Source organism: Pseudomonas danubii (genome assembly GCF_042980055.1).
GTDB lineage: Bacteria > Pseudomonadota > Gammaproteobacteria > Pseudomonadales > Pseudomonadaceae > Aquipseudomonas > Aquipseudomonas danubii.
In genome coordinates this window covers 3,310,758-3,770,984 of record NZ_CP116502.1, presented here as the reverse complement: position 1 = coordinate 3,770,984, position 460,227 = coordinate 3,310,758, and the positions used below count along the sequence as shown (strand labels likewise).

Sequence of the window (460,227 nt, the reverse complement as noted above, 5' to 3'; positions counted from 1 at the left end):
CAGGTGACGCCGTGGCCGCTGTAGCCCTGCATGTAGTAGGCGTTCTTTTCGATCCGGCCAAATTGCGGCATGCGCGACATGGTCAGCAGGAAATTGCCGGTCCAGCGGTAGTCGATCTTCACGTCCTTGAGCTGGGGGAAGGTCTTGAGGATCTTCGGCCGGATCAACTGGTCGATGTCATCCGGTTCACGGGCGCCGTAGACCACGCCACCGCCGTACAGCAGGCGGTTGTCGCCGGTCAGGCGGAAGTAGTCCAGCAGGTAGTTGCAGTCTTCCACGCAGTAGTTGTTGGCGATCAGGCTGCGGGCCAGTTGTTCGGGCAGTTGCTCGGTAACCACGATCTGCGAGCCGCAGGGCATGCTCTTGCGGGTCACTCGTGGATCGAGGTCTTGCTGCAGGTAGGCGTTGCCGGCGATCAGCAGGTATTTGGCGCGCACCAGGCCCTTGGCGGTACGCACCACGTTGGGTTCGCCGTAGGTGATTTCCACCGCCGCCGACTGTTCGAAGATCTTGCCGCCCAGGCCGATGATGGCGCTGGCTTCGCCCAGGGCCAGGTTCAGCGGGTGAATGTGGCCGCCCTGCATGTCCAGCAGGCCGCCGATGTAGTTCTTGGTGCCGACTTCGCGGTCGATCTGCGCCTTGTCGAGCAGCTTCAGGTTGTGATTGCCCAGGCGCTCCCAGTTGCGTTTCTGTTCCGCCAGGCCCTTGAGCTGCTTGTTGTTCAGGGCGGCGAAAATGCCACCGGGGCGGTAGTCGCACTGGATGTCGTAGTGCTGGATGCGCTGGCGGATGATGTCGGCGCCTTCGAAGATCATGCTGCCGAGCACCTCGGCGCTTTTTTCGCCGTAGCGTTCTTCGATCACGTCCACGTCGCGGCTGTAGGAGTTGACCAGTTGCCCGCCGTTGCGCCCGCTGGCGCCGAAGCCGACCTTGGCCGCTTCCAGCACGGTGACGCTGTAGCCCGCTTCCGCCAGGAACAAGGCCGAGGACAGGCCGGTGTAACCGGCGCCGATCACACAGACGTCGCACTCCACACTCTCTTCGAGTGGCGGGTAGTCGGTGGTCTGGTTGCGGGTCGCGGCGTAGTAGCTGTTCACGTAGGTTTGCATGAGAAATTCCCCAGCGGGTACGGGCCCAGGCCCGCCGCCGCTGTTGTTATAAGAGTTAGAGCTTGATCCAGGTCGCTTTGAGCTCGGTGTATTTGTCGAAGGCGTGCAGCGACTTGTCGCGACCGTTGCCGGACTGTTTGAAACCGCCGAACGGCGCGGTCATGTCGCCGCCGTCGTACTGGTTGACCCACACGCTGCCAGCCCGCAGACCACGGGCAAAACGGTGGGCGCGGCTGAGGTTGGCGGTCCAGACCCCGGCCGCCAGGCCGAAGATGCTGTCGTTGGCAATCTGCAGCGCTTCTTCTTCGGTATCGAAGCTGATGACCGACAACACCGGGCCGAAGATCTCTTCCCGGGCGATGGTCATGGCGTTGGTCACGCCGTCGAAGATCGTCGGCTCGACATACAGGCCGCCAGTGTTTTCCAGGGTGCGGACGCCACCGGCCAGCAGTTGGCCGCCCTGCTCCTTGCCGATTTCGATGTAGCGCAGCACGTTGTCCAGCTGGCGCTGGTCCACCACCGCGCCAACCCGGGTTTCGGGATCGAGGGCATGGCCCGGTTTCCAGCCCTTGAGGGCCTCCACCAGCAGCGGGATGAACTGTTCGCGGATCGAGCGTTCCACCAGCAGGCGCGAACCAGCGGTGCAGACTTCGCCCTGGTTGAAGGCAATGGCCGCAGCCGCCGCTTCGGCCGCTGCGCGCAAGTCCGGGGCGTCGGCAAACACCACGTTGGGGCTCTTGCCACCGGCTTCCAGCCACACCCGCTTCATGTTGCTTTCGCCGGAGTACACCAAGAGTTGCTTGCCCACGGCAGTGGAGCCGGTGAAGGCCAGCACGTCCACGTCCATGTGCAGGGCCAGGGCCTTGCCGACGGTGTGGCCGTAGCCCGGCAGGACGTTGAACACACCCTTGGGGATGCCGGCGTCCAGGGCCAGCTGGGCGATGCGGATCGCGGTCAGCGGCGACTTTTCCGACGGCTTGAGGATGAACGAGTTGCCCATCGCCAGGGCCGGGGCGAACTTCCAGCTGGCCATGATCAGCGGGAAGTTCCACGGCACGATGGCCGCCACCACGCCCGCCGGTTCCCGGGTCACCAGGCCCAGTTGGTCGTGAGGGGTGGCCGCCACTTCGTCGTAGAGCTTGTCGATGGCTTCGGCGTTCCAGCGGATGGCGTTGGCCGTGGCCGGAATGTCGATGCTCATGGAATCGCCAATCGGCTTGCCCATGTCCAGGGTTTCCAGGAGCGCCAGTTCTTCCTGGTGCGCAAGGATCAGGTCGGCGAAGCGAATCAGGATGCGCTTGCGCTCGGCCGGGGCCTTGCCCGACCAGACGCCACTGTTGAACGCCTGGCGCGCCACGGCCACCGCACGATCGGCATCGGCCTGATCGGTGCTGGCGACGTTGGCCAGAAAGCGCCCGTCCACCGGGCTCAGGCATTCGAAGGTGGCGCTGCTGGCGGCGGCGCAGTACTGACCGTCGATAAAGGCACGGCCTTCAAGGCTGAGGGACTGGAAGTGCTGCTCCCAGTCGCTGCGGGATTTAGTCATGACAAATACTCAAGGCAGGAAGTGACACGGTCATCAGACCGTGTGCAGGTACCAGTTGTATTCCAGGTCGGAGATGGAGTTTTCGAACTCCGCCAACTCGCTTTCCTTGCAGGCCACGAACACGTCGATGTACATCGGGTCGATGTACTTGGCCATCACTTCACTGTCGTCCAGTACGCGCAGGGCGTCCCGCAGGTTGGTGGGCAGGCTTTGTTCGTTCTGCTCGTAGGAGTTGCCTTCAACCGGCGCGCCCGGATCGATCTTGTTGGTCAGGCCGTGGTGAATGCCCGCCAGTACCGAAGCCATCAGCAGGTAAGGGTTGGCGTCGGCGCCAGCCACCCGGTGTTCGATCCGCACTGCGTCGGCGGAACCAGTGGGCACGCGCACGGCCACGGTGCGGTTGTCGATGCCCCAGGTCGGCGAGTTCGGCACGTAGAACTGCGCGCCAAAGCGGCGGTAGGAGTTGACGTTAGGGCACAGGAAGGCCATCTGCTCGGGCAGGGTGTCGAGCACGCCGCCGATGGCGTGGCGCAAGGCTTCGTTGGTTTCCGGGTCTTCGCTGGCGAAGATGTTGTTGCCCTGCTTGTCGAGAATCGAGATGTGCACGTGCAGCCCGTTGCCCGCCTGGCCTGGGTAAGGCTTGGCCATGAAGGTGGTGTCCATTTCATGGTCGTAGGCGATGTTTTTCACCAGGCGCTTGAGCAGTACTGCGTAGTCGCAGGCTTTGATCGGGTCGCTGACGTGGTGCAGGTTGACTTCGAACTGCGCCGGGGCGCTTTCCTTGACGATGGCGTCGGCCGGGATGCCCTGCTCTTTCGCGCCTTCAAGGATGTCTTGCAGGCAGTCGACGTATTCGTCCAGATCGTCGATCAGGTAGACCTGGGTGGAATGCGGACGTTTGCCGGAAATCGGCGAACGGGGCGACTGTGGACGGCCGTTCACGTTGTCCTGGTCGATCAGGTAGAACTCCAGCTCGAAGGCGGCGCAAATGGTCAGGCCCAGCTCGTCGAACTTGGTGACGACTTGGCGCAGCACTTCGCGGGGGTCGGCGAAGAATGGCTGGCCTTCAATCTCGTGCATGGTCATCAGCAGTTGCGCGGTGGGGCGCTTCTGCCAGGGCTCGACGCTCAGGGTGCCGGGGATCGGATAGCAGATGCGGTCGGCGTCGCCGATGTCCAGGCCCAGGCCGGTGCTTTCCACCGTGGAGCCGTTGATATCCAGGGCAAACAGCGAGGCGGGCAGGTTGATGCCCTTCTCGTAGACCTTGTGCAGCGCGGTGCGCTCGATGCGCTTGCCGCGCACCACACCGTTCATGTCTGCAATCAGCAGATCGACGTAGAGAACCTCGGGGTGTTTTTTCAGGAAGGCATTGGCTTCATTGAGTTGAATGGCACGCGGGGGGACCGACATGATGCACCTATTGTGTTAATTATTATGTTCACTGCTGTGACACGCCAGCAGTCAACCCGAAAGAAAAACCGGAGTCAATAGCCAACAGCAGCGGCTTTTCGTCAATTATTTTGCTCCACTAGAGACAAATAACCGGCGCAATCCGCGCCGCCTGCGGGTTTCGGGTGATTAACGTTTAGAATTTTTTACATGGAAGTTGTTAATTAAAATCAACGAGGATAAGCTCTGGAAAAACTCGTTCCAGCGTGAATTTCGAGGTGATAAAAATGGCATTCAAGCCATTGATCGGCGTTACTGCGTGCGTCAAAGAGATCGGCCTGCACCCCTACCACGTCAGCGGCGACAAGTACTTGCGTGCTGTCAGCGTCGCGGCCGAGGGCCTGCCCCTGATCATTCCTTCCCTGGCGGATCTGATCGATATCGACGATCTGCTGCACAACATGGACGGGCTGCTGTTTACCGGCTCGCCCTCCAATGTCGAACCCTTCCATTACCAGGGCACGCCCAGCGAACCGGGCACCGCCCACGACCCGCAACGCGATGCCACCACCCTGCCCCTGCTGCGCGCGGCGATTGCCGCTGGCGTGCCAGTGCTCGGCATCTGCCGCGGCTTCCAGGAAATGAACGTGGCCTTCGGCGGCAGCCTGCACCAGAAGGTGCATGAACTGCCGGGCTACATGGACCACCGTGAAGCCGACGACCCGCGCATCGAAGTGCAGTACGCCCCGGCGCACCCGGTGGCGATACAGCCCGGCGGCGTGTTCGAGGCCATGGGCCTGGCCGGCGAGATCCAGGTCAACTCGATCCACAGCCAGGGCGTCGACCGCCTGGCCCCCGGCCTGCGGGTCGAGGCCCTGGCCCCGGATGGCCTGATCGAGGCGCTGTCGGTGGAACACAGCAAGGCCTTCGCCTTCGGCGTGCAGTGGCACCCGGAATGGCAGGTGCTGTCGAACCCGGCCTACCTGCGAATCTTCCAGGCCTTTGGCGACGCCTGCCGGCAACGGGCCGCGCAACGCCGCTAACCGGCAAACCCCGGCCGCCAAGGCGGCCTTCCAGGCATTCAACAAGATCCACCACGCCCTGCCCCACGGCGAGCGCGCCTGCGCGCGCCCCGTGTTCGGCGTGAGCAGCAAACGGCAAGACCACAACAACAAATAGCGTCAGGCCGCCAGGAAGGCAGCGCCGAATCAGCCCGCACCCCCTGCGGGCTGGCAATCAACCTTTAAGCCCGGCCGAATTGGCCAGGCTGCTGACACCTGTTGGGAGTTTCACATGGCAAACGCCTCCAGCACTTACCGCAAGGCCCTCGAAGGCACCCCGAGCCCGCAGAAGGTCCTGGTCAAGATCGACCGCGTGACCAAGAAGTTCGATGAAACCGTGGCCGTGGACGATGTCTCCCTGGAGATCCACCAGGGCGAGATCTTCGCCCTGCTGGGCGGTTCCGGCTCCGGCAAATCCACCCTGCTGCGCATGCTCGCCGGCTTCGAGCGCCCCACCGAGGGCCGCATCCTGCTGGATGGCGTGGACATCACCGACATGCCGCCCTACGAGCGGCCGATCAACATGATGTTCCAGTCCTACGCCCTGTTCCCGCACATGACCGTGGCCCAGAACATCGCCTTCGGCCTCAAGCAGGACCGCTTGCCGGCCGCCGAGATCGAGGCCCGGGTCGAGGAAATGCTCAAGCTGGTGCACATGACCCAGTACGCCCGGCGCAAGCCGCACCAGCTGTCCGGTGGCCAGCGCCAGCGGGTGGCCCTGGCCCGCTCGCTGGCCAAGCGCCCCAAGCTGTTGTTGCTGGACGAACCCATGGGTGCCCTGGACAAGAAGCTGCGCTCGCAGATGCAACTTGAGCTGGTTGAGATCATCGAGCGCGTGGGCGTGACCTGCGTGATGGTGACCCACGACCAGGAAGAAGCCATGACCATGGCCCAGCGCATCGCCATCATGCACCTGGGCTGGATCGCCCAGACCGGCAGCCCGGTGGACATCTACGAGGCGCCGGTGAGCCGCCTGGTGTGCGAATTCATCGGCAACGTCAACGCCTTCGACGGCACCGTCACCGAAGACCTGGAAGGCTACGCCATCATCGACTGCCCGGACCTTGAGCAACAGATCTACGTCGGCCACGGGGTCAGCACCTCGGTGCAGGACAAGTCGGTGACCTACGCCATCCGCCCGGAAAAGATGCTGGTCACCACCGTCAAGCCCGACGCCCGCTACAACTGGTCCAGAGGCAAAGTGCACGACATCGCCTACCTGGGCGGCCACTCGGTGTTCTACGTCGAGCTGCCTGGCGGCAAGATCGTCCAGTCGTTCATGGCCAACGCCGAGCGCCGTGGCGCGCGGCCGACCTGGGACGACGAAGTCTACGTCTGGTGGGAAGACGACAGCGGCGTGGTGCTGCGGGCATGAGGACTTCGACCATGAGCACGTTCAATCAGAAGTTGTTCCGCATGCTGCCCAGCGGTCGCAAGCTGGTGATCGGCATTCCTTTCCTCTGGCTGTTCCTGTTCTTCATGCTGCCGTTCTTTTTGGTGATGAAGATCAGCTTCTCGGAAGCGGCCCTGGCAATCCCGCCCTACTCGGAGATCTACAGCTACGCCGAACAGAAATTCCAGCTGCTGCTGAACCTGGGCAACTACGCCATGCTGGCCGGCGACGAGCTGTACCTCTCGGCCTACCTGGGCTCGCTGAAGGTGGCGCTGCTGAGCACCCTGATGTGCCTGGTGGTGGGTTTCCCCATGGCCTACGCCATTTCCAAGGCCAGCAAGGAAACCCAGAACGTCTTGCTGCTGCTGATCATGATGCCGACCTGGACCGCGATCCTGATCCGCGTCTACGCCTGGATGGGCATCCTCAGCAACAACGGCCTGCTCAACAGCTTCCTGCTGTGGACCGGGCTGATCAGCCAGCCGCTGGAAATCCTCAACACCAACATCGCCGTGTATATCGGCGTGGTCTACGCCTACCTGCCGTTCATGGTGCTGCCGCTGTACGCCAACCTGGTCAAGCATGACCAGAGCCTGCTGGAAGCCGCGTCCGACCTGGGTTCGAGCAACTTCAACAACTTCTGGAAGATCACCGTGCCCCTGGCCAAGAACGGCATCATTGCCGGTTGCATGCTGGTGTTCATCCCGGTGGTCGGCGAGTTCGTGATTCCAGAACTCTTGGGCGGCCCGGAAACCCTGATGATCGGCCGCGTGCTGTGGCAGGAATTCTTCAACAACCGTGACTGGCCGGTGGCCTCCGCCCTGGCGGTGGTGATGCTGGCAATCCTGATTATTCCGATCCTGCTGTTCAACCGCAGCCAGGCCAAAGAGATGGAGGCACGGGCATGAAACGCTTCGAATTTTCCAAACTGATGCTGGTGCTGGGCCTGCTGTTCATCTACCTGCCGATGCTGATCCTGGTGATCTACTCGTTCAACGCCTCCAAGCTGGTGACGGTGTGGGGCGGCTGGTCGATCAAGTGGTACGTCGGCCTGCTGGACAACCAGCAACTGATGGGCTCGGTGATGCGCTCCCTGGAAATCGCCCTGTACACCGCCGTAGCGGCGGTGGCCCTGGGCACCCTGGCGGCCTTCGTGCTGACCCGAGTCACCCGCTTCAAGGGCCGCACCCTGTTCGGCGGCCTGGTGACCGCGCCGCTGGTGATGCCCGAAGTGATCACCGGCCTGTCGCTATTGCTGCTGTTCGTGGCCATGGCGCAATTGATCGGCTGGCCCATGGAGCGGGGCATCGTCACCATCTGGATCGCCCACACCACATTCTGCGCCGCCTACGTAGCCGTGGTAGTCTCCGCGCGCCTGCGGGAGCTGGACCTGTCCATCGAAGAAGCGGCCATGGACCTGGGGGCGCGCCCGTTCAAGGTGTTCTTCCTGATCACCATCCCGATGATCGCGCCGTCACTGGCGGCCGGCGGCATGATGTCCTTTGCCCTGTCCCTGGATGACCTGGTGCTGGCCAGCTTCGTCTCCGGCCCGGGCTCCACTACCTTGCCGATGGAAGTGTTCTCGGCGGTGCGCCTGGGGGTCAAGCCCGAGATCAACGCCGTGGCCAGCCTGATTCTGCTGGCGGTGTCCCTGGTGACCTTCCTGGTCTGGTACTTCGGCCGTCGCGCCGAAGCCGCCCGCAAGCGCGCGATCCAGGAAGCCATGGACTTCACCGCCAATGAATCCTGGCAGCCACCGGCGGCGAAAAAACCTGCGGTACGAGCGCCGGCGACGGCCTGACCGTGACCGCTTCGCCAGCCCGCTGACGCCTACAGGTTGATGTTATCCGTAGGCGCCCGCTGGCTGGTGAAGCGGGTAAAAAGCTCCCCCAATATCCACCTTGCACACGCAGCAATCTGCACAATAAGAAATGGAGTTGTAGTGATGAAAATGCTTGGCAGGACACTGTTCGCCAAAACCCTGCTCTCACTGTCCTTGATGGGCGCGATGGTGACCGGCGCTCAAGCCAACGATAAGGTGCTGCGCGTTTACAACTGGTCGGACTACATCGCCCCGGACACCCTGAAAAAGTTCGAGGCCGAAACCGGTATCCACGTCACCTACGACGTCTTCGACAGCAACGAAACCCTGGAAGCGCGCCTGCTCACCGGCAAGTCCGGCTACGACATCGTGGTGCCGTCCAACAGTTTCCTGGCCAAGCAGATCAAGGCCGGGGTCTACCAGGAACTGGACAAGTCCAAACTGTCCAACTGGAAAAACCTCAACCCGGTACTGCTGAAAAACGCCTCCGCCAGCGACCCGGGCAACGCCCACGCCTTCCCCTACATGTGGGGTTCGATCGGCATCGGCTACAACCCGGACAAGGTCAAGGCGGCCCTGGGCACTGACGCCCCGACCAACTCCTGGGACCTGCTGTTCAAGCCCGAGAACGCCGAGAAACTCAAGGCTTGCGGCATCAGCTTCCTCGACTCGCCCACCGAGATGCTCCCGGCCGCCCTGCACTACCTGGGCTACCCGGTGACCAGCAAGGACAAGGCGCAGATCCTCGAAGCCCAGGAGCTGTTCATGAAGATCCGGCCTTCGGTGACCTACTTCCATTCCTCCAAGTACATCTCGGACCTGGCCAACGGCAACATCTGCGTGGCCGTGGGTTACTCCGGCGACGTGCTGCAGGCCCGCTCCCGCGCCGAAGAGGCCGGCAACCAGGAGAAGGTCGCGTTCAGCATTCCCAAGGAAGGCGCCGGCAGCTTCTACGACATGATGGCCATCCCCAAGGACGCCGCCAACGTCGACAACGCCTACCTGTTCATGAACTTCCTGATGCGCGCGGACATCATCGCCGAGGTCACCAACAGCCTGGGCTACAGCAACGCCAACGCGGCGGCCACGCCACTGGTGGACGAAGCAATCCGCAACGACCCGGCGTCCTACCCACCGCAAGAGGTGCTGGCCACCTTGTATGCGGTGCCGGATCAGCCGATTGCCATCCAGCGCGTGATGAACCGCGGCTGGACCAGGATCAAGCTGGGCAAATGACTCAGGTTGCCCGCCGCTGGCGGGCAGCGCTCCCCTCTTCCGTTCCGGTCGCGCCTTACCACCGCGACACTCCTGCGAACGGCTTCACCCGGCTCCCTCGGTTGGGGTGAATCCTTGGCGCCTTCGGGCGCCTTTTTTGCTTTCCCTATCGCCGCCGCAGGCTGCAAACGCCTGGGGCAACAGAGGGGCCTGCGCCCCCTTTTCGCAACCTCGCTGATGCGCGGCAGCGGCTACTGCGCGATCGACTCCGCTGGCTTTTGCTGCCATGGGGCGAATATCAGCAGACTGAACACTGCCAGCCCCCAGACACTCAAGCCGCCGTACAGCATGACCCAGCCAAAGCCATGGACCAGGGCCGCCTGCGGCGTACCTTCCGCCAGCCACGGCAAAGCTTCCAAAGAGCCGCTGCCAGAGGCAATCTGCTGCACCCAACCCTGCAGTTGCCCGGCATCCAGCGACCCACTCAGGTGACGCCGCAGGTAGGCGCCCACCCCCGCCACCAGGATCAAGCCCATCAAGGCAATGTTCAGCGCCAGGGAAATCATCCGCGCACTCATGTCGATCCCCGAGGCCATGCCGGCCTGATCGACGGGCACCGACCCAGTGGTGGTATTGGTCACCGGCGTATTGCAGATGCCCAGACCGATCCCCGCCAGCAGCGCGCCGGGGAGCATGAACACACCGCTGCTGAAGGCCCACTGGCTGGCACCAAACATCGCCACAAAGCCCAGGCCGATGCCGGACAACCCCAGAGGAATCACCCAACCGGCCTCGAAACGCAGGGCCAGGCGTTCGCCCACGGGCGGCAGGATCAGGGTCGGCAAGGTATAGGCCAGCAGCGCCAGTCCGCTGTGCAGGCTGTCGTAGCCCAAGGCGCCGTGGAAGTAGATAGGCAGGTAGATCATGAACGGCCAGAAGCTGAAATTCATCCCCATGGAACCCAGCAACGCCCCGGAAAACCGGCGGTTCCTGAATACCCCCAGCTCGAACATCGGTTGCCGGCTGCGGCGCTCGGCACGGATAAAAGCAGCGAAGCAGCCCAGGGTCGCAAGCACCACGACCAGTGCGCTGAAGCGGCTCAGGGTTGGGCCCTGGGTCAGCACAAAGGTCAGACCGAACACCGCCAGCGACAGCAGCACGATGCCGGCGCTATCGAGCTTGCAGGCCCGTGCCTGACGGGCCTCCTCGACCCCGGCTACGGCAAGCCCCAGGGTCAGCAGCGCCAGCGGCCCGTGCACCAGGAAAATCCACGGCCAGCTGGACAGCGACAGGATCGCTCCGCCAATGATCGGCCCGAACCCCAGGCCAATGCCGAACACCACGCCCCACGCGGCGAAAGCCCGGCTGCGCTCACGGCCCTGACGAAACTGCTGGGACAGGATCGCCACCTGGGTGATCAGCATCGCGCCCCCGGCCAGGCCTTGAAGGGCCCGGCTGGCGATCAGCGCCGTCATGTTCTGGGCCAGACCACAGAGCAGCGAGGCCAGGCCAAAGGCGACGATGCTGAGGACAAATACCCGCTTGCGGCCAAAGCGATCGGCCAGGGCGCCGGTGGCCATCAGCACCGCGGTGCAGGCGATGGTGTAGGCATTCATGATCCATTGCAGGTCGGTAAAGCGGCCCTGCAGACGGTCTTCCAAGGCCGGGAGAATCACCGGCACGCTGGAGATTTCCAGGCCGAACATCAGCGCGGCCAGGCAGACCGCCGCCAGGGCCAGGGTGTTGCGTGAAGAAGGTTGAGGCATCGAAGGTTGTCCGCAAGTGGTGTCGCCACCCGTCCAGGGGCGACCGAGGGGTCAAGTCTGGGCAACGCCACTCAATGACGGAAATGATTAGATTTTGTAGGATTGAGTAATTCCCATCATGAATGGCAGTCTGCCTTGAACATCGATCCCACCCTGCTGCGGGCCCTGGTCGCAGTCCATGAATGTGCCGGCTTCACCCGCGCCGGCAAGCGCCTGAACCTGACCCAGTCGGCGGTCAGCCATCAGATCCGCCGTCTGGAAGAGCAACTGGGCCGGCCCCTGCTGCTGCGCACCACCCGGCGCCTGAGCCTGACCGAAGACGGTCAGGAAGTGCTGCAGCACGCGCAACAGATCCTCGCCTCCCTGAACGCCCTGGCCCGGCGCTTCCAGCCGTCGCGACTGAGTGGCGTGGTGCGCTTCGGGGTGCCCGAGACCTTTATGGGGGAGCGCCTGCCGCCACTGCTCTGCGAGTTTTCCCGAGCCTTTCCCGAGGTGCGCCTGGACGTCAGCGTTGGCACCTACCTGGACCTGCGCCAGATGCTCAAGGCCGGGGAACTGGACCTGGCTGTGGTGCTCTCGGAGCCGGGGCGGCGTGACAGCGGCACCGTGCTGCGCAGCGCCCAGTTCGTCTGGGTCGCCGCCGAGCACTTCGATCTGGCCCCGGGCGCCTCGCTGCCCCTGGCCCTGGCGCCGGCCCCCTGCGTCAATCGGCAGATCGGCCTTGATGCCCTGGGCGAAAGCGCCGCCAGTTGGCATGTGGCGTTCAGCTCGCCAAGCCAGGAAGGCATCCGCACGGCAGTGCTCGCCGGTCTCGGAGTCACCGTGCAGATGGCCAGCGACCTGCGCCCGGGCCTGCGCATCGTCGATGGTGAATACGGCCTGCCGGGGTTGCCCGTAGCGCGCTTCCTGCTGGCCTGGAGCAGCGGCGAAAAGACGGCGGCAGCCCAGGAGTTCGGTCAGTTGCTGCTACAGAACGCGGAGCCGGCCGCCAGGGGGGGAAAAGACGCGGTCCGCCAGCAGGCTTAAGTGGCAAGCAGCCATTGCGTTGGCTGAATTCAGTCCGCGTGCCACCGAACTCCACCGTTCAATGGTCGGCACAGGTCCCTTCGACCTGCTTGCAACTTCGTGCGTGTTTGTGCTGATTCCGGCCCTAGCAGTGCGGAAAACCACCGAATCCTTGCGCGCTGCCACCTGGCAATGGCAACCCTCGGCCAGCGGCAACTGGCCGCTACACAACAGCAAGTTCCTCGCCTCAGGAAGTGGTATTTTTTTGCGACTTCTGGCGTGACTGATCGGCATGAAGCCAAAGCCGCCAACTTTCAAGGAGCTGCACCGATGAAGTCCGCAGTACACGCTTGCCCGTTGCCCCATGACTCCAGCATCGCTGCCCTGGCCCCGGACGCGACCTTCGTCGACTGCCGCCGCACCCTGGCCGAAGACCCCGAACGCAGCGCCATGCGCCACCTGCTGAACCTGATGAGCCAGACCCCGGCCTGGATCGACCGCCTGATGGGCCTGCGCAACCGTGTGGTGCAGTTGTTCGGCCTCAAGGACCTGGGACGCCTGACCCGCATTGACCTGTCGCGCCCCGACGAGGATTACCAGCCCGGCGACCGGGTCGGCATCTTTACCCTGATCTCCCAGAGCCCCGATGAGGTGCTGGTGGTGGATCGCGACAAGCACCTGGACGTGCACCTGTCCCTCAACCTCCAGCCCCAGACCGCCGAGGGCCTGCGGCCGATCGTGCTGTCCACCGTGGTCCATCCGCACAATCGCCTGGGGCGCCTGTACATGCTGCCGGTTGCGCCATTCCACCGGATCATCGCGCCCATGACCCTGGCCACCCTCAATAACCGCTGAGCCTTCACCCCCAAGGAACTTGCCGTGCAGACACCCGAATTCGATGTTGTCGTCGTAGGCCTGGGCGCCATGGGCGCCGCCACTCTCTATCAACTGGCCAAGCGCGGGGTCAAGGTGGCGGGCATCGACCGCTTCGCCCCGCCCCATGACCAGGGCTCCAGCCACGGCGACACCCGCATCACCCGCCAGGCGGTGGGCGAAGGCGCGGCCTATGTGCCCCTGGCGATCCGCTCGCAGCAGATCTGGCGCGAGCTGGAGGCCGAGCTGGATGTGCCGTTGTTCGAGCAGTGCGGGGTGCTGGTGATGACCGCCAGCACCGACCCGCAGCGCCCGGCGGATGCCCGGGACTTCACCGACAACAGCATTGACCTGGCCCGACGCTACGGTATCGAGCATGAAGTGCTCGACGCTGCCGACATTCGTCAGCGCTTCCCGCAGTTCGCCCCGCTGGCGGACAGCGCCCGGGGCTACTTCGAGCCCGGCGGTGGTTTTGTCCGCCCGGAACGCTGCATCGACGCGCAACTGACCCGGGCCCGGCAACTGGGCGCCACGCTGATCAGCGGCCAGACGGTGCTGGAGCTCAAGCCCGGCGCCGAGGGCGTGGAGATCATCAGCACCGGCTCGCCGATCAAGGCCCGGCAAGTCATCGTCAGCGCCGGCATGTGGTCGGCGCAGTTGCTCGGAGCGCCCTTCGACACACTGCTGCAGGTCTGTCGCCAGCAGCTGTACTGGTTCCGCCTCGATGAGCCCCAGCACTACCCGGCCCGCTCGCCGAGCTTCATCCTCCACAGCGCCGGCGATGTCGACGCCTGCTACGGTTTCCCGCCGATTCCCGGCGAAGGCAGCGTGAAGATCGCCACCGAGCAATACCGCGTCAGCAGCCAGCCGGACAGCCTCGACCGCCAGCCCAGCCTCGCCGACGCCCAGCGCCTGTTCCACGAGCTGGTGGCGCCGCATATCGCCGGGCTCGCGCCGGAGCTGGTGAAGGCCAGCGTCTGCGCCTACACCGTGACTCCGGATTCGGGCTTTATCATCGACCGTCACCCGCACCTGGCCCACGTCACCGTGGTCAGTGCCTGCTCCGGTCATGGTTTCAAGCATTCGGCGGCGATTGGCGAAGCCTTGGCCCAGTGGCACGTGGACGGGCACAGCGAGATCGACCTGGGCAGTTTCTCTCTGCAGCGCTTCCTCTGAAGGCAACGACCCCTTTATCGGGGCGCTGATGAAAAAAAATCCCCGGGCTGACGTTTTTCGCCGTTTATCTGCCGTTTTCAGCCTTGCCGACGGGCCCAGTCTCTACGATTCTTTAACAACCCCTCAGGGCGGCGCATCGCCGCCCCACGTAGAACCACCGGAGCGCCCCATGAAGAGCGTCGCAGAACTGCTGAAACTCAAGGCCAAGCACAACCAGCAAGTGCACACCATCGCCCCGCACCAGATGGTCCTGGAAGCGCTGATGCTGATGGCCGAAAAAAACGTCGGCGCCTTGCCGGTGATGGAGAACGGTCAAGTGGTCGGGGTCATCAGCGAGCGCGACTATGCGCGCAAACTGGTGCTCCACGGGCGCTCCTCGGTGGGCACCCCGGTCAGCGCGATCATGAGCTCGCCGGTGATCACCGTGGACTCCCACCAGAGCGTGGAAACCTGCATGAGCATCATGACCGACAGCCACCTGCGCCACCTGCCGGTGGTGGAGAACGGCCAACTGCTGGGCCTGCTGTCCATTGGCGACCTGGTCAAGGAAGCGATTGCCGAACAGGCCGACCTGATCCGCCAGCTGGAGCAATACATCCGCGGCGAATAACCTCGCAAACCTTGCATCGCCCCAGCCGACGCCTTCGCTGGCCAGCCAGCTCCTACAGACACCCGCTCAGCGGCAGCCCATTGCGTAGGAGCCGGCTTGCCGGCGAACAGGCCCGCAAGCCTTGCCCCGATCCAACCGGCGCCTTCGTTGGCAAGCCAGCGCCTACGATTGGGTCGGTCCCTCTAGGGGAAAGTGCACGCGAACTTCAAAACCCTCGCCACGGCCGCTGGCCGGTGAGGCCAGGTGCAACTGGCCGCCGACGCCGTGGACGATGCTCTGGGCAATCGCCAGACCCAGGCCCGAACCGCTGGTTTCGCTGTTGCCCCGCACAAAACGTTCGGTCAGGCGTTGCAGCACGTCCGCCGGCACCAGCGGCCCGCCATTGATCACCCGCAAGCAACCGTCGGCGCTGAGGCTGACGTCCACCGGCTGTGCCGGATCGCCGTACTTCAGGGCGTTCTCGATCAGGTTGCGCAACAGGATGCCAAAGGCGTCCGGGTCGATGGCAGTGCACACCTGGGCCGCTTCCGGCAGTTGCAGTTGGATGCGCGGGGCACCGCCGCGATTCCACTCCTCGACGCCATGGGCCAGCAACGGAATCAAGTCCTCGGGGGTTTGCGAGAGCAGCCCGCCGCCCTCGGCCTTGGCCAGTTGCATGAGCTTTTCCGAGAGCCTTGCCAGCTCCCGCAGGGCGTTCTCGATCTTCGCCGCCCGCACCTGCAACGGCCCCTGCGGGGCTTCCTGGCGCAGGCGCTGGATCTGCGCCAGGGTCGCGGCCAGGGGCGTGCGCAGTTCATGGGCGCTGTTGGCGGTGAAGCTGCGCTCCGCTTCCAGGGCTTTGCGCAGGCGCTCAAGCAGATGATTGACCGCCTCGGCCAGGGGATCGATTTCCGCCGGCAGGCGCGCCACCTTGATCGGTGACAAGTCGCCCACACCCCGGGACTCCACCGCCCGCCGGTATGCCAGCACGCTGCGCAGGCTGATGCGCACGAACACCCAGGTGCCCAGCAGGCTGATGGGAATCAGCCCGAGCAAGGGCAGCAACAGGGCCAGCAACGCCTCCCGCGAGGCTTCGCGGCGGTGGGCCAGGGGCTCGGCGATTTCGATGACGATCGAGTCGTTCTCGATGCTGGCGCTGTACAGGCGGTATTTGTCCGTGGTGCTGAAGCCGGGGCTCGGTCGGTGGCTGAAGATTTTCAGCTTGGCATCGTGGGAGCGCATGAGGATTCGCCCGTCGGCGTCGCGTACCAGGTAGGTCAGGTACTCGCTGTCCATCTTCAGAGTCGCCACGTGCCGCGCCCGACGCGGCCCGCGACGGTTGCCGATTTCCAACGCCGCCAGGGGCAGGATGCGCTGGGCAGTGGCTTCCAGGGCGCTGTCGAAGGTTTCGTCCAGCTCGTGCTGGACCACCAGCCAGGTGCCGACGGTAGCCCCCAGCCAGAGCAGGGTCATGCCCAAGGTCAGGCCCAGGCTCAGGCGTTTTTGCAGGCTGATGGGACGCTTCATGCGGGCATCAGCCGGTAGCCCATGCCGCGTACGGTTTCAATCAGTTCGCGGCCGAGCTTCTTGCGCAGGCGGCTGACGTAGACCTCGATGGTGTTGCTCTCGATTTCCGCGCCAAAGGCATACAGCCGCTCCTCCAACTGCGACTTGGAGAGCAAGGCGCTGGGGCGCTGGACAAAGGCTTCGAACACCGCCCATTCGCGAGCGGTCAGGTCGATGATGGTGCCGCCGCGCTGCACGGTGCGGGCACTCAGGTCCACTTGCAGCTCGCCGAGGCGGATCTGCGGGTTGGGGTTGCCGCTGTAGCGCCGGGCAACCGCGGCGACCCGCGCCGACAGTTCGAACAGGTCGAAGGGCTTGACCAGATAATCGTCGGCGCCGGCGTTGAGCCCGGCGATGCGCTCGGAGATCTGGTCCTGGGCGGTGAGGATGATCACCGGGGTCACGTCCCCGGCGCTGCGGCGCTGACGCAGGAACTCCAGGCCACGCCCGTCGGGCAGCATCAGGTCCAGCAGGATCAGGTCATAGGGCGTGCTGGCGACACTGGCCCGGGCCTGCTCCAGGCGCTGCACCCAGTCCACGGCGTGGCCATCGTCGGCAATCTGCTCGCGCACCGCGTCCCCCAGCCCTGTCGCATCCTCGACCAATAACACGCGCATCGACGTTCTCCTGTGATCTGTAGGTGCTGCACCTTAACCGCTGAACCTGACGCGAATCTGAAGAAGCAGCGGGCCTGCTCAGGGTAACCAGTGTCGCGCCCGCGCGATGCGAGGCAGATCAGCAAAAGCCCAGGTACGCGACAGCGCCGGCGCCTGAAGTTTTTTCCAGGCCTTCAGGTTGCTGTCAGCTAAACGGCCCAGGCTGCGAGCACATTCAGCAAAAAGGACAACCTCATGAACAAGCTCGTGATCGCCGGTTGCCTCACTGCGGCCCTGGTCCTGCCGACACTGGCCCAGGCCCGTGAAGTGACCCTGACCACCCAGCTCAAGCCCTACAGCGGCAACGGCGCATACCTGGCGATCTACCTCACCGACGCCAGCGGCACCTACCAGAAGACCCTGTGGGTCGCCGGCAAAAAGGCCAAGTACTACAAGCATCTGTCGGGGTGGGCCCGCAGTGGCGGCGCGGCCGCCGGCCAGTACGACGGCGTCAGCGGCGCCAGCGTGGGCAGCGGCGAAACCCTGACGGTCAGCGCCGATCTGGCGGACAGCCTGATCGATGCCGGGTATCAGATCCGCATCGACAGCGCCGTGGAAGACCAGCGCGATGTGCGCGCCGACGTGGTCCTGCCCCTGACCCTCAAGGGCAGCGGCCAGCCCGCCAGCGGCGGCACCTACGTGCAGTCGCTGCGCTACGACCTGTAAGCCCTGCGCCCCGAGGAGGCCCGACCATGTTGCGCTCGTTGCACTCAATCCCCGGACTGCTGGCCGCCCTGTTGGTGATGCTGCTGGCCATCAGCGGCGCGACCCTGGCGCTGAACCCGGCCCTGGAACACCTGCAGGCGCCACCCGCGGCGGCCGACATCAGCGTGGCGCAACTGGCCGGGCGCGTGGCCGGCCAGCTGGGCGGGATCGAGCAGATCCGCCGCACGCCCTCGGGCACGCTGGTTGTCTACCACCGCGAGCATGGCCAGACCCTGGCCAGCCGCGTCGATCCACAGACCGGTGCGCTGCTGGCGCCCTACACGCCCTCGGCCTTGGCCCGCTGGGTCAAGGAACTGCACCGCTCGCTGTTTCTCGACACCTCGGGGCATATCGTGGCGGCCCTGGGCGCCCTGGCGATGCTCTTGCTATCGGCGTCCGGCGCTGTGCTGCTGGCCCGCCGCGCCGGTGGCTGGGGCAAGCTGCTGCGGCCCTTGCGCGGCAGTTTCAGCCAGCGCTGGCACGCCGAGGTCGGGCGCCTGACGATCCTTGGCCTGCTGCTCTCGGCCCTGAGCGGGCTGTACCTGTCGGCCGGCACCTTGGGCCTGATCGCCGACGACGGCCAGGGCCAGCCGCCCCAGCCGCCCCCGATCAGCGCCGGCCCGGCCTTGCCGGCGGCCAGCCTCGCGGCGTTGCAGGCGGCGAACCTCAACGACCTGCGCGAGCTGGTCTACCCCGACCCTGACAGCCCCCAGGATCTGTTCAGCCTGCACACCCGCAGCGGCCAAGGTTATGTCGATCCGGCCAGCGGTGCCCTGCTGGCCTTCCAGCCCGAAAGCGGAATGCAGCAGCTCTCCGGGTTCATCTATCAACTGCACACCGGGGAAGGCTTGTGGTGGCTGGGCCTGCTGCTGGGCGTGTGCGCCCTGGGGGTACCGCTGATGAGCCTCACCGGTCTGTGGCTGTGGTGGCGCCGGCGTCGCGACAGCGCCGCGATCGATGACAACAGCACAACCAGCGACGCCGACTGCGTGATCCTGGTGGGCAGCGAGAGCAACAGCACCTGGGGCTTTGCCCGAACCCTGCAACAGGCCCTGGCGGCGGCGGGACGCAAGGTCCACAGCGCGCCGATGAACCAGCTGCGCGGCGACTACCCCAAGGCCCGCCAGTTGCTGATCCTCACCGCCACCCACGGCGACGGCGATGCCCCGACCTCGGCCAGCGACTTTCTCGCGCGCCTGCAACAACAGCCGCTGGCGCCTGATCTGAAGTACGCCGTGCTGGGCTTTGGCGACCGGCAGTTCCCGCGTTTCTGCGGCTTTGCCGAACAGGTACACAAGGCCTTGAGCGCCAGCGGTGCGCAGTGCCTGCTGCCCCAGGAAAACATCCATCGCCAGTCGCCCCAGGAATTCCGCCGCTGGGGCCAGGCCCTGGGACAGGCCTTGGGCTTGCCCCTGGACCTGCAGCATCAGACCCTCGCCCTGCCCTGCCATGAGTGGCAACTGGTGGAATCGGTGGCCTACGGCGATCAGGTCCAGGCACCGACGCGGATCTTGCGTTTCAAGGCGGCCGACAGCCGCGGGCAGCACTGGCCCGAGTTCCAGGCCGGCGACCTGGTGGGCATCCTGCCCCCCGGCACGACCCAGCCCCGCTTCTATTCCCTGGCCAGCAGCCGCGCCGACGGGGTGCTGGAGATCTGCGTGCGCAAGCACCCGGGTGGCCTGTGCTCGGGCTTTCTCCATGAACTGCAAACGGGCGCGCGGATCGCGGGGTTCATCAAGCCCAACCCGCAGTTTCGTCCCGCCCAAGGCACGCAGCCGGTGATCCTGATCGGTGCCGGCACCGGCATCGGCCCATTGGCGGGGTTCATCCGCGGCAACCGCTCCCGGCAGCCCATGCACCTGTACTGGGGCGGGCGTCACCCAGCCTCCGATTTTCTCTACGAGCCGGAGCTCAAGGGCTACCTGGCAGACCGGCGCCTGACCGCCCTGCGCGCGGCCTTCTCCCAGGTCCAGGAGCGCGGTTACGTGCAGGACCGGCTGCTGGCCGATGCCCTGGCACTGCGCAGGCTGGTGGAAAAAGGCGCCCAGGTGCTGGTCTGCGGCAGTCGGGACATGGCCAAGGGCGTGATGCTGGCCCTGGACGAAGTGCTGGCCCCGCTCAATCTCAGCGTACTGACCCTCAAGGCCCAAGGACGTTACCGTGAAGATGTCTACTGAAACCGTCGCACTGCAACGCTACAGCCTGAACGGCCCGACCATGGGCAGCCGCTACAGCGCGCTGTTCTATGCCGCCCCGGGCTTCGCCACCCTAGACCTCGGCGAGCGTCTGGCCCAGGCCGTGGCGCGGGTCGAGCAGCAGATGTCGGGTTGGAACCCCCAGTCCGATCTCAACCGCCTCAACGCCGCGCCCCGGCATCGCTGGATCAGCGTGCCCCGGGAGCTGATGAGCGTCATCACAACCGCGCTGCGGGTCAGCGAGCAATCGTGCGGTGCCTTCGAGATTGGCGTGGGGGATCTGGTCCAGAGCTGGGGCTTTGGCCCCACGCCACGGACCCTGGACCTGCCGGCCTTGCGCGAACTGGGCCGGCAGCGCCGCAGCCCCGCCACCAGAGCCCTGGTGCTGGAGCCCAGGCGCCACCGCCTGCGCAAGCGCGGCAAACTGCGCCTGGACCTCAACGGCATCGCCAAGGGCTTTGGCGTCGATGAGCTGGCCCGGGCCCTGGAAGCCTCGGGCATCCGCGACTACCTGGTAGGGATCGACGGCGAAATGCGCGCCCGGGGCCGCAAGCCCGGGGGCCAGCCCTGGAGCGTGGCCGTGGAAAAACCCCTGCGCGGCGAACGCCAAGTGATGGGGGTGATGGAACTGGAAGATGCGGCCATTGCCACCTCCGGCGACTACCGCCGGTGGGTGGACATCGCCGAGCAGTCCTACGCCCATACCCTTGACCCGACGACGGGCGAACCTCTGCGCAATCGTCTGGCCTCGGTCAGCGTGGTGGCCAACAGCTGCATGCTGGCCGACGCCTGGGCCACCGCACTGCTGGTACTCGGTGAAGTCGAGGGGCCACGGCTGGCCCAGGAACGCGGTATGGATGCCTTGTTCGTGATCCGCGACGGTACGCAGTGGCGGGAAGTGTCTATTGTGGGTGGACAGCTGCAGGCCGAGATCGAGGCCCGCTGAAACCCGTATCCGCAGCTTCCGTGTCTGCAATGCCATCAACCTGAGTCCATCGCCGATGAAATTCATGTACCGACACCGCGAACTGCACCGCAACGACCGCATCGGATGGTTGCGCGCCGCCGTCCTGGGGGCCAATGACGGGATTGTCTCGACCGCCAGCCTGCTGATCGGCGTGGCCGCGGCCAACGCCAGCCACGGCACACTGCTGGTGACCGGCATGGCCGGGCTGGTGGCGGGGGCCATGTCCATGGCCGCCGGAGAATACGTATCCGTGCACTCCCAGGCGGACACCGAACAGGCCGACCTGGCCCGGGAACGGCTCGAACTGGCCAGCGACCACCCGGCTGAGCTCAACGAACTGGCCCGTATCTACCAGAGCCGCGGCGTGAACCCGGAACTGGCACGGCAAGTGGCGGAGCAACTGATGGCCCACGACGCCCTGGGGGCTCACGCCCGCGACGAACTGGGCATCAGCGAGACCCTGGCGGCCAATCCGCTGCAGGCGGCCCTGGCCTCGGCAGCGAGCTTTGTGGTGGGCGCGGCCCTGCCCCTGGCGGTGACCTTCACTGCCCCGACGCACAGCGTGGTGCCGTGGATTGCCGGCATGTCCCTGGTGTTCCTCGGCGGCCTGGGGGGCCTGGCAGCCCGTGCCGGTGGTGCCAAAGTGCTCCCGGGTGCCTGGCGCGTGACCCTCTGGGGCACCCTGGCCATGGGCCTTACCGCCGCCGTGGGCAGCGCCTTCGGCACCGTGGTCTGACCCCGCTGTCCGCAAGCCTTGCATCGCCCATGCGGTCACCTGCGCTTCTGAGCTGATCCGTAGACGGCGCCTTTTTAACACCCTGAAATAGTAAATCCCGCCACTGACAGCCCCGTCCACAACAGCCGTCAGACGCCTGAGTACTGGCCTTCAGCTCAATCTGAAGAGCATCCGGGCCAATTCTCAACTCGGCCAAAACTGAATTCCCCCCATGAATAAGAAACGTCTTACCTGAAGCTCTTGTTAAACTCGCGCACATTTGCGTGAAGATTTAATGACAGGCAGGTTATTTGTGAAGTTGATCCGTCGTTGCCTCCAACACCCTCTTGCTCCCCTGTGCACCTTGTTCGGCCTGCTGTTGCTGGTGCCGATGGGCGCGCGCCTGGCCCTGGGCTGGTCCAATCCGCTGGGTTACCTGTCCGACCTGGCCAGCGCCAGTCTGCTGACCCTGCTCTTGTACCGCCGCCGCTGGTGGCTGGCGCTGCCCGTGCTGCTGGTGTGGGCCCTGCTGACCCTGGTCAGCGCCGAGCTGGTGAGCGCCGTGGGGCGCATGCCCAACCTCGCCGACCTGCATTACCTGGTGGACCCGCAATTTGTCGGCAATTCCACCGGCGGCGGCCTGACCCACCCTGAGCTGGGGGTGACCCTAGTGTTGGGGCTGGTGCTGTGGCTGGTGGTCCAGCGCAGCAGTCGCGCAGTCAAAACCCCGACACTGCCACGCACGCTCTGGATTCTGCCGCTGGGCTTGCTCCTGGCCCACGGCGCCACCCAATACCTCAAACCCAGCGAAGCCGATCAGTGGCAGCTGTTCAACCTGCCCCACCAGGCCCTGGCCACCGCCACCGGCCAGGCGCAGATGCAATTGGAAGACTGGCTGCAAGGCGATGTCGCCGATGTGCCGCCGCCCATGGCCGGCCTGACCCGTCTGGACCTTGAAGGCCAGCCGCTGCTGCCCAGCGCCGGCCGCGCGCGTAACGTGCTGCTGATTACCCTGGAAGGCATTCCCGGGGCCTACATCCGCACCAACCGCGAGGCCCTGAACAGCCATTACCAGGAAGACCTGATGCCCAAGCTCAGCGCCTGGGCCGAGCGTGGCATGAACACCCCGGACTACGTGCTGCACAGCCACCAGACCATTCGCGGCCTGTACGCCATGCTCTGCGGCGACTACGACAAGCTCGACAACGGCACCCCCAAGGGCGTCGAGATGCTCACCCAGAACCAGCGCAACCAGGCCTGCCTGCCGGCGCAGATGCACAAGTTCGGTTTCAACACCCACTACCTGCAAGGCGCCGGCCTGCGCTTCATGGCCAAAGACAAGATCATGCCGCACATCGGTTTTGACGCGACCCATGGCCTGGAGTGGTTCAAGAACGACAACTACCTGGAATTCCCCTGGGGCAAGGACGACAAGGCCTTCTTCGAAGGCGCCCTGAGCTACGTGGATCAGTTGAAGAAGAAAAAACAGCCATGGATGCTCACCCTGCTGACCGTCGGCACCCACCAGCCCTACTCCGCGCCCGAGGACTACCTGGAGCGCTACGAGACGCCCAAGCAGGCGGCGGTCGGCTACCTGGACGACGCCATCGACCAGTTCCTCACGGAGCTGGAACGCAAGGGCGTGCTCAAGGACACCCTGGTGATCATCACCTCCGATGAATCCCACGGCATCGACGGCGTGCGCCTGGCCTCGTCCTGGGGCTTCAACCTGATGCTGGCCCCCGACCAGGACCTGCTGCCCCCTCTCAAGTCCGGGACCTACGGCCACGTCGACCTCAGCGCCTCAGTGCTGGACTACTTCGGCCTGCCGGTGCCCGCCAGCCTCAGCGGCCGCTCGCTGTTTCGCGACTACGCCCAGGGCCGGGAAATCATGTCCTACACCAACGGCAAGCTGCGCTACCACGACGGCCAGGGCACCTTCACCGAATGTGATTTCCAGCAGCGCTGCCGCTACTACTCAAGCCCCGGTTTCATCGCCGACAGCGCCAGTCTGCTGGGTCAGTACGGCGGCCTGCGGGCCCGGCAGATCAGTGCCAGAGCCACGCATCTGGATCGCAGCCTGCTGCAATCACCCCTGAACCAGCACTATCAGTTCGGCAGCCCGGCGATCATCCCGCTGCAAGCACAGATCAAGGATGACTGGGCCGACAACCTGATCGGCGCCCAGTACCTGGAAATGCCCAAGGGTTCCCAAACCCGGGTGCGCTTCACCGTGCGCTCCGCCGACCCGCAGCAAAACGCGTACATCCTGCTCAAGGGCAAGGAACTGGAACAGGACGTCCCCCTGGGCCTGCCGGAAGAAATGCTGGTAACCCCCGACCAGCCGCTGCAAATGGACTTCAGCTTCGACAACCCGGAAACCCGCAAGGCGTTCTCCTTCCACCTTCTGGGCTACGGCCTGGGCGCGGTGGAAGTCAGCGACTTCAGCGTGATCACCGAGTTGCCGGGGCAACCTGAAAACGTCGACGCCGAAGAAGACAGCAGCGCCCATTCCAGCTGAACCCTGCCGGACATCGAGCATCGCCCTTTCGGGCGACGCTCGATGCGCCCCTCTACACGCCCCGCAAAAAATATTTTCCTGTACATGAAACTTTTTTTGTACAGGAAAAGTCGGACCGTTGATGTCATTTGAACATCATTGAGCTATCACGCTGCCTCGTCGAGACACAGCCCTGTGAAGCATTCAGTCAACGGTTTAGGAGCGGTCCTTCCTATGTTTTCCAATCTGAGCATTTCACAAAAGCTCTATGCCGGTTTCGGCGTCGTCCTGCTGATCCTCCTGCTGCTGGTACTAGCGGCCCTGCGCGGTTTCGATCAGGTCAGCAGCAGTGTCAAAAGCAACATCCACAGTTACGAGGTCCTGAGCCAGTCCGACGCCCTGCTGCGCAGCCTGATCAATGTCGAGACCGGTATGCGCGGTTATGCCCTCACCGGTCGCGACAGCTTCCTCGAACCTCTGGAGCAAGGCGAAAAAGCCTTTGCCGACTATTACGCCCGGATCAAAAGCAGCACCGCCGACAACCCCGAGCAGCAGGCACGCCTGGAGCGACTCAAGGCCCTGCACGACCAGTGGCTGCGCGACGACGTCCAGGGCAACCTGGACCTGCGCCGGGCGATCAACGCCGGAAGCCAGCCTGCCGAAGCCATGGCGGCACAAATCAGTGCCGGCCGCGACAAGGCCAAGATGGACGCCATGCGCCAGCTCACCAGTGAGTTGCGCGACGCGGAAAAAAGCCTGCAGGACGCCCGCAGCCAGGCCATGGACGACGCCAAGGCCTCGGCCCTGGCGATCCTGATCGGCGGCGGCTTGCTGGCGGCGGTGCTGGCCATGCTGGTGGCCTGGTCGCTGTCCAGCAATCTGGTGGGCCGTATCCGCCAGGCCGTGGACGTGGCCAAGGCCATCGCCGCCGGCCGCCTGGACAGCAGCATCAGCGCCACCGGCCGTGATGAGGTGAGCAACCTGCTGCAGGCCTTCGCCGCCATGCAGGAGCGCCTGCGGACCATGATCAGTCAGATCAAGCAGGGGGCCGACCAGTTGGTCAGCGCCTCCCAGAGCATTTCCAGCGCCTCGTTGCAGCTCTCGGCTTCGGCCCAGGAGCAGTCCCACTCGGCCTCCTCCATGGCGGCCACGGTGGAAGAGCTGACCGTGAGCATCAACCATGTGGCGGACAACGCCGGAGATGCCCACGCCCTGTCCAGCGAGTCCGGACGCCAGTCCGAGGAAGGCGGCAGCGTGATCCAGGACACCCTGGGCAGCATGCGCCTGATCGCCGAGACCGTGCAGGCTTCGGCCACCCAGATTGGTGAACTGGGTCAGCACGCCGAGCAGATCTCCAGCATTGTCAGCGTGATCAAAGGCATTGCCGAACAGACCAACCTGCTGGCCCTCAACGCAGCCATCGAAGCCGCCCGGGCCGGGGAACAGGGTCGCGGCTTCGCCGTGGTGGCCGATGAGGTACGCCTGCTGGCCCAGCGCACGGCCAACTCGACCCAGGAAATCACCGAGATGGTCGGCAAGATCCAGCTGGGCACCCGAGAGGCGGTGAGCAGCATGGACGTGGGGGTCAATCAGGTGAAAAACGGCGTCGAACTGGCCCAGCAGGCCGGTGAGGCCATCGTCAATATCCGCACCTCGTCCGGCAATGTGGTGCGGGTGGTGGACCAGATCTCCCTGGCCCTGCGGGAGCAGACCGCCGCCAGTCAGGATGTGGCGCGCAATGTCGAACGCATCGCCCAGATGTCCCAGCAGAACAGCCAGGCCGTGGAGGAAACCACCGAGACCGCCCGCTCCCTGCAGCAACTGGCGCAGAACCTGGAGCAACAGGTGAACGTGTTCCATCTGTAGGTTCAGCGCCCTGGCCAGGGCGACCGCCCAGTCATCGACGCAAAACCCTGGCATCCCCGAGGTTTTGCGTTTATTTCTGATCACCGTCCCCTCTGCAAAGGAGAGCAGCCCATGATCGATCGACCCACCGCTGCGCCGTTCGAACAAGTCGCCGCCGCCATGCACGGCCAGCCGTTCATGGTCCTGACCGGGGCCGGCATCAGCACCCCGTCAGGTATCCCCGACTACCGCGACAGCGAAGGCGTGCGCCGCGGCAAGCAGCCGATGATGTACCAGGAGTTCCTTGGACAGGCCAACGCCCGTCGTCGCTACTGGGCCCGAGCCATGCTCGGCTGGCCGCGCATGCGCCAGGCTCGGCCCAATGCCGCGCACCAGGCGTTGGCGCAATTGCAGGCCGCAGGCCGGATTGCCGGGGTGATCACCCAGAATGTCGACGCCCTGCACGATCAGGCCGGCAGCCTGGACGTCATCGAACTGCACGGCAGCCTGCACCGAGTGCTGTGCCTGGATTGCGGCCAGCGCAGTCAGCGTGATGCCATCCAGCAGCAGTTGCAGGCGCTCAATCCCTACCTGGCCGGCGTCGACGCGGTGCAGGCGCCGGATGGCGACACCCTGCTGGACCCGGCCTTCGAGGAACGCTTCCAGGTCCCCCGCTGCCCCTATTGCGACGGCGACCGCTTGAAGCCCGACGTGGTGTTCTTCGGCGAGAACGTGGCCCAGACCACCGCCGCCCGGGCCTTGAGTGCCGTACACGAGGCCGCCGGCCTGCTGGTGGTGGGTTCATCGCTGATGGCGTATTCGGCGTTTCGCTTGTGTCGCGCCGTGGCTGAGCAGGGCAAGCCGCTGCTGGCCATCAACTTCGGCAAGACCCGCGCCGACGAGTTGCTGGACCTCAAGCTCGGCGAGCCCTGCGACCGGTTGCTGCCGCTGTTGGCCGAACGCCTGCTGCGCTAAGCCTCAAAGCATGGCCACGCGCTGGTCGAGGTTTTCCTCGCGCAGGATGTCGAACAGCGCCTGGGCCGCGGTGGACAACTCCTCCCCCGGCTTGGTCAAGACGCCGATGGCCCGCTCCACCACCGGATCATCCAGGGTCAGGCAATGCCCGCCCAGCTCGCGCATGTGCTGGGCACACAGCGCCGGCACCGCACTGACGCCCAGGCCGCTGGCGACCATGCGCCCCACGGTCGCCAACTGGTGGCTTTCAAATTCCACCGGCAACTGCACGCCCCGGGCCCGCAGATGGTCCTCCAGCATCACCCGCACCGTGGACGGCCGCTGCAGGGTGATAAAGGGCTCCTGCAGCAGCGTCTGCCAGTCGATGCGGCTACGCTGCGCCAGGGGCGAATCCTTGGGCACCACGGCCACGAAACGGTCGATGTACAGCGGGGTGAAGAGCAAGGAAGTGCTGTCCTGAGGCTCGAACGCCACCCCCAGTTCCACCTCGCGGTCGCGGACCATCTCCAGCACCTGCTCGTTGACCACGTCATTGACCGTGACGTTGACCTGGGGGTAGCGGGCGCGAAAGTGCTTGAGGATCGGCGGCAGCAGATTACCGGCAAAGGACGGCATCGCCGCCACCGTCACCCGTCCGCGCTGCAGGGTGAAACGCTGGCGCAGTTCGTCCTCGGCGTTGTCCCAATCGGCGATCAGCCGTCGCGCCAGAGGCAACAGGGCCTCGCCTTCCGGGGTCAGGGCGACATTGCGCGTGTTGCGGGTAAACAGGCGCCCGCCCAGGCCTTCTTCCAGGGCCTTGATGGTCAGGCTCAGGGCCGACTGCGACAGGTGCAGGCGCTCGCAGGCCAGGGCAAAGCTCAAACTGTGGGCCACCGCCAGAAAGGCCCGAATCTGTTTAACCGTCATCTGTCATCCTCAGGAGGCAGCCGCCAGCTATAAACTTCAGGCCGCAAGCTTGGAACTTATTATGCTGATTTTCAAATCAATCAACCTTAAAAATCAACTTAACAAATCAATCCTGCAGCGCAACACTGATCCGCAAACGGCTGGCCAGCCGCCAACGAACAAGAAAGAGGATGGTGCAAATGGCAGGTTTCGATAAGCGCGTGGCGTCCTACGAGGAAGCCCTGGAAGGTCTGCAAGATGGCATGACCGTGATCGCCGGCGGCTTCGGTCTGTGCGGTATCCCCGAGAACCTGATCGCCGAGATCAAGCGCCGCGGCACCCGTGATCTGACCGTGGTGTCGAACAACTGCGGGGTCGATGGTTTCGGCCTGGGCGTGCTCCTGGAAGACCGCCAGATCAGCAAGGTGATCGCCTCCTACGTCGGTGAAAACGCCCTGTTCGAGAAACAGCTGCTCAGCGGCGAAATCGAAGTGGTGCTGACTCCCCAAGGCACCCTGGCGGAAAAAATGCGCGCTGGCGGCGCCGGCATCCCGGCCTTTTTCACCGCTACCGGCGTCGGCACCCCGGTGGCCGACGGCAAGGAAACCCGCGAGTTCAAGGGCCGCACCTACCTGATGGAAGAGTCCATCACCGGTGACTTCGCCATCGTCAAGGGCTGGAAGGCCGACCATTTCGGCAACGTGGTCTATCGCCACACCGCGCAGAACTTCAACCCCCTGGCGGCCACCGCCGGCAAGATCACCGTGGTCGAAGTGGAAGAAATCGTCGAGCCGGGCGAGCTGGACCCGACGCAGATCCACACCCCTGGCATCTACGTCGACCGGGTCATCTGCGGCACCTTCGAGAAGCGCATCGAACAGCGCACCGTGCGCAAGTGATCGCCCTTCCCCAGCCCGACTAAAAGGACAACAAACATGGCTCTTACCCGCGAACAAATGGCTCAGCGCGTCGCCCGCGAACTGCAGGACGGCTTCTACGTCAACCTCGGCATCGGCATTCCGACCCTGGTGGCCAACTACATCCCCGACGGCATGGAAGTCATGCTGCAGTCGGAAAACGGCCTGCTGGGCATGGGCGCCTTTCCTACTGAAGACGAAGTCGACGCCGACATGATCAACGCCGGCAAGCAGACGGTCACCGCACGCATCGGCGCCTCGATCTTCTCCTCCGCCGAATCCTTCGCGATGATCCGCGGCGGCCATATCGACCTCACCGTGCTCGGCGCCTTCGAAGTCGACGTGCAAGGCAACATCGCCTCGTGGATGATCCCCGGCAAGCTGGTCAAGGGCATGGGCGGCGCCATGGACCTGGTGGCCGGTGCCGAGAACATCATCGTCACCATGACCCACGCCTCGAAAGACGGCGAATCCAAGTTGCTCAGCCGTTGCAGCCTGCCGCTGACCGGCGCCCAGTGCATCAAGCGCGTGCTCACCGATCTGGCCTACCTGGAGATCGAGAACGGCGCCTTCATCCTCAAGGAGCGCGCCCCCGGGGTCAGCGTCGAGGAAATCGTCAGCAAGACCGCCGGCAAGCTGATCGTGCCGGACCACGTGCCTGAAATGCAGTTCGCTTAAGGAGCCCCAACATGCAAGACGTCGTTATCGTTGCCGCTACTCGTACCGCCGTGGGCAGTTTCCAGGGCTCCCTGGCGGGCATTCCCGCCGTCGACCTGGGCGCCGCGGTGATTCGCCAACTGCTGGCCCAGACCGGCATCGACCCGGCCCAGGTGGACGAAGTGATCATGGGCCAGGTGCTCACCGCCGGCGCCGGGCAGAACCCCGCCCGCCAGGCCGCGATCAAGGCCGGCCTGCCCCACGCCGTGCCCGCCATGACCCTGAACAAGGTCTGCGGCTCTGGTCTTAAAGCCCTGCACCTGGGCGCCCAGGCCATCCGCTGCGGCGATGCCGAAGTAATCATCGCCGGCGGCCAGGAAAACATGAGCCTGTCCAACTACGTGCTGCCCGGCGCCCGCACCGGCCTGCGCATGGGCCACAGCCAGATGATCGACTCCATGATCAGCGACGGCCTGTGGGACGCCTTCAACGACTACCACATGGGCATCACCGCCGAGAACCTGGTGGAGAAATACGGCATCAGCCGCGAAGCCCAGGACGCCTTCGCCGCCGCCTCCCAACAGAAAGCTGCAGCGGCCATCGAGGCCGGGCGCTTCGTTGACGAGATCACCCCGATCCAGATTCCCCAGCGCAAGGGCGAACCGCTGACCTTCGCCACCGACGAACAACCGCGCCCCGGCACCACCGCCGAAGCCCTGGCCAAGCTCAAGCCGGCATTCAAGAAAGACGGCAGCGTCACCGCCGGCAACGCCTCGGCGCTGAACGACGGCGCCGCCGCGGTGATGCTGATGAGCGCCAGCAAGGCGCGGGCCCTGGGCCTGCCGGTGCTGGCCAGAATCGCCGCCTACGCCAACGCCGGGGTCGACCCGGCGATCATGGGCATCGGCCCGGTTTCCGCCACCCGCCGCTGCCTGGACAAGGCCGGCTGGACCCTGGACCAGTTGGACCTGATCGAAGCCAACGAAGCCTTCGCCGCGCAATCCCTGTCCGTGGCCAAGGAGCTGGCGTGGGATGCGAGCAAGGTCAACGTCAACGGTGGCGCCATTGCCATCGGCCACCCGATCGGCGCGTCGGGCTGCCGGGTGCTGGTGACCCTGCTGCATGAAATGCTCAAGCGCGACGCCAAGAAAGGCCTGGCGACCCTGTGCATCGGCGGCGGTCAGGGCGTGGCATTGGCCATCGAGCGCTAACCATCCGGCCCGCGACCTGCGCGGGCCTGCCCCTCAGAAACATCCCGCTGTGAGCCCGCTTGTCAGCGCAGGCGTTCGAGAGATCGCCTTTGCCAGCAAGCGGGCTCCTGTAGCGAGGGTGTCGGTTTTCATAGGATGTTTCGTAGCTGCCCCTCCAGGCGCCGCGCTTCCTCTCGCAACGACTGGCAAAAGCCCTCGACAAAACTCGATGACGGCCGGTAGTCCGGGCGGATCAGCATCACCCGATACGGCACCGACAGCTGCAGCGGACGGATCGCCAAGCCACGCCCCACTTCTTCCATGGCGCTCAGTGGATTGATGATCGCCACCCCCAGTTTCTGGCGCACCATGGCGCACACCGAGGCGGCGTTGGTGGTTTCCACCACCACCCGGCGATCGACCCCGGCCTGGCGAAAATGCTCGTCCAGGGTTTGCCGGTAGATATCCAGGCCCGAAAGATTGATGAAGTTCTGCCCGCGAAAATCCTCCGAAGCCAGCCGTGGCCTGGCCAACAGCGGATGATCGTCCGGGAGGATGCAGACCATATCGGCGCAGAACAGCAACTCGCCCTGAGTACCTCTTGGCAGGTGCTCGCTTTCGGTGAGGCCCAGGTCATGGCGCTGGGCGCTGAGGGACTCTTCCAGCAGCGGCGATTCCTGGGCAGTGATGCTCAGGCCGATCCCCGGATGCGCTTGCAAAAAGCGCTGGCACACCCGCGGCAGCAGGGTCTGGGAGAACAGTGGCAGGCAGCTCAGGCTCAACTGGCCGTGCTCGAAACGGCGGATCGACTGGGCCACGCTGTTGATTCGCTCCAGCCCCACATAGGCCCGCTCGACCTCTTCAAGCAACAGCAGGGCCTGGGCCGTGGGCAGCAGGCGCCCGCCTTCGCGGTCGAACAGGCGCAGACCGGAAAGCGCCTCCAGCCGCGCCAGTTCGCGGCTCACCGTGGGCTGCGAGGTGAACAGCAGGCGCGCGGCGCCGGTGACGCTGCCGGCCTGCATGATGGCGCGGAATACTTCGATGTGCCGCAGGGAGATGTCCATGAACAGAGGCTCGCTTGATCGCTCAACCCATATCAGATCTGAATTAGGCTACAAAGAATAGATATTTTATTGAATGACCGGAAATCGGCATGCTGCAACCACTCTCACTGACCACAGACAGCAATCGCCATGGCCATTCCCTTCTCTCCCGCTCAACTCGTCGCCGCTGCCCGCCAATATGGCACTCCACTGTGGTGCTATGACGCCGCCACCATCCAGGCGCGCATTGCCCAACTGCAGGCCTTCGACGTGGTGCGCTACGCCCAGAAAGCCTCGTCCAACCTGCACCTGCTGCGCCTGATCCGCGAGGCCGGGGTACGGGTCGACGCCGTATCCCTGGGAGAAATCGAGCGTGCCCTGCTGGCCGGTTTCAGCCCGGTGGATGCCGGCATCGTCTTCACTTGCGACCTGTTCGACGCAGCCACCCTCAAGCGCGTGGTGGAACTGCAAGTGGAGGTCAACGCCGGCTCCATCGACATGCTCCGTCAACTCGGGGAGCAGTCCCCGGGGCACCGGGTCTGGCTGCGGATCAACCCGGGCTTCGGCCACGGCCACAGCCGCAAGACCAACACCGGCGGCGAGAACAGCAAACACGGCATCTGGCACGATCAGGTCGGCGAAGCCCTGGCGGTGATCCGCCAGTACGGCCTGCACCTGGTAGGCCTGCACATGCACATCGGTTCCGGGGTCGACTACGACCACCTGGAGCAAGTGGGCGCGGCCATGGTGGCGGCGGTGAAATCCCTGGACCACGACATCGAGGCATTCTCCATTGGTGGCGGCCTGTCCACCCCTTACCGCGACGGCGACACCGCGGTGGACGTGCAGCGCTACGCCAACGCCTGGAGCGTTGCGCGCCGGGAGATCGAGGCCTACCTGGGCCACGGCGTGCGCATGGAAATCGAGCCCGGGCGTTTCCTGGTGGCCGAGGCCGGTTGCCTGGTCAGCGAAGTACGGGTGGTGAAGACCGCCGGCCAGCATCACTTCGTGCTGGTGGACACCGGCTTCAACGACCTGATGCGCCCGGCCATGTACGGCGCCTACCACGGCATGAGCCTGCTGGACGCCAGCGGCCAGCCGGTGCAGCGCCCGCAACAGCTGACCGTGGTTGGCGGCCCGCTGTGCGAGTCCGGCGACATTTTCACCCAGGACGACGAATGCCTGACCCCGCGCCTGCTACCCCAGGCCCAGGTCGGCGACCTGCTGGTGCTGCACGACACCGGCGCCTACGGCGCCAGCATGTCCTCCAACTACAACAGCCGGCCGCTGCTGCCGGAAGTGCTGTTCGCCAACGGCCAGCCACAGCTGATCCGCCGGCGCCAGCCCCTGGCGGACTTGCTGGCGCTGGAACTGGGGTTGTAAGCCCCCTCTGGATACCGATCCGGATAGCGACACAGGGAAACAAGGCCCTGTGTTCGCCCAGCCAGGTGCTCGTCCCTTTCCCTGCCATCGCGCTGCTGACCGGCTTAGCCAGCCTGCTCCATGGACAAGGCAATCCCCTTGAACTAATAGTCAGTAGCCAGGAGTTCCGAGCACAAGGGAGAGAGCCATGAGCGATGCAGACAAGGGTAAGAAAGAACCCGGCAAGAGCGAAGGCGGCAGCGGGCTCACCTCGATCTTCAACCTCATTCCCAGCATCTATTACGACCTGATTGCGCGAATCTGCCCAGGCATGGCGTTCTGGATCGTCCTGGCCTTCAAGTACCCGCTCCTGCCAGGGGTTGAACCGCAAAGTGTTCCAGCAATGCTCACAGGCACTCTGCTTATCGTATTGATCATTCTTAGCTACGTATCCGGCATCGTCTTCACAGGTTTTGCCGTCCTCTGGGACCTGTTGTCCATCGCCCTCTTAGCCAGCAGCCGGAACATGAAACAATTGCTGGGACTGGACGGAGAAACATCCACCTCCTTTACCAGGCAATGGAAACATCTTTCAAAGCGCATCGACCAAGTCATAAAAGAGGATGAGGGGGCCGGGAAGACACTGGTGAAGGCCATGGCGGAAGTGACGCTTTGCCAGAACCTGCTGAGCGGATTCATTACCCTGATCACCATAGAGTTGTGCTACAACACCCCAGTTTTTCTGCCCATCGCGCAATACAAGTTACTTTACCTGGGCATTAGCATCGCCCTCATCAGTTCGATGCTATGTCGTCAGGCGATGTTTCTTGGTCGCGTAGATGACTTGCACGAAATCTACATAAAAGGCCGCGAGGTCTAAGCGCCCAAGATATCAATTGTCATAGTAGATACTCTGGATTCCAAGAATCCGCACGACTTGAGCGCCCTGCCACTCTCGTTTGAGCGCTACCACTGCCAGCAACTTGTTCGATGTAGCATCCAGGTTCTTCTTGGCCACAGGAAGAAAGATCGACACCTGACTGGCAAGCGTTGCCTCTACAGGGATCTCATACTGCTCTGCGCGATAGCACTCCATGTGCAAGACGTTGCCAATCAAGTCTTTGATAATGAAATACTCTCGTGAAAAGTCCTCATTCTGAGGCAATTCGGCTTGGCTCTTGTCCCACAGCAACTGCCCTTGGGGGGTCACCTTCGACAGTGCGAGCCGCACATCCGCACTTGAGATCCGGTGCTCTGCGGTGAAATCCAGTTTTGCAATCAAATTGTTCAAGAGCGCATTGATTTCGTTCTCTCCGGGCGTGGCGCCATCCAGGTGATGAGCCAGCAAGGATACGGCCAGAAACTTGCTGCCGGTGCCTTTGCCACCCCATCCGAACTCTCCTCGATTGGCATGCAGGTCTCGTCGTCCTTCCAGCAGATGCTTACGTGACGATTGGAGATCAAAGCAGATAACCAGCCTGACCCCTTCGACAATCCTCAATGAATACTCGAAATCAGGCTCTTCCTGATAATGCTGTGTAGGCATGACAATACGTTCGTATATTTTGTTTATATACACTTTGTTGTTCGCTACATCGGCCTCATACATGCCATTTTCAATGCTATTGAAGATCACCTGCGAACTAAGATTTCGGTACTTTTCATAGGTTCTTTTCTTGGTGACAGAGAACACATAATTATCCCCCCTGTCCTCGAAGCATTGAACAATTTCTTTGGCCGAAAAGAAGTAGGTCAGGTCATTACCCTGATCATCCTGGGAGTGGATCAAGCAAAAAAACTCGCAGCGGGGAACCTGTTGATCCAATACATAATGCTTTTGGATACGCACCGGATTTTTCTTCTGGAAGTACTTCGACTGCACAATACCGAAGCACTGGATGCCACCAGCGGCAGCCCTGATGGACTCAAGATCGGTCTGCGGAAACTGCACCAGAAAATCTGCGCCATCCACATCGGGGGTGCGCTTCAAAACCCAGAATCGTTTCAACAACAGCGCCGATGTTTTCTGCTCACCGATACTGCCATTGATCTCCTGTACACCTAGCCCCATGCCTACGCCCCTGCCCGCCTGATTGATGGAAATTCCATTGCCTCCCCCGGCCGGAGCAAGCGGTCAGGGGAGGTTGATTATCCATCAATCGGCATAGCTGAGGACGCCCCTGCTACCAAGGCATCAGTTGCAGCCGTTCCTCCTGGTTGTTCACGCTGTCGTCCTGCTTGCGGGTCAACAGCGGCGCACCGTCGGCGCCGTAGAACTGCACCACCAACTCGGCGCTGTCGGGATGCAAGTCGAGACGGGCGAAGTTATCGGCCTGGGTAAAGGCCCAGGTGTGATAATCCATGGTGTGCGTACCGTCGAGAAGCGCAAAGCTATCGGGCGTCTGCGGCGCCGTTGAGTCGTGCACGTAACCAGCCGGGTCACCGTCGGCAAAGGGAAAAGGCCAGTAGAAGGCCGACGAGGTGACGGCGTAGGACTTCAGGGCCTGCCCTGCGGCACTGAACGCCAACCGGGAAATGTTCGAGCAGTGAATGTCTCCGGACAGGAACACCACGTTCTGCACCTGGTGCTCGATCATGGTTTCCAGCACGGCGCGCCGCGTGGAGGGGAAAGCCGACCAGGAGTCACTGTCGTTCTTGTGGCGCACGGCATCAGAATCTGTGCCCACGGTATCCACACCGTTGGGCACAAAGACGCTGGAAGTGACCACGAACTTGGGGATGTTGCCCCGATCCTCCTGCATGTGCCGCAACCAGGCACACAGCCGGTCGAGCTGACCCGGTTCGCTGGGGTGCAGTGAAGGACGGCCCAGCAGATGGTTGTCCTCCAGGGCATCCGGCACATCATCGAGAAAGCGCTGGGTACGGGTGTCGAGCACGAAGAACGGGTAGTCGCCACAGGAGAAGTCGTAGAACAGCTGGTTGGTCTGCAACTGCTGCAGGTACTTGTCGTCACCGGTCATGGCCCGGCCATGGACATAGCTGTCGGCAAAGCGGGGTCCATGGCTCCACTGGTAACTCATGTAGGCGCCCATGGCGAGGTTGAACAGCAGGCGCTTGTCACGGTCCTTGCGAATCCGGTCCTGGGTCCAGTTGTCCTCGATCTCGTGGTCGTCGAGGATCATGTAGGTGGGCAGGTGGGCCAGCAATTGGCGGATGTTCGGCGAGCCGAAAGCGCTGTGGTAGCGCTCCTCGAATTCCTCGAAAGTATCCGCCAGCCCCACCGGCACCAGGCGGTTGAACAGGTCGGCATAAATCTGGTCACCCACCATCAGCACCAGTTGCGCATCCCCATGGTCGGCCAGCATCGGCCCGAAGATGGTGTCGGAATTCTTGCGTTTCCACAGCAGCCCCGGGTAGCGGCAAGACCCCAGCAGAAAGCTCAGGGGCGCGGGTTTGGCGCCGGCACTGGCGTGGGTTGTGAACTCGGCTTCGACGTACATCTTGTCGGCCCCGGTGCGGTTCAGATCATTGGCCCAGGCGCCAGGCTCGGGCAGGCGCTGCACCACCGACTCGCTGGACACATCATCATCATTGCTGCCCGCGTCATCGACGTTGAGCGACGCCATGCGCACCCGATACCGGGTGTCAGGCGTCAGCACAAAGGGCTTGAGCTGCTTGCGCGCAGCCTGGTTGCTCCACAGGCTGGTGTCGACACCAAGATTGAAAGTGCCGGTACGGTGGTACTCGCGTCGCAAGCGAAAATAGAAGATGTTGTCCGCCGCGACCCGACCATTGCTGCCCACCACGCCAATCACGCCGATGGTGCGGATATCCTCCGCCACGCCCTTCTCGTCCAGGGCATCGGAGGCGGCGATCCATAAACGGCAGGACGTATCGGTGGTGTGCCCGACAATCGGGCCTAAAGAAGGGGTGCGAAGTGTACTCACGGTGACCTGCTCCTTGGTGGGGTGTGCAGGCCAAGCTTAGTTCGGGCGCGGCAACCGACAAGCCCGATCAGGCGCCTCGGACAACCGGTCGAAACAGGCGACAATCAGCGCCAGCAGCATCAGAACGGCAGCGACCGCAAAGGTCCAGTGCATGCCACGGGCCACCGCCGCAACATCGGCAGGACCGCCCTCGCCCGGCCGCGACATCACGGCAAACAACGCCCCCATGGCGGCCGCGCCGCTGATCAGGCCAAGGTTGCGTGACAAGCTCAACAGGCCCGCCGTCAGCCCCCGTTGCTGCGCTGCCACGTCGAGCATCACCAGGCTGTTGTTGGCCGCCTGGAACAGCGCATAGCTGGCAGTCACCAGGGCAATGGGCAGCAGGTACCCCGCCAGCCCCAGGCTCACGGGCAACAGCGCCAGCAGGCACAGACCGAAGAACATGCCCAGCAGCCCGAGCCGGCACAAGAGCCGGGCGCCGAGCCTATCCACCAGGCGTCCGGCGGGTACCCCGCTCAGGGTCGCCACCAGCGGCCCCAGGGACAGGCACAGGCCCACCCAGACAGTCGCCAGCCCCAGCCCCTGGGACAGATAGAAAGGCCCGATCACCAGAGTGGTCATGATCACCGTGGACACCAGCAGGCTCAGTAACAGGCTGCGGCGCAGTTGCGGCCGGCGCAGCAAGGCGGGCTGAAACAGCGGCGCGGCTACCCGTCGCTCTACCCACACCAACAGCACGCCCCCACCCACCGCTACCGACAACAGCCCCAGGTTCAACAGCGCCAGCGGGTTGTCCCCCAGGGTCAGGGCCAGGGCATAGGCACCCAGGCTCAGGGCCAGGAGCAGCGTCCCGGGCAGATCGAAAGCGCTGGCTGAGGTGGCTTTGGGGTCCTGTGGCAGGCAACGCCAGGCCAGCAGCCAAGCCAGTAGTCCCAACGGCACATTGACCAGGAAAATCCAGCGCCAGCCGACGCCGGCCAGCAACAGGCTGCCCAGGGACGGACCCAGAGTGGTGCCCAGGGCCGACAGGCTGCCCAGCACGCCCATAGCCGTTCCCGTGTGAGCTTTGGGTAGCGCATCGCCCACCAGGGCCATGCTCAGGGCCAGCATCAGGGCCGCCCCCAGGCCTTGCAGGGCCCGGGCCGCCAGCAGCCAACCAAGGCTTGGCGCCAGACCACAGAGCAGCGAAGCCAGGGTGAACAGGGCGATCCCGCCCAGCAGCACCCGGCGCCGGCCCAGCAGGTCTCCCAGGCGCCCGGCGCTGGCAATCAAGGTGGTGATCACCAGCAGGTAGGCCAGGACAATCCACTGCACCTGCTGGAAGGATGCCTCCAGGCTCCGGGCCAGGCTCGGCAGCGCGGCGTTGGCAATGCTGGTGTCCAGGGACGGCATCAGCGTCGCCAGCGACAGGCTGGCCAGGGCCCAGCGTGCACGGGGTTGAAGCGCGGGACGGTTCGACTCAAGGGTGGACATTGCGCAGACTCCATCAAGGCATTTGCCCGCCAGCCTATGTCCGCGCCAGACCTGGCGGAAGACGCAGGCCTTGCAGTTAATTGATGCATGCAACGCCATGTCAGCTCTGAGCGTGCTAGATTCCGCCCATGTCGACTCCCGATCTGAATCTGCTGCTGACCCTGGACGTACTGCTGAGCGAAGGCAGTGTGGCCCGGGCCGCCCTGCGCCTGAACCTGAGCCCGTCGGCCATGAGCCGGGCCCTGTCCCGCCTGCGCCAGGCCACCGGTGACCCGCTGCTGGTCCGCGCCGGACGCGGCCTGGTGCCCACGCCCCGGGCACTGGAGCTGCGCCAGCAAGTCGGACCGCTGGTGGAGCAAGCTCAGGCCGCCCTGCGCCCGGCCGAGCAGATCGACCTCAGGCAACTGGTGCGCACCTTCACCCTGCGCAGCCGCGACGGTTTCGTCGAGAACTTCGGCCCGGCCCTGGTCAACCGCCTGCGGGCCGAAGCGCCCGGGGTACGGGTGCATTTCGTGCCCAAGCTGGACCGCGACAGCAAGCCCCTGCGCGAGGCCAGCGTCGATCTGGAAACCGCAGTGATCGATGCCGACACCAGCCCCGAGTTGCGCACCCGGTCGCTGTTTCGCGATCGCTTTATCGGCGTGGTGCGCAGCGACCACCCCTTGAGCCGCGGCCCGGTGAGTCTCGACCACTACCTGGCCGGCCAGCACATCCTGGTGTCCCACCAGGGGCACGACCATAGCCGCATGGACGATACGCTGCAGGCCCTGGGCCGGCAGCGGCAGATCGTCACCCTGGTCAGCGGTTTTTCCGCGGCCCTGGCCCTGGCCCGGGGTTCGGACCTGATCGCCTTGGTGCCCGAACGCCACACCAGCAACCTGCGAGAAGGCCTGCACAGTTTCCGCCTGCCGGTACCGCTGCCGGAGCTGACCATTTCCCTGCTCTGGCACCCGCGCATGGAGGCCGACCCGGCCCATCGCTGGTTGCGCCAATGCGTCCACGAACTCTGTAGCGACACCACAGATACCCTTCCCGGCGGCCACCACCGCTGATGCCCCTTGATCGTCGAGACCCTGCAATGCCCTCACCCTCACTCGCTGTACCCGTTGCCCGCCTCAAGTACCTGCCCGCCATCCTCGCGCTCCTCTGGGGGCTGTCCCTGGCAATCGTCCGGGCCGGGCAACCGATGGAGTATTTCTGGGAAAACTTTGCCGCCTACTGGCTGCCCCAGGGGCTGATCCTCGGCCTGCTGCTGTGCACCCGGCCCACGCCGGCGCTGTTCACCGGAGTGGCCCTGGCCCTGGCCGCGCACCTGCAGTTGTTCAGCCTGTGGATCAGCTCCCCGGAGGACTCCATGGGCTGGCTGTTCTACCTGTTGGACTTTCCCGGCGCGCTGATCGGCGCCGCCATCGCCCGTTTCCTGGCCACGCGCGTGGCTCCCGGCAAGCCACTGATCAATGGCCTGCTGGGGGTCGGCTGGGTGTCGTTGGGGCTGTTGCTGAACCTCAAGCTGATGATGTCCAGCCAGGTCTGAAACGGGCCGGCGACTGCGGCCCGGGGGGACTGAAACCCGCCCGGACCACTGACGGCCCGGGCAGGCAATGCCTCAGCTGTGGCCCTGGCTGAGGTTCGACAAGCGCCCGGACAGGGCCTGCATGGCCTCGCTGACCTTGTCCAGGGCCTGGGCGTCCCGGGCGTTGTCCTCGCTGATGCCGTGGATGCGCACCGCCAGTTCGTTGATCTCCTGGGTCACATGGCTCTGCTGCTGCGCCGCCACGGCAATCTGCTGCGCGCGCTGGGAAATATCGTCGAAGCTGGTGACGGTGCTCGACAGTGCCTGCGACGCGCCGGAGGCCTCGCCCACGGCTTCACGGGTCCGCGCCTCACCGGCCTGAATCGCCTGGACCGCCTGACGTGACGCCTGCTGCAAATCGCTGATCATGCCGCTGATCTCGTTGGCCGAGGTCTGAGTGCGGCCGGCCAGGGTCCGTACTTCATCCGCCACCACGGCAAAGCCGCGGCCTTGCTCTCCGGCCCGAGCGGCCTCGATGGCAGCATTGAGCGCCAGCAGGTTGGTCTGCTCGGAGATGGCCTTGATCACATCCAGCACCGCGCCGACCTGCTGGCTGTCCTGTTCCAGGCGCTGGATCACCGCAGTGGCCTCGGCCATTTCCGTGGACAGCTGCTGGATCGACTGACTGTTGGCCGCGACCCGCTGCTGGCCGTCCTGCACCACCACCAGGGATTGGCGGGCGGTGTCGGCGCAGTTGTTGGTGTTCTGCGCCACTTCAAGAGCACTGGAGGACATCTGGGTAATGGCCGTGGCCAACTGAGTGTTTTCCTGGCGTTGCTGCTCGGCGCGCTGGGCCAGGGTGCTGCTGAGCTCACCCAGGCGCGCGGCTTCGTTCTGCAGCTGCTGGGCTTCGCTGGCGATCTTGTACAGCATCTGCCGCAGTTGCCCGGCATAGCGATTCACCGCACCGCGCAAGGCGCCGATCTCATCGGCCCGGGCCACGTGCAGCTCGGCGTTGTCCGTGGCCTGACCACGGCCCAGGGCATCGATCTGCTGGGTGGTTTCCTCCAGTTGGGCAATCAGCTTGTGCCCGGCCAGCCAGGCGAAGAACAACAGCAGCGCCAGCAACGGCAGCAGGAACAGCAGGATCTCGGTGGTCATGGCCCGAGCCAGGCCGGTGACCCTCTGCTCGGGGGTCACCAGGCCGATGGTCCAGCCACTGCCGGGCATGCTGAACAGGCTGACCCGCGCCGCTTCCTGCAGCCGGCCATCCTCTGCCAGATCCAGGCTGCGCACCTGCCCGGCAGGCGCCGCCTTGGCCAGGGCCTCGGCCACCGGATGCAGCCAGGGCTGCTGCTTGCTCAAGGCGTCGAAGCTGAGCATCTGCCCACCGCCACCGGCCTGGGCATCGGGGAAATACAAGACATTGCCGGCCTGATCCAGGGCAAAGGCATAACCGCCGGTGACCGCGCCCTGTTCCTTGAGGAAACGCGCCAAGTCATCCAGGCGCAGGTCGATGGTGGCGACCCCGGCGAAGGCGCCGTCCTGACGATAGGGCACGCTGCACGTGGTCATCGGCACCTGGGTCACCGGGTCCTGGTAGGCCTCGGACCACAGGCAACGCCCCGGCGCACTGTTGCGCGCGCCGGTGTACCAGGCTTCATGGTGATAGCCGGCGCTGCCGGCAGCGTTGTAGTCATCGGAGAACGCCAGGGGCCCGGCATCGCTGCGCGCCCAGAAGAAGCTGCGGCGCTCGACCCCGGCAGTGAAGGCATTGGGTTCCGGCCAGATGCCGCCCCCGGCGATCGCCTTGTCGCCTTCGTGGTCGATCAGCTTGGGCAAGGTGGCCATCACCAGCGCCTGCTCCTTGGGCAAACCCTCCACCAGATGGGCCATGCTGGCCGTCACCCCTTCGATCCCGGCCAACTGCAAGGCCAGTTGCCGGACGATGGCACTGCCGGTCTGTTCAATCAGGGCCGAGCTCGCCGCCACCACTCTGGGCTGCCCCCGCAAGGTCATCACGGCGAACACCGCCAACGCCGTGAACAGCAACAGCAGCACACTGCCGAGGGTCAAACGATGAGACAGACGAACCGGTAGCAAGGCCATGACGAACTCCGTATCAATAGGCATGCAGAGCTTATCGACCAGGGTCATGGATCACTTGAGAAAAGAGTGACGCCGATCACGTTTTGTGTGACCAGAATGTGTGTGTGTGTGAATACCCGCGAGCGGCTCGGCAACGGCGCTGATGGCAGCACTCGCGCTCGACAGAGTGTGTCCGGCCCTGCACCAAGAGTTCAATCGGTGGACGAATGCTCGCAGCTGCGAATGACCGTCACCGTCTTGCCCCGGCCAGCGCCAGGGAGCTACCCAATCACTCGGGCATCAACCTTCCAGAACCAGCATGAACTGGCTGAACCGGTCGATCCCGTCCTTGGACAACTGGAGCCCGGTCTCGCCCATCCGCGACATCCACTTGCCGTTGTCGCCGCGCAGGGAAACCTGCCCGCTGGCGGTATCGATGGCATAGGCGAATTGGCAATACTGATCGATGCTGTCCTTGGACAACTCCAGCCCCGTCGCCCCCATGCGCGACATGAACTTGCCTGTGTCGCCCTGCAGCGCAAGTTTCTTGTCGGTGCCGATTTGCACCAGCACCACCCGGAACTTGCAGTATTGGTCGATGGAGCCCTTGGACAGCTCAAGCCCGGTCGCGCCCATCCGCGACATATAGTTGCCCGAGTCGCCGCGCAGCGAGATGACACTACCGTTTTCAATGACACGTTGTGGAATGACGATCATGGTTGGCACTCCTTGCTGATTGGATGTGTTCCTGTCTGTCGCGGGGCCTGAAGCCACCGTGCCATCGGCCTCCCTGAGCAGGAGGTACGACGCCCGGCAAGACTTGCCGCAGGCGCAGTGTAGTTGAGCCCCTGGCGGCGCTCGGGATGGCCGCAAGACAACAGGACCAACGGTTGCCGTGGTCCTGGAACACTCAGATCAAAGGGTTATGCAAGGTGGGCGGCAGACAACCCGAGGCGATAAGTGCACGGGTTGCAGCAGGGCAGCAAGCGACTCCCCGACAGTCTCACGAAAGCGGCCCAGGCAAGACCGCGTCGACTGTTTTCAATCCGGATTGGCGTTCATGTAGCGCGAGTAGTTCTCGACGTAGTCGGTGAGGTTTTCTTCCAGCATCAGGCGGAACTCCTCAAGGAAATAGTCCACCGCCTGCTGCTTGGACGCCGCCAGTTCCTCGGCATTACGGCAGCCGCAGGCGCTGACCCAGGCGCTGAAGCGCGCGTTGGCGTACATCAGCGAAGCGCTGGCCTTGCCCCGGCTGCTGTCGGCGATATGGGAGTTGGTCAACTCGATGATGGCATCGGCGCGGTTGTAGAAATCCTGATCCGGTTCGTTGGCCACGGGGCGTTCCTCTGGCTGGTAGGGAAAATAAGGCGCCGGAGTATAAGAGGTTTGCCACCGCGAACCGATTATTTTCACCCCGCCCACTCCCCCATCACAGCGGAAACCGGCTGGGCGCTGCACAGACCTTGGTCCCCCAGCGGCAAACCTTCGCAGGCAAGCCCGCGCCAGCACAACGGCCTGTTCGATGCCGTGGGCCGGGGCCTTAGCGGCCTGGTGCCGGCAACGCCCGCAGGTATTCGGCCAGCAGCGCTTCGCTCTTGCCCTGGGCCAGCACCACGCTGTTATTGGCCGCTTGCAGCGCCTGCTGCAGATGACGCTCGCCCTGCTGCCGGTCGCCCTCCAGGAAGGCTTGCAAGGCCAGGCAGCGCGGTCGCAGCCAGGGTGCGTTCCAATCCACTTCGGCGCTCATCGGGGGGCTGTTCAAGGGGGCGACGTCACGCTGCACAAAAGCGCGGCAGAAGGCCAATTCGCTACGCAACAATTCGATCAGGCCACTCATGCCGTTCAGCTCCGTCGCCCGGGCCACCAGCAGCTGTTCCAGCGCCTGTTCCATCTGCACCGCGGCCGGCCAGTCGCCCTGATCCTGCAGGGCATTGAGGCGACAGCCGAAAGCGAGCAACGGCCCGGGCATGGCGCCTTCGGCCAAACGCTGCAGATCTTCCTCCGGCAACTCCGCGCTGGGCACCCCGGCCACGGTCTGGGCCAGCAGACGCGCCTGGGCCAGTTCCGGGCGTTGATCGTCGCGATGCATAAACCAGCCCAGCAGGAGCATCCCGTCGCTGGGCGACACCCGCCAGGCCGGCATCAGGTTCCCCAGGCCCATGGCCAGATTGATTGCGGCGAACGCCAGGGCCATGGCCCCGGGCACCCCGGACCAGGACAGCCCGAGCCCCAGGGCAGCGGCGCCCAGCAGCAGGTTCAGCAGCGGCCCGCAGAGGACCACCACCATCCACTGCCGCCGCAGCGGGCGTTGCAGATTGCTCACGGCAATCACATAACCGCCCAGGCGATTGCGCTTGAGCTGCGGCGCCCAGCGCAACCGCCAGCCGCGTCGTTGCACCTGGATTTCCACCGCGGCCACCCGCACCTGCAACACCGGCATGGCGCACCCGCGTGCCCCCAGGTAATGCCCGCCCTCATGCACCACCAGCGCGACCACCCCCAGCAGCGACGCCAGGAACATCGCCAGAAAGGGCTGCAACCCGGACTTGATGGTGAACCCCAGTATCAGCGCGGCGATAAACCAGCCACTGAGCAACACCAGGCGTTGCAGAAGCGTCAGCAGTGCGTTCAAGGCCTTGAGCCAGGTATTGCCATCCATTGGGTACATCCTTGTGAGAAAAACCGACACCAGCGCGGGCGCGCAGACTGCCAGTTTCTCCGGTACACACTCAACTGCCGCTTCAACCTGTCGCCCTCACCCCGCCTACTGCAGAAGCTGGGGGCCGCCGAGGTGGCCGCCAGCAAGCCAGCGCCTGTGCAGATGCGCAGGCCGACGGCGCTTCAGGCAGCAGCCCGGAGTCGGGACACTCCGGGCCGAGGCGGATCAGGATCGCCGCGCTGTCGCTGAGGATACGGCCGTCAGGGTGGCCATCTGCAACAGCGGGTTGAGCCGCGCCAGGGCCTCACGCCCCGGGCTGTCATCCCAGGCCGTGGCACTCCATCCGCAACAGGTGCGCGCCCAGCGAACGCGCCTCGATGCGCACCGGCAGGAACGCTTCGATCACCCGGATATTGCTCTCCAGATGCTCGGTCATGCGCGGCGTGGTGAAGCTGCCGCCACCGGCCAGGGCCATGGGCAGCAGCAGTTGATCGGCCAGGTGCTCGGCCACCGCCGCGCCGGAGTCCAGCCAGGCGCGGGCCTGATCGATGGCAACGTCGGCGACCTTTTCCGCCCGCAGGCTGTTCTGGCCGAATCCGCTGAACAGCTCGGTCAGGTGCTCGAAGGCGAACTCCAGCAACAGCACATTGCCCGGGCCGTATTGTTCATCCAGCTGCACCGGGGTGAGGTGCTCGCGCTGCAGTTCCAGGCGATTGTGCACCCGGCGCAACTCGCGCTCCGCCACATGCTCGGGCAGGCCCGCGCTCAGCGCCCAGGCCCGGCTGCCCAGCAGTGCGCCACGCTCTTGCAGGTGCAGGGGCTGCAGCACCGACGGTTGGACAAAGGCCTCCAGCTCGCCACCGCCGGCCGGGACGAAACCATGGCGCAACAGTTGCAGTTCCACCCGCCCGCCCATGCGCCGCAGCAACGGCAACCAGGCTTGCTGGAGAAAATCCACCGGCGGCGCCAGGGGGTTGTGGGTGCCGCCGCTGATGATCACGCGGCTGGGCTGCGGCGCATGCAACAAGGCCGGCAGCAGGGTCTGCAGCACCAGGGTGCAACTGCCCGCCGTACCGATGGCGAAGCGGTAGTCACCGCCACGGATCGGCCCCGGTTCGAAGGTCAGGGCCTGGGAGCCGAGTTCGACCCCCGAGGTCTTGGCGCCACAGACCTGGGCTGCGGCCTGCACCGCCGTCAGGTGCTGACGCAGCAGCCCCGGGCGGCTGCGCCGGGCACGAATATTATGGATACGCAGGGTCTTGCCGCTGAGCATCGACAGGCTCAAGGCGCTGCGCAGTACCTGGCCGCCGCCGATGGCGCCGTCCAGTTCGATTACATCCTGTTTCATCTCATTCCTCAGGCGTAGTGCCGGACGGTTTCCCGCAGGTAGGCGTCCAGCAACGCGTTGTCTTCATGGGTACGCGCCAGTTTCGGCACCGGGCGTTCCAGCTCGGCGGCGATAAAGGCGTGCAGTGCCTGGCGCCGCGGTCCGTAGGCGGACTCGTCGGCGCAGCGTTTCAAAACCAGCAGCTCAGCCACTTCGTCCAGCAGTGGCTGATGGTCGACGGTGGTCAGCAGATCGGCAAAGGTCATCGGCGGTCGGCCACGTCCTTGATCGATCCAGCGCACGGCGAGCAAGGGCCGCAGCACGTAGAAGTACTTCTTGAAACGCACGCTGTCGCCTTGCAGGTAACCGCGAAAGTTCTTCTTGGCCATCGACAGATAATGATTGCGCGCCGCCGGCGGGCTGTAGAACGCCTCCGCCAGCTCCCGCAGGCGCGCGGCGGCGGCCGGTTCGCTGCGATACACCAGGGGTGAATCCAGCCATTCCAGCAGGGTCGGGTTGGACTTGCGCAACAGCCCTAGGGTCTTGCGCAGTTCCCAGCCGCTGATGTCCAGCTCGTCATCCAGGGGCCGCTCGATCACATCGCGCCCGGCATCCACCTGGATGAACCATTCGGGCTTTTCCACATAGACGAAACGCACGTCGTAATCACTGTCGGTGGAGGCAAAGCCCCAGGCCCGACTGCCGGATTCGCAGGCGTACAGCACCTGCACATTGCGCTCGCGCTCGATCCGCGCCAGCTCGGCCAATACCCGTTCGCGCATGGCGCTGCTCAGGGGATGGCGCTCTAGGTGTTCCATGATCCTTTTTCCTTGTTCAATCGGTGGCGCTGGCGGCCAGCACACTCAGGGTCCGGCGCACGGGGTTCCACACCGTCAGGCACCAGACGCCCCACCACTCCAGGCCTTCGTCGAAATAGTCACTCCAGGGCTGCAGGTGCGGGCCCATGTCCGGCGCCTGACAGTCCAGCTCCAGGTTGCCTACCCAGTTGATCACCTGGGGCTGCTGTTCGGGGTCCAGCCCCAGCACGTCCAGCCATTGGCCGTACACCTGCCGCGCCTGCTCGGCGCCGCCAGGGAAATGCAGCCCGTATGGCGGCTGGCGAAACGCCCGGTACAAGGCCAGGTCCTGCTGCTCCAGGTTTTCGCAGACCAGCTGCCGGACCTGTTCCTGGCTGAGCGCCTCAGGCACCGCCCGCTCCTGCTCCCAGCGCATCGACGTCAGGCCGACGTCGGCATAGCGCGGGTCCTGGCGCAGTGTTTCCCAGCGCTCGCGGCGCTCGGCCATGAGTTGCAGGTACAGGTGCTGCAAGCCCTGGCGATGCAGGGCTTGATCCACCTCAGCCTCGGGCTCGACCGCCAGCACCACAAAATCGAAGACGCAGTACACCTCTTTCAGTAGCTGGCGTAGCGCGCGGCAGTGTTCATCTTCCATCCGGGTCAACAGTGGCCGCGGCTGCATAAAGGCTCTCTCCATTTTTCAAAGCAGGCGCTTGGCTGAACCTGCGGGCAATTCACCGGCTGCCTCCATCGCCTGCACACGCTGCAACATGGCTTCGCGCAGCGGCTTGGGGGTGACCGGATCGAACATCCCGTAGCGGCTATCGCACCAGCGCGCCAGAGTCTCACGCCAATAGGCGGCCTCGCTGCCGCCCTGCCCCAGACGCCACAGCAGGTATTCCAACTGACGCCAGCCCGGCTTGAGGGCCAGCAGGGCCCAGCGCCGCGCCTTCGGCAGGTCGTGCCAGTGCTGGTCCAGACGCTGCTCCAGGACCTCGTCGAACACCGCCCAGGGTTGCTCGTGCAACAGGCCCAGGGCGCAGTTGAAGACTTTGTCCGAGGCGTCGTCCAGGGCCGCCAGTTGCTCGGCCATGCCACGCTCGCCCAGGGTCTGCAGGGCCAGCAGGCGCACACTCGGCGCCGGCGAGGCCAGGGCCTGTCGCACCATGGCGTCAGCCATGGGTTCCTGCAGTTCCTTGACCAGCCCCAACAGCCCCAGCCAAGCGCGCTTGTTCCGTGGTGCCGGCTGTTGCAGCCGTTGCAGCAACACCTCGCGCGGGTCCAGCCCGTGACGGGGCGCGGCCCAATGGGCCAGGCAACGCAAGGCCCCCGAAGGGTCCAGCAATGCCTGACTCAGATACTCGCGAGGATCGGCCAGCAACGGCAGCAGCAAGCGCAGCGCCTTGACCCGCACACTGGCACCGCAGCTGTGCATCACCTCTTCCAGCAAAGGCACGGCCTGCGCGGCCGGCAGTTCGGCGCAGGCATCCACCGCCATCTGCCGCACACTGACCTCACTGTGGCGCAGAGCCCGAGCCAGCAGCGCTGCCCGATCCTGCGCCCCTTCGAGCAACAGCTCGAAGACAAAGCGCGCGGCCTTGCCCCGGCAATCACCAAAGGCGTCTTCAACTTCTTTGCGTACCTGGGCCAACTGCAACACCGAACGCGCCCGTTCCAGGGTCGCGCCGTGGTCGGCGCGCTGTTTGCCGGCCAGGGCCAGCAGAGGTTTCAGGCTCTGCAACAGCAGCTCGGCGCGCTCTGGTGCCAGATACCCCTCGACCGCCGCGGCAGCCTCCTGGCGTACCTGGGGCACCCAATCGTTGAGGCGCTCCAGCAAGGCCGCCAGGGCCTCGGCCGAAGGCTGTGCGGCCAGGCCGCGCACGGCGGCCTGACGCACGAAACCGTTGCCAAAGCGGCTCAGTTCCAGCCAGGCACTGTGCCGATCCAATTCGTCCATCACCTCCCGCACGCGGCGGGCTTCGTAGTCGCTCAGCTGGTAATGCCAGCCGGGCGGCGCCGCTATCAAGGCGTCCATGTCGTCCATTGTTCTACCCCTTAACGCACACCACCTGACGCAGGGTGTGCAGCACTTCCACCAGCTCGCGCTGGGCGTGCATCACTTGGTCGATGTCCTTGTAGGCCATCGGAATTTCGTCGATCACCGCTTCGTCCTTACGGCACTCCACATGGGCGGTCGCGCGGATCTGGTCGGCCAGGGTGAAGGTGTTCTTGGCCTTGGTGCGGCTCATGGTACGCCCGGCACCGTGGCTGCAGGAGCAGAACGCCTCCTCGTTACCCAGCCCGCGAACGATGAAGCTCTTGGCCCCCATCGACCCCGGAATGATCCCCAGCTCGCCCTTCTTCGCCGACACCGCGCCCTTGCGGGTCACCAGCACCTCTTCACCGAAGTGGCGCTCCTTCTGCACGTAGTTGTGGTGACAGTTCACTGCCTCCAGCGCCACTTCGAAGGGCTTGCTGATCACCTTGCGGGTGGCCTGGATCACCAGTTGCATCATCAGCTCACGGTTCTGCCGGGCGAAATCCTGGGCCCAGGCCACGGCTTCCACGTAATCGTCGAAGTGCTGGCTGCCTTCCTCGAAGTAGGCCAGGTCGCGGTCCGGCAGGTTGGCGATATGTTGACGCATATCGGCCTGTGCCAGATGAATGAACAGGTTGCCGATGGCGTTACCGACGCCACGGGAACCGCTGTGGAGCATGAACCAGACACGGTTGGCTTCATCCAGGCAGACCTCGATGAAGTGGTTACCTCCGCCGAGGGTTCCCAGGTGCTGGCGGTTGTTGCTGTTGGCCAGGGCCGGGTACTTATCGGTGATCGCCTTGAAGCGTGGGTGCAGCGCAGCCCAGGCCTGATCGGTCTGCTGCGGCACATCACCCCAGGCGCCCTTATCGCGACCGCTACGGGGCGAAGTACGACCGTGAGGCACCGCGGCCTCGATGGCGCTACGCAATCCGGCCAGGTTATCCGGCAGGTCGGAGGCGGTCAGCGAGGTACGGGCAGCGATCATTCCGCAACCGATATCCACCCCGACTGCCGCCGGAATGATCGCGCCTACGGTGGGGATCACGCTACCGATGGTCGAACCTTTACCCAGGTGCACGTCGGGCATCACCGCCAGGTGCTTGAAGATGAACGGCATCTTCGCGGTGTTCATCAATTGCTGGCGCGCTTCGTTTTCCACCGGCACGCCCTGGGTCCACATCTTGATCGGCTTGCCGTTGGCCACTTCCAGCAGTTGGTAGGTCTTGTGTTCCATGTCGTTGACTCTTTTTCCTGTGGCCGCTGATTCGGCCTTGTTCAATAGATTGTGTAGGAGCCGGGGCGCAGAAGACGATCTCAAGGGCCTCTTCGCTGGCAAGCCAGCTCCTGCGGAGTTGCGGTGTTCGGTACAGACGGCGACCAGTGAAGGTGGAACATGCAGCGCGCTCTGCCTCTGAGCTAGTGAGCGGGACTCGAACCCGCGACCACGCTGTCCTGTAGTTCCACCGGCATTCGCCGGGTCAATCGGTGCAGGCCGGACCTGCGGGCAGCGACAAGGGAACAGGCACATTTGCTCTACCGACTGAGCTACAGCCTTGCGGCTGGCGGGGCTCGAACCCGCGACACCATGTAGTACCTGTGGCATTCGCTGCCATCCCGCCGAGGCGGGGGAAAAGATGCGACGACAAGAGTCGATGGAACAATGCGTTCGTGTTCTGACCATTGAACCACGGCGCCGTTTTCCAGCACCGGCGGGAATCGAACCCGCATCCCGAACCTGGGATGTAGTTCCATCCGCATTCGTCGCAAAAACTGCAAAAAAGGTGGCACGACAAAAGTAGTGACTGATGGCCGGATTCGAACCGGCTTAACCAGGATGTACAGCCACTGGCATTCGTGCCCTCACCGGCCCTGACAAAATTTGCTGAGACGCCTTTGGATGTAGTCACAGCGGCATTCAGGGCCAATGATCAAAAAATCTGTGGTGTGCGCCGGCTGGCCGGCGCACGGTTTATCTCATGTTCCAGCGATCAGAGCGCCATCGCCTCGATTGCCTTGACCCAGTGCTGCGCACCGTAGTTGCCTGCGGTGAACTGCTCGATCACATCGAACACCGCGTCACTGAAGCCGCCGACGTTGAGGATGTCCTCGCGGTCTGGCGCCTGGGTCGTGGCGCCGGGTTGCATATCAATGCACACCAGCTTCGCCTGCGGGTTGATGGCCCGGATCCGCTCCCACTGGCGCATGGTTTCCGTGGCGCCGTGGCGCCGCGCATCGATCCACGACTCGTTGTCCGAGACCAGGATCAGCGTGTCCACCCGGCACTTAGCGTTGGCCAGTTGGGCCAGAGGCGCCGAGCAGTTGGTCCCGCCTCCGCCGATGTTCGCCAGCTTCTGCGCATTGCTCATCACGCTGTCCCGCGGGTTGAGGTGGATGTTCACCACACCCCGCTCGAACGGCATGACCCGCGCCGCCGGCTGCTTGCGCAACACCGCTGCCGCCACCAGGGCCGCCACATCGATGCAGCGCACCGCCGTGGTGGCGCCCTGGCGATAGCCGGTAACCGGGCTGTGCATCGAGCCCGAGACATCCGGGCAGACCACCACGTTGCCCGCCAGCGCCGGCACGTTGGCCAGGGACAGCTCCAGGGCATCCTGCAGCGCCTCGCGGACCGCTTGCGGTACGTCCTCGCCAGCCATGCGGTAGGCCGCCAGCAACTGGTACGGATAGACCCGGGCCTTGGCCACCTCCCCCGCATCCGCCAACCGCGCCGCCACGTACTCGCTGCAACCCGGCACCTGGAACGCGCCGTGGCGGGCCAGGGTGTTGAGGTTCATGCGCAGCCCCTGCCAGCCCATGTTGCGGGCCTGTGCCGCCCATTGTTCGGCGCTCAGTGTCTCGTTGCCGAGCAACTGGAACGGCACCTGCGGCACCTGGGTTGTCGCCCCGCTGCGAAACGCCAGCAGGTCCCGGGTCAGCTCAGGCAGCGCTTGCACATCCACCGGCTTGCCGATCACCCAGGCGAAGAAGGCTTCGCGCCAGGCTTCGCTTGGCTTGGGATGAACCATCTTCAGCACGTCCGCCAGGGACGGCTTGGTGCCGATCGAGGCCTGCAACAGCTGACGCTCGCTGGCGCTGTTCAACCAGTTCTGCACCAGACGCTTGGGCTGCGACCCCAGGGATTTGCGCCCGGTCACGCCGCTGCGCAGGATCTGCACGAAGTTGCGCAGCATCTTGCCGTTGTCCACCACCTGGGCGAACAGCTCCGGTACCAGGACCGAGCGTTGTGCGGTCAGCGCCGCCAGCAGCAGCGCCGGCATGTCCTTCATATGGCCTTGCTGCCGAGCGTAACGGGCGGCCTGGGCGACGAAGCGGCTGTCCAGCTCGCTCACCAGTTGCAGTACCGCTTCCAGTTGACCTTCAGGCGAGGTGTAGAAGGTCGAGTTCAGGCAACCGGTGACCGCCAGCTGGGCCAGGCGATGCTTGGCGTTGTAGGCATAAGCCCCGGCCTTGGAAGCGTTCAGGGTGGTGCTCGCTGGCGCTTTTGCCTGTTGGGTGTTGAACAGCTGGAAGTTGGCCATCTTGGCGTCTCGCTCTGTTGTCTCGTTCGTTGCCAGATACACTGCAGCCGCTGTGCCAGGTTTTGTTTTTCCGGCAAATTATTTTTTAACTTATTGATTTATAAAGTTTTTATTTTTAATCGCTTTTTCGCTGGCCATTCGACAAGACAATCGCCTCGATAATTCTATATCTTTGCTTATCGTTTTTTATCATCAGGTATAAACATGTCGAGCAAGCCCACGGTCGCCATCGGTTTTGTCGGTTCCACCCTCGATCGCGTCGGCAAGGGCGCCAATCGCTGGAGCCATTGGCGCCCCACGGTCGGCCTGTGCCAGCAGCAGGACGTGCTGATCCAGCGCCTGGAGCTGATCCACGGCCTGGACGCCCGGGATATCAGCCTGGCCGAACGGGTGGCCAACGATGTGCGCCAGGTGTCGCCGGAAACCGAAGTGCGCCTGCACCCCATGGGCCTGAAGAATCCCTGGGATTTTGAAGAGGTGTACGGCGCCCTCCATGACTTCACCAGCGCCTACCCGTTCGATACCGAGCGCGAGGACTACCTGGTGCACATCACCACCGGCACCCACGTGGCGCAGATCTGCTGGTTCCTGCTGACCGAGGCGCGCTACCTCCCGGCCCGGTTGATCCAGACCTCGCCGGCCCGGCGCCGCGACCCCAGCGAACACGCCACCGGCACCCATGCCCTGATCGACCTCGACCTGTCGCGCTACGACCGCATCGCCTCGCGCTTTGCCCACAAGCGCCTGGAAGGCCTGGCCTTCCTCAAGTCCGGGATCGCCACCCGCAACCCGGCGTTCAACCGCTCCATCGAGCAGATCGAGCGAGTGGCGGTGCGCTCCAAGGCGCCGATGCTGCTGATCGGCCCCACCGGTGCCGGCAAGTCGTTCCTGGCCCGGCGCATCTATGAACTCAAGCGCGGCCGGCATCAGGTGCAGGGGCGTTTTGTCGAGGTCAACTGCGCCACCCTGCGCGGTGACGGTGCCATGTCGGCGCTGTTCGGCCATATCAAGGGCGCCTTCACCGGTGCCCAGAACGCCCGGGAGGGGCTGCTGCGGGCGGCCCACGGCGGCATGCTGTTTCTTGACGAGATCGGCGAACTGGGACTGGACGAACAGGCCATGCTGCTCAAGGCCATCGAGGAAAAACGCTTCTTCCCCATGGGCGCGGACCAGGAAGTGGAGAGTGACTTCCTGATCATCGCCGGCACCCACCGCGACCTGCGCGGCCGGGTGGCCCAGGGCCTGTTCCGCGAAGACCTGTATGCGCGGATCAACCTCTGGACCTTCAACCTGCCGGGACTGGCGGGACGCCGCGAGGACATCGAGCCGAACATCGATTTCGAGCTGGAACGCCACGCCCGGGAGCAAGGGCAACTGGTGCGTTTCAACCTGGAAGCACGGCGCCGCTACCTGGCCTTTGCCAGCTCCAGCGAAGCGGCGTGGCTGGGCAACTTCCGCGAGCTGTCGGCGTCCATCACCCGCATGGCCACCCTGGCCGACAGCGGACGCATCGACCAGGCCCAGGTCGAAGAGGAAATCCAGCGCCTGCGCCACGCCTGGGGCCTGGAAAATGCCGAGGATGAACTGCAGCAACTGTTGGGCGACGAGGTAGAGCTGGACCTGTTCGACCGCCTGCAACTCAAGGCGGTGATTGCCGAATGCCGTCGCGCCGACAGCCTGTCGGACGCCGGGCGCCGGCTGTTCGGCGTGTCACGCCTGGGCAAGGCCAACCCCAACGACGCCGACCGCCTGCGCAAATACCTGGCGCGCTTCGGCCTGGACTGGAAGCAACTGTAGCCGCTGCCGCAGGCTGCGCACGGCCCGTAGGGACGCAGGGTTCTCAGGATAGATAGAGGTTTGGCTGGCGATCGCCAAGCAAGGTCCTGCGGACCTTCGCGCAGCTTCGCAGGCTCAGCAGCGGCTACAGGGCCAATGCCGATCCGGGATTTGTGTAGCCGCTGCCGCAGGCTGCGCACGGCCCGTAGGGACGCAGGGTTCTCAAGATCGATAGAGGTTTGGCTGGCAATCGCCAAGCAAGGTCCTGCGGACCTTCGCGCAGCTTCGCAGGCTCAGCAGCGGCTACAGGGCCAATGCCGATCCGGGATTTGTGTAGCCGCTGCCGCAGGCTGCGCACGGCCCGTAGGGACGCAGGATTCTCAAGATCGATAGAGGTTTGGCTGGCGATCGCCAGGCAAGGTCCTGCGGACCTTTACGCAGCTTCGCAGGCTCAGCAGCGGCTACAGGGCTGCAGTTGGGACGGCGAAGACGCCACTGGCCCGCGCCACTTCACGCTCGCCGACCCGCAGCAGCACCGTGGCAAAGGCCATCTGCCGACCGCGCTTGGCATGCTCCAGGCGCACCTCGATCCAATCCCCTACCTGCACCGCCCCCAGGTAGTCGAGGGTCATGCTGGCGGTGATCAGCGGCAACGGCGGTTCGCTGGAAAACGCCATGGCGTACCCCATGCCGACGTCCGCCAGGGTGGCGATGATGCCGCCATGCACCGTGCCCCGGCCATTGGCGTGGCGGGCATCGGCACGCAGACCCAGGCACAGCTCGCGGCCACTGCCGCGACCATAGACCGGGCCGATCAACTCCAGCAGCGGGCTGCTGCGGGGCAAGGGACTGAAGCCCTGGGGGATGTCCGATTGGCTCATGAGGCTCTCCTTGAACCGCTGGGTGACAGAGGGTTGCACAGGGCGACAGGTGTAGCCCTGATTGACCACGATGCCTATGAGCATCAGCCAGGCAAATTGGCGAAAATAAGTTGCGCCGCGATCGTGGTGATCCTGGGAACAGCAGTAAGATGCGCACCTGCGCACTAGCCGCAATTTCAAGTACTCAAGGAGCCTCCATGCAGCATCAGGACGATCACCCTGCCATCCGCCGCCGACTGGCCTTTGTCTTCTTCGGTGCACTGGCCCTCAGCGCCTGCTCTCCCAGTGATCACAACAGCTCTGCGGTGGCCCTCGGTGGGGCCCAGGGCAAGGCCGGCGCCCTGCTGGCCTACGAGCACGAACTGACCCTGTCCCTGCCTGCCGAGCAAATCGGCCCGCACCTGACACAAACCCGTGAAGCCTGCGAAAAAGCCCAGTTCGGCCCCTGCAACATCTTGCTCCTGGAGCAAGGCCCGTACCGCGCCCGGGTGGTGCTGCGAATCGTTCCGGAGGGGGTCGAGCCCATCGTCCAGCAGGCGTCTCAAGGGGCCGAACTGGGTGAGCGCATCACCAGCGCCGAAGACCTGGCCGATGCCGTGGCCGATGTGCAACGCCAGCAACAGCGACTCAAGGCCCAGCAACAGCGCCTGGATGAACTGGCGGCGCGCAAGGACATCAGCGTCAGCGACCTGATCGCCCTGAGCAAGGAGCAGGCGGGCATCGAGAACGACCTGCAAGCGCTGGCCCAGACAGCTGCCGGACAACAGCGTCGCCTGGACACCAACCGCCTGACCCTGAACTTCCTGCCCAGCAACGGCGCCGAACGCGGTTCAAGTCTCAAGCGCGCCTTCAGCAACCTGCTGGACAACCTGTCCGACGGCACAGCCGAAGCCCTGGAGAAAGGCAGCTATGCCCTGCCTTTCGTGATCCTGGCCTTCCCTCTCGCGATGCTGTGGGTGTGGCTGTGGCGCAAGTTCGTCCGTCGTCGCCCCTGACCCCGCCGTAGGAGCCGGCTTGCCGGCGAACAGGACCGCAAGCCTTGCATCGTCCTGGCGGGCGTCTTCGCTGGCAAGCCAGCGCCTACAACGGGCAGGCCCTTGGGGTTACAGCGGCCTTTGCAGGCAGCGCTGGTAGCGTTCATCCACGCGTTTGGCGAACCAGGCGGTGGTCAGTTGGCGGGTGATCTTCGGGCTCTTGAGTTCGATGCCCGGCAGTTGCTGGCGCGGCACAGGTCGGCCCGCCGCGCGGTCGGCCAGGGCAAATACCTGGCGGTACAGCTCGGTCTGTGCAAAGGCCTGGCTGTCGCCCTTTTCCAACTGGGCGCGAATCTGCGGGTTGCGCAAGCCCAGCTGCTTGCCCAGGGTGCGCACCGCCAGTTCGGTGCTGCCGGGCAGGAGCGAGTCATAGCGGATCAGGTCGCCATCCAGGGCCAGCTTGATCCCGCTGAGGCGGCTCACCGCGGCCTGGAAAGCCGCATTGCGGCTGGCGTACCAGCCGGCGTTGAAGTCGGCGAAGCGATACAGCGGCTGCGGGTAGTCCACCGGATAACCCAAAAGGTGGGCGATGCCGAAGTACATGCCACCACGGCGACTGAAGACTTCATGGCGGATCGAGTCCTGCACCGGGTACGGATAACCCTGGGCCTGCTGCTGGGCGAATTCAATGCTGACCTGCATCGGCCCGCCGGTGTGCACTGGATTGAAGCCACCGAACAGGGTCTTGCCCAGGGGCACCATGCCGATGAAGTCATCGAAGATCGCACTCAGTTCCTTCTCGCTGCGAGCCTTGGCCAGACGCTGGCTGTAGGACTGGCCGTCCGCGCCGCGCACTTGCAGGGCGGCACTGACCAGCAGCGCCGGCACATGCACCTTGGCCGCGCGGCGGTCGATTTCCTCCCGGGCAATGCGCCCCAGGCCCGGCACTGTCGGATCGACCTTGAAGGTGGATTCCTGTTCGGTCACCGCCAGCACCGCGCACAGGTTGCTCTGGCTCGGCTCAAGGCCCTGGGCGCTGAAGGCCACCTGGATATCCCGGGCCCAGCCCGAGCGGTCGCTGACCTGGGCCGGCAGCAGGCGCAGGATGCGCGCCTGGGTCTGCTCCGGGGTCAGCGTCGGCGCCTGGGGACCGCGCGAGCTGGCACAACCGGCCAGCAGCGACAGGCCCAGGCAGCAACTGAGAAGACGGTGGGAAATCATGGGACTCCGCAAGATGGCTGGACGAGGGCCGTGCAAGTAAAGCAGCGGCATGGGGCGTTCGACCAAAGAATGCGAGCGCTGTTCCCGCCACGCCCCTGTAGCCGCTGCCGCAGGCTGCGAACGGCCCGTAGGGACGCAGGGTTCTCAAGATCGATGAGGTTTGGCTGGCGATCGCCAGGCAAGGTCCTGCGGACCTTCGCGCAGCTTCGCGGGCTCAGCAGCGGCTACAGGCTAAAATCCTTCTATTGGCGGTGTGGCTGGGTGTACTTTGATGACCCCGCCCTCAATGGAGTGACACCCGGATGTTGACCCTGGATTTTCTGCTTACCAGCCTGATTGTCGTGCTGATTCCCGGCAGCGGCGTGATCCTGACCATTTCCACCGCCCTGGTGGCCGGCAAGCGCGCCAGCCTGTTCACCGCCATCGGCTGCACCGCCGGGATCGTCCCCCACCTGCTGGCCTCGATCCTCGGTCTGTCGGCGATCCTGCACACCAGCGCCCTGGCCTTCCAGGGCCTGAAGTTCGCCGGGGTCGCCTACCTGTTGTACCTGGCCTATGCCACCTGGCGTGATCGCTCGGCCTTTGCCGTGGACAGCAACGCGGTGAGCCACGGCGCTGGCGCGCTGATGCTCAAGGCCTGCCTGCTGAACATCCTCAACCCCAAGCTGACCATTTTCTTTCTGGCCTTCCTGCCCCAGTTCATCGCCCATGACGGCAGCGACCCGATCCCGCAGATGCTGCTCCTGAGCGGCGTGTTCATGGCCATGACTTTCTTCGTGTTCGTGCTCTACGGGCTGCTGGCCAATCTGTTCCGTACCGCGGTGATCGAGTCGCCCAAGGTGCAGAGCTGGTTGCGCCGCAGCTTTGCCGCAAGCTTCGCGGGACTGGGCCTGAACCTGGCCTTCGCCCAGCGTTGACCCCGCGGCAGGCGCCGCCCGCAGTCAGATGCATAACGTTGATCTCTTAGCGAGGGCAAACACATGAACTGCAGCGACGTACTGATCATCGGCGCCGGCCCCACCGGCCTGGTGCTGGCGCTCTGGCTGCGCCAGCAGGGGGTCAAGGTACGGATCATCGACAAGACCCTGGGTCCGGGCACCACCTCCCGGGCCCTGGCGGTGCAGGCCCGGACCCTGGAGCTCTACCGCCAGCTGGACCTGACCCAGGCCATCGTCGAACGCGGCCACCACGTGCCGGCGGTCAACCTCTGGGTCCGCGGCGAGCGGGCCGCGCAACTGCCGTTCAACGCCATCGGCGAAGACCTGACGCCCTACCCCTTCCTGCAGATCTTTCCCCAGGACGAGCACGAGCAACTGCTGATCGAACGCCTGGAACGGCTGGGCGTGCGCGTCGAACGCGACACCGAGCTGCTGGCCTTCACCGATCACGGCCACCTGATCAACGCTCGCCTGCGTGGCCCCGACGGCCGCGAGGAACATTGCCAGGCCTTCTACCTGGCCGGCTGCGACGGCGCCCGCTCCACGGTGCGCAAGACCCTGGGCACTGGTTTTCCCGGCGGCACCTACCAGCAGGTGTTCTACGTCGCCGATGTCGAGGCCGACGGCCCAAGCATCGACGGCCAATTGCACGTGGACCTGGACGATGCCGACTTTCTCGCGGTGTTTCCCCTGGCCCAGAGCGGCCGCGCGCGGCTGATCGGCACCGTGCGCGACGAGCGCGCCGAGCACCCGGAAAACCTGCGTTTCGAAGACGTCAGCCAGCGCGCCATGCATCAGCTCAAGGTCAACGTCACCCAAGTCAACTGGTTCTCCACCTACAAGGTGCACCACCGGGTGGCCGAGCAGTTTCGCCAGGGACGGGTGTTTCTCCTGGGGGATGCCGCCCACGTCCATAGCCCCGCCGGTGGCCAGGGCATGAACACCGGGATCGGCGACGCCATCAATCTGGCCTGGAAACTGGCGGCGGTGCTCAGCGGCAAGAGCGCCGAAAGCCTGCTGGACAGCTATGAAATCGAACGCATGGAGTTTGCCCGGCGCCTGGTGGCCACAACCGACCGGGTGTTCAGCTTCGCCACCGCCGACGGCCCGGTCGCCTACCTGGTACGCACCCGTCTGGCGCCCCTGCTGCTGCCGAAGATCACCGCCTTCGACAGTGCCCGGGAGTTTCTCTTTCGCACCGTGTCGCAGATCACCCTCAACTACCGGGGCATGCCCCTGAGTGCCGGTGGCGTCGGCCCGGTGCACGGCGGCGACCGCCTGCCCTGGGTCAGGGACGGCGAGCACGACAACTTCGACAGCCTGGAGTACCTGGGCTGGCAGGTGCATGTCTACGGCGTCACCAGCAACGCGGTGCAGGACTGGTGCGCCGAACACCGGGTGCCGTTGCGGGTCTTCGACTGGTGCCCGGCCCACGCCCGCGCGGGGCTGGCGCGCAACGCCCTGTACCTGCTGCGCCCGGACACCTACGTGGCCCTGGCCGAACGTTCGGCCGATCCGCGGGTGCTGGAGCGTTATTTCCGCGAACGCGAGATCTCCCCGCAGAACAGCCCGGCCGCCCTCAAACCGCGCTGATCCGCGCTCGGCGCACTGCGCAGCCGGGGCCGGGCTTAGAAGTCAGCCTTGACCGACAGGGTGAAGTTGCGCGGATCGCCGTAGAAGTTGCCGAAGCCTTCGGTGCCGACGGTGGTGTAGTAGCGCTTGTCCAGCAGGTTGTTGCCGTTGAGCGCCAGGGACCAGGTGTCGTCGATGCGATAGCCGATCCGGCCGTTCCAGATCGCATAGCCGGCCTGGCTGATGTGATTGCCGCTGATGGGCGAGACCCGGTAGTTGTCGCTCTGGGCGTTGACCCCAGCCCCCACGGTGAAGCGTTCCAGGGCACCGCCCAGCTGGTAGTCGCCCCACACCCGTAGCAGGTGCCGCGGTACGTAGGAATTGAACGACTGGCCGTTCTTGCTGCTGTCGGCATCCTCCAGGGTCTTGGTCTGGGTGTAGGTGTAGCCGGCCAGCAGTTGCAGGCGTTCGATCACCTCACCGCTGACTTCGGCTTCAAAGCCCTGGGCGCGGACCTTGCCCGAGTTCAACGAGCAGGTGCTGTCCGGGCAGGCCGGGTCGTCCTGCTGCGCATCCTCCTGAATGGTGCGGAACAGGCTGAAGGCGCTGTTCAGGCGACCGTCGAACCACTCGCCCTTGATCCCCGCTTCATAGCTCTTGCCCACCAGCGGCTTGAGGGAGGCGCCGTCCAGGGTCCGATAGCTGCCCTGGGGGGTGAAGATGCTGGAGTAGCTGGCATAGGCCGTGAGGTTGTCGTTGAGGTCGTACAGCACCCCGGCGAACGGCGTGACCTCGCCGGTTTCCTTGGAACGGGCGCTGCTGGGGGTGCGGGTGTCGCGCCAGTAGGCCACGGCATCGTTCTGCGACTTGTACCAACTGACCCGACTGCCCATGACCAGGGTCAGCGGGTCGGCGAGTTTCAGGCGCAGGGTGGAATACAGCCCTTGCTGCTGGATGCGCAGATCACTGGGGCCGCCCCGGGTGGAATTGCTTTCGTAGTAGCTGTCATCGGGCTTGGGCAGGTGGTGATCGGGGTCCAGCACGTTCTGCCGCTGCGGCAAGCCGGCCACGGCGTAGAAGTCGTCCTTGATCGAACGGCTGGCGTTGGCGCCGAAAGTCAGTTCGTGCTCCTGGCCAAAGGCCTGGAAGTGGCCGTCGACATAGGCATCGAAGCCGTAGTCCACCTGGTCGTAGTCATAGGTGCTGCCCAGCATCAGGGTGCTGGAGCGGCTGGCACCCACCGGCACCGAACCGCTGGGGAAGGCGTACTCGATGTCCTGGGTGTTGCGGCTGTAGACCCCGGCCACCTTCAGCGCCCAGTCATCGTTGAGCTGTTGCTTGAGGTCGGCGAAATAGGTCGCGCGCTTGCTGCGCGAGTTGTTCCAGGCGGTGTTCAGGCAGGTGGAACGGCCGAGCTTGAGGTCGCTGCCGTCGCTGTAGCGCGGCAGGCCGCCCCAGCACGGGCGCGAGTCAACGTCTTCATAGGCCATGCCCAGGCCCAGGGTGGTGTCGTCACTGAGGTCGAAATCCAGGGCGCCGTAGTAGACCTGATCCTTGCGCTCCCCCAGGTCGTAGAAATACTGCCGGGTCTGCTGGGTCACCACCGCCCGGCCACGAACGGTACCGGCGTCGTTCAACGGCCCGCCGGTGTCCACCTGGGCCCGGTAGTTGTCCCAGCTGCCGGCGGACATCATCAGCTGGGTGTGGGGCGTGGCCTGGCCACGCTTGCGCACGAAGTTCACCGAACCGGCGGTGCCGCCCGCGCCCTTGAGCATGCCGGCGGCGCCGCGCAGGATCTCCACCCGATCATAGAAGGCCATGTCGCTGCTGAAGCTGTCGGCCTGCACGTAGCTGTTGCCCATGTCCAGGGGCACGCCGTCGTACTGGTACTGGCCGGTCATGCGAAAGCCCCGGGAGTAGAAATACTTGCCGCCCATGGGCGAGTCGTAGAGGGTGATGCCCGGGGTCTTTTCCATCACTTGGTCGATGGTGTTGAGGTTCTGGTCATCGAGCATCTTGCGGGTGATCACGGTCACTGACTGCGGGGTTTCCTTCAGCGAGTGCTGGCCCTTGCCGATGGTCACCGCGCCGGTGGTGTAGGAACCGGAGTACTCGGTGGTGGCCCCCAGCTCCTGGCCCTGCACCTGGGTGGTGCCCAGCTCCAGAGTGCCGCTGCCCTGGGGCACGGGGCGCAGCACATAGCTGCCGTTGCTCTGCGGCTCGGCCTGCCAGCCGCTGCCGGCGAGAATCCGCGCAAAGCCTTCCTGTACCCCGTATTCACCCTTGAGCCCCGCCGAACGCAAGCCGGCGGTCTGCCGAGCATCGAAGGAAATGGCCGCGCCAGCAGCACTGGCGTAGCGGCTCAACACCTCGGTCAGATCACCGGCGGCAATATCGAAGCGGCGCACCGCCGTCTGTTCGCTGGCCGCCACCGCGGTCAACGGCAGCAGCGCCGCGCCATACACCGCCAGCGCGCCCCAGAGCCCGACCTTGATGGCCTGGGCCAACTTCGACTTGTGAACTTCAGACATGCTTTGCCTTCCCCCGCTCTTGAAAATGAATCCACTGGGGGATGAGCCGGATCAGAGTGGGCAAAAGTGCAAAGACCGGAATAATTATTTTTACCGTTTGGTTTCAGCCGAGGCGGCGGTGGGACACCCGCACCCAATAGCGGGTGTAGCGCTCGATGCGCAGCGAGAAACCGCTCTCAAGCGCCGCCAGGGCGCGATCGGTGTCATCGATGGGAAAGGCCCCGGAGACTTTCAGTCCGGCAATCTGCGGATCGCACTGCACCACTCCGCGGCGGTAGCGCGAAAGGTCCGCCAGCAAGTCCCCCAAGGGTCGGTCGAGGGCGATGATGCTGCCCTGGCGCCAGGCGCCTACTGAAGCGTCGTTGGGTTGCAACGCGGCGAAACTCCGGGTGTTGAAGGCCAGTTGCTGCCCGGCTTCGACCCGACGCACCAGCGCCCCGTTACCCAGGCTGACCTGCACGCCCTGCTCCAGCACCGCCACCTGATCCTCGCGCTCTTCGCTGCGCAACACGAAACGCGCGCCCTGGGCCTGGACCTCGCCGTGGCGGGTGATGACCCGCAATGGCCTGTGCAGAGCATCAATGCCAGCGCTCACCAGCATCTCGCCCCAGAGCAACTGCAACCGGCGCTGCTGACCGTCGAAAGCCACATTCACCGAGGTGTCGGTGTTGAGCAGCAATGCACTGCCGTCCGCCAGGCGCACTTCGCGGCGCTCGCCGACCTGGGTTCGATAGTCCGCCAGCAATTGCTGAGCGCTGTCGCTGCGCCAACCCAGCCAGCCCAGGGAGCCCGCCGAAGCCAGCACCACCAGATTGCGCATCAGCTCGCGGCGCGAGCGCCCGGCCCCGCGCAAGGTGGAACCGGCCAGGCCACCAGGCAAGGCCGACATCTGCTCGCCCAGTTGCTGCATGCGTTCCCAGGCCTGGCGATGCAAGGGGTCGGCGGCCAGCCATTCGCGCCAGGCTGCCTGTTCCTGTTCGCTGGCGGTGCCGGAGCGCAACTGCGCATACCAGCGCGCCGCGCCGCTGATGGCCTGGCGCTCACTCACGCTCAGTTGCAGGTTGGCAAAACTCATGACAGCTGCATCCGCATCTGCATCAGGCAGCAATGCTCCATGGCCTTGGCCATGTAGTTGTTGACGCTGCGCACCGAGATCTGCAGGCGTTCGGCGATCTGCTCGTAGGTCAGGCCATCGCACTGGGACAGCAGGAAAGCTTGCTTGACCCTGGCCCCCAGGCCGTCCAGCAGCCGGTCGACTTCCAACAGTGCCTGGAGCATCAGGTTCTGCTCCTCCGGCGACGGCTGCTCGCCCTCGGGCACCAGCGCCAGGGCCTCCAGGTACGCCTGCTCCAGGGAGCGGCGGCGAAACAGATCGATCAGCAAGCCATTGGCGATGCGCGACAGGTAGGGCCGCGGCTCGCGGATCTCCAGGGCATTGCGCGCCTTGAGCACCCGTACGAAGGTGTCCTGGGCCAGATCGGCGGCATCGAAGGTGTTGCCCAGGCGCTGGCGCAACCAGCCCTGCAGCCAGCCGTGGTGATGGGTGTACAGATCGGTGACGGCACTGCGCAGGGATAAGTCGTCGGCGGGCATGACAATAAGGATTCATATTTGATAATGAATCGCATTGTCATGTAGGGGCGGAAGTCTTGGCAAGAGCCACGAACGCCGGACGACGTTCGTGGCGGTACGGCGGGGGCCTGGTCAGATCCCGGCCAGGGCCAGGTCCATGGCGAAGTAGGTGAAGATCAGGTCGGCACCGGCGCGCTTGATCGAACCCAGGCTCTCACGCACGACGCGCTGCTCGTCGATGGCCCCGGCCTGGGCGCCGAACTTGATCATCGCGTACTCGCCGCTGACCTGATACGCCGCCACCGGCAGGCGCGAGGCCTCGCGGATGTCGCGGATGATGTCCAGGTAGGCTCCAGCGGGCTTGACCATCAGCGAATCGGCGCCTTCCTGCTCGTCCAGCAGGGATTCGCGCACCGCTTCGCGACGGTTCATCGGGTTCATCTGGTAGCTCTTGCGGTCGCCCTTGAGCGCACTGCCGCCCGCTTCGCGGAACGGGCCGTAGAGCGCCGAAGCGAACTTGGTGGAATAGGCCATGATCGGCGTCTGGGTGAACCCGGCGGCGTCCAGGGCCCGGCGGATGGCCTGGACCTGCCCGTCCATGGCCGCCGACGGCGCGATCACGTCGGCGCCGGCACGGGCCGCAGCCACCGCCTGCTTGCCGAGGTTGATCAGGGTCTGGTCGTTGTCCACTTCATGGCCGTGCATCACGCCACAGTGGCCGTGCTCGGTGTATTCGCAGAAGCAGGTGTCGGACATCACGATCATTTCCGGCACCGCGTCCTTGGCGATGCGCGACATGCGCGACACCAGGCCGTTTTCCTTCCAGGTGTCGCTGCCGTCACAGTCCAGGTGGTGCGACACACCGAAGGTCATCACCGACTTGATCCCGGCGCGGGCGTAGCGCTCGATCTCCCCGGCCAGCTTGGATTCGGGAATGCGCATCACCCCGGGCATGCTCTTGATCGGCACGAAATCGTCGATTTCCTCCTCGACGAAAATCGGCAGCACCAGGTCGTTGAGGGTGAATTCGGTTTCCTGGAACAGACTGCGCAGTTGTTCGGAGCGACGCAGGCGACGGGGACGGGCTTCTGGGAACTGGCTGGACATGATTTTTCCTAAGGCTGAGCGCGAAACAACACGAGCGATGGCGAAAAAAGGCAGAAAGCTTATGCCCAGAGCCGCCAGGGTACAAACCCGCACGGCTCAAGAGAGTCTTGCGAATCTGCCAACAATCAGCGCCAGGCCCGCTATTCATGGGCTTGGCGAAGGCCCGCGCAGGCCGGCCTGCGACCATCTGACGCAAGGTCAAGGAGCAGCGACAAGCTTCGAGCAGCAAGTGATAAGAGCGCCACGCTTGGCTTGCACCTGGAAGCTTGCCGCTGCTTCACCCCGCGAGAAACTTGCCTTCGATACAGGTGACTGCGGCCCCACCGATCCACACCTCATCGCCCAACTGCTGCACCTCGATCCTGCCAGCGCGGCCCATGCTCAGGCCCTGGCTAACCCGATAGCGCGACGGCGCCAGCCTGGCGCCCAGCAACCACTGGGCGATACCGGCGTTGAGGCTGCCGGTGGCCGGGTCCTCGGGCATGCCGTCGCCGGCGATAAAGGCCCGCACTTCGAACTGTGCATCGGTGTCATCGCGCTCGGGGTCACAGGGCGCGATCACCCCCACGGCCAGGCCGATCAGTGCCGGGTAATCCGGTTGCAGATCCAGCACCTGCTGGCGCTCGCCGAGCATCACCGCCAGCCAGCCGGCGCCGTTGTCGACCCATTGCGCCTGCAGGATATCCCCGGGCGCCAGGTTCAGGCCGCGACGCACCTGCTCCAGCACCTCGGGCTCCACCGGGCCGGACTTGAGCAGCGGCGGCGCGAGAAAGGCCAGTTGATTGCCCTGACGACGAATGCGCACCAGGCCCACTTCGCACTCCTGAATGATTTCCTCGCCCTGGGGCACACCGCCGGCTTCGAGCCAGGCGTGGCAACTGCCCAGGGTCGGGTGACCGGCGAAGGGCAGCTCTTGGGTGGTGGTGAAGATCCGCAAGCGATAGTCGGCCCGGGGGTCGCGGGGTTTGAGCAGGAAGGTGGTTTCGCTGAGGTTGGTCCAGGTGGCGAAAGCGGCCATGCGTTCGTCGCTGAGCTCGTCGGCGTTGAACACCACGGCCAGGGGGTTGCCCTTGAGGGGGGTGGCGCTGAAGACGTCGATTTGCTTGAAGTTCAGGGCGGGCATTTAGAGGGGCCTGGGGTCGGTGGGGGGGCTGGGGGTGAAGTGTACATATTCGTTGCTGCGGGTGTGGCGGTTGGTGGTTTCGCTCTTACAGCGAGTGGGACGGGGTACATATCCGGTGCTGCGGTCAGGGCTACTTAGGGTTCCGCTCTTGCAGCGAGTGGGCTGTGTACATATCCGTTGCTGCGGTAACGGCCGCTTAGGGTTCCGCTCTTGCAGCGAGTGGGCTGTGTACATATCCGTTGCTGCGGGTGCGGCCGCTGGCGGTTTCGCTCTTACAGCGAGTCACTTTGAAAAGCCCAAAGTAACCAAAGGCTCCTGCCCCTCCACTCGGTGCCTCGCCTAGGCTCGGCATGCCCTCACTCCGGCATTGATCCGTGGGCCGCCGCAATGGGCCATCCATGGCCCAGTGCGGCTAACCCGGCATCCCTGCCGGGTTACCCACGGCTCAATGCCTGCGTTCGGCCATCGTGTCTAAGGAGGCAGGAAGATCAAAAACCAGATCAAAAACAAAAGCCAAATCTGACGGCGGCCTGCCGGCCGGCCTGTTTCATTGCCGTTCGCGTTACATGTAGCCGCTGCCGCAGGCTGCGAACGCTCTGGGCGGCACTCCGTCGCAGGAGACGCTAAACCTGCCTCCCCGATATTCCTGACATATCGCATCGTCTGGTTTCGCAGCCTGCGGCAGCGGCTACAAGGAGCCGGCCTGCGCACCTTGGCTTTTGCTCTTGCTTTTGCTCTTGCTCTTCCGGCCCCTTCCCAGCAGGCCGAGCGTAGGCATTGCGTAGGGGGCAGCTCGGCATGGATGCCGAGCTAGCCGCCACCCGGCCATGGATGGCCGGTTGGCGGCGGGCCCCCGGAGCAATGCCGAAGTGAGGGAACCCCGAGCCCTAGCGAGGGGCCCATGGAGGGGCAAGCGTTTTTGGTTCCTTTTTAGGCGTTTGTAAAAAGGGACTCGCCGTAAGGGCGAAACCATAAGCAGCCGCACCCGCAGGAACGGATATGTACCCCATCCCACTCGCGGCAAGAGCAAAACCCTAAGCGGCCGTTACCGCAGCACCGGATATGTACCCCCTTCGCGCCGCCCCCTAAAAAAACACCTCAAACCACCTTGGGAATCTCCAACCCACGGATCACCGCCGGCCGCGCCACAAACTTCGCCAGCACCCGCTGCACCTGCGGGAAGCTATCAATCCCCACCAACCCGCCCGCCTCATAAAACCCGACCAAATTCCGAATCCACGGAAAGGTCGCAATATCGGCAATGGTGTAACGCTCACCCATGATCCACTCGCGTCCTTCTAGATGCTTGTCCAACACCCCCAGCAAGCGCTTGGCCTCGTTCACATAACGCTCCAGCGGCCGCTTGTCCTCGTAGTCCTTGCCGGCGAATTTGTGGAAGAACCCCACCTGCCCGAACATCGGCCCGATGCCGCCCATCTGGAACATCAGCCACTGGATGGTTTCATAACGCGCCGCCGATTCCTGGGCCAGCAACTGCCCGCTCTTGTCCGCCAGGTAAATCAGGATCGCCCCCGATTCGAACAACGCCAGCGGCTGGTCGCCAGGACCATGGGGATCGAGAATCGCCGGGATCTTGTTGTTCGGGCTGACGCTGAGAAACTCCGGGGTCATCTGATCCTGAGTCTCGAAGCTGACCCGGTGCGCTTCATAAGGCAGGCCGATCTCTTCGAGCATGATCGAAACCTTGACCCCATTGGGGGTCGGCAGGGAATACAGTTGAATCCATTCGGGGAACTGCGCAGGCCATTTCTGGGTCACGGCAAAGGCGGAAAGATCGGTCATGACAGGCTTCCAATGACAGTCAAAAGGGGGGCGCCACACGAGGCAACGGTCGGCGATTATCCGCCGGGTTTTCTTAAATCGGCAACATACCGCGGTTAGTCTGGCGCCTCATCGAACCAAACGCCGTCCAGGGACTCAGAAGCACTGCCTTCACCGGCCGTGATGACAGGGAATACACAGGTTTGTCAGCCTCCACCCCTTGCGCTGAAGAATCCCGCCATGCCCCTGCTCCGCCGCTTCAAGAACCGCGCCTACCTGCTGCTACCGGCCTTGCTGCTGGGCAGCGCCCTGTGCCTGTCGCTTGAGTCCAGCGTCAGCCGCGCGCAACCGGTGGACGGCACTCAGACCCTGGTGTTCCTGCGCCATGCGGAAAAGCCCGCCGGCGGCCTCGGCCAGCTCAACTGCCAGGGCCTGAACCGAGCCATCGACCTGGCCTCGCTGCTGCCGGAAAAGTTCGGCAAGGCGCAGTACGTGTTCGCCGCCAACCCGACGCGCAATGTCGAGGAAGGCGAGCTGGACAATTCCTACAGCTACATCCGCCCCTTGATGACCATCAGCCCCAGCGCCATCAAGCTCGGCCTGCCGGTGAACATCGATTTTGCCGCCAATGACACCAGCGACCTGGCGGACGAGCTGCTGCACGATCGCTACCACAACTCGATCATCTACACCGCCTGGTCCCACGGCTACCTGCCGGAGCTGATCAACAAGGTCGCCGAAGAAGCCGTGGGCCAGCGGCGCCCGATCACCGAGGATTGGGCCTCCAGCGACTTCGACTCGCTGTACGTGCTGACCCTGACCTGGCGCAACGGCAAGGCCAGCCTGCACAGCCAGAGCTACAAGCAGGGCCTGGACGGCGGCGAGCAGGATTGCCCGAGCTGATCAGCCCAGGGCGTCGAGCAACCGGTACCAGGCGATCCCCGCGCCCAGGTAGAAGCGTTGCAGGCCGTGCAGCGGAATCGGCCGCAACGGCGTGACCGGGAACGGAAAGCCCTGCCCCGCCCCCGTCAGCCGCGCCGCCAGGTGCTTGCCCAGCAGGGTCGACAAGGCAATGCCGCGCCCGTTGTAGCCCAGCAGAATCGACAGCCCCGGCGCCGGCTCATGCAACTGCGGCAGAAAACTCGAGGTCAGGGCCACGCGCCCGCTCCAACGATACTCGATGGGGACGCCCGCCAATTGCGGAAACAGGTTCAGTAACGAACGCTCCAGGTGGTTCCAATCGGCATCCCGGCGCGGCTCGGAAAACGGTCCGCGCCCGCCCAGCAGCAGGCGCCCCTGGGCATCCTGCTTGAAATACAGCAGCAGGCGCCGGGCATCGGAACACACCTCGCCGCCCGGCAGGATGCTCTGGCGCAGCTCGGCCGGCAGTGGCCGGGTGGCGATGATGAAACTGTTGGCGGCGATCACCGTCTGGCGCAGCCCCGGCCACAGGTCGTCGGTGTAGCCATTGGTCGCCAGCAGCACCTTCGAGGCGCGCACCCGCGCGCCGCGGTCGGTCTCCAGGGTCCAGCGCCCGCCGTCGCGCCGCAGTTGCCGTACCCGGCTCTGGCCGTGAATGCTCACCCCCAGCCCCATCGCCACCCGGGCCAGGCCCCGGGCGTAGTTAAGCGGGTGCAGGCTACCGGCCCGCGGGTCGACCCAGCCGCCCAGGTATTGCGAGCTGCCGATGCGCTGGCTCACCGCCGCCTTGTCCAGCAACTCCACGGCCACGCCGCGCTGGCGCCACTGCTCGGCGCGCTGCTCCAGGGTGTGCATCGCGGCGCCGGAAAACGCCGGCTGGATCCAGCCCTTGCGCGTGGCGTCGCAGCGAATGCCGTGTTCCTTGATCAGCTCGAAGACTTCATCGGCCGCCGAGCCCACGGCTTCGATCAGCGCCTGGCCCTGTACCGGGCCGAACTTGGCCAGCAGTTGCTCGGGGTCGAACTTGAGCCCGGGGATCACCTGCCCGCCGTTGCGCCCGGAGGCGCCCCATCCGGGCTCGCCGGCATCCAGCACGCAGACGCTGGCGCCGCTCTGGGCCAGGCGCAGGGCGCTCACCAGCCCGGTGTAGCCGGCGCCGACAATCGCCACATCGACCTCCCGGTCCTCGGCCAGTGCCGGGGTGTGCTCGGCCGGCCTGGCCGTGGCCGCCCACAGCGAGGGCGGCATGCACAGGGTCTGGGACGCACTCATGCCTGCACCTCCGCGCCCTGGTTGAGCAGGCGCCGCAGGAAGTCCTGGGTGCGCGGGTGGCTCGGGGTGCTGAGCACGGTTCGGGCCGGGCCGGCCTCGACGATGCGCCCGCTGTGGAGGAAGCACACCTGATCTGCCACGTCCTGGGCAAAGCCCATTTCATGGGTGACCACGATCATGGTCATGCCCTCATCGGCCAGCTTGCGCATCACCGCCAGCACCTCGCCCACCAGTTCCGGGTCCAGGGCCGAGGTGGGCTCGTCGAAGAGGATCGCCTCCGGGTCCATGGCCAGCGCCCGGGCGATCGCCACTCGTTGCTGCTGGCCGCCGGAGAGCTCATCCGGGTAGGCGTGCATGCGATGGGCCAGGCCGACCTTTTCCAGCAGGGCCTCGGCCCGCAAGCGTGCCTGCCGGGGGTCCTGCTTCTTGACGTAGATCGGCCCCTCGGTGACGTTCTGCAACGCCGTGCGATGGGGGAACAGGTTGAAGCGCTGGAACACCATGGCCACTCGGGTGCGCAGTTCATGGATGCTCTTGGCCTGCCTGTCGACCCGCGCCCCGCTCACCAGAATCTCGCCCTGCTCGTAGCTTTCCAGGCCGTTGATGCAGCGCAGCAGGGTCGACTTGCCGGACCCGGAGGGCCCGATCAGGCACACCACTTCACCGCTGCGCACCTGTAGGTCGATGCCTTCGAGCACCGCCACGTTGCCAAAGCTCTTGTGTACGCCCTTGATCTGAATCATGGCTTTCTCCGGGTGCTGATGCGCGCCTCCAGGCGACGCAGGGCAAAGGACAGCGGCAGGCTCAGGGCCAGGTAGAGCAAGGCCACCAGGGTGTAGACGGTCATGTTCTCGAAGGTCGAGGAGGCGATCAGCTGCCCGGCCCGGGTCATCTCGGCCACGGTGATGGTGGACACCAGGGACGAGTCCTTGAGCATCATCACCAGGGTGTTGCCATAGGGCGGCAAGGCGATGCGCAGGGCCTGGGGCAGCACAACCCGGCGCATGATCATCGGCCCGCGCATGCCGATGGATTCGGCGGCCTCGATCTGCCCCTGGTGGATGGCCTGGATACCGGCGCGGAAGTTTTCCGCCTGGTACGCCGAGTAGGCGATGCCCAGGCCGATCACCCCGGCCTGCATGGCGGTGAGCTGGATGCCGAAATCCGGCAGCACGAAGTAGATGTAAAACAGCTGGACGATGATCGGCAGCCCGCGAATGACGTTGACCACGCCGATGGCGAACAACGCCACCGAGCGCACCTTGGACACCATCATCAAGGCGAAGACCAGGCCGATCAGCGAGCTGAGCACGAATGAGCCAACGGTGACCTGCAGGGTGACCACTGCGCCTTTCAACAGAATGGGCAGGAAGTCCAGAGCGTTCTGGAGAAACATGGAGAGACCCGTTTAATCAGCTGGAAAGGGACCCGGGCCAGGCGCCGGGTCGCGACTGGATCAGTTGAGCTTCCAGTGCTCGATGATGCGGTCCAGGGTGCCGTCGGCCTTGATCGCGGCGATCCCGCGATTGACCTCGGCCAGGGTCTGCGCATCGCCCTTGCGCACGATCAGGCACACATCGCCCATGACCACCGGCTGGTAGCCCTTGACCAGCCGCACCTTGTTCTGGGTGCCCTGGGCCAGTTGATAGGCGAGGATCGGCCGGTCGGCGAAACCGGCCTTGATCCGCCCCAGAGCCAGGTCGCGCATCAGGTCGGGAATCGAGTCGTAGCCGCGTACTTCCTTGAAGATCCCACGCTTGTTCAGCTCGTCGATAAACACCGTGCCGACCTGGGCGCCGACGGTTTCTCCGGCCAGGTCCTCCATGCGGCGGTAGTCGCTGGTGTCGTCGGCCTTGACGATCAGGCCCTCGCCGTAGCTGAACACCGGGTCGGAGTACTGCACCACTTTCTCGCGCACCGGGGTGCGCAGCATGGCGGCGGAGATGATGTCGATCTTGTTCGAGGTCAGAGACGGGATCAGCGCAGCGAAGGTGGTCTGCTGGATGTCCACGGCGAAACCGCCGGCCTTGCCCACCGCCCGGGCGGCATCGATCATCATGCCCTCGATGCTCTGGCTCTTGACGTCAAGAAAGGTGAAGGGAATGCCGGTGGCGGTGGCCCCGACCTTGTACAGCGGCTCGGCCTGGGCCGACGCCGAAAGGCCCAGGCCAAGGGCGCAACAGAATGCGAAAACAGCGGGTGCAAGGACGCGGGTGCGGGTGTGCATGACGAATCTCCCATTGGACGGTTTTATTGTTTGAAGTCCGTGATGGATAGCCTCTGGTGTGGAAGGCAGGAGGCATGAGCCCGACTATAAACAATTTACAAAAATCGTAAAGAGATTTATAAATATCGAATATCGATATTTAAAACACAAAATAGCCTGAAAGGACTGGTCATGAGCGATAACAACAACTCCCTTTTCAACCAGTCACTGGAGAAGGGCCTGGCAGTGCTACGGGCCTTCAACGCCGCGCAACGGACCATGAACCTGGCGGAAATCGCCGCGGCCGCCGACATCAACAAAAGCTCGGCGCAGCGCATGATCCACACCCTGGAACAGCTGGGCTACGTGCGTAAGCACCCGCAGACCAAGCGCTTCCAGCTGACCCCGCGGGTGATGGAGATCGGCTACAACTACCTGGCCGCCGACACCCTGGTGGACGTGGCCAACCCCTTCCTCGCCGAGCTGGCCCAGGTCACCGGGGAAACCACCAACCTCACCGAGCCCGATGGCCTGGACATGGTCTATGTGGCGCGCTTCGTGGCGCCCAAGTTCATCCCCATCCACATGCCCATCGGCAGCCGTATCCCGATGTACTGCACCGGCTCGGGCCGCGCCTACCTCAGCGCCCTGCCCGCCGCCGAGGCCACACAGATTCTCGAAGCCAGCGAGCGCAAGGCCCACACCCGGCACACCCTGACCGAACTGGCGGACATCCAGCGCGAGATCGACGCCACCCAGCGTCGCGGCTACGCCCTGAACCCCGAGGAGCTGTTCCTGGGGGACATGAGCATTGCCGCGCCGATCCTCGGCAGCCAGGGCCTGCCGGTGGCCGCGGTGCACGTGGTGGTACCCAGCAGCCGCTGGACCCTGGAAGAAGCCGAACGCAAGCTCGCGCCCTCGGTGATCGAATGCGCCCGGGCCATCCGCACCTCGATTCGCACCCTCTGAAAATCGCTCCCCGCTGCCGCAGGCTGCGAACGGCCCGTAGGGACGCGGCGCTCTCAAGGCCGACAGCGCTCCGACGGGGGATCGCCAGGCAAGGCCGGACGAGATCGGTTCGCGGCGCACCGGCGCCAGCGGCTACAATTCGCGCTTATTGTCTTTGTGCGGAAACCCCTTCATGTCCAACCTCGCCTCCACCCAGCCCGCTCGCGGCTGGGCGTTCTGGTGCAAACCCCTGCTGTTCCTGCTCGTGGCCGCCATCGGCCTGTATTACGTGAAGTGGTCGCCCTACTACCTCAAGGCCTTTGTCGCCGCCGACAGCCACAGCATCGGCGCGTCGATCCTCAACGATCAGCAAAGCTCGCCCTGGAGCGCCGCCCTGGCCTATTCCCAGGTGTACTTCCTGGCCATCTGGAAAGCCGCGGTGCTGGCGGTGATCTTGGGTTCCCTGTTGCAGGTATTGATTCCCCGGGACTGGCTGCTACGCCTGTTCGGCCGCGCCGGTTTCGGCTCGACCCTGCGCGGTGGGCTGTTCGCCTTGCCGGGCATGATGTGTTCCTGCTGCGCCGCCCCAGTGGCTGCCGGCCTGCGTCGGCAGAAGGTTTCGGTGGGCGCGGCCCTGGCGTTCTGGATCGCCAACCCGGTGCTCAACCCGGCGACCCTGGTGTTCATGGGCTTTGTCCTGGGCTGGGGCTTTTCCGCCCTGCGCCTGGTGGCGGGCATTGTCCTGGTGCTGGGCGTGTCCCTGGTGGCGCAGCGGGTCGCCGGCCCCGAGCAACTGCCGGAAGCCGCGGTGGATGCGGTGGTGGAAGCCAGCACGGTGAACGACCAGCCGTTCCTGAGCCGCTGGGGCAAGACCCTGTGGCAACTGTTTTGGAGCACCATTCCAATCTACGTGCTGGCAGTACTGGTGCTGGGCGCAGCGCGGGTCTGGCTGTTCCCCCATATCGACGGCGCCATGGGTGACAGCCTGTGGTGGCTGGTGCCGCTGGCGATTGCCGGAACCCTGTTCGTGATCCCCACAGCAGCGGAGATTCCCATCGTCCAGACCATGATGACCCTGGGCTTGGGTACAGGCCCGGCGGTGGCCCTGCTGATGACCCTGCCGAGCATCAGCCTGCCGTCGCTGCTGATGCTGCGCAAAGACTTCGATGCCCGAGTGCTGGTGACCGTGGCCGTGCTGACCATGCTGGTGGGGATTGTTTGCGGGTTGATTGGTGCGGTGTTGTTGTAGAACCCTGGTGGTCGCTGCCTCCGTTTCGGGCCCGCCCCGGATGGGCAGCGACACATCGACTCTTGGCATTGGCATCGACTGGATCTCGGCGCAATGTGCAACCTGCACAAAGCGCACCCCGGTCCTGAGCCAAAGACCGCGATACGTCGCCACGTCATCGAACAACGCAGACTCGGAGGCCTTGCTACCGTGAACAACTTGCTGCAACACAAGGGCGTCTACGGCTCTATCGAAGTCAGCGCCGAGGACCACTGCCTATTTGGCAGGCTCCAGTTCATCAGTGCCCTGGTGAGCTATGAAGGACAAACCCTGGCTGAGCTGGAGGCCGCATTCAAAGAGGCGGTCGATGACTATTTGAGCAGCTGCAAACACTCGGCTGTCCCCGCTCAACTCCGTTGAGTACAGGCTTCCAATCGAAGTGCCACGCCTCCCCCGCCGCATCGTCTTGAAACACACTGGTCAGGGAATGCCGCTCCCGAAACCGGAGTTTTCGCTTTGTTTTGTAAGGCTTGTCCGAGAGAATCGCCAACGCCTTTGAGCGGCTTGTGCCCTTGGTGTTCGTCAGGCAGTCTCCCCCGGTCGCTGCACCATCAGCGACTCGGATGTGGAAGTCCGGAAGGGTCATAGGTACAACGCTTCAACGCGCCTGCCGACGCTTTGCGCCTGCGGATACGTGTTATGGCGGCCATGCGTGGGGCACCTTCGGGTGCGCCGGGTTTTGGGTACCAAAAGACTCCCCGGTCTTCCACACCCACGCACGGCTGCCACCCTCTCGTGTGGAAGCGAGACCGGCGGCTCTACTTAACCTTAGAGTCGTAGGTACCCCAATGAAAAAGCTCGTCCCCGATCCACCCCGCCCACTGCGCGATCCCGAGCTGGATCGCGCCAACGCCAACCTGCTCAGCGCGCTGAAACCGACCCAGGCACGCCCGTTCGGCCTGCGCGATGCCCAGGGCAATACCCTGTTCAGCGTGCAAGCCGGGGTCAGCGCTGAAGAGGCCCTGAGGCACGTCGCCCTGCTGCTCAAGTGCGCCGAGGAGGTGTCCGATGAAATCACCGAGCGCGCCAGCGGCATCGAACGCGGCCTGATCTGGTCCATGGTGCATTCCGTGGAAATGGCCCGGGCCGTGGTCGAGGCCTTGCTCGACCGTCCACGCCCTGCCGGCTGACGCCCGCGCACACCGCGCGCTCAGGTGATGTGAGCGCGCGGAACATTGAGCGCTAGCGCGATGGCGGCTGGCGCTGGCGCAGGTAATCGAGCACGGCGCCGTGATCGCCGCTGAACTCGATCCGCGCGCCCTTGCTCTCGCGCTGGAAGGCGTACATCGGGTCGTAGTATTCACCCAGCAAGCCTTCGATCCAGGCCCGGTGCAGCTCCACGTCACCGCTGCGGGCCTGTTCCGCCAGGGCCGCTTCCATCAGCAGGAACAGGCGCTGGTGACGCTCGCCCCCCAGGCGCTTGTGGATCTTGTTCAGGCTTTCCAGCAGGCGTTCGGCAAACAGGGCAAAACCTTCTTCGCCATGCACGGCCACGAACTCGGCGCTGAGGTTGACCACGTAATCGTCAAGGATGCGCTGCACCCGGCTGTCGAGGCGGTCTTCCAGCCAGACCATGGGCAGGCCCTGCATGCTCTGGTACAGCGGCAGCGGCAAGGCGCAGCTGCCGATCATGCGGTTCTCGTCTTCCAGGACAAAGCTCTGCACGCCGCGCTCACGCTTTTTCAGCAGGTCCACCGCCAGACGGTTTTCGAAGTCGATGTTGCTCGGCTGTCCGGTGGCGCGGCGGCCGAAGCTGGAGCCGCGGTGGTTGGCGTGGCCTTCCAGGTCCAGGGCGTTGTCCAGCTGGCCCAGCACTTCGGTCTTGCCGGTGCCGGTCATGCCCCCCAACAGGACGAAATCACATTGCTGCAGGGCCTGCTCGGTGGTGTCCAGAAGGAAGGTACGCATGGCCTTGTAGCCGCCACCAACCCGCGGGTAGTCGATGCCCGCCTCCCTGAGCCACTGCTGGACGATCTGCGAGCGCAGGCCGCCACGGAAGCAGTACAGCAGGCCGTCGGGGTGAGCCCGGGCGAAATCGGCCCAGGCCTGGACGCGCTGTTGCTTGATGTCGCCGGACACCAGCTGATGGCCGAGCACGATGGCCGCCTGCTGGCCCTGCTGCTTGTAGCAGGTGCCGACCCGCTGGCGTTCCTGGTCAGTCATCAGTGGCAGGTTGAGCACCCCGGGAAAGGCGCCCTTGGTGAATTCGATCGGCGCCCGGGTGTCCATCATCGGCCGGTCGTTGAGGAAGATCTCGCGGTAGTCGGTGCAGTCCAGAGGCATCAGAACACCTCGACCGCGTGGCTCTGTCGCTCCACCAGTTCACCGATGGGCGCCAGTTCCAGGCCCAGCTCCGCCGCCAGGGCGAGGAACTCGGCATTGCCTTGCGGGGTCACCGCCACCAGCAGCCCGCCACTGGTCTGCGGGTCGCAGAGCACGCGTTTGTGCAGCTCCTGAACCCGGCCGATTTTCTCGGCGTAGCTGCTGTAGTTGCGCAAGGTGCCACCGGGCACGCAGCCCTGATCCAGGTAGTACTCAACTCCCGGCAGGCGCGGTACGCGGTCGTAGTGGATCTGCGCGGTCAGGCCGCTGCCGTCGGCCATTTCCACCAGGTGCCCGAGCAGGCCGAAACCGGTGACGTCGGTCATCGCGGTCACCCCTTCGAGCTTGCCGAAACGGCTGCCGGGCTTGTTCAGGGTGCACATCCAGTCGCGGGCCAGGCCGATGTCGGCGTCGCGCAGCTTGCCCTTTTTCTCGGCGGTGGTGAGCACGCCGATCCCCAGGGGCTTGGTCAGGTACAGCAGGCAGCCGGCGGTGGCCGTGTCGTTGCGTTTCATGAAGCGTTTTTCCACCAGCCCGGTCACCGCCAGACCGAAGATCGGCTCCGGCGCGTCGATGGAATGGCCGCCCGCCAGGGGAATACCTGCCGCGTCGCATACGGCGCGGCCGCCGCGGATCACTTCCCGGGCGATTTCCGGGGCCAGCACGTTCACCGGCCAGCCGAGAATGGCAATCGCCATCAACGGGTCGCCGCCCATGGCGTAGATGTCGCTGATGGCATTGGTGGCGGCAATGCGGCCGAAGTCGAAGGGGTCGTCGACGATGGGCATGAAAAAGTCGGTGGTGGAGACCACGCCGCGCTCTTCGTCGATGGCGTAGACCGCCGCGTCATCGCGCGAGGCGTTGCCGACCCAGAGCTTGGGATCGAGGTTCTGCGCCCCGCTGCCGGCCAGAATCACCTCCAGCACCTGGGGGGAAATCTTGCAGCCGCAGCCGGCTCCGTGGCTGTACTGGGTCAGGCGAATCGGCTCGCTCATGGGGCACCTCGTCAAGTCTGGGACCGGGATTCTAGCAGAGCCCTCAGGCACTGGGCCGAGGCGTGCCCTGATGGAACAGCATCTGCCAGCGCCCTTCGCGGCAGCGCCACAGCGAACTGCGCCAGGCACTGCTGGCCGCCCGCCCGCCGGCTGCGGCGTTATGGCACAGGTAGGTGACCTGGGCCAGATCGGCCGCCAGGCGCTGCAGCGCAAACTCGCTGATGCGCCGTTCGATGAAGTCCTGCTGCGGCAGGCTGTGCAGCACCTGGGCCTTGTTCCAACGTCCGCCGCTGGCGCCGAATTCGAGAAAGTCATCGGCCAGCAAGGCTTCCAGCGCCTGGCGATCGGCGCGCACTTCGGCTTGTTGCAGTTGGCGTTCGAGCATCAACAGGTGGTCGGACAATTCCATGGTCACTCCCGGGGCGGCGGATCAGTGGCGCACTCTAGCATCCGCGCCCTGCCCCTCAAGACCGGACACCTGCGGTAGCGCTTGAACCAAGCAAATGCGCCGGACTTTGGTTAGGCTTGCAGCGCCCTGCCCGGGCACGCTTGTCCTCATACCCACAAAAGCGCCCCCCCGACCCTCACCCGAGGCCAGGGCAAGACGCTGACGGAGCCCGCCATGAAATTCACCACCCAGTCCATCGCCCGCAAGCTCAAGTTCCACCAGTTGGTGGTGTTCGAGCAGGTGCTGCAAAGCGGCTCGCTGGTGCGCGCCTCCCAGGCGCTGAACCTGACTCAGCCGGCGGTGACCAAGATCATTCACGAGCTGGAATCCTACTTCGAGGCGCCGCTGCTGGTGCGCAGCAACCGTGGGGTCAGCGCCACCGAGCTGGGCCAGGTGGTGGTGCAACGAGCCAAGTCGTTGCTGGCGGAACTGCGGGCCCTGACCGACGAGGTCAACGCTTTCCAGGAAGGCACCTCGGGGCAGGTGATGGTCGGCACCCTGATCTCGGCCTCGACCTCGCTGCTGCCCCGGGCCATCCAGTTGCTCAAGCAGCGCGCGCCGGGGGTGCTGGTGTCATTGCGGGTCGGGCAGATGGACCAGTTGTTCCCGGCGCTGGCGGTGGGCGATGTCGACCTGGTGGTGGGCCGAGTGCCGGACGACTGGCACCGGCGCAGCGAGGCCCTGGAGGTCGACGTGCTGTACCGCGAGGACTTGAGCATCGTCGCCGGCGCCCATCACCCGTTGCACCAGCAGACGCCGGTCAGCCTGGAACACCTGCACGCCTACCCCTGGGTGCTGCCGACCCGCGACTCGCTGCTGCGGCGCACCGCCGACCGACTGTTCGCCGACAATGGCCTGCCGACGCCGGACAATGTTGCCGAGTCGCTGTCGATCCTCACCAACATCACCCTGATGCAGGATCAGCGCACCGTGGCCCTGATGCCCTATGAGGCCTCGTTGCAGTTCATCCAGGCCGGCATGCTCCAGGCTTTCGATCTGGGGGCGCCGCTGCAGTTCGGCGAGATCGGTTGCTTCTACGCCGCCCAGCGCAATCTGGGCCCGGCGGCCCGGCTGTTTCGCGAATGCCTGGACCTGGCCCGGGCAGAGTCCGACAGCGGGCAAGCGCCGATCCAGGCTTCACCCTGATATTCCAATTGTTAATAGTTAGCGGCCGATCTTTGATTATTCACTAATACCAGGCCTTCCTACACTCGCCCCGAAACCCATGTTTCGGAGGTTCAAGTGTCCACTGCCCTGCTGCGCCATTTCATCGACGGCGAGTTCGTCGCCAGCCCCCAGACCTTTGCCAATATCTCCCCGGTCGACGGCCGCGTGCTGGGCCAGGTCTGCGAGGCCGACCGATCCCAGGTGGACCGCGCCGTGACCGCGGCCAAGGCGGCGCAGTCCGGCCCCTGGGCCGATTACAGCGCCAGCCAGCGCGCCGACCTGCTGCTGCGGATTGCCGCCGGCATCGAGGCGCGTTTCGAGGCGTTCGTCGCCGCCGAAGTCGCCGACACCGGGCGCCCGGTGCAACAGGCGCGGACCCTGGACGTGGCCCGCGCGGTGCAGAATTTCCGCACCTTCGCCGAGCTGCTGCGCCAATCCGGCGGCGAAATCTTCGAGATGCGCGGCGCCGACGGCAATGACGTGTTCAGCTACAGCGTGCGCAAGCCCCACGGCGTGGTGGCGATCATCTCGCCGTGGAACCTGCCGCTGTTGCTGCTCACCTGGAAAGTCGCCCCGGCCCTGGCTTGCGGCAACTCGGTGGTGGTCAAGCCGTCCGAGGACACACCCTCCAGCGCCACCCTGCTGGCCGAAGTGATGCGCGACGCCGGGGTGCCGGCCGGCGTGTTCAACCTTGTGCACGGCTTCGGGCCGAATTCGGCCGGGGAATTCCTCACCGCCCACCGCGACGTCGACGCCATCACCTTCACAGGTGAGTCCCGTACCGGCGCCACCATCATGAAAGCCGCCGCCGAAGGCGTGCGCGAGGTGTCCTTCGAGCTGGGCGGCAAGAACGCCGCGGTGGTGTTCGCCGACTGCGATTTCGACGCCGCGGTGGCCGGGGTGCTGCGCTCAAGCTTCACCAACGCCGGGCAGGTGTGCCTGTGCTCGGAGCGGGTCTACGTCGAGCGGCCGATCTACCAGCGCTTCGTCGCCGCCCTCAAGGCCGGCGCCGAACAGTTGAAGATCGGCTACCCCGATGAAGACGGGGTCAACATGGGCTCGCTGATTTCCCACAAGCACCGGGACAAGGTCCTGGGCTACTTCCAACTGGCCCTGGAGGAAGGCGCGACCCTGGTCAGCGGCGGCGGCATTCCGCAGTTCGGCGATGCCCGGGACCAGGGCGCCTACGTCCAGCCGACGATCTGGACCGACCTGCCGGACCACGCCCGTTGCCTGCGCGAAGAAGTGTTCGGCCCGGTCTGCCACATCGCTCCGTTCGACACCGAGGACGAAGTGCTGCGCCGGGTCAACGACTCGGCCTATGGCCTGGCCACGGCCCTGTGGACTCGCGATCTGAAGCGCGCCCATCAGCTGTCCCGGCGCTTCCGTGTGGGCATGGTCTGGGTCAACACCTGGTTCCTGCGCGACCTGCGCACGCCGTTCGGCGGCACAAGGCTCTCGGGCGTGGGGCGCGAAGGCGGCCGTCACTCCCTGGATTTCTACTCCGAGATCACCACCATCTGCGTCAACCCTTGAGGGGCACCCCGACATGCATGCAGACCTGATTGAAGCGGCGCACCACCTGCGCCAGGCCCAGCTCAACGGCCAGCCCTGCGCCCCGGTGCGCGAGCTGATTGCCCAGGCCCAGGCCGCACAACCCCACACCTCCCTGGCCGACCTGGCCTACCAGGTGCAGCACTACAACAACCTGGCGGCCATCGATGCCGGACGCCGCCCGGTAGGCCACAAGATCGGCCTGACCTCCCGCGCCGTGCAGCAGCAACTGGGGGTGGACCAGCCGGACTTCGGCCAGCTGTTCGCCGATATGGCCCGCGGTGACGACCAGCCCATCGCCTGGAGCGACACCTGCCAGCCCAAGGTCGAAGCCGAGGTGGCCCTGGTGCTGGAACATGGCCTGAACCATGAGCGCCACACCGTGGCCGACCTGATCCGCGCCACCGCCTTTGCCCTGCCGGCCATCGAAATCGTCGGTAGCCGCATTGCCCAGTGGGACATTCGCCTCAGCGACACCATCGCCGACAACGCCTCGTCCGGGCTGTTCGTGCTCGGCAGCCAGCCGGTGGCCCTGGAAAAGCTCGATCTGGTGCGCTGCGGCATGAGCCTGACCCGGCGTGGCGAGCCGGTGTCGGTGGGCGCCGGCGCCGCCTGCCTGGGCAACCCGCTGAACGCCGCCCTGTGGCTGGCCGACACCCTGGCCCGCCTGGGCACGCCGCTGCGGGCCGGCGACATCCTCCTGACCGGCGCCCTCGGACCCATGGTCGCGGTGCAGCCGGGAGATCGCTTCACCGCGCACATCCAGGGCCTGGGTAGCGTCAGCGCCGCCTTCGCCAGCGCCCAATGAACCGGAGCCACGCATGAACAGAACCCTCAAGGCCGCGATCATCGGCTCGGGCAATATCGGCACCGACCTGATGCTGAAAATCCTGCGTCAGGCCCGGCACCTGCAACTGAGCGCCATGGTCGGCATCGACCCGGCTTCCGACGGCCTGGAACGGGCTCGGCGCCTGGGCGTGGCCACCACCCACGAAGGCGTCGAAGGCCTGCTGCGCATGCCCGAGTTTGCCGCCATCGACCTCGTGTTCGATGCCACCTCGGCCGCCGCCCACCAGCACCATGAGGCCGTACTGCGCCAGACCAAGCCGGGCATCCGCCTGATCGACCTGACCCCGGCGGCCATCGGCCCCTACTGCATTCCGGTGGTCAACCTGGAGCAGCACCTGAACAGCCTCAACCTGAACATGGTCACCTGCGGCGGCCAGGCGACCATTCCCATGGTGGCCGCGGTGTCGCGGGTGGCCCAGGTGCACTACGCGGAAATCGTCGCCTCGATTGCCAGCAAATCCGCCGGCCCCGGCACCCGGGCCAACATCGACGAATTCACCGAAACCACCCGCCACGCCATCGAAACCCTCGGCGGCGCCACCCGGGGCAAGGCGATCATCGTCATGAACCCGGCCGAACCGCCGCTGATCATGCGCGACACGGTGCTGATGCTGTCGGCCGCCGCTGATCAGCGGGAGATCGCCGCCTCCATCGGCGAGATGGCCGCGGCGGTGCAGGCCTATGTGCCCGGCTACCGGCTCAAGCAGCAGGTGCAGTTCGAGCCGATCCCGGCCTCGGCGCCGCTGCTGATCCCGGGCCTGGGGCGTTTCAGCGGGCTCAAGACCTCGGTGTTCCTGGAGGTTGAGGGCGCCGCCCATTACCTGCCCGCCTACGCCGGCAACCTCGACATCATGACCTGCGCCGCGCTGGCCACCGCCGAGCGCATGGCCCAGTCGCTGCTCAACCGCTGAAGGAGCTTCGCCATGACTTTCAACCCCGGCAACAAGCTCTACATTTCCGACGTGACCCTGCGTGACGGCATGCACGCCATCCGCCACCGGTACAGCCTGGATCAGGTCCAGGCCATCGCCCGGGCCCTGGACGCGGCCCGGGTCGACAGCATTGAAGTGGCCCACGGCGACGGCCTGCAGGGTTCCAGCTTCAACTACGGTTTCGGCGCCCACACCGACCTGGAATGGATCGAAGCCGCGGCCGATGTGCTCGAACACGCGCGCATCGCCACCCTGCTGCTGCCCGGCATCGGCACCGTGCACGACCTCAAGGCCGCCTACCGGGCCGGTGCCCGAGTGGTGCGGGTCGCCACCCATTGCACCGAGGCCGATGTCTCGCGCCAGCACATCGAATGTGCCCGGGAACTGGGCATGGACACCGTGGGCTTTCTGATGATGAGCCACATGACCAGCCCGGAAAATCTCGCCGTCCAGGCGCAGAAAATGGAAAGCTACGGCGCCACCTGCATCTACGTGGTGGACTCCGGCGGCGCTATGAACATGCAGGACATCCGCCTGCGCTTTCGGGCGCTGAAGGCCGCGCTCAAGCCGGACACCGCCACCGGCATGCACGCACACCACAACCTCGGCCTGGGGGTGGCCAACTCCCTGGTGGCGGTGGAAGAAGGCTGCCAGCGCATCGACGCCAGCCTCGCCGGCATGGGCGCCGGGGCCGGCAACGCGCCGCTGGAAGTGTTCATCGCCGCCGCCGACAAGCTGGGCTGGAACCACGGCACCGACCTCTATCGCCTGATGGACGCCGCCGACGATCTGGTGCGTCCCCTGCAGGACCGGCCGGTGCGGGTCGACCGCGAAACCCTGGCCCTGGGCTACGCCGGGGTCTACTCCAGCTTCCTGCGCCACGCCGAACAAGCCGCCCACAAGTACGACCTGAAAACCGTCGACATCCTGGTCGAGCTCGGCCGCCGGCGCATGGTCGGCGGCCAGGAAGACATGATCGTCGACGTCGCCCTCGACCTGCTCGCTGCCCGGGAGTACCGCCCATGAACCTCGATCTTGCCCCCATCGCCAGCGCCCTGGATCAGGCCGCGCGCAACGCTCGCGCCCTGCCCCAGTTCAGCCGGCACACGCCCTTCAACCTGGAGCAGGCCTACCAGATCCAGCGCGCCTCCATGGCCCACCGCTACGCCGATGGCGAACGCATGATCGGCCTCAAGCTGGGCTTCACCAGCCGCGCCAAGATGCAGCAGATGGGCGTCGACAGCCTGATCTGGGGCTGGCTCACCGACGCCATGCTGGAAGAGGACGGCGGCCAGCTGAACCTGGACCGCTACATCCACCCCCGGGCCGAACCGGAGCTGTGCTTTCTCACCCGGCGCGCCATCGACCGGCCGCTGACCCAGCTCGAAGCCGTGGACTATCTGGAGGCCGTGGCCCCGGCCATCGAGATCATCGACTCGCGCTACGAGGCGTTCAAATTCAGCCTGGAAGACGTGGTGGCGGACAACTGCTCCTCGGCCGGGCTGGTGGTCGGCCCCTGGTCCCGGGATTTTTCCACCCTGGCCAACGCCGGGGTACTGATGCGCCTGGACGGTGCCCTGGTGGAGGCCGGTTCGACCGCGGCGATCCTCGGCCATCCGCTACGCAGCCTGGTGCACGCCTCGCAACTGCTGGCCCGGGCCGACATCAGCCTGCCCGCCGGCAGCCTGATCATGGCCGGCGCCGCCACCGCCGCCGTGGCCCTGACACCCGGCGCGCAGTTGACGGTGGAGATCAATGGCTACGGCGAATGCGCCTTCACCTGCAGCGGCCAGGCCCAAGGAGAACGCTCATGACCGTCAACCGCGCCACCCTGGTGCCGGGCAAGGCCAAGCCCCGGGGCCGCTTCCCCCATATCAAGCGCGCCGGCGATCTGCTGTTCGTCTCCGGCACCAGCTCGCGGCGTCCGGACAACAGCTTCGACGGCGTCGAAGTGGACGAGCTGGGCACCACCCGCCTGGACATTCGCGCCCAGACCCGGGCGGTGATCGAGAACATCCGCGATATCCTCGCCAGCGAAAACGCCGGGCTGCAGGACCTGGTGGAAATCAGCGCCTTCCTGGTGGATATGAACGACTTCGGTCCCTACAACCAGGTCTACGCCGAGTACTTCGACGAACAGGGCCCGACCCGCACCACCGTGGCCGTGCATCAGTTGCCGCACCCGCACCTGCGCATCGAAATCAAGGCGGTGGCCTACGCCCCGCTCAATCGCCGAGAACAATAACAATGGACAAGCACCACTACAGCGCGCCGCTGAACTTCAACCGTTGGCTGGACGAACATGCCCATCTGCTGCAACCGCCGGTGGGCAACCGTCAGGTGTGGCAGGACGCCGACTTCATGGTCACCGTGGTCGGCGGCCCCAACCAGCGCACCGACTTTCACGACGACCCCATGGAAGAGTTCTTCTATCAGTTCAAGGGCAATGCCTACCTGAACATCTGGGACCGCGGCCGCTACGAGCGCATCGATCTGCGCGAGGGCGACATCTACCTGATGGCGCCCCACGTCATTCATTCCCCGCAACGCCCAGAGCCCGGCAGCCTGTGCCTGGTGGTGGAGCGCCAGCGGCCCAAGGGCCTGCTGGACGCCCTGCAATGGTCTTGCGCCCGCTGCGGCACGCTGATCCAGCGCTATGAAATGCAGCTGCAGAGCATCGTCAACGACCTGCCACCGGTCTACGAAGAGTTCTACGCCACCAGCCAGGAACAGCGGCGTTGCACCGGCTGCGGCGAAATCCATCCGGGCCGCGACTGGCAGACCTGGCACCACACCCTCAAGGCGGCGACCCCCTTATGAAAATCGACATGCATTCGCACTTCTTCCCCGACATCAGCCAGGCCGAGGCCGCGCGCCTGGACCCGGTGCGCGCGCCCTGGCTGCACAAGGACGGCGCCCGGGGCCAGATCATGGTCGGCGACAAAGCCTTTCGTCCGGTGCACGACGTGCTCTGGGACCCGGCGCGGCGTGTCGAACACCTGGACGAGCAAGGCCTGGACCTGCAGATCATGTGCGCCACGCCGGTGATGTTCGCCTACGACGCGCCCATCGAACGGGCCCTGCCCTGGGCCCAGTTGATGAACGATCGGGCCATGGCCATGACCGCCGGCCACGAACGCCGGCTCAAGGTCCTGGCCCAGGTGCCGCTGCAGGACCTGGACGCCGCCTGCGCCGAAGCCAGCCGGGCCCAGGCCATCGGCCACGTCGGCGTGCAGATCGGCAACCACGTGGGCAATCACGACCTGGACCACGATCATCTGGTGACCTTTCTCGACCATTGCGGACGCAACAACATCCCGGTGCTGGTGCACCCCTGGGACATGATGGGCGGCGAGCGCATGCGCAAGTGGATGCTGCCGTGGCTGGTGGCGATGCCGGCGGAAACCCAGCTGGGAATTCTGTCGCTGATCCTTTCCGGGGCGTTCGAGCGCCTGCCCGAATCCCTGCGCATCTGCTTCGCCCACGGCGGTGGCGGCTTCGCCTTTCTTCTGGGGCGGGTGGACAACGCCTGGCGTCACCGCGACATCGTCCGCGAAGACTGCCCGCAGTTGCCGTCCAGCTATGTCAAACGCTTCTGCGTCGACTCGGCGGTGTTCGATCCCGGCGCCCTGAAACTGCTGGTGGAAGTCATGGGCAGTGAACGGGTGATGCTGGGTTCGGACTCACCCTTCCCCCTCGGCGAACAGCGCATCGGCAGCGGCATCGCCGACCACCCGACCCTGGCCGAAGCCGACAAGGCACGCCTGCTCGGCGGCAACGCCCAGGACTTCTTCAACCTGTACTGAGTGCCCGCACTCAGCCCCTCATCCCCCTCGCTGCACCCGTCACCGTGGTCATCCGGCGGGCACCCCATGCCCGCCTCGAACAAAACCTATAAGGAGCCACCCATGTACGAGCGAACGCAACACCTGAGTGAACTCATCGACCGCAGCCCACTGGGCGCCTTGCAGATACGCGTGTTGCTGCTGTGTTTCCTGATCGTCCTGCTGGACGGTTTCGACACGGCCGCCATTGGCTACATCGCCCCGGAGCTGATCCACAGCTGGAACATCGAACGCGCGCAACTGGCCCCGGCCTTCGGCGCCGGGCTGTTCGGCATGCTCCTGGGCAGCTTCTGCTTCGGCCCCCTGGCCGACCGCAACGGGCGCAAGAGCGTACTGCTGATTTGCGTGGCGATCTTCGGCCTGGGCACCCTGGCCACGGCGCTTTCACCGAACATCGAAGTGCTGAGCATCCTGCGCTTTGTCACCGGCATCGGCCTGGGCGGCGTGCTGCCCAACTGCATCACCCTGAGCTCGGAATACTCCCCGGCGCGGCGGCGCATGCTGCTGGTGACCCTGAGCTATTCCGGCTTCACCCTGGGCCTGGCCCTGGGCGGCGCGGTGGCCGGCGCGCTGCTGCCCCGGGTGGGCTGGCAGGGCCTGCTGCTGATCGGCGGCCTGGCGCCTCTGCTGCTGTTGCCGGTGCTGTACCTGGCGCTGCCGGAATCGGTGTGCTTCATGGCCAACAGCCCGCGCCACACCGCCACCTTGCGCCGCATCATCACCCGCATCAGCGGCCAGTCCGACTGGGAACGGGTGCGACTGGTGGGCGATAGCGGCGAGGCCGGCGCACGCTCGCCACTTTCAGCGTTGTTCAGCCCCGGCCAGCTGGCCCGCACCCTGCTGCTGTGGCTGACCTTCTTCTGCTGCCTGTTCGTGTTCTACCTGCTGACCAACTGGCTGCCCACGGTGCTGCGGGCCAGCGGCTACGACACCGGCGGCGCGGCACGGATCAGCGCCATGATCCCCTTTGGCGGCGTGCTCGGTGGCATCGCCATGGCCCTGCTGATGGACCGTATCGGCGCCCTGCGCATCCTGCCCTGGCTGTGCCTGATCGCCGCCTGCGCCCTGGCCCTGACCGGCAGCCAACTGCACAGCGCCGCCGGCACCCTGGCCATCGTGTTCCTGGCCGGTTTCAGCCTCACCGGCACCCTGAACAACCTCAGCGTGGTGGCCGCCACCCTCTACCCCACCGCCTCCCGGGCCACCGGCGTGGCCTGGGCCCTGGCGGCGGGCCGTGCCGGCTCGATCATCGGCTCGCTGCTCGGTGGCTGGCTGTTCGCCCAGGCCGGCGGCCTGCAGCAATTTTTCGCCTGGATCGCCGTGCCGGTGCTGCTGGCGGGATTGGCCCTGGGCTGGATGAAGCGTCTGGGGCATTCGGCCGCAATACCGACGAGCAAGGCCATGGAACAGGACTGAGCCCAAGCCGAGGTTATCGTCCAATAGCAGCGAGCCGCGCCTTCTTCGGGGGCGCGGCTCGCTGCTGTCAGGCCGGGTCGATTCAGAAGAGATCGATCGGGTAATCGGTAATCAGCCGGAACTCATCGATATTGCCCTCGCCCTGGGCCACGTTGGCCCGGTGCCAGGTCTGGCGCAGACGAAAGCTCAGGTCCTTGAGCGGGCCGTTCTGCACCACAAAGCGCGCTTCGAAGTTGATCTCGCGGTGCACGCCGTCCTGGCCATACATCCCGGCGTAGGCGCTGTCTGCCGGGGTGTGCGTACCGTCGATGCCGGAGCCGCGCAGGTAGCGGGTCATCAGGTTCCAACCGGGCATGCCGTAGCCGGCCAGCGAAAGGTCGTAGCGCAGTTGCCAGGAGCGCTCGTTGGGGCCGTTGAAGTCCGAGTACTGCACCGAGTTGGGCAGGTAGATCGAGGCGCCCTGGTCGCGGCCATTGCGGCCGTTGCGGTCCAGGTCGCCCACGCCCAGGTAGTCGAACGGGGTGTTGCCGTCGACGTTCTGCAGCGCCAGGGTCAGGCGGTGGGCGCCCAGGCCATAGAACACCGAGGCGCCCAGGGTGGTGTTGTCGATGGCGCCGGCTCTGGCCCGGCCGGTGTCGAGGGTGCGGTAGAGGTTGAGGTCGAAACCGGCCTGCTGGCCCTGCCCCAGGTCGGTACGGCCATTGAGGTTGGCGTAGTACTGGTTCCAGATGTCGGCGAAACGCGCCGCATAGAAGCTGGCGCCCCAGTCAGGCGTGAACGCGTACTGGCCGCCCAGGTAGTCCACCGAGGGCGTGGTGACGCCGGCATAGAAGGCCCAGAGGTCGCCGTTGCTGTTGGTGGTGACGTGGCCGGTGGCCGAGGTGAAATGCCCGGCCTGCAGCTTGAGTTTGTCCAGTTCCTGACTGTCCAGGGCAAAGCCGGTGGCGGTTTCCGGAATCAGGCGGTTGTGGCCGACGGCGAACACCGGGGTGTCCACCGACTGTTCGCCGAAATGCAGCACGCTTTCGGAGACTTTCAGTTTCAGCGCGGCACCGGCCTTGGCGTATTGGTCCGCCGGCTTGCCGTTGTCGTGGATCGGCAGGTTATAGGTGCCGGTCTTGCCCCCGGAGGCATCCAGCTTGAGCCCGAGAGTGGCGAAGGCATCCACGCCGACGCCGACCGTGCCCTGGGTGAACCCGGATTCGAAGCGGCCGATAAAGCCCTGGGTCCAGTCCTTGCGGTCGGCACGGCCGTCCTGGACGCTGCGGTTGAGGTAGTAGTTGCGGGCTTGGATGCGCAGATGGCTGTCCTCGATGAAACCGGCCGGCTCCTCCTCGGCACCGTGGACGGTCCAGGGCAGGCAACCCAGCAGCGGCAACAGCAAAAGCGGTGAACGGCGCATTACGTCAGACATGGCAAAACCCTTGTGGATTATTGTTTTTGTAGAAGTGGCGACAGGGATCGACAGGGGCCCAAAGGCCCCGTAGGAGCCGGCTTGCCGGCGAAGCGATCACGCAGACCGCTTCGCCGACCAGCCGGCTCCCGCGAGCGGGGTGGTCCGGAACTCAGGGTTGGATCGGCAACGGCTTGGGCGCCGCGGCATCCAGCGGGCGCTGGCCGCGAAAGCGCAGGTAATAGATGAGCAGGATCAGCGCCAGGAACGGCAGCCCGCAGACCAGGGTCAGGAAGAACTGCTCGGTGAACAGTGTGGTGATCATCACCGCCAGCATCAGCAACAGCCCTCCCAGGCTGGTCCAGGGGTAGCCCCAGAGCTTGAACGCCAGGGGTTCGGAGCCCTGTTGCCGGCGAAAGAACAGGTGGGTGAGGAAGATCCCGGCCCAAGTGAACATGGCGCCGAACATGGCGATCGACATCATCAGGGTGAAGGCCTGGTCGGCGTAGGCCAGGTACAGCAAGGTGGCCAGGGCAATCCCCAGGGACGACAGCAGCAGCGCCGCCAGGGGCACGCCGTTGCGGCTCAGGCGCCCGAACAGCGCCGGCGCCTGGCCGGCCCGGGACAGGCTGAACATCAGCCGCGTGGTGATGTACAGCTGGCTGTTCATCGCCGACAGCGCCGCCACCAGGATCACCGCATTGATCACCCCACCGGCATAGGGAATGCCGGTGGCCGCCATGACCATGACAAAGGGGCTTTCGCCGCCGGTGTTGCGGCTCCAGGGCACGATGGCCAGGACCAGGGCGATGGTCAGCAGGTAGAACACCACCAGGCGCACCATGGTGATGCGAAAGGCCCGGGTCACTGCACGTTCCGGGTCCTTGGCCTCGCCCGCGGCCACGGCGATCATCTCGATGCTCAGGTAACTGAAGAAGGCCACGATCACCGCCACCCAGGTGCCCCAGGCGCCGTTGGGAAAGAAGCCGCCCTCGTTGCTGTAGTTGGCAAAACCGATGCCCGAGCCGGGCGCCGCGCCGTACACCACCCAGGCCCCGAGCAGGATGAACACCAGGATGGCGCACAGCTTGAGCAGCGAGAACACATACTCGATGCCGCCGAACACCTTGACGCTGAAGGCGTTGGCCAGGATCAGCGCCAGGGAGAAACCGAGCATCCAGTAACCGCCGGGCACCTCGGGATACCAGTACTTCATGTACATCGCCGCCGCGGTGATTTCCGTGCCCACGGCAAACACGATGGAGGCCCAGTAGGCGTAGCGGATGGCAAAGCCGAACCAGGGCGCCACATAGAATTCGGCGAATGAACCGAACGAGCCGGACGTCGGATGGCGCACGGTCATTTCCGCCAGACAGCCCATCAGCAACAGGGCGATTACCGCGCCGATGGCGTAGCTCACCAGCACGCTGGGGCCGGCAAAGCCGATGGCGAAACTGCTGCCCAGAAACAGCCCGGTGCCGATGGCCCCGCCGATGGCGATCATCGACAGCTGGCCGCTGCTCAGGCTTTGCTTGAGGCCGTGTTCACGGTCTGCCACTTGTTTGAAGGTGCGTATTGTTTTTGTCATGACACTCTTGCTCCAAGGCTGGGCACGGGGTTCAGGTCACCGCTTTGCGGGCCAGGAACTGCGGCTGGTTCCATGCCTCGCTGACGAGGATGTCGCGCAGTGCGTCGACGCAGGTCCAGATGTCTTCAAAACGGTTGTACAGCGGGGCAAAACCGAAGCGCAGGATGTCCGGCGCGCGAAAATCACCGACGATGCCCCGGGCAATCAGGGCCTGCATCACCGGGTAGGCCTGGGGGTGGCTCAGGGAAACCTGGCTGCCGCGCTGCTTGGCATCGCGCGGGGTCTGCAACTGCACACCCAACCCGGCCAGTTGCTCGTCACACAGGCGGATGAACAGCTCGGACAAGGCCAGGCTCTTGCTGCGCAAGGCCTGCAGGTCGATGCCGTCGAACACCTCCAGCGCCGCTTCCAGGGCCAGCACACCCAACTGGGGCGCGGTGCCCACCAGCATCCGATCGAGGCTCGGGTGGGGCTGGTAGTCATGGCTGAAATCGAAGGGCTTGGCGTGCCCGTGCCAACCGGTCAGCGGCTGGCGCAATTGGGCGATGTGACGCTCGGCGACAAACACAAAGGCCGGCGCGCCGGGGCCGCCATTGAGGTACTTGTAGCCGCAGCCCACGGCAAAATCTGCGCCGGCCGCGTTCAGCTCCACCGGCATGGCGCCGGCCGAGTGACACAGGTCCCAGACCACCAGCACACCCAGCTCGTGGGCCCGCGCGGTAATCGCCGCCATGTCGTAGCGGCGGCCGGTCTTGTAGTTGACGTGGGTCAGGGAGAGGATCGCCACCTGGTCGCTGAGGGCATCGAGGACCTGCTCCGGGTCGACGCACTGCAGCCGGCAGCCGGTCAGCTCCGCGACGCCCTGGGCGATGTACACGTCGGTGGGAAAGTTGCCGTTCTCCGCCAGGATCACCCGGCGCGACGGCTGCATGCGCAAGGCCGCCACCAGCACCTTGAACAGGTTGATCGAGGTGGAGTCGGCCACTATCACTTCGTGCCCCTGGGCCCCGATCAGCCCGGCGATGCGGGCCCCGGTGCGCTGCGGCGCGGGGTACCAGTCGGCGTCGTTCCAGGAGTTGATCAGGCCCTCGGCCCACTCCACCTTGAGCACCTGCTCCAGGCGCGCCGGGACATGGGCCGGCATGGCCCCCAGGGAGTTGCCGTCGAGGTAGATCTTGTGTTGCGGCAAGGTAAAACGCTGGCGACAGAAGGCCAACGGGTCTGACTGATCCAACTGCTGGATCTGCTCCCGGGTACAGGGCGCGGAACGGCTCATGACGATCCCTCGGTATCGATGATTGGGCGCCGGGGTCGCAGCAAACGGCCACCAGCGAGTCAGGATGCTAGCCAGGGCCGTCATTACTGGATAATAGAAAAGGCGGCCCTTTATATTCCCGCTGGTAATACCCAATCCTGCTCAGCGCCTGCCCTCCATCGGTGGGCGGCTCGGTAGCGCCGCAGCCGCAACAGCGCTGACGCAAAAGCCCTGTCGACGATTGATTTCAGCTTTTATTTGCGAAGGCTATTTCAAGTTGGTACGCCATGTGCAAACGTTTGCGAGTTGCAATTTTGTGGGTGTTCGCCACCGCCATGCGCGCGAACGGACATCAGGGACTTCACACCGCACGAACAGGGACTTTCCATGCACAACCGCTTCCCCCGTCATGGCCAATGGGCTGTTTCCCTCGGGCTGGCCGGCGTTACGGGTCTACTCAGTCACGCCGCACTGGCCCAATCCCCCGCCCCGGACGCATCAGCCCAGGGCGAAAGCCTGAGCGCCGATGTGCAATCCGCGAAACAGGGCGCCTACCTTTCCGACTGGTACAACCAGGACCTGATGCTGATCGGCAGCAAGGACATCAGCTTCGGCCCGCGCCCGGCGGACGACATCTACCTGGAGTACGAATACTTCGGGCGCAAGGGCCCCTTCGAGCTGTACGGCTACATCGACCTGCCGAAGATCCTCGACATCGGCAACAGCCACGACAAGGGCATCTGGGACCACGGGTCGCCGCTGTTCATGGAGCACGAACCGCGGATCTCCATCGATTACCTGGCCGGTCGCAGCCTGGCCATCGGCCCGATCAAGGAGTGGTATGTGGCCTTCGACTGGATCTACGACCACGGCAGCCGCACCGCCAACCGCGCCAACACCCTGTACAGCGGCCTGGGCACCGACATCGACACCCATTCGCGGGTCAATCTCTCGGCCAACTTCTATGGCCGCTACCAGTGGGAAAACTACGGCGCCAGCAACGAGTATTCCTGGGACGGCTACCGCGCCCAGCTCAAATACATCGTGCCCATCGACAGCTACAGCAACGGCGCCTCGCTGACCTACATCGGCTTCACCAATTTCGATTTCGGCTCCGACCTGCACAAGGACAACCCGGCGCGCACCGCCAATGCCACGGTGGCCACCAACGTGCTGCTGTACGCCTTCACTCACCTGCGCTTCACCCTGGTGGGCCGCTACTTCCACAACGGCGGCAACTGGGAGGATGGCAGCGTGCTGAATTTCGGCGACGGCGAGTTCCGTGCCCGCTCCAATGGCTGGGGCTATTACGCCGGGGTCGGGTATCAGTTCTAGAGCAATGGCAAGCTTCGAGCGGCAAACGGCAAGACAAGAACGGTTGCGATGAGTTGCAACCTGGATCAGGCAGGATAAGCGCCGGTTAACGGCAGTCATGGAGGTTGTATGCGTGGGATTAAAAAGGTTTCGTGGGTAGTGGGACTGGGGGCTCTGCTGGCAGGCGGCGCCTGGGCCAACGAGGCACCAATCAAGCCCAAGGTGGTGCTGATCAGCATGTTCGCGCCGGAAGCGCAGCACTGGATCGAGCGCCTGGAGCTCAAGCGCGAGATCCGCGTGCCGGGGCTGGCGGCGGAGTATCCGAGCATTCGCTGCAATGACCGGGACGTGTGCCTGTTGACCACCGGCATGGGCCAGACCAATGCCGCGGCGTCGACCCTGGCGCTGGCCCTGTCGCCGAAGTTCGACCTGCGCAAAAGCTATTTCCTGATTGCCGGGATCGCCGGCATCAGCCCGCACCACGGCACCATCGGCACGGCCGCCTGGGCTCATTACCTGGTGGAGTTCGGCACCCAGTGGGAACTCGACTCCCGGGATGCGCCCAAGGACTGGCCCACCGGCTACCTGGGGATCAACACCAAGGGGCCCAACGAAAAACCGCCCCTGGACTACAAGACCGAAGTCTTCGAGCTCAACCCCAAGCTTCAGGCCAAGGCCTTCGCCCTGAGCCAGCGGGTGACCTTGAGCGAAAGCCCGCAATCGGCGGCCTGGCGCCTGAAATACCCCCAGGCTCCGGCCAACCAGCCGCCGGTGGTGACCCGCTGCGACACCCTGGCGGGCAACACCTGGTTTTCCGGTACTCGCCTGAGCGAACGGGCCGAAGTCTGGACCCGCCTGCTGACCGACAACAAAGGCACCTACTGCACCACCCAGCAGGAAGACAACTCCACCTACGAAGCCTTGCTGCGGGCCAGCCGCGAGGGCCTGGTGGACATCCAGCGCCTGGCGGTGCTGCGCGCCGGCTCCGACTTCGACCGCCCGGCACCGGGGGCCAGCGAAGTGGACAACCTGCTCAAGTACGCCGACCAGGGCGGCTTTGTCCCGGCCCTGGAAAACCTCTACCGGGCCGGCAATCCGCTGGTGCAGGACATTCTCGACAACTGGTCGACCTGGGAAAAAGGCGTCCCCGAAGCCTGATCCGTGCCAACCCGCAACCCGCAGGAGCCGGCGTGCCGGTGAACGCACGCTCAGGGCCATGACCGTTGGCGCCAGAGTCGGCCAATCAAAGTGAATTTTTGCGCCTGCGGGGGATCACTCAAGGATCACAGGGAGGAACAGAGGCTTTATGAACAACGCAAAACTCTTCGTCATCGAATACACCCTTCACGGCGCTCCCAAGTCCTTCATCATCCGCCAGGAAAAGATGGACAACGCCGAGGCCTGGCACTGGGCAAGCTGTGATGCGGGAGTGGGCCGCATCGGCCGTTTCGGCCGGGAACGGGTGAAGAAGACCAGCAAGCCCATGGCGGAAAAGTTCGGTATCGAGAATGTCACCTGGCGGCCTTCGGTCTAGGCCCGCCGCAAACGGGTGGAGCCGCAGCCCCACCCGTTTGCGCTCTTCAGCCGTGGGCGCCTTGGGCGCATTTGCACCCTTGGGTGGAAGCACAAGGCTCACCGTGGGCGTGATGATCGGCGCAAGCCTGACAGCAGTAGTGCTTGCCGTGACGGACAATCGCATGGGGCCCCAGCTTGCAGGTGCAGGCCGGACAGGCGCAGGTTTCATTGGACATGGCAGGGTTCCTTTTTATCAGTCTTTCAGGGGACTCGATCACCGCGCCACCTCAGACAATGGCGGCCACTGCACGGTGCGAGCACTCCAAAGACTAGGCCAACCCAGCCCCCCCGCCACGCCAACAGCGACTAAAGTGATTCGGCCAGCGCCCGCATGGACCGATGGCCACCCTGGCCCGACCAGCCAATGATGCAGGCCGTGGTCATGCTGTCTCGACCTGACAAGAACAACCCAAGGTCATTCACCGCCCATGACGATTCTCTATGACGAAACCCTCGACGGCGCCCTGCCCGACGTCGACAAGCAGGCCCTGATCCGGGCCTTGCGCAGCCAATTGCCGGACCTGGAACTGCTGGACCAGGAGCCGCAGCTCAAGCCCTACGAATGCGACGGCCTCAGTGCCTATCGCACCACACCGATGCTGGTGGCCCTGCCGCGGCATCTGCACGAGGTCCAGCGCTTGCTGCAGATCTGCCATGAGCACCGGGTGCCAGTGGTCCCCCGAGGGGCCGGTACGGGTTTGTCCGGAGGCGCCCTGCCCCTGGAAAAAGGCCTGCTGCTGGTGATGGCGCGCTTCAAGGACATCCTGCAGATCGACCCGGCCGCCCGCTGCGCAAGGCTCCAGCCGGGGGTGCGCAACCTGGCGATTTCCCAGGCGGCGGCGCCTTTGGGCCTGTACTACGCCCCCGATCCGTCATCACAGATCGCTTGCTCCATCGGCGGCAACGTCGCGGAAAACGCCGGGGGCGTGCATTGCCTGAAATACGGCCTGACCGTGCACAACCTGCTGCAGGTGCAGATGCTCAGCGTCGACGGCCAAGCCATGACCCTGGGCAGTCAGGCCCTGGACGCGCCGGGGTTCGACCTGCTGGCGCTGGTCACCGGCTCCGAGGGCCTGTTGGGGGTAATCACCGAGGTCACGGTCAAGCTGCTGCCCAAGCCGCCGATCGCCAAGGTGCTGCTGGCGGCCTTTGACTCAGTAGAAGCCGCCGGCCGCGCCGTGGCTGACATCATTGCCGCCGGGATCATCCCGGGTGGCCTGGAGATGATGGACAACCTGGCGATCCGCGCCGCCGAGGACTTCATCCACGCCGGCTACCCGGTGGACGCCGAAGCCATCCTGCTGTGCGAGCTGGACGGGGTGGAGGCCGATGTGCATGACGACTGCGAGCGGGTGCGCCAGGTGCTGGAACGCGCCGGCGCCAGCGAGGTACGCCTGGCCCGGGACGAAGCCGAGCGAGTGCGCTTCTGGGCCGGGCGCAAGAACGCCTTTCCAGCGGTGGGCCGTTTGTCCCCGGACTACTACTGCATGGACGGCACCATTCCCCGGCGCCAGCTGCCGGGGGTGTTGCGGGGCATTGCCCGGCTCGCCGCCGAGCATCAACTGCGGGTGGCCAACGTGTTCCATGCCGGGGACGGCAACATGCACCCGCTGATCCTGTTCGATGCCAACCGGCCGGGCGAGCTGCAGCGGGCCGAGGCCCTGGGCGGCAAGATCCTCGAACTGTGCGTGGCGGTGGGCGGCAGCATCACCGGCGAGCACGGCGTAGGCCGGGAGAAAATCAACCAGATGTGCGCCCAGTTCAACACCCACGAGCTGGCGCTGTTCCATGGGGTCAAGGCCGCCTTCGATCCTGGCGGCCTGCTCAACCCCGGCAAGAACATCCCGACCCTGCAGCGCTGCGCCGAATTCGGCGCCATGCATATCCATCATGGGCAACTGCCCTTCTCCGAACTGGAGCGCTTCTGATGACGGCGCCACCCGACGGCGATGCCAGCGCCGCGCTGCTGGAACAGGTCCGCAACGCCTTGCAGGACAGCACCCCGTTGCGTATCCAGGGCTCCAACAGCAAAGCCTTTCTCGGCCGCGAGTGCGCCGGGGAAATCCTCGATACCCGCAGCCATCGCGGCATCGTCAGCTACGACCCCACGGAGCTGGTGATCAGCGCCCGGGCCGGCACCCCGCTCAGTGAGTTACACGCCACCCTGGAGGCCGCCGGGCAGATGCTGCCCTGCGAGCCGCCATCGTTCGGCGCCGGCGCCACCCTGGGCGGCATGCTCGCCAGCGGCCTGTCCGGACCGCGCCGGCCCTGGGCCGGCGCGGTGCGCGATTTCGTCCTCGGCACCCGGATCATCAGCGGCAGCGGCCAGCACCTGCGCTTTGGTGGCGAGGTGATGAAAAACGTCGCCGGTTATGACCTGTCGCGACTGATGGCCGGCAGCTACGGCTGCCTGGGGCTGATCACCGAAGTCTCGCTGAAGGTCCTGCCCAAGCCCCGGCAATGCCTGAGCCTGAGCCTGGAAATGACGCCCGGCCAAGCCCTGGCCAAGCTCGCCGAATGGGGCCAGCAGCCCTTGCCGATCAGCGCCGCCTGCCACGACGGCGAGCGCCTGCACCTGCGACTGGAAGGCGGCGCAGGTTCGGTGGCCGCCGCCCATGAACGCCTGGGCGGCGAGCCCCTGGACGCGGGCTACTGGAGCCAGCTCAATGAACAGCAACTGGACTTCTTCAACCCCGGCCTGCCGCTGTGGCGCCTGTCGCTGCCGCACAACACGCCGCTGCTGGCAGTGCCCGGCGAACAACTGCTGGACTGGGGCGGCGCCCAGCGCTGGCTGAAAACCGCTGCCACGGCCAGCGAGATCCGCGCCGCCGTCAGCGCCGTTGGCGGCCACGCCAGTTGCTACAGCCACGGCCTGCAGGACAGTCCGTTCCAGCCCCTGGCGCCGACCCTGCTGCACTACCACCAACGGCTCAAGGCGCAGCTGGACCCGCAAGGGATCTTCAACCCCGGCCGACTCTACGCGGAGCTCTAGACCATGCAGACCACCCTCAGCCCCGAGGCCCGGCAACTGCCCCGGGCCGCCGAAGCCGAGCGCATCCTGCGCAGCTGCGTGCATTGCGGTTTCTGCAACGCCACCTGCCCCACCTACCAGTTGCTGGGCGACGAACTGGACGGCCCACGAGGGCGCATCTACTTGATCAAGCAAGTGCTCGAAGGCGCCACCGCCACCGCACAGGTCCAGCAACACCTGGACCGCTGCCTGTCGTGCCGCAACTGCGAAACCACCTGCCCGTCCGGGGTCGATTATCACCACCTGCTGGACATCGGCCGCGCCGTGGTGGATGCCGCCCTGCCCCGGCCCGCCGGCCAGCAACTGCTGCGCCGCGGGCTGCGAGCGCTGAGTGCCAACCCGCAGCTGTTCAAGGCCCTGATCCAGGGCGGCAGCCGCCTGCGTCCGCTGCTGCCTCAGGCGCTGCAGGCCAAGCTGCCGCGCCAGTTGCCCAGCGCCAAGCCGCGTCCGCCCCTGCGCCATGCACGGCGCGTGCTGTTGCTCGAAGGCTGCGTGCAACCGGGGCTGTCGCCCAATACCAATGCCGCGGCGGCGCGAGTCCTCGATCGCCTGGGCATCAGCGTGCAGCCGGTCGCCGAGGCCGGCTGCTGCGGCGCCGTGGACTATCACCTGGACGCCCAGGAAGCCGGCCTGCAGCGCGCCCGGCGCAACATCGACGCCTGGTGGCCACACCTGCAACAGGGCGCCGAGGCGATCATCCAGACCGCCAGCGGCTGCGGTGCCTTCATCAAGGATTACCAGCACCTGCTGGCCCATGACCCGGCCTACCGCGACAAGGCCCGGCAGGTCAGCACCCTGGCTCGGGACTTGGTGGAAGTGTTGCGCGCCGAACCCCTGGAGCAGCTCGGCGCCCACAGCGAACAGCGTCTGGCCTTCCACTGCCCCTGTACCCTGCAGCACGGGCAAAAGCTCGGCGGCGCCGTGGAAGCGCTGTTGCAGCGAGCGGGGTTCAACCTGACCACGGTGCCTGACAGCCATCTGTGCTGTGGCTCGGCAGGCACCTACTCCCTGACCCAGCCGACCCTGGCCCGGCAACTGCGGGACGACAAGCTGCGGGCTCTGGAAAGCGGCCAGCCGGAGTTGATCGCCACCGCCAACATCGGTTGCCAGATCCACCTCGACAGTGCCGGCCGCACCCCGGTCCGCCACTGGATCGAGGTGCTGGAAGACGCGCTGAGCTAAGCGCCAAGCTTCAAGCTCGTGGCTTGCCACTCACGGCTTGCGGTGTGCGGCTCCGGTACATGAATAGCAACGCCAGGGCCAGGCACAGCATCGCCAGCACGCGGTGGGGTGACAGCTCGATGGCCGGGTTGCCGAACCAGCCGAAGTGGTCGATCAGCATGCCCATGCCCAGTTGTCCGAGGATCACCGCCACCGTGGCCACCGCGGTGCCGACCCGGGGCACCGCGCCGACCATCACCAGCATGTAGACCACGCCAAACAGCGCGCCAGTCAGTTGCCATTTCGGCGCCTGCAACAGGCTCATGGCCTGAGGGGGCTGGAAAAACACAATCAGCAGCCCGGTGATCAGGGCGCCCACGGCGAAGGTCAGCAGGCTGCTGCGCAACACCCCCACGCTTTCACCCAGGCGGCCATTGATCGCCGCTTGCACACTGAGCACCGCACCCGCAGCCACCACCAGGACCAGCAAAAGAATCAGGTTCATGTTCAACCTCGGGCGATCAGGATCAGGGCCACGACAATCAGCACCAGGGCCAGCCAGCGTTCGCCATTGACCGGCTTGCGGGCGCTGCCAAACCAACCGAAATGGTCGATCAGCACGCTCTTGCCCACCTGCCCGGAGAGGATCGCGATCATGGTCATGGCAATGCCGATATGGGGCGTGGCCAAAGTCAGCACCACCACGTAGATCGGTCCCAGCACCCCGCCGAGCAATTGCCAGCGCGGCAGTTGGCTGAAGGCCGGCCCCGGCTGCGGACCGCTGAACAACAGCAGCAGAAACAGCAACGCCGTGCCCACGCCGAAGATGCTCAAGGTCGCCCACAAATGCCCGACCTGGGCGCCCAGCGGGCCGAGCAAGCCGGCCTCCACCGACAGGCCCATGCCCGCCAGAATCACCAGGGGCAACAACATCAAGCGCTGCCAGCCAGCGCGGGGTTCAACCTGGGCCGCCGGGGTCGGCAGCGCTGGATCTAACACATTGGAAGACATGCAACACCTGCTTGGGGATCAAGGAATGGCAGGCATTATCGATTGCGCCCGTTTTGCGATAAATGGGAGCATGCCGACAACACCTTTGCGTAAAACGCACAGCAAGGATTTCCTATGCAAGGCTTCAACGACCTGGGTTTCAAGGCCCTGCGCCTGTTCATCGCGGTGCTCGACCAGGGCAGTTTCTCCGCCGTGGCGCGCCGCGAGGGGCTGGCGCCTTCGTCCATCTCGCGGCAGATCCAGCTCATGGAACAGGCCCTGGGCCAGCAGTTGCTTTATCGCCACACCCGCGCCGTCAGCCCCACCGAGGCCGGGCGCTTGCTGGGCCACCATGCGCGGCGGGTGCTGGCGCAATGGGAGGAAGCCGAACAGGCGCTGCAGGAACAGCAGGACGAACCCGCCGGGCTGGTGCGGATCAATGCCCCGGTGGTGTTTGGCCAGCGGCACCTGTCGCCCTGGCTGGGCGAGCTACTGGGCCGCTACCCCAAGCTGCAACTGGACATCCAGCAGACCGACAACTACATCGATCCTTTGCAGGACGGCACCGACCTGCTGTTTCGCATCGGCACCCTGGAAGATTCCTCGATGCAGGCACGCCTGCTGGCCCCGCAGCGTTACCGGGTGGCGGCCAGCCCCGCCTATCTGGAACGTCATGGCACGCCACAGCACCCGCAGCAGTTGCAGCAGCACCAGTGCCTGGCCTACAAGGGCGAAACCGGCCAGCAGCGCTGGTTCTTTCGCCGGGGCCGGGAAGACTGGACACCCTACAGCGTCAAGGGCCCCCTGACCGGCAACCACGCCGACACCCTGACCCAGGCCGCCGAACAGGGCCTGGGGCTGGTGATGTTTCCTTCCTGGCTGATTGGCGAGGCCCTGCATCAAGGCCGCCTGGTGGCCTTGTTCGAAGGCTTCGACGTGGCCACCAGCCTCGAACCGCAGCAGATTGCCGCCCTCTGGCCCGGCAGCCGGCGCCTCTCACTGAAAGTGCGCACGGTGATCGACTTCTTCGTCGAGAAATTCGGCCCCGAGCCCTATTGGGACCGCCGCGCACCCGCCCCGTAACCGTAGGAGCTGGCTTGCCAGCGAAAACGTCGGCAAGACCTGCACAAGACTCAGCGGCCCCTTCGCCGGCCAGCCGGCTCCTACAGGAAGAGTTGAGCAATCAGCCAGGCGTTGGCTGCGCTGATGACGGCGAACAGGCTCCAGGCCAGCCATCGCGTCGGCCAACGGTTGACGAACTCGCCCATCAGGCGCCGGTCGTTGGTCATGCGGATCAGCGGGTACAGGGCAAACGGCAGTTGCAGGCTCAGCACCACCTGGCTCAACACCAGCAGTTGGCCCACTGCGCCATCCCCCAGCAGCCAGACGCCAATGAACGCCGGAATCAGCGCCAGCCCGCGGGTGATCAGGCGTCGCTGCCAGCAGGGAATCCGCAGGTTCAAGTAGCCCTCCATGATCACCTGCCCGGCAATGGTCCCGGTGAAGGTCGAACTCTGCCCCGAGGCCAGCAGCGCCACGCCGAACAGCACGCTGGCCAGGGCTCCGCCCACCAGTGGGTCGAGCAGATGGTAGGCATCCTGGATCTCCACCACGTCGCTGTGGCCGGTGTTGTGGAAGGCCGCGGCGGCGAGGATCAGGATCGCCGCGTTGACCAGCAGCGCCAGGGCCAGGGAGCCGATGGTGTCGATGCGCGCCAGCTTGATGGCGTCGGCGCGACTGGCCCGGTCCTGGCCGATCAAGCGGGTCTGCACCACCGAGGTGTGCAGGTAGAGGTTGTGGGGCATCACCGTGGCGCCGAGGATGCCGATCGCCAGGTACAGCGGCGCCGCATCGCTGATGGCCGAGAGCGACGGGGTGAACCCCCGGGCCACGTCCGGCCAATAGGGTTTGATCAGCAGCAGTTCAATGAAAAAACACACGCCGATGGTCGCCACCAGCGCCAGCATGATCGCTTCCAGCCGGCGAAAACCGCGGTTCTGCAAGGCCAGGACCAACAGCGTATCGAAAGCGGTGAAGACAATCCCGGTGCTCAGGGACACCCCCAGCAGCAGGTGGAACGCCAGGGCGCACCCCAGCACTTCGGCCAGGTCGGTGGCGATGATCGACACCTCGGCCGCCAGCCACTGGGCCCGGGCCGAACGGCGGCTGTAGCGCTCCCGGCACAGTTGCGCCAGGTCGCGCCCGGTGGCGATGCCCAGACGTGAGCACAGGCATTGCACCGCCATCCCCGCCAGGCTCGCCAGCAACACCACGAACAGCAGGTTGTAGCCATAGCGCGACCCCGCCTCGATGGCGGTGGCCCAGTTGCCCGGGTCCATGTAGCCGATGGAAATCAGCAACCCGGGGCCGGCAAAACGCAGCAGGCGCTTGAACAGCGAAGCGCCGGGATCGACGGACACGGAGCCCGCCACCTCCGGCGGACAAAAGGGGGCGGTGGCTATTTTCGGTAGGCTGAATTTCACGGGGATTTCCACGACGAATTGACGCAAGGGCTCAGCTTAGAGGTTTCAGCACAGCCACCCAAGCCTGATGTTTCATCCTGAAGGCGAGTATGCTGCTGCCACTCCTGCTCCTTGCGACGCCTGCTGCAGGTATCGATTTCCCGCCCAAGGTAACCCCGTGAACAGCGCTGCGACGCCCCCCGAACCCGACACCCAGCCCCCCTTCCTGCAACCAGGCGACCGGGTGCTGCTGTTCGATGGGGTCTGCAAGTTGTGTAACGCCTCGGTGCGCTTCGTCATCCGCCACGACCGCCAGCGGCGTATCAAACTGGCATCGATGCAATCGCCCCAGGGCCAGGCGCTGCTGAAATGGTTCGGCCAGCCCACCGAGCAGTTCGATAGCGTGCTGCTGATCGAGGACCAGGGGCTGTCGCAACGCTCCGAGGCCTTTATCCGCCTGATGGCGCAACTGCCTGCCCCCTGGCGCTGGCTGCGCCTGCTGCGCTGGATTCCCCGGCCGCTGCGGGACTGGGGCTACGACCGTATCGCCGGCAACCGCTACCGCTGGTTCGGCCGGCATGACGTCTGCCTGCTGCCCAGCCCCGACCATCGCGGGCGCTTTCTCGACGACCCGTCCTGAGTCCGGAGCCGGCCAGCGCGCCTCAGCCAGGCTGACGGCGGAAGAACAGGGTCACCTGCCCCAGCTCGAAACCGAACTTGGTCATGTAGGAACGATTGGCCAGGGTGTTTTCGTCCAACAGGTACATCCAGTCATCGAAATGCACCTGATAGGTGGTGCCATCCACCGGCAGGTTGAGCACGTAACGCCAGCGCAGGGCATTGCCGGAGACTTCGCCCCGGGCCTCGCCGACCACGTCGTCGGCGGTCCCGCGCCACAGGCCGGGTCCCGTCGGGACCAGGGTCCAGATCCGGGTCTGGCGGGTGCCATCGCTATAGGTAAAGTCCTCATGCATGATGAGTTTCTCGCCTTCGCTGCGGCTGTTGATCTGCACATGGAAGCGCTTGATCACTTCACCGGAGCGCTTCTGGAACAGGCCCCAGGCCTCGACCCGGCCACTGAAGAACTGCCGCAGTTCCAGCTCGGGCTTCTGGTCACGGTACTGCTTGACGTCGGTGTCGCTGCAAGCAACCAGGCCCAGACACAGCATCAGCAAGTATTTCTTGAACATGGAACATCTCCTGTGCTGCGCCCGCTATCGGCCCAGCAGTTGTGCGCGCAACTGCGGATTGCGGGTGCGCGGGTCGAGCCAGATGGCAAAGAACGCTCGGGCGAAGGCCTCGTCGTCGACCACGTGCTGCAAGCGCTGGTCGACAAAGAACTGCACCCCGCGACCGGGCAGGAACACCCCGGTAATGCGCTGGCCCGGTTCGACATCGACAAAGGCGCGCTGCATCTGCGCCTGCCAATCCTTGAGTTGCTCCGGGCTGACTGCAGTGCCGGACAAACGCTGGATCTCATCCAGGCTGGTCTGCACCAGCTCGTCACGGCGGATCGTGCGCCGATAAGTCAGCTCCAGGGCAAAGGGGCTGTCGGCCGTCAACGGCAAGGCCGTGCCCCAGAGCCGCGCGTTGTAGACCTTGAAGCCGAACCAGCTGAACTCACCGCTGCCCAGCAGCCGTGCATTGGGCAGCGACTCTTGCCAGCCGGCACTGGCGGTGGCGCTGAACAACACCAGCAGCCACAACAACCGCGCCGCGAGCACTCGCCGGATGCTGTTCATTCAAGACCGCCTGGGCAATAGCTGGAGAAATTCCTGGCGGGTGCTGGCGCAGTCGCGAAAGGCCCCGAGCATCACTGAGGTGTTCATCAGCGAGTTCTGCTTCTCGACCCCGCGCATCATCATGCACATGTGCCGCGCCTGGATGACCACCGCCACCCCGGCCGCCCCGGTCACTTCCTGGACCGCCTCGGCAATCTGCCGGGTCAGGTTTTCCTGGATCTGCAGGCGTCGCGCATACATGTCGACGATCCGCGCCACCTTGGACAGCCCCAGCACCTTGCCGGTGGGGATGTAAGCCACATGGGCCTGACCGATGAAGGGCAGCAGATGGTGCTCACACAGGGAATACAGCTCGATGTCCTGAACCATCACCATCTCGTCGCTGGTGGAGCTGAACAACGCGCCGTTGACCAACTCTTCGAGGCTGGTGTCGTAACCGTGACACAGATAACGCAAGGCCTTTGACGCTCGCTGCGGGGTATCCCGCAGGCCCTCGCGGGATGGATCTTCACCCAGCCCCTGAAGAATGCAGTGGAAATGCTCGGAGAGAGGATCGTACATGGCGCACAGGTTCCGCAAAGTGAATGAGGCGGGCAAATCCTTGCACGCGCCAAGGGGAAAAAAAGGGCCCCGAGGTGACCAACCACACAACTGGCCCAGCCCTGATTCCACCAGGGCTTGACCTCGGGAACCCCAAAGTGTGGAGAGTGACAGCCTGGACAGCTAAAACTGGCCAGTGATCACCTCATCTCACACTGAAAAACCTATACGAGAATTTCATTTTTGTACAACTTTTATCGATAAAAACCCGATAAAACCCGTAAATACTTGTACAAAAAGCTCAAAAACCGATTCAGCCTCAATGTTTCGTACAAGAAAACCCCGCACCACCCTGCTCTCTCCGATGCTTCGCTTTTTGCCAGATACACGTGCCAGATACGCGCCAAATGCCGGGTTGGATGCTAGGGTGGCGCACCGTTCATCCACCGAGTCCCCCATGCTGCTGTTGAAACTGCTGACAGTTCCCGGATTCCTGCTGTTGATTTCCCTGGCGAGCAAGCGCTGGGGGCCGAATGTTGCCAGCTGGCTTGCGGGTTTTCCCGTGGTGGTGGGGCCGATCCTGCTGTTTCTGGCCCTGGAGCAAGGTCCGGTGTTCGCCACCCACGCCGCAGTGGCTGCCCTCTCGGCATTGTTCGCCATGATCGCTTTCAGCGTTGCCTACACCCATGCCGCGCAGACCCTGGCCTGGCCTGGAGCCCTGAGCATCGCCACCCTGGTCTGGGTGCTGCTGGCCAGCGTGATCGCCCAGGTCCCGCCCTCCCTGGGGTTCTCGATTTTCTGTGCCGCCAGCGCCCTGTTGCTGGCGCCCCGGGTGTTTCCCCGGGTCAAGACTGTGCCCGCCCTGCCCGGCACCCAGTCGGACAAGCTGGTCTACCGCATGCTCGCCGGGGCCCTGCTGACCCTGGCGGTCACCTTGCTGGCCAGCACCGTTGGCGAACGCTGGAGCGGCATGCTCGCAGTCTTTCCGGTGCTCGGCAGCGTGCTGGCGGTGTTCTCCCACCAGAGTCACGGCGTGGCCTTCACCACCGTGCTGCTGCGCTCGCTGAGCACCGGCCTGTATTCCTTTGCGGCGTTCTGCCTGGTACTGGCCCTGGCCCTGCCGAAACTGGGAATGCTCGCCTTTGGATTGGCAGTGGCGGTGTCAATGCTGGTGCTGGGTTTAAGCAAGCGCCTGTTGGCGCGAAGCACCATCAGTTGCGCCGCCAGACAACATCCTTAAACCGCAAACAAACCGGCACAAAACCTCGGCATACAGAGACTGGCGCCGAACTCAGGCACTCATGCATCATGCGTCGTCAGTCTTATGGAAGAGTGTGATGAGCAACATAGAAACCCCAAAGGCTTCATTGGCCTTGCGATCCTACTCCGGCCAGATTGAGCTGCATGACCACGACTATCACCAGATCGTGCTGCCGCAATCAGGCTCCATGGAGATAGAGGTCGATGGCCGTGGCGGCAAAGTCGACTGGAGCCAGGGCGTGATCATCCCAGCAGGTTGCTCTCATACCTTTTCCGCCAGTACCGCAAATACTTTCCTGGTCCTTGATGTTCCGCTTTCATCGCCCCGCACCCAAAAGTTCGAAGCTGAAACCATCAAGAGGCTCAACGAAAAAAGCTTCTTTCCGGTAAGACCGGAGATTCGTCACCTGCTTGACTACGCCACACGCAGCGTTCCATTGCTGACCAGCTCACCTGAGGTGGCTCAATCCTGGAGTACTTTGTTGATGTCGTCTCTGGTCCAGCCCCACAGCCACACCCCTGACCACGGACAGTTCACCCTGGCCAGGGCCCTGACCCATATCGAAAACAATCTGGACACTCATCTGACAGCCTCTGAAATAGCCCGAATCTCAGGCACCAGCGAACGACGCTTGTACATACTCTTCGAGCAACACCTGAAAACCACGCCTTTTGCCCATGTGACGCGGCTGCGCCTGGACTTGGCCATTGACCTGCTGCGCGATACTCGACTGTCGATCACGGAAATTGCTCATCGAGTGGGTTACGCAGACCAGAGCGCCTTGAACCATGCGCTGAAAAAAAACCGCAACCTGACACCGGCATCGGCTCGAAGGCGCACCATAACCTGCTGAAACATGCAGCCTGGAACAAGTATTAGGCAGCACAGGCCAATACCCGACCGACCGTCCTTCCTATCATCCCCGCTTCGAAACGCTCATCGGGCGGGACCCATGACACAAGCAACGACGTCTACCAAAACGCTCACACCCCCAAGATCTGCCGCCTCGGCAACCGCCATTGGGGTGATTGCCGTGTTTCTGTGGTCCTGCCTGGCCTTGCTCACCACTCTGACGTCAGGCATCCCGCCTTTTGAGTTGCTGGCTTTGAGCTTTGCCGTAGCCTTTCTGGCCAGCCTGGTCATTCTCGGGCTGCGAGGCGCAGCGGGCTTTCAAGGCTGGCGTCAGCCATGGAAAGTATGGGCTACAGGCTTTCTGGGAATCTTTGGCTATCACGCGCTGTATTTCTTCGCCCTCAAGGCCGCGCCCCCGGCCGAGGCCAGCCTGATTGCCTACCTCTGGCCCCTGCTGATCGTCTTGCTGGCCGGTGTCAGTGGCGGCCAGCGACTGCGCCCGCGACAACTGCTGGGAGCACTCCTGGGACTTGCTGGCACAGCGTTCATCATGCAGCAACGATCACAGTCCGGCGTGGCCAGCATGCCGATCGCCGGCTATATGGCCGCCTTGTTCTGTGCCTTGGTCTGGTCAGGTTACTCGGTGATCAATCGACGCTTCAGCAACGTTCCCAGCAGCATCATCGGGGCAATCTGCGGCCTGGTGGCGCTAGCCGGATCGCTCTGTCACCTAGCCTTTGAGAGCACGGTTCAGCCTGACTCCGGGCAATGGCTGGCGATCGTCGGCCTTGGACTGGGCCCGGTTGGCTTGGCGTTCTTTGCATGGGATCACGCGACCAAACACGGCAACCTGGCAAGTCTCGGCGCGCTTTCCTATCTAGCCCCGCTATTTTCCACCCTGCTGCTGATTCTGGTCGGCCAAACCCACGCCAACCCGATCCTGCTGATCCCGGCGCTACTCATCATCGCTGGAGCAGTGATCGCCACCTCACACCGGCGCACCGGCGACACCTGACTCTCTGAACCCACAAGGAACTCAAAAAAATGCATCTGATTGCCTCCCAAGGGGCTGAGAGGCTCGATCGTGCTGGCCCGATTTTTTCGGTAGCCCCCACCAGAGCGACACTTCAGAATTTGGGTCTCCCCTCCAGAACGACCAGCCATAGCGCCACGCGCCGCCGATCCCATGGCGAAGCCCCAAGAGTGCTGCTATTCGTTCCGCCCTACACGCGCCTGGTCGAACCGGCACCGAAGGACAGCGCATTCACCCAAATCGGCATCGATACCTTTGAAGTGATGAAGCGTGCAGGTACTCCCATCGGCCTGCTGCGCATCGCTACAGTGGCCAGGCGCGCGGGTTACGACGTACAGATCATCGACGCCCCCTTCGCTGGCTGGGAACAGGAATCCCCCCTGGTGCAAGTCGATCAGGGACACCTGCTGCGCTACGGCCTGAGCGATGAGCAGATGCGCACCATCATCGAGACGGCACAACCCGATATCGTCGGCATCCAGTGCAACTACACCGTGCAATGGGGCAACGCTCGGGCGCTGGCGGATCTGGTCAAGTCCATTGATCCCAACCTGGTACTGGTGACAGGCGGCGCGCACTCCAGCGGCGATTGGCAGAACGCGCTGCTGGACTCCGCATTTGATTTTGTCCTGATCAATGAAGCAGACCGGGCCTTCACCCTGTTGCTCGACGCCTTAAGCCATGACGGCGGCGACATTCATGCAGTTCCGGGGGTCGCCTATCGTGGCCAGCAGGGACAACTGGTTCGCCCGTCGCGCAAATCCAGCTACTTGAGCATTGTCCCTGGCCGCCAGGGTCTGGAGGAGCGTCTTGGGGTCATGCCCTTGCCCGACTTCAGTTTCCTGGATATGAACCACTATCTGCAGCCCTATCACTCCTCCGGCGCTCGGGTGCACAAACATGGCGCCTGGGCACAGATTTTCTCCACCATTGGCTGCAATGTGAACTGCAACTTCTGCTACATACCCAAGATCAACGGCCCATGGCGTGCCCTGGGGTTGGATTGGTTCGACCTGCACTTGGCGGACCTGGTCAGTCAGGGCGTGAGCGAGGTACTGATCGAGGACGACCACCTGATGCACGATCCGCTGTATGCCATGGAAGTGGGACGCCTGCTGAAAAAACACAACCTGCCCTGGGTCGAAGAAGGTGGTCTGAGCCTGTTCAATCTGGTGCTGCTACACAAAGGAGAGCGCTTCCTCGCTGAGCTGGATGATCAGGAACTGAAAAGTCCGCAATACCGCAACGTCATCGCCGCGATCAAGGGCGGACTGACAGCCCGGCAGTTCATTCGCTCGATTGCCGAAAACGGCTGCTACAACATCTACCTCGCGGTGGAGAGTGCCAACGAGGAAAGCCTGATCAACTCCAACAAGTCGCGCTTCAACGCGATTCAGCAAGCCACCTTTGAAATCATCGAGATATTCACCGCGCACGGCATCCAAGTCACTGGCGGTTTCATGTTGGGCTTTGTCAATCCACCCGCCACTCCGGGCGCCAAACCGTTTATCGAAAGCCTGGAATTGATAGAAAGAACCACCGACTACGCGGTCAGCCTAATGGGTGCGGGAATGGCCTACGCCAACCCGTTTATCGTGACGCCCATTCCTGGCACTGAAATGTGGGAGTACCAGCAGCAGTATGTGGTGCGTCACTACGACAATGGCTGGTCCCATGAGAAGGCCACGATGGCAACCGAGTTGTGGAGCGCTGAGGACATCGAAAAGGCCAGGCTGGAACTTCTAGTTCGTGCCAATGGCGCAGATCGAGTCAAAGAGATGGTTCGGCGCGGCACTTGGCCGGTCAATACGTAACCAGCTCCCCGAGAAGGAGAAAACCGATTGCCACTGTTCGGTGTCTTGTAAACCTCAAGAACCGAAACAGCTTGCAGTCATTGATCCACCACGAAAAATCCTTCTGGAGCCTTCTGTAACGACCGTGGGATGATGCGCCCCCTTGATCCCATGCCTGGAGATTGTGCATGTCATCCTTCGCTAGAAAAGCCCTGGTCCTGGTGTTCGCCGCAGTGGCGGGCTTCGGTGCGCTGAACGCGGTTGCCGCCGACAAGTCCACGGCCAAAGCGGCGCCGGGAGAAAAAGTCTCGATGCTCGACGGCAAGCTGTCCTTCACCCTGCCCAAGGGCTTCAGCGCCTCGGCCCTGCCAGCCGGCAGCGAGGCCGACGGCACCGCGGGAGCCAGCGGCACGTTGTATTCCAACGCCACCACCCGCACCGTGGTGATCGCCGCGCAGAACAGCATTCCCAACGGTACTCAGGTCAAGGACAACGACAGCGCCTTTCTCGATGCCGCGGTCAGCGGGTTCCTGTCGCAACAGGCCGCAGCGCTGCCGGACTTCAGCAAGCAAAGTGAAAAGAGCATGACCCTCAAGGGCCTCGGTGTGCGGCAGATCGACAGCACCGCGACCCAGGGCGGCGGCCAGACCCTGAACTCGACCCTGATCGCCGGCTCCGGCACCCGCATGGCGGTGATCCAGGTGATTTCCCGGGCCGCGGACAAGGCCGGCCATGCGGCGCTGATGAAGCACATCCTCGGTCAGTAGACCCGCTTCGACTCAGGGGGTGAGCCCCTGCAGCCATGCCTTGAGGTCTTCGATCTCGGCCTCGCTGATGCTGTGCCCCAACCCCGGGTAGGCATGGAACTGCGGTTGCAGCGAGGCTTCAAGCAGCAGGCGATGGGCCTGTACCCCGTCGCTGTAGGGCAGGCGCCGATCATCGGTGCCGTGGCCGATGAAGATGCCCAGGCGCTGCAGCTCTGGGCTGCTGTTCACCTGAGCCGCCAGCAGCGGCAGGATCTTCCCGCTCAAGGCCGCGATGCCACGCACCGACTGCGGATGACGCAGCCCCACTTCATAGGCCATGACCGCGCCCTGGCTGAACCCCACCAGCACCACCTTGTCCGGTTGGGTGTGGTACTTGGCCACCGCGCCACGGACAAACTGGCCAATCAGCTCGGCGCTGCTGGCCAGCTCCTCGGTAACGCCGTCATAGGCGCCCTGGCCCTTGCGGTGAAACCACTGGTAACTGCCCTCCTCCAGGGTCTGCGGTGCCCGGGCCGAAAGGTAGGTGTAGGTCGCCGGCAGGCGCTCATGCAGGCCGAACAGGTCGGCCTCATTACTGCCGTAGCCATGCAGGAAGATCACCAGCGGCTGGTTGCGGCTCTCGGTCGGCGCCTGTTCCAGGTACTTGAGCGGCAGGTCGTCATGCACGGCGCTGGCAGCCTGTACCCAAGGCGCGGCCAACAGCGCCAGAAGCGCCAAGTAGCGGATCATGTGTTGCTCCTTGAAGGGAAAAAAGGTCGCCAGAGCCTAGCATCGCAGGGCCTGGAGCATCACTGTCACAGTAGTAGCAGAATGCCTTTATGCGACGTATGCTGCGCGGCCATTCAAGGAGGAAATGTCATTGAAACCGCGTCTTTTACTCCCCCTGCTGCTCAGCCTTGGCCTGTGGACGCCCGCGCAGGCGATGCCCAACGCCGAGAGCGAGGCGGCCTTGCAGAAGGCCATGGACATAGCCAAAGACAATCAGCAACGGCTCGAGCAATTGCTGGAGCAAGAACAGGAGCAGCAACTCCAGAAACCAGCGCTGGCTCAGGCGATGCAGCAAATCACGCGGAACGCGCAGGTCTACGCAAGTCAGTTGCACAAGGCCAGCGACGCCGGTCATGGAGTCGCCAGCTACCTGCTGGCGAACCTGGAAGAAAACCGCAAGACCTTGTCTGGCCACGACTACCAGGCACAACACAACAAGGCTTGCGCGCTGTACCAAAGCGCTGCGGATCAGGGCTTGCTGGCGGCCGCAGTAATACTGTTGCGCGACTGCGAAACCGCGTACCAGCGTTTCGAGCTCAATGACCCTGAACTGCTGCGGCTGCGGGCACAACTGCTCAAGGCTCTGGAGCAAGCGGATTCTTATGCGAAGCACTACCCTTTGCCGGCCATCAACTCCTTCTGCTTCAAGCCTGCGCAGATGCCGGAGATCAAACAGGGGCAGCCGCTGGCCACGCTGAAGAGCCTCTACACCCCGGTGCTGCTGAACCTGGAGCAGTTTCGCGCCGACGGCTATTACTTGCTGGCGCTAAAGAGCAGTCCTGACGGCTCCGCGGCCCGGGACTATTTCTACAAGGCCCGGGCCCTGGCCGCGGACTGCCTGGACCCTATCAGCCTGGGAAGCATGCTCGACGCAGCGGAACAAAAAGCGCCCGGACTCTAGCGCCAGAGCTCACTCCCTGGCCGGCAACCCGCGCCAGGCCAGTGGCAAAAACGCGACCACCGCCAGCAAAAATCCCACCTGAGACAGGTAGAAGGTTTCCAGCCACTGGCTGTGGGCCGCCACATAGAAACTGTTGTGCACGACGTCCAGCAGAATGATCGCCAGGGTCAGCACCAACCCCCAGCGCGGGCGCACCCACAGCAGCAACGCCGCCAGCGGATCGAAAAAGCTCAGGGCGCCCCAGAAGGCCCGGCTGGCCAGGGGCGTGTCGGCGCCGTAGCCATAGTCCCAGAGCAACCCATGGTCCAGGGCGGCGCGCAGGTGATTGAAGCTGGCCGCCAGCAGGCACAGGGTGAACAGCAGGCGGATAGACACGGACACTCGGGACATGGACACATCTACTGTATGAGCCGGCTTGCCGGCGAAGGGCGCGATGGCGGATCGAGGGCCGACGTAGCCGAGCGTTCCCTGGCAACCCAGTTACTGCGCCTCGTCAGCGTCGCCCCTGGCGGTTCAGTCGTTGATCAGCTTGCCGGCGCGGATCGCCTCGCGGCCGGCCACCTTGGCCAGCCAGATGCCCGGTTGGGTATAGCGTCCGCGGTCCAGGGCAAAGAGCACGCCGCTAGTGCCGGCACGCACGGTGCTGACCCTGTCGTTCAAGGGGTCCACCACTTCGAACAGGGCGTCGCCGCGCTCCACCCACTCGCCGGCATCGCGCAGAAAACTGACCACTCCGGGGTGCGGGGCGAACAGGTATTGGGTGCCTTCGAAAGGCATGCCTTCACAGCATTGATCCGGTGCAGCGGGCCACTGGCCACTGATCAGGCCCTGCTCGGCCAGAAAGCCGAGGATGGCCTCGCAGTTGGCTCGCGCCTGCTCGACCCGGGTATCGCCCATGCTGCCCAGCTCCAGGGTGGCGGCCAGGTTGGCCGGGGGAATCGCCGCCTGAGGAAAGTCCCGGGCCAGACGCAGCCAGGGCGAGGAGCAGGATTCGTCGAAAGAGCTGCCGCCGGAATCCTCGCAAAGCAACGCCACCCCAGCCTTCAGACGCGCCGCCAGGGACTGCCACCGCGGCCAGTGCTGGGGCAAGGCATAGAGGTGGATCGCCGCTTCGAAATCGCAATGCAGGTCGAGGGTGATATCGGCGTCGCAGGCATGGCGCAGCAGCAACCGGTGCAGGGCTTGCAGCTGCGAGGCCGGAGCCGGCAGCTCATCCAGCACCTGGACCATGGTGCGGCGGATCAAGGCGATATTGACGGCGGCATCGGTGCCCAGTTGCTTGCCGATCAAGTCGCCCACCGGACCACTGAGCTCGACGAAGGCACGGTTGAAGTTCTTGCCACTGCCCAGTTCGAAACGCCCCAGGTGACTGCCCTGAACCTGCTGGTCGAGGCCGATGGGGTTGGCCACCGGCACCAGTTCGATCACGCCCTGCAAACGTCCCTGGCGCTCCAGTTCCGTCAGGCGCTGCTTCAGCTCCCAGGCGGTGCGCATGCCCGGCAGTTCATCGGCGTGCAGGCTGGCCTGGATGTACACCTTGCGGCCACCGCTGCCGAAGCGAAACACGCTGAGCTGGCGCGCAGTGCCCAGGTGGCCCCAGGGCAAGGAATGGTCGATGCGTTGCATAGTGGCTCCAGGGATCAAAAAAGGCGTGGCGCAGAATAAAACAGCGGCGCACAAAAAAGGTGGCGACCGGATCACGGGCGCCACCTTTTTTACCCAAGCTTTGCAGCCTGCGGCTTACTCGCCGTAGACATCAAAGTCGAAGTACTTGTCCTGCACTTGCTTGTACTTGCCGTTGGCGCGGATCTCGGTGATGGCCGTGTTGAATTTCTCTGCCAGCTCCTTGTCGCCCTTGCGCACGGCAATGCCGGCGCCGCCACCGAAGTACTTCGGATCGTTGTACTCGGGACCGACGAAGGCAAAGCCCTTGCCGGCGTCGGTTTTCAGGAAACCGTCGTCGAGGTTGACCGAGTCCGCCAGCAGCGCGTCGACACGACCGGACACCATGTCCAGGTTGGCTTCCTGCTGGGAACCGTAGCGCACCAGGTCGATGCCGGCCGGCACCAGCACTTCAGTGGCGAAACGGTCATGAGTACTGGCGCGCAGTACGCCGACTTTCTTGCCCTTGAGCTCGGTCAGCGGGTCCTTGACCGTGGTGCCGGCCTTCATCACGAAGCGCGCCGGGGTGTGATAGTACTTGATGGTGAAATCGACGTTCTTCTTGCGATCGTCGGTGATGGTCATGGACGACAGGATGGCGTCGATCTTCTTCACCTTCAGCGCCGGGATCAGGCCGTCGAACTCCTGCTCGACCCAGGTGCACTTGACCTTCATCTGCTCACACAGGGCATCGCCCAGGTCCACGTCGAAACCGGTGAGCTTGCCGTCGGGCGTCTTCATCGAGAACGGTGGGTAGCCGGCTTCGATACCGATACGGATCGGCTTGGCCTCATTGGCCGAAGCGGTCAGGGAAAACAGCGACAGTGCCAAGGCACCAAACAGCGCAAACTTATTCATTTATAACTCCAGGAGGCGGAGACTTTTATTGGCTGGTTTCGATTATGGGCAAATCGAAGTGGCCAGCAGTCTAGAGCGGCTCCCGGGAAGCAAATTGTGTTTATGCGACAAATACTTATAAAAAACATGCAGCCGCGATTCTGCGCCCTCCCCCTCGCCCCGGCGTGGTGCGTTTGTCCCTGAACCACCCGACGTTCGCCTCAGAACGGACCATTTTTACCGACACATCCTGCGCTAGCCGCAGCCTGGGGCCGCCGCCAGCGCAGTGGCCCCTCAGCAGGCGCAGGACAGATCCGGCCCCTCGCTGCGCGGTTGCCCGGTGCTGAGCTCGAAGCCCTCGTCGAGCCAGCCGGTGACCCCACCGATCATCTCCTTGACCGGGTATTCCAGGGCCGCCAGCTTGACCGCCGCCTTGTTCGCGCCGTTGCAGTGAGGACCGGCGCAATACACCACGAACAGGGTATCGCGGGGATAACCGGCCAGCTGTTCGACAGTGAGCAAGTGCCCGGGCAGATTGATCGCCCCGGGGACATGGCCGCGGGCAAAGGCCTCGGGGCCACGCACATCCACCAGGACAAAATCCACTTCACCGGCCTCCTGGCTGCTGTAGACGTCAGAACAGTCGGTTTCAAAGGTCAGGCGGTTGCAAAAATGCATCAGGGCAATGGCCGAAGGGGCGGCGGCAATGCTGCGGACCAGGCTGGTCATGGGTGTCTCCAGAACGTCGCGATTAAGGTGGGAAGAACTTTATCGGCCCTGCCCCACCGCGTTAAAGTGGCGCCCCGGACACCCACTGGTAACTTTCCGCCAAATGCACAATCCTCCCGGTTTGGTCGCGATCCTGGCTTACGACGGCCTTTGCACCTTCGAATTCGGCATCGCCGTGGAAATCTTCGGCCTGGCCCGGCCGGAGTTCGATTTTCCCTGGTATGAGCACTGCATCGTCGCCGTGGACCCGGGGCCGATGCGCGCTGCGGGCGGTATCCGGATACTGGCCGATGGCGGCCTGGAACTGCTGGAGCAGGCCCGGACCATCATCATTCCCGGCTGGCGCAGCCGCGACCAGGCGCCGCCGCCCGAGCTGATGGAAGCCCTGCGCCGGGCCTACCAGCGCGGCGCGCGGCTGCTGTCGATCTGCTCGGGGGTGTTCGCTCTGGCGGCCAGCGGCCTGCTCAACGGCCTGGGCGCCACCACCCACTGGCGCTACACCCAAGAGCTGGCCGAGCGCTTCCCGGACATCTGGGTGGACCCGGACGTGCTCTATGTGGACGCCGGCCAACTGATCACGTCTGCCGGCAGCGCCGCCGGAATCGATGCCTGCCTGCACCTGGTGGCCCGGGACTTTGGCACTCGGGTGGCCAACAGCGTGGCCCGACGCCTGGTGATGTCGCCCCAGCGTACCGGCGGCCAGGCCCAGTTCATTCCGGCTCCGGTCAGCCGCACCCCGCGCAGCGACCTGTCGCAGGTCATGCAATGGGCTCGGGAGCGCCTGCATGAGCCGCTGACGGTGAGCGACCTGGCGGCCCGGGCGCTGATGAGCGAACGCACCTTCTTGCGACGTTTCAGCGCCGCCACCGGCGCCACGCCCAAGGCCTGGCTGCAGCATGAGCGACTGGCCCGGGCCCGGGAATTACTAGAAAGCGGCAGCCAGACCACGGAAAGCATCGCCCTGCATTGCGGTTATCGTTCGGTGGAAAGTTTTCGCGTGGCCTTTCGCAGCCTGGTGGGCCTGCCGCCCTCGGCCTACCGCGAACGCTTCGGCCAAAAATCCCCCTCGTAGGAGCCGGCTTGCCGGCGAAGAACACGACGTTCATCCGGTGGTGTCCATCCCGGCCTCTTCGCGGGCAAGCCCGCTCCTACGGGAAAAGAGGGAGAGCCCGCTGCCGGCGAAGAACACCACGCTTATCCGGTGGCGTCCATTGCGGCCAGTGTCTAAGGCTCCGGTTTGCGCAGAAGGTAGGTATCCATGATCCAGCCATGCGCCTCGCGCGCTTGGCGACGGACCCGCTGGATGTCGTCGGCGACCTCGTCCAGGCGCCCGGCAATGAGGATTTCGTCCGCCGTGCCCAGGTAGGCGCCCCAGTAGATGTCCAGGTCCTGATTGCGCAGCTGGCGGTAGGAGTCCTCGGCATCGAGCATCACCACCCGGCTGTCGGCATCACCGGCCTGTCCCGCCGCCAGACGCCGCCCGGTGGTGATTTCCACTGAACGGCCAATGCGGTTCAACGCCACCTTGTGTTGCGCCGCCAGGGCCTGGACGCTGGTGATGCCGGGGATCACCTGATACTCGAACTGCGCCGCACCACTGGCCAGGATCTGCTGCAGGATGCGCAGGGTGCTGTCATACAGCGACGGGTCGCCCCAGGCCAGGAAGGCACCGGTCTGGCCCTCTGCCAGTTCCTCGTTGATCAGCCGCTCGAAGACCTGCTGCTTGTCCTGGTTCAGGGCCTGGACGCTGGCCTGGTAGTCCACATCGCCGCGCTGGCGTTCCGGGGTCTGGGCTTCGACGAAGCGATAAGGACGCTCGGTGAGATAACGCTGGCACAGCTCGCGCCGCAGATCGATCAGCGAGTCCTTGCTCGGCCCCTTGTCCATCAGGAACACCACGTCACTGCGGTTCAGCGCCTTGATCGCCTGAATGGTGATGAAATCGGGGTTGCCGGCGCCGATGCCGATGATCAGGAGGGTTTTCATGGGGATCTGGTTCTCGCTGCTGTGCCAGGGGCAAGTATGGGCGGCTTTGGCGCCCGGAGAAATGCCCCGAACGCCCGGCACAGGTCTCAGTCACGGCCATCCAGGCGCAGGCGCCAGCGACCGGCATGGCTGAGATCGATCCGCGACAGGGGCTCGATATCCATCAGGTTGAAACTGCCCAGGGGCGCCTGCAGCAACTGCAGCAGCACCGCACGCATGACAAAGGGATGGGTCACTGCCAACCAGTGCCCCGGACGCTGGGCCATCTGCTCCAGCCACTGCGCCACGCGCCGGCACAACCCGGCGACCGACTCGCCTCCCGGCGGAGCGCTGTGAGGGTCATCCAGCCAGGCCTGCAAGGCTTGCGGCTGCTGGCGTTGCAGATCGCCGATCCCCATCCCCTGCCAGGCACCGAAGCCATAGTCACGCAGGGCTTCCTGCACTTGCGGCGCTGCGCTGAACAGCGCCGCCGTCTGACAGGTTCGCCGCTCCGGCCCGCACAGCACCTGCGGGTGATGCCTGAACTGCGCAGCCCGGCTCAGGGCCTGGGCCTGCCAATCCATCTCCACGGCTTCGTCCAGGGGAAAGCGCCCCAGCTTCTGGGCGGCGGTACGGGCGTGGCAGATCAGCGTCAAACGGGTGGCCGGCAAGGGGTTATCTCGACAAAGGAACATCAGGGCTGAGGCCGGTTTTTTAGCACGACCACGGGGCTATTTCCCAGCAGGAGACAGGTTGAAAATTCCTCAGAAACTCAAGAAACGCCTGATCACCAAACAAGAAATGGCTTATAGGCAACCCAAGCAGCAGGCCTTTATTCTCCGCGAAGTTCCCACACTTCGACTCGAATCAGGTACCTCGACACCATGCACAGCGGTATGTGGGAGCTCCTGTCTCTCGACCTTGCGCTCAACGCCTCGCTCCAGCCCATCGTCCTGCTGCAATACGTTGCCCTGGTAGGGATCTTCAGCATCCTGCTGATGCTGCGTCAGGACGCCCAGCGGCTGATCAAGTCGAAAAAGATCCTGCTGGGTTTGATCCTGGGCACCAGCAACGCCGCCTTGATCGCCCTCGCCTCCGGGTTCATGCAGACCCCGGTGAAGATTTTCCTGAGCAACGACATGCTGTTTCTCGCCGGTTTGCTGGGAGGCTGGTGGGGCGGCATGACCTGCCTGGTCCTGGTGGCACTGGCTCGTTACTGGATTGCCGGCGCCGCGCAGTTCGAAGAGGCGCTGTTCAGTTTTAGCCTGGTGGCCCTGGGGGGCATGCTGCTCCATCGCTGGTTCGAAACCCGCGACCTGAGCGCCCTGAGCCTGAAGGACATGCTGCTGGTGATCCTGATGCGCCTCGGCGCGGCCATCGTCCCGATGCAGATCATCGACTGGATGGGCACGGTCAGCTCCAGCATCACCGCGCAACTGCTGTCCTTGCGACTGAGCTCGACCCTGCTCTCCCTGCCCATGATCATCCTGATATTCGCCATGCTGCGCCGCGAAGCGCGCTACCAGTTGGCCCAGCAAAGCCTGCTGCAACAGGCCCTGACCGATCCGACCACCCAACTGCCCAATCGCCGTGCCCTGCGCGACCACCTCGACCAGGTGCTGGAGCAAAACAAAGAGCGGCGCGTCCCCCACACCCTGATCGTGATCAAAATCAGCAACCTCAAGGACCTGGTCGCCATCCACGGCCATGACTGGACCGACCAGTTGCTGATCTCCCTGGCGCAAGAATTCAGCAGCGGCGCCTCCAGCCATGCCCTGCAAGCCAGTGCCGCCCACCGCGCCTTCATGTTCTCGGACCTGAGCCTGGCACTGGTGGTGCCGCACCGCTCCATCCAGCAGGTCGAAGAATCGGCCCTGCTCGCCACCCTGCAGATGACCTTGCAGGCCGGTTTGCCCAGCGACGGCAGCCTGTCGCCCAAGCTGCAGTTCTGCGTGATCGATGCCTGTGCCGGGGACAGCGCCAACGTCACCTTGCGCAACATCAGCCTGGCCCTGCAGGACAGCAGACAGCCAGTGCGTTACCTGCGCCAGTCGCTGATCGAACAGGCCCAGAGCAACGAACGCATCCGCCAGCAACTGCTGGAGTGGGTGCGATCGAACACCCCGCCGCTGTATTACCAGCCCAAGTTCTGCCTGAGCCAACGCACGATCATCGGCGCCGAAGCCCTGCTGCGGGCCCAGGACGACCAGGGCGCGGCGATTTCCCCCTTGCTGATCCTGGAAGTGATCCGCCACCACGACCTGCAGCAAGCCTTCGAATGGGCGACCATCGAAGCGGTGATCCGCGACGCCCGGTACTACATCGATGCCGGACTCAAGGGACCGCTGGCGGTGAACGTCTCGTCCTCGACCCTGAGCGATGCCAACTTTGCCGTCCTGCTGATCCAGCGCCTCAAGGAGGCCGGGCTTCCCGGCGCTCGCCTGACCCTGGAACTGACCGAGAGCACCCTGCTGCAAGACACCCAGCAAGTGGCGCACAACATGCTTCTGCTCAAGGATCACGGCGTGGGATTGTCCCTGGACGATTTCGGCACCGGCTACTCGGCCCTGAGCATCCTGGCCAAGTATCCTTTCAGCGAAGTGAAGATCGACCACTCGATGATTTCCCTGCTGCACTATGAACGGATGCGCACCGCGGTCTCCATCGCCCAGGAAAGCGCGCGCCTGTACCAGGCGACACTGACAGCCGAAGGGGTTGAAACCCAGGAGCAGATCGACATTCTCCAGAACATTGGCATCCGCTGCGCCCAGGGCTACATCTTCTCCCCGGCAGTCCCCCTGGCCGAACTGATCGAACTGGATAGCGACGGGCCAAAGAAAGCGTCCCTTGATCAACCAGTGGGCAGCGAGGGCAAAGCTTGAGCGCCTTGATCGAACGCCTTTCGCCCAGCGCCTCATTGCCCACCTTGTTGATCCATCCCGTCAGGTCCGGAGCCGACTCGCCGGCGAAGAACCCCGCAAGACCTGCAGCGCCTGGGCGGACGCCTTCGCTGGCAAGCCAACTCCCACGGAGGCCCAACCACCGCAGCTCCTACAGAAACGCACGCCCCCTAGCTTCAGGCCGGCCGCAAGGCCGCCGTCTGGCTCTTGATCTTGATCTTGATCTGAACGCCCCGTTAACCACGATGGCCGAACGCAGGCATTGATCCGTGGGTAACCCGGCAGGACGCCGGGTTAGCCGCCACCCGGCCATGGATGGCCGGTGGCGGCGGCCCACGGATCAATGCCGGAGTGAGGGCATGCCGAGCCTAAGCGAGGCACCGAGTGGAGGGGCAGGAGCCCTTTGCTTACTTTGGGGCTTTTCCAAAGTGAGTCGCTGTAAGAGCGAAACCATAAGTAGCCGTTACCGCAGCAACGGATATGCCCCCCCACCCGCCCCGCCTAACCCCGCCCCATTTCAGAGCATTTCACCACCCACGCAAATTTCACTAGACATGTAACGTCCATTACATAAATATCATTTAGCCATTTTATGAAACAAAAACGACATTCAGCTTCCAAGGCACCCCGATGCCCTCTCTCCGAGACCTGATCACCGACCCCGCCCTCGACCTGACGCCTTCAGAGCGCAAAGTCGTGCGCGCCCTGCTCGACCACTACCCGCGCAACGGATTGGGGCCGATGTCACGCCTGGCGGAACACGCCGGGGTCAGCGACCCGACCATCGTGCGGTTGGTGAAGAAACTCGGCTTCAGCGGCTACGGCGAATTCCAGGAAGCCCTGCTCAGCGACATGGACGACCGCCTGCGCTCCCCCAGCACCCTGCTGCGCCCACGCTCACAAGTGGCCCAGGGCGATACCTGGAGCCGCTACCTGGCGGACAGCCAGCGCGCCCTGCACGACACCCAGTCCCTGACCCAGCCCGAAGACATCCGCGTACTCATGGACTGGCTGCTGGACAGCCGTCATCAGCTGTACTGCTTTGGCGGACGCTTCAGCAGCTTCCTCGCCCACTACCTGCTCAACCACCTGCGGTTGATGCGCCCGGGCTGTTTCTTTCTTGAAGACAACGCGCAACTGCCGGACCGCCTGTTCGATCTGCAACGCCAGGATGTGGTGCTGCTGTTCGACTACCGCCGCTATCAGTCCCAGGCCCTGCGGGTGGCCAGCGCAGCCAAGGCGCGCAACGCCCGGGTGGTGCTGTTCACCGATATCTATGCCTCGCCGCTGCGGGAGCTGGCGGACCTGATCATCAGTGCCCCGGTGGAGTCCCTGTCGCCATTCGACACCCTGGTGCCAGCGCTGGCCCAGGTCGAGGCGCTGATCGCCTGCCTGACCCCGCGCAGCGCCGATCTTGATCAACGCCTGGAGGGCATCGACGCCCTGCGGGCGCAATTCGATACCCATGTGCTGGAGGAGAAATAAGGATGTTCAGCCTGCCCCACCGTTCGCCCCGGGACTTGCCCTTCGTCGTCGATCACACCGCCCTGCTGCTGGTGGACATGCAGCGCGCCTGGCTCGAACCGCAGTTCGACCCGCACCTGCAAGGCCCCGAGGGCGAGGCCTTTCTCAAGCGTGCCCGGGAGCAGGTGATCCCCAACCAGCAACGCCTGCTGGCCGCAGTGCGCGAAGCACGGCAGAACGTGCTGCACACCATTATCGAAAGCCTGACCGCCGACGGCCGTGACCGCTCCCTGGACCACAAGCTGTCGGACATGCACCTGCCCAAGGGCAGCCCCCAGGCGGCGATCATCGACGAGCTGGCACCGGTGGAAAACGAGATCGTCCTGCCCAAGACCTCTTCCGGGGTGTTCAACTCCACCAATATCGACTACGTGCTGCGCAACCTGGAAACCCGGCACCTGATCGTCGCCGGGATCGTCACCGACCAGTGCGTGGACATGGCCGTGCGTGACGCCGCCGACCGCGGCTACCTGGTGACCCTGGTCGAGGACGCCTGCGCCACCTACAGCGATACTCGGCACCAGGCCTGCCTGAATGCGATCAAGGGCTACTGCTGGATCACCGATACCCAGACCGTGCTCGGCCGCCTGCGGGAGATCCGCGGATGAGCCGCGGCCAGGGCATCGAGGCCCTGACGCCACTGGCCATGACCAGCATCGTCACCACCGATTTGATCGGCGTCACCCGGGGCCGCTCCTTTCCCAGCGACGAGCTGGAGCGCTACCGGATCGGCGGCTGTGGCTGGGTGCCGGCCAACAGCGCCCTGACGCCCCAGGACCTGATCGCCGAGGACAACCCCTGGGGCGCCTATGGCGACCTGCGGCTGATACCCGACCTGGACAGCCGGGTCACTGTCGGCGCCGGTCCGGATGCCACGGCCGCGCCCCTGGACTACATTCACGCCGATATCTGCCAGACCGATGGCCAGCCCTGGGCCGCCTGCCCGCGCACCCTGCTGCGCAACGAGGTCGAGCGCTACCGTGAGCTGGGCATCCAGATCACCGCCGCCTTCGAGCACGAGTTCAACCTCGACAGCGGCGCCGCTCAGCGCGAGCACCTGGCCTTCTCCCTGGAGGCCCAGCGCCAGGGCGCGGCCTTCGGTGGCTGGCTGCTGGCGGCATTGCGGGCGGCCGGTGTCGAACCGGAAATGTTCCTCCCCGAATACGGCAAGCAGCAATACGAGATCACCTGCCGCCCGACCCAGGGCCTGGCCGCCGCCGACCGCGCGGTGAACGTGCGCGAGATCACCCGGGAGGTGGCCCGGCAGCTGGGGCAACGGGTCAGCTTCGCCCCCAAGACCGCAGCGGACGCCGTGTGCAACGGGGTGCACCTGCACCTGAGCCTGCAAGACCTGGACGGCACGCCACTGCTCTACGATCCCCTGGCGGTCCGCGGCGACGACCTGTCACGGCTGGGCCAGCACTGGGCCGCCGGGGTGCTCAAGCACCTGCCGGCACTGTGCGCCTTCACCGCGCCGACGCCGCTGTCCTACGAACGCCTGCAACCCCATCACTGGAGCGCCTCCTACGCCTGCCTGGGCCTGCGCAACCGCGAAGCGTCGCTGCGCATCTGCCCCACCGTGGACATCGGCGGCAAGCCCGTGGCGCCGCAGTACAACCTGGAATTCCGCGCCCTGGATGCCACCGCCTCGCCACACCTGGCCATGGCCGTGATCCTGATCGCCGGACGCCTGGGCCTTGAACAGAAGCTGCCGCTCAATGCAATGACCGACAAGGTCCCCGATGAGCTGAGCACCGAACAGCGCCTGGCCAGCGGCATCGTGCCCCTGCCCGGCACCCTGACCCAGGCCCTGGAATGCCTGCGCAGCAACACGGAATTGCTGCAGACCCTGCCGCCGGAGCTGCTGAGCACCTATTTCGCCGTCAAACAAAAGGAAGTGTCCCTGACCGAGCACCTGACCGCTGCCGATCTCTGTGAGCACTATGGACACCTGTACTAAATCCGCCGAGCACGGTTTCTATACCGAGCCGGCCTATCGCCTGCTGCGGGAAGACTCCACGCATCCGCTGATCCTGGTGTGCGAGCACGCCAGCCACTACATTCCACCGGCCCTGCACGACCTGGGCCTGGACAAGGTGGCGGCCCGCGAGCACATCGCCTGGGACCCGGGCGCCCTGGAACTGGCCCAGAGTCTGTCCCGGGCCCTGGGCGCGACCCTGATCGCGGCCAACTATTCGCGCCTGCTGATCGACCTCAACCGGCCGCGCCACGCCCCCGACAGCATCCCGCTGCAAAGCGAGATCTATCAGGTGCCGGGCAACCAGCACCTGGACGAGGCCACCCGCGAGTACCGCCGCCAGCAGCTGTTCACGCCGTTCCACCAGCGTCTGCAGCGGATCATCGACCGGCGCCTGGCCGAGGGGCGCGAGGTACGAGTGGTGGGGATTCACAGCTTCACCCCGGTGTACTACAGCCAGCCACGCGCGCTGGAAGTCGGCGTGCTGTATGGCAACGCCACCGCCTACGCGGCGCGGATACTGGAAGGTTTGTGGGCCCTGCCGATAAAGGTGGCGGGCAACCAGCCTTATGAAATCGACCCCTTGAGCGACATGACCGTGCCGGTGCACGGTGATGCCCGGGGCCTGGAGTCGGTACTGATCGAGGTGCGCAACGACCTGTTGCGCAGCCCTGAAGCGGTGCAGCACTGGAGCGACTGTCTGGCGCCACTGCTGTAACGAAGGTTGAAAGACGCTTGAACGCAGCAAAGGCTGTTTGCAGGACAGGAACAACAACAAGAAAAACCGCTGTGGTGTGTCTTTAACCCTGCCAGGTTCAAACACAGACCGGCGCGCGAGGCGTCAATGACGACCCTCGCCGCCGGATGCGCCCACTTACATTGGCTACAAGGAGAACTGCTTCATGGAGATTGAAGAATTCGGCTACAAACAGGAACTCAAGCGCGGGCTGAGCCTGCGCGACCTGGTGGTCTACGGGATGATTTTCATGATCCCCATCGCCCCGTTCGGGGTCTATGGCTACGTCAACCAGGAAGCCCCGGGCATGGTGCCCCTGGCCTACATCATCGGCATGGTGGCGATGGTCTTCACCGCCCTGAGCTACGGCGCCATGGCCCGCGCCTTCCCCATCGCCGGCTCGGTCTACTCCTATGCCCAGCGCGGCCTCAATCCCCATGTCGGCTTTCTCGCCGGCTGGCTGATGCTCCTGGACTACCTGCTGATCCCGCCGCTGCTCTACGTCTACGCGGCCATGGCCCTCAACCACCTGTACCCGGAAGTGCCCAAGGTCGGCTTCATCCTGGCGTTCCTGGTCAGCGCCACCTTCGTCAACCTGCGGGGCATCACCTTCACTGCGCGGATGAACATCCTGTTCCTGCTGGCGCAACTGGTGGTCCTGGGGATCTTCCTGTTCTACGCCTGGAACGCCCTGCACGGCGGCACCGGCAACGGCCAACTGACCCTGGCGCCGCTGTACAGCCCGGAACACTTCCACTTCGGCATGCTGATGCAGGGCGTCTCGATTGCGGTGCTGTCGTTCCTGGGCTTTGACGCCATCTCGACCCTGGCCGAAGAGGTCAAGGGCGACCCGGGCCGCAGCGTCGGTCGCGCCGCCCTGATCACCCTGGTGGTGATGGGGGCGATCTTCGTGGTGCAGACCTGGATCGCCACGGACCTGGCCGCCGGCATGGGCTTCAAGTCCGCCGACACCGCCTTCTACGAGATCGCCGAACTGGCCGCCGGCAGCTGGCTGGCGACCCTCACCGGGGTGGCCACGGCGCTGGCCTGGGGCGTGGCGGTGGCCATCACCTCGCAAGCCGCAGTGTCGCGCCTGCTGTTCGGCATGGCCCGGGACGGCAAGCTGCCCAAGGTGCTGGCCAAGGTCCACCCGAAACACAATACCCCGCACATCAGCATCTACCTGGTGGCGGTGCTGTCGCTGCTGATCTGCTACCTGTTCATCAACTCGGTGGACACCCTGACCTCACTGGTCAACTTCGGCGCCCTGAGCGGCTTCATGCTGCTGCACATCACCGTGATCAATTTCTACTGGCGCCGGCAGAAGTCCGGCCAGGTGATCCGCCACCTGATCTGCCCGGTGATCGGCTTCGTGATCGTCAGCGCCATCATGTACAACATGGGCGTGGATGCGCAGAAGCTCGGCGCCATCTGGATAGCCGCCGGGCTGGTCTACCTGTTCCTGCTGAACAAGCTGGGCAGCGGTGCCGCCCTGCCCGATCCGCTCAAACCCTAAGTGACTTACCTGCGGCGCCGGATGGCGTCGCGCTTCCCCCCCGAGGCAGCCGCCAAGAGCCGCCCGGGGACAGGCCGCCGGATGCCGCGGCCGTGGAACTGCGTGGTAACCGACAGTGATGTCTGGCCCATGTTCGCCCCCCGGGGCGAGCGGCCCTTGATACAGGAGTGCACCCATGCTGGCTTTGCGTCCCGTGGCGTTATTCGATCTGCCCCAACTGCTGCGCCTGGCCCGCGAACGCCTGCTGGGCGTAACGTCCCTGGTGGATGACGAAACCTACCTGCGGGAAAGGATCCTCGATTCCCTGGCGTCCTTTGCCAAGACCGAGGCCAGCCAGGGCCCGGAGAACTACTTTCTGGTGCTCGAGGACCCAGACAGCGGCCTGCTCCACGGCTGTTCCGACATTCTTGCCACGGCGGGCTTTGCCGCGCCGTTCTACAGCCTGCGCAACCGTCCCTTCATCAGCAGCTCCCGGGAGCTGAACATCGAACACGGCGTGCCGACCCTGTCCCTGTGCCAGGACCTCAGCGAGCAGACCCTGCTGCGCAGCTTCCACGTGGACCCGGCGTTGTCGGGCACGCCCCTGGCGCAACTGACGTCCCGGGCGCGGCTGCTGTTCATGGCCGCTCACCCCCAGCGCTTTGCCGAGAGCACCATCAGCGAGATCGTCGGCTACAGCAACGCCGCCGGCGAGTCGCCGTTCTGGGAGGCGGTGGGCCAGCACTTCTTCGACCTGCCCTACATCGAGGCCGAACGCCTGTGCGCCCTTCAGGGCCGGGGCTTTCTGGCCGAACTCATGCCCCAGTACCCGCTGTACATCCCGATGCTGCCGCCGTCGGCCCAGGACTGCATCGGACGGATTCACCCCGATGCGCGGGAGGCCTGCGACATCCTGATCGACGAGGGCTTCGCGCCTACCCAGTATGTGGACCTGTTCGATGCCGGGCCGACCCTGCAGGCCCGCAATAACCAGCTACGCTCGATCGTTCAGAGCCGGGTCGCGACCAGCTACCTCAGCCCCCAGAGTGGCCAGGGTCGCCACTGGTTGCTGAGCAATGACCGACTGCAGGGATTTCGCGCCATTGTCGCGCCTCTGGATGAAGCCCCGGGCGATGTGGTCGGGCTCGACCCGTCGATGCTCCAGGCCCTGCAAGTGACACCGGGCGAACCGGTGCGGGGAATCGCGTTATGAGTGGCCCGCCGCTTCTGCGCTGCCCGGGACTGTTGCAAGGAGTGCACCGATGATCGTCCGTCCGATCCGCGTCACCGATCTGCCCGGCGTGCTGGCTTTGCTGGAGGGCAGCTGTCGCGAGTTGAACAACCTCTCCACCGACCCCGAGCGCCTGGCCCATCGCTTGCGCTGGGCCCAGCGCACCTTCGCCAGCCGGGTGGAACGGGCCGATGCCGACTACCTGTTCGTGCTGGAGGACGACGACCAGCAAATCATCGGCATCTGCGGCCTGAGCGGCGCCATCGGCCTGCGCGAGCCTTGCTACAACTACCGGGTCGGCATCACCCGTGGCAGAGCCCCGGGGCTGGGTATCGACAAAGAGATCCCGACCCTGTTCCTGTGCAACGAGATGACCGGGCAATCCCAGCTGTGTTCGCTGTTCCTGCGCCGCGACCAGCGCCAGGGCTACACCGGCCGCCTGCTGTCCACCGCACGCTTGCTGTTCGTCGCCGAACACCCGACGCTGTTCGGCGACAAGCTGGTGGCCGAATTGCGTGGCCAGCTCGACAGCCAGGGCTGCTCGCCGTTCTGGGACAGCCTGGGCCGACACTTTTTCAAGATGGACTTCCAGCAGGCCAACCGCCTGTCCAGCCATGGCAGCAAATCCTTCATCGCCGAACTGATGCCGCGCCAGCCGCTGTACACCTGCCTGCTCAGCCCACAGGCCCAGGCGGCCATCGGCCAGGCCCACCAGAGCACCGAGCAGGCGGTGAACATCCTGCGCGACGAAGGCTTCAGCCATCAGGGCTGCATCGATATCTTCGACGGCGGGCCGCTGATCGAGGCCGAAGTGGCGAAGATCCGCAGCGTGCGCGAAAGCCAGACCCTGCCCTTGCTGGTGGGCCGCCCGGACGAACAGGCGCCGGTGTGGCTGATTCACAACCGCCGCCTGGAAAACTGCCGCATCACCGCCGCCCCCGGGCGCCTGGTTTCAGGCTGCCTGCTGGTGGACCGCCTGACCGCCAAGCGCCTGCAACTGCAGCCAGGGGACTCGGTACGCGCCGTGCCACTGTTGGCCTGCCCAGCGCGGCCTCAGGGCCAGTCCGGGATCGCCCTCGCGCCGGACGCCGCCCTGCCCCTGTAGCCACGAGATTGACGAACGCCGGGGCGAATGTTCATATGCCGCCCAGTTTCAGGTGCCTCATGCCGCCGTGCACGAGGTGAAACGGGAAACCGGTGCGCCCTTTCAGGGCCAGTCCGGTGCTGCCCCCGCAACGGTAAGCGAGTGCTGCATTCAACACGCCACTGTACCCACGGTATGGGAAGGCGAATGCCGCCAGACTCGCAAGCCCGGAGACCGGCCTGAAACGTCTGTTTGGCAATCCTGCGGTGGGCGGGCATGGGCCGGTATGGTCGCGTGCCTGTGGCCGATACCTTCTCCTGCGTGCTTCCCGAAGTCACTTTCGAGAAGACCAAGAATGACAACAACTGACACCTTCCTTGCATGCGACTGGCGTGCACCTCGGCGCACCCTGAGCGGTGCCCTGCTCGGCTGCCTGTTCAGCCCCCTGCTGCTGGCGGACGACACTCCCCTGACACTGGAACGACAATGGGTTTCCGCCCCTTCGGTGGAGTCCACCACGGTGGCCGAAATGGCCCGGTACGGCAGCAAGGTGGAGATCATCGACCGCCAGCAGATCGAACGCGCCGGCCCCAGCAGCGACATCACCCGAGTGCTGCAGATGTACGTCCCCGGCCTCTACGTCGCGCCGAAAAACGGCCCCTTCGACTACGGCACCTATTCCCTGCTGGGGGGCCGCAACGACGACACCCTGATCCTGCTGGACGGCGTACGCCTGAACAACCGTCTGTACGGCGGCCTGTACCTGGACACCTTGCCGGCCAATGCCATCGAACGCATCGAAGTGCTCAAGGGCGGCCAGAGCCTGCTGTTCGGCACCCAGGCGGTGTCCGGGGTGATCAACATCGTCACCCGCAGCCCCCAGACTCGCGACACCTCCGGCGAGGTCAACCTGGGCCTGGACAGCTTCATGGGGCAAAGCGGCGATGCCCGGGTGGAGCGCATCCTCAGCAATGGCTTGGGCGATCTGGGCCTGCTGGCCTATGTCAGCCACAACGTCTCCGATGGCTACCAGCCCTATCGCAACAGCGCCTACAGCGCCAGCACCCGGGACAAGAAACGCGGCTATGAAGTGACCACCTTCGGCGCCAAGGCGATCCAGGGCTTCGCCGACGATTCGCGCCTGGAACTGTTCTACCAGTACAGCGATGCCAACCTGGATTTCGCCCGCCCGGTGAACAACCAGAAGACCACCAACGACCGCGTCCAGCAGATCGCCACCGCGACCTTCGAGCAGCGCCTGAGCGAGCGTTTCAGCTACTTCGTCAAGGGCCATGTCAACGACTGGGACACGCGCTACACCAAGATCGACAGCCTGAAAGACGGCCGCCTGGTGAGCAAAAACCGTAACGACTACTGGGGCTTCACCGACTGGGGCCTGCAGGCCGAAGGCAAGGCCGAGCTGGACGGCGGCCATGTGCTGGTGTTCGGCACCGACAACCAGTGGTTCAAGGGCCAGGACGATGTGCTCAAGATCGACAATAACCAGGCCCAGGCCAATGCCCTGTACACCCAGTTGCGCCCGGTGTTCGCGGCGCTGCCCGACTGGCACCCGAGCCTGGGCATCCGCCACGAGAAGATGAGCGGCGGCGAGAGCGCCACCGTGGGCATGCTCACCTCCCTGTACGACCTCAATGCCCATTGGCAACTGCGCGGCCAGTACGGCAGCGCCTTCAAGCTGCCCAACGCCGAGCAGTTGTTCGTCAACGAGGACTACGAACAAGGCAACCGCAACCTCAAGCCGGAAAAGAGCCTGAATGCCGAGCTCGGCCTGGACTACAAGGGCAGCCTGCTGGCCGGCGAGTTCAACGCCAGCGTCACCGCCTTCCAGCGCAAGATCGACGACCTGATTGCCCTCGATGGCATCCACTGGGTCAATGGCCAGGGGCGGATCAAGGTGCGCGGCATGGAGGTCGACGGCCGCTGGCAGTTCAGCCCGCGATGGAACCTCTCGGCGGACCTGACCCGCAATCTGCTGGAGTCGCGCAACGGCGTAACCCTGAGCAACATTCCCGGCTTCTTCGCCCGCTCGCGACTGGGCTACGAGTCCGAGGATGGTCAGTGGGGCGTGGGGGGCGCGATCCGCTACATCGGCCAGATCGACAGCGCAAAGAAGGTCGACTACGGCCACTACTCGGTGGTGGACGCCGATGCCTATCGCTACCTCGACAGGGCCCAGCAACATCGCCTGAGCCTGCTGGTGGAGAACCTGTTCGACCGCGACTACACCACCAGCATGACCAGCAGCGCGCCGGCGGTGGACAACCTCGGCCGGCCCTTTACCAGCGAAGTGCGCTACACCTACCGCTTCTGAGGCCCAACGACATGCACAAGGACTATCAACGGGTGCTGTTCGTCGGCCCCGGCCTGCACGGCGGCACCCTGGGCGAAGCCTTTCGCCGCGAGCTCAAGGCGCTGCGCAACGAGGACGCCGGCACCCGGGTGATCGACACCCTGGACGGCTTCGACAGCCTCTGGGCCGCCCTGGAGGAACCCTTGCCCGAGGACGGCGCGGCGCTGCTGGTGGTGGACCTGGAGCCCAGCTCCGACAGCGCTTACCTGGACTGGCTGCGCGATGAACTGGGCCGCCTGGCCCGGGCCCATCCCCAGGCGCCGCAGCTGTGGATCACCGCCCAGGCCCTGGGCCGTCGCGGGCTGGATGCAGCGCTGGCCTGCGCCAGCATCGCCCAGCACGAGCGGCACCTGCCCTGCGATCAGGTCAACGCCGTGGCCAGCGACCCGGACTGGTCGCGGGTGCCACCCCATGCCCGGCAGGTGTTCCTGTGCACCGGCCCGCGCTGCGTGCGCCGCGGTGCCCTGGCGCTGTGGAAGACCCTGCGCCGTGAACTGCTGCGCCTTGAGCACATGGAAACCCCCGGCGGCGTGCTGCTGACCCGCACCGCCTGCCAGTTCCCCTGCAACCTGGGGCCGGTACTGACCGTGCACCCCGATGGCTGCTGGTACCGGGTCAGCGACGACAGCCAGGTCGTGCGCCTGGTGCAGGGGCATCTGCTGGCGGGTGAGCCGGTGCAGGATCTGCTGATCCCTTCGCCGTATGCGGGGGTGGCGGATGCCTAGGAAGATCCTCGGCCTCCTGCTATGGCTGGCGACCGTCCCGGCCCTGGCGGCCAGCTACGACAACTGCGCCAAGACCTGGACCGTCGAGGACCCTCCCCGGCGCATCGTGGCCCTCAACCAGCACAGCGCCGACCTGCTGCTGGCCCTGGGCGCCGGGCCGTCGATGATCGGCGTCGCCTACCTGGATGACGACAGTCAGGCCCAGGCCCAGGGGCAGTACCACGGCGTGCCGGTGATCGCCCGGCAATACCCGTCGGCGGAGGTGCTCTACAGCCTGAAGCCCGACCTGGTGGTGGGCGGCTTCGCTTCGGCGTTTCCCGATAACTTCAGCTCCCGGGAGCGCCTGGGGCGCATCGGCATCGCCAGCTACCTGCTGGAGTCGGCCTGCGCCGGGCATGATGAGGACTACTTCGGGCATATCCGTCGCGACCTGCGGACCCTGGGCCGGCTGTTGCAGCAGCCAGCCCGGGCCGAGCAACTGATCGCGGCCATGGAGGCTGACCTTGCCGCGGCAGCAGCCTTGTACCGGGGCCGCGACACGCCCGCGGTGTTCTACCTGGACAGCGAGGTCAACGGCCTCGCCAGCCAGGGCCAGCGCGGTTTTGTCGGGGTACTGCTGCAAGCCGCCGGCGCCCGCAACAGCTTCGCCGCCATCGACCGCCCGCGCCTGACGGTCGACAGCGAAACCCTGCTGAGCAACGACCCGGACGTGCTGCTCCTGGCAGACGCCCTGTGGTCACCGGCCACGCGCAAACGCCAGTTGCTGCAGCGTGACCCGGTGCTGTCGCGGTTGCGGGCGGTGCGCGAGGAGCGGCTGATCGACATCCCCTTCGCCCAACTGGTGCCGGGCATCGCCAGCGGCCGCACCGCGCTGGAACTGGCGCGGCGCCTGCACCCTGCTCCCCCGTAGGCGCCGGCTTGCCGGCGAAGCGAGCACCGCCAACCGCCGCGACGCGCCACCCGACGCCTTCGCGGGCAAGCCCGCTCCTACAAGCCGGCTTGCCGGCGAACGGAACACCGCCAATCACGCGGCGTACATGCCGACGCCTTCACGGGCAAGCCCGACAAGAGGCAGGTACTACAGAGGATTCAACACCCGGCGCGAAGGCCGCTCCGGCGGATGGCAGGTGACGTTGTTGCGACCAGCGGTCTTGGCGGCATACAGGGCCTGATCGGCATCGTTCAACCAATCCATGGCGTCCTCGTGCATGGGGGTGAACGCCGCCAGGCCAATGCTCAGGCTCACCTGCAACGCCGGATTCTGTTCGTAGCCCAGGGCCGCGAAGCGCCCGCGCAGCGCCTCCATCAGATCGGCGGCGTGCTCCAGCGGCACGTCCGGCAGGATCACGCAGAACTCATCACCGCCATAACGCCCGGCCTGATCGCTGGCCCGCAGGTTCTGCCGGAGGAGCTTGCTCAACTGGCGCAGCACCACATCCCCGGCCACATGGCCGTAGGTGTCGTTGATGGCCTTGAAGTGATCGATGTCGATCAGGGCGATGGCGCCACCATGGGCCTGGCGCTGGCAACGCTGGAACTCGATCTCCAACTGGTCCTTCCAGGCCCCGTGGTTGAGCAGCCCGGTCAGGCTGTCGGTGCGACTCAGGGCCAGCAGCTCGCGCTTGTGCCGGCCCAGGGTCGCCGCTTGCTGGTAACAGATGTAGCCCAGCGCCATCGGGTACAGAGTCAGCATCGGCAGGCAGGCATACAACTGCTGCGGCGTGGTCAGGGGAGTGAACGACAGCCCGAACACCCCCAGGCCGATGCCAATGCCCAGAACCTGGGCCCCACAGCCGGCAAGAAAAAAACGCACCCCGCCCAGGGCGATATTGTTCATCGCCATCATCCCCAGGGTGGTGACCAGCGGCAGCGGATTGAACTGCATGGCCGCGACCCAGAACCCGCCCAACAGCGAATCCACCAACAGGTTGCGGTACTCGGCGCGAAACGGCACCTGGGACCATCGGGCCCACTGATAGGCCAGGTGCGGCCAGACAAAGGCGTTGAACAGCATCAAGCCCCAGACCCAGGGCGCCGGTTGCAGCGGCGACATGCCCGTGGCGACGCAGAAAAAGCCCAAGGCCAGGCCCAGGGTGCGCGAGGTGTAGAGCCTCCTGGCCAGTGACAGTCCCTTCCCTCTGGTGTACTGCGCAGGGGCCAAGTCGCCTCCGTCCAGCGATGGAAAAAGTGGATCGAGCGGCTAGCCATCAACCGGTGAACGTCTATCAGCATGAGCTCAACGCGCCATCAGTGTACACGCCCGGCCCGGGCCGGGCGGGCCCGCACGGCGGGAATCTGCGGCGGTCAACCTCCAGGCTTGCGCAAACCGGAGCAAGCCGCGCGCCATGCATTCATTTGCAGAATGAAGTTCAGAGGAAACTTCGTTTGTCAGCCCCGGCAGGCCCCAGCAGAATCAGGACGCCCCGCCCTTTTCATGCCTCGATCCACTGCCACGGGAACCTTGTCCATGAGCAACCAGCACTTCGTCAGTCCTGATCTGATCCGCCAGGGATTTTCCCGGGCCATGTCGGATATGTACCGTGAGGAGGTGCCCCTCTACGGCGCCCTGATGGCGCTGGTGGCCCAGGTCAATGCCCAGGTCCTGGAACAGCAGCCGGCCATTGCCCGGCACTTGCAGCACAGCGGCGAACTGCAGCGCCTGGACCTGGAGCGCCACGGCGCCATCCGTGTCGGCAGCGCCGCCGAGCTGGCGACCCTGGCCCGGCTGTTCGCGGTCATGGGCATGCAGCCAGTGGGCTACTACGACCTGACCCCGGCCGGGGTGCCGGTGCACTCCACGGCCTTTCGCGCGGTGCACGAAGAGGCCCTGCACGTCAGCCCGTTCCGGGTCTTCACCTCGTTGCTGCGCCTGGAACTGATCGACAACCCCGAACTGCGGCGCTTTGCCGAACAGGTGCTGGCCCAGCGCTCGATCTTCACCCCCAAGGTGCTGGAACTGATCGAACAGGCCCACGCCCAAGGCGGCCTGGATGAGCACGATGCCCAACGCTTCATTCAGGAAGCCCTGGAGACCTTCCGCTGGCACCACCACGCCACGGTGACCGCCGCCCAGTACGCCAGTCTCAGTGCCCAGCACCGGTTGATCGCCGACGTGGTGGCGTTCAAGGGGCCGCACATCAACCACCTGACCCCACGCACCCTGGACATCGATGAAGTGCAACGGCTGATGCCCGAGCACGGCATCACCCCCAAGGCGGTGATCGAGGGCCCGCCACGCCGGGCGTGCCCGATCCTGCTGCGCCAGACCAGCTTCAAGGCCCTGGAGGAACGGGTGGCCTTCACCGATCAGGACCTGCCCCAGGGCAGCCACAGCGCCCGCTTCGGCGAGATCGAGCAACGCGGCGCGGCACTGACACCCAAGGGCCGGGCCCTCTACGACCGCCTGCTGAACGCGGCCCGCGACGCCCTGGGCGACTTCCCCAGCGAGAGCAATGCCCAGCGCTACAACCAGCTGATGCAGGCGCATTTCGACGAGTTCCCCGACAACCACGACGCCATGCGTGAACAGGGCCTGGCCTATTTCCGCTACTTCGTCAGCGACGCCGGGCTGGCGGCGCGCCACCAGCCCCAGCGGCCCACCACCTTGTCAGCGTTGCTGGCCGCCGGGCACCTGCGGGCCGAACCCCTGGTGTATGAGGACTTCCTGCCGGTGAGCGCCGCCGGGATCTTCCAGTCCAACCTGGGGGACGACAGCCAGAGCCACTACGCCGCACACTCCAACCGCCAGGCCTTCGAAACGGCCCTGGGCCGCGCCACCCTGGATGAGTTGCAGCTCTACGCCCAGACCCAGCAGCGCTCCCTGGAGCAATGCGCCGCCAGCCTGGGCCTGCCAGCGCTCTAAGCCCTGTCCGGCATCGGCCTTGCGGGGCGGTGCCGGATTCCCCCCTCGTCGTTTTGCCCCATGGTCATGGCCTGGCCGGAACGCTATTCTGCCGGCACTTGCGCCCGAGCCCGCGGCGCGCCACCACCAAGGATGGACACGGCGACATGAGATTCGCGACCGGCCTGTTTTTATGCTGCGCCCTCGGCGCCACGCTGAGCACCCACGCAGCAGAAACCGTCAACGACATCACCCAGCTCAACCCCATCGTGGTGGACCAGGTGGCCCGGCCCACCACCCTGGAGCAGATCGTCAAACGGGTGGCCGAACACCCCGGCCCCATCGCCATCGGCGGCGGGCGCTACAGCATGGGCGGCCAGACTGCCACCGAGCATGCCTTGCAGATCGATATGCGCGGCTTCGACCGGGTGCTCGGTTTCTCCCGCGAGCACAAGGAAATCACCGTGCAGCCCGGCATCACCTGGCGCGCCCTGCAGAGTTTCATCGACCCCTACGATCTCTCCGTGAGCATCATGCAGAGCTACGCCAACTTCACCGTCGGCGGCGCCCTGAGCGTCAACGCCCATGGCCGCTATGTCGGCTATGGGCCGCTGGTGACCTCGGTCAAATCCATCAAGCTGGTGCTGGCCGACGGCCAAGTGGTCGAGGCCAGCCCGCACAGCAACGCCGACCTGTTCTACGGCGCCATCGGCGGCTACGGCGGCCTCGGGGTGATAGTCGAAGCCACCTTGCGCCTGAGTGACAACGTGCGCCTGCTGCGCAGCTTCGAAGAAATGCCCCTGGGCGACTACCGTTCCTACTTCCTCGACCGGATCGAGCACAACCCCAAGGTCATCCTGCATAACGCCGTGCTCTACCCCGACCAGTACCAGACCCTGCGCGCAGTGTCCTACAGCCAGACCGACCTGCCGCTAACGGTCAAGGAACGCCTCACGCCCCTGGACCAGAACTACTGGAAAGAACAGAAAGCCCTGAAAGTGGTGAGCCAATGGCCCGGGGGCAAGGCCCTGCGCCAGGAGGTGATCGACCCCCTGGTGCTGAAGAAACCCCAAGTCTCCTGGCGCAACCACGAGGCCAGCCTCGACGTGCGCGAACTGGAGCCCGACTCCCGGAGCAAGCGCACCTACGTGCTGCAGGAATACTTCGTGCCCACCGACCAGCTGGAGAGTTTCGTCCAGGAGATGGGCGCGACCCTGCGGGCGCACAGGGTCAACGTGATCAACCTGTCCATCCGCCACGCCAAGGCCGACCCCGGCACCTTGCTGGCCTGGGCCAAGACTGACGTGTTCGCCCTGGTGCTGTATTACCAGCAGAGCACGGCAGAGGCGGAACGGGACCAAGTGCGCGAGTGGACCCGGGCCCTGGTGGACAGCGCGATCAAGCGCGGCGGCAGCTACTACCTGCCGTATCAGATCCACGCCACCGCGCAGCAGTTTCGGGCGGCCTATCCGCGGGCCGGGGAATTTCTCGCACTCAAGGCGCGGGTCGATCCACACAACAAGTTTCGCAACAAGCTGTGGGACGCCTACGGCAGCGACAACCAGGGCAAATAGATCGCGCCCCGGGGCTCAACGGGCCCCGGACTTGTCGCCGGCCAGCACCTTGCGTTGCTGAAGGAAAATCACCCCGTCACCGTCAAAGGCGATCACGTCGTCAGCGCTGAACGGAGCACCGTCGCCGTGCTCATGCCGCAGCCAGCCCTCGGACCACAGGTCGCCGCTTTCATAACGGACCTGGACGAAGTAGTAAGGCGCTTCGCTGCGGGTGACTTCAACGTAGTGCCCACCATCGACGCCGCCCTGCCACTGGGCCCGGGGATGTTCCGGCAATGTGTGCACGGCTTCTTTGAAAAGGCTCGTCCAGGCAATCCCGAGGGCAACCAGTATCAGCGTCAGTGCGCCGATCGACATGAGAAAACGCTTCAACCAGATCAATCCAGGATCTCCACTACCATCCACCTCCGCGAGCGGTCCCGCGGAGCAGTCGGCCATTTTGTTGAAGGCCCCGCGACTGCGCAATGAAAAACCGCAGGCACTTGCCAGACGCCGGCAGAGCCTTCAGCCTTGCCCGGCGCGACAACCGTGCAAGCGGCTTGGCGCCACTTCAACTCTATCGAGACACCCTGGCATGCGTATCACCCTGACGGACATCCGCCTCACTGCGGCGCAAGACCTCTGCGTCGGCTTCTGCTGTGCCTTCGGCGAGGGCCGCGGCCAATGGCTGGGCCCCTCGCCGAGGGTCGGGCACGACTACGAAGTGGAACTGAGCCTGGAGGACGAGTTCAGCTGGAATGACAACCTGGAGCCCTGTGCCCAGGGCCCGTTCCGCCTGCATTGGGACCAGGGTGCCTTGCAGGTCAGCGGGCGCCTGGTTCAGGTCGATGAGGATGGCGTCGCAGCCCTGGCAGTAGGCCCCTCGATCATCCTCCTGTCCCTGCGGGGTGGCCCTGAGCGCCTGCCGCAGTGGGTCAGCCTGCGCGCCCGCCAGATCAACCTGCAGCCCATCGCGCTTTGAGCGCCCACGACGAACCACGGCGCAGCGCAGGAAACCCGCAGGGGGGTGTTTGAAGGGAAGGCTGAGCGCCTTTCAAGGGCTCGAACATCGCCGGACGCGACAGTTACACAACCTGGCGTTCGCAGGACATTACTCCGGGAGGGTGTTCGCCCAGTGCTCTGGCCTTGGCAATCCATGCACCGGTAAAGAGCCCTTGCACCGGGCGAACGATTGGCATTCTAGTGCAACTGAAGGGGAAAATCCGTGGGTGGATTCTGAATAAAACTGGACACCAGGGTGATCCGTCGCCCTCGTCGCCGGCTCGCCCCTCAGTTCAGCCCCATCGACCCTGGCCCGCGGGGCTGTCCTGCAGCCCCCCTCAATACCCGGTCATCTCCAGATAACCGCTGCCGGTGTGGCTGCCCTCCAGGGTGATCGGCCCCTCCCAATAGGGAATGCTCAGTTTCATCCACGACTGGGGATTCAAGGCCCGGGTTCTGATGTCCAGTTTCTTATCGGGGATTTTCAGTTGCCAGGCGATCGGCAGGCGCCGCCCCTCAACCTGGGCATCCTCCAGGGGCGTCATCTGGATCTGCTCGCGCCCCAGGCTCTGGGTGCTGCCATCAACATTGATCCAGGTGCCGGTGATGTAAGGCGCGCGATGGTTCTCCCGCACCCGGAACAGCATCAACCGTTCACCGCTGTCCAGGTGCAGGGAGAACCAGTCCCAACCGGTCTGATCGGCGGCCAGGGGCTGGCTGCTCCACTCCCGATCGAGCCAGGCCGGGCCGCTGACCTCATAGCGTTGGCCGTCGATCTGCAACTGCCCCGACGCCTGGAAGAACGGCTGGCTGTAGTAGTAGGACGCCTGGCCCTGGTCCGACTTGCGGCTGTAGCCGCCCGCGCCCTGCAGCACCAGCGGCTGGCTGCTGGACAGTTGCAACTGATAGGCGAACCCCGGCCCGCTGGCCTGCACCTGCATCCGGGCCAGGGGATTGTCCCCGCTGGACAGGCTGGTGAAGCGCCAGTCATCGATCCAGGCCTGGAACGGCTGCGCCGTGGCCCCGGCCTGCCCCACCCCGCCCCGGGCATAACGTTCGGCAGCATGGTGACGGCTGGCCGAAGTGACCGCCGCGTGCCCCAGCCAGACCAGCGGTGCGCCCCAGCCGGGCTGCTCGGGCGCGGCCCGCAACGCACTGCGAAACAGCGTCCATTGCACACCGAATTGCCGACCTTGAGCGTCCTTCAGGTTGGCCGTCAGATACCACCACTCGATGCGAAAACCGTCGTGTGGGCCATGATCGGCAGGAAAGCTGAAGGTGCGCCCCGGCACCACCGGGGCAAAGGCCGAGGCCTCGTTGCCCAGCCCGGCAAAACCCTGGGGCGCCGTGGCGTCCTGGTCGCAGCCGGCCAGGAGCAGAAGCAGCAGCGCCAGCCACCGGCAATCAATCTTCATGGGCAAAGGTCCTCAGCAAATCCGCCGGTTGTGCACGGTACAGCTTCAACAGCGGCCAGGCCGAGGCCGCCAGGGTGGCCAGCATGGCCAAGCCCAGCAGTTGCAGGATCTGCCCTGGAAACACCCGCAACGGCAGGCTCCAGCCAAAGGCCTGGACATTGATCACGCTGTTCAGGCACCCGGCCAGGACTATCCCCAGGGGCAACGCCAGCATCAGGGTGAGCACCGCCAGCAGCCAGGTCTGCCCGAGGTTCAGCAGCATCAACTGGCGTCGGCCCACCCCCAGGGCCCAGAGCGGCGCCAACTGGCCCAGGCGGCTCTGGCTCTGGGTCAGCAGGCTGATGAACAGTGCCACCCCGGACACCCCCAGGGTCAGGCTATTGAGGGCGGCGGTGGCGGCGAAGGTGCGCTCGAAGACCTGCAGCGACCACCCCTTGAGCCGGGCCTGATCGATGATCCGGCTGTCATCCAGCTGAAACTGCTGTTGCAAGGCGCCGATCAGCGGCGCAACCGCCTCCGGCGCAAGCCGCAGGTTGAAACGGTTCGGCGCCAACTGCGGCCAATGCGCCAGCAGGTGCTGCACATTCACCAACAAGTGCCCCTTGGGATTGCCGTAGTCGGCATAGATCCCCACCACCTGGGGCGCCCAGTGCCCTGCCGGCACCGGCAGTTCCAGGCGATCCCCCAGGCGCACCTTGAGTCTTCGGGCCAACTGTTCGCTGAGCATCACGCTGTCGTACGCCGCCAACTGCGCCCAGGGATCGGCCCCCTGGGCCTCCAGCAACGGCCAATGCTGGCGATAGCTGGGATGGTCGATCACCCCGTACAGGTCCGCCGGCCAGCCCTGAACCTGCAACGCCACCTGCCAGCTGGGCAGCACCGCCGCCACCTGGGGCTGGCGCGGCAGCCAGTCCAGCAGTTGCCCGGCCTGTTCGGGGCTTTGCGGGTTGAGGTAGAGCTCGGCGCTCAGGCGCTGCTCCAGCCAGTCGTTGAAGGTCTGGCGAAAACCGGCAGTCATGCTGCCGGCGCCAATGTTCGCCGCCAGGGCCAGCAGCAGGGCCATCAAGGCCAGGCTCAGGGCCGGCAACTGCTGCCGACTATCGGCGAGAAACCATTGCCCCAGCACCCCGCGACTGCGCCCCAGCAAGCGGCCCAGCACGGCATTGAGCAGCACCGGCAAGCCCAGGGCCGCCGCCAGCAGCAAAGCCGCCAGCAGCACGAAACCGCTGGCCAGGCTGTCGCCCCAGCGCCACGCCAGCAGGGCCACCAAAAGCGCCAGGCAAGCCATCCAGCCCTGGCGCCGCAACCAGTGGGCATGGGCCTGATGCCAGGCCTGGGGATTGGCCAGGGCCAGCAACGGCAGGCGCGCCGCCCGCAACAGACTGGCGCCACCGGCCAGCAAGGCCCCCAGCAGACTGAGGCCGATGCCGCTCAACCACCACCAGGGACTCAGGCTCAACTGCCCGGCCACTTGCGCGCCATACAAGCCCCGCAGGCTGGCGGCCACGTCCGGCAGCAACACCCCGGCCAGCAGGTAGCCGCTGACCACGCCAGCCACACCGCCCAACAGCGCCAGCCCTCCCAGCTCGACGATCAGGCAGGCAATCAGCAGCCGCGCGCTGACCCCGCAGGCCCGCAGGGTGCGCAGCAAGCCGCGCCGCTGCTCCAGGGCCAGGCCAATGGCGGCGTGCACGATAAACAGCCCCACCACAAAGGACAGGAACCCCAAGGCATCCAGGTTCAGGTGAAAGCTCTCGGTCAGGCGCGCCAGATCGCCCTCTGCTTCCCCCTGGCGCAGCACCAGTTGCCCCGCCAGTTGCGCCGGCAGTGGCGGTGCCTGGGCGGCAAAGTCCCTGGGCAGCAGCAAGCGGCTCAACTGCCCGGGCTGGCCGAGCACCTGCTGGGCAAAACCGATGTCCATCAACAGCAGCCCCGGGGCCATGTCCGCCTGCACCCGCAGCGGCGGCAAGCGCTGGCCATTGACTGCCTGGGGTTGCTCGCCCTCTTGCAAGCCCAGGCTGGCCAGGGTCTGCGGCGCCACCCAGGTGGTGCCCGGCGCACTGAAGAACTCGACCATCTGTTGCAGCGCCAGGGCCTGCCCGGCCACCGCGGAACCGGCGGGCAGCGATAACGGCTCGATGCCCATCACTTGCAGGGGCTGGCCGGGGTGATCCTTGAGCTGCACCCGCCCCTGGAGCACCGGCGACACCGGCCAGCCGGCACGGCGCAGCTCGACGAACTCCTGCTGGGAAAAACTCGCACCACTGGCGCTGCCCAGGCTGGCCTGGGGCTCGCCGCCGATCAACTGGCTGGCCCGGGCATAACTGTCCCGAGCCTGACTGTTGAGGGCCAGGACCCCAGTCAACAAGCTGGTGGCCAGCCAGAGTCCGGTGAGCACACTGAAAAACTGCACCGGATGCCGGCGCCAGTGGCTCAGCAGCGCCTGCATCGCTGTGACAAAGACCCCCATCTCAAGCCCCGACCGGGTCGGCCAGACGACCGCGTTGCAGCACCACCGTCTGTTGCAGGCGGCTGGCCACCCGCTGGCTATGGGTGACCATCAACAAGCTGGTGGGGCTGTCCGCCAGTAGTTCCAGCAACAGCTGCAACACCTCGTCGCTGGTGGCCTCGTCGAGGCTGCCGGTGGGTTCGTCCGCCAGCAGCAATCCGGGTTTCGCAGCCAGGGCCCGGCCCAGGGCGACCCGTTGCTGCTGGCCGCCGGAGAGCTGCTCCGGGTAACGCCGCAGCAAATCCCCCAGGCCCAGGCGCTCCACCAACTGCGCCTGCCACAGCGGATCGAAGCGCCCGGCCAGGCGCGCCTGAAAGCCCAGGTTGTCCTCGACCCGCAGGCTGCTGATCAGGTTGAACTGCTGGAACACCAGGCCCACTTCAGTGCGCCGCCAGTTGGCCAGCTGGTGTTCGTTCATCTGCTCCAGGCCGTACTCGCCAATGCGGATGCTGCCGCGATCGACCTTGTCCAGCCCCGCCACCAGATGCAGCAAGGTGCTCTTGCCGCTGCCCGACTCGCCCATCAACGCCAGGCTGCTGCCCTGCCCCAGGTGCAGATCCACACCCTGCAGCACCGCCAGCGGGCCCTGGGGCGTGGGGTAGCTCTTGAACACTCCTTGTACTTGCAGCATGGGCTGATTCGTCCGACCTGAGAGGGGAACCAAGGATAACCCGTGCGCCCCAGGACCTGCGCAAAGCTTCACCGCTCTCCAGGCCGTCAGGCGCTCTGCGACCGATGGGCGAGCACTGGCCCCTATCGTCCAGCCGTCACGAAATATAGTATTGCGCCCCTTTTGTTCATTGCAGGAAGCACCCATGACCTACACCAGGGCCCAATTGCAGTACCGGCTGTACATCGCCGCAGGCGCACTGTTGTTTACCGGTGCCTTGATCTCGACCTTTTTCTCGACCCTGAAAATGCTCTATTGGCGCCTGGACAGCTACACCGCCATGGCCTCGACCATCAATCGCCCGATCAAGTACTTCGTGTACCAGGTCAACGCCAATACCCAGCCGCTGAACTGGTTCTGGGACAACAGCCCGACGCCCAGCTTCATCGACCTGAGCTACTCCTCCCACTGGAAATTCCTGGTGATCTACCTGTTGATCTTCGTCGGCGCGGCGCTGTTCGCCACGGGCCGGGGGATGATGCGCAAGGTCGAAGAGGTCGAGCCGCTGATCGAAGCCCAGCTCAAGGCCCCGGCCGAAGAAGGCGTGCCCGCCAAGACCCTGCAGGAGCTGGAGGACTCGACCCTGGTGGGCAAAGCGCCGTCGTTCTTCAGCCAGACCCGCCTGCTGGTGGCCTGGCCCCTGGGCGCTGCGGCGGTCTACCTGGGCCTACTGTGGATGCTGGGCATCATCTGAGCCCGGCGCCGGCGGATCGAGCAGCGCGTCTGCCACCGGGTACTTGACCACCACCCGGTTGCGATACAGGCACTCCTGGCGCAGCAGCTCGGCGTCCTGGCCCTTGCTGCGGATGTCGCGCCAGATCTGGTTCTCCCGGTACACCCGGGCGCCCTCGCGCACAAAGCGGTGGGCCCGCTGGTAAACGTGATAGCGATGCTCGCGCGGCTGCTCGCAAAGCAGCTCGCCCTCCAGCTGTTGCGCGCCGACCTGCAGCTTGAGCTGCAAGGTCTGCGGCCCGGGGTTGTACAGCACCAGATCGATGTAGTTGTAGAAGATCGCCGCCCCGGAACCGAAGGGCAGCACCCGCCCCTCGTCGGGAAACGGGTCGAAACTGTGGTTGGCCCGTTCCACCACCTCAAGCGGCGAGTGCATGGCCATCCAGTGAATCAGGTTGCTCAGCTGGCAGATGCCACCGCCGATGCCGCGGCGGGCCTCGCCGAACGACAGCTCCATGCCCTCGACAAAACCGCGTTCGCGACTGGGCCGGCCCACCAGCTTGCAGAAGGAAAAATACTCGCCGGGGGCGATGCGCACGCCATCGATGCAGGCCACCGCCAGTTTGAGGTTGATCACCTTGTTGTGCTGCAGCGCCAGGTCGCAGTCACCCAGGGTGCGGATCAGTTTCGAGGTGTGCTTGATCAGGCGATGGGGCAAGCGCGGGCTGCCGGGCTCGGGCCGGGCGTAACGGCGCCCGGAAAAACGCCAGGCCAGATGACGCATCAGGCGCTTCTGGCGTACCCGCAGCCAGTACAGCAGCGGGTGATACGAGGACAAGGGTTTCATCGATGGTTAAACGGCGGCCCGGCGCGACGGCGCAGGAGCCGGCTTCGTCCTTGAAAAAAAGAGCGGCATCTTAGCGACAAGCCTGCGCCCATGCCAGAAGCCCTGCACCCGAGCGCCCCGTACTGGAATGCACCGTAGAACAGGCCCAGCCCTAGCCCAGCAACTGGCTGAGCACGGCCCGCAGCTTGCCCGGTTTCACCGGCTTGTTGAGCAGCGGCGCTCCCAGTTGCTGCAAGGCCCGGCGGCACTGGTCGCTGCGGTCGGCGGTGATGATCACCGCCGGCAGCGGCTGCTGGAAATGCTCGCGCAACTGCTGCACTACCTGGCAGCCGGTGACCCCGTGATCCAGGTGAAAATCCGCCAGGATCAGTTCCGGCGCCCGGCCCTGAAGCACCGCCAGGGCCGCCGCCTGATCGGTGGCGGTGAGCACTTCACACCCCCACTGCCCGAGCAGCGCGGCCATGCTCTCAAGAATGCTCAACTCGTTGTCCAGCACCAGCAGGCGCCGCCCCGGCAGCGGATTGCCGGTGCCCGGCTGCGGTGCCTGCAAGCTGATGGGCAACGGCACCCGGGCCGCCAGGGGCACCTGGATGCTGAACCGCGAGCCGCGTCCCGGCCGCGACTCCACCTGCACCCGGTAGCCGAGGATCTTGGCGATGCGCTCGACAATCGCCAGCCCCAGGCCCACGCCTTTGCGGTCGGCGGCGCGACCCACGTCCAGCTGATTGAATTCGAGGAAGATCGACTCCAGGCGGTCAGCGGCAATGCCGCGCCCGGTGTCCCACACCTCCAGCCGCAGTTGATCGCCGCGGCGCCGCGCCGCCAGCAAAATGCTGCCGCGCTCGGTGTAGCGGCAGGCATTGCTGAGAAAGTTGCGCAAAATGCGGGTCATCAGCCGCAGGTCGGTGAACAGGGCAAAGTCGCCGAAGCGCACCCGCAGCTCCAGACCGGCCGCCTCGGCCACCGACTGGAACTCCGACACCAGCGGCGCAAGCATTTCATCCAGGCGATACACCGCCAGGTCCGGCTTGACCGCCGCCTGGTCGAGCTTGGAGATGTCCAGCAGATCGGTGAGCAAATCCTCGGCGCCTTCCAGGGCCTGGTGGGTGCGCTCCACCAACAGTTGCTCGGCGGCCGGCAGGTGCCGCTCGCGCAAGGTGGAGATCAACAGCCGCGCGGCATTCAGCGGTTGCAGCAGGTCGTGGCTGGCGGCGGCCAGGTACTTGTCCTTGCTGCGGTTGGCCGCCTCGGCGGCGTCCCGGGCATCCCGCAGATCGCACTCGATACGTTCGCGCCGGGCGATCTGCTGCTGCAGGTTGCGGTTGGCTTCCAGCAGTTCATCGGTGCGCGCGGCGACCCGCTGCTCCAACTGGTCGTTGAGCTGTTCCAGGTGCTGCTGGGCCAGCTTGCGTTCGGTGATGTCGGCGACAAACCCTTCCACCAGCCCGTCCTGGTCGGGCTTGAGCAGCAGGTTCATCAGCACATCGATGCTGCTGCCGTCCTTGCGCCGCAGCTGGGTTTCATAGCCCAGCAGGCTGCGCTGGCTCTGCAACTGCTCGCCGATGGCCGCCAGTTCCGCGGCGCCGCCGACGAACAGATTGCCGGCCAGATCGGCCAGGGAGAACAGCACTTCCTGGGGGTCCTGATACCCCAGCATGCGCGCCAGGGCCGGGTTGGCCGCGCGCATGCCGGCCTGCAGGCTGGCCTGGAAGATGCCGTGCACCGCGTGCTCGAACAGCCACTTGTAGCGGTTGCGCTCGGTTTCCAGGTCTTCCAGGCGCGCCGCCAGCTCCGGGTAATGGCTCTTGCGCGCCGAGTGGTTGCCCAGCCCCAAGAGCCCGGCCAGGGCCCGTTGCTGTTCGTCAGAGGGCCTCGCCATACACCACCTCGACGTCACGCTGGCTGGATTCGCGCGGGTTGGTGAGGATGCACGGATCGTCCATCGCATGCTGGGACAGGAACGGAATATCGCTGCTGCTGACCCCATGCAGGCCCAGGGTTTCGTGGAAGCCGATGGCGCGCTTCAGGGCGATCAGGTGCTCCACCAGCCGCCCGCAGATCTGCCGCTGGTTGAGCCCGCGACAGTCGATGCCGAAGGTCTCGGCAATCACCTTGAAGCGCTCCGGTGCCGAGCTGTAGTTGAAGGCCACCACATGCTCCACCAGCACCGCGTTGCACAACCCGTGGGGCAGGTCGAGAAAGCCCCCCAGGCTGTGGGACATGGCATGCACCGCACCGAGAATCGCGTTGGAGAACGCCAACCCGGCCTGCATGCTGCCGAGCATGATCTGCTCGCGCAGGGCGATGTCCGCCGGGTTGGCGATCATCTGCACCAGGTTGCCGTTGATCAGGCGCATGGCTTCCAGGGCGTGGGGGTCGGTGAGCGGGCCGTGGCCGGTGGAAACAAAGGCCTCGATGGCATGCACCAGGGCGTCGATGCCGGTGCAGGCGGAGAGGAACGGGTCCATGCCCAGGGTGGTTTCCGGGTCGATCAGCGACACATCCGGGACCACCGCCTTGCTGACGATGGAGAACTTCATCCGCTCCTGCTGGTTGGAGATGATGACGAACTGCGAGACGTCCGCCGAGGTGCCGGCGGTGGTGGGAATCATGATCAAGGGCGGGCTCGGCACGCGGATCATGTCCACCCCTTCGAACTCAAGGATGCTGCGCCCGTGGGCCACCACAATGCCGATGCCCTTGCCGCAATCCATCGGGCTGCCACCGCCGACGGCGACGATCACATCGCAGGCGTTTTCGCGGTAGACCTCGGCGCCCAGCATCACCTCCTCCACCCGCGGGTTGGGCGACACCTGGCTGTACAGGCAATAGTCCACGCCCTGGGCCTGGAGACTGGCCTCGACGTCGGCGACCCAACCGGCGGCGATCACCCCGGGGTCGCTGACCACCAGGACCTTGCGCGCGCCGAAGGTCTTCGCATAGTTGCCGACGTTATGCCGGCAACCGGCGCCAAAGATGATTTCCGGAGACACGAACTTGCGCAGCAGACTGAGATTCTGGCTCATGGGGGAAGCCTGTTTTCTTATTGTTCTGGAAGGAGAACGCCAGCCTAAAGCATCCGTTGCTGAAAGCAATCCGACCATCGGCGGACTTCGCAGCCTCGGCAGCGGCTACAGGCCATGTAGCCGCTGCCGCAGGCTGCGAACGGCACGAAGGGCTGCGGCGCTCTTGAGGCCGCTGCGGGTTTGGCGGGTGATCGTCAAGCAAGGCCCTGCGGGCCTTTGCGCAGCTTCGCCGTGGCTCAGCAGCGGCTACAGGGCCAGTGCCGATCCAAGATTTGTGTAGCCGCTGCCGCAGGCTGCGAACGGCACGAAGGGCCGCAGCGTGCTTGAGGCCACTGGGGGTTTGGCGGGTGATCGTCAAGCAAGGCCCTGCGGGCCTTTGCGCAGCTTCGCCGTGGCTCAGCAGCGGCTACAGGGCCAGTGCCGATCCAAGATTTGTGTAGCCGCTGCCGCAGGCTGCGAACGGCACGAAGGGCCGCAGCGTGCTTGAGGCCACTGGGGGTTCGGCGGGTGATCGTCAAGCAAGGCCCTGCGGGCCTTTGCGCAGCCTCGCGGGCTCGGCAGCGGCTACAGGGACCGGGTGGCGTCAGAGATGGATGTCCATGCCGTCATGCGCCACTTCGATGCCGCGGCGGGTCAGTTCGGCGCGCTCGGCGGAGTCTTCGTCGAGGATCGGGTTGGTGTTGTTGATGTGGATCAGCACCTTGCGCGCCCGGGGAAAGCGCTCCAGCACATCAAGCATGCCGCCGGGGCCGCTTTGCGCCAGGTGGCCCATTTCGCTGCCCAGTTTGTCGCCGACGCCACAGACGCGCATTTCATCGTCGCGCCACAAGGTGCCGTCCACCAGCAGGCAGTCGGCGCGCTCCATCCATTCCAGCAGGGCCTCATCCACCTGCCCCAGGCCCGGGGCGTAGAACAGGCTGGCGCCGCTGCGCCGATCCGCGATGAACAGGCCGATATTGTCCCCCGGGTGCGGGTTGCCGCGATGGGGCGAGTACGGCGGCGCGCTGCTGCGCAGGGCAATGGCCCGCAAGGCGATGTCTGGGCAGGCCGGTAGGCTGAATTCGCGGCCATCGAGGTGGATGGGCTGCCACTGCAAGCCGCCGTTCCAGTGGCTGAGCATGTTGAACAAGGGGAAGCCGCTGCACAGGTCCTGATGGACCATCTCGGTGCACCAGACCTGATGCGGGCAGCCCTCGCGCAGGCTGAGCAGGCCGGTGCAGTGGTCGATCTGGCTGTCCAGCAGGATCACTCCGGCCAGGGCGGTGTCGCGCAGCTGTCGGGCCGGTTGCAGGGTCGGGAAGGATTCCAGCTGCTGGCGAATATCCGGCGAGGCGTTGCACAAGATCCACTCGCTACCGTGGTCGCTCAGGGCGATGGACGATTGGGTACGACGCTGGGCGCGCAGGCTGCCGTCGCGCACTCCGGCGCAGTTGCGGCAGTTGCAGTTCCACTGGGGAAAACCGCCACCCGCCGCGGAACCGAGAATGCGGATATGCATGGTGTGCTCCAAAGGGGCAGAAGACTCCGGCCGCCACCCGGGCCGGCCGGAGCGGGACGGCTCAGCGGTTGGCGAAGTACATGGTCACTTCAAAGCCAATACGCAGATCGGTGTACGCGGGTTTATGCCACATGGGGTCAATCCTCTTGTTGTGCCGGGGATTCCGGTAGAGGCATTAATGCACGGTGAGCGCGGCGGCCGAATGCTACTTTGGGACGAGCCGGCGGGGTGCGTTGGTAGGGGCTTGGCGCGTGTGTAGCCGCTGCCGCAGGCTGCGCACGGCTTGTGGGGCATGAGGGCGCAGGAGACACAGGGGGCATGAGGACCAGGCGGTTGACGGGAAACCGCCAAGCAAGGCCCTGCGGGCCTTTGCGCAGCCTCGCACGCTCGGCAGCGGCTACAGCAGCAGGAGGTTTGGCGGGCGATCCCAGGCAAAAAAAACGGCGCGACGTCCACCCAAGACGTCGCGCCGTTGCCACACAAAGCGGGGCAGCACCCAACTACCCCGCTCTTTCTTGCCCTTAGAAGAAGCCCAGGGGGTTGATGTCGTAGCTCACCAGCAGGTTCTTGGTCTGCTGGTAGTGGTCGAGCATCATCTTGTGGGTCTCGCGGCCCACGCCGGATTTCTTGTAGCCACCGAACGCGGCATGTGCCGGGTACAGGTGGTAGCAGTTGGTCCACACGCGCCCGGCCTTGATCGCCCGGCCCATGCGGTAGGCGCGGTTGATGTCGCGGGTCCACAGCCCGGCGCCCAGGCCGAACTCGCTGTCGTTGGCAATCGCCAGGGCTTCGGCTTCGTCCTTGAAGGTGGTCACGCCCACCACCGGGCCGAAGATCTCTTCCTGGAACACGCGCATCTTGTTGTGGCCCTTGAGCAGGGTCGGCTGGATGTAATAGCCGCTGGACAGGTCGCCTTCCAAGCGCTCGGCGGCGCCACCGGTGAGCAGCTCGGCGCCCTCCTCCTGGGCGATCTGCAGGTAGGAGAGGATCTTCTCGTACTGCTGTTGCGATGCCTGGGCGCCGACCATGGTCTCGGTGTCCAGCGGGTTGCCGCGCTTGATCTTGACGATCTTCTTCATCACCTCGGCCATGAACGGCTCGTAGATCGATTCCTGCACCAGGGCCCGGGATGGGCAGGTGCAAACTTCACCCTGGTTGAAAAACGCCAGCACCAGGCCTTCAGCGGCCTTTTCGATGAACTTGGGCTCGGCCTGCATGATGTCTTCGAAGAAGATGTTCGGCGACTTGCCGCCCAGTTCCACGGTGGACGGAATGATGTTTTCGGCGGCGCATTTCATGATGTGCGAGCCCACCGGGGTCGAGCCGGTGAAGGCGATCTTGGCGATGCGCTTGCTGGTGGCCAGGGCCTCGCCGGCTTCGCGGCCAAAGCCCTGGACGATGTTCAGCACCCCGGCCGGCAGCAGGTCGGCGATCAACTCGGCGAAGATCATGATCGACAGCGGGGTCTGCTCGGCGGGCTTGAGCACCACGCAGTTGCCGGCGGCCAGGGCCGGGGCCAGCTTCCAGGCGGCCATCAGCAGCGGGAAGTTCCACGGGATGATCTGCCCGACCACGCCCAGCGGTTCGTGGAAATGGTAGGCGGTGGTCAGTTCGTTGATCTCCGCGGCGCCGCCTTCCTGGGCGCGGATGCAACCGGCGAAATAACGGAAATGGTCAGCGGCCAGGGGCACGTCGGCGTTGAGGGTTTCGCGCACCGCCTTGCCGTTGTCCCAGGTCTCGCTGACCGCGAGGATCTCCAGGTTCTGCTCGATGCGGTCGGCGATCTTCAACAACACCCGCGAGCGGTCCTGGACCGAGGTCTTGCCCCAGGCCTCGGCGGCGGCATGGGCGGCGTCCAGGGCCAGGTCGATGTCGGCGGCGCTGGAACGGGGGAATTCGGCGATCACTTCACCGTTGACCGGCGAGGTGTTGGTGAAGTACTGGCCAGCCACCGGCGGCACGAACTGGCCGCCGATGAAATTGCCGTAGCGTGGCTTGAAGGACACGACGGCGCCTGGGGTTCCGGGTTGTGCGTAGATCATGCTGAGCCTCTGCTGGTCGAGGCCTGTCCGACGACAGGCGATGAACCGATGGTAGAGAGCCCCGCCTGCCGGACGAATGCATCGTTGGCAGGGGGGGCTCTCGTCATTTGGTCGTAGGTTGATTGCCCTGTGCGGGAGCCGGCTTGCCGGCGAAAGCGCTCTTGCGGGCGCCTTCGCCAGCAAGCTGGCTCCTACGATTAGCGTTTGCTCACCAGATCCTTGGGCAGCTTGAAGGTCCAGAGCATGCCGCCCTGGTTGAAGTCCTTGACCCGCTTGGCCACTTCGCCGCCCCACAGCGGCACCGCGCCGCCCCAGCCGGAGAGCACCGAAACGTACTGCTCGCCGTCCATTTCCCAGGTCACGGGCGAGCCCAGGACCCCGGAGCCGGTCTGGAATTCCCAGACCTTCTCACCGGTCTTGGCGTTGAAGGCCTGGAGGAAGCCCTCAGGCGTGCCGGTGAACACCAGGTTGCCCTTGGTGGTCAGTACCCCGCCCCACAGCGGCGCGAAGTTCTTGTGACGCCAGACTTCCTTGCCGCTGATGGGGTCGATGGCCCGCAGCACGCCGATGTAGTCCTCGTTCAGCGGCTTGATGGTGAAGCCCGCGCCAAGGAACGCCGCGCCCTTCTTGTAGGCGATGCCTTCGTTCCAGATGTCCATGCCCCATTCGTTGGACGGCACATAGAACAGCCCGGTGTCGCGGTTGTAGGCCATGGGCATCCAGTTCTTGGCGCCGAGGAAGGCCGGGGCGACGAACACCGAGCTGCCCTTGGCTTCGCTGCCCGGCGCGCCGGGACGGCTGGCCTCGTTGTAGATCGGCCGGCCGTTCTTATCCAGGCCGGTGGCCCAGGTGATCTTGTCGACAAAGGGAAAGCCGCGGATGAACTTGCCGTTGGTGCGATCGAGCACGTAGAAGAAGCCGTTGCGGTCGGCGGTGGCGGCAGCCTTGATCTCCTTGCCGCCCTCCTTGTAATTGAAGGAGATCAGCTCGTTGACGCCATCGAAGTCCCAACCGTCGTGGGGGGTGCTCTGGAAGTGCCACTTGATGGTGCCGTCGTCCGGGTTCAGGGCCAGGCGCGACGAGGAATACAGGTTGTCGCCAGGGCGCAGGTGGGAGTTCCACGGCGCCGGGTTGCCGGTGCCGAACAGCAGCAGGTTGGTTTCCGGGTCGTAGTAGCCGCCAAGCCACGGCGCCGCGCCGCCGGTCTTCCACAAGTCGCCCGGCCAGGTCTTGCCCGCCTCGCCACCGGAAATGCCGTTCTCGATGGCCTTGCCGCCCTTGTACACGTAGCCCATATGGCCTTCCACGGTGGGACGCATCCACAGCAACTCGCCGTTTTTCGGGTCGTAGGCCTGGATCTTGCCGACCACGCCGAACTCGCCGCCGGCCACCCCGGTGATCAGCTTGCCGTTGACCATCATCGGCGCGGCGCTGATGGAATAACCCTCTTTGTGGTCGGCGACCTTCTTGCTCCACACCACCTTGCCGGTGTCCTTGTTCAGGGCCACCAGCTTGGCGTCCAGGGTGCCGAAGAACACCAGATCGCCGTACAGCGCCACGCCGCGGTTGATCACGTCGCAGCACGGGCGGATGTCGTCCGGCAGGCGAGCGTCGTACTGCCAGAGCTTCTTGCCGGTGCGCGCATCCACCGCGAACACCCGGGAATAGGAACCGGTCATGTACATCACCCCGTCCTTGATCAACGGCTGGGCCTGCTGGCCGCGCTGCTTCTCGCCACCGAAAGAGAAGGCCCAGACCGGCCGCAGCTCCTTGACGTTATCGACGTTGAGCATGTCCAGCGGGCTGTAGCGCTGGCCCTGGACACCCAGGCCGTTGGTGACGATCTGCTCAGGGTTTTTCGGGTCCTGGAGGATCTCTTCATCGGTGACGGCGGCCAGGGCCGCGCTGGACAGCAGCATGGCGCTGAGCACCAGGCTCACGGCGAAACAGGGACGACGTGGGGGTTGGGTCATGACGGCTACCTCGGCGGTTATTGTTGTTCCCGGGAAATTTTCCCGGTCTGCCGGGAATTCTTGGTCCCGGCCTGCTTGCCAACAATTGCCCGCAGTGCGGAGTTTTCTAGTTCCTTGGTACAGGAGGGGCAGTGGAAAGCTTCAAGCAACAAGCGGCAAGCAGGCGCCATGCCCCCGCACCGTAGGAGCTGGCTTGCCAGCGAAGAGGCCCTCGAAATCACCTTCCCCGGCAAGCCGGCGCCTACAGGCCGTCGATACGCTGCAGGCGCTGGCGTTCGTAACGCGGGTACAGGTGGCTGACACTGCGGATCAGCTCGTAGCGGGTCAGGCTGATGCCGGCAAAACGCTCGGGGATCGGGCGGCGGATCATCTCCGCCATGTCATCGCCCCGGGCGGCACCGTCGCGCATCAACCCGTCCAGCCAGCCCAGGTAGTCACGCATCTGAGCAAAGGGCGCCGCATCGCTGGCCACCGGTCCGTGCCCGGGGACGATCAGCTTCCACGGCAGGGCCTGCAAGGTGTCCAGGTCCTTGAGCCATGCCTCCAGCCCCGGGCTGTTGGGGGTGGTCAGCGCGCGCTCGTAGAACACCAGGTCACCGGCAAACAGCACTCCGGTGTTCTCGTCGAGAATCGCCAGATCAGCGCCGGTGTGCCCACTCAGGCTCAGCAGGCGCAAGCGATGCCCGCCCACCTCAAGAAGGCCGGGCTTCAGTTCCTGGGTCGGCAACACCACCTCGGTGCCGCGCATCCAGTCGCCGACCATGCGGTACATGTTCTCGGCCATGGCCTCGCCCTGCTGGCGCAGCAGGTCCGTGGTGCCGACCAGGGCGCCGATGGGCACATCGCCAAAGGCCTGATTGCCCAGCACATGGTCGGGGTGATGGTGAGTCAGCAGCAACTGGATCACCGGCTTGTCGGTGGTAGCGGCAATCGCCCGGCGCAAGGCTTCGCCGTAGCGCTTGGACGGCCCGCTGTCGATCACCACCACCCCGCTGTCGGTGACGATGAAACCGGTGTTGACGATATTGCCGCCATTGGCCTTGGCGAAGTTGTCGGTGCTGCCTTCCAGCAGCCAGATGCCCTCAGCGATCTGCCGGGGCTTGAGTTGATAGTCCAGGTCGGCTCGGGCCGGCAGGCCCAGGCACAGCAGCAACAGCAGAATCCAACGCATGGCGCGCCTCGGCTCGGGTGGGTCAAAGGATGCGGTCAGGGCAGCTTGGCCTCGAACTGATTGCCGCTGTTGTCGCGCAACAGCAAGCGGGTCTGCCCCGGCCCCTGGATATCGAACCCCAGGTTGGGGTTTTCGCTGACCGCCGGGAACAGTTCGAGGCTGGCCAGGCGCTGGTCGTTCTGGTCGCGCAGTTCGGCGTGGTTGAGGAAGAACTCAGGGATGCCGCTGACCAGGCCGTTGTCCATCGGATGGGAGACTTGCAGGCGCAGGCGGCTGGCATCACCCCGGGGATAACGCCCGCCCAGCACCTCACCGATGTGCTCTTCCCAACCCGGCTGGGTGCGTACCACGCTGGGGGCAGTGCAACCGCCACCGGCGGCATCGATCAGGGTCGAGCCCACGTGCCACAGGCCATCGCGGGTCAGCACCGCGGCGCGCAGCGGCGTGGCCTGCTCGATGCGGATGCGGATCGACAGCCAGGGCAGCACCCGCTCCCCCGGCTCGAAATCGACGATGCGCGGCAAGGGGTTGAGCTCGGCCCAGGCGAGGATGCGCACCACCTCGCCGGTAAAGGCCCGGGCGTCGATCTCCAGCGGCACCTGCCGCGCATCCTCGGCAAAGGGCGGCGCCAGCAGCTTGACCCGGTCATCGAAGACGAACGCGGCATCGCCCAGCAATTGCTTGTGGTAGAAGGCCCACATCACCGAGGGCACCGGGTCGACGCCCGGGCCTTGCGGATCGGCGGCCAGCGCCGGGGTCGCCAAGGGCAGCCAGCACGCCAACAGACAGGTCGCTCGCCAGTTCATCGCAGCTCCTATTGATACATCTGTGGGACCTCGTAACGCAGGCCATAACGGGCGTACAGCGCCTGCAGGCGACCGTCGCGGATCAGCCCTTCCAGAGCCTCCTCCACGGCATAGGCCAGCTGGCGGTTGCTTTCATGCACCGCCATGCCGATCTCCCACACTTGCTTGCCCATGTTCGGGTAGGCGTTTTCCGCCAGGGCCAACTGCGGATCAGCGGCCTTATGCAACTGCCAGTCGATCTCGCCGCGCATGGCCATCACCGCGTCCACCTGCCCGGCCCGCAAGGCGCCGAAGGCCTGCTGCACGCTGGGGTAATGGTGGGTCTTGGCACTGAGCATGCCGTTGAACACCGAGGTCAGGTAGAACGACGGCACGCTGTCCACCTCGACGCCAATGGGGTGCTGCTGGAACACCGCGACACTGGCCACCGCATCCAGCCGGCGGCGGTCGAATGCCACCTGCCAGCGCTCCTCCTGATAGGGGCCGAACATCACCACGTGGTCGTTGGTCAGCTCGCCCAGTTCGTTGCGCTTTTGCGCAAAGTCGTGGTCGTAGGGCACGCGCATCATCAGGTCGGCCAACTGCTGCTGACGCAGCGGACTGCCGCGCCAGATGTAGTCGCGCAAATCGTCGTCGAGCTTCTCCCCCGGCGGCGCCCAGATCAGTTGCAGGCGCACCCCCAGGGCCTCGGCCAGGGCTTGCGCCAGCTCCACATCGACACCCCGCGGCTGGCCCTGATCCTCGAAGCTGTAGGGGGCAAAATCCTGGTACACCGCCACCTTCAACTCACCGGAGGCGATCATCGTGTCGTAGTTGCGCACCTCGGCCTGGGCCGTGGCGCAACACAGCAGCAGGCCACTGAGGAACACGCCGAGGCGGCCCATGGCGATCACTCCTCGACGCGCACGCTGTCCAGGTAGGTGCGCACCGCCCACAGGGCTTCCTGACTCAGGTAGTCGGCCATCTTCGGCATGTACACCCGGCCATCGCGCACCGCGCCGTGGCGCACCCGTTCGACGAACCATTCATCCCCGGCTTCGCCGGCATCGAGCATGCGCAGGTCCGGGGCAATACCGCCGGACTTGGCTTCCAGGCCATGGCAGGCGGCGCAGTTCTGGTTGTAGGCCGAGGCACCGATTTCCACTGCCTTGTCGCGCTCGGGCGAGGTGCGATAAGGGTTGACTGCGGCCCAGCCGTCGCCATCGAGGCTCACTCCAGCGTCCTTGATCGGCGTCAGGCCCTGGGTTTCCACCGCCTGGGGCACCACGTTGCCATGGGCCCATACAGCGCCGGTGGCCAAGGCACCGGTCAGCAGCCCTACCGCGAGCAAGGCGTTGCGTTTTGTTGTCATTGTTATGCCCTCAAGATTGCACGCAAGACCTCGCTACAGAGGCCATGGCGCCATCTTAGAAACAGCCGGCGGGCGGCCGTATGCTGCTTTGGTGGTCGCGTCCTACTCCCTTGGTAGTAGGGCTTGTGGCGCGGGCCTAAATCAGGTGCCGCCCGGGAACTTTTCCCGGCAAAGGCGGGACTTTTTCCGTATCTCAAAGCGCGTCCCGCGGCAGACCCTAGTCAGGCCAAAACCTCCACTGGGAACTGCAACCATGACAATAAGATCGCTACCCGCCCTCTCCCCCCTGAGCCTGGCCATGCTGCTGGCCGCCAGCCTGTCCTTGAGCACGGCGGCCACAGCGGCCACCGCCCCGGCGGCACCTGCCAGCAAGAACGTCACCTGGGAAGACATCGCCAACGACCACCTGACCACCAAGGACGTGCTGCAGTACGGCATGGGCACCAACGCCCAGCGCTGGAGCCCCCTGGCCCAGGTCAACGACAAGAACGTGTTCAAGCTGACCCCGGCCTGGTCCTACTCCTTCGGCGACGAGAAGCAGCGCGGCCAGGAATCCCAGGCCATCGTCCGCGACGGCGTGGTCTACGTCACCGGCTCCTACTCGCGGGTGTTCGCCCTGGACGCCAAGACCGGCAAACGCCTGTGGACCTACAACCACCGCCTGCCGGACAACATTCGTCCGTGCTGCGATGTGGTCAACCGCGGCGCGGCGATCTACGGCGACAAGATCTACTTCGGCACCCTCGACGCCCGGGTCATCGCCCTGGACAAGAACACCGGCAAGGTGGTGTGGAACAAGAAATTCGGCGACCACAGCGCCGGCTACACCATGACCGGCGCCCCAGTGCTGATCAAAGACAAGACCAGCGGCAAGGTGCTGCTGATCCACGGCAGCTCCGGCGACGAATTCGGCGTGGTCGGCCAGCTGTTCGCCCGCGACCCGGACACCGGCGAAGAGGTGTGGATGCGGCCCTTCGTCGAAGGTCACATGGGCCGCCTCAACGGCAAGGACAGCACCCCCACCGGCGACGTCAAGGCGCCGTCCTGGCCCGACGACAAGACCACCGAAACCGGCAAGGTCGAAGCCTGGAGCCACGGCGGCGGCGCCCCTTGGCAGAGCGCCAGCTTCGATGCCGAAACCAACACCATCATCGTCGGCGCCGGCAACCCCGGCCCGTGGAACACCTGGGCGCGGACCTCGAAAGACGGCAACCCCCACGACTACGACAGCCTCTACACCTCGGGCCAGGTCGGCGTCGACCCGAGCACCGGCGAAGTGAAATGGTTCTACCAGCACACGCCGAACGACGCCTGGGACTTCTCCGGCAACAACGAACTGGTGCTGTTCGACTACAAGAACAAGGACGGCAAAGTGGTCAAGGCCACCGGCCACGCCGACCGCAACGGCTTCTTCTACGTGGTGGACCGCAACAACGGCAAACTGCAGAACGCCTTCCCCTTCGTCGACAACATCACCTGGGCCAGCCACATCGACCTCAAGACCGGCCGCCCCGTGGAAAACGAAGGCCAGCGTCCGGCCAAGCCGCTGCCGGGTGAAACCAAGGGCAAGCCGGTGGAAGTCTCGCCGCCGTTCCTGGGTGGCAAGAACTGGAACCCCATGGCCTACAGCCAGGACACCGGGTTGTTCTACATCCCCGGCAACCAGTGGAAGGAGGAGTACTGGACCGAGGAAGTGAACTACAAGAAAGGCTCGGCCTACCTGGGGATGGGCTTCCGCATCAAGCGCATGTACGACGACCACGTCGGCACCCTGCGCGCCATGGACCCCACCACCGGCAAACTGGTGTGGGAACACAAGGAGCAGCTGCCACTGTGGGCCGGCGTCTTGGCGACCAAGGGCAACCTGGTGTTCACCGGCACCGGCGATGGCTTCTTCAAGGCCTTCGACGCCAAGACCGGCAAGGAGCTGTGGAAATTCCAGACCGGCAGCGGCATCGTCTCGCCGCCCATCACCTGGGAGCAGGATGGCGAGCAGTACATCGGCGTGACCGTGGGCTACGGCGGCGCGGTGCCGCTGTGGGGTGGCGACATGGCCGAACTGACCAAGCCGGTGGCCCAAGGCGGTTCGTTCTGGGTGTTCAAGATCCCGAGTTGGGATAACAAGACCGCCCAGCGCTGACCTTCACCGCCCTATCTGTAGCGAGGGAGCTTGCTCCTGCTGGGCCGCGCTGGCGCATCAGCGCGCAGCGGCCCCGAAACCCGCCCCGGGATGTGCCAGACACACCCCGGGGGCCGGGTTCTGGACGGCTACGACCCCAGGGCGCCGGTCGACCGGGAGCCCGCCTTCTCGCCACACCCGTCTTCACTCCCGCCTGGAGCACCGCACCATGAACTACCTGCCCCTTGTCCTGCTGTTGAGCCTGTCCCCCGCCTTCGCGGTGAACATCGACGACGACGGCAACGACGTCCCCCTGACCATCAACGGCTGCCTGATTGCCGAAGCCAGCCAATGCCCCGGCGCCAACCTGCGCGGCGCCAACCTGGCCAACCAGGACCTGCGCAAGATGAACCTGGCCGGAGCCGACCTCTCCGGCGCCGACCTGCGCCATGCCCAGCTGGACCTGGCCAATTTGGAAAAAGCCCGCCTGCAAGGCGCCAACCTGACCCGTGCCAGCCTGCAACAGAGCAACCTGCGGCTGGCGGACTTTACCGACGCCAAGCTGATGGCCATTCAGGGCTGGGGCCTGTTTGCCCAGGGCGCGCAATTCGAGAATGCCAACCTCAGCGCGGCCTATCTGCAATTTGCCCGGCTGTCCGGGGCCAAGCTGCACCGGGCCAACCTGCAGGCCGCGGATTTGGAGATGGCCTGGTTGAGCAAGGCGGATCTGCAAGGGGCCAATCTGACGGATGCCAATCTGCAGGAGGCCAAGTTGGGTGAGAGCAATCTGGAACGCGCCGATTTGCGCGGGGCGCGGCAGCATTATGGGAATTTTCAGGATGCCAATATGGAGGGGTGCCAGGGGTGTCCGGGGACTTGGGATAAGTAGGGGGATGGGGGCATATCCGGTGCTGTGGGTGTGGCCGCTGGCGGTTCTGCTTTTACAGCGGGGGTTGGGTACATATCCGGTGCTGCGGGTGTAGCCACTTATGGTTCCGCTCTTACAGCGGGGGGTTGGGTACATATCCGTTCCTGCGGGTGCGGCCGCTGGCGGTTCCGCTCTTACAGCGGCTCACTTTTGAAGAGCGCAAAAGTAAGCAAAACGCTCTGCCCCTCCACTCGGTGCCTCGCCTAGGCTCGGCATGCCCTCACTCCGGCATTGATCCGTGGGCCGCCGCCACCGGCCATCCATGGCCGGGTGGCGGCTAACCCGGCATCCCTGCCGGGTTACCCACGGCTCAATGCCTGCGTTCGGCCATCGTGGTTAACGGGGCGCTCAGATCAAAATCAAAAGCAAGATCAAAATCTGACGGCGGCCTGCCGGCCGGCCTGTTTCATTGCCGTTCGCGTTAATGTAGCCGCTGCCGAAGGCTGCGAACGCTCTGGGCGGCACTCCGTCGCAGGAGACGCTAAACCTGCCTCCCCGATATTCCTGACATATTGCGTCGCCCTCTTTCGCAGCCTTCGGCAGCGGCTACAAAGAGCCAGCCTGCGCACCTTGGCTTTGGCTTTTGATCTTGCTCTTGATCTTGATCTTCCGGCCCCTTCCCAGCTGGCCGAGCGTAGGCATTGCGTAGGGGGCAGCTCGGCATGGATGCCGAGCTAGCCGCCACCCGGCCATGGATGGCCGGTTGGCGGCGGGCCCCCGGAGCAATGCCGGAGAGAGGGCACCCCGAGCCCCAGCGAGGGGCCCATGGAGGGGCAAGCGTTTTTGGTTCCTTTTTAGGCGTTTGTAAAAAGGGACTCGCCGTAAGGGCGAAACCCTAAGTCGCCACACCCGCAGCAACGGATATGTACTCCGCCCCCCATCGCCATAAAAACGAAACCGCCAGCGGCCGTTACCGCAGCAACGGATACGCCCTCAATCCCCTCAATCCCCTCACCCCGCCACCCGCACCACCCCCATATCAATCCCCAAATGCACCAACTCCGCATGGGAGCTGACCTGCAGCTTGCTCTTGAGCAACGTCAAATGGTTGGACACAGTCTTGGCGCTGATGCACAGCTGCTCGGCAATCACCCGCGCCGGGGTGCCCTTGGCCAGCATCACGAAGATCTCCAGCTCGCGCTGGGTCATGCTCTGCAAACGCGGGTCGCTGGCGTTCTGCGCCGGGGTGCAGGCCAGCTGCGTGGCCAGGGGCTGTTCGATGTAGGCATGCCCGGCCAGCACGCGGTGCACCGCTTCGATCAGCACCTGGGGCGCGGAGTTCTTGGTCAGGTAACCCGAGGCACCCGCCTCCAGGGCCTGGCGCACCAGGGGCAGTTCGTCGTGCATGCTGAAAAACAGCACCCGCAGCTGCGGCAGACGCTGGCGCAGGCGGCGGGTGGTCTCCAGGCCGCTGATGCCCGGCAGGCCGAAATCCATGATCACCAGGTTCGGCACTTCTTCGGCGACCCGGGCCAGGGCCTCTTCGCCGCTGGCGGCTTCGCGCACCTGCATCGCCGGCAGCACTGCCCGCAGCAGGCTGGCGTAACCCTGGCGGACCACGGCGTGGTCATCCACCAACAAGATGTTCATCAGGCCTCCATGGGCATCTTCAGGGGCATGTTCAAGGCCAGCGCCCAACCGGCGCCGGGACGGCTGAGGATGTGCAGTTCGCCCCCCAGGCTGCGGGCCCGTTCGGCCATCGAGTGCAGGCCGACGCCGGGGCGCTGGGGCTGGCGCGCGCCGCAACCGTTGTCGCGCACCAGCAGGCGCAGGCCCCGGGCGCTGCGTTGCAGGCGCACCCGTACCTGGCTGGCATCGGCGTGCCGGGCGACATTGGTCAGCGCTTCTTGCAGCAGGCGGTAGAGGTGGGTCTTGCTCGCGTCGGGCAACGCTGGCAGGTCGGCGCCGACCCGCAATTGGCAGTCGATGCCCTGGCTGTCCTGCCATTGGCTCACCAGCAGGCCGAAGGCTTCGGCCAGTGGCAGGTGCTGCAGCACTACCGGGTACAGGTCCTGCACCAGGGCGCGAAAGCCTTGCTGCAAGCGCTCGCAGTTGAGCTCCAGGGCCTGGGCCGTGTGCTCCACCACCGTGGGCTGGTTGCTGACCATGCGCAGCAGGCAGGCCTGGGCGCGGATGCCCGCCAGGTATTGCCCGAGGTCGTCGTGCAGGGTCTGCGCCAGGTAGGTGCGCTCGCGCTCTTGCACCGCCAGCAGGGCCTGGGTCAGTTGGGTGTTGTCGGCGCGGGTCTGTTCCAGGGTCGCGGTCATGCGGTTGAAGTGTCCGGCCAGTTGTCGCGCTTCCGGCAGGCCGGCTTCGCGCAGGCGCACCGCCAGTTGCCCGCCGGATACTTGCTGCAAGGCCCGCAACAGGTCATCCAACAGGCCCATGCCGCGGCGTACTGCCCAGCGGATGGTCAGCAGGCTCAGGAGCAAGGCCAGGCCGCACAGGCTCAGCAGCTGTTGCAGGGAATCCCAGACTTCGTCGATCTCATCCCGCGCGTCCACGGCGATCAGCACCCGGCGCCCGTCGCCCAGGTCCAGTTCGCGGGCGTTGTGGCGGCGCTCGCTGAACAACTGGCGGCCGAGCCAGGCATCCAGCCCGGCCTGCTCGGGCATCCGCGCAGCCTCGTCCGGTGCCAGCCAGTGCACCCGCACATGACGCAGGCTCTGGGTCAGGTGTGGTTGCAAGCCCGCCGGGTTGCGCTCGGCGCTGTCGCTCAAGTACTCCACCACCGCTGCGGCGGACTGCAATTCACGTTCGACATCGGCCACCGCCTGATGCAGCAGCAAACCGGCGCAGGCCAGGGTCACCACGGCAAAGAACGCCGTGACCCACAGGTTGATCCGCCACAGCGCCGACATGCCTAGCGCCCCGGAACCAAGGGCACCGCCAGGGGCAGGACCGGACGCGGGCCGTGCAGACGATCGACGCCGATCAGGCTGAGGATCAGCAGCAAGGGCAGGAGCAGCACTTTGATGATGCGCATGGGCGTCTCTCTCAAGGTTCGGGCTCAGGGCTCGGGGCGGGTTCAGGCCAGGGTCGGGGCCGCTGGGACCATGCTAAGACCGCCGCACCCGCGCCGGGCTACTACCTTGGTACTGCCCGAGCGCTACTTTCTGCATATTTCCCCGCCCCGACGCTGTTCCTATGCTGGCGCCACCTGCCGTGGAGTGCCTTATGCACCAGCCTGCCCCGCTTATCCTGACCTGCCTGCTGGCCCTGACCTCGGCCCTGTTGCCCCTGGCCGCGAGCCAGGCCAGCGAGGACACCTTGCAGGTGCGCATCGGCTACCTGGGCTATCGCCCCGATCCCGGCCCGCTGCTGTCCAATATCATCCCCGAGCCCGCCGACAGCGGGCTGCAAGGCGCGCAGTTGGCGATTGTCGACAGCAACAGCACCGGGCGCTTTCTCAAGCAGCAGTTCCAGCTCGACAGCGTCAGCGTCGACAGCCCCGAGGCACTGCTGCAAGCCGCCAAGGCCCAGCACGACCAGGGCCTGCGGCTGTTCGTGGTGAATGCCCCGGCGGCCAGCCTGCGGGAACTGTCCGCCGCCCTGCCCGACAGTCTCTTGTTCAACGCCGGCAGCCCCGACGACGCCCTGCGCAGCAGCCAGTGCCTGGGCAACGTGCTGCACAGCCTGCCCGGCCGGGCGATGCTGGCCGACGCCCTGGTGCAGTTCATGGTGCTGCGCAAATGGCAGCGGGCCTTGCTCATCGTCGGCCAGACCGACGATGACCGGGCCTACGCCGACGCCTTGCGCCGGGCCACCCAGCGCTTCGGCGTGAAGCTGGTCGCCGAGAAAGACTGGAGCTTCGACAACGACCAGCGCCGCAGCGCCCAGGCCGACATGCCGCTGTTCACCCAGACCGCCGAATACGACGTGGTGCTGGTGGCCGACGAGCGCGGCGACTTCGGCGAGTATCTGCCCTACCAGACCTGGTTCCCGCGCCCGGTGGCCGGCACCCAGGGCCTGACCCCCACCGGCTGGCACAAGAGCGTCGAGACCTTCGGCGCCGCGCAGTTGCAAAAGCGCTTCGAAGCCCAGGCCGGGCGCTGGATGAACGACCGCGACTTCGCCGCCTGGATGGCCGTGCGCAGCGTCGCCAGCGCGGTGAGCAAACTGCGTCAGGCCGACCCTCGGGCCCTGCAGACGCTGCTGCTCAGCGACCAGTTGCCCCTGGACGGCTTCAAGGGCCGCAAGCTCAGCTACCGGCCGTGGAACGGCGAACTGCGTCAACCCATTCCCCTGGTGCAACCCCGAGCCCTGGTCAGCACTTCGCCCCAGGACGGTTTCCTGCACCCCTTCAACGAAATGGACAGCCTGGGCTACGACCGCCCCGAAGTGACCTGCCGCTACCCCTGATCCCATAACCACAACAACAAGGAATCCGCCATGCGCCGCCCTCTTCTCTGCCGCTCCGCCCTCTGCGCGGGCCTGCTGCTCGCCGCCGGGCACGCCATGGCCGCCACGGCCTGGGTGTCCAATGAAAAGGACAACAGCCTGAGCCTGATCGACCTGCAGACCCTGGAAGTCACCGAGACCCTGCCGGTGGGCCAGCGCCCGCGGGGGTTGCTGCTGTCCCATGACAATAAGCTGCTGTACATCTGCGCCAGCGATTCGGACCGGGTCCAGGTGATGGACGTGGCGACCCGCAAGATCATCAAGGAGCTGCCGTCCGGCAAGGACCCCGAGCAGTTCGCCCTGCACCCCAACAACCGCTGGCTGTACGTGTCCAACGAGGACGATGCGCTGGTCACCGTAATCGACACCGAGACCGCCAAGGTCCTCGGCCAGATCAACGTCGGGGTCGAACCCGAAGGCATGGCGGTGAGCCCCGATGGCAAGTGGGCGGTCAACACCAGCGAAACCACCAACATGCTGCACTGGATCGACACCAGCACCCAGACCCTGGCCGACAGCACCCTGGTGGACCAGCGCCCGCGCTTCGTCGAGTTCAACCAGGACGGCTCAAGGCTCTGGGCCTCGGCGGAAATCGGCGGCACCGTGACCATCCTCGACGTGGCCACGCGCCAGGTGCTCAAGACCCTGAACTTCAAGATCAAGGGCGTGCACCCGGACAAGGTGCAGCCGGTAGGGATCAAGCTCAGCGCCGACGGCAAGTACGCCTTCGTCGCCCTGGGCCCGGCCAACCATGTGGCGGTGATCGACGCCAAGACCTACGAGATCCTCGACTACCTGCTGGTGGGGCGGCGGGTCTGGCAGCTGGCATTCACCCCGGACCAGAGCCAGTTGCTGGCCACCAACGGGGTCAGCGGCGATGTTTCGGTGATCGACGTCAACAACCTCAAGGTGCTCAAGTCGGTGAAGGTCGGGCGCTATCCCTGGGGCGTGGTGGTGACCCCATGAACGCCCTGGAGGTCAGCCAGCTGAGCTTCGCCTACGGCCCGCGCCAGGCCCTCGATCAAGTCAGCCTGAGCCTGGCTCCCGGACGCTTTGCCGCCCTGCTGGGGCCCAACGGCGCCGGCAAGTCGACCCTGATCGCCCTGCTCACAAGGCTCTACGACCTGCAACAGGGCGACATCCGCGTCGGCGGCTGCTCGCTGCGCAACGCCGCCCGCGCCGCCCTGCGCCAGCTCGGCGTGGTGTTCCAGCAAAGTACCCTGGACCTGGACCTGAGCGTCGAGCAGAACCTGCACTACCACGCCGCGCTGCACGGTTTGTCGCGGCGCCAGGGGCAGGCGCGAATCGACGCCGAACTGGCGCGCCAGGGCTTGAGCGAACGGCGCCGGGACAGCGTCCGCGCCCTCAATGGCGGCCACCGCCGACGGGTGGAGATCGCCCGCGCCCTGCTGCACGAACCGCGCCTGCTACTGCTCGATGAAGCCAGCGCCGGCCTCGACCCGGCCAGCCGCCTGGCCCTCAACCGGCACATTCGCCAGCTGTGCCAGGAACAGCGCCTGAGCGTGCTCTGGACCACCCACCTGCTGGATGAAGTGCAGGCCGACGACCAGTTGCTGATCCTGCATCAGGGGCGCCTGGTGGCCAGTGGCGTGGCCAGCGCCATCAGTGAGGAACAGGGCGGCGACCTGGGCACGGCCTTCGCCCGCCTGACCCAGAATCCCCAGCCGCGCCCGGCCCCGATCGGAGAACCGCTCGCATGAACGCCTACTGGCAATGCCTGCGTGGCATCGTGCTGCGCGAATGGCTGCGCTTCGTGCTGCAACGCACGCGCTTTCTCAGCGCCCTGGTGCGACCGCTGCTGTGGCTGCTGGTGTTCGCCGCCGGCTTTCGCGCGGCCCTGGGCATCGCCATCATCGAACCCTACAGCACCTACATTCCCTACGAGGTCTACATCGTCCCAGGGCTGGCCTGCATGATCCTGCTGTTCAACGGCATGCAGGGCTCGCTGTCGATGGTCTACGACCGGGAAATGGGCAGCATGCGCGTGCTGCTCACCAGCCCCCTGCCCCGGGCCTTCCTGCTGGCCAGCAAGCTGTTGGCCACCTCATTGATCTCGCTGCTGCAGGTCTACGCCTTCCTCGCCGTGGCCTGGCTGTATGGCGTGCAACCGCCGGCCATGGGCCTGCTGGCAGCCCTGCCGGCCTTGCTGCTGGTGGCCCTGATGCTCAGCGCCCTGGGGTTGCTGCTGTCCAACGCCATCCGCCAGCTGGAGAACTTTGCCGGGGTGATGAACTTCGTGATCTTCCCGCTGTTCTTCCTCTCCTCGGCGCTGTACCCGCTGTGGAAGATGCTCGAAGCCAGCCCCTGGCTGTACTGGTTGTGCGCCCTCAACCCCTTCACCCACGCCGTGGAACTGGTGCGCTTCGCCCTGTATCAGCGCCTCAACCTCCTGGCCCTGGCCGTGTGCCTGGGCCTGACCCTGGTGTTCTCCCTGCTGGCGGTGCTGACCTTCAACCCGCAACACGCCGCCCTGCGCAAAAGCACCGCCTAGGTATCTCCAGATAAAGAGCCACTGTAGCCGCTGCCGAGCCTTGGGCGAGGCTGCGACAAGGGCCAAAGGCCCTTCCAGCAACCTGAAGTCCAGCGCATTCATCACAATCAACGCCATGGCGCTGCATCGACGCCCGTGGACTGTCCTGATGGACCGCGCCGGCAGGTCTGGCGTCTCCTCCGGAGCCGTTCGCAGCCTGCGGCAGCGGCTACACGAAGCCTTCTGCGCCCTGCAACTCCCACAATTCCTGCAATTCCTGTAGCCGCTGCCGAGCCTTCGGCGAGGCTGCGACAAGGGCCGCAGGACCTTCCAGCGATCCGAAGCCCCACGCGTTCATCGCGACCAACCCCAGGGCGGTGAATCGAGCCACGCGGGTTGTTCTGATAGACCGCATTGCCAGGTTTGTCGTCTCCTGCGTCGGAATGCCGCCCAAGCCGTTCGCAGCCTGCGGCAGCGGCTACAGACAAGCGCAAGAGCGTCGCCCAGCCAGGACCTACGACTTTGGTACTGCTTTTGCTGTCGATGGTCGCATTCACAAATGCCCCCGCGCTGGCATGTAATGGGCCCATAACAAGAAGGACAAAACCCTTATGCCCCGTGCCCTGCAGACCCTGGCCCTGCTCTCGCTGAGCCTGACCCTGGGAATGGCCCAAGCCGAGACTCCGCTGTTTTCCGCCGACGGCTATCGCACCCGCCTCTACCGCAGCCCGACGCCCACCCAGGTAGAGGCCGCGCAGATCATCGACACTCAAGGCTTGCAGGCCCTGCTCCAGCAGCAGCCCAAACCACTGCTGATCGACGTCTATCGCCGGCAATGGCTGCAAGGCCGCTTCATCGACAGCGAGCCCCACGCCAACCTGCCCGGCAGCCACTGGCTGGCCAACACCGGCGACGGCGAGCTGAGCCCAGAGTGGCAGCAGTACTTCAACCGCTACCTGCAACAGCTCAGCGCCGGTAATCGGCAACGACCGCTGGTCTTTTATTGCCGCGCCGATTGCTGGCTGAGCTGGAACGCGGTAAAACGCGCCGCAGCCTTGGGCTATACCTCCCTCTACTGGTATCGCGACGGCCTGGACGCCTGGGAGGCCGCCGGGTTGCCGGTGGTGGCGGCCCAGCCGGAAGCCTTTCCCTGAAGCCGCAAAAGCCCCCTGCACAATCACAATAACGAGGTGAAAGGCCATGTATAAAATTCTGATAGCCGACGATCACCCACTGTTTCGCGAAGCCATCCACAACGTCATCAGCGACGGATTTCCCGGCAGCGAGGTGATGGAAACCGCCGACCTGGACAGCGCCCTGGCCCTGACTCAGGAGCACGACGATCTGGACCTGATCCTGCTCGACCTGAACATGCCCGGCATGCACGGCCTCAACGGCCTGATCACCCTGCGCAACGAAGCGCCAACCATTCCGGTGGTGATCGTCTCCGCCGAGCAGGACAAGCAGATCGTGCTCCAGGCCATCACCTACGGCGCCGTCGGCTTCATCACCAAATCCTCGGCGCGCTCGCAGATGACCGACGCCATCGAACAGATCCTCAATGGCAACGTGTACCTGCCGCCGGACATCATCCGCACCCAGAAAAGCCAGCCGGGGCGGCGCAACAGCGAGACCCCAAGCTTTCCCCCGGAACTGCTGCAAGCCCTGACCCGCAAACAGCTCCTGGTACTGGAACGCATGACCAAGGGCGAGTCCAACAAACAGATCGCCTACACCCTGGACATTGCCGAAACCACAGTGAAGGCCCACGTCTCGGCGATTCTGCGCAAGCTCAACGTGCACAACCGGGTGCAAGCGATCCTCAGCGCCGGGGACATCGATTTCGGCGCCTACCTGCGCCGCTAACCCTCTGTAGCCGCTGCCGAGCCTTCGGCGAGGCTGCGACAAGGGCCGAAGGCCCTTCCAGCGATCTGAAGACCGGCGCATTCATTGCGACCAACGCCGTAGCAGTGAATCGGGGCACGCGGGTTGTTCTGGTAGACCGCGCTGCCAGGGTTGGCGTCTCCTGCGGAGCCGGGCGCAGCCTGCGGCAGCGGCTACATGAAGCCTTCCGCGCCCTGCAAGTCCTGTAGCCGCTGCCGAGCCTTCGGCGAGGCTGCGACAAGGGCCGAAGGCCCTTCCAGCGATCTGAAGACCGGCGCATTCATTGCGACCAACGCCATGGCGGTGAATCGGGTCACGCAGGTTGTTCTGATAGACCGCGTTGCCAGGGTTGGCGTCTCCTGCGGAGCCGGGCGCAGCCTGCGGCAGCGGCTACATGAAGCCTTCAACGCCCTGCAAGTCCTGTAGCCGCTGCCGAGCCTTTGGCGAGGCTGCGACAAGGGCCGAAGGCCCTTCAGCGATCTGAAGACCGGCGCATTCATTTCGACCAACGCCATGGCGCTGAATCGGGTCACGCGGGTTGTTCTGGTAGACCGCGCTGCCAGGTTTGGCGTCTCCTGCGGAGCCGGGCGCAGCCTGCGGCAGCGGCTACACGGGGGGCGTCAGCAGGTGGCTGATGGCGGTCTTGAGTTTCATCGGGCGCACCGGTTTGTGCATCAGGGTGTGGCCCAGCTGCCGCAGTTGCTGTTTGAGCTCGTTGCTGTAGTTGGCGGTGATCATCATCGCCGGGATCGCCAGGGCGCGCCGGGCGTTGATTCGTGCCACGGCGTCGATGCCGTTCTGTTGCTGGTCCAGGTGATAGTCGGCGATCAATAAATCGGCCTCGGCGCGGTAGTCGTCCACCTGGCGCGCCAGGTCTTCTTCGGACAAGGCGGTGATCACCTGGCAGCCCCAGCCTTCAAGTAAGGTGCGCATGCCGGCGCAGATCGCCGCGTCGTTATCCAGCACCCAGATCCGCGCGCCGTGCAAACGCTCCAGCAGGACTTCCCCCAGTTCCGGGCGCGGCGCCGGCAAGGGCGCGCTGGCGCTGATGGGCACCTGCACGCTGAACACCGAACCGCGCCCCGGCCAGGAGCGCACGCCGATGCGGTGCCCGAGAATCCCGGCAATCTTCTCGACGATGGCCAGCCCCAGGCCCAGGCCGCGGTCCTGGTCCGGGCGCTGTTCTTCACCACGCTTGAACTCCTGGAAGATTTCTTCCAGGCGTTCGGCGGCAATGCCCATGCCGCTGTCCCAGACTTCGATCGACAGCCAGCGCCCCTGGCGCCGACAGCCCAGCACCACGCGACCCTGGCGGGTGTAGCGGATGGCGTTGCTCAACAGGTTGCGCAGAATTCGCGCCAGCAGCTGGATGTCGCTGCGCACCAGGGCCGAGCACGCGACGAAGTGCAGTTCCAGGCCCTCGCTGCGGGCCACCTGGACGTACTCGGCGGCGAGGTTTTCCAGCAGCTCGCTCAAGGCAAAGGGCGCGATATCGGCCTTGATCACCCCGGCATCGAGCTTGGAAATGTCCACCAGGGTGCCCAGCAGGTTTTCCACGTCTTCCAGGGAGTTGCTGACATTGCGCACCAGGGCGCTGCTGGCCTGGGGATCGCGCCGCTCCAGCAAGGCGCTGGTGAACAGCCGCGCGGCATTCAGGGGTTGCAGCAGGTCGTGGCTCACCGCGGCGAGGAACTTGGTCTTCGACAGGTTGGCCCGTTCGGCCTCGGCCTTGGCCTCGCGCAGCCGGGATTCGACCCGGCTGCGCTCTTCGATCTCGCGCAGCAGCTGCTGGTTGAGGGTGGTCAGCTCGGCGGTGCGTTCGCGCACCCGCAGCTCCAGGTTCTGGTAGGCCTGATGCAGCGCCTCGGCGGTGCGCCGGCGTTCGGTGATGTCGCGGATCAGCACGAAAATCCCCACCACTTCACCATTGGCCAGGCGGTTGGGCACGTAGGAGCGCAGCATGTAGCGCTCCTGGTTGTTGATGTTGGTTTCGGCGAATTCGAAGGTCACGCTCTCCCCGGCCAGGGCCCGTTCCACATAGCTTTCCAGGCGCTGGTAGTGCTGTTCGCTGTGCACCTCGCGCAGGCTCTGGCCAAGCATCACGCCGCGCGGCCAGCAGTACCATTCCTCGTAGACCTTGTTGGTGAACTCATACACCAGATCGGCATTCAGGTAGGCGATCAGCGCCGGCACATGGTCGGTGATCAGGCGAATCCAGCGCTCGCTTTCACTCAGGGCCTCGGCGTGCTGGTAGCGCTCGGTGATGTCGGTGAAGGTGTTGACGAAGCCGCCGGTGGGCAGCGGATGGGTACGGATTTCCAACACCCGGCCATCGCTCAGGCGCTGCTCGCATTCATGGATCACCCGGCCATTGCCGTCGCGGCTGGCGGGGGTCAGCAGGCTCAGCTCGCTGTCGCCGATGACCTCGGCAAACAAGCGGTGCGCGGCCACCGGGGCCAACCCGCTGAGTTCGAGGAAGCGCCGGTTCCACAGTTCGAGGATGCCCTCGGCATTGACCATGGCCACGCCCTGGGACAGGTTGTCCACCGCCCGTTGCAGCAGGTGGGACTTTTGCGCCACCGCCTGTTCCCGGCGCAGGGTTTCGCTGTGCTTGACCTCGGTGATGTCGGTGAACAGGATCACCCGCCCGCCCTCCCGGGTCGGCCGCTCGCTGACCTGCAACCAGCGGCCGTTGTGCAGGCGATACAGCAGTTGTTCGTCGCCGGCGCTGCGCGGTTCTTCGCTGAACAGCCCAGTGCTGGTCATCAGCCGGCGCACTTCCGAGAGGCGCATGCCGGCCATGATCCGTACCCGGCTGTGGCTCCAGAAGGCGCGGAAGCGGCTGTTGAACAGGACGATGCGCTGCTCCTGGTCGAACAGCACGAAGGCGTCGGAAATGCTCTCGATGGCGTCGATCAGATGCTGGTGGGCCGTCTCGGCCCGCAGCCGCGCTTCGCTGAGCAAATGGTTGCCGGCCTTGAGCTCGGCCATGGCCTGGTTCAGGGCGTCGGTGCGTTCGCGCACCTGCTCGGCCAGCACCACCGAATGCTGGAACGCCGCGTAAGGGTCGTTGCCGCGGGTGATGCCGGACTCGACCCGTTCGATCAGCGCCTCGTTGATGCGCCGCAGCTTGCGGTTCTCGCGCTGCAGGTCATCGAGCTGCGCTTGCAGCTCAGCGGCGGGCCGGAGTTCGACTGCGGGCAATGGCGACCCCGGTGAAGGTCTGGTTGATGTGCATGCCATTGAACTGTTCTCCGTAGGTGTTGAAACCCATCACCCGTTGTTCCCGCAGAAAGGCGCCGATCTGGTCCAGGCTGCCGCGATCCTCCAGCTCCAGGCGGCGCAAAAAGCAGTCGCAGCCGATGGTCAGCAACAGCCCGCCGAGGCGCTGCTGCAAACCGTCGAACAGCTGTTGCAGGTTGGGCAGCAAGGGGCCGGGGGTCATGGCGGTGAGGACGATGCCGTTCTCCACCGCGCAGTAGAAACTCAGGCTCAGGTCCGGGTGCACCTGCTGCACCGCGCGCACGTAGTAGTGCTGGTTGATGCGCACCGCCAGCGGGTGGGCGGCAAACACCCGGTGGTCGAGCTGCGCCAGGGGCACGCCGATCAGCCGCGCGTACTCCTCGGCGGCGGGCTCGGCGTTCAGTTCATAGACCCGGCGCGAGGCGCTGTCGGCCCCGGTGACCACCAGTTTTTCTTCCCGGGGCAGGATGTGGTGGGTGGTGAACACCTCGAAATCCAGCCAGGTATTGACCAGCACCACCACCGCCGCGCCGCTGTGGAACTCGCCGCCGAAATACACGTGGGTGTGGGTCAGGTAATTGTCATCGCCGGCCGAACCGCCGAAATGCGGAATGTCCCCCAGGGCCGCGCTGAGGGCGGCCAGGACCATTTCCTCACGGCTCGACAGACCGTCCAGCAGGGTCAGGGCGAAGCTGTTGCCCTTGATCGGCGCCAGGGTGTTGCTGCGGCAGCGGCCCACCAGGCGCTCCACCATCTGCTGAGCGTCGATCAGGCTGAAGTGTTCCATCTGATCGATGAGTTCGGCGGCGATGGAAAAGTGCCGATGGTCGAAACCGATGGCGGTCACGCAATTGCGCCCGTAGCCCAGGGGGGTGATCTCCCCGGCGCTGGTGCAGCCCACCAGGGGAATGCCGCCGAAGCTCTGCTGCAGGGCCGGGCCGAGGGTCTGCAGAGGGTATTCGGCAGAACAGAAGAACAGCACGAAGCCCAGGTGCGGATGCAGCAGCTGGCTGGCCAGGTCCTGGGCCACCTGCTGCGGATCGACGGCCTGGGACATGGCACTGACCACGCCCTCGCTCTGGGCTTGCTGCATCGTCGCCTCCGGCGCGGGTTGTCTGAGCAATGAGTGTACGAAGCCGGCCCCGGGGCACGAATGCTACTTGGGTAGCGGGTAGCCGGTTCCATGGGCGTAGGGGCTGGCTTGCCAGCGAAGGCGTCGGCCGGGCTGGTGCAAGGCTGGCGGGCCTCTTCGCCGGCAAGCCGGCTCCTGCGGGACATGCGGGAGATATGGGGAATGGAGGGGGCGCCGGCCCGGGCGCGATGCGCACGCCAGGGCCGACGCTGGGGTTACCAGGTCAGCACGGCACCCACGGCGAAGGTGTCGGTGTTTTCGTTCTGCGCGGTGGTGTGGTGGCCGTCGATCTCGAACTGGTTGTACTCGGCCACCAGCTTGAGGTTGTCGTTGATGTCGTGGAACAGCGCCACGCCCCGGGTCTGGTAATCGGCGCCGCTGCCGACTACGCCGTTGCCGTCGTCCTTTGTCTTGCCGTAGGACAGCGCCAGGCGGTTCTTGCCCAGTTTGTACGAGCCCTGCAGCAGGTAGCCCTTGCTGTCGACATTGCGCAAGGTGGCCTCGCCGGCATTGTTGGTGAAGAACGGGTTGATGCCCTTGGCCTGGAACCCGGAACCGGTCAGGGACAACCCGCCCATCTTCGCCTGCAGGCCATAACCCAGGCCCTTGGAAGTCACTGACTGCACGTTGGGGTCGGTGTTGTCGGAGGTCTGGTAGCTGCCGTTGAGCCAGCTGTAGAACTTGGCCCCGCCCAGGTCGAACTGGTAGGTGATCTCGCTCTCGGTACGCGGGTTCTTCTGGTAGGCCTTGCCCAGGGCGCTGCTGTCGTTGGTGTCCACCGGGTCGAGGATGCCCACCGCCACCCGCAGGCCGTCCATCACCGGGCTGCGGTAAGTGATCTGCGACGACGGAAAGGGATAGGGGTAACCGCTGCCGATGTTGCCGAACGACACCCCGCCGCCGTCCACCAGCCCCAGGCTGTCGCTGACCTGGCCGTACCCGGCGAGCATTTCATCGAGCAGGATGTTGGAACGGGCGAACAGGCCGAAGTCCTTGCCGATCAGCACCTCGCCCCACTCCGGGTTGGCCACGGTGCCGTAGAACTGGCGCACGTCGATGGCGGTGTCGGTGCCGTTGGTCTCGCTGTCGTTGATGGTCACCCAGAACGAGGCCCGGGCGCCGAGCTTGAGGTCGTCCACCTGCTTGCCCATGTTGAAGCCCAGGTAGTTGGGCAGAAAGCCCATCTTCACCCGCGCCTGGCGGCGGTCGTACTGCTCGCCGGCGCGGTCGACCTTGCTGTTGACGTAGAAGGCGTTGACGTAGCCGTCGGTGGAAAAGGTGGTCTGGTCCTTGTCGTACAGCATGATTTCGGCTTCGGCGACAGTGCCCAGGCCAAGGGTCGACAGGCCGACGAGCAGGGCCGGAATCAGAGGGTACTGGCAGTTCTTATTGTTATGCATGGCGCGCTCCGCAAACGGGGGACGAAATGTCGGAGGCGATTATCGAAACGCGCCAAGGCCGCCCATAGGCTGCCTTGGGGGCAAGTTCACGGTGCTTTGGAGGGGCTGGCAGGGAGCGGCAAATCCGATCCACGACCGGACCGCTACCGGGCCCACTACCTGGAGTAGCACCAAGGGTCTATCGACCCCAGTGCCAAGGGATAAGGCCTTAAGCCTCGGCCGCCAACGCGCGCAGTCGCACCAGTTCGGCAACGGCCAGGGGAATGCCCTCTTGCAGGGATTTGGCCCGGGTGCGGTAGCGTCGGTCGCCGGGCATGCGCTCCAGGCCCACGGCCTGCATCTGCCGCACCAGCTCGCCGCTGCGCTGGGCAAAATGCCCGCCGCCCAGGTGGCTGGGGTCGATGACGATCAGCAGTTGCCCGGTCCAGGGTGTTTGCGCCCCCGGGTGTTGTGACCAGTCGAACTCGAAGGAGAAATTGCCGCCGGTCAGCGCCGCCGCCAACAGCTCAACCATCATCGACAACGCCGAGCCCTTGTGCCCACCAAAGGGCAGCAAGGCGCCGCCGTCGAGAATCGCTGCCGGGTCGCAAGTGGGCTGGCCGTCGCGGTCCACCCCCATGCCCGGCGGCAACTGCTGGCCCTGGCGCTTGGCGATCTGCACATCGCCGTGGGCGATGGCGCTGGTGGCCAGGTCGAAGACGATGGGCTCGGCGCCCTCGCGGGGGGCGGCGAAGGCAATCGGGTTGGTGCCGAACAGCGGCCGCTGGGCGCCGTGGGGCACCACGCAGGTCATGCTGTTGACCAGGCTCAGGGCCACCAGGCCTTCTTCGGCGAAGGGCTCGACATCCGGCCACAGGGCGGCGAAGTGATGGGAATTGCGAATCGCCAGCACCGCGATCCCGGCGCTGCGGGCCTTGCTCAACAGCAGCTCGCGGGCCGCCGCCAGGGCCGGCTGGGCAAAGCCGCCTGCGGCGTCCACCGCCACCACGCCGGGGGCCACATCCTCCACTTGCGGCACGGCCTGACCGTTGACCCAACCACTGGCCAGGGACGACAGGTAACCGGGAATGCGGAACACCCCGTGGCTGTGGGAACCGTCGCGCTCGGCGCGGGCGCAGTTGTCAGCCAGCACCCGGGCCACCTCGGCAGAGGTGCCGTGGCGAAGAAAAATGCGTTGCAGCAAGTCGGTCAAGGCCGGCAGGTCGAGGTACTCGACATCAGCCTGCGCCGGGGTCGCGTGGTTCGCGTCGGTCATTGCAGCTCCATTGGAATTGTTATTGGAAGGTGCCTGACTATCGCGTCACGCCAGTTAACTGTCAAATGTTGACTTCATGACAGAAAACCTTCATTTTCCACTGCACTGCGTCATTTTGATTCTGTACAAAAAACTCGCCGAGCAAAGATCAGGCAAGGCAAAAACAGGCGAGGAAGCGGAGTGTAGGGGCCTACATGAGCATTCCGAGCCTGTTTTTAACGCAGCATGGTCGAAGCGCAGGCAGTTTTCGTGCAGACCCGAATAACAAGGAGCGGCCATGAGCCAGCCCATCAAACAACGCCTTGAAAGCAGCTTGTCCAGCGCCACCGCGTCGGGCCGGGCGATTGCCAGCTACATGCTGGCCAACCTCTATGAACTGCCCTTCCAGACCGCCGCCGACATCGCCGAAAAACTCGGCGTCAGCGAATCCAGCGTCGGCCGTTTCTGTCGCGCCATCGGCTACAGCCATTTCAAGGACCTGAAAAACGACCTGAAGAACGACCTCGGCGAAGGCCCGTGGCTGGTGGGCGACCGCCTGCAGGAATTTCGCCAGCAGCCCAACCCGGCGGCCCAGGGCCTGCCCCGCAGCTTCGAGCTGGAAGTCGGCGCGCTGGTCAAGGTCTACGAATACAGCCTGACCCCGGCCTGGCAGACCGTGGTCCAGCGCCTGGCCAGCCGGCGCCGGGTGTACGTGGCGGGGTTCCAGACCGAGCGCGGCATCGCCGCCTCCATGGTCCACCTGCTGCAATACCTGCGCGACGGCGTGCACCTGGTGGACGGCGCCGCCGGGCATTTCGCCGACGTACTGCTCAGCCCCGCCGAAGACTGCGCCCTGGTGGTGTTCGAGGCCCGGCGCTATTCGCGCCACGCCCTGACCCTGTGCCACAAGGCCCGCGAGGCGGGGATTCCGGTGACCCTGGTCACCGATACCTTCTGCGACTGGGCCGAGCAGAACGCCGACGAGGTGTTCCGCGTGCCCACTGAATTCAACCTGTTCTGGGAGTCCACCGCGGCCATGCTGTCGCTGGTGCATCTGTTGGTCAACGAGGTGTGCAAGCACCTGGGACCCGAGGTGGAAAAACGCCTGGAAGCCACCGCTGCCCTGCATAACGAGTTTGTTGGTTACACATCGTCCGCCCGACCAAAACAATAAATAACCGAGGTGCTCCATGAACAACGTCCTCCGCTTCGCCGGCGCTTGCGCCCTGGTCATCGCCGCCTCCACGGCCCAGGCCGAAACCCTGAAGATCGCCACCGAAGGCGCCTACCCGCCCTTCAACTACGTGGACTCCAACAACCAGCTGCACGGCTTTGACGTGGACATTGCCAACGCCCTGTGCAAGCAGATGCAGGTCGAGTGCCAGATCGTCGCCCAGGACTGGGAAGGCATCATCCCGGCGCTGCTGGCGAAGAAATACGACGCCGTGGTGGCCTCGATGATCGCCACCGACGAGCGCAAGAAAAAGATCGCCTTCAGCAACCACTACTACCGCACCCCGCTGTCGGTGGCCGTGGCCAAGGACTCGGACATCACCGACGCCCAGACCAACTTCAAGGGCCGCACCGTGGGCGCCCAGGCCTCCTCGACCCAGGCCATCTACGCCGAGGACCACTACGGCCCGGCCGGCGCCGACGTGAAGTTCTACCCGACCCTGGACGAAGCCAACAGCGACCTGGCCGCCGGGCGCGTGGACGGGGTGATTGCCGACAAATTCCCGCTGCTGGCCTGGGCTGAAAGCGCCGGCAAGGACTGCTGCAAGATCATCGGCGACGTCAACGGCACCACCGCCGACGCTTCCATCGCCGTGCGCAAGGAAGACAACGCCCTGCGCGAGCGCCTGAACAAGGCCCTGGACGAGATCGTCGCCAACGGCACCTACAAGCAGATCTCCAGCCGCTACTTCGCCTTCGACATCTACTGACCGCCCGCCTTTGCCGCTGCCCTTGCCCCGCGTTCCCTTGAGCGCGGCGGCGCCCTGCACGGTTCAATTTTCCTGAGGGTTCGCGCATGTTCGAACAGCTGTCACTCCTGTCCTTTGCCAGCGGCGGCTGGGGCTCGGCCTTGCTCGCCGGGGCCCTGGTGACCATCGCCCTGGCGCTGGCCTGCGTGCCCATCGGCCTGCCCCTGGGCTTGCTGGTAGCCCTGGCCGCGCGCTCGAAAAACCGCTGGGCGCGGGCCTGGGCCACGACCTTTTCCACGGTGTTTCGCGGCCTGCCGGAGCTGTTGACCCTGCTGATCATCTACTACGGCTGCCAGATTGCCGCGCAGAAGATCCTCGGTGCCCTGGGCTACCCCGGTGAAGTGGCGATCAACACCTTCGTCGCCGCGATGATCGCCTTCAGCCTGGTGTTCGCCGCCTTCTCCAGCGAGATCTGGCTGGCCGCGTTCAAGACCCTGCCCAAGGGCCAGTACGAAGCCGCCAGCGCCCTGAGCCTGTCGCGCCGCACCACCTTCACCCGGGTGCTGCTGCCGCAACTGACGCGCATCGCCCTGCCGGGGCTTTCCAATAACTGGCTGTCGCTGCTCAAGGACACCTCCCTGGTGTCGACCATTTCCCTGGTGGACCTGATGCGCCAGACCAACCTCGCGGTCAGCGTGACCAAGGAACCCATGCTGTTCTACAGCGTGGCCTGCTTGGGCTACCTGTTCTTCTCGGCGCTGTCCGGGCACCTGTTCAGCTTTCTTGAACGGCGCTTCAACCGTGCGCAACGGAGCCTGCAACCATGAGCCTGGATGACCTGCTGAACCTGTTCCTCAACCAGGAACTGCTGGAACGCTACGGCCCGCGCTTTATCGACGGCCTGCTGGTGACCGCCAAGCTGGTGGCGATTTCCTTCAGCCTGGGCGCCGTACTTGGCCTGCTGATCGCCCTCGGGCGACTGTCCAGCAATCAGTTCCTGCGGCGCTTCACCGGGGCTTATGTGTACTTCTTCCGTGGCTCGCCGCTGCTGGCCCAGCTGTTCATGCTGTATTACGGCCTGGGTTCGTTCAAAGGCTTCTGGCAGGACGTGGGCCTGTGGTGGTTCTTCCGCGATGCGTGGTTCTGCACCCTGCTGGCCTTCACCCTGAACACCGCCGCCTACCAGGCGGAGATCCTGCGCGGCAGCCTGCTGGCCGTGGCCCAGGGCCAGCGCGAAGCCTGCAAGGCCCTGAGCCTGTCGCGCTGGACCGCGTTTCGCAAAGTGATACTGCCGCAGTCGCTGCTGATCGCCATCGGGCCTCTGGGCAACGAGCTGATCCTGATGATCAAGGCCAGCGCCATCGCCTCCCTGGTGACCATCTACGACCTGATGGGGGTGACCAAGCTGGCCTTCTCCCGCAGCTTCGATTTCCAGATCTACCTGTGGGCTGCGGTGCTCTACCTGCTGATCGTCGAAGTGGTGCGGCGCAGCCTCAAATACCTGGAAGGCCGCCTGGGCCGGCACCTGAACTGAACCCTTTAGCGGGCCGCCGCGCGGCCCCTGTCATAAGGACTGAAACATGCATTGCCAAACCCTCGTTCTGGGCGCCGGAATCGTCGGCGTCAGCAGCGCCCTGCACCTGCAGGCCCGCGGCCGCCAAGTAGTGCTGCTGGACCGCCAGCCCCCGGGCAACGGCACCAGCCACGGCAACGCCGGGCTGATCGAACGCGCCAGCGTGATTCCCTACGCCTTCCCCCGGGAAGTGACCAAGCTGGTGCGCTACGGCCTCAACCAGCAATCGGACGTGCGCTACAGCCTGCGCCACCTGCCCAAGGCCGGCCCCTGGCTGCTGCAATACTGGCGCCACTCCTCGCCCAAGGGCCTGGCCGCCGCCACCCGCGCCATGCTGCCGCTGATCGAGCGTTGCGTCACCGAACACCTGGCCCTGGCCCGCCCAGCCAACATGCTGGAGCTGATCGCCGACGGCGGCTGGCTCGAAGCCTTCAACGACCAAGAGGCCTTCGACTTCGCCCAACGCGCCGCCGCCGACCTTCGCGACTACCAGCTCAACTACCGGGTACTGGATCGCACTGCACTGCTGGCCCTGGAACCCGGCCTGCACCAAGACGTAGTCGGCGGCCTGCACTGGCTCGACCCCAAGACCGTGAGCGACCCCGGCGGCCTGACCCGCGGCTACGCCGAATTGTTCAAGCAACGCGGCGGCCAATTCGTCATCGGCGACGCCCTGAGCCTGAACCAGGTCGAAGGCGGCTGGCAGGTGCACAGCGAACTCGGCCCCATCACCGCCCAAGAAGTGGTAGTCGCCCTCGGCCCGCAAGCCAGCGGCATCTTCGAACCCCTGGGCTACCGCATTCCCCTGGCGATCAAGCGCGGCTACCACATGCACTACGCCGCCCTGCCCGGCACCCGCTTGCAGCACCCGATCCTCGACCCAGTGGGCGGCTACGTCCTGGCGCCGATGGTGGGCGGCATCCGCCTGACCACCGGCATCGAATTCGCCGACCCGGACGAGTCGATCAACGAAATCCAACTGCGCCGCTGCGAAGCCCTGGCCCGCCGCTTCTACCCCCTGGGCGAACGCCTCGACGCCGAACCCTGGCTGGGCCGCCGCCCGTGCCTGCCAGACATGTGCCCAGTGATCGGCCCCGCCCCGCGCCACCCCGGCCTGTGGTTCAACTTCGGCCACGCCCACCACGGCCTGACCCTGGGCCCGGTGAGCGGCCAGCTGCTGGCGCAAATGGTCACCGGCGAAACGCCCTTCACCGACCCCACCCCCTACCGCGCCGAGCGCTTCAACTGACCGACGGAGAACCGCCATGCAGACCCAGACCGCCCCGCTTCCCGCCGCCTCCCAAGCGCCCGTTCACCCCGCTGTCGACCCGCGTGAAGTGGTGATCGATATTGCCGGGCTGAACAAGTTCTACGGCGCCTTTCACGTATTGCACGACATCGACCTCAAAGTGCGCCAGGGCGAACGCATCGTCCTCTGCGGGCCTTCCGGCTCGGGTAAATCCACCCTGATTCGCTGCATCAACCGCCTGGAGATTGCCGAAAAAGGCCAGATCCTGGTGGACCGCACCGACCTCTCGCAAAACACCCGCGAAGCCGCCCAGGTCCGCAGCCAAGTGGGCATGGTGTTCCAGCACTTCAACCTGTTCCCGCACATGAGCGTGCTAGACAACTGCACCCTGGCGCCGATGACCGTGCGCGGGTTGTCGCGGAAAAAGGCTGAAGAACTGGCGCGGGGGTTTCTGGCCAAGGTGGGGATTGAGAATCAGGCGGATAAGTACCCGAGCCAGCTGTCTGGCGGGCAGCAACAGCGCGTGGCGATTGCCCGGGCGTTGTGCATGGAGCCGAAGATTATGTTGTTTGATGAACCGACTTCGGCGCTGGACCCGGAGATGGTGAGTGAGGTGTTGGATGTGATGGTGAAACTGGCCGGGAGTGGGATGACCATGTTGTGCGTGACCCATGAGATGGGGTTTGCGCGGCAGGTGGCGGAGCGGGTGTTGTTTTTGGATGGGGGGCGGATTGTTGAAGACGCTCCGCCGGAGGAGTTTTTTGGGGCGCCGAAGAGTGAGAGGGCTAAGGCGTTTCTTGCGCAGATTGTGCATTGAGGTGGGCGGTTTGCTACGGAATTCCGCCCCCATGACAACGCGCACCTTAGCCGCGTCCTGTTGACAGATATAAAGGGCTGGACTAGTTAAAAATAGGATTTAACAAACCAAGCGATAAAGGAAGTCGACCATGAGTATCGAGCCGTCAGAGACGGTGACGGAAAGGTCGGTGTTGAGTTTTCATGCCGCCATTGTTGGCGGCATGTCAAAGGGAAGATATTTCAGGAGGGTTTAAGGTTTTGTGTCGGTAAGCGCTTAGGCTTCACTTTGAGCTCAAGATAAACTCTACCGCTTCAGCCGCTGCCAGAGCAGGACTTTCCTTCATGACTTTTGATGGCGCGTCCATGAAACTAACTTGTTCCGACTCCCGTATTTTAGGGTCATCGAGAAAGATCTGAATGGATTTTTTCCCAGAGAGAGAGCTGTTAAGTGTATCGCTGACACCTTGGCTAAAAGTACTGTGCCGCATCGCAATAACAAAAGCATAATTTGCAAATTTTATTAGAGGATCATCGGTTACTGACCCATCAAATTTATATAAATGAGAAGTTTCTGTCTGTATGCTTCTTTTTTTTAGCTCATGAATCAAGGAAGCTTCGAAAGCTTGAACTTTGTTGTTATCGACAAGCTTAATTATTACACCGCGCTCCTGACTTGGAACTTTGTAATTGAAATTATAAGGCTTTAGCTCATCACTCGAATAGCATGACTCAATAAACTTTACCCCCAACGGGGTGATTTTTGTTTCAGTGATTAACCCTCTCGAATTTAACGTATTCAGAGCTAGATGAGAGATGCTATCGGATTGAAGATTAGTGAGGAAAATTTTTGAGTCTATTAGCTTGCCACTTTCAGAAGCGCATGAGTATCTCGTCAATGTGTAGCATTCACGGAGGATATCCAGGTGTTCAAAAGCTAACTCTTTCAGAGAATGTATGAAGTGACGCCTATGAGTAACGGGTACTAAACCTAGTGCTATTGAACGGGTAAGTTTTGCATAAGGAGTGGTTTTTTCTTCTTCAATATCTGAGACGCAAGCGTCAAGCAAAGCATGAAAGTCGGCCGCGTTAAGTTCAGCATCGATCAAATCCCGATCAAAAACCCCCTCTCTAGATAGCAAAGTCCGATGAAATTCAACGATTCGCTTTTCGTTGCGTCCCTGCACATAGTCACGAGCAACCTCTAGGCCGATTTTCGACGCTTCGTATATAGCACTGCCAACGGGCGTAAGGCTGAAACCCGCTTTGATAGCGACGTCAGCAATTTTAAGAACAGATTTGGCTCCGTCTTTTTTAGACAGAGCAGCAGTGTGGGTTAGAAAATTTGCCACGTGACACTCCCTTTCTCTAGCAGCTTGAGTTTTCGCATTCTAAGGGAATCTAACGCAGCTCTAACGCCCCTTAACAGCAAAATGCGAGTGTAGTGCCCCCAGGTCCACTGTAAGATCTACTCCGCTCTCGCACGGAACAGCCAACTGGCCAAACTCATCTGCCCTAAGGCCCTGGAGGGGTACAATTCCCCCCAACCAATCTCCCTAGCAGATGAACGTGAGCACTCAATGACCAAAAGCACCGCGACGGACAGCACAGATCTCGAAATTTCAGAGACTTGCAGGAGTGCCTGCATCGATTACCTCAGATACCTGAACACACTCCTTGTCCCGGTTTTTGAAGAGCTGAGAAGTAGCTCTGACGGCCGCACCCTGAAGCTGCATCAAGTTATTGGGGCCAATCTCTGCGCCGCACACGCCATCGACTACATCATCGCTATCCGGCAAACGCTCGGTATGAAGGAGACTCGGGGAGCTTTACTTCCGGCTTTTGACACTGAATACGCAATCGCTGGCGCTCGCATACAGGGCGGCAAGATGACGCTGGTGGATGCGGTAAACAACGCCATGAAACACATACGCATTGAGCCGAAGCGGTACAAGGACTTGATTCAACAGTATGGCCAGATCAGCTTTGAATGCCTGGTTGAAGACGAAGGGAGAATACTTTGTCTTCTGGACGGATTTCGATTTGACTACGTCCGAGTTGTTCTACTTCCAGTCTTGGAAGCGCTATGCGCATGGCACTTGCAAGACGAGGAGGAAGTCGCGGAGTTTGCCCGAGGGGGCATGGAAGACATGGTTTTCGGAGTTAACTACGGGGACGATGATGACGATCCGATCAATGCTCTGATCACAGCTTGCAACCCCACTTGCATCAACTGCGAAGAGGTTGAAGAGGATTGCCAGTGTGCGGAGTACATTTTTGCTGGCGAAACAGGGGAGTTTGAAGCCCGGTTTGCGACCATTGCCGAGCTGGACACTCTCTTCTCCACAGTCTCCGGCGCCTACCGACGCGACAAACTTATTTGAAGCGATCCCAAGCAGGTCCATCACAACCGTGGGCTACTATCGCGATCCTACGGACGGCTAAAGGCTCAGAGGACTATCAACCTCAGCCTTCACACTGTGGAACTCGATTTCCCACGCTACCCGGTGAGTAAATTGACCCTGGTTTTGTAGATGCCGGATGACCACTATTGGCCGATTCTGTTGAAAAAGTCGGTTTGCCCAAAACGCTCGAATATTGATGGGTGAAAGCACCTCTTTTGCACGCTGCTACGTGAAATCCGAGTCGGAAGCCTCTGCCCAAAGTAAAGATTTCAATCTCGGACGCGTACTTTTTTGATGCGCAAACCATGGCCGACGTTTTCAACAGAATCGGCCGAACGCTGTCTTTCAAGTCTGTCCACAAGGTCAGGGGCAACTCACCTGATGCAATAGTCGCTAATTGTTACGACATAACCGCTCAAACATCTCACCCAATGCACGGTTGCCGCCTTTAAACTCCGCCCCTATAGTCCCCCTCGCAGCAACATTCGCGACGACCTTGGCCGGTCGAATTACAACGCAGCATCAGCGTCCACAACACCTTTGCAGTCGCCTTTCCGGTGCCCGCGACAGGATGTGATGACGGCTGTGCGCGATGATTCTCCGGTCGTCATAGGCGCGCACAGCGGTCATTTTCTTCGTCGTCGGCAACTCAGGTGATTGCTCCATAAACAGGAGCTGTACCGATGATTGACCAGCCACTCTCGCGCTTTACCGCCGTCGACACCCACGACGCCAACCAAGCCGTTTTCTACCTCGACACCCAAGCCTCTCTGAGCGATCTGGCCAGCAGTGCGGCCCATCGTTTCACCGTGGTGCGGGATCTGATGGACACGCTGTCCACGCTTAACCTGAAAGACATTGCCGACTGCGATCTGACGCGGGTCACCCGAGGGGTGCATCTGCTCACCCGGGAGGGTTGCGCGGTGCTGGAGGTGATTCAGTGGCGAACAGCGCAAGAGCGCTGAACGCCATTGAACTCAACCAGCGCGTAAAACGCGCTTGGCTTTGCTTTGGCTTTTGATTTTGCTTTTGATCTTGATCTTCCTGCCCCCTCCAGAAGGCCGAACGCAGGCGTTGCGCAGGGGGCAGCTCGGCATGGATGCCGAGCTAGCCGCCATCAGGCCATGGATGGCCTGTGGCGGCGTGCCCCCGGAGCAATGCCGAAGTGAGGGAACGCCGAGCCTAGGCGAGGCGCCGGATGCGGGGGCAGGAGCGTTTTGCTTACTTTTGCGCTCTTCAAAAGTGAGTCGCTGTAAGAGCGAAACCCTAAGCAGCCGTGACCGCAGCAACGGATATGTCCACAGAACCGTATGCAGCCAGATGAAAAGCATCGACAGGTTTGGCGAGGACTGCGTCCTCGTGCGCAGCATCGCTGCGCTCGACAGCGGCTACAGGTTTCGACGGTCAGGGCCATCAGGAAACTGGCTGGACTGATCTAGCCCTTCAGCCTTCATCTATTGAGGAGATCCCCATGCACTATCCCATCTGCATCGAATGGGGCGACGAACACACCGCCACCGGCATCCAGATTCCTGATATTCCCGGTGCTGTCACCGCGGGCGACACCTTCGAAACCGCCTATAGCGCGGCCATCGAGATTGCCCACGTCATGCTCGAAGAGCTAGCCCGAGCGGGGCACGCCATTCCCCTGCCCTTGCCCACCCACAAACACCGCGCCAACCCCGATTTCGCGGGCATGGGCTGGGGCATGCTGGAGATCGATATCACCCCATACCTGGGCAAGACCGAGAAGGTCAACGTGACCTTGCCCGGTTATGTGATTCAGCAGATCGACCGCTTTGTCCGCGAGCACAACATCAAGAGTCGGTCGTCCTTTCTGGCCGATGCGGCGATGGAAAAGCTCGGGCGCTAAGCACAGATTCAAGAGCGCAACAGAGCGAACGCAGAACGCGTTTGGGTAGGCGCACGCTGGCTGGCGGAACACTCATCGGTGCCGTATTGATTCGCTCGTTGGCGAGCTTCGCTAGCAAGCCTGCGCCTACAGGGGATGGTATTGAGCCGTGGACAACCGGCCTTGTGGCCGATGCCCGCAATCGGCTTACCATTGAGTTCGGCTTGGGAAAACGCTTCGAGTACCACGCCAGAATGGCGGGGGGCGTCAGCAAAACGAATGGCGTCTTTCATGTTGTGATTCTTCAGGCTGGAGCCCTAATGGCGAGTCGGCCGCGAATCAAATTTCACTTGAATTCAAAGTACTCTTTCATCATCTCAATGGGCTTCATCGGCTCCACTTTCAAGAAACCCAACACCTCAAAAAACCACGACAGGTTATCTCCCAAAACAGCGATATCGTCCTCATCATTCGACAGTAAGCAAATGGCCAGCCGAGCCATCAAGACGTCCCGATCCTGAAACGCTCGCACGGCGCCTTTTTCGTCGATTTTTGCCCACCAGACCGCAGCCTGCGCCTTGCACTGTTCAATGGGAATATCCCCGGCCACATAGGCTTTCGCCAGAAGCAAAGGGTCCTGCTCGCAGTCAGAGAACTTGATATCCAAGGCCTCCAGAACCTGGATCAAGAATCCGATCTGGTGTTTGAGCGCTGCGCAACTATCAGCTGTTCGAACAATGGAACCCACATTAAATTTCTTAAAATCGAATGCATTCATACATCAACCTTAAAACTGTGCAAAAGATCGCTGCTGGGTGGGCAGAGCGCGTTATGGGGAACAGGCCATTCTCCCAATAAAGGGCCCAGGTCCTGAAACGCTGGCAGTGATTTTGGCCCGATCATCATCGGGGATGCCGACAGCCTGTGACCGAGTCCCCCTGAGGAGTTGCTCGTCTCCAGGCCGGCACGGCTCATTCGTCCTGGTCTTGTTCTAACCGGTTGCGCAGCTGGTTCAGCACACGGTGGGTCGTCTGGATCTCATCGACTTCCAGCCCCTGTGCTAGCTCGTTGATCCAGGGCGCTTGAAGCTTCAACGCCTGATCGAATGCCGCCTTTCCAGCCTCCGTCAGCACCACCAGTTGCGCTCGGCGATGGTGAGGGTTCGGTTGAAATTCCAGCAGGCCATCCTTCACCAGATCGTTGACGATCCGCTGAACATTCTGCCGATTCGCGCCCATGTCGCGGGCAATCCACGAGACGGGCTGCGCCCGATCGGCAGCGACGATCGTGCCAAGGAGCTGCCAGCGGGCACTGGTGAGACCTATCTCAGCCACCAGGCGATCGCCTGCGGTGAGCATGCGCGCACTGGCTCGAAAGAGCTCGAGGACCAGATCGGTCATGGCGCGTCCAGCGGGGGTGTGGTTTGGTTTTTTCATGCCGCGAACTTTTCCACATTGACATCATGATGTCAATCAAGCTAGTTTTTATCCATCGCACCATCTTGTCATTATGTTTACATATTGGAGACCGCCATGTTGTCCATTCGCCCGCTTGATCCTGTAGTCCCCATCCATCAGCAACTCCAGTGCAGCGAGTCACCGGTGGTGCTGGTCAACCTGTTCAGCGTCGACGCGGACGATATACCCGAGCTTCTGCGTGCCTGGGAGCTGGATGCCAACTGGATGAAACAGCGTGCCGGTTACATTTCCACGCAGCTCCACCAGGCCATCGGTGGCAGCTGCATGTTCCTGAACTACGCCGTATGGGAGTCGGTGGAGCGCTTTCGCGAAGCCTTCAATCACCCGGACTTCACCAACGCCCTGGGCCGTTACCCCTCAAGCGCCCTGGCCATGCCCCATCTGTTCACCAAGGTAGCCGTGCCGAACATCTGCACGGCTTGAACACAGCCCCATTGACTGACGGAGAGCGCCCCATGCTCAAACGACTCCACCTCACTGCCAGCCTGCTGGCCCTGCTGTGCATCGCCACGTTCTTTGCCTCGACCCTGCTGGTGGAAAGCATGGGCACCCGACATGCGATCGCTCAGCTCAAGCAGTTGATCGTCAGCCCTGGGCTTTGGGTACTGATCCCGGCGATGGCAGTGGCGGGAGCCAGCGGCATGGGGCTGAGCCAGGCGCGACAGGGACACCTGATCGCCTCGAAGAAAAAACGCATGCCCTTCATTGCCGCCAATGGTCTGTTGGTGCTCGTGCCCTGCGCAATTGCACTCAACCGGTGGGCGTCGGCTGGCAACTTCGACACGGGTTTTTACCTGGTGCAGATCATCGAACTGATCGCCGGGGCCACCAACCTCACATTGATGGGATTGAACGTACGTGATGGCTTGCGTCTAAGCGGTCGATTGCAGAGGCCCCTGCCTCAGGGTCGGTAAGCCATACCTTGCCTGGACCGACGCCTTGGCTGGCAAGCCAGCTCCAACGGATGCCCAACCACCACACATCTGGCTGTAGGAGCCGGCTTGCCGGCGAAGAGCCCCGCAAGACCTGCAGCGCCTGGGCGGGCGCCTTCGCTGGCAAGCCAGCTCCCACGGAGGCCCAACCACCGCAGCTCCTACAGAAACGCACGACCCCTAGCTTCAGGCCGGCCGCAAGGCCGCCGTCTGGCTCTTGATCTTGATCTTGATCTGAACGCCCCGTTAACCACGATGGCCGAACGCAGGCATTGATCCGTGGGTAACCCGGCAGGGATGCCGGGTTAGCCGCCACCCGGCCATGGATGGCCGGTGGCGGCGGCCCACGGATCAATGCCTGCGTTCGGGCATGCCGAGCCTAGGCGAGGCACCGAGTGGAGGGGCAAGAGCCTTTGGTTACTTTGGGCTCTTTCCAAAGTGACTCGCTGTAAGAGCGAAACCATAAGTGGCCACACCCGCAGCAACGGATATGTACCCCCCCAAAGAACAAACGCTGTCGAAGCCCCCCACCATCATCTTCGACAAGCTTCGCTCACCAGCCAGCCCCCACAGAGTAACCAGACCACCGCAAGGCAAAAAACCACCCTCAAACCTTGAACCGCGCCACCAACCGATTCAGTTCAATCGCCAGATTGGCCATCTCCCCACAAGCACTGGCCGTCTGACTGGCCCCCGCCGAACTCTGGATCGACAACTCACGAATACTGGTCAGGTTCTGATCCGCCTCACGCGCCACCTGCGCCTGCTCCTCCGAGGCCGTGGCAATCAACAGATTGCGCTCATTGATCTGGGTGATCGCCTGGGCAATCTGCTGGAGCGACACATCGGCATTCTGCGCCACCGAAATCGAGCTGCTGGCCATCTCCGCACTGACGTTCATCGCACTCACCGCCTGGGTCGAATCGGCCTGGATCGCGGTGATCATCTGTTCGATTTCCCGGGTCGACTGCTGGGTGCGATGGGCCAGGGCCCGCACTTCATCGGCCACCACCGCAAAGCCCCGGCCCTGCTCGCCGGCGCGGGCGGCTTCGATGGCCGCGTTGAGCGCCAGCAGGTTGGTCTGCTCGGCAATCGCGCGAATCACTTCCACCACTTTGCTGATGTCCTGAGCCCGACCAGACAGCGCCTTGACCTGCTCACCGGTGCTGGCCACGTTGTCGGCCAGGCCTTCGATGGCTTTGAGGGTCTGGGCCACGTTCTCGATCCCGGAGCGGGTGAACTCCATGGACTCGCGGGACGACTGCGCAGCCGCTTCGGCGTTGCGGGCCACCTCGTCCACCGCGGCGCTCATTTCAGTCACTGCGGTGGCCGCCTGGTTGACTTCATCGTTCTGCCGCACCAGCCCGCGGCTGGCATCTTCGGTCACCGCGGTCATTTCTTCCGAGGCCGAGGCCAGCTGGGTGGAGGAATCGGCGATGTGGGCAATGGTTTCCCGCAGGTTGCTCTGCATCTTGGCCAGGGCGGCCAGCAGGCGGCCGGCTTCATCGCGGCCGCTGATTGCGATCTCCCGGGACAGGTCGCTGCCGGCAATGCGTTCGGCCACCGCCAGGGCATCGCCGATGGGCGAGGTGATGCTGCGGGTCAGCACGGTGGCCAGCACCACGGTGAGCACCACCGTCACCCCCATCAGCACCAGCACCAGCGTCAGGCCGCTGCTGTACACCGACGCGGCGGTGATCCCCGCCTGCTTCGCGCCCTCGTCATTGAAGTCCGAGAGCTTGTCCATCTTCTCTTGCATGATGTTGGTCATGGGGCTGATGCGGGTATTGATCAGGGTGATGGCCGCAGCGTTGTCACCGCTGCGCAACAGCGGCTCCAGCTCGTCCAGCAGCTTGAAGTAAGCCTGCACATCAGTCGCCACCGCCTGGTACAGCTCGCGCTCCGCCGGCCCGGTAATCAGGGGTTGGTACTGGCTGATGGTGCTCTGCAGCGTGTTTCGATAACCACTCAAGGAGGCGATGCGGGTTTGCCGCTGCTGTTCGTCGGTGGTCACGGTGATGCGGATGCTTTCCAGGCGCAGGCGCAAGACGCCGGTCTTCATCTTGCCGATCTCGCGGATGCTGGCCATCCAGTTGGTCTCGACATCCTGTTCCGCGTCTCGCAGCTTGCCCATTTGCAGCACCGCGACAATGCCCAAGGCAAACACCACCAGGACAATGAGTGAGAAAAAGGCGGCAGACCGTGGAGCGAGGTTCATTGTCCGGACGTTCATTTTTTATCTCTCTTGGTGGAGTTGTCGGTACTTCGCTGCTGTCATCCCAGGCTATCGACTGTAGGTCATGGAGCTGCAAACAGCCCGACGACCGGTTGATCGACCTGCAGCTGCCTCGGCGCGGCAGCATCAATCAAGCCAAACCACACTGCCCATGCCGCTGCCACCCGGGCTTGTCTTGGCCTAGGCCTGAAATACGACATTGAGCCAGCTGCGCGCCCAATGATGATGGCATTTCGTCATTACCTTAAATCCGCACACGTCATAAAAACATCCCGCGGGAGTGAATTTTTTGTTGTAGCTGGTGTTGCAAGAGGCTGGCGTATCACCCAGTGTCCTCGACCGCGTCCTGAAACCACCATCAGCCACGTCATACAATGCCGCCCCCCACCTTCTGAAGGATCAGCCATGTCCATCACCAACCCAACAGTCATCGATATCTGGGCAATCCCCAAATCCGCGCCCGACAGCCTGCTGTTGATCATGGTCGACCCTCTCGAATGGGGTGACGAAGCGGCGCACAGCGAGCACCTGCTCCTGCTGCAGGAGAAGATCAACACCTACATCACCTTTATCGAAAGTGAGGAGATCTACCGCGAAATTCCCGATGCCTGCGGCAAGCAGCTGATGATCCGGGTCCTGGGTTTGCACGAGCTGCCCGAGCAGGTCGATTGGTTTTTCAAACGCATTGGCGAGCTCCTCAACGAGCGCGGCATTGGCTTCGATTTCGAGCTGAAAGTGACCGAACAGGCTCCCGGCCTGTAGCCCGCCAGCTGCGCGCTGCCCCTCGGTCGAGCAGCGCGCAGCACCACCTTATGCCGGCAGGATCAGCGCCCGGTTAAGCGCAATGAAATCCACATGCCGCTCATGGGAAAAGTCCTCGATCACCTCTTGCAGGTGCACATGCTCCCGCCCATTGAGCGCCATTTCGTTGACCGCATTGATCAGGAACTCACCCAGCGCCCTGAGCGTGTCCGGCTCGGCGAGAATCGAGATCTCGTCCAGCTGGATGCTCTGCTCACCGCCCACCGCGGTTCCCTGAACGCTAAAGCGTTTCAACGTTGGCAAAGGTCGAACTCCTGTACCCGAAGGTCATGCTCAAATCGAGGTCATGAGCAAGGTTTGACCCATCCCCACTACTGCAAGGGCACATAAATATCCGTCAGCCACTGCTCCAGTGGGGTCTGCGGATAAATACTCAGGTATTCAAAGAACATCGGCTGATCCCGCAGTTCCTCGCCACTGCCCGGCAGCCAATCGCGGTAGATCGGGTAGATGCTTTCACCGATGTGATCCGGCGAGCCCACATGCCGCACCACCGCATAGCGGCCACCGGCAATCTGCATCTCGCCAATACCCACCTCATTGGCCACCACCGCCTCATGAATCTCGCCGCAGATGGCAAAGCGGAATTCCTGCGGCGCCGTGGTATCGGGGTTGTTGAAGGGAATGCCAAAACTGCGACTCGATGCCACCGGCGACTGCCCGCTCTGCATCCGCCAATCGATAAACCTGCGCACGCTTTCATTGACCAGCTCGGCAGGCCCGCAGTGCTCCAGCGCTGCAACCCGGGTGTCGGCAAAGTCCACGATTCGTACCTGCATGATGATGCTCCTGGAAAAATGAGGGATGGCAAATACCGCATTCCAGACCTGCCAGTTCGGCTGCTTCCTGAACGCACTCGGGCTCATGCCGAACGCCCGCCTGAACGCCCTGGAAAACGCCTCGGGGCTTTCGAAACCGGCGCCGAACGCGGCCTCCAGCACCGAGTGGTCCGCCCGGGACACCAGGCGATGGGCCGCACCGCGCAAGCGCATCAGTTGCACATAACGTGCAACCGGCACGCCGACGAAGGCGGTGAATTGCCGATGGAAGTGAAACTCGGAGAAGTTCGCCACCCGGCTCAACGTCCTCACCGACAGATCACCTTCAAGGTTCTCATTGATGTAGGCGAGTACCGCGTTGAAGCGTTTGGCGTAGGCGGCGTTGATCGACAGGTCAGGCACTGGGCAAAGGCTCCGGGAATAACGGTAGGCACAGGATCGGCTATCCCGGCAGGCACGCGCCTAGCCGCTCTTGCTCAAGGTGCACCCGGGTGGTTCGTGGCAGCCGCCCGGGGTAAGGCCTTGAATCACCCCGCGCCGTGATTGTCCTCATCATTCGACAGCAAGCCAATGGCCTGGCGCGCCAGCAACACAAAGGCGCTCCGGTTTGATAACGGCAGCGGCGCCGACCGAGCGACCACTTGACCTCACTGGCCACTACCCACACCAGGCCGCTCGCATGATGGTTTATGGCGTCGCCGCCAAAGAACGGATATTTTGCAGCCCCCGTTCAGCGGGAGCATTACTCACACCTCAACACAAGGAGTTGCAATGGGCGTCTCGCTCCCCCTCTGGCTCATTCTCACGGCAATAACCGCTTACGCTGCCAGTACACGTGGGCGCTCGGGGCCGAGATGGTTTGCAATCGGGCTGTTCTTTCCGGGCGTCGCCCTGCTTGCCGTGTGGTTGATGCCACGGCTGGCAAAGACTGGCGTTGATGCGCTGGTGCATGAGGATCTGCGCCCTTGTCCTGCCTGCACCCAGGACATCAACGCCAGCGCCTCACGATGCAAGCGCTGCGGCGCCGAAGTGGAGCCTATCGCCTTGAGGGATCGCAGCGGTTGGGTAGCGCGCATCAGCGCTCAAACCGATGAAGAGTTTGAACGCCTGGCTGCACAGATGGGGCTAATCGATATCCCCACCATTCTCGATGAGCCACCGCACCTTTTTGCCGGCCCGTTCGAAGAAAAGGCCGAGGCACAGAACACACTCAACTACCTGAAGTCCGAGCATGGCCTGGATGGACTGGTGACCTGGCGCTCAGTGACCCGGTAAATGAAATGCTTGCAAGCCGACCTCGTTAAGGATCAGACGTGTCCATCACCAATCCCAAAGTCATCGATTTCTGGGCAATTCCCAAAGACCCGCCCGACAGCCTGTTGCTGGTGATGACCGACCACCTCGAATGGGGCAGCAAGGCGGAACAAGGCGAACACCTGCTCTTGCTGCAAGAGAAAATCAACAGCTACATCGCCTTCATCGAAGGTGGCCAAATCTACACCGAGATCCCCGGCGCCTATGGCAAGTACCCGATCATCCAGGTCGTAGGCTTGTATGAACTGCCCGAGCAGGCCGAGTACTTCATGGCCCGGGTTACCGAAACCCTGAATGACGTGGGCATTGGCTTTAAGTTCGAACTCAGGGTCAACGAGAGGATTCGCAACATGTAGCCGGGCCGCGCACGGCAGTGCCTCAGGCAGGCTTGATCAGCGCCCGGTTGAGGGCAATCACATCCACATGCTGCTGGTGCGAGAAGTGCTCGATCACATCTTGCAGGTGCACATGCTCCAGGCCATTGGCCGCCATGTCAGCTGAAGCCTTGATCAGGAACTCACCCAGCGCCCTGAGCGTGTCCGGCTCGGCGAGAACGGTCAGCAGCCTCCCTCAGCCCTCTTTCTGCAACCGCGCAATCAAGGTGTCGATAAAGAACGCCAGGCTTTCCGGCAACACCCGCTTGGGCATGGTCAGCACCTGAATGTCCCGATCGCCCAAGCGCGGGTTGGACAGCGGCACCGACACCAGCCCATCCATCCCCCGCCCCTCACCACTGATGGCGCTGGCAAAGGCCACCGTATCGGACTGGCGCGCAAACTCATGCAGGGCCTGGACTGACGCCTTCGCTGGCAAGCCAGCTCCTACACAAACGCACCCCACCCTTAGCTTCAGGCCGGCCGGCAGGCCGCCGTCGCGCTCTTGATCTTGATCTTGATCTTGATCTGAACGCCCCGTTAACCACGATGGCCGAACGCAGGCATTGAGCCGTGGGTAACCCGGCAGGGATGCCGGGTTAGCCGCCCCAGGCCATGGATGGCCTGTGGCGGCGGCCCACGGATCAATGCCTTCGTTCGGGCATGCCGAGCCTAGGCGAGGCACCGAGTGGAGGGGCAAGAGCCTTTGGTTACTTTGGGCTCTTTCCAAAGTGACTCGCCGTAAGGGCGAAACCATAAGCGGCCACACCCGCAGCAACGGATATGTACACACAAACCACAAACTCAGGCTCCACAACCGCCAAACTCCCTCGCCACAAGACGAGTGCTCTGCCCCCAACTACTGCACCGGCAAAAAATTCATCAACAACAGACTCTGCGCATAATTGAACCCCACCCGCCGATAGCGCTCATCCAGAATCTGCGTCAGCAAATCCAACCGCGCCACAATCTTCCCAAACTCCACAGCAAAACTCAGATTGCTGCCCTCCTCGGAAATCTCGTTGGAGAACAGCAACAGCACCCCATTGGCATCCTGACGCTGGCTCAACAGCCAAGTGGCTTTTTCAATATTGCGCGCCGCATTACTGATGAACTGCGGATCAATGGTATCGGTCATGTAGAACTCGGTCCGCCCGCCATGGGCCGTCACCAACATGCTGCCAATGGCATAGATGAAGGCCCCGACCCGATCCCCCTGAAACTCCGGGCTCAAGGAATAACTCAAGGCCGCCAGATCACGACGATCCCCCAGGGCCGGCAATGGCTGGCGCTTTTCGATGGCATTGCGAATCTCGCGCTGGGCCGTGGTGCCATCGGGGAACCCCGACTTGCGCCACTGGCTGGGATTACGCAGATAGAGCTTGCCCATCAGCAGGTACAGGCTCTGCAGGTTGTCGCGCATGCCGATGGTGGCCATGCGATCGACGCTGGTCTGGAAGAATTCGTCAGGCTTGCCTTCACGAAACTGTTTAGCGATATCGCGCCCTTGCTGCTGGGTGCAGGCCGTGGCGCCAAGCATCAGCAGCACCACCAGGAACAGGCGCTGAAAGCGGGTTTGCATCATGCAAGAAGAGGGAGCGTAGGCCATCGGCACCGGGTCGAAATTCACGGGCTGCGGCGGGGATCGGCGCGGCCAGGCCTGGTGATAGAACGCAAAACTGTAAAAAAGTGCGATGGCCGCTGCCGACCATCGCCAAATCGCTCGCTTACGAGCGTCGCAACTGACCGGGGGAAACGATGATCTTGACGTTGTGCTCCTTGTTGTTGACCAGTTCCTCAAAGCCCTGGCCAACGATCTCTTCCAGCTGGATGCGCCCGGTCACCAGCGGCGCAATGTCCAGCCGGCCATCGGCGATAAAGGCGATCACATCGGCGAATTCACCGTTGTAGGCCAAGGCCCCCAGTACCTGTTTCTCGGTGGCCACCAGTTCGAAGAAGTTGAACTCGCTGGGCTCTTCGAAAATCCCCACCAGCACACATTTGCCGGCTTTGCGGATCAGGTCGATGGCCAGCTTGGCGGTGTGCTTGTTGCCGATGCACTCAAAACTGACATCGGCGCCCAATCCGCCGGTCAGGCGCTTGACCTCGGCCAAGGCGTCGCATTCCTTGGGATCGAGCACGTGGGTCGCGCCCACCTCCAGGGCCTTGGCCTTGCGCGCGCCGGACATTTCCAGGGCAATCACCTGGGCCGCGCCTGCGGCCTTGGCGCACATGATGGTGCACAGGCCGATGGTGCCGGCGCCGACCACCACCACGTTCTGCCCCAACAAACTGCCGGCTTTTTTCACCGCGTGCATGCCCACCGCCAGCGGCTCGATCAGCGCTCCGGCCTCGGCGGGAAAGTTGGCCGGCAAGGCGTACAGCAGGTTGGCCGGCACGTTGACCAATTCAGCGAAGGCACCGTTGTTCATCAGCCCGGTAAAGGCCAGGTTTTCGCAGATGTTGTACAGGCCGTGGGTGCAGTAGTAGCAGGTGCCGCAGTGCTGGCAGGCGTCGGCGGCCACCGGCTGACCGAGGCTGAAACCCTGGACCCCTTCGCCCAGGGCAACGATCTCGCCGCAGAACTCGTGGCCGAGGATGCACTGGCCTTTGATCCCGGTCAGCGGGTGCGGCGCGTCCACCGGAATGAACACCGGCCCGGCCACGTATTCGTGCAGGTCGGAACCGCAGATGCCACACCAGTCGACGCGAATCTGCACCCAGCCGGCGGGCGGCGCATCCGGCAGCGGTACATCTTCGACGCGGATATCGTGGCGGCCGTGCCAGACCGCGGCGCGCATGCTCGGAACGGATTTGAGGGAAACACTCATCTTGGCTTCTCCATATTCTTGTAGAGCTGCGACGGCCCCCTGGCCGCCGCAGCACACCTCAGTGCTGGCGGATAAAGTCGAGGATCAGGCGGTTGACCTGCTCCGCCGCTTCCATCTGCAGCATGTGCCCCTGCCCCGGCAGCACCTCGATCTGCGCCTTGAGATCGGCGCTGTGGCTCGCCGGAATGATCCGGTCGTCACTGCCCCAGATCACCAGCACCGGCTGTGCGCCGTCCTGCACCACCGGGCGCAGGTCGGCCTGCTGGCGGCCATCGGCGAACAGCTTGCCGGCCAGTTGCCCGAGGGCGGTTTGCACCCCTTCCAGGCGCTTGTACTTGAGCATGTCGTCGAGCATCTGCCGGTTCACCAGCTCGGCATTGGAGAACAGCTGCACCAGCTGCGGCTTCAGCGCATTGCGGTTGCTGGCCTCGACAAAGCCCTGCAGGTAGTCGCCGTTGATCTCAGTGCCCAGGCCGGCGCTGCCGATCAGGGTCAGGGTGCGCACGCGGTCCGGCGCCAGCCGCGCGGTGTTGAGGGACACCGCGCCGCCCATGGAATGGCCTACCAGATGGGCCACGGGAATCTCCAGGTGATCCAGCAATGCCAGCAGCACTTCGCTCAATTCATCGAGGTCGCCGCGTTGCAGAGCCTTGGTCGATTCGCCGTGGCCCGGCAGGTCGAGGGCAATCACCCGGCGCCCGGCGGCCAGGGCTTCGTGGTTGAACAGCCAGTTGTTGAGGTCGCCGCCAAAGCCGTGCACCAGCACCAGCGGCGTACCGCCTTCACCGCGCTCGAAATAGCGGATCAGGCGGCCGCCCAGTTCGACCTTCTGCGGCGCCGGGCCGCTGTCTTCGTCGGCGCTGTCGCCGGGCACGAAGCTGGCCTGGAACTGCTCGATCACCGCGTCGATCTCGGCGTCGCTGGCTTCGCCTTCGACCACGATGCCCAGCAGCGCGCCCACCGCCAGGGTCTCGTCCTGGCGGGCGATCTGCCGGCGCAGGATGCCGGAGAACGGCGCCTCGACGCTGCTGGAGATCTTGTCGGTCTCCACGTCCAGCACTTCATCGCCCTTGCTGATGCTCTGGCCTTCTTCCTTGAGCCAGGCATCGACCCGGCCCTCGGTCATCGACAGGCCCCACTTGGGCATGGTCAGGGTATGGATCTGGCTCATCAGCGGCTCCACTCGATCACAGTGAGCACGGCTTTTTCGATCTTCGCCGCGTCGGGGATGTACAGGTCTTCCAGGGCGTCGGAGAACGGCACTGGGGTGTGGGGCGCGGTAACCATTTCGATCGGCGCCTTGAGCGACGCGAAGGCTTTCTGCGCCACCAGGGCCGAGATGTCGGTGGCCATGGAGCAGCGCGGGTTGGCTTCGTCGATCACCACCAGACGCCCGGTCTTCTCCACGCTTTCCAGGATGCTGTCTTCATCCAGCGGGCTGGTGGTGCGCAGGTCGATCACCTCGCAATCGATGCCGCGCCCGGCCAAGGCACGGGCCGCGTCCAGGGCGGTGTTCACCGTGCGCCCGTAGGACACCAGGGTCACGTCCTTGCCGTCGCGCAGGAAGTTGGCCTCGCCGAAGGGAATCGCATAGGACTCTTCCGGCACATCGCCCTGCAGGCTGTAGAGCATTTTGTGCTCGCAGAAGATCACCGGGTCGTTGTCGCGGATGGCCTGGATCAACAGGCCCTTGGCGTCGTAGGGCGACGACGGGCAGACCACTTTCAGCCCGGGGATGTGGGTCCACAGCGAGGTGAGCATTTGCGAGTGCTGGGCCGCGGCGCGCAGGCCGGCGCCGACCATGGTGCGGATCACCAGCGGAGTCTGGGCCTTGCCGCCGAACATGTAGCGAAACTTCGCCGCCTGGTTGAGGATCTGGTCCAGGCAGCAGCCGGCGAAGTCGACGAACATCAGCTCGCACACCGGGCGCACGCCACGGGTGGCGGCGCCGACTGCGGCACCGACGTAGCCGATTTCCGACAGCGGTGTATCCAGCACCCGCCCGGGGAATTGATGGTAGAGGCCCTTGGTCACCCCGAGCACACCGCCCCAGGCGTCGTTGTCGCCGGGGGCGCCGGCACCGCCGGCCACGTCTTCACCCATGATGAACACGCTGGGGTCGCGCCGCATTTCCTGGGCCAGGGCTTCGTTGATGGCCTGCTGGTAACTGATTTTTCTCGCCATGATGGTGGTCTCTTGTTGTTCTTGGAGGAGGCTGTAGAACCTGTTCACGATCTAGCGAGCGACGCTCAGGCAAGGCAAAAATGGCTGAGAAAGCGGAATTTAGGGCCCTAAATGAGCATTTCGAAGCCATTTTTAACGCCGCATGAGCTAAGCGCAGCAGATCGTGAGCAGGTTCTTATGGGTAAGCGACGTACACGTCGCTAAGCAGGTCGGCGGGGCTCGGCTTGGGGTCGGACTTGGCCTTGCGCACCGCGTCTTCGATCAGCGCTTCCACGTCGGCATCGATCTGGTCCAGCTGGCTGGCCTGCACCAGGCCCGAACGGGTGGTGCGTTCGCGGAACTGCATCAGGCAGTCGTTGTGCTCGCGGTAATGCTTGACCTCATCCGGCGCGCGGTAGGTCTGGGCGTCGCCCTCGAAGTGGCCGTAGTAGCGGGTCAGCTTGACCTCGATCAGCGACGGCCCCTCCCCGGCCCGGGCGCGCTCCACGGCGGCGCCGGCAGCTTCGTGCACGGCGAAGAAATCAAAGCCGTCCACCGTCACCCCGGGCATGCCGAAACCGGCGGCGCGGTCGGCGATGTGGTCGCAGGCCACCGACCAGTTGGACGCCGTGGCCTCGGCGTAGCCGTTGTTCTCGGCGATGAACAGGCACGGCAGGTTCCACACCGAGGCCATGTTCATGGCCTCGAACACCGCGCCTTCGTTGGAGCCGCCGTCGCCGAAGAACACCACCGACACACCGTCGGTGCCTTGCAGCCTTGCGGCCAGGGCCGCGCCCACCACCAGCGGCGCTCCGGCACCGACGATGCCGTTGGCGCCGAGCATGCCCTTCTCGAAATCGGCGATGTGCATGGAGCCGCCCTTGCCCTGGCAGACCCCGGTCTTCTTGCCGTAGATCTCCGCCATCATCCCGAAGACGTCCACGCCCTTGGCGATGCAATGGCCGTGGCCGCGGTGGTTGGAGGCGATGCAGTCGTCGTCCCGCAGGTGGGCCATGACCCCGGCGGCGGAGGCTTCTTCCCCGGCGTAGAGGTGGACGAAACCGGGGATCTCGCCGGTGGCGAATTCCACGTGCAGGCGTTCTTCGAATGCGCGGATGGTGCGCATCACCCGGTAGGCGTGGAGCAACTGGTCAGTGGTCAGGGGTGTCGACATTTTTATTCTCCAGGGTGTCTTCGGACTGAAGGTTCACGGGGTGTTGCCGGTGATCGCGGTCGATGGCCAGCAGGCGCTGGCGCGCCGCGTGTGCCAGGACCGCGTTGACGTCGATGCTCAGCGGGCCGCCGGCATCCAGGGTGACCGTGGGCCGGTCGTGGGGGTTGAATTCGATCTCGCGCTCGCCATCCAGGGCCAGGGTGCCGGCGCTCAGGCACAGCGGCTGGGGCTCGTTGGGTTGCAGGTAACCGGACTCCAGCACGCCGCAGCCCTGCAGCAGGCCGGGGGCCAGGGGCACCAGCAGCGCTTCGGGGGACTGCGGGTCCAGGCGCATCCAGGCGCCGTGGGGTTCCTGGCGAGTCACTGGCAGCCACAGCCCGCAAAGGGCGGAAATGCCGATGGACTGGGGCTCGGCGAAGGTCACGAAGACCTCGGCCAGATCGCTGGCGCGGCTGATGGCCCGGGCGCCGACAAAGGCCAGGGGCGACACCGCCACGTCCACCAGGGCCACCTCGCACAGGCCTCGGGACGGCTCGCGCACCAGCAGGCGCTTGTTGCGCCGCAGGGCGATCTCGGCGGGCACCCGGCCGCTGGCGTAGAGCCCACCGACCAGCCCGGCGCTGGTGGCTTCGCGCAATTCCGGAAAGGCGTTGTTGGTACCGGTGGACAGGGTCAGCAGCGGAATGTCACCGACCTCGGCGGCCACCGCCTTGTGGGTGCCGTCGCCACCGAGCACGGCGATCAGCGACACCTCGCGCTCGGCCATCCAGCGCGCGGCCTGACGGGTGTCCTCGACGCTCTGGCGCAGGGTCAGGTCGAGGAACTCCAGGGCCGGCCAGTGCTGCTCCCGGGCCTGGCGGCTGCGGCTGTTTTTCTGCACCGCGGCGGCGATACCGGTCATGTCGGTAGGCATCAGCACCTGGGTGATGCCGGTGGCGCCAAAAGCCGCCAGCAGACGCTGGATCACCGAGACCTTGTCGGTGCTGGAGAACAGCCCGGCGTTGGCGGTGAGGCGGCGCACATCACGGCCCGAGGCCGGGTTGGCGATGATGCCAACGGTCAGGGGGCGGCGGTTCATGGGCTCACCGCGGGCGGAGCACAGGCAGGAGAAAACATCGGGCACCTCGTTCTTATTCTTCGATGGGCCAGTCGACGCGGGTTGCCGGAGACTGGTTGCCAAGGGCCAGAGCAAGGCCGGTGCCAGGTGTCGGAAAACCTCTGCAAAAGGCTGTTCCAGAGCGGCTGACGTGCTTGCTGCGGCGCGTTGAAGCCAGCCGCCCGTGAGACGTTGCATGTCAGGCTGCACGGGGCCTGGGCGAGACCTTGAGACGTTGCGTCTCACTGCCGTCCCGGCGGCGTTCGGTGCTTGTCGAGGGCGGCGGATCGGCGCTTAATGCGCCGACAACGATAAGAAGCTGCAACCGGAGGCCTTCATGCTTTCCGCACATTCCAAAGCCCATGTGGACTGCGTCAGCCGGGTCCTGAAAAACGCCGCGCACCTGCCCCAGGCGCCGGTGCCGAGCCTGATCCTCGATTCCTGGCGGCGCTCCATGGAGCAGCACCAACTGGACCCCGGCTCGCTGCAGGGGCCGCGCATCCTGTCGGAAAACGTGCTCAAGGAATGCCGTGAGCGCTCCGAGCTGTTCCTGCGCATTGCCAGCGAAGAAGTGGCGCGCCTGCATGGCCGGGTGCGCGACGCCGACTACTGCGTGCTGCTCACCGACGCCCAGGGCCAGACCATCGACTACCGGGTGGAATCCACCTTGCGCAACGACTGCCGCAAGGCCGGGCTGTACCTGGGCACCTGCTGGTCGGAGGGTGAAGAAGGCACCTGCGGCGTGGCGGCGGTGCTCACCGCGCGCACGCCGATCACCGTGCACAAGCGCGACCACTTTCGCGCCGCGTTTATCGGCCTGACCTGCTCCGCCGCCCCGGTGTTCGACCCCCAGGGCGAGCTGCTGGGGGTGCTGGACGTGTCGGCAGTGCGCTCCCCGGATGACCGCCGTTCCCAGCACCTGATCCGGCAGATGGTTGTGCAGAGCGCGCGGGAGATCGAACAGGCGTTCTTCATGAACAGCGCCCAGGGTTACTGGGTGCTGCGGGCCCATGCCAGCCCGGGCTATGTCGACAGCCAGCCCGATTACCTGCTGGCCTGGGACGACGAGGGTTGCCTGCGCGCGCTGAACCCGGCGGCGCGCCATTACCTGCTGCGCCGCTATGGCCGCTTGCCGCAGCACATCACCCAGGTGTTCGACCCGCAGCTGTTGCAGCGCGCCCGGGACGAAGCCCTGTGCCCGCTGTCCGCCGAGCTGCATGGCCGCTTGCAGGCGCCGCGCCGGCCCCAGAGTCGCCCGCGCCTGAGCCTGGCCGGCGAACCGCTGGACCCGCGAGTGGAACAGAGCCTGCGCCTGGCGGTGCGGGTCAAGGACCGCCACCTGCCAGTGCTGATCCAGGGTGAGACCGGCTCCGGCAAGGAAGTCTTCGCCCGCCAGCTGCACCAGGCCAGCCAGCGCCGGGACCGGCCCTTTGTCGCGGTGAACTGCGCGGCGATTCCCGAGAACCTGATCGAGAGCGAGCTGTTCGGCTACGTCGCCGGAGCCTTTACCGGTGCGTCGAGCAAGGGCATGCAGGGGCTGCTGCAACAGGCCGATGGCGGCACCCTGTTCCTCGATGAAATCGGCGACATGCCCCTGGCCTTGCAGACCCGCCTGCTGCGGGTGCTGGCCGAGGGTGAAGTGGCGCCGCTGGGGGCCGCGCAGCGCAAGGCGGTGGACATCCAGGTGATCTGCGCCACCCACCGCGACCTGGAAGCGCTGGTGGCCGAAGGCGGCTTTCGCGAAGACCTGTATTTCCGCCTCGGTGGCGCGCGCTTTCAGCTGCCGCCGCTGCGCGAACGCAGCGACCGGCTGGCACTGATCACACAGATTGTCGAAGAAGAATCCAAGCGCTGCGGCGCGCCGGTGCAACTGGGCAATGCGGCGCTGGAATGCCTGCTGGGCTACCGCTGGCCGGGCAACGTGCGGCAATTGCGCCACGTGCTGCGCTACGCCTGCGCCGTGTGCGAAGGGCCGCTGATCCAACTGCATGACTTGCCCGAACAACTGCGCGGCGCCGAGGCCGAAGGCGCCCTGCCCGCCCTGGAAACCGCCACCAGCCCCGAGCGCCAGGCCCTGCTGGATGCCCTGGTGCGCCACCGCTGGAAACCCGTGGCGGCGGCCAAGGCCCTGGGCATCTCCCGCGCCACCCTGTACCGCCGCGTGCAACAGCACGGCATCCAGATGCCCGGCCGCAGCCCGGTCTAACCCCAATGAAAACCTGTAGCCGCTGCTGAGCCTGCGAAGCTGCGCAAAGGCCCGTAGGGCCTTGCCTGGCGATCTCCCGCCGAATCTACAGCGCCTTCAAAATCCCCGCGTCTCCTGCACAGCCGTGCGCAGCCTGCGGCAGCGGCTACAGGGTTGGGTTGAGGCGGGCGCGGTAGCGACCGGGGCTTTCGCCGGTCCATTTCTTGAACGCGCGGTGGAAGGCGCTGGGCTCTTGGAAGCCGGTCAGTTCGGCAATCTCGCTGATGCTGACGCTGGTGCGGCGTAGCAGTTCGACGGCCACGCCGCGGCGTACTTCGTCCTTGATCTCTTGATAGGAGCCGCCCTCGCGCTCCAGGCGCCGGCGCAGGGTGCTGGCGCTCATCTGCACTTCGCGGGCAAAGGCTTCCAGGGTCGGCCACTGGCTGTAGTGGCAGCTGCGCAGGCGTTGGTGCACCTGGCGGGTCAGGCCGTGCTGGTTGCGAAAGCGGATCACCAGCCACTGCGGGGCGCTGCGCAGGAACACCTTGAGCGAGGCCAAATCCTGGACCACCGGCAGGCGCAAAAAGCGGCTGGCAAATTCGATCTCGGTGCGCCCGGCGTTCCAGGTCAGGTTGCTGCCCCACAGCAGCGGGTCGTCGCTGAGGCTCAGGCGTGAATGACGAAAATCAGCGCGGTCGATGGGTATCCTCCGCCCGCCGAGCCAGCACAACAGGCTGATGATCAGCACCAGCAGGGTTTCCTCCGCGTAATGGCTACGCAGCGGATCGTCGCAGCAGCTGTCCAGGCTGATCACCGCGCGCTTGCCCCGCAGGCTGAGGCTGGCGCCGACGTCGCGCAGGAACAGGCCAAAGTTGTTCAGGCACTGGCGCAAGGCCTTTTCCAGGTTGGGCTCCTGGATCAGCCCGCGGCAGATCAGGGCGAAAGCCCCCGGCGGCATGCCCCGAGAGTCGAGCTGGAAGAATTCGTCCTGCAACTCGCGGATCTGGATCAGCCACAACGTGGCAAAGGCGCTGCCGGGCACCCGCGCCCGGGGCTGGTCGAGCAGCGCCGGGTCGATGCCGGCCTCCCTCAGTACCGCCGCCAGCCGCTGCGGCTGCTGGCGCAGGGCGTGGGTCATCACCCGGACAAAGTAGACCGCGACCGAATCCGTTTCACGCATGTAGAGGCTGTGCTCCCGTAGCTGGACCTATGGCAAAAAACGCCAGCACCCTTGACCGCTTTCGGCATAGGCCGGCCACCGTGTGCGGCTCTAGACTCGCGCTGGATAACCCGCAGGGCAAGGCAACCGCGCCATGCTCCGCGAAGGCCATGAACAAAGGAAGAGCTGAAGATGAATCTTGCAAATATCGGGGTGATCGGCGCCGGCACCATGGGCAACGGCATCGCCCAGGTCTGCGCCCAGGCGGGCTTCGACGTGACCCTGCTGGACATCGCCCAGGGCGCCCTGGACAAGGCCCTGGCCACCATCGGCAAGAACCTCGACCGTCAGGTGAGCAAAGGCACCTTGAGCGAAGACGACAAGCGCGCCGCCCTGGACAAGATCCGCATCAGCACCGACTACAGCGTGCTCAAGGACGCGCAACTGGTGATCGAAGCCGCCACCGAGAACCTCGACCTCAAGCTCAAGGTGCTGCAGCAGATCGCCGCCCAGGTCAGCGCCGAGTGCGTGATCGCCTCCAACACCTCGTCGCTGTCGATCACCCAACTGGCGGCCAGCGTCAGCGCGCCGGAGCGCTTTATCGGCCTGCATTTTTTCAACCCGGTGCCGGTGATGGGCCTGATCGAGGTGATCCGCGGCCTGCAGACCAGCGATGCGACCCACGCCCTGGCCATGAACATGGCCGAGCGCCTGGGCAAGACCGCGATCACCGCCGGCAACCGCCCGGGGTTTGTGGTCAACCGCATCCTGGTGCCGATGATCAACGAGGCGATCCTGGTGTTCCAGGAAGGCCTGGCCAGCGCCGAGGACATCGACGCCGGCATGCGCCTGGGCTGCAACCAGCCCATCGGCCCGCTGGCCCTGGCCGACCTGATCGGCCTGGACACCCTGCTGGCGATCCTTGAAGCCTTCTACGACGGCTTCAACGACAGCAAGTACCGCCCCGCGCCGCTGCTCAAGGAAATGGTTGCCGCCGGCTACCTGGGGCGCAAGACCGGTCGGGGTTTCCATACCTATGGCTGAGCGCTGCTCACGCTTTGCCGAAAGCCGCGACAAGGCCCTGGAGCTGTTCGCCAGCAAGGGCTTCGGCCAGGTCGGCATGCGTGAGCTGGCGAGCCATCTGGGGCTGACCCCGGGCTCGCTGTACCACCATTACCCGAGCAAGCAGCACCTGCTGCTGGACCTGATCGAAGAGTTCTTCGATGAGCTGCACAGCACCCTCAAGCGCCTGCAACGGCGAAAGTTGCAGGGCGACTGCCTGCCGGCGCTGATCCGCGCCCACTTGAAGCTGCACCGGGAATTGCCGCGGCATTTTCGCTTGGTGGAGCGTGACAGCGGCTGCCTCAATCCCGACCAGCAACTGCGGGTCGGGCAATTGCGCGAGCGTTACGAGCAACAGCTGCTGCAACTGCTGGGCACCCCGCCCGGCCTTGGCCCGCAGGCCCAGCGCGCCGCCGCCCATGCCCTGGCCAACCTGCTCAACAGCGCCCCCAGCTGGTTCAGCGAGCAACCGCTGGCCGAGCGTGAACGCGAAGCCCTGCTGGAAAACCTGCTCAGCGGCGCCATCGAGCGCCTGCTGGGGGGCGCGCCGCTGCACAGCGCGGTGGCCTGAGCCTGAGCCTCAGCGCAGTTGCAGCGGGTCCACCAGCCCGGCGGCAATCGCCATGCCCACCAGCTGCGGCAGGTGCTCGGCCTGCATGCGCTTCATCACCCGTGAGCGGTACAGGTCGATGGTCTTGATGCTGACCCCCAACTGCTCGGCGATCTCGCGGTTGCTATAGCCCTGCACCAGCGGCAGCAACACGTCCTTCTCCCGTGGCGTCAGGCTCTCCAGCAAACCTTGCACCCGGGCCTGCCCGGCGCTCTGGTGCTGATGGCGGTCGGCGCGGCTCAGGGCCTGTTGCACGCTGTCCAGCAGCAGCTGTTCGTTGTAGGGCTTCTCGATGAAATCCACCGCTCCGGCCTTGAAGGCGCGGACCACGATGGGCACGTCGGCGTGGCCGCTGACAAAGATCAGCGGCAGGTGGATATCGCGCTGGCGCAACTCTTCCTGGACATTCAGCCCGCCCATGCCGGGCATGCGCACATCCAGCAGCACGCAGGCATTGAGGCTGGGGTCGCAGTGTTCGAGAAACTCGCGGCCGCTGGTGAACGGCAGCGCCTTGAGGCCCACCGACTCCAGGAGCCAGACGGTGGAGTCGAGCATGCCCGGGTCGTCGTCGACCACATACACCAGCTGCTGCGCCTCACTTGTCATTGCCTTGCTCCTGTTATCGGGTGGGAAGTTGCATCGGGATCGGCCGGGGCCGTGGCCGGCAGGTGGCAGCACATCGTCAAGCCACGCTCCTGGAGCTGAGCCTGCAAGTCGCCGCCAAAGCCTTCGACGATGCTGCGGCTCATGGACAGTCCGAGCCCCAGGCCGTTGGCCTTGCTGGTGTAGAACGGGGTGAACAGCTGGGGCAACTGCTCGGCAGACACCCCGGGGCCCTGGTCGCTGACGCTGATCCGCACCCCGCCCTCGGCCGCCGCTTCGGCGCCCAGCACAATGTGCGAGCCTTGCTGTGGATGCACTTCGCGATTGGCTTCGATGGCGTTGCGCAACAGGTTCAGCAGCACCTGTTCCAGCAGCACCCGGTCGGCGTACACCGGCGGCAGATTATCCGCCAGGCGCAGCTCGATCGTCACCTGGCTGGCCTGGGCTTCCCAGGCGCACAGGCGCACGGTTTCCCGGGCCACTTCGGCGAGGTCCAGGGCCTGCACCCGGCGCCCGCCCTTGCGCAGAAAGGCCCGCAGGCGCTTGATCACTTCGGCGGCGTGGGTCGCCTGTTCGGCGATCCGCTCCAGGCCCTGGGCGACCTTGCGGGCGGCGTCGGGCTGAATGTCCAGGGCCTGCAAGTAGCGCTGGCTGGCATTGGCGTAATTGACCACCGCCGCCAGGGGCTGGTTGATCTCGTGGGCGATGCCCGAGGCCAGTTCGCCCAGGGTCACCAGGCGCGCCGTGTGGGCCAGTTCGTCCTGGTGATGGCGCTGCTGGGCCTCGCGCAGTTCGCGCTCGCTCTGATCGTGGGCCACCAGGGAATAGAAACGCTCGCCGCTGGCGGCGCGATGGGCCAGGAGCATCAGCGACACCGGCACCGAACCGCCGCCGGCCGGGGGTTGCAGGCGCGTCTCGACGCTCCAGCGGCCGCTGCGCTCGGCACAGCTCCAGCCTTCCTGTTGCAGGCTCTGCAGCACTTCCTGGCTGAGGATCGCCGCCAGCTCCGGCATCGCCTGCCCGGCGGCAAGCCCCAGGGTGCGCCGCGCGGCCGGGTTGAGGTAGGTCACCGCGCCGCCGGGCTGGATGAACAGCACCGGGTCGGGGTTGGCTTCCACCACTTCGGCCAGGCGCCGCTTGTTCTCCTCGGCCTGGACCCGGGCGGTGATGTCCCGGGACACCGCCACCACTTCCACCACGGTCCCGGTGTAGGTGTCGCGGATGCCGCGGCAGGCGGTTTCGAACCACAGGTAATGACCGTCGCGATGGCGGATGCGGTAGGTCATGGTGTGGTAGCCGTCCTGCTCCAGGGCGTCCTGAGTGCGCTGCATCAGCCCAGCCAGATCCTGACTGTGGAACAGGCTGCGGGCCAGCAGGCCGCGCAGTTGTTCGGGCCAGTAGCCCAACAGGGTCCAGGACGCCGGCGAGGCGTCGAGGAAGGTGCCGTCCGGGGTGTGCCGGGAAATCAGGTCGGTGGTGTTCTCGGTGATCAGCCGGTACAGGCGCCGGGCCCTGGCCGACTCGCGCTCGGCCTGGACCTGGGTCGTGGCCTCTTGGCAGCGGGCCAATACCCGCTGCCGGTGCGGGTCAGGGATAAAGCTCCAGAGCAGGATGCGTTCGCCCCACTGGGCCTCCACCTGTTCGATGGCGCGCTGCTGCTCCAGGCAGGCCCGCACCAGGGCCGGGTGGTTGATCGGCAGCAGGGCCGCGAGATCGCCAGTGGCCGCATCGTCCAGCCACTGGCGCAGCGCCGGGTTGAGGTCCAGCGGCTGCGCCCGGGCGTCCAGCAGCAGGCTCGGTTGCGGGTCGTGGCCGAGCCAGGGCGAGTCCGGCAAGCGGCCTTCACGCTGGAGCTGCAGCCAGCGGCTCAGGTGGGTGGAGGTGGGCATGGTCGATCAACCTGTGGGTGGCAACAGCGAAGATTCAATATAGTACAACTACTATACAACTCAGGTAGTACTTCCATATCAATCGACAAACAGTATATAAAAGACCCCGGATAAGTCACCGAGCGCCTGCAAAAAGCCTCGGCCAATAGAGCTAATAATCAGCCACCGGGTACCCGAACCATGTCCATCTACGAGCAAGGCCTGGCGCCGTCTGCCGTCAACCATATCGCCCTCTCCCCCTTGAGCTTCATCGAACGCACCGCTGCGGTTTACCCCGATTATCCGGCGGTGATCCACGGTTCGATCCGCCGCACCTGGGCCCAGACCTACAGCCGCTGCCGGCGTCTGGCCTCGGCCCTGGCCGGGCGCGGTATCGGCAAGAACGACACCGTGGCGGTGATGCTGCCGAATATCCCGGCGATGCTTGAAGCGCATTTTGGCGTGCCGATGATCGGCGCCGTGCTCAATGCACTCAACGTGCGCCTGGACGCCGAGGCCATCGCCTTCATGCTGGCCCACGGCGAAGCCAAGGTGCTGATCGCCGACCGCGAGTTCCATGAGGTGATCCACGCCGCCGTGGCCATGCTCGACCACCCGCCCCTGGTGATCGACCTTGACGACCCCGAGTACGGCGAAGGCCAGCCGGTCAGCGATCTGGATTACGAGGCCTTTCTCGCCGAGGGCGATCCGGAGTTTGCCTGGCAGTGGCCGGACGACGAGTGGCAGGCCATCGCCCTGAACTACACCTCAGGCACCACCGGCAACCCCAAGGGCGTGGTCTATCACCACCGCGGCGCCTACCTCAATGCCCTGGGCAACCAGATGACCTGGGCCATGGGCAACCACCCGGTGTACCTGTGGACCCTGCCGATGTTCCACTGCAATGGCTGGTGCTACCCCTGGACCGTCACCGCCCTGGCCGGGGTGCATGTGTTTTTGCGCCGGGTCGACCCGCAGAAGATCCTCAACCTGATCCGCGAGCATCAGGTCACCCACCTGTGCGGCGCGCCCATCGTGCTCAATGCCCTGGTGAACATGCCGGACTCGGCCAAGGCGGCCATCGACCACCCGGTCAACGCCATGGTGGCCGGGGCCGCGCCACCGGCCAAGGTGATCGGCGCCGTGGAGGAGATGGGCATCAAGGTGACCCACGTCTACGGCCTGACCGAGGTCTATGGTCCGGTGACCCTGTGTGCCTGGCACGCGGCCTGGGACGAGCTGCCGCTGGAGCAGCGGGCGCAGATCAAGTCGCGCCAGGGCGTGCGCTACCCGACCCTGGAAGGGGTGATGGTGGCCGATCCGAAGACCCTCGAACCCATGCCCCGGGACGGCCAGACCATCGGTGAGATCTTCATGCGCGGCAACACCGTGATGAAGGGCTACCTGAAGAACCCCACCGCCACCGCCGAAGCCTTCGAGGGCGGCTGGTTCCACACCGGCGACCTGGGGGTGACCCACCCCGACGGCTACATCGAAATTCGCGACCGACTCAAGGACATCATCATTTCCGGCGGCGAGAACATCTCCACCATCGAGCTGGAAGGCGTGCTCTATCGCCACCCGGCGGTGCTGGAAGCGGCGGTGGTGGCCCGGCCCGACGAAAAATGGGGCGAAACCCCCTGCGCCTTCATCACCCTCAAGGCCGATCATCAGGACGTGAGCGAAGCCGAGATCATCGCCTTCTGCCGCGAACACCTGGCGGGCTTCAAGGTGCCGCGCACCGTGGTCTTCAGCACATTGCCCAAGACTTCCACCGGCAAGATCCAGAAGTTCGTCCTGCGCGACATGGCGAAAAACCTCTAGCCTGAATACACCGACCCAGCCCCTGTAGGAGCTGGCCGGGTGGCGCTCCGCTTGCCGGCGAAGGCGTCGACCAGGTCGATACATGGCTCGCGGGCTTCTTCGCCGGCAAGCCGGCTCCTACAAGGAGGCGGGCTTGGCGTTTTCGATTCATGCGGCTACGGCCGTTCAACCTCCCCTTTTGCCCGAGGTTCCTGCAATGCCCGAATTCAACGCTCCCCTGCGCGATATGCGCTTTGTCCTGCATGAAGTGTTCAATGCGCCCAAGCTCTGGGCCCGTCTGCCGGCCCTGGCCGATACCGTGGACGGCGACACCGCCGACGCCATTCTCGAAGAAGCGGCCAAGGTCACCGGCAATCTGATCGCCCCGCTCAACCGCAGCGGCGACGAGGAAGGCGCCAGCTGGCACGCCGGGCAGGTACGCACCCCGGCCGGTTTCAAGGAGGCCTACAGCACCTATATCCAGGGCGGCTGGGTCGGCCTGAGCGGCAACCCGGCCTACGGCGGGATGGGCATGCCGAAGATGCTCGCGGTGCAGTTCGAAGAGATGCTCTACGCCGCCAACTCCAGCTTCGCCCTGTACTCGGCCCTGAGCTCCGGGGCCTGCCTGGCCATCGACGCCCACGCCAGCGAAACGCTCAAGCAGCTGTACCTGCCGCCGATGTACGAAGGCCGCTGGGCCGGCTCCATGTGCCTGACCGAGGCCCACGCCGGCACCGACCTGGGGATCATCCGCACCCGCGCCGAACCCCAGGCCGACGGCAGCTACAGGATCAGCGGCAGCAAGATCTTCATCACCGGCGGCGAACAGGACCTGACCGAAAACATCATCCACCTGGTGCTGGCCAAGCTGCCGGACGCCCCGGCCGGGCCCAAGGGCATCTCGCTGTTCCTGGTGCCGAAGATCCATGTGGACGCCAACGGCAACCTCGGCGCGGCCAACGCGGTGAGCTGCGGTTCCATCGAACACAAGATGGGCATCAAGGCCTCGGCCACCTGCGTGCTGAACTTCGACGGCGCCAGCGGCTGGCTGATCGGCGAGGCCAACAAGGGCCTGGCGGCAATGTTCACCATGATGAACTACGAGCGCCTGTCCATCGGCATCCAGGGCATCGGCTGCGCCGAGAACTCCTACCAGAACGCCCGCACCTACGCCCGCGAGCGCATCCAGAGCCGCTCCCCGGCCGGCCCGGTGGCCAAGGACAAGATCGCCGACCCGATCATCGTCCACCCCGATGTGCGGCGCATGCTGCTGAGCATGAAGGCCATGACCGAAGGCGGCCGGGCCTTTGCCAGCTACGTCGGCCAGCAGCTGGACCTGGCCAAGTTCGCCGACCAGCCCGTTGAGCGCCAAAACGCCGAGGCCCTGGTGGCGCTGCTGACCCCGGTGGCCAAGGCGTTCTTTACCGACACCGGGCTGGACAGCTGCGTGCTCGGCCAGCAGGTCTTCGGCGGCCACGGCTACATCCGCGAGTGGGGCCAGGAGCAATTGGTGCGTGATGTGCGCATCGCCCAGATCTACGAAGGCACCAATGGCATCCAGGCCCTGGACCTGTTGGGGCGCAAGGTGGTGGGCAATGGCGGTGTGGCCCTGCGTCTGTTCACCGGCGAGATCCGCGACTACGCCTACCTGCCCGGCGCCGCCTACGCCGCCGAGCTGCTCGACGCGGTGCAGCGCCTGGAAGACCTCAGCGACTGGCTGCGCGAACAGGCGGCGCACAACCCCCACGCGGTGGGCAGCGCCTGCGTCGAGTACCTGCAACTGTTCGGCTACGTGGCCTATGCCTATCTGTGGGCGCGCATGGCCCAGGTGGCCGAGCACAAGCGCTCCGAGGACGACGGTTTCTACGGCGCCAAGCTGGCCACCGCGCGCTTCTACTTCAGCCGCCTGCTGCCGCGCATCCTCAGCCTGGAGCAGAGCATCCGCGCCGGCAGTGACTCGCTGTTCGGCCTCGACGCCGAGCACTTCTGAGGGCCTGGGCAGGGCGCCCGCCGCCCTGCCCCGTGCCGGTAAAAAAGCCGCGCCCGCAGGTGCAAAACCTCGGGCGCCGCTGCATACTCCGCGCACCCGAGCACCGCCCAAGGAAGAAACGTGTTGGCCCCCGCCCTGATCATCGCCAGCTCAGCCATCGTGCTGCTGCTCGGCACCTTGCACCTGATCTACACCTTCGCCAGCGACAAATTCCAGCCCCGTGATCCGGCCCTGGCCGAACGCATGCGCCAGGTGTCGCCGATGATCACCCGCCAGACCAGCCTGTGGCGGGCCTGGGTCGGCTTCAACGCCAGCCACAGCCTGGGCGCCATGCTGTTCGGCCTGGTCTATGGCTACCTGGCCTGGCTGCACCCGGTCCTGCTGCTGGAGGCCCGTGGCTTGCTGCTGATCGGCCTGGGGTTTCTTGCCAGCCTGTGGGTGCTGGCGATTCGTTACTGGTTCCGCATTCCCCTGGCGGGCATCAGCCTCGCCCTGGTGCTGTTCGCGGCTGCCTGCGGTTTGCTGTTCGTCTGAATCCAACCCACCACTTCCCCTCACCGACCCTGTTATTTTCGAGTCCCTGCATGTCGCCCCTGTACACCTTCTGGTCCTGGCTCTACCCCCCGCTGTGCTGGATCGCCGTCGCCGTACAGGTGGCCACCATGATCCGTTGCAACCTGCACCTGATCGTCCCCCGGGAAGTCGGCGGCACGCTGTTCGGCGGTTCCATGGATTTCATGCTGTACCTGGGCGGCTGGGCCTTCAGCGTTCTGGGTCTGGGCCTGGCCGTACTGACCCGGGTGCCCGGCGCACGCCTGGCCTGGATCATCGGCGGACTGGTGCAGTTGTTGCTGGGCCTGTGGTGGCGGATCAACTACCCGGATGATTTCGACGGCAACCTGATCTTCAGTATCCAGCCCCGAATGCTGGACTATGTAATGGTCTTCGGTTTCGCCCTGGTCTACAGCGGCATCCATCTGTGGCGCCGGCAGCGGCTCAAGCCGCGCCCGCCCAGCAACGCCGATGAGCTGTCGCTGCGGATCATCTGGGCCGTGCTCCTGGCGGGCTTCTTCATCCCGCCACTGGTCAATGCCAGCCAGCAGCCCCTGCCGCACTGCGCCTTCAACAAGGCCGGAAAGCAACTGAGCGCGTGCCTGCTAGGCACCCCGGAGGAACGGGTGATTGTCGACTGACCGTCACTCCGGCCGCTTTCTACCCTTTCTCGACCTCGATGAGTTTGCCCATGTCCCGCCTGTACACCCTCTGGTCCCGGCTCTACTACCCGCTGTGCTGGATCGCCGTCGCCGCGCCGACGGCCACCATGATCCATTGCAACCTGAACCTGATCGTGCCCCGGGAGGTCGGCGGCACCCTGTTCGGCGGCTCCATGGGCTTTGTGATGTACCTGGGCGGCTGGGCCCTCAGCGTCCTGGGCCTGGTGCTGGCGCTGCTGACCCGGGTGCCCGGCGCGCGCCTGGCCTTGATCGTCGCCGGGCTGGTGCAAGGGCTGCTGGGCCTGTGGTGGCGGATCAACTACCCGGATGATTTCGACGGCAACCTGCTCTTCAGCATCCAGCCCCGGGAGCTGGACTATGTGATGGTCTTCGGCTTTGCCCTGGTCTACAGCGGCGTCTACTTGTTGCGTCAGCAGCGGCTCAAGCCGCGTCCGCCCGCCACTGGCAATCTGCTCGCGCTGCGCACCCTGTGGGCCCTGATGCTGGCGGCGACCTTCATGCTCCCACCACTGCTGGCCATCACCCGCAAACCCCTGCCCTATTGTGCCTTCGACCGAGCCGGCAATCAGTTGAGCGTATGCCTGGGTCCGGACACCCGAGTGATTGTCGACTGAGCGTCACCCCGGCTTCTTTCTACCTGTTCTCTACCTTGATGAGTGTGACCATGTCTCGCCTGTTTACCCTGTGGTTGTGGCTGTACCGCCCCCTGTGCTGGATCGTCGTCGCCATCCCGCTGTCGGTGATGCTGCTGTGCGACGTGCAAATGATGCAACCGCGGGATGTCAGCGGCACGCTGTTCGGCGGCGCCATGGGTTTTCAGCTGTACCTGTTTGCCTGGGTGCTGTGCCTGATCGGCCTGGTCCTGGCCCTGCTGACCCGGATGCCCGGCGCGCGCATGGCCTGGCTGATGTCCGGGCTGGTGCCGTTGCTGCTGGGGGTGTGGTGGCGGCTCACCTACCCGGATGATGAGGATGGCAGCCGCGCGTTCAGCCCCCAGGCCTGGGAGCTGGACTACATGATGGGCGTCGTCGGCGTACTCTTCATCAGCGGCCTGTACCTGTACTGGCGCCGCCGCCTCGTCTCACGGCCCGCCGCCCACAGCGCCGATGTGCTGTTTCTGCAGACCCTGTGGGCGCTGGTGCTGGCGGCGGCGTTCATCCTGCCGCCGCTGAGCTTCATCAAGCAGCAAACCCTACCCCGCTGCGCGTTCAACAAGGCCGGGGAGCAATTGACCGTGTGCCTGAGCGATGATCCGAACGAGCCGGTGATTGTCGACTGACCCGGCGCTTGCAGCAGCCCGGACACAAAAAAGCCCCGAACCGATCGGGGCTTTTTTCTGCCGGGTGCTATCGAAGCTTGGTGGCCGGTGCTTCCCTGCGCAGCGGCAAGGTGGCAGCAAAGGCCAGGGCTTCTTCCCGGGTGCCAAAAGTGGCGAGCCGGTCACCCGGGGTGCAGACCTTCCAGGGGCCGTGGTTGACGCTCAATACCTGATAACCGTTGATCTGCAACTTGTTCAACAGTGGCGTACTCATGGACACCTCCTTTTTGTCAGCGTGCCTGGGGCTTGGCCGTTTTACCTTACACCCGCAGAACGATCCGGCGACGGCCGCATGTCGGCGCCCGGTCATTTCCTCAGGTTGGCCAGAGGGTCGTAGGCGCGCGAACGCTTGCGCTGATGCTCGGGTTCGGGCTGATCCAGGGGCGCCCTGGCCGGGCCCACCGGATCGACCTGGGGGTCGGCGAGGTCCGGCGAATCGGGGTCGAAACCCGGGTCATGGGGATTCGAGGCGTGCTCGGACGAGCGCGGCCCCGTGGGGTTCTTGGCAGCCATGGTCAGCTCCTGTGCTAGCCCGCAACAGGGCGGGTACAGCCTTTGGATCGCGATCCGCTCCAAGGGTGCCGGCAAACGGACCAATGGCCACCGGCAAATTGCATTGCGCTGCGCAGCGTCGCAGGATGACGCCCTGGCCCACAACCGCTCAAAAGGAAGTGTTGATGACAATTCGTGCCGTGGTTTTCGATTTTGGTGGCGTGCTGTTCGACTGGAGCCCGCACCACCTGTACCGCCAACTGATCCCCGACGACGCCCGTCGCCAGTGGTTCCTCGACACCGTCTGCACCCAGGCCTGGAACACCCAACAGGACGCCGGCCGGCCCCTGGCCGAAGCGACCCGCAGCCTGGTGGCCGAGCATCCCGAGCATGCGCCGTTGATCGAAGCCTATTACGGGCGCTGGCCGGAGATGCTCAAGGGACCGCTGGAAGACGGCGTGGCCCTGCTGGAGGACCTGCACCAGGCGCAGATGCCGCTGTTCGGGTTGACCAACTGGTCCCAGGAAACCTTTCCCTATGCCTGGGAGAATTACCCGTTTTTACAGAAGTTTCGCGACATTGTGGTGTCGGGGCAGGAGCGGCAGATCAAGCCGGATGCCGAGATCTATCACACGGCCTTGGGGCGCATTCGTGCGCATTTGCCGGGGGTGGCGCCTGAGGAGTTGGTGTTCATTGATGATCATGCGCCGAACATCGTCGCGGCCAGAGCGTTGGGGTGGCGGGCGATTCATCATGTGGCCGCGGGGGAGACGCGGCGGCAGTTGGGGGAGTTGGGGGTGGTTTGAGTCCTGGGGCTTTTTTTTGGGGGGGGGACATATCCGGTGCTGCGGGTGTGGCTACTGGCGGTTCCGCTCTTACAGCGGGTTTGGGAGCATATCCGTTCTTGCGGGTGCGGCCGCTGGCGGTTTCGCTTTTGCAGCGGGTTTGGGTACATATCCGTTCCTGCGGGTGCGGCCGCTGGCGGTTCCGCTCTTACAGCGGCTTTGGGTACATATCCGTTCTTGCGGGTGCGGCCGCTGGCGGTTCCGCTCTTACAGCGGCTCACTTTTGAAGATCCGGAATGCCGGCCCAGACAAAAGTAAGCAAAACGCTTCTGCCCCTCCACTCGGTGCCTCGCTTAGGCTCGGCATGCCCTCACTCCGGCATTGATCCGTGGGCCGCCGCCACCGGCCATCCATGGCCTGGGGCGGCTAACCCGGCATCCATGCCGGGTTACCCACGGCTCAATGCCTGCGTTCGGCCATCGTGGTTAACGGGGCGTTCAGATCAAGATCAAGATCAAAATCAAAAGCAAGATCAAAATCTGACGGCGGCCTGCCGGCCGGCCTGTTTCATTGCCGTTCGCATTAATGTAGCCGCTGCCGAAGGCTGCGAACGCTCTGGGCGGCACTCCGTCGCAGGAGACGCTAAACCTGCCTCCCCGATATTCCTGACATATCGCGTCGCCTGGTTTCGCAGCCTTCGGCAGCGGCTACAAAGAGCCGGCCTGCGCACCTTGGCTTTGGCTTTTGATCTTGATCTTGATCTTGATCTTGATCTTCCGGCCCCTTCCCAGCCGGCCGAGCGTAGGCGTTGCGTAGGGGGCAGCTCGGCATGGATGCCGAGCTAGCCGCCACCCGGCCATGGATGGCCGGTTGGCGGCGGGCCCCCGGAGCAATGCCGAAGCGAGGGAACCCCGAGCCCCAGCGAGGGGCCCATGGAGGGGCAAGCGTTTTTGGTTCCTTTTTAGGCGTTTGTAAAAAGGGACTCGCCGTAAGGGCGAAACCCTAAGCGGCCGTTACCGCAGCAACGGATATGTACTCCGCCCCCCATCGCCATAAAGGCGCAACCGTCAACGGCCGCCCCCGCAGGAACAAAACCACCCCCTCTATCGCCATCCGCAATCACCCCCACCCCTCCATATCGCCCCATGGAATACCCCAAAAATCCCCCCCTTACGCCCGTGAATCCACCTGTCGGAAACCCACAAAATCAATGTGCCATTACCCCGCCAATTCCCCCCGCGCTGCTTAACTGCAAAAGCTGCCAAGTACCGCAGCCCCCCCTAACCCCCAAGGAAGGCACACACCATGAGCCCCACCTCGCAACACACGGTTGTCCCCTACGGAGTCGCGATCCAGTCGGCCATCGCCGAAGGCCAGCTACCCCAGATGAAAGCCCTGCTGGCCAAGCGCGATCCGAAGCACGACGAGCCCAAGGATCTGAAAGCCGCCTACGAAAAACTGGCCAAGGAAGTCGCCCGCCTGGAACAGCACTAATCGCTGTTTCCCCGTCATTGAATGGAGGCAAAGCAAATGTCTGGTTCTATCTCCCAAGAAGGCCTGTTCCCCCTGAGCTACCGCATCGGTACCTCGCAACCCGGGGCCCCGACCCTGATTCTCAATCTGCTGGTCTACACCCCCGAGCACAGCGTGCGCGGCACTTCGTCCATCACTCAGGCGGTCAATCCGCCCCTGGACCTGCACAGCGATGTCTGGGGTCAGTACACCTACCTGACGGTCATGCCACCGAGCTCCAGCAAGATCCTCATCACCGCCCAGGGCAATCAGGGCGGACCCGGTTCCAACTCCATCATCAACTTCAAGCTGCATCTGGTGGTCAGCGATGACTGGAAGGAAGGCGTGGCCAACTACCAGTACTACAACGGACACAGCTGGGTAAGGGTCAATCAGGTCCCCGCCCATCTGCAGGAACCCGTGCAGTCGAGCACCCTCTCGGCCCCCCACCATGGCCAGCCCAACCGTCCGCTGCCGCCGATCTCGGCGCTGTACGCGGCGCCGATCCACGGCGCCATCGCCAGCGGCGACCTGTCGCAGATGAAGAGCCTGCACAAGGTGGCCACCCAGCAACTGGAGCAGCTGCCGTTGATCCGCACGGCGCTGGAGGCGGCCAAGGCCGAGATCAGCAAGCACGAGCGGCGCTGACTGGCGACCGTCCAGCGAACCTGATGTCTTCCACAAGATAAGGAGTTGCAGCATGACAATCGGACTGTTCCATACCCGCCTCATCGTCGCCAACCCTGTGATCGGAGGGCCGGTGCTGACCCTCGATCTGCTGGTCAACACGCCGCAGAAGAAAGTCAGCGGCGTGGCCCGGGTGACTCAGAGCACCTCGCCACCGATGCACTTCCTCGCGGATGTCTGGGGCGACTACTCCCAGGTCAAACTGGACCCCTCCAGTGAAGGCCATATCATCCTCAGCCTGACCGGCAACCCCAGCGGCCCCACCAGCCAGATTGCCGAAACCTTCCATCTGCAGGGCATTCTCGGCCTCGACTGGGCCAGCGGTTTCGCCAGCTATCGCTACCAGTACCAGGGCCATTGGCATGTGGTTCAGCATGCCGCCGTGAGCCAGGCGCCGGTGGATCAAGCGGCCAACGCCGATCTGGCGCCCAAGGACGATCAACGGCATCTGTATCCGCAGCCGCTGTATGCCGTGGCGCTGCAACAGGCCCAGAGCAGCGGCGATCTGACGCGGCTCAAGGCGCTGGTGACTCAGGGCGAGCAGCAACTGGCCAACAGTGACAACCTGAGCCAGGCAGTGCAGCAATTGCAGGCGGAAATCAGCCGCCTGGAACGTCGCTGAGTGCAGGCACCCGGGGCCGGCCGACAAAGGTCGGCCCCAGGGTTGCGGTAAACCGATCGCGCCATTGCCGCACAAGGAAGGCGCGCCTATTTCGATGGGTTGGTGCCGCGCACCGCTGGGTGCGCAAGGATCTTTCATGTCAGACAGTCTCCCCGCCCGCTACCTCAGCGAAACCGACCTCAAGCGCTATGTGCCGGTGCACGTGGTCTGGGAAATCACCCTCGCCTGCGACCTCAAGTGCCTGCATTGCGGCTCTCGGGCCGGGCATCGGCGCCCCGGCGAATTGAACACTCAGGAATGCCTGTCGGTGATCGACTCCATCGCCGCCCTGGGCACTCGGGAAGTCACCCTGATCGGCGGCGAAGCCTATTTGCGCAAGGACTGGACGCGGCTGATCCAGGCCATCCACGACCACGGCATGTACGTGGCGATCCAGACCGGCGGACGCAACCTGACCCCCGCCAAGATGCAGGCCGCGGTGGACGCCGGGCTCAATGGCGTCGGCGTGTCCCTGGACGGCCTGGCGCCGCTGCACGACGCGGTGCGCAATGTGCCCGGCTCGTTCGACAAGGCCCTGGACACCCTGCGCCGGGCCAAGCAGGCCGGGCTCAAGGTCAGCGTCAACACCCAGATCGGCGCCGCCACCCTGCCCGACCTGCCGGCCCTGATGGAGTTGATCATCGACGCCGGTGCCAGCCACTGGCAGATCCAACTGACGGTGGCCATGGGCAACGCCGTGGATCACCCCGAGCTGCTGTTGCAACCCTATCAACTGCTGGAAGTGATGCCGCTGCTGGCCCGCTTGTATCGCGAAGGCGAAGAACGCGGCTTGCTGATGAATGTGGGCAACAACATCGGCTACTACGGTCCCTACGAACACATGTGGCGCGGTTTTGGCGACGACCGCGTGCACTGGAGTGGCTGCGCCGCCGGGCAGACAGTGCTGGCCCTGGAAGCCGACGGCACGGTCAAGGGCTGTCCGTCCCTGGCCACCGTCGGATTCTCCGGCGGCAATGTGCGCAGCATGAGCCTGCACGACATCTGGCACTACAGCGAAGGCATGCACTTCGGCCGCCTGCGCTCGGTGGACGATCTGTGGGGCTACTGCCGCACCTGCTACTACAACGACGTGTGCCGCGGTGGCTGCACCTGGACCTCGCATTCGCTGCTGGGCAAGCCGGGGAACAACCCCTACTGCCATTACCGAACCCTGGACCTGCAGAAAAAAGGCCTGCGCGAGCGCATCGTCAAACTCGAAGACGCCGGCCCCGCCTCTTTTTCGGTGGGCCGCTTCGACCTGATCACCGAGCGCATCGACACCGGCGAGGCGGTCTCCAGCGTCAGCGACAGCGGCCAGGTGATCAAGCTGGCCTGGGCCAACCAGGGCCACGCCTCCCCCGAAGAAGGCCGCATCCCGCCGCGCCTGGCCCTGTGCCGCAGTTGCCTGGAGTACATCCACGCCCATGAAAGCACCTGCCCCCACTGCCACGCCGATGTCGCCGCAGCCGAGGCCCGGCACCAGCAAGACCGCCTGCGCCAGCAGGCGCTGATCAACACCCTGCACCAGTTGCTGGGCATGCCCCAGGAGCAACCGCGCCTGTAACCTGTGCCAGCCGCCACCGCGCCAACCCCAGGCGCGGCGGCGGTCATGGCGGCTCTGGCAAGCAGGGAACAGCCATCCAAAAAAACTCCGGGCAAGGCCGGTAAGGGCTTTGCCATGGCAGTTCGTCCACAGGCCCGAGCGCCTGCGCGCCGGCGGTGCAAGTTTTTGCGCACTTCATCAAACAGCAGTCGCCACCCTGTACTAGGATACGAGGCGACCCTTTGTCGGTCTGCGCAAACAGGAGGTAAATCACGCGCGACCCAAACTCGTTGTTATAAGGCAGTCCTTCCACACCTTCACATTCATGGATGAAATGATGAACTCACAAGTACTGTTTCCACATATTGGCAAGGTCATCGCCAGCACCGGCAGCCGCAGTTTCCCGCGCATGCTGCATGACCTGATACTCACCCAACTGGCTGTGGACGCCACTCACATCACCCAACTGCGCACCGCCCCGGAACCAGCCGCTGGCAGAACCGGCAATACCCTGATGCAGAGCCGTCACCCGCTGTACAGCGATCTGCATGCCAGCAATGACCCGCTGCTGCACACAGGCTTTCCCGAGCAGCCCGACGAGCCCTGCGGCAGCCCGCAAGTGCTGCGCCACCGGGGCAACGCGGACCCGGCGCAACTGCACCTGACCGGTCGCAAGGATTCGTACCACTTCGTGCTGTCGGTGTACCGCAGCAGCCAGGAGCAGAGCTTTTCCCCACAGGAACGCCTGCTGCTGGAGGACATCTCGCCGCTGCTGCTGCCCATGGTGGAAAACCACATCAGCGCCCTGCAGCCGCGCAGCGACTCTGCCGAGCAGGACCGCGCCGCCATCGAGGGCCTGGCGACCGTGCGCCTGCGCTTTGCCGAGCGCCTGGAACAGTCCGGGCTGCGCCTGTCCAACCGCGAGCTGGAAGTCTGTGTCGGGCTGCTGGCCGGGCGCACCGCACCGCAGTTGGCCGAGCAGCTCAAGCTCAAGGTCAATACCGTCGAAAGCTACTTGAAGCGCGCCGCCATCAAGCTCGGCATCAGTGGTCGCCACTCCCTGCTGCGCTGGATGTACTCGCCCCAGGCACTGGCGCCAGGCACCCGCGATGACGCGCCGGCCTAATCCGCCATTGGCCTTGATCCCGTAACCCCGCCCCCGCCGGCCCCTGTGCCGGCGGTTCTGTCTGTGGGCCGCTCAATCCCGGGCCAGGGCCTCGATCGGGTCCAGCCGGGCGGCGTTGCGCGCCGGAACGAAGCCGAAGACGATGCCGATCAGGGTCGAACAGGCGAACGCGGTGGCGATCGAGCCCATGGAAAACACCATCTCCCATTCCTTGATGAACAGGGTGAACAGGTAGCCGATGGCAAACGACAGGGCGATGCCGATGGCCCCGCCAATCAGGCAGACCATCACCGCCTCCACCAGGAACTGCTGGCGGATGTCCGACTGCCGCGCCCCCACCGCCATGCGAATGCCGATCTCCCGGGTACGTTCGGTGACCGACACCAGCATGATGTTCATCACCCCGATGCCGCCGACCACCAGGGAAATCACCGCGATCAGCGACAACAGCAAGGCCAGGGAGCGGCTGGTGCGCTGCACCGTCTGCATGATGCTGTCGAGGTTGTTGGTGAAGAAGTCCTTAGTGCCGTGGCGTTGCTCCATGAGCTTCTTCACATGCTCCTCCACCACTTTGCTCGGCTGGCCGTCCTTGATCTTCACGCTGATGCTGTCCAGGTGGCGCTGGCCCAGTACCCGGCCCGCCGCCGTCTCGTAAGGCAGCCAGACGTTGAGCAGGTTGCTGGCGGCGAACATGTTCTTGTTCTCGGCCGTGACCCCGATCACCGTGCACGGCAGGTTGCCCACCAGGATCACCTGCCCCAGGGGGTCCACATCGGGACCGAACAGGCGGTTGCGCGTGTTGTGGTCGATCACCACCACCTGGGCCTGGCGCCGGGCATCGTTCTCGCTGAAGGCGATGCCCGCCGCCAGCTTGAGATCGCGAACCTTGAAATACAGGTGGCTGACGCCGTTGACCGTGGCATTGAGGTCGATATTGCCGTAGCGCAGCAACAGGCTGCGGCCCACCATCGGCGTGGCGCTGTCGACGTAGTACAGCTGGTTCAGGGCCGTCACGTCGGCGGGCATCAGGGTCTGGATCGCCGCTGCCCGGCTGTCGCCGAAACTGGCCCCGGGGAAGATGTCGATGGTGTTGCTGCCGATGGCCTGGATGTCCTTGAGCACGTAGCGCTTGGCACCCTCGCCGATGGCCACGATGGACACCACCGAGGTGATGCCGATGACGATCCCGAGCATGGTCAGCAAGGTGCGCATGCGGTGCGAGACCAGCGCCACCCAAGCCATGACGAAGGCTTCCTTGAACAGCCCGAGGCTGGCCACCAGGCGTCGTGCTCCGCCCGGCCGGGTGCTCACCGGGGGTTGCGCCGGCTCCTCGTCCACCCCGCGTGCATTGACCCGGTCGCTGACGACCTCGCCGTCGCGCACTTCGATGATGCGCTCGGCGTTGGCCGCCACCTGAGGGTCGTGGGTGACGATGATCACCGTATGCCCCAAGGCATGCAGTTCCTGGAGAATGCCCATCACTTCCTTGCCGCTGTGGCTGTCCAGGGCCCCGGTGGGTTCGTCGGCGAGGATCACTTCGCCGCCGTTCATCAGGGCCCGGGCGATGCTCACCCGCTGTTGCTGGCCGCCGGACAACTGGTTGGGGCGGTTCGCCAGGTGCCCGGACAGCCCCAGGCGCGCCAGCAGCTCCCGGGCCCGGCCATGGCGCTTGACTTGCGGGGTGCCGGCGTAGATCGCCGGCATCTCGACGTTGTGCAGGGCACTCAAGTGCGGCAGCAAGTGATAACGCTGGAAGATGAAACCGAAATAGTCCCGGCGCAGCTCCGCCAGGGCCTGATCGTCCAGGTCGCGGGTTTCCTGGCCGTTGACCTTGTAGCTGCCGGCCGTGGCGTAGTCGAGGCAACCGAGGAGGTTCATCAGGGTCGACTTGCCCGAGCCCGAGGCCCCGGTGATCGCCACCATTTCCCCGGCCTGGATGCTCAGGTCGATGTGTTTCAGGGCCAGGAACTCCCGCTCCCCGGCGGTGAAGCTGCGGCTGATGCCCTTAAGCTCCAACAATGGCTGGGTCATGGTCAGGCCCCTGCCGTGCCGGGCAGCGGATCACCGATCACCACCTGATCGCCCTCCGCCAGGCCGTCCTTGATCTGCACCTTGACGTTGTTGTTGATCCCGGTGCTGACGTTGCGCGACTGGGCATGGCCCTTGGCGTCCAGCACCCGCACCGCGAAGCTGCCGTCGGCGTTGCGCGGACCCAGGGCGGCCACCGGCACCATCAGCACATCCTTGGCGGTGTCGAGGACGATGCGCACCTGGGCGGTCATCGAGATGCGCAGCCGGTGGTCCGGGTTGGGCACGTCGAACAGGGCGTTGTAGAACACTGCGGTGTTCTGCTTGGGGGTGCCGGCGGTCTGGGTTTCGAGGAAGTTCTGCGGTGCCGGCTCAGTGCCCCGCAGCTTGGCGTAATAGCGCCTGTCGGCCTCGCCGAGGATGGTGAAGTACACCTGCTGGCCGGGGGCGATATGGATCACGTCGGCCTCCGAGACCTGGGCCTTGACGGTCATGGTGTCCAGGTCCGCGAGTTTCAGCAGCACCGGCGCCAGCTGGTTGGCGATCACCGTCTGGCCTTCCTGGGTCACCACCCCCACCACATCGCCGTCAATCGGCGCGACGATGCGGGTGTAGGCCAGGTTGACCTTGGCGGTGTCGATCTGGATATGCGCGCTCTTGATCTGCGCGTCCAGGGACAGCAGGTTGGCGCGTTGCACCTCGTAGTTGGACTCGGCGGTCTCGAAGTCCTGCTGGGAAATCGACGCGTCCGACTGCAGGTCGCGGTAGCGCTCGTAGATGGCCTTGGTTTCCTTGAGCTGGGCCGCGGTGGCACGGCGCTTGGCTTGCAGGTTTTCCTCGTCCACCTGGGCCTGGCGCAGGGTATTGCGCAGCACCAGGGGATCGATTTCCGCCAGCCACTGGCCCTTCTTCACCTTGTCCCCGACCTTGACCTTGAGCGACTTCAACTGCCCGGAAACCTGGGCCCCGACGTCCACCTGCTTGATGCCCTCCAGCAGGCCCGAGGCCAGGACCGCGTTCTCGATGTCTCCCCGCTCGACCCGGGCGGTCAGGTACTGCGGCGGCTCTGCCGGCGCCCGCACCGTATAGAAAATCAATCCAGCCACAACCACCAGCAACAGCCCCATACCGATTTTGCGAAACTTCGACTTTTCCATAGATGACCACAAGTGCGTTGAGGGCGGGCTCCACCGGCCAGCGGCGAGCCCCCTTACAGAACACCGTGCTGCCGTAGTGAGCGGTGTTCCAGATGAATGAAAGGCTGTCAGCCAGCGGCGGGCACCCGGCCCGCCGCCGCATCCAGGCTCATGACACAGCCTCCCCCTGGGGCAGCGCCAGCCCGTCACGCCACCAGGCCGCCAGATGCTGGACGTGGGGTGCCTTGAGCAGGCTGAAGTGGTTGCCCGGCCCCTGCCACAGCCCCAGCTCCGTCACCTGCCCACGCCAGCCCTGGACCATCGCCTCCTGCTCGCGCAGGTTGCCGGCGGCGTCCAGGCGCGGATCGTCCGCCAGCACCAGGCGCACCGGTCCCCGGTAAGGGCGTTGCGGCTGGTAGCGGGTACGCAGGGCACTGGCGAAGGTTCGCGCCGGCCCCTGCATCGCCCGAGGATCGGCACGCTGGGACAGCAGGCCGACCCGGACCATGCCGGCATGCAGCAGGTGCATCTGCATGGCGTCGTCCTCGGCGGCAAACAGCTGCGGATCGATGCCCAGGCTCTGGCCGCACGCCAGTTGCATGGACTCGATCAGCCGCAACAGCGCGGCCGTGCTGGTGTAGGGCCGCCCCACCACGCCGTGGCCGCCCGGGGCCTCGCTGTCGATCAGGGTCAGGGACGCCACTTCGCGCCCCGCGGCCTGCAGGGCCCCGGCCATTTCGAAGGCAACCCAGCCACCGAAGGAGTGGCCGATCACGTGCAACGGCCCGTGGGGGTACTCCTGCTCGATGGCTTGCAGGTAGTAGCGCGCCGCCGCTTCCACCCGGGTGTGAGGCACGCCCTGGCCATCCAGGCCCCGGGCCTGCAGGCCGAAGATCGGCCAGTCCGGCCCCAGGGCTTCGGTCAGGCCGATAAAGCCGGTAACGCTGTCGCCGGCCCCCGGCACACAGAAGATCGGCGTCTGCCCGCAGCGCCCGCTCTGAATCCGCAGCAACGGCTGGTGGGACGTTGCTCCGGTGCTGGCAGCGACCCCGGCCTGCTCGATGGCCTGGCTCATGGCCTGGCCCAGTTCATGGATATGCGGCGCCTTCATCATGCTCAGGTGATCCCCGGGCACGCTGATGCAGTGCAGGCATGGCCCCGGCAGCACCTCGCCCCAGCCCAGGGTCGGGCTGCGCCGGGACAATGCGCTGGGCCGCTGGGCGGCGCAGAACAGGTGCACCGGCACACTGATCGGGTGCAGGCGGTAATGGGCCAGTGCATGGCCGTGAGCCACCTCACGGTCCAGGTAATGCCCCAGCGTCTCGGGCGCCGCGCTTGCCAGTTGCTCGAACAGCAGGCCCTGTTCCCGGCAGCGTTGCAGCAGCTCGGGGAAGTCCAGGCGGTCCAGGGCCTGGCGCAGCTGTTCGACGAGCGCCAGCGGTTGCACGCCCGCCGGGCCCTGGGCGCTCCAGTAGGCGCTGCACTGCAACAGCAGGTGCTGCTTGCGGGGATCGCTTGCGGACCAGCGCGCCTTGCCCTGGTCGGTCAGGCGCGGCACGTAGCTGTCGATCAAGCCGAGGAACGCCACCTGCTGATCCTGCCCCAGCAACTGCTGGGCGATCTCATAAGCCAGCACCCCACCGAAGGACCAGCCCGCCAGCCGATACGGCCCTTCGGGCTGGACCCGGCGCATGACCTCCAGCAAGCGGGTGGCCAGGCACTCCAGGGTGCGCAACTGCGGCTGGCCGAGGGCCACGCCCGGCAGGCCATAGATCGGGAAATCCCCTTCCAGCTGCTGCCCCAGTGCCGGGAAGTAGGCATCCAGGCCGGTGAACTCGTGCACCAGGAACAGCGCCGGGCCACTGCCGCTGCGCACCGTGACCCACTCGGGGGCCTGTTGCGGGGTCGCCGGGCGCGCCTCCAGCAAACGCGCCATGGCGGCCACACTGGGGTGCTGGAACAATTGCGCCAGGCTCACGTCGAGCCCGGCCTGTTGCAGGCGGTTGACCAACTGGATCGCCAGCAGCGAATGCCCGCCGTGTTCGAAGAAATGCTCGTGGCGCCCCACTTGCTCCTGTTTCAGCACCTGCGCCCAATGGGCCGCCAGGGTCTGCTCCAGGGGCGTCTGCGCCGCTTCAAAACAGGCCGTGACCTGCGCCGCGGGGGTCGGCGCCGGCAGCGCGTTGCGGTCCAGCTTGCCGTTGTTGGTCAGGGGCAGTGCCGGCAGACGCACGTAAGCCTGAGGCACCATGTACTCCGGCAGTTGCGCCAGCAGGTGGTTGCGCAAGGCTTCGACGGCCGGCTCCGGCGCCTGGGCCTGCAGGGTGTAGTAAGCCACCAGACGCAAGTCCCCGGGCGCCTCCTCGCGCACCAGGACCACGCCATCGCGCAGTCCGGGGAAGCTCGCCAGCCGCACCTCGATTTCCCCCGGTTCGATACGAAAGCCACGGATCTTCACCTGCTGATCGTTGCGCCCCAGGTACTCCAGCAGGCCGTTCTCCTGCCAGCGCCCAAGGTCGCCGGTGCGGTACATCAGGGGTTCGGAGCCAGGGTTGGCGGCCGCGCTGCAGAAGGGGTCGGGGAGGAACTTCTCGGCGCTCAGTTCAGGGCGATTCAAGTAGCCCTTGGCCACGCCCTGGCCGCCGATGTAGATCTCCCCCACTACGCCGATGGGCAGCGGCTGGCCCTGGGCATCGAGGATGTACACGCAGGTGTTGGACAGCGGCCGGCCGATGGGCACGCTGTCGGCGTCGGCCGCCAGTGCCCCGGGCTCATGGGTCACGGCAAAGGTGGTGGTTTCCGTCGGTCCGTAGCCATTGACCAGACGCAGGCCGGGCACCTCGGCCTGCATCCGCCGGAAGGCCACCGGGTCGGCCCGTTCACCGCCGCACAGGAGCATGCGCAGGCCGCTGAACGCCTGGGGTATCAGCTGCACGTACTGGTTGAACAGGCTGGTGGTGAGAAACAGCAGCGTGGCTCCCGAGGTCTTCAGCAACTCGGCGAAGGCCTCGGGGTCCAGCAGCGTCTGCTGGTCCACCACCACGACCCGGCCGCCGTTGAGCAAGGGCCCCCAGACGTCCAGGGTGCTGGCGTCGAAGGCCGGGTTGGAGGCAAAGGCCACCCGGTCCCCGGGGTTGAAATCGGCGTAGCCGTTGTTGATCACCAACCGGGTGATGGCCCGGTGCGGCACCAGTACGCCCTTGGGCACGCCCGTGGAGCCGGAGGTGTACATGATGTAGGCCACCGCCTCGGAGGACTGGATCAGGGCCGGGTTGTGCCCCGGCAGCCGGTCCAGGCGCAGGCGATCCAGGTCCACCCGCAGCAACTGCGCCCCCGGCAGCGCCCCCTCCAGGGCCTGCGCCGAGTGCGCCAGCAGCACCCTGGCGCCGCTGTCCTGGAGCATGAACACCTGGCGTTCGGCGGGGGCGTTGATGTCCAGCGGCACGTAGGCCGCGCCGCACTTGCTGGCCGCCAACTGCGCCAGCAAAAGATCCAGGGAGCGTGGCAACAGCAGCGCCACCCTGTCCCCGGGCTGCACCCCCAGCCCCAGCAAGTGATGGGCCAGCTGATTGGCCCGGGTATTGAGCCGGGCGTAGCTGAGCACTTGCTCGCCATGGACCGCCGCCACCTGCTGGGGACGGGCCTGCACCTGTTCCTCGAAACGCTGATCCAGGGTCTGCTGGCGTGGATAGTCGCGGGCGGTGGCGTTGAAGTTCACCAGCACCTGCTGGCGCTCGGCAGCCGGCAACACCGGTACTTGGCCGATGGCCAGATCGGGCGTCTGCTCCAGGGCCTGCAACAGGTTGTCCAGGGCCTCGTGCAGGTAGTGGCAAATGCGCTGGGCATCAATGCCCGCCACCACGGCGGTGAGCATGAAGCCATCCCCCAGGTCGTCGATGCTCAGGGTCAGGGGGTAGTTGCTGCGCTCCTGGGCATTGAGCAACTGCATGCCCTCCCAGGCAGCGTCGGCTTGCCCAGGCAGCCCGGCCGACGGCGCGCTGTGGCGGTAGTTGAGCAGGCTGCTGAACAGCGGCGTACCCGCCTCCACCGCGCTGCAACGCTGCACCAGGGCCAGGGGCGCCTGTTCATGGCCCAGCAGTTGCGCCAGGCGTTCATGGGTGACCAGCAGCGCATGGCGCACCGGCAGGTCCCCCAGGTCCACCCGCAGCGGCAGGGTGTTGATGAACACCCCCAGGGCCCGTTCGGCGCCCTCGCCGCCCTGCATCCGTCCCAGCAGCACGGTGCCGAACACCACCTGCTGCTGGTTGGCCAGGCAGCCCAGGACCCGGCCCCAGGCCAGGTGCATCAGGCTCGCGGCGCTGACCCCCAGCTGCCGCGCCTGCAAGCGCAGGCGCCGGCTCAGCAGGCGGTCCAAGGGTTGGCGCGCCTCGTTGAGCGGCGCGCTGGCGCCCTGCACGTCCTGCAAGCCCAGGGGCAGGGTCGGTTGCCGGATATCGCCGAGCATCTCGCGGAAGAAGGCTTCATGTTCGGCCTCACCGATGCCCAGTCGGGCCTGGGCCACGTAGTTGCGATAGGGCACGGGGTCACCCAGCCGTTGCTGCTGGCCAAGGAGAAAGGCCTGCAGTTCATGCTGCAGCACTTCCAGGGCCACGTGGTCCATCACCAGGTGATGGAACAGCAACAGCGCCACCAGCCGCTGGTTGACCGGGTCCCGGGCGTAGACCAGGCGCAACAGCGGCGCCCGGGCAATGTCCAGGCGATAGCGCGTACTGTCGAAACGCGCCTGCAACTGGCCGAGGATGTCGCCCTGGCCCGGGTCGAGGACGATTTCATCGCCCTCCAGGGGCGCCTGGCGCCAGACCACTTGCAGCGGCTCGTCCAGCCCTTCCCAGAGCACGGCACTGCGCAGGATGTCGTTGCGTTCGATCACCCCCTGCAAGGCCCGGACGAAGGTCTGCAAGCGCTGGGCCGTGTCGAAGGCAAACTGCGCCTGCAACACATAGGGATCGCCCTGGCCGGCGGCCAGATGGTGAAACAGGATGCCGGCCTGCAACGGCGCCAGGGGGTAGATGTCCTGGACGTTGGCGGTGCCGCCCGGCACCGTGGCCACCACCCGGTCAATGGCCGCCTGATCCAGCGTCAGCAACGGCAGCAGCTCGGGGGTGATGCGCGGGCAGTCGCGGTAGATCAGGTTGTCCGGCACCTGCACTTCACGGCCACGCCCCACGGCGGCAGCCAGGGCCGCCAGGGTCGGCTGGCCGAACAGCACCCGCACATCCGCCGAGAGCCCGGCCCGACGCATGCGGCCGATCAGGCTCACCGCCAGCAACGAATGGCCGCCCAGTTCGAAGAAGTGATCCTGGCGCCCCACCCGCTCCACATTGAGCAGCTCGGCCCAGAGCCCGGCCAGGAGGATCTCCACCTCACCCACCGGCGCCTCGTACTCGCGCACACTGGCCGCCGCCAACCCCGGGGCCGGCAGGTCCTTGCGCGCCAACTTGCCGTTGGGGCTCAAGGGCAGCGCCTCCAGGTGCACGAACAAGGCCGGCACCATGTAGTCCGGCAGGTGCTCCAGCAACGCCTGGCGCAGCTGTTCCACCGCCAGGGCCGGACGCCCGGCGGCGCAGGTGTAGTAGGCCACCAGACGCAGATCCCCGGGCACGTCTTCCCGGGCCAGGACCACCGCTTCCTTGACCCCGTCCAGCTGGGTCAGGCGGGCCTGGATTTCCCCCAGCTCGATGCGCAGGCCACGGATCTTCACCTGATCGTCGTTGCGCCCCAGGTACTCGATAGCGCCGTCGGCCCGATAGCGACCCAGGTCGCCGGTGCGGTACAGACGCGCCCCGGGAGCCTCGCTGAACGGGTCCTTGAGGAAGCGCTCGGCAGTCAGTTGTTCACGGTTGAGGTAACCCCGGGCCACCTGTACACCGCCGATGTACAACTCGCCCACCACTCCCCGAGGCACTGGCTGCATCTGCCCGTCCAGCAAGTAGATGCGGGTGTTGGCGATAGGCTTGCCGATGGGGGTGTTGTCCGGGGTGCTCTGCAGCGGTCCGGCGCAATCCCAGGCGGTGACGTCCACCGCCGCTTCGGTGGGACCGTAGAGGTTGTACAGGCCGACCTGGGGCAGCTGCTGTTTGAAGCGCCGCACCAGGCTGCCCGGCAAGGCCTCGCCGCTGCACATCACCTGACGCAGGCCGCTGCAATCCCGGGTATCGCCATAGGCCAGGAACACATCGAGCATCGACGGCACAAAGTGCAGGGTACTGATGCCTTCATCACGGATCACCTGGCGCAGGTAGGCCGGGTCCTTGTGCCCTTCGGGGCGGGCCATCACCAGCCGTGCACCGGTGAACAGCGGCCAGAAGAACTCCCAGACCGAAACGTCGAAGCTGAAGGGGGTCTTTTGCAGCACCGCGTCATCGGCCGTCAGGCGGTACTGCTCCTGCATCCACAGCAGGCGGTTGACCACCGCCCGGTGCTCGTTCATCGCGCCCTTGGGCTGGCCGGTGGAACCGGAGGTGTAGATCACATAGGCCAGGTGCCCGGGGGTCAGCCCGTTGACCCGGGGATTGACCCGGGGCTGGCGCGCCCAGAGTGGCTGGTCCAGGTCCACCCGGGGCACGGTCGGGCTGCCCGGCAGTGCCCGGGTGGCACCCTGCACCAGCAGCGCCTGGGGCGCGCTGTCCTCAAGCATGTAGGCAATGCGTTCTGCGGGGTATGCCGGATCGATAGGCACGTAGGCGCCGCCAGCCTTGAGGATCGCCAGCAGGCCGATGACCATTTCCAGCCCGCGCTCGACACAGATCGCCACCCGACTGTCCGGCCCCACCCCCAGTTGCAGCAGGTGCCCGGCCAACTGGTTGGCCCGCTGGTTGAGCTGGCGATAGCTCAGGCGCTGCTCACCGGCCTGCACCGCCAGTGCCTCGGGGGTGCGCAGTACCTGGGCCTCGAACAAGCCGTGCAGGGTCTGTTCCAGGGGGTAGTCGCGAGCGGTGGCGTTGACGCCGTGCAGCAGTTGCCGACGTTCGGCGGCGTCCAGCAGCGGCACCTGCTCCAACAGCATCTGGTCGTCCGCCACCATGGCCTGCAGCACCCGCTTCAGGTAACCGACATACCGCCTCATGGTCGACCCATCGAACAGCGCCGTGGCGTACTCCAGGCTGCCTTCGATCCGGTCCTGCACCTCCCCCAGGCTCAGGGACAAGTCGAACTTGGCGAAGTGGCTGGCCTCGTGAATGGCTTCCAGGCGCAGGTCCCCGAGCACCAGTTGCGGCCCGTCGCCGTTCTGCCAGGTCAGCAGGGTCTGGAACAGCGGGCTGTGGGACAGGCTGCGCACCGGACGCAGGATTTCCACCACCTGCTCGAACGGCAGGTGCTGATGGGCCTGGGCCTCCAGGGTCCGGGCCTTGACCTGGGCCAGCAAGGCCTCCACTCGTGGCGCGGCGCCCAGGTCCAGGCGCAGGGCCAGGGTGTTGACGAACAGGCCGATCAGCCCTTCGACTTCGGCGCGCATGCGGTTGGCCACCGGGGTGCCGATCACCACTTCGGCCTGCCCGGACAGCCGCCCCAGCAGCAGCCCCCAGGCCGCCATCAGGGTCATGTACAAGGTGGTGCCATGGCGCTGGCTCAAGGCTCGCAGCCCGGCCGTCAGGGCAGCATCGAGGCGGACTTCGACGCTGCTGCCGGCGTAGTCCTGGCGGGCCGGCCGTGGTCGGTCGCCGGGCAGCATCAGCAAGGGCGGCGCGCCCTCCAGGGCCTGGCGCCAGTACTGCGCCTGCTGCTCCAGCACCGCGCCGCTGAGCCAGCGCCGCTGCCAGTGGGCAAAGTCGCTGTATTGCACCGCCAAGGGCGGCAGCGGATCGGGCAGGCCGCGGCTGAAGGCGGCGTACAGCGCCACCAGTTCCCGGGTCAGCACGCCCATGGACCAGCCATCGCTGACGATATGGTGCAGGGTCAGCAGCAACACGTGATGATCATCCGCCAGGCTGATCAGGCGCCCACGGATCAGCGACCCGCGCTGCAGGTCGAAGGGCGCCGAGGCTTCTCCTTGCACCAGAGCCTGCAAGGCTTGGTCGGCCTGAGGATGGCCCCGCAGGTTTTCCAGCAGCAGGCCCAGCCCCGCCTCCACGGGCGCGATCAGCACCTCGGCTTCATCAGCGTACTGAGCAAAGCGGCTGCGCAGGGTTTCATGGCGCGCGACGATACGCTCCAGGGCCCGTTGCAGGGCATCGCCATCCAACTGCCCGCGCAAGCGCAGGCCAATGGGAATGTTGTAGGCGGTGTTGGCCCCCTCCATCTGCGCCAGGAACCACAGGCGCTGCTGGGCGAAGGACAAGGGCAACGGCTGATTGCGCGGCGCCGGCAGCAGGTCCGGCAGGCTGCTGCGCTCGGCCCGTTCCAGGGCCTGGGCCACGGCGCTGAGCCGGGCATTGGCGAACAGCTCGGCCAGGGCCAGCTCCACCCCCAGGCGCTGGCGCACCTGGGACAGCATGCGCATGGCCAGCAGCGAATGCCCGCCCAGTTCGAAGAAGTGATCGTGGCGTCCCACCTGCTGCACCTGCAGCAGCTCGCTCCAGATCTCGGCCAGGGCGATCTCGCTGGCGCCCTGGGGAGCCACGTAGTCCTGGGTCAGCAGCGCATCGAGCTCGGGCCGGGGCAGCGCCCGCCGATCCAGCTTGCCGTTGGCGGTCAACGGCAGCGCCTCCAGGCCCACGTAGGCCGCCGGCACCATGTACTCGGGCAAGTGCCCAAGCAATTGGCTGCGCAACGCCGCCGGGGTCAATGCCACGGCGCCGGTCGCGGTGAAATAGGCCACCAGGCGGGTCTGTCCCGGTCGATCCTCCCGGGCCAGCACCAGCGCTTCCTTGATCCCGGGCAGCCGCTTGAGGCAGCTCTCGATCTCCCCCAGTTCGATGCGCACGCCACGGATCTTCACCTGGTCATCGTTGCGGCCCAGGTACTCGATGCGCCCGTCCGCCCGCCAGCGAGCCAGATCGCCGCTGCGGTACATGCGTGCCCCGGGCTGGTCGCTGAAAGGATCGTCGAGGAAACGCTCGGCCGTCAGCTCGTGGCGATTGAAGTAGCCCCGGGCCACCCCGGCGCCGCCCACATAGAGTTCACCGGCCACGCCAATGGGCACCGGCCGCTGCAACTCATCGAGCAGGTAGATCCGCGCGTTGGCGATGGGTCGGCCGATGTCCAGGGACCCGCCGGCTTCCATCAGCCCGGAAGTCGCCACCACCGTGGCTTCGGTGGGGCCGTAGTTGTTGATCACGGCAAAACTCTGCGGCTGGCTGAACTGCCGCAGGCGGTCGCCACCGATCAACAGGGTGCGCAGCGTCGGATGCCCGAGCGACTGGCTGAAGGCGTATTCCGCCACGGGCGTGGGCAGGAAGCTCAGGTCCAGGGGCTGGGCGCGCCACCACTGCAGCAGTTGGTCGAGGTCCTGGTGGCCGATGCTGGCCGGCGGCAGGTGCAGGGTCGCGCCCGCGCACAGGGTCGGCCAGAACTCCCAGGCCATGGCATCGAAGCTCAGGCCGGCGACACAGGAAGCATGGCGCCCCGGGCCCAGGTCGAACGCCTGGCAGTGCCAGTCCACCAGGTTCTCCAGGGTGGCGTGCGCCACCATCACCCCCTTGGGCAATCCACTGGAACCGGAGGTGTAGATCACATAGGCCAGATGCTCGCTGCACAGCCCGGGCACCTGGGGGTTGGCCAAGGACTGCTGTTGCCAGTCCGGCTGCTGCAGATCGATCACCGCAACCGACGGATCGCCCACCAGGGCGCGGGTTGCCCCCTGCACCAGCACCGCCAGCGGTGCGCTGTCCTGCAACAGGTAGGCGATACGCTCCGGCGGATGGCTCGGATCGATGGGCACATAGGCGCCACCGGCCTTGACGATTGCCAGTAGACCGACGGCCAGCTCCAGGCCTCGCGGTGCACAGATCGCCACCCGGCTATCCGGGCCCACACCCAGTCCGCGCAGATGGTGGGCCAGTTGATTGGCCCGGGTATTCAACTGCTGGTAGCTCAGGCTCTGCTCCCCAGCCTGCAGCGCCGTGGCATCGGCTTGCTGCCTGGCATATACCTCGAAGCGCTGGTGCAGGGTCATGCCCCTGGGGTAGTCCTGCGTACTGGCGTTGAAGGCCTCCAGCAGTTGTCGACGCTCGCCCTCCTCCAGCAGTTGCACCTGGGCCAGCCGTTGCTGATCGTCCGCCACCATGGCCTGCAGTACCTGCACCAGATAGCCGACGTAACGCTGCACGGTCGCTGCATCGAACAAGGCGCTGGCGTAGTCCAGGGCGCCACGGATCTGCCCCTGGCTTTCTCCCAGGCTCAGGGTCAGGTCGAACTTGGCCACCTGAGTGGCCCCGGCCACGCCTTCGAGCGTCAGCTCATCGAGCACCAGGTCCTGGGCGAAATCGTCGAGCCAGGTCAGCACCACCTGGAACAGCGGGCTGTGGGACAGGCTGCGCTGGGGCCGGACGATCTCCACCACTTGTTCGAAAGGCAGGTCCTGATGGGCCTGGGCGGCGAAGCTGCGGGCACGGACCTGGGCCAGCAAGGCGGCAACGCTCTGCTCGGCGTCCAGGTCCAGGCGCAGGGCCAGGGTGTTGACGAACAGGCCGATCAGCCCTTCCACCTCGGCGCGCATGCGGTTGGCCACCGGAATGCCGATCAGCAGATCGGTCTGTCCCGAGAGGCGCCCCAACAGCAAGCCCCAGGCCGCCAGCAGGGTCGTGTACAGGGTGCAGCCATGGCGCTGGCTGAGGCGCTTGAGCTGGGCGCTCAGCGGCCCATCGAGGAGGATCTCGACGCTGCCACCGCTGAAGTCCTGGTGCGGCGGCCGTGGCCGGTCGTAGGGCAGCGTCAGCAAGGTCGGGGCATCGGCCAGGGTCTGGCGCCAGTAGTCGCCCTGCTGCTGCAGCACCTCGCCACTGAGCCAGCGGCGCTGCCACAGGGCAAAGTCGCTGTACTGCACCGCCAGCGGCGGCAGCGGGTCCGGGCGGCCCTGGCTGAAGGCTTGGTACAGGGCCACCAGTTCCCGGGTCAGCACCCCCATGGACCAGCCGTCGGCGACGATGTGGTGCAGGGTCAGCAGCAGCACATGATGATCGTCCGCCAGGGCCAGCAAGCGCCCGCGGATCACTGGCCCGCGTTCCAGGTCGAAGGCCTGGGCGGCCTCGGCCCGTACCCGTTCGGCCAGGTTCCGGGGTGCGTCCCGCAGGTCTTCAAACCCCAGTTCCAGGGCCTCTTCGATGGCACCGATCAGCACCTGGGGTTGGTCTTCACCCAGGACAAAGCGGCTGCGCAAGGTGGCGTGCCGAGCGACGATGGCCTGCAGCGCCTGTTGCAGCGCCGGGCGATCCAGGCGCCCGCGCAGGCCCAGGCCGATGGGGATGTTGTAGGCACTGCCGGCGCCGTCCATCTGCGCCAGGAACCACAGGCGTTGCTGGGCAAAGGACAGTGGCAGGTCATGGTCCTGGGACGCCGGGAAGATCTCCGGCAACTGGCTGCGTCCGGCCCGGTCGAGCACCGCCGCCACCGCGCAGAGTTCAGCATTGGCGAACAGCTCACCCAGGGCCAGCTCCACCCCCAGGCGCTGACGCACCTGGGACACCATGCGCATGGCCAGCAGAGAGTGGCCGCCCAGTTCGAAAAAGTGGTCGTGGCGCCCGACTCGCGGCAAGTGCAGCACTTCTTGCCAGATATCCGCCAGGGTGGTTTCGGTGGGCCCCCGAGGGGCCTGGTACTCGCGGCTGATCAAGGCCGCCTGATCCGGCGCCGGCAGCGCCTTGCGGTCCAGCTTGCCGTTGGCGGTCAGGGGCAAGGCGTCGAGCTGCACATAGGCCATCGGCACCATGGAGTCCGGCAGTTGCGCCAGCAAGTGGGCCCGCAGGTCCGCCACCGACAGCGCAGCAGCCCCCTCGTGCGCAGTGAAATAGGCCACCAGCCGCGGGTTGCCCGGCTGGTCTTCGCGGACCAGCACCACCGCTTCCTTGATCCCGGGGAACGGGTTGAGGCGGCTCTCGATTTCCCCCAGTTCGATGCGCACGCCACGGATTTTCACCTGGTCGTCATTGCGCCCCAGGTACTCGATGCGCCCGTCCGCCAGCCAGCGGGCCAGGTCACCGCTGCGGTACATGCGCGCCCCGGGCTGGTCGCTGAAGGGATCGTCGAGGAAACGCTCGGCCGTCAGCTCGTTGCGATTGAGGTAACCCCGGGCCACCCCGGCGCCGCCCACATAGAGTTCGCCGGCCACGCCGATGGGCACCGGCCGCTGCAACTCATCGAGCAGGTAGATCCGCGCGTTGGCGATGGGCCGGCCGATGTCCAGGGAGCCGCCCGCCGCTATCGGGCCGGACGTTGCCACCACCGTGGCTTCGGTGGGGCCGTAGTTGTTGATCAGGGCAAAGGGCTGCTGATGACTGAACTGGCGCAGGCGGTCGCCGCCGATCAACAGGCTGCGCAGGGTCGGATGTTGCAGTTCCTGGCTGAAGGCGTACTCGGCCACCGGGGTCGGCAGGAAGCTCACCTCCAGGGGCTGGGAACGCCACCAGGCGAGCAAGGCATCCACGTCCTCGCTACCCTCATGGGCCGGTGCCAGGTGCAGGGTGGCGCCGACGCACAAGGCCGGCCAGACCTCCCAGGCCATGGCATCGAAGCCGAACCCGGCAAGGCTCGACGTGTGGCTGCCGGCGTGCAGGTCGAAGGCCTGGCAGTGCCAGTCCACCAGGTTGCACAGGGTCTGGTGTTCCACCATCACCCCCTTGGGCAGGCCGGTGGAGCCCGAGGTGTAGATCACATAGGCCAGATGGGCCGGGGTCAGGCCCGTCACTTCAAGGTTGTCCTGGGCCGGGTCCTGCCAGAGACCTTGATCGAGCTCGATCACCGGCACCGACACGCGCGGCAGGCGCCCCAGCAGATCGGCCTGGGTCAGCACCGCCCGCGGGCCGCTGTCCTGCAGCAGGTAGTCCAGGCGCTCGGCGGGATGAGTCGGATCGATCGGCACATAGCAGGCCCCGGACTTGAGGATGGCCAGCAAGCCCACCAGGGTCTCCAGGCCGCGCCGGGCAACGATGGCCACCCGGTCGTCGGGCTGCACGCCCAGCTCGCGCAATTGCCGGGCCAGCACATTGGCCTGCTGGTTGAGCTGGGCGTAGCTCAGGGCCCGGCCCTGGTACCAGGCGGCCACCGCTTCAGGGGTACGGGCCGCCTGGGCCTGGATGCGCTCATGGATGGTCTGGCCCCGGGGGTAATCCACGGCGCTGTGGTTGAAGCCTTCGAGCAACTGCTGGCGCTGGTCCCGGGACAGGATCGGCAGTTGTGCCAGGGCCAGCCCGGGCGTCTGTTCCAGGGCCTGGGCCAGGTGTTCCAGGGTGCACAGCAGGTAGTCGAGGATCGGTCGCGGATCGACCTGGGTGCTGGCCAGCAAGGTCAGGCCGAAGCCCGCGCCGAGGTCGTCGACACTCAGGGTCAGGGGGTAGTTGGTGCGCTCCTCGGAGTGCAGGGTGCTGATCCCGGCCCAGGCAGCCTGGGCCTCGGTGCTGACGGCGGCGCCGCTGTGGCGGTAGTTGAGCAAGGCACTGAACAGCGGGGTCGGCGCGCTCACGCCACTGCAGCGCTGGGCCAGGGCCAGGGCCGCGTGTTCATGGCGCAGCAAGGTGGTCAGGCGCGCATGGGTGGCCTTGAGGGCCTCATCCAGGGGGCGTTCGTCCACATCCAGGCGAAACGGCAAGGTGTTGATGAAGATCCCCAGGGCCCGGTCGGTGGCCTCGGCGCCCTGCATGCGCCCCATCAGCACCGTGCCGAACACCACCTTGCGCTTGCCCGCCAGGGTCGCCAGCACCCGGCCCCAGGCCAGGTGGAACAGGCTCGCGGCGCTGACCCCGGCCTGCCGCGCCCGGGCCCGCAGGTGCTGGCTCAACGGCTCCGGCAGGGTCAGGCTGGCTTCCTCGATGGCTCGCCCATCGCCCTGCACATCCTGCAGGCCGAACGCCAGGGTCGGTTCGTCGATATCGCCGAGCATCTGCCGGAAGAAGGCCTCGTGCTCCTCTTCGCGGGTGCCCAGCCGGGCCTGGGCCACGTAGTTGCGAAACGCCAGGGCCGGCCCCAGGCGCTCGCCCTGGCCCATGAGCAACGCCTGCATTTCATGGCGCACCACATCCAGGGCGCTGTGATCCAGGGCCATGTGATGGAACAGCAACATGGCGACAATCCGCTGCCCGGCGTCATCCCAGGCATGCACCAGGCGCAGCATCGGCGCCTGGCTGATGTCCAGGCGAAAGTGGCGGGCGTCGAAACGGCCATGCAACTGGGCCATGACGTCGCCCGCGCCCGGGTCGGTCTCGACCTCCTGGAGCACCAGCGCGGCTTCGCGCCAGACCACCTGCATCGGCTGCTCCAGGCCATCCCAGAGCACCGCGGTGCGCAGGATATCGTGGCGCGCAATGACCCCGCGCAAGGCCTCGGCAAAGGCCTCCAGGCGCTCGCGGCTGGCGAAGGCAAAATGCGCCTGCATGACATAGGGATCGCCCTGCACGGCACTGACGTGGTGATAGAGAATCCCCTCCTGCAGCGGCGCCAGGGGGTAGATGTCCTGCACGTTGGCCACCCCGCCCGGCACCGTGGCGACAATGCGCTCGATGGCCTCCTGGCTGAGGTCGGCCAGGGGCAGCAGGTCCGGGGTGATGTGGCGGGTCGCCGGGGTGATGCCGTTGGCCGGCACCTGGACCTGCCCGGCCTTGGTGGCCGAGTATTTCCCGGCCTTGATCAGCTCGATCAGTTGCGGTTTGTATTCCCGCAGCCGGGCCAGCAGGGCCGGTTCGCTCAAGGCCTGCTTGTTGCCCTGGACCACCAGTTGCTCGCCCTTGAGCACCAGTTGCACGTCTTTTTCCTTCAGTGTCGCCAACAGTTCGGTCACGCTCACAGGACGATCTCCATTCGTTCGGTCATTGCCGCGTAGCCCGCCAGGGTCGGTTGTTCGAACAGCGTCCTGACATCGGCTTCCATGCCTTCTTCGCGCATCCGGCTGATCAGGCTTACGGCCAGCAGCGAATGCCCGCCCAGTTCAAAGAAATGATCGTGGCGCCCCACCCGCTCCACATTGAGCAACTCGGCCCAGAGCCGGGCCAGGGTGATCTCCGTGTCTCCGATGGGCGCCTCGTATTCGCGCACCAGGGCCGCGTCGCGCCCCGGAACCGGCAGGTCCTTGCGCGCCAGCTTGCCGTTGGGGCTCAAGGGCAGCGCCTCCAGGTGCACGAACAAGGCCGGCACCATGTAGTCCGGCAGGTGCTCGCGCAACTGCGCCCGCAGGCTGTCGATGGGCAGTTGGCGGTGCGTTTCGTGGCGGGTGTAGTAGGCCACCAGACGCAGATCCCCGGGCACGTCTTCCCGGGCCAGCACCACCGCTTCCTTGACCCCGTCCAGCTGGGTCAGGCGGGCCTGGATTTCCCCCAGCTCGATGCGCAGGCCGCGGATTTTCACCTGATCGTCGTTGCGCCCCAGGTACTCGATAGCGCCGTCGGCCCGATAGCGACCCAGGTCGCCGGTGCGGTACAGGCGCGCGCCGGGTGCCTCGCTGAACGGGTCCTTGAGGAAGCGCTCGGCGGTCAGTTGTTCACGGTTGAGGTAACCCCGGGCCACCTGCACCCCACCGATGTACAACTCGCCAACCACTCCCCGAGGCACTGGCTGCATGTGCCCGTCCAGCAGGTAGATGCGGGTGTTGGCAATGGGCTTGCCGATGGGGGTGTTGTCCGGGGTGTTCTGCAGCGGGCCGGCGCAATCCCAGGCGGTGACGTCCACCGCTGCTTCGGTGGGGCCGTAGAGGTTGTGCAGCCCGACCTGCGGCATCTGCTGTTTGAAGCGCCGCACCAGGCTGCCCGGCAAGGCCTCGCCGCTGCACATCACCTGACGCAGGCCGCTGCAATCCCGGGTATCGCCATAGGCCAGGAACACATCGAGCATCGACGGCACGAAATGCAGGGTACTGATGCCTTCATCGCGGATCACCTGGCGCAGATAGGCCGGGTCCTTGTGCCCTTCGGGGCGGGCCATCACCAGCCGTGCGCCAGTGAACAGCGGCCAGAAGAACTCCCAGACCGAAACGTCGAAGCTGAAGGGGGTCTTCTGCAGCACCGCGTCATCGGCCGTCAGGCGGTACTGCTCCTGCATCCACAGCAGGCGGTTGACCACCGCCCGGTGCTCGTTCATCACGCCCTTGGGCTGGCCGGTGGAACCGGAGGTGTAGATCACATAGGCCAGATGGCTCGGGCTCAGTCCAGAGTGTTGCGGATTGGCCTGGGGCGCCTCGCTCCAGACCCAGCGGTCGAGTTCCACCAGAGGCACTTCCAGCTCGCCCGGAAGGGGCCGGCCGCCAGCCTGCACCAGCACCGCCAGGGGCGCGCTGTCCTCAAGCATGTAGGCGATACGTTCTGCGGGGTACGCCGGGTCGATGGGCACATAGGCGCCGCCGGCCTTGAGAATCGCCAGCAGGCCGATGACCATTTCCAGCCCGCGCTCGACGCAGATCGCCACCCGGGTATCGGGCCCCACCCCCAGTTGCAGCAAATGCCCGGCCAACTGGTTGGCCCGCTGGTTGAGCTGGTGATAGCTCAGGCGCTGCTCACCGGCCTGCACCGCCAATGCCTCGGGAGTGCGCAGTACCTGGGCCTCGAACAAGCCGTGCAGGGTCTGCTCCAGCGGATAGTCCCGGGTCGTGGCATTGCAGGCGTGCAGCAACTGCCGGCGCTCCTCCGGCGGCAGGATCGGCACCTGGCGCAAGGGCCGCTGGGGTGCCTGTTCCAGGGTGTCCACCAGGGCGTGCAGGGCCTGCTCCATGTAGCCGCAGATGCGCTCGGCGCCGATCCGCGCCAGGGTCATGGCGGTCAGCCGGAAGCCCTGGCCCAGGTCATCGACGTTGAGGCTCAGGGGGTAGTTGGTGCGCTCTTCGCTGCGCAGGGTCTGGATGCCTTGCCAGGCCTGTTGCATGGCTGGGCTCGGCGCTGCGTCGCTGCCGTGGCGGTAGTTGAGCATGGCGCTGAACAGCGGCAGCGGCGCGGCCACGGCGCTGCAACGCTGGGCCAGGGCCAGGGAGGCATGCTCGTGCCCCAGCAAGGCGCTGAGCCGGACGTGGGTCGCCTTGACCGCCGCCCGGGTGCCGCTGTGGTCCAGGTCGACCCGCAACGGCAAGGTGTTGATGAACATGCCCAGGGCCCGGTCGGCCCCCAGTCCGCCTTGCAGGCGTCCCAGCAGCACGGTGCCGAACACCACCCGCTCCTGGCCCGAGGTGACGCTCAGGACCCGGGCCCAGGCCAGGTGGAACAGACTCGCGGCACTGACCCCCAGCAGCCGCGCCTGGGCCCGCAGGCGCGCGCTCAGGTCGGCGTCCAGCGCCCGCTGCAACTCTTCAATGGCCTCACCATCGCCCTGCACGTCCTGCAGGCCGAACGGCAGGGTCGGTTCGTCGATGTCCCCGAGCATCTCGCGGAAGAACGCCTCATGCTCCTCGCGACTGCCCCCCAGGCGAGCCTGGGCCACATAGTTGCGATAGGGAATCGCCGTGCCGGCAGGCTCCTGCCCCAACAGACAGGCCTGGATTTCCTCGCGGACCACCTCCAGGGCGGTGTGGTCCAGGACGATGTGATGGAACAGCAGGATCGCCACCGTGCGTTGCCGGACCGGGTCCTGGGCATGGACCAGGCGCATCAACGGCGCCTGGGTCAGCTCCAGGCGCCAATGCCGGGCATCGAAGCGTGCCTGCAACTGCTCGAGGATGTCGCCCTCGGCCGGGTCGAGGATGACCTCCTCCACCGCCACCCGGGCCCGGCGCCAGACCACTTGCAGCGGCTGTTTCAGGCCCTCCCAGAGCACCGCGGTGCGCAGGATGTCGTGGCGCTCGCCCACGCGCTGCAAGGCCTGGGTGAAGTCTTCCAGGCGCTGCCGGTCGGCGAAGGCCAGATGGGATTGCAGCAGGTAAGGATCACCCTGGCGGGCGCTCAGGTGGTGATAGAGGATGCCCTCCTGCAATGGCGCCAGGGGGTAGATGTCCTGCACGTTGGCCACCCCGCCCGGCACCGTGGCGACGACGCGTTCGATGGCGTCCTGGTCCAGTTCGATCAGCGGCAACAGCTCGGGGGTGATGCGCGGGCAATCGGCGCCGATCAGATTGGCCGGCACCTGCACCTCGCGACCGCTGCCCACGGCAGCGGCCAGGGCCGCCAGGGTCGGCTGGTTGAACAGCACTCGCACATCGGCGCCAAGGCCGATCTGGCGCATGCGCTCGATCAGGCTCACCGCCAGCAGCGAGTGCCCGCCCAGCTCGAAGAAGTGATCGTGGCGCCCGACCTGCTGCACCTGCAGCAGCTCGCTCCAGATCTGCGCCAGGGCGTTTTCCACCTCGCCCTGGGGCGCTTCGAATTCGCGGCTCAGCCAGGCGTCCTGATCCGGTTGTGGCAACGCCTTGCGATCAAGCTTGCCGTTGGCGGTCAGGGGCAGCGCCAGCAAGCGCACATAGGCCACCGGCAGCATATAGTCCGGCAACCGGCCTTGCAGGTGGTCGCGCAAATCCTGGAGATCCAGCTCCTGGTTGGAAACCTCGGCATGCTCGGTGAAGTACGCCAGCAAACGCCCTTCGCGCACCAGCACCAGGGCTTCCTTGAGGGCCGGATGGCTCAGCAGCGCCGCCTCGATTTCGCCCGGCTCGATGCGCATGCCACGGACCTTGACCTGATCGTCGTTGCGCCCCAGGTAGTCGAGGCTGCCGTCGGCACGCCAGCGGGCCAGGTCGCCCGTGCGATACAGGCGCGCCTGGGGCTCGGCGCAGAACGGGTCGTCGAGGAAACGCTCGGCCGTCAGCGCGTCGCGATTGAGGTAACCCCGGGCCACCCCGGCGCCACCTACGTAGAGCTCACCGATTACCCCCAGGGGCACCGGGCGCTGCAGTTCGTCCAGCAGGTAGATCCGCGCATTGGCCATGGGCCGGCCGATGTGCAAGGAACCGCCCACCGCGATCGGGCCGGATGTTGCCACCACCGTGGCTTCGGTGGGCCCGTAGTTGTTGATCACGGCAAACCCCGGATTGGCCGGGAACTGGCGCAGGCGGTCGCCGCCGATCAGCAAGGTGCTCAGGGTCGGGTGCCCCTGGCCCTGGCTGAAGGCGTACTCGGCCACCGGCGTCGGCAGGAAGCTGATATCCAGGGGCTGGGCCCGCCACCAGCCGAGCAAGGCGTCAAGGTCCTGGCTGCCGACCTCGGCCGGTGGCAGGTGCAAGGTGGCGCCGCTGCACAGGGTCGGCCAGACCTCCCAGGCCATGGCGTCAAAACCCAGGCCGGCGACGCTGGAACTGTGGCGCCCCGGCCCCAGGTCGAAGGCCGCGCAGTGCCAGTGCACCAGGTTCTCCAGGCTCTGGTGCTCCACCATCACGCCCTTGGGCTGGCCGGTGGAACCGGAGGTGTAGATCACATAGGCCAGGTGCGCCGGGGTCAGCTCCGCCACCTGAGGATTGTCCAGGGGCGCCTGCTGCCAGACGCAGCCGTCCAGGTCGATCCGCACCAGGCCGGGCATCTCCGGCAACTCACAGGTAGCCCCCTGCACCAGCACCGCCAGGGGCGCGCTGTCCTGCAGCAGGTAGGCGATGCGCTCCGGCGGATGGCTCGGGTCGATGGGCACATAGCTGGCTCCGGCCTTGAGAATCGCCAGCATGGCCGTCAGCAGTTGCGGCCCCCGCGGCAGGCACAGCGCCACGCGCTCGTCGGGGCCGGCCCCCAGCTCCAGCAGTTGCCGGGCCAGTTGATTGGCCCGCTGATTCAGTTGCCGGTAGCTCAGGCGCAATGGCCCTTGCACCAGGGCCACGGCCTCGGGCGCGGCCTGCACCCGGGCCTCGAACAGGCCGTGCAGGGTCTGTCCACGGGGATAGTCGGCGGCGCTGGCGTTGAAGCCTTCCAGCAACTGCTGGCGCTCCGCCGTCGGCAGTACCGAGAGCTGCACCAGGTCCAGGTCCGGACTCCATTCCAGGGCATCGGCCAGTTGCTCCAGCACCTGGAGCATGTAGCCGGCCATGCGCTGTGCACCCATCGCCGGCAGCGCCAGCAGCGACAGGCTGAAGCCCTGGCCCAGGTCGTCGACGCTCAGGCTCAGCGGATAGTTGCTGCGCTCCTCGCCCCCCAGCAGCTCAATCCCCTGCCAGATATCCAGGCCAGCGCCGCGTCCGGCGTCCGCCACGCTGTGCCGGTAGTTGAGCAAGGCACTGAACAGCGGCGAGCTGGCCGGCACCCCGCTGCAACGCTGGGCCAGGGCCAGGGACGCATGTTCATGAGCCAGCAGGGCACTGAGCCGGGCATGGGTCGCACGGACCCCGGCCCGCACGCTGCCGGCGTCCACATCCACCCGCAGCGGCAAGGTATTGATAAACACCCCCAGGGCCCGGTCGGCGCCCTCACCGCCCTGCATCCGCCCCATCAGCACGGTGCCGAACACCACGTGCCGGCGATTGGACACCTGCCCCAGGACCAGGCCCCAGGCCAGGTGCATCAGCGCCGCGGCACTGACCCCCAACTGCCGCGCCTGCTCGCGCAGGCGCAGGCTCAGGGCGTCGGGCACAGGCACCCGGGCCTCTTCGATATCCCGGCCATCGCCCTGCACATCCTCCACGGCAAAGGCCAGGGTCGGCTCGTCGATATCACCGAGCATCTGCCGGAAGAACCCCTCGTGCTCCGCCTGACCGGCCCCGAGCCGAGCCTGGGCCACGTAGTTGCGATAAGGCATCGGGGTGCCCAGGCGCTCGTGGTGGTTGAACAGCAGCGCACGCATTTCCTCGCCGATCACCTCCATGGCGGTGTGATCCAGGGCCAGGTGGTGGAACAGCAGGATCGCCAGCACCCGCGACTGCCCCGGGACCCGGGCATAGACCAGGCGGATCAGCGGCGCCCGGGTCAGGTCCAGGCGCCAATGGCGGGCGTCGAAACGTTGCTGCAGTTGTTCGAGCAGATCGCCGTCGGCCGGGTCCAGAACCTGCTCCAGAACCTGCAGTTCGGCCTGCCGCCAGACCACCTGCAGCGGCTGCGGCAAGCCCTCCCAGAGCACCGCGGTGCGCAGGATGTCGTGACGCTGGATGACCTGTTGCATGGCCCCGGCAAAGCGCTGCAAACGCTCCAGGCTGTCGAAGGCCAGGCGCGATTGCAGCAGGTAGGGATCGCCCTGTTCGGCACTCAGGTGGTGATAGAGAATGCCCTCCTGCAGCGGCGCCAGGGGGTAGATGTCCTGCACATTGGCCACGCCCCCGGGGACGCTGGCCACCACCCGATCGATGGCCTGCTGGTCCAGTTCGATCAGCGGCAGCAGCTCGGGCGTGATGCGCTGGCAATCGGCGCCGATCCGATTGGCCGGCACCTGCACCTCGCGACCGCTGCCCACCGCAGCGGCCAGGGCCGCCAGGGTCGGCTGGCCAAACAGCACCCGCACATCGGCGCTGAGGCCGATCTGGCGCATGCGCTCGATCAGGCTCACCGCCAGCAGCGAGTGCCCGCCCAGCTCGAAGAAATGATCGTGACGCCCGATCCGCTCGACCTTGAGCAGTTCGCTCCAGATCCGTGCCAGGGCCATCTCCACCTCGCCCTCGGGAGCGACGAAGCCACGGCTGAGCAGGGCCGACTGATCCGGCGCCGGCAGGGCCTTGCGGTCCAGCTTGCCGTTGTTGGTCAGGGGCAATGCATCGAGGCGCACATAGGCCAGGGGCACCATGTAGTCCGGCAGTTGCTGTTGCAGCGCCTGGCGCAGGGATTCGGCGGACGGCTCAGGGGTGTCGGCCTGCACGCTGTAGTAGGCCACCAGGCGCTTGTCCCCGGGCTCATCCTCGCGGGCCAGGACCACGCCTTCCTTGACCCCGGGACAGCTCAGCAAGCGCGCCTCGATCTCGCCCGGTTCGATGCGCAGGCCGCGAATCTTCACCTGATCATCGTTGCGCCCCAGGCACTCCAGCACACCGTTGTCCAGCCAGCGACCCAGGTCCCCGGTGCGGTACAGCAGCGCCTGCGGCTGGTCGCTGAAAGGGTCGCGGATGAACTTCTCGGCGCTCAGTTCGGGACGGTTGAGGTAACCCAGGGCCACGCCATCGCCACCGATGACGATCTCGCCCTGGGCCCCCAGGGGCACTGGCTGCTGGTGCTGATCCAGGACATACACCCGGGTATTGGAGATCGGCCGGCCGATGGCCACGTGCTCGGCGTCGACCGCCAATTGCCGGACCTCATGGGTGGTGGCGTAGGTGGTGGTTTCGGTGGGGCCATAGCAGTGCACCAGGCGCAGTTGCGGCGCGTGCGCCAAGAGCCGGCGGAAGGCCGCCGGGTCGGCACGCTCGCCGCCGCAGAGGAGAATCCGCAAGCCCTTGAGGGCCTCGGGAATCAGCTGCACATACTGGTTGAACAGCGCCGTGGTGACGAACAGCACCGTGGCCCCCAAGGTGCTCAGGGCCTGGCCGAAGCGCAGCGGGTCCAACAGGGTGTGGTGATCGATGACCAGCACCCGCCCGCCGTTGAGCAAGGCCCCCCAGACGTCCATGGTGCTGGCGTCGAAGGCCGGGTTGGAGGCGAAGACCACCCGATCCTCGGGATTGAAATCGGCGTAGCCGTTGTTGATCACCAAGCGGCTGATGGCCCGGTGCGGCACCCGAACCCCCTTGGGCGTGCCGGTGGAGCCGGAGGTGTACATGATGTACGCCACGCTCTCGGAGGACTGGGGCAGGTCCGGGTTGTGGGTGGGCAAGGCATTCAGCTGCAGGCGATCCAGGTCCACGCGCCGGGCCGGGCAATCCAGCACCTCGTCGCTGCGGGTCAGCAAGACCACGCTGCGGCTGTCGCTGACCATGAAGCCCTGGCGCTGGGCCGGGGCCTGGATGTCCAGGGGCACATAGGCCGCGGCGCACTTGCTGATGGCCAACTGGCTCAGCAACAGGTCCAGGGAGCGTGGCAACAGAATCGCCAGGTGATCCCCGGGCTGTACCCCCAGCTCCAGCAGATGGTGGGCCAGCTGGTTGGCCCGGGTATTGAGTTCGGCGTAGCTGAGCAGCGCATCGCCCTCCACCGCCGCCACCCGCTGCGGATGGGCCTGGGCCTGGGCTTCGAACAGTTGGTGCAGGGTCTGTCCGCGTGGATAGTCACGGGCCGTGGCATTGAATTCCACCAGCAGTTGCCGGCGTTCGGCCGCGGGCAGCAGCGGGATCTGTTGCAGGGCCATGTCCGGCGTCTGCTCCAGGGCCTGGGCCAGGTGCTCCAGGACGCATTCCATGTAGCGGCAGACCCGCTCGCCATTGACCTGGGCCACCGCCTGCAGGGTCAGGCGCAAGCCCTCGCCGTCATCGTCGATGTTCAGCGCCAGCGGGTAGTTGCTGCGCTCTTCGGACGCCAGCACGCGAATGCCGTCCCAGGCCGCCGGCCCCTGGTCCCCAGCGGCTTGCTGGGGGCTGTGACGGTAGTTGAGCAGGCTGTTGAACAGCGGCTGCGCCGCCGGTACGCCACTGCAACGCTGGGCCAGGGCCAGGGAGGCGTGCTCATGCCCCAGCAGTTGCGCCAGTTGCTGATGGGTACGGCCCAGGGCCTCTGCCACGCCCTGGGGGCCCAGGCCGATCCGCAGTGGCAAGGTGTTGATGAACATGCCCAGGGCGCGGTCGGCCCCCGCCCCGCCGTGCATGCGGCCCAGCAGCACGGTGCCGAACACCACGTCGTCGCGGCCGGACAGCGGCCCCAGGACCCGGCCCCAGGCCAGGTGCATCAGGCTGGCAACACTGACGCCAAGGCTGCGCGCCTGCTGGCGCAAACGCCGGCACAGTGCCGGTTCCAGCCGCAGTTGCTGCTCGCGGATGCCGCTGCCGTCGCGATTGACGTCCTGCAGGCCGAACGCCAGGGTCGGCTCGTCGATGTCCCCCAGCATCTGGCGAAAGAACGCCTGATGTTCCGGTTCGCCAAGCCCCAGGCGCGCCTGGGCCACATAGTTGCGGTAAGGCACGGCAGGCGGCAGCTGCGCGCCGTGGCCTTGCAGCACGGCACTGATCTCTTGCACCAGCACCTCAAGGGAGCTGTGGTCCAGGGCCAGGTGATGCAGCAACAGGATGCCCAGCCAGCGCTGCGGGTCAGCGTCCCGGGCACAGACCAGGCGCAGCAAAGGTGCCCGCCCCAGGTCGAGGCGATAGTGACGGGGGTCGAAACCGGCCTGCAGTTGCCCGAGGATCGTCCCCCGGGCGGGGTCCAGCTCCAGCACTTCCAGCTCCAGGGGAGCCTGGCGCCAGACCACCTGCACCGCCGCGTCGAGGCCTTGCCAGACCACGCTGGTGCGCAAAATGTCGTGGCGCTGGATCACCTGCTGCAAGGCCAGGGTAAAGGTCTGCAAGACGTCGTCGCTGGCGAACTCGAACTGCACCTGGAGCACATAGGGGTCGCCCTCGGTGCTGCTCAGGTGGTGATACAGGATGCCCGCCTGCAAGGGAGCCAGGGCATAGATATCCTGAACGTTGGCCGCGCCACCGGGCACCTGGGCCAGCACCCGGTCGATGGCCGCTTGATCGAGGTCCGCCAGGGGCAGCAGCTCTGGCGTGATGCGCCGGCAATCGGCTGCGATGCGGTTGGCCGGCACCTGCACCTCGCGCTGCCCACCCACGGCGGCCGCCAGGGCGGCCAGGGTCGGCTGGCCGAACAGCACCCGCACATCGGCGCACAGATCCACCTGGCGCATGCGCTCCATCAGTTTGACCGCCAGCAGCGAATGGCCGCCCAGCTCGAAGAAATGGTCCTGGCGCCCGACCTGGGGCACTTGCAGCAACTCCTGCCAGATCTTCGCGATGGCCTGCTCCACCTCGCCCTGGGGCGCTTGATAGTCGCGTCGGGCCAGCGCGGCGCTGTCCGGCGCCGGCAGGGCCTTGCGGTCGAGCTTGCCGTTGGTGGTCAGGGGCCAGGCCTGCAGCAGCACGAAGGCGCTGGGCAGCATGTACTCCGCCAGGCTCTGGCGCAGTTGCTCACGCAGTTGCGCGGCGCCCGGGGCCGCTCCCGGCCGGGGAATCACATAGGCCACCAGGCGCTTGTCTCCCGGGCTCTGTTCCCGGGCGATCACCACCGCCTCGCCCACCCCGTCGCACGCCGCCAGCCGCGCCTGGACCTCCCCCAGCTCGATGCGGAAACCGCGAATCTTCACCTGATCGTCGTTGCGCCCCAGGTACTCCAGGCTGCCATCGGTGCGCCAGCGGGCCAGGTCGCCGGTCTTGTACAGCCGCGCCCCCGGTCGATTGCTGAAGGGGTCGGCGATGAAGCGCTCGGCGTTGAGTTGATCACGGTTGAGGTAACCCCGGGCCACCCCGGCGCCCCCCACATACAGCTCCCCCACCACCCCCGTGGGCAAGGGCTCGCGGCGGGCGTCCAGCACATAGAGTTGCAGGTCGGGAATCCGTCGGCCGATGGGGCTGCTGCCCACCCATTGCGCGTCCGCCGCCTGCAACGGCCGGTAGGTCACATGCACCGTGGTTTCGGTGATGCCGTACATGTTCACCAGTTGCGTGCCGACGTTCTCCAGCCGGGCGTACCAGGGCTTGAGCATTCCCGGCTCCAGGGCTTCGCCGCCGAAGATCACCTGGCGCAGGGAATGCTTGAGTCCGCTCTCGCCCTGGGCCGCAATCAGCGAGCGGAAGGCACTGGGGGTCTGGTTGAGGATGCTCACCCGGGCCTCGCACAGCAGTGCGTAGCAAGCTTGCGGGGAGCGGCTGACGACCTGGGGCACCACCAGCAACTGGCCGCCATGGATCAGGGCGCCCCAGATCTCCCACACCGAGAAGTCGAAGGCGAAGGAATGGAACAGCGCCCAGACGTCGCGCCAGTTGAAATCGAACCAGTCGCGGGTGGCGGAAAACAGCCGGGCGACGTTGCGGTGTTCCACCATCACGCCCTTGGGCAGACCGGTGGAGCCGGAGGTGTAGATCACATAGGCCAGGTTGGCCGGGGTCAGCCCCGGCACGTCGGGGTTGTCCGGAGACTCGTGGGCCAGGGTGCGGCTGTCGAGGTCGATCAGCGGCACCCGCAGGTCGGCCACCAGGGCCTGGGTATCGGCCTGCACCAGCAGCGCCACCGGGGCGCTGTCCTCCAGGGTGTAGGCGATGCGTTCCCGGGGATAGGCCGGGTCGATGGGCACGTAGGCGCCACCGGCCTTGAGGATGCCCAGCAGGCCGATGATCATTTCCAGGCCGCGCTCGACGCAGATCGCCACCCGTTGGTCCGCACGCACCCCCAGCGCCAGCAAGCGATGGGCCACCTGATTGGCGCGGCGGTTGAGCTCGCCGTAACTCAGACGCTGTGCCTGGAAAAGCAGCGCCGGCGCCTCGGGCTGGACCCGGGCCTGGGCCTCCACCTGCTGATGGATCAGCGGGCTGTCGGGGTACTGTCCCAGGGGCGTGTTCAGGCCCTGCAGCAGGTAACGCCGCTCGCTGGCCGGGAGCATTTCCAGGCTGTACAACGGCGCCTCGGGGTTTGCCTGCAGGGCCAGGGCCAGGCTTTCCAGGGTGGTCAGCAGGTAGCCGCTGATGCGCTCGGCACCCAGGCTGGCGTCCACCAGGGCGGTGATCTGCAGGTCCTCGCCCAGATCGTCGATGTTGACGGTCAGCGGGTAGTTGGTGCGCTCCTGGGCACCCAGCACCAGGATGCCCGGCACCAGCTCCTGGACCTGGTCGCCATCGGCCCGGTGGCTGTGGCGGTAGTTGAGCATGGCGCTGAACAGCGGGGTCGGCGCACTGACTGCGCTGCAACGCTGGGCCAGGGCCAGGGAGGCGTGCTCATGGGCCAGCAAGGCGCTCAGCCGAGCATGGGTCGCCAGCACCCCGGCGCGCACGCTTTGCGCTCCCACATCCACGCGCAGCGGCAGGGTGTTGATGAACATGCCCAGGGCCCGCTCACCGCCCTCGCCCACTTCCATGCGCCCCAGCAGCACGGTGCCGAACACCACCGCCTCGCGCCCGGACAGCTGGCCCAGGACCCGGCCCAGGGCCAGGTGCATCAAGCTTGCCACACTCACCCCCAGTTGCCGGGCCTGGCTGCGCAGGCGCTGGCTGAGCTGGCGATCCAGAGGCAGCCGGTGTTCTTCAATGCGGCCGGTTGCGCCCTGCACATCCCCCAGGCCGAACGGCAGGGTCGGCTCATCGATATCCCCGAGCATCTCGCGGAAGAAGGCTGCGTGGCGCTCCTCGCTCTGCCCCAGGCGGGCCTGGGCCAGGTGGTTGCGAAACGGCACCGGCAGCGGCAACTGCTCGCGCTGGCCCAGCAGACAGGCCTGGATTTCCTGGCGCACCACATCCAGGGCGGCGTGGTCCAGGGCCATGTGATGGAACAGCAGCAACGCCACCTGGCGCGAGTTGACCGGGTCCTCGGCGTGCACCAGGCGCAACAGCGGCGCCTGACGCAGGTCCAGGCGGAAATGCCGGGAATCGTAGCGCTGCTGCAACTGGGCCAGGGCATCGCCCCCGGCGGCGTCCAGCGGTAGGGCTTCACACTGCAGCGGCGCCTGGCGCAGGACCACCTGCAGCGGTTCATCGAGGTTTTCCCAGACGATCGCGGTGCGCAGGATGTCGTGGCGCTCGATCACCCATTGCAAGGCCTCGGCAAAGGCCTGCAGCCGTTGCCGGTCGGCAAAGGCGAAATGCGCCTGGAGCACATAGGGATCGCCCTGGGGCGCGGACAGGTAGTGATAGAGCATGCCTTCCTGCAGCGGCGCCAGGGGGTAGATGTCCTGCACATTGGCGGCGCCGCCTGGCACGCCGGCGACGATGCGGTCGATGGCCGGCTGCTCCAGTGACACCAGGGGCAGCATGTCCGGGGTGATCCTGAAGGCCGGGCTCAGCCAGTGGCCGCCCTGTTCGCTCACCTGCTGCAGAAGCTGCGCCTTGTGCTGGATCAGGCTGTCCCAGAGTGCGTCGTCCAGGGCCTCGTCATCGCCCTGCACCAGCAGATCCTCGCCGTCCCGTTGAAGACGGATCGCGAGGGTCGAAAGAACGGCCATCAATTCGCTGAACTGCATGTCGTAACCTGCCTGAGAATTCGGAAATGGTTGAAGAGAACGTCCTTGTTTCAGATGCAACCTTTCAGAGGCGGCGCAGGGCCCGAGCGCTCAGCGGCCAGCGGCTCGGGCAAACGCCGCAGACACTGATCCCGCCAGGGCTCCCGGCAGCCTGGAGACGCTAAAACATCCGTCCTTGAGTGTCTGACATGGGAAGCCGGGACATGCCCCCGGCGTTGTCCCGGCCCCCGTCCTGTGGCGCCCACGGCGAGCGCCGGCCCTGGGGCCGGCGCACCTGCAAGGCCGAAGATGGGCTCAGAGACGCCGCTGGCGCTTGAGCTGGGGAATGGTGGTGGCGGGAATCTCCAGGCGCTGCAACTGGCACTGGGTATGGGCCGCCAGGGCCGCCAGGGTCGGCTGGCTGAACAGCAGCCGGGCATCGGCATGCAGGCCCTCCTGGCGCATGCGCGCCACCAGGCTGACCGCCAGCAGGGAGTGCCCGCCCAGTTCGAAGAAATGGTCATGGCGCCCCACCCGCTCGACCTGCAGCACCTCGGCCCAGAGCCGCGCCAGGGTCGTTTCCAGCTCACCCTGGGGCGCCTCGAACTCGCGGCTCAGCACTGCGTCCACCCCGGGTTCCGGCAACGCCTTGCGGTCCAGCTTGCCGTTGGCGCTCAGGGGCAGCGATGCCAGCCGCACATAGGCGGCCGGCACCATGTACTCCGGCAACTGCTCCAGGACATGGGCCCGCAGTGCCTCGATACCCGGCGGCGCCTGATCCGGGTGCAGGCTGAAATAGGCCACCAGGCGCTCATCGCGCATCAGCACCGCCACCTCGCGCAGGGCCGGGTGTTGCGCCAGCCGTGCCTCGATCTCCCCCAGTTCCAGGCGCAGCCCGCGCAGCTTGACCTGGAAGTCGTTGCGGCCGAGGAACTCCAGGTCGCCGTCGGCGTTGTAGCGCACCAGATCGCCGCTGCGGTACAGGCGGTCACCGGCCACGAAGGGGCTGTCGATAAAGCGCTCGGCCTGCAACTGCGGCAAGCCCAGGTAGCCCCGGGCCACGCCGACGCCGCCAATATGCAACTGGCCACTGACCCCCAGGGGCACCGGCTGGTCATGGGCATCGAGCACATACAGCCGGGTATTGGTAATGGCCCGGCCAATGGGCAACTGCACCGGCGGTACAGGGGCCCCGGGTTCCAGGGTCCAGGCACTGCTGTCCACCGTGGCCTCGGTGGGACCGTAGACGTTGTGCAACCGGGCCTTGGGCAGGCGCCGCTGGAACAGCCGGGCGATGGCCTCGGTGAGCTCGCCACCACCGCAGAAGACGTCGGTCAGGCTGTGGCACTGTCCGCTCTCCTCCAGTTGCAGGAACTGCAGGAGCATCGCCGGCACGAACTTGATCATGGTCACCTGCTGCGCTTGCACCAGCTGCGCCAGGTAGCCCGGATCACGCTGGCCGTCGGGCCGCGCCAGCAGCAGGCGCATGCCGCTGACCAGGGGCCAGAACAGCTCCCACACCGAGCCATCGAAACTGAACGGGGCCTTTTGCAGCAAGGTGCCGCCCGGGCATGGCCCACACAGTCGCGAACTCCAGTGCATCAGGTTGCCCAGGCCACGGTGTTCCACCATCACCCCCTTGGGGTTGCCGGTGGAGCCCGAGGTGTAGATCACATAGGCCAGGTGCCTGACCCCGAGCCCCGGCACCACAGGGTCATCCTGGCCCGGGTGCTGCCAGTGGTCGCGGTCGAAATCGATCAGCGGCACGGCCTGGGCCTGCAGCAGCGCCCGGGTGGGCTGGTGCACCAGCACGGCCAGTGGCTGGCTGTCATTGATCAGGAAGCTCAACCGCTCCGGCGGGTACTCCGGGTCCAGGGGCACATAGGCGCCACCGGCCTTGAGGATGCCCAGCAGGCCGATGAGCATTTCCAGGCCGCGCTCCACGCACAGCCCGACCCGCACGTCCGGCCCCACCCCTTGCTCGCGCAAGTGATGGGCCAGCTGATTGGCCCGCTGGTTGAGCTGGGCGTAGCTCAGGCATTGCTCGCCGGCCTGCAGGGCAATCGCCTGGGGCGTGCGGCGGACCTGGGCTTCGAACAGCCCGTGCAGGGTCAGCTCGCTGGGGTAGTCGGACGCGGTGGCGTTGAACGCCAGCATCTGCTGCCGATACTCCGCCGCCGGCAGGACGGACAGGCTCTGCAGCAGGGTCTGCGGTGCCTGTTCCAAGGCCTGGACCAGCCCCTCCAGGGCGCAGCTCAGGTAGTCCAGCAGGCGCTGCGCGCCGATCCGCCTGGGCGCCCGGGCTCCCAGGCGAAAGCCCGGTTCCAGGTCGTCCACCGCCAGCATCAAGGGGTAGCTGAGCACTTCTTCGCTGCTCAGCCATTGCGCCCCCGGCACCCCCTGCAACAGGGCCTGGGCGTCGGCGGCGACGTTGTGCCGGTAGTTGAGCAAGGCATTGAACAGCGGCGTCGGCGCCGCCACGCCGCTGCAACGCTGAGCCAGGGACAGGGGCCCCTGCTCATGGGCCAGCAGCGCGCTGAGGCGTTCCTGGGTCTGGCGCAACCCGGCCGCCACCGTCAGCCCCGCCAGTTCCAGGCGCAGCGGCAAGGTGTTGATGAACATGCCCAGGGCCCGGTCCGCTCCCGCACCGGCCTGCAAGCGACCCAGCAGCACCGTGCCGAACAGCAGGTCCTCGCGGCCGCTGGAGCGTCCCAGCACCAGGCCCCAGGCCAGGTGGAACAGGCTGGCGGCACTGACCCCGAACTGCCGCACCTGATGACGCAGGCGCAGGCTCAAGTCGTGATCCAGCAGAGCACTGGCATGCTGCTGATCCACCGGCTCGCCCGCACGCTCCTGCCACTCGAAGGCCAGGGTCGGCTGGTCCACCGAGGCCAGGTATTCACGGAAGAACGCAGCATGGGAGGCCTGCCCCAACCGCGTGCGGGCCACGTAGTCACGGTAGGCAAAGGCCGGCGCCAGTGGCTGTTGCCGGCCATTCATGTGGGCGGCGATTTCCGCCATCAGCAAGGCCGTGGACGTGGCATCGTTGACCAGATGATGAAAGCGCAGCAGCGCGAGCCAGCGCTGGTTCGGCCGGTCCTCGGCCCAGGCCAGGGCCAGCAGCGGTGCCTGGCGGATATCCAGCGGGTTGTGCCGCGGGTGGTAATGCTCGCGCAACTGCTCCGCCAGCGAGCCGCCCTCGGCCGTCGGCTGCCACTGCTCCACCGGCAACCGGGCCTGGCGCCAGACCACCTGCAGCGGCTGCTCTGCCGCCTCCCAGACCAGGCTGGTGCGCAGAATGTCATGGCGCTCGATCACCGCCTGCAAGGCCTGGGCGAAGGCGTCCAGGTCCTCGCGACGGGAAAAGGCCAGCAGCGCGTGCTGCTGGTACGGGTCATGCGCGGCAAAGGTCATGTGGTGGTAGAGCAAGCCCTCCTGCAGCGGCGCCAGGGGATAGATGTCCTGCACGTTGCTCACGCCGCCGGGAACCGTGGCCAGTACCCGGTCGATGCTCTCCTGGTCCAGGTCCACCAGGGTCAGCATCTGCGGGGTGATGTGCCGGCAATCGGCAGGTATGCCATTGGCCGGGATTTCCACGTCCTGCCGGCCCTCCACCGCCGCCGCCAGGCTGGCCAGGGTCGGCTGGCCGAACAGCACCCGCACATCGGCATGCAGCCCCTGCTCCTGCATGCGCTGGATCAGTTCCAGGGCCAGCAACGAATGGCCGCCCAGTTCAAAGAAATGGTCGTGGCGGCCCACCTGTTGCACCTGCAGCACCTGGGCCCAAAGCTGGGCCAGGGTGGTTTCCAGTGGGCCCTGGGGGGCCTGGTACTCGCGGCTGACCAGGGCCTCGGGCCCGGGGGCGGGCAAGGCCTGGCGGTCCAGCTTGCCGTTGGCGGTGAGGGGCAATGCCTCGAGCCGTACATAGGCCACGGGCACCAGGGCGTCGGGCAACTGCCGGCGCAGGAAGTCCCGCAGATCACTGATCGGCACGGCCTCGCGGGCGGTGAACCAGGCCACCAACTGGCCGTCCCGGGCCTGGACCAGCACCTCCTGCAGCGCGGGATGGGCGCCCAGGCGGGTTTCGATTTCTCCCAGCTCGACGCGCTGGCCACGGATCTTCACCTGATCGTCATTGCGCCCCAGGTACTCCAGGCGGCCGTCCTCCAGCCAGCGAGCCAGATCGCCGGTGCGGTACATGCGCGCACCGGGCCGGTCGCTAAAGGGATCGTCGAGGAAACGCTCGGCCGTCAGCTCGTCGCGATTGAGGTAGCCCCGGGCCACCCCGTGGCCACCGATATAGAGTTCGCCGGCAATGCCGATGGGCAGCGGGCGTTGTCGCTCATCCAGCAGATAGACCTGGGTATTGGCGATGGGCCGGCCGATATGCAGCGGCTGCCCGGCCTCGATGCTCCCGGAGGTGGCCACCACCGTGGCTTCGGTGGGGCCGTAGTTGTTGATCAGGGCAAAGCGCTGTGCCTCGGGTAACTGGCGCAGGCGATCGCCACCGATCAACAGGGTGCGCAGGGTCGGATGACCGAGCCGCTGGCTCAAGGCGTACTCGGCCACCGGCGTGGGCAGGAAGCTCACCTGCAGCGGCTGGGCCCGCCACCAGGCGAGCAACCCATTGAGGTCTTCGGGGCCGTCACTGGCCGGGGCCAGGTGCAGGGTCGCCCCGGCGCACAGGGCCGGCCAGACTTCCCAGGCCATGGCATCGAAACCGAAGCCGGCCAGGCAGGAGGTGTGGCTGCCGGCCTGCAGCTCGAAGGCCCGGCAATGCCAGTCCACCAGGGCGGACAGGCTCTGGTGCTCTACCATCACGCCCTTGGGCAAACCGCTGGAGCCGGAGGTGTAGATCACGTAGGCCAGGTGCTGCGCCGTCAGCCCGGGCACCTGGGGACCAGGCGCCGAGCCTGACTGCCACTGCTGATCGTCCAGCTCGATCAGCGGCACCGCCAGGCTCGGCAGGCGCTCGCGCAAACCGGCCTGGGTCAGCAGCGCCACCGGCCCGCAGTCCTCCAGCAGGTAGGCCAGTCGCTCAGGGGGATACGCCGGGTCCAGCGGCACGTAACAAGCGCCGGCCTTGAGGATCGCCAGCAGGCCGACCAGGGTCTCCAGGCTGCGTCGGGCCAGGATCGCCACCCGCTGATCGGGACCGACCCCAAGCCCTTGCAGGCGCAGGGCCAGGGCATTGGCCCGGCGGTTGAGCTGGTCGTAGCTCAGCTGCTGGCCCTGGGCAACCAGGGCCACGGCGCCCGGAGTGCGCTGGGCCCAGGCCTCGACCCGCTTGTGGATGCGCTGCTCGGTAGCCAGCGGCTGGCGGGTGGCGTTCCACCCTTGCAAACGCGCGCCCTGCTCTGCGCTCAGCAGCGAAAACTGCTGCACCGGCAAGGCCACGTTCGCCAACCCCTGCTCCAGCACATGGATCAGGCAAGCGGCCAGGGCCTCGATCTCATGGGGCTGGAAATACCCCGTGTCGTAGACGTAATGCATCCAGGCGTTGTCGTCGAAACGGTTGCTGCGCAGGTGAATGGCCAGGGGCGTCGGCTCGTGGCGATTGGAAACTTTCACCGACGAGGCCACGGCATCGCCGTAGCGGTATTGCAGGTCCTCCAGTTCATAGGACAGGGTCAGTTCGAACAATTGCCCGCGGTCTTCACGCAGCAGGCCGAGGGCGCGATTGAGCTCGCTCAGGGGAAAGCGCTGATGGCGATAATCCTGCTTGAGCACGTCCCGCACCGCCGCCACCAGCGCCTCGAAACTCAGCTCGCGGCCGAAGTCCATGTGCACCGCACTGACCTGGGTGAAACAGCCCAGGGTCACCTTGAAGGCGGCGTTGGGCCGGTTCAGCACCGGCATGCCCAGGACCCACTGGTCGCGCTGGCCGGTGCGGGCGAAATACACATGCAAGGCCGCCAGCAGCACGTGGAAGGCCGAAGCCCCGGTGCTTGTGCCCAGGGCTTTCATCCGCTCATGCAGGGCCGCGGGAAAGGCCTGCACCAGGGTCGCCCCGGGCGTTCCGGCTTCCTGGCCCGGACGATGGCGCGGGCGCAGCAGCGGCTCCGGCAGGCTCTGGTACTTGGCCAACCAGTAGTCGCGGTCCCGGGCATAACGGCTGGACTGCTGGTAGCGCGCGTCGTCCTCGATGAAATCGACAAAGGACGGTGCGCCAGGGCCGGGCTGTTCGCCCCGCGCCAAAGCGCTGTAGAGGCTACCCAAGGACTGGGACAACTGGGCAAAGCCCCAACCGTCGAGGATCAGGTGATGGGCCTCGGCTTGCATCAGGTGATGCTCGGGGCTCAGGCGAAACAGCGAGAAACGGCACAGGCGTTCGCCACTGAGTTTGAACGGCTGCTGCATCTGCCAGTGAATCCGCGCCAGGGCAGTGGCCAGCGGGTCGGCCTCGGCGGACAGGTCGTGAAATGCCAACTGCACCGGCCAGTCGCGGTCGAAGTACTGCAACGGCAAGCCGTCGCTGCTGCCCTCCAGGGACAGCACCGTGCGCAGCACATCATGCTTGCGCACCAGCGCCTCCACCGTGCGCTGCATCAGCTCGGGCTGGAACGGTCCCTTGAGGTCGGCATAGCCGCCGATGTTGTACAGCGGCGAGTCACCGCGGCTCAGTTGATCGAGCCAGATATCCCGTTGCCCGGTGGTCAGCGGCAAGCCTTGGGCCTGCTCCGCCCCGGCGCTCATGCCATCACCGGCGCTGAACGTCCAGCAGGCAGCGCACCGTGGATGACAAGGGTGATTGGCGCGACCAGATCGGCCACGGCAAAGGCAGAAAAACGCATCATAAGATCCTTCTCATGTGATGGGCCCGGGCACCAGCGTCCGCGGATTTAAGCATCGGCCCCACACCCTGTATGTCACCCGAAACCCGGACATTCCTGGGCCCTGGCGGAGCAGGCTCAAGGCCTTGAGAACGGCTCTGGCAGGCCGCCAGGCAAGCCCCCGGGCAGGCACCATCAACGCCGGGACGCTGCTGCGGATCGGCTGAAATAGCTGTAGGACATTGACCACCCGTACATGAGGCTCCTGGCCTCGCCTGCCTTGCCGCCAAGGCCTGATGAGCCTGTGCCGGCAGCGCCTTGCACAACCGCGAGGACGAACGCCAGCGGGGATTGCGCGCCTGTTGCCGGCCCACGGGGACAGCCCGGCAGCGCTCTGATGCGGCCTGCGTGTCCCGGTTTACCCCTACAGACGCGAAGTAAATTCTTAGGCTTAAATCAGATTTTTCCGACCAAATCAGGTACATGAACACTGTGCTGCGGGCCACCGTGGCGACCGCGTTTCGATCAGCGATTTGTCTCGATCAAGGATGATAAGGATATGGGTCTGACCAGCAGTATCGCCAACATGGAAACTCCACCCTTCTACTTCGAACTGGGGCAGTTGATCTCCAGTACCGGCCATTGCGGATTCGCCAGGGACATGCTGCAACTGGTGGACAAGCTGGTGCCGGTCAGCCAACTGCTGCTCAGTGAGTGGACCCTCGACGAACGCCAGGCCAGCTCCCTGGCAATCACCTTGCTGGGGCGGGCCGGGCTGCAGGAGGACCTGCCTCTGCCGGAGCCCCCGCGACGCCATGATCCGCTGCTGCACAAGATGCTGGAAATGGACGACTCGCTGCTGATTCAGATGAATGCCCAGGCCCAGGGCGGAACATCGCGCCACACCCCGCACCAATGCCATCTGGTCTCGCGCAAAGCCAACCGCCGCTGTGTCATCGCCCTCTACCGCGAACCCTCCCAGGGCGGTTTTTCCCTGGCCGAACTGTCCTTTCTCAAGAGCCTGTCGGCGACCCTGCTGCCGCTGTTGGAGCGCCATGCCCAACTGCACCGGCAACAGGCCCTGAAGAACCTGCGCAGCTGGAGCAGCCGCCCCCTGGATGCGCGTCAGCAGACGCCCCTGCAACGGGAGTTCGACGAGCGCCTGTCCCTGGGGGACATCAGCCTTTCGGCACGGGAAAAAGAAGTCTGCCTGGGGCTGTTGACCGGAGGCACGGTGCCGGAAATGGCCCAGCGCCTGAGCGTCAAGAACAGCTCCATCGAAACCTACCTCAAGCGTGCCGCCGCCAAGCTCGGGGTCAGTGGCCGCCACGGCCTGGCCAAGTGGATGGTCGGCGCCTGAGGCGCGCTTGCTGCGCCCCTGTCGTCCACCTTCAGGATGTCCTTGTCACGAGGCTGATATGCGTACCTCCCCTTCGATCCTGGCGGCCCTGGCCCTGGCCCTCGGCGGCTGCTCGCTGATCCCGGACTACCAACGCCCAGCGCCGCCGGTTGCTGCCCATTACCCTCAAGGCCTGGCCTACGCCTCGGCCGCCGGCACCGCGGGAGCCGACTGGTCCGGCCTGTTCCAGGACCCCTTGCTGCAACAGTTGATCCACAGTGCCCTGGACAACAACCGCGACCTGCGGGTGGCGGCGCTGAACGTCGCGGCTTATCAGGCCCAGTACCGCATCCAGCGCGCCGACCTGCTGCCGGCGGTGTCGGCCAATGTCAACGGCAAGCGCCAGCGGCTGCCCGAGCAGATGACCGGTGGCAAGGCGCTGATCAATTCCAGCTATGGGGCGAACCTGGGCATCAGCGCCTACGAGCTGGATTTCTTCGGCCGCATCCGCAGCCTCAGCCAACAGGCGTTGATGACCTACCTGTCCAGCGAGCAAGCCCGGCGCAGCGCGCAGTTGAGCCTGGTGGCCAATGTCGCCAGTGCCTACCTGACCTGGTGCGCCGACCAGGAACTGCTGGAGCTGACCCGCAAGACCCTGGCCGCGGATGAGCAGAGCCTGCGTTTGACCACACGCAACGGCCATGCCGGGAAGATCTCGGCCCTGGACGTGGCCCAGGCCCGCACCCGCGTCGACAGCGCCCGGGCCAACCTGGCCCGCTACCAGCGCCAGGTGGCCCAGGACCTGAACAACCTGACCCTGTTGGTGGGGGCGCCCCTCCCCGCCGACCTGCCCCAGCGCAGGCTGGCCGAAGGCATGCTGGCCCAGGTGCCCGCAGGCCTGCCTTCGAGCCTGTTGCAGCGACGCCCGGACATTCTCCAGGCCGAGTACCAACTGCAGGCCGCCAACGCCAACATCGGCGCGGCCCGAGCGGCGTTCTTCCCCAGCGTCAGCCTGACTGCCAATGCCGGGAGCTCCAGCAAGGAGCTTTCCGGGCTGTTCAAGGGAGGGGCTGGCGGCTGGACCTTTCAACCGCAGATCAACCTGCCGATCTTCAATGCCGGCAGCCTGCGCGCCAGCCTGGACTACGCCCGGCTGCAGAAGGACATCAGCGTCGCCCAGTATGAAAAGGCGATTCAGACCGCCTTCCAGGAAGTAGCCGACGGCCTGGCCGCTCGCCAGACCTATCAGCAGCAATTGATGGCCCAGGGCAATCTGGTGCAGGCCAGCCAGGACTACTACAACCTGGCCGAGCATCGCTATCGCATCGGCGTGGACAGCAACCTGGTGTTCCTCGATGCCCAACGCTCGCTGTTCAGCGCCCAGCAGGGCCTGATCAACGACCACCTGGCGCAGCTGCTGGCCGAGGTCGACCTGTACCGGGCCCTGGGGGGCGCCTGGAGCGCAGCACCGAGCCTGGCCGGCACCCAGGCACAACCCTGACGCGGTCCTCGGCTTGAGGTCCGAATTGAGATTCTAGGTTGGAGGGGGAAGTAGCGGCTAGCGGGGGATGTTGAACGCATCGAACCTGAAGTGCCGACCCGGCCAGCCAAGGGCAGTAGGCAGAACACGGACCGGGCAGGCAGGTATTGCGATGTTGCAGCCCGCCCTGACCAGAAACCACCACTGGGCATGGAGCCTGTGGTGGCTGGCCGGGCGAACGGGGCAATTCTAAGCAGCGGTCCTGGCAACGTATGTAAGAAAATTCTTATTCCTGCATATCCTCAGTCGCGCAATCGACGGGGATAAAACCAGAATCTTCCAAGAATGCTCGGGACCGCCGCTGTCGCCCGCGGTCAACGGGTGCCCGGCACCAGATCAAGGATCTCCTCGATGCCCAGGCAACGGGGTTCCACCTCCAGGGTCCGGCCATGTTCGAGAATGCCCACCGCCACATCACGCATGGCCATGTAGGCACTGCGCAGCATGTGGTTGGCGTAGATCACCGCGTTGAAGCCGGCTCCTTCCAGCTCGTCGAAACTCAAGTGGGCATAACTGGTGGGTACGCAGATCAGCGGCACCCGCGGGCATTGGCGACGGAACTGCCGGGCGAATTCGAGAATCTCCAGGCCGTCCTTTTTCCGACTGTGGATCATGATCCCGTCGGCGCCGGCGGCGACATAGGCCAGGCAGCGCTCGATGGCGTCGTCCATGCCCTTGTCGAGGATCAGGCTTTCACAGCGCGCGATGATCAGCAGTTCTGCATGGCTGCGGCTGGCGCAGCCCACGCGGATCTTCTCGCAGAATTCCTCGATGCTGTCCTGGACCTGGCTCACGGCGGTACCGAACAGGGAGTTCTTCTTCAGCCCGCACTTGTCCTCGATGACCACCGCCGAGACCCCGGCCCGGTCCAGCATCTTCACGTGGATGGCGAAGTGCTCGGCCTTGCCCCCGGTGTCGCCGTCGAAAATCATCGGCAGCGAACAGACATCGAAGATCTCGCGAATGCCGTGCAGGCGGTTGCTGGGCGAGAGGATCTCGATGTCCGGCAGGCCCTTGTGGGTCGAGTCGGTCAGGGAACTGGACCAGATGGCGTCGTAACTCAGGCTGGGCCCGGGCCCGCGCTCCAGCCTGGATTGTTCGGCCAGCAGCGCCGAGATCGGGCTGTGGGCTTCAAGGACCCGCAGACAGCGCTTGCGGCGCAGCAACTGGCTGAGGTGGGTTCGGCGAATATCAGCGTCCTGCATGGGATTCACGCGCCTCTTGTGAGTAGGAACAGCGGGTTGGCTGCGGCGGCCAGGGCTCAGGGATGGGTCATGTCCAGGGCCACCACATAGCGGTCGAAATCCGCGGCCGAAACGTAGCCAAGCTGTTGCGCCACCTCCCGCAGGGACTTGCCCTCCTGGTGGGCGGTCTTGGCGATGATGGCCGCCTTGTCGTAGCCGATGTGCCGGTTGAGGGCGGTCACCAGCATCAGGTTCTTCTCGATGTTGGCCTCGATCCGCGCTCGGTTGGGCTCGATGCCCACTGCGCAATGGTCGTTGAAGGCGCGGCAGGATTCGGCCAGCAAGGTGATGCTTTCCAGCACGTTGTGCACCATCACCGGCTTGTAGACGTTGAGCTGGAAATTGCCCTGGCTGCCGGCAAAGGCCACGCTGGCGTCGTTGCCGAAGACCTGGGCACAGACCATGGTCAGCGCCTCGCACTGGGTCGGGTTGACCTTGCCCGGCATGATCGAAGAGCCCGGCTCGTTCTCGGGAATGTCGATCTCGCCGATGCCGCAGCGCGGGCCGCTGGCCAGCCAGCGCACGTCGTTGGCGATCTTCATCAGGGCCATGGCCAGAGTACGGATCGCCGCCGAGGTGTTGATCAGCGCGTCATGGGCCGACAGGGCGAAGAACTTGTTGGCGCAGGACTTGAAGGGGTAGCCGGTGAGCTCAGCGATGATTCGCGCGCACTCGTCGCCGAACTGCGGGTGGGAGTTGAGCCCGGTGCCCACCGCCGTGCCGCCGATGGCCAGGTCGTAGAGGCCGCCGAGGTTGAGTTCGATGGCCCCCAGGGCGTAGTCGATCTGTTCGACCCAGCCGCCGATTTCCTGGCCGAGGGTGATCGGGGTGGCGTCCTGCAGGTGGGTCCGGCCGACCTTGACCACGTCGCGATACTGCTGGGATTTTTCGAACAGGGTGTCTCGCAGAGTCGCCACCCCGGGCAGCAGGGTCTCGAAGATTTCCGTCACCACCACCATGTACATGGCCGTGGGAAAGGTGTCGTTGGAAGACTGCCCACGGTTGACGTGGTCGTTGGGGTGGATGGGCTTCTTGCTGCCCAGCTCGCCGCCGAGCATCTCGATGGCCCGGTTGGCGATCACTTCGTTGGCGTTCATGTTGGACTGGGTGCCGGAGCCAGTCTGGAACACCACCAGCGGGAAGTGATCATCCAACTGCCCGCTGATGACTTCGTCCGCCGCCTTGACGATGGGCAGCGCGATGGCTTCAGGCAGTTCGCCAAGCTTGAGGTTGGCCAGGGCCGCGGCCTTTTTCAGGATGCCCATGGCACGGATCATCGGTGCGCCCCACTGGAAGCGCGAACGGCCGATGGGGAAGTTGAGGATCGAGCGCTCGGTCTGAGCCCCCCAGTACCTGTTGGACGGTACGGAAATGGAACCCATCGAGTCGGATTCAAGACGCATGTTCATGGTTCTCCAGTCTTTGCTATGCAGCACAGTCAGTCATGGGAGGCCGGGCCGTCGCCGCGCCCGGCACGGTTTGCAGGGGCCCTACGCCTTGAGCACGGAGGCCATTTTTTCCAGGTGCGCGCAGGCCCGCACCACGTACTCGTCGGAGAGCGCGGCGATGCGCCGGTAGTCGATCTGCTGGCCGGTGGCCTGGGTGTAGAGCTTCAGGGCGTCGGTGGCGTGGCGGAAATGCCGGGCCTCGACGGCGCCGCAATGGACGCTGAGGAAACCGGCGATGCGGTTGGCCTCCCCCGCCGGATAACCGCAGGACTCGCGCAGCCAGTTCTTCCACAGCGGTGTCATCAGGTTGTATTCGCCGGTGTTGAACAGCTCGGTCAGGGCCATCATCTCCAGGGCTTCCACCAGGTTCGGAGCCAGGGGGCGCTTCTCCCCGACCCAGGTGGAGAACTCCTTGGTGATGGGGTTCAGGTACTTGTCCTGCAGGCGCCAGTTGTCGGAGCCGCAGATGGCCGAGGCCATGCGGTGGTACAGCTTGGAATGGTGGGGATGGCCGTGCATTTCGCCGAGGCCGACGTCTTCGACGATGATCTCGCCGCAATGCCGGGCGGCCTCCAGCAGCTTGAGTTTGTTGTCGTCGCCGGGCAGGTCCGCGGACTCCTGCAACAGCCGCACGATGATGCTGGACACCGCGTGAGCCGCGCCATCAGGGCTGCGCCAGCCGCAGAAAAAGGTGCACAGCGAATCCTCGGACCAGCGGCTGGATGTCATGCGCTGATAGGTCTGGCAGTAGCCGTCCAGCTTGTCGGGATGATTTTCAAAGCCAGTCAGCAGGGCCTCCACCAGATTCCGGTCTTCGACATCCACCAGGGCCTGGTGCACGTAGCCGATGAACGCTTTGCGGGAACTCTCCATGTTTCTCTCCTGTATTTATTATTCACTTCACGGACAGCAAGACGAGCGACGCCACCCGGGCCACCACAGGGGCGCGGGAACAGCGGTGATGACGGTGCAACGGCGGGCGACTTGAAGCGCCGTCAGTCCATGACGATGGCCGACATGAACTGGTTGAAACGGCCCAGCCCCTCGATCAACTCCTGGTACTCGACGGCGTAGGAAATCCGGATGCAATGCGGGTCGCCACACCCCGAGCCCGGGACCACGGCGATATGCGCCTCGGTCAGCAGCAGGTCGGCCAGGTGCTCGACATCCCGCACCTGCTCGCCGCGGTAGTAGCCCCCCAAGCGGGAGGAGACATCCAGGTAGAGATAGAAGGCCCCTTCCGGTGGTGCATAGCGGATGCCTTCCAGGCGATCCAGGTAGGTGCGGGCAGCGTGCAGCTGCCGTTGCAGGAACGGATTGACCTGGTCGGCGAACTGCGATGAATCGGCGTTCAGGGTATTGAGCGCGGCGTATTGGGACAGGCTGCTGGGGTTGGAGGTGGTGTGGCCCTGGAGGTTGTGCATGGCCGCGATCACCGGCGCCGGGGCGCAGGCGTAGCCGATCCGCCAGCCGGTCACTGCCTGGCTCTTGGAAAAGGAGTCGATCAGCACGGTTTGCGGTTTCAGCGCCGGGAACAGCGAAAGGATGTTGTGATGCTCATGGGGCTCGCGCACCAGGCCGCGATAGCACTCGTCGAACATCACCCAGAGCCCCTGGTTGAAGGCCAACTGAGCGATCGCCAGCAGTTGCTGGCGTTGATAGACGGTGCCCGTGGGGTTGTTGGGGGTGTTGATGACGATCATCCGGGTGCGCTCGCTCAGCGCACCCTGCACCGCCTCAAGGGTCAGCCGGTAGTCGTCGCCCCGGGTCTCGACCAACACGGGCGTGGCGCCCGCCAGGCGGATCTGGGTGGGAAAGGTTTCCCAGTACGGGGTCGGCACGATCACCTCGTCACCGGGGTTGAGCAGCACCATGCAGGCGTTGTACAGGGCCTGCTTGGCCCCGGCGGTCACCGCCACTTCATTGGCCGCAAAAGTCACGCCGGTGCGCTGGCTGACCTGCTGGGCGAGCTTTTCCCGCAGGGCCGGCAGGCCAATGGGCGGGGTGTAGCGATTGCGCGCGTTTTCGATGGCGTCGATGGCCCCGGTGCGCATGTCCTGGCAGGCGTCGAAGGACAATTCACCGGCGGCGAAGTTGATCACCTTGACCCCGCTTTCCTTCAGGGCGTTGGCTTTGCTGCGCATGCTGGACGTACCGGGGGCACTGAGGCCCAGGGCACGCTTGGACAAGGAAAATCGGCTTGCAGTGGCTTCGCTGTTATTCATGTTCTTACCTGCGAAAACGATCTGGAAACAAGGCGCCCCGAATTCGGGAAACACCCTGCGCAGCCAACCTGGATGGGGGCTCCAGCCAGGTCTTCTTACATTCTGATGACAGTCAGAATGTCCGGCCAATACCGTTTGCGTCGTGATTGATACTGCAAAAGTAAGAAATATCTGATGGCCGCGAGGCCCCTGCCGCGAGCCCGGGCGCAGAACGCATCAGGCCCGGGCAGAACAGCCCCGGGCCTGATGATTCAAGGGTCGACAGCAAGCATCAGCCAGGGCTGGACAATGCCCGAGCATCGGCGTCCAGGCCGCGCTGCACGTACCAGGACAGCGGCAGCGTCAGCAGCAGCGTGGCGGCCAGGGCCATCACCGCCAGGGGTATCCCGGTAACGTCCCCCAGGCTGCCGAACAGCACCGGGGCCAGCGCCCCGCCACCGATGGTGCCGGTATAGAACAACGAGAACGCATGCTCGCGTTTGCCGGCCCCCGCCAGGTCCGGCACCGCGCCGTACAGCACCGAGGAGGTGCCGTTCAGCGCCAGGCCCAGCAGGGGCAACATCAGCATCAGGCCGTTGTAGGGCAGAAATACCGCCAGCACGATCAGGCTGGCGGTGGTGAATTCGGTGATCCACACCGTCTTCATCATGCCGATGCGCGCCCCCAGGTAACCGCACAGCAACTTGCCGAAGGCGCCGCCGACAAACAACAGGGTCAGGGCCAGGCCGATGCCGGCGGTGCCGGCGCCCTTGGCCTTGAGCAAAAACGGCAGGAAGGTCAAAAAGCCCATGCGCACCGCACTGTCCAGGGTGCCGGTGAGGATCAACGCGCGCATTCCGCTGGCCGAGCCTTGGCCCTTGACCGCCTTGGGCGCCTTCTCGCTCATGGCCGCGGTGACGGCCCGGGAGGGAATCAGCCACCACAGCAACAGCGCGGCGGCCAGCCCCAGGAGGCCGATCAGGGTGACACTGGCGCGCCAGCTGATCACCGTCAGTAACAGGCCCACCAGGCCGGGGATCAGGGTCTTGCCGATGTCCCCGGCAAAGTTGTACTGGGACAGGGCCTCCTTGACCCCGCCTCCGGCTTCATGGGTGTCGGTGATCAAGGAAGACGCCAGCGGATGCTGGGTACTGGCCCCCAGGCCGCCCAGCAGCAGGGCCAGGAGCAACACGCTCAAGCCCCCGGCCTGCCCCGCCAGCAGGTAGGCCAGCCCGGCCAGCGCCGTGCCGCCCACCAGCAGGCGCTCGCGGCCCCAGCGCTTGGCAGCACGGCTGGCCAGCAGTTGGAACCCGGCCATCATCCCGGAATAGGCCCCGCGCAACAGGCCGATCTGGGCATAGCTCAGGGCGAACTGCGCCTGCCAGATCGGCAGCAGCACGTAGATCACATCGGTGAGACCGTCGTGTACCGCATGAGCACTGCAACCGGCCACCAGGGAGCGGCGGCGTACCGAAGTGTCGGTGGCCGGCATGGCCTCCAGGGAGGCGCTGTGTTTCAGGTCATTCATCTTGGGGGCGGGCTGCGAGGTCGAAGGGATAGGAATCAGTCACAGGATAGGCAAGCCTGGGCCAGCCACAAGCCCCGTCGCCAGGGCCGGGCCGCACGCCATCAGCGCAACAACTGGCTGCAGTCGCGCATCACCCGGGCCTTGCGCTGCAGGTATTCGCAGAAGATTTCCCGCGCCACGTTGGGGTCGACACGCACCTGCATGGCATCGACGAATTCCTCGACCGCCGCCACCGCATGGGCGAAGTGGTTGCTCTCGGTGCCGCCGGTGTGCACCGTGACCCAGGCCACGGTGGTCCGGGCCTTTTCCGCCGGCACGCCCATGTCGCGCACGAACCATTGCTTGTACAGCGGGTGGATGAACTCCACTTCACCGTGGGTATAGACCTCGTGGATCAGGGTAGTCAGCAGGCCCTGGAGCAGATCGCGATCGCGCAGACGGCGGAAGTCGGTCCAGTCCTTGAAGCCTTGCGCCGAGGGCAGGCAGTTTTCCTTGAGCAGCCACTGATCGTCGCCACAGATGGGCGTTGCCATGTTGTAGAACAGGTCTGAATGCAGGGTGTTGCCCAGAGCGCCCAGGTCTTCATCGGTAATGCGCTGCAGGCTGCCGCAGGCACGATAGAGGCCGTCGGCGGCTGCCGAACCCTGACCCGAGCGGGCCAGCAAGGTGATGCGGTTGGCCAGGCCGGACACGCTGGTGGCGGAATTGTTGGTCTTCGACCAGCTGGCAAAGAACTTGCGCAGCACGGCAGGCGCGTGGCGGCGCGAGGTGAGCTTCTCGAAGGCATTCTCGATGTCCACCAGGGCGTTCTCTTCGCTCCAGAACGCCTCGAACAGCGCATGCTTCAAGACACTGGCCGGCATGTCGTTCAACACAGGTTCGACAATCTTCAACAACTGGCTCTGCCGGGTCAGTACGTTATTCATGGTCACCTCACGTATTCCTTGTTGGATGATGCATCTAGGGGGTTCACCGGCCTGGGATCGGCGACCGGTGCTTCGGGTTCGAGGGGCTTCCAGCCGCCCCAGGCAATCAGCAGCGACAGCAGTTGGAACACCACGATCAGCGCCACACAGCCCTGCCAGCCCCAATGGCTCCAGAGCAGTGCCGGGACCACAGCGCCGAAACTGCCTCCCAGGTAATAGAACGTCAGGTACAACCCCACCGCCCCGGCCTTGTTGTGGCGGGCGGTGGCGGTGGTAAAGGAGTTGGCGGCGGCCTGGGCCATAAACACCCCGGTGGAACTCAAGGCCAGGCCCAGCACGATCAGCCACAGCGAAGGCAACAGGGTCAGGGCCGAGCCGCCGACCCCGAGCAGGGCCGCGACCTTGAGCAACTCGGCCTGCGGCCGGGATTTGCTCAGGCGGCCGGCGATGGGAATCACCACCAGTGCCAGCAGGAATACGCTGTAGATGGCCCCCAGGGCCGCGGCGCCCAGGTCGAAGGGCGGCAGGCTGAGGTAGAGCCCGGCGTAAGTGAAGGTGGCCACCTGGGAGAACAGCACGCAGAAGCCCACGCCATAGGCCGCCAGCAAGGGCCGGCTGCACAGCTCGCGCAGATCCCGCATGCGGTTCTGTGCACGGCGGCTGACCACGGGCGCATTGGCCGGCAGCAGGAAATGGATGGCCACGCCGATCAGCAGACTCAGGCCGGCCAACAGCGCGAAGGCCTCGCGCCAGCCGACGTACTCGGTCATGAAGCCGGTGACGAAACGTCCGGCGAAACCGCCCAGCACGGTGCCGGCCACGTAGAGACTGGTGACTTCGGTGACGGTGCCGCCGCTCCAGCGATCGCCGATGTAGGCCACGCTGGTGGCGAACACCACCGGGATCAGCATGCCTTCGATAAAACGCCAGAACAGCAACTGGGCAAAGCTGCCGGCACAGGCCGCCAGCAGCGCCGGCAGCGCCAAAAGCAGGGACGCCAGGACCATCACCGAGCGCTGCTGGAAACGGCCGGTGAAACGGCTGACAAAAGGTGCGGTGATGGCCACCGCCAGGGTGGTCACGGTGATGCTCCAGCCCGCGTCCCTGATACTCACCTGAAAGCTCTGGGCGAACTCCTGAAGAATGCCCTGGGTTGCATACAGGTTGAGAAAGGCCGCACAACCGCACAAAAACAGGGCGATGCGAGCACAATGCTGGCGCGGATTCATGAAACCTCTCGTTTTATGACGAAAGGCCTTTATAAAATACCCCGCGACCCCAAGACCAATACCGATTTACGACCGATCAATACCCAGGGAACAGGATGCTCGATCTACGCAAGTTGCGTTACTTTCTGACCGTCGCCGAGGAGCTGCACTTTGGCCGTGCCGCCCTGCGTCTGCACCTCGCGCAACCGCCGCTGACCCGGCAGATTTCGGCACTGGAAGCCGAACTGGGGTTTCGCCTGTTCGACCGCACCAGTCGCACCGTCTCCCTCACCGCCCAGGGCCGGCACTTTTTGCCTTACGCCCGGGCCGTGCTGGAACAGGTGGACCTGACCCAGGTCATGGCCAGCAAGCTGGCCAAGGGCAGCGCCGGGCAACTGGCCCTGGGCTACGCCAGCTCGATCGCCCTGTCGGACCTGTTCAGCCAGGCGATCCAGGCCTTCGCCCAGCGCTACCCGGACGTGCAACTGACCCTAGTCGAGGGCGCGTCGGTCAGCCAGTGGTCACAGATCGTCGACGGGCGAATCGATATCGGCATGAGCCGGATGCAGCCACCCAGCGAGCAGAGCGAAATCCAGGCCCTGTCCCTGGGGGACGAACCCCTGGTGGCGGCCATCTCCAGCGACAGCCCCCTGGCCGCCCAGGATCAGGTGACCCTGGCCGAGCTCAGCGAACACCCGTTGATCCTGTTTCCCGCGGACTACGGCTCGGGGCTCAACGAGGCGATCGAACAACTCTACCGGCGCAACGGCCTGCCCCTGCGACCGGGCCCCAGCGGCCGGCAGATCACCTCGATCATCGCCCTGGTCGCCGCCGGCCGGGGCATTGCCCTGGTGCCCCGCTGCACCCAGACCCTGGCCAAAAAAGGCGTGACCTACCGACCGCTGACGGACCCCGGCGCCACGGCGCAACTGCTGGTACTGACCCGCAAGCAGGGGCGCAGCCAACTGGTGGACGCCTTCATGGGGGTGCTCGACGAATTGCTCCAGGCGCAACCGCAATCTGTGGGCGCTAGCGGCATGCCACCCGGGCCTCTGCCCCACCTCCAGCGATGAGCAGATCGTTGCCATTGACGTCGCTGCCCACGAACTCTCTGCTGTAGGCATGCACCTGCAAAGGTCTGCTAGACACTTCGACAGTCTTGGCAACTGGTCAGCCGCTGATGCAGGCGTATATTGATAGTGTCGATCCAGGTAGTTGAGGCGATAAAAGGTCGCCAATGGTGGGACAAGCGAGAGTGCTGGGGGCGCTAGCGGATAACCCGAAACGCTGGAGGTGTCACATGAGGCAATATCAACGACTCTTTCTGATCGCAGGTCCCACCATGCGTCACTCGCCGGCGATGGAGCGAGCAATCGCCCTGGCCGACGCTACGGGCGCCGCGCTGCATATCGCAGTGTTCATCGAAGACTTCGACCTTATGCGGTTAATGAGCAACAGCGAACAACTTCGTGAGAGTTGCCGGCAGGAGAACCTGCAGTGGTTGACGGATGAGGCCGAACTCATGCGTAGGCAGGGCATCAACGTGACCACCGAAGTTGCAGTGACCCGTGACCCGCTGCAAGCAATCCTTGAGCATGTGGCTGAAATGCAGCCGGACCTGATTATCAAGGACGTACATCATGAATCAGCGCTCAAACGCGTATTCGTCACACCTTTGGATTGGCAGTTGTTGCGTCAATGTCCGACCCCCTTACATCTGGTCAGCGAAGTCAGGTGTCCGCTTCCTCGGATGATTGTGGCGGCGGTTGATCCATCGCATCCAGAGGGTCAGATCAGCGGAATCAACGACAGCATCATTCAGGCGGCGAACGAACTGGCGACGCAATGTGAGGCTGAATTGCACATGCTGTATGCCTATGAACTGACACACACACATTTCTCTGATGCGGGTGCCGGCGCCGTGACGATGCCAGGCTTCAGCGACGACGTGCGCCGGTCACTTGAAAAGTGCTTCATTGCCTTGGCGGAACGCCATGGCGTGCCACCTGAGCGGCGACACTTCATTGCAGGGCCGCCAACCAAAGCGATGGCCGAATTTGCCACTCATACTCGAGCAGATGTCTTCGTAATGGGAAATACCCATCACAAAGGGGTGGACAAGCTTATTGGCAGTACTACCGAGCATGTTCTGCATCAGGTGCCGTGCAGCGTTCTGGCCATCACGGGAGAAGCGGATCAATGAACGAAAAAACCGCCACTATCGCAGCCGGCTGTTAGTGCTGATGTGGTTTTGACCCAAGTTGCGGACTTGCGCTGCCCCTTGGGTGGTCTGTGATAACGACGCTTCTGTTGGGTAAAGAAAATCACCAGAAAACCTTCCATTTTCACTTCCTCAGCGCGTACCGGTCATTTGGTAGGACAGAAGTCCTGCGGCGTGCAATGAAACCGAGCCGAGTGAACACAGCCATTTGCCCTCCTGAATCAGGGCAGCTGTCTCGGCGGAAAATGTGGAAAAGGTGGTCAGGCCGCCACAGAAGCCCGTGATGATCAGCAGGCGCCATTCAGGGCTTAGGGGGATGTGGCCAAAACGCGATGGCCAGGCCAATGATGCCGCCACCGACCATGTTCGCGACCACAGTGCCTGGCGGAATCGAGGGAAACAGGGCGTTTAACTTCATGCCCAAAAGCCAACGCCACCAAGCACCCACTGATGCGCCTAGAGCAATGACTAGAAGTGATTTCAACATGGTTGCGTGTCTCCTCTGGGCTGATGTGGCCGAGGAGATGCGGATAACCGCGCACTAAGACAGGGAGCTGATATGAGGTTTTGAGTCACCATCCTGCCCTAAATTGGCGGACAGGGAGGCACACCTACGCACCCCATCCAGGGTTCACGTAGGCATCATCAGCACAAAGGCGGTTGAAGGAGGAATGCCCTCTTCTGTTTTCATGCCATGGCAGCCACTGTAAGACTTTCAAGGTACAACGAGTTCGTATGAACTGGCTTAATGAGTTTTGACACCTCAATCGAACGCTATGGTGGCGCTCAGATTCGAGGTGTATCTCTACCGCCCCCTGGTCTACGCGGCGCAAATCGCAAGGAAAAACCACGACATGAAGATTCACGACCTTTTTTCCGCCCCCAGCTTTCGTAGACGCAGACCCGTTTGCAGCCCTCTTTTCCTCATCGTCATCAATGTCTAATTAAATGCAGAAAACGTGTGCATGAACATAAACAGCAAAGGTGACCGTCGACCGTTTTTTATATTCCTCATCTTTTTGCGCTTGGGACTGACCTCATTTGGCGGGCCCATCGCACACTTGGGGTATTTCCGCGATGAGTTCGTCACGCGCCGGCAATGGCTGACTGAGCGTAGCTATGCTGACCTGGTCGCACTTTGCCAGTTCTTGCCAGGCCCCGCGAGTAGTCAGGTTGGTATGGCGCTGGGACTCTCTCGTTCGGGCTACTCTGGGGCGCTGGCCGCCTGGGCAGGTTTCACGCTGCCCTCGGCCATCCTTCTGATCCTGTTTGCGTTAGGTATTTCCAACCATGGCGATATCATCGCGCCTGGCGTACTGCACGGCCTGAAAGTCGTGGCCGTTGCGGTAGTCGCTCAAGCCGTATGGGGAATGGCACGGAATCTATGCCCAGATGCGTTGCGTATCACGATCATGGCGATTACGACGTGTGTGGTGCTGTTGGTTCCGTCTGCATGGGGGCAGATCGGCTCAATTGTTGTCGCGGCTTTTGCCGGCGTGCTTTTATTCAAACCAGCTCGCGCCGCCGAACATGATCCACTGCCTATAAAGGTCGGTTACCGAGCAGGTTTGTTCTGGTTATCACTGTTCTTCGCTTTGCTGGTCGGCTTACCGATAATGAGCCAGATGCTACTCAGTCAGACGCTCTCCATGGTAGATGCATTTTATCGCTCCGGGTCTCTGGTGTTTGGTGGTGGTCATGTGGTGTTGCCATTGTTGCAGGCCGAAGTAGTGCCTTCAGGCTGGGTCAGCAATGAAACCTTTCTTGCCGGGTATGGTGCAACGCAGGCTGTTCCTGGGCCGCTTTTGACCTTCTCGGCATTTCTAGGTGCTTCGATGAGCGTCGAACCCTCTGGCTGGGTCGGCGGGTTCATTTGTTTGCTAGCCATTTTTCTGCCGTCGTTTCTATTGATCGTTGGTACGTTACCGTTTTGGGAACAACTGCGGCGCAGCGTACATATCCAAGCGGCGTTGCTTGGGATCAATGCGGCGGTGGTTGGTTTGCTTCTAGCGGCGCTGTATCAGCCTGTATGGACGAGCGCGATCCTTAAGCCACAGGACTTCGGTTTGGCATTGGTGTGCCTGGTCGCGCTGATGTTTTGGAAGCAACCGCCCTGGTTGGTGGTGATCGGTGGTGGTGTAGCCGGATGGGTGCTGAGTGCCATGCTTTGACAGTCTTTCAAACTCCGTAGGGCTTTCTCGTCCAGTTGGAATGCCCTTCTATAGCGTCCTTGCCATGGTCAGGGAGTTGGCCAAGTCGGTAATCGAGAAGCAGCGCGGAAAGCATCCGCTCTACGCGTTCCCGCTTGGCAAGCCTGATGGCGAGGGGAATGAAACGACGTTCCACCACATGAATGACTCAGCCTGGAAGAAGGCCAGGGTCACTTGGAAAGTCACGATGGCAGAAACAACTGCGGTGAAGGGTTATAAATCCGCGCGGAGCGGTTCAGTTTGGAAAGCCTCATGCTCGTCTCGTGCCTGGTTTCCTAGATAGATCCATCAAGCTGTGACGTTGTCGCCCCCCCGACCGCCAGGAGCAGCTCGGGCAATACCACACCAGCACTTCCTTTCAGCATTATCTCGTCCGCGCCAATCCATCCAACCTCCTCAAGGTTGACATGGATCACCGCAGCCCCGGCTGCGAGCGCCATTTCCGGAATGCCAGCTGCCGGCATGACTACGCCGGAAGTCCCCACCGAAATCAGCACATCACAATCTCTCACGAGCCGTACGGCGGACCGCCAGGCGTCCTCGGGCATCTTCTCCTTGAACCAGACCACCCCTGGCCGAAGCCTTTCGTTGCAATGCTCACACCGAGGAGGCTCGATCCACTGTCCTTCCTCAGAAACCCTCAGCTGGTCAGGTGTTAATTCGCCTGGCCGGTGACACGCAAAGCATTTCGCGTCCATCAAGCTGCCATGAACATGAACCACGTCCAATGAACCTGCCCGCTCATGCAGGTCATCGATATTTTGGGTAATGACGGACACCTCCCAGCCGGCATGTTGAAACCGGGGAATGCACAGGTGGGCCGCGTTTGGCTTTGCCCCGCTGACCTGGTGCCGCCGCCACAAGTACCAGCCCCATACGAGAGCCGGGTTATCCCGAAAGGCGTCCGCTGTTTCCAGGCGTTGAGGGTCGTGCTTCGCCCATAACCCAGTTAGTTTGTCGCGAAACGTCGGTATTCCGCTCTCAGCCGAGATACCAGCGCCCGAGAAAAAAACGATTGTCTTGGACCTACGTAAAACATCAGCAGCTCTTTGCATTTGGCTCACGAAACACCCCTCGGCTCTGCAGCGACGAATACTGTTGAGTAAACACGGGAAAGACCTATGACCCTAGTTTAGGCACTCGCGGCTGAGCGGAAAATAAAACGCATTGACCCAGGCGAATACGATCATCCTGGCGCAGCACAACCCTCTGGGTCGCTGCGACCCTGCGATCGGGCCTGCGTGACGATGGCCGCATCCCAACGAATACGGCCACGGACTGCATCAACTTACGGACGAATCCAGGCGGGAGCTGCAGCCGGCGCCAGACCGGTACGTGCGGTCTCGGCACAGGTCGCCAGCCCCGCATAGTGAATGCCCAAGCCGGAAATTCCGGGACCGTAATGCGCGTACTTGCCGGAGTTGGTCATCAGGGAGCGGGCGTTGGGCTTGAGCAGCGGTTTTTCGATCATGCACCAGCAAGTGTCGGTCATGAACGCCACGCCGAAGGCTGCCAGGACATCGATCGCACCGGCCGCCTCGGCCTGCTCGAACACCGTCCTGCCGCAGGTAACCATGATCGAGACCTGCGGGTGCTTGCGCTGACCGGCGCACAGTTGTGCCAGGCGCTTGAACTCGTCGAGGGAAAAATGCGGGTTGCCCAGGGAGATGATGTCCACCTGTCGATCATCGGCCGAGTTCAGTTCCTGCCAACTGCGGTACAGGTCGTCACGGCTGACCCTGATGGTTTCCAGGGGGTGGGCAAGAACCTGTAGCATCGCCAGGGACAGCACTTCCGGGGTGCCCCCGAAGCAGCGGATACAGCGACTCGTCGAAATCCGCCAGCTGCGGCACCTCGATCACCACCGCCGCCTGGCGATTCTTGTCGATATGGCAGCCGCGTGGGACCTGGCCGCGTGCCGGATTGCACGCAAAGCCTTGAACCGTTGAGCCCCCATAAACCTCTGACGTGACCCGACAGCTTGTGTTGTCGGGTCCAGCAGCCTGAGTTGCGTGATAGCCAACACGCTGACGGGGTCAGCACTGCCACTCTCGAGCAGGATGGTTGATGAACACGGTCTTTGATCGGCGAAAGGCATTGAGCCCGCACAGACCTACGTCGCTTCCAAGCCCCGACAACGTCCATCCATCAACCGTCAACGCCTCGTTGTAAATCAAAGGGTTGTTGACCCAGATCAGACCTGCCTCAAGCCGATCTGCGGCCGTGATTGCTTCGGCCAAATCGCCGGAAAACAATACAGCCCCCTGCTTGCAGGGTGAACTATTAGCCAGCTCCAGGGCTTCATCAAAGTGCCGCACACGGCGAACGGCGGCTACCGGGCCAAAACATTCCTCATGGTAAATATCCATGTCATCGCTGAGCTCGGTAAGAAGGGTTGGTTCATAAAACCAGCCAATAGGGTGATCGGCGGGTATCTGTCCACCACAGACTCGTATCGCCCCTTTGGCCAATGCATCCTCCACAAGGCTTATCACTTTTTTTCGTGCTTCCTCGCTTACCAACGGTCCAATCTCCGAGTAACCACGGCTGTAACCAGTACGCAGCGCACGAACACCTTCTGCAAACCTCTCGACAAATGGGTCGTGTACTTCATCCACGACAAAGAATCGTTTTGCCGAGGTACAGGTCTGTCCACCCAGACGAAACGCGGCAGTGACCGCACAGGCTGCTGCAACATCCAGCAATGCGTGTCGCGAAACGATCACCGGAGCACTGCATCCGGTCTCGATGACACAAGGTTTCATCAGCTCCGCACAAGTCACGGCTACGGCGCTAGCTGCTGCGGCACCGCCACTAAAGGCGACAACGTGAGTAGCAGCAGACTGCACCAGCAATTGTGCCGTTAAGCCATCCCCTGGAAGACAGGAAACCAAACCCGAAGGCAATCCTCTGAAGTACTCCATGAACTTCAAAGTACAGAGTGCAGCGGTCTCTGCAGGTTTCACTATGCAGCTGTTACCTGCGGCCAATGACGCCGCTACGGTTCGGCACATCAATAGCAGCGGCTGACTGACTCCGAGAATATGCACACTGATTCCATAAGGCTCATAGTGCCTGTGTTGCAGCGTCAGAGACCGCAAACTACTGGGGAAGTCATTGGACCCTTCACTGGCCAGTTCGGCGTAGTGTCGAAAAACCCGTGCACAACCGGCCAGCTCAGCCATAGCGTCAGAAAATGACCTTCCCGTCTCCGCCCCCATCAGGCAAGCAACCTCAAGGCCATGCTCAACTGACTGCTCGATGGTCTCGGCGACTTCATGCAGTAACCGGCCACGCGCCCTGCCGTCGAATGCTCGCCACTCGATGCGTGCAGCGTCGGCGACGGCGATAGCCGCGTCGACGTCGGCTTTATCACATAACGGGATGACTCCAATGCGCTCCAGCGTCGCCGGATCGAAAACTTCCCGTGTGCGACGACTAGCAGAAGGCAAATACCCAGGATTGACGAAATACAGAACCGCGTCAGCGTGAGCAGTGTTCATCGAAGCATCCTTGTTCAAGTCATTAAGGGTATCCGTCAACATCAAGAAAAGCGGACCACCCAGACATGTTCTCCATAGGGACCCACCGGCCACAGCCGGACCAGTCAGTAAGGACGGACGCTACCAAGCTCCAGCTGACAATTCGATTTCACAGAGCTTACCTTCAGGTAACCAGATAATTGACCGTGGCTAGAACGCTAGGGGGCAATGCTTTCCAAGGCTTGCAGGTAGTGATCCAACAGCAGGTTTCCTGCTTGGTCGGGGCGAGTGATCACCGAAAGCTGAGTACAGTATCGGTAGTGCTCCGGACACAAAGCACGCATGCGTTCAGCATCGACCCAACGCTGAGCGTAATGGCTGGGCAGATAGCCAATGTATTCACCGCTCAGAATCAAGAACGCCACCCCCTCGCGATCGCTGGACGTCGCCATTACCTTCAGCTTCTTGGAGTACTTGATGACCTCCGGTTCCTGGGATTGAGCGATGGTGACCGCGTCACAAAGGGGTAAGCGTTCGAGGATCGAGCTTTCATCCTCAACCCCGAACAGAGGGTGTTCATGGCTGCAATAAAGCTGCGACTCCTCGGCATACAAGGGTCGATAGTCCAAGCCATTCACTCTGTGAGTAGTGGGTATCGCGCCAATGTGGAAATGACCATCGAATACGCCGCGGGCCACGCTGCTTGGCGTCGTCATATGCACATTGACCTGAATATCGGGCCCTTTGGCCCTGAGAATCTTGAGTGCCTCAGTCATTCGCATGTGAGGCGATGTCACCAGATTGTCAGTAATTCCAATGTTGAGCTCCCCCCGCAGTTGAGTGGTGGCGGAGTTCACCTGGGTGCGAAAATTGCCTATGGCCGCGAACAGCTGGAGTGACGCGTCGTAGATGCTCTGCCCGGCAACCGTCAAAGCGAAACCACTGCGCCCACGTTTGCAAAGACAAACACCCAGACGGCTTTCCAGATTGGCCATGCTCAAACTGATAGCCGCACGACTGATATTCAGCTCTATCTCGGCAGCGGAAAATCCGCCGCACTCAACCACCGCGCGAAACACCCGCAGCAACCGAATATCGATGTCACTTACCTGACCCACTCTCATAAGAGACCTCCGCAGCCAAGCCACAAGGTTCAGAACATCCAGCGAGCCGGCACTATAGAGGTGCCACCGCCCTTGTCGCCATGCTTCAGCAGACAGATCAGAAACGGCTTAGATAGGTAAGCCTCTGGTTACCTGAAGGTAAGACAAGAGCCATTCTTTAATTCCTTCGAGTTACGTAGCTTGGTCCTCCTGATCCGGCCGATAAATGTCGGCTTGGACTGCGTATTGAGTTCATACATCAAGCAAGGAGCATGACGATGAAATCGATGGCAGGAGCAACGGCTCTGGTATTGATGCTCAGTTCATCACTGGCGGCTTATGCCGATCAGGAGATCCGCATAGGTGTAGCCGGCCCCTTCACCGGCAGCTACTCCAGGCTGGGCGCGCAGGTCTGGAACGGCACCAACGCAGCGGCCAAACAGATAAACGCCGCGGGCGGCATTAACGGCAAATTGATTGTCCTGGTCAAAGGAGACGATGCCTGCGAACCCAAGCAAGCGGTGGCGGTAGCCAACCGGATGATCGATACCGACCATGTACAGGCCGTCATCGGCCACGTCTGTTCCTCCTCCACCCTCCCCGCCTCGGAGATCTACTCGGACGCCAACATCCTGATGATGACTCCTGCATCTACTGCCAACACCATCACTGAGCGTGGCCTGGACACTGTGACCCGAATGGTCGGACGCGACAGCCAGCAAGGTGAGGTTGCTGCCAATTATCTACATGAACAACTCCAGGCCAAACGCATCGCCATCGTGCATGACAAGGACTCCTACGGCATGGGAGTAGCCCTGGCCGTACAACAGCGCCTGGGAGAAATGGGGATCAAACCTGTCCTGTTCGAAGGCCTCACACGCGGCGAGAAGGATTTCAATGCCCTGGCCACCAAGATCAAGGGCTTGCAAGTGGACGCGGTCTTTTATGGTGGTGTCGCCGTGGAGGCTGGCACCCTGGTCCGACAGATACGCGAGTCGGGGGTCGACGCTCCCTTTGTGGCTGGCGATGGCATCGCCTCCGATGACTTTCCGGTTGCGGCCGGTGGTGGGCAGTTCATCAAGGGGGTCTTGATGGTCTTCGGCCAAGACGCACGACAAAATATTGAAAGCCAGATGGCAGTAGCCGCGTTGCGCAAGGAGGGATTCGAACCTCTGGGATACACGCTGTATGCCTACGCGGCGCTTGAAGCCATTGCTCAGACCATGCAAGCCACCCAATCCCATGACGGCGCGGTACTGGGACAGTGGCTAAGGGACAACAGTGTAAAAACCGTTGCTGGCAATAAGCGCTGGGACGCCAAGGGAGACCTGGCGACGCCTGACTTCGTGATGTATCGCTGGGATGATCAGGGCGAATACAGCGTCTTGCGCTGATTTTTTTTGTGGGGCGCCAAGATCAGGCGCCCCACAATGAGGCAAGGACATTGCCCTGACGCAGGATACTGCGCAAACGATATCCATCAGACGGTTTCCCGGTCGCTGATCCTCAGCTCAGGCGCCAACGTGGACAAGCTGCTTGAGCCCTCCAGACTCAGAGCAGCGTATCGCCTAACTTGATACCGAAGCCCTCGTTATACAGCGATGGATTTGGCTCGTTGGTGAACGACATGTTGGGCTTGAACACATGCTCGCCCATGGCGTTTTGAATCGGAAAAGCTGTGAGCATGGAAATCCCCTCTGGAACTCAGCTCTCGGGCATGAGCTGTCCGCACCGTTTACTGTTCTGTGTGCGTATCCTCTGCCCGACACTTCAGTGCCGGGCAGTCTGCTTTACCGCGCAGCCCAAGCGTTAAAGCGCTCTTCAAGCTCTGTTCCGTGATCAATCCAGAAGTCGCTATCAACCTTCAGGGCCTGAACCATGTTCTGCTCAGAGCTCGGAAAACTATTGCGCGTTTCGGGAGCGATCAGTTCCATGGTCTGCTTATGAGTGGGACCGTTGAACATCTTTTCGGCGAATATCTTTTGCTGCTGCGGCAAGCTCGCGAAGGCTATGAATTTCAGCGCTGCTTCCTGGTTCCGGCTGCCTTTGACTATGGCCCAGCTATCCATGTCATAGAGACTGCCATTCCACACTAACGGGAAGTCGTATCCCTCCTTTTGGGCACTGATTGCCCGGGTGATGTACACAGACGTCATGCTGACATCTCCAGCCGCCAGCCATTGCATCGGCTGAGCACCTGACTCCCACCACTGTATCTGTGTTTTGATCTGGTCCAGTTTGCGAAAGGCCCGGTCTACGCCACCGGGTTGTCGCAGCACCTGATAAACCTGATCACGTGGTACGCCGTCGGCCATCAGGGCGATTTCCAGAGTCAGCTTCGCGCCTTTGCGCAGAGCCCGCTTGCCAGGAAAGCTCTCCAGATCCCAGAGGTCCGCCCATTCTTTTGGGGCTTTCGACACCGCTTTAGGGTCATAGACCAGAGCCGTAGACCAGATAAAAATACCGACCCCACATTCGCTTACCCCGTCTTCGACGAAGTCCTCCTTGCGCACTCCGGGAATCGCCGGCAAGCGCTCGAACAGCCCCTCCTCACATCCTCGTTGCAACTCGGCATGGTCGACTTCAACCACATCCCAGGTAACGCTTCGGGTATCCACCTGAGCTTTGATCATGCCGATTTCGCCGTTGTATTGCGCTGCTCGCACGACCACAGACTGCTGCTTCTCAAAAGGCGTGTAGAACGCCTCCTGCTGAGATTTTTTGTTTATTCCACCCACGGAGACGACCGTCAGTGCCTCGGCTTGGGCGCAAGTACCTAGGGCGACCAGGGTCAGGCTGGCTATCGCAGTTTTAAACATGGCAGATCATCCTTTTTCTGGTTTAAAAAACCTCGAAGAGGATGCTAACCAACGCGACAACGCAGCAGCGGGAATAAAAAGCTCAATCTACGGGAATCTTTTTCCTCCGCCGCCGTGCGGGTAGAACGACTCAAATCACTCAGGGACCGTAAGATCGAAACCCGAATAGACCTTAAACAAGGCTAGAAAATCGAACCATCGTTCGAGCTCTGGTCGTTAGGAGGCCGTGAAGAATGAAGAGCTGCAACGACTATCGACTCCCTTCTCTCGATGCACTGCTGGCCTTTCAGACTGCCGCGCAGTTGAAGAGTTTTGAGCGTGCAGCCCAAGCACTGTCGCTGACCGCAAGCGCACTACGAAAACGTATAGCGGGTCTTGAGCAACTGCTTGGCTTGGTGTTGTTTGATCGTCAAGGCGGAACCCTCGCGCTGACGGCGCAGGGGCAAATGTATCTGGAGCAACTCACCCCCGTACTGACTCAACTGATCGCCATACCGGTGCATCAACGCCCGGCACAACGCAGGCAGCGCCTGACACTCAGTTGTCCACCCACGTTTGCCCGTCAGATCCTCATCCCCCGCCTTGCAGAACATGCCAACATTACCCGGACATCGATCTGGAAATTCAACTAAGCGCTCCCATGTCTGGTACAGAAGCACCGCTGCGAGACATCCAGGTATCTGGAGAAAGCGCCACCGTGGAGCCTCAACACAGGCTACTCGACGAGCTTTTGCAGCCCTTGGCTGCGCCAGAGCTGCTGAGCCGTTACCCAGACATACGGCTACCGCAGGAGCTCGCCTGCCTGCCGCTGATGCGCTCACCGCTAGAGCCCTGGCAACCCTGGTTTCAACAAGCGCACCTGGCCTTGAGCGAGCCAGACCAGGGACCGTCCTTACTGGATCTGGGGATGATGCTAGAGGCTGCGGCCAACGCTCAGGGGGTCGTCCTCGCGCGCCCCTCGCTGGCTCGTGATTGGCTGGAAAGTGGGCGACTGGTCGCGGTCGGCAATGTTCGTAGTGTTCCTTCCTACCACTACCAACTGCACATGCATCAGCGATCAGAGGCCGCACAAGCCTTCAGTCACTGGTTGACACAGATATGCCATGAGGCCGTGGAGCACGGGCAGCGTTACTTGAGTGATCCGCACTAAGGAAAAACCGGCTCGCGAGATGCGAAATTTTTTCCCTGCTGATGATGCATCAGGCGGTTAGGCTGACTCTGAACATCACTCGGGAGCAGTCCAATTGCCTATCGTTACTTGCATAGAAGACCTGCGCAAAATGGCGCAGCAGCGCGTACCACGCATGTTCTATGACTACGTCGATGGAGGCTCTTGGACCGAAAGTACCTACCACGCTAACCAGGACGATTTTGCAAAGATCAAACTGCGCCAGCGCGTTGCAAGAAATCTCGAAAATCGATCGCTTAAAGCTAATCGACTGGGCATTGATATGGCTATGCCGCTGGCCATAGCACCTACCGGATTGGCTGGGATGATCCATGCGGATGGTGAAATCCTTGCGGCGCGTGCTGCGACTGCGGCCGGTATTCGCTACACACTCTCAACGGTCAGCATTTGCTCACTGGAAGACGTCGCCGACGCAATCGAGGCACCTTTCTGGTTTCAACTCTATGTGATGCGCGATCGTGAGTTTGTGGGCCGCCTGATTGACCGGGCTAAAGCCGCAGGCTGCGATGCCCTGGTGTTAACTCTGGACCTGCAATTGAGCGGTCAACGACATAAAGACCTGAAAAACGGACTGAGTACCCCGCCACGCCTCACTCCCGCCAGCCTCTTGAACATCCTGACTAAACCACGCTGGATCAAAGGCATGCTGAGCACTCGCCGTCACTACTTCGGCAACATCATGGGACACGTTGACGGCGTGGATGACTTGCGTCAGTTGGCCGATTGGACCTACGAGCAGTTCGACCCAACGCTGTGCTGGGACGACATCAAGTGGATCAAGGATCGCTGGGGCGGAACACTGATTCTGAAAGGCATTCTCGATGTTGAGGACGCACACCTGGCCGTTGCCAGTGGCGCAGATGCACTGATAGTTAGCAACCACGGCGGGCGTCAACTCGATGGAGCTCCTTCCAGCATCAACATGCTGCCGGCCATCGCTCAAGCAGTCGGCGGGCAGATTAACGTCTGGTTCGACAGTGGCATTCGTAGTGGCCAGGACGTGATCAAGTCACTGGCTCTGGGGGCTCAAGGCGTCATGCTCGGACGTGCCCATCTTTATGGACTGGGAGCAATGGGCGAAGCAGGAGTGACCAAGGCATTGGAGATCATTGCAAAAGAAATGGACCTGACCCTGGCACTTTGCGGATACACCGATGTACAGCAAATTGATCACAACATCTTGTTACCAGGAAGTTATCCGAAGCCCTGACAAATCTGAAAGCCATCGCACTCGGGCTAAGGCATAGAAGCGTCTACAAAACTCGGGACGATTCAATCCTCGAGCAAAGGGCTATCACGATAAACAACGATCTTCCAATCCTTGAGGCCGTTTTTCCCAGTGAGTCGGCCCTCAACTTTCTCGGTTGCTGGAGCAGCCACCAGAAGTAAGAGCAGGAAATACAGCAAGCCGCCCCGCCTAATTAGAGAGCTGTATACCAGCAACTCGAAGAGAAACTATGTGGGAGGAAATGTAGGAGTATTTTCCAGACATGAAAAAGCCCAACCTGTGAAGATTGGGCTAAGTCATTGAAAAATATGGTCGGGACGGAGTGATTCGAACACTCGACCCCTAGCACCCCATGCTAGTGCGCTACCGGACTGCGCTACGCCCCGACTAGGCGTGAAACCTGTTTCACTTCTCAGGAAACGTTGAGGAATATACCGCAAGCTTTTGAAAAGTGGAAGTATTTAATACGATGAATTACTTCTTGAGCACCACAAGCACATCTTCCAGCTCAGAGATCATCTGACGGATCAGTTGCTTGTACTGGGTGGTGTCGTCTTTGGCCTCATCACCGGAAAGGCGCAAGCGCGCTCCACCGATGGTAAACCCCTGATCATAAAGCAACGCGCGGATCTGCCGGATCATCAACACGTCCTGGCGCTGATAATACCGGCGATTTCCGCGGCGTTTGACGGGGTTGAGTTGAGGAAACTCTTGCTCCCAATAACGCAGCACATGCGGTTTTACCGCACAGAGCTCGCTGACTTCACCGATGGTGAAGTAGCGCTTACCCGGGATGACCGGGAGCTCGTCGTTATGACTTGGTTCCAGCATAAGCCTCAACTCGGGCCTTCAACTTCTGCCCTGGACGAAAGGTGACCACACGGCGAGCCGTGATCGGGATTTCTTCACCCGTTTTCGGGTTGCGGCCAGGACGCTGGCGTTTATCCCGAAGGTCGAAGTTACCGAAACCGGACAATTTGACCTGTTCGTTATCTTCGAGAGCGTGCCTGATTTCTTCAAAGAAAAGCTCGACCAATTCCTTGGCCTCGCGTTTATTCAGGCCTAGCTCTTCGTAGAGACGTTCGGCCATTTCAGCTTTCGTCAGAGCCCCCATACGTCACTTCCTTAACGTGGCGTTCAACCTTTGTTCGAGCGAGGTGAGGATGTTTTGTGTCGTGGAGTTCACCTCATCGTCATTAAGAGTGCGCGATGGATGCTGCCAGGTCAAGCCGACGGCAAGGCTTTTTCTATGCGGATCAATGCCTTTACCCTGATAGACGTCAAAGAGCCTGAGGTCTGTCAGCCATTCGCCTGCATTTTCACGAATTACGTCCAGTACTGCGCTCGCCGCCACGTCACGATCCGCCAGCAATGCCAGGTCACGGCGTACTTCTGGGAAACGCGAAAGCTCGTGGAACTTAGGAAGACGACCTTGAGCCACCTCGCCCAGAACCAGCTCAAACACGTAAACCGGACGATCCAGGCCGAGGTTTTTTGCCAGTTCCGGGTGAATAGCCCCCAGATAACCGACCTCACGACCATCACGCTCGATACGCGCAGTCTGGCCAGGATGCAGCGCAGGATGCTTGCCCGGAGCAAAAGTGAATTCATCCAGTGCGCCAGCAAGGCCCAGCACTGCCTCGACATCTGCCTTGACGTCAAAGAAGTCGACACCGTCGCGACCTTGCGCCCAACCTTCAGGCAAGCGACTGCCGCAAACGACGCCGGCCAACATTGGCTGCTGCTTCAAGCCTTCCAGTTGACCGATAAAGCGCAAGCCGCTTTCAAACATGCGGACGCGATCTTGCTGACGGTTCAGGTTGTGCTGAAGTGCCTTGACCAGGCCAGGCCACAAAGAAGAGCGCATGGCCGCCATGTCAGCCGAAATCGGGTTGGCCAATAGCAGCGGTTCAACACCTGGATTGAACTGCTCAAACAATTTCGGATCGATGAAGCTGTAAGTGATTGCTTCCTGATAACCACGAGCTACCAACAGACGCCGCAGGGCAGGCAGATCACCTTGCGCTTCCGCCTTAGCCTGAGGAGCCAGACGAGCCTGCGGATAACGAACCGGCAAACGGTTGTAGCCGTAGAGACGCGCCAACTCTTCGATCAAGTCGACTTCAAGGCTGATATCGAAACGGTGGCTTGGCACTTCAACGCGCCACTGGTCTGCACCATCAGCAGTGACTGTCAGGCCCAACGCCGTGAGCAGACGCTCGACCTCGGGACCGTCGATTTGCATGCCCAGCATCTGGGTGATGCGCTCAGCGCGCAGCGTCACAGGTGCAACAGATGGCAAGTGCTGCTCGCTGACAGCTTCGATGATCGGACCAGCTTCGCCGCCAGTGATCTCCAGCAACAAGCCAGTTGCACGCTCCATGGCCTCGCGAGCCAGCTGCCAGTCCACACCACGCTCATAGCGATGAGAAGCATCGGTATGCAGGCCATAGGAACGGGCTTTGCCAGCAACCGAAATCTGGTCGAAGAAAGCGCTTTCCAAAAACACATCGCGGGTGTTTGCGGTAACGCCACTGTGCTCACCGCCCATAACGCCAGCGATTGCCAGAGCACGGGTGTGGTCAGCAATCACCAGGGTATCGCTACGCAGGGTAACTTCCTGGCCGTCGAGCAGTACCAGTTTCTCGCCCTCTTCGGCCATGCGCACTCGAATACCGCCGTTGATTTCGGCGAGATCGAAAGCATGCAGCGGCTGGCCCAGTTCGAGCATCACATAGTTGGTGATGTCCACCGCCGCATCGATACTGCGCACGTCGGCACGACGCAAGCGTTCAACCATCCACAGAGGGGTCGGCTTGGACAAATCGACATTGCGAATAACCCGACCCAGATAGCGCGGGCAGGCCGTCGGAGCAAGCACTTCCACAGGGCGTACTTCGTCGTGCACTGCGGCAACCACTTTTACTTCAGGGCGCTGCACTTTAGCGGCATAGAGCGCACCGACCTCGCGGGCCAGACCGGCAAGCGACAGGCAGTCACCACGGTTTGGAGTCAGATCGACCTCAATACTGGCATCGTCCAGGTTCAGATAGACGCGAACGTCCTCCCCCACCGGAGCATCGGCCGGCAGCTCCATCAGACCATCACTGCCTTCACCAATCTGCAGTTCGGCTTGGGAACACAGCATGCCGTTGGACTCAACGCCACGCAGCTTGGCTTTCTTGATCTTGAAGTCGCCCGGCAGCTCGGCGCCAATCATCGCGAATGGGATCTTCAAGCCTGGACGCACGTTAGGTGCACCGCAAACCACCTGGAAGGTCTCCGCGCCGTTACTGACCTGACATACGCGCAGCTTGTCGGCATCCGGGTGCTGCTCGGTGCTCAGCACCTCGCCCACTACTACACCACTAAAATCACCGGCGGCTGGCGTTACGCTGTCAACCTCAAGACCGGCCATCGACAGACGAGCAACCAGCTCGTCACGACTCACCTGCGGGCTAACCCAGCCACGCAGCCATTGTTCACTGAATTTCATCCTGCTCTCCTAATAGATTCGTTACGGACGCGCGACTAGCGAAATTGCGCAAGGAACCGCAAGTCGTTGTCGAAGAACAGGCGCAAGTCATTGACACCGTAACGCAGCATGGCCAAACGCTCGGCGCCCATGCCGAAGGCAAAGCCCTGAAACTCTTCCGGATCGATCCCGGACATACGCAGCACATTTGGGTGAACCATGCCGCAGCCCATGACTTCCAGCCAACCGGTCTGTTTGCAGACGCGGCAACCTTTACCGCTGCACATCACGCATTCCATATCGACTTCGGCGGATGGCTCAGTGAATGGGAAGTACGAAGGACGGAAACGCACGGCCAGCTCTTTTTCAAAGAACACCCGCAGGAATTCTTCGATGGTGCCCTTCAGGTCCGCGAAATTGATGTCGCGATCCACCAGCAGGCCTTCGACCTGATGGAACATTGGCGAGTGAGTGATATCGGAGTCGCTACGATACACACGGCCTGGGCAGACGATGCGAATCGGCGGCTGCTGCGATTCCATGGTGCGGACCTGTACCGGCGAGGTATGGGTGCGCAACAGCATGTTCGCATTGAAATAGAAGGTGTCATGCATCGACCGGGCCGGGTGATGGCCTGGGATGTTGAGCGCCTCGAAGTTGTGATAGTCGTCTTCGACCTCAGGGCCTTCGGCGATGCCGTAGCCAATGTGGGTAAAGAATTGCTCGATACGCTCCAGGGTCCGCGTAATCGGGTGCAGACCGCCAGAGGTCTGGCCACGGCCCGGCAGAGTTACGTCAATGCACTCGGCAGCGAGTTTGGCGCTGAGTTCCGCCTCCTCGAAAGCAATTTTGCGCGCATTGAGAACCTCTGTTACACGCTCCTTGGCAACGTTGATCAGCGCTCCGACTTGCGGGCGCTCTTCGGCAGGCAGGTTGCCCAGGGTCTTCATCACCTGAGTCAGCTCGCCCTTCTTGCCAAGGAAGTGAACCCGGATCTGTTCCAGGGCATTGATGTCTTCAGCGTGTTGCACGGCCTCAAGTGCTTGAGAAACCAGCGCATCCAGGTTTTCCATGTACAGACTCCAGATACAAAATAGGGGAAGAGCTTGAAGGCTCTTCCCCTATTTATGACGTTTAACACCAGAGCCCACGAAAGGTGAGCCCGGATGACTGTCGGGGGTACTTAAGCCAAGGTGGCTTTAGCTTTCTCGACAATCGCAGCAAACGCCGCTTTTTCGTTCACTGCCAGATCAGCCAGAACCTTACGGTCGATCTCGATGGACGCCTTTTTCAGGCCAGCGATCAGACGGCTGTAAGACAGACCGTTAGTACGAGCACCAGCGTTGATACGAGCGATCCACAGAGCGCGGAACTGACGTTTTTTCTGACGACGGTCGCGGTAGGCGTATTGGCCTGCCTTGATTACCGCTTGCTTGGCAACACGGAATACGCGCGAGCGTGCGCCGTAGTAGCCTTTAGCAAGTTTCAGAATTTTTTTGTGACGTTTACGGGCAATGACGCCACGCTTTACACGAGCCATGAGTTACTTCCTCTATTCTTGATCCAAAAATTAACGAAGGCGCAGCATGCGCTCGACTTTTGCCACGTCAGACGGATGCAGCAAGCTGCTACCGCGCAGTTGACGCTTACGCTTGGTCGACATTTTGGTCAGGATGTGGCTCTTGAAAGCGTGCTTGTGCTTGATACCGTTAGCAGTTTTCAGAAACCGCTTAGCAGCACCACTTTTGGTTTTCATCTTTGGCATGTTCGGATACTCCGCATTCAGTTGATAAACATAATCAGAAGGCCTGCCGTGCCCTGTTGATTACTTCTTCTTTTTCGGGGCGATGACCATGATCAGCTGGCGTCCTTCCATCTTAGGATGCTGTTCGACCGAACCATACTCTTGCAGGTCAGCTTCAACCCGCTTGAGGAGTTCCATCCCCAGCTCCTGGTGGGCCATCTCACGGCCGCGGAATCGCAAGGATACCTTGGCCCTGTCCCCGTCACTCAGGAAACGTACCAGGTTGCGCAGTTTTACCTGGTAATCCCCTTCCTCCGTCCCTGGACGAAACTTGATTTCTTTAACCTGAATCTGCTTCTGGTTCTTCTTCGCAGCAGCAATCTGTTTCTTCTTTTCGAAGATCGATTTGCCGTAATCCATCACCCGGCAAACAGGTGGGACTGCGTCGGCGGAAATCTCCACCAAATCCAGCTTGGCTTCTTCAGCTATACGAAGCGCTTCATCAATCGAGACGATGCCAATCTGCTCGCCGTCAGCGCCAATTAACCGAACCTCGCGTGCCGAGATATTCTCGTTGATCGGGGCTTTCGGTGCAGCTCGTTTATCTTGTCTCATATCACGCTTAATAATAATTACTCCGAATCTTGGCGACCACGCCGGGAAACCGCTTGTGCGAGGAACGCCGAGAATTGGTCCACAGGCATCGAGCCCAGGTCTTCACCTTCACGGGTACGCACAGCGACAGTCTGCATCTCGACCTCCCGATCTCCAATAACCAAGAGATAGGGAACCTTGAGCAAAGTATGCTCGCGGATTTTAAAGCCGATCTTTTCATTTCTCAAGTCGGACTTGGCACGAAATCCGCTTTGATTGAGTGTTTTTTCTACTTCAAGGGCAAAATCTGCCTGTTTATCAGTGATATTCATCACCACGGCCTGAGTCGGAGCCAGCCACGCAGGGAACGCGCCCTCGTAATGCTCGATCAGAATCCCGACAAAACGCTCGAAGGAGCCGAGAATCGCCCGGTGCAGCATCACCGGATGCTTACGGCTGTTGTCTTCGGATACGTATTCAGCACCCAGACGGATCGGCAGGTTGAAATCCAGCTGCAAGGTACCACACTGCCATACACGCCCCAGGCAGTCTTTCAACGAGAACTCGATCTTCGGACCATAGAACGCGCCCTCGCCCGGCTGCAGATCATACGGCAACCCGGCACTATCCAAAGCCGCAGCTAGCGCATTTTCCGCACGATCCCACAACTCATCGGAACCCACGCGCTTTTCAGGACGAGTGGAAAGTTTCATCTCGATGTCCTTGAAGCCGAAGTCGGCATAGACATCCATAGTCAGCTTGATGAACGCAGCGGACTCGGCCTGCATCTGATCTTCAGTACAGAAGATGTGAGCATCGTCCTGGGTAAAACCGCGCACACGCATGATGCCGTGCAACGCTCCCGAAGGCTCGTTACGGTGGCAAGCACCGAATTCGGCCAGGCGCATCGGCAGTTCGCGGTAGCTCTTCAAACCCTGATTGAACACCTGCACGTGGCACGGGCAGTTCATGGGTTTGATCGCGTAGTCGCGGCTTTCCGATTCGGTGGTGAACATGTTCTCGGAATAGTTGGCCCAGTGCCCGGACTTTTCCCAAAGGCTGCGATCGACCACTTGCGGAGTCTTGATCTCCAGATAGCCGTTTTCACGCTGCACCTTGCGCATGTACTGCTCGAGCACCTGGTACAAGGTCCAACCATTGGGGTGCCAGAACACCATGCCCGGCGCTTCTTCCTGGGTATGGAATAGGCCCAAACGCTTGCCGATCTTACGATGGTCGCGCTTTTCGGCCTCTTCGATACGCTGGATATAGGCAGCGAGCTGCTTCTTATCCGCCCACGCAGTACCGTAAACCCGCTGCAACTGCTCATTCTTGGCGTCGCCGCGCCAGTAGGCACCAGACAACTTGGTCAATTTGAACGACTTCAGGAAGCGCGTGTTCGGCACGTGCGGACCGCGGCACATGTCGACATATTCTTCGTGATAGTAGAGGCCCATTGCCTGTTCATTCGGCATGTCCTCCACCAGGCGCAACTTGTAGTCCTCGCCACGAGACTTGAACACTTCAATCACTTCGGCTCGCGGGGTGACCTTCTTGATCACGTCGTAGTCTTTCTCGATCAGCTGCTGCATGCGCTGCTCGATAGCCGCCATGTCTTCGGGCGTGAAGGGACGCTCATAGGCGATGTCGTAATAGAAGCCTTCATCAATGACCGGGCCGATGACCATCTTAGCGGTCGGATACAACTGCTTGACCGCATGCCCTACCAAGTGAGCGCAAGAGTGGCGAATGATCTCAAGCCCCTCTTCGTCCTTTGGCGTGATGATTTGCAGGGTTGCGTCGCTGTCGATCACATCGCAGGCGTCGACCAGCTTGCCATTGACCTTGCCGGCCAGGGTGGCCTTAGCCAAACCTGCGCCAATAGATGCAGCGACCTCGGCTACGGATACCGCATGATCGAATGAACGTTGACTGCCGTCGGGAAGAGTAATGGTGGGCATGGCGCCTCCTCTCCTAGTGGTGACCCCTACCAAAGGTCACGTGGGTTGGGATGAGCCAGTACGCGATTCAGTCCGGCCGTTCTGTAACAAACGCCTGCCTCACAGTGGCAAGAGCCTTGCGGCCAACCGGGAAACCGAACCAGAGTGACTGGGGTTCAAATCAAAATTAATGAGGCATAGACCGCGAGGGAGAAGTGCAACACCCAAAGCTTGAAAACACCCAAGCCGGGCATGCTAGCACAGATAAATCGCAAGCACCGCGCAGCAAGTTTCCCAAAAGATACTTTCCGGTCTTTTATTGAAGAAAGTGAACTTGCGATGTACGCCGAACCTCAAATACCAAGAGAATCGTCGTCCTTGCTATCGACCTCAGGAGAACTCGACTCATGCGCCTTACCCAATTGCTTACCCTTGCCGCCCCACTCGCCCTGCTCCTGCCCTTGAGCGCACAAGCTGCATGGCCTGCCGGAGCTCGTGCCGACTATATGAAGGATTGCACTGCAGCAGCCAGCCAAAGCATCGACGCCAAAAGCGCCGAGAAACATTGCGCCTGCGGTGCAGAGAAGCTGAATGAAAAATTCACCACCGATGAAATCAAGGAGCTGATGAGTAAATCCAAGCAACCTAGTGCAGAACTGAGAACCCGAGCCCTGGACGCCATCGCTGCTTGCCGAGTGGTCAAATAACCAACCACCGCTCGAAACAGGCTGTACCAAGGCCTGTCAGCAGGCCTGAAACGCGGTTTTTTTCACAATTTACGCAGCTTTTACGGGTTTTTTTATCACCGTTTGTTTTCCGCGAAAGCCCCTTAAACCGGGGCCTACAGGCAAATCGAACGGCAAAATACACGGACACATCGGGCAAAGAGCACCTACAGGGGGCTCCCAAGCCGAACATTTCGACTATGATAGCTCGGTGTGCCCAGTTGGCCTGAGCAGCACAGCACTACTGAAAATATATGTTTCTTGGAGATACACCATGTCTAATCGCCAAACCGGCACCGTAAAATGGTTCAACGATGAAAAAGGCTTCGGCTTCATCACTCCTCAAGGTGGCGGTGACGACCTGTTCGTACACTTCAAAGCTATTGAAAGCGACGGTTTCAAAAGCCTGAAAGAAGGCCAAACCGTTTCCTTCGTGGCTGAGAAAGGCCAAAAGGGTATGCAAGCTGCACAAGTTCGCCCTGAGTAAGTTTTCAGCGAGCTAAAAAAACCCCGTCCATGTGACGGGGTTTTTTATGCGCGGGCCAAAAACCTAAGCCTCAACCACAGTTGACCCGAGTAACCACCAGGCCGGCATCGGTATTGAGGTTCAGGCGGTCGGAGCGGTACTCCAGAGTAATCATGTCATTAGGCTTGAGGAAACGCGCATATTGCGCTCCTGCGCGAGTACGGGCCTGCTCCAGCAGTTCGGGAGAAGCCTTCTTGCCGATGGCAAATTCGGCAGCTGTTGCTTCACAACGCGTGTGCCCGGATTCAGAGGCCACAGGTTCCTTTGTCGACCCGGTGGTGCTGCATCCACTGAGGACAACAGCGGCCAACAAGGTTCCGAATGAAGCGAGCTTCCAAGGCATGAAGCCTCCTTTTCAAAATTAAGCAGAGATCGTGCGACAGCCGATTTGGCTTTTGGTTTCAAAACAAAATGGCCTTTTGCCCTATGTCACGGACAGCGAGTAAGTCTGCCTCAGGCATCGCGACACTTTCACAGGACAATCGTCACTGAATATGAACAGCACTCAATAGATATCGATGTAGTCGAACGCCGGTTTCGGCCAGTTCTGCTTGAGTGCATTGAAGATCTGCATTACCCAAACCTCATCACTGGCCGCCACGTTGCCGACATAGCCGGATCCGGCTGCCCAGGTTTCCAGGCGAAACAACAAACCTTCGATGTCGACACCTCCCACCACTCCCGAAGAGATGTAGGCAATCCCAGTCCTGGTGACACGCAACTGGGTATGCACGTTGTCACTGGCCGAAGCCAGAAGCTGGCGCACCGCCTCCAGGGTCAGGGCATCAGGCTGATTCAAATCGATTTGCACAGAAGCTTCCTTGAGCGCAGGAAAAGCGCCAGTGTCGCATAGCCCCCGCTTGATGCCTAAGTCGGAGTGCCAAACGCTCGGCAACATGGTTAACTCTGCGACGCAGCAAACACCCGCCCAGGCCCGGCCCTGGCGCCCGCCTTATCCGAATTCGTGAGACTTTCATGGCCACCGTGAGTATCGACGCCGACATCAAAGCCAAATGGCCCCAGGGCCAGTGCTCCTACAGCCCAGGGAGCCCGGAAGAGTTGGCGATCATTGGCATAGACCTGCTGGTCAAGGAGCTGGGAACCCAATCCGCCTGGGCGTTCATTGAGCAGGTTTTCGAGAAGTACCCTGCTGATCACCCAGGCGCACAGGACCCGGAACGGGAATAGAACCCCGCAGGCAGGAGCCTGCGGGGGCGCTGCTTACTTGAGCCGAGCCAGACGCTCGGTGAGCAAGTCGAAGAAGCCCTGAGCATCACCGTTCTCAACCCAGAACACGTTCTTTTCCTGCTTCAGACCGTCGTACCAGTCGACGATGGTCTGGCCGAACGTCGGCCCTTCACGACTGTCGACAACCATGTTGGCCTGACGCCCGCTGAACAGCTCAGGCTTGAGCAGATAGGCGATCACCGTCGCATCATGCACCGGGCCGCCAGGAATACCGTAGTGCTCCATGTCGCCTTTGACGTACTCATTGAGGATATCCCCTACCACCTTGCTGGCATTGTTGTTCAAGGCGGCGATCTTCTGCAGTCGCGCCTCGCTGGTCAGCACCTTATGGGTGACGTCCAGTGGCAGGTAGGTCAGCTTGACGCCACTCTTGAGCACCACTTCGGCCGCTTGAGGATCGGCGAACAGGTTGAACTCGGCCACCGGGGTGATATTGCCGCCATTGAAGTGTGCGCCACCCATGACCACCACTTCCTTGATGCCCTGGGTAATATCCGGCGCCTGGATCAATGCCAGTGCCAGGTTGGTCTGCGGCCCCAACATGGCGATGGTGATGCTGTGGGGCTTGGCCGCCCGCAATGTATCGATCAGATAGTTGACCGCATTGCCCTTGGCCAGCGGCGCCTTGGGCTCATGCACAGTCACCCCGGAAATGCCTTCCTTGCCGTGGATATTCTCGGCATAGATCGGCGTGCGCAGCAGCGGTTTTGGCGCCCCGGCGTAGACCGGCACTTCATCGCGACCAGCCCACTCACGGGCCAGGCGAGCATTGCGCGAGGTCTTGTCCAGACGTACGTTGCCCGCCACCGTGGTCAAGGCACGAATATGCAGCTCCTCGGGCGATGCCAGGGCGAACAACAGAGCCACCACATCGTCGGCCCCCGGGTCGGTGTCGATGATCAGATCGATTTTTTCCGCCGCCTGAGCGCCGGTAGCAGTGAGTAGAGACAAGAGCAGCAGACTCCGGAACCAGTGTTGAAACAGCAGAGCATAGCGGTGCATGGCGCACTCCTTGTGCAAGGTAAGGAAAAGCCGGACAGCGGCCTAGAAGGTCACCCCGGCAACCAGGGCGATGTTGCAATACGGCTGGCACTCTCCCGTGCGAATCACTGCACGAGCCTGGTGACTGAGCACCTTGAAATGTTCGTGACTCATCAGCCTGCGCTCCCCCAGCTCGCCACTGAGGTTCAGCACATCCAGCCCCAGCAAAGGCTGCGGCCGCTTGAGCAGAATTTCCTCGGCCAGCACGTGACTCTCCACCTGCATCTCGCTGAGCAACACCTTGAGGGTGCCGAGAAAATCGGGCACGCCGTGGGTCAGGGCCAGATCGATCAATTCGACGCCAGGAGGCACCGGCAGACCGGCATCACCGATCACCACGATGTCGCCGTGGCCCAAAGAGGCAATCAAGCGTGACAGGGCAATATTGAGCAAAGGTGTCTTTTTCATGAAGGGACAAAGGCCTGTACGTCGGACAGTGTGGGAATGGAAGGTTGTGCACCGGCGCGCGTCACCGAAAGCGCCGCAGCGACCTGACCAAAGCGGATCGCCTCGGCCTCGCTCTTGCCGGCAGCCAGGGCGGCGGCAAAACCACCGACGAAGGTATCCCCCGCGGCCGTGGTGTCGATGGCCTTGACCTTGGGCGCCGGAAAATGCTCGAAACTGCGGCCATTGGCAAACAGCGAACCTTGCGCCCCCAGAGTGATGATGACCTTGCCGGCACCGGCGGCGATCAAGCGACCGGCCGCAGCTTCGGCGCTCTCCAGCGAGTCCACTGCCACACCACTGAGGGCGGACGCCTCGCTTTCATTGGGAATCAGGTAGTCGATCGAGCCGTACCACTGCTCCGGCAGCGGGCCGCTGGCCGGCGCCGGATTGAGAATCACCGTCTTGCCCAGCTCACGCCCGCGCTTGAGGGTGTACCCCACCGTTGCCAGGGGCACTTCCAACTGACAGATGATCACGTCGGCCTCCTGCAACACCCGATCAAACCCCGCAACCTTCTCGGGGCTGAGCAGGCCGTTGCCACCGGCGACGATGACAATTGCATTCTGGCTACTGTCATCCACCACGATCAGGGCTACGCCGCTGGAACCCTCTACCACGCTCACCGCCTGGCAATCGATCTGCTCGGCGAGCAAGGCACTGCGCAATTGCTCGCCATAGGCATCATCGCCAACACAGCCGACCATCGACACCTGCGCCCCCAGCCTGGCGGCCGCCACTGCCTGATTGGCTCCCTTGCCTCCGGACACCGTGGCAAAGGATTTGCCAATCAGCGTCTCGCCTCCTCGCGGCAAGCGCTCGGCCCGGGTCACCAGATCCATATTGAGGCTTCCCACTACCACTACTTTTGCTGGCATACATCGATACTCAATCATTTGGATTCAGCGGTACTCGGCAAATGCGCTACTGAGCGGCGCAGTCGATTCCCGCAAGACAATATTCGGCGTAACGATGCGCTGGTCGACCGGCAACTCCCGCGCAGCGATCCGGCGCAGCAGCAACTCTGCCGCGGTCTCCCCCAGTTGCAGGATCGACTGACCCACCGTGGTCAGCGCCGGGTAGACATAACGGCTCATGAGAATGTCGTCGAAGCCGATCACCGAGAGCTCACTGGGCACACGGATATTGCGCTCCGCCGCCGCCCGCAACACACCGATGCCCATCATGTCGTTAGCGGCGAAAATGGCGCTTGGCGGGCGACTCTCAAGCAACTGCGCCGCAGCCCGATAACCACCAGTGCTGCTGAAGTCACTTTCCAGGATGCGCCCTGCTGGCACCTCGACACCGGCTTCCTGCAACGCCTGGCGAAACCCCGCCAGGCGCATCTGCGCCACGCTGGTGTTGGCCGGTCCGCCGATACAGGCGATGTCCCGGTGCCCCAGCTCCAGAAGGTGCCGGGTCGCCAGGTAGGCACCGTAATGGTGGTCGATACGCACCAGATCGGCGTCCACCCCTTCCAGCCCACGGTCGACAATCACCATCGGCGTGCGCACCCCGGCCAGACCCTGGGCCAGACCACTGTCGCCACCAGCGGACGTCACAATCAGCCCGTCGATGCGCTTTTCCAGAAGCACACGCAGATAGTTGCGCTGCTTGTCCGGGTTATCGTCGGAGTTGCAGAGGATCACGCAGTAACCGTTGCGCTCGCAGTAGTCCTCAATCCCTCGTGCCAGTTCGGCGAAGTAGGGGTTGAGACTGTTGGGCACCAGCAGGCCGATGGTCGCGGTGGTCTTGGCCTTGAGTGAACGGGCCACCGCACTGGGTACATAGTCGAGGCGCTTGATCGCCGCCTCCACCTTGACCCGCACCTCTTCACTGACCGGCCGCGTCTTGTTCAGCACATGGGACACCGTGGTGTAGGAAATCCCCGCCAGCGCTGCCACATCCTTGATTGTTGCCATGAATCAAACCCGCCGATTGGCGCGCTGGCTGCGATAGGTGTCCAGCACCACGGCAATCACAATGACCGCGCCGGTGATGATGCGCTTGGTCGGTTCTGATGCGCCGATTTGCGCCAGGCCTGCAGCCAGCACGGAAATAATCAAGACGCCGAAGAAGGTACTGATCACCGAACCGCGTCCGCCCATCAGGCTGGTGCCGCCAATCACCACCGCAGCGATGACCTGCAACTCCAGACCGGAGCCCGCATTCGGGTCTGCCGCTTCCAGGCGAGAAATTTGAAACAGCGCTGCAATGCCCGCCAACAACCCCATCAGGCTGAACACCAGGATCTTGTAGGGTTTGGGATTGATCCCCGCCAGACGCACCGCCTCTTCGTTGGTACCGATGCCGATCAGGTAGCGGCCGAACACGGTGCGCGTCAGCACCGCCTGGGCCAGGAAAATAATCAGCAGGGCAATGATAAACGACGGCGAAATGCCAAAGGCAATCGGATTCGACAACCAGGCGAAGGCATCACCGATATAGGCCGTGCGCGAGCCGGTCATCTGATAGGCAACGCCCCGGGCCATTTCCAGCACCCCCAAGGACACAATGAAGGACGGGATACGCCAGGCAACAGTGATCGAGCCGGTGATGGTTCCCGCCAGCGCCGCACAAGCCATGCCCAGCAATGCCGCAGGTACCACGCTCCAGCCCCAGCCGAGAATCGCCACGCTGACTGTCGAGGCCGCCAGGGCCAGCACCGACCCCACGGACAGATCGATGCCACCGATGATCAGGACGAAGGTCATACCCACCGCCAGCACCATCAGGTCGGGAATCTGGTTGGCCAGGGTGCTGAAGGTGTCATAGGAAAGGAAATGGCTGCTGAGCAGGGAGAACAGGACGATCATCCCCAACAACGCCCCCGCCAGACCCAGGTAGGTGCCGAGGCCGTAGTAATGGCCGCCTCGCTTGCCGCTTGCAGGTGCAGTTTTCATGATGCATTCCTAGGCGTCGCTTCGCTGAGCAACGCATCTCGTTTTTGATAGCCGGCAAAGGCGGCGGCAAGCAATTCGTCCTGGGTCCAGCTGTCACGCTCGAAGGTGTCGATCAGACGCCCGGCAGAGAGCACGCCGATGCGATCACAGATCAACATCAACTCGCGCAGGTCGCTGGACACCACCACCAGGGCCTTGCCCTGGCGGGTCAACTCCCCCAGCAGGCCATAGATATCGAACTTGGCGCCGACATCGATACCGCGAGTGGGCTCGTCGAACAGCAACACCGAGCAGTCGCGCTCCAGCCAACGGCCGATCACCACTTTCTGCTGGTTGCCGCCGGACAATTCGGACACCAATTGCGCCGGACTGGAACTGCGAATGCGCATGGCATCAATCTGCCGCCGGGCCAGTTGCTGTTCGTCCTGGCCATTGACCAGGCCGCCACTGGAAATAGCCGGCATGTTGCCCAGGGCGATATTGGCGCTGATGGACTGGGTCAGCAGCAGCCCTTCGCCCTTGCGATCCTCAGTGATCAACGCAATGCCGTTGGCCACCGCATCCACCGGGGAGCGAATACTCACCGGCCGGGCTGGTGTGCCCAGGGCAATGCTGCCGCTGTCGGCGACATCGGCACCAAAGATCAGCCGCAGCAACTCGGTACGCCCTGCCCCGATCAAGCCAGAGATACCGAAGATCTCGCCACTGCGCACCTCGAAGGACACATCACAAACCTTGTCCGAGCGACTGAGGTTGTTCACCGTCAGCGCCGGCGCACCGATCTTGCGCTCGCCCAGGTCAATGTGTTCGCCCAGCTCGCGACCCACCATCAGGTTCACCAGCTGTTCGCTGTTGTAGTTGGCCATGGGCTCGACACACACCAGGCAACCGTCACGCAACACAGCAATGCGCTGGGCTACGCGGGCCAGCTCTTCCAGGCGATGGGAGATATAGATGATGGACACGCCCCGAGCCTGCAGGCGAGTGATCTGCTCGAAGAGCATCTCCACCTCACGGGAAGTGAGCATGGCCGTCGGCTCATCGAGAATCAGCACATGACAGTCGCCGATCAGGTTGCGGGCGATCTCCACCATCTGCTGGTGACCGATGCCCAATTCACACACCAGCGTGTCGGGATCGATGGCGTCAAGGCCGACCTGGGCCATGGCCTCGATCGCGGCCTTGCGCAATTGCTTGCGGCTGATCCAGCCACCGGTACTGGGCAGGTTGTCGAGAAACAGATTCTCGGCCACCGACAGGGTCGGCAGTAGGTTGAGCTCCTGCATGACCATGCGAACCCCCGCCTCTTCCGCCTGGGTCCTGCTACCGGGACGATAGTCCTGGCCGTTGAACTGCATGTGGCCGGTGGTAGGGCTGACCAGACCACCGATGATCTTCGACAAGGTGCTCTTGCCGGCGCCGTTCTCACCGGTCAGGGCCAGCACCTCCCCACGCATCAGCGTCAGGTCGATGCCGGTCAATACCGGCTGTGCATAGGTCTTGCCGATACCGCTGACCGAGAGGACAGCGTTCGCAGCGGAAACTGACATAAGAAACTCTCCATGCGCTCGCCCGAACGGGCGAGCGCCGTTGTGCCGCCGGAAGGACTACTTGGTGACCAGCTCAACTGGAGTTTCGATCACGCCGTTGGCACCGCTGTCGACTTTCTCGCCCTTGAGGATCTTCAGCGCGGTCTCGATGCCGAACACCGCCTGCTTGGCAGCGAACTGGTCGGCAGTGGCCAGGACCCGGCCATCCTTGAGCATGGGTTTGATGGCGTTGATATTGTCGTAGCCCACTACCTGGACCTTGCCGGCCTTACCGGCGGCCCGCACGGCGGAAACCGCCCCCACTGCCATGCTGTCGTTACCGGCCAGCAATGCCTTGAGATTCGGGTACTCGCTGAGCATCGCCGAGGCCACACGGTTGCCTGCGTTGATTTCCCAGTCGCCGGATTGCAGCGAGACCACCTTGATCTGCGCGGCGTCCATCGCGTCCTTGAAGCCAGCGGTGCGCTGCTGTGCGTTGGTGGTGGTGGAAACCCCTTCGATGATCCCCACTTCGTCGCCGGCCTTCAGTTGCTTGGCCAGGTACTCACCCACCAGGCGAGCCCCCTTGCGGTTGTCCGGCCCCACGAAAGGTACGCTGATGTTCTTGCTTTTCAGCACACCGGGATCGAGTTGGTTATCGATATTGATCACGGTGATCCCGGCATCCACCGCCTTCTTGATCACCGGCACCATGGCCTTGGAGTCGGCGGGTGCAATCACCAGGGCATTGACCTTGGAGACGATCATCTGCTCGACGATGCGAATCTGGTTGGCGGTATCGGTTTCGTCCTTGATGCCGTTGGACACCAGGTCGAAATCGGCGGAATGCTCTTTCTGATAAGCCTTGGCGCCGTCTTCCATGGTCAGGAAGAACTCGTTGGCCAGTGACTTCATGACCAGGGCGACCTTGGGTTTCTGCGAGGTCTCGGCATAGGCCGAAGAGAGAGGGAGGGCAGCGGATGCAGCAGCCAGAACAGCGACAGCGAGTAGACGTCCAGCGAAGGGCAGCTTCATGAATTCACTCCGATCTTATGATTATTGTGAGCAGCGTCCGCACGGCAGGGTGAGCAGGCCGTCATCAGCAGGGATGGGAGGCCGGTGCCGCACTTTGGAAAGATAGACGATTGTCGTTATCCAAAGGCCGCGCAAACGTTTGCGTAAAACGAACTATGCGAACCTAGCCAGAGTTTGTCAACGCCGATCAGTGTCTGGAAAAAGCAGACAGACAGGGGGCAAAACCCCACTGCTGGAGAGGAGAAACCTGTCCGCACCGTAGCGTCGAACAGGCTCTGAGGGTCATGCGGTGGTGTTTACCAGGCCGCCCGAGGAGGAGTCCTTGGCCAGCTCACGGACCAGATTGCCCGATACCTCGGCCAGGGCCCCGTTGGTCTGGGCGATCTGCCCTTGAAGGCCCATCACCACGGTCTGCTTGGCTTCAGGGGTCGGATAGTCGGCGGCCTGTGCGGCAGCCAGTTGCTGTTGCTGCTGCTTGAGCTGCTCCTGCAACTCTTGCATGCGTTTGAGCAGCATCTTGACGACGATGCTCTGATTGTCTCCACCCGAGTCTGCGGCTTCGGACTTTTCCGCCTGCTTGCCGGAACCCACCCGGAGGGTGTCCGACTCATCGGTGCCCAGCGCCGTGGACGCCTCCTCGGCAGCGGCGTTACTCAATGCATCAATGGTCGCCGGTGACTTGCCATTGATCAAAATCGCTCCTGCGCCAGGAAATCCGACTGACAGAGACATATGAACTCCTGAAAAAAAGATCCTGTCGGGTCATCGACCATCTCGCAACATTCTTTAATAACGGCCCCTGCCCCTTTGTACCAAACCGCTGACGGGCATTTTCGGATTGCCGAACGCCTACCCGCGCAAACGTTCGGAAACCCGGACACACACCACTCCATCGCCGTCACAAAAATTAATAAAGTTGATATAAATCAGTAACTTAAAATACTTATCGGACCAAGGTAGCGCTGGTACAGATCCTGCTCAACCCTCACTGCCTCACCGCATACAGATCTGCGGTCGGGGTGTTTCTAGATGAACCTGCATCAGCACCGTCTCACTACTAGAGAGAAAATAATGAAATCTGCCTTCAAAACCTTCGTTCCGGGCGCTTTGGCCCTCCTCCTGCTTCTGCCTGCAGCTGTGCAGGCCAAAGAAGCCGAAACCCAACAGAAACTCGCCAACGTCGTGGTCCTTGCTACCGGTGGCACCATCGCCGGCGCCGGCGCCAGTGCCGCCAACAGCGCCACCTACCAAGCAGCCAAAGTCGGCATCGAACAACTGATCGCCGGCATCCCCGAGCTGAGCCAACTGGCCAATGTGCGTGGCGAGCAAGTCATGCAGATCGCTTCGGAAAGCATCACCAACGAAAACCTGCTGCAACTGGGTCGCCGCGTTGCTGAACTGGCCGACAGCAAAGACGTCGATGGCATCGTCATCACCCACGGCACCGACACCCTGGAAGAAACCGCCTACTTCCTCAACCTGGTGGAAAAGACTGACAAGCCGATCGTGGTCGTCGGCTCCATGCGCCCAGGCACCGCCATGTCGGCTGACGGCATGCTCAACCTGTACAACGCAGTAGCCGTAGCCGGCAGCAAGAACGCCCGCGGTAAAGGCGTGCTGGTCACCATGAACGATGAAATCCAGTCCGGTCGCGATGTCAGCAAGATGATCAACATCAAGACCGAAGCCTTCAAGAGCCCATGGGGCCCACTGGGCATGGTAGTGGAAGGCAAATCCTACTGGTTCCGCCTGCCTGCCAAGCGTCACACCATGGATTCGGAATTCGACATCAAGAACATCAAGAGCCTGCCTGACGTAGAAATCGCCTACGGCTACGGCAACGTCAGCGACACCGCTTACAAGGCCCTGGCACAAGGTGGTGCCAAAGCCATCATCCACGCCGGTACCGGCAACGGCTCCGTGTCCTCCCGCGTAGTGCCAGCCTTGCAAGAGCTGCGCAAGAACGGCGTGCAGATCATTCGTTCTTCCCACGTCAATGCTGGCGGCTTCGTACTGCGCAACGCTGAACAGCCTGACGACAAGAACGACTGGGTCGTGGCTCACGACCTGAACCCGCAAAAAGCCCGCATCCTGGCCATGGTCGCTCTGACCAAGACTCAGGACAGCAAAGAACTGCAACGCATGTTCTGGGAATACTGACAGCCCTCCGCTCGACCGACTCCGGTCGAGCAGGCTTCAACCACTCGCCCATCCAGGCGAGTGGTTCCGCCCCCCGCCTAACAGCCTCGTCGCGCCCTCCCCCGTAAAAAATCTCCTTCATCCGTGAGACAAATGCGTAAAGCATGGTCAGAGGAACTTCTTGAATCTTAAGCAGTTGCGAAATGTCTTACAGTTAAATACTGTATACACGTACAGCTTATTAAGGATTGTTCCGTGGCCACGACCCAAACGCCCCTCAGCTCCTACGAACGCCTGGGTGTACGCATCCAGAAAATCATCAACTCCCCTACCGCACAGAAAGCCAAGGCAGCCCTGATCTTCCGCCTCGCCGATGAGCCCCAGGACGAGTGGGAACGCCTGCTGGAGGAAATCGCCGAGAACGACAACGTCACCCTCGCCTATCGCGACGATGGTGGCGTGCAAATTTTCTGGGTCGTACCGAAGGAAGACTGAGTTGATGAGTGTCCGTTGTTTTGCCGTACTGCTGTTTTTCGTCACCTTCACCGCCCAAGCCGATGCCCCACGCACCTTCAGCGAAGCCAAGAAAGTCGCCTGGAAACTCTATGCTCCCCAATCAACCGAGTTCTACTGCGGCTGCAAGTACAACGGCAACCGGATAAACCTCGCCGCTTGCGGCTATATACCGCGCAAGAACGCCAAGCGTGCGGAGCGCATCGAATGGGAACACATAGTGCCGGCCTGGCAGATCGGTCATCAGCGCCAATGCTGGCAGCAAGGCGGACGCAAGAATTGCACCCGTACCGACCCGGTCTATCAGCGGGCCGAAGCGGACTTGCATAACCTGGTACCAAGCATTGGCGAAGTGAATGGCGACCGCAGCAACTTCAGTTTCGGCTGGCTGCCGGAGCAATCCGGGCAATATGGCTCATGCCTGACCCAGGTGGACTTCAAGGCCAAGAAAGTCATGCCCCGCCCCTCGATTCGCGGCATGATCGCCCGCACCTACTTCTACATGAGCAAGCAATACGGTCTGCGCCTGTCGAAACAGGATCGACAGCTCTTCGAAGCCTGGAACAAAACCTATCCGGTGCAGGATTGGGAGCGCCAACGCAATCAGAGCGTGGCCTGCGTGATGGGGCGTGGAAACGAGTTTGTCGGGACCGTCAACCTCAAGGCCTGCGGCTGACCCAGAGGCGCCCCTTGATATGGGCGCCTCTCGATATGGCGGGAGCAGACTTACTGTGCAGCCTGGTGCTCGATAACCGTGACATCGATGTCACGCTTCTTGGCCTTGATGAGTTTCTCGACCACTTCGGTCTTTTTTGCCTCGGCCTCGGCCTGGGACGCAAAAGGCCCGAGCAGCACCCGCTTCTTGCCTTCCACGGTCACCACATTGGACATGATCCCGTGCTCGATCAGCCAACCTGTGAGATCACTGACCGCCAGGGGCAGTTCGCTGCCCACCCACACATCCCACTGCGGCGCGGTAGAGGCCTGAACCGGCTGAACCTGCGTCGTCGCCAAAGTGCTCTTGTTCGCCTCGACTGGCTTGCCTTCACCGCAACCGGCCAACGCCAACACCGCCATCATCATCGCTACTGTGCGCACAACCTACCCCTAGAAAGTCTGAGGCGGCGATTTTAGCACTCAAGACAAAAGAGACCTCGTCACAAAATCAGGCCGAAACAGGAAGAATGATATTTATTGCCTCTGTATAGTTGCGCCTTGGGAATTAATAGATCGTCTGCGCGTCAGAAAGAGGCACCCACTCAGTGGAACTTCGCACTAATCTATACCTAAGACCGACCTCTGCACTGTTTGAATCTGGTGCTCTACAAAGCCATCAAGGAGAAGATCATGCTGATACTCACCCGCAAAGTCGGTGAAAGCATAAACATCGGTGACGACATTACGATCACCATTCTCGGCGTCAGCGGCCAACAGGTCCGCATCGGTATCAACGCGCCAAAAGACGTCGCGGTACACCGCGAGGAAATCTATCAACGCATTCAAGCCGGACTGACCGCCCCGGACAAACGCGAAACCCCATGAATCCAATGAGCACCCGCTCCCTGCCTGTGCCCAACAGCTGGCGCGGCGCGTGCCCTATTTGCCTTGAACCTCTCCTACAGAACACCTGCATGCCCTGACCGGATTGCGGCTATAACAGATTCCCGCCCACTGGATTGTCGTCAAGCACTGACTATCGCCCTTTTTTGGCAAATACCAACCGCGGCCTCCCGGTACGCGGCGCCTCAGCAATACAGGCGTCGCACCCGGGCTCGGCGGTCAGGCGCTGACTGCTGGCTTGAACCCCAAATCCTCAGTGAACCGCAGCAGGTAGCCGTCCGGATCAAGCACTAGCAGGTTCAACTCACCATGCAGCAGCTCGTCATGCCGGTACCAGCACTCCTGGATTTCCCTGCGCAGGACGATACCGGCATGCGCCAGAGCGGCAGCCATCTGGCGAATGTCCGGGCACTCGATGGACAAGTTCATGCCTCGGCCAAAAGGCGCCTGCAAGGGGCCGACGCGCCACTCTGATTCCTCCTGATCATCCTGCTCCAGCATCAACTGAGCGCCGTTGAGGGAGAGAAAGGCAAAGAAGTGTTCCGGACGCTGATACTCCACCTTGAAACCGAGGGTATCGCGATAAAAAATCAGACTGCGCTCCAGATCCGTGACCAGCATTTCCGGAACCAGGTTATTCATTTGAAACATGGCAAAAGTCCATTGCTCATTGATCGAGCCGCGAGACTACGCCTAAGCCGATCCCAAGTGCAGCCCCGCTTACCAATGATTACAACTGAGCCAATGCCACACCAGGCGCCACGCCCATCCACCTGCCGCCGATCATCCATGGACAGCCTTCAGAAAAAAAAGGCGACCCGCATTCGGATCGACAACATCCGTGCGGGCCGCCTTGCCGTTGAGAAAAACAACGACGTCACTGTTCAGCCATGACGCTCCAGCAACACCTTGCTCCACAGGGTGAAAGCCACGGAGGGCGTCCATGCCGGGTTTGAAGTGTGCTCTTGAAGGCAGAGATAGTGATTGCCCTCGTAGCTCACTCCGTCCTCCCGGAGATAGCGTTGACTGCTACTCCACTCAGGAAAACTCGGATCGACGGCGCCACCCGCGGTCCTGACACTCAGGCTGCGACTGGGCAACGATTCACGACCCTGAGTATCAGTGGCCGTGACGAAGTAACTGTACTGGGTATCGGCACTCAGCCCCTTGTCTTCGAAGCCCAGGGAAGTCGCCTGGCCCACCGCATTGCCATCGCGATACAGGGTGTAGAACTCCACCGGACGCACACCACTGGAGGCGCCCCAGCTCAAGGTGACACTGCTACGAGTAGCTCCCAGCACCTGCAGGTTGCCAGGTGCCCCGGGACGCTCGGGCTCTGCGCCATCGCCATGGATCAACGGCGCATAACGGTTGCGGAACTCCCAGTTGTACGGCACGCCTTGCCGACTGACTCCGGCATCCCAGTTCACCGACCAGGTCATCAAGCCCTTGATGGCATGACCAGCATCCTGCAGCCGCTTGAACGCATTACTCACAGCCGCGGGATCGATGACATAGCCCGTGGCCGCGGCATCGACGTTGCTGGGCAAGCCGATTGCCAGCTTGTCCGCCGCAATCCGGGTGTAACCGCGAGAGCCCGAAGCCAGGCTGTCGGTCAGGTAGAACAGGAAGTCTTCCTTCATCTGATCATTGTTCTGGGCAATCCAGGCGCCCTGCCCGCCATTGGCCTCCGGCACCCAGAGTCCATCGCCACCCTGGTTGTAGTATTGCGGCGCGACAAAGTCGTAGTAGCCCTCCAGGGCTTGCAGGTAAGCCACGTACTTGCCATTGCTGGTCAGGTACGGAAACTCCGGCGCCATGCTGATGATGAAATGCTTGCCCTGACCGGCATAGTGATCCTTCACCAGCTTCAAGGCTGCCGGCAACACACTCTTGTTGTCGGCATAGTCGATTGCACTCTGCTCCAGATCGATATCCAGGCCATCGAAGCCGTAAGTCTCCACCAGACGGATGATTTCGTTGGCCAAAGGCTGCTCGTCGCCCTTGCGCAACTCGATATGCGCATCGGCACCACCCAGGGAAATCAGCACGACGCGCCCCTGGCTGTTAAGCACACCGACCTGACGCCGGAACTCGGTGTCCGAGAGGTTGTAGGGCTTGAAGGTGGGAATGCCGTTGCCCTTCATGAAGGCCACCGCCACCACGTTGTACTCCTTGGGGACATCCAGCAGGCTCAGATTGGCAAATTGCCCCTGCTGATAACCGTCGGCAGAACCGGCGGCCCAGTTATGCCAGAAGCCCATGAGGATCTTCTTGCCGGCAATGCTCGGCATCATGGAGGCAGCATCGGCAGCTTGACTCTTGTTTAATGCAAAATCGATTTTATTCACGCTCTAATCCTTCAGAACTGTTAAAGGGGGCTGCACGACCGAGACTTACTTGAAGTCCAGATCGAAAGCCTGATAAAACCCGTTTCCGGTATTGGCGACAACCCACACCAGCACCACAACATGGTGGCCTTTCTTGTTTTTTGGCAGCACAACTTCATGATTAGTCTTGGCTTTCAATACCGAGCCAAACTTGTCGAATGGAACTTCGGTATAAAAATCCTGATAAAAAGCCTGAGGCTCCAGTTGTGCACGGCTGATGCGTTGCTTCGGGTCCCAACCATCTTTAGTGATGAACCAGCTGTAGCCACGAGTGACGTGAGGCGCGGTGTACTCCCATTGCACCCGGAATACCTGACCGGGGTCCACATTGAGCAGCGGCCAGCTGAAGGCACGATTGATTTTCTTCGACATTTCCTCGTTGGTGAAGTTGATGCAGTCGCGCTCATCCACCTTGCCACCACTGAGAATGTGGCCATCTGCGGGAGGTACCGCGCTCCCGACATCGCTGTCGTAAGGTTTCGGGAAAGGCCCGGCGGTCAGAGCCGGAAAGTTTTTCCCGCCTTCCATTTCATTCACCTGCCAGGTTCCCAGCAATCCCAGCTCTACAGCAACCGCACCACGACTGGAAGGCGAAACAACGCGACCATGTTTAACTTGAGCTTGTGGCTTGTTCATATCTTTCACTCCATTGATTAAGTAAGTCTTGCTCCTTGTTGAGCACCTTTAACTTAGCGCACTTTTCTCGATTTTTTCACCACATCACAAACTAACCATCCAGAACAATTTACACAATTCAGCGCCAGCCCTATTAAATACTAGACCTCTTTATTTGAACTGACACTTTAAAGAGTCAATGTATTACACGCTTTTCTACACTAAAACTCATACTTTCTGCCGAGAGAAAATATCAAGCCATACAACTTGCGTTGAAAACACGGCACCCAGAAACAACAAAACCCGGCGATTGCCGGGTTTGCTGACAGAAAGGCTGAGCGCCTACACCTGAAGCGCTGCCTGGGCTTACAGACAGGTCGCCAACGCAGCCAATCGCCGCTTCGAAACAGAGCTGTCCTCGATCGCGTAATAGTGGACAGCGGTGCCCGAGGGCTCGGCCTTGATATCCACGAAGACTTCAGCTGCACGGGTATACACCGTATATCCGCCTACCTTGCCAGCTTGCAGGTAGGCAGCCGCATCCACACCAAAGACCGCCTCATCCTGCCAGGCGAACTGTACGCATTGCGCCACCAGTTGATCGGCCTTGGCCGAGGTCAGGGTCTTGTTGGGCGTTCTTGTCCGGGCATCGTCCATGGTGGAACTTGCACAGCCGGCCAACAACACCGCAACCATCACCGCCATCAAAACCCGCATGCTGCCACCTCGTCCATAAAACGCGAGAGTATCGCTCACACGGCGGAGAAAAGGCGTTTGAGTAGAAGAAAAAAAGCCGCGATGCCAATTGCCTTTTGTTTACAAACCCCATTGCAAGGCCTCAGGCAAAGGATTAACCTTCGCGCCCCTTCCCACACTTTTGCCAAGGAGATCCACCATGCAACAGCTGATCACCCCTTGCAGGACGTGCCTGGTTTAAACGCTGTACCCGCTACCCGTTAGCGCCTTCGCTTAACCCCGCTCCGTCCTGCCACTACCTGAATATTTTTTTCCAATCAGGAATTGGACATGGACACTTGCATCCGTCATTTGTCGAATGGCGTCTCTCTTATCGCCTCCGACACCACCTGGATCGAAGACAAAGCGCTCCAGCAACTGCACACCACCGCCCAACTGCCCGGCATGCACCAGGTCGTCGGCATGCCTGACCTGCACCCAGGCCGAGGCTACCCGGTGGGTGCAGCATTTTTTTCCACTGAGGTGGCCTATCCGGCACTGGTGGGCAACGACATCGGCTGCGGCATGGCGCTGTGGCAAACCGACCTCTCCAGCAGCCGCCTCAATCTCGACAAGCTGGAAAAGAAAATCGGCAATATCGATCTCCCTCTGGATCAACAGTGGGATGAAGAACGCGCCCAGCTGGGCCTACCCCTCACCGGTCACGAGCACTCACTGGGCACCATTGGTGGCGGCAATCACTTCGCCGAGTTGCAACAGCTCGATCAGGTGTACGACACCGCAGCCCTGCTGGCTCTGGAACTGAATCCGAAAGCCTTGTTGCTGCTGGTGCATAGCGGCTCTCGCGGCCTGGGAGAGGCCATACTGCGGCGCCATGTGGGTCAGCACGGGCACAACGGCCTGGAGATGACCAGCGCCGCTGGCGTCCAGTACTTGCAAGAGCATGATGAGGCCCTGCGCTTCGCCGAAGCCAACCGACGACTGATTGCCGAACGCCTGCTGCACAACCTGCGAGCCAGGGGGCACGCCGTGCTGGACATCAACCACAATCTGGTGTCCCCGGCGAATATCGATGGCGTCGAGGGCTGGCTGCATCGCAAGGGCGCCACACCATCGGACCAGGGCCCAGTGGTCATTCCGGGCTCCCGGGGTGACTACAGCTACCTGGTACAGCCCACTCCGACGCCTGTCAGCCTGTTCTCCCTGGCCCACGGCGCCGGACGCAAATGGCTGCGCAGCGACTGCAAGGGCCGGCTGGCGACCCGCTTCAGTTTCGACCAGCTCAAGCGCACGCAACTGGGCAGCCGAGTGATCTGCGAAGACCGCGGATTGATGTACGAGGAAGCGCCCGAAGCCTACAAGAGCATCGACAGCGTAGTGGGCAGCCTGCGGGACGCCGGCCTGGTAAAGGTCATCGCCCGGCTCAAGCCGGTACTGACTTACAAACGCCGAGGGTGCTGCTGATGCTGCTGTTACAGCTGTCCTCTGCCCAGGGGCCTGCCGAGTGCGAGCTGGCGGTGACCAAGGCCTTGCGCCTCCTGTATCGCGAAGCCGAGGCACAAGGCGTACGTACCAGCCTGGTCGAACAGGTACCCGGCCAAATCCGGGACACCCACAAGTCGGTCCTGATCAGCCTTGATGGCGAACAGGCTGCAAGACTGGCTGAACGCTGGACAGGCACCCTGCTCTGGACCTGCAAAAGCCCGTGTCGCCCTGGACACAAACGCAAAAACTGGTATTTCGCCGGGCAACTGTTCAAGGCTCCACAAGACAGCATGGACGGCGAAATCCGCTTTGAAGCCATGCGCGCCTCGGGTCCGGGCGGACAACACGTGAACACCACCGACTCCGCCGTGCGTGCCACGCACCTGGCAACTGGAATCAGCGTGAAAGTGCAGTCCGAACGCAGTCAGCACGACAACAAGCGCGTTGCTCGCCTGCTGATCCTGCAGCGTCTGGCGGATCGGCAACAGCAATCCGAGGAAGCACTGCGTCTGCAACGCCGCGACGCCCACCACCGAGTGGAGCGCGGCAACCCGGTACGCAGTTTCAACGGCAACGCGTTCATAACCCAAGACTGACCCCCGGCCACGGGAGCCGGCCATCACGACGGCTCCCTGCACCAGAAGTTGGCGAGCTTCGCCTGCGAAAACAGGGAACCGCACGTAAAAAATCCTCAACCCGCTCGCTAACAGGACTGCCACCCACAACAAGAACCGTGGACGGCAACGACCAGGACAATTGAAGACACGGCGTAAAAACCTTGATGAACAACTATTTTTAAAGCCCCTTCAAAGGCATCCCCCTTGATCAGCAAGTAACCCACCCGGATATCCAGGTGGGCCGCTACAGCTACTACTCCGGCTACTAGCACAATCACAGCTTCAATGACTGCGCAAACGACCTTCTTCATGATGAAGGCGCAGACCAACTGATTATCGGCAGCTTCTGCTCAGTTGGCTCAGGGGCGGCATTCATAATGGCCGGCAACCAAGGGCATAGGAACGCGCGGATCAGCACCTTCCCTTCTATTGGATGTCCGAAGAGCCTGCGTTCACAGGCGCACAAAACGGCTACGAAGCCGCAGGGGACACGGTGATCGGCAATGATGTCTGGATGGGTTCCGAAGCGGTTGTCATGCCCGGCATCGAAATCGGAGACGGTGCAATGATAGGCACCCGCGCCCTGGTGACACGAGATGTCGAACCTTAGGCAATCGTCGGCGGCAATCCTTTGAAGACGATCCGTAAACGCTTCGACGAACGTAGCATCGAGAGGCTTATGGCGATGCCGTGGAGGCACTGGAGCGACGACCAGTTAAAAGCGGTAAGGCCACTGATGACCAGTAGCAATATCGCGGCGTTGTTTCAGCACTGGAAGGAGTTCATTCGAGCGCCCTGACCCGACACCCCCAAGCGGCCCGCTCACACTCCGGCCGCCATCAGGACAAGAAGCGCCATGCGGAAAAACAGTGATCGCACCGAAGTTCTGAAGAGCGCCTCGCAATACAATTAAGACGCCCAAAGCAAAAAGGGGCTCACCTTTCGGTGAACCCCTTCTAGACCGCCCAGCAGAGCGGATTTTGTTTGGTAGGCGCGATTGGACTCGAACCAACGACCCCCACCATGTCAAGGTGGTGCTCTAACCAACTGAGCTACGTGCCTGCTGTGAGGCGGCATTCTACGGAATTCCAAAGGGGTGTCAACACCTTTTTTGCAGCTAAGCCTATGAATATGCGAATTTTTTAATTTCGCGGCCACGAAGAAGTTTTTCTTCCTGTCTGGTAGCGGATTTTCAACTCAGGTAGCATCGACGCACTCGTAAAATATATTAAACACATGAGGTCGCAGGATGGCGAACATTCCCTACCCACAGTCTTATTACGCTGCTTCCGCCAATGCGGCCCCGGAACGCCCACAATTGCAAGATGAGGTTGAAACCGACGTCTGCGTGATAGGCGCAGGTTACACCGGCCTGTCCAGCGCCCTGTTTCTTCTGGAAAACGGCTTCCGGGTGACCGTGCTCGAGGCCGCCAAGGTCGGCTTCGGCGCATCCGGGCGCAATGGCGGGCAGATCGTCAACAGCTACAGTCGCGACATCGATGTAATCGAACGCACTGTCGGCCCCAAGCAAGCACAACTGCTGGGCCAGATGGCATTCGAGGGCGGCCGTATCATCCGCGAGCGCGTCGCCAAGTATCAGATCCAGTGCGATCTGAAAGACGGGGGCGTGTTTGCCGCACTGACCAGCAAGCAAATGGGTCACCTGGAGTCGCAGAAGCGTCTCTGGGAGCGCTACGGCCACACTCAGCTGGAGTTACTGGACGAGCGGCGGATTCGTGAAGTCGTGGCCTGCGACCAGTACAAGGGCGGCATGCTCGATATGAGTGGCGGCCACATCCACCCGCTGAACCTGGCCCTGGGTGAAGCGGCTGCCGTGGAATCCCTGGGCGGGACCATTTACGAACAATCCCCAGCGGTACGCATCGAGCGCGGCGTCAGCCCCGTGGTACATACCCCGCAGGGTAAAGTCCGCGCCAAGTTCATCATCGTCGCCGGCAACGCCTACCTGGGCAACCTGATTCCGGAGCTGGCAGCCAAATCCATGCCGTGCGGCACCCAGGTGATCACTACCGAACCCTTGGGCGATGAGCTGGCAGCCAGCCTGCTGCCCCAGGACTACTGCGTCGAGGACTGCAACTACCTGCTGGACTATTACCGCCTCTCCGGCGACAAGCGCCTGATCTTCGGCGGCGGAGTAGTGTATGGCGCCCGTGACCCGGCCAATATCGAAGCGATCATCCGGCCGAAGATGCTCAAGGCCTTCCCGCAGCTGCAAAACGTGAAGATCGACTACGCCTGGACCGGCAACTTCCTGCTAACCCTGTCGCGCCTGCCACAGGTTGGTCGTCTGGGAGACAACATCTACTACTCCCAGGGCTGCAGTGGACACGGCGTGACCTATACCCACCTGGCGGGCAAGGTCCTGGCAGAAGCCCTAAGAGGCCAGGCAGAGCGTTTTGACGCCTTCGCCGATCTACCCCACTACCCTTTCCCTGGAGGCCAATTGCTGCGCACTCCATTCACTGCACTAGGAGCCTGGTACTACAGTCTACGAGACAAGTTCGGCCTCTGATAAACGCCCTTTCTGCCACCATAAAAAAACCGCCCAACAGGCGGTTTTTTTTATGCTCGGACATTTCCACTCAAATTGCACAACTGCACCAAGCTCATTGCAAAAACAAAAAACCCCGGTCTTTCGACCAGGGCCTTTGCTATCTATGCGAATCAAGCCTTTGGCTTTCTTCGTTGCTTCAAGGCGTTCAGTGGTCCTTGAAACTGATATGGCGCAGCGGACGGGACTCGAACCCGCGACCCCCGGCGTGACAGGCCGGTATTCTAACCGACTGAACTACCGCTGCGTATCGCTTGGACTTGCGTCCATGTGAACCGTTTAAATCGTCTGACTAAAAAGCTTTTTGACTTTTCAATCTCAAACCAGGTCAACCTGATCTGGAAAATATGGCGCAGCGGACGGGACTCGAACCCGCGACCCCCGGCGTGACAGGCCGGTATTCTAACCGACTGAACTACCGCTGCGCGTCGGTTGGAGGCTTCCTTGGAAGCTTCCGCCTTTCTTTCGAAAGACTCTCAGGAATGGTGGGTGATGACGGGATCGAACCGCCGACCCTCTGCTTGTAAGGCAGATGCTCTCCCGGCTGAGCTAATCACCCTTTGCTTCGCTGAGGCCGCGAAATTTACGCAGGTACCGAAGCTAAGTCAATAGCAGGCTTGAAGTTTTTTTCAGAAACAGCTGCAAGCGACACACTGTGAGGCTCAGGCAAAAGCCAAGACCGCATCATCCCTGATAAATCATTTTCTTGGTCATGCCGCCGTCCACCACGAACTCTTGACCAGTAACGAATCCCGAGTTGCGCGACAGCAGCCAAGCCACCATCGCTGCCACGTCCTCCACCGCCCCCACCCTGCCCGCTGGATGCTGGGCGTGATCAGCATCAGACAACGGCTCGGCGCGTCGCACCGCTGGATCACGAGCGTCGATCCAGCCAGGACTCACGGCGTTGACCCGAATTTCCGGCCCCAGGCTAATTGCCAGGGCGTGAGTCAAGGCCAGCAAACCACCCTTGCTGGCCGCATAGGCCTCACTGTCGGGCTCCGATTGCCGAGCACGAGTAGAAGCCAGGTTGACGATAGAACCGCCATGGGCACGCAGATAAGGCGCGCAATGCTTGGCCAGCAGCATAGGCCCGCCAAGATTCACCGCCAGTACCCGATTCCAGTAGGCCAGGTCCAGGCTTTCCAAGGTGATGTTGTGCGGATCGGCCACCGCAGCATTGCAGACCAGGGCATCCAGGCGCCCAAACTGCCCCAGCACCTCGGCAACCCCTTGCGCCACCTGCTGCTCATCCGCAACGTCCATGGTGATGAACCAGGCATTCTCACCCAGCACCTTGGAAACCTTGGAACCGCGCTCCCGATCCAGATCGGTCAGCACCACTTGCCAGCCTTCACTGATCAGCCATGCAGCGATCCCCAGGCCAATGCCCCGCGCCGCGCCGGTGACCAGCGCAACACGACCATTAACGCCACCCTGAGGCGTGGACAACTCGATCACAAGGCTGCCAGACCGCGAGCCAGGTCGGCCTGCAGGTCAGCCACATCCTCCAGCCCCACCGCAATGCGGATCAGACTGTCACGAATACCCGCAGCCTCACGCTCCTGAGGCGCCAGACGCCCGTGGGAAGTGGTGCTCGGATGGGTAATAGTGGTTTTGCTGTCGCCCAGGTTGGCAGTGATCGAAATCAGCCGAGTGGCATCGATAAAGCGCCAGGCGCCCTCTTTACCGCCCTTGACCTCAAAGCTCACCACCGCACCGAAACCACGCTGCTGGCGCTTCGCCAGCTCGTGCTGCGGATGACTGGCAAGACCGGCGTAGTGCACCTTCTCGACACCGTCCTGCTGCTCCAGCCATTGCGCCAGGGCCAGGGCATTGGAGCAGTGGGCACGCATCCGCAAGCTCAGAGTCTCCAGCCCCTTGAGGAAAATCCAAGCATTGAACGGACTCAGGGTCGGCCCTGCAGTACGCAGGAAACCCACCACTTCTTTCATCTGTTCGCTGCGGCCGGCCACCACCCCCCCCATGCAACGGCCCTGACCGTCAATGAACTTGGTCGCCGAATGCACCACCACGTCCGCGCCAAGCTTCAGCGGCTGCTGCAACGCAGGGGTACAGAAACAGTTGTCGACCACCAGCATCGCGCCCTTGGCATGCGCCACCTCAGCCAGTGCAGCGATGTCCACCAACTCGGCCAAGGGATTGGATGGCGACTCGACAAACAGCAATTTGGTGTTGCTCTTGATTGCCGCATCCCAGCCGGACAGGTCCGCCAGGGGTACGTAATCAACCTCAACACCAAAACGCTTGAAGTACTTCTCGAACAAGCTGATGGTCGAGCCGAATACACTGCGCGACACCAGCACGTGGTCTCCAGCACTGCAAAGACTCATCACCACCGAAAGAATAGCCGCCATGCCAGTAGCCGTGGCGACTGCCTGCTCCGCACCTTCCAGCGCCGCGATTCGTTCTTCGAACGAGCGCACCGTCGGATTGGTGTAGCGCGAATAGACGTTACCAGGAACCTCGCCGGCGAACCGCGCAGCCGCATCGGCGGCTGTACGGAACACATAGCTGGAGGTAAAGAACATTGGATCACCGTGCTCGCCTTCCGGCGAGCGGTGTTGGCCGGCGCGCACCGCCAGGGTATCGAACGCTACGCCTTCAAGGTCGCTGTCCAGCCGACCGGCATCCCAATCCTGACTCATGCCGCCTACTCCTAATGTCTTCTTAAATGCTCTGGATCAGTTGTTGTACAGATCGATGATGGCGCTGACTGCCTGAGTCTTGGCCTTGGAGGCATCATTACGAGCGTCCTCGATCTTGTTCAGATAAGCCTCATCCACATCGCCAGTGACGTACTTGCCATCAAACACGGCGCAATCGAAGCTCTCGATCTTGATCTTGCCACCACCGACCGCTTCGATCAGGTCTGGCAGGTCCTGATAGATCAGCCAGTCGGCACCAATCAGGTCCGCCACATCCTGGGTCGAACGATTGTGAGCAATCAGCTCGTGAGCGCTTGGCATGTCGATGCCGTACACGTTCGGATAGCGCACAGCAGGGGCCGCCGAGCAGAAGTAGACGTTTTTCGCGCCAGCTTCACGGGCCATCTGGATGATCTGCTTGCAGGTGGTGCCACGGACGATGGAGTCATCCACCAGCATCACGTTCTTGCCGCGGAATTCCAGCTCAATTGCATTGAGTTTCTGACGCACGGATTTCTTCCGCGCCGCCTGGCCCGGCATGATAAAGGTGCGACCGATGTAGCGGTTCTTGACGAAACCTTCGCGGAACTTGACGCCCAGATGGTTGGCCAACTCCAACGCCGCGGTACGACTGGTGTCCGGAATCGGGATCACCACATCAATATCGTGCTCCGGACGCTCGCGCAGGATCTTCTCGGCCAACTTCTCGCCCATACGCAGACGCGCCTTGTACACCGAGACACCATCAATGATCGAGTCAGGACGAGCCAGATAAACGTGCTCGAAGATGCACGGAGTCAGCTGCGGGTTGGTGGCGCACTGCCGGGTGTAGAGTTTGCCTTCTTCAGTGATGTAGACCGCCTCGCCTGGAGCCAGGTCGCGAATCAGGGTGAAGCCCAGCACGTCCAGGGAAACGCTTTCCGAGGCAATCATGTACTCCACGCCTTCGTCGGTATGACGCTGGCCGAAGACAATCGGACGGATACCGTGTGGATCACGGAAACCGACGATGCCGTAACCGGTGATCATGGCCACCACTGCGTAACCACCGACACAGCGGTTGTGCACGTCAGTCACCGCAGCAAACACGTCTTCCTCGGTAGGCTGCAGCTTGCCGCGCTGGGCCAGCTCGTGAGCGAACACGTTGAGCAGCACTTCGGAGTCGGAGTTGGTGTTGACGTGGCGCAGATCGGACTCATAGATCTCTTTGGCCAACTGCTCGACATTGGTCAGGTTGCCGTTGTGCGCCAGGGTGATGCCGTACGGCGAGTTGACGTAGAACGGCTGAGCCTCGGCCGAAGTCGAGCTGCCCGCAGTCGGGTAACGCACATGACCAATCCCCATGTGACCGACCAGACGCTGCATGTGCCGCTGCTGGAACACATCACGAACCAGGCCATTGTCCTTGCGCAGGAATAACCGGCCATCATGGCTGGTCACGATACCGGCAGCGTCCTGGCCGCGGTGCTGGAGGACGGTTAGCGCGTCATACAGCGCCTGATTGACGTTCGACTTACCGACGATACCGACGATGCCACACATGCGACGCAACCCCTACTTAATGAAACTGAACTGAACACATCTTACTGAGGCGTTTTGGCCGGTAAGAGGTGCTCCTTGAACGGTATATCAGCGGGTACGCTGATACCGCTGGCCAGCCACTGACTGCTCCACCCCAGAATGAGGTTCTTGGACCAGTCTGCAACCAATAGAAATTGTGGCACCAGTCGCGACTGTTGCCACCAGGAATCCTGCTGAACCGGCCCCAGGCTCAAGAGCCCGACGGCCACGACCACCAGCAACGCGCCACGCGCCGCGCCGAAGGCCATGCCGAGAAATCGATCGGTTCCGGAGAGACCGGTGACACGAATCAATTCGCCGATGAGATAGTTGACCATTGCCCCCACCAGCAAGGTGGCGACAAACATGATTGCGCAGCCCGCGATCACGCGAGCCGAAGGAGTTTCGATATAACCGCCGAGGTACTCGGACAGTGAGCCACCAAACATCCAGGCAACGACTCCTGCGATGATCCAGGTAAGCAACGACAAGGCTTCTTTGACGAAACCGCGGCTCAAGCTGATCAAAGCGGAGATGGCGATTATTGCAACGATCGCCCAGTCAACCCAGGTAAATGGCACAGTGCAGCCTACAGACGGATAAGGCGGCGCATTTTAACAGAGCGCTTGGCTGTCGGTAAGCTGCGATTCACTGTGCTTTTGAAATCAGCCAGATAGCCTCAGCCACGCTCCGGCTGGAAGCGCACCACAAAACCCTTGAGGTTGTGCTGACGACCCAACAGGTCACGCAGGCGATCAGCCTCGGCACGCTCGATCAACGGCCCGACAAACACCCGATTCTTGCCTTCAGCAGAACGGATATATGCGTTATAGCCCTGGCTGCGCAGGGTTTTCTGCAGGTTTTCCGCACTTTCACGGCTCGACAGGCTGGCCAACTGCACCGACCAGCTGATGGACAGACCATTGGCATCGATCCGACTCTGACTGGTATCAGGCTTGGCTGCGGCAATCGGCTGGGCCGGGGCCGGCACAGGCTTAGGCGCTGGCGCCGGCTTGCTGGCCACTACAGGTGCTGGCGCAACCGCTGGCGCACTCGGAGCAATCGGCATCGACGGTGCAACCTGCTGCACCACGGGCTCCTCGACAGGCACCGGTTCCTGGGGCAATACCTGGGGCTCAGGCACTACCACCGGCTCAACCTGAACCTGAGGCATGACCGAGGCCTGTGGCGCCGGCGGCGCTTCAACCGTTACGTGGCGCTGCTCATCCTCTCGCGAGAACAGCATCGGCAGAAAAATCACCGCCAAAGCCACCAACACCAGCGCTCCAACCATTCGCTGCTTGTAGACCTTATCCAGCATTGCCATGTGCAGCTTCCTCCGTGGAGCGCCGGGCGAGCCACTCAAGCGCCTCGGCAACACAATAAAAAGATCCGAACAGCAGAATTTCGTCATCTGCAGTCGCTTGCGCACATTGCGCGTCCAACGCCGCTGCGACACTGGCATAAGACGCTACCGAAGCACCAAGGTTCTCCAAGGCGGCCTGCAGATCCTCCACAGGGCGCGCCCGAGGCGAATCCAGTGGAGCCACCGCCCAGTGCTGGACCGAGGCCTGCAAACTGCCGACAACTCCCGACAGATCCTTGTCCGCCAGCAGGCCGAATACCGCCAGGCGCTTGCCGGCTACGGGTCGACGCGCCAGGCGCTCGGCCAGATACTGCGCGGCATGGGGATTGTGCCCCACATCCAGCAGCAGGTTCAGACGCTTGCCCTGCCACTCGATCTGCCGACGATCCAGACGGCCGGTCACCCGGGTCCGCTGCAGAGCTGCACCGATCAGCTCAGGCTGCCAGGGCAACCCGGTAAGCAGGTAGGCCTGCAACGCCAACGCCGCGTTTTCCATGGGCAAATCGAGCAGCGGCAGATCACGCAACTCAACCTGATTGCCCCGGGCATCCAGACCGCGCCATTGCCAATATTCTTCGGTGAGCCCGAGGTCGAAATCTCGCCCCCGGAGGAAAAGCGGACAACCCAGCTCTCGCGCCTTGTCCAGCAAAGGCTGCGGCGGATTCAGGTCGCCACACAGAGCTGGAGCGCCGGCACGAAAGATTCCAGCCTTCTCGAAAGCCACGGACTCCCGGGAATCCCCCAGGTACTCGATATGATCGACACCAATGCTGGTGACCAATGCCAGGTCGGCATCCACCAGATTGACCGCATCCAGACGCCCACCCAGCCCCACTTCCAGGACTACGGCATCCAGGGCCGCGCGCTGGAACAGCCAGAAGGCCGCCAGGGTGCCCATCTCGAAATAGGTCAGGGAAACATCACCACGCCCCGCCTCTACCGCAACAAAGGCCTCGCACAGTTGCTGATCAGTGGCCTCAACGCCATTGATCTGCACCCGTTCATTGTAGCGCAGCAGGTGCGGCGAGCTGTAGACCCCAACCTGCAAGCCCTGAGCCCGCAACAGGGAAGCGACAAAGGCACAAGTAGAGCCCTTGCCATTGGTACCAGTGACCGTGATGACCCGAGGCGCCGGCTTGCCCAGCCCCATCCGGGCCACTACCTGCTGCGAGCGCTCCAGCCCCATATCGATGGCCGAAGGGTGCAACTGCTCAAGGTAGGCGAGCCAATCGCCCAGGGTACGCTGGGTCATAGGTTTGCTGGAGCCGGCGGAACCACGATCGGTTCAACGGGAGCGGCCACGAATTCAGGCGTCGGCAGCCCCATGAGCTGGGCCAGCAGATTACCCAGGCGCGGACGCAGCTCCTGACGGGAGATGATCATGTCGATGGCACCATGCTCCAGGAGGAATTCGCTGCGCTGGAAGCCTTCCGGCAGTTTTTCCCGCACGGTCTGCTCGATCACTCGCGGCCCCGCGAAGCCCACCAGGGCTTTAGGCTCGGCGACGATTACATCACCCAACATCGCCAGACTGGCGGAAACACCACCGTAGACCGGATCGGTCAGCACGGAGACGAATGGAATGCCTTCTTCACGCAGGCGCGCCAGCACGGCGGAAGTCTTGGCCATCTGCATCAGGGAGATCAGCGCCTCCTGCATCCGCGCACCACCGGAGGCGGAGAAGCAGATCATTGGGCAACGGTTTTCCAGAGCGTAGTTGGCCGCGCGGACAAAGCGTTCGCCAACGATGGCGCCCATGGACCCGCCCATAAAGGAGAACTCAAAGGCCGAAACCACGACCGGCATGCCCAGCAGAGTGCCACTCATGGAAATCAGAGCGTCCTTCTCGCCAGTCTGCTTCTGCGCTGCTGTCAGACGGTCCTTGTACTTCTTGCCGTCACGAAATTTCAGACGGTCAACCGGCTCCAGATCAGCACCCAGCTCGGCACGACCTTCGGCGTCGAGGAAAATATCGATCCGGGCGCGAGCACCGATGCGCATGTGGTGATTGCACTTGGGGCAAACATCCAGGGTCTTTTCCAGCTCCGGACGATAAAGCACCGCCTCGCAGGACGGACACTTGTGCCAAAGACCTTCGGGCACCGAGCTTTTCTTCACCTCGGAACGCATGATCGAAGGGATCAGTTTGTCTACTAACCAGTTGCTCATGCTTTCTTTCTCCAGTACCGGCGGCCCGAACGCTCTGGTTCGCAACCCCGCGTATGCCCTTGAGCTAAATTCATGTGTGCGGCGATGATCACTTCGCTACCGCGGTCAGCACCGGGCTCGACCTGCCTGCAATGAAGCGCCCCTCAGCCATCCCGACAACCCGCAATAGAGCGGTTGCCACTCGATTCCGACCCCGCTTTAAGGCGGCGCCTGCCTGTTTTGTACAGTGGTGTTATGGACGGCGGCAGACTGCCAGCCGTCACATCGACTCGTTGCTGCGACGCACTGCCTGCATAAATGCCTGAATCCTTGCCGGATCCTTGATGCCTTTGCTCTGCTCCACACCGCCACTGACATCCACCGCATAGGGGCGAACCCGAGCAATGGCCTCGGCGACGTTCTGCGCTGACAGTCCGCCAGCCAGGATGATCGGCTTGCTCAGCCCCAGAGGAACCAGGGACCAGTCAAAGGCCTCGCCAGTTCCCCCCGGCACACCCTCGACATAGGTATCCAGCAGAATTCCGCTGGCGCGCGGATAAGCCAGGCAGGCAGCAGCAACGTCATCCCCGGCCTTGACTCGCAGCGCCTTGATATAGGGACGGTGATAACCCTCGCAATCCGCTGCCGACTCATCGCCGTGGAACTGCAGCAGGTCCAGCGGAACGGCATCGAGGATCTCCCCCAACTCGCAGCGACTGGCATTGACGAACAGCCCGACCGTCGTCACGAACGGCGGCAAGGCGGCAATGATCGCCCGCGCCTGCTGCACACTTACCGCCCGGGGACTCTTGGCATAGAACACCAGACCAATGGCATCAGCCCCCGCCGCCACCGCTGCCAACGCATCTTCTATGCGGGTAATCCCGCAAATCTTGCTGCGAACAGCTGACATGTCGTTTGAACCTCGGGGGCAAATTCGGAAAGTTCCGGATGGTAGCAAATGCTTTTCCGGGCGTCAGCCGTCAAGTTCAGACCAACCGGTGAGGAAATGTGGCCCGATGTATCGCTCCGGCAACTGGAACTCATCCTTGTATTCCACCTGCACCAGATACAGGCCGAAAGGATGAGCGGTGACCCCGCCCGTGCGGCGAATCCGGCTCTCCAACACCTCCCGCGCCCATTCCACCGGCCGCTCGCCCGCACCGATGGTCATCAAGACCCCGGCAATATTGCGCACCATGTGATGCAGGAAGGCACTGGCGCGAATGTCCAGGACAATCATCTTGCCGTGCCGGGTAACCCGCAGGTGGTGAATCTCCTTGATCGGCGACTTGGCCTGGCACTGGCCAGCCCGGAACGCACTGAAATCATGGGTCCCCACCAGAAACGCGGCAGCCTGGGCCATCCGTTCGATATCCAGCGGCCGGTGATTCCAAGTGACCTCCTCATTGAGATGGGCCGGACGGATCTGATCGTTGTAGATCACATAGCGATAGCGCCGGGCAATCGCCTTGAACCGAGCATGAAAATGCGCCGGCATCTCACGAGCCCAACTGACACTGATGTCATGCGGCAGGTTGATATTGGCCCCCATGACCCAAGCCTTCATCGAGCGCACGGCCTGGGTATCGAAATGCACCACCTGACCACAGGCATGCACACCGGCATCGGTACGCCCCGCACAAGCCACCACCACGGGAGAGTCCGCAACCCTGGACAAGGCCTTCTCCAGGGTTTCCTGGACGCTGGGCACACCAGAAGCCTGACGCTGCCAACCGCGATAGCGCGATCCCTTGTATTCAACACCCAGAGCGATGCGGGAAAAGCCTGCGGCCGCCATTTCGGCGGCCGGGTTATCTATATTTGCCAAGAACTTACAGCCTGCTGATATGCGCAAAGGCGCTCATTATAAGGCTGGCGGGAGCAGACGCCATGCACTGCCGCGGTTTAGTTGCAGATTGCTTCACCTCGACAACGATTGCATCAGCCGCCAGGTCATCGCTATATAGCAACCTACATAGCGGTAGAGAAACAAACACCCTGACCGAGAGCCGACGAATGATCGCAACCAACAAAGAAGCCGTGGGCCTGGCCTACAGCCTGGAAGGCATGCTCCACGCCAAGCGCATGACCTGGGAGGCCATCGCGCAAATGGCCAGGCAGATCAAGCCCGGCATGCACGAATCCACCGCCAGGGAGATGGGCCTGCAAGTATTACAGGAGCTGGGCATGGAACGTATTTGGCACCCACTGCTGATTCGTTTTGGCGCCAACACCCTTAAGACCTTCAAGCAACGCTCCGACAGCGACCCCCAACTGAATGAAAACGATCTGTTCTTCATTGACCTGGGAGTCGTCTGGGATCGCCACGAAGGCGATTGCGGAGCGACTTACGTCGTAGGTTGCGACGAGGAAATGCACGCCTGTGCCGCGGCCGCCAAGAGCCTGTTCGATCAGGTGCACGATCACTGGAAAACCCATCAAGTGGCCGGCCCCGAACTGTACCAATATGCCGAAAAACAGGCCCGCGCCATGGGCTGGATGCTCAACCTGGAGATCAAGGGGCATCGGGTCAGCGACTTCCCCCACGCCATCTATCGCGCTGGAGACCTGGGGGACTTCGCCGACTGCCCACAAGTGGGCCTGTGGATCCTGGAAATCCAGATCGCCCACCCTACTCGCCCCTTTGGCGCCTTCTACGAAGACCTGCTAGTCTGAATGACCGCCAAAAGCGCCACCAACAAAAACGGCAGCCTTATCGGCTGCCGTTCTGCTCAAGCATCGGGTTGTTTCAGGCCAGTCTTGCGAGCATTTCCTGCGCTTCGCTCTTCTGTCCTTCATTACCCTCGCTGAGCACTTCGCCCAGAATATCCCGCGCGCCGTCGTTGTCACCCATATCGATATAGGCCTGAGCCAGATCCAGCTTGGTGGCCACTTCATCGCTGCCGGCGAGGAAGTCGAAATCCGCTTCCTCAGGCGCAGCCGCAGCATCTTCAGCCGTGAAGCTTGGCGTAGCCGGCTCCGGCTGATCCAGACTCTGGGCCAGACGATCCAGTTCGGCGTTGACATCATCCAGTTCGGAGGCAAAGGCGTCCTTGGGCTCTGCCGCGGCATCCATTTCATCAGCCAGGGACAGATCGAAGTCCGCCGACAGATCCAAGTCATCCAGCGTTGACTCGGTGACGGTAGGCACATCGCCAGCCGGCAGATCCTTGAGATCGTCTTCCAGGCTCAACAGGAAGTCGTCGTCACTCTGGGTCGACGCCGGCAGGTCCGCTCCGAGATCAAGGTCGAAATCCCCCAGATCATCCAGGCTTTCCTGAGCCGCAGTCTGCTGCTCAAGAACCGAACCAAAGCTCAGATCGTCGTCCAGAGGGAATTCCTCCAGTTCAACCTCAGGTTCGGACGCCACTACCGCTGGCGAAGCTGCCTCGAGGTCATCCAGGCTCAGATCGAAATCCGCATCCAGACCTTCCACAGGCGCTGCGGGCTCGGCAGGCTCAGGCTCATCCAGCAGCTCCTTGACATACTGAGCATCCAGTTCCGCAGCCACAGCCGCAGCAGCCAGCCCCGCTGTCGCCGCCACCGCCACCATCGCCGGGAAACGGCTCTTGAGCTGCTCGACCTGAGCGTGGTTATCGCCATTGGCTACCAGCTGCCGCTCCTGAGCGACAAAGGCGCTGCGATCCCCCTGATGCGCATACACCTCCATCAGCTTGAGGCGCAGATCACTGCGCTGCGGCTCGAGCTTGACCGCCTCTTCAAGAATGGCTGCCGCCTGATTCAGGCGACCACCATCGATATGGTTCTGCGCCTGCCCCAGCACATCGGTGGCTCGCTCAACCGGCGCCGCCGGAACTGGCGCCACCACCGGAGCTGGAGCTGGAGCTGGAGCTGGAGCTGGAGCTGGAGCGAGCTTGACGCTTGGTGGCGGGACTTCAAGACCTTCGAAGCTACCTTCCGGAAGATCCAGTTCCTCGGCGAAGTCGCTATTTTCCTCGGACAACGCCCGAGCCATGCGCAGGTGCTTTTCCGCTTCCTGCTGAGCCTTGCGACGACGTGCCAGCAACAGCAACAGCAGCAACACCGCCACTATCGCACCGCCACCTACCAGCCCGAGAAGGATTGGATTGGTCAGCAGGTCGCCATACTTGTCTTCGTCAGCCTGGGCCGCTGGCACATCCGGAGCCGGATTGGCTGCTGGCTCACTGACTGGAGCTTGCGCAACCACTGGCGTCGCCGCAGGCGCCTCAGGTTTGGCCACCAGTTCAGCAGGCATCACCGCTGTTGGCTGAGCGGCAGGGGCTGCACCTTCAGCCTGCAACTTGGCCAACTGGTTGTTCTTCAATTCGATCAGGCGCTGCAGCTTGTCCAGCTGACTCTGCAGATCCGCCATGCGCTCCTTGAGTTCAGCATTATCGCGACGGGTTGCATCCAGGCTTTCCTGAGTCACCGCCAGCTTGTTGTTCAGGGCCTTGCTATCACCCGCGACGCCCTTGCCACCAGCCTTGCCGCTGTCCGCAGAAACCAGGCTCAGGTTGTCCTTGGTGCTGACCTGCTTGGGCGCCTTTTCGGCACCCGCACGACGAGTCGCATCCACCTGCAGCTGGCTCCGTGCACCAGCGCGACGCCCCTGACGCCAGGCAGCATTCTGCGCAGCCACTTCGGCAATGGCCTTGGGCTGCGGCAACGCGGTGCTCTGCACCACGTCAGGCAGGCGCAGGACCCTGCCAGCTTTCAATCGATTGATGTTGCCGTCGATAAAGGCATCCGGGTTCAGCGCCTGAATCGCCAGCATGGTTTGCTGGATCGACGCGCCATTGCGATTCTTCGCGGCGATTTCCCACAGCGTGTCACGAGGCGCAGTTGTGTATTGCTCAGGCTTGCTGACTTTGTTGGCACGAGTGACCGGGGCATTCACCGCCGGGCCACTGACCGGTGCCGCCTGTGCAGCAGCAGCGGCTTGCGGGGAAAACTTCGAAGGGTCCAGCAGCACGCTGTAATCGCGCAGCAGACGACCGTTGGGCCACATTACCTGGACCAGAAACTTGACCATCGGCTCCGACAACGGCTGACTCGAGGTCACCCGCAGTACGCTCTTGCCGCCGGGATTGAGAACAGGAGTAAAACTCAGGTCATTGAGAAAGGCCTGACGATCGACGCCGGCCTTGGCGAACTCTTCTGCCGGGGCCAGGCTGGGCACCACTTCCGCAGCAGTAAGGTCCTTGATATCGAGCAATTCGATTTCTGCTACCAGAGGCTGGTTCAGACTCGACTTCAGGGTCAGCTCCCCGAGCCCAAGCGCCTGCGCCATACCGGAGGACAGCGCCGAGGCGGCCGCTATTGCTAACACCAGTTTGCGAACTTGAACCATAGCCTCATCCTTTGTTTGAACATTCCTCGGCCAGCGAGAAGGTTTTGTAGCGGCTGCCATAAGGCACTGCGCGGGATCATGAGCGACCGCCACGCGGGATTATTTACTGCATGCCCCGGGAGCACCTGACGGCCACTCACCTCCAGCAACTTGCCAAGCATAGCGCCCGGCTAGATTCATTCTGCAAATTGTTGCCAAGTATCTTTTACAGCAGGTCTTTTATCAACAATTCAGCCAGCTGCACAGCGTTCAAGGCCGCACCTTTGCGGACGTTGTCCGAAGTCAGCCACAGATTCAGTTCCGCCGAATCGTCGACGCCCCCACGAACCCGCCCCACATAGACTACGTCCTGGCCCACGGCGTCACCCACTGCGGTGGGATAATCACCGGCGTCCACCAGTTCCAGGCCGGGAGCCGCCTCCAGCGCCGCATTCACCGCCGCCAGATCGACGTCGGCACCTGACTGCAAAGTCACGCTATAGCTATCGCCAAAAAACACCGGTGCTTGAATGCAAGTGACAGAAATCTTTAATAAAGGCTGCCCCAGCACTTCCCGCAACTCTCTCACCAGACGCTTTTCCAACAGCGTGTGTCCCTGGGCATCTGGCGTACCGACCTGAGCCAGCAGATTGAAAGCTACTTGGCGATCGAAGAAACGCGGCTCCAGCGGTCGCACATTCAGCAGTTCGGCGGTTTGCCGGGCCAGTTCGCTGACGGCCTCACGCCCCTGGCTGGAAATCGCCAGGCTGGCGGTCAGGTTGACCCGCTGGATATCCAGCACGTCCTGCAATGGCGCCAGCGCCACCGCCAGCGCCGTGGCCGCAGCACTGGGACTGCTCAGTTGCACCGGCTTCTTTAGACCAGCCAGCACCTGGGCATTGGCCTCAGGCACGACATTGGGTGCCTGGGCCGACGGCAAGGCACCGGAGAGGTCGATCACGGCGCAATTGGCCGCTGTGGCACGAGGAGCGAAGCTCAGGGTCACCGCAGGGCCCGCGGCGAAAAACGCCAACTGAACCTTGCCAAAGTCGAACTCGTCGACTTCTCGCACACGGACATTCTTGCCGCGAAACGGCACCGAGTGACCAGCCGACTCACTGCTGGCGAGCAGGTGCAGGTTGGCAACGGGGAAATCACGCTCTTCGAGAATCTGCACCAGGGTTTCGCCAACCGTGCCGGTGGCGCCGATAACAGCAATATCAAAGGACGGGGTCATGGTGCTACCTCAGGCGGAACGGGGGGAGCGGCACTTTACCCGGCACGGGGTGACGAGGCAATTCGCGGGGGAAAGTGCTGGTTGGGCTAAAGCACTCTTCGCGGGCGAGTCCGCTACATGAGCATGAAAAAGCCCGCGCCTTGTGCAAGGGGCGGGCTGTTTCAAACGCTTAGAGAATCAACGCTCCAGCAAGATCCGCAGCATGCGGCGCAGCGGTTCGGCTGCACCCCACAGCAACTGGTCGCCCACGGTGAAGGCACCGAGGAACTGCGAGCCCATGTTCAGCTTGCGCAGACGACCAACCGGGATGTTCAGGGTGCCGGTGACCTTGGTCGGACTCAGCTCCTGCATGCTGATGTCGCGCTGGTTCGGCACCAGTTTGACCCAGGGATTGTGCTGGCTGATCAGCCCTTCGATATCGGCGATCGGCACATCCTTGTTGAGCTTGATGGTCAGCGCCTGGCTGTGGCAGCGCATGGCGCCGATGCGCACGCAAATGCCATCCACCGGGATCGGGCTCTTGAAGCGACCGAGGATCTTGTTGGTCTCGGCCTGGGCCTTCCACTCTTCACGGCTCTGGCCGTTAGGCAGTTCCTTGTCGATCCACGGGATCAGGCTACCGGCCAGGGGCACGCCGAAGTTCTCGGTCGGATAGGCATCGCTGCGCATGGCTTCAGCCACTTTACGGTCGATGTCGAGGATGGCGCTGGCCGGATTGGCCAGGTCATCAGCGACAGCCGCGTGGGTCGCGCCCATTTGCTTGATCAGCTCGCGCATGTTCTGCGCGCCGGCGCCCGAGGCCGCCTGGTAGGTCATGGCGCTCATCCACTCCACCAGACCGGCTTCGAACAAGCCGCCCAGGCCCATCAGCATCAGGCTGACGGTGCAGTTGCCACCGATGTAGTTCTTGGTCCCGGCATCCAGTTGCTGGTCGATGACCTTGCGGTTCACCGGGTCAAGAATGATCACCGCATCATCCTGCATGCGCAGGCTGGAAGCAGCGTCGATCCAGTAACCCTGCCAGCCGGCTTCACGCAGCTTGGGGAAGACTTCGCTGGTGTAGTCGCCACCCTGGCAGGTCAGAATCACGTCGAGGGTTTTCAAGTCTTCAATGTTGTAGGCGTCCTTCAGTGGAGCAATGTCCTTGCCCACCGACGGCCCCTGGCCACCGACATTGGAAGTGGTGAAAAACACCGGTTCAATAAGATCGAAGTCCTGCTCTTCAAGCATCCGCTGCATGAGCACGGAACCGACCATACCGCGCCAACCGATCAGACCTACACGTTTCATCGCAACTACACCTTTACAAAAGTGGGCCACCGTCTGTGCGGTGGGCCCGAAAGATTACAGATTCCGCAGCGCGGCGACTACTGCATCGCCCATTTCCTGCGTACCGACTTTGGTGCAACCGGCCGACCAGATGTCACCGGTGCGCAAACCCTGATCCAGCACTCGGCTCACCGCTTGCTCGATGGCATCTGCCGCGTCATTCAGGTTGAAGCTGTAACGCAGCATCATCGACACCGAGAGGATGGTCGCCAGCGGGTTGGCAACACCCTGGCCGGCGATGTCCGGCGCCGAACCGTGGCAAGGCTCGTACATGCCCTTGTTGTTGGCATCCAGGGAAGCCGACGGCAGCATGCCGATGGAACCGGTGAGCATCGAAGCCTCATCGGAGAGGATGTCGCCGAACATGTTGTCGGTGACGATCACGTCGAACTGCTTCGGCGCACGCACCAGTTGCATGGCGGCGTTGTCCACATACATGTGACTCAACTCGACATCCGGGTAGTCCAGAGCCACTTGTTCGACCACTTCACGCCACAGCTGGCTGGAGGCCAGAACGTTGGCCTTGTCCACCGAGCAGAGCTTCTTGCCACGCACCCGCGCCATGTCAAAACCGACCCGGGCGATACGACGGATTTCACTTTCGCTGTACGGCAGGGTGTCGTAGGACTGGCGCTCGCCATTTTCCAGCTCACGGGTGCCGCGAGGCGCACCGAAGTAGATGCCGCCGGTCAACTCGCGCACGATGAGGATATCCAGGCCCGAGACAATTTCCGGCTTCAGGCTCGAGGCATCGGCCAGTTGCGGATAGAGGATCGCCGGGCGCAGGTTGCCGAACAGACCCAACTGCGCACGAATCTTCAGCAAGCCGCGCTCAGGACGGGTATCACGCTCGATCTTGTCCCACTTCGGACCACCCACAGCACCCAGCAGCACAGCATCGGCGGCACGAGCACGATCCAGGGTCTCATCGGCCAGGGGCACACCGTGCTTGTCGATGGCAGCACCACCGATGACGTCGTGGCTCAGCTCGAAGCCCAGGCTGTACTTGTCATTGGCCAACTCCAGCACCTTGACCGCCTCGGCCATGATTTCCGGACCAATACCGTCACCTGGGAGAATCAGAATCTGCTTGCTCATGCGTTCCTCATTTGCTCTGTCGGCGCCCCCGCAGGCGCGCCCGGAAAAGTTCTATCGCTCGGCCCACAGCACCAGTACATCTGTACTGAACGAACCATCGGCCTCAATCTCAAAATATTCGCGCACTTCATTGCCCATTGCCTGCTGCAGCTCGCGAATTGCCGCCCGCAGCACCTGAGGCGTACGCATGCGCTCGACCCAGGAGTTGTACTCCAGGCGCAGGCGCTGACGAGCGGTACTACGGGTATGCAACCCCGCCTCGCTGACCTGGCGCAGCCACTCCCCAGCCGAATAGTCACGAACATGACTGGTGTCACGCAGCACTTCGACGCTTTGCAGGTAAGTGTCCAGCAGTGGACTGCCCGGCGACAAGACATCAATGAACGCCGCCACGCCACCCGGCTTCAGCACCCGACGTACTTCTCTCAAGGCCAGGCCCAAGTCGCTCCAATGGTGAGCCGAGTAGCGACTGAAGACGAAGTCGAACTCGCCGTCGGCGAACGGCAAGCGCTCGGCTGCGCCCTTAACGGTGCGGACGTTATGCAGATTACGCTCCTGCGCGGCTCCCGACACTACATCCAGCATCTGCTGGGAGAGGTCGTAAGCCACCACTTCCTTGACCAGCGGCGCAACGTGGAAGCTGACATGACCGGCGCCACAGCCCAGGTCCAGGACCCGGGCAGCCTCCTGGCCCGCCACTTCGGCTTGTAGCAACGCGAATTCGGCGCCTTGAGCGTGTACGGCACTGCTCAGGTAGGCCGAGGCCTGTTCACCGAATTGCTTCTGTACCACCTGGCTATGGGCGTTGCTGGTCATGCTGTGGTCCTTTTGATCAGGGGAACGGCGTTCACTGGCCAGCCAGCTCCTGCATCACAAATCCGCAGGAGCCGGCTGCCGGCGATCAGGCGTCGCGGAACAACCAGGGCTGGCTGGCCCGATGCTTGGCCTCAAAGGCGGCAATGGCGTCAGCGTCCTGCAAGGTCAGGCCGATGTCGTCCAGACCGTTGAGCAGGCAATGCTTGCGGAAGGCATCAATCTCGAACTTCAACACCTTGCCGTCGGGACGAGTCACGGTCTGCGCCTCAAGGTCGATGTGCAACTGGTAACCCGGCGTGGCTTCGACCTGCTGGAACAGCTCGTCGACTTCAGCATCGCTCAAGATGATCGGCAACAAACCGTTCTTGAAGCTGTTGTTGAAGAAGATGTCGGCATAGCTTGGCGCGATGATGCTGCGAAAACCGTACTCTTCCAGGGCCCAGGGCGCGTGCTCACGGCTCGAGCCGCAGCCGAAGTTCTCCCGCGCCAACAACACGCTGGCCCCTTGGTAACGCTCGGCGTTAAGGACGAAATCCTTGTTCAACGGACGCTTGGAGTTGTCCTGGTAGGGCTGGCCCACGTCGAGGTAGCGCCACTCATCGAACAGGTTCGGACCGAAGCCGGTGCGCTTGATCGACTTCAGGAACTGCTTGGGGATGATCTGGTCGGTGTCGACGTTGGCACGATCCAAAGGCGCGACCAAACCATTGTGCTGGGTGAAAGCTTTCATGCTGCGCTCCTTAGATCAATTCACGGACGTCGACGAAACGACCGCTGACAGCGGCGGCGGCGGCCATGGCCGGACTGACCAGATGGGTACGCCCACCGGCACCCTGGCGCCCTTCGAAGTTGCGGTTCGACGTCGACGCGCAATGCTCACCGGACTCCAGGCGATCCGGGTTCATCGCCAGGCACATCGAGCAGCCCGGCTCACGCCATTCGAAGCCGGCTTCGAGGAAGATCTTGTCCAGGCCTTCCGACTCGGCCTGGGCCTTCACCAGCCCCGAACCCGGAACCACGATCGCCTGCTTGATGGTGGAGGCCACTTTACGGCCCTTGGCGATCACCGCCGCGGCACGCAAGTCTTCGATCCGCGAGTTGGTGCAGGAACCGATGAACACGCGATCCAATTGAATGTCGGTGATTGCCTGGTTGGCGCTCAAACCCATGTACTTCAAGGCTCGGACGATGGAGTCACGCTTGACCAGGTCCATTTCCTTGGCCGGGTCCGGCACGCGTTGATCCACGGCCAAAACCATTTCCGGCGAAGTGCCCCAGCTGACTTGCGGCTTGATTTGCGCGGCGTCGAGCTCGACCACGGTGTCGAACTGGGCATCGGCATCGGACACCAGGTCTTTCCAGGCCTCGACCGCCAAGTCCCATTCGGCGCCCTTGGGTGCAAATGGACGACCCTTGACATAAGCCACGGTCTTTTCGTCCGCCGCCACCAGTCCGACACGGGCACCGGCTTCGATGGACATGTTGCAAATGGTCATGCGGCCTTCAACGGAAAGGTCGCGAATCGCGCTGCCGGCGAACTCGATGGCGTGGCCGTTGCCACCGGCGGTGCCGATCTTGCCGATCACTGCGAGGACGATGTCCTTGGCGGTCACGCCAAAGGGCAAGGTGCCTTCCACGCGCACCAGCATGTTCTTCATCTTCTTGGCCACCAGACACTGGGTGGCGAGCACATGCTCCACCTCGGAAGTGCCGATGCCATGGGCCAGGGCACCAAAGGCGCCATGGGTGGAGGTATGGGAGTCACCGCAGACCACGGTCATGCCCGGCAAGGTGGCGCCCTGTTCCGGACCGATCACGTGGACGATGCCCTGACGCACATCGTTCATCTTGAATTCGACGATGCCGTATTCGTCACAGTTGTCATCGAGGGTCTGCACCTGCAGCCGGGAGACCTGATCGGCAATCGCTTCGATCCCGCCCTTGCGCTCAGGCGTAGTCGGTACGTTGTGGTCTGGGGTGGCGATGTTGGCATCGATGCGCCAAGGCTTGCGTCCGGCCAGACGCAGGCCTTCGAACGCTTGCGGCGAGGTCACTTCATGGATGATGTGACGATCGATATAGATCAGCGCCGAACCATCGTCGCGCTGCTTGACCAAATGCGAATCCCAGAGCTTGTCGTAGAGCGTCTTGCCGGCCATCGGACCATTCCTCATCAGCTTGTTTCTATGCCCCGGGCCCTGACCGTCGGCCGATCAATAACCCCTTGGCTTGTGAGGCTGATGCTATGGCGTTAGATTAAATAACTCAAATTCATATTTTTCATGCTTTGGATAACCAACTGGAATACAACCATGGACCTGGCCAACCTCAATGCTTTTATAGCCATCGCCGAGACCGGCAGCTTTTCCGGCGCCGGTGAACGCCTGCACCTGACCCAGCCCGCTATCAGCAAACGTATCGCCGGCCTGGAGCAGCAGCTCAATGTGCGCCTGTTCGACCGCCTGGGCCGCGAGGTCGGCCTGACCGAGGCCGGACGCGCTCTGCTGCCCCGGGCGTATCAGATCATCAACGTGCTGGACGACACCCGTCGCGCCCTGACCAACCTCACCGGGGAAGTCAGCGGCCGCCTGACCCTGGCCACCAGCCATCACATCGGCCTGCACCGCCTGCCGCCGCTGCTGCGGGCCTTTACCCGGCGCTACCCGCAAGTGGCGCTGGACATCCAATTCCTCGATTCCGAGGTGGCCTACGAGGAAATCCTCCACGGCCGCGCCGAACTGGCGGTGATCACCTTGGCACCCGAGCCCCACAGCCTGATCAAGGCCACCGCGGTCTGGGACGACCCGCTGGACTTTGTCGCCGCCCCGGAACATCCGCTGGTCAGCAACGGCCAGGTCAGCCTGGCGGATATTGCCCTGCATCCGGCAGTTTTTCCCGGCGGCAACACCTTTACCCACCATATTGTCCAACGCTTGTTCGAGGCCCAAGGCCTGACGCCGAACATCGCCATGAGCACTAACTATCTGGAAACTATAAAGATGATGGTTTCCATCGGTCTGGCCTGGAGCGTCCTGCCCCGCACCATGCTCGACGATCAAGTGGCGCGCATTCCTTTACCGGGCATACAACTGCGACGCCAGCTAGGCTATATCCTGCATACCGAACGGACGCTGTCGAATGCTGCGCGGGCCTTCATGGCCTTACTGGATGCACAAGTCGATTGGCCAGGGAACCCGGCATAGCTCTTCCGGGTATTGCCCGTGCCAAGCCGAACTGTCATGAGTATCCCGCGCCAAACGAATGACTCAGCTCAAGGCCTGACACCCATGCCAAAACCCGCTGACCGTATTCCACCCATGCCGCGTATCCATGCTGTCGACCCCAGGGAGTCGGAACAAAGCTGGGAAAGCGCACCGCAGTTGCTCGCCGCTCTCAATGGCGCGCGGCTGGGAGCCTGGTATTGGGATATTGAAAGCGGGCAGATCAGCTGGTCCCGGGGCACCCAGGCACTGTTTGGCTTCGATCCACGCCAACCCCTGCCGGAAAACCTCGAATACCTCGATCTGCTCCCCATTGAAGACCGGGCCAGAACCGTGCGGGCTTTTCATTCGGTGCTGGCGGGAGCGCCCCTGGAACACGCGATGCACCATCGCATTCGCTGGCCCGATGGCAGCCTGCACTGGCTGGAGATCAACGGCAGCGTGCTACCAGACAAGCATGGCAAGCCCCGAATGATCGGGGTGATCCGCGAGATCACCCACCAACGCCAGCGGGAGGAAGCCCTCAGCAGCTCGGAAAAACGTTTCGCCACCCTGTTTCACCTGTGCCCCAACATGGTGCTGCTGACCCGCCTGGAAGATGGCCTGATCAGCGAGGCCAACCAATACTTCGAAAGCCAGTTCGGCTGGCCCGCCGAACATGTGATAGGCCGCACTACCCTGGAGATCGGCCTGTGGGTTAATCCCGAACAGCGCGCCCAACTGATCAAGGCCGTGCAGAAAAAGGGCCAGGCCGCCAGCCTCGAAGTCCAGTTCCGCGCCAGCAACGGCCAGATCCACGACGGCATTCTCAGCGCGCAGAAAATCGAACTGGAAGGCAAGCCCTACCTGCTCAGCACCTTTCTCGATACCAGCGAACGCAAAAGAGCCGAACAAGCCCTCAAAGACAGCCAGGAACGCCTCGACCTGGCCCTGGATTCGGCGCAACTGGGCACCTGGGATTGGCACATTCCCAGCGGCATGCTCTATGGCTCGGCCCGGGCCGCACAATTGCACGGCCTGGAGCCAGCGCCCTTCCATGAATCCTTCGAAGCCTTTTTCGAGGGCGTCCCCACTGAAGAACGCGACAGCATGCGCGATGCCTATCGCAGCCTGCGGGAAGGCCCGGCGGGCAACTACCAGCTGACTTACCGGGTGCAACTGGCGGACGGCAGCTCGCGCTACCTGGAAAGCCGCGCTCGCCTCTATCGCGACGAGCAGGGCAATCCACTGCGCATGGCCGGAACGCTGCTGGACATCACCGAACAGGTGGAACGCGAACAGCGCCTGATCACTTCGGAAGAGAAGTTCGCCAGCCTGTTCCAGGTCAGCCCGGACCCCATCTGCCTGACCCTGCTGGAAACCGGTCAGTTCATCGAGATCAATTCAAGCTTCACCCAGACCTTCGGCTGGACCCCGGAAGATGTGATCAACCGCAGCGCCGAACAGATCGGCTTCTGGGCAGATCCCGCCCCGCGTCTGCGGCGGATCGAACAGGTGATTCGCGAACAGGCGCTGAACAACGTGGCAGTAGTGGTCAACCACAAGAACGGCCAGGCACTGACCTGCATCATTTCCAGCCGCCTGATCACCGTCGACAAGCAGCCGTGCATCGTCACCACGCTGCGGGATATCACCCAGCAACAGCGTTCCGAGGCCGCACTCAAGGCCAGCGAAGAGAAATTCGCCAAGGCCTTCCACTCCAGTCCTGACGCCATCACCATCACCGAGCGCGACACCGGCCGCTACCTGGAGGTCAACGACGGCTTCTGCCGCCTGACCGGCTACCGCACCGATGAAGTGCTCGGCCGCACCATGTACCAGGTCGGCATCTGGGCCGAAGAAGCCCAGCTCGCCACACTGCTGGCGGAGCTCAGGCTCAAGGGCCGGGTGCATCACCTGGAAATGCTCGGGCGTAACAAGCGCGGGGAAATCCTCACCCTAGAGGTCTCGGTGGAGCCGATCATCCTCAATGAAACACCGTGCCTGCTACTGACGGCCCGGGATGTCAGCCTGCTGAAGAATGCCCAGGCGCAGATCCGCCACCTGGCCTACCACGATCCCTTGACCAACCTGCCCAACCGCGCCCTGCTGATGGACCGCCTGAGCCAGCAGATCGCTCTGCTCAAGCGCCACAACCTACGGGGCGCCCTGCTGTTCCTCGACCTGGACCACTTCAAGCACATCAATGACTCCCTGGGGCACCCGGTGGGCGATACCGTACTGAAGATCATCACCGCCAGACTGGAAGCCAGCGTGCGCATGGAGGACACCGTCGCGCGCCTGGGCGGCGATGAATTCGTGGTGCTGCTCAGCGGCCTGGAAGGCTCGCGCAATGAGGTCAGTGAACAAGTGCGGCAACTGGCCGGGACCCTGCGCGAGCTGCTCTCGGAACCGATGTTCCTCGACGGCCAGCGCCTGCAGGTCACCCCCAGCATCGGCGTGGCGCTGATTCCCGATCACGGCTCGACCCCCACCGACCTGCTCAAGCGCGCCGACATTGCCCTTTACCGCGCCAAGGACTCCGGGCGCAACACCACGCAGATGTACCACAACACCATGCAGAAGGCCGCCAGCGAACGCCTGCGCATGGAAACCGACCTGCGTCTGGCCCTGTCCCGCGGCGAATTCAGCGTGCACTACCAGCCACAGGTGGATGCCCGCGACAACCGCATCGTCGGCGCCGAGGCCCTGGTGCGTTGGCAGCACCCGGAGCTGGGGGCGCAATCACCGACGGAGTTCATCAAGGTGCTGGAGGACAGCGGACTGATCCTTGAAGTGGGCACCTGGATTCTCGATGAAGCCTGCCTGGCCTTCAGCCAACTGATCGAGCAAGGCCTGGTGGACCCGCACCACTTCAGCCTATGCGTCAACATCAGCCCTCGGCAATTTCGCCAGAACGACTTCGTCGAACGAATCGAACACAGCCTGACTGCCTATGCCCTGCCCTCATCATTGCTGAAGCTGGAGATCACCGAAGGCATCGTGATCCAGAACCTGGATGACACCATCAACAAGATGCGTCGACTGAAAAAACTCGGGGTCAGTTTTGCCATGGACGACTTCGGCACCGGCTACTCCTCCCTGACGTACCTAAAACGCCTGCCGGTGGACACCCTGAAGATAGACCAGTCATTTGTCCGCGATGCCACCCACGACCCCAACGATGCGGAAATCATCCGGGCCATCGTCGCCATGGCCCGCAGCCTGAACCTGAAGGTCATCGCCGAAGGCGTGGAAACCCCACAGCAACTGGAATTCCTCCAGGGGCTGGAATGCCATCTGTACCAGGGCTACCTGCACAGCCAGCCGCTGCCCCTGAGCGAATTCAAGAAGCTGCTGAAATGACAGGCACGAAAAAGGGCGCCACCAGGGCGCCCTTTTTTTACAGCGGTCTTAGTGTTGCAGAGCCGGCTGCTGCGCACCGTTGATCGGGATGCGCTTTGGCTTCGCCTCTTCCGGTACAACCCGCAGCAGGTCAATGTTCAGCAGACCGTTGCTCAGGGCCGCGGCCTTGACCTCGATATGGTCGGCCAGGCGGAAGGACAGCTTGAATGCACGCTGGGCAATGCCCTGGTGCAGGTAGGTGACACTTTCATTAGCGTCGCGCTTGCCACCGCTCACGGTCAACACACCTTTCTCCACTTGCAGTTCCAGATCTTCATCCTGGAAGCCGGCAGCGGCGATGACGATGCGGTATTGGTCGTCGGCGTGTTTTTCAACGTTGTAGGGTGGATAGCTGCTGCTCGGTTCGTTGCGCAATGCCGATTCAAACAGGTCGTTGAAACGGTCGAAGCCAACAGAGGAACGGAACAGTGGAGCCAGGGAAAATGCAGTACTCATGGGTCTATCTCCTGATTTTTCAGCGAGTGGTTATCTCCGCGACCCGAATTCGGCGTCGCGTACCCAAGAGATAGGGACCGCTCCTGACATTTCAAGAGGCTTTTTTTGAATTTTTTACGCCGCTTCGCTGCGGGGCATGCCCAGCAGCCGCCCCACCTGATCCAGATCGGTTTCCCGACGCAAAGCGGTAAACAGCTCAACCGCCTCCGGATAGTTGCGGGTCAGCATGGCCAGCCATTGCTTCAAACGCCCCGGGGCTGAACGGGGGGTCAGTTGCACCACCACCTGGGCCCAGAAGTCCTGAAGCATGGGCTGCAGATCGGCCCAGGACATTTCCACCACCTCCTCCCCAGCGCGAGCGGCGGCGATCTGCCGGGCCAGGTCCGGACGCGAGACCAGCCCACGACCGAGCATGATGTCCTCCACGCCACTGATCTCCCGACAGCGCCGCCAATCCTCGACGCTCCAGATATCGCCATTGGCGAACACCGGCACCTTGACCACATCCTGCACCCGAGGAATCCACTCCCAATGAGCGGGCGGCTTGTAGCCATCGACCTTGGTCCGTGCGTGAACCACGATATGTTCCGCGCCGCCCTCGGCCAGCGCCGTAGCGCACACCAGCGAACCGTCCGGACTATCGAAGCCCAGGCGCATTTTTGCCGTGACCGGGATATGCGCAGGCACCGCTCGCCGCACATGCTCGACAATCTGATTCAGCAGTTCGGGCTCCTTAAGCAGCACCGCCCCACCCCGGGATTTGTTGACGGTCTTGGCTGGACAGCCAAAATTCAGGTCGATCACCTCGCTGCCAAGCTCGCAGGCCAGCGCGGCATTTTCAGCCAGGCACACCGGATCGGACCCCAGCAACTGCACGCGCAATGGCACGCCGGCAGCGGTATGCGCGCCTTGCAGCAACTCGGGAGCGAGCTTGTGGAAATAGGCAGGCGTCAGTAGACGGTCATTGACGCGAATGAACTCGGTGACACACCAGTCGATCCCGCCAACACGAGTCAACACATCCCGCAGGATGTTGTCGACCAACCCCTCCATGGGCGCCAGGGCAATTTGCATGAAACACACTCAACGAAAAATCAGGCGAAAAAACGTCCGCCAGTTTACTGGGTTTCACCCGATAACAGGAATTTTGTAGGAACGGCCGAGCGGCGTTGCGCTTAGCGACAAATGGGCTCTCGGGCCTGACAGCGCCCTTGAACACGCCTTCGCGGGCAAGACGGTATCCACACAGGAGCCAAGGTGATCACGAGCCCAGCAGGGCTGGGCCGTAGCCCTCAAGGAATTCGGCGGGCATACGCTTGGGCTTGCCGCTGGACAGCTCGATGCAGACAAAAGTGGTCTGGGCCCGCAACAAGGTACTGCCATCGCTCGGACGGACCAGCTGGAAACGTCGAGTCATCTTCAGGCGCTGATCCCAATCGACGATCCAGGTGGCCAGTTGCAGCTCATCGCCTTCATAAGCCGCGCTCAGATAGTCGATCTCGTGCCGCACCACGGCCATCGCCCGATCCAGGCGACGATACTCGGCCAGATCCAGCCCCAGACGTTGCGAGTGACGCCAGGCGCAACGCTCCAGCCAGGTCACGTAGACCGCATTGTTGGCGTGCCCCAAGCCATCGATATCCTCGGCCACCACCTGCAGATCGATAACGAATGGCGTTGCCAGATCCCAACTCATGCCCAACTCCCGGTCAGATTTTTTGACCGGGCCAGTGTAGCGGATGCTCAGGCAGATTGGCGCGCCTGCAGATGGCGTCCGGTGACCAGAGTGATCACAGCGTCGATCACTCGGGGATCGGCCAACACTCGCTGATGACCACCTTCACTCAAGCGCAGCAAGCGACTGTCGAACCAGGCCTGGTGGATCAACTCCGACTCCTTGACCGGTACAAATCGATCATCTTCGGCATGAATGATCAGGCCAGGCATCTCCAACTGATACTGAGCCACGTCCAGAGTCGCGGCACGCATCCCTACATCCTTCTCCACTTGACGGATAAAGGCCGAGCGCGCCCTGGGCGGCAAGCGCATGTAGCGGGCAAAACCTCGCAACACGCCAAGAATCCGAGCCGGCGCGGCGATACTGACCAGGGTTTCGGTGCGCAGTCCCAACTGCACAGCGAGCATGGCGCTGGCACCGCCCATGGAGTGACCAATCACTGCGCGCAAGGGGGGCAATTCCGCTGCTGCCTCCAACATCGCCCGGGCAAAGAGCACCACATTGGCCTCCTCCCCTGGAGAGCGGCCGTGGGCGGGACCGTCCAGCGCCACTGCGGTATAGCCAGCCGCCACCAGCGCCTCGATCAGGCTGGCAAATTGAGTGGGTCGCCCTTCCCAGCCATGCATCAGCAACACTGTCGGCCCCTGCCCCCAACGCAAGGCAGAGAGGCCAAAGCGCAAGGTCAGACGCTCAGCATGCTCCAGCAGGGGCAGCTCCCACTCTCGGGGCGGCAGCTCACGGGGAGTCATGAACAACTGGCGCATCCGATTCGCCGCCCACTGAGGAGCCACCCAGCCCAGAGTGCCATTGACACCACGAATCCAGCTCAATCCGCTCATCGCCCAACACCTCGCAACCGAACTTCAGGTCATAGAACCGCCGACTTGGCGGCACGCAGTAGACGATCGGACAATTCACCCGGCCCCAGAGCTCGCGCCAGGGACAGCCCACCAACCATCAACGCCATATCCGCCAACGCCTTGTCCGTGTCCTCGGGGCTTGCGGCCAACTGCGCGACCATCAGCTCCATATGCTCGTTCAAAGCCTTGCGAAAACTCTCTGGAAGCCGCCCCAGCTCACCCACCGATGCCGGAATCGGACAGGCCTGCTCAGTGGAGTCGCGGTGCTTGCGCGACAGATAGAACGCTGCCGTCAGCGCCCTTCGCTCCTCACCACTCAAGCCTGCGTCCATCTCGTCGAGCAAGCCACGTCGGTGGGCGAGCAGTTGGGTGAACGCCTCAAGCATCAGCGCATCCTTGCTCTCGAAGTGCGCATAGAAGCCACCCACCGTCAGCCCGGCAGCCCCCATCACCTCACCCACACTCGGTTCGGCCGGGCCTCGCTGGATCAGCGCCGAACTGGCAGCCTGGAGAATACGTTCGCGGGTTTGAGCTTTTTTATCGTTCATCGTTGCCTCCGAATATTACGGACAAAATATTATTCTCATAATAATTTTCCGCAAGTCGTCAGTGTGACCGCCGGTCAGAAGTGCAGGCTGAGGAAGAGGGTAAAAGTTGGTCGGACGCCAGAAAAACAAAAGGGCCATTCAATAATTGAATGACCCTTAAAAATCCCGCATAGCGGGTAAACGTGGCGTCCCCTAGGGGACTCGAACCCCTGTTACCGCCGTGAAAGGGCGGTGTCCTAGGCCACTAGACGAAGGGGACACATACCCTTCTAACAGTTGATCAGTGCTGAGTTCTGATCGATTCAAGACCCGTGTGGCCAGGCCTTGAACTGTAAATTGGTGGAGCTAGACGGGATCGAACCGTCGACCTCTTGCATGCCATGCAAGCGCTCTCCCAGCTGAGCTATAGCCCCGGATTTTCGCCTCGCGGCGCAGCGATATCTTGCAACATCACTTGTGTAAAACTGGCGTCCCCTAGGGGACTCGAACCCCTGTTACCGCCGTGAAAGGGCGGTGTCCTAGGCCACTAGACGAAGGGGACGCAAACCCTTCTATACAACTGATCAGTGCTGAGTACTGATCGATTCAAGGCCGGTGTGGCCAGACCTTGAACTGCAAATTTGGTGGAGCTAGACGGGATCGAACCGTCGACCTCTTGCATGCCATGCAAGCGCTCTCCCAGCTGAGCTATAGCCCCGGATTTTCGCCTCGCGGCGCAGCGATATCTTGCAACATCACTTGTGTAAAACTGGCGTCCCCTAGGGGACTCGAACCCCTGTTACCGCCGTGAAAGGGCGGTGTCCTAGGCCACTAGACGAAGGGGACGCAAACCCTTCTATACAACTGATCAGTGCTGAGTACTGATCGATTCAAGGCCGGTGTGGCCAGACCTTGAACTGCAAATTTGGTGGAGCTAGACGGGATCGAACCGTCGACCTCTTGCATGCCATGCAAGCGCTCTCCCAGCTGAGCTATAGCCCCTCGTCGGTGAGGACGGGGCGAATCTTAAGGGGCGATCGGAAGGCTGTCAATTTTTTTTCCGTATTTTGAAAAAAAATTTGCCGGGATAACAACCACTTACCGCCCTGCCCCAAAAACCCTGGCTTTTTCAGCCTTAGCGGCCCGTGCCAACTCCCATAAACGGGGGGCCGCGAGCCGCCTGGAACCCACTTGGCCAGCGACCAATCGACCTGGCGCCTGAGAATCAAGCGTAGTCGAAAAGCCCGCAGCGCCTTGTAGCTCCCCTGCTGCGAAGCGCCGTCAGCCGATGGCGCCCAGCAGTTTTTCCCACTCCTTGTTCTCTTTCTTCGACACGCCACCGAGCAGGTCGATGGCCTGGCGCAGACGGAAACGAGTAAGGTCAGGCCCCAGGATCTCCATGGCATCGAGCACCGACACCGAGCTGGCCTGGCCAGTGATCGCAGCGAACATCAGCGGCATGGCGTCACGCAGTTTCAGCTCCAGGGATTCAACCACTGCCTGAATGGTCGCGGTGATGCTGTCTTTCTCCCACTGGCGCAGGCTCTCGAGCTTCCACAGGATCAACTGCATCACTTGCCGCACCTGATCGCCAGAAAGCTTCTTGGATTCGAACAACTTGGCGTCCGGGGTCACGCCACCGGCGAAGAAGAAGCCGGCCAACGGTGCGATCTGGCTGAAGGTCTCCACCCGGCCTTGCACATGGGGCGCGATCTTCATCAGGTATTCAGGATTCAGCGCCCATGTCTGCACGCGACTGGCGAACTCTTCCACCGGCAGGTCACGCAACCACTGACCGTTGAGCCAGGACAGTTTCTCGATATCGAAGATCGGCCCACCCAGGGATACCCGCGACAGGTCAAAGTTATCGACCATTTCCTGCAACGAGAACTTCTCGCGTTCGTCCGGCATCGACCAGCCCATGCGCCCCAGATAATTGAGCATGGCTTCCGGCATGAAGCCCATGCGCTCATAAAAGGTCACAGAGGTCGGATTCTTGCGCTTGGACAGCTTGCTCTTGTCCGGATTGCGCAGCAGCGGCATGTAGCAAAGCTGAGGCTGCTCCCAACCGAAGTACTCGTAGAGCAGAATCAGCTTCGGTGCCGAAGGCAGCCACTCTTCACCGCGCAGCACATGGGTGATGCCCATCAGGTGGTCATCGACCACGTTGGCCAGGAAGTAGGTCGGCAGGCCATCGGTCTTCATCAGCACCTGCATGTCCATGCGATCCCACGGAATTTCGACATCGCCACGCAGCAGATCAGGCACCACACAGACGCCTTCGGTCGGCACCTTCATACGAATCACATGGGGCTCACCGGCCGCCAGACGCCGGGCCACTTCTTCCTTGGACAGCAGCAAGGCGCGGCCGTCATAACGCGGCGTCTCGCCACGAGCCATCTGCTCGGCGCGCATCTGGTCCAGCTCTTCGGCCGTGCAGAAGCATGGGAACGCGTGACCCAGGTCCACCAATTGCTGAGCATATTTCTGATAGATATCGCCGCGCTCGCTCTGGCGATAAGGACCATGGGGACCGCCCACATCCGGCCCTTCGCTCCAGTTGATGCCCAACCAGCGCAAGGCATCGAAAATCTGCTGCTCGGACTCGCGGGTCGAACGCAACTGATCGGTGTCTTCGATACGCAGGATGAACTCACCGCCATGCTGCTTGGCAAAGCAATAGTTGAACAAAGCGATGTAAGCGGTACCTACGTGGGGGTCCCCGGTAGGCGATGGCGCGATGCGCGTGCGGACGGTGGTCATGGCATATCTCGAAAAGATAGAAAAACGAGGAATAAAACAGGGGGCGAATGGTAACAGGCGACCCCGGCCCGGCTCCAGTAAGGAGGGCATTTAAGCCAAGGTTGCGACTACAGGCCGCCGCAGAGCCCATAAATGGTCAAGTATCAGCGCCTGGCATTTACCACCCACGGGCTATATGCCAGGTTCACCCGCTAATAAATTTTCTTACACTTTTTGATTGCGGCTGTGCGCCCTGGGATTTGACCTGTTCGGGCTCGCGAGCCTCTCTTCCGGAGTGCTCAACCCGGACCTCGCCGGACCGCAGCGCAACCAGATCCAAATCATCCGCGCCCTGGGGCAGCCGCTGATCATGACCCACAACGACGCCTTCCAGGTTGTCGGCATCACCCAAGGAGGAGAAGCCCACTGACCCACGAAATGCCTGCAGCAGTTGGCTTGCCAGCGAAGCCCCCCCCCTCGAGCACCGCACAGGACTTGAGCCCCTCTTCGCCGGCCAGCCGGCTCCGAGGGATCGAACGCCGTTAGACGGTCAGCAAGCGCTCGCGCAGCTTGGTGATTTCGTCGCGCATCTGCGCCGCCGCCTCGAACTCCAGGTCCCGGGCCAGTTGGTACATTTTTTCTTCGAGCTGGCGAATGCGCTTGGTGATTTCGCTGGGCGAACGCAGTTCGTTTTCGTAGCGGGCACTTTCTTCGGCGGCCTTGGCCATGCCCTTGCGCTTCTTGCTGCGCGAGCCCGGCACGGTGGCGCCTTCCATGATGTCGGCGACATCCTTGAACACCCCTTTGGGGGTGATGCCGTTGGCCAGGTTGAAGGCAATCTGCTTGTCACGCCGCCGTTCGGTCTCGCCAATCGCCCGCTCCATGGAGCCGGTGATGCGGTCGGCATAGAGAATCGCCCGGCCATTGAGGTTACGCGCGGCACGACCGATGGTCTGGATCAGCGAACGCTCGGAACGCAGGAAGCCTTCCTTGTCGGCATCGAGAATCGCCACCAGCGACACTTCCGGCATGTCCAGGCCTTCACGCAGCAGGTTGATCCCCACCAGCACATCAAAGGTGCCCAGGCGCAGGTCGCGAATGATTTCCACACGCTCCACGGTGTCGATGTCCGAGTGCAGATAACGCACGCGCACGCCGTGGTCGGCCAGGTAGTCGGTCAAGTCCTCGGCCATGCGCTTGGTCAGGGTGGTGACCAGCACTCGCTCTTCCACCGCCACGCGCTTGGTGATTTCCGACAACAGGTCATCCACCTGGGTCAGGGCCGGGCGTACTTCCACCTGGGGATCAACCAGGCCGGTGGGACGCACCACCTGCTCCACAATGCGACCGGCGTGCTCAGCCTCATAGTTGCCCGGGGTAGCAGAGACGAAGATGGTCTGCGGGCTGACGCCTTCCCACTCGTCAAAACGCATCGGCCGGTTGTCCAGCGCCGATGGCAGGCGAAAACCATATTCCACCAGAGTCTCCTTGCGCGAACGGTCGCCCTTATACATGGCGCCCACCTGAGGCACGCTGACGTGGGATTCGTCGATCACCAACAGCGCATCCGCCGGCAGGTAGTCGTACAAGGTGGGTGGCGCGGCGCCGGCGGGACGGCCGGAGAGGTAGCGCGAGTAGTTCTCGATGCCGTTGCAATAGCCCAGCTCGAGGATCATCTCCAGATCGAAACGGGTGCGTTGTTCCAGACGTTGGGCTTCCACCAGTTTGTTGTTGGAGCGCAGGTATTCCAGGCGCTCCTGCAGTTCCACCTTGATCCCCTCGATAGCGTCCAGCAGGGTTTCCCGTGGGGTCACGTAGTGGCTCTTGGGGTAGAAGGTGAAACGCGGCAGCTTGCGGATCACTTCGCCGGTCAACGGGTCGAAAGCGCTGATGCTTTCCACTTCGTCGTCGAACAGCTCGATGCGGATCGCTTCCAGGTCGGATTCCGCCGGATAAATGTCGATCACGTCGCCACGCACACGGAAGGTGGCGCGAGCGAAGTCCATATCGTTGCGGGTGTATTGCAGGTCCGCCAGGCGCCGCAGCAAGGCACGCTGGTCGAGCTTGTCGCCGCGATCCACGTGCAGAACCATTTTCAGGTAGGTTTCCGGGCTGCCCAGACCATAGATGCAGGACACCGTGGTCACGATGATCGCGTCCTTGCGCTCCAGCAGCGCCTTGGTCGCCGACAGGCGCATCTGCTCGATATGGTCGTTGATCGAGGCATCCTTCTCGATAAAGGTATCCGAGGAAGGCACATAGGCTTCGGGCTGGTAGTAGTCGTAATAGGAAACGAAGTACTCCACCGCGTTGTTCGGGAAGAAGGCCTTGAATTCGCCATACAACTGGGCCGCCAGGGTCTTGTTCGGCGCCAGCACCAGGGTTGGGCGCTGCACCTGGGCGATCACGTTGGCAATGCTGAAAGTCTTGCCCGAACCAGTCACACCGAGCAGGGTCTGGTGCGCCAGCCCAGCCTCGATGCCTTCGACCAGCAGGCGGATGGCTTCCGGCTGGTCGCCGGCGGGCTGGAAGCGGGTGACTAGCTGGAATTCGGACATAACCTACCTCTGGGATCATTCGTGCGCGGCCATACCGTACAGGAACGAGAAAGACCGCGTACGACCCATGTCGCCGGGGAAAAAACGGGAATGTGCTAGATGTGGAGCCAAATACTACGGCTTTCAAGGGAAAGGCCTGACACCCGCTAACACCCAGGATGTTGCAATAAGACTAACGGTCGAAAAATAAAGCGAAAAACTTGCTGCAAAAGGTCAATCGACTGTCGCCCACCGCGATGATGGCCTCTATACTAGCTCCCCGTTTGTGCACCGCTCTAGTGCATTCGGCTGGAGCGCGACACGTCCCTCCACACTCCATTCAGAGCCGCCGTAAAAATGAGCCTGTTCTCCGCTGTCGAAATGGCACCACGCGATCCAATCCTGGGCCTCAACGAAGCATTCAACGCCGACACCCGAACCAACAAGGTCAACCTTGGGGTGGGCGTGTACTGCAACGAGGAGGGACGCATTCCACTCCTGCGCGCCGTTGTCGAAGCCGAGACAATTCGCGCCGCTCAACACGCTTCCCGTGGTTACCTGCCGATCGACGGCATTGCCGCCTATGACCAAGCGGTACAGAAACTGCTGTTCGGCAACGACTCGCCCCTGCTGGCCGCTGGCCGCGTGGTCACCACCCAGGCCGTTGGCGGTACTGGTGCACTGAAGATCGGCGCCGACTTCCTCAAGCAACTGCTGCCCAACGCTGTGGTCGCCATCAGTGATCCAAGCTGGGAAAACCACCGCGCACTGTTCGAAACCGCTGGTTTTCCGGTGCGGAACTACCGCTACTACGACGCCGCCACCCACGACGTAAACCGTGCCGGCCTGCTGGAAGACCTCAACGCCCTGCCGGCCCAATCGATCGTGGTGCTGCATGCCTGCTGCCACAACCCGACCGGTGTCGACCTGACTCCGCAGGACTGGAAAAACGTCCTGGAAGTGGTCAAGGCGAAAAACCTCGTGCCATTCCTCGACATGGCCTACCAGGGCTTTGGCGACGGCATCGACGAAGACGCCGCCGCAGTGCGCCTGTTCGCCGAGTCGGGCCTGACCTTCTTCGTGTCCAGCTCGTTCTCCAAGTCGTTCTCGCTGTACGGCGAGCGCGTTGGCGCTCTGTCCATCGTCAGCAGCTCGAAGGAAGAAAGCGCTCGCGTGCTGTCCCAGGTCAAGCGCGTGATCCGCACCAACTACTCCAACCCGCCAACCCATGGCGCAACCATCGTTGCCGCGGTGCTGAACAACCCGGAACTGCGCGCCCAGTGGGAGCAGGAACTGGCGGAAATGCGCCTGCGCATTCGCGGCATGCGCACCCAGATGGTCGACTTGCTGGCCAAAGGCGCCCCTGAGCACGACTTCAGTTTTGTCGGCCGCCAGTGCGGCATGTTCTCCTACTCCGGCCTGACCGTTGAGCAAGTGACCCGCCTGCGCAACGAATTCGGCATCTACGCCCTGGACACCGGCCGCATCTGCGTGGCCGCACTGAACCAGAACAACATCGACGTGGTGACCAAGGCCATCCTCCAGGTGATCTGATTCACGGCCGTCGCGCAAAAAGGGGAAGCCAGGGTGCTTCCCCTTTTTTGTGCGCGCTCAGCTAATACCCAGTCCAGCCCCCGCATCCTCTAGACTGAGGCCACGCCTCCCTTGCCGATCGAGAGTCCAGATGAAAAACGATGACCTGCGGGCCGACCGCGACGAACTGGAGCACTACTTGCCCCGCTCGCAGAAACGCGAAAAGAGCCTGGTACTGCAAATCGCCCTCGGCGTGTTCCTCGGTGGTCTGGCCCTGTGGCTGGTGCAACTGGCAGCCACATCGCTGATGGCCAAGCTGATGCTGGGCACCCTGACCTTCGGCGGCTGAACCGACTCAACCCGCCAGTTCACGCATTCGCTGACTGGCGGCATCATCAAAGGCCACGTACAACGCCTCAGCGACCTGGCTCTTGATGGCCTTGGCACTCTCCAGCCCCAAGACAAAACCTTCGGCCTTGCCCGCCGCGCGGTTCAGATCCGCCGCTGCCGCTGCCTGGGTAATGGCATCCCACAACTTGTCGGCCTGAGGCCCGACTCCCTTGGGCAGGTTGATCTGCTCGATGCTCATGACAGCACCTCGCATCGCGATGCAAAAAAATGAGTGGGAACCTGGGATAAATCGAAGCGCATCATAAAAACGTACCTTTGCGGCTTGAGGCCGGCAGCGCGTGAAACCACTTCCGGGGAGCCATGGTAGCCCCTATCGGATCACGTACAGGCCCGCTAGCCGATAAAACCCTTGAAGTAATGTCAGCAGATCATTCCGAACCTCGCCGCACTGAAAAAAACATTCACAGCTTGTTGACTTCCCTTTCTGAATCAGTAAGATACGGCGCATTCCGCGATAGCTCAGTTGGTAGAGCAAGTGACTGTTAATCACTGGGTCCCTGGTTCGAGTCCAGGTCGTGGAGCCATATTCCTACACTGATTTGCCTCAAACACAGCAAGAGCGCCCTGCTCTTTTGGCAAATCAGCAGAAAAACCACTATCAGTTTCATGATCCGCATGTCAGCCAGACATGCGGATAAAGTGCTTTGCGAGCCGAATGGCTCAGGCAAAGGTCTGGTTGCCTTGCCGCAATGGCCTGACGTAGGCTGTGCGCTTATTTTTCCGGCCAGTCAGACAACGATGTTCCTGCCAGCACAGTCCCCGTGCCTCTCCCCCTCGATGAGCCCTTCGGCAACCCTGGCCGTTGCCCAGCATGATTGCGCGATCAACCGTCGCCGCCGCAGCGTCCTGTTCGCCTTCACCTTCTCCCCGCACCAAGGCAGTCGCTAACCGCGATTGAGCCTGGCACCGCCCCGCCACCTTTGGCGCCGATGCAGAGGCTGGCTCGCCAGCGAAGACGTCTCGAAGTGCAACGCACCATTCAATGACCACTTCGCCAGCAGCCGGCCCCTATGCCAAGGGCACAGGCCCGGCTCTCGCCCGTATCTCGGCGGATGCTGTCACGCGGCGTCCGCAACATCTCCATTTTTCAGCGTCTGACGCTTCAGGCGCGAGTCTTGATCATGAACAAAGCCTTGTTAGCTGCCTTGATCCTGGGCATTTCCATTGTCGGCCTGAGCATCGGCTCCACAGTGCCGATCCTTGCCCTGCGCCTGTACCAGGCCGGCGCGTCGAACAACCAGATTGGCATCATGTCAGCCCTGCCTGCGGCGGGCATGATGCTTTCGGCATTCCTGGTCAATGCCTTGTGCCAGCGCCTGACCCGGCGCCAGATCTATCTGCTGTGTTTCAGCCTCTGCGCCCTGAGCGTGGCAGCCCTGGAACTGCCGGACGCCAGCCTCTTCAGCCTGGGATTGGCCCGGGTCGCCATGGGGCTTGGGGCCGGGCTGATCATCATTCTCGGGGAAACCTGGGTCAATGAAATGGCCGAAGACGCCACCCGCGGACGCTTGGTGGCGGTCTACACCACCTGCTTCACCTTTTTCCAACTGCTGGGCCCTGGCCTGGTATCACTGCTGGGCACCGAGGGGCCGCTCGTACTCACCATTGTCAGCCTCGGTTATGCCGTGGCGATCGCCGTGGTCTGGCTGACTCTGCCCCAGGAAGACTCCCCAAGTCCTCACGAGGAAAGCCGGACCTTCTCGGTGCTGGGCTTTATCCGCATCGCCCCGGCGTTGTGTGTGGGCATATTGTTCTTCGCCTTCTTCGACAGCGTCGTGCTGTCGCTGTTTCCGGTGTACGCGGCCACTCATGGCTACAGCATCAAACTGGCTGCACTGATGGTGACCATCATTCTCCTGGGAGATACGGCGTTCCAGTTCCCCCTGGGCTGGCTCTCGGACAAGCTGGGGCGCCCGGGGATCTACCTCGGCTGCGGCATCATCGCTCTGCTGATCGGTCTGTGCCTGCCACTGTTGATGCAATCCCCCGGTCTGCTCTGGCCGAGCCTGGTCATCCTCGGCGCGGCGGCGGGCGGCATCTACACCCTGGCGATCGTGCTGATCGGGCAATCCTTCAGCGGAGCGGATCTGGTGACCGCCAATGCCAGCGCCGGTCTGCTCTGGGGCATCGGCAGCCTGCTGGGGCCACTGCTTAGTGGCGCCGCCATGAGCGGCGGCAGCTATGGCTTACCCCTGACCCTGTCGGCGGCCGCCGCCGTGGTGGTGGTAATGGCTCTGTCCCTGGTGCGCCAGGGGCAGTTCAGCAAGGTCACGGAGTAACTCACGCTTCACAAAGAGGCGGCCTGGAAACATTCACAGGCCGCCTCGTTGTCATTACCATCGCGCCATCCGAATCCCTTGATGAAAACTGTGCAATGAACCGACCTCTGTGCCTCCTGTCCCTGTGGGGGCTGTTGTCTCTGTTACCGCTACAGGCCCTGGCCGCCTCCACGGTGGATTGCGCCACCCTGAGCGACAACGCTTCCCTGGAAGCCGGCGAGTACCGGCCGCCCCTGGAAGCCAAGGTCATAGGCCAAGGACGGTTGCACTTTCACAGTGGGCCGAATGCCGCCTGCGTGAACCAGAAGCTCTATGTGATTCCGGGCGACGGCCTGACCGTGTACGCCTCCAGCGACAGCGGCTGGGCCCAAGTCATGTACATCGCCAAAAACGGTGAGGACTACAGTGGCTGGGTCGAGGAAAAACGCCTGCAACTGGGCGATCACTACGGCGGCCCACAGTTGCCGGCCGAGGTCACGACCTTTATCCAGCGTCACGAAGATTGCCAGCACTTTGCCGGCGAGGAGGCGTATGACGAGGAGCGTCGGGCCGAATTGGAGAAAGCCGTTAACGACGTCTGTATCGGCCATGATCGCCAGCTCGCAACCTTGCGCGGGCAGTACAAGGACAATCCCGAGGCCTTGCAAGCCCTGGAGCCCTTGGACAACCTCGAATAATGACTCACCCATAAAAAACGGCGCCTTCAGGGCGCCGTTTTTTAATGTCGCAATGATTGCACTCAGTGCGTGGTTTGCGCACTGCCTCGAGCATGGCTCGGTGCCGAGCCGTCCCCAAGCGGATTCGACGACTGTCCCGAAACCTCAGCTACCAGCGGCACTTCATTGCCTTCGGCATCGTGCAGCTTGCCACCGCTGAAGTAGTCCCCCTCACGCAGTACGGCAATGTCTTGGAAACGCAGGCTGCGCTCGGTGCCAGCGACGAACACCGACTGCTGGTCCGAGTTGCCTGCGGTGAAATGGTTGAACGCCAGGTTCAGCAGGATCGCCATGATCGCCGACGAGCTGATGCCCGAGTGGAAGATCGTCGCAAACCAGCTGGGGAAGTGATCGTAGAAGCTCGGCGCAGCGATCGGGATCATGCCGAAGCCGATGGAGGTCGCGACGATGATCAGGTTCATGTTGTTGCGGTAGTCGACCTTGGACAGGGTACGAATGCCACTGGCCGCCACGGTGCCAAACAGCACGATACCGGCACCGCCCAGCACCGAGGTGGGCACCGCCGCAATCACCCGCCCCATGAAGGGCAGCAAGCCGAGGACTACCAGAAACACGCCGCCGGTAGCCACTACAAAACGGCTCTTGATCCCGGTGACTGCCACCAGCCCGACGTTCTGGGCAAAAGCACTCTGAGTGAAGGAACCGAAGATCGGCGCGATCATGCTCGACAGCATATCGGCACGCAGCCCATCCCCCAGGCGCTTGGAGTCGACCTTGGTGTGGATGATTTCACCCACCGCGAGGATGTCCGCCGAGGTTTCCACCAGGGTCACCATGACCACGATGCACATCGACAGGATCGCTGCGACATGGAAAGTCGGCATCCCGAAGTGGAACGGCGTGGGCAGGCCAAACATCGGCCCCTGAGTGACACCGGAAAAATCCGCCATGCCCAGGAACACCGCGATCACCGTACCGATGACCATGGCAAGGAGAATCGACAGCCGGGAAATCGCCGCGCTGCCGATCTTGCTCAGTAGCAGCACCAGCACCAGGGTGAGGGCCGCCAGACCGATGTTCGACATGCTGCCAAAATCCGCCGCGCGGCTATTTCCGCCCATGGCCCAGCGCGCCGCCACAGGCATCAGCGTCAAGCCGATGGTGGTGATGACAATTCCGGTGACCAGCGGGGGAAAGAACTTGGTAATGCGAGAGAACACCGGCGTAATCAGCAGGCCGATCAGCGAAGCTGCAATCACCGCCCCCAGAATTGACTGGAAGCCGCCCTCGCCGCTGCTGGTGACAATCGCCACCATGGTCGATACGCCCGCAAAGGACACCCCTTGAACCAACGGCAGCTTGCAGCCGAAAAACGGCACGCCGAGCGTTTGCAGCAAGGTTGCCAGCCCCCCTGCAAACAACGAAGCGGCGATCAGCAGGCCGATCTCCGCTGGCGACAGACCGGCCGCCTGGCCGACGATCAGTGGCACCGCAACGATACCGCCATACATGGTCAGAACGTGTTGCAGGCCATAAGCCATATTCGCGGCAATACCCAAATTTTCATCTTCGGGACGTTGCTGTGAAACCTGGGGCGTATTCATGGTGTGGGGTTCCCTGTTTTTGTTATGCGCACACTGTATGCAACAACAAAGACAACTGTCCATAGGATTGTATACAGTTTATCGGTCAATCTTCGGGCACTTCCCCCTGCTGATTCACCGATAAAAAGCCCCGCCCAGGTCGTACGGATCACCCTTTTCCAGCCTGAATGGCCGCCCCAGAGCCACCGCCCCACATCGGGCCGGCAGGACCTGTGCAGCAAGCCGACATCCTTGGCCCCAACCCCACCCGCTGAAACACAACGCAAAAAAAGGCCGATCCATTGGCTGGATCGGCCCTTGCTGCACACAAAAAGACCAATCAGTTGGCCGGTACGCGGATCTTGTACACATTGGGGGCGACACGAATCCACTGATCGCTGACCAGCGGATAGACCCGGGTCCGCGCCGACAAACGCAACAGCTGCGAGTTGATGTTGGCCAGGGTCTTCACGTTGCCGTCACGCTGATAGCTGAGCATGTTGTCGCGCACATTGATGATGGTGTTCCAGGTGTCCTTGTTATTGATGATGTACTGGGCATTGGTTTCGAATTGCTCACCCGGATCATCATTGCGGCCGTTCGGACCGAGAAACAGGTTCCAGGGCATCCAGGTGTAGAAGCCATGGAAGGTGTCCCAACCCAGGGGCCGTGGCGGCACGCCCGCATTGGCCCGCACCACGCCCCGACCGATCTCCTCGAGCAACGTCTTGGCCTGGTCATAATCCGCCGCCACCGGCGCAGTGACGTTGACTCGATTGTCCTGGCCATAGCTGAGGAAACGTGCGCCAAAGCCGTCCCAGAAACCCTTCAGCTCCTTCAAGTGCCCACGCTGCACCACGGACATGTAGAAATCCCGCAATTGGTTGTAGGCAATGATGTGGTGTCGACTCACCGGCACCGTGAACGCCGGCCCGACTCCGGACGTCTTGAGATCGGCACTGTAGTTGTCGGACGGTGGATAGGGCGACCCGGCCCGGGCGTCCATGCTCAGGTTGTAGTTGCCGTCGGGGTTGGGGACCGCGAAGCTGCTGGTGGAACACAGGCTGACCACTGCCAGCAGCGCAGCGAACAGCCCCTGCCTGAAACGCCTCAGCGGTGTTGCGGTACTGCCGGACACCGTGGATCGATGTATTTTCTGCATGATTCTCTCCATAGAAAATTGCCGGTTTGCCGGTGGATTCTATGGAGCGCCAGCTTGGGAATTTAATCGGGAAGTGCTTCCGTATTCGGCTCCCGCTCCCGGTGCGACAGGTGGTGATCAGGCCTCCAGCAAGCGCTCGAGCACTCTCGACAACTCGGGATGCTCCGGCAGACGCAAGGCAAACTCGTCCTGCAACAACTGCATCAGCTCCCCCGCATTAGTGATCTGCCGCCGCTCGCTGGGCTGCCCCACGCGATGCAAAGCGTAGCTGCCGTTGTTCAGGGTTCGGCGCACCCCCGACCCTATCAGCGCCACCTTCAACTGACCGAGGAAAGGCGAGTCACGGTGAGTCGATACGTACCAGTTGCCCATTTCGTAGTCCACATCGCCCTGTATCTGCAGATCAAAGACGTACAGGGCCCGCCACTCATCCATGACCTTGGCGCGCAGGGTGTAGCTACCGTCTCGCTCGGTAATGCGATAGGGCTCGTGGGGTGTTGCCTGCTCTGCTTCGGTATCGAGCAGCAAGGGCGCAGTGGGCACCATGCCGCCGAAGCCGACATCGGCGATGTAGCGCTGCCCGTCCAGGTGCAACAGCGTCAACCTGTGACTGCGCGCGGTGAGCGCATCCTCCGGGCCTCCCATGACCACCCGCCCGGTAATGCCACGCGCCTCATAGCCCAGATGCTGCAACAGCACCAGGAACGTCTGATTGAGTTCATAGCAATAGCCACCGCGCCCCTCTTGCAGAATCTTGCGTTCCACCGTGCCCAGGTCGATGGGCACCGGCAGGCGCAACAAGGTAGAAAGGCTTTCGAAGGCAAACTCGCAGACATGTCGCCATTGCAGTTCTCGCAGCGTTTCCAGGGTCGGCGGCGGCGCGCTGTGGTAACCCAGTCGGCGCAAATAGAGGTCAATGTTCATCAGGTGCGGCTGGCTCATGCACAAATCCTTGAAATGAGTGTCGCGCAGGGCTCCGGAGATTCTTGTGCCGATCCGCTTGTCCAGCACCGGTCCCTGCCAGGTCAACGATAGGTATAAGCCAGAAACGGGGCATTCCAACAATCGATTCGGCTGATATTTTTTATCGCATTGGCCCGGGATTGGCGCTTGCCAAGAGCTGACGGTGATTCTGTAGTAGCCACCGCCCTAGCGGCCTCGCCCAGGCGCGGCGAGCGTCCTGCCTGTGGCTCAAAAATCATTCGGCACGGGCCTTCTACCGGGCCCAGGGATATGACGCCGCAGGCACCACCTATGAGCTTGGTGGCAATACATACGCCAATCAGATCTTCTGCAAAGCCTGACAATGACTCAACGGTCGGAGCGCTGCAGCAGATCCTCAGCGCTCTCCACCGCCAGGGCCATCACCCGATTGCGCCCCGTGGCCTTGGCCTGATACAGCGCTGCATCCGCCCGTTCAATGAAGACTTCGATGCTGTCGCGCCCCGTAGGAACGAAGGAGTAACAGCCCAGACTGATGGTCACGCGTCCCACTGGAGAACCGGAATGGCTGATGTTGCGCTCCATGACGCTCTGGCGAATCTGCTCGGCCATGGCCAGGGCACCGTGGATATCGGTATCGGGTAGCAGCACCGCGAACTCTTCCCCGCCATAACGCACGGCCAGGTCGGTCTTGCGATGACAACACCCTTTCAGGGCCTGGGCCACCTCTGCCAGACAATGATCGCCGGCCACATGGCCGTAGGTATCGTTGTAACGCTTGAAGTAATCGATGTCGGCAATGATCAGGCTCAGCGGCGTGCTCTGCCGCGCCCCGCGACCGAACTCGATCTCCAGGGAGCGCTCGAACAGCCGCCGATTGCCCAAACCGGTCAGGCTGTCATGGGTGGCAATCACCTCCAACGCCTCCTGGGCCTTGCGCAGATCGGTTTCGATCCGCTCGTTGTTGCGCACCTGGCTCACAAACACCCAGCCGAACAGCCCCACTCCCAGCAGCACCAGGGCAACGATGGCCGTGGATTGATAGGCCGAGGCGTACCAGCCCTTGAGAATCGAGTCCTTGGAGTTGGCCGCCGCCACCACCAGCGGATACGCCTGCAACTGGCGATAGCCATACAAGCGCGTCACCCCATCCACGATCGAGGTGATCATGGCGTTGCCGGAGGTGGCCTCAGGCAGGTACTTGCTGAAAATCTCGCCACGGGACAGGGAGGCCCCCACTTGCCGCTCCTCGAATGGCCGCCGCGCGATCAGGGTGCCATCGGACAGGGCGAGAAACATCACGCCCTGCTCATCGATATTGAAGCTTTTGAAGAATTGATCGAAGTAAGCCAGCTTGATGCCGGCCATCAGCACGCCCTGGAAGTTCCCGTTCTGGTCATTGATCCGCCGCGAAATGGGAATGATCCACTCGCCGTTGGCGCGACTGCGAATCGCCGGACTGATATGGGCCTGCAGCGAAGCGTTCTGCTGGTGGAACCTGAAGTAGTCACGATCTGCCACGTCCTTGCCATGAGGCGAATCGTTAAAGGAACTGACCACCCACTGGCCTTGCTTGTCATAGAGAAACACTCCGCTGAGTTGCACCAGGGCCTGTACCCGTCGAGCAAAGATCTGTTGCAGGCGCAGCCGCTGCACGGGGCCCTCGCCGATGGCCTGGATCCACTCGGACAGGCTCATCAGCACCAGGTCGGCCTCCATGAAGGTGTCCTCCGCCTGCTGGGCAATGGCCCGAGTCAGGTTGGTGGAGTTGACCTCTGCCTGCGCCAGGTCATGGCGCCAGGACTGCTCTAGCTGGAGGTAAAGCAAACCGCACAGGCACAGGAACACCGTGGCGATAAAGGCCACCGCGGCCTTGAGCAGCGGCAAGCGTTTCAAGGTGCCACCCGGGGCGTGTTGAGCGTCGTAAATGGGGACAGGCAAAAGGGGCGTCCTGACGGGAAAAGCCTGAACTACGCGGCAGATCCCTGATTGTTTTCGAGACCGGTTCACTGACCAGCATCCTGTAAAACATCGGCTCCATGGCGTTCAAACACAGGCCAGGGGCCGCTCACAACCGCATCCGATCTAGCCCCTTGCAGGGGTTATCGGCCGCAGAGGACGATGCCTAAAGCGCGGATCGTCGGCTGGAACAATATTCGACGATGACCTGAGTCAGTGTCGCCACAACGGCCGGGTCCGCGTCGGACGCAGTAAACAGCCGGAACTGGGCCTGAGGCAACTCCGGCAAACCGTATTCCGCCCCCAGTGCACACAGCCCTGCTCCCAACTGACTGACCGCCATGGGCGCCACGGCGAAGCCCGACAGCACTGCGGCACGCAAGGCCCCATTGCTGCTGCAGAGCATGGCCGTACGCTGAGCAATGCCGGCTTTGGCCAACAGCCCCAGGGCCACCGCCCGATAAGGACAAGGCTCAGGAAACAGCGCCAGGGGCAAAGGCTCGGGCAAGGGTGCCACTGATTGTGGCAGCCCGGCCCAGACCAGGGGTTCGGACCAGAGCAACCGGCCTGGCGCTGCTGTTTCGCACAAGGACCCCACCACCAGTTGCAAACTGCCCTGAGCCAGAAGATCCAGGAGGGTACCGGGGATGCTCACCTGCACATCGAGCTGGATACCCGGGAACTGCCCGGCAAAATCCAGAAGCGCACGCAACAGACGGGGCTCGGCAAAATCCTCCGCCAATCCAATCCCCACACGCCCATGGAACGGCACCCGGGTCAACTCGGTCCAGGCGTCGCGATTCAACGCCAGAATGGCTCGGGCGTAGGCCATCAGCCGCTCGCCATCGGCTGTCAGTTGCTGTGAGCGGGTGGTGCGTTGCAGCAACGGCTTGCCGACCTGCTGTTCCAGGCGCCGCAGATGGCCGCTGACCGCCGACTGGGTCAAGTGCAGTTTTTGTGCTGCACGACTGAACCCCTGTTCATCGACAACAGCGACAAAGGTACGGAGCAGCAAGGCATCGAACATATTTCACATCGCAATTAATAAGCCTTAGATCGACAATTTATATTTACAAACAAGCTATGTTGCAATAGCGGTCATCCCTGTCCACCAAGAGATTCGTTCATGACCCGGCTCCTGCACATCCAATGCTCGCCTCGCTTACGTCGCTCCGCCTCCCTGGAAATCGCCCGCAGTTTTATCCAGCGCTATCAACAACAGGTTCCCGACACTCAAGTCAGCACCCTGGACCTTTGGAGCCTGGAACTGCCGGAGCTCGATCAGACTGCAATGGACGCCAAGTACGCCCGACTCGGTGGCCAGCCGTTGAACGCTGGCGAACAAAGCGCCTGGGACCGACTCCAGGAACTCGCCGTGCCCCTGCATCAGGCCGACCTGTTGGTGCTCTCCGTGCCGCTGTGGAATTTCAGCATTCCCTACAAGCTCAAGCATTTCATTGACCTGGTATCGCACCAGGGAATCCTCTTCAGCTTCGACCCCGAGCACGGGCTGCAGGGCCTGTTGCGCGAAAAGACAGCGGTGGTGAGCTACGCCCGCGGGCTGGATTTTTCAGCCCAGTCGAACACTCCGGCCCAAGCGTTCGATTTCCAGAAACCCTACATCGAGGCCTGGCTGAACTTCATCGGCATTGCCGACCAGCACTCGCTGGTGGTGGAGAAAACCATTCTCGGGCCAGACATCGACCAGGCCTCCCGGCAAGCGACCGTGCGCCAGGCACACGGCCTGGCCGAGCAACTGGCAGCGCGCCGCCCCTAGTACTCGAAAAAGACCGGTGGAGCGACTGACAGTTTCCGCCGGTCTGCAACCTTCCACAGTTCCCCAGGCGAAACTCCCACCACCTCGCCACCTTTTATCAACAGACCTGCACTGATCGGCACGAATCATCAAAAAGCTCACAAAAACGCCGTCGGTCCATGCATTTTTGGTCTATACACAACTCATAAGAATCTTCGATGCAAACCACCGTCCCGCTCCTCTGTACTTTCAGGTCGTGCGTATGGCGGTGTTGGAAGTTGATCACCAAGGAGTGGATGTTGATTGGGGGTAACACGCTTAACCGTTTCACGTTCATGCGCTGGCGCCATCGGGAACTGCTATTGGCGCTGATCGAGCGTGAGGTCACAGGCCGCTATCGCGGATCGATCGCCGGTCTGCTCTGGTCCTTCCTCAACCCCCTGCTCATGCTGCTGGTATACACCTTCGTTTTCAGCGTGGTGTTCAAGGTGCGCTGGGACACCGGCAGCGACTCGAAAAGCCAATTCGCCTTGCTGGTATTCACCGGCATGATGGTCTTCAACCTGTTTTCAGAATGCATCAGCCGTGCTCCGGGCCTGATCCCGAGCAACGCCAACTACGTGAAGAAAGTCGTGTTCCCCCTGGACCTCCTGCCCGGCGTGATACTCGGGGCCGTGCTGTTCCATACCCTGGTGAGTTTCATCGTCTGGCTGATCTTTCATCTACTGGTCTTCGGCCTGCCACCGTTCACCACCTTGCTGTTTCCCCTGGTACTGCTGCCGCTGGTGCTGTTCACGCTTGGGCTGTCATGGTTCCTGGCGTCCCTGGGGGTCTACCTGCGGGACATCGGCCAGGTCATTGGAGTGCTAATGTCGGCCCTGATGCTGCTGTCCGCAGTGTTCTATCCCGTGAGCGCACTGCCGACTGCCTATCAGCACTGGCTCTATCTGAACCCCCTGACCCTGGTCATCGAGTCATCCCGCGACGTGCTGATCTGGGGCGTCGTCCCCGATATCAGCCTATGGCTGGGCCAACTGGTGGGTGCCAGCGTTGTGGCTTTTCTCGGACACGCGTGGTTCGAGAAGACCCGCCAGGGGTTTGCCGATGTGCTCTGATCCTGTGATCAAGACCCAGGGCCTGGGCAAGTGCTATCAGATCTACGACCAGCCTCGGGATCGCTTGCTGCAATTGCTGCTGCCTCGCGGTAAACCGCGCTATCGCGAGTTCTGGGCATTGAAAGAGGTCTCCCTGGAGATTCGCAAAGGCGAAGCCCTGGGCATCATCGGACGCAACGGCAGCGGCAAATCGACCTTGCTGCAACTGATTTGCGGCACCACGGGTGCCTCTTGCGGCAGCCTGACCCGCCACGGCCGGATCGCTGCCTTGCTGGAGCTGGGTTCGGGATTCAATCCGCAGTTCACCGGCCGCGAGAACGTCTACCTCAACGGTGCGGTGCTGGGGCTCAAGCGCGCGGAAATCGAAGCGCGCTTCGACGAAATCGCCGCGTTCGCCAATATTGGTGAGTTCATCGACCAGCCCACCAGGACCTATTCCAGCGGCATGCTGGTACGCCTGGCCTTTGCCGTCTCGGTGTGCGTGGAGCCGGACATCCTGATTGTCGATGAAGCCCTGGCCGTGGGCGACGCTTCCTTTCAGTTCAAGTGCCTGGAGCGACTCGATCGCCTGACACGACAAGGCATGACCCTGCTGTTCGTGTCTCACGACATGAGCCTGATCAAGCGCTTCTGCAACCGCGCCCTGTATCTGCGTAACGGCGAAATCCGCGCCAGCGGCGCGCCGGAAGCGATGGCCGAGCTCTACCTGCTGGACATGCGCGACGAACAGCGGCGCTGGGCCAGCGCCGGAGCCATCCAGGTCACGGTCAAGACAGCGCTCAACCCGGAACACGGCATGGCTTTTGGCACCGATGAAGGACGCATCACTTCGGCGGTCTTCAGCAACACCGGAGCGCTGTACTCGAGCTTTGTCCATGGCGACAGCATCGAGATCGCCATCGACACGCTCGTCAGCGACGCCGTCACCCGCCCCAACATCAGCCTGACCATCCAGGAGGCCAGGCTGCTGGTGATCAGCGGAGTCAATGCGTCCCTGCAAAGCGGCGCATCCGAGAATGGCTGGCGCCGCGCTTCGATCCGCCTGCAGTTCGCGGCCAACCTGGCTGCCGGGCGCTACCACATCACCCTCAAGCTGATGGATGGCGAGACCGAAGAAACCTCACAACTGATTGAAAAGCAGGTCGCCCTGCTGGCCTTCGACATTCTGCCGGGCAACAAGCACTTCCTGGGAATCGTCGATTTGCACATCAAGCCCGTCACCCGTGAAGGACAAACAACCAGGGCGACCGAGGAACACTCATGAAGGACAAGGAGTGGCAGGTAGCGATCTTCGGTACCTTTGACGTGGCCAACTACGGCGATCTGCTGTTTCCCCTGATCGCCGCCGCCGAGTTGCAGGCGCGCCTGGGCACTGTGCACCTGCATGCCTTCTCCTATAACACCCGCACGACACCACAATGGCCCTACAACGTCACCTCGGTCAGCGAACTGCCCAGGTTGATCGAGACCCTGGACGGGGTACTGATTGGAGGCGGTTTCATCATCCGCTTCGACAAAGTGGTGGCCCCGGGGTACTACCCGCCAGACCCGCAGATCCACCATCCCACGGGTTATTGGCTGTCCCCCGCACTGATTGCCCTGCAGCATGACGTACCGCTGATCTGGAATGCCCCGGGCATGCACTGCAACAACGTACCGACCTGGGCAGTCCCTCTGGTCAAACTGGCCCTGGAACTCAGCCCCCATGTACAAGTACGGGACACCTTGTCTCAAGACACCCTGTCGGCGCTGAGCGATCAGGCCCGAGTCGAGGTGCTGCCGGACACCGCATTCGGCCTGCCCAACCTGATCGACCTGCAGCAGCCCTCCGTGGAATACCGCCAACTCTGTGAACAGGCTGGCCTGAACGAGCCCTACCTGGTGGTGCATGCGATTGCCGGCCTGGAGGGGTTCCTGCAGTTATGGAAAACCCACAACCCGCTCTTTGCAAAGTGGCAGCTGCTGTTGCTGCCCATCGGTCCGGTACTGGGAGATCACGAATCGATTCTTGGCGACGACCTGCCAAGGGCCGTACGCCTGCCTACCTGGCCAGCACCGCTGCTGCTGGCCGAGATCCTCGGCCACGCCCAAGGCGTGATCGGCCACAGTTACCACCTGGCGATTACCGCCCTGGCCTTCGGTGTGCCCCTCTTCAGCTCGGCCCGCCTGGACCTGGGCAAGTACACCGCCCTGCAGGACTACGAGGGAATCCACCCCCTGCACGCTGTGCAAGAGATAGATCCCCAGTGGTTCCTGGAGCGCCTTGTACGGCGTGCCCCCTGCGCCCGACTGGTCGATGCCCGAGAGCAATTGCAGCGCCATTGGGATCGAGTGGCCGAACTCATCAGCCAGGGCCGCCGCCCCACCCGCCAGTCAATCGACCGACTCTGGCAAGCACTGCCTGGACTACTGGAAGAAACCCGCCTGGACTGGCGTGAGGAATGCCTGGAAAAACAGGCTGAGCTGGAGGCACTGCATAAGCAAATGGAGCAATTGAAACAACAACAGCGGCAGCAACAGGAACTCATGGGACACGCCTGCGGCGAACTCGACCGGGTGTATCGCTCCAGCTCCTTTCGCATCACTGCGCCACTGCGTTCCCTTCGACGCCGTTTCAACCATCTACTGGGAAGATGAACAGGATGCTAGATCTGACGAGGCTCACCAAACAGCCACTGCACAACCAACCTTTCCGCTGGGGCCAGATCGATGGCCTGTACACAGCGCAAGACGCCGCGGCGTTGGCAGCGACCTACCCCCATGACGCCTTCAAGCGAGTGTATGGATATGGCGGAGAAAAAGACTATGAGTACCAGGCGCGGCAATTGGTGGAAATGGGGACTGGGCGCATCGTCCACCCCGAAGGCCTGAGCCCCGTATGGCTGGCACTCGCGACAGAACTGAGCTCTGCGGCCTATCGCCTGGCGATGTCGACACTGACCGACCTGGACCTGCGCACAGCCCCCATGGAAATCAATGTATTCCACTACGGGCCGCAGGCCTGCCTGGGCCCTCATCCCGACCTCAGCGACAAGCTGGTGACCCATATCCTGTATTTCAACGAATCCTGGAACATCAACGAGGGTGGCTGCCTGAACATCCTCGGCTCTGCGGATCCAACAGATGTGGTAGCAGTGATCCCGCCTCTGGTCGGTAACTCTGCCGTCCTGGTGCGTGCCGAGCATTCATGGCACGCCGTATCACAGGTAGTGGACAACTGCCGGACCTCGCGCCGCAGCATGACCGTGACCTTCTACCGTACCGGCTCTCTGAGTTCGATGTGGCCGGCCGCAGACCAGACTCCACTGCATGACTATGAAGGGCCTCATGACTAAGCCGTACGTAAACATGACTGGAAGCGTCATAGCCCTAAGGGAAACCGGGAATGCCACGGCCTGACCCCAAAGCACTACTCAGGCAACTGCGCAACACCTATCGGAGACTGCCACTGCCGAATCTTCTGCGCGTCCTATTGGGTCGAATTTATCGCCAAATGACATCCGTACGACGAGCCCTGCACCGCGACGTAATAGCCGACAGTCTGTTTCAACCTCCACTTTGCAACTTGCAGGAGCCGCTGGAGAATGCGCCCGACTACGTATTCTGGGGCGTCATCGACTGGGATTTTCGACACCAGCGCCCGCAACAGCTGGCCGAGCAGTTGAGCCTTGACGGACGCCGCGTGTTCTACATCTCGGCCGCTCTGGAGGATGACCCTCGCGACGGTTTTACACTGCGCCCTCTTGATGAAACGGGGCGCCTGTTCGAAGTCCGGCTCTTTGCCCACACTGCGCCGATCATTTACCACGCAGTACCGGATGAAACCTTGATCTGGCAGTTACGGCGCAGCATCGGTGAACTCCTGAGTTGGGCGAATTCGCCCCAGGTGGTATCGCTGATCCAGCACCCGTTCTGGGCTCCCGTGGCGGGAGTGCTGCCCAACAGTCGTGTGGTCTATGACTGCATGGATCACCATCAGGGATTTGGCAACAACGCCGCGCAGTTGCAACAACTGGAGTGCCGCCTGATCCGCGAAGCCGATGTGGTGCTGTTTGCCTCGGCATGGCTTGAACAACATTGGCACCCGCAAAGGCCAAGGACAGCTGCGCAGCAGCGAGCGATCCTGCGCAACGCTGCCGACTTCGACTACTTCTCAACACCCACGGAACGCCGCTATCAAGATCCGCAAAAACGTCCCGTGATAGGCTACTACGGGGCGTTAGCCCATTGGTTCGACGTTGACCTGGTGTCTGCCATAGCCAGCGCCTTTGCCCACTGCACCGTGCTGCTGATTGGCGCAGATACCGCAGGTATCGGCGCGCGCCTGCGGGGCCACGCCAATATCAAGCTCACGGGCGAGATTCCTTATGCGCAGCTGTCCGCCTACCTGCAGGCTTTCGACGTCTGCATCCTGCCGTTCCGCATCGAACCGCTAACCCTGGCCACCAACCCGGTCAAGGTCTACGAGTACCTGAGCGCCGGTAAACCGGTGGTGGCGGTGGATCTCCCTGAATTGCACGAATTCAAGCAACAGGTCGCCATCGCCGAGGACACGCCCGCTTTTATCAATGCCATCGCCCGGGCGTTGCAGGAACCTGGATGCAGCGCTGCTTCTCGCCAACGCCAGGCCTTCGCCGCGCAGCAAACCTGGCAACACCGGGTACAGGCCCTGCTTAACCTGACAGAGAATGTTGCCTCTCAACCGCTGGTGAGCGTGATAGTGGTGACCTACAACAACCTGGCCTTCACTCGGGACTGCCTGGCGAGCCTGGCTGCCGATTCCCTGAGCGAGCCACTGGAAATCATCGTCGTGGACAACGCCTCCACCGATGGCAGCGTCGAGTTCCTCCAGCGCTGGTCAGCGAGCAGCGGACACTCGCTGATTCTCAACAACAGCAATCGGGGTTTTGCCGCCGCCAACAATCAGGGCCTGGCCCTGGCCAAGGGCGAGTTCCTGGCACTGCTCAACAATGACACCCAGGTCACCAGCGGCTGGGCACAAACCCTACGCCGCCACCTGCAGCGCGACCCGGGGCTCGGTCTGATCGGACCGGTGACCAACAACATCGGCAATGAAGCGAAGATCGACATCCGCTATCAGGACTCACGGGAAATGGCCGTCCGTGCCCGCCAATACACCTGGCGCCACGCCGGCCTGAGTGTGCCTTGCGCCACCCTCGGTTTCTTCGCGGTGATGATGTCCAGGTCAACCTATCAGCGCATAGGCCCCCTGGACGAAGCCTTCGGGCTGGGCTTTTTCGAGGACGACGATTACTGCCGCCGTGTCGAGCAAGCCGGCTTGTCCTGTGCCTTCGCCGAAGACGTGTTCATTCATCACCACCTGTCCGCCTCCTTCGAACTGATGCCCGGAAGCCAGCGCCAGCAACTGTTCAACCGCAACAAGGCTTTCTACGAAGCCAAATGGAACCGCCCATGGGTCCCGCACACCTCCAGGGAGGAGCCATGAAACTGGTCTATCTGTCGCCTGTCAGTTGGCACAGTTTCGCCCAACGGCCCCAGGAACTGGTTCGACAGTTCCACGCCAGCACCCGGGCTCCGGTGCTGTGGATCGAACCCTACCCCACTCGCCTCCCGGTGCCCCGCGACCTGCTGCAGCACTCCCCAGCCCCTCACAGCGAACCGGTGCCCGACTGGTTGACCCTGATCCGTCCCCGAGCCCTGCCGATAGAGCCCTTGCCCGGTTCGGGGTGGTTGAATCGACTGTTCTGGGGGCGCCTGATGCAGCAGGTCAGGCACTTCGCTCAGGGACCGACCCAGCTAGGCATCGGCAAGCCCTCGCGACTGGCCCTGCAATTGCTGCGCGAGCCGCTCTTCGTCGGCAGTTTCTATGACGTGATGGACAACGTGCCGGCTTTCTATAGCGGCTGGTCCCGGCGCGCCATGCAGCAACGCCAGCGCGAAACGGCCAGAGCCGTGACCACCGCCCTGACCTCCTGCTCGAACCTGCAGCACTATTGGTTGCAGCAGCAGGTCAATGCACGCCTGCTACTCAATGGCTGTGCCAGCGAACGGTTGCCCTCCCTGCCACTGTGCCGATCCACAGCACATGCCACGCGCCCCGTATTCGGCTACATCGGCACCCTCGCCAAGTGGTTCGACTGGGACTTCATCCTCGCCCTGGCCCATGCCTTCCCGGAAGCCGAGGTGCGCTTGATAGGCCCGCAACACGGCACCTCGCCTCCGGCCCTAGCCGCCAACATCCGCTGCTTACCGGCACTGTCGCACCCAGCCGCACTGGCGGCGATGAGCGAATTCGACGTCGGGCTGATTCCGTTCAAGAGAAACGACATCACCCGTTTTGTCGATCCGATCAAGTTCTACGAATACCGGGCCCTGGGCCTGCCGGTGGTCAGCACCGACTTTGGCGAAATGAGTGTTCGCCGTCACACACCGGGAGTTTTTCTCAGCGATACCGCCGCGGACATTCCCCAAGTGATGCGCCAAGCCCTGGCGTTCAGCGAGCCGCTGGCGAATACCCTGCAGTTCCGCGAGGCCAACTCTTGGACGAAACGTTTCGAGGTGGCCCATGCCGCAATCCTGTGACGTGGTGGTGGTCAACTACAACGCTGGCCTTCTGCTGGAAGAGTGTGTCGCCTCAGTGCTGGCACAGGGTGTCGGCAGACTGGTATTGGTGGACAACGCCTCCCACGACGACAGCCTGCAACAGGTGCTGACCCGCTACGGTGCCGACAAACGCCTGAGTATCCTGCGCAACCCGAGCAACACTGGCTTTGCCGCTGCCTGCAACCTTGGCGCCACACAGTGCACGCAGCCCCATATCCTGTTCCTGAACCCCGACACCGTGCTGCAACCCGGGGCGCTCCAAGGACTGATCGGCGCCTTGTGCCACTCCAAAGACCTGGGCATGGCAGGTGGCTTGCTGTGCAATTTCGACGGCAGCGAGCAGCCCGGTGGTCGCCGAGTCTTTCCGACCCCACGCCGAGCGGTGGTTCGCGCCCTCAACCTCTCGGGTCTGGCCTGGCTGTCACCCCGCTTGTTTTCCGACTTTCTCCTGCACCGCGAGCCCCTGCCGACTCGACCAACCAACGTCGAAGCCATTTCCGGCGCCTGCATGCTGGTCAAACGCGAAGCCCTGGACAGCGTCGGCGGCTGGGACGAAGGCTATTTCCTACACTGCGAAGACCTGGACCTGTGCATGCGTTTTCGCCATGAGGGCTGGAAAGTCTGCTTCGTGCCCCAAGCAAAAATCTTTCACGCCTGGGGCGCCTGCAGCCGCTCACGCCCGTTGTTCGTCGAATGGCATAAACATCGAGGCATGATCCGCTTCTATGGCAAGTTCTTTCGTGATGATTATCCGAAGGTTCTTTCCTGGTGCATTTGCGCGGGGGTATGGCTGAGGTTCGGCGCAATGGTGGGGTACTACTCTGCGGTGCGGTTGAGGCAGATAGTCGGCGTAACTCGATGACTCACCAATCGTCCCCCGTCCATCCCGGGGACAAACAAATTGCCCCTGCGCTTTCCTGATAAACTCCGCGCTATCAGATCTTTTGTTCACGATGCGAAGAAGCTTGCTTCATTTGCCGCCGTAACGTCTCAAAGCAGAACCTCATGTCCTTGAACAACGAAACCTCCCTACAGCAAAGCTTTTCCCGTCGTTTCTCAGTGGCGCCGATGATGGATTGGACGGACCGTCACTGCCGATTCTTCCTGCGTCTACTGTCCAAACACACCCTGCTCTACACCGAGATGGTTACCACCGGTGCGCTGCTCAACGGTGATCATGAACGCTTCCTGCGCTATCACCAGTCCGAACATCCTCTGGCGCTGCAACTGGGCGGCAGTACTCCAGCGGACCTCGCGGCCTGTGCGCGCATGGCCCAGGAGCACGGTTATGACGAGGTCAACCTGAATGTCGGTTGCCCAAGCGATCGGGTGCAGAACAATATGATCGGCGCCTGCCTGATGGGGCATCCGGCGCTGGTGGCCGATTGCGTGAAGGCCATGCGCGATGCGGTGTCGATTCCGGTGACGGTCAAGCATCGCATCGGGATCAACGGTCGTGACAGTTATGCCGAACTGTGTGATTTCGTCGGCCAGGTCCAGGATGCCGGCTGCACCAGTTTTACCGTGCATGCACGGATCGCGATTCTCGAAGGGCTATCGCCCAAGGAGAACCGGGATATTCCACCGCTGCGCTATGACGTGGCGGCACGGTTGAAGGCGGATTTCCCGCAGCTGGAAGTCATCCTTAACGGTGGAATCAAGACCCTGGAGGCCTGCCATGAACATCTGCAGACCTTTGATGGGGTGATGTTGGGTCGTGAGGCCTATCACAATCCCTATCTGCTGGCCGAGGTGGACCAACAGCTGTTCGGCAGCACCGCACCGGTCATTTCCCGGGCCGAGGCCCTGGCGCAGCTGCGACCTTATATTGCCGAGCATCTGGCATGCGGTGGCGCGATGCACCACATCACTCGCCATGTGCTGGGACTGGGGACGGGCTTCCCTGGGGCTCGCAAATTTCGCCAGTTGTTGTCGGTGGATATTCACAAGACCAAGGACCCACTGGGCCTGCTGGATCAGGCCGGGCAACTGCTTGAAGGGCGTTAACCATCAGCCGGGTTGAACCTGATCTGGCTTTTGGTATCTCAATTACCTGAATCACGCCCCAGCATTCAAACACCTGTTTTCAGGCCGCCGCCCTTGGGGCCGTTGTAAGCCTTCCGCGCCCTTGAGCGCCTGACAGCGCTCGGGTAATGTCATCAGACCCATAGGACAGAGCACGCTCATGACTTCCAAGCTGGAACAACTGAAGAAAATCACTACCGTGGTAGCCGATACCGGCGACTTCGACGCTATCGCCCGGGTCAAGCCGGTGGATGCCACCACCAACCCTTCGCTGCTGCTCAAGGCTGCCGCCATTCCTGGCTATGCCGACCTGTTGAACGCCTGCGTCAGCGACTGCAAGGGTGATGTCGGTCTGGCCAGCGATCGCTTTGGCGTGGCTGTCGGCCAGGAAATTCTCAAGGTCATTCCCGGTCGTATTTCCACTGAAGTGGACGCCCGGCTGTCGTTCGACACTGACGCGATGCTCAAACGCGCCCATCGCCTGGTCGAACTTTACGAAAAGGCTGGCGTAGGACGCGATCGAGTACTGATCAAAATCGCTTCCACCTGGGAAGGCATTCGTGCCGCCGAGAAGCTGGAGCGTGAAGGCATCCAGACCAACCTGACCCTGCTGTTTTCCTTCGCTCAGGCCGTGGCCTGCGCCGAAGCTGGGGTCTTCCTGATCTCGCCATTTGTGGGTCGGATCTACGATTGGTACAAAAAAGCCAACGGCAGCGACTACACCGGCGCCGATGATCCGGGCGTACAGTCGGTCACACGCATCTACAACTACTACAAGGCCAACGACTACAAGACCGTGGTGATGGGTGCCAGCTTCCGCAACCTGAACCAGATCGAGCAACTGGCCGGCTGTGACCGCCTTACCATCAGCCCAGACCTGATCGAGAAGCTGGCAGCCGACACTGGCCAGCTAGAGCGCAAGCTGAGCCCGGGCAAGACCGGCGAAGCCCGTCAGAGCCTGAACGAATCGCAGTTCCGCTGGGCCTCCAATGAAGACGCCATGGCCACTGAGAAACTGGCCGAAGGCATTCGTCAGTTTGCCCGTGACCAGGAAAAACTCGAAGCCCTGCTGGCTGCCAAGCTCTGATTGCTCAGTACCAACGCAAAAAGGGCGAACCCTCACAGGTTCGCCCTTTTTTATGCCGTGCGTTTCAGCGAATCAGTGACGCTCCAGAGCGTTTACCAGATCGTGGAAGGCTTCGCGGTTGGAGTCGTTGAGCCCCATCAGAATCTTGTGAGCCTCCAGGACCTTAATCCGCACCACTTCTTCCGACTGGTCCTGGGAAGGCAAGTCGGCCAGGCATTCCGGGCAAGGAATCGGACGATCGACGATGTTGAACACCTGATCGAAGCCCATGGACTGCAACAGCCGGGTAATGTCTTCGTGGGTGGTGACGACGGTGGGCAATAGACCTACCTTCTGCCGCGATAGGATCGACAACTTGGCCAGCAGGCCCAGAGTAGTGCTGTCGATGCTGCGGGTTTCAGTGAGGTCGATCACGATCGCCGAGAAATTCAGCGCAGTGAAAATCCGCTCAATAGTCGCATCCAACGCCGAACACAGGGTCAGGCGCACTTCACCGATGAACTTCAGGACAAAAGTGCCGTCCTGCTCGGCGAACTGGATTCTACCGGTACTCATTAAAGGTTCCTGCTCAACACTAACAGGGCGATATCATCCGGCATCTCCCCTAGCGTGGCCAATCCAAAAACTTGCCGCAGGCCATCCAGGCTGCCGCCCGCAGCTCTCACCCGTTCAGGCAAGGCCGCTTCTTTTTCTTTGAGTGTAGGTTCGGGCAAAAGGTCCAGAATGCCATCGGACATCAGCGTCAAGCTGAACACCGGGGGCAGTTCCAGAATGTGGTCTTCATAGGTAGCCTCGTTGAACAGGCCTACCGGCAAACCACGCCCTTCCAGATAACGCACACTGTCTGGTGTGTACAACACCGGCAACGGCAAGTGCCCGCCAATGCTATAGGTCAACAAACCAGTCTCCTCGTCGATAACTCCACCGACCATCGTGACGTGTTTGCCCAGCTTACAACTGATCAGGCCACGGTTGATATGGCCCAGTACTTCCGAAGGCTTGAATTCCGGCAAGGTACCGTTGCGCTTGGATTCGAACAGCAGGCGCGTGGTCATGAACTTCAACAGCACGGTGACGAAGGCTGATGACGCACCATGGCCGGAAACGTCAGCCAGGTAGAAGGCAACCCGACGCTCGTCGACGCGGAAGTAGTCGACGAAATCCCCCGACAGGTAGAGCGAAGGGATGATCTGGTGCGCGAAATTAAACTCATCGATCGACCAGGGGCTGGTGGGCAGCATGTTCATCTGCACCTGGCGACCGGCGTTCTGATCTTCCTGAAGCAGATTGAGGCTGGCCTCGAGTTCGCGGTTGGCGGCTTCGAGCTTTTCTCGATAACGCTGGTTTTCCAGCAACAAGCGCGCTCGATCCAGGGCTCGACGCACAGAGTGCTCGAGCACGGCCAGATCTTCCAGAGGCTTGATCAGGTAGTCCGCCGCACCCAGGCGCAGTGCTTCAACCGCGTCATTCATCACGCCCGCCCCCGAAACCACTATCACCGGGGTTTGCGGCGACAACTCGGTCACTTGACGGATAAGTTCGAGACCGCCCATCTGCGGCATGCGCAGATCGCAGATCACCAGATCGGGGTTGTCGCGCTGGAATACCTGAAGACCCTGCTGGCCGTTAGCAGCCTGCAGTACGCTGAAGCCACTGTCTTCCAAATAGGCCGCGAGACTCGCGCGTACTACTTCGTCGTCATCGATTATCAGCAGCGTGGCACTGGTTTTTTGCATGTGGGCAAACGGCGCCAGAATTAGGTTGGCGTAGGTGGCTTGGCCCAAGGCCTGGCGCACGCTACTGGATTCGCTTTCTAGCCACTCTGAAGTGGAGCCAGGACCTTCAGCCCTGCACGCCCGCTCATCAGAGGTGCCCTTCTAAGGCGCAGACGGTACTCCCATCCGCGGGGCGTTTCAAGCTCATGCCGATGGTCGCCTGACGTCTTTACACCGCAAATCACCGGGAGTTATAAAAACCGCTAAAACCGCAACTCAATCGCAGGATGGAACCCATGAATCAAAACCAGCGTGACTACAGTGAAAAGCGCGATTACATCCGTATGCGGGTGGATGCCGAGGTCACGCTGATCCACCAGGGACAGGTCATAGAAGCGGTCTGCATTGACCTTTCCAGCAGCGGCATGCAGGTCCAGGCGCCCCGTTCATTTCAGGTCGGCGACCTACTGAGTGTGCGTATCGACTCGGAGCATGCAGCCCTCAGAGGCCTGGAAGCGGAGACCGAAGTGGTCTGGGTCAACTCACAGGAGGGTGGCGGCCAGAAACTTGGGCTTACAATCCTTAAGATGAAGTAAAACTTACTCCCATGAAAAAGGCGGCCTGATGGCCGCCTTTTCAGTTTCTGCAAGACAGTCGCCCGATCAGAAGTCGTCTTCGACCTGACCATCCTTGACCTTGAATTCACGATTCTGCAGATAGGCATTGCGCACAAAGGTGTAGCGATCACCGCGAATCAGCTTGTCCGCAGCCAGCAGGCTGGCACGAGTATCAACCACGTTCACGCCCATGGTGATGTTGCGCGCAGGGATGTCGTTCATGTAGCGATAAGGCAAGGTGTAGCTGTCTACATACTTGGCCGGCGCATCACGCAGGGTGCTAGGGCCCAGCAACGGCAGCATCACGTAAGGACCGCTGCCCACGCCCCAATAGCCGAGGGTCTGACCAAAGTCTTCGTCATTGCGCTGCAGACCCATCTGGGTACCGACGTCGAAGAAGCCCGCCAGCCCCAACGTGGTGTTCATCAGCAGGCGCGCAGTATCCACACCGGCGGCACGAGGCTTGGCCTGGAGGATGTCGTTGGCCAGGTTGCCGACGTCACCGAGGTTGCGGAACATGTTGTGGATACCGTCTTCCAGAAACTGCGGCGTCACCGCCTGGTAGCCTTGGGCCAGCGGCTTCAGGGCATAGGTATCAAGGGTATCGTTGAACGTGAAGATGGGACGGTTGATGCTTTCCCACGGGTCCTCTTCGGCCGCCTGGGCGACCAGGGGAGCCAGCGTCACACCGGCACTCATACATAGCGGAACTAGATAACGGCTCCAGCGCATAGCAGGAAACTCCTTGGATTGTTCTCTCGTGGGGCTATGCCCTGAGGTTAGGTCGAGGAGTATAAAGCGGATAGCCCTGTTTAGGCAGCATCACTGCAAGCAGCCTGGAGGCATCAGTCAATCAATCCTGTTCGCATTCACCTCACTGTCACCTGCATGTCATCTTCCCCGGCTAGCCTCGAGAAGAATTTCAAGGACGTTGATATGCCCCACGCCGATGCCTTAGCCCAGACTGCAGCGCCATTGACCGCGGTGCTCTTCGGCCTCAGTGGCTGCCTGGTGGATTTCGGTGCGCGCACGCGCCTGCAAACCACCACGCGCCCTGGCCCGGAACAGATCCGGACCACTCCAGGAGCTTTGGACACCTTGCGTCATCTGCAACAACTGGGCATTCCCTGCGCCTGGCTCGAGCAACTACCCTGCGCCAGCAGCAGCCACCTGGCCGCCGCCCTGCCCGACTGGATCAAACCCACCCCCGCCGCCCCCGCTCCCTGGCCCGCTCCTGACGCCTGCTGGCAGGCGCTGATGACCCTCAAGGTGTCCCGCCTCGAGGGTTGTGTACTGGTCAGCGGCGAACCGCAACTTCTGCAGTCAGGGCTCAACGCCGGACTCTGGACCATAGGCCTGGCCTCCTGTGGGTCCCTGTGCGGCCTGACACCAAGTGAATGGCAGGCCCTGAGCCAGCAGGAGCGCGAACTCAAGCGCGGCAAGGCCACCCTGCAACTCTTCGGTCTGGGGGTGCACTCGGTCATCGACCACCTGGGGGACCTGAACACCTGCCTGGCGGACATCGAACTGCGCCGGCTCAAAGGTGAAAAACCCTGACATAAGCCTGTTGATCAGGATCATGCACAGTGCCCGGGAGTGGATTACTCTAAGCCGTGGGCATGGACCTTTGCCTCAAACGCGCGGTCCATCCCTGTGCCTATCAATAAAGGGAGAACGCCATGCCTGCCCGCGAACTGCAAGAACAACTCGATACCCTGCGCGAGCAATTGGAGCAGAACCCACCGCTTTCGGAAGCCGAGCGCGCCAATCTGCAGGAACTGATGCAGCAGATCGAACTGCAACTCAAGCTGGAGACCAGCACCCACGACGCCAGCCTCGCCGACGGCGTCAACCTGGCAGTGGAACGCTTCGAACTGGAACATCCGGCCATCGCCGGAACCCTGCGTAATATCGTCCAGACCCTGGGCAACATCGGTATCTGATAGCGCCCGATAACACCGTCCCATAAAAACAAAGCCCCGCATCATTTGCGGGGCTTCTGCTTACTGGCGAACCAATCGCTGATTGGCGAACTCCACCGTTTCGGTACTGCGGTACGGATTGATATCCAGCCCGCCGCGACGCACATAGCGAGCGTAGACGGTGAGTTTCTCGGGTTTGAGCAACCGCTGCAGATCAAGGAAAATCCGCTCCACGCATTGCTCATGGAAGTCCGAGTGCTGACGGAAACTCACCAGATAGGCCAGCAGGCTGGCGTGATCCAGCGCCGCGCCACGGTACTCCACCACGACACTGCCCCAGTCCGGCTGGCTGGTCACAGGGCAATTGGATTTGAGCAAGTGGCTGTGCACACTTTCCTCCACCACTTGCGAATCATCGCAACGCAGCAGCTCAGGTCGCGGATGCTCATAGCTGTCGACACTGATATCCAGCTCGTCGATGCAGATGCCTGGCAGTGCCACCACACCTTGCGCCTCGACCTCACCAAGGCTGCGAATACGCACCCCTACGGGCTTGCCTGCGGCGGCCGAGAGATCCTGACGCAAAGTCGCCTCAAGCGTCGCTCGATCAGCGAAGGGGGTCTGGTTCAACGAATTGAGGTACAGCTTGAAAGACTTGGACTCGATGATGTTCGGCGAATCTGCAGGAATGCTGAATTCACCAATGGCCACCACCGGCTTGCCTGAAGGCAGCAGCCAGGACAATTCGAAGCAGTTCCAGAAATCCACTCCCTTATACGGCAGGGTATCGGCACTCAAGCCCAGCTCGGCCCATTTTGCTGCCCGGGGAATCGGGAACAGCAGGGATGGCGTGTAAGTGGAAACGTATTCACTGGACTTGCCCAGCGGCGAATGTTCGGCTGCGGGATGCATGGCGGAAACCTGACTGAAGAATCAGCGGATTCTACCAGCCTTTGCTCCCGCCTTTGAGCCCCGAACGCTTACGGGCTGACTGTCAGCTTGCCGACCATGCCGGCCTGGTAGTGCCCGGGAACATTGCAGGCGAACTCCAGGCTGCCGCTTTTGCTGAAGGTCCAGGTCAGGTCGGCCTGCTTGCCAGGCTCCACCAGCACACTGTTGGGATCGTCATGCTGCATGCCGTGATCCATGCCCGCCATTGAGCCGTGGCCCATGGCTGCGTGATCCATGGTTTTCATTGCGGTGGGCGTGAGCATCCCGCTTTGCTGCATCTTGAGCATTTCCTGCTGGTGCTCGGCATGCATCGCCGCGTTACCCAGGTTGAATTCGTGGAGCAGTTGCCCCTTGTTGATCAACACAAAACGCACAGTCTCGCCGGCCTTGATCTCCAGGACCTTGGGATTGAAAGACATATCGCCCATCACCACCTCGACCACCCGAGTGGCCTTGGCGGCCGCGGCCGGCTGGCCGAAGTCATAAGAGGCCGCCGGTGAAGCCCAGAGCGGTACGCTCAACAGCATCAGGCAGCCTCCCAGGGCCGAGCGGCATCGCAACAACAGGTTTTGCAGATTCATCGTCAGGCTCCAACAAGATCAGGATTGAGCATGTGGCAAACTCTAACGGCCCAGCGCTGCCAGCCAGCTGACGGCTAGATTACAACTTTGTCAGCTTGATCTGCCCTGCCCCCCGGCAAGGTATAAAGCCCGGGTTACACAAGCCACGAGTACCACCATGAAACTGTTGATCGTCGAAGACCAGCCGAAAACCGGCCAGTACCTGCGCCAAGGCTTGAGCGAAGCCGGCTTCAATGCCGAGCTGGTAGCGGATGGCAATACCGGCCAGCACCTGGCGCTGACCGGTGACTACGCCCTGTTGATTCTCGACGTGATGCTCCCGGGGCGCGACGGTTGGCAGATCCTCCAGGCCGTACGCAGCGCTGGCCTGGACATCCCTGTGTTGTTCCTCACCGCCAGAGACGCCGTAGAGGACCGAGTCCACGGCCTGGAACTGGGAGCCGACGACTATCTGGTCAAGCCCTTTGCCTTCTCCGAACTGCTGGCCCGGGTTCGCAGCCTGCTGCGCCGGGGTAGCGTGATGACCCAGGAAACCAGCCTGCAACTGGCTGACCTGCGCCTGGACCTGATCCGCCGCCGGGTAGAACGCAGCGGCCAGCGCATTGATCTGACCGCCAAGGAGTTCGCCTTGCTGGAAATGCTCCTGCGACGCCAGGGAGAAGTCCTGCCCAAATCGCTGATCGCCTCCCAGGTCTGGGACATGAACTTCGACAGCGACACCAACGTCATCGAAGTAGCAATCCGCCGTCTGCGCCTGAAAATCGATGACGATTACCCGAACAAGCTGATCCATACCGTACGCGGCATGGGGTATGTGCTCGAAGAGCGTCCGGCCTGATGCGCCGCCTGTCACTCAGCGCACGCCTGGCGCTGCTGTTCGCCGCCTGCACCGCCGTGGTTTCGCTATTTGCAGGGGTGCTGTTCAGTCGCGCCAGCGAAGCCCACTTCATCGAACTGGACCAGCAACTGCTGGACGGCAAGCTGATCGCCCTGCGCAGCGTCTTGCAGGATGTGACCGAGGCCCGAGATTTTGCCCGGTATCAGGCACGGCTGCAGGACGAGCTGAGCCATCAACCGGACCTGGCCCTGCGGATTATCGGCAGTGACGGCCAACTCTGGTTCGACAGTGCCCCCGCCCTGCCCGCCTCCTTGCCCAGCGAAGCCGGCCTGCACAACCTGAATCTGAACAGTGCTGCCTACCGGATCTACTCCGCGCCGCTCAAGCCAGGTCAACCCGACTCGCCACAGCTGGCCCTGCTGCTGAATATCACCCATCACCAGCACTTTCTGCAGCGCATGCAGCACCTGATCTGGTTCACAGTAGGGCTCTCGGCCCTGGCCACTGCCCTGCTTGGTGCCTGGGCCGCCCGCAGCGGCCTGCGACCTTTGCGACGCATGAGCGCAGTGGCCGCAGGAGTCTCCGCCAGTTCCCTGACCCAGCGCCTGCCCCAGGAACAGATGCCCGTCGAACTGGCCGACCTGGCCAGCAGCTTCAACGCCATGCTCGGCCGCCTTGAGGAATCCTTCCAACGCCTTTCGGCCTTTTCCGCTGATATTGCCCACGAGTTGCGCACGCCCCTGTCGAACCTGCTGACCCACACCCAAGTCACCCTGACCCGCCCGAGAGCGATCGAGGACTACCGCGAAGCCCTGCACAGCAACCTCGAGGAACTGCAATGGATGGCGCAACTGGTCAACGACATGCTGTACCTGGCCAAGGCCGACCATGGGCTGCTGACCCCGAAATGCGAAGCACTGGAGCTGGCCGAGGAAACCGACATGCTGTTGGAGTTCTATGGCCCCCTGGCGGAAGACGCGAACGTCAGCCTGAGCCGTGAAGGTCATGCCGGCTTTATCGGCGATCGCAGCATGCTGCGTCGGGCGCTGTCCAACCTGCTGGACAATGCCCTGCGCTTCACACCTCCTGGAGGATCGGTCCAGGTACGGATCAGCGACAGCTTACAGGTCTTGAACCTGAGCATCGAAAACAGCGGAGAGGGTATCGCCAGGGAGGTACTGCCGCGGTTATTCGACCGTTTCTACCGGGTAGATCCGGCGCGACGCGAGGGCAGCAGTGAACACGCGGGATTGGGACTGGCGATCACGCAGTCGATCATTCGCGCCCATGGCGGACAGATACGTTGCGAATCGGAAGCGGGCTGGACACGCTTCGTGATCGAGTTGCCGAGCAAGCGTTGAGAGCCTGTTCACCGGCAAGCCGGCTCCTTCACCAATCAGGCAGGAGCCGGCTTGCCGGCGAGAGCGGATCTCAGGAATACCGCAAAGCGTGAGCCGGCTCGACCTTGGACGCGCGCCAGGCCGGATACACAGTGGCCAGGAAGCTGAGGATGAACCCAGCGCTACAAATCAGCGCCACATCCCCGCCCTGCAGTTCGGAAGGCAGGTTGCTGACAAAGTACACATCCGAACTGAAAATCTGCTGGCCGCTGATCCGCTCCAGCCAGCCCACCAGCTCGCTCACGTTCAACGCCGCAATGACCCCTAGCACCCCACCGATCAGGGTGCCGACAATCCCGATCACCGTGCCCTGGACCATGAAGATCGCCATGATCTGCCGCGGCGTGGCGCCGATGGTGCGCAGGATTGCGATGTCCGCGCCCTTGTCGTTCACCACCATGATCAGGGTGGCGATGATGTTGAACGCCGCCACCGCGACGATCATCAGCAGCAACAGGCCGATCATGGTCTTTTCCATCTTCATTGCGCTGAACAGGCTGCCCTGGGTGTGGGTCCAGTCATCGGCGCGGAAGTCCGCACCCAGCCCCTTGGCGATATCCACCGCCACCTGTGGCGCGGCATACAGATCCTTGACCGCCAGGCGCACGCTCTGCACCTGATTGGGCTGCCAGCGCTGCATCTCTGCGGCGTCGGCCATATGGATCAGGCCCATGGAGCCATCCAGCTCGGCGCCCACCTTGAACACCCCCACCACGTTCAGGCGCTGCATACGCGGGGTGATACCCCCTGGGGCCGTACTCACTTCAGGCACGATCAGGGTCAGCTTGTCGCCGACATTCAAGCGGAAACGCCGAGCGGTGATCTCGCCGATCACCACACCGAACTCGCCGGGTTTCAGGTCTTGCAGGCTGCCCTGGACAATATGCTGGGCGACGATGGACACCTTGCCCTCCTGGGCCGGGTCGATACCGCTGATCTGGATCGGTTGCATCGCCCCCTTGTAGGAGAGCATGCCCTCCATCTCGGTGAAGGGCACCGCCGCAGTGACTTCCGGGTTCTTCAGGGCCGCAGCGGCCACTGGCTGCCAATCATCAATGGGCTTGACCCCAACGATGGTGGCGTGAGGCACCATACCGAGGATGCGCGAACTCATTTCCCGCTGGAAGCCGTTCATGACCGACAGCACCACGATCATCGCCAGCACGCCCAGGGCGAGGCCGATCATCGAGGTCATGGAAATGAACGAGACAAAACGATTGCGCCGCTTGGCGCGGGTGTAGCGCGTGCCGATAAAGATCGATAAGGGTCTGAACATGGGCAAGGCACCCTGGAAAAATTAATGACCCGGTGTCGACGGGCCAGCCGCCGACACCGCGTGCGGCCGCATCAGATGGCGACCAGGTGACCTTCTTGCAGGTGCAGTACGCGATCCATCTGCCGGGCCAGGTTCATATCGTGCGTCACCACCAGGAAGGCGGTACGCATCGAAGTGCTGAGTTCCAGCATCAGGTCCTGAATGCCCTGGGCCGTGTGCGAGTCGAGGTTGCCGGTGGGCTCGTCGAGCATCACCAGCCCCGGCTGGTTCACCAGGGCCCGGGCGATGGCTACCCGCTGGCGCTCACCGCCGGACAGTTCGGCCGGCTTGTGCTCCAGGCGATGACCCAGGCCGACCCGCTCCAGCAGCGCAGTAGCACGCTGACGGGCTTCAGGAATCGGTGTACGGCCGATCAGCAGCGGCATGCAGACGTTCTCCAGCGCGGTGAACTCCGGCAGCAGGTGGTGGAACTGGTAGACGAAGCCCAGGGCGCGATTACGCAATTGACCGCGGGCCTTCTCACCCAGCGCCGAGAGTTCTTCGCCGGCCAGCCAGACGCTGCCCTTGGAGGGCGTATCCAGGCCGCCCAGCAAGTTGAGCAAGGTACTCTTGCCGGAGCCCGACGTACCGACGATGGCCACTCGCTCCCCCGGATGCAGTTCCAGTTGCAGGCCGGACAGGACCACCACCGATTCCGGACCTTCCTCGTAGGACTTGCCCAGGTCACGGCAGCTCAGGATTGCTTTTTCACTCATGCCCAACTCACTCATAACGTAGCGCCTCCGCAGGCTGGGTGCGCGCCGCACGCCAGGCTGGATACAGGGTGGCGAGAAAACTCAGGACCAATGCCGCGCCGCAGACCATCAACACGTCCTCGGCCATCAGTTGCGACGGCAGGTAGTCGATGAAGTACACGTCGGCATTCAGGAATTTATGGCCGATCAGGCCTTCGAGGGCGGAGATCGCAGCACTGACATTCAAGGCTGCGAGCATCCCCAGCACCGCACCGATCAGGGTGCCGACCACACCGATCACCGTGCCCTGGACCATGAAGATCGCCATGATGGTGCCCGGCGTAGCGCCCAGGGTGCGCAGAATGGCGATGTCGCCCTTCTTGTCGTTCACCACCATCACCAGGGTCGAGATGATGTTGAACGCAGCGACCGCGACGATCAGCAGCAAAAGCAGGCCGATCATGGCTTTTTCCATGCGGATGGCCTGGTACAGGTTGCCATGAGTACGGGTCCAGTCACGGGCGTAGAAATGGTTCTCGCCCAACTGCTGGGCGATTTCCCAAGCGGTGCGCGGGGCCTGGAACAGGTCGTCGAACTTCAGCCGCAGGCCCTGGACCTGATCCGACTTCCAGCGGTGCAAGCGGCCCAGGTCTTCCAGGTTGGTCAGGCCCAGGTAGCCGTCGATCTCGCCGGCGCCGACATGAAAGATGCCCACCACAGTAAAGCGCTTCATCCGCGGGAACATGCCGGCCGGGGTCACCGTGACTTCCGGGGCAACGAAGGTCAGCTTGTCTCCCAGGCCAACACCCAGCTTGGCGGCCGCCTTGTCGCCGATGACTATGCCGAAACTGCCGGGCGCCAGCGCGTCCAACTGCCCCTGCTGCATGAAATGGTCGATGATCGACACCTGCCGCTCTTTGCCAGGATCTATGGCGTTGAGCAGCACTTTCTGCACCTGGCCGTTGTTGGTCAGCAGGCCCTGCATCTGGGTGAATGGCGCCACCGCCAGCACTTTCGGGTTCTGCTTGACCTTGTCGGCCAGGCTTTGCCAGTCACTGATGGGTTCACCGGATTCGATGGTGGCGTGGGGCACCATGCCCAGCACGCGGGTGCGCATTTCATGATCGAAGCCATTCATCACCGACAGCACCACGATCATCACGATCACGCCGAGGGCGAGTCCGATCATCGAGGTCAGGGAAATGAATGACACAAAATGATTGCGACGCTTTGCACGGGTGTAACGCGTGCCGATAAAAGCAAACAGAGGTCTGAACATGTCGGGGCTTGTGCAGAGGAAAAGAAGACGTCCTTGTGGCGGGGCCTGGTAAGCAGCTTTACACTCAGACCACTGCCTCTACCATGGGTTCGCCATGTCGACATTAGATGAAGAAGATCGCCGCGAATACTACCGTATCGAGGACACGATCGCACTGGAAATTAGCCCCTTGTCCGCCCACGACGCGGCGAGCAAGGAAGTGTTGCAGGATGAGTCTCCGCTGTTCAATTTGCTCAGCGAGCTGCACCTGAGCGAATTCGAATCCCAGCACCTGCTGCGTCAGGTCAACGAGCGCGATCGCACCCTGGCCAGCTACCTCAAGGCCATGAACAAGCGCATCGACCTGCTCAGCCAGGTGGTGGCGCAGACCGTGTTCGGCAAGTTCGGCGAGCCGCAGCGGGTCACCCTTTCCGAAGGCGGCATCGAGTTCAACCACCACCTGAGCTATCCCAGCGGCAGCCACCTGGCGGTGAAACTGCTGTTGATGCCGCAAGCCCTGGGCCTGCTGCTGCGAGCCCGGGTCATCCACTGTGAGCCACAGAGCTTCGGCACCTTCGAGATCGGCACCGAATTCGAAGCATTGACCGATGCCCAGCGCCAACTGCTGGCGCGCTACATCCTGCAAAAACAGGCTCAGCAACGCCGCATGGCCCGGGACCAGACAGACCCCGCCGCTGGTTGAGCCGCAAGCCTGACCCCCTCTTAAGGAACAACATCCGTGAAGGAGCAATTGTGACCCTGATCTATGGCCATCGCGGCGCTAAAGGCGAAGCACCGGAAAACACCCTGACCAGCTTTCAGGAATGTCTCAAGCACGGCGTGCGCCGCTGCGAGCTCGACCTGCACCTGTCCATGGACGGCGAGCTGATGGTGATTCACGACCCGACCCTCAAGCGCACCACTGACCGGCGCGGCAAGGTGGTGGAGCATTCCGCCTCCGAACTGGTGACCTACGACGCACGCAAAGGCGGCCCGGGCTGGGTCAGCCCCTGCCCCATTCCACGCCTGGAAGAGCTGTTCGAAAAATGCGATTTCGAGCACTGGCAGCTGGAGGTCAAGAGTGCCTCGCGCACCCGCGCCGCCACCACGGTGCTGGCAATTCGGGAAATGGCCCAACGCTTCGGCCTGCTGGACAAGGTCACCGTGACCTCAAGCTCGCGGGAAGTGCTGAAAGCCGCAGTCGAACTGACCCCGGACCTGTCTCGCGGACTGGTAGCCGAATACGCCTGGCTCGACCCACTGAAGGTCGCCCAGAGCTATGGCTGCGAGATTCTTGCGCTGAACTGGACCCTGTGCACCCCGGAGCGACTGCAAAGGGCGCAGCGTCAGGGCTTGCATGTGTCAGTGTGGACGGTCAACGAGCCCGCGCTGATGCGCAGGCTCGCCGACTTCGGCGTAGATAGCCTGATTACAGACTTTCCCGGTTTGGCCAGCGCCACCCTCGAGAATTACTGAAGTCGGTCTCCCCGGCCGGCTCAGGCCACCGGCCGGAGCCGCTCAAAAAAGCCGGTTGAGGCCGTCGTACGCCGCTACCCGATAGGCTTCGGCCATGGTCGGGTAGTTGAAGGTGGTGTTGACGAAGTACTTCAGGGTGTTGTGCTCACCCGGCTGACTCATGATCGCCTGACCAATGTGGACGATTTCCGAAGCCTGGTAACCGAAGCAATGCACGCCGAGGACCTCCAGGGTTTCCCGATGGAACAGGATCTTCAGCATGCCTTGCGGCTCGCCGGCGATCTGCGCACGGGCCATGCCCTTGAAGAACGCCTTGCCCACTTCGTAAGGCACCTTGGCCTGGGTCAGCTCCTGCTCGTTCTTGCCGATCGAGCTGATCTCCGGAATGGTGTAGATCCCGGTCGGTACATCGTTGACGAAGCGCCAGCTGCCATTGTCGACAATGCTGCCGGCGGCGGAACGACCCTGGTCGTGGGCGGCACTGGCCAGACTCGGCCAGCCGATCACGTCACCGGCGCCGTAGATGTTCGGCACGCAGGTGCGGTAGTTCTCGTCGACTTCGATCTGGCCACGACTATTGACCTTGACCCCGATATTCTCCATGCCCAGCTTGTCGGTGTTGCCGGTACGGCCGTTGCACCAGAGCAAGGCGTCGGCCTTGATCTTCTTGCCGGATTTCAGGTGCAGGATCACCCCGTTGTCCACACCTTCAACGCGGTCGTATTCCTCGTTGTGGCGCACAGTGATGTTGTTGTTGCTGAAGTGGTAGCTCAGGGCCTGGGAAATCTCCGAGTCCAGGAAGCTGAGCAACTGGCCGCGGTTGTCCACCAGTTCCACCAACACCCCAAGACCACTGAAGATCGAGGCGTATTCGCAGCCGATGACCCCGGCGCCGTAAACAATGAGTTTGCGTGGGGTGTGGCCGAGGCTGAGGATGGTGTCGCTATCGTAGATACGCGGGTGACTGAAATCGATGTCCGCCGGGCGATAAGGACGCGAACCGGTGGCGATGATGATGTGCTTGGCTACCAGTTTTTCCACCACGCCATTGGCGCAAACCACTTCCACGGTCTGCTCGTCGGCGAAGCTGCCAGTGCCGAAGAACACATCGACCCGGTTGCGGGCGTAGTAGCCGGTGCGCGAGGCCACCTGCTTGGAAATCACCTTCTCGGCGCTCTTGAGCACGTCCGGAAAGGAAAACCAGCGCGGCTCGCCAATGGCCCGGAACATCGGATTGGTGTTGAACTGCATGATCTGCCGGACCGAGTGACGCAGGGCCTTGGACGGAATGGTACCCAGGTGGGTGCAGTTGCCGCCGACCTGGCGACGGCTATCGACCATCGCCACTTTGCGTCCTGCTTTCGCGGCGTTCATTGCCGCACCTTCTCCAGCGGGGCCCGAGCCCAGCACCACTACGTCGTAGTTGTAGACAGCCATGCGTACTCCTCAGAACAGGCCGAGATGCCCTTCTGGCATCTCCGGCTAAATCATGTCGCGGCCAGCGACATGAAGGATCAATTTGGCTCGGTTACGAACCCGGGCACAGTCTATAGAAGCGTCAACGCCGCGCACATTAACCCTTGGTCGCGTCGTAGGCTACTTTTGCCTGCACTACAGCATTCGCAACAGCGTGCCTGGTTATTGTTTTGGTCCGGCCAACAGCGCATCGAACGCCGGGTTGCTACGTGTGACGAAGCCTTTATCGGCACGCATCACAAAAAATGCGCCGATACGGTGTTTTTGCGCGTAGTCCCAGCCTGCTTCGGGACCAAGAATCAGTAACAGCGTAGAGAGGCCATCGGCCATGAGTGCCGAAGGATGAATCACGGTCACCGACGCCAGCCTGTGAGCGATGGGCTTGCCAAGCCTGGCATCGAAGGTATGGGAATAGCGCTGGCCGTCCTGCTCGAAGTAATTACGGTAGTCGCCAGACGTGGATACACCATAGCCATCCAGTGCGATCACCCGCTGGGCCACCTGCTGGTCGTCCCGCGGTTCCTCTAGGGCGATACGCCAGGACGCGCCGTCCGGTTTGCGGCCCACGGCCTTGAGCTCGCCAGTGACTTCGGCGAGAAAACTGTCGATCCCCAACTGCGCAAGCCGCGCGGCAATGCGATCCACTGCGTAACCGGCGGCAAGGCTGTTGAAGTCCACTTCCACCGGCGCATCCTTGCACAGCTCCTGGCCTTCGACATGCAAGTGCCCATGTCCGACCCGCTGCCGAACCTCGGCCAGGGCTGACGCGCTGGGAATTTTTTCCTCTCGCCCCTGAGGCCCAAAGCCCCAGAGGTCGAGCAGCGGCTCCACCGTCAGATCAAAGGCGCCGCCACTGTCCCGGGACAGCTGCTCGCCAACTCGCACCAAGTGCAGCACCGATTCAGGCATCGGTTGGCAGCTGTTGCCGGGCAAGGCGTTGAAACGCTCGATATCCGAGTCACTGCGGTAGGTGGACATCTGCCGATCAACCTCAGCCAGGATTTGCTCGACCTCGGCCTTGACCCGCGACTCATCCGGCACGCCGGTGCGCTGCACGTACTGAACGGAGTAAGTGCTGCCCATGGTCGGCCCGGAGACGCTGTGCAGGCGATCGCCACCACAGCCCGCCAACAGCGCCATCGCGCCCCACAATGCGTTCCACCACCATCGCCTTCCCGACAAGATTCCCCTCCAGATCAATTGCCCCAGAGGGCGAGCTGACAACGCAAATGGCCATTATGCGACAGGCGGATGCGGCATGCGCGCCAGACCTGCCAGCCTGGCCGGCACCAGAAGCTTGACCCAGAGCCATCGCGCAGCACCCAAGAGTTTTTGTTGCCTGACGCCGCCAGCACACATATTGTTACAAAACTGTTCAGCGTGCCGCCTCGCGCCCCACCTTTGCAGTGAGGACGAGTACTGACCAGGGATTGCTAACAAAACAGCCAAAGTGAGTGAAAAAATGTCCACGACCACGGGCAAAGGCAAGGCGATCTTTCGCGTTGTCAGCGGCAACTTTCTCGAGATGTTCGACTTCATGGTCTATGGCTTCTACGCCACGGCAATCGCCAAGACCTTCTTTCCGGCCGACAGCGCCTTCGCTTCATTGATGCTGTCCCTGGCCACTTTCGGCGCCGGCTTCCTGATGCGTCCACTGGGAGCGATCTTCCTCGGCGCCTACATCGACCGTCACGGCCGCCGCCAGGGCCTGATCATTACCCTGGTGCTGATGGCCGCAGGCACTGTGCTGATTGCCTGCGTGCCGGGCTACGCCACTCTCGGCGTCGCCGCTCCGCTGCTGGTGCTGCTGGGTCGCTTGCTGCAGGGCTTCTCCGCGGGCGTGGAACTGGGTGGCGTGTCGGTGTACCTGGCCGAGATCTCGACACCGGGCCGCAAGGGCTTCTTCGTCAGCTGGCAATCGGCAAGCCAACAGGCGGCCGTGGTGTTTGCCGGCTTGCTGGGGGTGGGTCTGAACCACTGGCTGAGCCCCGAACAAATGGGTGAGTGGGGCTGGCGCGTGCCGTTCCTGGTGGGCTGCATGATTGTTCCGGCAATCTTCATGATCCGCCGCTCTCTCGAGGAAACACCCGAGTTCCAGGCCCGCAAACATCGCCCCACCCTGCAGGAAGTCATCCGCTCCATCAGTCAGAACTTCGGAGTCGTCATTGCCGGCATGGCCTTGGTGGTGATGACCACCGTGTCCTTCTACCTGATCACCGCCTACACCCCGACCTTTGGCAAGGCCGAGCTGCACTTGTCGGACTTCGACGCCCTGCTGGTGACTGTGTGCATCGGCCTGTCGAACTTCTTCTGGCTGCCGGTCATGGGCTCGCTGTCGGACCGCATCGGTCGTAAACCGCTGCTGCTGGGCGCCACCATCCTGGCCATCTTCACCGCTTACCCGGCGCTGTCCTGGCTGGTGGCCAACCCCAGCTTCAGCCACCTGCTGATCGTCGAGCTGTGGCTGTCCTTCCTCTATGGCTCGTACAACGGCGCGATGGTGGTGGCCCTGACTGAAATCATGCCGGTGGAAGTGCGCACCACCGGCTTCTCGCTGGCCTACAGCCTGGCAACCGCAACCTTCGGCGGCTTTACCCCGGCGGCCTGCACCTACCTGATCCACGTTCTGGGCAACCAGGCCGCACCGGGCATCTGGCTCAGCGGCGCGGCGGTGCTGGGGCTGATTGCGACACTGGTGCTATTCCGTGGCAACCGCCACGAACTGCGTGCAGCGCAGGCGGCTGGCAGCGCCTGACAGCCAGCAGCGCGGACAAGTTGGCACCTACAAATGACGCTGGCCTCGTAGGCGAAAGCCACAAACAAAAACGCCCCGACAAGTCGGGGCGTTTTCATTTCAGCAGTCGCTTAGCGTGGGAATGCTGGCGGGTTGACCCCGGCCATGTCTTCCATTACGCGCACAACCTGGCAGCTGTAACCGAACTCGTTGTCATACCAGACGTACAGAACAACGCGGTTGTCCTGAACTATGGTCGCTTCAGCGTCGACAACACCGGCGTGACGCGAACCCACGAAGTCGGTGGACACCACTTCCTGCGAATTGACGAAGTCGATTTGCTTATGCAGATCGGAGTGCAGCGCCATGTAGCGCAGGTACTCGTTCATCTCTTCACGGGTGGCGGCTTTCTCAAGGTTCAGGTTGAGAATGGCCATCGACACGTTTGGCGTTGGAACGCGGATCGCGTTACCGGTCAGCTTGCCGGCCAGCTCAGGCAGGGCCTTGGCAGCAGCGGTAGCAGCACCCGTCTCGGTGATCACCATGTTCAGCGCGGCGCTACGGCCACGACGATCGCCCTTGTGGAAGTTGTCGATCAGGTTCTGGTCGTTGGTGTACGAGTGAACGGTTTCAACGTGACCGTTGATGATGCCGAACTTGTCATTCACAGCCTTGAGCACCGGCACGATGGCGTTGGTGGTGCAGGAAGCGGCGGACACGATCTTGTCGTCAGCAGTGATTTCGTTGTGGTTGATACCGTGAACGATGTTCTTCAGCTTGCCTTTGCCAGGCGCAGTCAGAACCACGCGATCGATACCCGGGCAGGTCAGGTGCTGGCCCAGGCCGTCGGCATCACGCCATACACCGGTGTTGTCCACCAGCAGCGCGTTCTTGATCCCGTACTGGGTGTAGTCCACCTCGGTCGGGTTCTTCGCGTAGATCACCTGGATCAGGTTGCCGTTGGCGGTGATGGTGTTGTTTTCTTCGTCGATGGTGATGGTGCCGTTGAACGAACCGTGCACCGAATCGCGACGCAGCAGGCTGGCGCGCTTGGTCAGGTCGTTTTCGGCGCCTTTGCGCACCACGATGGCGCGCAGACGCAGACCGTCGCCACCACCGGTTTTCTCGATCAGGATGCGCGCCAGCAGACGGCCGATACGACCGAAGCCGTACAGGACAACGTCAGTGCCTTTGCGGGCCGAAGCGTTTTGCTGGCCAACCACGTCAGCCATTTCTTCGCGAACGAACTGCTCGGCGCTGCGGCCATTGCCTTCGTTACGGAATTTGAACGCCAACTTGCCCAGGTCTACCGAAGCTGCGCCGAGCTTGAGCTCGCTCATTGCTTTGAGCAGAGGGAATGTTTCGTGGACGGAGAGTTCGCTGTCGTCGGAGGAGCGATGGCGAGCAAAGCGATGAGCCTTGAGAATCGCGATGACAGACTGGTTGATCAGGCTGCGGCCATAGATCGAGCTCACCACATTGTTATTGCGGTAGAGCTGACCGATAAGCGGAATCATCGCTTCTGCGAGTGCTTCACGGTCGATCCATTCACCAAGACACTGGTCGGGCTTCTGAGTCACGGGAACCTTCCACATGTAGGGGCAGAAAAAAGGGGCTACATTATGACGCCGAGTCCCTCTCGTAGCAATGCGCGCCTGTCGTGCGGAACGTAACAAAAAGCCCTTGCAAAAAAACACCACTATGCTGGAGGCCAGTAAAACCGCGGCTTCCAGCCGCGTCAATTTTTTGGACAGCCAAGCAACCTGTATGTAACCCTCCGTAACACCGAGCAAATTCGGCACTACATTTCCACCAAAAAAGCACATTTTGTTGTCATAGCCACTACATTTGCCCTGACCGGCGTAATAGACGCATCAGCCACTGACAGTGGCCACCCGGGGCCGTTACAATTACCGACTTTCGTCGCAACGCTTGGAGCTTGACCGTCCGTGCCCGTCCTGCGTCTACCGCTACTCCCTGCCGCCGCCGGTAAACAGCATTGGGGCAACCTGCCCGGTGCCGCCCTGAGCCTGGCCATCGCCGAAGCCGCCAGCGCCGCCAAGCGCTTTACCCTCCTGCTGACCGCCGACAGCCAAAGCGCTGACCGGCTGGAACAGGAGCTGGGCTTCTTCGCCCCGGATCTGCCGGTGCTGCATTTCCCCGACTGGGAAACCCTGCCCTACGACCTGTTCTCGCCGCACCAGGACATCATTTCCCAGCGTATCGCCAGCCTCTACCGGCTGCCGGAGCTGGAGCACGGCGTACTGGTGGTGCCCATCACCACCGCCCTGCACCGCCTGGCGCCGACCCAGTTCCTGCTGGGCAGCAGCCTGGTACTGGACGTTGGCCAGAAGCTCGATGTGGAACAGATGCGCACGCGTCTGGAGGCCAGCGGCTATCGCTATGTCGATACAGTCTATGAGCACGGCGAATTCACCGTGCGCGGCGCCTTGATCGACCTGTTCCCCATGGGCAGCAAGTTGCCTTACCGCATCGACCTGTTCGACGACGAAATCGAGACCCTGCGCACCTTCGACCCGGAGAACCAGCGCTCCATCGACAAGGTCGACTCGGTGCGCCTGCTGCCGGCCAAGGAATTCCCTCTGCAGAAAGAAGCGGTGACTCGCTTCAAGGCACGCTTTCGCGAACGCTTCGACGTGGACTTCTGCCGCTGCCCGATCTTCCAGGACCTGAGCAGCGGGATTACCCCGGCCGGTATCGAGTGCTACCTGCCGCTGTTCTTCGAAGAGACTTCGACCCTGTTCGACTACCTGCCCCAGGACACCCAAGTGTTCTCCCTGCCGGGCATCGAACAGGCCGCGGAAAACTTCTGGAACGATGTACGCAACCGCTATGAAGAGCGCCGCGTCGATCCATCGCGCCCGCTCCTGCCTCCGGCGGAACTGTTCCTGCCGGTGGAAGACTGCTTCGCCCGCCTGAAAAACTGGCCACGGGTGGTGGCGAGCCAGCAGGACATCGAAACCGGCGTCGGCCGCGAGCGTTTCCCGGCCCACGAATTGCCCAACCTGGCCATCGAGGCCAAGGCCAACCAGCCGCTGGCGGCGCTCTCGGGCTTCCTCGACGAGTTCCCCGGCCGGGTGTTGTTCACCGCCGAATCCGCCGGCCGCCGGGAAGTGCTGCTGGAGCTGCTGGAACGCCTCAAGCTGCGGCCGAAGACCGTCGACAGCTGGCCGGATTTCGTCGCCAGCAAGGAGCGCCTGGCAATCACCATTGCCCCTCTGGACGAGGGACTGGTATTGGACGACCCGGCCCTGGCCCTGGTGGCGGAAAGCCCGCTGTTTGGTCAGCGGGTGATGCAGCGTCGGCGCCGGGAAAAACGCGCCGACGCCAATAACGATGCAGTGATCAAGAACCTCACCGAGCTGCGCGAAGGCGCGCCGGTGGTGCACATCGACCACGGTGTCGGCCGCTACCTGGGTCTGGCGACCCTGGAGATCGACAACCAGGCCGCCGAGTTCCTGACCCTGGAATACGCAGAGGGCGCCAAGCTCTATGTGCCCGTGGCCAACCTGCACCTGATCGCCCGCTACACCGGTAGCGACGACGCCCTGGCGCCGTTGCACCGCCTCGGCTCGGAAGCCTGGCAGAAAGCCAAGCGCAAGGCCGCCGAGCAAGTGCGGGACGTGGCCGCCGAGCTGCTGGACATCTATGCCCGGCGCGCCGCCCGCGAAGGTTACGCCTTCGCCGATCCGAAGGCCGACTACGCCACCTTCAGCGCCGGCTTCCCCTTCGAGGAAACCCCGGACCAGCAGAGCACCATCGAAGCGGTGCGCGAGGACATGCTCTCGGGCAAACCGATGGACCGCCTGGTCTGTGGCGACGTCGGCTTCGGCAAGACCGAAGTGGCCATGCGCGCCGCTTTCATTGCGGTCCACGGCGGCAAGCAAGTGGCCATCCTGGTGCCCACCACCCTGCTCGCTCAACAGCACTACAACAGCTTCCGCGACCGCTTCGCCGACTGGCCGGTGACCGTGGAGGTGATGAGCCGCTTCAAGTCGGCCAAGGAAGTGAACGCCGCAGTGGCGGACCTGGCCGAAGGCAAGATCGACATCGTCATCGGCACCCACAAGCTGCTGCAGGACGATGTGAAGATCAAGAACCTGGGGCTGGTGATCATCGACGAAGAACACCGCTTCGGGGTGCGCCAGAAGGAACAGCTCAAAGCCCTGCGCAGTGAAGTCGACATCCTCACCCTGACCGCCACGCCGATCCCGCGAACCCTGAACATGGCCGTCTCGGGCATGCGCGACTTGTCGATCATCGCCACGCCGCCGGCGCGACGCCTGTCGGTGCGCACCTTTGTCATGGAGCAGAACAAGAGCACGGTCAAAGAGGCCCTGCTGCGTGAACTGCTGCGTGGCGGCCAGGTGTACTACCTGCACAACGACGTGAAAACCATCGAGAAATGCGCCGCCGACCTGGCCGAACTGGTGCCCGAAGCACGGATCGGCATCGGCCATGGGCAGATGCGCGAACGCGAACTCGAACAGGTGATGAGCGACTTCTACCACAAGCGCTTCAACGTGCTGATCGCCTCGACCATCATCGAGACCGGGATCGACGTGCCGAGCGCCAACACCATCATCATCGAGCGCGCCGACAAGTTCGGCCTGGCCCAGTTGCACCAGTTGCGCGGTCGGGTCGGCCGTAGTCACCACCAGGCCTATGCCTACCTGCTGACACCCCCGCGCCAGCAAATCACCCCGGACGCTGAAAAGCGCCTGGAAGCCATCGCCAATACCCAGGACCTGGGGGCCGGTTTCGTGCTGGCCACCAACGACCTGGAAATTCGCGGCGCCGGCGAGCTGCTGGGCGACGGCCAGAGCGGGCAGATCCAGGCTGTGGGCTTCACCCTTTATATGGAGATGCTCGAGCGCGCGGTGAAGGCCATCCGCAAGGGCGAACAGCCGAACCTCGACCAGCCCCTGGGCGGCGGCCCGGAAATCAACCTGCGCCTGCCGGCACTGATTCCCGAGGACTACCTGCCGGATGTGCACGCCCGCCTGATCCTCTACAAGCGCATCGCCTCGGCAACCGACGAAGACGGCTTGAAGGACCTGCAAGTGGAGATGATCGACCGCTTCGGCCTGCTGCCCGAGCCCACCAAGAACCTGATCCGCCTGACACTGCTGAAACTCCAGGCCGAAACCCTGGGAATCAAGAAGGTCGACGGCGGCCCGCAAGGCGGGCGCATCGAGTTTGCCGCAGATACGCCGGTGGACCCATTGGCACTGATCAAACTGATTCAGAGCCAGCCCAAACGCTACAAATTCGAAGGCGCAACCCTGTTCAAGTTCATGGTGCCTATGGAGCGCCCGGAAGAGCGCTTTAATACATTGGAGGCACTGTTTGAACGCCTCACCCCGAAAACTGCTTGAAGGACGCCCCATGCGCCTGTTCCGCTCCCTGACCCTGCTCCTGACCCTGGTCGCGCCCATGGCGTTTGCCGACGATCTGTACCAGGTGGAAATGATCCTTGTCCGGCAGAACGCCGAGCCGCAGATCATAAGCCGCGCCGCTCCGGAAGACTGGGCCGCCGGCGCTCAACGCCTGAGCCCGGAAAGCCAGCGCACGCCCGCCCTGGGCGGGATCGTCGAGAAGCTCAATGCCAGTGGCAACTACAGCGTGCTGCTGCACAAGGCCTGGCAGCAGACCCTGGGGGAAACCCCGGTCAAGGTGGCCCTCAGCGACGGGCGGGAACTGTTCGGCCAGTTCCCCATCGAAGGCACCCTGAACCTCAAGCTCGGGCGCTTCACCGATGTGGACGCAGACTTCTGGATCAACCAGATCGACAGCAATGGCCTGGTTACCCGCAGCGAACGCCTGAAGCAGCAAAGCCACACCAAAAACGGTCAGCTCAACTACCTGGACAACGGCCACCTAGCGCTGCTGATCAAGATCACCTCGCTCACCGCACCGGCGCCGCGCCCTGCTCCAACTGAAATACCGGACTGATCGAAGTCCCTATGACCCCGCCCCTGACCAAACCCCTGGCCCCGTCCTGGGTCAATCGCTTCAAGGAACAAACCTTGGAGCGCGGCCGGCGTTACGCCCTGGAAAGACGTGTACGCATCGTTACCGCCGCAGACAGCGCTATCACTGCCAGCTGCGAAGGCTCCGGTGGCAATGTCTATCGGCAGCACATCAGCCTGCGAGAATCGAGCAAGGGCAACCTGCTGCTGATCGACGCCCATTGCACCTGCCCGGTCCGCAGCAACTGCAAACACATCGCCGCCGTGCTGTTGCAAGTGGAAGAAACCCTGGCCTATCCCGCCGCAGCCAAGGATGCCGAGCTGCTGGAAAAGCTCTCCGCGGTACTCGACAGCCGCCGCCCCGCAGCGCTGCCACAGCACTTGCTGGAGGATGTGCAACCCGTGCCGCGCCTGTGGCTGGCAAGCATCGAATTCAGCGCTTTCGAACCACGCAACGGCAAGATGCAGCGCTATATCCAGCACCGCGCCGCACTGTCATTCAACTACATGGGCGAACACGTCAGCGGCCAGAAGAATGCCGATGTGATCATCCGCCAGGAACATCAGACCCTGCGTATAAAGCGCCACCCCGAGCGTGAGCAAGGCTGGCGCGAGCAACTGCGAAACCTGGGTTTCAAGATCGCCACCCGGCAGAGCAAGGCATTACCGGAAAGCGCCGGCGAGCTGTTCGAGATGGTCAACGACAGCGCCTGGCTGACCTTCACCCTCAATGAGCTGCCCAAGCTGCGCAACCAGGGCTGGGAGCTGCAGATCGACGAAGGCTTCGGCTTCGACCTGACAGCCGTGGACGACTGGTACGCCAGCGTCGACGAAGCGCCAGGGCGCGACTGGTTCGACCTGGAACTGGGGATCATCGTCAATGGCGAGCGCCTGAGCCTGCTGCCGATCCTACTTAACCTGATGCGCTCCCACACCGAACTCCTCAACCCGGAACGCCTGGCCAGGCGCCGTGACGATGAGTTGATCCTGGTGAACATTCCCAACCGACCCAATTCCTTGCACGGCCCGCTGCAAGTGGCACTGCCCTACGGCCGCCTGAAACCGGTGCTGGCAACCCTGGGGGAGTTCTATCTGCAGGAGCCCGGGGAAACCGCCCTGCGCCTGAGCAGTGCCGATGCCACACGCCTGAACCCACTGCAGGACCTGCCACTGCTCTGGGAAGGTGGCGAGCATATCCGCACCTTTGCCCAGCGCCTGCGCGACATCAAGGACTACTCGGCGCCGGTGCCAGAAGGGTTGAATGCCACCCTGCGCCTCTATCAGCAGGAAGGCTTGAGCTGGATGCAGTCCCTGCGCCAGCTGGAAGTGGGCGGCATCCTCGCCGATGACATGGGCCTGGGCAAAACCCTGCAGACCCTGGCGCACATCCTCAGCGAGAAAAACGCCGGCCGCCTGGACCGCCCTTGCATGGTGGTCATGCCCACCAGCCTGATTCCCAACTGGCTGGACGAAGCGGCGCACTTCACCCCGCAACTCAAGGTTCTGGCGCTGTATGGCGCGGGACGCAAGAAACACTTCGCGCAACTGGCCGACTACGACCTGCTGCTGACCACCTATGCACTGCTGCCCAAGGATGTTGAACTGCTGGCCGCGCAGCCCTTGCACGTACTGATCCTCGACGAGGCGCAGTACATCAAGAACCCGTCGAGCAAGGCCGCCCAAGCCGCACGCGAACTCAACGCCCGGCAGCGCCTGTGCCTGTCTGGCACGCCCCTGGAAAACCATCTTGGAGAACTCTGGTCGCTGTTCCACTTCCTGTTGCCGGGCTGGCTTGGCGATGCCAGGAGCTTCAACCGCGACTACCGGGTGCCGATCGAAAAGCACGCCAGCGAAGTGCGCCTGCAGCACCTCAACGGCCGGATCAAACCCTTCCTGCTACGCCGCACCAAGGAGCAAGTGGCCACTGAGCTGCCGCCTAAGACCGAGATCATCCATTGGGTCGAACTCAACGAGGCGCAACGGGACGTCTACGAAACCATGCGCCTGGCCATGGACAAGAAAGTCCGCGACGAGATCACCCGCAAGGGCGTGGCGCGCAGCCAGATCATCATCCTCGAAGCCCTGCTCAAACTGCGCCAGGTGTGCTGCGACCTGCGCCTGGTCAACGACTCGCCCCCGGCGCGGGGCAGCTCGTCGGGCAAACTCGACAGCCTGATGGAGATGCTTGAGGAGTTGTTCGAAGAAGGCCGGCGCATTCTGCTGTTTTCGCAGTTCACCTCGATGCTGAGCCTGATCGAAGCCGAGCTCAAACGACGCAAAATCGCCTACGCCCTGCTCACCGGCCAGACCCGGGATCGGCGCACGCCGGTGCGGGATTTCCAGAGCGGCAAGCTGCAGATCTTTTTGATCAGCCTTAAAGCGGGCGGCGTGGGCCTGAATCTGACCGAGGCCGACACCGTGATCCACTACGATCCGTGGTGGAACCCGGCGACCGAGAGCCAGGCAACCGACCGCGCCTACCGCATCGGCCAGGAAAAGCCGGTGTTCGTCTACAAGCTCATTGCCCGGGGCACCGTGGAGGAGAAGATCCAGCTCCTGCAACAAGAGAAGTCGGACCTGGCGGCAGGCGTACTGGACGGGCGCAAGGCCGGCGACTGGAAGCTGCAGAGTGAAGACATCGAAGCCCTGTTCGCACCGTTGCCAGACAACAAAGCCGGCCGCTGAGGCCGGTCAATGCACGGGCACCGCGCAACTCGCGGTGCCGTGCCATACCACCTCAATCGATCAACTGCGCAGCCTTCAGCGCTTCCAGAGCCGCGAGCCAGCGCGGGTCCTGCTTATATTCGAGATTGGCGAACGCCTGACCGCGCATCCGGGCCAGACGTGGCGACGGCTGCACCTTCAAGCGCTGCGCGGCGCTCAAGGCCAGCTCGGCCGCGGCGCGGTCATTGCACACCAGGCCCATGTCACAACCGGCACCAAGAGCGGCTTCGATCCGGCTCGCGGCATCCCCCACCACGTGAGCGCCGGCCATGGACAAGTCATCACTGAAGATCACCCCGTCAAATTGCAGTTCGCCACGCAGGATGTCCTGCAACCAGCGCCGAGAGAAACCGGCCGGCTGGGAGTCGACTTGCGGGTAGATCACATGAGCCGGCATCACTGCCGCCAGTTGCTTGCTCAGGCGCGCAAATGGCAGCAGGTCCTTGGCACGAATCTCCTCCAGGCTGCGCTCGTCGTTGGGAATCGCCACATGGGAATCGGCCTCGGCCCAGCCATGCCCGGGGAAATGCTTGCCCGTGGCCGCCATCCCGGCGCTGTTCATGCCGCGGATAAAGGCCCCGGCCAACAGCGCCGCGCGTTCCGGATTCCCCTCGAAAGCCCGGCTACCCACCACCGCACTGCGCTGGTGATCAAGATCCAGGACCGGAGCAAAACTCAGATCCAGGCCCACAGCCAGCACTTCGGTGGCCATCATCCAGCCACACTGTTCAGCCAGGTATTCGGCATTCGGGTTATCCGCGAGGGCGCGCATGGCCGGCAGACGAACAAAGCCCTGGCGTAGCCGCTGTACCCTGCCACCTTCCTGATCCACCGCCAATAGCAGATCAGGACGGATGGCGCGGATCGCGGCACTGAGCTCACGCACCTGGCGCGGATGCTCGATATTGCGAGCAAAGATGATCAATCCACCCACTTGCGGCTGGCGCAGGAGTTGGCGATCTTCAGCCGTCAGCCAAGTACCGGCGACGTCCACCATCAAGGAGCCTTGCAGGCCAACGGTCATAAAATTTCCTTAATCACAAATACGCGCGCCATCAGCGATGGCTTCCTGGCGACGCAGACAAGGCCGTATCCACGAGGGACACAGCCGAGCCGATCGACATCGACGAGAGGAAAGCACAGGGGTAAGAACGGGAATCGGCATGGGCGGCTAGCTTAGCGGATGTAAGCTGTCGCGCCCACCCGTGAGGTCAAGCCTTGGCGACTGCCGGGGCCGACTTGCTACGCGGCTTGAGCTGAGCGCTAGCCATGGCTTCGTCCGTGACCCCGGTTTCGGCACGCATGCCGGCGGCGAGGAACGGCACCATCAGCCGCATCACCTGCTCGATGGAGGTATTGACCCCGAAATCGGTCTCAGCGATGGCGCGCAATGCCTTGATCCCGGACATGCTGAAGGCCGCAGCACCCAGCATGAAGTGCACACGCCAGAACAACTCGATGGGCGGAATACGCGGCGCCGCTTCGTTAACCAGCAACATATAACGGCGGAATACCTTGCCGTACATGTCTTCCAGATAACGCCGCAAATGGCCCTGGCTCTGACTAAAGGCCAGTCCCAGCAGACGCATGAAGATCGACAGGTCGTTACCACTACGAGGCTGCACCACCAGCGCCTGTTCGACGAGGATTTCCAACAGTTCCTCAAGACTCGGCTTGCTGTCCGGTTTTGACTGCCGCCGCTCCAGCTCGCGATCAAGACTGATGCAGAAAGGTCCAAGGAAGCGCGAGAACACTGCCTGGATCAACGCCTTCTTGGAACCGAAATGATAGTTGACTGCCGCCAGGTTGACCCCGGCCTTGCTGGTGATCAGCCGCAACGAGGTTTCGGCAAAACCTTTTTCCGCGAACAACTGCTCGGCAGCATCGAGAATGCGTTCAACGGTTTCCGACTGGGCCATGGCTACTCCGCCTGACAAACACTTGTTTGAAACATACGTTTCAGGCTCTGCAATGTCAAGCCTGCCGGCCTCTGCAGAGGCCGGCAGGCGCGCTATTTAATCATACCTACCGACCTCTGTAGCCAGCCTTCGGCAACGGATTCCAGCATCAGGATGATGACCGCCCGGTAGCCCCCAGAAAAAGGAGGATTGCCAAGTGACACTCACTGTATATAATCCCAGTCACTGTATAAAAAGACAGAGCGATCGACATGCTAAAACTGACGCCACGCCAAGCTGAGATTCTGGCTTTTATCAAACGCTGCCTCGAAGACAACGGGTATCCCCCCACCCGTGCCGAAATTGCCCAGGAGCTGGGCTTCAAGTCACCCAATGCCGCCGAAGAACACCTCAAGGCTCTGGCCCGCAAAGGCGCTATCGAGATGACTCCGGGAGCCTCTCGCGGCATTCGCATCCCCGGTTTTGAAGCCAAAACCGACGACTCGCTACCCATCATTGGTCGTGTCGCCGCCGGCGCCCCCATTCTCGCCCAACAGCACATCGAAGAGTCCTGCAACATTAACCCGACCTTCTTTAATCCTCGCGCCGACTACTTGCTTCGGGTCCAAGGCATGAGCATGAAGGACATCGGCATCTTCGACGGCGACCTGCTCGCGGTGCATACCACCCGCGAAGCTCGTAATGGCCAGATTGTAGTCGCGCGCATCGGCGATGAAGTCACGGTCAAGCGCTTCAAGCGCGAAGGCAGCAAGGTCTGGCTGATCGCCGAGAATCCGGAATTTGCCCCTATCGAAGTCAACCTGAAAGATCAGGAACTGGTGATCGAAGGCTTGAGTGTCGGCGTCATTCGCCGCTAAAGGAGGCTCCATGCAGTTCCCCCAGACACCACAGCAAGCACAACTACCACTGTTCGAAGCGTTCCTGGCCCAGCCACTGGCGCCCGTACTCAAGGAAGCGGTCGAATCGCCCTGGAACAACGATCCAGAAGCCTTCAGTGAACTGTCGCTGCGCGGCGCCACCGGGAACTGCCTGAACCTTCTGGCCCCCATCCTCAGGGAGCTGAGTCAGGATCAGGACGCCCGTTGGCTGACCCTGATCGCCCCTCCATCCAGCCTGACCCAAAGCTGGTTGCGGGAGGCTGGACTGAATCGCGAGCGTATCCTGCTGCTGCATCCACGGGGTAATCAAAGCCCGCAGCAGCTCGCTTGTGAAGCCTTAAGACTGGGCCGCAGCCATACCGTGGTCAGTTGGCTGAACCCGCTAAGCGGCAGTGCTCGGCAACAACTGATCAGTGCCGCACGCACGGGTGATGCGCAAAGCCTGAATATTCGCCTGGGATAAATACCGGGAAGTCACAGTAAATGCGCTTGAATGACGCGAGGCTTCTCCAGGATTGAGAAGCCGGAACAAATATGACGAATAACCGGAAGAAAACCGATAAACGGGTTTAGTGGAGAACCCGCGGACCGTCTTCCTTGTCGATTTCACCTTCAACCAAGCGTCCGGCCATCTGCACGCCGACGCTCAACATGGCCTTGGCCACTTCCACATGCTGACCTTGCAAAAAGACTTTGGCATCTTCGGAAAAATCCAAAGTAACCAGAGAACCCTCGTCCTCAGCTCTGCGCAGCTCAATACGACCGTCTGGCAATTCGACAATTTCTAGAAAGGACGTTGGCATAAAAGTCTGGTCTCCACGAAAGGCGGGGATTATATCAGTCATAACCCCCACCTCGCTCAGGATCTTGCATGGCAGCAGCTACTGCTCGACGCGCCACCTTCCCTTCTCCGCCCGATGCCCCCTAAGCCGAACACGCCACAGAGGCGCAGCAGAGCCCCTCAGAAATTCGGCTTGTATTCAAAACCCGCCGACGCCTGGCTGTCGGAAAACGGCGTGACCAGTGACTTTTTCAGGGTCAACCGATTAACCAGCGAGCCGGGAAACAACTGAATGCTGTTATTGAAATGCTCCACATTCAGATTGAACAGGGTAATGGCGCCGCTGACATTGCCCTCCTGCTCGGCTACCTCACGCATCAGGTTGTTCATCAGCTCCGCAGACTTGAGCTCGGGATAGGCTTCAAACGCCAGGTTCAACCCTCCCAGCAACGCCTTGGTCCCCCGATCCACCGACTTCAACGCCTCGCCATCCGCCACAGATGGCAAGCTGGTGATGGCGCTACGGAGTCCGACTATTTTCTCCAGCAACTGGCTTTCGTAATCCTGAAAACCGGCCACTTGCGGCTCAAGCACATCCAGCACCTTGATCTTCTGCCTCTGGTAGGTGAGCACATCCGACCAGGCCCGTTGCACGCGGTTATAAGCGCTGACGATCTTGTTGTAGTGCACATAGGCAAGGACACCCAAGACAATCGCAATCACTAACAACAATTCCATACCCTACTGCTCCATATCATCGGTGACTGTCAGCGGAAGCTCGAAATTGTTGTCCTGCAACTCCGCCAACTCATGCACGAGGGCCAGAACCGGAAAAAGGTTCGGCAATTTAAGCCCCTGCTTGATCTTTGCGTAGAAGCCCGGAAGGTCCTCAAGGGTTCCCGGGTCCTGATAGGCCATGACTTCGGCATCATCGAAGCTCAGACACAAGCGCCCCTGACTGGAAAACTCCAGATTCACATTCTTCAGCCGCCGACAAAGACCCAGCAAGAAAACCAGGGTGGTGGGCGTTGCGAACCTTGCGCAAGCCAGCTCACTCTCACCACAAAACATGAAAGTCCTGTTGAAGTCATCGAAGGTAGTCTCGAAGACCTTGCGCTTGGTAATTTTTTTATCCGGGAGATTGCTACGCACTGCCACGCCCCTCACCCAGGGGAACTCCACCACCAGACTGAAGCGATCGAAGCTCTCATACACCCGCTCGGACTCGCCATCGGATTTTTTCTTGATATGAGAGTTCACATAACGCAGGTGGTGAAAGACAAAAGACAGCTCGTGCCGAGCTCCCTGATAGACCCCCTTGGCCGAAGCCTCGATACGACGACTGTCATTGCCACGGTCATAGTCATCAAACTCACCGCTCAATTGCCTGAAACGCTCATCAGCTGATCCACCCGGGTCCCACAGACCATTACTGAGGAACGAACATTTACGGGCTATCTTCTTCGGTAGCTCGTCAAAGGCCGCCTTACGGCTCATCCAGATGTACAGACTGGCAAAACCCAGGCACGCCGCGACAAACACCATCGGGATCACACCAGCCATGGCAGGCACGGCCGCAGCAATAGCCAGCATCAACAGCACCAGGGGCTGGGCATGATCGAATTTCAACCCACCTTTGAAGGTGCGGAGCTTGTCGATAACCTTCAGCAAATCCTCGTTTGACCTGGCGCGCGCGACTTCCGAGTCGCAGCTGGCCAACAAGCGGACCAGCTCGGCATCATGCTTGAGAAACTGCATCATTCTTCCTTGCTCAATTCGCCGGATTCGGAAGTCTGTGGAACGACAGCAGCAACAACATGACCGTCGTGCTGCTGGGCCAACCGCTCTATCTGCGCCAACAACGGATACAACTTCGGCAACTCGATGCCAGCCTCGATCCGCTCACGAAAGACCGCCAGATCACTCAGCAACCCCGGATCGGCATAAGCCATGATGTCTTCATTGTTGAAGCTCAGGCAGAGCCGTCCCTGGCTGGAGAACTCCAGATTGACCCCATTGAGCTGGCGCGAAAGCTCCATCAACAGATCCAGCGTCGCAGGCGTGGCGAAGCGCTCGCAACAGGCGGGGTCAATGCCGCGCAGCACAAAGGTCTGATTGAAATCGTCGCGGTCGGTCTTGAAGGGCTGTCCAGACAGCGGTATTTCCAAGGGACTGGATCGAACCGCAATCTCTCTCACCCAAGGGAAATCCACCACCAGACTGTAGCGGTGGTAGTTCGTGTAAACCGTCCTGAAGCCTCCGCTGGCCTCGCGCTCGCGACTGGAGATCACATATCGTAGATGGTGATACTCGAATGCCAGCGAATGCCGCTCTCCTCGATACACCCCCTGGAGCGAGTCCAGGATACGGCGCTGCTCAATCTCGCTACCCCGCTGGTAATCAGTGAACTCGTTGTCCAGTCTCTTCAGGCGCCAGTCGGCACTGCTGTCGAATTCGCTCAAGTCGTTGCCCAACATCATGCACTTGCGGGTAATGCTCGCCGCCAGATCCGTCAACGCCCCAGAGACGCCCTTGCTGACCCGGTAGCTGAAGAAACAAAGAGCCACAAACACCCAGAACATCCCGCCCATGCCATCCATCAACAACCCAGCCGCGAGCGCGGCAAACGCCAGCACCAGGAGCGTTATTGACTGCATATGATCGAATTCCAGGCCACCGGGGAATATCTCCAGCCGGTCGAGCACCTCCAGCAGATCCGCCTTGGACTGAGCGTTGATGACTCGCATCTGGCAATCGCTCAGCAGGCGAACTAGCGCTTGGTCACGCAAGAAGAACAACATAAATCTTCCTTGATCAATTAAACGCGTCGCGTATCAAGCGACGCTCAGGCTCAACACTCGTTCAAGCCATCTCGAAAACGAATGGCCAGGGCCTTGAGATTCTGCCGCCAACTTTCCAGCTCTTCCCGGCTCAGTTCCTGCTCCGACTCTTCCTCATCCAGATTGACCGCCACGATCAGCGGCTGGGTCACATCGCCCTTGGGCTTGTGCGGCGCTCGCGGTGGTTGAAAGAGTTCGCTGTAAGCGGATAGCAGTTGCGCCAGCCAGGTCTGCGGGCTCTGCGCCAATTCCACCAGCTCCGCCAGCTCGGGAATCGCAATGCTATCCAGCACTTCACGGCTCAGGATCTGCTCGACCCGCGCAGCATTGGCCTGCGGCAGCCGGTAGAACCCTGCAATTTCGTGGCATAGCCCCAGCAAGGCACCGTACAGGTGGAACAGCACCGATTCGCGCCCGGCCTGAACCTGTGCCTGGGCATTCATCGCCCGCCCCTCTTCGGCCCGGGCCAGGGACTCGAGGGCCAGGCCGGCAAAGTAGATTTTCTGATTGGTACGGGTATAGAGCTCGTGGGCCATGTAGGCAGCCTCCACTACAAGAAGAGAACCGGATGCGGACGGCACAGTTTCAAGGATCACTCCCGCGCACCGCAAGGCAAAAGAAAGGCCGCATGACTCCCAACGGAATCATGCGGCCCTGTACAGCGCTACATCGAGGAGCAAGCCCCTCGACACAAACAGTGCTTAGCGCTTGTCTTCGACCTTCCAGGTACCACCGTCGTAGAACGCACGCCAGCCGGTCGGCTTGCCATCAACCTCGGTCTGCACGTACTGCTCCTTGGTCTTGCGGCTATAGCGCACCACCGCCGGACGACCGTCCGGGTCCTTTTTCGGCGCTTCGCAAAGGAAGTGGTACTTCGGATCAATTTCGTCCTTGTGCGGGATCAGCTCCAGCACCAGCGGAGCGCGGGTTTCACGGTTTTTCGGGAACTGACTGGCGGCCAGGAACAGACCCGAAGCACCATCGCGCAGGATGTAAGTGTCGTTGACCTTCTCGCATTTGAGCTCAGGCATCTTCACCGGGTCCATCTTCGGCGGCGCCGCGTCGCCGCTTTTCAGCAGCTTGCGAGTGTTCTTGCAGGTCGGATTGGTGCAACCGAAGAACTTGCCGAAACGACCTGTCTTGAGCTGCATCTCGCTCCCGCACTTGTCGCATTCCAGGCTCGGGCCTTCATAGCCCTTGATCCGGTAGCTGCCCTCTTCGATCTCGTAACCGGCGCAATCCGGGTTGTTACCGCAGATGTGCAGCTTGCGCTTTTCATCCAGCAGGTAAGCGTCCATCGCCGTGCTGCAGATCGGGCAACGGTGCTTGCCGCGCAGCACCAGGGATTCAGATTCGCCTTCGTCGTCCGCAGCGATCTCATCGCCCGGCACCAGGTTGACGGTGGCCTTGCATCGCTCCTTCGGAGGCAGGCTGTAGCCCGAGCAACCCAGGAACACGCCGGTGGAAGCGGTACGAATCTGCATCGGCCGACCGCAGGTCTGGCAGGGAATATCGGTCATCACCGGCTGGTTGGCGCGCATGCCGGTGTCAGCGCCCTCGGCCACTTCGAGTTTCTTCTTGAAGTCGCCGTAGAACTCGTCAAGGACGTTCTTCCAGTCGCGCTCGCCCTGGGCCACGTCATCGAGGTTCTCTTCCATGCCGGCGGTGAAGCCGTAGTCCATGAGGTTGGAGAAGCTTTCGGAGAGACGCTCGGTGACGATGTCACCCATCTTTTCCGAATAGAACCGACGGTTATGCAGGGTTACGTAGCCGCGATCCTGAATGGTCGAAATGATCGCCGCATAGGTCGAAGGACGACCGATGCCGCGTTTTTCCATTTCCTTCACCAGGCTGGCTTCGGAATAGCGCGCCGGCGGCTTGGTGAAGTGCTGGCTTGGGTCGAGCTTGATCAACTTCAGCACTTCGCCCTGCGCCATGTCCGGCAGCACATCGTCATCACCTGGCTTGCTGATCTGCGGCATGACCCGGGTGTAGCCGTCGAACTTGAGGATACGGCCCTTGGCGCGCAGCTCGAAGTCGCCAGCGGCCACGCTGACGGTAGTGGACAGGTATTGCGCCGGCAGCATCTGGCAAGCAACGAACTGGCGCCAGATCAGCTCGTAGAGCCGCTCAGCGTCACGTTCCATGCCCGACAGTTTGCTTGGATGGGTGTTCACGTCGGACGGACGAATCGCTTCGTGCGCCTCTTGGGCCCCTTCCTTGCTGCTGTAGACGTTGGGCGAGGCCGGCAGGTACTTGTTGCCGAACTCGTCTTCGATATAGGTCCGCGCCATCGCCACGGCATCAGCCGAGAGGTTGGTGGAGTCGGTACGCATATAGGTGATGTAGCCAGCTTCATACAGACGCTGGGCCATCATCATGGTCTTCTTCACCCCGAAGCCCAGGCGGTTGCTCGCGGCCTGCTGCAGGGTGGAGGTAATAAATGGCGCCGACGGCTTGCTGCTGGTGGGCTTGTCTTCACGCTTGGCGACGCTATAGGCCGAAGCCTTGAGCTTCTCCAGGGCAGCCATGGCCTGTGTTTCATTGAGCGGTTTGAAGGCCTCACCGTTTTCACGGGCCACTTCAAAACGCACATTCGAGCCCTTGGCGGTGCCCAGATCAGCGTGTACTTCCCAGTATTCTTCCGGGATAAAGGCACGAATTTCGCGCTCGCGCTCCACCACCAGCTTCACGGCTACCGACTGCACACGACCGGCGGACAGGCCACGGGCAATCTTCGCCCACAGCAGCGGCGAGACCATGTAGCCCACCACGCGATCGAGAAAGCGACGAGCCTGCTGAGCGTTGACCCGATGAATATCCAGCTCGCCGGGCTGGGAGAAGGCTTCCTGGATCGCCTTCTTGGTGATTTCGTTGAACACCACGCGCTTGTAGCGGCTGTCGTCACCGCCGATGGCTTCCCGCAGGTGCCAGGCGATGGCTTCCCCTTCGCGGTCCAAGTCCGTTGCGAGATAGATGGTGTCGGCATCCTTGGCAAGGCGGCGCAGCTCTTCAATGACCTTTTCCTTGCCGGGAAGGATTTCGTACTTGGCCTTCCAGCCGTGCTCGGGGTCGACGCCCATGCGTGAAACCAGCTGCTTGCGCGCTTTTTCCTTCGGCGACAAGGCCGGGGCTTCGCCCGCAGCGGCCTTGCCACGCTTGGCGGCTGGCTCTTTGGCGGCACTCGCCGAACCGCTGGTGGGCAGGTCTCGGATATGGCCGATACTCGACTTCACCACGTATTGGTTGCCCAAGTACTTGTTGATGGTCTTGGCCTTAGCCGGGGATTCCACAATGACCAGCGATTTGCCCATGGATCAGAAAATTCCTGAATTCGAGAAGTGAAAGGCGGTTGGCGCCTGACGCGGCCCCGCTATATATAGTGGCAACAAGGTGAGGTCAAGCGCAGGGTACTGCGCGACCTGCACTTACGTCGGTGAAAAAAGACTGGGTTCGGCCTGCACCAAAGCAAAGCGTGGGACCTGCTCGCCGTCAACTTCGACCGACTCCAGGAACATGCTCAAAGGTCGCACCCAAAAACCGTAATCCCCATACAGGGCTTGGTAAAACACTACTTCTTCTTCCGTTTCCGAGTGCCGCGCCACGCTGAAAACGCGGTACTGCGGCCCCTTGTAATGCTGATAGAGCCCGGGTTGTAACTGCATGCTCTGGCCCTCGTGCAATTTTTTCAAAATAAAAACAAATAAATCTTCAGAAAAACAAAAACCGGGGCACAGGGCCCCGGCTTCCATCAACCCAACGCTTAAACGCGTTCGAAGACGGTCGAGATGCCCTGGCCAAGGCCGATGCACATGGTGGACACACCAAAGGTGCCGCCATTTTGCTTCATGACGTTGAGCAGGGTCCCGGAGATACGCGCACCGGAGCAACCGAACGGGTGACCCAAGGCGATCGCGCCGCCGTGCAGGTTAACCTTCTCATTCATCTTGTCGAGCACTTTCAGATCTTTCAGCACTGGCAAGGCCTGTGCAGCGAAAGCTTCGTTGAGCTCGAAGAAGTCGATGTCGTTGATGCCCAGGCCTGCGCGCTTCAAGGCTTTCTGCGTGGCCGGTACTGGACCATAGCCCATGATCGCCGGGTCCACACCCGCCACCGCCATGGAACGGATCACTGCCAGCGGCTGGATGCCCAGATCCTGGGCACGCTGGGCCGACATCACGATCATGCACGAAGCGCCGTCGGTGATCTGCGACGAAGTACCGGCAGTCACGGTGCCACCCTTGGGGTTGAACGCCGGCTTCAAGGCCGCCAGGCTTTCCAGGGTGGTTTCGGGACGAATGGTTTCGTCGTAGTCGAACAGTTTCAGGAAACCGTTCTCGTCATAGCCCTGCATCGGGATGATTTCGTCCTTGAACTTGCCTTCCACGGTCGCCTTGTGGGCGAGTTGGTGGGAACGCACGCCAAAGGCGTCCTGCTGCTCACGGGTGATGCCGTGCATCTTGCCCAGCATCTCGGCGGTCAGGCCCATCATGCCCGAGGCTTTCGCCGCGTACAGGGACATGTGCGGGTTCGGATCGACACCGTGCATCATGCTCACGTGCCCCATGTGCTCGACGCCGCCCACCACGAACACGTCACCGTTACCGGTCATGATCGCTTGCGCAGCGGTATGCAGTGCACTCATGGAGGAGCCGCACAGGCGGCTGACGGTCTGGCCGGCCGAGGTGTGGGGGATCTGGGTCATCAGCGACGCCATGCGCGCGATGTTCCAGCCCTGTTCCAGGGTCTGGTTGACGCAGCCCCAGATCACGTCCTCGACTTCCGCCGGGTCGACCTTGGTGTTGCGTTCCAGCAGTTTGCTGATCAGGTGCGCCGACATGTCTTCGGCGCGGGTGTTGCGGTGCATGCCGCCCTTGGAGCGGCCCATCGGAGTACGACCGAAGTCGACAATCACGACGTCTCTAGGATTCAAGCTCATATGTTCACTCTCGCTCTAGTGTGGGCGCTTAACCGAAGAAGCTCTGGCCGTTCTTGGCCATTTCACGCAGCTTCGCGGTCGGGTGGTACAGCGCGCCCAGATCGGCGTACTGGTCGGCCAGGGCAACGAACTGGGCAACACCGATGGAATCGATGTAGCGCAGCGCACCACCACGGAATGGAGGGAAACCAATACCGTAGACCAGGCCCATGTCAGCTTCGGCAGCAGTTTCGACGATGCCGTCTTCCAGGCAACGAACGGTTTCCAGGCACAGCGGGATCATCATCCAGTTAATGATGTCTTCGTCAGTGACTTCACGCTGCTCGTAGACGATTGGCTTGAGCACTTCCAGCACCGACGGATCGGCGACCTTCTTCTGCTTGCCCTTCTTGTCGGTTTCGTAGGCGTAGAAACCCTTGCCGTTCTTCTGGCCCAGGCGCTTGGCTTCGTAGAGTACGTCCACGGCCGAACGACGATCGTCCTTCATGCGATCCGGGAAGCCTTCAGCCATCACGTCACGACCGTGGTGACCGGTGTCGATGCCGACCACGTCCATCAGGTACGCCGGGCCCATTGGCCAGCCGAATTTCTCCATGATCTTGTCGATGCGCACAAAATCCACACCGGCGCTGACCAGCTTGGCGAAACCGCCGAAGTACGGGAACAGAACGCGGTTGACCAAAAAGCCCGGGCAGTCGTTGACCACGATCGGGTTCTTGCCCATTTTCTTGGCGTAGGCAACGGTGGTGGCAACGGCCAGCTCGCTGGACTTCTCGCCACGGATCACTTCCACCAGAGGCATCATGTGCACCGGGTTGAAGAAGTGCATGCCGACGAAGTTTTCCGGTCGCTTGAGGGCCTTGGCCAACAGGCTGATGGAGATGGTCGAAGTGTTGGACGCCAGAATGGTGTCCTCTTTGACCTGACCTTCGACTTCAGCCAATACCGCTTGCTTGACCTTAGGGTTCTCGACCACCGCCTCGACCACCAGGTCGACGTGACCGAAGTCCCCGTAAGACAGGGTTGGACGAATGCCGTTGAGCACCTCAGCCATTTTCGCGGCAGTCATGCGGCCTTTATCAACGCGACCGACCAGCAGTTTCGCGGCTTCCGCCAGCCCCTGCTCGATACCGTGTTCGTTGATGTCCTTCATCAGGATCGGCGTGCCTTTAGAGGCCGACTGGTAGGCAATGCCACCGCCCATGATGCCGGCGCCGAGTACTGCGGCCTGCTTCACGTCCTTGGCGATCTCATCGTAGGCCTTGGCCTTTTTCTTCAGTTCCTGATCATTCAGGAACAGACCGATCAGGCTTTGTGCGGCAGAGGTCTTGGCCAGTTTGACGAAGCCGGCGGCTTCCACTTCCAGAGCCTTGTCGCGGCCGAAGTTGGCGGCCTTCTGGATGGTCTTGATCGCTTCAACAGGCGCCGGGTAGTTCGGGCCTGCCTGACCAGCGACGAAACCTTTGGCGGTTTCGAAAGCCATCATCTGCTCAATGGCGTTGAGCTTGAGTTTTTCCAGCTTCGGCTGACGCTTGGCCTTGTAGTCGAACTCGCCGGAAATAGCGCGCTTAACCAGGGCCAGAGCGGCGTCCTTGAGTTTATCGGGAGCAACCACAGCATCGACGGCACCGACTTTCAGCGCGTCTTCAGCACGGTTTTCCTTGCCGGCGGCAATCCACTCGATGGCGTTGTCGGCACCGATGATGCGCGGCAGACGCACGGTACCGCCGAAGCCCGGGTAGATGCCCAGCTTGACTTCCGGCAGGCCGATCTTGGCGCTGGCCGCCATGACGCGGTAGTCCGCCGCCAGGCACATTTCCAGGCCGCCGCCCAAGGCGATGCCATTGATCGCGGCAACGGTCGGCACGTTGAGGTCTTCGAAATCGCTGAAGATCTTGTTGGCTTCGAGGTTACCTGCCACCAGCTCGGCATCCGGCAGCTTGAAGTTATCGACAAACTCGGTGATGTCGGCGCCGACGATGAATACGTCCTTGCCACTGCTGACGATCACGCCCTTGATCGAAGCATCTGCCTTGATGGTGTCAACAGCCTGACGCAATTCATTCAGGGTTAGACGGTTGAACTTGTTGACGGACTCACCCTTGAGGTCGAAATTCAATTCGACGATGCCACTTTCAAGAGCCTTAACCGTGATGGCTTTACCTTCGTAAATCATCAACTGATCTCCACGATATGGAAGCTGAACAGTACACGTCGGACGCTGACTTCTGGCTTGGCACTAACGTCACCGTCGATGCTAACGCCAATCCGCCAGGCACACCCGCCAACGCGATAGTCGGGATTCTGTATAGAGCCGCCTGAGATACAAACGCTCATTTCATACGCCCGTTTGATTTGGGTACGCCACATTCAGGGAAAATCCGGCAATTGTCAATCGTACAAAACGCTGTTTGAAACGCGACTTTGCGGTCACTTCACTGCTCCCCAGATGATCAACACACCCCTGCATTCATCGCCATTCATAGGATCAATATTTAGAAAAATCGCCCTAAATCGTCAGCCCACAGGGAACGATAGCGACTAAGCTGGAGATATATCTGAAGAAAAGGTCAGAAAGTTTTATCAAATAGGGGCACAGCCCAGACAGCAAGAAGCCACCCCAGGGTGGCTCAAACGAGATTACCGGCCTGCCTGGCCATCCCGCCCGATGCTGAGTCGGGCTTTTTATTGCCAAACGCCCACGATTGCCGCGGGCGCCCTCCCCCATGACTTCAGGCCAAGGCCTTGAGCACCGAGGCGATATCCTGCAAGACACTGGCCTCGCCGCGCTCGCTCCAGTACAGGGCGATCAGTTGCTTGTCCGCTTCAACCTTGAAGACCCCTGGCGGCAAGGTCTGCAGATGCTGGAGCAGCGCCTCATCGACACAGGGTTCACGCCACTGGTTGACCCAGCTACCAGGGGCTATCTGCCAGTAACTCCAGCAGGCCGATTGTGCGCTGCGCCTCGGCCGGTGGTATTGCGGGCAAGGATTGGGCGGCTCCTGCCCCAACCAGTGCGGCCATTCCTGGGGCGCCAGCTGCATGGCCAACCCCATGCGCCGCGCCTCCAGGCGCAGGGCGATCAAGCCGCTCTGGCGGCGCGAGGGCCGCAGCCACGCCAACGGGCTCAGAACCACCGCAAGGATTGACACCACTATCCAGACCGTCATATCAGTACTCTCGATTTTTAGATGAGCGGGGCCTGGGTGGAACCAACCCGCTTGAAACCAGCCATACTTGAAGCTATTGCAATCCTCAGGAGGAGCGCCTCATGTCCTACCACCATATTCTGGTCGCCGTAGATTTAACCGAAGAGTGCGATCCTGTTATCCACCGCGCTCGCGAGCTGTCGGTGAGCAATGGAGCCAAGCTGTCCCTGGTGCACATCGTCGAACCCATGGCCATGGCCTTCGGCGGTGACGTGCCCATGGATCTTTCGCAGCTGCAGCAGCAACAGTTCGATCAGGCCAGGGAACGCCTGGACCGGCTGATCCACAAGTACCCGGAGCTGACCAAGGAATACAGTCACCTGACCTATGGACAACCGCGCCAGGAAATACATCACCTGGCCAAGGAACAGGAATGCGATCTGATTGTGGTGGGCAGCCACGGCCGTCACGGCCTGGCCCTGCTGCTGGGCTCCACCGCCAATGACGTCCTGCACGGCGCACCATGTGACGTGTTGGCTGTGCACCTGGCCAAACGCTAAGCCCTCACCCGCCAGTTATCAGACCGGTCACTGCTCCGAAAAAAAGCCCGACGCTAAAGTCGGGCTTTTTTATCAAACACCGGTCACTCAGGCATCCAGCTCGGCCCAGCGCTCGACCATCTGCTCCAGCTCGGCATTCAACTGCTCCAGCCGGGCAATGACCGCAGCGGTTTCAGCCGCCGGGCGCTGATAGAAACCGGCATCGGCCATCTCCGCCTCGACCCCGGCAATCTGTTGTTCCATCGCATCGATCTGCCCCGGCAGCGCCTCAAGCTCACGCTGCAATTTGTAGCTGAGCTTCTTCTTCGCCGGAGCCTCTTGCACGGGGGCTGGCGCTGCGGCTTGCACCGGCGCAACCACGGCGGAATTCAGTTCGGCCTTGCCGGACTTGTTCTCGGTAACCCCCAGCAGCCGCGGCGAGCCACCCTGGCGCAACCAGTCCTGATAACCGCCAACGTACTCGCGAACCTTGCCTTCGCCTTCAAAGACCAGGGTGCTGGTCACCACGTTGTCGAGGAAGGCCCGGTCGTGGCTGACCATCAGCACGGTGCCCTGGAAGGTCAGCAACACTTCTTCCAGCAGCTCGAGGGTTTCCACATCGAGGTCGTTGGTCGGCTCGTCGAGCACCAGCAGGTTGGCCGGTTTGCTGAACAACTTGGCCAGCAACAGACGGGCACGCTCACCGCCGGACAGGGCCTTGACTGGCGTACGGGCACGTTGCGGACTGAACAGGAAATCACCGAGGTAGCTCAGCACGTGACGGCTCTGGCCATCGATCTCGATGAAGTCGCGACCTTCGGCAACGTTGTCGATCACGGTCTTTTCCAGGTCCAACTGGTGGCGCAACTGGTCGAAGTAGGCCACGTCGATCCGCGTGCCCTCTTCCACCTTGCCGCTGCTCGGCACCAGACCGCCGAGCATCAGCTTGAGCAAGGTGGTCTTGCCGGTGCCGTTGGCGCCCAGAAGGCCAATGCGGTCGCCACGCTGCAGGACCATGGAAAAGTCCTTGACCAGGAACGGGCCGTCCGGGTGAGCGAAGCTGACATTCTCCAGCACCATTACCTGCTTGCCAGACTTGTCGGCGGTTTCCAGCTGAATGTTGGCCTTGCCGGTACGCTCGCGACGCTCACTGCGCTCCACGCGCAGCGCCTTGAGCGCACGCACGCGGCCTTCGTTACGGGTACGCCGGGCCTTGATGCCCTGGCGAATCCACACTTCTTCCTGGGCCAGGCGCTTGTCGAACAGCGCATTGGCGGTTTCTTCCGCCGCCAGCATGGCTTCCTTGTGCACCAGGAAACTGGCGTAGTCGCCGTTCCAATCGATCAGGCCGCCACGATCCAGTTCGAGGATGCGGGTGGCCAGGTTCTGCAGGAAGGAACGGTCGTGGGTAATAAAGAGGACCGCGCCCTGAAAATCCTTCAGCGCCTCTTCCAGCCAGGCAATGGCGCCGATATCCAGGTGGTTGGTCGGCTCGTCGAGGAGCAGCAGATCCGGCTCGGATACCAGGGCCTGCGCCAACAGCACGCGACGCCGCCAGCCACCGGACAACTCGGCGAGGGTCTTGTCGGCTGGCAGTTGCAGGCGGCTCAGGGTGCTGTCCACCAGTTGCTGCAGGCGCCAGCCGTCACGGGCTTCGAGGTCGTGCTGGACGTGCATCAGTTTTTCCAGATCGGCGTCGGTGACGATGTTCTGGCTCAGGTGGTGGTACTGGGCCAGCAGCTCGCCGACACCGTCCAGGCCCTGGGCAACCACGTCGAACACGGTCCGCTCGTCGGCCACAGGCAGTTCCTGAGGCAATTCGCCGATCTTCAGACCGGGTGCGCGCCATACGGAGCCGTCGTCGGGCTTCTGATCGCCCTTGACCAGCTTCATCATGCTGGATTTGCCAGTACCGTTACGGCCGATGATGCACACCCGCTCACCACGGGCGATCTGCCAGGACACCTTGTCCAACAACGGCATGGCGCCGAAAGCAAGGGACACATCGCTGAATTTGAGCAGGGTCATGTTCTTCTCCAAAAACCGGGCGCGCATTCTACCTGACTTGCGCCCTCAGAAGGCCCGCTATTTCGCCACCGGCAACCCCGAAGGCACTTTTGTTGCCAACTGATGCCAAGGGCTCGGCAAAGCTTTCACCGGTTGCTGGCAAAAGGCTAAGCTAGTGAACAATCAGTGTTGGCCTTGTCGGCACTTGTCATGATTTCTCTGCCCGGATGTCTCATGCGCAGTCGCCTTTTCAGCCTTTTATCCTGTCTGCTTCTTTCCGCCACTGCCGTCCAATCCGCCCAGGCGGCGGACCTGACCCAGCAACGCCGGTATTACGACGAGGCCAAACGCGCTCTGGCCAAGGGCGATTCAGGCCCTTATTTCCGTTATGCCGATGCCCTGCGCGACTACCCACTGGAACCGTACCTGGCCTATGACGAACTCACGGCCCGCCTGAAGAGCGCCAGCAACGCCGAGATCGAGAAATTCCTCGCCGAACATGGCGACCTGCCCCAGGCCAACTGGATGAAACTGCGCTGGCTGCGCTGGCTGGCGGAACGCGGCGACTGGGCCACCTTCACCCGGTATTACGACCCGAAACTCAACTTCACCGAACTGGACTGCCTCAATGGCCAGTACCAACTGGGCCATAACCTCAAGGCGCAAGGCTACGCCGCTACCGAAAAGCTCTGGCTGACCGGCAAATCCCAACCGGCCGCCTGTGACGCGCTGTTCGCCCAATGGGCCGCTGAAGGCCAACTGACCGAACAGAAGCGCTGGCAGCGGGCCAAGCTGGCGGCCGAAGCCCGCAACTACCCCCTGGCCAACAGCCTGGTCAAGAGCATGACCACCCTCGCGCCCCAGGGCCGTCTGCTGGTGGATGTGGCGCAAAAGCCGGAGCTGCTGAGCCAGCCTTCGCGCTTCCAGCCCGCCGATGAGGCGATGTCCGACGTGGTCGGCCTCGGCTTGCGCCGACTGGCTCGCCAGGACCCGGACAAGGCCATGGCCCTGCTGGACGGCTATGCCAGCAGCATGCACTTCTCACGTGACGAAAAAGTGGCCATTGCCCGCGAAATCGGCCTGACCCTGGCCCGGCGCTTCGACAGCCGCGCCCTGGACGTCATGACCAAGTACGACCCAGAGCTGCGGGACAACACCGTCTCCGAATGGCGCCTGCGCCTGCTGCTGCGTCTGGCGCGCTGGGAAGATGCCTACCAGCTGACCCGCAAGCTGCCTCAGGACCTGGCCAGCACCAACCGCTGGCGCTACTGGCAGGCGCGCAGCCTGGAGTTGGCCCAGCCGAAGAACCCCCAGGCCCTGGCGCTGTTCAAAGGTCTGGCCCGGGAGCGTGATTTCTACGGATTCCTCGCCGCGGATCACGCCAAGGCCCCCTATCAGTTGAACAACCAACCGCTGATGCTGAGCCAGGCAGTCATCAACAAAGTGCGCAACACTCCGGGCGTGCGTCGCGCCCTGGAATTCCATGCCCGGGGCCAGATCGTCGATGGTCGCCGTGAGTGGTACCACGTCAGCCGGCACTTCAACCGTGACGAAATGGTGGCCCAGGCCAGGCTGGCCTACGACCTGAAATGGTACTTCCCGGCCATTCGCACCATCAGCCAGGCCCAGTACTGGGATGACCTGGACATCCGCTTCCCCATGGCTCACCGCGACACCCTGGTGCGCGAAGCCAAGGTCCGCGGCCTGCATTCCAGCTGGGTGTTCGCCATCACCCGCCAGGAAAGCGCCTTCATGGACGATGCCCGTTCCCACGTGGGCGCCAGCGGCCTGATGCAACTGATGCCTGGTACCGCCAAGGAAACCGCGCGCAAGTTCAGCATTCCCCTGGCCTCTCCCCAGCAAGTGCTGGACCCGGACAAGAACATCCAATTGGGTGCGGCGTACCTGAGCCAGGTCCACAGCCAGTTCAATGGCAACCGGGTATTGGCATCTGCTGCCTATAACGCGGGTCCTGGACGGGTGCGGCAATGGCTCAAGGGCGCCGACCACCTGAGTTTCGACGTGTGGGTGGAAAGCATTCCCTTCGACGAAACCCGCCAGTATGTTCAGAACGTACTGTCCTACTCGGTGATCTACGGCCAGAAGCTCAACTCACCGCAGCCGCTGGTGGACTGGCATGAGCGCTACTTCGACGATCAGTGAAGCCAGCCTTCTACAAGCCCGCAGCGATGCGGGCTTTTTATTGGGCGGCCACCCATTGCGGGAGCTGGCATACCGGCAAAGAGGCCTTCGGACTCGGCGCCAGCCTGATGGCCGCTTTAGCCAGCAAGCCGGCTCCTACACAGGCGCCTGAGGACCTTCGCTGAACTGCAGGGCCGCCAGACGCGCATACAGCGGACTGTTGGCGATCAGTTGCTGATGAGTACCCACCGCCACCAGCCTGCCCTGATCCATGACCGCAATCCGGTCGGCATTCTTCACCGTGGCCAGGCGATGGGCGATCACCAAGGTGGTGCGGTTCTTCATCAGGCTGGGCAAGGCTTGCTGAATCAAATGCTCACTCTGCGCATCCAGGGCACTGGTGGCCTCGTCCAGTAACAGGATCGGCGCATCCACCAACAACGCGCGAGCAATTGCCAGGCGTTGCCGCTGTCCGCCAGAAAGTCCCAGCCCGCCATCCCCCAGATGAGTCTGATACCCCTCTGGCATCTGCTCGATGAACTCGTGGGCATAGGCGATCTTCGCCGCCTCCTGGACTTGGTCCAGGGTGGCATCAGGATTGCCATAGCGGATGTTCTCTTCGATGCTGCCGTAGAACAGCGCCGGGCTTTGCGACACCAGGGCAAAACAGCGCCGCAGATCCAGCGGATCGAGCTGGGTCAGGGGCACGCCATCCAGCAATATCCGCCCCTGCTGCGGGTCGTAGAAACGCAGCAGCAGATCGTAGAGGGTTGATTTGCCTGCCCCCGACGGCCCGACCAACGCCAGGGTTTCTCCGGCCTGAACCTTCAGGCTCAGGCCATCGACGGCGTAGCGGTCCGGCCTTGACGGATAGGAAAAGCTCAGGCCGTCCAACTCCAGATCGCCCTGCACACGTGCCGGCAAGCTCACCAGACCACTACTGGGCGCCTGGATAATGTTCTCCGCCCGCAGCAGTTCGGCGATCCGCTCCGCAGCTCCGGCAGCGCGCTGCAGTTCGCCAATGACCTCACTCAAGGTGCCAAAGGCGCTACCGACAATCAGGCTGTAGAACACGAAAGCCGCCAGCTCACCGCCGGAAATACGCCCGGCGATCACATCCATGCCTCCTACCCAGAGCATCACCCCCACCGCGCCCAAGACCAGGACGATCACCAGGGTGATCAGCCAGGCGCGCTGGACAATACGCTTGCGCGCGGTATCGAAGGCCTGCTCCACCGTCACGGCAAAGCGCTGCTCGTCCTGGGCCTGGTGGTTGTAGGCCTGGACCGTCTTGATCTGCCCCAGCGTCTCGGACACATAGCTGCCGACATCGGCGATCCGGTCCTGACTCAAGCGCGACAGGCTGCGCACCCGGCGGCCGAAAATCAGGATCGGCACCAGCACCAGCGGCAAGGCCACCACCACGATGCTGGTGAGCTTGGGGTTGGTGACGAACAGCAGGACGATCCCTCCCAACACCATCAGCGCATTCCGCAGGAACAACGACAGCGAAGAACCGATCACCGACTGCAGCAAGGTGGTGTCCGCCGTGAGTCGCGACTGGATCTCCGAGCTGCGATTGTTCTCGTAGAAGCCGGGATGCAGGTAGATCAGGTGATTGAACACCTGGCGCCGGATGTCCGCCACGCAGCGCTCGCCGATCCAGGACACCAGATAGAAACGCACGAACGTGCCTACCGCCAGGGCCAGGACCAGCAGCAGGAACAGGCCAATGGACTGGTTCAGCAAATGCGGGGACTGGGTCATGAAACCCTGGTCCACCAACAGGCGAATCCCCTGCCCCATGGACAAGGTGATGCCCGCAGTAACAATCAATGCCAGCAGGGCGCCGAGCGCCTGCCAACGGTAGGGAGCGATAAAACGGCTGGCCAGATGCAACGCCCGGCGGTGACGAGAAGAGAGCATGCAGTTCATCCATTGACGCGCCGGCGACTGACCCGTTGCAGCGGCGGCAACGAGAGGAATTCGCAGGAACTTTGCTAAATCACAATGAGTCAGGTTGATTATGACCGCTGACACTAGCGCCTAGAGATTATCGGTCTAATCCGTGGCTGGCACTCCCCGGGCATTTCTGTTGGAGTGAAGTCGCCGGGCCAGCCCTTGCGGCGGTCTGTAACAGCTTGGTCACCCGGCCATTCTAGAGTAAGCACACAACCTGATGAGGAGACAGGCCATGTCCTTGCAACACAGCAGCAATGACAAGATTCAAGTAATCCGTACCCAGCCGAACCAGTCTCTGGGGTGTGCCATCATCGACGCCCAGGGCCGCGAAGTACCTATTACTGAAGAAATGATCCAGAACGCCTGCCGCGAACTGGAAAAGCGACTGGTCAAGCCTGCTCGGCAAGATTGACACTCAGCCTCATGTCCTCTTGACCCGGCCTGGCGGCCGGGTTTTTTATGGGCGCGCTTTACTGTCTGAACGACTTCAGACTTCGCTGGCGCCCAGGGCCCGAACGATCTGGCTCAGGGCTGGCGAATCACCCTGAATCCGCACCTGCAGCCCGTCGATCTCGCGACGCTCCGGATAATACTTGCGCAGGCCGTCGAAGGCGCTGCGTTGCTGGGCGACATCATCCGCCAGGCTACGGCGAAAATCCGCATCATCACGGCGCGGGTCATACACCGCCCGGCAGATCATCGCCAGGGCCCAGGCCGGATCGGCATTGGCATTCAGGCTGACTTGCGGCACCCACGGCGCCGGCAGCAAGGTGGCCAGGCTGACCTGTTCGGCCTGACCGAGGAAGCGGCAGTAGGCCTGGTAGATCTGCGCCGTGCCACGCTGCTTGCCATCCAGGCTGTAGCCGGCGATATGGGGCGTGGCCAGCACGCACAGGTCCGCCAGCTCGCGATCCACTGTCGGCTCCTCTTCCCAGACATCCAGCACCGCCTGCAAATCCTCACGCTGCAGCAACACTTCACGCAGTGCCTGGTTATCCACCACCGGGCCACGGGCTGCATTGATCAGCCAGGTACCTTGCTTGAGCTGGTTCAAGCGCTGGCGATCCAGCAGGTGCCAGGTGGAATGCTCGCCATGCCGAGCCAGTGGCGTATGCAGGCTGATGACGTCGCAACGTTCGATCAATTGCTCCAGGCTGACGTAGTCGCCGCCTTCCGCCGCCTGTCGCTGCGGATCACAGACCAGGACTTGCCAACCCAGACCGCGCAAGACCTTGATCAAGCGTCCGCCGACTTCACCAGCCCCCACCACCCCGTAACAGCGTTGAGCCAGATCCGCCCCTTCGATCTCGGCCAGGGTCAACAGGCTGCCCAGTACATAATCCACCACGCCACGGGCATTGCAGCCCGGCGCACTGGACCAACTGATACCCGCCTGCTGGAAGTAATCCAGGTCCAGATGATCGGTGCCGATGGTGCAGGTGCCGACAAACCGCACCGGACTGCCTTCCAGCAATTGGCGATCGACTTGAGTCACCGAGCGCACCAGCAACACATCCGCCTGCTCCACGGTCGCCCGATCAATGGCACGCCCGGGGAAACGCCGGATCTCGCCGAAGCCGGCAAAGAACTCTTCGATCAGGGGAATATTTTCGTCGGCAACAATCAACATGGCAGGCTCCTCGTGCGGAGCCGCAGTGTAGGCGCAGATGACAGGCCGAGCCAGCGCGGCTTGAGGTCGAGCACTCATTTCCCCGCGGCCGGCCATTACAAATCCACAACACTGGATTTTTTCCTGACCAGAGTGTCAACGCGTAGACTGTCGCGTCCCGCGCAACACGCCTATGGACGCTACGCCCCGTGAATTCCGTGACCGACACTCCCATCACCCCAGCCACCAGCCGCCCTGCCCGGGTTGGCCGCGAACTGCGCGACCTGCTGCGACTGGCCCTGCCCATCATGATTGCCCAGGTGGCCACCACCGCCATGGGCTTTGTCGATGCCGTCATGGCCGGCCGGGTAAGTCCGCGGGATCTCGCGGCCGTAGCCCTGGGCAACTCAATCTGGATTCCAGTGTTCCTGCTGATGACCGGCACCCTGCTGGCCACCACACCCAAAGTGGCCCAGCGCTTTGGTGCCGGCAAGCTGCACGAGATCAGTCCGGTGGTGCGCCAGGCCCTGTGGCTGGCGGTAGTGACGGGCCTCTCGGCCACGCTGATATTGATCAGCGCCGAACCGATACTGCACCTGATGAAGGTTGATCCGGAACTGATCAAGCCCTGCATGGGTTATCTGCACGGCATCGCCAGCGGCCTGCCGGCTGTAGCGCTGTACTACGTGCTGCGCTGCTTGAGCGACGGGCTGGGCCGCACAGTGCCGAGCATGGTCATCGGGCTTTGTGGCCTGGCCCTCAACATCCCCATCAACTACATCTTCATTTATGGCCACTTCGGTGTACCGGCCATGGGCGGCGTCGGCTGTGGCTGGGCCACGGCGATCGTGATGTGGGCCATGATGCTGGGCATGGCCGGCTGGGTTCACTGGGCACCGGCCTATCGCAAGATCCAGCTGTTCAGCCGGTTCGACTGGCCACAATGGGCGGTGATCAAGCGCCTGGTGAGTGTCGGCCTGCCCATCGGCATCGCGGTGTTCGCCGAGTCGAGCATCTTCGCGGTCATCGCCCTGTTGATCGGCAGCCTGGGTGCCACGGTAGTGGCCGGACACCAGATTGCCCTCAACGTCAGCGCCCTGATGTTCATGATCCCCTACTCCCTGGCCATGGCCGTAACGGTGCGGGTCGGCCAGTCTCTGGGCCGTCAGCAACCGCGCGACGCACGCTTCAGCGCCGGAGTCGGCATGGGCGCGGCACTGGCCTACGCCTGCCTGTCGGCAAGCCTGATGTACCTGCTGCGCGAACCCATCGCCTCGATCTACACCAACGACCCGATGGTGATCCAGGTAGCCTCGATGCTCATCGTGTACTCGGCATTGTTCCAGTTTTCCGATGGCATTCAGGTCACCGCCGCTGGCGCACTGCGCGGCTATCAGGACACTCGGGTGACCATGATCCTGACCCTGTTCGCTTACTGGGGGATTGGTTTGCCGGTGGGCTACGCCCTGGGCCTGACCGATTGGTTCGGAGCGGCACGGGGCCCGAGCGGTCTGTGGGAGGGGTTGATTGCCGGCTTGACCTGCGCCGCGCTGATGCTGTTGATCCGCCTGACACGCAGTGCGCGCAAGCAGATCCGCATCGGCCGTTCGGCGGGTTAATCGAGCTTCTTGCGAATCCAGTAGAGGTAGGTGCCGGCCTCTTCCTGCTGCGCCACCAGTTCGTGGTCGAGGAACACGCAGAACTTGGGAATGTCGCGGCGGGTGGAAGGGTCGGTGGCGATCACTTTCAGCAGCCCGCCTGCGGGCAGATCGCGAATGTGCTGGTGCAGCATCATCACCGGCTCGGGGCAATTAAGGCCGGTGGCGTCGAGGGTGCCGTCAACCGGTGTATCGATGATTTGACTCATGGTTCACTCCTGAAACAGGCGGCCATTGTCGCGCAATGGTGCCATAGGGTCATCTGTTGCCGTCGTTCCACGGCCCCGGACCTGCCGTAGGAGCTGGCTTGCCAGCGAAGGCATCCTCACGCCTTGCACAGCTGCGGGGCCTTTTTCGCCGGCAAGCCGGCTCCTACCTGGAAGCGGGCGGTGTTGCGGGTACTACGCCGACTTGGGCTTTTTCACATCCAGGCGCCGCAGGTGGCAAGTGACTTCCTCGCGGTCGTGATACAGCTGCTTGCAGCCGATCGCCACCCGAATTCCCCGCGCCTTGAAGCCCTCTTCAATCCGCTCCAGCAAACGCTTCACTTCGGCGTAACGCTGCTTCATCGGCAGCTTCAGGTTGACCACGGCCTCGCGGCAATGGCCCTCGCCGATCCAGGTTTCCAGAAGTGCGGCGTTGCGCGCCGGCTTTTCGACGATGTCGCAGACCATCCAGTCCACCGGCTGTCGCGGCTTGAAGGTAAAGCCGTCCGCCATCAGGTGTTGCACCAGGCCAGTGTCCATCAGGCTTTCAGCCATAGGGCCGTTATCGACGGCGGTCACCAGCATGCCGCGATTGACCAACTGCCAGGTCCAGCCTCCTGGCGCCGCACCCAGGTCGACCCCGGTCATGTCGCTGTGCAAACGCTCATCCCACTGATCCCGGGGGATGAAGTGGTGCCAGGCCTCTTCCAGTTTCAGGGTCGAACGGCTTGGCGCTTCCCGGGGGAACTTCAAGCGTGGAATGCCCATCGGCCACATGGCCGAGTTGCCGGCATCCGCCAGGCCGACAAAGACTTCACGCCCACTCTTGAAGGTCAACAGCAAGCGCGGCTTGGCGGCATCCTCCACCAGCTTGCCGGCAGCGCTCAGGGCCTTGCGCAGCGGACCTTCGAACTTTTTGCAGAAGTTCGACAGTTCCTTGCCGTCATTGGTATCCACCACCTCCAGCCACAGGCTGCCGCACTGGGGAAAGCCGGCAAGGTAGGCCAGGATCACGCTAATGCGGTCGGTTTCCGGCAACTCGATGAAGCCGCCGCGGGCCCACTGCCGGGGGAAGATCAGTTCGGCAAAGCGCAGCCCCTGCATCAGGCGCTGGGCGCCGTCGTCCTCGGTGCAGATGAACTCGGCGCAGGCAGTGCTGGGCTTGGCCTTGGCGTAGCCGGCGACATTCAGCCGAGCCGCGTGGTCGGCGATCTCGGAGCAGACTTCGCCCTCGAAACCGGGCCGGCAATGGATAAACAGGGTGTTCATTGAATCTCCTGGGCAAATGGCGACGAATCGATGCGCAAACCTGCCCTGTAGCAAAGCCTGTCACGAAAACCGGCGCATCATAACCGAGTTCGGAACCTTGGACTGAACCCAGGAGTCCAGTGATTAGCTATAAGCCCCAAACAGAGCTAGGTTAACCCTCTGTCCGTATCACAGGCCCGTAGCCGTGCGGGCCACAAGGAGTCATTCAATGCCATCCCTCGATAGCCTGAAAACCCTTAAAACCCTAAAAGTCGACGACAAGACTTATCACTATTTCAGCCTGCCGGACGCCGCCAAGAGCCTGGGCGATATCGACGCCCTGCCCATGTCGCTGAAAGTCCTGCTGGAAAACCTGCTGCGCTGGGAAGACGACAAGACCGTCACCGGCGCCGACCTCAAGGCCCTCGCCGCCTGGCTCAAGGAGCGTCGCTCCGACCGGGAGATCCAATACCGACCCGCTCGCGTCCTGATGCAGGACTTTACCGGTGTGCCCGCCGTGGTCGACCTGGCCGCCATGCGCGCTGCCATGGCCAAGGCCGGTGGCGATCCACAACGGATCAACCCGCTGTCCCCGGTGGATCTGGTGATCGACCACTCGGTGATGGTGGACAAGTTCGCCAGCAGTAGCGCCTTCGAGCAAAACGTCGACATCGAAATGCAGCGCAACGGCGAACGCTATGCCTTCCTGCGCTGGGGCCAGAGCGCCTTCGACAACTTCAGCGTGGTGCCGCCGGGCACAGGCATCTGTCACCAGGTCAATCTGGAATACCTGGGGCGCACGGTCTGGACCAAGGACGAGGATGGCCGCACCTACGCCTTCCCCGACACTCTGGTGGGCACCGACTCCCACACCACCATGATCAACGGCCTCGGCGTGCTGGGCTGGGGCGTGGGCGGGATCGAGGCAGAAGCGGCAATGCTGGGCCAGCCGGTATCGATGCTGATTCCGGAAGTCATCGGCTTCAAACTCACCGGCAAGCTCAAGGAAGGCATCACCGCCACCGATCTGGTGCTGACGGTGACCCAGATGCTGCGCAAGAAGGGCGTAGTGGGCAAGTTCGTCGAGTTCTATGGCGATGGCCTGGCCGACCTGCCCCTGGCGGACCGCGCCACCATTGCCAACATGGCCCCGGAATATGGCGCCACCTGCGGCTTCTTCCCGGTGGACGACATCACCCTGGATTACCTGCGCCTGTCCGGGCGCCCTGCCGAGTTGGTGAAACTGGTGGAGGCCTATAGCAAGGCCCAGGGCCTGTGGCGCCTGCCGGGCAAGGAGCCGGTATTCACCGACAGCCTGGCCTTGGACATGGGCACCGTGGAGGCCAGTCTCGCCGGACCCAAACGGCCACAAGACCGGGTCGCGCTACCCAATGTGGCCCAAGCCTTCACTGACTTCCTCGACCTGCAGTTCAAACCCACCAGCAAGGAAGAAGGTCGCCTGGAAAGCGAGGGCGGCGGCGGTGTCGCCGTGGGCAATGCCGACCTGGTGGGCGAAGCCGACTACCAGGACGCAGGCCAGACCTATCGCCTGAAAAACGGCGCGGTGGTGATCGCCGCCATCACCTCCTGCACCAACACCTCCAACCCTAGCGTGATGATGGCGGCAGGCCTGGTGGCCAAGAAAGCCGTGGAAAAGGGCCTGCAGCGCAAGCCCTGGGTCAAGAGTTCGCTGGCTCCAGGCTCCAAGGTGGTGACTGACTACTATAAAGCCGCCGGACTTACGCCTTACCTGGACCAACTGGGCTTCGATCTGGTGGGCTATGGCTGCACCACCTGCATCGGCAACTCAGGTCCGCTACAGGAACCGATCGAGAAAGCCATCCAGCAAGCCGACCTCACCGTGGCTTCGGTGCTGTCGGGCAACCGCAACTTCGAAGGCCGGGTGCATCCCCTGGTCAAAACCAACTGGCTGGCTTCCCCGCCCCTGGTGGTGGCCTATGCCCTGGCCGGCACGGTACGTATCGACATCAGCAGCGAACCGCTGGGTCAAGGTAAGGATGGCCAGCCGGTGTACCTGCGGGACATCTGGCCCAGCAGCCAGGAAATCGCCGAGGCCGTGGCCCAGGTCAACACACGGATGTTCCACAAGGAATACGCCGAGGTGTTTGCCGGTGACGCCCAATGGCAAGCCATTGAAGTGCCACAGGCGGCCACTTATGTCTGGCAGGACGACTCCACCTATATCCAGCACCCTCCCTTCTTCGACGACATTGCCGGCCCCCTGCCGGAAATCAAGGACGTCAACGGTGCACGGGTGCTGGCGCTGCTGGGGGACTCGGTGACCACCGACCACATCTCTCCCGCCGGCAACATCAAGGCCGACAGCCCGGCCGGGCGCTACCTGCGGGACAAGGGCGTGGAGCCCCGGGACTTCAACTCCTACGGCTCGCGTCGGGGTAATCACCAAGTGATGATGCGCGGCACCTTTGCCAACATCCGCATCCGCAACGAAATGCTCGGCGGCGAAGAAGGCGGCAATACGCTCTACATCCCCAGTGGCGAGAAAATGCCGATCTACGACGCGGCCATGAAATATCAGGCCTCGGGCACGCCGCTGGTGGTCATCGCCGGTCAGGAATACGGCACCGGTTCCAGCCGTGACTGGGCCGCCAAGGGCACCAACCTGCTGGGGGTCAAGGCGGTGATCGCCGAAAGCTTCGAGCGCATCCACCGCTCCAATCTGGTGGGCATGGGGGTCCTGCCCTTGCAGTTCAAGCTCGACCAGAACCGCAAGAGCCTGAAACTCACCGGCAAGGAGACCCTGGACATCCTCGGCCTGAGCGACGTGGAACTGACCCCGCGGATGAACCTGCCCCTGGTGATCACCCGTGAGGATGGCAGCCAGGAGAAAATCGAGGTGCTGTGCCGCATCGATACGCTGAACGAAGTCGAGTACTTCAAGTCCGGAGGAATCCTGCACTACGTGTTGCGCCAACTGATTGCATCCTGATCCACCACGAAATAAAACACCGCCTCAGGGCGGTGTTTTTCGTCGGCCTGTCGAACAAAACTCAGCTGGTTATACTTGCAGCCCGCCAAAGCTGACTCACCGGTCGCAATGGCGACTACAGATCCGCCGCTGAACAACGTTTCTGCAATACCTCTTTCTTTTGCAACAAGGATTCCACATGACCACTTTGCCATGGATGTATCTGGCACTCCTTTCTATCGGCTACGCACTGGCTCTGAGCTACGGGCAACTGGGGCTGCTGGCCGCCCTCTCGATCTTCCTGCTGCTCTGCGCCGGATTTGCCGTACGCCAGCAACACAGCCGCATCGGCCAATACCTGGGCCACGGCCTGTTCGTGGTGCTCGCCCTGGCTCTGGCCATGCACTGGCTGCCAGGCTTCTACAACGGCCGGGCCATCGACCCGCAGCGCTTTACCGACGACGCCGTGCCCTTCTCCATGTACCTGAACCAGGACAAGCCGCTGATCGGCTTCTGGCTGCTCTTGGTCTGCCCCTGGATCGTCGGTCGGCGCTCGCTGCGTCTGTCGCTCTACGCAACGGTTCTGGCCCTGACGTTGTGCGCAATCGCCGCATTGGGCGGAGCATTGCTGCTGGGAATCATCAGTTGGGCGCCGAAATGGCCGGATCAGGCCTGGTTGTGGGTGCTGAACAATCTGCTGCTGGTCACCCTGGTGGAGGAAGCGCTGTTCCGGGGTTACATCCAGGGCGGCCTGAGCCGGAAATTCAAGGCCCTTCCCTATGGTGAGAACCTGGCACTGCTGTGTGCGGCCCTGTTATTTGGCCTGGTACACCTGGGTGCTGGCTGGCAATGGACCCTACTGGCAACCATCGCCGGGGTCGGCTACGGTCTGGCCTATCGCTTTGGAGGCCTGGGTGCGGCAATTGCTACGCACTTCGGTCTCAATCTGCTGCATTTCGGCCTGTTCAGCTATCCGATGCTCGCCGGATAGCCCAGCGAAAAGTTGCCAAAACCAGTACTTCAGGACAATTGACTATCAAGGAAGAAGGTCAATGATTAACGCCTCGCCAAAGCCATCGGAACCGCGGTGGCGCATTTTGCAAGCGACAGCTTCTGCCTAATGAGACCCAGCGCCGATTATTGAAAAATAATTTCAATAATCGGCTGAAGCGGCCGACAACCCATCAAAGCCTTGCGGATTGAAAAACCATGCGTAATAACCAGCCTGTCACTCAGCGCGAACGTACCTTCCCGGCTCAACAACGGTTGATTTCCACCACCGACGCCAAAGGCGTGATCACCTACTGCAACGATGCCTTTGTCGAGATCAGTGGGTTCTCCCGTGAAGAACTGGTTCGCGCGCCGCACAACCTGGTCCGTCACCCTGATGTCCCAGCGGCAGTGTTCGCGCACATGTGGGGCACCTTGAAACAAGGCTTGCCATGGATGGGCATCGTCAAGAACCGCTGCAAGACCGGTGACCACTACTGGGTCAACGCCTATGTGACTCCGGTGTTCGAAGGCAACCAGGTGGTGGGTTACGAATCGGTACGGGTCAAGCCCACCGCCGAACAAGTGCGCCGCGCCGAAGCGCTTTACCAGCGTATCAACTCCGGCAAGTCGGCCATTCCCAAGCGTGACAAGTGGCTACCGGTGCTGCAGGACTGGCTGCCCTTCATTCTGGTCAGCCAACTGAGCTTCATGATCGGCGCCTGGCTCAACTCCCATTGGGGCTTCGCCCTGGCTGCCGCGCTCTCGGTGCCGCTGGGCCTGCTGGGCCTGAGCTGGCAGCAACGCGGCCTCAAGCGCCTGTTGCGCCTGGCCGAGCAGACCACCTCCGACCCGCTGATCGCCCAGATGTACACCGACAGCCGCGGCGCCCAGGCACGTCTGGAAATGTCGATCCTGAGCCAGGAAGCACGCCTGAAGACCTGCCTGACCCGCCTGCAGGACACGGCCGAGCACCTCAACGAGCAGGCTCGCCAGTCCGACACCCTGGCCCACAACAGCTCCAGCGGCCTGGAGCGTCAGCGGGTCGAAACCGAGCAGGTGGCCACCGCGGTCAACCAGATGGCCGCCACTACCCAGGAAGTGGCCAGCCACGTACAACGCACCGCCGACGCCACCCAGGAAGCCAATCGCCTTACCGGCCGTGGCCGGGACATCGCCGGGGAAACCCGCGAAGCCATCCAGCGCCTGTCAGTGGTGGTGGGCGAAACCGGCCTGACCGTGACCCAGCTGGCCAAGGACAGCGACGAGATCGGCGGCGTGGTGGATGTGATCAAGGGCATCGCCGACCAGACCAACCTGCTGGCCTTGAACGCGGCCATCGAAGCGGCACGCGCCGGGGAAATGGGCCGCGGCTTTGCCGTGGTCGCCGATGAAGTGCGCCAGCTGGCGCAACGCACCAGCGAGTCCACCGGGCAGATCCACACCCTGATCGCCAAGCTGCAACAAACCGCCGCCACCGCCGTGCAAACCATGGACGCCGGTCACCGTCAGGCCGAAGAAGGCGTGGCGCGGGTGCTGGAAGCCGACCAGGCGCTGGTGGGCATCAGTGAAGCGGTGGCCAACATCACCGACATGACCACCCAGATCGCTGCCGCCACCGAAGAGCAAAGCTCGGTGGCCGAAGAAATCAGCCGCAACATCAGCACCATCGCGCAACTGGCGGACCAGACTTCGGAGCAGGCCCAGCACTCGGCCGAACTCAGCGAAGCCCTGACCCGCACCGCCCACACCCAGTACTCGCTGGTGGAGCGTTTCAACCGCTAAGCCCCCGGGCCGGCGACAAAAAAACCGCAAGCACCGGCTTGCGGTTTTTTTATGCCTGCGAACTCGCCCAACAGCCGCAGGAGCGAGCTTGCTCGCGACAGATCTACGCCGCGATCCCCATTCGAGGGCCGGGTGAGCGCTTCGCGAGCAAGCTTGATACAGGATCAGGCCAGTGTTTGCAGGAACGCAGCGACCTTGGCCGCCGCTGACTCCAGGTGCTGCTCATGGGTGCAACCGGAGGCCTTCAGGGGCTTGAGATCGTGATCAGCGGCCGTCAGCCAATACAGCTCGATACTCGGCGCCAGCGAGTAGGCTTCGACCGCCTGGCGATTGCCCAGGGCGTCACGCTCGCCCTGCACGATCAGGGTCGGCGTCGCCAGTTCGGCCAGGTGCGCCACTCGCGGTTTTTCCGGCTTGCCAACGGCATAGAAGGGATAGCCCAGGCACACCAGGGCATCGGCCGCCAGCTCATCGGCCAGCAAACTGGCCATGCGTCCACCCATGGACTTGCCGCCCACCGCCAGAACCCCAGTGACATAAGGTCGCACCAAGGCATGCACCTCGCGCCAGCACTCCAGGAGTTTGGGTGCCGGGTTGGGCGGGCGCTTGCCGCCATCCAGGCGCCGCTGGGCCATGTAGGGAAACTCGAAGCGCAAGACGTTCACCCCATGCCCGGCAAGGCGTACAGCGATGTCGTTCATGAAGCCGCTGTCCATCGGCGCGCCGGCACCATGGGCCAGGATCAGGGTCGGAGCCTGCAACGGGCTGGCAACAGCGGCGACCTCCCATAACCAGCCCCGTTTCCGCACGCACTGCGCCCATTGATCCCCGTCAATACTGGCCTTGTGCTCATTGCTCATGCTTGCCTCGCTTTTAGTCTGCCTATAACTCCAGACGAAGTGAGCGCGCCTTGCCGTGCGCAGTCGCTTTCACTTCAGCTGAACCGTGGATGGGGAACCATGAACACTTCTATCAGTACCGCCTACAACTACAAGGTGGTCCGCCAATTCGCCATTATGACGGTGGTGTGGGGCATCGTCGGCATGGGGCTCGGGGTTTTTCTCGCTGCCCAGTTGGTCTGGCCTGAACTCAACTTCGACCTACCGTGGACCAGCTTCGGCCGTCTACGTCCGCTGCACACCAACGCGGTGATCTTCGCCTTTGGCGGCTGCGCACTGTTTGCCAGCTCGTTCTACTCGGTGCAACGCACCTGTCAGACTCAGTTGTTCGCGCCGAAAATCGCCGCGTTCTGCTTCTGGGGCTGGCAGCTGGTCATCCTCTTGGCAGCTATCAGCCTGCCACTGGGCTACACCAGCTCCAAGGAATACGCCGAACTGGAATGGCCGATCGATATCCTGATCACCATTGTCTGGGTGGCCTACGCCATTGTGTTCTTCGGCACCGTGATGCAGCGCAAGACCAAACACATCTATGTGGGTAACTGGTTCTTCGGCTCCTTCATCATCACCGTGGCCATCCTGCACATCGTCAACAACCTGGAACTGCCGGTCAGCTTCACCAAATCCTACTCGGTGTATGCCGGTGCGACCGATGCGATGGTGCAGTGGTGGTACGGCCACAACGCTGTGGGCTTCTTCCTGACCGCGGGCTTCCTGGGGATGATGTACTACTTCGTACCCAAGCAGGCCGAGCGTCCGGTGTATTCCTATCGCTTGTCCATCGTGCACTTCTGGGCACTGATCACCCTGTACATCTGGGCCGGTCCGCACCACCTGCACTACACCGCACTGCCGGACTGGGCTCAGTCCCTGGGGATGGTGATGTCCCTGGTACTGCTGGCGCCAAGCTGGGGCGGCATGATCAACGGGATGATGACCCTCTCGGGTGCCTGGCATAAGTTGCGTAGCGACCCGATCCTGCGCTTCTTGGTGGTGTCCCTGGCGTTCTACGGCATGTCGACCTTCGAAGGTCCGATGATGGCGATCAAGACCGTCAACGCCCTGTCCCACTACACCGACTGGACCATCGGCCACGTTCACGCCGGCGCTCTGGGCTGGGTAGCGATGATCTCCATCGGCGCGCTGTACCACCTGATCCCGAAAGTCTTCGGTCGCGAGCAGATGTACAGCGTCGGCCTGATCAACACCCACTTCTGGCTGGCCACCATCGGTACCGTGCTCTACATCGCCTCGATGTGGGTCAACGGTATCGCCCAGGGCCTGATGTGGCGTGCAGTCAACGAAGACGGCACCCTCACCTACTCCTTCGTCGAAACCCTGGTGGCCAGCCACCCAGGCTTCATCGTGCGACTGGTCGGTGGTGCGATCTTCCTCAGCGGCATGTTCCTGATGGCTTACAACACCTGGCGCACCGTGCGTGCCGCCGTGCCAGCCGAAGTCAACGCCGCTGCGCAGATGGCCTGAGGAGTCCGCCATGAAACACGAAACGATTGAAAAAAACGTCGGCCTGCTGATGCTGCTGATGGTCTTCGCGGTGAGCATCGGCGGTCTGACCCAGATCGTCCCGCTGTTCTTCCAGGACGTCACCAACAAGCCGGTGGAAGGCATGAAGCCCTACACCGCTCTGCAACTGGAAGGCCGTGACATCTACATCCGCGAAGGCTGCGTACAGTGCCACTCGCAGATGATCCGTCCGTTCCGCGCTGAAACCGAACGTTACGGTCACTACTCGGTGGCTGGTGAAAGCGTCTGGGACCACCCGTTCCTGTGGGGCTCCAAGCGTACCGGTCCGGACCTGGCCCGTGTCGGCGGCCGCTACTCCGATGACTGGCACCGTGCGCACTTGTACAACCCGCGCAACGTCGTGCCCGAGTCGAAGATGCCGGCCTACCCGTGGCTGGTGACAGCAGCGGTGGACAGCAGCCACACCGAAACCAAGCTCAAGGTCATGCGCACCCTCGGCGTGCCCTATACCGACGACGACATCGCCGGGGCCACCGCCTCGCTCAAGGGCAAGACCGAGATGGACGCCCTGGTGTCCTACCTGCAAGTGCTTGGCACTGCGATCAAGAGCAAGAGGTGAGCCATGGGTTTTGAACTCGATAGCGGCATGATCCGCGGGCTCGGGACCCTGGTGGTGATGATCGCCTTCGTCGGTCTATCGATCTGGGTGTTCAACTCAAAACGCAATCCCGAGTTTGCCCAGGCACGCCTGCTGCCCTTCGCCGACGACCCGATGCCGGGTGCGGCACCGGCCGGTAATACAACTGATGACGCTCAACCTCAAGAGCCTGTAACAAGGAGCATTCGGCCATGACCACCTTCTGGAGTACGTGGATCTGCGTACTGACCATCGGCAGCCTGATCGGCCTGACCTGGCTGCTGGTCGGCACCCGCAAGGGTGAAACCAAGGGCAGCGTGGACCAGACCATGGGCCACGCTTTCGATGGCATCGAGGAGTACGACAACCCCCTGCCGCAATGGTGGTTCCTGCTGTTCGCCGGGACCCTGGTGTTTTCCGTGGGCTACCTGATCCTCTACCCGGGCCTGGGCAACTGGAAAGGCATTCTGCCGGGCTATGAAGACGGCTGGACCCAGACCAAGGAATGGGAAAAGGAAATGGCCAAGGCGGATGTGAAATTTGGGCCGATCTTCGCCAAATTCGCAGCCATGCCCGTAGAAGAAGTGGCCAAGGACCCACAAGCACTGAAGATGGGCGGACGCCTGTTCGCGTCCAACTGCTCGGTGTGCCACGGCTCTGACGCCAAGGGTGCCTTCGGCTTCCCCAACCTGGCGGACGACAACTGGCGGTGGGGCGGCAGCGCCGACACCATCAAGGCCACCATCATGGGCGGCCGCATGGCGGCCATGCCGGCCTGGGGTGAAGTGCTCAAGGAAGCAGGCGTGAAGAACGTAGCGGCTTATGTCCGTCACGAACTGGCCGGCCTGCCCCTGCCAGCGGACAGCGACGCCGACCTGGTGGCCGGGCAGCAAGCGTTCAGCACCACCTGCGTGGCCTGTCACGGCGCCGACGGCAAGGGCACTCAGATCATGGGCGCGCCCGACCTGACCCAGCCTGCCGGTTTCATCTACGGCACCAGCCTGGCACAACTGCAGCAGACCATCCGCCACGGTCGCCAGGGCCATATGCCGGCGCAGAGCGAACTGCTCGGCAACGACAAGGTGCAACTGCTGGCCGCCTACGTGTACAGCCTCTCCCACCACAACAGCAACAAGCCACAAGCTGAAAGCGACCAGTAAAAGATCAACGGCAAGCTGCGAGGTTTCACTTGCAGCTTGCCGCTTGAAGCTTTCCCTCCTGCCTCTTTGCGACCAAGTGTCGCACCCCTCTCCCCCACCGCCTTTGCACTGATCCGAATCAGGTCTAAGCTTGCCCCGAAGTGGACTGGCAATGACCGGTCACAGGCCATCGGTATCCTTGACGTTCGAAGCTTTCGCTCGATGACAGGCCGCAAAGGCTGGTTTATACCGGCTGTCGACTGGCTTACCACCTGTCAGCTGATCCGCGGACTTCCACACACCCGGTTACAACTGACCTGACACCCCAAGTTTTTTGTCCACTGCGACATTTTGTCCGAGGGCAATTTTTGTCCCTACTCGGCATAGGGAAAGGCCGCAGAATCAGGCATGGAACGCATTGACCCAGGTCATGGCGCGTTGCAATGACCCCCTGCTTTCTCCATACTTGCGGCCGATTTTTATCCCTAATAAAACACCCAAACCGTGGAACCTTAGAATGAGCACAGCAATCAGTCCGACTGCTTATAACTATAAGGTAGTCCGCCAGTTCGCCATCATGACGGTGGTCTGGGGGATCCTTGGCATGGGGCTCGGTGTCTTCATCGCCTCGCAACTGGTCTGGCCGGAGTTGAACTTCGATCTGCCATGGACGACCTTTGGACGCCTGCGCCCGCTGCACACCAACCTGGTGATCTTCGCCTTCGGTGGATGTGCATTGTTTGCCACCTCTTACTATGTCGTGCAGCGAACCTGCCAGACGCGACTGATTTCCGACAGCCTTGCGGCCTTCACCTTCTGGGGTTGGCAAGCGGTGATCGTCGGCGCGATCGTGACCCTGCCACTGGGTTACACCACCACCAAGGAATACGCCGAACTGGAATGGCCCCTGGCTATCCTGCTGGCGATCGTCTGGGTCACCTATGGCCTGGTGTTCTTTGGCACCATCACCAAGCGCAAGACCAAGCACATCTACGTCGGTAACTGGTTCTACGGTGCTTTCATCGTGGTGACCGCGATGCTGCACATCGTCAACCACGCCTCCCTGCCGGTCAGCTTCTTCAAGTCCTATTCGGCCTATGCCGGTGCGACTGACGCCATGATCCAGTGGTGGTACGGCCACAACGCCGTGGGCTTCTTCCTGACCACCGGTTTCCTGGGGATGATGTACTACTTCGTACCCAAGCAGGCCGAGCGTCCGATCTACTCCTATCGCCTGTCCATCGTGCACTTCTGGGCGCTGATCACCCTGTACATCTGGGCCGGTCCGCACCACCTGCACTACACCGCACTGCCGGACTGGGCCCAGTCCCTGGGCATGGCCATGTCGATCATCCTGCTGGCACCCAGCTGGGGCGGCATGATCAACGGCATGATGACCCTGTCGGGTGCCTGGCATAAGCTGCGCACCGACCCGATCCTGCGCTTCTTGGTGGTGTCCCTGGCGTTCTACGGCATGTCGACCTTCGAAGGTCCGATGATGGCGATCAAGACCGTCAACTCGCTCTCGCACTACACCGACTGGACCATCGGCCACGTACACGCCGGCGCTCTGGGCTGGGTAGCAATGATCTCCATCGGCGCCCTGTACCACCTGATCCCGAAAGTCTTCGGTCGTCAGCAGATGCACAGCACCGGCCTGATCAACACCCACTTCTGGCTGGCCACCATCGGTACCGTGCTCTACATCGCCTCGATGTGGGTCAACGGCATTACCCAGGGCCTGATGTGGCGTGCAATCAACGATGACGGCACCCTCACCTACTCCTTCGTCGAAGCGCTGCAAGCCAGTCACCCGGGCTTTATCGTCCGCGCTCTGGGCGGTGCGTTCTTCGCCGCCGGCATGCTGATCATGGCGTACAACGTGTTCCGCACCGTTCGCGCCTCGAACCCGGCTGAAGCTGAAGCCGCCGCTCAGATCGCTGTAGTTGGAGCTCACTGATGAAGCACGAAGTAGTCGAGAAGAACATTGGCCTACTGGCCTTCTTCATGGTCATCGCCGTCAGCATCGGCGGCCTGACCCAGATCGTCCCGCTGTTCTTCCAGGACGTTACCAACAAGCCGGTGGAGGGCATGAAGCCGCGCACCGCGTTGGAACTGGAAGGCCGCGACGTGTACATCGCCAACGGCTGTGTCGGCTGCCACTCGCAGATGATCCGTCCGTTCCGCGCTGAAACCGAACGCTATGGCCACTACTCGGTGGCCGGTGAAAGCGTCTGGGACCACCCATTCCTGTGGGGTTCCAAGCGTACCGGCCCGGACCTGGCCCGTGTCGGCGGCCGCTACTCCGATGACTGGCAGCGTGCGCACTTGTACAACCCGCGCAACGTGGTCCCCGAGTCGAAGATGCCGGCTTATCCGTTCCTCGTAGAAAACAAGCTCGACGGCAAAGACACCGCGAAGAAAATGGAAGTCTTGCGCACACTCGGCGTCCCTTACACCGACGAAGACATCGCCGGCGCTCAGGATGCTGTGAAGGGCAAAACCGAAATGGACGCGCTGGTGGCCTATCTGCAAGGCCTGGGCACCATCATCAAAAGCAAACGGTGATCTAGATGGATATCGGGATGATTCGTGGCCTGGGCACCCTTGTTGTGATGGTGGCCTTCATCGGCTTGGCGCTCTGGGTGTTCAGCCCCAAGCGCAAGTCCGAGTTTGAAGACGCGACCTTGCTGCCGTTCGCGGATGATCCCGACGCCATCAAGCACGTCGAGCAAGCTTCTAGGAGTAACAAAGAATGACTACGTTCTGGAGTCTGTACGTCACAGTCCTCAGTCTGGGTACCATCTTCGCCCTGACCTGGCTGCTGCTGTCGACCCGCAAGGGCCAGCGCACCGAGCAGACCGACGAGACGGTCGGCCACTCCTTCGACGGGATCGAGGAGTACGACAACCCGCTGCCACAGTGGTGGTTCATGCTGTTTGTCGGCACCATCGTCTTCGCCCTGGGTTACCTGGTGCTGTACCCGGGCCTGGGCAACTGGAAAGGCGTCCTGCCGGGCTACAACTACCTCGATAACGAGAAGCAGACCCCGTTTGCCAACGGCCAGCCGGGCTGGACCGGTGTGCATGAGTGGGAAAAGGAAATGGCCAAGTCGGACGCCAAGTTCGGCCCGATCTTCGCCAAGTACGCCGCCATGCCGATCGAAGAAGTGGCCAAGGACCCGCAAGCCCTGAAAATGGGCGGTCGCCTGTTCGCGTCCAACTGCTCGGTCTGCCACGGTTCCGACGCCAAGGGCGCCTATGGCTTCCCTAACCTGACTGACGCCGACTGGCGTTGGGGCGGCGAGCCGGAAACCATCAAGGCCTCCATCATGGGCGGTCGCCACGCAGTGATGCCAGCCTGGGTGGACGTGATCAAGGAACAGGGCGTCAGTGACGTTGCCGCTTATGTCCTGACCAACCTCGACGGCCGCAAGTTGCCGGAAGGCATCAAGGCCGACCCGGTCAATGGTCAGAAGCTGTTCGCCGCCAACTGCGCGGTCTGCCACGGTCCGGAAGGCAAAGGCACACCAGCCATGGGCGCCCCGAACCTGACTCACCCGGCAGCCTTCATCTACGGCTCGAGCTTCGCCCAACTGCAGCAGACCATTCGTCATGGCCGTCAGGGCGTGATGCCTGCTCAGGAACAACTGCAAGGCAATGACAAGGTTCACCTGTTGGCGGCCTATGTCTACAGCCTGTCCCACGGCAACAAGCAGGCAGACGCCGAGTAAGACCGACGCCTGAAAGCAACACTCAACGGCCCCGCCAATGAAAATTGACGGGGCCGTTTTGTTTGCGCCTTGCATCAGCTGGTGCTCGACGGTGGATCACCCTTCCCGGCAACCCGGCAGTAACACTTCTAGAACAAGGAGGACTTTGAGGCCTGCGGAGTCCGCCTGATCATTCCCTGGAAGAATTGAACGGCGACGCGTGCAAATGGGTCCATAATTCATAAGTCAATTGATTCAAGTCATTACACCATCAGTTGATTTCCCCCAACGCGACCAAAGGTCGCACCCTTGCGCTAGAGCTACAGGCGTATCATTGCGCCACTGCAACACCCCTTTTGACCCCGGCCGGCATGTACTGGCCGAGGCATTTTTCCACTGCCGTGGGATGCAATGATGAGCAACCAGATTCCCGTACAAGACGTTACCCCGCCTGCCAAAAACGCGACCAACAGCGTCGACCTCTACGCCTCCAGGGAAAAAATCTACACCCGCGCCTTCACTGGCCTGTTCCGCAATCTGCGCATGCTGGGCGGCGCCGGATTATTCCTGCTGTACTTCGGCACCGTGTGGCTCAACTGGGGTGGTCACCAGGCTGTCTGGTGGAACCTGCCGGAACGTAAGTTCTTCATCTTTGGCGCCACGTTCTGGCCCCAGGACTTCATCCTGCTCTCGGGCCTGTTGATCATTGCCGCTTTCGGCCTGTTCTTCATCACCGTCTATGCCGGACGCGTCTGGTGCGGCTACACCTGCCCGCAGAGCGTCTGGACCTGGATTTTCATGTGGTGCGAGAAAGTCACCGAAGGCGACCGCAATCAGCGCATCAAGCTGGACAAGGCGCCCATGAGCGCCAACAAGTTCCTGCGCAAACTCAGCAAGCACAGCCTCTGGCTGTTGATTGGCTTCGTCACCGGCATGACCTTCGTCGGCTACTTCTCGCCCATCCGCGAACTGGTCATCGAGTTCTTCACGGGCCAGGCCGATGGCTGGTCGTACTTCTGGGTCGGTTTCTTCACCCTGGCCACCTACGGCAACGCTGGTTGGCTGCGCGAGCAAGTGTGCATCTACATGTGCCCCTATGCGCGCTTCCAGAGCGTGATGTTCGACAAGGACACCCTGATCGTGTCCTACGATCCGCGCCGTGGCGAAAGCCGTGGCCCACGCAAGAAAGGCGCCGACTACAAGGCCCAGGGTCTGGGCGACTGCATCGATTGCACCATGTGCGTCCAGGTCTGCCCCACCGGCATCGATATCCGAGATGGCCTGCAGATCGAATGCATTGGCTGCGCCGCCTGTATCGACGCCTGCGACAGCATCATGGACAAGATGGAGTACCCACGCGGACTCATCAGCTACACCACCGAACACAACCTCTCCGGACAGAAAACCCATAAACTGCGTCCGCGCCTGGTCGGTTACGCCCTGGTGTTGCTGGCCATGATCAGCCTGCTGGTCACCGCGTTCTTCATGCGTTCGCTGGTGGGCTTCGATGTCAGCAAGGACCGGGTGCTGTACCGCGAAAACTCAGAAGGCCGGATCGAAAACGTTTATAGCCTGAAGATCATGAACAAAGACCAGCGCGACCACACCTACGTGCTCGATGCCGCTGGCCTGCCGGACCTGAAGCTGCAAGGCAAGCGTGAGATCCACGTGGAGGCCGGCGATATCGTCAGCATGCCAGTGGAATTGTCCATCGCTCCAGAGCAACTGCCATCGACCACCAACGAGGTGAAATTCATCCTCAAGGATGCCGACGATGACAGCGTCCACGTTGAAGCCAAGAGCCGGTTCATCGGCCCACAAACTCGTTAAGAGCCAAGAGAAGTGATCATGCCCGCAGCTACCACCACCAGCCCCTGGTACAAACACCTCTGGCCCTGGATCATCATTGGCATCCTCGCCTGCTCGGTGACCCTGACCCTGTCCATGGTGACCATCGCCGTGAACAACCCGGACAACCTGGTCAACGACAACTACTACGAGGCCGGCAAGGGCATCAACCGCTCCCTGGACCGTGAACTGCTGGCCCAGACCCTGAAGATGCGCGCCAACGTGCACCTCGACGAACTGACCGGCGAAGTGGAACTGCGCCTGAGCGGTAACAGCCAGCCCAAGACCCTGGAGCTGAACCTGATCTCGCCGACCCAGCCCGAGAAAGACCGCAAGATCGCCCTCACCCGCAGCGAAACCGAACAAGGTCGCTACATTGGCCAGCTGAGCGATCAGGTCGAAGGCCGGCGCTTCGTCGAGCTGCTGGGAGTCGAAGGCGACAAGACCTGGCGCATGTTCGAAGAGGAACAAGTCAGCCACGACAAGGACCTGCTGCTGGGCGATGAGCCGCTGCAAGGGGCGGAAGACCTGAACTGAACAACACCTGTCGTCCATCGCCGGCCCGCCGCCCTCCCCGTCACCCGGGTTGCAGGCGACTGGCCGGCGATGAGTTTTTTCCCGACCACAAAGACCGCCGATGACCACGCCACTGCCCTGCTACCACTGCGCCCTGCCGGTTCCCACTGGCAGCCGGTTCACCGCCGTCGTGCTCGGCGAGCCTCGGGAGTTCTGCTGCCCGGGCTGCCAGGCGGTAGCCGAAGCCATTGTTGCTGGCGGCCTGGAGCATTACTACAGCCACCGCAGTGAAGCCTCGGCCAACCCCGAAGCCTTGCCTGTGCAGTTGCTGGACGAATTGGCACTGTACGACCGTGCCGACGTGCAACAGCCCTTTGTCCGCCACGAAGGCGAGCTGGCGGAAACCACACTGCTCATGGAAGGCATCAGTTGCGCAGCCTGTGGCTGGCTGATCGAAAAACACCTGCGCAGCCTGCCAGCAGTGGTCGAGGCCCGCCTTAACCTTTCCAACCATCGCCTGCATGTGCGCTGGGCCGATAGCCAACTGCCCCTGAGCCAGGTTCTCAGCGAACTGCGGCACATCGGCTACGCCGCCCACCCCTACCAGCCGGACCGCGCCTCCGAGCAACTGGCCAGCGAAAACCGCCTGGCCCTGCGCCAGCTGGGGGTCGCCGGACTGCTGTGGTTCCAGGCCATGATGGCGACCATGGCCACCTGGCCGGAATTCAATATCGACCTGAGCCCGGAGTTGCACACCATCCTGCGCTGGGTCGCACTGTTCCTCACCACTCCCATCGTGTTCTACAGCTGCGCACCTTTCTTCAAGGGCGCCATGCGCGACTTGCGCACCCGTCACCTGACCATGGATGTCTCGGTGTCCCTGGCCATTGGCGGGGCCTACCTGGCGGGAATCTGGACCGCCATCAGCGGTGTCGGCGAACTGTACTTCGACGCTGTGGGCATGTTCGCGCTGTTCCTTCTCGCCGGCCGCTACCTGGAACGTCGGGCCCGGGAACGCACCGCGGCGGCCACAGCGCAGTTGGTCAACCTGTTGCCTGCCTCCTGCCTGCGCCTGGGCCAGGATGGCCAGAGTGAACGCATCCTGCTCACCGAACTGCGCCTGGGCGACCGGGTACTGGTGCATCCCGGCGCGGTGCTGCCGGCCGATGGCAAGATCCTCGACGGCCAGTCGAGCATCGACGAATCCCTGCTCACCGGCGAGTACCTGCCGCAACCACGCAGCCTGGGAGATAGCGTCACTGCCGGCACCCTGAACGTCGAAGGCGCGCTGACGGTGGAGGTTCAGGCCCTGGGCCAGGACACCCGGCTGTCCGCCATCGTCCGCCTGCTGGATCGGGCTCAGGCAGAGAAACCGCGGCTCGCGGAGGTCGCCGACCGCGCGGCCCAGTGGTTCCTGCTGTTTTCATTGATCGCTGCAGCGGCCATCGGCCTGCTGTGGTGGCAACTGGATGCCTCGCGCGCCTTCTGGATCGTCCTGGCCATGCTGGTTGCCACCTGCCCTTGCGCGCTGTCCCTGGCCACCCCGACGGCCCTGACCGCCGCCACCGGCACTCTGCACAAGCTCGGTCTGCTGTTGACCCGCGGTCATGTGCTCGAAGGCCTGAACCAGATCGACACGGTGATTTTCGACAAGACCGGCACCCTCACCGAAGGACGCCTGGCACTGCGCGCCATTCGCCCCTTGGGGCCGCTGTCCAGCGATGACTGCCTGAGCCTCGCGGCCGCCCTGGAGAACCGCTCCGAGCACCCTATTGCCCGGGCTTTTGGCCGTGCTCCAGTGGCGGCCGAAGAGGTCACCAGCAGCCCGGGGCTGGGCCTGGAAGGCCTGGTGGGCACACAGCGCTTGCGCATCGGCCAGCCGGCATTCGTCTGCGAACTCAGCGGTTGCCCGGTGCCCTCGATGCCCGATGAAGCCGGCCAGTGGCTGTTGTTGGGTGACAGCCAGGGTGCCCTCGCCTGGCTGGTGCTCGATGACCGGCTGCGCAGCGACGCCCCAGCCCTCCTGGCCGCTTGCAAGGCTCGCGGCTGGCATACCCTGCTCCTGTCCGGGGACAGCTCACCGATGGTGGCCAGCGTCGCAGCCGAACTGCAGATCGACGAGGCCCGTGGTGGCCTGCGCCCGGATGACAAGCTGCAGGTACTGCAACAGCTGCATCAACAGGGCCGCAAAGTGCTGATGCTCGGCGACGGGGTCAACGATGTGCCGGTGCTGGCCGCCGCCGACATCAGCGTGGCCATGGGTTCGGCCACCGACCTGGCCAAGACCAGCGCCGATGCAGTGCTCCTGTCCAACCGCCTGGACGCACTGGTGCAGGCCTTCAGCCTGGCCCGCCGGACCCGCCGGGTAATCATCGAGAACCTGCTTTGGGCCGGGCTGTACAATGGCCTGATGCTGCCGTTCGCTGCCCTGGGCTGGATCACTCCGGTCTGGGCTGCAATCGGCATGTCCATCAGTTCCCTGACCGTGGTGCTCAATGCCCTGCGCCTGACCCGCATGCCGCGGTCAGCCGACAGCGCCGGCGCCCCCGAAACCCGCCTGTTGCCGGCCTGAGCCGCCGGGCCTGGAGTCCAGATGCCAGCTCTATATGTGATGATTCCGGCCGCCCTGCTGATCGTGGCCATCGCCATCTATATCTTCTTCTGGGCCGTCGACAGCGGTCAGTACGACGACCTCGACGGCCCGGCCCACAGCATCCTGTTCGACGATCAAGACCCTAGCCACACCGCAGCGGTGGACGAAGCCAAGGGCCAGCCAGGCAACGACGCCGAGCCGGTCAAGAAAGCGGAACCACCTCATGCTTGAGCTGGCTCCCCTATTGGTTTCGGCGGTGATCCTTGGCTTGCTGGGTGGGGGGCATTGCCTGGGCATGTGTGGCGGCCTGATGGGCGCTCTGACCCTGGCCATTCCCCAGGAGCAACGCAGCCGGCGTTTCCGCCTGCTACTGGCCTACAACCTGGGGCGCATCCTCAGTTATGCCCTGGCCGGCCTGCTGCTGGGCCTGGCTGGCTGGGCCGTGGCCAGCAGCCCGGTGGCGCTGTTCATGCGGGTACTGGCTGGTTTGCTGTTGATCGCCATGGGCCTGTACCTGGCCGGCTGGTGGAGCGGCCTGACCCGCATCGAAGGCCTTGGACGGGGCCTGTGGCGGCATATCCAGCCTGTCGCCAACCGCCTGCTGCCAGTTTCCAGCCTGCCTCGTGCACTGCTCCTGGGCGCGCTCTGGGGCTGGCTGCCTTGCGGCTTGGTGTACAGCACCCTGCTGTGGTCGGCGAGCCAGGGCAACGCTCTGGACAGCGCTCTGCTGATGCTGGCATTCGGCCTCGGCACCTGGCCTGTGCTATTGGCCACGGGCCTCGCGGCAGAACGGGTTACCGCCCTGCTGCGCCGTCGCAGCGTGCGCATGGCCGGAGGGCTGCTGGTCATGCTGTTCGGCATCTGGACCCTGCCTGGTCCTCACCAACACTGGCTGATGGGCCACTGATCCCAGGAAAGTGCCCGGCTACAGGGCTTGCACGCCCCGTCGGCGCTACCTCAGCGGCTCCCGAACACCCTTGATACAAATCAAGATGGCCGCAGCCCTAACCCCCTAGACTCGCGAACACTGCCAGCCTATCCGGGGGAATTCCCGCATGCTCGACGCCATTCGTTGGGACACAGATCTGATCCGCCGCTATGACCTGGCGGGACCACGCTACACCTCATACCCGACCGCGGTGCAATTCAACAGCCAGGTCGGCGCCTTCGATCTGCTGCACGCCCTGCGCGACAGCCGCAAGGCCCAGCGTCCGTTGTCGCTGTACGTGCACATCCCGTTCTGCGCCAACATCTGCTACTACTGCGCCTGCAACAAGGTCATCACCAAGGATCGCAGCCGCGCCCTGCCCTACCTGCAACGCCTGGAACAGGAGATGCAACTGATCGCCTGCCACCTGGCGCCCAACCAGCGGGTCGAGCAGTTGCACTTCGGCGGCGGCACCCCGACCTTTCTCAATCACGATGAGCTGCGCCAACTGATGGCGCTGCTGCGCAAGCACTTCAACCTGCTGGACGATGACTCCGGGGACTACGGTATCGAGATCGACCCCCGGGAAGCCGACTGGTCCACCATGGGCCTGCTCCGGGAGCTGGGCTTCAATCGGGTCAGCATTGGCCTGCAGGATCTGGACCCGGCGGTACAACGGGCGGTCAATCGCCTGCAGAGCCTGGAGGAAACACGGGCCGTGATCGAAGCGGCCCGCACCCTGCAATTTCGCTCCATCAACATCGACCTGATCTACGGCCTGCCCAAGCAGACACCAGAGCACTTCGCCCGCACCGTGGAAGAAGTGATCAGCCTGCAACCGGATCGCCTCTCAGTCTTCAACTATGCCCATCTGCCCGAGCGCTTCATGCCGCAACGGCGGATCAATGGCAATGAGCTGCCGGCTCCGGCAGAGAAACTGGAAATGCTGCAACGCACCATCGAGCAACTGACCGCCGCTGGTTATCGCTACATCGGCATGGACCATTTCGCCCTGCCCGATGACGAGTTGGCAATCGCCCAGGAGGAGTCGACCCTGCAACGCAACTTCCAGGGTTACACCACACATGGTCATTGCGACTTGATTGGGCTGGGAGTATCGGCCATCAGTCAGATCGGGGATCTCTACTGCCAGAACAGCAGTGACTTGACCCAGTATCAAAATGCTTTGGCGGGTGCACAACTGGCCACTAGTCGTGGCTTGGTATGCAACACCGACGACCGTCTGCGCCGTGAAGTTATTCAACAACTGATCTGCAACTTTAGTCTTAAGTTCGAAGATATAGAAAAGGCATTCAATATCGACTTTCGTGGCTACTTCAACGAACTATGGCCGGATCTGCAGGAGATGGCCGACGATGGCCTGATTCAACTCAGCGCCGAGGCGATTACCGTACTTCCAGCAGGACGCCTGTTGGTGCGCTCGGTGTGCATGATCTTCGATGCATACCTGGGCCAACAGAATCGCCAGCGTTTTTCCCGGGTGATCTAGGACTTCATGATCAGGGAAGCGGCCTTCATCACCTGCTCGGGGCTCAGACCTGCCTCTTTCATCGCCTTGGCCAGGGAGGCATTGGCGGTCAGCAAACCGCTGTTCAGGCTCGCCAGGGCAGACTGCAAGCTGCCAACCTTCGCCTTGGCCTCTTCAGGGCTCAGGCGTTTGTCGGCCATGACTGCCTGAAGCCGGGCAAGCTTTTCGGCAATCTGTTGTTGCAATTTTCTGATCATTTTGAGGAGTTGTTGAATATTTTCGGGCAGACCGCTTTCCTCGATGTCACGGTCATCGCCCGCAGCACTGGAGGATTTCTGCAATCCAACACCCGACAGCGACACTTTGACGCCCTCTCCGATCACCGATTCAGCAACTAATGGAGAGCTCCTTAGTTCATCGTCATCACTGCCTTTCGAGGTCTCGGAAAGTAGCTGCAAGTTGTTGCTGCCATTAGTAATACCGCCAACAGAGGACATAGTTGCAGCTCTCCAAGTTAACTTTGTTAACTGGTTATCGACTCATAAAAGGAATGCTTTACGACTAACAATCAATACGGCACGGACTGGCCGGAACCTCCTCCCGTGAGTTACCCTTACGGCTTATGTGTGTTTTCCCACAAGGATTCTAGAATGTCCGAGCCAGTTAAACTGCGCGCTCATAACCAGGCCCATTGCAAGGATTGCAGCCTGGCCCCTCTGTGCCTGCCACTTTCCTTGAATTTGGAAGACATGGACGCGCTGGACGAAATCGTCAAACGTGGCCGCCCATTGAAAAAAGGCGAATTCCTGTTCCGTCAGGGTGACGGCTTCGACTCGGTGTATGCCGTGCGTTCAGGTGCCCTGAAAACCTTCAGCCTCAGTGACGGTGGCGAAGAACAGATCACCGGCTTCCACCTCCCCAGCGAGCTGGTGGGGCTGTCCGGCATGGATACCGAAAGCCATCCGGTTTCGGCACAAGCCCTGGAAACCACCTCGGTGTGCGAGATTCCCTTCGAACGCCTTGACGAACTGGCTCTGCAACTGCCGCAACTGCGCCGCCAGTTAATGCGAGTCATGAGCCGTGAAATCCGTGACGATCAGCAGATGATGCTGCTGCTGTCGAAAAAGACCGCAGACGAGCGCATCGCTACCTTCCTGGTCAACCTCTCCGCACGTTTCCGCGCACGGGGCTTCTCGGCCAACCAGTTCCGCTTGAGCATGTCGCGCAACGAAATTGGCAACTACCTGGGCCTGGCGGTGGAAACCGTATCCCGGGTGTTCACCCGTTTCCAGCAGAACGAACTGATTGCCGCCGAAGGCAAGGAAGTGCACATCCTCGATCCGATCCAGCTCTGCGCCCTGGCCGGCGGCTCGGTAGACGGCTGAACCGCAGCACTTGCGACTGAGCCAAGCCGCTCGGTCGCGGGTATACTGGCGCGGCCTATTTGCCCGCCAGGACACCTGAAGATGGCCTTCGATTCCTTCGACATCAAATCCCTGATCCGCCCTGTCATCGACTTCCCGAAACCGGGCGTGATCTTCCGCGACATTACCCCTCTGTTCCAGTCTCCCCGGGCCTTGCGCCTGGTGGCCGACAGTTTCGCCCAGCGTTATGTCGAAGAAGACTTCAGCCACATCGGTGCCATGGATGCCCGGGGCTTCCTGATCGGCTCGATCATCGCCTACCAACTGAATAAGCCGCTGATCCTGTTTCGCAAACAGGGCAAGCTGCCTGCGGACGTGCTCGCCGAGGGCTATCAGACCGAATACGGCGAAGCCTTTCTCGAAGTCCACGCCGACAGTCTGTGCGAAGGCGATTCGGTACTGATGTTCGATGACCTGATCGCCACCGGCGGTACCCTGATCGCCGCGGCCAATCTGGTACGGCGCATGGGGGCGAAGATCTACGAGGCCGCCGCCATCATCGACCTGCCGGAGCTGGGCGGCTCGCAGAAACTGGAAGACATGGGCATCCCAACCTTCTGCCTGACGCAGTTCTCGCTGACTGAGCGCTAGGATCTACCCGCGTATTCACCAGCAAGCAGGTTTCTACAGGCCCATCTGCTTGCTGATGATTTCGTTCATCACCTCGCGAGTGCCGCCGCCGATCGAGAGAATACGGTTGTCGCGATACAGGCGCTCCACCAGGCTCTCGCGCATGTAGCCCATGCCACCGAGTATCTGCACCGCATCATGGGTAATACGGTCGGCGGTATCGGTGGCAACGTTCTTGGCCATGGAAATCTCCTTGATCACACTCTTGCCGGCGGCCATCTTCGCCGCCTGGCGATAGGTGAACTCCCGCGAGACTTCCAGAGCCGTAGCCATCTCCGCCAGACGATGCTTGAGCACCTGGAACTTGCCGATGGGCTTGCCGAACGCCTCGCGCTCGCGAGCCCACTTCAGGCTTTCCTCCAGGGCCATCTGCGCCGTCATGTTGGCCATCAGCGCCAGGGCCAGGCGTTCGCTCTGGAAATTGCCCATGATGCAGGCAAAGCCCATGTTCTCGGCACCGATCAGGTTGCCCACCGGTATCCGGCAATCGTCAAAGAACAGCTCGGCAGTGTCCGAGGCCCACCAGCCCATCTTTTTCAGCTGTCGCCCCACGGTGAAGCCCGGCGTGCCCTTTTCGATCAGCAGCAAGCTGATGCCGCCGTAACCGGGCTCACCGGTACGCACCGCAACGGTGTAGAAATCGGCGCGTACGCCGCTGGTGATAAAGGTCTTGCTGCCGCTGACCCGATAATGATCGCCGTCACGCACGGCGCGGGTTTGCAGGTTGGCCACGTCAGAGCCGCCACTGGGCTCTGTCACCGCCAGAGCGCAGATTTTCTCGCCGCACAGCACTTGGGGCGCCACTCGCTCCCGCACTTCGGGTCGAGCCCATTTGACGATGGGCGGCAGGCCGATATCTAGGGAGCCCAGCCCTGCCACCAGGCCGCCGGAACCGCTGCGCATCAGCTCTTCACTGGCGGCGATCTTGGCGAACAGGTCACCTTCGTGGCTGCCCCCCAGGGCTTCGGGATAACCGATCCCCAGGATCCCTGCCGCACCGGCCTTGAGATACAGCTCGCGGGGGAAGCTCTCAGCCTCCTCCCACTGATCGATCTCGGGGAGAATTTCCCGTTCGACGAAACGTCGCACGCTGTCACGGACCAACTGGTGGCTGGGGTCGAAGTATTCCTGGCAGGCAGACATCGGCAAGCTCCTCTGAAGGGTCGAGGGAACTTACCAAGCGCTTGCTTGGTTTTCAAGAAAATGTGTGGCGGGTCTTTCGCCGGCAAGCCGGCTCCTACCGCGTTAAAGCGCTATGGGCTTGCGACCGGCGAAGGAATGGGCCAGGGTGCCGCCGTCCACCAGCTCCAGCTCGCCACCCAGAGGCACGCCGTGGGCGATACGCGAAGTGATCAGGCCTTTGTTGGTCAGCAGTTGGGCGATGTAGTGCGCAGTAGCCTCGCCTTCCACGGTCGGGTTGGTGGCCAGGATCACTTCGCTGAAGCTGCCTTGCTCCTCGATCCGTGCCAGCAACTGCGGAATACCGATCGCTTCGGGCCCTAGACCGTCCAACGGTGACAAGTGCCCCTTGAGCACGAAGTATCGACCGCGATAGCCGGTCTGTTCCACCGCGTACACATCCATCGGTCCTTCCACCACGCAGAGCAAGCTGTCGTCGCGACGCGGGTCGGCACACTGCGGGCACAGCTCGTCTTCAGTCAGAGTCCGGCATTGACGGCAATGCCCCACCCCTTCCATGGCCTGGCTCAGGGCCTGGGCCAGGCGCAAACCACCACTGCGATCACGTTCAAGCAGCTGCAAGGCCATGCGCTGGGCGGTTTTCTGACCCACGCCCGGCAAGGTGCGCAGGGCATCGATCAGTTGGCGAATCAGGGGGCTGAAGCTCATGGGCAAAGGTCCGACAAAACGACGAGACGCGGTTTATACCCGCGCCTCAGGGTAGCGTCAAATACTCGCGTACGCGGCAACCTTGACCACCAGCTTGCCGAAGTTGCGCCCCTCCAGCAGACCGATGAAGGCCTCAGGCGCCTGCTCCAGGCCTTCGACCACATCTTCCTTGAACTTGACCTTGCCTTCGCGCACCCAGGGCGCCATGGCCTTGATGAATTCTGGATGCCGGTCACCATAGTCGTCGAAGACGATAAAGCCCTGGATCCGCACCCGCTTGGTCAACAAGGCGCGCTGCAACAGCGGCAGACGGTCCGGGCCTGGCGGCAGTTCCTGAGCATTGTACTGAGCGATCAACCCGCACAGGGGAATGCGCGCCTTGGGATTGAGCAAGGGCAGCACGGCATCGAACACCTTGCCACCGACGTTCTCGAAATAGATGTCCACGCCCTTGAAGCAGGCCTGGGCCAGCTCAGCGGCAAAATCGGCGCTCTTGTGATCGATGCAGGCGTCGAAACCCAGTTCCTCGACCACGTAGCGGCACTTGTCCGCGCCACCGGCCACACCCACCACCCGCAGCCCCTTGAGTTTGGCCACCTGCCCTACCACCGAGCCCACAGCGCCGGACGCCGCAGCCACCACTAGGGTTTCCCCGGCCTTGGGCTGACCGATGTCCATCAGCCCCATGTAGGCAGTCATCCCGGGCATGCCCAGCACGCCCAAGGCCATGGAGGGGCTGGGCAGGCCGGAAGGCACCGGAATCAGGTTACGACCATCACTGATGCAGTGGCTCTGCCAGCCAGTGGCCCCCACGACCAGATCGCCTTCCTGGAACTTTGGATTCAGCGAACGCTCGACCCGACTCACCGCGCCACCGGTCATGACTTCATTGATTTCCACCGGTGCGGCGTAGGACGGCGCGTCACTCATGCGGCCGCGCATGTAGGGGTCCAGGGACAGGTAGAGGGTCTGCAGCAGGACTTGGCCGTCCGCCAGCTCCGGCAAGGCGACCCGCTCCAGACGAAAGTTCTCAGGGACCGGTGCACCCTGGGGACGAGAGACCAGCACCACACGCTGGTTGAGGGTCAATGTTTGCGACATCACAGACACTCCTGTATCGAGGGTTGGAAAGGACTGTATAGGGTGCAGACCCCACGAGGGCCGTGGCGTTCGATGTTTCTACAGACGGATCGGCGGCGGCCTTCGCCCGCAATCCAGCTCCCACGAACAGCGCAGTGCTTATCGACAGGATAAAAAAAGCCAGGCTCAAGGCCTGGCTTTTTGCGTCCATCCGAAGCGCCTGGGCGACTCAGAACGGCAGTTTCATGCCTGGAGGCAGTTGCATGCCGGCAGTCATGCCGGACATTTTTTCCTGGCTGTTGGACTCGATCTTGCGCACGGCATCATTGACCGCAGCGGCGAACAGGTCTTCCAGCACTTCACGGTCATCTTCGCTGACGCCTTCCAGCAGGCTCGGGTCGATGCTCACACGCTTGATGTCGTGACGACCGGTCATGACCACAGTGACCATGTCGCCGCCAGCCTTGCCGGTGACTTCAGCGTTGGCCAGTTCTTCCTGCATCTTGGCCATTTTTTCTTGCATTTGCTGTGCCTGCTTCATCAGGCCGGCCATGCCACCTTTCATCATGGGAATTACCTCAAAGTACGGGGATTGAAACAGCGCCCGACCCAGGGTCCGGCGCCCTTTAAGTGATCAACCCTGAGCGGCCAGGGCCTCGACAGGTTCAATAGTATCCTGGCGCACCACGGCGCCGAACTCCTGGACCATCTGCTGGATGAACGGATCGCCGTGGATCGAGTCCTCCGCCTCGCGCTGACGGTCGGCCCGACGCCTCGAAGCGGCCTGGGCCGGGGTTTCCTGCTCGGGCTTGATCAGCTCGATGGTCAGGGTCAGGGTACGTCCGTGGTACTGGTTCAGCGCGTCATTGAGCCGGCGCTGCTGAGTGGCGTTGAACAGTGCGCTGTGGGCCGGGTCCAGGTGCAACAGCCAGTTGTCACCCTCTACGGCCATCAGGGTGCAGTTGGCGGCGATGCTGCCGGTCATGCCGGAGATCGGCAGTTTCGGGAACAGTTGCAGCCACTCCAAGGCCAGGCCGGTGGCCGGCTTGGCAGCAGGTTCCGGCTCGGGCTCCGGGGCCGGATCGGCGGCGTGCTCGCTGGCCAGCTCGTCCAGGTAGCTGTAGGCCGAATCCATGTCCGGCTCGATGTAGTCCTCGTCCAGGGGCGGCTCGTCGTCCAGATCAATGCCCGGGGTGGCAGCGTCGACCTCGGCCACGCTCGGCTCGGGCACCGGCGCACTGACCCACTCCGGCGCATCCGGCACCACGCTGTCGGGCGTTGGAGTTGGCATTGGCGTCAGCTCGGGCTGTTCGGCCACCACGTCCAGCACCGGTTCAACAGCTGGTTGCTGCTCGATCTGCGGCGCTACCGGATCGTTCCAAGGCAGGTCGACCACCTCCTCGGCGGCCACCGGCCCAGGCTCGACGTCAACCGCTTCGACGGCAAGCGCTTCGGCAACCGGCGGCGCGACAGGTACAGGCGCGACCGGCGGAGCTGGAATCGGAGCCGGTGCGACCGGCGCGCTGGCAATAGGAGTAACGGGAGCCACAGGCACAGCAGGTGCTGGTACCGCCACGGCTTGGGCGGAATCAACTGTGGCCTGGCTGATCCCCACTGGCTTTAGCGGCTGTCTCGGTGCATCCGCGGTGTCCGCCGGGCGGAAGGCCAGCATCCGCAGCAAGACCATTTCGAAGCCCCCTCGCGGGTCCGGCGCCAACGGCAGGTCGCGACGGCCGATCAGGCCCATCTGGTAATAAAACTGTACGTCTTCGGCCGGCAGCGCCTGGGCCAGAGCCAGTACCCGGTCACGATCGCCATGACCGTTGTCGACCCCTTCGGGCAACGCCTGGGCAATCGCGACCCGGTGCAGCACGTTGAGAATTTCCGAGAGCACGCCGTTCCAGTCCGGGCCCTGCTCCGCCAGATGGCGCACAGCCTCCAGCAACGCCTTGGCGTCACCATTGATCAGGGCATGGAGAACGTCATAGACCTGGCCGTGATCGAGGGTGCCGAGCATCGCTCGCACGTCGGCGGCCATGACCTTGCCTTCACCGAAGGCGATGGCCTGATCGGTCAGGCTCATGGCGTCACGCATCGAGCCGTCGGCGGCGCGGCCCAGCAGCCACAATGCGTCGTCTTCGAACGGCACGTTCTCTACACCCAGCACATGGCTCAGGTGCTCGACCACCCGTTCGGGGGTCATGTTCTTCAGGGAGAACTGCAGGCAACGGGACAAAATGGTCGCCGGCAGCTTCTGCGGGTCGGTGGTTGCGAGGATGAACTTGACGTAGGGTGGCGGCTCTTCAAGGGTCTTGAGCAAGGCGTTGAACGAGTGACTGGAAAGCATGTGCACTTCGTCGATCAGGTAGACCTTGAAGCGCCCGCGGCTCGGCGCGTATTGCACGTTATCCAGCAGCTCACGAGTGTCCTCGACCTTGGTCCGGCTCGCGGCGTCGATCTCGATCAGGTCGACGAAGCGTCCTTCGTCGATCTCGCAGCACACCGAACAGGTGCCGCACGGCGTGGAAGTGATGCCTGTTTCACAATTCAGACATTTGGCAATGATCCGCGCGATGGTGGTCTTGCCCACCCCGCGGGTGCCGGTAAACAGATAGGCGTGGTGCAGCCGCTGGCTGTCCAAGGCATTGATCAGAGCCTTGAGCACATGGGTCTGGCCGACCATTTCGCGGAACGAGCGCGGACGCCATTTACGTGCAAGAACCTGATAACTCATCGAAAACCGTCGCAACTGGAAAGCGGAAGCCGGTAATGCTAGCGGAGCAAGGGCGAAATTGCATCCGGCGCGCTCGTCTAATCTGTCTAAGCTGCATTTCGCAAAGGATTGCTCGGTCGTTAGAACCGTGGGAGACCGTATGCATTTGACCTGGGGCGCCCTGCTACTCTTGAGCACCAGCCTGGAAGCCGCCGAAGCGCCTTTACGCTTTGTCATCGCCGACAGCTGGGCCATGCCGACCATCGAGGTCGATGGCGAGCAACCCACCGCCGGCATCCTTTACGACACCATGAACAGCCTCGCCCGGCATATGGGCACCCGTGCCGAGTTCCACGTCCTGGCCCGCGCCCGGGTGCAGAACGCCATGGCCCAGGGCGAAGTCGACGTGCGCTGCTTCGCCGCACAAGCCTGGCTGCCGAACCTGTCCGGGGATTACCTGTGGAGCGTGCCGCTGTTCGTGCAACGCAACCTGCTGGTCAGTAACCGCTACCATCATGAGCCGATCAACCCGCAGCAGTTGCCCACTCAGCACATCGGCACCGTACTGAGCTACACCTACACCTCGCTGCAACCCCTGTTCGAGAGCGCCCAGCTGATTCGTGACGATGCCCGCAACGAGGAGCAAGTCCTGCAAAAGCTCCAGGTAGGACGCTACCAGTACGCTATCGCCAGCCAGTGGACCCTGGACTGGTTCAACAAGACCCAGTCCTCCGGCAAACCCTTGCACCGCGTCGCGCTGCTGCAGGAGCAAGCTGTGGGCTGCTACGTGCGCAATGACCCGGCAGTGCCGGCCCAGCGAATTCTGCGGACCCTGCTGAAGATGAAGATGTCCGGCGAGATCGATGCCATCGTCCAGCGCTACGTCGACCCGCAGACCGGCGCTCAGGCCTCCGACACCGTGTCGCCCTGAAGCGTGCCGCACCGCCACGGCAGCGGCGGCTCGAAGTTGCTTACCCACTCCAGCACGGCGTCAGCGGGCATGGGTGCAGCAATGAACTCACCCTGGGCCACCTCACATCCGAGGGCCATCAATCGCTCACCATGGGCCAGGCTTTCCAGGCCCTCGGCCACAACTTGGCGGCCAAACGCCCGGGCCAGTCCGACCAGAGCCTGAATCAGGGCCTGGTCATCCTGGTCGTGAAGCATGTCGCGGACAAACAATCGATCGATCTTGATGGTCTGGGTACGCAGACGTTTGAGGTAGCTGAGGGACGAATGCCCAGTACCGAAGTCCCCCAGGGAAAACTGCACACCAAAGCCCTGGCAGGCATCGAGGCAATCGCTGACTCGCTGAATATTGTCGATGGCCACCGACTCGACGATCTCCAGATCCAGCAAGACGGGTGACACATCCGGGTAGCGATCGAGCATCCCCTTGAGCCGCTCGACAAAATCCGTGCGCTGGAAATGCCGGGCCGCGACGTTCAGGCTCACCGGCCAGACATGGCCCGCCGCCTGCCAGCGTTGCAGCTGACTCATCACCTGATCCATGACCCACTCGCCGATATCGACGATGAGGTCGGTCTCTTCCACCTGAGGCAGGAAATCCTGGGAACCCAGCATCCCGCGCTGCGGGTGCTGCCAGCGCAGCATGGCTTCAAACCCCACCACCGCGCCGCTGCGCATGTTGACCTTGGGCTGGAAATACAGCTGCAGCTCGCCGCTGTTCAGCGCCTGGCGCACGTGCTCCACCGTCTGGTAGGTGACCATCACTTCACGATCACGCAGGACATCGAACAGGTGGAAGCGATTGCGTCCGCTTTGCTTGGCCACGTACATCGCCTGGTCGGCGTGGCGCAGCAAGGTATCGGCATCATGGTTATCGGTGGGAAACAGGGTCACCCCAATGCTGGCAAACACATTGATGTCCTTGCCCTGGATCGAATACGGCTGGGAAATGGTCGCCAACACCCGCTGCAGTGCCGCCCGCAGCTCCAGCATGTCCCTGACGTAACGCAGGATCAGCACGAACTCGTCTCCGGCCAGGCGTGCCACCACATCTTCACCCCTGATGATCGAACGCAGGCGCGCAGCCACTTCCACCAGCAGCAGGTCACCACAGGCGTGACCGTAGCCATCATTGACCGCCTTGAAACCGTCCAGATCGAGCATGCATACCGCCAGGGGAATATTCTCCTGGCGGGAGAAGTCCAGCGCCTGGTGCAGCAGATCGGAAAGGAAGGCCCGATTGGGCAGACCAGTGAGCACGTCATGCCCAACCCGCCATTGCAGCGAATGCAGCAACTGGCGCTTCTCGCTGACATCGAAGCGGATCGATACATAGCGCATCACCTTGCCGGAGCGCTGATCCACCAGGGGCACCATGGTGCTGTCGACCCAGTACAGGCTGCCGTCCTTGGCACGGTTGCAGATCTCACCTTTCCACACCCGCCCCTGGATGATGGTCTGCCACAGCTCGGTAAAGAACTCCGGTGGATGCAGCCCCGAACTGAGCATCCGGTGGTTGGCTCCGATCAGCTCTTCACGGCTGTAGCCCGAGATCTGGCAGAACAGGTCGTTGACATAGGTGATGCAACCGCCGAGGTCTGTCTCGGAGAAAATGGCGGCGGCATCGACGGCCCTGCGGTATTTCTCATCCATGAGTCGAACTCACTGTCGCTAGCGGTTGAACCGCTCGACCAAGGCACGCAGCCCGGAAGAGATGTTTTCCAGCTCCGCGCCGCGAACGACTCCGGCGCTGGCATTCTCGGCAGTGCGCTGCACCGTGGCGGCGACACTGTTGATCTGTTCGGAAACCGATTCCGCTACATGGGACTGCTCCTGGGACGCCGCAGCCATCTGCTGACTCATGTCGGTGATACGCTCCACCGCGGCGCCTATGCCCTGCAAGGCTTGCTGCGCCTGCAAGACCTGCTGCACCCCTTGCTCGGCTTCCTCGATGCCCAGGCTGGCGATCTGCACCGCCTCATCGGCACCGGCCCGCAGGCTCTGGATGATGCCCTGGATCTGCTGGGTGGACTCACGAGTCTTACCGGCCAGGGCGCGCACCTCATCGGCCACCACGGCAAACCCGCGCCCCTGCTCTCCGGCACGAGCGGCTTCGATGGCTGCGTTCAAGGCCAGCAGGTTGGTCTGGTCGGCAATCGCCTGGATCATGCTCGCCGCCACCATGATGTCCTGGGTCTGCCCGGCCAGGTCACCCACCGCCTGATTGATCTGGGTAACAGTGCGGGCCAGCAACTGGATGGCGTCACGGGAAGTGCCCGCCACCTGGCTGCCTTGCTGGGCCAGCAGGTTGGCAGTGTGGGCCTCACTGGCGGTGTGCTGTACGTGTTCCGCAACCTCGGTGATCGAAGCGGCCATCTGGGTCATGGCGGCGGCCGTCATGTCGGTCTCCGCTCGCTGCTCCAGCAGCGCCGACTCAGTGCGGCTGGACAACTGACTGGAGTCGGCCGCCGCCGTAGCCATCTGTCGAGCCAGGTCGCTGAGTCGGGTCAAGGCGGTTTTCAGCCGCGCCTCTTCACTGGCCAGGATCAGTTGCAACTGCGCCGCCGGCCCCAGCGCGTCGCTGTAAGCCAGGGCACAGATCGGATCGGCAAAGGTGTTTGGAGTGCTACGGACAATCTGCTTGAGCTGCTGCCCCAAACGGCGCTGGGCCATCAGCCCGACCCCCACGAACCCTGTGACCGTCAGCCCCTGGGCCAGCAGCGTCGGCAACCAGGTGAATGCCGCCAGGCAACCCACCGCCACCGCTACCGGCAACAGCAATGGCCTGGCTGCTGCCTCCAGGTGCCGCCAGACCGAGACCGGTGCCTTGTCAGCACGCAGTCGCGCATAGAGGATTTCAGCGCGGTTCACTTGCTCCCGGGTCGGCTTGACCCGCACCGACTCATAACCCACCAGTCGACCCTCTTCGAGGATGGGCGTGACATAGGCGCTGACCCAGTAGAAATTGCCGTTTTTGCAGCGGTTCTTCACCACGCCCATCCAGCTCTGCCCTGCCTTGAGATACCCCCACATCGACTCGAACACCGCCGCCGGCATATCCGGGTGACGCACCAGGTTATGGGTGCTACCAATCAGCTCGGCCTGGCTGAAACCACTCATCGCGGCGAATTCGGCATTGCAGTAGGTGATGTGGCTGTTGGTATCGGTGGCGGATATGAGCCGCTGCTGGTCGGGAAAGGTCTGCTCAACAGAGGTGACCGGCAAATTGAGACGCACTTTAGAACTCCATAGACAGCCTGCGATCAACAGCACCGGGAAGCCGGCAACAGGTTGATTCGAAATGTACTTTCCTGGCGGTACGACTCAATCGAAAAGATCGCCCTGATTGCAGCCGTACAGCGGTTTGCGCGGCAGTTGACCGTCGATTCGACGAAGATCAACTAGGATCAGATAAGGCGTCAGGTGGGGGACGGCGGACGGTGCGTTGGCGGGATTTACGAGACGGTCGAGCCTCTGCCAAGTCCTCGGTTTAGGTGAACAAGGGAAATGCAATGATTTCTTGTTTCATAAACCTGCCCTCTGAAACTAGATCACCAAATACCTGTCCGAAGCGCCGATTCTACGAAATGCATCACATTTTGCAAAGCAAGGTGATGAATCATGGTGTTGTCTAATGCCAATATTTATCGTTAAGTTCTTGATTCTAAATGGGAATTGAGCGATGCAAATTTCAAGTTTGGGTGCAGCCATCAAGCGTTATCGAAAGGTAGCGGGGCTTACTCAGGCTGAACTAGGTGAAAAAACCGGTTTTGACCCAAAAACCATCAGCCGCTTCGAAACCGGCACCTACACCCCCAGCGTTGAAGCTCTATTTCTGCTAGCCGAAGTACTGGGAGTGAAGCTGAAAGCCTTCTTCGCCGATCTGGGCGACGAAGAGGAACAGCGGGCTTATTTGTTCGGTGTCATTCACAAAGCCACCCCGAAGGATCTGGGAAAGCTGATAGCAGCGGTAGACCAGGCCTTGTCCAAGCCTTGAGCCCCGCAACAAATCAACGAGAAGAGGCACGCTTATCACCCCTGATAAGCTGGCCTCTTTTTTAATCCACGACTCCTGACAGGAACTGACAGACCCAGCCCATAAGCTTGTGCCCACAGCACAGCCCAAAGGCCCCTGGAGTCGTCATGATCAGTAACACCTACTTCCTGCTTTATGTGGACAGCCCGCCCCTCAGTGCAGAGTTCTACAGCCGCCTGCTGGACAAACAGCCGGTGGAATCATCCCCATCCTTTGCCCTGTTCATCCTCGACTCGGGGATCAAGCTCGGCCTCTGGTCCCGGCACACGGTTGAACCGAGCGCCCAATCAACCGGTGGTGGCGGCGAACTGGGCTGGGCCGTGGACAGTCGAGAAGCCGTGGACGAATTGCATCGCCACTGGCAAGCGCTGGACATGACCATCGCCCAGCCCCCCACCCAGATGGACTTCGGCTACACCCTGCTCGCCCTTGATCCGGACGGACATCGCTTGCGCGTGCTCTATCTCACTGTCGACTGAATCCATGCCCCAACAGAGGCGCTATACCAGCGCCTTCCCCGCCAGCGCTGAGAGATTACTAGAAACACCTCATTGAGCCCTCCAACACTCATCGCTATCCTCCCCGCCGACTTGTCACAATTTGTAAGGGAATACGATGAAGTACCTGCGCCTCCTCATGGCGATGGCCGTCCTCTGCGCCACGCCCCTCCTTGCCTTTGCCGCCGCGCCGAACGAGAGCAAGGACGCCGAACCCCAGACCGCCGAACAGTTTCTCGCCTCACTCTCCCCACGCCACGGCAACGTCAAGCTGCCCGGTGATATCGCCAGCCTCGACCTGAGCCAGGAGTTCTACTACCTCAACCCCAAGGACACCGAGAAGCTGCTGACCGAGGGCTGGGGCAACCCACCCGGCTTCACCACCCTGGGCATGATCGTGCCCAGCGCAGTCAGCCCGCTGTCCGCCGAAGGCTGGGGCGTGATCATCAGCTACAAGAATGACGGCCACATTTCCGATGACGACGCGGCGAAAATCGATTATCAGGACCTGCTCAAGCAAATGCAGGAAGCGGACGAGGAAGACAATAAGCAACGCAAGGAACAGGGCTACGGCGCCATCCACTTGCTGGGCTGGGCCGAACAGCCAAGCTATGACGCGCAATCCCACAAAATGTACTGGGCCCGCGAACTCAAGGCTGAAGGCGCCGAGAGCCACACCCTGAACTACAGCATCCGGGTGCTGGGGCGCGAAGGCGTGCTGGAACTCAACGCGGTCGCCTCCATGGACGACCTGGCAACTATCAAGCGCGAAATTCCCAAGGTCCTGGCCTTCACCAACTTCACCGATGGCAACCGCTACGCCGACTACAACCCCAGCACCGACAAACTGGCGTCCTATGGCCTGGCCGCCCTGGTGGCCGGAGGCCTGGCCAGCAAGGCTGGCTTGTTCGCCAAGCTGGGGGTACTGCTCCTGGCCGGCAAGAAGTTCATTGTCATCGGCGTGCTCGCACTTGCCGCGTTCGCCGGCCGGCTGTTCAAGAAAAAAGGCTGACTGCAAGGTGCAACGCCCCCGCATGATGAGGGGGCGTTGCAGCTTATCAACCACCCTGTTTTACCTGCACATCTCGCTCCTTCGCCGGCAAGGCCCGCAGCCGCCAACGCCCTTCCAGTTGCATGGCCATCACACTGCCCAGCACCACGGCCGCCCCCAGCACCACAGAAGATTGCACCCGCTCTCCCAGGACCATCGCAGCCAGCAGCATCGCCGTCGGTGGAATCAGATACATGGCGATCGACGCCCGACTGACCTCCACCCGCTCCAATACGTAAGCCCAGGCCAGATAGGCCAAAGCACTGGGAAACAACCCCAGCAACAGCACCGCCAGATTCACCCGCCACGACGCCTGTGCCACCGCCTCGGGCAACCCGGGTGCGTACACCGACAACAGCAACGTACCGCCCCAAACCATGTAGCACACCGTGGTCAACACGCCGTAGTGCCCGGAAAAGCGCCGTTGCAAAACGAAGTACAACCCCCAGGAAAAAGCCGCCAACAACACCAGCAATCCGCGCGGTTCGACCGAGCCCAGCCCCTTGTCGGCCGCCACCACCAGCACCGCTCCAAGCAAACCCAGCCCCACGCAGCCCCAGCGCCAACCACTGACCGGCTCCTTGAGCCAGAAAAAGGCGATCAGCGTGCTGAAGATCGGTGCCGACTGCGCCAGCACGCTCGACGCGCCGGCACTCAAGCCCTGCTGACCATAATTGAGGCTGACGTGATGCAGGGTGATGGCAAAGAACCCCAGCACCAGCAGCCAAGGCAGATCACGCCAGCGCGGCAGGGATATTTTCAACGCCACTGCCATTGCCGCCATGAACAGCGAAGCGATCAGGAAGCGCAGCAGCGCCAGATGCCCCGGACTGTAGCCCTCAAGGCCAATATGGATACCCACCGGTGAATAGGCCCAGCACAGAATGACCGCAGCGGTAGCCAGCAATAGCTTGAACCCAGGTAAGCGCTTCACGGCACAGGCATCCAGACAATAAGAAGAAACGCAGTCTCTCGCCCCCCATAACTCACCACAACTAACCGATACTGAGGCTACCCCTCACTGGAAATGAGCAATGGAACTGACCCAACTGAAGATGGTGAAAGCCGTGGCCCGCTCCGGCAGCATTGCCCGCGCGGCCGAGCAATTGCATTGCGTGCCCTCTAATATCACCAACCGCCTCAAGCAGCTGGAGAGCGAACTCGGTACCCCGCTGTTTACCCGGGTCGGGCGCGGGCTGAAGATCAGCCCGGCCGGGGAAATATTCCTCGGCTACAGCGAGCGAATCCTGGCTCTGGTCGACGAAGCCAAACGCGCCGTGGACAGCCAGGCGGAGCCCAGCGGATTGCTGCGCCTGGGCTCGATCGAGTCCTGCGCTGGCGGCCGCCTGCCACCGCTGCTGGCGCAATACCACCGACGCTACCCCAAAGTGAACGTGGAACTGGTAACCGGCACCTGGTCGCAACTCTTTGAAGAACTGCAACACCAGCGTATCGACGGCGCCCTGGTGGCCATCGATACCTTGCCGCCCAAGCTTCAGCAAACCGTGCTCTACCACGAGCCACTGGTGCTGATTTCCAGTGCAGGCACCGCCCCCATCCGCAGCGCCAGCGATTTGCAGGGGCAGAATCTGTTCATGTGGCCACCGGGCTGCCCCTATCGCCGCGCCCTGGAAACCTGGCTGGCCAGGCACGGCCTGAACCTGCCCATTACCGGGTATGCCAGCTGGGGCACCATTATCGGCTGCGTCAGTGTCGGTGCCGGCGTCTCGCTGATACCGGAAGGTGTGCTGGAACGCTATTCACAATCGGCGACCCTGAACGTGCAGCGTTTCAGCGACCTGCTGCCGGTGGACAACCGCTTTGTCTGGCACCAGGACGTGAAGCGCCACAGTGCACGGGATGCGTTTGCCCAGTTGTTGCGGGAACAGCTGGGAGCATGACGCCCTTTCCCGGCAAGCCGGCGAGCGTTTCGGCACAATGCACGAGCGCCCCGGCACAACAACGGACTCAGCCTGCCAATAGACTCGTCTTTCATCACCAACACCCAGACGAGCCCCTCATGAAAAACCGACTTTTACTCAGCGTGCTTTCCTTGGGTCTGAGCCTTGGCGCCCAAGCCGCCGAGTTCAGCATCAGCAGCCACGACATCAGCGACGGCCACCCCTTGAGCCCTCGTGAAGTGTTCCAGGGCTTTGGCTGCGAAGGCGGCAACACCTCTCCCGAACTGTCCTGGAAAAATGCCCCACCGGGCACCAAAAGCTTTGCCATCACTGTTTATGATCCGGACGCCCCCACCGGCAGCGGCTGGTGGCACTGGACCCTGGTCAACCTCCCGACTTCCACCCAGCAATTGCCCAGAGGTGCCGGTAGCGCCAACGGCGAGCAACTGCCGCCCGGCGCCATTCAGGGGCGTACCGATTACGGCCAACCCGGCTTTGGCGGCGCCTGCCCGCCAGTGGGCGATAAACCGCATCGCTATCAGTTCACCGTCTGGGCATTGAAGGTGGATAAACTGCCCCTCGATGCCCAGGCCAGCGGTGCATTGGTGGGCTACATGCTCAACGCCAACGCCTTGGCCAAGACCACACTGACCGCTACTTACGGACGCTAGTAACGATGAATGCCCCTGCTGGCCTGCAGCATCATGAAAGCCGTATCGACACCTGCGTCATCCGCGCCCGGCAAGCCCATGCCCTGCAACGGGTACCGATTTTCGTCAGTGCTCTGTGCCGGGTGCGCCAGGGCGAGAAACGCATGGAGTGGGACGACCGCCAGATGCGCGTGGGCGGCCAGCACCTGATCCTGCTGCCGGCGGGACGCGAAGTGGGCATCAGCAACTATCCGGGCGCGCAGGGTCACTACATCGCCGATGTCGTGACCTTTCCTGCCCCGGCCTTGCGGGCGTTCAGCCTGCGCTACCGCCAGCAGATCATTACCCGTCCCGGGCGCAGCGGCGCGGAGCTCTGCGTCCCCCTGGAGCGGCACACCGCCCTGGCCTGGGACAACCTGCTGGAGTGCATTGCCAGCGATGCACCGGACGCCCTGCGCAGCCACTACGGCGAAGCGGTGCTGCTGGCCCTGGCCCTTGGCGGCTGGGCCGGCCCATTGCTGCTGGATCGTCACGACCCACTGTGCGAACGGGTGCAACAGATCCTCATGAGCAACCCGGCGCGGGACTGGACAGTAGCCTGCGTCGCCGAGCGCCTGAACCTTGGGGCTTCCACATTGCGTCGCCAGCTGGCGAACGAGAACGACAGCTTCAGCAACATCCTCGAGAACGTCAGGCTGGGCCTGGCCCTGCAGTGGCTGCAAACCACGCCACGCCCTATCGGTGAAATCGCCGCAG

391 protein-coding genes, 12 tRNA genes, 9 pseudogenes and 2 riboswitches (2 of these 414 running past the window's edge) are annotated in these 460,227 nt (G+C 63.1%); of the genes and pseudogenes, 193 read left to right on the top strand and 219 right to left on the bottom strand.

Annotation, left to right across the window (positions count from 1 at the left end; genetic code table 11):
* The 3 genes in view from PFZ56_RS17450 to PFZ56_RS17440 are tightly spaced (at most 55 nt apart) and all read right to left on the bottom strand, a layout consistent with a single transcriptional unit that may run on beyond the window.
* Nucleotides 1-1,109 carry the 5' portion of an FAD-binding oxidoreductase gene (locus tag PFZ56_RS17450; protein ID WP_123393018.1) on the bottom strand. The gene continues 172 nt to the left of window position 1, outside the view, so the window shows 1,109 of its 1,281 coding nt (coding positions 1-1,109); it begins with the start codon at nt 1,107-1,109; the stop codon falls past the left edge of the window.
* Nucleotides 1,110-1,164: 55 nt separating this feature from the next.
* The gene (locus tag PFZ56_RS17445) at nt 1,165-2,655 is read right to left on the bottom strand and encodes an aldehyde dehydrogenase (protein WP_170004800.1); all 1,491 of its coding nucleotides are present in this window, start codon (nt 2,653-2,655) and stop codon (nt 1,165-1,167) included.
* Nucleotides 2,656-2,688: 33 nt separating this feature from the next.
* The gene (locus PFZ56_RS17440) at nt 2,689-4,065 is read right to left on the bottom strand and encodes a glutamine synthetase family protein (RefSeq protein ID WP_110595901.1); all 1,377 of its coding nucleotides are present in this window, start codon (nt 4,063-4,065) and stop codon (nt 2,689-2,691) included.
* A 266-nt stretch (nt 4,066-4,331) separates the two neighbouring features.
* Here PFZ56_RS17440 and PFZ56_RS17435 point away from each other — a divergent pair, with 266 nt between their 5' ends.
* The 5 genes from PFZ56_RS17435 to PFZ56_RS17415 all read left to right on the top strand — a co-directional run bounded on the left by PFZ56_RS17435 (nt 4,332) and on the right by PFZ56_RS17415 (nt 9,556).
* Complete coding sequence (locus tag PFZ56_RS17435; RefSeq protein ID WP_170004802.1) at nt 4,332-5,087, top strand: gamma-glutamyl-gamma-aminobutyrate hydrolase family protein; 756 nt, start codon at nt 4,332-4,334, stop codon at nt 5,085-5,087.
* Between the two features lie 250 nt (nt 5,088-5,337).
* Entirely contained in the window at nt 5,338-6,480 is a 1,143-nt protein-coding gene (gene potA / locus PFZ56_RS17430) for a polyamine ABC transporter ATP-binding protein (protein ID WP_170004804.1), read from the top strand.
* A 44-nt stretch (nt 6,481-6,524) separates the two neighbouring features.
* Nucleotides 6,525-7,406: an ABC transporter permease subunit gene (locus PFZ56_RS17425; RefSeq protein ID WP_170004810.1), complete on the top strand. Its 882-nt coding sequence runs from the start codon at nt 6,525-6,527 to the stop codon at nt 7,404-7,406.
* Complete coding sequence (locus tag PFZ56_RS17420; RefSeq protein WP_102879976.1) at nt 7,403-8,299, top strand: ABC transporter permease subunit; 897 nt, start codon at nt 7,403-7,405, stop codon at nt 8,297-8,299. The genes PFZ56_RS17425 and PFZ56_RS17420 overlap by 4 nt, the downstream gene beginning before the upstream one ends.
* A 144-nt stretch (nt 8,300-8,443) precedes the next feature.
* The gene (locus PFZ56_RS17415; protein ID WP_102879977.1) at nt 8,444-9,556 is read left to right on the top strand and encodes a polyamine ABC transporter substrate-binding protein; all 1,113 of its coding nucleotides are present in this window, start codon (nt 8,444-8,446) and stop codon (nt 9,554-9,556) included.
* 230 nt (nt 9,557-9,786) lie between these two features.
* Here PFZ56_RS17415 and PFZ56_RS17410 read toward each other — a convergent pair whose 3' ends face one another.
* Nucleotides 9,787-11,301 carry an MFS transporter gene (locus PFZ56_RS17410; RefSeq protein WP_170005104.1) on the bottom strand — a complete coding sequence of 505 codons (1,515 nt, stop codon included), beginning with the start codon at nt 11,299-11,301 and terminating at the stop codon, nt 9,787-9,789.
* Nucleotides 11,302-11,403: 102 nt separating this feature from the next.
* Between PFZ56_RS17410 and PFZ56_RS17405 the strand changes: the two genes are divergently transcribed.
* The 5 genes from PFZ56_RS17405 to PFZ56_RS17385 all read left to right on the top strand — a co-directional run bounded on the left by PFZ56_RS17405 (nt 11,404) and on the right by PFZ56_RS17385 (nt 14,965).
* On the top strand, nt 11,404-12,327 hold the full coding sequence (locus tag PFZ56_RS17405; RefSeq protein WP_394304402.1) for a LysR family transcriptional regulator: 924 nt from the start codon (nt 11,404-11,406) through the stop codon (nt 12,325-12,327).
* 19 nt (nt 12,328-12,346) lie between these two features.
* On the top strand, nt 12,347-12,589 hold the full coding sequence (locus PFZ56_RS17400) for a hypothetical protein (RefSeq protein ID WP_268562251.1): 243 nt from the start codon (nt 12,347-12,349) through the stop codon (nt 12,587-12,589).
* Between the two features lie 47 nt (nt 12,590-12,636).
* Nucleotides 12,637-13,161 carry a DUF2867 domain-containing protein gene (locus tag PFZ56_RS17395; protein ID WP_170005074.1) on the top strand — a complete coding sequence of 175 codons (525 nt, stop codon included), beginning with the start codon at nt 12,637-12,639 and terminating at the stop codon, nt 13,159-13,161.
* Nucleotides 13,162-13,185: 24 nt separating this feature from the next.
* A complete protein-coding gene (gene solA, locus PFZ56_RS17390) occupies nt 13,186-14,355 on the top strand; it encodes an N-methyl-L-tryptophan oxidase (RefSeq protein ID WP_170005072.1) in 1,170 nt (389 codons plus the stop codon).
* Between the two features lie 169 nt (nt 14,356-14,524).
* Nucleotides 14,525-14,965, top strand: coding sequence for a CBS domain-containing protein (locus PFZ56_RS17385; protein ID WP_102864196.1), 441 nt, complete (start codon nt 14,525-14,527; stop codon nt 14,963-14,965).
* Between the two features lie 162 nt (nt 14,966-15,127).
* On the opposite strand, the gene PFZ56_RS17380 is transcribed toward PFZ56_RS17385, so the two are convergent.
* On the bottom strand, nt 15,128-16,471 hold the full coding sequence (locus PFZ56_RS17380; RefSeq protein ID WP_170005070.1) for an ATP-binding protein: 1,344 nt from the start codon (nt 16,469-16,471) through the stop codon (nt 15,128-15,130).
* Nucleotides 16,468-17,127: a response regulator transcription factor gene (locus PFZ56_RS17375; protein WP_170005068.1), complete on the bottom strand. Its 660-nt coding sequence runs from the start codon at nt 17,125-17,127 to the stop codon at nt 16,468-16,470. The genes PFZ56_RS17380 and PFZ56_RS17375 overlap by 4 nt, the downstream gene beginning before the upstream one ends.
* Nucleotides 17,128-17,361: 234 nt before the next feature.
* On the opposite strand from PFZ56_RS17375, the gene PFZ56_RS17370 reads away from it, so the two are divergent.
* The 8 genes and pseudogenes from PFZ56_RS17370 (at nt 17,362) to PFZ56_RS17335 (ending at nt 27,068) form a co-directional block, all read left to right on the top strand.
* Entirely contained in the window at nt 17,362-17,832 is a 471-nt protein-coding gene (locus tag PFZ56_RS17370; protein ID WP_170005066.1) for a DUF2271 domain-containing protein, read from the top strand.
* A gap of 26 nt (nt 17,833-17,858) precedes the next feature.
* The gene (locus tag PFZ56_RS17365; RefSeq protein WP_394304401.1) at nt 17,859-20,048 is read left to right on the top strand and encodes a PepSY domain-containing protein; all 2,190 of its coding nucleotides are present in this window, start codon (nt 17,859-17,861) and stop codon (nt 20,046-20,048) included.
* The gene (locus PFZ56_RS17360) at nt 20,038-21,012 is read left to right on the top strand and encodes an FAD:protein FMN transferase (protein WP_170005020.1); all 975 of its coding nucleotides are present in this window, start codon (nt 20,038-20,040) and stop codon (nt 21,010-21,012) included. Before PFZ56_RS17365 ends, PFZ56_RS17360 begins: the two co-directional genes overlap by 11 nt.
* A gap of 55 nt (nt 21,013-21,067) precedes the next feature.
* Nucleotides 21,068-21,769 (top strand): VIT family protein, encoded by a 702-nt coding sequence (locus tag PFZ56_RS17355; protein ID WP_170005016.1) that lies wholly within the window; start codon nt 21,068-21,070, stop codon nt 21,767-21,769.
* Nucleotides 21,770-22,043: 274 nt separating this feature from the next.
* Entirely contained in the window at nt 22,044-24,269 is a 2,226-nt protein-coding gene (locus tag PFZ56_RS17350) for an LTA synthase family protein (RefSeq protein ID WP_170005014.1), read from the top strand.
* A 213-nt stretch (nt 24,270-24,482) separates the two neighbouring features.
* Nucleotides 24,483-25,211, top strand: a pseudogene (locus PFZ56_RS17345) (CHASE3 domain-containing protein); the annotation flags it as partial.
* A 39-nt stretch (nt 25,212-25,250) separates the two neighbouring features.
* Nucleotides 25,251-26,114 (top strand): methyl-accepting chemotaxis protein, encoded by an 864-nt coding sequence (locus PFZ56_RS17340; protein ID WP_375538385.1) that lies wholly within the window; start codon nt 25,251-25,253, stop codon nt 26,112-26,114.
* Nucleotides 26,115-26,225: 111 nt separating this feature from the next.
* Complete coding sequence (locus tag PFZ56_RS17335; RefSeq protein ID WP_102879982.1) at nt 26,226-27,068, top strand: NAD-dependent protein deacetylase; 843 nt, start codon at nt 26,226-26,228, stop codon at nt 27,066-27,068.
* 3 nt (nt 27,069-27,071) lie between these two features.
* Here the strand turns inward: PFZ56_RS17335 and PFZ56_RS17330 are convergent, their stop codons facing one another.
* On the bottom strand, nt 27,072-27,974 hold the full coding sequence (locus tag PFZ56_RS17330; protein WP_102864184.1) for a LysR family transcriptional regulator: 903 nt from the start codon (nt 27,972-27,974) through the stop codon (nt 27,072-27,074).
* Nucleotides 27,975-28,153: 179 nt separating this feature from the next.
* Here PFZ56_RS17330 and PFZ56_RS17325 point away from each other — a divergent pair, with 179 nt between their 5' ends.
* The 3 genes from PFZ56_RS17325 to PFZ56_RS17315 are packed head-to-tail and all read left to right on the top strand — an operon-like array spanning nt 28,154 to nt 30,738.
* Nucleotides 28,154-28,852: a CoA transferase subunit A gene (locus PFZ56_RS17325; RefSeq protein ID WP_011060621.1), complete on the top strand. Its 699-nt coding sequence runs from the start codon at nt 28,154-28,156 to the stop codon at nt 28,850-28,852.
* A gap of 36 nt (nt 28,853-28,888) precedes the next feature.
* Nucleotides 28,889-29,548, top strand: coding sequence for a CoA transferase subunit B (locus tag PFZ56_RS17320; RefSeq protein WP_011060620.1), 660 nt, complete (start codon nt 28,889-28,891; stop codon nt 29,546-29,548).
* A gap of 11 nt (nt 29,549-29,559) precedes the next feature.
* Nucleotides 29,560-30,738, top strand: a complete 1,179-nt coding sequence (locus PFZ56_RS17315) for an acetyl-CoA C-acetyltransferase (RefSeq protein WP_110652954.1) — start codon at nt 29,560-29,562, stop codon at nt 30,736-30,738.
* Between the two features lie 128 nt (nt 30,739-30,866).
* Here PFZ56_RS17315 and PFZ56_RS17310 read toward each other — a convergent pair whose 3' ends face one another.
* Complete coding sequence (locus tag PFZ56_RS17310) at nt 30,867-31,781, bottom strand: LysR family transcriptional regulator (RefSeq protein WP_123392997.1); 915 nt, start codon at nt 31,779-31,781, stop codon at nt 30,867-30,869.
* A gap of 129 nt (nt 31,782-31,910) precedes the next feature.
* On the opposite strand from PFZ56_RS17310, the gene lysA reads away from it, so the two are divergent.
* Together lysA and PFZ56_RS17300 are read left to right on the top strand one after the other, a co-directional pair.
* Nucleotides 31,911-33,143 carry a diaminopimelate decarboxylase gene (gene lysA, locus PFZ56_RS17305; RefSeq protein ID WP_170004901.1) on the top strand — a complete coding sequence of 411 codons (1,233 nt, stop codon included), beginning with the start codon at nt 31,911-31,913 and terminating at the stop codon, nt 33,141-33,143.
* Nucleotides 33,144-33,330: 187 nt separating this feature from the next.
* Entirely contained in the window at nt 33,331-34,002 is a 672-nt protein-coding gene (locus PFZ56_RS17300) for a hypothetical protein (RefSeq protein ID WP_170004899.1), read from the top strand.
* 12 nt (nt 34,003-34,014) lie between these two features.
* Here PFZ56_RS17300 and PFZ56_RS17295 read toward each other — a convergent pair whose 3' ends face one another.
* From PFZ56_RS17295 to PFZ56_RS17285, 3 genes are all read right to left on the bottom strand, one after another.
* Entirely contained in the window at nt 34,015-35,193 is a 1,179-nt protein-coding gene (locus PFZ56_RS17295) for a DUF6166 domain-containing protein (protein ID WP_170004897.1), read from the bottom strand.
* 112 nt (nt 35,194-35,305) lie between these two features.
* Entirely contained in the window at nt 35,306-37,030 is a 1,725-nt protein-coding gene (locus tag PFZ56_RS17290; RefSeq protein WP_265074600.1) for an alkaline phosphatase D family protein, read from the bottom strand.
* Nucleotides 37,031-37,066: 36 nt separating this feature from the next.
* Nucleotides 37,067-38,503 carry an MFS transporter gene (locus PFZ56_RS17285; RefSeq protein ID WP_102879989.1) on the bottom strand — a complete coding sequence of 479 codons (1,437 nt, stop codon included), beginning with the start codon at nt 38,501-38,503 and terminating at the stop codon, nt 37,067-37,069.
* A 128-nt stretch (nt 38,504-38,631) separates the two neighbouring features.
* Between PFZ56_RS17285 and PFZ56_RS17280 the strand changes: the two genes are divergently transcribed.
* Both PFZ56_RS17280 and PFZ56_RS17275 read left to right on the top strand, forming a co-directional pair.
* Nucleotides 38,632-39,555 (top strand): LysR family transcriptional regulator, encoded by a 924-nt coding sequence (locus tag PFZ56_RS17280; RefSeq protein WP_394304400.1) that lies wholly within the window; start codon nt 38,632-38,634, stop codon nt 39,553-39,555.
* A gap of 26 nt (nt 39,556-39,581) precedes the next feature.
* The gene (locus tag PFZ56_RS17275) at nt 39,582-40,037 is read left to right on the top strand and encodes a hypothetical protein (RefSeq protein ID WP_110595916.1); all 456 of its coding nucleotides are present in this window, start codon (nt 39,582-39,584) and stop codon (nt 40,035-40,037) included.
* 72 nt (nt 40,038-40,109) lie between these two features.
* Here PFZ56_RS17275 and PFZ56_RS17270 read toward each other — a convergent pair whose 3' ends face one another.
* From PFZ56_RS17270 to PFZ56_RS17220, 11 genes and pseudogenes are all read right to left on the bottom strand, one after another.
* Entirely contained in the window at nt 40,110-41,279 is a 1,170-nt protein-coding gene (locus PFZ56_RS17270; protein WP_394304656.1) for a methyl-accepting chemotaxis protein, read from the bottom strand.
* Nucleotides 41,280-41,867 (bottom strand): annotated as a pseudogene (locus PFZ56_RS17265) (cache domain-containing protein); the annotation flags it as partial.
* Nucleotides 41,868-42,404: 537 nt separating this feature from the next.
* Nucleotides 42,405-42,821, bottom strand: a complete 417-nt coding sequence (locus PFZ56_RS17260) for a hypothetical protein (protein WP_047285711.1) — start codon at nt 42,819-42,821, stop codon at nt 42,405-42,407.
* Nucleotides 42,822-43,145: 324 nt separating this feature from the next.
* Complete coding sequence (locus PFZ56_RS17255; RefSeq protein ID WP_102864173.1) at nt 43,146-43,439, bottom strand: DUF3144 domain-containing protein; 294 nt, start codon at nt 43,437-43,439, stop codon at nt 43,146-43,148.
* A gap of 205 nt (nt 43,440-43,644) precedes the next feature.
* Complete coding sequence (locus tag PFZ56_RS17250; RefSeq protein ID WP_110595918.1) at nt 43,645-44,763, bottom strand: site-2 protease family protein; 1,119 nt, start codon at nt 44,761-44,763, stop codon at nt 43,645-43,647.
* A 319-nt stretch (nt 44,764-45,082) separates the two neighbouring features.
* Nucleotides 45,083-46,111, bottom strand: a complete 1,029-nt coding sequence (gene rtcA / locus PFZ56_RS17245; protein ID WP_170004217.1) for an RNA 3'-terminal phosphate cyclase — start codon at nt 46,109-46,111, stop codon at nt 45,083-45,085.
* A gap of 8 nt (nt 46,112-46,119) precedes the next feature.
* On the bottom strand, nt 46,120-46,908 hold the full coding sequence (locus tag PFZ56_RS17240) for a nucleotidyltransferase domain-containing protein (RefSeq protein WP_110652946.1): 789 nt from the start codon (nt 46,906-46,908) through the stop codon (nt 46,120-46,122).
* A gap of 16 nt (nt 46,909-46,924) precedes the next feature.
* Nucleotides 46,925-47,569, bottom strand: coding sequence for a hypothetical protein (locus PFZ56_RS17235; protein ID WP_253085596.1), 645 nt, complete (start codon nt 47,567-47,569; stop codon nt 46,925-46,927).
* 18 nt (nt 47,570-47,587) lie between these two features.
* Nucleotides 47,588-48,931 (bottom strand): PBS lyase, encoded by a 1,344-nt coding sequence (locus tag PFZ56_RS17230; protein ID WP_110595921.1) that lies wholly within the window; start codon nt 48,929-48,931, stop codon nt 47,588-47,590.
* Between the two features lie 4 nt (nt 48,932-48,935).
* Nucleotides 48,936-50,162: an RtcB family protein gene (locus PFZ56_RS17225; protein ID WP_060838629.1), complete on the bottom strand. Its 1,227-nt coding sequence runs from the start codon at nt 50,160-50,162 to the stop codon at nt 48,936-48,938.
* Between the two features lie 754 nt (nt 50,163-50,916).
* The gene (locus PFZ56_RS17220; protein ID WP_170004215.1) at nt 50,917-52,467 is read right to left on the bottom strand and encodes an RNA-binding protein; all 1,551 of its coding nucleotides are present in this window, start codon (nt 52,465-52,467) and stop codon (nt 50,917-50,919) included.
* Between the two features lie 204 nt (nt 52,468-52,671).
* Between PFZ56_RS17220 and rtcR the strand changes: the two genes are divergently transcribed.
* Nucleotides 52,672-54,264 carry an RNA repair transcriptional activator RtcR gene (gene rtcR / locus PFZ56_RS17215; protein ID WP_102879998.1) on the top strand — a complete coding sequence of 531 codons (1,593 nt, stop codon included), beginning with the start codon at nt 52,672-52,674 and terminating at the stop codon, nt 54,262-54,264.
* A 440-nt stretch (nt 54,265-54,704) separates the two neighbouring features.
* On the opposite strand, the gene PFZ56_RS17210 is transcribed toward rtcR, so the two are convergent.
* The gene (locus PFZ56_RS17210; protein ID WP_170004213.1) at nt 54,705-55,124 is read right to left on the bottom strand and encodes a PaaI family thioesterase; all 420 of its coding nucleotides are present in this window, start codon (nt 55,122-55,124) and stop codon (nt 54,705-54,707) included.
* Between the two features lie 197 nt (nt 55,125-55,321).
* Between PFZ56_RS17210 and PFZ56_RS17205 the strand changes: the two genes are divergently transcribed.
* Nucleotides 55,322-56,119: a DUF4349 domain-containing protein gene (locus PFZ56_RS17205; protein WP_170004211.1), complete on the top strand. Its 798-nt coding sequence runs from the start codon at nt 55,322-55,324 to the stop codon at nt 56,117-56,119.
* A gap of 108 nt (nt 56,120-56,227) precedes the next feature.
* Here the strand turns inward: PFZ56_RS17205 and PFZ56_RS17200 are convergent, their stop codons facing one another.
* Nucleotides 56,228-57,319, bottom strand: a complete 1,092-nt coding sequence (locus tag PFZ56_RS17200) for a DUF1615 domain-containing protein (RefSeq protein WP_170004209.1) — start codon at nt 57,317-57,319, stop codon at nt 56,228-56,230.
* A gap of 302 nt (nt 57,320-57,621) precedes the next feature.
* On the opposite strand from PFZ56_RS17200, the gene PFZ56_RS17195 reads away from it, so the two are divergent.
* The gene (locus PFZ56_RS17195) at nt 57,622-58,236 is read left to right on the top strand and encodes a LysE family translocator (RefSeq protein WP_123725004.1); all 615 of its coding nucleotides are present in this window, start codon (nt 57,622-57,624) and stop codon (nt 58,234-58,236) included.
* A 63-nt stretch (nt 58,237-58,299) separates the two neighbouring features.
* Nucleotides 58,300-59,850, top strand: a complete 1,551-nt coding sequence (locus PFZ56_RS17190; protein ID WP_170004207.1) for an FAD-dependent oxidoreductase — start codon at nt 58,300-58,302, stop codon at nt 59,848-59,850.
* Nucleotides 59,851-59,885: 35 nt separating this feature from the next.
* Here the strand turns inward: PFZ56_RS17190 and PFZ56_RS17185 are convergent, their stop codons facing one another.
* From PFZ56_RS17185 to PFZ56_RS17160, 6 genes are all read right to left on the bottom strand, one after another.
* Nucleotides 59,886-62,360: a TonB-dependent siderophore receptor gene (locus PFZ56_RS17185; RefSeq protein ID WP_394304399.1), complete on the bottom strand. Its 2,475-nt coding sequence runs from the start codon at nt 62,358-62,360 to the stop codon at nt 59,886-59,888.
* 103 nt (nt 62,361-62,463) lie between these two features.
* A complete protein-coding gene (locus PFZ56_RS17180; protein ID WP_394304398.1) occupies nt 62,464-63,435 on the bottom strand; it encodes a FecR domain-containing protein in 972 nt (323 codons plus the stop codon).
* On the bottom strand, nt 63,432-63,953 hold the full coding sequence (locus PFZ56_RS17175; protein ID WP_102864158.1) for a sigma-70 family RNA polymerase sigma factor: 522 nt from the start codon (nt 63,951-63,953) through the stop codon (nt 63,432-63,434). Before PFZ56_RS17175 ends, PFZ56_RS17180 begins: the two co-directional genes overlap by 4 nt.
* Nucleotides 63,954-64,064: 111 nt before the next feature.
* On the bottom strand, nt 64,065-65,039 hold the full coding sequence (hemB, locus tag PFZ56_RS17170) for a porphobilinogen synthase (protein WP_016962997.1): 975 nt from the start codon (nt 65,037-65,039) through the stop codon (nt 64,065-64,067).
* A gap of 277 nt (nt 65,040-65,316) precedes the next feature.
* On the bottom strand, nt 65,317-66,162 hold the full coding sequence (locus PFZ56_RS17165; RefSeq protein WP_170004201.1) for a PhzF family phenazine biosynthesis protein: 846 nt from the start codon (nt 66,160-66,162) through the stop codon (nt 65,317-65,319).
* 1,098 nt (nt 66,163-67,260) lie between these two features.
* On the bottom strand, nt 67,261-67,965 hold the full coding sequence (locus tag PFZ56_RS17160) for a glutathione binding-like protein (RefSeq protein ID WP_102864156.1): 705 nt from the start codon (nt 67,963-67,965) through the stop codon (nt 67,261-67,263).
* Nucleotides 67,966-68,184: 219 nt separating this feature from the next.
* Between PFZ56_RS17160 and PFZ56_RS17155 the strand changes: the two genes are divergently transcribed.
* Nucleotides 68,185-68,847: a histidine phosphatase family protein gene (locus PFZ56_RS17155; RefSeq protein ID WP_110594931.1), complete on the top strand. Its 663-nt coding sequence runs from the start codon at nt 68,185-68,187 to the stop codon at nt 68,845-68,847.
* Here the strand turns inward: PFZ56_RS17155 and PFZ56_RS17150 are convergent, their stop codons facing one another.
* From PFZ56_RS17150 to PFZ56_RS17135, 4 genes are read right to left on the bottom strand one after another with little or no spacing between them, the layout of a single operon-like run.
* The gene (locus PFZ56_RS17150) at nt 68,848-70,137 is read right to left on the bottom strand and encodes an FAD-binding oxidoreductase (protein WP_170004199.1); all 1,290 of its coding nucleotides are present in this window, start codon (nt 70,135-70,137) and stop codon (nt 68,848-68,850) included.
* A complete protein-coding gene (locus tag PFZ56_RS17145) occupies nt 70,134-70,880 on the bottom strand; it encodes an amino acid ABC transporter ATP-binding protein (protein WP_159897767.1) in 747 nt (248 codons plus the stop codon). The genes PFZ56_RS17150 and PFZ56_RS17145 overlap by 4 nt, the downstream gene beginning before the upstream one ends.
* Entirely contained in the window at nt 70,877-71,533 is a 657-nt protein-coding gene (locus tag PFZ56_RS17140) for an amino acid ABC transporter permease (protein WP_011060581.1), read from the bottom strand. Before PFZ56_RS17140 ends, PFZ56_RS17145 begins: the two co-directional genes overlap by 4 nt.
* A gap of 60 nt (nt 71,534-71,593) precedes the next feature.
* Complete coding sequence (locus PFZ56_RS17135; RefSeq protein WP_019094199.1) at nt 71,594-72,364, bottom strand: ABC transporter substrate-binding protein; 771 nt, start codon at nt 72,362-72,364, stop codon at nt 71,594-71,596.
* Between the two features lie 171 nt (nt 72,365-72,535).
* On the opposite strand from PFZ56_RS17135, the gene PFZ56_RS17130 reads away from it, so the two are divergent.
* From PFZ56_RS17130 to PFZ56_RS17115, 4 genes and pseudogenes are all read left to right on the top strand, one after another.
* Nucleotides 72,536-73,312: an IclR family transcriptional regulator gene (locus PFZ56_RS17130; RefSeq protein ID WP_016964561.1), complete on the top strand. Its 777-nt coding sequence runs from the start codon at nt 72,536-72,538 to the stop codon at nt 73,310-73,312.
* 172 nt (nt 73,313-73,484) lie between these two features.
* A complete protein-coding gene (locus tag PFZ56_RS17125; RefSeq protein WP_047303474.1) occupies nt 73,485-74,540 on the top strand; it encodes a permease in 1,056 nt (351 codons plus the stop codon).
* Nucleotides 74,541-74,729: 189 nt separating this feature from the next.
* A pseudogene (locus PFZ56_RS17120) lies at nt 74,730-74,909 on the top strand (type II toxin-antitoxin system HicB family antitoxin); the annotation flags it as partial.
* A gap of 458 nt (nt 74,910-75,367) precedes the next feature.
* Complete coding sequence (locus PFZ56_RS17115; RefSeq protein ID WP_016964563.1) at nt 75,368-75,709, top strand: DUF3077 domain-containing protein; 342 nt, start codon at nt 75,368-75,370, stop codon at nt 75,707-75,709.
* A gap of 52 nt (nt 75,710-75,761) precedes the next feature.
* Here PFZ56_RS17115 and mnmH read toward each other — a convergent pair whose 3' ends face one another.
* From mnmH to PFZ56_RS17100, 3 genes are read right to left on the bottom strand one after another with little or no spacing between them, the layout of a single operon-like run.
* Nucleotides 75,762-76,862 (bottom strand): tRNA 2-selenouridine(34) synthase MnmH, encoded by a 1,101-nt coding sequence (gene mnmH / locus PFZ56_RS17110; protein ID WP_170004197.1) that lies wholly within the window; start codon nt 76,860-76,862, stop codon nt 75,762-75,764.
* Nucleotides 76,862-77,896, bottom strand: a complete 1,035-nt coding sequence (gene selD / locus PFZ56_RS17105; protein ID WP_047303467.1) for a selenide, water dikinase SelD — start codon at nt 77,894-77,896, stop codon at nt 76,862-76,864. The genes mnmH and selD overlap by 1 nt, the downstream gene beginning before the upstream one ends.
* A gap of 43 nt (nt 77,897-77,939) precedes the next feature.
* Nucleotides 77,940-78,305 carry a DUF4440 domain-containing protein gene (locus PFZ56_RS17100; RefSeq protein ID WP_047303466.1) on the bottom strand — a complete coding sequence of 122 codons (366 nt, stop codon included), beginning with the start codon at nt 78,303-78,305 and terminating at the stop codon, nt 77,940-77,942.
* 213 nt (nt 78,306-78,518) lie between these two features.
* Between PFZ56_RS17100 and PFZ56_RS17095 the strand changes: the two genes are divergently transcribed.
* From PFZ56_RS17095 to PFZ56_RS17050, 10 genes are all read left to right on the top strand, one after another.
* Nucleotides 78,519-79,490, top strand: a complete 972-nt coding sequence (locus PFZ56_RS17095; RefSeq protein ID WP_102880011.1) for a LysR substrate-binding domain-containing protein — start codon at nt 78,519-78,521, stop codon at nt 79,488-79,490.
* Nucleotides 79,491-79,586: 96 nt separating this feature from the next.
* Nucleotides 79,587-81,047 (top strand): 2-hydroxymuconic semialdehyde dehydrogenase, encoded by a 1,461-nt coding sequence (locus PFZ56_RS17090; RefSeq protein WP_170004193.1) that lies wholly within the window; start codon nt 79,587-79,589, stop codon nt 81,045-81,047.
* Between the two features lie 13 nt (nt 81,048-81,060).
* On the top strand, nt 81,061-81,873 hold the full coding sequence (locus tag PFZ56_RS17085) for a 2-keto-4-pentenoate hydratase (protein ID WP_170004191.1): 813 nt from the start codon (nt 81,061-81,063) through the stop codon (nt 81,871-81,873).
* A 13-nt stretch (nt 81,874-81,886) separates the two neighbouring features.
* Nucleotides 81,887-82,825 carry an acetaldehyde dehydrogenase (acetylating) gene (locus PFZ56_RS17080; RefSeq protein WP_170004188.1) on the top strand — a complete coding sequence of 313 codons (939 nt, stop codon included), beginning with the start codon at nt 81,887-81,889 and terminating at the stop codon, nt 82,823-82,825.
* Nucleotides 82,826-82,837: 12 nt separating this feature from the next.
* Nucleotides 82,838-83,872, top strand: a complete 1,035-nt coding sequence (dmpG, locus tag PFZ56_RS17075; RefSeq protein ID WP_170004186.1) for a 4-hydroxy-2-oxovalerate aldolase — start codon at nt 82,838-82,840, stop codon at nt 83,870-83,872.
* Nucleotides 83,869-84,660 carry a 2-keto-4-pentenoate hydratase gene (locus PFZ56_RS17070; protein WP_170004184.1) on the top strand — a complete coding sequence of 264 codons (792 nt, stop codon included), beginning with the start codon at nt 83,869-83,871 and terminating at the stop codon, nt 84,658-84,660. The genes dmpG and PFZ56_RS17070 overlap by 4 nt, the downstream gene beginning before the upstream one ends.
* The gene (locus tag PFZ56_RS17065) at nt 84,657-85,091 is read left to right on the top strand and encodes a RidA family protein (RefSeq protein WP_016965506.1); all 435 of its coding nucleotides are present in this window, start codon (nt 84,657-84,659) and stop codon (nt 85,089-85,091) included. Before PFZ56_RS17070 ends, PFZ56_RS17065 begins: the two co-directional genes overlap by 4 nt.
* Before the next feature lie 2 nt (nt 85,092-85,093).
* Complete coding sequence (locus PFZ56_RS17060; RefSeq protein WP_016965505.1) at nt 85,094-85,666, top strand: 3-hydroxyanthranilate 3,4-dioxygenase; 573 nt, start codon at nt 85,094-85,096, stop codon at nt 85,664-85,666.
* Entirely contained in the window at nt 85,663-86,652 is a 990-nt protein-coding gene (locus PFZ56_RS17055) for an amidohydrolase family protein (RefSeq protein ID WP_170004182.1), read from the top strand. The genes PFZ56_RS17060 and PFZ56_RS17055 overlap by 4 nt, the downstream gene beginning before the upstream one ends.
* 102 nt (nt 86,653-86,754) lie before the next feature.
* Nucleotides 86,755-88,107, top strand: a complete 1,353-nt coding sequence (locus PFZ56_RS17050) for an MFS transporter (RefSeq protein WP_170004180.1) — start codon at nt 86,755-86,757, stop codon at nt 88,105-88,107.
* A gap of 82 nt (nt 88,108-88,189) precedes the next feature.
* On the opposite strand, the gene PFZ56_RS17045 is transcribed toward PFZ56_RS17050, so the two are convergent.
* From PFZ56_RS17045 to kynU, 3 genes are all read right to left on the bottom strand, one after another.
* The gene (locus tag PFZ56_RS17045) at nt 88,190-89,521 is read right to left on the bottom strand and encodes an OprD family porin (RefSeq protein ID WP_170004178.1); all 1,332 of its coding nucleotides are present in this window, start codon (nt 89,519-89,521) and stop codon (nt 88,190-88,192) included.
* 151 nt (nt 89,522-89,672) lie between these two features.
* Nucleotides 89,673-91,088, bottom strand: a complete 1,416-nt coding sequence (locus tag PFZ56_RS17040; RefSeq protein WP_110594942.1) for an amino acid permease — start codon at nt 91,086-91,088, stop codon at nt 89,673-89,675.
* Nucleotides 91,089-91,119: 31 nt separating this feature from the next.
* Nucleotides 91,120-92,364 carry a kynureninase gene (gene kynU / locus PFZ56_RS17035; protein ID WP_306409004.1) on the bottom strand — a complete coding sequence of 415 codons (1,245 nt, stop codon included), beginning with the start codon at nt 92,362-92,364 and terminating at the stop codon, nt 91,120-91,122.
* Between the two features lie 366 nt (nt 92,365-92,730).
* On the opposite strand from kynU, the gene PFZ56_RS17030 reads away from it, so the two are divergent.
* From PFZ56_RS17030 to PFZ56_RS17020, 3 genes are all read left to right on the top strand, one after another.
* Nucleotides 92,731-93,678 carry a nucleoside-specific channel-forming protein Tsx gene (locus PFZ56_RS17030; protein WP_102880023.1) on the top strand — a complete coding sequence of 316 codons (948 nt, stop codon included), beginning with the start codon at nt 92,731-92,733 and terminating at the stop codon, nt 93,676-93,678.
* A 108-nt stretch (nt 93,679-93,786) separates the two neighbouring features.
* Nucleotides 93,787-94,815 carry a purine nucleoside permease gene (locus tag PFZ56_RS17025; protein WP_170004594.1) on the top strand — a complete coding sequence of 343 codons (1,029 nt, stop codon included), beginning with the start codon at nt 93,787-93,789 and terminating at the stop codon, nt 94,813-94,815.
* A gap of 148 nt (nt 94,816-94,963) precedes the next feature.
* Nucleotides 94,964-95,191, top strand: coding sequence for a DUF6555 family protein (locus tag PFZ56_RS17020; protein WP_011060569.1), 228 nt, complete (start codon nt 94,964-94,966; stop codon nt 95,189-95,191).
* 46 nt (nt 95,192-95,237) lie between these two features.
* Here the strand turns inward: PFZ56_RS17020 and PFZ56_RS17015 are convergent, their stop codons facing one another.
* Nucleotides 95,238-95,408, bottom strand: coding sequence for a metallothionein (locus PFZ56_RS17015; RefSeq protein ID WP_102864137.1), 171 nt, complete (start codon nt 95,406-95,408; stop codon nt 95,238-95,240).
* Between the two features lie 252 nt (nt 95,409-95,660).
* Between PFZ56_RS17015 and glcD the strand changes: the two genes are divergently transcribed.
* From glcD to glcF, 3 genes are read left to right on the top strand one after another with little or no spacing between them, the layout of a single operon-like run.
* Nucleotides 95,661-97,160 (top strand): glycolate oxidase subunit GlcD, encoded by a 1,500-nt coding sequence (gene glcD, locus PFZ56_RS17010; protein ID WP_110653025.1) that lies wholly within the window; start codon nt 95,661-95,663, stop codon nt 97,158-97,160.
* A complete protein-coding gene (gene glcE, locus PFZ56_RS17005) occupies nt 97,160-98,224 on the top strand; it encodes a glycolate oxidase subunit GlcE (RefSeq protein ID WP_170004592.1) in 1,065 nt (354 codons plus the stop codon). Before glcD ends, glcE begins: the two co-directional genes overlap by 1 nt.
* Nucleotides 98,225-98,227: 3 nt before the next feature.
* Nucleotides 98,228-99,445, top strand: a complete 1,218-nt coding sequence (glcF, locus tag PFZ56_RS17000; protein ID WP_394304397.1) for a glycolate oxidase subunit GlcF — start codon at nt 98,228-98,230, stop codon at nt 99,443-99,445.
* 10 nt (nt 99,446-99,455) lie between these two features.
* Here glcF and PFZ56_RS16995 read toward each other — a convergent pair whose 3' ends face one another.
* The gene (locus PFZ56_RS16995) at nt 99,456-99,929 is read right to left on the bottom strand and encodes a DMT family transporter (RefSeq protein WP_102880028.1); all 474 of its coding nucleotides are present in this window, start codon (nt 99,927-99,929) and stop codon (nt 99,456-99,458) included.
* Nucleotides 99,930-99,931: 2 nt separating this feature from the next.
* Nucleotides 99,932-100,357, bottom strand: coding sequence for a DMT family transporter (locus tag PFZ56_RS16990; RefSeq protein ID WP_249735905.1), 426 nt, complete (start codon nt 100,355-100,357; stop codon nt 99,932-99,934).
* A 192-nt stretch (nt 100,358-100,549) separates the two neighbouring features.
* Between PFZ56_RS16990 and PFZ56_RS16985 the strand changes: the two genes are divergently transcribed.
* Nucleotides 100,550-101,497, top strand: a complete 948-nt coding sequence (locus PFZ56_RS16985) for a LysR family transcriptional regulator (RefSeq protein ID WP_110653030.1) — start codon at nt 100,550-100,552, stop codon at nt 101,495-101,497.
* Nucleotides 101,498-101,577: 80 nt separating this feature from the next.
* On the opposite strand, the gene PFZ56_RS16980 is transcribed toward PFZ56_RS16985, so the two are convergent.
* Nucleotides 101,578-102,846, bottom strand: coding sequence for an Nramp family divalent metal transporter (locus tag PFZ56_RS16980; protein WP_394304655.1), 1,269 nt, complete (start codon nt 102,844-102,846; stop codon nt 101,578-101,580).
* A 208-nt stretch (nt 102,847-103,054) separates the two neighbouring features.
* On the opposite strand from PFZ56_RS16980, the gene PFZ56_RS16975 reads away from it, so the two are divergent.
* Entirely contained in the window at nt 103,055-103,516 is a 462-nt protein-coding gene (locus PFZ56_RS16975) for a thiol-disulfide oxidoreductase DCC family protein (protein ID WP_102880032.1), read from the top strand.
* 22 nt (nt 103,517-103,538) lie between these two features.
* Here the strand turns inward: PFZ56_RS16975 and PFZ56_RS16970 are convergent, their stop codons facing one another.
* From PFZ56_RS16970 to folE, 3 genes are read right to left on the bottom strand one after another with little or no spacing between them, the layout of a single operon-like run.
* Nucleotides 103,539-104,066 (bottom strand): DUF3833 domain-containing protein, encoded by a 528-nt coding sequence (locus PFZ56_RS16970; protein WP_170004563.1) that lies wholly within the window; start codon nt 104,064-104,066, stop codon nt 103,539-103,541.
* A gap of 24 nt (nt 104,067-104,090) precedes the next feature.
* Nucleotides 104,091-104,618 (bottom strand): chalcone isomerase family protein, encoded by a 528-nt coding sequence (locus PFZ56_RS16965; protein ID WP_115582084.1) that lies wholly within the window; start codon nt 104,616-104,618, stop codon nt 104,091-104,093.
* A complete protein-coding gene (gene folE / locus PFZ56_RS16960; protein ID WP_102864126.1) occupies nt 104,619-105,179 on the bottom strand; it encodes a GTP cyclohydrolase I FolE in 561 nt (186 codons plus the stop codon).
* Nucleotides 105,180-105,615: 436 nt separating this feature from the next.
* On the opposite strand from folE, the gene PFZ56_RS16955 reads away from it, so the two are divergent.
* The 5 genes from PFZ56_RS16955 to PFZ56_RS16935 all read left to right on the top strand — a co-directional run bounded on the left by PFZ56_RS16955 (nt 105,616) and on the right by PFZ56_RS16935 (nt 110,864).
* Nucleotides 105,616-106,398, top strand: a complete 783-nt coding sequence (locus PFZ56_RS16955; protein WP_170004561.1) for a hypothetical protein — start codon at nt 105,616-105,618, stop codon at nt 106,396-106,398.
* A 97-nt stretch (nt 106,399-106,495) separates the two neighbouring features.
* Nucleotides 106,496-107,272: an AraC family transcriptional regulator gene (locus PFZ56_RS16950; RefSeq protein ID WP_170004559.1), complete on the top strand. Its 777-nt coding sequence runs from the start codon at nt 106,496-106,498 to the stop codon at nt 107,270-107,272.
* A 99-nt stretch (nt 107,273-107,371) separates the two neighbouring features.
* Nucleotides 107,372-108,286, top strand: coding sequence for a DMT family transporter (locus PFZ56_RS16945; RefSeq protein ID WP_170004557.1), 915 nt, complete (start codon nt 107,372-107,374; stop codon nt 108,284-108,286).
* Between the two features lie 188 nt (nt 108,287-108,474).
* On the top strand, nt 108,475-110,118 hold the full coding sequence (locus PFZ56_RS16940) for a B12-binding domain-containing radical SAM protein (RefSeq protein WP_265074573.1): 1,644 nt from the start codon (nt 108,475-108,477) through the stop codon (nt 110,116-110,118).
* A 167-nt stretch (nt 110,119-110,285) separates the two neighbouring features.
* Complete coding sequence (locus PFZ56_RS16935) at nt 110,286-110,864, top strand: hypothetical protein (protein ID WP_170004553.1); 579 nt, start codon at nt 110,286-110,288, stop codon at nt 110,862-110,864.
* 12 nt (nt 110,865-110,876) lie between these two features.
* On the opposite strand, the gene PFZ56_RS16930 is transcribed toward PFZ56_RS16935, so the two are convergent.
* The gene (locus tag PFZ56_RS16930; RefSeq protein ID WP_170004551.1) at nt 110,877-111,593 is read right to left on the bottom strand and encodes an alpha/beta hydrolase; all 717 of its coding nucleotides are present in this window, start codon (nt 111,591-111,593) and stop codon (nt 110,877-110,879) included.
* 124 nt (nt 111,594-111,717) lie between these two features.
* Here PFZ56_RS16930 and PFZ56_RS16925 point away from each other — a divergent pair, with 124 nt between their 5' ends.
* Nucleotides 111,718-112,533 (top strand): hypothetical protein, encoded by an 816-nt coding sequence (locus PFZ56_RS16925; protein WP_146232971.1) that lies wholly within the window; start codon nt 111,718-111,720, stop codon nt 112,531-112,533.
* Nucleotides 112,534-112,542: 9 nt separating this feature from the next.
* On the opposite strand, the gene PFZ56_RS16920 is transcribed toward PFZ56_RS16925, so the two are convergent.
* The 4 genes from PFZ56_RS16920 to PFZ56_RS16905 form a co-directional block, all read right to left on the bottom strand.
* Nucleotides 112,543-112,923 (bottom strand): hypothetical protein, encoded by a 381-nt coding sequence (locus PFZ56_RS16920; RefSeq protein ID WP_170004549.1) that lies wholly within the window; start codon nt 112,921-112,923, stop codon nt 112,543-112,545.
* Nucleotides 112,924-113,046: 123 nt separating this feature from the next.
* Complete coding sequence (locus PFZ56_RS16915) at nt 113,047-114,159, bottom strand: M14 family metallopeptidase (protein ID WP_110594959.1); 1,113 nt, start codon at nt 114,157-114,159, stop codon at nt 113,047-113,049.
* A 114-nt stretch (nt 114,160-114,273) separates the two neighbouring features.
* Nucleotides 114,274-115,053 carry an ABC transporter substrate-binding protein gene (locus PFZ56_RS16910; RefSeq protein WP_170004547.1) on the bottom strand — a complete coding sequence of 260 codons (780 nt, stop codon included), beginning with the start codon at nt 115,051-115,053 and terminating at the stop codon, nt 114,274-114,276.
* Nucleotides 115,054-115,326: 273 nt separating this feature from the next.
* On the bottom strand, nt 115,327-115,761 hold the full coding sequence (locus tag PFZ56_RS16905; RefSeq protein WP_102864118.1) for a rhodanese-like domain-containing protein: 435 nt from the start codon (nt 115,759-115,761) through the stop codon (nt 115,327-115,329).
* A gap of 103 nt (nt 115,762-115,864) precedes the next feature.
* Between PFZ56_RS16905 and ftrA the strand changes: the two genes are divergently transcribed.
* On the top strand, nt 115,865-116,833 hold the full coding sequence (gene ftrA, locus PFZ56_RS16900) for a transcriptional regulator FtrA (RefSeq protein ID WP_110594960.1): 969 nt from the start codon (nt 115,865-115,867) through the stop codon (nt 116,831-116,833).
* Between the two features lie 152 nt (nt 116,834-116,985).
* On the opposite strand, the gene cobF is transcribed toward ftrA, so the two are convergent.
* Both cobF and PFZ56_RS16890 read right to left on the bottom strand, forming a co-directional pair.
* Complete coding sequence (gene cobF / locus PFZ56_RS16895; RefSeq protein ID WP_102864116.1) at nt 116,986-117,747, bottom strand: precorrin-6A synthase (deacetylating); 762 nt, start codon at nt 117,745-117,747, stop codon at nt 116,986-116,988.
* Between the two features lie 86 nt (nt 117,748-117,833).
* Complete coding sequence (locus tag PFZ56_RS16890) at nt 117,834-118,397, bottom strand: histidine phosphatase family protein (protein ID WP_102864115.1); 564 nt, start codon at nt 118,395-118,397, stop codon at nt 117,834-117,836.
* Nucleotides 118,398-118,610: 213 nt separating this feature from the next.
* On the opposite strand from PFZ56_RS16890, the gene PFZ56_RS16885 reads away from it, so the two are divergent.
* The 11 genes from PFZ56_RS16885 to PFZ56_RS16835 all read left to right on the top strand — a co-directional run bounded on the left by PFZ56_RS16885 (nt 118,611) and on the right by PFZ56_RS16835 (nt 132,680).
* The gene (locus PFZ56_RS16885; RefSeq protein ID WP_110594961.1) at nt 118,611-120,608 is read left to right on the top strand and encodes a GGDEF domain-containing phosphodiesterase; all 1,998 of its coding nucleotides are present in this window, start codon (nt 118,611-118,613) and stop codon (nt 120,606-120,608) included.
* Nucleotides 120,609-121,256: 648 nt separating this feature from the next.
* On the top strand, nt 121,257-122,111 hold the full coding sequence (locus PFZ56_RS16880; protein ID WP_102861851.1) for a MurR/RpiR family transcriptional regulator: 855 nt from the start codon (nt 121,257-121,259) through the stop codon (nt 122,109-122,111).
* A gap of 2 nt (nt 122,112-122,113) precedes the next feature.
* The gene (locus PFZ56_RS16875) at nt 122,114-122,758 is read left to right on the top strand and encodes an isochorismatase family cysteine hydrolase (protein WP_102861852.1); all 645 of its coding nucleotides are present in this window, start codon (nt 122,114-122,116) and stop codon (nt 122,756-122,758) included.
* Entirely contained in the window at nt 122,755-124,110 is a 1,356-nt protein-coding gene (locus PFZ56_RS16870) for a glutamine synthetase family protein (protein WP_170004670.1), read from the top strand. The genes PFZ56_RS16875 and PFZ56_RS16870 overlap by 4 nt, the downstream gene beginning before the upstream one ends.
* A complete protein-coding gene (locus tag PFZ56_RS16865) occupies nt 124,094-124,846 on the top strand; it encodes an N-formylglutamate amidohydrolase (protein WP_170004668.1) in 753 nt (250 codons plus the stop codon). Before PFZ56_RS16870 ends, PFZ56_RS16865 begins: the two co-directional genes overlap by 17 nt.
* Before the next feature lie 184 nt (nt 124,847-125,030).
* Nucleotides 125,031-126,380, top strand: coding sequence for an APC family permease (locus PFZ56_RS16860; protein WP_102880344.1), 1,350 nt, complete (start codon nt 125,031-125,033; stop codon nt 126,378-126,380).
* A 175-nt stretch (nt 126,381-126,555) separates the two neighbouring features.
* The gene (locus PFZ56_RS16855) at nt 126,556-127,572 is read left to right on the top strand and encodes an arginine N-succinyltransferase (protein ID WP_102880343.1); all 1,017 of its coding nucleotides are present in this window, start codon (nt 126,556-126,558) and stop codon (nt 127,570-127,572) included.
* A 49-nt stretch (nt 127,573-127,621) separates the two neighbouring features.
* Nucleotides 127,622-128,695 (top strand): arginine N-succinyltransferase, encoded by a 1,074-nt coding sequence (locus PFZ56_RS16850; RefSeq protein WP_102861857.1) that lies wholly within the window; start codon nt 127,622-127,624, stop codon nt 128,693-128,695.
* Nucleotides 128,696-128,728: 33 nt separating this feature from the next.
* A riboswitch (cobalamin riboswitch) is annotated at nt 128,729-128,932 on the top strand.
* Between the two features lie 97 nt (nt 128,933-129,029).
* Nucleotides 129,030-131,006: a TonB-dependent siderophore receptor gene (locus PFZ56_RS16845; protein WP_258381526.1), complete on the top strand. Its 1,977-nt coding sequence runs from the start codon at nt 129,030-129,032 to the stop codon at nt 131,004-131,006.
* Between the two features lie 11 nt (nt 131,007-131,017).
* Complete coding sequence (locus PFZ56_RS16840) at nt 131,018-131,770, top strand: ferredoxin (RefSeq protein WP_123392901.1); 753 nt, start codon at nt 131,018-131,020, stop codon at nt 131,768-131,770.
* Complete coding sequence (locus tag PFZ56_RS16835; protein ID WP_123392897.1) at nt 131,763-132,680, top strand: ABC transporter substrate-binding protein; 918 nt, start codon at nt 131,763-131,765, stop codon at nt 132,678-132,680. Before PFZ56_RS16840 ends, PFZ56_RS16835 begins: the two co-directional genes overlap by 8 nt.
* Nucleotides 132,681-132,848: 168 nt before the next feature.
* On the opposite strand, the gene PFZ56_RS16830 is transcribed toward PFZ56_RS16835, so the two are convergent.
* Nucleotides 132,849-133,931 (bottom strand): diguanylate cyclase, encoded by a 1,083-nt coding sequence (locus tag PFZ56_RS16830; protein ID WP_170004666.1) that lies wholly within the window; start codon nt 133,929-133,931, stop codon nt 132,849-132,851.
* Nucleotides 133,932-134,237: 306 nt separating this feature from the next.
* Between PFZ56_RS16830 and PFZ56_RS16825 the strand changes: the two genes are divergently transcribed.
* Nucleotides 134,238-135,632, top strand: a complete 1,395-nt coding sequence (locus PFZ56_RS16825; RefSeq protein ID WP_170004664.1) for a VOC family protein — start codon at nt 134,238-134,240, stop codon at nt 135,630-135,632.
* A 146-nt stretch (nt 135,633-135,778) separates the two neighbouring features.
* Nucleotides 135,779-137,185, top strand: a complete 1,407-nt coding sequence (locus PFZ56_RS16820) for an FAD-binding oxidoreductase (RefSeq protein WP_170004662.1) — start codon at nt 135,779-135,781, stop codon at nt 137,183-137,185.
* A 15-nt stretch (nt 137,186-137,200) separates the two neighbouring features.
* Here the strand turns inward: PFZ56_RS16820 and PFZ56_RS16815 are convergent, their stop codons facing one another.
* A complete protein-coding gene (locus tag PFZ56_RS16815) occupies nt 137,201-137,557 on the bottom strand; it encodes a hypothetical protein (RefSeq protein ID WP_253085783.1) in 357 nt (118 codons plus the stop codon).
* Nucleotides 137,558-137,759: 202 nt separating this feature from the next.
* On the opposite strand from PFZ56_RS16815, the gene PFZ56_RS16810 reads away from it, so the two are divergent.
* Nucleotides 137,760-138,146, top strand: coding sequence for a hypothetical protein (locus PFZ56_RS16810; RefSeq protein WP_102880334.1), 387 nt, complete (start codon nt 137,760-137,762; stop codon nt 138,144-138,146).
* A 358-nt stretch (nt 138,147-138,504) separates the two neighbouring features.
* Here the strand turns inward: PFZ56_RS16810 and PFZ56_RS16805 are convergent, their stop codons facing one another.
* Genes PFZ56_RS16805 through PFZ56_RS16795 form a run of 3 tightly spaced genes read right to left on the bottom strand, consistent with a single transcriptional unit; the run spans nt 138,505 to nt 142,721 of the window.
* Nucleotides 138,505-139,581 carry a lipocalin-like domain-containing protein gene (locus tag PFZ56_RS16805; protein WP_170004660.1) on the bottom strand — a complete coding sequence of 359 codons (1,077 nt, stop codon included), beginning with the start codon at nt 139,579-139,581 and terminating at the stop codon, nt 138,505-138,507.
* On the bottom strand, nt 139,571-142,051 hold the full coding sequence (locus PFZ56_RS16800) for an FtsX-like permease family protein (RefSeq protein WP_394304396.1): 2,481 nt from the start codon (nt 142,049-142,051) through the stop codon (nt 139,571-139,573). Before PFZ56_RS16800 ends, PFZ56_RS16805 begins: the two co-directional genes overlap by 11 nt.
* A gap of 1 nt (nt 142,052) precedes the next feature.
* On the bottom strand, nt 142,053-142,721 hold the full coding sequence (locus PFZ56_RS16795) for an ABC transporter ATP-binding protein (RefSeq protein WP_102880331.1): 669 nt from the start codon (nt 142,719-142,721) through the stop codon (nt 142,053-142,055).
* Between the two features lie 184 nt (nt 142,722-142,905).
* Between PFZ56_RS16795 and PFZ56_RS16790 the strand changes: the two genes are divergently transcribed.
* Entirely contained in the window at nt 142,906-143,454 is a 549-nt protein-coding gene (locus tag PFZ56_RS16790) for a YniB family protein (RefSeq protein WP_102880330.1), read from the top strand.
* Here the strand turns inward: PFZ56_RS16790 and PFZ56_RS16785 are convergent.
* From PFZ56_RS16785 to pedF, 11 genes are all read right to left on the bottom strand, one after another.
* Nucleotides 143,428-144,279 carry a VanW family protein gene (locus tag PFZ56_RS16785; RefSeq protein ID WP_170004656.1) on the bottom strand — a complete coding sequence of 284 codons (852 nt, stop codon included), beginning with the start codon at nt 144,277-144,279 and terminating at the stop codon, nt 143,428-143,430. The genes PFZ56_RS16790 and PFZ56_RS16785 overlap by 27 nt on opposite strands.
* A 151-nt stretch (nt 144,280-144,430) precedes the next feature.
* The gene (locus tag PFZ56_RS16780; RefSeq protein ID WP_110597203.1) at nt 144,431-146,158 is read right to left on the bottom strand and encodes a NahK/ErcS family hybrid sensor histidine kinase/response regulator; all 1,728 of its coding nucleotides are present in this window, start codon (nt 146,156-146,158) and stop codon (nt 144,431-144,433) included.
* The gene (gene ercA / locus PFZ56_RS16775) at nt 146,142-147,305 is read right to left on the bottom strand and encodes an alcohol dehydrogenase-like regulatory protein ErcA (protein ID WP_102880327.1); all 1,164 of its coding nucleotides are present in this window, start codon (nt 147,303-147,305) and stop codon (nt 146,142-146,144) included. The genes PFZ56_RS16780 and ercA overlap by 17 nt, the downstream gene beginning before the upstream one ends.
* A gap of 583 nt (nt 147,306-147,888) precedes the next feature.
* Complete coding sequence (gene pqqB, locus PFZ56_RS16770; protein WP_394304395.1) at nt 147,889-148,803, bottom strand: pyrroloquinoline quinone biosynthesis protein PqqB; 915 nt, start codon at nt 148,801-148,803, stop codon at nt 147,889-147,891.
* A 61-nt stretch (nt 148,804-148,864) separates the two neighbouring features.
* Nucleotides 148,865-148,936 carry a pyrroloquinoline quinone precursor peptide PqqA gene (gene pqqA / locus PFZ56_RS16765; protein WP_011060521.1) on the bottom strand — a complete coding sequence of 24 codons (72 nt, stop codon included), beginning with the start codon at nt 148,934-148,936 and terminating at the stop codon, nt 148,865-148,867.
* A gap of 388 nt (nt 148,937-149,324) precedes the next feature.
* The gene (locus PFZ56_RS16760) at nt 149,325-150,845 is read right to left on the bottom strand and encodes an aldehyde dehydrogenase family protein (protein WP_110597206.1); all 1,521 of its coding nucleotides are present in this window, start codon (nt 150,843-150,845) and stop codon (nt 149,325-149,327) included.
* A gap of 197 nt (nt 150,846-151,042) precedes the next feature.
* Nucleotides 151,043-152,818 (bottom strand): PQQ-dependent alcohol dehydrogenase PedH, encoded by a 1,776-nt coding sequence (gene pedH / locus PFZ56_RS16755; protein ID WP_170004973.1) that lies wholly within the window; start codon nt 152,816-152,818, stop codon nt 151,043-151,045.
* 241 nt (nt 152,819-153,059) lie between these two features.
* Nucleotides 153,060-153,989 carry a quinoprotein relay system zinc metallohydrolase 1 gene (locus PFZ56_RS16750; protein ID WP_170004975.1) on the bottom strand — a complete coding sequence of 310 codons (930 nt, stop codon included), beginning with the start codon at nt 153,987-153,989 and terminating at the stop codon, nt 153,060-153,062.
* A 35-nt stretch (nt 153,990-154,024) separates the two neighbouring features.
* Nucleotides 154,025-154,795 (bottom strand): quinoprotein dehydrogenase-associated SoxYZ-like carrier, encoded by a 771-nt coding sequence (locus PFZ56_RS16745; protein WP_170004977.1) that lies wholly within the window; start codon nt 154,793-154,795, stop codon nt 154,025-154,027.
* An 8-nt stretch (nt 154,796-154,803) separates the two neighbouring features.
* Nucleotides 154,804-155,679 (bottom strand): ABC transporter substrate-binding protein, encoded by an 876-nt coding sequence (locus PFZ56_RS16740; RefSeq protein WP_170004979.1) that lies wholly within the window; start codon nt 155,677-155,679, stop codon nt 154,804-154,806.
* A 5-nt stretch (nt 155,680-155,684) separates the two neighbouring features.
* Nucleotides 155,685-156,146 (bottom strand): cytochrome c-550 PedF, encoded by a 462-nt coding sequence (gene pedF, locus PFZ56_RS16735; RefSeq protein WP_102861878.1) that lies wholly within the window; start codon nt 156,144-156,146, stop codon nt 155,685-155,687.
* 253 nt (nt 156,147-156,399) lie between these two features.
* Here pedF and exaA point away from each other — a divergent pair, with 253 nt between their 5' ends.
* Nucleotides 156,400-158,286 (top strand): quinoprotein ethanol dehydrogenase, encoded by a 1,887-nt coding sequence (gene exaA, locus PFZ56_RS16730; RefSeq protein WP_170004981.1) that lies wholly within the window; start codon nt 156,400-156,402, stop codon nt 158,284-158,286.
* Nucleotides 158,287-158,494: 208 nt separating this feature from the next.
* On the top strand, nt 158,495-159,154 hold the full coding sequence (locus PFZ56_RS16725) for a pentapeptide repeat-containing protein (protein ID WP_170004983.1): 660 nt from the start codon (nt 158,495-158,497) through the stop codon (nt 159,152-159,154).
* A 990-nt stretch (nt 159,155-160,144) separates the two neighbouring features.
* On the opposite strand, the gene PFZ56_RS16720 is transcribed toward PFZ56_RS16725, so the two are convergent.
* From PFZ56_RS16720 to PFZ56_RS16710, 3 genes are read right to left on the bottom strand one after another with little or no spacing between them, the layout of a single operon-like run.
* The gene (locus PFZ56_RS16720; RefSeq protein ID WP_110653772.1) at nt 160,145-160,783 is read right to left on the bottom strand and encodes a response regulator transcription factor; all 639 of its coding nucleotides are present in this window, start codon (nt 160,781-160,783) and stop codon (nt 160,145-160,147) included.
* A complete protein-coding gene (locus PFZ56_RS16715) occupies nt 160,783-162,054 on the bottom strand; it encodes a HAMP domain-containing sensor histidine kinase (RefSeq protein WP_170004125.1) in 1,272 nt (423 codons plus the stop codon). The genes PFZ56_RS16720 and PFZ56_RS16715 overlap by 1 nt, the downstream gene beginning before the upstream one ends.
* Before the next feature lie 2 nt (nt 162,055-162,056).
* Nucleotides 162,057-162,179 (bottom strand): hypothetical protein, encoded by a 123-nt coding sequence (locus PFZ56_RS16710; RefSeq protein ID WP_258010305.1) that lies wholly within the window; start codon nt 162,177-162,179, stop codon nt 162,057-162,059.
* Between the two features lie 191 nt (nt 162,180-162,370).
* On the opposite strand from PFZ56_RS16710, the gene PFZ56_RS16705 reads away from it, so the two are divergent.
* The 6 genes from PFZ56_RS16705 (at nt 162,371) to PFZ56_RS16680 (ending at nt 167,951) form a co-directional block, all read left to right on the top strand.
* Nucleotides 162,371-163,555 carry an ABC transporter substrate-binding protein gene (locus PFZ56_RS16705; RefSeq protein ID WP_170004127.1) on the top strand — a complete coding sequence of 395 codons (1,185 nt, stop codon included), beginning with the start codon at nt 162,371-162,373 and terminating at the stop codon, nt 163,553-163,555.
* A 30-nt stretch (nt 163,556-163,585) separates the two neighbouring features.
* The gene (locus PFZ56_RS16700; RefSeq protein ID WP_123392776.1) at nt 163,586-164,560 is read left to right on the top strand and encodes a YVTN family beta-propeller repeat protein; all 975 of its coding nucleotides are present in this window, start codon (nt 163,586-163,588) and stop codon (nt 164,558-164,560) included.
* Nucleotides 164,557-165,315 (top strand): ABC transporter ATP-binding protein, encoded by a 759-nt coding sequence (locus PFZ56_RS16695; RefSeq protein WP_170004129.1) that lies wholly within the window; start codon nt 164,557-164,559, stop codon nt 165,313-165,315. The genes PFZ56_RS16700 and PFZ56_RS16695 overlap by 4 nt, the downstream gene beginning before the upstream one ends.
* Complete coding sequence (locus tag PFZ56_RS16690) at nt 165,312-166,106, top strand: ABC transporter permease (protein WP_060838512.1); 795 nt, start codon at nt 165,312-165,314, stop codon at nt 166,104-166,106. Before PFZ56_RS16695 ends, PFZ56_RS16690 begins: the two co-directional genes overlap by 4 nt.
* Nucleotides 166,107-166,696: 590 nt before the next feature.
* A complete protein-coding gene (locus PFZ56_RS16685) occupies nt 166,697-167,239 on the top strand; it encodes a PQQ-dependent catabolism-associated CXXCW motif protein (RefSeq protein WP_170004131.1) in 543 nt (180 codons plus the stop codon).
* Nucleotides 167,240-167,285: 46 nt separating this feature from the next.
* Nucleotides 167,286-167,951, top strand: a complete 666-nt coding sequence (locus PFZ56_RS16680; protein ID WP_102880312.1) for a response regulator transcription factor — start codon at nt 167,286-167,288, stop codon at nt 167,949-167,951.
* A gap of 624 nt (nt 167,952-168,575) precedes the next feature.
* Here the strand turns inward: PFZ56_RS16680 and nahK are convergent.
* From nahK to PFZ56_RS16660, 4 genes are all read right to left on the bottom strand, one after another.
* The gene (gene nahK / locus PFZ56_RS16675) at nt 168,576-171,212 is read right to left on the bottom strand and encodes a hybrid sensor histidine kinase/response regulator NahK/ErcS' (RefSeq protein WP_170004133.1); all 2,637 of its coding nucleotides are present in this window, start codon (nt 171,210-171,212) and stop codon (nt 168,576-168,578) included.
* Entirely contained in the window at nt 171,142-172,305 is a 1,164-nt protein-coding gene (gene nosP / locus PFZ56_RS16670) for a nitric oxide-sensing protein NosP (RefSeq protein WP_110597109.1), read from the bottom strand. Before nosP ends, nahK begins: the two co-directional genes overlap by 71 nt.
* Nucleotides 172,306-172,559: 254 nt before the next feature.
* Nucleotides 172,560-173,744 carry a porin gene (locus tag PFZ56_RS16665; protein WP_123392769.1) on the bottom strand — a complete coding sequence of 395 codons (1,185 nt, stop codon included), beginning with the start codon at nt 173,742-173,744 and terminating at the stop codon, nt 172,560-172,562.
* A gap of 208 nt (nt 173,745-173,952) precedes the next feature.
* Nucleotides 173,953-174,999: an Ldh family oxidoreductase gene (locus PFZ56_RS16660; RefSeq protein ID WP_170004135.1), complete on the bottom strand. Its 1,047-nt coding sequence runs from the start codon at nt 174,997-174,999 to the stop codon at nt 173,953-173,955.
* Between the two features lie 277 nt (nt 175,000-175,276).
* Here PFZ56_RS16660 and PFZ56_RS16655 point away from each other — a divergent pair, with 277 nt between their 5' ends.
* From PFZ56_RS16655 to PFZ56_RS16630, 6 genes are all read left to right on the top strand, one after another.
* The gene (locus tag PFZ56_RS16655) at nt 175,277-176,152 is read left to right on the top strand and encodes a MurR/RpiR family transcriptional regulator (RefSeq protein WP_011060499.1); all 876 of its coding nucleotides are present in this window, start codon (nt 175,277-175,279) and stop codon (nt 176,150-176,152) included.
* A 16-nt stretch (nt 176,153-176,168) separates the two neighbouring features.
* On the top strand, nt 176,169-176,921 hold the full coding sequence (locus PFZ56_RS16650) for a transporter substrate-binding domain-containing protein (protein WP_047285526.1): 753 nt from the start codon (nt 176,169-176,171) through the stop codon (nt 176,919-176,921).
* Between the two features lie 86 nt (nt 176,922-177,007).
* A complete protein-coding gene (locus PFZ56_RS16645; protein ID WP_102880307.1) occupies nt 177,008-177,727 on the top strand; it encodes an ABC transporter permease in 720 nt (239 codons plus the stop codon).
* Nucleotides 177,724-178,434, top strand: a complete 711-nt coding sequence (locus tag PFZ56_RS16640; RefSeq protein ID WP_016962591.1) for an ABC transporter permease — start codon at nt 177,724-177,726, stop codon at nt 178,432-178,434. The genes PFZ56_RS16645 and PFZ56_RS16640 overlap by 4 nt, the downstream gene beginning before the upstream one ends.
* A 46-nt stretch (nt 178,435-178,480) precedes the next feature.
* Nucleotides 178,481-179,722 carry an FAD-binding oxidoreductase gene (locus PFZ56_RS16635; RefSeq protein WP_170004137.1) on the top strand — a complete coding sequence of 414 codons (1,242 nt, stop codon included), beginning with the start codon at nt 178,481-178,483 and terminating at the stop codon, nt 179,720-179,722.
* A gap of 16 nt (nt 179,723-179,738) precedes the next feature.
* Entirely contained in the window at nt 179,739-180,539 is an 801-nt protein-coding gene (locus tag PFZ56_RS16630; RefSeq protein WP_262379837.1) for an amino acid ABC transporter ATP-binding protein, read from the top strand.
* Between the two features lie 262 nt (nt 180,540-180,801).
* Here PFZ56_RS16630 and PFZ56_RS16625 read toward each other — a convergent pair whose 3' ends face one another.
* The gene (locus tag PFZ56_RS16625) at nt 180,802-181,869 is read right to left on the bottom strand and encodes a hypothetical protein (RefSeq protein WP_170004139.1); all 1,068 of its coding nucleotides are present in this window, start codon (nt 181,867-181,869) and stop codon (nt 180,802-180,804) included.
* Nucleotides 181,870-182,097: 228 nt separating this feature from the next.
* Between PFZ56_RS16625 and PFZ56_RS16620 the strand changes: the two genes are divergently transcribed.
* The 3 genes from PFZ56_RS16620 (at nt 182,098) to PFZ56_RS16610 (ending at nt 184,795) form a co-directional block, all read left to right on the top strand.
* A complete protein-coding gene (locus PFZ56_RS16620; RefSeq protein ID WP_170004141.1) occupies nt 182,098-182,901 on the top strand; it encodes a hypothetical protein in 804 nt (267 codons plus the stop codon).
* Nucleotides 182,902-183,605: 704 nt separating this feature from the next.
* Entirely contained in the window at nt 183,606-183,887 is a 282-nt protein-coding gene (locus tag PFZ56_RS16615) for a hypothetical protein (RefSeq protein ID WP_170004143.1), read from the top strand.
* A gap of 506 nt (nt 183,888-184,393) precedes the next feature.
* The gene (locus PFZ56_RS16610) at nt 184,394-184,795 is read left to right on the top strand and encodes a type II toxin-antitoxin system HicB family antitoxin (RefSeq protein WP_170004145.1); all 402 of its coding nucleotides are present in this window, start codon (nt 184,394-184,396) and stop codon (nt 184,793-184,795) included.
* Nucleotides 184,796-185,120: 325 nt separating this feature from the next.
* Here the strand turns inward: PFZ56_RS16610 and PFZ56_RS16605 are convergent, their stop codons facing one another.
* Nucleotides 185,121-185,552 carry a hypothetical protein gene (locus PFZ56_RS16605; protein WP_102880284.1) on the bottom strand — a complete coding sequence of 144 codons (432 nt, stop codon included), beginning with the start codon at nt 185,550-185,552 and terminating at the stop codon, nt 185,121-185,123.
* A gap of 193 nt (nt 185,553-185,745) precedes the next feature.
* Nucleotides 185,746-186,174 (bottom strand): MarR family winged helix-turn-helix transcriptional regulator, encoded by a 429-nt coding sequence (locus PFZ56_RS16600; RefSeq protein WP_102880283.1) that lies wholly within the window; start codon nt 186,172-186,174, stop codon nt 185,746-185,748.
* Between the two features lie 132 nt (nt 186,175-186,306).
* Here PFZ56_RS16600 and PFZ56_RS16595 point away from each other — a divergent pair, with 132 nt between their 5' ends.
* Together PFZ56_RS16595 and PFZ56_RS16590 are read left to right on the top strand one after the other, a co-directional pair.
* The gene (locus PFZ56_RS16595; RefSeq protein WP_170004150.1) at nt 186,307-186,675 is read left to right on the top strand and encodes an antibiotic biosynthesis monooxygenase; all 369 of its coding nucleotides are present in this window, start codon (nt 186,307-186,309) and stop codon (nt 186,673-186,675) included.
* A gap of 32 nt (nt 186,676-186,707) precedes the next feature.
* Entirely contained in the window at nt 186,708-187,166 is a 459-nt protein-coding gene (locus PFZ56_RS16590) for a hypothetical protein (RefSeq protein WP_170004152.1), read from the top strand.
* A gap of 625 nt (nt 187,167-187,791) precedes the next feature.
* On the opposite strand, the gene PFZ56_RS16585 is transcribed toward PFZ56_RS16590, so the two are convergent.
* Together PFZ56_RS16585 and PFZ56_RS16580 are read right to left on the bottom strand one after the other, a co-directional pair.
* The gene (locus tag PFZ56_RS16585; RefSeq protein ID WP_394304654.1) at nt 187,792-188,496 is read right to left on the bottom strand and encodes a methyl-accepting chemotaxis protein; all 705 of its coding nucleotides are present in this window, start codon (nt 188,494-188,496) and stop codon (nt 187,792-187,794) included.
* Between the two features lie 198 nt (nt 188,497-188,694).
* Nucleotides 188,695-189,318: pseudogene (locus PFZ56_RS16580) on the bottom strand (MCP four helix bundle domain-containing protein); the annotation flags it as partial.
* A 507-nt stretch (nt 189,319-189,825) separates the two neighbouring features.
* Here PFZ56_RS16580 and PFZ56_RS16575 point away from each other — a divergent pair.
* Nucleotides 189,826-190,182: a DUF6572 domain-containing protein gene (locus tag PFZ56_RS16575; RefSeq protein ID WP_108546317.1), complete on the top strand. Its 357-nt coding sequence runs from the start codon at nt 189,826-189,828 to the stop codon at nt 190,180-190,182.
* Between the two features lie 48 nt (nt 190,183-190,230).
* On the opposite strand, the gene PFZ56_RS16570 is transcribed toward PFZ56_RS16575, so the two are convergent.
* The gene (locus PFZ56_RS16570; RefSeq protein WP_170004122.1) at nt 190,231-190,485 is read right to left on the bottom strand and encodes a hypothetical protein; all 255 of its coding nucleotides are present in this window, start codon (nt 190,483-190,485) and stop codon (nt 190,231-190,233) included.
* A 68-nt stretch (nt 190,486-190,553) separates the two neighbouring features.
* Nucleotides 190,554-191,423 (bottom strand): GyrI-like domain-containing protein, encoded by an 870-nt coding sequence (locus tag PFZ56_RS16565; protein ID WP_110597093.1) that lies wholly within the window; start codon nt 191,421-191,423, stop codon nt 190,554-190,556.
* 369 nt (nt 191,424-191,792) lie between these two features.
* Between PFZ56_RS16565 and PFZ56_RS16560 the strand changes: the two genes are divergently transcribed.
* Together PFZ56_RS16560 and PFZ56_RS16555 are read left to right on the top strand one after the other, a co-directional pair.
* A complete protein-coding gene (locus PFZ56_RS16560; protein WP_170004154.1) occupies nt 191,793-192,296 on the top strand; it encodes an SPOR domain-containing protein in 504 nt (167 codons plus the stop codon).
* Between the two features lie 38 nt (nt 192,297-192,334).
* Nucleotides 192,335-192,691: a DUF6572 domain-containing protein gene (locus tag PFZ56_RS16555; RefSeq protein WP_170004156.1), complete on the top strand. Its 357-nt coding sequence runs from the start codon at nt 192,335-192,337 to the stop codon at nt 192,689-192,691.
* A gap of 214 nt (nt 192,692-192,905) precedes the next feature.
* Here the strand turns inward: PFZ56_RS16555 and PFZ56_RS16550 are convergent, their stop codons facing one another.
* The 7 genes and pseudogenes from PFZ56_RS16550 to PFZ56_RS16520 form a co-directional block, all read right to left on the bottom strand.
* Nucleotides 192,906-193,148, bottom strand: a complete 243-nt coding sequence (locus PFZ56_RS16550) for a hypothetical protein (protein ID WP_262379840.1) — start codon at nt 193,146-193,148, stop codon at nt 192,906-192,908.
* A gap of 420 nt (nt 193,149-193,568) precedes the next feature.
* Nucleotides 193,569-194,294, bottom strand: coding sequence for a hypothetical protein (locus PFZ56_RS16545; RefSeq protein WP_170004158.1), 726 nt, complete (start codon nt 194,292-194,294; stop codon nt 193,569-193,571).
* Between the two features lie 142 nt (nt 194,295-194,436).
* On the bottom strand, nt 194,437-195,510 hold the full coding sequence (locus PFZ56_RS16540; protein WP_262379841.1) for a 2,3-butanediol dehydrogenase: 1,074 nt from the start codon (nt 195,508-195,510) through the stop codon (nt 194,437-194,439).
* A gap of 88 nt (nt 195,511-195,598) precedes the next feature.
* Nucleotides 195,599-196,711, bottom strand: a complete 1,113-nt coding sequence (locus PFZ56_RS16535; protein ID WP_170004162.1) for an acetoin dehydrogenase dihydrolipoyllysine-residue acetyltransferase subunit — start codon at nt 196,709-196,711, stop codon at nt 195,599-195,601.
* A complete protein-coding gene (locus tag PFZ56_RS16530; RefSeq protein WP_170004164.1) occupies nt 196,711-197,724 on the bottom strand; it encodes an alpha-ketoacid dehydrogenase subunit beta in 1,014 nt (337 codons plus the stop codon). Before PFZ56_RS16530 ends, PFZ56_RS16535 begins: the two co-directional genes overlap by 1 nt.
* 175 nt (nt 197,725-197,899) lie before the next feature.
* Nucleotides 197,900-198,877, bottom strand: a complete 978-nt coding sequence (locus PFZ56_RS16525) for a thiamine pyrophosphate-dependent dehydrogenase E1 component subunit alpha (protein WP_065363509.1) — start codon at nt 198,875-198,877, stop codon at nt 197,900-197,902.
* Between the two features lie 2 nt (nt 198,878-198,879).
* Nucleotides 198,880-199,955, bottom strand: a pseudogene (locus PFZ56_RS16520) (ATP-NAD kinase family protein).
* A 355-nt stretch (nt 199,956-200,310) separates the two neighbouring features.
* Here PFZ56_RS16520 and PFZ56_RS16515 point away from each other — a divergent pair.
* Nucleotides 200,311-202,179, top strand: a complete 1,869-nt coding sequence (locus tag PFZ56_RS16515) for a sigma-54-dependent Fis family transcriptional regulator (protein ID WP_170004168.1) — start codon at nt 200,311-200,313, stop codon at nt 202,177-202,179.
* Nucleotides 202,180-202,324: 145 nt separating this feature from the next.
* Here PFZ56_RS16515 and PFZ56_RS16510 read toward each other — a convergent pair whose 3' ends face one another.
* Entirely contained in the window at nt 202,325-203,338 is a 1,014-nt protein-coding gene (locus PFZ56_RS16510; RefSeq protein WP_170004170.1) for an AraC family transcriptional regulator, read from the bottom strand.
* A gap of 171 nt (nt 203,339-203,509) precedes the next feature.
* On the opposite strand from PFZ56_RS16510, the gene PFZ56_RS16505 reads away from it, so the two are divergent.
* Together PFZ56_RS16505 and PFZ56_RS16500 are read left to right on the top strand one after the other, a co-directional pair.
* The gene (locus PFZ56_RS16505; protein ID WP_110653733.1) at nt 203,510-204,361 is read left to right on the top strand and encodes a 3-hydroxybutyryl-CoA dehydrogenase; all 852 of its coding nucleotides are present in this window, start codon (nt 203,510-203,512) and stop codon (nt 204,359-204,361) included.
* On the top strand, nt 204,354-204,950 hold the full coding sequence (locus PFZ56_RS16500; protein WP_115582015.1) for a TetR/AcrR family transcriptional regulator: 597 nt from the start codon (nt 204,354-204,356) through the stop codon (nt 204,948-204,950). The genes PFZ56_RS16505 and PFZ56_RS16500 overlap by 8 nt, the downstream gene beginning before the upstream one ends.
* A 9-nt stretch (nt 204,951-204,959) precedes the next feature.
* Here the strand turns inward: PFZ56_RS16500 and PFZ56_RS16495 are convergent, their stop codons facing one another.
* Complete coding sequence (locus PFZ56_RS16495; RefSeq protein WP_102880268.1) at nt 204,960-205,595, bottom strand: response regulator transcription factor; 636 nt, start codon at nt 205,593-205,595, stop codon at nt 204,960-204,962.
* On the bottom strand, nt 205,592-207,481 hold the full coding sequence (locus PFZ56_RS16490) for a PAS domain S-box protein (protein ID WP_394304394.1): 1,890 nt from the start codon (nt 207,479-207,481) through the stop codon (nt 205,592-205,594). Before PFZ56_RS16490 ends, PFZ56_RS16495 begins: the two co-directional genes overlap by 4 nt.
* 180 nt (nt 207,482-207,661) lie before the next feature.
* Between PFZ56_RS16490 and PFZ56_RS16485 the strand changes: the two genes are divergently transcribed.
* From PFZ56_RS16485 to PFZ56_RS16460, 6 genes are all read left to right on the top strand, one after another.
* The gene (locus tag PFZ56_RS16485; RefSeq protein ID WP_110597082.1) at nt 207,662-209,284 is read left to right on the top strand and encodes an acyl-CoA synthetase; all 1,623 of its coding nucleotides are present in this window, start codon (nt 207,662-207,664) and stop codon (nt 209,282-209,284) included.
* 196 nt (nt 209,285-209,480) lie between these two features.
* A complete protein-coding gene (locus PFZ56_RS16480) occupies nt 209,481-211,253 on the top strand; it encodes an acyl-CoA dehydrogenase C-terminal domain-containing protein (protein WP_123392682.1) in 1,773 nt (590 codons plus the stop codon).
* A gap of 120 nt (nt 211,254-211,373) precedes the next feature.
* Nucleotides 211,374-211,787: a hypothetical protein gene (locus tag PFZ56_RS16475; RefSeq protein WP_170005024.1), complete on the top strand. Its 414-nt coding sequence runs from the start codon at nt 211,374-211,376 to the stop codon at nt 211,785-211,787.
* A 50-nt stretch (nt 211,788-211,837) separates the two neighbouring features.
* Complete coding sequence (locus tag PFZ56_RS16470; protein ID WP_170005026.1) at nt 211,838-212,446, top strand: hypothetical protein; 609 nt, start codon at nt 211,838-211,840, stop codon at nt 212,444-212,446.
* 50 nt (nt 212,447-212,496) lie between these two features.
* The gene (locus tag PFZ56_RS16465; protein ID WP_170005028.1) at nt 212,497-213,102 is read left to right on the top strand and encodes a hypothetical protein; all 606 of its coding nucleotides are present in this window, start codon (nt 212,497-212,499) and stop codon (nt 213,100-213,102) included.
* A gap of 50 nt (nt 213,103-213,152) precedes the next feature.
* A complete protein-coding gene (locus PFZ56_RS16460) occupies nt 213,153-213,767 on the top strand; it encodes a hypothetical protein (RefSeq protein WP_170005030.1) in 615 nt (204 codons plus the stop codon).
* A gap of 67 nt (nt 213,768-213,834) precedes the next feature.
* Here the strand turns inward: PFZ56_RS16460 and PFZ56_RS16455 are convergent, their stop codons facing one another.
* Together PFZ56_RS16455 and PFZ56_RS16450 are read right to left on the bottom strand one after the other, a co-directional pair.
* Nucleotides 213,835-214,020, bottom strand: a complete 186-nt coding sequence (locus tag PFZ56_RS16455; protein ID WP_102880260.1) for a DUF2188 domain-containing protein — start codon at nt 214,018-214,020, stop codon at nt 213,835-213,837.
* Nucleotides 214,021-214,112: 92 nt separating this feature from the next.
* The gene (locus PFZ56_RS16450) at nt 214,113-214,319 is read right to left on the bottom strand and encodes a DUF6021 family protein (RefSeq protein WP_102880259.1); all 207 of its coding nucleotides are present in this window, start codon (nt 214,317-214,319) and stop codon (nt 214,113-214,115) included.
* Between the two features lie 164 nt (nt 214,320-214,483).
* Between PFZ56_RS16450 and PFZ56_RS16445 the strand changes: the two genes are divergently transcribed.
* The 6 genes from PFZ56_RS16445 to PFZ56_RS16420 all read left to right on the top strand — a co-directional run bounded on the left by PFZ56_RS16445 (nt 214,484) and on the right by PFZ56_RS16420 (nt 220,612).
* Nucleotides 214,484-215,104, top strand: coding sequence for an HAD family phosphatase (locus PFZ56_RS16445; RefSeq protein WP_170005032.1), 621 nt, complete (start codon nt 214,484-214,486; stop codon nt 215,102-215,104).
* A 1,284-nt stretch (nt 215,105-216,388) separates the two neighbouring features.
* Complete coding sequence (locus PFZ56_RS16440; protein WP_102863589.1) at nt 216,389-216,577, top strand: DUF1843 domain-containing protein; 189 nt, start codon at nt 216,389-216,391, stop codon at nt 216,575-216,577.
* A gap of 36 nt (nt 216,578-216,613) precedes the next feature.
* A complete protein-coding gene (locus PFZ56_RS16435; protein ID WP_170004992.1) occupies nt 216,614-217,243 on the top strand; it encodes a DUF1842 domain-containing protein in 630 nt (209 codons plus the stop codon).
* 52 nt (nt 217,244-217,295) lie between these two features.
* Nucleotides 217,296-217,904 carry a DUF1842 domain-containing protein gene (locus tag PFZ56_RS16430; RefSeq protein WP_170004991.1) on the top strand — a complete coding sequence of 203 codons (609 nt, stop codon included), beginning with the start codon at nt 217,296-217,298 and terminating at the stop codon, nt 217,902-217,904.
* Between the two features lie 136 nt (nt 217,905-218,040).
* Nucleotides 218,041-219,507 carry a GDL motif peptide-associated radical SAM/SPASM maturase gene (locus PFZ56_RS16425; RefSeq protein WP_102863592.1) on the top strand — a complete coding sequence of 489 codons (1,467 nt, stop codon included), beginning with the start codon at nt 218,041-218,043 and terminating at the stop codon, nt 219,505-219,507.
* Between the two features lie 316 nt (nt 219,508-219,823).
* A complete protein-coding gene (locus tag PFZ56_RS16420) occupies nt 219,824-220,612 on the top strand; it encodes a helix-turn-helix transcriptional regulator (protein ID WP_170004989.1) in 789 nt (262 codons plus the stop codon).
* A gap of 72 nt (nt 220,613-220,684) precedes the next feature.
* Here PFZ56_RS16420 and PFZ56_RS16415 read toward each other — a convergent pair whose 3' ends face one another.
* The 5 genes from PFZ56_RS16415 to PFZ56_RS16395 all read right to left on the bottom strand — a co-directional run bounded on the left by PFZ56_RS16415 (nt 220,685) and on the right by PFZ56_RS16395 (nt 258,456).
* Entirely contained in the window at nt 220,685-222,643 is a 1,959-nt protein-coding gene (locus PFZ56_RS16415; protein WP_170004987.1) for a MacB family efflux pump subunit, read from the bottom strand.
* Nucleotides 222,644-222,645: 2 nt separating this feature from the next.
* Nucleotides 222,646-223,797: a macrolide transporter subunit MacA gene (gene macA / locus PFZ56_RS16410; RefSeq protein ID WP_123392669.1), complete on the bottom strand. Its 1,152-nt coding sequence runs from the start codon at nt 223,795-223,797 to the stop codon at nt 222,646-222,648.
* A gap of 148 nt (nt 223,798-223,945) precedes the next feature.
* Nucleotides 223,946-238,669, bottom strand: a complete 14,724-nt coding sequence (locus PFZ56_RS16405; protein WP_394304393.1) for an amino acid adenylation domain-containing protein — start codon at nt 238,667-238,669, stop codon at nt 223,946-223,948.
* A complete protein-coding gene (locus PFZ56_RS16400) occupies nt 238,666-251,781 on the bottom strand; it encodes an amino acid adenylation domain-containing protein (protein WP_394304653.1) in 13,116 nt (4,371 codons plus the stop codon). Before PFZ56_RS16400 ends, PFZ56_RS16405 begins: the two co-directional genes overlap by 4 nt.
* Before the next feature lie 294 nt (nt 251,782-252,075).
* Nucleotides 252,076-258,456: an amino acid adenylation domain-containing protein gene (locus tag PFZ56_RS16395; RefSeq protein ID WP_394304392.1), complete on the bottom strand. Its 6,381-nt coding sequence runs from the start codon at nt 258,454-258,456 to the stop codon at nt 252,076-252,078.
* Nucleotides 258,457-259,092: 636 nt separating this feature from the next.
* Here PFZ56_RS16395 and PFZ56_RS16390 point away from each other — a divergent pair.
* Both PFZ56_RS16390 and PFZ56_RS16385 read left to right on the top strand, forming a co-directional pair.
* Nucleotides 259,093-259,893: a helix-turn-helix transcriptional regulator gene (locus PFZ56_RS16390; protein WP_102882419.1), complete on the top strand. Its 801-nt coding sequence runs from the start codon at nt 259,093-259,095 to the stop codon at nt 259,891-259,893.
* Nucleotides 259,894-259,951: 58 nt separating this feature from the next.
* Nucleotides 259,952-261,373, top strand: coding sequence for an efflux transporter outer membrane subunit (locus PFZ56_RS16385; protein WP_170002288.1), 1,422 nt, complete (start codon nt 259,952-259,954; stop codon nt 261,371-261,373).
* 353 nt (nt 261,374-261,726) lie between these two features.
* Here the strand turns inward: PFZ56_RS16385 and aepX are convergent, their stop codons facing one another.
* From aepX to PFZ56_RS16350, 7 genes are all read right to left on the bottom strand, one after another.
* A complete protein-coding gene (gene aepX / locus PFZ56_RS16380; RefSeq protein ID WP_110652615.1) occupies nt 261,727-262,617 on the bottom strand; it encodes a phosphoenolpyruvate mutase in 891 nt (296 codons plus the stop codon).
* A gap of 56 nt (nt 262,618-262,673) precedes the next feature.
* The gene (fumC, locus tag PFZ56_RS16375; RefSeq protein ID WP_110596843.1) at nt 262,674-264,059 is read right to left on the bottom strand and encodes a class II fumarate hydratase; all 1,386 of its coding nucleotides are present in this window, start codon (nt 264,057-264,059) and stop codon (nt 262,674-262,676) included.
* Between the two features lie 87 nt (nt 264,060-264,146).
* Nucleotides 264,147-264,977 (bottom strand): hypothetical protein, encoded by an 831-nt coding sequence (locus tag PFZ56_RS16370; RefSeq protein WP_102882422.1) that lies wholly within the window; start codon nt 264,975-264,977, stop codon nt 264,147-264,149.
* Between the two features lie 122 nt (nt 264,978-265,099).
* Nucleotides 265,100-266,329, bottom strand: coding sequence for a pyridoxal phosphate-dependent aminotransferase (locus PFZ56_RS16365; protein WP_102863602.1), 1,230 nt, complete (start codon nt 266,327-266,329; stop codon nt 265,100-265,102).
* A 271-nt stretch (nt 266,330-266,600) separates the two neighbouring features.
* Nucleotides 266,601-267,836, bottom strand: a complete 1,236-nt coding sequence (locus PFZ56_RS16360; RefSeq protein WP_102882424.1) for an MFS transporter — start codon at nt 267,834-267,836, stop codon at nt 266,601-266,603.
* Between the two features lie 101 nt (nt 267,837-267,937).
* The gene (locus PFZ56_RS16355) at nt 267,938-268,762 is read right to left on the bottom strand and encodes a hypothetical protein (protein WP_170002286.1); all 825 of its coding nucleotides are present in this window, start codon (nt 268,760-268,762) and stop codon (nt 267,938-267,940) included.
* Between the two features lie 2 nt (nt 268,763-268,764).
* Complete coding sequence (locus tag PFZ56_RS16350) at nt 268,765-269,991, bottom strand: MFS transporter (RefSeq protein ID WP_102882426.1); 1,227 nt, start codon at nt 269,989-269,991, stop codon at nt 268,765-268,767.
* 95 nt (nt 269,992-270,086) lie between these two features.
* Between PFZ56_RS16350 and PFZ56_RS16345 the strand changes: the two genes are divergently transcribed.
* The gene (locus PFZ56_RS16345) at nt 270,087-271,043 is read left to right on the top strand and encodes a LysR family transcriptional regulator (RefSeq protein WP_102863606.1); all 957 of its coding nucleotides are present in this window, start codon (nt 270,087-270,089) and stop codon (nt 271,041-271,043) included.
* 227 nt (nt 271,044-271,270) lie between these two features.
* Nucleotides 271,271-272,173 carry a universal stress protein gene (locus PFZ56_RS16340; protein ID WP_110652612.1) on the top strand — a complete coding sequence of 301 codons (903 nt, stop codon included), beginning with the start codon at nt 271,271-271,273 and terminating at the stop codon, nt 272,171-272,173.
* Here PFZ56_RS16340 and PFZ56_RS16335 read toward each other — a convergent pair.
* Complete coding sequence (locus tag PFZ56_RS16335) at nt 272,167-272,313, bottom strand: hypothetical protein (protein ID WP_170002285.1); 147 nt, start codon at nt 272,311-272,313, stop codon at nt 272,167-272,169. The genes PFZ56_RS16340 and PFZ56_RS16335 overlap by 7 nt on opposite strands.
* A 10-nt stretch (nt 272,314-272,323) precedes the next feature.
* A pseudogene (gene crcB, locus PFZ56_RS16330) lies at nt 272,324-272,678 on the bottom strand (fluoride efflux transporter CrcB).
* A 142-nt stretch (nt 272,679-272,820) separates the two neighbouring features.
* A riboswitch (Fluoride riboswitch) is annotated at nt 272,821-272,882 on the bottom strand.
* A 274-nt stretch (nt 272,883-273,156) separates the two neighbouring features.
* Here crcB and chrA point away from each other — a divergent pair.
* Nucleotides 273,157-274,362 carry a chromate efflux transporter gene (gene chrA / locus PFZ56_RS16325; RefSeq protein WP_110652611.1) on the top strand — a complete coding sequence of 402 codons (1,206 nt, stop codon included), beginning with the start codon at nt 273,157-273,159 and terminating at the stop codon, nt 274,360-274,362.
* Nucleotides 274,363-274,676: 314 nt separating this feature from the next.
* Here the strand turns inward: chrA and PFZ56_RS16320 are convergent, their stop codons facing one another.
* From PFZ56_RS16320 to PFZ56_RS16305, 4 genes are all read right to left on the bottom strand, one after another.
* Nucleotides 274,677-275,465, bottom strand: a complete 789-nt coding sequence (locus PFZ56_RS16320) for an NAD-dependent deacylase (RefSeq protein ID WP_346010527.1) — start codon at nt 275,463-275,465, stop codon at nt 274,677-274,679.
* 224 nt (nt 275,466-275,689) lie between these two features.
* The gene (locus PFZ56_RS16315; RefSeq protein WP_170002283.1) at nt 275,690-276,178 is read right to left on the bottom strand and encodes an aconitase X; all 489 of its coding nucleotides are present in this window, start codon (nt 276,176-276,178) and stop codon (nt 275,690-275,692) included.
* A 259-nt stretch (nt 276,179-276,437) separates the two neighbouring features.
* Complete coding sequence (locus tag PFZ56_RS16310) at nt 276,438-277,904, bottom strand: aldehyde dehydrogenase (RefSeq protein WP_170002281.1); 1,467 nt, start codon at nt 277,902-277,904, stop codon at nt 276,438-276,440.
* 197 nt (nt 277,905-278,101) lie between these two features.
* The gene (locus PFZ56_RS16305) at nt 278,102-279,007 is read right to left on the bottom strand and encodes a LysR family transcriptional regulator (protein ID WP_110596821.1); all 906 of its coding nucleotides are present in this window, start codon (nt 279,005-279,007) and stop codon (nt 278,102-278,104) included.
* A 251-nt stretch (nt 279,008-279,258) separates the two neighbouring features.
* Between PFZ56_RS16305 and PFZ56_RS16300 the strand changes: the two genes are divergently transcribed.
* Complete coding sequence (locus PFZ56_RS16300; protein ID WP_222933688.1) at nt 279,259-280,380, top strand: branched-chain amino acid ABC transporter substrate-binding protein; 1,122 nt, start codon at nt 279,259-279,261, stop codon at nt 280,378-280,380.
* Nucleotides 280,381-280,537: 157 nt separating this feature from the next.
* Here the strand turns inward: PFZ56_RS16300 and PFZ56_RS16295 are convergent, their stop codons facing one another.
* Together PFZ56_RS16295 and PFZ56_RS16290 are read right to left on the bottom strand one after the other, a co-directional pair.
* Nucleotides 280,538-280,672, bottom strand: coding sequence for a hypothetical protein (locus tag PFZ56_RS16295; RefSeq protein ID WP_258379457.1), 135 nt, complete (start codon nt 280,670-280,672; stop codon nt 280,538-280,540).
* Nucleotides 280,673-280,776: 104 nt separating this feature from the next.
* Complete coding sequence (locus PFZ56_RS16290) at nt 280,777-281,805, bottom strand: ABC transporter substrate-binding protein (RefSeq protein WP_170002279.1); 1,029 nt, start codon at nt 281,803-281,805, stop codon at nt 280,777-280,779.
* A gap of 233 nt (nt 281,806-282,038) precedes the next feature.
* Between PFZ56_RS16290 and PFZ56_RS16285 the strand changes: the two genes are divergently transcribed.
* From PFZ56_RS16285 to PFZ56_RS16275, 3 genes are all read left to right on the top strand, one after another.
* The gene (locus PFZ56_RS16285) at nt 282,039-282,437 is read left to right on the top strand and encodes a LysR family transcriptional regulator (protein WP_262379484.1); all 399 of its coding nucleotides are present in this window, start codon (nt 282,039-282,041) and stop codon (nt 282,435-282,437) included.
* An 8-nt stretch (nt 282,438-282,445) separates the two neighbouring features.
* Nucleotides 282,446-282,955 (top strand): LysR substrate-binding domain-containing protein, encoded by a 510-nt coding sequence (locus PFZ56_RS16280; protein ID WP_262379483.1) that lies wholly within the window; start codon nt 282,446-282,448, stop codon nt 282,953-282,955.
* A gap of 94 nt (nt 282,956-283,049) precedes the next feature.
* A complete protein-coding gene (locus PFZ56_RS16275) occupies nt 283,050-284,204 on the top strand; it encodes an alpha-hydroxy acid oxidase (protein WP_170002277.1) in 1,155 nt (384 codons plus the stop codon).
* Between the two features lie 327 nt (nt 284,205-284,531).
* On the opposite strand, the gene PFZ56_RS16270 is transcribed toward PFZ56_RS16275, so the two are convergent.
* The 9 genes from PFZ56_RS16270 to thrS form a co-directional block, all read right to left on the bottom strand.
* Nucleotides 284,532-284,608: transfer RNA gene (locus PFZ56_RS16270), tRNA-Pro, on the bottom strand.
* 88 nt (nt 284,609-284,696) lie between these two features.
* Nucleotides 284,697-285,053: a MerR family transcriptional regulator gene (locus PFZ56_RS16265; RefSeq protein WP_007920509.1), complete on the bottom strand. Its 357-nt coding sequence runs from the start codon at nt 285,051-285,053 to the stop codon at nt 284,697-284,699.
* Nucleotides 285,034-285,336, bottom strand: coding sequence for an integration host factor subunit alpha (gene ihfA / locus PFZ56_RS16260; protein ID WP_002553164.1), 303 nt, complete (start codon nt 285,334-285,336; stop codon nt 285,034-285,036). Before ihfA ends, PFZ56_RS16265 begins: the two co-directional genes overlap by 20 nt.
* Nucleotides 285,337-285,339: 3 nt before the next feature.
* Nucleotides 285,340-287,718: a phenylalanine--tRNA ligase subunit beta gene (gene pheT, locus PFZ56_RS16255; protein ID WP_170002275.1), complete on the bottom strand. Its 2,379-nt coding sequence runs from the start codon at nt 287,716-287,718 to the stop codon at nt 285,340-285,342.
* A gap of 35 nt (nt 287,719-287,753) precedes the next feature.
* The gene (gene pheS, locus PFZ56_RS16250) at nt 287,754-288,770 is read right to left on the bottom strand and encodes a phenylalanine--tRNA ligase subunit alpha (protein WP_170002273.1); all 1,017 of its coding nucleotides are present in this window, start codon (nt 288,768-288,770) and stop codon (nt 287,754-287,756) included.
* Nucleotides 288,771-288,880: 110 nt separating this feature from the next.
* Nucleotides 288,881-289,237: a 50S ribosomal protein L20 gene (gene rplT / locus PFZ56_RS16245; RefSeq protein WP_016963673.1), complete on the bottom strand. Its 357-nt coding sequence runs from the start codon at nt 289,235-289,237 to the stop codon at nt 288,881-288,883.
* 30 nt (nt 289,238-289,267) lie between these two features.
* Nucleotides 289,268-289,462, bottom strand: coding sequence for a 50S ribosomal protein L35 (gene rpmI / locus PFZ56_RS16240; protein ID WP_002553160.1), 195 nt, complete (start codon nt 289,460-289,462; stop codon nt 289,268-289,270).
* 60 nt (nt 289,463-289,522) lie between these two features.
* Nucleotides 289,523-290,074 carry a translation initiation factor IF-3 gene (gene infC / locus PFZ56_RS16235; protein ID WP_169893379.1) on the bottom strand — a complete coding sequence of 184 codons (552 nt, stop codon included), beginning with the start codon at nt 290,072-290,074 and terminating at the stop codon, nt 289,523-289,525.
* A complete protein-coding gene (gene thrS / locus PFZ56_RS16230; RefSeq protein WP_102863610.1) occupies nt 290,074-291,996 on the bottom strand; it encodes a threonine--tRNA ligase in 1,923 nt (640 codons plus the stop codon). The genes infC and thrS overlap by 1 nt, the downstream gene beginning before the upstream one ends.
* Before the next feature lie 386 nt (nt 291,997-292,382).
* On the opposite strand from thrS, the gene PFZ56_RS16225 reads away from it, so the two are divergent.
* Both PFZ56_RS16225 and PFZ56_RS16220 read left to right on the top strand, forming a co-directional pair.
* A complete protein-coding gene (locus PFZ56_RS16225) occupies nt 292,383-292,682 on the top strand; it encodes a hypothetical protein (protein WP_102882483.1) in 300 nt (99 codons plus the stop codon).
* A gap of 292 nt (nt 292,683-292,974) precedes the next feature.
* Nucleotides 292,975-293,187, top strand: a complete 213-nt coding sequence (locus PFZ56_RS16220; RefSeq protein WP_003179963.1) for a cold-shock protein — start codon at nt 292,975-292,977, stop codon at nt 293,185-293,187.
* 70 nt (nt 293,188-293,257) lie between these two features.
* On the opposite strand, the gene PFZ56_RS16215 is transcribed toward PFZ56_RS16220, so the two are convergent.
* Together PFZ56_RS16215 and PFZ56_RS16210 are read right to left on the bottom strand one after the other, a co-directional pair.
* The gene (locus PFZ56_RS16215; protein WP_110596815.1) at nt 293,258-293,569 is read right to left on the bottom strand and encodes an I78 family peptidase inhibitor; all 312 of its coding nucleotides are present in this window, start codon (nt 293,567-293,569) and stop codon (nt 293,258-293,260) included.
* A gap of 162 nt (nt 293,570-293,731) precedes the next feature.
* A complete protein-coding gene (locus PFZ56_RS16210; RefSeq protein ID WP_102863615.1) occupies nt 293,732-294,037 on the bottom strand; it encodes a hypothetical protein in 306 nt (101 codons plus the stop codon).
* A 164-nt stretch (nt 294,038-294,201) separates the two neighbouring features.
* On the opposite strand from PFZ56_RS16210, the gene PFZ56_RS16205 reads away from it, so the two are divergent.
* Entirely contained in the window at nt 294,202-294,414 is a 213-nt protein-coding gene (locus PFZ56_RS16205) for a hypothetical protein (protein ID WP_102882485.1), read from the top strand.
* A 33-nt stretch (nt 294,415-294,447) separates the two neighbouring features.
* On the opposite strand, the gene PFZ56_RS16200 is transcribed toward PFZ56_RS16205, so the two are convergent.
* From PFZ56_RS16200 to PFZ56_RS16165, 8 genes are all read right to left on the bottom strand, one after another.
* On the bottom strand, nt 294,448-295,476 hold the full coding sequence (locus PFZ56_RS16200; protein ID WP_102863619.1) for a nucleoside hydrolase: 1,029 nt from the start codon (nt 295,474-295,476) through the stop codon (nt 294,448-294,450).
* A 42-nt stretch (nt 295,477-295,518) separates the two neighbouring features.
* Complete coding sequence (rbsD, locus tag PFZ56_RS16195) at nt 295,519-295,923, bottom strand: D-ribose pyranase (RefSeq protein ID WP_170002271.1); 405 nt, start codon at nt 295,921-295,923, stop codon at nt 295,519-295,521.
* On the bottom strand, nt 295,920-296,837 hold the full coding sequence (gene rbsK, locus PFZ56_RS16190; RefSeq protein WP_102882487.1) for a ribokinase: 918 nt from the start codon (nt 296,835-296,837) through the stop codon (nt 295,920-295,922). Before rbsK ends, rbsD begins: the two co-directional genes overlap by 4 nt.
* A 24-nt stretch (nt 296,838-296,861) precedes the next feature.
* Nucleotides 296,862-297,881 (bottom strand): LacI family DNA-binding transcriptional regulator, encoded by a 1,020-nt coding sequence (locus PFZ56_RS16185; RefSeq protein ID WP_110596813.1) that lies wholly within the window; start codon nt 297,879-297,881, stop codon nt 296,862-296,864.
* Between the two features lie 3 nt (nt 297,882-297,884).
* Nucleotides 297,885-298,862, bottom strand: a complete 978-nt coding sequence (locus PFZ56_RS16180) for an ABC transporter permease (protein ID WP_102863626.1) — start codon at nt 298,860-298,862, stop codon at nt 297,885-297,887.
* Nucleotides 298,859-300,412 carry a sugar ABC transporter ATP-binding protein gene (locus PFZ56_RS16175; RefSeq protein WP_170002269.1) on the bottom strand — a complete coding sequence of 518 codons (1,554 nt, stop codon included), beginning with the start codon at nt 300,410-300,412 and terminating at the stop codon, nt 298,859-298,861. The genes PFZ56_RS16180 and PFZ56_RS16175 overlap by 4 nt, the downstream gene beginning before the upstream one ends.
* 57 nt (nt 300,413-300,469) lie before the next feature.
* Entirely contained in the window at nt 300,470-301,426 is a 957-nt protein-coding gene (locus PFZ56_RS16170; RefSeq protein WP_102882490.1) for a sugar ABC transporter substrate-binding protein, read from the bottom strand.
* 282 nt (nt 301,427-301,708) lie between these two features.
* Entirely contained in the window at nt 301,709-302,158 is a 450-nt protein-coding gene (locus PFZ56_RS16165; protein ID WP_102882491.1) for a hypothetical protein, read from the bottom strand.
* Between the two features lie 339 nt (nt 302,159-302,497).
* Here PFZ56_RS16165 and PFZ56_RS16160 point away from each other — a divergent pair, with 339 nt between their 5' ends.
* From PFZ56_RS16160 to PFZ56_RS16150, 3 genes are all read left to right on the top strand, one after another.
* Nucleotides 302,498-303,586 carry an asparaginase gene (locus PFZ56_RS16160; RefSeq protein WP_110596810.1) on the top strand — a complete coding sequence of 363 codons (1,089 nt, stop codon included), beginning with the start codon at nt 302,498-302,500 and terminating at the stop codon, nt 303,584-303,586.
* 204 nt (nt 303,587-303,790) lie between these two features.
* A complete protein-coding gene (locus PFZ56_RS16155) occupies nt 303,791-304,060 on the top strand; it encodes a DUF1654 domain-containing protein (RefSeq protein ID WP_102863635.1) in 270 nt (89 codons plus the stop codon).
* A gap of 4 nt (nt 304,061-304,064) precedes the next feature.
* Nucleotides 304,065-304,754, top strand: coding sequence for an endonuclease (locus PFZ56_RS16150; RefSeq protein WP_102864090.1), 690 nt, complete (start codon nt 304,065-304,067; stop codon nt 304,752-304,754).
* A 50-nt stretch (nt 304,755-304,804) separates the two neighbouring features.
* On the opposite strand, the gene PFZ56_RS16145 is transcribed toward PFZ56_RS16150, so the two are convergent.
* Complete coding sequence (locus PFZ56_RS16145; protein ID WP_102882493.1) at nt 304,805-305,161, bottom strand: penicillin-binding protein activator LpoB; 357 nt, start codon at nt 305,159-305,161, stop codon at nt 304,805-304,807.
* Between the two features lie 264 nt (nt 305,162-305,425).
* Between PFZ56_RS16145 and csrA the strand changes: the two genes are divergently transcribed.
* A complete protein-coding gene (gene csrA, locus PFZ56_RS16140) occupies nt 305,426-305,620 on the top strand; it encodes a carbon storage regulator CsrA (RefSeq protein ID WP_007920550.1) in 195 nt (64 codons plus the stop codon).
* 237 nt (nt 305,621-305,857) lie between these two features.
* Here the strand turns inward: csrA and PFZ56_RS16135 are convergent, their stop codons facing one another.
* The 4 genes from PFZ56_RS16135 to PFZ56_RS16120 form a co-directional block, all read right to left on the bottom strand.
* Nucleotides 305,858-306,289 (bottom strand): VOC family protein, encoded by a 432-nt coding sequence (locus tag PFZ56_RS16135; RefSeq protein ID WP_110596809.1) that lies wholly within the window; start codon nt 306,287-306,289, stop codon nt 305,858-305,860.
* Between the two features lie 233 nt (nt 306,290-306,522).
* Nucleotides 306,523-307,989, bottom strand: a complete 1,467-nt coding sequence (locus PFZ56_RS16130) for a carbohydrate-binding protein (RefSeq protein ID WP_372342447.1) — start codon at nt 307,987-307,989, stop codon at nt 306,523-306,525.
* 45 nt (nt 307,990-308,034) lie between these two features.
* Nucleotides 308,035-308,664: a lytic polysaccharide monooxygenase auxiliary activity family 9 protein gene (locus tag PFZ56_RS16125; protein ID WP_102863640.1), complete on the bottom strand. Its 630-nt coding sequence runs from the start codon at nt 308,662-308,664 to the stop codon at nt 308,035-308,037.
* Between the two features lie 345 nt (nt 308,665-309,009).
* Nucleotides 309,010-309,360, bottom strand: coding sequence for a hypothetical protein (locus PFZ56_RS16120; RefSeq protein ID WP_102882495.1), 351 nt, complete (start codon nt 309,358-309,360; stop codon nt 309,010-309,012).
* Nucleotides 309,361-309,669: 309 nt separating this feature from the next.
* On the opposite strand from PFZ56_RS16120, the gene PFZ56_RS16115 reads away from it, so the two are divergent.
* The 3 genes and pseudogenes from PFZ56_RS16115 to PFZ56_RS16105 all read left to right on the top strand — a co-directional run bounded on the left by PFZ56_RS16115 (nt 309,670) and on the right by PFZ56_RS16105 (nt 312,240).
* On the top strand, nt 309,670-310,803 hold the full coding sequence (locus PFZ56_RS16115; RefSeq protein ID WP_170002267.1) for an RNA ligase RtcB family protein: 1,134 nt from the start codon (nt 309,670-309,672) through the stop codon (nt 310,801-310,803).
* The gene (gene prfH / locus PFZ56_RS16110; protein WP_170002265.1) at nt 310,803-311,420 is read left to right on the top strand and encodes a peptide chain release factor H; all 618 of its coding nucleotides are present in this window, start codon (nt 310,803-310,805) and stop codon (nt 311,418-311,420) included. Before PFZ56_RS16115 ends, prfH begins: the two co-directional genes overlap by 1 nt.
* 218 nt (nt 311,421-311,638) lie before the next feature.
* Nucleotides 311,639-312,240 (top strand): annotated as a pseudogene (locus PFZ56_RS16105) (CatB-related O-acetyltransferase).
* Between the two features lie 186 nt (nt 312,241-312,426).
* On the opposite strand, the gene PFZ56_RS16100 reads toward PFZ56_RS16105, so the two are convergent.
* A tRNA-Val gene (locus PFZ56_RS16100) sits at nt 312,427-312,503 on the bottom strand.
* 187 nt (nt 312,504-312,690) lie between these two features.
* On the opposite strand from PFZ56_RS16100, the gene PFZ56_RS16095 reads away from it, so the two are divergent.
* Complete coding sequence (locus PFZ56_RS16095) at nt 312,691-313,974, top strand: FAD-binding oxidoreductase (RefSeq protein WP_170002263.1); 1,284 nt, start codon at nt 312,691-312,693, stop codon at nt 313,972-313,974.
* Between the two features lie 209 nt (nt 313,975-314,183).
* On the opposite strand, the gene PFZ56_RS16090 is transcribed toward PFZ56_RS16095, so the two are convergent.
* The 12 genes from PFZ56_RS16090 to truA form a co-directional block, all read right to left on the bottom strand.
* Nucleotides 314,184-314,260, bottom strand: a tRNA-Asp gene (locus PFZ56_RS16090).
* A gap of 101 nt (nt 314,261-314,361) precedes the next feature.
* Nucleotides 314,362-314,438 (bottom strand) — tRNA-Asp (locus tag PFZ56_RS16085).
* 58 nt (nt 314,439-314,496) lie between these two features.
* Nucleotides 314,497-314,572: transfer RNA gene (locus PFZ56_RS16080), tRNA-Val, on the bottom strand.
* Nucleotides 314,573-314,697: 125 nt separating this feature from the next.
* On the bottom strand, nt 314,698-315,474 hold the full coding sequence (locus PFZ56_RS16075) for an SDR family oxidoreductase (RefSeq protein ID WP_102882498.1): 777 nt from the start codon (nt 315,472-315,474) through the stop codon (nt 314,698-314,700).
* A complete protein-coding gene (locus PFZ56_RS16070; protein WP_102882499.1) occupies nt 315,471-316,682 on the bottom strand; it encodes an O-succinylhomoserine sulfhydrylase in 1,212 nt (403 codons plus the stop codon). The genes PFZ56_RS16075 and PFZ56_RS16070 overlap by 4 nt, the downstream gene beginning before the upstream one ends.
* A gap of 36 nt (nt 316,683-316,718) precedes the next feature.
* Nucleotides 316,719-318,224: an amidophosphoribosyltransferase gene (gene purF / locus PFZ56_RS16065; RefSeq protein WP_102863649.1), complete on the bottom strand. Its 1,506-nt coding sequence runs from the start codon at nt 318,222-318,224 to the stop codon at nt 316,719-316,721.
* Nucleotides 318,225-318,265: 41 nt separating this feature from the next.
* Complete coding sequence (locus PFZ56_RS16060; protein WP_025130180.1) at nt 318,266-318,823, bottom strand: CvpA family protein; 558 nt, start codon at nt 318,821-318,823, stop codon at nt 318,266-318,268.
* 98 nt (nt 318,824-318,921) lie between these two features.
* Entirely contained in the window at nt 318,922-319,569 is a 648-nt protein-coding gene (locus tag PFZ56_RS16055; RefSeq protein WP_170002261.1) for an SPOR domain-containing protein, read from the bottom strand.
* Nucleotides 319,553-320,860, bottom strand: a complete 1,308-nt coding sequence (folC, locus tag PFZ56_RS16050; RefSeq protein ID WP_170002259.1) for a bifunctional tetrahydrofolate synthase/dihydrofolate synthase — start codon at nt 320,858-320,860, stop codon at nt 319,553-319,555. Before folC ends, PFZ56_RS16055 begins: the two co-directional genes overlap by 17 nt.
* Nucleotides 320,857-321,777 carry an acetyl-CoA carboxylase, carboxyltransferase subunit beta gene (gene accD, locus PFZ56_RS16045; protein ID WP_060838410.1) on the bottom strand — a complete coding sequence of 307 codons (921 nt, stop codon included), beginning with the start codon at nt 321,775-321,777 and terminating at the stop codon, nt 320,857-320,859. The genes folC and accD overlap by 4 nt, the downstream gene beginning before the upstream one ends.
* A 259-nt stretch (nt 321,778-322,036) precedes the next feature.
* Nucleotides 322,037-322,669 carry a phosphoribosylanthranilate isomerase gene (locus PFZ56_RS16040; RefSeq protein WP_170002257.1) on the bottom strand — a complete coding sequence of 211 codons (633 nt, stop codon included), beginning with the start codon at nt 322,667-322,669 and terminating at the stop codon, nt 322,037-322,039.
* Between the two features lie 63 nt (nt 322,670-322,732).
* Nucleotides 322,733-323,557, bottom strand: a complete 825-nt coding sequence (truA, locus tag PFZ56_RS16035) for a tRNA pseudouridine(38-40) synthase TruA (RefSeq protein WP_102863657.1) — start codon at nt 323,555-323,557, stop codon at nt 322,733-322,735.
* A gap of 218 nt (nt 323,558-323,775) precedes the next feature.
* Between truA and PFZ56_RS16030 the strand changes: the two genes are divergently transcribed.
* Nucleotides 323,776-324,435: a M24 family metallopeptidase gene (locus tag PFZ56_RS16030; RefSeq protein ID WP_170002253.1), complete on the top strand. Its 660-nt coding sequence runs from the start codon at nt 323,776-323,778 to the stop codon at nt 324,433-324,435.
* Between the two features lie 73 nt (nt 324,436-324,508).
* Here the strand turns inward: PFZ56_RS16030 and PFZ56_RS16025 are convergent, their stop codons facing one another.
* The 7 genes from PFZ56_RS16025 to leuC form a co-directional block, all read right to left on the bottom strand.
* On the bottom strand, nt 324,509-327,091 hold the full coding sequence (locus PFZ56_RS16025; RefSeq protein WP_170002251.1) for a FimV family protein: 2,583 nt from the start codon (nt 327,089-327,091) through the stop codon (nt 324,509-324,511).
* Between the two features lie 205 nt (nt 327,092-327,296).
* Entirely contained in the window at nt 327,297-328,307 is a 1,011-nt protein-coding gene (locus PFZ56_RS16020) for an aspartate-semialdehyde dehydrogenase (protein WP_170002249.1), read from the bottom strand.
* Between the two features lie 177 nt (nt 328,308-328,484).
* Nucleotides 328,485-329,597, bottom strand: coding sequence for an aspartate-semialdehyde dehydrogenase (gene asd / locus PFZ56_RS16015; RefSeq protein ID WP_170002247.1), 1,113 nt, complete (start codon nt 329,595-329,597; stop codon nt 328,485-328,487).
* A gap of 54 nt (nt 329,598-329,651) precedes the next feature.
* The gene (leuB, locus tag PFZ56_RS16010; protein ID WP_102863665.1) at nt 329,652-330,734 is read right to left on the bottom strand and encodes a 3-isopropylmalate dehydrogenase; all 1,083 of its coding nucleotides are present in this window, start codon (nt 330,732-330,734) and stop codon (nt 329,652-329,654) included.
* Between the two features lie 51 nt (nt 330,735-330,785).
* Complete coding sequence (locus PFZ56_RS16005) at nt 330,786-331,550, bottom strand: class I SAM-dependent methyltransferase (protein ID WP_170002245.1); 765 nt, start codon at nt 331,548-331,550, stop codon at nt 330,786-330,788.
* A gap of 85 nt (nt 331,551-331,635) precedes the next feature.
* Entirely contained in the window at nt 331,636-332,280 is a 645-nt protein-coding gene (leuD, locus tag PFZ56_RS16000) for a 3-isopropylmalate dehydratase small subunit (RefSeq protein WP_102882508.1), read from the bottom strand.
* Between the two features lie 10 nt (nt 332,281-332,290).
* Entirely contained in the window at nt 332,291-333,709 is a 1,419-nt protein-coding gene (leuC, locus tag PFZ56_RS15995) for a 3-isopropylmalate dehydratase large subunit (protein ID WP_102863671.1), read from the bottom strand.
* A 153-nt stretch (nt 333,710-333,862) separates the two neighbouring features.
* Here leuC and PFZ56_RS15990 point away from each other — a divergent pair, with 153 nt between their 5' ends.
* Nucleotides 333,863-334,753 (top strand): LysR family transcriptional regulator, encoded by an 891-nt coding sequence (locus PFZ56_RS15990; RefSeq protein ID WP_102863672.1) that lies wholly within the window; start codon nt 333,863-333,865, stop codon nt 334,751-334,753.
* An 84-nt stretch (nt 334,754-334,837) separates the two neighbouring features.
* Nucleotides 334,838-338,116: an EAL domain-containing protein gene (locus PFZ56_RS15985; RefSeq protein ID WP_102882510.1), complete on the top strand. Its 3,279-nt coding sequence runs from the start codon at nt 334,838-334,840 to the stop codon at nt 338,114-338,116.
* Between the two features lie 48 nt (nt 338,117-338,164).
* On the opposite strand, the gene PFZ56_RS15980 is transcribed toward PFZ56_RS15985, so the two are convergent.
* The 12 genes from PFZ56_RS15980 to gltX form a co-directional block, all read right to left on the bottom strand.
* A complete protein-coding gene (locus PFZ56_RS15980; protein ID WP_102882511.1) occupies nt 338,165-338,611 on the bottom strand; it encodes an Hsp20 family protein in 447 nt (148 codons plus the stop codon).
* Nucleotides 338,612-338,725: 114 nt separating this feature from the next.
* A complete protein-coding gene (locus tag PFZ56_RS15975) occupies nt 338,726-339,685 on the bottom strand; it encodes a tRNA-dihydrouridine synthase (RefSeq protein ID WP_102863678.1) in 960 nt (319 codons plus the stop codon).
* A 187-nt stretch (nt 339,686-339,872) separates the two neighbouring features.
* Complete coding sequence (locus PFZ56_RS15970; protein ID WP_102882512.1) at nt 339,873-340,307, bottom strand: thioesterase family protein; 435 nt, start codon at nt 340,305-340,307, stop codon at nt 339,873-339,875.
* A gap of 47 nt (nt 340,308-340,354) precedes the next feature.
* Nucleotides 340,355-341,188 (bottom strand): alpha/beta fold hydrolase, encoded by an 834-nt coding sequence (locus PFZ56_RS15965; RefSeq protein ID WP_123392594.1) that lies wholly within the window; start codon nt 341,186-341,188, stop codon nt 340,355-340,357.
* A gap of 29 nt (nt 341,189-341,217) precedes the next feature.
* A complete protein-coding gene (locus PFZ56_RS15960) occupies nt 341,218-341,757 on the bottom strand; it encodes a TetR/AcrR family transcriptional regulator (RefSeq protein WP_102882513.1) in 540 nt (179 codons plus the stop codon).
* A gap of 183 nt (nt 341,758-341,940) precedes the next feature.
* A tRNA-Glu gene (locus PFZ56_RS15955) sits at nt 341,941-342,016 on the bottom strand.
* A 78-nt stretch (nt 342,017-342,094) separates the two neighbouring features.
* Nucleotides 342,095-342,170, bottom strand: a tRNA-Ala gene (locus tag PFZ56_RS15950).
* A gap of 52 nt (nt 342,171-342,222) precedes the next feature.
* Nucleotides 342,223-342,298: transfer RNA gene (locus PFZ56_RS15945), tRNA-Glu, on the bottom strand.
* Nucleotides 342,299-342,378: 80 nt separating this feature from the next.
* Nucleotides 342,379-342,454, bottom strand: a tRNA-Ala gene (locus tag PFZ56_RS15940).
* A 52-nt stretch (nt 342,455-342,506) separates the two neighbouring features.
* Nucleotides 342,507-342,582, bottom strand: a tRNA-Glu gene (locus PFZ56_RS15935).
* Nucleotides 342,583-342,662: 80 nt separating this feature from the next.
* A tRNA-Ala gene (locus tag PFZ56_RS15930) sits at nt 342,663-342,738 on the bottom strand.
* Nucleotides 342,739-343,017: 279 nt separating this feature from the next.
* Nucleotides 343,018-344,499 carry a glutamate--tRNA ligase gene (gene gltX / locus PFZ56_RS15925; protein WP_102882514.1) on the bottom strand — a complete coding sequence of 494 codons (1,482 nt, stop codon included), beginning with the start codon at nt 344,497-344,499 and terminating at the stop codon, nt 343,018-343,020.
* Between the two features lie 223 nt (nt 344,500-344,722).
* On the opposite strand from gltX, the pseudogene PFZ56_RS15920 reads away from it, so the two are divergent.
* Nucleotides 344,723-344,851 (top strand): annotated as a pseudogene (locus PFZ56_RS15920) (hypothetical protein); the annotation flags it as partial.
* Nucleotides 344,852-345,020: 169 nt separating this feature from the next.
* On the opposite strand, the gene uvrB reads toward PFZ56_RS15920, so the two are convergent.
* Nucleotides 345,021-347,036 (bottom strand): excinuclease ABC subunit UvrB, encoded by a 2,016-nt coding sequence (gene uvrB / locus PFZ56_RS15915; protein ID WP_102863684.1) that lies wholly within the window; start codon nt 347,034-347,036, stop codon nt 345,021-345,023.
* Nucleotides 347,037-347,372: 336 nt separating this feature from the next.
* Here uvrB and PFZ56_RS15910 point away from each other — a divergent pair, with 336 nt between their 5' ends.
* Both PFZ56_RS15910 and PFZ56_RS15905 read left to right on the top strand, forming a co-directional pair.
* Entirely contained in the window at nt 347,373-348,569 is a 1,197-nt protein-coding gene (locus PFZ56_RS15910; protein WP_102863685.1) for an amino acid aminotransferase, read from the top strand.
* Nucleotides 348,570-348,699: 130 nt separating this feature from the next.
* Nucleotides 348,700-348,897 (top strand): hypothetical protein, encoded by a 198-nt coding sequence (locus tag PFZ56_RS15905; protein ID WP_011060362.1) that lies wholly within the window; start codon nt 348,700-348,702, stop codon nt 348,895-348,897.
* Nucleotides 348,898-348,903: 6 nt separating this feature from the next.
* Here PFZ56_RS15905 and PFZ56_RS15900 read toward each other — a convergent pair whose 3' ends face one another.
* Complete coding sequence (locus PFZ56_RS15900) at nt 348,904-349,137, bottom strand: hypothetical protein (RefSeq protein ID WP_102863689.1); 234 nt, start codon at nt 349,135-349,137, stop codon at nt 348,904-348,906.
* A 270-nt stretch (nt 349,138-349,407) separates the two neighbouring features.
* Between PFZ56_RS15900 and PFZ56_RS15895 the strand changes: the two genes are divergently transcribed.
* The 3 genes from PFZ56_RS15895 to PFZ56_RS15885 all read left to right on the top strand — a co-directional run bounded on the left by PFZ56_RS15895 (nt 349,408) and on the right by PFZ56_RS15885 (nt 351,915).
* A tRNA-Asn gene (locus tag PFZ56_RS15895) sits at nt 349,408-349,483 on the top strand.
* A 597-nt stretch (nt 349,484-350,080) separates the two neighbouring features.
* On the top strand, nt 350,081-351,238 hold the full coding sequence (locus PFZ56_RS15890; protein ID WP_170002241.1) for an MFS transporter: 1,158 nt from the start codon (nt 350,081-350,083) through the stop codon (nt 351,236-351,238).
* Between the two features lie 95 nt (nt 351,239-351,333).
* Nucleotides 351,334-351,915: an SH3 domain-containing protein gene (locus tag PFZ56_RS15885; RefSeq protein ID WP_170002239.1), complete on the top strand. Its 582-nt coding sequence runs from the start codon at nt 351,334-351,336 to the stop codon at nt 351,913-351,915.
* Between the two features lie 62 nt (nt 351,916-351,977).
* Here PFZ56_RS15885 and PFZ56_RS15880 read toward each other — a convergent pair whose 3' ends face one another.
* The 5 genes from PFZ56_RS15880 to PFZ56_RS15860 all read right to left on the bottom strand — a co-directional run bounded on the left by PFZ56_RS15880 (nt 351,978) and on the right by PFZ56_RS15860 (nt 358,588).
* Nucleotides 351,978-353,519, bottom strand: coding sequence for a nucleobase:cation symporter-2 family protein (locus PFZ56_RS15880; RefSeq protein ID WP_102863693.1), 1,542 nt, complete (start codon nt 353,517-353,519; stop codon nt 351,978-351,980).
* Nucleotides 353,520-353,838: 319 nt separating this feature from the next.
* Nucleotides 353,839-354,660: a hypothetical protein gene (locus PFZ56_RS15875; RefSeq protein ID WP_170002237.1), complete on the bottom strand. Its 822-nt coding sequence runs from the start codon at nt 354,658-354,660 to the stop codon at nt 353,839-353,841.
* A 117-nt stretch (nt 354,661-354,777) separates the two neighbouring features.
* Nucleotides 354,778-355,602 carry an arylamine N-acetyltransferase gene (locus PFZ56_RS15870; RefSeq protein WP_170002235.1) on the bottom strand — a complete coding sequence of 275 codons (825 nt, stop codon included), beginning with the start codon at nt 355,600-355,602 and terminating at the stop codon, nt 354,778-354,780.
* 369 nt (nt 355,603-355,971) lie between these two features.
* The gene (locus tag PFZ56_RS15865) at nt 355,972-357,543 is read right to left on the bottom strand and encodes a GGDEF domain-containing protein (protein WP_102863697.1); all 1,572 of its coding nucleotides are present in this window, start codon (nt 357,541-357,543) and stop codon (nt 355,972-355,974) included.
* Between the two features lie 184 nt (nt 357,544-357,727).
* Nucleotides 357,728-358,588, bottom strand: a complete 861-nt coding sequence (locus tag PFZ56_RS15860; RefSeq protein ID WP_170002233.1) for a LysR family transcriptional regulator — start codon at nt 358,586-358,588, stop codon at nt 357,728-357,730.
* A gap of 99 nt (nt 358,589-358,687) precedes the next feature.
* Here PFZ56_RS15860 and PFZ56_RS15855 point away from each other — a divergent pair, with 99 nt between their 5' ends.
* The 10 genes from PFZ56_RS15855 (at nt 358,688) to tal (ending at nt 370,129) form a co-directional block, all read left to right on the top strand.
* Nucleotides 358,688-359,338, top strand: a complete 651-nt coding sequence (locus PFZ56_RS15855; RefSeq protein WP_170002231.1) for an FMN-dependent NADH-azoreductase — start codon at nt 358,688-358,690, stop codon at nt 359,336-359,338.
* A 278-nt stretch (nt 359,339-359,616) separates the two neighbouring features.
* Complete coding sequence (locus PFZ56_RS15850; protein ID WP_170002300.1) at nt 359,617-360,432, top strand: ABC transporter permease; 816 nt, start codon at nt 359,617-359,619, stop codon at nt 360,430-360,432.
* Nucleotides 360,422-361,696 carry an ABC transporter ATP-binding protein gene (locus tag PFZ56_RS15845; protein WP_110596793.1) on the top strand — a complete coding sequence of 425 codons (1,275 nt, stop codon included), beginning with the start codon at nt 360,422-360,424 and terminating at the stop codon, nt 361,694-361,696. Before PFZ56_RS15850 ends, PFZ56_RS15845 begins: the two co-directional genes overlap by 11 nt.
* Entirely contained in the window at nt 361,693-363,069 is a 1,377-nt protein-coding gene (locus PFZ56_RS15840) for a polysaccharide pyruvyl transferase family protein (RefSeq protein WP_170002229.1), read from the top strand. Before PFZ56_RS15845 ends, PFZ56_RS15840 begins: the two co-directional genes overlap by 4 nt.
* Before the next feature lie 5 nt (nt 363,070-363,074).
* A complete protein-coding gene (locus PFZ56_RS15835; RefSeq protein ID WP_110596791.1) occupies nt 363,075-363,767 on the top strand; it encodes a 2OG-Fe(II) oxygenase family protein in 693 nt (230 codons plus the stop codon).
* A 158-nt stretch (nt 363,768-363,925) separates the two neighbouring features.
* Nucleotides 363,926-365,899 (top strand): glycosyltransferase, encoded by a 1,974-nt coding sequence (locus tag PFZ56_RS15830; RefSeq protein ID WP_262379471.1) that lies wholly within the window; start codon nt 363,926-363,928, stop codon nt 365,897-365,899.
* Nucleotides 365,896-366,996 (top strand): hypothetical protein, encoded by a 1,101-nt coding sequence (locus PFZ56_RS15825; protein WP_170002225.1) that lies wholly within the window; start codon nt 365,896-365,898, stop codon nt 366,994-366,996. Before PFZ56_RS15830 ends, PFZ56_RS15825 begins: the two co-directional genes overlap by 4 nt.
* Entirely contained in the window at nt 366,980-367,879 is a 900-nt protein-coding gene (locus tag PFZ56_RS15820) for a glycosyltransferase family 2 protein (protein ID WP_170002223.1), read from the top strand. The genes PFZ56_RS15825 and PFZ56_RS15820 overlap by 17 nt, the downstream gene beginning before the upstream one ends.
* 143 nt (nt 367,880-368,022) lie before the next feature.
* Nucleotides 368,023-369,024: a tRNA dihydrouridine(20/20a) synthase DusA gene (dusA, locus tag PFZ56_RS15815; protein ID WP_170002221.1), complete on the top strand. Its 1,002-nt coding sequence runs from the start codon at nt 368,023-368,025 to the stop codon at nt 369,022-369,024.
* 178 nt (nt 369,025-369,202) lie between these two features.
* Nucleotides 369,203-370,129, top strand: a complete 927-nt coding sequence (gene tal, locus PFZ56_RS15810; RefSeq protein WP_102863751.1) for a transaldolase — start codon at nt 369,203-369,205, stop codon at nt 370,127-370,129.
* Between the two features lie 72 nt (nt 370,130-370,201).
* Here tal and rssC read toward each other — a convergent pair whose 3' ends face one another.
* Nucleotides 370,202-370,684 carry an anti-sigma factor antagonist RssC gene (gene rssC / locus PFZ56_RS15805; RefSeq protein WP_102863752.1) on the bottom strand — a complete coding sequence of 161 codons (483 nt, stop codon included), beginning with the start codon at nt 370,682-370,684 and terminating at the stop codon, nt 370,202-370,204.
* Complete coding sequence (gene rssB / locus PFZ56_RS15800) at nt 370,684-371,865, bottom strand: two-component system response regulator RssB (RefSeq protein ID WP_102864100.1); 1,182 nt, start codon at nt 371,863-371,865, stop codon at nt 370,684-370,686. The genes rssC and rssB overlap by 1 nt, the downstream gene beginning before the upstream one ends.
* 275 nt (nt 371,866-372,140) lie before the next feature.
* On the opposite strand from rssB, the gene PFZ56_RS15795 reads away from it, so the two are divergent.
* Nucleotides 372,141-372,440 (top strand): PilZ domain-containing protein, encoded by a 300-nt coding sequence (locus PFZ56_RS15795; protein ID WP_102863753.1) that lies wholly within the window; start codon nt 372,141-372,143, stop codon nt 372,438-372,440.
* Nucleotides 372,441-372,506: 66 nt separating this feature from the next.
* On the opposite strand, the gene PFZ56_RS15790 is transcribed toward PFZ56_RS15795, so the two are convergent.
* On the bottom strand, nt 372,507-373,193 hold the full coding sequence (locus tag PFZ56_RS15790; protein ID WP_102879033.1) for a VacJ family lipoprotein: 687 nt from the start codon (nt 373,191-373,193) through the stop codon (nt 372,507-372,509).
* A 204-nt stretch (nt 373,194-373,397) separates the two neighbouring features.
* Here PFZ56_RS15790 and PFZ56_RS15785 point away from each other — a divergent pair, with 204 nt between their 5' ends.
* A complete protein-coding gene (locus PFZ56_RS15785; RefSeq protein WP_123392482.1) occupies nt 373,398-374,018 on the top strand; it encodes an HAD family phosphatase in 621 nt (206 codons plus the stop codon).
* A 122-nt stretch (nt 374,019-374,140) separates the two neighbouring features.
* Nucleotides 374,141-374,404, top strand: a complete 264-nt coding sequence (locus PFZ56_RS15780; protein ID WP_102863756.1) for a DUF4404 family protein — start codon at nt 374,141-374,143, stop codon at nt 374,402-374,404.
* A gap of 60 nt (nt 374,405-374,464) precedes the next feature.
* Here the strand turns inward: PFZ56_RS15780 and queF are convergent, their stop codons facing one another.
* Nucleotides 374,465-375,295: an NADPH-dependent 7-cyano-7-deazaguanine reductase QueF gene (queF, locus tag PFZ56_RS15775; RefSeq protein WP_123392475.1), complete on the bottom strand. Its 831-nt coding sequence runs from the start codon at nt 375,293-375,295 to the stop codon at nt 374,465-374,467.
* A gap of 68 nt (nt 375,296-375,363) precedes the next feature.
* Entirely contained in the window at nt 375,364-375,915 is a 552-nt protein-coding gene (locus PFZ56_RS15770; RefSeq protein WP_170002219.1) for a plastocyanin/azurin family copper-binding protein, read from the bottom strand.
* A gap of 157 nt (nt 375,916-376,072) precedes the next feature.
* Between PFZ56_RS15770 and PFZ56_RS15765 the strand changes: the two genes are divergently transcribed.
* Complete coding sequence (locus PFZ56_RS15765) at nt 376,073-376,753, top strand: heavy metal response regulator transcription factor (RefSeq protein ID WP_102863759.1); 681 nt, start codon at nt 376,073-376,075, stop codon at nt 376,751-376,753.
* Nucleotides 376,753-378,114: a heavy metal sensor histidine kinase gene (locus tag PFZ56_RS15760; protein ID WP_170002217.1), complete on the top strand. Its 1,362-nt coding sequence runs from the start codon at nt 376,753-376,755 to the stop codon at nt 378,112-378,114. The genes PFZ56_RS15765 and PFZ56_RS15760 overlap by 1 nt, the downstream gene beginning before the upstream one ends.
* 70 nt (nt 378,115-378,184) lie before the next feature.
* Here the strand turns inward: PFZ56_RS15760 and PFZ56_RS15755 are convergent, their stop codons facing one another.
* From PFZ56_RS15755 to PFZ56_RS15745, 3 genes are all read right to left on the bottom strand, one after another.
* Nucleotides 378,185-379,429 carry a lipoprotein-releasing ABC transporter permease subunit gene (locus PFZ56_RS15755; RefSeq protein ID WP_102863761.1) on the bottom strand — a complete coding sequence of 415 codons (1,245 nt, stop codon included), beginning with the start codon at nt 379,427-379,429 and terminating at the stop codon, nt 378,185-378,187.
* Nucleotides 379,430-379,500: 71 nt separating this feature from the next.
* A complete protein-coding gene (gene lolD / locus PFZ56_RS15750; protein WP_162884123.1) occupies nt 379,501-380,184 on the bottom strand; it encodes a lipoprotein-releasing ABC transporter ATP-binding protein LolD in 684 nt (227 codons plus the stop codon).
* A gap of 7 nt (nt 380,185-380,191) precedes the next feature.
* Nucleotides 380,192-381,442, bottom strand: coding sequence for a lipoprotein-releasing ABC transporter permease subunit (locus PFZ56_RS15745; protein WP_170002215.1), 1,251 nt, complete (start codon nt 381,440-381,442; stop codon nt 380,192-380,194).
* 94 nt (nt 381,443-381,536) lie between these two features.
* Here PFZ56_RS15745 and PFZ56_RS15740 point away from each other — a divergent pair, with 94 nt between their 5' ends.
* Both PFZ56_RS15740 and PFZ56_RS15735 read left to right on the top strand, forming a co-directional pair.
* Nucleotides 381,537-382,124, top strand: a complete 588-nt coding sequence (locus tag PFZ56_RS15740; protein WP_102879029.1) for a PilZ domain-containing protein — start codon at nt 381,537-381,539, stop codon at nt 382,122-382,124.
* A gap of 50 nt (nt 382,125-382,174) precedes the next feature.
* Nucleotides 382,175-382,897, top strand: a complete 723-nt coding sequence (locus PFZ56_RS15735; protein WP_102879028.1) for a glycerophosphodiester phosphodiesterase family protein — start codon at nt 382,175-382,177, stop codon at nt 382,895-382,897.
* A 42-nt stretch (nt 382,898-382,939) separates the two neighbouring features.
* Here the strand turns inward: PFZ56_RS15735 and sthA are convergent, their stop codons facing one another.
* Nucleotides 382,940-384,334 carry a Si-specific NAD(P)(+) transhydrogenase gene (sthA, locus tag PFZ56_RS15730; RefSeq protein WP_016967736.1) on the bottom strand — a complete coding sequence of 465 codons (1,395 nt, stop codon included), beginning with the start codon at nt 384,332-384,334 and terminating at the stop codon, nt 382,940-382,942.
* Nucleotides 384,335-384,535: 201 nt separating this feature from the next.
* Nucleotides 384,536-385,513 carry an FAD:protein FMN transferase gene (locus PFZ56_RS15725; protein ID WP_170002298.1) on the bottom strand — a complete coding sequence of 326 codons (978 nt, stop codon included), beginning with the start codon at nt 385,511-385,513 and terminating at the stop codon, nt 384,536-384,538.
* Between the two features lie 322 nt (nt 385,514-385,835).
* Here PFZ56_RS15725 and PFZ56_RS15720 point away from each other — a divergent pair, with 322 nt between their 5' ends.
* Nucleotides 385,836-387,128: an MFS transporter gene (locus PFZ56_RS15720; RefSeq protein WP_170002211.1), complete on the top strand. Its 1,293-nt coding sequence runs from the start codon at nt 385,836-385,838 to the stop codon at nt 387,126-387,128.
* A gap of 110 nt (nt 387,129-387,238) precedes the next feature.
* On the opposite strand, the gene PFZ56_RS15715 is transcribed toward PFZ56_RS15720, so the two are convergent.
* On the bottom strand, nt 387,239-388,702 hold the full coding sequence (locus tag PFZ56_RS15715) for a glyceraldehyde-3-phosphate dehydrogenase (protein ID WP_102863767.1): 1,464 nt from the start codon (nt 388,700-388,702) through the stop codon (nt 387,239-387,241).
* A gap of 354 nt (nt 388,703-389,056) precedes the next feature.
* Between PFZ56_RS15715 and mfd the strand changes: the two genes are divergently transcribed.
* Genes mfd through PFZ56_RS15700 form a run of 3 tightly spaced genes read left to right on the top strand, consistent with a single transcriptional unit; the run spans nt 389,057 to nt 395,785 of the window.
* Nucleotides 389,057-392,506: a transcription-repair coupling factor gene (gene mfd / locus PFZ56_RS15710; protein ID WP_170002209.1), complete on the top strand. Its 3,450-nt coding sequence runs from the start codon at nt 389,057-389,059 to the stop codon at nt 392,504-392,506.
* 10 nt (nt 392,507-392,516) lie between these two features.
* The gene (locus tag PFZ56_RS15705; RefSeq protein ID WP_170002207.1) at nt 392,517-393,083 is read left to right on the top strand and encodes a CsiV family protein; all 567 of its coding nucleotides are present in this window, start codon (nt 392,517-392,519) and stop codon (nt 393,081-393,083) included.
* Nucleotides 393,084-393,094: 11 nt separating this feature from the next.
* Nucleotides 393,095-395,785 (top strand): DEAD/DEAH box helicase, encoded by a 2,691-nt coding sequence (locus tag PFZ56_RS15700; RefSeq protein ID WP_170002205.1) that lies wholly within the window; start codon nt 393,095-393,097, stop codon nt 395,783-395,785.
* Nucleotides 395,786-395,837: 52 nt separating this feature from the next.
* Here the strand turns inward: PFZ56_RS15700 and nagZ are convergent, their stop codons facing one another.
* Both nagZ and PFZ56_RS15690 read right to left on the bottom strand, forming a co-directional pair.
* Nucleotides 395,838-396,836: a beta-N-acetylhexosaminidase gene (gene nagZ / locus PFZ56_RS15695; protein WP_170002296.1), complete on the bottom strand. Its 999-nt coding sequence runs from the start codon at nt 396,834-396,836 to the stop codon at nt 395,838-395,840.
* 199 nt (nt 396,837-397,035) lie between these two features.
* Complete coding sequence (locus tag PFZ56_RS15690) at nt 397,036-397,743, bottom strand: TetR/AcrR family transcriptional regulator (protein ID WP_016967101.1); 708 nt, start codon at nt 397,741-397,743, stop codon at nt 397,036-397,038.
* A 251-nt stretch (nt 397,744-397,994) separates the two neighbouring features.
* Between PFZ56_RS15690 and lexA the strand changes: the two genes are divergently transcribed.
* Complete coding sequence (gene lexA, locus PFZ56_RS15685) at nt 397,995-398,600, top strand: transcriptional repressor LexA (protein WP_102863772.1); 606 nt, start codon at nt 397,995-397,997, stop codon at nt 398,598-398,600.
* 10 nt (nt 398,601-398,610) lie between these two features.
* Complete coding sequence (gene sulA, locus PFZ56_RS15680) at nt 398,611-399,084, top strand: SOS-induced cell division inhibitor SulA (RefSeq protein ID WP_102863773.1); 474 nt, start codon at nt 398,611-398,613, stop codon at nt 399,082-399,084.
* Between the two features lie 106 nt (nt 399,085-399,190).
* Here sulA and PFZ56_RS15675 read toward each other — a convergent pair whose 3' ends face one another.
* The 10 genes from PFZ56_RS15675 to PFZ56_RS15630 all read right to left on the bottom strand — a co-directional run bounded on the left by PFZ56_RS15675 (nt 399,191) and on the right by PFZ56_RS15630 (nt 410,351).
* Nucleotides 399,191-399,424, bottom strand: a complete 234-nt coding sequence (locus PFZ56_RS15675; protein ID WP_102864101.1) for a hypothetical protein — start codon at nt 399,422-399,424, stop codon at nt 399,191-399,193.
* Between the two features lie 158 nt (nt 399,425-399,582).
* Complete coding sequence (locus PFZ56_RS15670) at nt 399,583-400,140, bottom strand: LemA family protein (protein WP_102879021.1); 558 nt, start codon at nt 400,138-400,140, stop codon at nt 399,583-399,585.
* 3 nt (nt 400,141-400,143) lie between these two features.
* Nucleotides 400,144-401,163, bottom strand: a complete 1,020-nt coding sequence (locus tag PFZ56_RS15665) for a hypothetical protein (protein ID WP_394304391.1) — start codon at nt 401,161-401,163, stop codon at nt 400,144-400,146.
* Nucleotides 401,160-402,203, bottom strand: coding sequence for a hypothetical protein (locus tag PFZ56_RS15660; protein WP_170002203.1), 1,044 nt, complete (start codon nt 402,201-402,203; stop codon nt 401,160-401,162). The genes PFZ56_RS15665 and PFZ56_RS15660 overlap by 4 nt, the downstream gene beginning before the upstream one ends.
* 50 nt (nt 402,204-402,253) lie before the next feature.
* Nucleotides 402,254-402,778: a DUF6586 family protein gene (locus PFZ56_RS15655; protein WP_102879018.1), complete on the bottom strand. Its 525-nt coding sequence runs from the start codon at nt 402,776-402,778 to the stop codon at nt 402,254-402,256.
* A gap of 165 nt (nt 402,779-402,943) precedes the next feature.
* Nucleotides 402,944-405,556 (bottom strand): type I DNA topoisomerase, encoded by a 2,613-nt coding sequence (gene topA, locus PFZ56_RS15650; RefSeq protein ID WP_102863778.1) that lies wholly within the window; start codon nt 405,554-405,556, stop codon nt 402,944-402,946.
* 114 nt (nt 405,557-405,670) lie between these two features.
* Nucleotides 405,671-405,907, bottom strand: a complete 237-nt coding sequence (locus tag PFZ56_RS15645; protein WP_102864102.1) for a DUF1653 domain-containing protein — start codon at nt 405,905-405,907, stop codon at nt 405,671-405,673.
* 98 nt (nt 405,908-406,005) lie between these two features.
* Complete coding sequence (gene fadA, locus PFZ56_RS15640; protein ID WP_102879017.1) at nt 406,006-407,181, bottom strand: acetyl-CoA C-acyltransferase FadA; 1,176 nt, start codon at nt 407,179-407,181, stop codon at nt 406,006-406,008.
* 28 nt (nt 407,182-407,209) lie between these two features.
* Nucleotides 407,210-409,357, bottom strand: coding sequence for a fatty acid oxidation complex subunit alpha FadB (fadB, locus tag PFZ56_RS15635; protein ID WP_102863780.1), 2,148 nt, complete (start codon nt 409,355-409,357; stop codon nt 407,210-407,212).
* 556 nt (nt 409,358-409,913) lie between these two features.
* Entirely contained in the window at nt 409,914-410,351 is a 438-nt protein-coding gene (locus tag PFZ56_RS15630) for a hypothetical protein (RefSeq protein WP_102879015.1), read from the bottom strand.
* Nucleotides 410,352-410,452: 101 nt separating this feature from the next.
* On the opposite strand from PFZ56_RS15630, the gene PFZ56_RS15625 reads away from it, so the two are divergent.
* A complete protein-coding gene (locus tag PFZ56_RS15625) occupies nt 410,453-410,890 on the top strand; it encodes a universal stress protein (RefSeq protein WP_047302975.1) in 438 nt (145 codons plus the stop codon).
* A gap of 87 nt (nt 410,891-410,977) precedes the next feature.
* Here PFZ56_RS15625 and PFZ56_RS15620 read toward each other — a convergent pair whose 3' ends face one another.
* Entirely contained in the window at nt 410,978-412,897 is a 1,920-nt protein-coding gene (locus PFZ56_RS15620) for an ATP-binding cassette domain-containing protein (protein WP_102863783.1), read from the bottom strand.
* 213 nt (nt 412,898-413,110) lie between these two features.
* On the opposite strand from PFZ56_RS15620, the gene PFZ56_RS15615 reads away from it, so the two are divergent.
* Nucleotides 413,111-415,039 (top strand): transglycosylase SLT domain-containing protein, encoded by a 1,929-nt coding sequence (locus tag PFZ56_RS15615; protein WP_110596935.1) that lies wholly within the window; start codon nt 413,111-413,113, stop codon nt 415,037-415,039.
* A gap of 135 nt (nt 415,040-415,174) precedes the next feature.
* On the opposite strand, the gene PFZ56_RS15610 is transcribed toward PFZ56_RS15615, so the two are convergent.
* Nucleotides 415,175-416,953: an ABC transporter transmembrane domain-containing protein gene (locus PFZ56_RS15610; protein WP_170002201.1), complete on the bottom strand. Its 1,779-nt coding sequence runs from the start codon at nt 416,951-416,953 to the stop codon at nt 415,175-415,177.
* A 259-nt stretch (nt 416,954-417,212) separates the two neighbouring features.
* Here PFZ56_RS15610 and PFZ56_RS15605 point away from each other — a divergent pair, with 259 nt between their 5' ends.
* Complete coding sequence (locus PFZ56_RS15605; protein WP_102863786.1) at nt 417,213-417,392, top strand: PA1571 family protein; 180 nt, start codon at nt 417,213-417,215, stop codon at nt 417,390-417,392.
* Nucleotides 417,393-417,467: 75 nt separating this feature from the next.
* Here PFZ56_RS15605 and pdxB read toward each other — a convergent pair whose 3' ends face one another.
* Nucleotides 417,468-418,610 carry a 4-phosphoerythronate dehydrogenase PdxB gene (pdxB, locus tag PFZ56_RS15600; protein ID WP_170002199.1) on the bottom strand — a complete coding sequence of 381 codons (1,143 nt, stop codon included), beginning with the start codon at nt 418,608-418,610 and terminating at the stop codon, nt 417,468-417,470.
* Between the two features lie 188 nt (nt 418,611-418,798).
* Between pdxB and PFZ56_RS15595 the strand changes: the two genes are divergently transcribed.
* Nucleotides 418,799-420,208: an MATE family efflux transporter gene (locus tag PFZ56_RS15595; protein ID WP_102879011.1), complete on the top strand. Its 1,410-nt coding sequence runs from the start codon at nt 418,799-418,801 to the stop codon at nt 420,206-420,208.
* Here PFZ56_RS15595 and tusA read toward each other — a convergent pair.
* Both tusA and rlmM read right to left on the bottom strand, forming a co-directional pair.
* Entirely contained in the window at nt 420,205-420,456 is a 252-nt protein-coding gene (gene tusA / locus PFZ56_RS15590; RefSeq protein WP_047302965.1) for a sulfurtransferase TusA, read from the bottom strand. The genes PFZ56_RS15595 and tusA overlap by 4 nt on opposite strands.
* Nucleotides 420,457-420,648: 192 nt before the next feature.
* Nucleotides 420,649-421,722, bottom strand: a complete 1,074-nt coding sequence (gene rlmM, locus PFZ56_RS15585; protein WP_102863789.1) for a 23S rRNA (cytidine(2498)-2'-O)-methyltransferase RlmM — start codon at nt 421,720-421,722, stop codon at nt 420,649-420,651.
* A gap of 208 nt (nt 421,723-421,930) precedes the next feature.
* Here rlmM and acnA point away from each other — a divergent pair, with 208 nt between their 5' ends.
* Nucleotides 421,931-424,672, top strand: coding sequence for an aconitate hydratase AcnA (gene acnA / locus PFZ56_RS15580; RefSeq protein ID WP_110596938.1), 2,742 nt, complete (start codon nt 421,931-421,933; stop codon nt 424,670-424,672).
* Here the strand turns inward: acnA and PFZ56_RS15575 are convergent.
* A complete protein-coding gene (locus PFZ56_RS15575; RefSeq protein WP_394304641.1) occupies nt 424,642-424,866 on the bottom strand; it encodes a hypothetical protein in 225 nt (74 codons plus the stop codon). The two genes, acnA and PFZ56_RS15575, sit on opposite strands and share 31 nt — an antisense overlap.
* On the opposite strand from PFZ56_RS15575, the gene PFZ56_RS15570 reads away from it, so the two are divergent.
* Nucleotides 424,851-425,642: a CPBP family intramembrane glutamic endopeptidase gene (locus tag PFZ56_RS15570; protein WP_170002197.1), complete on the top strand. Its 792-nt coding sequence runs from the start codon at nt 424,851-424,853 to the stop codon at nt 425,640-425,642. The two genes, PFZ56_RS15575 and PFZ56_RS15570, sit on opposite strands and share 16 nt — an antisense overlap.
* Before the next feature lie 218 nt (nt 425,643-425,860).
* Nucleotides 425,861-427,426, top strand: a complete 1,566-nt coding sequence (locus tag PFZ56_RS15565; protein WP_102863792.1) for a PAS domain-containing methyl-accepting chemotaxis protein — start codon at nt 425,861-425,863, stop codon at nt 427,424-427,426.
* A gap of 164 nt (nt 427,427-427,590) precedes the next feature.
* Here the strand turns inward: PFZ56_RS15565 and PFZ56_RS15560 are convergent, their stop codons facing one another.
* Nucleotides 427,591-428,286 carry an alpha/beta family hydrolase gene (locus PFZ56_RS15560; RefSeq protein WP_123392378.1) on the bottom strand — a complete coding sequence of 232 codons (696 nt, stop codon included), beginning with the start codon at nt 428,284-428,286 and terminating at the stop codon, nt 427,591-427,593.
* Nucleotides 428,287-428,385: 99 nt separating this feature from the next.
* Here PFZ56_RS15560 and ccoN (PFZ56_RS15555) point away from each other — a divergent pair, with 99 nt between their 5' ends.
* From ccoN (PFZ56_RS15555) to hemN, 14 genes are all read left to right on the top strand, one after another.
* The gene (ccoN, locus tag PFZ56_RS15555; RefSeq protein ID WP_110596940.1) at nt 428,386-429,810 is read left to right on the top strand and encodes a cytochrome-c oxidase, cbb3-type subunit I; all 1,425 of its coding nucleotides are present in this window, start codon (nt 428,386-428,388) and stop codon (nt 429,808-429,810) included.
* A gap of 10 nt (nt 429,811-429,820) precedes the next feature.
* Complete coding sequence (gene ccoO / locus PFZ56_RS15550; RefSeq protein WP_102863795.1) at nt 429,821-430,429, top strand: cytochrome-c oxidase, cbb3-type subunit II; 609 nt, start codon at nt 429,821-429,823, stop codon at nt 430,427-430,429.
* 3 nt (nt 430,430-430,432) lie between these two features.
* Nucleotides 430,433-430,663 carry a cbb3-type cytochrome c oxidase subunit 3 gene (locus tag PFZ56_RS15545; protein WP_102879007.1) on the top strand — a complete coding sequence of 77 codons (231 nt, stop codon included), beginning with the start codon at nt 430,433-430,435 and terminating at the stop codon, nt 430,661-430,663.
* Nucleotides 430,660-431,607: a cytochrome-c oxidase, cbb3-type subunit III gene (gene ccoP, locus PFZ56_RS15540; RefSeq protein ID WP_102863796.1), complete on the top strand. Its 948-nt coding sequence runs from the start codon at nt 430,660-430,662 to the stop codon at nt 431,605-431,607. Before PFZ56_RS15545 ends, ccoP (PFZ56_RS15540) begins: the two co-directional genes overlap by 4 nt.
* 496 nt (nt 431,608-432,103) lie before the next feature.
* Nucleotides 432,104-433,546: a cytochrome-c oxidase, cbb3-type subunit I gene (gene ccoN / locus PFZ56_RS15535; RefSeq protein ID WP_102863797.1), complete on the top strand. Its 1,443-nt coding sequence runs from the start codon at nt 432,104-432,106 to the stop codon at nt 433,544-433,546.
* Complete coding sequence (ccoO, locus tag PFZ56_RS15530; RefSeq protein ID WP_102863798.1) at nt 433,546-434,154, top strand: cytochrome-c oxidase, cbb3-type subunit II; 609 nt, start codon at nt 433,546-433,548, stop codon at nt 434,152-434,154. Before ccoN (PFZ56_RS15535) ends, ccoO (PFZ56_RS15530) begins: the two co-directional genes overlap by 1 nt.
* Before the next feature lie 5 nt (nt 434,155-434,159).
* Complete coding sequence (locus tag PFZ56_RS15525; RefSeq protein ID WP_011060239.1) at nt 434,160-434,345, top strand: CcoQ/FixQ family Cbb3-type cytochrome c oxidase assembly chaperone; 186 nt, start codon at nt 434,160-434,162, stop codon at nt 434,343-434,345.
* Nucleotides 434,342-435,319, top strand: coding sequence for a cytochrome-c oxidase, cbb3-type subunit III (gene ccoP, locus PFZ56_RS15520; RefSeq protein WP_102863799.1), 978 nt, complete (start codon nt 434,342-434,344; stop codon nt 435,317-435,319). The genes PFZ56_RS15525 and ccoP (PFZ56_RS15520) overlap by 4 nt, the downstream gene beginning before the upstream one ends.
* Nucleotides 435,320-435,712: 393 nt before the next feature.
* Nucleotides 435,713-437,128: a cytochrome c oxidase accessory protein CcoG gene (gene ccoG, locus PFZ56_RS15515; RefSeq protein ID WP_170004314.1), complete on the top strand. Its 1,416-nt coding sequence runs from the start codon at nt 435,713-435,715 to the stop codon at nt 437,126-437,128.
* 18 nt (nt 437,129-437,146) lie between these two features.
* Entirely contained in the window at nt 437,147-437,683 is a 537-nt protein-coding gene (locus PFZ56_RS15510; RefSeq protein WP_102863801.1) for a FixH family protein, read from the top strand.
* Nucleotides 437,684-437,783: 100 nt separating this feature from the next.
* Entirely contained in the window at nt 437,784-440,234 is a 2,451-nt protein-coding gene (locus PFZ56_RS15505; protein ID WP_110596942.1) for a heavy metal translocating P-type ATPase, read from the top strand.
* Nucleotides 440,235-440,255: 21 nt separating this feature from the next.
* Nucleotides 440,256-440,486 (top strand): cbb3-type cytochrome oxidase assembly protein CcoS, encoded by a 231-nt coding sequence (ccoS, locus tag PFZ56_RS15500; protein ID WP_102863803.1) that lies wholly within the window; start codon nt 440,256-440,258, stop codon nt 440,484-440,486.
* The gene (locus tag PFZ56_RS15495) at nt 440,479-441,162 is read left to right on the top strand and encodes a sulfite exporter TauE/SafE family protein (RefSeq protein WP_102863804.1); all 684 of its coding nucleotides are present in this window, start codon (nt 440,479-440,481) and stop codon (nt 441,160-441,162) included. Before ccoS ends, PFZ56_RS15495 begins: the two co-directional genes overlap by 8 nt.
* Nucleotides 441,163-441,310: 148 nt before the next feature.
* Nucleotides 441,311-442,693, top strand: coding sequence for an oxygen-independent coproporphyrinogen III oxidase (gene hemN, locus PFZ56_RS15490; protein ID WP_102879004.1), 1,383 nt, complete (start codon nt 441,311-441,313; stop codon nt 442,691-442,693).
* Here hemN and PFZ56_RS15485 read toward each other — a convergent pair.
* Entirely contained in the window at nt 442,690-443,169 is a 480-nt protein-coding gene (locus PFZ56_RS15485; protein ID WP_170004312.1) for a hypothetical protein, read from the bottom strand. The genes hemN and PFZ56_RS15485 overlap by 4 nt on opposite strands.
* Nucleotides 443,170-443,322: 153 nt before the next feature.
* Here PFZ56_RS15485 and fnr point away from each other — a divergent pair, with 153 nt between their 5' ends.
* Together fnr and PFZ56_RS15475 are read left to right on the top strand one after the other, a co-directional pair.
* Nucleotides 443,323-444,057: a fumarate/nitrate reduction transcriptional regulator Fnr gene (gene fnr, locus PFZ56_RS15480; protein ID WP_102863807.1), complete on the top strand. Its 735-nt coding sequence runs from the start codon at nt 443,323-443,325 to the stop codon at nt 444,055-444,057.
* Between the two features lie 81 nt (nt 444,058-444,138).
* Nucleotides 444,139-444,687 carry an adenine phosphoribosyltransferase gene (locus tag PFZ56_RS15475; RefSeq protein ID WP_102863808.1) on the top strand — a complete coding sequence of 183 codons (549 nt, stop codon included), beginning with the start codon at nt 444,139-444,141 and terminating at the stop codon, nt 444,685-444,687.
* A gap of 33 nt (nt 444,688-444,720) precedes the next feature.
* Here the strand turns inward: PFZ56_RS15475 and PFZ56_RS15470 are convergent, their stop codons facing one another.
* From PFZ56_RS15470 to dnaX, 5 genes are all read right to left on the bottom strand, one after another.
* On the bottom strand, nt 444,721-445,869 hold the full coding sequence (locus PFZ56_RS15470) for an acyl-CoA dehydrogenase family protein (RefSeq protein ID WP_102879002.1): 1,149 nt from the start codon (nt 445,867-445,869) through the stop codon (nt 444,721-444,723).
* 102 nt (nt 445,870-445,971) lie between these two features.
* Nucleotides 445,972-446,574 carry a recombination mediator RecR gene (gene recR / locus PFZ56_RS15465; RefSeq protein ID WP_102863810.1) on the bottom strand — a complete coding sequence of 201 codons (603 nt, stop codon included), beginning with the start codon at nt 446,572-446,574 and terminating at the stop codon, nt 445,972-445,974.
* Between the two features lie 57 nt (nt 446,575-446,631).
* On the bottom strand, nt 446,632-447,675 hold the full coding sequence (locus tag PFZ56_RS15460; protein ID WP_170004310.1) for an NADP-dependent oxidoreductase: 1,044 nt from the start codon (nt 447,673-447,675) through the stop codon (nt 446,632-446,634).
* 208 nt (nt 447,676-447,883) lie between these two features.
* A complete protein-coding gene (locus PFZ56_RS15455) occupies nt 447,884-448,222 on the bottom strand; it encodes a YbaB/EbfC family nucleoid-associated protein (protein WP_015634779.1) in 339 nt (112 codons plus the stop codon).
* Nucleotides 448,223-448,288: 66 nt separating this feature from the next.
* On the bottom strand, nt 448,289-450,388 hold the full coding sequence (gene dnaX / locus PFZ56_RS15450) for a DNA polymerase III subunit gamma/tau (protein WP_170004308.1): 2,100 nt from the start codon (nt 450,386-450,388) through the stop codon (nt 448,289-448,291).
* 139 nt (nt 450,389-450,527) lie between these two features.
* On the opposite strand from dnaX, the gene PFZ56_RS15445 reads away from it, so the two are divergent.
* Nucleotides 450,528-451,298 (top strand): ABC transporter substrate-binding protein, encoded by a 771-nt coding sequence (locus PFZ56_RS15445; RefSeq protein WP_110652561.1) that lies wholly within the window; start codon nt 450,528-450,530, stop codon nt 451,296-451,298.
* Here PFZ56_RS15445 and PFZ56_RS15440 read toward each other — a convergent pair.
* From PFZ56_RS15440 to PFZ56_RS15430, 3 genes and pseudogenes are all read right to left on the bottom strand, one after another.
* A complete protein-coding gene (locus tag PFZ56_RS15440; RefSeq protein WP_102878998.1) occupies nt 451,271-452,989 on the bottom strand; it encodes a bifunctional diguanylate cyclase/phosphodiesterase in 1,719 nt (572 codons plus the stop codon). The genes PFZ56_RS15445 and PFZ56_RS15440 overlap by 28 nt on opposite strands.
* 18 nt (nt 452,990-453,007) lie before the next feature.
* Nucleotides 453,008-454,099, bottom strand: a complete 1,092-nt coding sequence (locus tag PFZ56_RS15435; protein ID WP_371826161.1) for a methyl-accepting chemotaxis protein — start codon at nt 454,097-454,099, stop codon at nt 453,008-453,010.
* 192 nt (nt 454,100-454,291) lie between these two features.
* Nucleotides 454,292-454,573: pseudogene (locus tag PFZ56_RS15430) on the bottom strand (PAS domain-containing protein); the annotation flags it as partial.
* A gap of 445 nt (nt 454,574-455,018) precedes the next feature.
* Here PFZ56_RS15430 and PFZ56_RS15425 point away from each other — a divergent pair.
* From PFZ56_RS15425 to PFZ56_RS15415, 3 genes are all read left to right on the top strand, one after another.
* Entirely contained in the window at nt 455,019-455,333 is a 315-nt protein-coding gene (locus PFZ56_RS15425) for a helix-turn-helix domain-containing protein (RefSeq protein ID WP_011060220.1), read from the top strand.
* 146 nt (nt 455,334-455,479) lie between these two features.
* Nucleotides 455,480-455,851 carry a VOC family protein gene (locus tag PFZ56_RS15420; RefSeq protein ID WP_102878997.1) on the top strand — a complete coding sequence of 124 codons (372 nt, stop codon included), beginning with the start codon at nt 455,480-455,482 and terminating at the stop codon, nt 455,849-455,851.
* 136 nt (nt 455,852-455,987) lie between these two features.
* The gene (locus tag PFZ56_RS15415; protein WP_170004304.1) at nt 455,988-456,881 is read left to right on the top strand and encodes a DUF2167 domain-containing protein; all 894 of its coding nucleotides are present in this window, start codon (nt 455,988-455,990) and stop codon (nt 456,879-456,881) included.
* 46 nt (nt 456,882-456,927) lie between these two features.
* On the opposite strand, the gene PFZ56_RS15410 is transcribed toward PFZ56_RS15415, so the two are convergent.
* Nucleotides 456,928-457,854, bottom strand: coding sequence for a DMT family transporter (locus tag PFZ56_RS15410; protein ID WP_170004302.1), 927 nt, complete (start codon nt 457,852-457,854; stop codon nt 456,928-456,930).
* Between the two features lie 100 nt (nt 457,855-457,954).
* Here PFZ56_RS15410 and PFZ56_RS15405 point away from each other — a divergent pair, with 100 nt between their 5' ends.
* From PFZ56_RS15405 to PFZ56_RS15395, 3 genes are all read left to right on the top strand, one after another.
* Nucleotides 457,955-458,821, top strand: coding sequence for a LysR family transcriptional regulator (locus PFZ56_RS15405; RefSeq protein ID WP_102878994.1), 867 nt, complete (start codon nt 457,955-457,957; stop codon nt 458,819-458,821).
* Between the two features lie 119 nt (nt 458,822-458,940).
* Nucleotides 458,941-459,492, top strand: coding sequence for a kinase inhibitor (locus PFZ56_RS15400; RefSeq protein ID WP_110652557.1), 552 nt, complete (start codon nt 458,941-458,943; stop codon nt 459,490-459,492).
* Nucleotides 459,493-459,497: 5 nt separating this feature from the next.
* On the top strand, nt 459,498-460,227 hold the 5' portion of the coding sequence (locus PFZ56_RS15395) for a helix-turn-helix transcriptional regulator (RefSeq protein WP_170004300.1). Its footprint extends 89 nt past the window's final position; the window shows 730 of its 819 coding nt (coding positions 1-730); it begins with the start codon at nt 459,498-459,500; its stop codon lies off the right edge, out of view.

Excerpts from the sequence above, each read along its gene's own strand:
- PFZ56_RS17445 (WP_170004800.1), bottom strand. The coding sequence starts at position 2,655 with ATGACTAAATCCCGCAGCGACTGGGAGCAGCACTTCCAGTCCCTCAGC.
- PFZ56_RS17440 (WP_110595901.1), bottom strand. The coding sequence starts at position 4,065 with ATGTCGGTCCCCCCGCGTGCCATTCAACTCAATGAAGCCAATGCCTTC.
- PFZ56_RS17435 (WP_170004802.1), top strand. The coding sequence starts at position 4,332 with ATGGCATTCAAGCCATTGATCGGCGTTACTGCGTGCGTCAAAGAGATC.
- potA (WP_170004804.1), top strand. The coding sequence starts at position 5,338 with ATGGCAAACGCCTCCAGCACTTACCGCAAGGCCCTCGAAGGCACCCCG.
- PFZ56_RS17420 (WP_102879976.1), top strand. The coding sequence starts at position 7,403 with ATGAAACGCTTCGAATTTTCCAAACTGATGCTGGTGCTGGGCCTGCTG.
- PFZ56_RS17415 (WP_102879977.1), top strand. The coding sequence starts at position 8,444 with ATGAAAATGCTTGGCAGGACACTGTTCGCCAAAACCCTGCTCTCACTG.
- PFZ56_RS17410 (WP_170005104.1), bottom strand. The coding sequence starts at position 11,301 with ATGCCTCAACCTTCTTCACGCAACACCCTGGCCCTGGCGGCGGTCTGC.
- PFZ56_RS17395 (WP_170005074.1), top strand. The coding sequence starts at position 12,637 with ATGAAGTCCGCAGTACACGCTTGCCCGTTGCCCCATGACTCCAGCATC.
- PFZ56_RS17385 (WP_102864196.1), top strand. The coding sequence starts at position 14,525 with ATGAAGAGCGTCGCAGAACTGCTGAAACTCAAGGCCAAGCACAACCAG.
- PFZ56_RS17380 (WP_170005070.1), bottom strand. The coding sequence starts at position 16,471 with ATGAAGCGTCCCATCAGCCTGCAAAAACGCCTGAGCCTGGGCCTGACC.
- PFZ56_RS17375 (WP_170005068.1), bottom strand. The coding sequence starts at position 17,127 with ATGCGCGTGTTATTGGTCGAGGATGCGACAGGGCTGGGGGACGCGGTG.
- PFZ56_RS17370 (WP_170005066.1), top strand. The coding sequence starts at position 17,362 with ATGAACAAGCTCGTGATCGCCGGTTGCCTCACTGCGGCCCTGGTCCTG.
- PFZ56_RS17365 (WP_394304401.1), top strand. The coding sequence starts at position 17,859 with ATGTTGCGCTCGTTGCACTCAATCCCCGGACTGCTGGCCGCCCTGTTG.
- PFZ56_RS17360 (WP_170005020.1), top strand. The coding sequence starts at position 20,038 with ATGTCTACTGAAACCGTCGCACTGCAACGCTACAGCCTGAACGGCCCG.
- PFZ56_RS17355 (WP_170005016.1), top strand. The coding sequence starts at position 21,068 with ATGAAATTCATGTACCGACACCGCGAACTGCACCGCAACGACCGCATC.
- PFZ56_RS17350 (WP_170005014.1), top strand. The coding sequence starts at position 22,044 with ATGACAGGCAGGTTATTTGTGAAGTTGATCCGTCGTTGCCTCCAACAC.
- PFZ56_RS17340 (WP_375538385.1), top strand. The coding sequence starts at position 25,251 with ATGCAGGAGCGCCTGCGGACCATGATCAGTCAGATCAAGCAGGGGGCC.
- PFZ56_RS17335 (WP_102879982.1), top strand. The coding sequence starts at position 26,226 with ATGATCGATCGACCCACCGCTGCGCCGTTCGAACAAGTCGCCGCCGCC.
- PFZ56_RS17330 (WP_102864184.1), bottom strand. The coding sequence starts at position 27,974 with ATGACGGTTAAACAGATTCGGGCCTTTCTGGCGGTGGCCCACAGTTTG.
- PFZ56_RS17325 (WP_011060621.1), top strand. The coding sequence starts at position 28,154 with ATGGCAGGTTTCGATAAGCGCGTGGCGTCCTACGAGGAAGCCCTGGAA.
- PFZ56_RS17320 (WP_011060620.1), top strand. The coding sequence starts at position 28,889 with ATGGCTCTTACCCGCGAACAAATGGCTCAGCGCGTCGCCCGCGAACTG.
- PFZ56_RS17315 (WP_110652954.1), top strand. The coding sequence starts at position 29,560 with ATGCAAGACGTCGTTATCGTTGCCGCTACTCGTACCGCCGTGGGCAGT.
- PFZ56_RS17310 (WP_123392997.1), bottom strand. The coding sequence starts at position 31,781 with ATGGACATCTCCCTGCGGCACATCGAAGTATTCCGCGCCATCATGCAG.
- lysA (WP_170004901.1), top strand. The coding sequence starts at position 31,911 with ATGGCCATTCCCTTCTCTCCCGCTCAACTCGTCGCCGCTGCCCGCCAA.
- PFZ56_RS17300 (WP_170004899.1), top strand. The coding sequence starts at position 33,331 with ATGAGCGATGCAGACAAGGGTAAGAAAGAACCCGGCAAGAGCGAAGGC.
- PFZ56_RS17295 (WP_170004897.1), bottom strand. The coding sequence starts at position 35,193 with ATGGGGCTAGGTGTACAGGAGATCAATGGCAGTATCGGTGAGCAGAAA.
- PFZ56_RS17285 (WP_102879989.1), bottom strand. The coding sequence starts at position 38,503 with ATGTCCACCCTTGAGTCGAACCGTCCCGCGCTTCAACCCCGTGCACGC.
- PFZ56_RS17280 (WP_394304400.1), top strand. The coding sequence starts at position 38,632 with ATGTCGACTCCCGATCTGAATCTGCTGCTGACCCTGGACGTACTGCTG.
- PFZ56_RS17275 (WP_110595916.1), top strand. The coding sequence starts at position 39,582 with ATGCCCTCACCCTCACTCGCTGTACCCGTTGCCCGCCTCAAGTACCTG.
- PFZ56_RS17260 (WP_047285711.1), bottom strand. The coding sequence starts at position 42,821 with ATGATCGTCATTCCACAACGTGTCATTGAAAACGGTAGTGTCATCTCG.
- PFZ56_RS17250 (WP_110595918.1), bottom strand. The coding sequence starts at position 44,763 with ATGGATGGCAATACCTGGCTCAAGGCCTTGAACGCACTGCTGACGCTT.
- rtcA (WP_170004217.1), bottom strand. The coding sequence starts at position 46,111 with ATGAAACAGGATGTAATCGAACTGGACGGCGCCATCGGCGGCGGCCAG.
- PFZ56_RS17240 (WP_110652946.1), bottom strand. The coding sequence starts at position 46,908 with ATGGAACACCTAGAGCGCCATCCCCTGAGCAGCGCCATGCGCGAACGG.
- PFZ56_RS17235 (WP_253085596.1), bottom strand. The coding sequence starts at position 47,569 with ATGCAGCCGCGGCCACTGTTGACCCGGATGGAAGATGAACACTGCCGC.
- PFZ56_RS17230 (WP_110595921.1), bottom strand. The coding sequence starts at position 48,931 with ATGGACGACATGGACGCCTTGATAGCGGCGCCGCCCGGCTGGCATTAC.
- PFZ56_RS17225 (WP_060838629.1), bottom strand. The coding sequence starts at position 50,162 with ATGGAACACAAGACCTACCAACTGCTGGAAGTGGCCAACGGCAAGCCG.
- PFZ56_RS17220 (WP_170004215.1), bottom strand. The coding sequence starts at position 52,467 with ATGGCCAACTTCCAGCTGTTCAACACCCAACAGGCAAAAGCGCCAGCG.
- rtcR (WP_102879998.1), top strand. The coding sequence starts at position 52,672 with ATGTCGAGCAAGCCCACGGTCGCCATCGGTTTTGTCGGTTCCACCCTC.
- PFZ56_RS17210 (WP_170004213.1), bottom strand. The coding sequence starts at position 55,124 with ATGAGCCAATCGGACATCCCCCAGGGCTTCAGTCCCTTGCCCCGCAGC.
- PFZ56_RS17205 (WP_170004211.1), top strand. The coding sequence starts at position 55,322 with ATGCAGCATCAGGACGATCACCCTGCCATCCGCCGCCGACTGGCCTTT.
- PFZ56_RS17200 (WP_170004209.1), bottom strand. The coding sequence starts at position 57,319 with ATGATTTCCCACCGTCTTCTCAGTTGCTGCCTGGGCCTGTCGCTGCTG.
- PFZ56_RS17195 (WP_123725004.1), top strand. The coding sequence starts at position 57,622 with ATGTTGACCCTGGATTTTCTGCTTACCAGCCTGATTGTCGTGCTGATT.
- PFZ56_RS17190 (WP_170004207.1), top strand. The coding sequence starts at position 58,300 with ATGAACTGCAGCGACGTACTGATCATCGGCGCCGGCCCCACCGGCCTG.
- PFZ56_RS17185 (WP_394304399.1), bottom strand. The coding sequence starts at position 62,360 with ATGTCTGAAGTTCACAAGTCGAAGTTGGCCCAGGCCATCAAGGTCGGG.
- PFZ56_RS17180 (WP_394304398.1), bottom strand. The coding sequence starts at position 63,435 with ATGAGTTTTGCCAACCTGCAACTGAGCGTGAGTGAGCGCCAGGCCATC.
- PFZ56_RS17175 (WP_102864158.1), bottom strand. The coding sequence starts at position 63,953 with ATGCCCGCCGACGACTTATCCCTGCGCAGTGCCGTCACCGATCTGTAC.
- hemB (WP_016962997.1), bottom strand. The coding sequence starts at position 65,039 with ATGTCCAGCCAGTTCCCAGAAGCCCGTCCCCGTCGCCTGCGTCGCTCC.
- PFZ56_RS17165 (WP_170004201.1), bottom strand. The coding sequence starts at position 66,162 with ATGCCCGCCCTGAACTTCAAGCAAATCGACGTCTTCAGCGCCACCCCC.
- PFZ56_RS17160 (WP_102864156.1), bottom strand. The coding sequence starts at position 67,965 with ATGACCGATCTTTCCGCCTTTGCCGTGACCCAGAAATGGCCTGCGCAG.
- PFZ56_RS17155 (WP_110594931.1), top strand. The coding sequence starts at position 68,185 with ATGCCCCTGCTCCGCCGCTTCAAGAACCGCGCCTACCTGCTGCTACCG.
- PFZ56_RS17150 (WP_170004199.1), bottom strand. The coding sequence starts at position 70,137 with ATGAGTGCGTCCCAGACCCTGTGCATGCCGCCCTCGCTGTGGGCGGCC.
- PFZ56_RS17145 (WP_159897767.1), bottom strand. The coding sequence starts at position 70,880 with ATGATTCAGATCAAGGGCGTACACAAGAGCTTTGGCAACGTGGCGGTG.
- PFZ56_RS17140 (WP_011060581.1), bottom strand. The coding sequence starts at position 71,533 with ATGTTTCTCCAGAACGCTCTGGACTTCCTGCCCATTCTGTTGAAAGGC.
- PFZ56_RS17135 (WP_019094199.1), bottom strand. The coding sequence starts at position 72,364 with ATGCACACCCGCACCCGCGTCCTTGCACCCGCTGTTTTCGCATTCTGT.
- PFZ56_RS17130 (WP_016964561.1), top strand. The coding sequence starts at position 72,536 with ATGAGCGATAACAACAACTCCCTTTTCAACCAGTCACTGGAGAAGGGC.
- PFZ56_RS17125 (WP_047303474.1), top strand. The coding sequence starts at position 73,485 with ATGTCCAACCTCGCCTCCACCCAGCCCGCTCGCGGCTGGGCGTTCTGG.
- PFZ56_RS17115 (WP_016964563.1), top strand. The coding sequence starts at position 75,368 with ATGAAAAAGCTCGTCCCCGATCCACCCCGCCCACTGCGCGATCCCGAG.
- mnmH (WP_170004197.1), bottom strand. The coding sequence starts at position 76,862 with ATGCCTCTGGACTGCACCGACTACCGCGAGATCTTCCTCAACGACCGG.
- selD (WP_047303467.1), bottom strand. The coding sequence starts at position 77,896 with ATGAGCGAGCCGATTCGCCTGACCCAGTACAGCCACGGAGCCGGCTGC.
- PFZ56_RS17100 (WP_047303466.1), bottom strand. The coding sequence starts at position 78,305 with ATGGAATTGTCCGACCACCTGTTGATGCTCGAACGCCAACTGCAACAA.
- PFZ56_RS17095 (WP_102880011.1), top strand. The coding sequence starts at position 78,519 with ATGAAATTCACCACCCAGTCCATCGCCCGCAAGCTCAAGTTCCACCAG.
- PFZ56_RS17085 (WP_170004191.1), top strand. The coding sequence starts at position 81,061 with ATGCATGCAGACCTGATTGAAGCGGCGCACCACCTGCGCCAGGCCCAG.
- PFZ56_RS17080 (WP_170004188.1), top strand. The coding sequence starts at position 81,887 with ATGAACAGAACCCTCAAGGCCGCGATCATCGGCTCGGGCAATATCGGC.
- dmpG (WP_170004186.1), top strand. The coding sequence starts at position 82,838 with ATGACTTTCAACCCCGGCAACAAGCTCTACATTTCCGACGTGACCCTG.
- PFZ56_RS17070 (WP_170004184.1), top strand. The coding sequence starts at position 83,869 with ATGAACCTCGATCTTGCCCCCATCGCCAGCGCCCTGGATCAGGCCGCG.
- PFZ56_RS17065 (WP_016965506.1), top strand. The coding sequence starts at position 84,657 with ATGACCGTCAACCGCGCCACCCTGGTGCCGGGCAAGGCCAAGCCCCGG.
- PFZ56_RS17060 (WP_016965505.1), top strand. The coding sequence starts at position 85,094 with ATGGACAAGCACCACTACAGCGCGCCGCTGAACTTCAACCGTTGGCTG.
- PFZ56_RS17055 (WP_170004182.1), top strand. The coding sequence starts at position 85,663 with ATGAAAATCGACATGCATTCGCACTTCTTCCCCGACATCAGCCAGGCC.
- PFZ56_RS17050 (WP_170004180.1), top strand. The coding sequence starts at position 86,755 with ATGTACGAGCGAACGCAACACCTGAGTGAACTCATCGACCGCAGCCCA.
- PFZ56_RS17045 (WP_170004178.1), bottom strand. The coding sequence starts at position 89,521 with ATGTCTGACGTAATGCGCCGTTCACCGCTTTTGCTGTTGCCGCTGCTG.
- PFZ56_RS17040 (WP_110594942.1), bottom strand. The coding sequence starts at position 91,088 with ATGACAAAAACAATACGCACCTTCAAACAAGTGGCAGACCGTGAACAC.
- kynU (WP_306409004.1), bottom strand. The coding sequence starts at position 92,364 with ATGAGCCGTTCCGCGCCCTGTACCCGGGAGCAGATCCAGCAGTTGGAT.
- PFZ56_RS17030 (WP_102880023.1), top strand. The coding sequence starts at position 92,731 with ATGCACAACCGCTTCCCCCGTCATGGCCAATGGGCTGTTTCCCTCGGG.
- PFZ56_RS17025 (WP_170004594.1), top strand. The coding sequence starts at position 93,787 with ATGCGTGGGATTAAAAAGGTTTCGTGGGTAGTGGGACTGGGGGCTCTG.
- PFZ56_RS17020 (WP_011060569.1), top strand. The coding sequence starts at position 94,964 with ATGAACAACGCAAAACTCTTCGTCATCGAATACACCCTTCACGGCGCT.
- PFZ56_RS17015 (WP_102864137.1), bottom strand. The coding sequence starts at position 95,408 with ATGTCCAATGAAACCTGCGCCTGTCCGGCCTGCACCTGCAAGCTGGGG.
- glcD (WP_110653025.1), top strand. The coding sequence starts at position 95,661 with ATGACGATTCTCTATGACGAAACCCTCGACGGCGCCCTGCCCGACGTC.
- glcE (WP_170004592.1), top strand. The coding sequence starts at position 97,160 with ATGACGGCGCCACCCGACGGCGATGCCAGCGCCGCGCTGCTGGAACAG.
- glcF (WP_394304397.1), top strand. The coding sequence starts at position 98,228 with ATGCAGACCACCCTCAGCCCCGAGGCCCGGCAACTGCCCCGGGCCGCC.
- PFZ56_RS16995 (WP_102880028.1), bottom strand. The coding sequence starts at position 99,929 with ATGAACCTGATTCTTTTGCTGGTCCTGGTGGTGGCTGCGGGTGCGGTG.
- PFZ56_RS16990 (WP_249735905.1), bottom strand. The coding sequence starts at position 100,357 with ATGTTGTTGCCCCTGGTGATTCTGGCGGGCATGGGCCTGTCGGTGGAG.
- PFZ56_RS16985 (WP_110653030.1), top strand. The coding sequence starts at position 100,550 with ATGCAAGGCTTCAACGACCTGGGTTTCAAGGCCCTGCGCCTGTTCATC.
- PFZ56_RS16970 (WP_170004563.1), bottom strand. The coding sequence starts at position 104,066 with ATGTTCAAGAAATACTTGCTGATGCTGTGTCTGGGCCTGGTTGCTTGC.
- PFZ56_RS16965 (WP_115582084.1), bottom strand. The coding sequence starts at position 104,618 with ATGAACAGCATCCGGCGAGTGCTCGCGGCGCGGTTGTTGTGGCTGCTG.
- folE (WP_102864126.1), bottom strand. The coding sequence starts at position 105,179 with ATGTACGATCCTCTCTCCGAGCATTTCCACTGCATTCTTCAGGGGCTG.
- PFZ56_RS16955 (WP_170004561.1), top strand. The coding sequence starts at position 105,616 with ATGCTGCTGTTGAAACTGCTGACAGTTCCCGGATTCCTGCTGTTGATT.
- PFZ56_RS16950 (WP_170004559.1), top strand. The coding sequence starts at position 106,496 with ATGAGCAACATAGAAACCCCAAAGGCTTCATTGGCCTTGCGATCCTAC.
- PFZ56_RS16945 (WP_170004557.1), top strand. The coding sequence starts at position 107,372 with ATGACACAAGCAACGACGTCTACCAAAACGCTCACACCCCCAAGATCT.
- PFZ56_RS16935 (WP_170004553.1), top strand. The coding sequence starts at position 110,286 with ATGTCATCCTTCGCTAGAAAAGCCCTGGTCCTGGTGTTCGCCGCAGTG.
- PFZ56_RS16930 (WP_170004551.1), bottom strand. The coding sequence starts at position 111,593 with ATGATCCGCTACTTGGCGCTTCTGGCGCTGTTGGCCGCGCCTTGGGTA.
- PFZ56_RS16925 (WP_146232971.1), top strand. The coding sequence starts at position 111,718 with ATGTCATTGAAACCGCGTCTTTTACTCCCCCTGCTGCTCAGCCTTGGC.
- PFZ56_RS16920 (WP_170004549.1), bottom strand. The coding sequence starts at position 112,923 with ATGTCCCGAGTGTCCGTGTCTATCCGCCTGCTGTTCACCCTGTGCCTG.
- PFZ56_RS16915 (WP_110594959.1), bottom strand. The coding sequence starts at position 114,159 with ATGCAACGCATCGACCATTCCTTGCCCTGGGGCCACCTGGGCACTGCG.
- PFZ56_RS16910 (WP_170004547.1), bottom strand. The coding sequence starts at position 115,053 with ATGAATAAGTTTGCGCTGTTTGGTGCCTTGGCACTGTCGCTGTTTTCC.
- PFZ56_RS16905 (WP_102864118.1), bottom strand. The coding sequence starts at position 115,761 with ATGACCAGCCTGGTCCGCAGCATTGCCGCCGCCCCTTCGGCCATTGCC.
- ftrA (WP_110594960.1), top strand. The coding sequence starts at position 115,865 with ATGCACAATCCTCCCGGTTTGGTCGCGATCCTGGCTTACGACGGCCTT.
- cobF (WP_102864116.1), bottom strand. The coding sequence starts at position 117,747 with ATGAAAACCCTCCTGATCATCGGCATCGGCGCCGGCAACCCCGATTTC.
- PFZ56_RS16885 (WP_110594961.1), top strand. The coding sequence starts at position 118,611 with ATGCACAGCGGTATGTGGGAGCTCCTGTCTCTCGACCTTGCGCTCAAC.
- PFZ56_RS16880 (WP_102861851.1), top strand. The coding sequence starts at position 121,257 with ATGCCCTCTCTCCGAGACCTGATCACCGACCCCGCCCTCGACCTGACG.
- PFZ56_RS16875 (WP_102861852.1), top strand. The coding sequence starts at position 122,114 with ATGTTCAGCCTGCCCCACCGTTCGCCCCGGGACTTGCCCTTCGTCGTC.
- PFZ56_RS16870 (WP_170004670.1), top strand. The coding sequence starts at position 122,755 with ATGAGCCGCGGCCAGGGCATCGAGGCCCTGACGCCACTGGCCATGACC.
- PFZ56_RS16865 (WP_170004668.1), top strand. The coding sequence starts at position 124,094 with ATGGACACCTGTACTAAATCCGCCGAGCACGGTTTCTATACCGAGCCG.
- PFZ56_RS16860 (WP_102880344.1), top strand. The coding sequence starts at position 125,031 with ATGGAGATTGAAGAATTCGGCTACAAACAGGAACTCAAGCGCGGGCTG.
- PFZ56_RS16855 (WP_102880343.1), top strand. The coding sequence starts at position 126,556 with ATGCTGGCTTTGCGTCCCGTGGCGTTATTCGATCTGCCCCAACTGCTG.
- PFZ56_RS16850 (WP_102861857.1), top strand. The coding sequence starts at position 127,622 with ATGATCGTCCGTCCGATCCGCGTCACCGATCTGCCCGGCGTGCTGGCT.
- PFZ56_RS16845 (WP_258381526.1), top strand. The coding sequence starts at position 129,030 with ATGACAACAACTGACACCTTCCTTGCATGCGACTGGCGTGCACCTCGG.
- PFZ56_RS16840 (WP_123392901.1), top strand. The coding sequence starts at position 131,018 with ATGCACAAGGACTATCAACGGGTGCTGTTCGTCGGCCCCGGCCTGCAC.
- PFZ56_RS16835 (WP_123392897.1), top strand. The coding sequence starts at position 131,763 with ATGCCTAGGAAGATCCTCGGCCTCCTGCTATGGCTGGCGACCGTCCCG.
- PFZ56_RS16825 (WP_170004664.1), top strand. The coding sequence starts at position 134,238 with ATGAGCAACCAGCACTTCGTCAGTCCTGATCTGATCCGCCAGGGATTT.
- PFZ56_RS16820 (WP_170004662.1), top strand. The coding sequence starts at position 135,779 with ATGAGATTCGCGACCGGCCTGTTTTTATGCTGCGCCCTCGGCGCCACG.
- PFZ56_RS16810 (WP_102880334.1), top strand. The coding sequence starts at position 137,760 with ATGCGTATCACCCTGACGGACATCCGCCTCACTGCGGCGCAAGACCTC.
- PFZ56_RS16805 (WP_170004660.1), bottom strand. The coding sequence starts at position 139,581 with ATGAAGATTGATTGCCGGTGGCTGGCGCTGCTGCTTCTGCTCCTGGCC.
- PFZ56_RS16800 (WP_394304396.1), bottom strand. The coding sequence starts at position 142,051 with ATGGGGGTCTTTGTCACAGCGATGCAGGCGCTGCTGAGCCACTGGCGC.
- PFZ56_RS16795 (WP_102880331.1), bottom strand. The coding sequence starts at position 142,721 with ATGCTGCAAGTACAAGGAGTGTTCAAGAGCTACCCCACGCCCCAGGGC.
- PFZ56_RS16790 (WP_102880330.1), top strand. The coding sequence starts at position 142,906 with ATGACCTACACCAGGGCCCAATTGCAGTACCGGCTGTACATCGCCGCA.
- PFZ56_RS16785 (WP_170004656.1), bottom strand. The coding sequence starts at position 144,279 with ATGAAACCCTTGTCCTCGTATCACCCGCTGCTGTACTGGCTGCGGGTA.
- PFZ56_RS16780 (WP_110597203.1), bottom strand. The coding sequence starts at position 146,158 with ATGGCGAGGCCCTCTGACGAACAGCAACGGGCCCTGGCCGGGCTCTTG.
- ercA (WP_102880327.1), bottom strand. The coding sequence starts at position 147,305 with ATGAGCCAGAATCTCAGTCTGCTGCGCAAGTTCGTGTCTCCGGAAATC.
- pqqB (WP_394304395.1), bottom strand. The coding sequence starts at position 148,803 with ATGCATATCCGCATTCTCGGTTCCGCGGCGGGTGGCGGTTTTCCCCAG.
- PFZ56_RS16760 (WP_110597206.1), bottom strand. The coding sequence starts at position 150,845 with ATGATCTACGCACAACCCGGAACCCCAGGCGCCGTCGTGTCCTTCAAG.
- pedH (WP_170004973.1), bottom strand. The coding sequence starts at position 152,818 with ATGACCCAACCCCCACGTCGTCCCTGTTTCGCCGTGAGCCTGGTGCTC.
- PFZ56_RS16750 (WP_170004975.1), bottom strand. The coding sequence starts at position 153,989 with ATGCGTTGGATTCTGCTGTTGCTGCTGTGCCTGGGCCTGCCGGCCCGA.
- PFZ56_RS16745 (WP_170004977.1), bottom strand. The coding sequence starts at position 154,795 with ATGAACTGGCGAGCGACCTGTCTGTTGGCGTGCTGGCTGCCCTTGGCG.
- PFZ56_RS16740 (WP_170004979.1), bottom strand. The coding sequence starts at position 155,679 with ATGGGCCGCCTCGGCGTGTTCCTCAGTGGCCTGCTGCTGTGTTGCGCC.
- pedF (WP_102861878.1), bottom strand. The coding sequence starts at position 156,146 with ATGACAACAAAACGCAACGCCTTGCTCGCGGTAGGGCTGCTGACCGGT.
- exaA (WP_170004981.1), top strand. The coding sequence starts at position 156,400 with ATGACAATAAGATCGCTACCCGCCCTCTCCCCCCTGAGCCTGGCCATG.
- PFZ56_RS16725 (WP_170004983.1), top strand. The coding sequence starts at position 158,495 with ATGAACTACCTGCCCCTTGTCCTGCTGTTGAGCCTGTCCCCCGCCTTC.
- PFZ56_RS16720 (WP_110653772.1), bottom strand. The coding sequence starts at position 160,783 with ATGAACATCTTGTTGGTGGATGACCACGCCGTGGTCCGCCAGGGTTAC.
- PFZ56_RS16715 (WP_170004125.1), bottom strand. The coding sequence starts at position 162,054 with ATGTCGGCGCTGTGGCGGATCAACCTGTGGGTCACGGCGTTCTTTGCC.
- PFZ56_RS16710 (WP_258010305.1), bottom strand. The coding sequence starts at position 162,179 with ATGCGCATCATCAAAGTGCTGCTCCTGCCCTTGCTGCTGATCCTCAGC.
- PFZ56_RS16705 (WP_170004127.1), top strand. The coding sequence starts at position 162,371 with ATGCACCAGCCTGCCCCGCTTATCCTGACCTGCCTGCTGGCCCTGACC.
- PFZ56_RS16700 (WP_123392776.1), top strand. The coding sequence starts at position 163,586 with ATGCGCCGCCCTCTTCTCTGCCGCTCCGCCCTCTGCGCGGGCCTGCTG.
- PFZ56_RS16695 (WP_170004129.1), top strand. The coding sequence starts at position 164,557 with ATGAACGCCCTGGAGGTCAGCCAGCTGAGCTTCGCCTACGGCCCGCGC.
- PFZ56_RS16690 (WP_060838512.1), top strand. The coding sequence starts at position 165,312 with ATGAACGCCTACTGGCAATGCCTGCGTGGCATCGTGCTGCGCGAATGG.
- PFZ56_RS16685 (WP_170004131.1), top strand. The coding sequence starts at position 166,697 with ATGCCCCGTGCCCTGCAGACCCTGGCCCTGCTCTCGCTGAGCCTGACC.
- PFZ56_RS16680 (WP_102880312.1), top strand. The coding sequence starts at position 167,286 with ATGTATAAAATTCTGATAGCCGACGATCACCCACTGTTTCGCGAAGCC.
- nahK (WP_170004133.1), bottom strand. The coding sequence starts at position 171,212 with ATGGCATGCACATCAACCAGACCTTCACCGGGGTCGCCATTGCCCGCA.
- nosP (WP_110597109.1), bottom strand. The coding sequence starts at position 172,305 with ATGCAGCAAGCCCAGAGCGAGGGCGTGGTCAGTGCCATGTCCCAGGCC.
- PFZ56_RS16665 (WP_123392769.1), bottom strand. The coding sequence starts at position 173,744 with ATGCATAACAATAAGAACTGCCAGTACCCTCTGATTCCGGCCCTGCTC.
- PFZ56_RS16660 (WP_170004135.1), bottom strand. The coding sequence starts at position 174,999 with ATGACCGACGCGAACCACGCGACCCCGGCGCAGGCTGATGTCGAGTAC.
- PFZ56_RS16655 (WP_011060499.1), top strand. The coding sequence starts at position 175,277 with ATGAGCCAGCCCATCAAACAACGCCTTGAAAGCAGCTTGTCCAGCGCC.
- PFZ56_RS16650 (WP_047285526.1), top strand. The coding sequence starts at position 176,169 with ATGAACAACGTCCTCCGCTTCGCCGGCGCTTGCGCCCTGGTCATCGCC.
- PFZ56_RS16645 (WP_102880307.1), top strand. The coding sequence starts at position 177,008 with ATGTTCGAACAGCTGTCACTCCTGTCCTTTGCCAGCGGCGGCTGGGGC.
- PFZ56_RS16640 (WP_016962591.1), top strand. The coding sequence starts at position 177,724 with ATGAGCCTGGATGACCTGCTGAACCTGTTCCTCAACCAGGAACTGCTG.
- PFZ56_RS16635 (WP_170004137.1), top strand. The coding sequence starts at position 178,481 with ATGCATTGCCAAACCCTCGTTCTGGGCGCCGGAATCGTCGGCGTCAGC.
- PFZ56_RS16630 (WP_262379837.1), top strand. The coding sequence starts at position 179,739 with ATGCAGACCCAGACCGCCCCGCTTCCCGCCGCCTCCCAAGCGCCCGTT.
- PFZ56_RS16620 (WP_170004141.1), top strand. The coding sequence starts at position 182,098 with ATGACCAAAAGCACCGCGACGGACAGCACAGATCTCGAAATTTCAGAG.
- PFZ56_RS16615 (WP_170004143.1), top strand. The coding sequence starts at position 183,606 with ATGATTGACCAGCCACTCTCGCGCTTTACCGCCGTCGACACCCACGAC.
- PFZ56_RS16610 (WP_170004145.1), top strand. The coding sequence starts at position 184,394 with ATGCACTATCCCATCTGCATCGAATGGGGCGACGAACACACCGCCACC.
- PFZ56_RS16605 (WP_102880284.1), bottom strand. The coding sequence starts at position 185,552 with ATGAATGCATTCGATTTTAAGAAATTTAATGTGGGTTCCATTGTTCGA.
- PFZ56_RS16600 (WP_102880283.1), bottom strand. The coding sequence starts at position 186,174 with ATGACCGATCTGGTCCTCGAGCTCTTTCGAGCCAGTGCGCGCATGCTC.
- PFZ56_RS16595 (WP_170004150.1), top strand. The coding sequence starts at position 186,307 with ATGTTGTCCATTCGCCCGCTTGATCCTGTAGTCCCCATCCATCAGCAA.
- PFZ56_RS16590 (WP_170004152.1), top strand. The coding sequence starts at position 186,708 with ATGCTCAAACGACTCCACCTCACTGCCAGCCTGCTGGCCCTGCTGTGC.
- PFZ56_RS16585 (WP_394304654.1), bottom strand. The coding sequence starts at position 188,496 with ATGAGCGCCGCGGTGGACGAGGTGGCCCGCAACGCCGAAGCGGCTGCG.
- PFZ56_RS16575 (WP_108546317.1), top strand. The coding sequence starts at position 189,826 with ATGTCCATCACCAACCCAACAGTCATCGATATCTGGGCAATCCCCAAA.
- PFZ56_RS16560 (WP_170004154.1), top strand. The coding sequence starts at position 191,793 with ATGGGCGTCTCGCTCCCCCTCTGGCTCATTCTCACGGCAATAACCGCT.
- PFZ56_RS16545 (WP_170004158.1), bottom strand. The coding sequence starts at position 194,294 with ATGATGCAAACCCGCTTTCAGCGCCTGTTCCTGGTGGTGCTGCTGATG.
- PFZ56_RS16540 (WP_262379841.1), bottom strand. The coding sequence starts at position 195,510 with ATGCGCGCCGCGGTCTGGCACGGCCGCCACGATATCCGCGTCGAAGAT.
- PFZ56_RS16535 (WP_170004162.1), bottom strand. The coding sequence starts at position 196,711 with ATGAGCCAGATCCATACCCTGACCATGCCCAAGTGGGGCCTGTCGATG.
- PFZ56_RS16530 (WP_170004164.1), bottom strand. The coding sequence starts at position 197,724 with ATGGCGAGAAAAATCAGTTACCAGCAGGCCATCAACGAAGCCCTGGCC.
- PFZ56_RS16525 (WP_065363509.1), bottom strand. The coding sequence starts at position 198,877 with ATGTCGACACCCCTGACCACTGACCAGTTGCTCCACGCCTACCGGGTG.
- PFZ56_RS16515 (WP_170004168.1), top strand. The coding sequence starts at position 200,311 with ATGCTTTCCGCACATTCCAAAGCCCATGTGGACTGCGTCAGCCGGGTC.
- PFZ56_RS16510 (WP_170004170.1), bottom strand. The coding sequence starts at position 203,338 with ATGCGTGAAACGGATTCGGTCGCGGTCTACTTTGTCCGGGTGATGACC.
- PFZ56_RS16505 (WP_110653733.1), top strand. The coding sequence starts at position 203,510 with ATGAATCTTGCAAATATCGGGGTGATCGGCGCCGGCACCATGGGCAAC.
- PFZ56_RS16500 (WP_115582015.1), top strand. The coding sequence starts at position 204,354 with ATGGCTGAGCGCTGCTCACGCTTTGCCGAAAGCCGCGACAAGGCCCTG.
- PFZ56_RS16495 (WP_102880268.1), bottom strand. The coding sequence starts at position 205,595 with ATGACAAGTGAGGCGCAGCAGCTGGTGTATGTGGTCGACGACGACCCG.
- PFZ56_RS16490 (WP_394304394.1), bottom strand. The coding sequence starts at position 207,481 with ATGCCCACCTCCACCCACCTGAGCCGCTGGCTGCAGCTCCAGCGTGAA.
- PFZ56_RS16485 (WP_110597082.1), top strand. The coding sequence starts at position 207,662 with ATGTCCATCTACGAGCAAGGCCTGGCGCCGTCTGCCGTCAACCATATC.
- PFZ56_RS16480 (WP_123392682.1), top strand. The coding sequence starts at position 209,481 with ATGCCCGAATTCAACGCTCCCCTGCGCGATATGCGCTTTGTCCTGCAT.
- PFZ56_RS16470 (WP_170005026.1), top strand. The coding sequence starts at position 211,838 with ATGTCGCCCCTGTACACCTTCTGGTCCTGGCTCTACCCCCCGCTGTGC.
- PFZ56_RS16465 (WP_170005028.1), top strand. The coding sequence starts at position 212,497 with ATGTCCCGCCTGTACACCCTCTGGTCCCGGCTCTACTACCCGCTGTGC.
- PFZ56_RS16460 (WP_170005030.1), top strand. The coding sequence starts at position 213,153 with ATGTCTCGCCTGTTTACCCTGTGGTTGTGGCTGTACCGCCCCCTGTGC.
- PFZ56_RS16455 (WP_102880260.1), bottom strand. The coding sequence starts at position 214,020 with ATGAGTACGCCACTGTTGAACAAGTTGCAGATCAACGGTTATCAGGTA.
- PFZ56_RS16450 (WP_102880259.1), bottom strand. The coding sequence starts at position 214,319 with ATGGCTGCCAAGAACCCCACGGGGCCGCGCTCGTCCGAGCACGCCTCG.
- PFZ56_RS16445 (WP_170005032.1), top strand. The coding sequence starts at position 214,484 with ATGACAATTCGTGCCGTGGTTTTCGATTTTGGTGGCGTGCTGTTCGAC.
- PFZ56_RS16440 (WP_102863589.1), top strand. The coding sequence starts at position 216,389 with ATGAGCCCCACCTCGCAACACACGGTTGTCCCCTACGGAGTCGCGATC.
- PFZ56_RS16435 (WP_170004992.1), top strand. The coding sequence starts at position 216,614 with ATGTCTGGTTCTATCTCCCAAGAAGGCCTGTTCCCCCTGAGCTACCGC.
- PFZ56_RS16430 (WP_170004991.1), top strand. The coding sequence starts at position 217,296 with ATGACAATCGGACTGTTCCATACCCGCCTCATCGTCGCCAACCCTGTG.
- PFZ56_RS16425 (WP_102863592.1), top strand. The coding sequence starts at position 218,041 with ATGTCAGACAGTCTCCCCGCCCGCTACCTCAGCGAAACCGACCTCAAG.
- PFZ56_RS16420 (WP_170004989.1), top strand. The coding sequence starts at position 219,824 with ATGAACTCACAAGTACTGTTTCCACATATTGGCAAGGTCATCGCCAGC.
- PFZ56_RS16415 (WP_170004987.1), bottom strand. The coding sequence starts at position 222,643 with ATGACCCAGCCATTGTTGGAGCTTAAGGGCATCAGCCGCAGCTTCACC.
- macA (WP_123392669.1), bottom strand. The coding sequence starts at position 223,797 with ATGGAAAAGTCGAAGTTTCGCAAAATCGGTATGGGGCTGTTGCTGGTG.
- PFZ56_RS16400 (WP_394304653.1), bottom strand. The coding sequence starts at position 251,781 with ATGCAGTTCAGCGAATTGATGGCCGTTCTTTCGACCCTCGCGATCCGT.
- PFZ56_RS16395 (WP_394304392.1), bottom strand. The coding sequence starts at position 258,456 with ATGAGCGCCGGGGCGGAGCAGGCCCAAGGCTTGCCGCTGACCACCGGG.
- PFZ56_RS16390 (WP_102882419.1), top strand. The coding sequence starts at position 259,093 with ATGGGTCTGACCAGCAGTATCGCCAACATGGAAACTCCACCCTTCTAC.
- PFZ56_RS16385 (WP_170002288.1), top strand. The coding sequence starts at position 259,952 with ATGCGTACCTCCCCTTCGATCCTGGCGGCCCTGGCCCTGGCCCTCGGC.
- aepX (WP_110652615.1), bottom strand. The coding sequence starts at position 262,617 with ATGCAGGACGCTGATATTCGCCGAACCCACCTCAGCCAGTTGCTGCGC.
- fumC (WP_110596843.1), bottom strand. The coding sequence starts at position 264,059 with ATGCGTCTTGAATCCGACTCGATGGGTTCCATTTCCGTACCGTCCAAC.
- PFZ56_RS16370 (WP_102882422.1), bottom strand. The coding sequence starts at position 264,977 with ATGGAGAGTTCCCGCAAAGCGTTCATCGGCTACGTGCACCAGGCCCTG.
- PFZ56_RS16365 (WP_102863602.1), bottom strand. The coding sequence starts at position 266,329 with ATGAATAACAGCGAAGCCACTGCAAGCCGATTTTCCTTGTCCAAGCGT.
- PFZ56_RS16360 (WP_102882424.1), bottom strand. The coding sequence starts at position 267,836 with ATGAATGACCTGAAACACAGCGCCTCCCTGGAGGCCATGCCGGCCACC.
- PFZ56_RS16355 (WP_170002286.1), bottom strand. The coding sequence starts at position 268,762 with ATGAATAACGTACTGACCCGGCAGAGCCAGTTGTTGAAGATTGTCGAA.
- PFZ56_RS16350 (WP_102882426.1), bottom strand. The coding sequence starts at position 269,991 with ATGAATCCGCGCCAGCATTGTGCTCGCATCGCCCTGTTTTTGTGCGGT.
- PFZ56_RS16345 (WP_102863606.1), top strand. The coding sequence starts at position 270,087 with ATGCTCGATCTACGCAAGTTGCGTTACTTTCTGACCGTCGCCGAGGAG.
- PFZ56_RS16340 (WP_110652612.1), top strand. The coding sequence starts at position 271,271 with ATGAGGCAATATCAACGACTCTTTCTGATCGCAGGTCCCACCATGCGT.
- PFZ56_RS16335 (WP_170002285.1), bottom strand. The coding sequence starts at position 272,313 with ATGGAAGGTTTTCTGGTGATTTTCTTTACCCAACAGAAGCGTCGTTAT.
- chrA (WP_110652611.1), top strand. The coding sequence starts at position 273,157 with ATGAACATAAACAGCAAAGGTGACCGTCGACCGTTTTTTATATTCCTC.
- PFZ56_RS16315 (WP_170002283.1), bottom strand. The coding sequence starts at position 276,178 with ATGCTACAGGTTCTTGCCCACCCCCTGGAAACCATCAGGGTCAGCCGT.
- PFZ56_RS16310 (WP_170002281.1), bottom strand. The coding sequence starts at position 277,904 with ATGAACACTGCTCACGCTGACGCGGTTCTGTATTTCGTCAATCCTGGG.
- PFZ56_RS16305 (WP_110596821.1), bottom strand. The coding sequence starts at position 279,007 with ATGAGAGTGGGTCAGGTAAGTGACATCGATATTCGGTTGCTGCGGGTG.
- PFZ56_RS16300 (WP_222933688.1), top strand. The coding sequence starts at position 279,259 with ATGACGATGAAATCGATGGCAGGAGCAACGGCTCTGGTATTGATGCTC.
- PFZ56_RS16295 (WP_258379457.1), bottom strand. The coding sequence starts at position 280,672 with ATGCTCACAGCTTTTCCGATTCAAAACGCCATGGGCGAGCATGTGTTC.
- PFZ56_RS16290 (WP_170002279.1), bottom strand. The coding sequence starts at position 281,805 with ATGTTTAAAACTGCGATAGCCAGCCTGACCCTGGTCGCCCTAGGTACT.
- PFZ56_RS16285 (WP_262379484.1), top strand. The coding sequence starts at position 282,039 with ATGAAGAGCTGCAACGACTATCGACTCCCTTCTCTCGATGCACTGCTG.
- PFZ56_RS16280 (WP_262379483.1), top strand. The coding sequence starts at position 282,446 with ATGTCTGGTACAGAAGCACCGCTGCGAGACATCCAGGTATCTGGAGAA.
- PFZ56_RS16265 (WP_007920509.1), bottom strand. The coding sequence starts at position 285,053 with ATGCTGGAACCAAGTCATAACGACGAGCTCCCGGTCATCCCGGGTAAG.
- ihfA (WP_002553164.1), bottom strand. The coding sequence starts at position 285,336 with ATGGGGGCTCTGACGAAAGCTGAAATGGCCGAACGTCTCTACGAAGAG.
- pheT (WP_170002275.1), bottom strand. The coding sequence starts at position 287,718 with ATGAAATTCAGTGAACAATGGCTGCGTGGCTGGGTTAGCCCGCAGGTG.
- pheS (WP_170002273.1), bottom strand. The coding sequence starts at position 288,770 with ATGGAAAACCTGGATGCGCTGGTTTCTCAAGCACTTGAGGCCGTGCAA.
- rplT (WP_016963673.1), bottom strand. The coding sequence starts at position 289,237 with ATGGCTCGTGTAAAGCGTGGCGTCATTGCCCGTAAACGTCACAAAAAA.
- rpmI (WP_002553160.1), bottom strand. The coding sequence starts at position 289,462 with ATGCCAAAGATGAAAACCAAAAGTGGTGCTGCTAAGCGGTTTCTGAAA.
- thrS (WP_102863610.1), bottom strand. The coding sequence starts at position 291,996 with ATGCCCACCATTACTCTTCCCGACGGCAGTCAACGTTCATTCGATCAT.
- PFZ56_RS16225 (WP_102882483.1), top strand. The coding sequence starts at position 292,383 with ATGCGCCTTACCCAATTGCTTACCCTTGCCGCCCCACTCGCCCTGCTC.
- PFZ56_RS16220 (WP_003179963.1), top strand. The coding sequence starts at position 292,975 with ATGTCTAATCGCCAAACCGGCACCGTAAAATGGTTCAACGATGAAAAA.
- PFZ56_RS16215 (WP_110596815.1), bottom strand. The coding sequence starts at position 293,569 with ATGCCTTGGAAGCTCGCTTCATTCGGAACCTTGTTGGCCGCTGTTGTC.
- PFZ56_RS16205 (WP_102882485.1), top strand. The coding sequence starts at position 294,202 with ATGGCCACCGTGAGTATCGACGCCGACATCAAAGCCAAATGGCCCCAG.
- PFZ56_RS16200 (WP_102863619.1), bottom strand. The coding sequence starts at position 295,476 with ATGCACCGCTATGCTCTGCTGTTTCAACACTGGTTCCGGAGTCTGCTG.
- rbsD (WP_170002271.1), bottom strand. The coding sequence starts at position 295,923 with ATGAAAAAGACACCTTTGCTCAATATTGCCCTGTCACGCTTGATTGCC.
- rbsK (WP_102882487.1), bottom strand. The coding sequence starts at position 296,837 with ATGCCAGCAAAAGTAGTGGTAGTGGGAAGCCTCAATATGGATCTGGTG.
- PFZ56_RS16185 (WP_110596813.1), bottom strand. The coding sequence starts at position 297,881 with ATGGCAACAATCAAGGATGTGGCAGCGCTGGCGGGGATTTCCTACACC.
- PFZ56_RS16180 (WP_102863626.1), bottom strand. The coding sequence starts at position 298,862 with ATGAAAACTGCACCTGCAAGCGGCAAGCGAGGCGGCCATTACTACGGC.
- PFZ56_RS16175 (WP_170002269.1), bottom strand. The coding sequence starts at position 300,412 with ATGTCAGTTTCCGCTGCGAACGCTGTCCTCTCGGTCAGCGGTATCGGC.
- PFZ56_RS16170 (WP_102882490.1), bottom strand. The coding sequence starts at position 301,426 with ATGAAGCTGCCCTTCGCTGGACGTCTACTCGCTGTCGCTGTTCTGGCT.
- PFZ56_RS16165 (WP_102882491.1), bottom strand. The coding sequence starts at position 302,158 with ATGTCTCTGTCAGTCGGATTTCCTGGCGCAGGAGCGATTTTGATCAAT.
- PFZ56_RS16160 (WP_110596810.1), top strand. The coding sequence starts at position 302,498 with ATGAAATCTGCCTTCAAAACCTTCGTTCCGGGCGCTTTGGCCCTCCTC.
- PFZ56_RS16150 (WP_102864090.1), top strand. The coding sequence starts at position 304,065 with ATGAGTGTCCGTTGTTTTGCCGTACTGCTGTTTTTCGTCACCTTCACC.
- PFZ56_RS16145 (WP_102882493.1), bottom strand. The coding sequence starts at position 305,161 with ATGATGATGGCGGTGTTGGCGTTGGCCGGTTGCGGTGAAGGCAAGCCA.
- csrA (WP_007920550.1), top strand. The coding sequence starts at position 305,426 with ATGCTGATACTCACCCGCAAAGTCGGTGAAAGCATAAACATCGGTGAC.
- PFZ56_RS16135 (WP_110596809.1), bottom strand. The coding sequence starts at position 306,289 with ATGTTTCAAATGAATAACCTGGTTCCGGAAATGCTGGTCACGGATCTG.
- PFZ56_RS16125 (WP_102863640.1), bottom strand. The coding sequence starts at position 308,664 with ATGAACAAGCCACAAGCTCAAGTTAAACATGGTCGCGTTGTTTCGCCT.
- PFZ56_RS16120 (WP_102882495.1), bottom strand. The coding sequence starts at position 309,360 with ATGCGGGTTTTGATGGCGGTGATGGTTGCGGTGTTGTTGGCCGGCTGT.
- PFZ56_RS16115 (WP_170002267.1), top strand. The coding sequence starts at position 309,670 with ATGGACACTTGCATCCGTCATTTGTCGAATGGCGTCTCTCTTATCGCC.
- prfH (WP_170002265.1), top strand. The coding sequence starts at position 310,803 with ATGCTGCTGTTACAGCTGTCCTCTGCCCAGGGGCCTGCCGAGTGCGAG.
- PFZ56_RS16095 (WP_170002263.1), top strand. The coding sequence starts at position 312,691 with ATGGCGAACATTCCCTACCCACAGTCTTATTACGCTGCTTCCGCCAAT.
- PFZ56_RS16070 (WP_102882499.1), bottom strand. The coding sequence starts at position 316,682 with ATGAGTCAGGATTGGGATGCCGGTCGGCTGGACAGCGACCTTGAAGGC.
- purF (WP_102863649.1), bottom strand. The coding sequence starts at position 318,224 with ATGTGTGGCATCGTCGGTATCGTCGGTAAGTCGAACGTCAATCAGGCG.
- PFZ56_RS16055 (WP_170002261.1), bottom strand. The coding sequence starts at position 319,569 with ATGGCAATGCTGGATAAGGTCTACAAGCAGCGAATGGTTGGAGCGCTG.
- folC (WP_170002259.1), bottom strand. The coding sequence starts at position 320,860 with ATGACCCAGCGTACCCTGGGCGATTGGCTCGCCTACCTTGAGCAGTTG.
- accD (WP_060838410.1), bottom strand. The coding sequence starts at position 321,777 with ATGAGCAACTGGTTAGTAGACAAACTGATCCCTTCGATCATGCGTTCC.
- PFZ56_RS16040 (WP_170002257.1), bottom strand. The coding sequence starts at position 322,669 with ATGTCAGCTGTTCGCAGCAAGATTTGCGGGATTACCCGCATAGAAGAT.
- truA (WP_102863657.1), bottom strand. The coding sequence starts at position 323,557 with ATGGCGGCCGCAGGCTTTTCCCGCATCGCTCTGGGTGTTGAATACAAG.
- PFZ56_RS16030 (WP_170002253.1), top strand. The coding sequence starts at position 323,776 with ATGATCGCAACCAACAAAGAAGCCGTGGGCCTGGCCTACAGCCTGGAA.
- PFZ56_RS16025 (WP_170002251.1), bottom strand. The coding sequence starts at position 327,091 with ATGGTTCAAGTTCGCAAACTGGTGTTAGCAATAGCGGCCGCCTCGGCG.
- PFZ56_RS16020 (WP_170002249.1), bottom strand. The coding sequence starts at position 328,307 with ATGACCCCGTCCTTTGATATTGCTGTTATCGGCGCCACCGGCACGGTT.
- asd (WP_170002247.1), bottom strand. The coding sequence starts at position 329,597 with ATGAAACGTGTAGGTCTGATCGGTTGGCGCGGTATGGTCGGTTCCGTG.
- leuB (WP_102863665.1), bottom strand. The coding sequence starts at position 330,734 with ATGAGCAAGCAGATTCTGATTCTCCCAGGTGACGGTATTGGTCCGGAA.
- PFZ56_RS16005 (WP_170002245.1), bottom strand. The coding sequence starts at position 331,550 with ATGACCAGCAACGCCCATAGCCAGGTGGTACAGAAGCAATTCGGTGAA.
- leuD (WP_102882508.1), bottom strand. The coding sequence starts at position 332,280 with ATGAAAGCTTTCACCCAGCACAATGGTTTGGTCGCGCCTTTGGATCGT.
- leuC (WP_102863671.1), bottom strand. The coding sequence starts at position 333,709 with ATGGCCGGCAAGACGCTCTACGACAAGCTCTGGGATTCGCATTTGGTC.
- PFZ56_RS15990 (WP_102863672.1), top strand. The coding sequence starts at position 333,863 with ATGGACCTGGCCAACCTCAATGCTTTTATAGCCATCGCCGAGACCGGC.
- PFZ56_RS15985 (WP_102882510.1), top strand. The coding sequence starts at position 334,838 with ATGCCAAAACCCGCTGACCGTATTCCACCCATGCCGCGTATCCATGCT.
- PFZ56_RS15980 (WP_102882511.1), bottom strand. The coding sequence starts at position 338,611 with ATGAGTACTGCATTTTCCCTGGCTCCACTGTTCCGTTCCTCTGTTGGC.
- PFZ56_RS15975 (WP_102863678.1), bottom strand. The coding sequence starts at position 339,685 with ATGCAAATTGCCCTGGCGCCCATGGAGGGGTTGGTCGACAACATCCTG.
- PFZ56_RS15970 (WP_102882512.1), bottom strand. The coding sequence starts at position 340,307 with ATGAGTTGGGATCTGGCAACGCCATTCGTTATCGATCTGCAGGTGGTG.
- PFZ56_RS15965 (WP_123392594.1), bottom strand. The coding sequence starts at position 341,188 with ATGAGCGGATTGAGCTGGATTCGTGGTGTCAATGGCACTCTGGGCTGG.
- PFZ56_RS15960 (WP_102882513.1), bottom strand. The coding sequence starts at position 341,757 with ATGAACGATAAAAAAGCTCAAACCCGCGAACGTATTCTCCAGGCTGCC.
- gltX (WP_102882514.1), bottom strand. The coding sequence starts at position 344,499 with ATGACCACCGTCCGCACGCGCATCGCGCCATCGCCTACCGGGGACCCC.
- uvrB (WP_102863684.1), bottom strand. The coding sequence starts at position 347,036 with ATGTCCGAATTCCAGCTAGTCACCCGCTTCCAGCCCGCCGGCGACCAG.
- PFZ56_RS15910 (WP_102863685.1), top strand. The coding sequence starts at position 347,373 with ATGAGCCTGTTCTCCGCTGTCGAAATGGCACCACGCGATCCAATCCTG.
- PFZ56_RS15905 (WP_011060362.1), top strand. The coding sequence starts at position 348,700 with ATGAAAAACGATGACCTGCGGGCCGACCGCGACGAACTGGAGCACTAC.
- PFZ56_RS15900 (WP_102863689.1), bottom strand. The coding sequence starts at position 349,137 with ATGAGCATCGAGCAGATCAACCTGCCCAAGGGAGTCGGGCCTCAGGCC.
- PFZ56_RS15890 (WP_170002241.1), top strand. The coding sequence starts at position 350,081 with ATGAACAAAGCCTTGTTAGCTGCCTTGATCCTGGGCATTTCCATTGTC.
- PFZ56_RS15885 (WP_170002239.1), top strand. The coding sequence starts at position 351,334 with ATGAACCGACCTCTGTGCCTCCTGTCCCTGTGGGGGCTGTTGTCTCTG.
- PFZ56_RS15880 (WP_102863693.1), bottom strand. The coding sequence starts at position 353,519 with ATGAATACGCCCCAGGTTTCACAGCAACGTCCCGAAGATGAAAATTTG.
- PFZ56_RS15875 (WP_170002237.1), bottom strand. The coding sequence starts at position 354,660 with ATGCAGAAAATACATCGATCCACGGTGTCCGGCAGTACCGCAACACCG.
- PFZ56_RS15870 (WP_170002235.1), bottom strand. The coding sequence starts at position 355,602 with ATGAGCCAGCCGCACCTGATGAACATTGACCTCTATTTGCGCCGACTG.
- PFZ56_RS15860 (WP_170002233.1), bottom strand. The coding sequence starts at position 358,588 with ATGTTCGATGCCTTGCTGCTCCGTACCTTTGTCGCTGTTGTCGATGAA.
- PFZ56_RS15855 (WP_170002231.1), top strand. The coding sequence starts at position 358,688 with ATGACCCGGCTCCTGCACATCCAATGCTCGCCTCGCTTACGTCGCTCC.
- PFZ56_RS15845 (WP_110596793.1), top strand. The coding sequence starts at position 360,422 with ATGTGCTCTGATCCTGTGATCAAGACCCAGGGCCTGGGCAAGTGCTAT.
- PFZ56_RS15840 (WP_170002229.1), top strand. The coding sequence starts at position 361,693 with ATGAAGGACAAGGAGTGGCAGGTAGCGATCTTCGGTACCTTTGACGTG.
- PFZ56_RS15835 (WP_110596791.1), top strand. The coding sequence starts at position 363,075 with ATGCTAGATCTGACGAGGCTCACCAAACAGCCACTGCACAACCAACCT.
- PFZ56_RS15830 (WP_262379471.1), top strand. The coding sequence starts at position 363,926 with ATGACATCCGTACGACGAGCCCTGCACCGCGACGTAATAGCCGACAGT.
- PFZ56_RS15825 (WP_170002225.1), top strand. The coding sequence starts at position 365,896 with ATGAAACTGGTCTATCTGTCGCCTGTCAGTTGGCACAGTTTCGCCCAA.
- PFZ56_RS15820 (WP_170002223.1), top strand. The coding sequence starts at position 366,980 with ATGCCGCAATCCTGTGACGTGGTGGTGGTCAACTACAACGCTGGCCTT.
- dusA (WP_170002221.1), top strand. The coding sequence starts at position 368,023 with ATGTCCTTGAACAACGAAACCTCCCTACAGCAAAGCTTTTCCCGTCGT.
- tal (WP_102863751.1), top strand. The coding sequence starts at position 369,203 with ATGACTTCCAAGCTGGAACAACTGAAGAAAATCACTACCGTGGTAGCC.
- rssC (WP_102863752.1), bottom strand. The coding sequence starts at position 370,684 with ATGAGTACCGGTAGAATCCAGTTCGCCGAGCAGGACGGCACTTTTGTC.
- rssB (WP_102864100.1), bottom strand. The coding sequence starts at position 371,865 with ATGCAAAAAACCAGTGCCACGCTGCTGATAATCGATGACGACGAAGTA.
- PFZ56_RS15795 (WP_102863753.1), top strand. The coding sequence starts at position 372,141 with ATGAATCAAAACCAGCGTGACTACAGTGAAAAGCGCGATTACATCCGT.
- PFZ56_RS15790 (WP_102879033.1), bottom strand. The coding sequence starts at position 373,193 with ATGCGCTGGAGCCGTTATCTAGTTCCGCTATGTATGAGTGCCGGTGTG.
- PFZ56_RS15785 (WP_123392482.1), top strand. The coding sequence starts at position 373,398 with ATGCCCCACGCCGATGCCTTAGCCCAGACTGCAGCGCCATTGACCGCG.
- PFZ56_RS15780 (WP_102863756.1), top strand. The coding sequence starts at position 374,141 with ATGCCTGCCCGCGAACTGCAAGAACAACTCGATACCCTGCGCGAGCAA.
- queF (WP_123392475.1), bottom strand. The coding sequence starts at position 375,295 with ATGCATCCCGCAGCCGAACATTCGCCGCTGGGCAAGTCCAGTGAATAC.
- PFZ56_RS15770 (WP_170002219.1), bottom strand. The coding sequence starts at position 375,915 with ATGAATCTGCAAAACCTGTTGTTGCGATGCCGCTCGGCCCTGGGAGGC.
- PFZ56_RS15765 (WP_102863759.1), top strand. The coding sequence starts at position 376,073 with ATGAAACTGTTGATCGTCGAAGACCAGCCGAAAACCGGCCAGTACCTG.
- PFZ56_RS15760 (WP_170002217.1), top strand. The coding sequence starts at position 376,753 with ATGCGCCGCCTGTCACTCAGCGCACGCCTGGCGCTGCTGTTCGCCGCC.
- PFZ56_RS15755 (WP_102863761.1), bottom strand. The coding sequence starts at position 379,429 with ATGTTCAGACCCTTATCGATCTTTATCGGCACGCGCTACACCCGCGCC.
- lolD (WP_162884123.1), bottom strand. The coding sequence starts at position 380,184 with ATGAGTGAAAAAGCAATCCTGAGCTGCCGTGACCTGGGCAAGTCCTAC.
- PFZ56_RS15745 (WP_170002215.1), bottom strand. The coding sequence starts at position 381,442 with ATGTTCAGACCTCTGTTTGCTTTTATCGGCACGCGTTACACCCGTGCA.
- PFZ56_RS15740 (WP_102879029.1), top strand. The coding sequence starts at position 381,537 with ATGTCGACATTAGATGAAGAAGATCGCCGCGAATACTACCGTATCGAG.
- sthA (WP_016967736.1), bottom strand. The coding sequence starts at position 384,334 with ATGGCTGTCTACAACTACGACGTAGTGGTGCTGGGCTCGGGCCCCGCT.
- PFZ56_RS15725 (WP_170002298.1), bottom strand. The coding sequence starts at position 385,513 with ATGGCGCTGTTGGCGGGCTGTGGTGGCGATCGCCTGCACAGCGTCTCC.
- PFZ56_RS15720 (WP_170002211.1), top strand. The coding sequence starts at position 385,836 with ATGTCCACGACCACGGGCAAAGGCAAGGCGATCTTTCGCGTTGTCAGC.
- PFZ56_RS15715 (WP_102863767.1), bottom strand. The coding sequence starts at position 388,702 with ATGTGGAAGGTTCCCGTGACTCAGAAGCCCGACCAGTGTCTTGGTGAA.
- PFZ56_RS15705 (WP_170002207.1), top strand. The coding sequence starts at position 392,517 with ATGCGCCTGTTCCGCTCCCTGACCCTGCTCCTGACCCTGGTCGCGCCC.
- PFZ56_RS15700 (WP_170002205.1), top strand. The coding sequence starts at position 393,095 with ATGACCCCGCCCCTGACCAAACCCCTGGCCCCGTCCTGGGTCAATCGC.
- PFZ56_RS15690 (WP_016967101.1), bottom strand. The coding sequence starts at position 397,743 with ATGGCCCAGTCGGAAACCGTTGAACGCATTCTCGATGCTGCCGAGCAG.
- lexA (WP_102863772.1), top strand. The coding sequence starts at position 397,995 with ATGCTAAAACTGACGCCACGCCAAGCTGAGATTCTGGCTTTTATCAAA.
- sulA (WP_102863773.1), top strand. The coding sequence starts at position 398,611 with ATGCAGTTCCCCCAGACACCACAGCAAGCACAACTACCACTGTTCGAA.
- PFZ56_RS15675 (WP_102864101.1), bottom strand. The coding sequence starts at position 399,424 with ATGCCAACGTCCTTTCTAGAAATTGTCGAATTGCCAGACGGTCGTATT.
- PFZ56_RS15670 (WP_102879021.1), bottom strand. The coding sequence starts at position 400,140 with ATGGAATTGTTGTTAGTGATTGCGATTGTCTTGGGTGTCCTTGCCTAT.
- PFZ56_RS15665 (WP_394304391.1), bottom strand. The coding sequence starts at position 401,163 with ATGATGCAGTTTCTCAAGCATGATGCCGAGCTGGTCCGCTTGTTGGCC.
- PFZ56_RS15660 (WP_170002203.1), bottom strand. The coding sequence starts at position 402,203 with ATGTTGTTCTTCTTGCGTGACCAAGCGCTAGTTCGCCTGCTGAGCGAT.
- PFZ56_RS15655 (WP_102879018.1), bottom strand. The coding sequence starts at position 402,778 with ATGGCCCACGAGCTCTATACCCGTACCAATCAGAAAATCTACTTTGCC.
- topA (WP_102863778.1), bottom strand. The coding sequence starts at position 405,556 with ATGGGCAAATCGCTGGTCATTGTGGAATCCCCGGCTAAGGCCAAGACC.
- PFZ56_RS15645 (WP_102864102.1), bottom strand. The coding sequence starts at position 405,907 with ATGCAGTTACAACCCGGGCTCTATCAGCATTACAAGGGGCCGCAGTAC.
- fadA (WP_102879017.1), bottom strand. The coding sequence starts at position 407,181 with ATGAGCTTGAATCCTAGAGACGTCGTGATTGTCGACTTCGGTCGTACT.
- fadB (WP_102863780.1), bottom strand. The coding sequence starts at position 409,357 with ATGATTTACGAAGGTAAAGCCATCACGGTTAAGGCTCTTGAAAGTGGC.
- PFZ56_RS15630 (WP_102879015.1), bottom strand. The coding sequence starts at position 410,351 with ATGACGGTCTGGATAGTGGTGTCAATCCTTGCGGTGGTTCTGAGCCCG.
- PFZ56_RS15625 (WP_047302975.1), top strand. The coding sequence starts at position 410,453 with ATGTCCTACCACCATATTCTGGTCGCCGTAGATTTAACCGAAGAGTGC.
- PFZ56_RS15620 (WP_102863783.1), bottom strand. The coding sequence starts at position 412,897 with ATGACCCTGCTCAAATTCAGCGATGTGTCCCTTGCTTTCGGCGCCATG.
- PFZ56_RS15615 (WP_110596935.1), top strand. The coding sequence starts at position 413,111 with ATGCGCAGTCGCCTTTTCAGCCTTTTATCCTGTCTGCTTCTTTCCGCC.
- PFZ56_RS15610 (WP_170002201.1), bottom strand. The coding sequence starts at position 416,953 with ATGAACTGCATGCTCTCTTCTCGTCACCGCCGGGCGTTGCATCTGGCC.
- PFZ56_RS15605 (WP_102863786.1), top strand. The coding sequence starts at position 417,213 with ATGTCCTTGCAACACAGCAGCAATGACAAGATTCAAGTAATCCGTACC.
- pdxB (WP_170002199.1), bottom strand. The coding sequence starts at position 418,610 with ATGTTGATTGTTGCCGACGAAAATATTCCCCTGATCGAAGAGTTCTTT.
- tusA (WP_047302965.1), bottom strand. The coding sequence starts at position 420,456 with ATGAGTCAAATCATCGATACACCGGTTGACGGCACCCTCGACGCCACC.
- rlmM (WP_102863789.1), bottom strand. The coding sequence starts at position 421,722 with ATGAACACCCTGTTTATCCATTGCCGGCCCGGTTTCGAGGGCGAAGTC.
- acnA (WP_110596938.1), top strand. The coding sequence starts at position 421,931 with ATGCCATCCCTCGATAGCCTGAAAACCCTTAAAACCCTAAAAGTCGAC.
- PFZ56_RS15570 (WP_170002197.1), top strand. The coding sequence starts at position 424,851 with ATGACCACTTTGCCATGGATGTATCTGGCACTCCTTTCTATCGGCTAC.
- PFZ56_RS15575 (WP_394304641.1), bottom strand. The coding sequence starts at position 424,866 with ATGGCAAAGTGGTCATGTGGAATCCTTGTTGCAAAAGAAAGAGGTATT.
- PFZ56_RS15565 (WP_102863792.1), top strand. The coding sequence starts at position 425,861 with ATGCGTAATAACCAGCCTGTCACTCAGCGCGAACGTACCTTCCCGGCT.
- PFZ56_RS15560 (WP_123392378.1), bottom strand. The coding sequence starts at position 428,286 with ATGAGCAATGAGCACAAGGCCAGTATTGACGGGGATCAATGGGCGCAG.
- ccoN (WP_110596940.1), top strand. The coding sequence starts at position 428,386 with ATGAACACTTCTATCAGTACCGCCTACAACTACAAGGTGGTCCGCCAA.
- ccoO (WP_102863795.1), top strand. The coding sequence starts at position 429,821 with ATGAAACACGAAACGATTGAAAAAAACGTCGGCCTGCTGATGCTGCTG.
- PFZ56_RS15545 (WP_102879007.1), top strand. The coding sequence starts at position 430,433 with ATGGGTTTTGAACTCGATAGCGGCATGATCCGCGGGCTCGGGACCCTG.
- ccoP (WP_102863796.1), top strand. The coding sequence starts at position 430,660 with ATGACCACCTTCTGGAGTACGTGGATCTGCGTACTGACCATCGGCAGC.
- ccoN (WP_102863797.1), top strand. The coding sequence starts at position 432,104 with ATGAGCACAGCAATCAGTCCGACTGCTTATAACTATAAGGTAGTCCGC.
- ccoO (WP_102863798.1), top strand. The coding sequence starts at position 433,546 with ATGAAGCACGAAGTAGTCGAGAAGAACATTGGCCTACTGGCCTTCTTC.
- PFZ56_RS15525 (WP_011060239.1), top strand. The coding sequence starts at position 434,160 with ATGGATATCGGGATGATTCGTGGCCTGGGCACCCTTGTTGTGATGGTG.
- ccoP (WP_102863799.1), top strand. The coding sequence starts at position 434,342 with ATGACTACGTTCTGGAGTCTGTACGTCACAGTCCTCAGTCTGGGTACC.
- ccoG (WP_170004314.1), top strand. The coding sequence starts at position 435,713 with ATGAGCAACCAGATTCCCGTACAAGACGTTACCCCGCCTGCCAAAAAC.
- PFZ56_RS15510 (WP_102863801.1), top strand. The coding sequence starts at position 437,147 with ATGCCCGCAGCTACCACCACCAGCCCCTGGTACAAACACCTCTGGCCC.
- PFZ56_RS15505 (WP_110596942.1), top strand. The coding sequence starts at position 437,784 with ATGACCACGCCACTGCCCTGCTACCACTGCGCCCTGCCGGTTCCCACT.
- ccoS (WP_102863803.1), top strand. The coding sequence starts at position 440,256 with ATGCCAGCTCTATATGTGATGATTCCGGCCGCCCTGCTGATCGTGGCC.
- PFZ56_RS15495 (WP_102863804.1), top strand. The coding sequence starts at position 440,479 with ATGCTTGAGCTGGCTCCCCTATTGGTTTCGGCGGTGATCCTTGGCTTG.
- hemN (WP_102879004.1), top strand. The coding sequence starts at position 441,311 with ATGCTCGACGCCATTCGTTGGGACACAGATCTGATCCGCCGCTATGAC.
- PFZ56_RS15485 (WP_170004312.1), bottom strand. The coding sequence starts at position 443,169 with ATGTCCTCTGTTGGCGGTATTACTAATGGCAGCAACAACTTGCAGCTA.
- fnr (WP_102863807.1), top strand. The coding sequence starts at position 443,323 with ATGTCCGAGCCAGTTAAACTGCGCGCTCATAACCAGGCCCATTGCAAG.
- PFZ56_RS15475 (WP_102863808.1), top strand. The coding sequence starts at position 444,139 with ATGGCCTTCGATTCCTTCGACATCAAATCCCTGATCCGCCCTGTCATC.
- PFZ56_RS15470 (WP_102879002.1), bottom strand. The coding sequence starts at position 445,869 with ATGTCTGCCTGCCAGGAATACTTCGACCCCAGCCACCAGTTGGTCCGT.
- recR (WP_102863810.1), bottom strand. The coding sequence starts at position 446,574 with ATGAGCTTCAGCCCCCTGATTCGCCAACTGATCGATGCCCTGCGCACC.
- PFZ56_RS15460 (WP_170004310.1), bottom strand. The coding sequence starts at position 447,675 with ATGTCGCAAACATTGACCCTCAACCAGCGTGTGGTGCTGGTCTCTCGT.
- PFZ56_RS15455 (WP_015634779.1), bottom strand. The coding sequence starts at position 448,222 with ATGATGAAAGGTGGCATGGCCGGCCTGATGAAGCAGGCACAGCAAATG.
- dnaX (WP_170004308.1), bottom strand. The coding sequence starts at position 450,388 with ATGAGTTATCAGGTTCTTGCACGTAAATGGCGTCCGCGCTCGTTCCGC.
- PFZ56_RS15445 (WP_110652561.1), top strand. The coding sequence starts at position 450,528 with ATGCATTTGACCTGGGGCGCCCTGCTACTCTTGAGCACCAGCCTGGAA.
- PFZ56_RS15440 (WP_102878998.1), bottom strand. The coding sequence starts at position 452,989 with ATGGATGAGAAATACCGCAGGGCCGTCGATGCCGCCGCCATTTTCTCC.
- PFZ56_RS15425 (WP_011060220.1), top strand. The coding sequence starts at position 455,019 with ATGCAAATTTCAAGTTTGGGTGCAGCCATCAAGCGTTATCGAAAGGTA.
- PFZ56_RS15420 (WP_102878997.1), top strand. The coding sequence starts at position 455,480 with ATGATCAGTAACACCTACTTCCTGCTTTATGTGGACAGCCCGCCCCTC.
- PFZ56_RS15415 (WP_170004304.1), top strand. The coding sequence starts at position 455,988 with ATGAAGTACCTGCGCCTCCTCATGGCGATGGCCGTCCTCTGCGCCACG.
- PFZ56_RS15405 (WP_102878994.1), top strand. The coding sequence starts at position 457,955 with ATGGAACTGACCCAACTGAAGATGGTGAAAGCCGTGGCCCGCTCCGGC.
- PFZ56_RS15400 (WP_110652557.1), top strand. The coding sequence starts at position 458,941 with ATGAAAAACCGACTTTTACTCAGCGTGCTTTCCTTGGGTCTGAGCCTT.